Annotated in this window: 417 protein-coding genes, 4 tRNA genes and 4 pseudogenes (1 of these 425 only partly in view); 147 read left to right on the top strand and 278 right to left on the bottom strand. The window is 61.7% G+C overall.

Going from position 1 to position 454,623, the window contains the following annotated elements:
• The 8 genes from AC2EBU_RS11475 to AC2EBU_RS11440 form a co-directional block, all read right to left on the bottom strand.
• Positions 1–869: the 5' end (the start) of an NADH-ubiquinone oxidoreductase-F iron-sulfur binding region domain-containing protein gene (locus AC2EBU_RS11475; RefSeq protein ID WP_484610550.1), read on the bottom strand. 1,021 nt of this gene lie to the left of the window's left edge; the window shows 869 of its 1,890 coding nt (coding positions 1–869); its start codon is at positions 867–869; its stop codon lies beyond the left edge, outside the window.
• 106 nt (positions 870–975) lie between these two features.
• Complete coding sequence (locus AC2EBU_RS11470; protein ID WP_484610549.1) at positions 976–1,869, bottom strand: formate dehydrogenase accessory sulfurtransferase FdhD; 894 nt, start codon at positions 1,867–1,869, stop codon at positions 976–978.
• Positions 1,870–1,912: 43 nt separating this feature from the next.
• On the bottom strand, positions 1,913–2,275 hold the full coding sequence (locus tag AC2EBU_RS11465) for a hypothetical protein (protein WP_484610548.1): 363 nt from the start codon (positions 2,273–2,275) through the stop codon (positions 1,913–1,915).
• A 15-nt stretch (positions 2,276–2,290) separates the two neighbouring features.
• Positions 2,291–3,502, bottom strand: a complete 1,212-nt coding sequence (locus tag AC2EBU_RS11460) for a formate dehydrogenase subunit gamma (RefSeq protein WP_484610547.1) — start codon at positions 3,500–3,502, stop codon at positions 2,291–2,293.
• Positions 3,503–3,512: 10 nt separating this feature from the next.
• The gene (locus AC2EBU_RS11455; RefSeq protein WP_484610546.1) at positions 3,513–3,755 is read right to left on the bottom strand and encodes a hypothetical protein; all 243 of its coding nucleotides are present in this window, start codon (positions 3,753–3,755) and stop codon (positions 3,513–3,515) included.
• Positions 3,752–4,357 carry a formate dehydrogenase FDH3 subunit beta gene (gene fdh3B, locus AC2EBU_RS11450; RefSeq protein ID WP_484610545.1) on the bottom strand — a complete coding sequence of 202 codons (606 nt, stop codon included), beginning with the start codon at positions 4,355–4,357 and terminating at the stop codon, positions 3,752–3,754. Before fdh3B ends, AC2EBU_RS11455 begins: the two co-directional genes overlap by 4 nt.
• A 12-nt stretch (positions 4,358–4,369) precedes the next feature.
• Positions 4,370–7,333, bottom strand: coding sequence for a formate dehydrogenase subunit alpha (locus AC2EBU_RS11445; RefSeq protein WP_484610544.1), 2,964 nt, complete (start codon positions 7,331–7,333; stop codon positions 4,370–4,372).
• 17 nt (positions 7,334–7,350) lie between these two features.
• On the bottom strand, positions 7,351–7,566 hold the full coding sequence (locus AC2EBU_RS11440; protein ID WP_484610543.1) for a formate dehydrogenase: 216 nt from the start codon (positions 7,564–7,566) through the stop codon (positions 7,351–7,353).
• A 419-nt stretch (positions 7,567–7,985) separates the two neighbouring features.
• Here AC2EBU_RS11440 and AC2EBU_RS11435 point away from each other — a divergent pair, with 419 nt between their 5' ends.
• The 3 genes and pseudogenes from AC2EBU_RS11435 (at position 7,986) to AC2EBU_RS11425 (ending at position 11,437) form a co-directional block, all read left to right on the top strand.
• On the top strand, positions 7,986–9,395 hold the full coding sequence (locus AC2EBU_RS11435; protein ID WP_484610542.1) for a sigma-54-dependent transcriptional regulator: 1,410 nt from the start codon (positions 7,986–7,988) through the stop codon (positions 9,393–9,395).
• A pseudogene (locus AC2EBU_RS11430) lies at positions 9,392–10,897 on the top strand (cache domain-containing protein); the annotation flags it as partial. The gene AC2EBU_RS11435 and the pseudogene AC2EBU_RS11430, both read left to right, overlap by 4 nt.
• Before the next feature lie 114 nt (positions 10,898–11,011).
• Positions 11,012–11,437 carry an ATP-binding protein gene (locus tag AC2EBU_RS11425; protein WP_484610588.1) on the top strand — a complete coding sequence of 142 codons (426 nt, stop codon included), beginning with the start codon at positions 11,012–11,014 and terminating at the stop codon, positions 11,435–11,437.
• A 174-nt stretch (positions 11,438–11,611) separates the two neighbouring features.
• On the opposite strand, the gene AC2EBU_RS11420 is transcribed toward AC2EBU_RS11425, so the two are convergent.
• From AC2EBU_RS11420 to AC2EBU_RS11385, 8 genes are all read right to left on the bottom strand, one after another.
• Positions 11,612–12,229, bottom strand: coding sequence for a TorD/DmsD family molecular chaperone (locus AC2EBU_RS11420; protein WP_484610541.1), 618 nt, complete (start codon positions 12,227–12,229; stop codon positions 11,612–11,614).
• 5 nt (positions 12,230–12,234) lie between these two features.
• On the bottom strand, positions 12,235–14,349 hold the full coding sequence (locus tag AC2EBU_RS11415; RefSeq protein ID WP_484610540.1) for a 4Fe-4S binding protein: 2,115 nt from the start codon (positions 14,347–14,349) through the stop codon (positions 12,235–12,237).
• A complete protein-coding gene (locus AC2EBU_RS11410) occupies positions 14,240–14,911 on the bottom strand; it encodes a DUF3306 domain-containing protein (protein ID WP_484610539.1) in 672 nt (223 codons plus the stop codon). The genes AC2EBU_RS11415 and AC2EBU_RS11410 overlap by 110 nt, the downstream gene beginning before the upstream one ends.
• On the bottom strand, positions 14,901–15,566 hold the full coding sequence (locus tag AC2EBU_RS11405; RefSeq protein WP_484610538.1) for a DUF3305 domain-containing protein: 666 nt from the start codon (positions 15,564–15,566) through the stop codon (positions 14,901–14,903). The genes AC2EBU_RS11410 and AC2EBU_RS11405 overlap by 11 nt, the downstream gene beginning before the upstream one ends.
• 84 nt (positions 15,567–15,650) lie before the next feature.
• Positions 15,651–16,934, bottom strand: a complete 1,284-nt coding sequence (gene boxA / locus AC2EBU_RS11400; protein ID WP_484610537.1) for a benzoyl-CoA 2,3-epoxidase subunit BoxA — start codon at positions 16,932–16,934, stop codon at positions 15,651–15,653.
• A 169-nt stretch (positions 16,935–17,103) separates the two neighbouring features.
• Positions 17,104–18,531, bottom strand: a complete 1,428-nt coding sequence (gene boxB, locus AC2EBU_RS11395) for a benzoyl-CoA 2,3-epoxidase subunit BoxB (RefSeq protein WP_484610536.1) — start codon at positions 18,529–18,531, stop codon at positions 17,104–17,106.
• 96 nt (positions 18,532–18,627) lie between these two features.
• On the bottom strand, positions 18,628–20,280 hold the full coding sequence (gene boxC / locus AC2EBU_RS11390) for a 2,3-epoxybenzoyl-CoA dihydrolase (protein ID WP_484610535.1): 1,653 nt from the start codon (positions 20,278–20,280) through the stop codon (positions 18,628–18,630).
• A gap of 127 nt (positions 20,281–20,407) precedes the next feature.
• Positions 20,408–21,328: a helix-turn-helix transcriptional regulator gene (locus AC2EBU_RS11385; protein ID WP_484610534.1), complete on the bottom strand. Its 921-nt coding sequence runs from the start codon at positions 21,326–21,328 to the stop codon at positions 20,408–20,410.
• 169 nt (positions 21,329–21,497) lie between these two features.
• Here AC2EBU_RS11385 and AC2EBU_RS11380 point away from each other — a divergent pair, with 169 nt between their 5' ends.
• Entirely contained in the window at positions 21,498–23,060 is a 1,563-nt protein-coding gene (locus AC2EBU_RS11380; protein WP_484610533.1) for a benzoate-CoA ligase family protein, read from the top strand.
• A 63-nt stretch (positions 23,061–23,123) separates the two neighbouring features.
• On the opposite strand, the gene apbC is transcribed toward AC2EBU_RS11380, so the two are convergent.
• Positions 23,124–24,212 (bottom strand): iron-sulfur cluster carrier protein ApbC, encoded by a 1,089-nt coding sequence (gene apbC, locus AC2EBU_RS11375; RefSeq protein ID WP_484610532.1) that lies wholly within the window; start codon positions 24,210–24,212, stop codon positions 23,124–23,126.
• A gap of 79 nt (positions 24,213–24,291) precedes the next feature.
• Here apbC and metG point away from each other — a divergent pair, with 79 nt between their 5' ends.
• Entirely contained in the window at positions 24,292–26,358 is a 2,067-nt protein-coding gene (gene metG / locus AC2EBU_RS11370) for a methionine--tRNA ligase (protein ID WP_484610531.1), read from the top strand.
• A gap of 206 nt (positions 26,359–26,564) precedes the next feature.
• Positions 26,565–28,253, top strand: coding sequence for a SulP family inorganic anion transporter (locus tag AC2EBU_RS11365; protein ID WP_484610530.1), 1,689 nt, complete (start codon positions 26,565–26,567; stop codon positions 28,251–28,253).
• A 41-nt stretch (positions 28,254–28,294) separates the two neighbouring features.
• Here the strand turns inward: AC2EBU_RS11365 and AC2EBU_RS11360 are convergent, their stop codons facing one another.
• Positions 28,295–28,792, bottom strand: a complete 498-nt coding sequence (locus AC2EBU_RS11360; RefSeq protein ID WP_484610529.1) for an outer membrane protein assembly factor BamE — start codon at positions 28,790–28,792, stop codon at positions 28,295–28,297.
• Between the two features lie 42 nt (positions 28,793–28,834).
• On the opposite strand from AC2EBU_RS11360, the gene AC2EBU_RS11355 reads away from it, so the two are divergent.
• From AC2EBU_RS11355 to panC, 4 genes are all read left to right on the top strand, one after another.
• Positions 28,835–29,047, top strand: coding sequence for a DUF3460 family protein (locus AC2EBU_RS11355; RefSeq protein WP_484610528.1), 213 nt, complete (start codon positions 28,835–28,837; stop codon positions 29,045–29,047).
• A 66-nt stretch (positions 29,048–29,113) separates the two neighbouring features.
• Complete coding sequence (locus AC2EBU_RS11350) at positions 29,114–29,968, top strand: segregation and condensation protein A (RefSeq protein ID WP_484610527.1); 855 nt, start codon at positions 29,114–29,116, stop codon at positions 29,966–29,968.
• Positions 29,969–30,063: 95 nt separating this feature from the next.
• A complete protein-coding gene (panB, locus tag AC2EBU_RS11345; RefSeq protein ID WP_484610526.1) occupies positions 30,064–30,948 on the top strand; it encodes a 3-methyl-2-oxobutanoate hydroxymethyltransferase in 885 nt (294 codons plus the stop codon).
• 27 nt (positions 30,949–30,975) lie between these two features.
• Positions 30,976–31,839 carry a pantoate--beta-alanine ligase gene (gene panC, locus AC2EBU_RS11340; protein ID WP_484610525.1) on the top strand — a complete coding sequence of 288 codons (864 nt, stop codon included), beginning with the start codon at positions 30,976–30,978 and terminating at the stop codon, positions 31,837–31,839.
• A gap of 67 nt (positions 31,840–31,906) precedes the next feature.
• Here panC and AC2EBU_RS11335 read toward each other — a convergent pair whose 3' ends face one another.
• The 4 genes from AC2EBU_RS11335 to AC2EBU_RS11320 form a co-directional block, all read right to left on the bottom strand.
• Positions 31,907–32,926: an NAD(P)H-dependent glycerol-3-phosphate dehydrogenase gene (locus AC2EBU_RS11335; RefSeq protein ID WP_484610524.1), complete on the bottom strand. Its 1,020-nt coding sequence runs from the start codon at positions 32,924–32,926 to the stop codon at positions 31,907–31,909.
• A gap of 53 nt (positions 32,927–32,979) precedes the next feature.
• Positions 32,980–33,435, bottom strand: coding sequence for a protein-export chaperone SecB (gene secB, locus AC2EBU_RS11330; RefSeq protein ID WP_484610523.1), 456 nt, complete (start codon positions 33,433–33,435; stop codon positions 32,980–32,982).
• Positions 33,436–33,575: 140 nt separating this feature from the next.
• A complete protein-coding gene (gene grxC / locus AC2EBU_RS11325) occupies positions 33,576–33,836 on the bottom strand; it encodes a glutaredoxin 3 (RefSeq protein ID WP_484610522.1) in 261 nt (86 codons plus the stop codon).
• Positions 33,837–33,863: 27 nt separating this feature from the next.
• The gene (locus AC2EBU_RS11320) at positions 33,864–34,274 is read right to left on the bottom strand and encodes a rhodanese-like domain-containing protein (RefSeq protein WP_484610521.1); all 411 of its coding nucleotides are present in this window, start codon (positions 34,272–34,274) and stop codon (positions 33,864–33,866) included.
• Positions 34,275–34,368: 94 nt separating this feature from the next.
• On the opposite strand from AC2EBU_RS11320, the gene gpmA reads away from it, so the two are divergent.
• The 3 genes from gpmA to AC2EBU_RS11305 all read left to right on the top strand — a co-directional run bounded on the left by gpmA (position 34,369) and on the right by AC2EBU_RS11305 (position 37,440).
• Positions 34,369–35,112, top strand: a complete 744-nt coding sequence (gene gpmA / locus AC2EBU_RS11315; RefSeq protein ID WP_484610520.1) for a 2,3-diphosphoglycerate-dependent phosphoglycerate mutase — start codon at positions 34,369–34,371, stop codon at positions 35,110–35,112.
• Between the two features lie 106 nt (positions 35,113–35,218).
• Entirely contained in the window at positions 35,219–36,667 is a 1,449-nt protein-coding gene (locus AC2EBU_RS11310) for a S41 family peptidase (RefSeq protein ID WP_484610519.1), read from the top strand.
• A 23-nt stretch (positions 36,668–36,690) separates the two neighbouring features.
• The gene (locus AC2EBU_RS11305; protein WP_484610518.1) at positions 36,691–37,440 is read left to right on the top strand and encodes a HesA/MoeB/ThiF family protein; all 750 of its coding nucleotides are present in this window, start codon (positions 36,691–36,693) and stop codon (positions 37,438–37,440) included.
• A 123-nt stretch (positions 37,441–37,563) separates the two neighbouring features.
• On the opposite strand, the gene AC2EBU_RS11300 is transcribed toward AC2EBU_RS11305, so the two are convergent.
• Both AC2EBU_RS11300 and AC2EBU_RS11295 read right to left on the bottom strand, forming a co-directional pair.
• Complete coding sequence (locus AC2EBU_RS11300; protein WP_484610517.1) at positions 37,564–38,076, bottom strand: thermonuclease family protein; 513 nt, start codon at positions 38,074–38,076, stop codon at positions 37,564–37,566.
• Positions 38,077–38,078: 2 nt separating this feature from the next.
• A complete protein-coding gene (locus AC2EBU_RS11295; RefSeq protein WP_484610516.1) occupies positions 38,079–38,594 on the bottom strand; it encodes a MarR family winged helix-turn-helix transcriptional regulator in 516 nt (171 codons plus the stop codon).
• 145 nt (positions 38,595–38,739) lie between these two features.
• On the opposite strand from AC2EBU_RS11295, the gene AC2EBU_RS11290 reads away from it, so the two are divergent.
• Together AC2EBU_RS11290 and AC2EBU_RS11285 are read left to right on the top strand one after the other, a co-directional pair.
• Complete coding sequence (locus tag AC2EBU_RS11290; RefSeq protein WP_484610587.1) at positions 38,740–39,669, top strand: Bug family tripartite tricarboxylate transporter substrate binding protein; 930 nt, start codon at positions 38,740–38,742, stop codon at positions 39,667–39,669.
• 21 nt (positions 39,670–39,690) lie between these two features.
• On the top strand, positions 39,691–41,031 hold the full coding sequence (locus AC2EBU_RS11285) for a sulfatase family protein (RefSeq protein WP_484610515.1): 1,341 nt from the start codon (positions 39,691–39,693) through the stop codon (positions 41,029–41,031).
• Positions 41,032–41,047: 16 nt separating this feature from the next.
• Here the strand turns inward: AC2EBU_RS11285 and AC2EBU_RS11280 are convergent, their stop codons facing one another.
• Positions 41,048–42,778, bottom strand: coding sequence for a sensor domain-containing diguanylate cyclase (locus tag AC2EBU_RS11280; protein WP_484610514.1), 1,731 nt, complete (start codon positions 42,776–42,778; stop codon positions 41,048–41,050).
• A 45-nt stretch (positions 42,779–42,823) separates the two neighbouring features.
• Here AC2EBU_RS11280 and AC2EBU_RS11275 point away from each other — a divergent pair, with 45 nt between their 5' ends.
• From AC2EBU_RS11275 to AC2EBU_RS11265, 3 genes are all read left to right on the top strand, one after another.
• Positions 42,824–44,518, top strand: a complete 1,695-nt coding sequence (locus tag AC2EBU_RS11275; RefSeq protein WP_484610513.1) for a SulP family inorganic anion transporter — start codon at positions 42,824–42,826, stop codon at positions 44,516–44,518.
• 128 nt (positions 44,519–44,646) lie between these two features.
• A complete protein-coding gene (dinB, locus tag AC2EBU_RS11270) occupies positions 44,647–45,924 on the top strand; it encodes a DNA polymerase IV (protein ID WP_484610512.1) in 1,278 nt (425 codons plus the stop codon).
• Positions 45,925–46,011: 87 nt separating this feature from the next.
• The gene (locus AC2EBU_RS11265; RefSeq protein WP_484610511.1) at positions 46,012–46,866 is read left to right on the top strand and encodes an enoyl-CoA hydratase-related protein; all 855 of its coding nucleotides are present in this window, start codon (positions 46,012–46,014) and stop codon (positions 46,864–46,866) included.
• Between the two features lie 27 nt (positions 46,867–46,893).
• On the opposite strand, the gene queF is transcribed toward AC2EBU_RS11265, so the two are convergent.
• From queF to yaaA, 4 genes are all read right to left on the bottom strand, one after another.
• Positions 46,894–47,739 carry an NADPH-dependent 7-cyano-7-deazaguanine reductase QueF gene (queF, locus tag AC2EBU_RS11260; RefSeq protein ID WP_484610510.1) on the bottom strand — a complete coding sequence of 282 codons (846 nt, stop codon included), beginning with the start codon at positions 47,737–47,739 and terminating at the stop codon, positions 46,894–46,896.
• 19 nt (positions 47,740–47,758) lie between these two features.
• Positions 47,759–48,658 carry an alpha/beta fold hydrolase gene (locus tag AC2EBU_RS11255; RefSeq protein WP_484610509.1) on the bottom strand — a complete coding sequence of 300 codons (900 nt, stop codon included), beginning with the start codon at positions 48,656–48,658 and terminating at the stop codon, positions 47,759–47,761.
• 90 nt (positions 48,659–48,748) lie between these two features.
• Positions 48,749–49,702 carry a 2OG-Fe(II) oxygenase gene (locus AC2EBU_RS11250; protein WP_484610508.1) on the bottom strand — a complete coding sequence of 318 codons (954 nt, stop codon included), beginning with the start codon at positions 49,700–49,702 and terminating at the stop codon, positions 48,749–48,751.
• Positions 49,699–50,478, bottom strand: coding sequence for a peroxide stress protein YaaA (yaaA, locus tag AC2EBU_RS11245; protein WP_484610507.1), 780 nt, complete (start codon positions 50,476–50,478; stop codon positions 49,699–49,701). The genes AC2EBU_RS11250 and yaaA overlap by 4 nt, the downstream gene beginning before the upstream one ends.
• On the opposite strand from yaaA, the gene AC2EBU_RS11240 reads away from it, so the two are divergent.
• Entirely contained in the window at positions 50,477–51,187 is a 711-nt protein-coding gene (locus AC2EBU_RS11240) for a pseudouridine synthase (RefSeq protein ID WP_484610506.1), read from the top strand. The two genes, yaaA and AC2EBU_RS11240, sit on opposite strands and share 2 nt — an antisense overlap.
• A 55-nt stretch (positions 51,188–51,242) precedes the next feature.
• On the opposite strand, the gene AC2EBU_RS11235 is transcribed toward AC2EBU_RS11240, so the two are convergent.
• Genes AC2EBU_RS11235 through AC2EBU_RS11225 form a run of 3 tightly spaced genes read right to left on the bottom strand, consistent with a single transcriptional unit; the run spans position 51,243 to position 54,267 of the window.
• Positions 51,243–52,451, bottom strand: coding sequence for an FAD-binding domain-containing protein (locus AC2EBU_RS11235; RefSeq protein ID WP_484610505.1), 1,209 nt, complete (start codon positions 52,449–52,451; stop codon positions 51,243–51,245).
• Positions 52,448–54,034, bottom strand: coding sequence for a cryptochrome/photolyase family protein (locus AC2EBU_RS11230; protein WP_484610504.1), 1,587 nt, complete (start codon positions 54,032–54,034; stop codon positions 52,448–52,450). Before AC2EBU_RS11230 ends, AC2EBU_RS11235 begins: the two co-directional genes overlap by 4 nt.
• Positions 54,034–54,267 carry a DUF2256 domain-containing protein gene (locus AC2EBU_RS11225; RefSeq protein WP_484610503.1) on the bottom strand — a complete coding sequence of 78 codons (234 nt, stop codon included), beginning with the start codon at positions 54,265–54,267 and terminating at the stop codon, positions 54,034–54,036. The genes AC2EBU_RS11230 and AC2EBU_RS11225 overlap by 1 nt, the downstream gene beginning before the upstream one ends.
• Positions 54,268–54,530: 263 nt before the next feature.
• On the opposite strand from AC2EBU_RS11225, the gene AC2EBU_RS11220 reads away from it, so the two are divergent.
• Complete coding sequence (locus AC2EBU_RS11220) at positions 54,531–54,986, top strand: SRPBCC family protein (RefSeq protein WP_484610502.1); 456 nt, start codon at positions 54,531–54,533, stop codon at positions 54,984–54,986.
• 63 nt (positions 54,987–55,049) lie between these two features.
• On the opposite strand, the gene AC2EBU_RS11215 is transcribed toward AC2EBU_RS11220, so the two are convergent.
• From AC2EBU_RS11215 to AC2EBU_RS11205, 3 genes are all read right to left on the bottom strand, one after another.
• Positions 55,050–55,643, bottom strand: coding sequence for a DUF3501 family protein (locus tag AC2EBU_RS11215; protein WP_484610501.1), 594 nt, complete (start codon positions 55,641–55,643; stop codon positions 55,050–55,052).
• Between the two features lie 38 nt (positions 55,644–55,681).
• Positions 55,682–57,031, bottom strand: coding sequence for a (Fe-S)-binding protein (locus tag AC2EBU_RS11210; RefSeq protein ID WP_484610500.1), 1,350 nt, complete (start codon positions 57,029–57,031; stop codon positions 55,682–55,684).
• Between the two features lie 104 nt (positions 57,032–57,135).
• Positions 57,136–57,558 (bottom strand): rubrerythrin family protein, encoded by a 423-nt coding sequence (locus AC2EBU_RS11205; protein ID WP_484610499.1) that lies wholly within the window; start codon positions 57,556–57,558, stop codon positions 57,136–57,138.
• 378 nt (positions 57,559–57,936) lie between these two features.
• Here AC2EBU_RS11205 and AC2EBU_RS11200 point away from each other — a divergent pair, with 378 nt between their 5' ends.
• The 3 genes from AC2EBU_RS11200 to AC2EBU_RS11190 all read left to right on the top strand — a co-directional run bounded on the left by AC2EBU_RS11200 (position 57,937) and on the right by AC2EBU_RS11190 (position 63,519).
• Positions 57,937–58,794 carry a PaaX family transcriptional regulator C-terminal domain-containing protein gene (locus AC2EBU_RS11200; RefSeq protein WP_484610498.1) on the top strand — a complete coding sequence of 286 codons (858 nt, stop codon included), beginning with the start codon at positions 57,937–57,939 and terminating at the stop codon, positions 58,792–58,794.
• The gene (locus tag AC2EBU_RS11195) at positions 58,791–60,470 is read left to right on the top strand and encodes an isovaleryl-CoA dehydrogenase (protein WP_484610497.1); all 1,680 of its coding nucleotides are present in this window, start codon (positions 58,791–58,793) and stop codon (positions 60,468–60,470) included. The genes AC2EBU_RS11200 and AC2EBU_RS11195 overlap by 4 nt, the downstream gene beginning before the upstream one ends.
• Positions 60,471–60,615: 145 nt before the next feature.
• Positions 60,616–63,519 carry a valine--tRNA ligase gene (locus AC2EBU_RS11190; protein ID WP_484610496.1) on the top strand — a complete coding sequence of 968 codons (2,904 nt, stop codon included), beginning with the start codon at positions 60,616–60,618 and terminating at the stop codon, positions 63,517–63,519.
• Between the two features lie 18 nt (positions 63,520–63,537).
• Here the strand turns inward: AC2EBU_RS11190 and AC2EBU_RS11185 are convergent, their stop codons facing one another.
• The 13 genes from AC2EBU_RS11185 to AC2EBU_RS11125 form a co-directional block, all read right to left on the bottom strand.
• On the bottom strand, positions 63,538–63,870 hold the full coding sequence (locus AC2EBU_RS11185; RefSeq protein WP_484610495.1) for a YqjK family protein: 333 nt from the start codon (positions 63,868–63,870) through the stop codon (positions 63,538–63,540).
• Positions 63,867–64,241: a phage holin family protein gene (locus tag AC2EBU_RS11180; protein WP_484610494.1), complete on the bottom strand. Its 375-nt coding sequence runs from the start codon at positions 64,239–64,241 to the stop codon at positions 63,867–63,869. Before AC2EBU_RS11180 ends, AC2EBU_RS11185 begins: the two co-directional genes overlap by 4 nt.
• Positions 64,242–64,267: 26 nt before the next feature.
• Positions 64,268–64,588 carry an ElaB/YgaM/YqjD family protein gene (locus tag AC2EBU_RS11175; protein WP_484610493.1) on the bottom strand — a complete coding sequence of 107 codons (321 nt, stop codon included), beginning with the start codon at positions 64,586–64,588 and terminating at the stop codon, positions 64,268–64,270.
• Positions 64,589–64,714: 126 nt separating this feature from the next.
• Complete coding sequence (gene aspS / locus AC2EBU_RS11170; RefSeq protein WP_484610492.1) at positions 64,715–66,508, bottom strand: aspartate--tRNA ligase; 1,794 nt, start codon at positions 66,506–66,508, stop codon at positions 64,715–64,717.
• Positions 66,509–66,562: 54 nt separating this feature from the next.
• Positions 66,563–67,228, bottom strand: a complete 666-nt coding sequence (locus AC2EBU_RS11165; protein WP_484610491.1) for a DUF502 domain-containing protein — start codon at positions 67,226–67,228, stop codon at positions 66,563–66,565.
• A 71-nt stretch (positions 67,229–67,299) separates the two neighbouring features.
• Positions 67,300–67,596 carry an FmdB family zinc ribbon protein gene (locus AC2EBU_RS11160; protein ID WP_484610490.1) on the bottom strand — a complete coding sequence of 99 codons (297 nt, stop codon included), beginning with the start codon at positions 67,594–67,596 and terminating at the stop codon, positions 67,300–67,302.
• Positions 67,597–67,659: 63 nt separating this feature from the next.
• Entirely contained in the window at positions 67,660–69,111 is a 1,452-nt protein-coding gene (locus AC2EBU_RS11155) for a high affinity choline transporter 1 (protein WP_484610489.1), read from the bottom strand.
• 37 nt (positions 69,112–69,148) lie between these two features.
• A complete protein-coding gene (gene ubiB, locus AC2EBU_RS11150) occupies positions 69,149–70,714 on the bottom strand; it encodes a ubiquinone biosynthesis regulatory protein kinase UbiB (protein ID WP_484610488.1) in 1,566 nt (521 codons plus the stop codon).
• Positions 70,711–71,253 carry a ubiquinone biosynthesis accessory factor UbiJ gene (locus AC2EBU_RS11145; RefSeq protein ID WP_484610487.1) on the bottom strand — a complete coding sequence of 181 codons (543 nt, stop codon included), beginning with the start codon at positions 71,251–71,253 and terminating at the stop codon, positions 70,711–70,713. Before AC2EBU_RS11145 ends, ubiB begins: the two co-directional genes overlap by 4 nt.
• A gap of 65 nt (positions 71,254–71,318) precedes the next feature.
• Positions 71,319–72,308 (bottom strand): Tim44 domain-containing protein, encoded by a 990-nt coding sequence (locus AC2EBU_RS11140; protein WP_484610486.1) that lies wholly within the window; start codon positions 72,306–72,308, stop codon positions 71,319–71,321.
• 34 nt (positions 72,309–72,342) lie between these two features.
• Positions 72,343–73,074: a bifunctional demethylmenaquinone methyltransferase/2-methoxy-6-polyprenyl-1,4-benzoquinol methylase UbiE gene (gene ubiE / locus AC2EBU_RS11135; RefSeq protein ID WP_484610485.1), complete on the bottom strand. Its 732-nt coding sequence runs from the start codon at positions 73,072–73,074 to the stop codon at positions 72,343–72,345.
• Positions 73,075–73,209: 135 nt separating this feature from the next.
• Positions 73,210–73,623 (bottom strand): gamma-butyrobetaine hydroxylase family protein, encoded by a 414-nt coding sequence (locus AC2EBU_RS11130; RefSeq protein WP_484610484.1) that lies wholly within the window; start codon positions 73,621–73,623, stop codon positions 73,210–73,212.
• A 21-nt stretch (positions 73,624–73,644) separates the two neighbouring features.
• Positions 73,645–77,544 (bottom strand): DUF3683 domain-containing protein, encoded by a 3,900-nt coding sequence (locus AC2EBU_RS11125; protein ID WP_484610483.1) that lies wholly within the window; start codon positions 77,542–77,544, stop codon positions 73,645–73,647.
• Positions 77,545–77,755: 211 nt separating this feature from the next.
• Between AC2EBU_RS11125 and ugpB the strand changes: the two genes are divergently transcribed.
• From ugpB to ugpQ, 5 genes are all read left to right on the top strand, one after another.
• Entirely contained in the window at positions 77,756–79,060 is a 1,305-nt protein-coding gene (gene ugpB, locus AC2EBU_RS11120) for a sn-glycerol-3-phosphate ABC transporter substrate-binding protein UgpB (RefSeq protein WP_484610482.1), read from the top strand.
• A gap of 104 nt (positions 79,061–79,164) precedes the next feature.
• The gene (ugpA, locus tag AC2EBU_RS11115; protein WP_484610481.1) at positions 79,165–80,046 is read left to right on the top strand and encodes a sn-glycerol-3-phosphate ABC transporter permease UgpA; all 882 of its coding nucleotides are present in this window, start codon (positions 79,165–79,167) and stop codon (positions 80,044–80,046) included.
• Between the two features lies 1 nt (position 80,047).
• Positions 80,048–80,902 carry a sn-glycerol-3-phosphate ABC transporter permease UgpE gene (ugpE, locus tag AC2EBU_RS11110; protein ID WP_484610480.1) on the top strand — a complete coding sequence of 285 codons (855 nt, stop codon included), beginning with the start codon at positions 80,048–80,050 and terminating at the stop codon, positions 80,900–80,902.
• A gap of 13 nt (positions 80,903–80,915) precedes the next feature.
• Entirely contained in the window at positions 80,916–81,929 is a 1,014-nt protein-coding gene (ugpC, locus tag AC2EBU_RS11105; protein ID WP_484610479.1) for a sn-glycerol-3-phosphate ABC transporter ATP-binding protein UgpC, read from the top strand.
• Between the two features lies 1 nt (position 81,930).
• The gene (ugpQ, locus tag AC2EBU_RS11100; protein WP_484610478.1) at positions 81,931–82,677 is read left to right on the top strand and encodes a glycerophosphodiester phosphodiesterase; all 747 of its coding nucleotides are present in this window, start codon (positions 81,931–81,933) and stop codon (positions 82,675–82,677) included.
• A 25-nt stretch (positions 82,678–82,702) separates the two neighbouring features.
• Here ugpQ and AC2EBU_RS11095 read toward each other — a convergent pair whose 3' ends face one another.
• Positions 82,703–82,981 (bottom strand): hypothetical protein, encoded by a 279-nt coding sequence (locus AC2EBU_RS11095; RefSeq protein WP_484610477.1) that lies wholly within the window; start codon positions 82,979–82,981, stop codon positions 82,703–82,705.
• Positions 82,982–83,077: 96 nt separating this feature from the next.
• Here AC2EBU_RS11095 and hemA point away from each other — a divergent pair, with 96 nt between their 5' ends.
• The 5 genes from hemA to paeA all read left to right on the top strand — a co-directional run bounded on the left by hemA (position 83,078) and on the right by paeA (position 88,346).
• On the top strand, positions 83,078–84,337 hold the full coding sequence (hemA, locus tag AC2EBU_RS11090) for a glutamyl-tRNA reductase (RefSeq protein ID WP_484610476.1): 1,260 nt from the start codon (positions 83,078–83,080) through the stop codon (positions 84,335–84,337).
• 95 nt (positions 84,338–84,432) lie between these two features.
• Complete coding sequence (gene prfA / locus AC2EBU_RS11085) at positions 84,433–85,521, top strand: peptide chain release factor 1 (protein WP_484610475.1); 1,089 nt, start codon at positions 84,433–84,435, stop codon at positions 85,519–85,521.
• 105 nt (positions 85,522–85,626) lie between these two features.
• Positions 85,627–86,469, top strand: coding sequence for a peptide chain release factor N(5)-glutamine methyltransferase (prmC, locus tag AC2EBU_RS11080; RefSeq protein WP_484610474.1), 843 nt, complete (start codon positions 85,627–85,629; stop codon positions 86,467–86,469).
• 187 nt (positions 86,470–86,656) lie between these two features.
• Positions 86,657–86,980, top strand: coding sequence for a Grx4 family monothiol glutaredoxin (grxD, locus tag AC2EBU_RS11075; RefSeq protein WP_484610473.1), 324 nt, complete (start codon positions 86,657–86,659; stop codon positions 86,978–86,980).
• 49 nt (positions 86,981–87,029) lie between these two features.
• On the top strand, positions 87,030–88,346 hold the full coding sequence (gene paeA / locus AC2EBU_RS11070; protein ID WP_484610472.1) for a polyamine export protein PaeA: 1,317 nt from the start codon (positions 87,030–87,032) through the stop codon (positions 88,344–88,346).
• Here the strand turns inward: paeA and AC2EBU_RS11065 are convergent.
• Together AC2EBU_RS11065 and AC2EBU_RS11060 are read right to left on the bottom strand one after the other, a co-directional pair.
• The gene (locus AC2EBU_RS11065) at positions 88,337–88,996 is read right to left on the bottom strand and encodes a lytic transglycosylase domain-containing protein (RefSeq protein ID WP_484610586.1); all 660 of its coding nucleotides are present in this window, start codon (positions 88,994–88,996) and stop codon (positions 88,337–88,339) included. The two genes, paeA and AC2EBU_RS11065, sit on opposite strands and share 10 nt — an antisense overlap.
• 2 nt (positions 88,997–88,998) lie before the next feature.
• Positions 88,999–90,744: a proline--tRNA ligase gene (locus AC2EBU_RS11060; RefSeq protein WP_484610471.1), complete on the bottom strand. Its 1,746-nt coding sequence runs from the start codon at positions 90,742–90,744 to the stop codon at positions 88,999–89,001.
• Positions 90,745–90,846: 102 nt separating this feature from the next.
• On the opposite strand from AC2EBU_RS11060, the gene AC2EBU_RS11055 reads away from it, so the two are divergent.
• Positions 90,847–91,500 carry an RNA pyrophosphohydrolase gene (locus tag AC2EBU_RS11055; RefSeq protein WP_484610585.1) on the top strand — a complete coding sequence of 218 codons (654 nt, stop codon included), beginning with the start codon at positions 90,847–90,849 and terminating at the stop codon, positions 91,498–91,500.
• Positions 91,481–92,005 (top strand): CNP1-like family protein, encoded by a 525-nt coding sequence (locus AC2EBU_RS11050; protein ID WP_484610470.1) that lies wholly within the window; start codon positions 91,481–91,483, stop codon positions 92,003–92,005. The genes AC2EBU_RS11055 and AC2EBU_RS11050 overlap by 20 nt, the downstream gene beginning before the upstream one ends.
• Positions 92,006–92,045: 40 nt before the next feature.
• Here AC2EBU_RS11050 and proB read toward each other — a convergent pair whose 3' ends face one another.
• The 4 genes from proB to rplU form a co-directional block, all read right to left on the bottom strand.
• Positions 92,046–93,200 carry a glutamate 5-kinase gene (proB, locus tag AC2EBU_RS11045; RefSeq protein ID WP_484610469.1) on the bottom strand — a complete coding sequence of 385 codons (1,155 nt, stop codon included), beginning with the start codon at positions 93,198–93,200 and terminating at the stop codon, positions 92,046–92,048.
• A 50-nt stretch (positions 93,201–93,250) separates the two neighbouring features.
• Positions 93,251–94,336 carry an Obg family GTPase CgtA gene (gene cgtA / locus AC2EBU_RS11040; RefSeq protein WP_484610584.1) on the bottom strand — a complete coding sequence of 362 codons (1,086 nt, stop codon included), beginning with the start codon at positions 94,334–94,336 and terminating at the stop codon, positions 93,251–93,253.
• Between the two features lie 91 nt (positions 94,337–94,427).
• The gene (gene rpmA / locus AC2EBU_RS11035) at positions 94,428–94,700 is read right to left on the bottom strand and encodes a 50S ribosomal protein L27 (RefSeq protein ID WP_484610468.1); all 273 of its coding nucleotides are present in this window, start codon (positions 94,698–94,700) and stop codon (positions 94,428–94,430) included.
• 12 nt (positions 94,701–94,712) lie between these two features.
• A complete protein-coding gene (gene rplU, locus AC2EBU_RS11030; RefSeq protein ID WP_484610467.1) occupies positions 94,713–95,024 on the bottom strand; it encodes a 50S ribosomal protein L21 in 312 nt (103 codons plus the stop codon).
• Between the two features lie 144 nt (positions 95,025–95,168).
• Between rplU and AC2EBU_RS11025 the strand changes: the two genes are divergently transcribed.
• From AC2EBU_RS11025 to yacG, 8 genes are all read left to right on the top strand, one after another.
• Complete coding sequence (locus AC2EBU_RS11025; protein WP_484610466.1) at positions 95,169–96,155, top strand: polyprenyl synthetase family protein; 987 nt, start codon at positions 95,169–95,171, stop codon at positions 96,153–96,155.
• Positions 96,156–96,178: 23 nt separating this feature from the next.
• Positions 96,179–96,255 (top strand) — tRNA-Pro (locus tag AC2EBU_RS11020).
• A gap of 102 nt (positions 96,256–96,357) precedes the next feature.
• Positions 96,358–98,085 (top strand): type IV-A pilus assembly ATPase PilB, encoded by a 1,728-nt coding sequence (gene pilB, locus AC2EBU_RS11015; protein ID WP_484610465.1) that lies wholly within the window; start codon positions 96,358–96,360, stop codon positions 98,083–98,085.
• A 20-nt stretch (positions 98,086–98,105) separates the two neighbouring features.
• Positions 98,106–99,323 (top strand): type II secretion system F family protein, encoded by a 1,218-nt coding sequence (locus tag AC2EBU_RS11010; protein ID WP_484610464.1) that lies wholly within the window; start codon positions 98,106–98,108, stop codon positions 99,321–99,323.
• Complete coding sequence (locus AC2EBU_RS11005) at positions 99,323–100,174, top strand: prepilin peptidase (protein WP_484610463.1); 852 nt, start codon at positions 99,323–99,325, stop codon at positions 100,172–100,174. Before AC2EBU_RS11010 ends, AC2EBU_RS11005 begins: the two co-directional genes overlap by 1 nt.
• 1 nt (position 100,175) lies before the next feature.
• Complete coding sequence (coaE, locus tag AC2EBU_RS11000; RefSeq protein ID WP_484610462.1) at positions 100,176–100,787, top strand: dephospho-CoA kinase; 612 nt, start codon at positions 100,176–100,178, stop codon at positions 100,785–100,787.
• Positions 100,788–100,809: 22 nt separating this feature from the next.
• Positions 100,810–101,565, top strand: a complete 756-nt coding sequence (gene zapD / locus AC2EBU_RS10995; protein WP_484610461.1) for a cell division protein ZapD — start codon at positions 100,810–100,812, stop codon at positions 101,563–101,565.
• Between the two features lie 14 nt (positions 101,566–101,579).
• The gene (gene yacG, locus AC2EBU_RS10990; RefSeq protein ID WP_484610460.1) at positions 101,580–101,765 is read left to right on the top strand and encodes a DNA gyrase inhibitor YacG; all 186 of its coding nucleotides are present in this window, start codon (positions 101,580–101,582) and stop codon (positions 101,763–101,765) included.
• 46 nt (positions 101,766–101,811) lie between these two features.
• Here the strand turns inward: yacG and AC2EBU_RS10985 are convergent, their stop codons facing one another.
• From AC2EBU_RS10985 to AC2EBU_RS10965, 5 genes are all read right to left on the bottom strand, one after another.
• Positions 101,812–102,270, bottom strand: coding sequence for an NUDIX domain-containing protein (locus AC2EBU_RS10985; protein ID WP_484610459.1), 459 nt, complete (start codon positions 102,268–102,270; stop codon positions 101,812–101,814).
• Positions 102,267–103,103, bottom strand: coding sequence for an ATP-binding protein (locus tag AC2EBU_RS10980; protein WP_484610583.1), 837 nt, complete (start codon positions 103,101–103,103; stop codon positions 102,267–102,269). The genes AC2EBU_RS10985 and AC2EBU_RS10980 overlap by 4 nt, the downstream gene beginning before the upstream one ends.
• Before the next feature lie 103 nt (positions 103,104–103,206).
• Complete coding sequence (gene argJ / locus AC2EBU_RS10975) at positions 103,207–104,436, bottom strand: bifunctional glutamate N-acetyltransferase/amino-acid acetyltransferase ArgJ (protein WP_484610458.1); 1,230 nt, start codon at positions 104,434–104,436, stop codon at positions 103,207–103,209.
• Positions 104,437–104,526: 90 nt separating this feature from the next.
• Positions 104,527–107,289, bottom strand: coding sequence for a preprotein translocase subunit SecA (gene secA / locus AC2EBU_RS10970; protein ID WP_484610457.1), 2,763 nt, complete (start codon positions 107,287–107,289; stop codon positions 104,527–104,529).
• Positions 107,290–107,425: 136 nt separating this feature from the next.
• A complete protein-coding gene (locus AC2EBU_RS10965; protein WP_484610582.1) occupies positions 107,426–108,376 on the bottom strand; it encodes a M23 family metallopeptidase in 951 nt (316 codons plus the stop codon).
• Positions 108,377–108,409: 33 nt separating this feature from the next.
• Between AC2EBU_RS10965 and AC2EBU_RS10960 the strand changes: the two genes are divergently transcribed.
• Complete coding sequence (locus tag AC2EBU_RS10960; RefSeq protein WP_484610456.1) at positions 108,410–108,718, top strand: DciA family protein; 309 nt, start codon at positions 108,410–108,412, stop codon at positions 108,716–108,718.
• A gap of 19 nt (positions 108,719–108,737) precedes the next feature.
• On the opposite strand, the gene AC2EBU_RS10955 is transcribed toward AC2EBU_RS10960, so the two are convergent.
• From AC2EBU_RS10955 to petA, 6 genes are all read right to left on the bottom strand, one after another.
• Positions 108,738–108,813, bottom strand: a tRNA-Thr gene (locus tag AC2EBU_RS10955).
• A gap of 46 nt (positions 108,814–108,859) precedes the next feature.
• Positions 108,860–109,369, bottom strand: coding sequence for a ClpXP protease specificity-enhancing factor (locus tag AC2EBU_RS10950; protein WP_484610455.1), 510 nt, complete (start codon positions 109,367–109,369; stop codon positions 108,860–108,862).
• A gap of 16 nt (positions 109,370–109,385) precedes the next feature.
• Positions 109,386–109,997 carry a glutathione S-transferase N-terminal domain-containing protein gene (locus AC2EBU_RS10945; protein ID WP_484610454.1) on the bottom strand — a complete coding sequence of 204 codons (612 nt, stop codon included), beginning with the start codon at positions 109,995–109,997 and terminating at the stop codon, positions 109,386–109,388.
• 100 nt (positions 109,998–110,097) lie between these two features.
• On the bottom strand, positions 110,098–110,865 hold the full coding sequence (locus tag AC2EBU_RS10940) for a cytochrome c1 (protein ID WP_484610453.1): 768 nt from the start codon (positions 110,863–110,865) through the stop codon (positions 110,098–110,100).
• Between the two features lie 18 nt (positions 110,866–110,883).
• Positions 110,884–112,296, bottom strand: coding sequence for a cytochrome b (locus AC2EBU_RS10935; RefSeq protein WP_484610452.1), 1,413 nt, complete (start codon positions 112,294–112,296; stop codon positions 110,884–110,886).
• An 11-nt stretch (positions 112,297–112,307) separates the two neighbouring features.
• On the bottom strand, positions 112,308–112,904 hold the full coding sequence (gene petA / locus AC2EBU_RS10930) for a ubiquinol-cytochrome c reductase iron-sulfur subunit (RefSeq protein ID WP_484610451.1): 597 nt from the start codon (positions 112,902–112,904) through the stop codon (positions 112,308–112,310).
• 143 nt (positions 112,905–113,047) lie between these two features.
• Between petA and mscL the strand changes: the two genes are divergently transcribed.
• Positions 113,048–113,482 carry a large conductance mechanosensitive channel protein MscL gene (mscL, locus tag AC2EBU_RS10925; protein WP_484610450.1) on the top strand — a complete coding sequence of 145 codons (435 nt, stop codon included), beginning with the start codon at positions 113,048–113,050 and terminating at the stop codon, positions 113,480–113,482.
• A 45-nt stretch (positions 113,483–113,527) separates the two neighbouring features.
• Here mscL and pdxA read toward each other — a convergent pair whose 3' ends face one another.
• A complete protein-coding gene (gene pdxA / locus AC2EBU_RS10920; RefSeq protein ID WP_484610449.1) occupies positions 113,528–114,592 on the bottom strand; it encodes a 4-hydroxythreonine-4-phosphate dehydrogenase PdxA in 1,065 nt (354 codons plus the stop codon).
• Positions 114,589–115,353: a Nif3-like dinuclear metal center hexameric protein gene (locus tag AC2EBU_RS10915; protein WP_484610448.1), complete on the bottom strand. Its 765-nt coding sequence runs from the start codon at positions 115,351–115,353 to the stop codon at positions 114,589–114,591. The genes pdxA and AC2EBU_RS10915 overlap by 4 nt, the downstream gene beginning before the upstream one ends.
• A gap of 66 nt (positions 115,354–115,419) precedes the next feature.
• On the opposite strand from AC2EBU_RS10915, the gene AC2EBU_RS10910 reads away from it, so the two are divergent.
• A complete protein-coding gene (locus AC2EBU_RS10910) occupies positions 115,420–116,568 on the top strand; it encodes a S1C family serine protease (protein ID WP_484610447.1) in 1,149 nt (382 codons plus the stop codon).
• 89 nt (positions 116,569–116,657) lie between these two features.
• On the opposite strand, the gene tatC is transcribed toward AC2EBU_RS10910, so the two are convergent.
• The 27 genes from tatC to AC2EBU_RS10775 form a co-directional block, all read right to left on the bottom strand.
• Positions 116,658–117,431: a twin-arginine translocase subunit TatC gene (tatC, locus tag AC2EBU_RS10905; protein WP_484610446.1), complete on the bottom strand. Its 774-nt coding sequence runs from the start codon at positions 117,429–117,431 to the stop codon at positions 116,658–116,660.
• Positions 117,432–117,519: 88 nt separating this feature from the next.
• Positions 117,520–117,987, bottom strand: coding sequence for a Sec-independent protein translocase protein TatB (tatB, locus tag AC2EBU_RS10900; protein ID WP_484610445.1), 468 nt, complete (start codon positions 117,985–117,987; stop codon positions 117,520–117,522).
• A 31-nt stretch (positions 117,988–118,018) separates the two neighbouring features.
• Complete coding sequence (tatA, locus tag AC2EBU_RS10895) at positions 118,019–118,261, bottom strand: Sec-independent protein translocase subunit TatA (protein WP_484610444.1); 243 nt, start codon at positions 118,259–118,261, stop codon at positions 118,019–118,021.
• A 69-nt stretch (positions 118,262–118,330) separates the two neighbouring features.
• Positions 118,331–118,687, bottom strand: a complete 357-nt coding sequence (locus AC2EBU_RS10890) for a histidine triad nucleotide-binding protein (RefSeq protein ID WP_484610443.1) — start codon at positions 118,685–118,687, stop codon at positions 118,331–118,333.
• Between the two features lie 34 nt (positions 118,688–118,721).
• Positions 118,722–119,087: a DUF4870 family protein gene (locus tag AC2EBU_RS10885; RefSeq protein ID WP_484610442.1), complete on the bottom strand. Its 366-nt coding sequence runs from the start codon at positions 119,085–119,087 to the stop codon at positions 118,722–118,724.
• On the bottom strand, positions 119,084–119,452 hold the full coding sequence (locus AC2EBU_RS10880) for a phosphoribosyl-ATP diphosphatase (RefSeq protein WP_484610441.1): 369 nt from the start codon (positions 119,450–119,452) through the stop codon (positions 119,084–119,086). The genes AC2EBU_RS10885 and AC2EBU_RS10880 overlap by 4 nt, the downstream gene beginning before the upstream one ends.
• A 4-nt stretch (positions 119,453–119,456) precedes the next feature.
• Positions 119,457–119,846: a phosphoribosyl-AMP cyclohydrolase gene (hisI, locus tag AC2EBU_RS10875; protein ID WP_484610440.1), complete on the bottom strand. Its 390-nt coding sequence runs from the start codon at positions 119,844–119,846 to the stop codon at positions 119,457–119,459.
• An 84-nt stretch (positions 119,847–119,930) separates the two neighbouring features.
• Positions 119,931–120,710, bottom strand: coding sequence for an imidazole glycerol phosphate synthase subunit HisF (gene hisF, locus AC2EBU_RS10870; RefSeq protein WP_484610439.1), 780 nt, complete (start codon positions 120,708–120,710; stop codon positions 119,931–119,933).
• Positions 120,710–121,450: a 1-(5-phosphoribosyl)-5-[(5-phosphoribosylamino)methylideneamino]imidazole-4-carboxamide isomerase gene (hisA, locus tag AC2EBU_RS10865; protein ID WP_484610438.1), complete on the bottom strand. Its 741-nt coding sequence runs from the start codon at positions 121,448–121,450 to the stop codon at positions 120,710–120,712. Before hisA ends, hisF begins: the two co-directional genes overlap by 1 nt.
• Before the next feature lie 54 nt (positions 121,451–121,504).
• Entirely contained in the window at positions 121,505–122,173 is a 669-nt protein-coding gene (gene hisH, locus AC2EBU_RS10860) for an imidazole glycerol phosphate synthase subunit HisH (protein WP_484610437.1), read from the bottom strand.
• Positions 122,174–122,226: 53 nt separating this feature from the next.
• A complete protein-coding gene (hisB, locus tag AC2EBU_RS10855; protein ID WP_484610436.1) occupies positions 122,227–122,820 on the bottom strand; it encodes an imidazoleglycerol-phosphate dehydratase HisB in 594 nt (197 codons plus the stop codon).
• On the bottom strand, positions 122,817–123,902 hold the full coding sequence (gene hisC / locus AC2EBU_RS10850; protein ID WP_484610435.1) for a histidinol-phosphate transaminase: 1,086 nt from the start codon (positions 123,900–123,902) through the stop codon (positions 122,817–122,819). Before hisC ends, hisB begins: the two co-directional genes overlap by 4 nt.
• Positions 123,899–125,290, bottom strand: coding sequence for a histidinol dehydrogenase (gene hisD / locus AC2EBU_RS10845; RefSeq protein WP_484610434.1), 1,392 nt, complete (start codon positions 125,288–125,290; stop codon positions 123,899–123,901). The genes hisC and hisD overlap by 4 nt, the downstream gene beginning before the upstream one ends.
• Before the next feature lie 4 nt (positions 125,291–125,294).
• On the bottom strand, positions 125,295–125,936 hold the full coding sequence (gene hisG, locus AC2EBU_RS10840; RefSeq protein WP_484610433.1) for an ATP phosphoribosyltransferase: 642 nt from the start codon (positions 125,934–125,936) through the stop codon (positions 125,295–125,297).
• Between the two features lie 28 nt (positions 125,937–125,964).
• Complete coding sequence (gene murA / locus AC2EBU_RS10835) at positions 125,965–127,230, bottom strand: UDP-N-acetylglucosamine 1-carboxyvinyltransferase (protein WP_484610432.1); 1,266 nt, start codon at positions 127,228–127,230, stop codon at positions 125,965–125,967.
• Between the two features lie 14 nt (positions 127,231–127,244).
• Positions 127,245–127,487, bottom strand: a complete 243-nt coding sequence (locus AC2EBU_RS10830; protein ID WP_484610431.1) for a BolA family protein — start codon at positions 127,485–127,487, stop codon at positions 127,245–127,247.
• 10 nt (positions 127,488–127,497) lie between these two features.
• Positions 127,498–128,253 carry an ABC transporter permease gene (locus AC2EBU_RS10825; RefSeq protein WP_484610430.1) on the bottom strand — a complete coding sequence of 252 codons (756 nt, stop codon included), beginning with the start codon at positions 128,251–128,253 and terminating at the stop codon, positions 127,498–127,500.
• Complete coding sequence (locus AC2EBU_RS10820) at positions 128,250–129,191, bottom strand: ABC transporter ATP-binding protein (protein ID WP_484610429.1); 942 nt, start codon at positions 129,189–129,191, stop codon at positions 128,250–128,252. The genes AC2EBU_RS10825 and AC2EBU_RS10820 overlap by 4 nt, the downstream gene beginning before the upstream one ends.
• Before the next feature lie 14 nt (positions 129,192–129,205).
• Complete coding sequence (locus AC2EBU_RS10815; protein ID WP_484610428.1) at positions 129,206–129,520, bottom strand: STAS domain-containing protein; 315 nt, start codon at positions 129,518–129,520, stop codon at positions 129,206–129,208.
• Positions 129,521–129,551: 31 nt separating this feature from the next.
• Positions 129,552–130,187, bottom strand: a complete 636-nt coding sequence (locus tag AC2EBU_RS10810; RefSeq protein ID WP_484610427.1) for an MlaC/ttg2D family ABC transporter substrate-binding protein — start codon at positions 130,185–130,187, stop codon at positions 129,552–129,554.
• Between the two features lie 9 nt (positions 130,188–130,196).
• Entirely contained in the window at positions 130,197–130,913 is a 717-nt protein-coding gene (locus AC2EBU_RS10805) for an MlaA family lipoprotein (RefSeq protein ID WP_484610426.1), read from the bottom strand.
• 56 nt (positions 130,914–130,969) lie between these two features.
• Positions 130,970–131,461 carry an outer membrane lipid asymmetry maintenance protein MlaD gene (gene mlaD, locus AC2EBU_RS10800; RefSeq protein ID WP_484610425.1) on the bottom strand — a complete coding sequence of 164 codons (492 nt, stop codon included), beginning with the start codon at positions 131,459–131,461 and terminating at the stop codon, positions 130,970–130,972.
• 16 nt (positions 131,462–131,477) lie between these two features.
• Positions 131,478–132,260, bottom strand: coding sequence for a lipid asymmetry maintenance ABC transporter permease subunit MlaE (mlaE, locus tag AC2EBU_RS10795; RefSeq protein WP_484610424.1), 783 nt, complete (start codon positions 132,258–132,260; stop codon positions 131,478–131,480).
• Complete coding sequence (locus AC2EBU_RS10790; RefSeq protein WP_484610423.1) at positions 132,257–133,072, bottom strand: ABC transporter ATP-binding protein; 816 nt, start codon at positions 133,070–133,072, stop codon at positions 132,257–132,259. Before AC2EBU_RS10790 ends, mlaE begins: the two co-directional genes overlap by 4 nt.
• An 86-nt stretch (positions 133,073–133,158) precedes the next feature.
• On the bottom strand, positions 133,159–134,625 hold the full coding sequence (locus tag AC2EBU_RS10785) for a glutamate synthase subunit beta (protein WP_484610422.1): 1,467 nt from the start codon (positions 134,623–134,625) through the stop codon (positions 133,159–133,161).
• Between the two features lie 15 nt (positions 134,626–134,640).
• Positions 134,641–139,419 carry a glutamate synthase-related protein gene (locus AC2EBU_RS10780; RefSeq protein ID WP_484610421.1) on the bottom strand — a complete coding sequence of 1,593 codons (4,779 nt, stop codon included), beginning with the start codon at positions 139,417–139,419 and terminating at the stop codon, positions 134,641–134,643.
• A 142-nt stretch (positions 139,420–139,561) separates the two neighbouring features.
• On the bottom strand, positions 139,562–140,290 hold the full coding sequence (locus tag AC2EBU_RS10775) for a transposase (protein ID WP_484610420.1): 729 nt from the start codon (positions 140,288–140,290) through the stop codon (positions 139,562–139,564).
• Positions 140,291–140,443: 153 nt separating this feature from the next.
• On the opposite strand from AC2EBU_RS10775, the gene AC2EBU_RS10770 reads away from it, so the two are divergent.
• The gene (locus AC2EBU_RS10770; protein ID WP_484610419.1) at positions 140,444–140,767 is read left to right on the top strand and encodes a BON domain-containing protein; all 324 of its coding nucleotides are present in this window, start codon (positions 140,444–140,446) and stop codon (positions 140,765–140,767) included.
• Here the strand turns inward: AC2EBU_RS10770 and AC2EBU_RS10765 are convergent.
• From AC2EBU_RS10765 to AC2EBU_RS10710, 12 genes are all read right to left on the bottom strand, one after another.
• Entirely contained in the window at positions 140,761–141,636 is an 876-nt protein-coding gene (locus AC2EBU_RS10765; protein ID WP_484610418.1) for a class I SAM-dependent methyltransferase, read from the bottom strand. The two genes, AC2EBU_RS10770 and AC2EBU_RS10765, sit on opposite strands and share 7 nt — an antisense overlap.
• A complete protein-coding gene (locus AC2EBU_RS10760) occupies positions 141,633–142,232 on the bottom strand; it encodes a DUF1415 domain-containing protein (protein WP_484610417.1) in 600 nt (199 codons plus the stop codon). Before AC2EBU_RS10760 ends, AC2EBU_RS10765 begins: the two co-directional genes overlap by 4 nt.
• Before the next feature lie 257 nt (positions 142,233–142,489).
• Positions 142,490–143,731 (bottom strand): MFS transporter, encoded by a 1,242-nt coding sequence (locus AC2EBU_RS10755; protein ID WP_484610416.1) that lies wholly within the window; start codon positions 143,729–143,731, stop codon positions 142,490–142,492.
• Positions 143,728–144,933, bottom strand: coding sequence for a deoxyguanosinetriphosphate triphosphohydrolase (locus tag AC2EBU_RS10750; RefSeq protein ID WP_484610415.1), 1,206 nt, complete (start codon positions 144,931–144,933; stop codon positions 143,728–143,730). The genes AC2EBU_RS10755 and AC2EBU_RS10750 overlap by 4 nt, the downstream gene beginning before the upstream one ends.
• A 37-nt stretch (positions 144,934–144,970) precedes the next feature.
• Positions 144,971–146,098, bottom strand: coding sequence for a 3-dehydroquinate synthase (gene aroB / locus AC2EBU_RS10745; RefSeq protein ID WP_484610414.1), 1,128 nt, complete (start codon positions 146,096–146,098; stop codon positions 144,971–144,973).
• 104 nt (positions 146,099–146,202) lie between these two features.
• On the bottom strand, positions 146,203–146,706 hold the full coding sequence (locus tag AC2EBU_RS10740; protein WP_484610581.1) for a shikimate kinase: 504 nt from the start codon (positions 146,704–146,706) through the stop codon (positions 146,203–146,205).
• Between the two features lie 20 nt (positions 146,707–146,726).
• On the bottom strand, positions 146,727–148,553 hold the full coding sequence (locus AC2EBU_RS10735) for an Ig-like domain-containing protein (protein ID WP_484610413.1): 1,827 nt from the start codon (positions 148,551–148,553) through the stop codon (positions 146,727–146,729).
• A 45-nt stretch (positions 148,554–148,598) separates the two neighbouring features.
• Positions 148,599–150,722 carry a type IV pilus secretin PilQ gene (locus tag AC2EBU_RS10730; protein ID WP_484610412.1) on the bottom strand — a complete coding sequence of 708 codons (2,124 nt, stop codon included), beginning with the start codon at positions 150,720–150,722 and terminating at the stop codon, positions 148,599–148,601.
• On the bottom strand, positions 150,719–151,264 hold the full coding sequence (locus AC2EBU_RS10725; RefSeq protein ID WP_484610411.1) for a pilus assembly protein PilP: 546 nt from the start codon (positions 151,262–151,264) through the stop codon (positions 150,719–150,721). The genes AC2EBU_RS10730 and AC2EBU_RS10725 overlap by 4 nt, the downstream gene beginning before the upstream one ends.
• Positions 151,261–151,935, bottom strand: coding sequence for a type IV pilus inner membrane component PilO (locus tag AC2EBU_RS10720; protein WP_484610410.1), 675 nt, complete (start codon positions 151,933–151,935; stop codon positions 151,261–151,263). The genes AC2EBU_RS10725 and AC2EBU_RS10720 overlap by 4 nt, the downstream gene beginning before the upstream one ends.
• Positions 151,936–151,947: 12 nt before the next feature.
• The gene (locus AC2EBU_RS10715; RefSeq protein ID WP_484610409.1) at positions 151,948–152,670 is read right to left on the bottom strand and encodes a PilN domain-containing protein; all 723 of its coding nucleotides are present in this window, start codon (positions 152,668–152,670) and stop codon (positions 151,948–151,950) included.
• A complete protein-coding gene (locus tag AC2EBU_RS10710; protein ID WP_484610408.1) occupies positions 152,667–153,746 on the bottom strand; it encodes a pilus assembly protein PilM in 1,080 nt (359 codons plus the stop codon). The genes AC2EBU_RS10715 and AC2EBU_RS10710 overlap by 4 nt, the downstream gene beginning before the upstream one ends.
• Before the next feature lie 264 nt (positions 153,747–154,010).
• Between AC2EBU_RS10710 and AC2EBU_RS10705 the strand changes: the two genes are divergently transcribed.
• The gene (locus AC2EBU_RS10705) at positions 154,011–156,407 is read left to right on the top strand and encodes a penicillin-binding protein 1A (RefSeq protein ID WP_484610407.1); all 2,397 of its coding nucleotides are present in this window, start codon (positions 154,011–154,013) and stop codon (positions 156,405–156,407) included.
• Between the two features lie 4 nt (positions 156,408–156,411).
• On the opposite strand, the gene cyaY is transcribed toward AC2EBU_RS10705, so the two are convergent.
• Complete coding sequence (cyaY, locus tag AC2EBU_RS10700) at positions 156,412–156,741, bottom strand: iron donor protein CyaY (protein WP_484610406.1); 330 nt, start codon at positions 156,739–156,741, stop codon at positions 156,412–156,414.
• A 12-nt stretch (positions 156,742–156,753) separates the two neighbouring features.
• Between cyaY and lptM the strand changes: the two genes are divergently transcribed.
• Together lptM and lysA are read left to right on the top strand one after the other, a co-directional pair.
• Positions 156,754–156,945 (top strand): LPS translocon maturation chaperone LptM, encoded by a 192-nt coding sequence (gene lptM / locus AC2EBU_RS10695; protein WP_484610405.1) that lies wholly within the window; start codon positions 156,754–156,756, stop codon positions 156,943–156,945.
• Entirely contained in the window at positions 156,942–158,216 is a 1,275-nt protein-coding gene (gene lysA, locus AC2EBU_RS10690; RefSeq protein ID WP_484610404.1) for a diaminopimelate decarboxylase, read from the top strand. Before lptM ends, lysA begins: the two co-directional genes overlap by 4 nt.
• A 45-nt stretch (positions 158,217–158,261) precedes the next feature.
• On the opposite strand, the gene AC2EBU_RS10685 is transcribed toward lysA, so the two are convergent.
• From AC2EBU_RS10685 to AC2EBU_RS10665, 5 genes are all read right to left on the bottom strand, one after another.
• Positions 158,262–158,870: a protein-methionine-sulfoxide reductase heme-binding subunit MsrQ gene (locus AC2EBU_RS10685; RefSeq protein WP_484610403.1), complete on the bottom strand. Its 609-nt coding sequence runs from the start codon at positions 158,868–158,870 to the stop codon at positions 158,262–158,264.
• A 4-nt stretch (positions 158,871–158,874) separates the two neighbouring features.
• Positions 158,875–159,870 (bottom strand): protein-methionine-sulfoxide reductase catalytic subunit MsrP, encoded by a 996-nt coding sequence (msrP, locus tag AC2EBU_RS10680; RefSeq protein WP_484610402.1) that lies wholly within the window; start codon positions 159,868–159,870, stop codon positions 158,875–158,877.
• A 113-nt stretch (positions 159,871–159,983) separates the two neighbouring features.
• Complete coding sequence (gene ccsB / locus AC2EBU_RS10675) at positions 159,984–161,315, bottom strand: c-type cytochrome biogenesis protein CcsB (RefSeq protein ID WP_484610401.1); 1,332 nt, start codon at positions 161,313–161,315, stop codon at positions 159,984–159,986.
• Positions 161,312–163,453 (bottom strand): cytochrome c biogenesis protein ResB, encoded by a 2,142-nt coding sequence (locus tag AC2EBU_RS10670; protein WP_484610400.1) that lies wholly within the window; start codon positions 163,451–163,453, stop codon positions 161,312–161,314. The genes ccsB and AC2EBU_RS10670 overlap by 4 nt, the downstream gene beginning before the upstream one ends.
• A 190-nt stretch (positions 163,454–163,643) precedes the next feature.
• On the bottom strand, positions 163,644–164,264 hold the full coding sequence (locus AC2EBU_RS10665; protein ID WP_484610399.1) for a c-type cytochrome: 621 nt from the start codon (positions 164,262–164,264) through the stop codon (positions 163,644–163,646).
• A 164-nt stretch (positions 164,265–164,428) separates the two neighbouring features.
• On the opposite strand from AC2EBU_RS10665, the gene yihA reads away from it, so the two are divergent.
• A complete protein-coding gene (gene yihA, locus AC2EBU_RS10660; protein WP_484610398.1) occupies positions 164,429–165,145 on the top strand; it encodes a ribosome biogenesis GTP-binding protein YihA/YsxC in 717 nt (238 codons plus the stop codon).
• Positions 165,146–165,201: 56 nt separating this feature from the next.
• Here the strand turns inward: yihA and AC2EBU_RS10655 are convergent, their stop codons facing one another.
• Together AC2EBU_RS10655 and AC2EBU_RS10650 are read right to left on the bottom strand one after the other, a co-directional pair.
• On the bottom strand, positions 165,202–166,044 hold the full coding sequence (locus AC2EBU_RS10655; protein ID WP_484610580.1) for an LpxL/LpxP family acyltransferase: 843 nt from the start codon (positions 166,042–166,044) through the stop codon (positions 165,202–165,204).
• Between the two features lie 23 nt (positions 166,045–166,067).
• The gene (locus tag AC2EBU_RS10650) at positions 166,068–166,898 is read right to left on the bottom strand and encodes a lysophospholipid acyltransferase family protein (protein ID WP_484610397.1); all 831 of its coding nucleotides are present in this window, start codon (positions 166,896–166,898) and stop codon (positions 166,068–166,070) included.
• Between the two features lie 133 nt (positions 166,899–167,031).
• On the opposite strand from AC2EBU_RS10650, the gene metK reads away from it, so the two are divergent.
• Positions 167,032–168,216, top strand: coding sequence for a methionine adenosyltransferase (gene metK, locus AC2EBU_RS10645; protein ID WP_484610396.1), 1,185 nt, complete (start codon positions 167,032–167,034; stop codon positions 168,214–168,216).
• A gap of 132 nt (positions 168,217–168,348) precedes the next feature.
• Complete coding sequence (locus tag AC2EBU_RS10640; RefSeq protein WP_484610395.1) at positions 168,349–169,443, top strand: class I SAM-dependent methyltransferase; 1,095 nt, start codon at positions 168,349–168,351, stop codon at positions 169,441–169,443.
• A gap of 167 nt (positions 169,444–169,610) precedes the next feature.
• Here AC2EBU_RS10640 and AC2EBU_RS10635 read toward each other — a convergent pair whose 3' ends face one another.
• The 3 genes from AC2EBU_RS10635 to AC2EBU_RS10625 all read right to left on the bottom strand — a co-directional run bounded on the left by AC2EBU_RS10635 (position 169,611) and on the right by AC2EBU_RS10625 (position 174,351).
• Positions 169,611–171,575, bottom strand: coding sequence for a glycoside hydrolase family 26 protein (locus AC2EBU_RS10635; RefSeq protein WP_484610394.1), 1,965 nt, complete (start codon positions 171,573–171,575; stop codon positions 169,611–169,613).
• A 308-nt stretch (positions 171,576–171,883) separates the two neighbouring features.
• Positions 171,884–173,572 (bottom strand): choice-of-anchor I family protein, encoded by a 1,689-nt coding sequence (locus AC2EBU_RS10630; RefSeq protein WP_484610393.1) that lies wholly within the window; start codon positions 173,570–173,572, stop codon positions 171,884–171,886.
• Positions 173,573–173,691: 119 nt separating this feature from the next.
• Complete coding sequence (locus AC2EBU_RS10625) at positions 173,692–174,351, bottom strand: lysoplasmalogenase family protein (protein ID WP_484610392.1); 660 nt, start codon at positions 174,349–174,351, stop codon at positions 173,692–173,694.
• 307 nt (positions 174,352–174,658) lie between these two features.
• Between AC2EBU_RS10625 and AC2EBU_RS10620 the strand changes: the two genes are divergently transcribed.
• Positions 174,659–175,129 (top strand): CopD family protein, encoded by a 471-nt coding sequence (locus tag AC2EBU_RS10620; protein ID WP_484610391.1) that lies wholly within the window; start codon positions 174,659–174,661, stop codon positions 175,127–175,129.
• Positions 175,130–175,180: 51 nt separating this feature from the next.
• On the opposite strand, the gene AC2EBU_RS10615 is transcribed toward AC2EBU_RS10620, so the two are convergent.
• The 5 genes from AC2EBU_RS10615 to dinG all read right to left on the bottom strand — a co-directional run bounded on the left by AC2EBU_RS10615 (position 175,181) and on the right by dinG (position 184,400).
• The gene (locus tag AC2EBU_RS10615) at positions 175,181–178,567 is read right to left on the bottom strand and encodes an error-prone DNA polymerase (protein WP_484610390.1); all 3,387 of its coding nucleotides are present in this window, start codon (positions 178,565–178,567) and stop codon (positions 175,181–175,183) included.
• A gap of 33 nt (positions 178,568–178,600) precedes the next feature.
• Positions 178,601–180,133 carry a DNA polymerase Y subunit UmuC family protein gene (locus AC2EBU_RS10610; protein WP_484610389.1) on the bottom strand — a complete coding sequence of 511 codons (1,533 nt, stop codon included), beginning with the start codon at positions 180,131–180,133 and terminating at the stop codon, positions 178,601–178,603.
• A complete protein-coding gene (gene imuA / locus AC2EBU_RS10605) occupies positions 180,096–181,031 on the bottom strand; it encodes a translesion DNA synthesis-associated protein ImuA (protein WP_484610388.1) in 936 nt (311 codons plus the stop codon). The genes AC2EBU_RS10610 and imuA overlap by 38 nt, the downstream gene beginning before the upstream one ends.
• A 261-nt stretch (positions 181,032–181,292) precedes the next feature.
• Positions 181,293–182,042: a methyltransferase family protein gene (locus tag AC2EBU_RS10600; RefSeq protein WP_484610387.1), complete on the bottom strand. Its 750-nt coding sequence runs from the start codon at positions 182,040–182,042 to the stop codon at positions 181,293–181,295.
• Positions 182,043–182,204: 162 nt separating this feature from the next.
• Positions 182,205–184,400 carry an ATP-dependent DNA helicase DinG gene (gene dinG, locus AC2EBU_RS10595; protein WP_484610386.1) on the bottom strand — a complete coding sequence of 732 codons (2,196 nt, stop codon included), beginning with the start codon at positions 184,398–184,400 and terminating at the stop codon, positions 182,205–182,207.
• A 174-nt stretch (positions 184,401–184,574) separates the two neighbouring features.
• Between dinG and groES the strand changes: the two genes are divergently transcribed.
• Together groES and groL are read left to right on the top strand one after the other, a co-directional pair.
• A complete protein-coding gene (gene groES / locus AC2EBU_RS10590; RefSeq protein ID WP_484610385.1) occupies positions 184,575–184,865 on the top strand; it encodes a co-chaperone GroES in 291 nt (96 codons plus the stop codon).
• Between the two features lie 44 nt (positions 184,866–184,909).
• Positions 184,910–186,559, top strand: coding sequence for a chaperonin GroEL (gene groL, locus AC2EBU_RS10585; RefSeq protein WP_484610384.1), 1,650 nt, complete (start codon positions 184,910–184,912; stop codon positions 186,557–186,559).
• A 181-nt stretch (positions 186,560–186,740) separates the two neighbouring features.
• Here the strand turns inward: groL and pgi are convergent, their stop codons facing one another.
• Both pgi and tal read right to left on the bottom strand, forming a co-directional pair.
• Positions 186,741–188,342 (bottom strand): glucose-6-phosphate isomerase, encoded by a 1,602-nt coding sequence (gene pgi / locus AC2EBU_RS10580; protein WP_484610383.1) that lies wholly within the window; start codon positions 188,340–188,342, stop codon positions 186,741–186,743.
• Between the two features lies 1 nt (position 188,343).
• Positions 188,344–189,291 carry a transaldolase gene (gene tal, locus AC2EBU_RS10575; protein WP_484610382.1) on the bottom strand — a complete coding sequence of 316 codons (948 nt, stop codon included), beginning with the start codon at positions 189,289–189,291 and terminating at the stop codon, positions 188,344–188,346.
• 101 nt (positions 189,292–189,392) lie between these two features.
• Here tal and AC2EBU_RS10570 point away from each other — a divergent pair, with 101 nt between their 5' ends.
• Positions 189,393–190,241, top strand: a complete 849-nt coding sequence (locus AC2EBU_RS10570; RefSeq protein ID WP_484610381.1) for a MurR/RpiR family transcriptional regulator — start codon at positions 189,393–189,395, stop codon at positions 190,239–190,241.
• A gap of 151 nt (positions 190,242–190,392) precedes the next feature.
• Here the strand turns inward: AC2EBU_RS10570 and AC2EBU_RS10565 are convergent, their stop codons facing one another.
• The 9 genes from AC2EBU_RS10565 to AC2EBU_RS10525 all read right to left on the bottom strand — a co-directional run bounded on the left by AC2EBU_RS10565 (position 190,393) and on the right by AC2EBU_RS10525 (position 200,933).
• Positions 190,393–191,427: an ABC transporter ATP-binding protein gene (locus AC2EBU_RS10565; RefSeq protein WP_484610380.1), complete on the bottom strand. Its 1,035-nt coding sequence runs from the start codon at positions 191,425–191,427 to the stop codon at positions 190,393–190,395.
• Positions 191,424–192,392, bottom strand: a complete 969-nt coding sequence (locus AC2EBU_RS10560; RefSeq protein ID WP_484610379.1) for an ABC transporter ATP-binding protein — start codon at positions 192,390–192,392, stop codon at positions 191,424–191,426. Before AC2EBU_RS10560 ends, AC2EBU_RS10565 begins: the two co-directional genes overlap by 4 nt.
• Before the next feature lie 12 nt (positions 192,393–192,404).
• Positions 192,405–193,316 carry an ABC transporter permease gene (locus AC2EBU_RS10555; protein WP_484610378.1) on the bottom strand — a complete coding sequence of 304 codons (912 nt, stop codon included), beginning with the start codon at positions 193,314–193,316 and terminating at the stop codon, positions 192,405–192,407.
• A 114-nt stretch (positions 193,317–193,430) separates the two neighbouring features.
• Entirely contained in the window at positions 193,431–195,011 is a 1,581-nt protein-coding gene (locus AC2EBU_RS10550; RefSeq protein ID WP_484610377.1) for an ABC transporter substrate-binding protein, read from the bottom strand.
• 26 nt (positions 195,012–195,037) lie between these two features.
• Positions 195,038–196,261 (bottom strand): M20 aminoacylase family protein, encoded by a 1,224-nt coding sequence (locus AC2EBU_RS10545; RefSeq protein WP_484610376.1) that lies wholly within the window; start codon positions 196,259–196,261, stop codon positions 195,038–195,040.
• A complete protein-coding gene (locus AC2EBU_RS10540) occupies positions 196,261–197,241 on the bottom strand; it encodes an ABC transporter permease (protein ID WP_484610375.1) in 981 nt (326 codons plus the stop codon). Before AC2EBU_RS10540 ends, AC2EBU_RS10545 begins: the two co-directional genes overlap by 1 nt.
• A gap of 164 nt (positions 197,242–197,405) precedes the next feature.
• Positions 197,406–198,989, bottom strand: a complete 1,584-nt coding sequence (locus tag AC2EBU_RS10535; protein ID WP_484610374.1) for an ABC transporter substrate-binding protein — start codon at positions 198,987–198,989, stop codon at positions 197,406–197,408.
• Positions 198,990–199,213: 224 nt separating this feature from the next.
• Positions 199,214–200,191, bottom strand: a complete 978-nt coding sequence (locus AC2EBU_RS10530; protein WP_484610373.1) for a porin — start codon at positions 200,189–200,191, stop codon at positions 199,214–199,216.
• Between the two features lie 292 nt (positions 200,192–200,483).
• Positions 200,484–200,933, bottom strand: coding sequence for an OsmC family protein (locus tag AC2EBU_RS10525; protein WP_484610579.1), 450 nt, complete (start codon positions 200,931–200,933; stop codon positions 200,484–200,486).
• 226 nt (positions 200,934–201,159) lie between these two features.
• Between AC2EBU_RS10525 and ilvA the strand changes: the two genes are divergently transcribed.
• Together ilvA and AC2EBU_RS10515 are read left to right on the top strand one after the other, a co-directional pair.
• The gene (gene ilvA / locus AC2EBU_RS10520; protein WP_484610372.1) at positions 201,160–202,707 is read left to right on the top strand and encodes a threonine ammonia-lyase, biosynthetic; all 1,548 of its coding nucleotides are present in this window, start codon (positions 201,160–201,162) and stop codon (positions 202,705–202,707) included.
• A gap of 107 nt (positions 202,708–202,814) precedes the next feature.
• Positions 202,815–203,555: a hypothetical protein gene (locus AC2EBU_RS10515; protein ID WP_484610371.1), complete on the top strand. Its 741-nt coding sequence runs from the start codon at positions 202,815–202,817 to the stop codon at positions 203,553–203,555.
• Positions 203,556–203,584: 29 nt separating this feature from the next.
• Here AC2EBU_RS10515 and AC2EBU_RS10510 read toward each other — a convergent pair whose 3' ends face one another.
• Entirely contained in the window at positions 203,585–204,043 is a 459-nt protein-coding gene (locus AC2EBU_RS10510; RefSeq protein WP_484610370.1) for a type II secretion system protein N, read from the bottom strand.
• A gap of 82 nt (positions 204,044–204,125) precedes the next feature.
• Here AC2EBU_RS10510 and gspG (AC2EBU_RS10505) point away from each other — a divergent pair, with 82 nt between their 5' ends.
• The 15 genes from gspG (AC2EBU_RS10505) (at position 204,126) to AC2EBU_RS10435 (ending at position 224,258) form a co-directional block, all read left to right on the top strand.
• The gene (gspG, locus tag AC2EBU_RS10505) at positions 204,126–204,563 is read left to right on the top strand and encodes a type II secretion system major pseudopilin GspG (RefSeq protein ID WP_484610578.1); all 438 of its coding nucleotides are present in this window, start codon (positions 204,126–204,128) and stop codon (positions 204,561–204,563) included.
• A gap of 20 nt (positions 204,564–204,583) precedes the next feature.
• Entirely contained in the window at positions 204,584–205,018 is a 435-nt protein-coding gene (locus AC2EBU_RS10500; RefSeq protein ID WP_484610369.1) for a prepilin-type N-terminal cleavage/methylation domain-containing protein, read from the top strand.
• 38 nt (positions 205,019–205,056) lie between these two features.
• Positions 205,057–205,404: a type II secretion system minor pseudopilin GspI gene (gspI, locus tag AC2EBU_RS10495; RefSeq protein ID WP_484610577.1), complete on the top strand. Its 348-nt coding sequence runs from the start codon at positions 205,057–205,059 to the stop codon at positions 205,402–205,404.
• Positions 205,404–206,102: a PulJ/GspJ family protein gene (locus AC2EBU_RS10490; protein WP_484610368.1), complete on the top strand. Its 699-nt coding sequence runs from the start codon at positions 205,404–205,406 to the stop codon at positions 206,100–206,102. The genes gspI and AC2EBU_RS10490 overlap by 1 nt, the downstream gene beginning before the upstream one ends.
• Positions 206,099–207,064: a type II secretion system minor pseudopilin GspK gene (gene gspK / locus AC2EBU_RS10485; RefSeq protein ID WP_484610367.1), complete on the top strand. Its 966-nt coding sequence runs from the start codon at positions 206,099–206,101 to the stop codon at positions 207,062–207,064. Before AC2EBU_RS10490 ends, gspK begins: the two co-directional genes overlap by 4 nt.
• A 65-nt stretch (positions 207,065–207,129) precedes the next feature.
• The gene (gene gspL / locus AC2EBU_RS10480) at positions 207,130–208,344 is read left to right on the top strand and encodes a type II secretion system protein GspL (protein WP_484610366.1); all 1,215 of its coding nucleotides are present in this window, start codon (positions 207,130–207,132) and stop codon (positions 208,342–208,344) included.
• Positions 208,341–208,856, top strand: a complete 516-nt coding sequence (gene gspM, locus AC2EBU_RS10475; protein WP_484610365.1) for a type II secretion system protein GspM — start codon at positions 208,341–208,343, stop codon at positions 208,854–208,856. Before gspL ends, gspM (AC2EBU_RS10475) begins: the two co-directional genes overlap by 4 nt.
• 101 nt (positions 208,857–208,957) lie before the next feature.
• Positions 208,958–209,710, top strand: coding sequence for a type II secretion system protein N (gene gspN / locus AC2EBU_RS10470; RefSeq protein WP_484610364.1), 753 nt, complete (start codon positions 208,958–208,960; stop codon positions 209,708–209,710).
• Between the two features lie 37 nt (positions 209,711–209,747).
• Positions 209,748–211,811: a type II secretion system secretin GspD gene (gene gspD, locus AC2EBU_RS10465; RefSeq protein ID WP_484610576.1), complete on the top strand. Its 2,064-nt coding sequence runs from the start codon at positions 209,748–209,750 to the stop codon at positions 211,809–211,811.
• A 6-nt stretch (positions 211,812–211,817) separates the two neighbouring features.
• Positions 211,818–213,212, top strand: a complete 1,395-nt coding sequence (locus AC2EBU_RS10460; RefSeq protein WP_484610363.1) for a GspE/PulE family protein — start codon at positions 211,818–211,820, stop codon at positions 213,210–213,212.
• 27 nt (positions 213,213–213,239) lie between these two features.
• The gene (gene gspF, locus AC2EBU_RS10455; protein ID WP_484610362.1) at positions 213,240–214,484 is read left to right on the top strand and encodes a type II secretion system inner membrane protein GspF; all 1,245 of its coding nucleotides are present in this window, start codon (positions 213,240–213,242) and stop codon (positions 214,482–214,484) included.
• Between the two features lie 16 nt (positions 214,485–214,500).
• Positions 214,501–215,397: a 5'-nucleotidase gene (locus tag AC2EBU_RS10450; RefSeq protein WP_484610361.1), complete on the top strand. Its 897-nt coding sequence runs from the start codon at positions 214,501–214,503 to the stop codon at positions 215,395–215,397.
• 136 nt (positions 215,398–215,533) lie between these two features.
• Complete coding sequence (locus tag AC2EBU_RS10445; RefSeq protein ID WP_484610360.1) at positions 215,534–221,164, top strand: beta strand repeat-containing protein; 5,631 nt, start codon at positions 215,534–215,536, stop codon at positions 221,162–221,164.
• 26 nt (positions 221,165–221,190) lie between these two features.
• A complete protein-coding gene (locus AC2EBU_RS10440; protein ID WP_484610359.1) occupies positions 221,191–222,615 on the top strand; it encodes a FecR family protein in 1,425 nt (474 codons plus the stop codon).
• Positions 222,606–224,258 (top strand): ShlB/FhaC/HecB family hemolysin secretion/activation protein, encoded by a 1,653-nt coding sequence (locus AC2EBU_RS10435; protein ID WP_484610358.1) that lies wholly within the window; start codon positions 222,606–222,608, stop codon positions 224,256–224,258. The genes AC2EBU_RS10440 and AC2EBU_RS10435 overlap by 10 nt, the downstream gene beginning before the upstream one ends.
• A gap of 75 nt (positions 224,259–224,333) precedes the next feature.
• Here AC2EBU_RS10435 and queC read toward each other — a convergent pair whose 3' ends face one another.
• The 14 genes from queC to AC2EBU_RS10365 all read right to left on the bottom strand — a co-directional run bounded on the left by queC (position 224,334) and on the right by AC2EBU_RS10365 (position 242,790).
• The gene (queC, locus tag AC2EBU_RS10430) at positions 224,334–225,074 is read right to left on the bottom strand and encodes a 7-cyano-7-deazaguanine synthase QueC (protein ID WP_484610357.1); all 741 of its coding nucleotides are present in this window, start codon (positions 225,072–225,074) and stop codon (positions 224,334–224,336) included.
• Entirely contained in the window at positions 225,064–225,774 is a 711-nt protein-coding gene (locus AC2EBU_RS10425; RefSeq protein ID WP_484610356.1) for a nitroreductase family protein, read from the bottom strand. Before AC2EBU_RS10425 ends, queC begins: the two co-directional genes overlap by 11 nt.
• Positions 225,729–228,173, bottom strand: coding sequence for an adenosylcobalamin-dependent ribonucleoside-diphosphate reductase (locus AC2EBU_RS10420; RefSeq protein WP_484610355.1), 2,445 nt, complete (start codon positions 228,171–228,173; stop codon positions 225,729–225,731). Before AC2EBU_RS10420 ends, AC2EBU_RS10425 begins: the two co-directional genes overlap by 46 nt.
• A gap of 151 nt (positions 228,174–228,324) precedes the next feature.
• Complete coding sequence (locus AC2EBU_RS10415; protein ID WP_484610354.1) at positions 228,325–229,023, bottom strand: carbonic anhydrase; 699 nt, start codon at positions 229,021–229,023, stop codon at positions 228,325–228,327.
• A complete protein-coding gene (locus tag AC2EBU_RS10410; RefSeq protein WP_484610353.1) occupies positions 229,020–229,904 on the bottom strand; it encodes a peptidylprolyl isomerase in 885 nt (294 codons plus the stop codon). The genes AC2EBU_RS10415 and AC2EBU_RS10410 overlap by 4 nt, the downstream gene beginning before the upstream one ends.
• Positions 229,879–230,610, bottom strand: coding sequence for a respiratory nitrate reductase subunit gamma (gene narI / locus AC2EBU_RS10405; protein WP_484610352.1), 732 nt, complete (start codon positions 230,608–230,610; stop codon positions 229,879–229,881). Before narI ends, AC2EBU_RS10410 begins: the two co-directional genes overlap by 26 nt.
• Positions 230,607–231,281 (bottom strand): nitrate reductase molybdenum cofactor assembly chaperone, encoded by a 675-nt coding sequence (gene narJ / locus AC2EBU_RS10400; RefSeq protein ID WP_484610351.1) that lies wholly within the window; start codon positions 231,279–231,281, stop codon positions 230,607–230,609. The genes narI and narJ overlap by 4 nt, the downstream gene beginning before the upstream one ends.
• 14 nt (positions 231,282–231,295) lie before the next feature.
• Positions 231,296–232,828, bottom strand: coding sequence for a nitrate reductase subunit beta (gene narH / locus AC2EBU_RS10395; protein ID WP_484610350.1), 1,533 nt, complete (start codon positions 232,826–232,828; stop codon positions 231,296–231,298).
• Positions 232,829–232,851: 23 nt separating this feature from the next.
• On the bottom strand, positions 232,852–236,646 hold the full coding sequence (locus AC2EBU_RS10390) for a nitrate reductase subunit alpha (protein ID WP_484610349.1): 3,795 nt from the start codon (positions 236,644–236,646) through the stop codon (positions 232,852–232,854).
• Positions 236,647–236,744: 98 nt separating this feature from the next.
• A complete protein-coding gene (locus AC2EBU_RS10385; RefSeq protein WP_484610348.1) occupies positions 236,745–236,948 on the bottom strand; it encodes a hypothetical protein in 204 nt (67 codons plus the stop codon).
• Positions 236,949–236,964: 16 nt separating this feature from the next.
• Complete coding sequence (locus tag AC2EBU_RS10380) at positions 236,965–238,680, bottom strand: MFS transporter (RefSeq protein WP_484610347.1); 1,716 nt, start codon at positions 238,678–238,680, stop codon at positions 236,965–236,967.
• Between the two features lie 36 nt (positions 238,681–238,716).
• A complete protein-coding gene (locus AC2EBU_RS10375; RefSeq protein ID WP_484610346.1) occupies positions 238,717–239,979 on the bottom strand; it encodes an MFS transporter in 1,263 nt (420 codons plus the stop codon).
• A gap of 163 nt (positions 239,980–240,142) precedes the next feature.
• The gene (locus AC2EBU_RS10370) at positions 240,143–240,868 is read right to left on the bottom strand and encodes a response regulator (protein WP_484610345.1); all 726 of its coding nucleotides are present in this window, start codon (positions 240,866–240,868) and stop codon (positions 240,143–240,145) included.
• Positions 240,865–242,790 (bottom strand): type IV pili methyl-accepting chemotaxis transducer N-terminal domain-containing protein, encoded by a 1,926-nt coding sequence (locus tag AC2EBU_RS10365; protein ID WP_484610344.1) that lies wholly within the window; start codon positions 242,788–242,790, stop codon positions 240,865–240,867. The genes AC2EBU_RS10370 and AC2EBU_RS10365 overlap by 4 nt, the downstream gene beginning before the upstream one ends.
• A gap of 158 nt (positions 242,791–242,948) precedes the next feature.
• Between AC2EBU_RS10365 and AC2EBU_RS10360 the strand changes: the two genes are divergently transcribed.
• The gene (locus AC2EBU_RS10360; protein ID WP_484610343.1) at positions 242,949–244,739 is read left to right on the top strand and encodes a diguanylate cyclase domain-containing protein; all 1,791 of its coding nucleotides are present in this window, start codon (positions 242,949–242,951) and stop codon (positions 244,737–244,739) included.
• 79 nt (positions 244,740–244,818) lie between these two features.
• Here AC2EBU_RS10360 and glmS read toward each other — a convergent pair whose 3' ends face one another.
• A complete protein-coding gene (gene glmS, locus AC2EBU_RS10355) occupies positions 244,819–246,693 on the bottom strand; it encodes a glutamine--fructose-6-phosphate transaminase (isomerizing) (RefSeq protein ID WP_484610342.1) in 1,875 nt (624 codons plus the stop codon).
• A 137-nt stretch (positions 246,694–246,830) separates the two neighbouring features.
• Here glmS and AC2EBU_RS10350 point away from each other — a divergent pair, with 137 nt between their 5' ends.
• Positions 246,831–247,328 (top strand): Lrp/AsnC family transcriptional regulator, encoded by a 498-nt coding sequence (locus AC2EBU_RS10350; protein WP_484610341.1) that lies wholly within the window; start codon positions 246,831–246,833, stop codon positions 247,326–247,328.
• 26 nt (positions 247,329–247,354) lie between these two features.
• Here the strand turns inward: AC2EBU_RS10350 and glmU are convergent, their stop codons facing one another.
• Positions 247,355–248,815, bottom strand: a complete 1,461-nt coding sequence (gene glmU, locus AC2EBU_RS10345) for a bifunctional UDP-N-acetylglucosamine diphosphorylase/glucosamine-1-phosphate N-acetyltransferase GlmU (RefSeq protein ID WP_484610340.1) — start codon at positions 248,813–248,815, stop codon at positions 247,355–247,357.
• Between glmU and AC2EBU_RS10340 the strand changes: the two genes are divergently transcribed.
• Complete coding sequence (locus AC2EBU_RS10340) at positions 248,814–249,734, top strand: DUF6279 family lipoprotein (protein WP_484610339.1); 921 nt, start codon at positions 248,814–248,816, stop codon at positions 249,732–249,734. The two genes, glmU and AC2EBU_RS10340, sit on opposite strands and share 2 nt — an antisense overlap.
• Here the strand turns inward: AC2EBU_RS10340 and AC2EBU_RS10335 are convergent.
• From AC2EBU_RS10335 to AC2EBU_RS10315, 5 genes are all read right to left on the bottom strand, one after another.
• Positions 249,709–250,518 carry an ABC transporter permease gene (locus AC2EBU_RS10335; protein WP_484610338.1) on the bottom strand — a complete coding sequence of 270 codons (810 nt, stop codon included), beginning with the start codon at positions 250,516–250,518 and terminating at the stop codon, positions 249,709–249,711. The two genes, AC2EBU_RS10340 and AC2EBU_RS10335, sit on opposite strands and share 26 nt — an antisense overlap.
• Positions 250,519–250,520: 2 nt before the next feature.
• Complete coding sequence (locus tag AC2EBU_RS10330; RefSeq protein ID WP_484610337.1) at positions 250,521–251,459, bottom strand: ATP-binding cassette domain-containing protein; 939 nt, start codon at positions 251,457–251,459, stop codon at positions 250,521–250,523.
• A 19-nt stretch (positions 251,460–251,478) separates the two neighbouring features.
• Positions 251,479–252,180 (bottom strand): fumarylacetoacetate hydrolase family protein, encoded by a 702-nt coding sequence (locus AC2EBU_RS10325; protein ID WP_484610336.1) that lies wholly within the window; start codon positions 252,178–252,180, stop codon positions 251,479–251,481.
• A 178-nt stretch (positions 252,181–252,358) separates the two neighbouring features.
• Entirely contained in the window at positions 252,359–253,396 is a 1,038-nt protein-coding gene (locus tag AC2EBU_RS10320) for a cupin domain-containing protein (protein ID WP_484610335.1), read from the bottom strand.
• A gap of 134 nt (positions 253,397–253,530) precedes the next feature.
• Positions 253,531–254,748, bottom strand: a complete 1,218-nt coding sequence (locus tag AC2EBU_RS10315; protein ID WP_484610334.1) for a 3-hydroxybenzoate 6-monooxygenase — start codon at positions 254,746–254,748, stop codon at positions 253,531–253,533.
• Between the two features lie 178 nt (positions 254,749–254,926).
• On the opposite strand from AC2EBU_RS10315, the gene asd reads away from it, so the two are divergent.
• Positions 254,927–255,772, top strand: coding sequence for an archaetidylserine decarboxylase (asd, locus tag AC2EBU_RS10310; protein WP_484610333.1), 846 nt, complete (start codon positions 254,927–254,929; stop codon positions 255,770–255,772).
• A gap of 112 nt (positions 255,773–255,884) precedes the next feature.
• Here the strand turns inward: asd and AC2EBU_RS10305 are convergent, their stop codons facing one another.
• Positions 255,885–257,390 carry an AMP nucleosidase gene (locus AC2EBU_RS10305; protein WP_484610332.1) on the bottom strand — a complete coding sequence of 502 codons (1,506 nt, stop codon included), beginning with the start codon at positions 257,388–257,390 and terminating at the stop codon, positions 255,885–255,887.
• A gap of 230 nt (positions 257,391–257,620) precedes the next feature.
• On the opposite strand from AC2EBU_RS10305, the gene AC2EBU_RS10300 reads away from it, so the two are divergent.
• Both AC2EBU_RS10300 and dbpA read left to right on the top strand, forming a co-directional pair.
• Positions 257,621–258,373, top strand: coding sequence for an SDR family NAD(P)-dependent oxidoreductase (locus tag AC2EBU_RS10300; protein ID WP_484610331.1), 753 nt, complete (start codon positions 257,621–257,623; stop codon positions 258,371–258,373).
• 91 nt (positions 258,374–258,464) lie between these two features.
• Positions 258,465–259,880, top strand: a complete 1,416-nt coding sequence (gene dbpA, locus AC2EBU_RS10295) for an ATP-dependent RNA helicase DbpA (RefSeq protein ID WP_484610330.1) — start codon at positions 258,465–258,467, stop codon at positions 259,878–259,880.
• 123 nt (positions 259,881–260,003) lie between these two features.
• Here the strand turns inward: dbpA and AC2EBU_RS10290 are convergent, their stop codons facing one another.
• The 4 genes from AC2EBU_RS10290 to icmF form a co-directional block, all read right to left on the bottom strand.
• Entirely contained in the window at positions 260,004–261,248 is a 1,245-nt protein-coding gene (locus AC2EBU_RS10290; protein WP_484610329.1) for a nitronate monooxygenase, read from the bottom strand.
• Positions 261,249–261,415: 167 nt separating this feature from the next.
• On the bottom strand, positions 261,416–262,360 hold the full coding sequence (locus AC2EBU_RS10285; protein ID WP_484610328.1) for a UbiA family prenyltransferase: 945 nt from the start codon (positions 262,358–262,360) through the stop codon (positions 261,416–261,418).
• Between the two features lie 182 nt (positions 262,361–262,542).
• Complete coding sequence (locus tag AC2EBU_RS10280; RefSeq protein WP_484610327.1) at positions 262,543–263,235, bottom strand: c-type cytochrome; 693 nt, start codon at positions 263,233–263,235, stop codon at positions 262,543–262,545.
• A gap of 53 nt (positions 263,236–263,288) precedes the next feature.
• Entirely contained in the window at positions 263,289–266,579 is a 3,291-nt protein-coding gene (gene icmF / locus AC2EBU_RS10275; RefSeq protein ID WP_484610326.1) for a fused isobutyryl-CoA mutase/GTPase IcmF, read from the bottom strand.
• Positions 266,580–266,748: 169 nt separating this feature from the next.
• Between icmF and AC2EBU_RS10270 the strand changes: the two genes are divergently transcribed.
• From AC2EBU_RS10270 to AC2EBU_RS10260, 3 genes and pseudogenes are all read left to right on the top strand, one after another.
• Entirely contained in the window at positions 266,749–266,994 is a 246-nt protein-coding gene (locus AC2EBU_RS10270) for a metal-sensitive transcriptional regulator (protein WP_484610325.1), read from the top strand.
• A 13-nt stretch (positions 266,995–267,007) separates the two neighbouring features.
• Positions 267,008–267,529: pseudogene (locus AC2EBU_RS10265) on the top strand (MBL fold metallo-hydrolase); the annotation flags it as partial.
• Between the two features lie 204 nt (positions 267,530–267,733).
• Positions 267,734–268,141, top strand: coding sequence for a rhodanese-like domain-containing protein (locus tag AC2EBU_RS10260; RefSeq protein ID WP_484610575.1), 408 nt, complete (start codon positions 267,734–267,736; stop codon positions 268,139–268,141).
• 43 nt (positions 268,142–268,184) lie between these two features.
• Here AC2EBU_RS10260 and lysM read toward each other — a convergent pair whose 3' ends face one another.
• Positions 268,185–268,673, bottom strand: coding sequence for a peptidoglycan-binding protein LysM (lysM, locus tag AC2EBU_RS10255; protein ID WP_484610574.1), 489 nt, complete (start codon positions 268,671–268,673; stop codon positions 268,185–268,187).
• A 255-nt stretch (positions 268,674–268,928) separates the two neighbouring features.
• Between lysM and cqsA the strand changes: the two genes are divergently transcribed.
• On the top strand, positions 268,929–270,176 hold the full coding sequence (gene cqsA / locus AC2EBU_RS10250; protein ID WP_484610324.1) for an alpha-hydroxyketone-type quorum-sensing autoinducer synthase: 1,248 nt from the start codon (positions 268,929–268,931) through the stop codon (positions 270,174–270,176).
• On the opposite strand, the gene AC2EBU_RS10245 is transcribed toward cqsA, so the two are convergent.
• Positions 270,158–271,168: a response regulator gene (locus tag AC2EBU_RS10245; protein WP_484610323.1), complete on the bottom strand. Its 1,011-nt coding sequence runs from the start codon at positions 271,166–271,168 to the stop codon at positions 270,158–270,160. The two genes, cqsA and AC2EBU_RS10245, sit on opposite strands and share 19 nt — an antisense overlap.
• A 5-nt stretch (positions 271,169–271,173) precedes the next feature.
• Positions 271,174–272,313, bottom strand: a complete 1,140-nt coding sequence (locus tag AC2EBU_RS10240; RefSeq protein WP_484610322.1) for a sensor histidine kinase — start codon at positions 272,311–272,313, stop codon at positions 271,174–271,176.
• 57 nt (positions 272,314–272,370) lie between these two features.
• Between AC2EBU_RS10240 and AC2EBU_RS10235 the strand changes: the two genes are divergently transcribed.
• Positions 272,371–273,276, top strand: coding sequence for a helix-turn-helix transcriptional regulator (locus tag AC2EBU_RS10235; RefSeq protein ID WP_484610321.1), 906 nt, complete (start codon positions 272,371–272,373; stop codon positions 273,274–273,276).
• Positions 273,277–273,340: 64 nt separating this feature from the next.
• Positions 273,341–274,132 carry a type III pantothenate kinase gene (locus tag AC2EBU_RS10230; RefSeq protein ID WP_484610320.1) on the top strand — a complete coding sequence of 264 codons (792 nt, stop codon included), beginning with the start codon at positions 273,341–273,343 and terminating at the stop codon, positions 274,130–274,132.
• 75 nt (positions 274,133–274,207) lie between these two features.
• Here AC2EBU_RS10230 and AC2EBU_RS10225 read toward each other — a convergent pair whose 3' ends face one another.
• From AC2EBU_RS10225 to AC2EBU_RS10215, 3 genes are all read right to left on the bottom strand, one after another.
• Positions 274,208–274,870, bottom strand: a complete 663-nt coding sequence (locus tag AC2EBU_RS10225; RefSeq protein WP_484610319.1) for a TetR/AcrR family transcriptional regulator — start codon at positions 274,868–274,870, stop codon at positions 274,208–274,210.
• A 103-nt stretch (positions 274,871–274,973) separates the two neighbouring features.
• The gene (locus AC2EBU_RS10220) at positions 274,974–276,218 is read right to left on the bottom strand and encodes a patatin-like phospholipase family protein (RefSeq protein WP_484610318.1); all 1,245 of its coding nucleotides are present in this window, start codon (positions 276,216–276,218) and stop codon (positions 274,974–274,976) included.
• Positions 276,219–276,344: 126 nt separating this feature from the next.
• Positions 276,345–276,929, bottom strand: a complete 585-nt coding sequence (locus AC2EBU_RS10215) for a phasin family protein (RefSeq protein ID WP_484610317.1) — start codon at positions 276,927–276,929, stop codon at positions 276,345–276,347.
• A gap of 211 nt (positions 276,930–277,140) precedes the next feature.
• Between AC2EBU_RS10215 and AC2EBU_RS10210 the strand changes: the two genes are divergently transcribed.
• Complete coding sequence (locus AC2EBU_RS10210; RefSeq protein ID WP_484610316.1) at positions 277,141–277,722, top strand: hypothetical protein; 582 nt, start codon at positions 277,141–277,143, stop codon at positions 277,720–277,722.
• Positions 277,723–277,736: 14 nt separating this feature from the next.
• Here AC2EBU_RS10210 and AC2EBU_RS10205 read toward each other — a convergent pair whose 3' ends face one another.
• From AC2EBU_RS10205 to AC2EBU_RS10090, 24 genes are all read right to left on the bottom strand, one after another.
• Positions 277,737–278,906 (bottom strand): acyltransferase family protein, encoded by a 1,170-nt coding sequence (locus AC2EBU_RS10205; protein WP_484610315.1) that lies wholly within the window; start codon positions 278,904–278,906, stop codon positions 277,737–277,739.
• Complete coding sequence (locus AC2EBU_RS10200; RefSeq protein WP_484610314.1) at positions 278,903–279,793, bottom strand: hypothetical protein; 891 nt, start codon at positions 279,791–279,793, stop codon at positions 278,903–278,905. The genes AC2EBU_RS10205 and AC2EBU_RS10200 overlap by 4 nt, the downstream gene beginning before the upstream one ends.
• 23 nt (positions 279,794–279,816) lie before the next feature.
• Positions 279,817–281,115: an ABC transporter ATP-binding protein gene (locus tag AC2EBU_RS10195; RefSeq protein WP_484610313.1), complete on the bottom strand. Its 1,299-nt coding sequence runs from the start codon at positions 281,113–281,115 to the stop codon at positions 279,817–279,819.
• Positions 281,112–281,933 carry an ABC transporter permease gene (locus AC2EBU_RS10190; RefSeq protein WP_484610312.1) on the bottom strand — a complete coding sequence of 274 codons (822 nt, stop codon included), beginning with the start codon at positions 281,931–281,933 and terminating at the stop codon, positions 281,112–281,114. The genes AC2EBU_RS10195 and AC2EBU_RS10190 overlap by 4 nt, the downstream gene beginning before the upstream one ends.
• 87 nt (positions 281,934–282,020) lie before the next feature.
• Positions 282,021–282,698 carry a peptidylprolyl isomerase gene (locus AC2EBU_RS10185; RefSeq protein ID WP_484610311.1) on the bottom strand — a complete coding sequence of 226 codons (678 nt, stop codon included), beginning with the start codon at positions 282,696–282,698 and terminating at the stop codon, positions 282,021–282,023.
• 335 nt (positions 282,699–283,033) lie between these two features.
• On the bottom strand, positions 283,034–284,620 hold the full coding sequence (locus tag AC2EBU_RS10180) for a cell surface protein (protein ID WP_484610310.1): 1,587 nt from the start codon (positions 284,618–284,620) through the stop codon (positions 283,034–283,036).
• 195 nt (positions 284,621–284,815) lie between these two features.
• Positions 284,816–285,199: a hypothetical protein gene (locus AC2EBU_RS10175; RefSeq protein WP_484610309.1), complete on the bottom strand. Its 384-nt coding sequence runs from the start codon at positions 285,197–285,199 to the stop codon at positions 284,816–284,818.
• Positions 285,200–285,329: 130 nt separating this feature from the next.
• Positions 285,330–287,459 carry a type II secretion system secretin GspD gene (gene gspD, locus AC2EBU_RS10170; protein ID WP_484610308.1) on the bottom strand — a complete coding sequence of 710 codons (2,130 nt, stop codon included), beginning with the start codon at positions 287,457–287,459 and terminating at the stop codon, positions 285,330–285,332.
• Positions 287,460–287,532: 73 nt separating this feature from the next.
• Positions 287,533–288,174, bottom strand: coding sequence for a hypothetical protein (locus AC2EBU_RS10165; RefSeq protein ID WP_484610307.1), 642 nt, complete (start codon positions 288,172–288,174; stop codon positions 287,533–287,535).
• Between the two features lie 23 nt (positions 288,175–288,197).
• Positions 288,198–288,764, bottom strand: a complete 567-nt coding sequence (gene gspM / locus AC2EBU_RS10160) for a type II secretion system protein GspM (RefSeq protein WP_484610306.1) — start codon at positions 288,762–288,764, stop codon at positions 288,198–288,200.
• Positions 288,761–289,789 (bottom strand): PilN domain-containing protein, encoded by a 1,029-nt coding sequence (locus AC2EBU_RS10155; protein ID WP_484610305.1) that lies wholly within the window; start codon positions 289,787–289,789, stop codon positions 288,761–288,763. Before AC2EBU_RS10155 ends, gspM (AC2EBU_RS10160) begins: the two co-directional genes overlap by 4 nt.
• The gene (locus AC2EBU_RS10150) at positions 289,786–290,676 is read right to left on the bottom strand and encodes a hypothetical protein (protein WP_484610304.1); all 891 of its coding nucleotides are present in this window, start codon (positions 290,674–290,676) and stop codon (positions 289,786–289,788) included. The genes AC2EBU_RS10155 and AC2EBU_RS10150 overlap by 4 nt, the downstream gene beginning before the upstream one ends.
• Positions 290,677–290,686: 10 nt before the next feature.
• Entirely contained in the window at positions 290,687–291,373 is a 687-nt protein-coding gene (locus AC2EBU_RS10145; RefSeq protein ID WP_484610303.1) for a prepilin-type N-terminal cleavage/methylation domain-containing protein, read from the bottom strand.
• Positions 291,366–291,788 carry a type II secretion system protein gene (locus AC2EBU_RS10140; RefSeq protein WP_484610302.1) on the bottom strand — a complete coding sequence of 141 codons (423 nt, stop codon included), beginning with the start codon at positions 291,786–291,788 and terminating at the stop codon, positions 291,366–291,368. The genes AC2EBU_RS10145 and AC2EBU_RS10140 overlap by 8 nt, the downstream gene beginning before the upstream one ends.
• Positions 291,766–292,254, bottom strand: a complete 489-nt coding sequence (locus AC2EBU_RS10135) for a prepilin-type N-terminal cleavage/methylation domain-containing protein (RefSeq protein WP_484610301.1) — start codon at positions 292,252–292,254, stop codon at positions 291,766–291,768. The genes AC2EBU_RS10140 and AC2EBU_RS10135 overlap by 23 nt, the downstream gene beginning before the upstream one ends.
• 8 nt (positions 292,255–292,262) lie before the next feature.
• On the bottom strand, positions 292,263–292,670 hold the full coding sequence (gene gspG / locus AC2EBU_RS10130; RefSeq protein ID WP_484610300.1) for a type II secretion system major pseudopilin GspG: 408 nt from the start codon (positions 292,668–292,670) through the stop codon (positions 292,263–292,265).
• Positions 292,671–292,677: 7 nt separating this feature from the next.
• Positions 292,678–293,934 (bottom strand): type II secretion system F family protein, encoded by a 1,257-nt coding sequence (locus tag AC2EBU_RS10125; RefSeq protein WP_484610299.1) that lies wholly within the window; start codon positions 293,932–293,934, stop codon positions 292,678–292,680.
• 10 nt (positions 293,935–293,944) lie between these two features.
• A complete protein-coding gene (locus AC2EBU_RS10120) occupies positions 293,945–295,648 on the bottom strand; it encodes a GspE/PulE family protein (RefSeq protein WP_484610298.1) in 1,704 nt (567 codons plus the stop codon).
• A complete protein-coding gene (locus AC2EBU_RS10115; RefSeq protein WP_484610297.1) occupies positions 295,642–296,451 on the bottom strand; it encodes a glycosyltransferase in 810 nt (269 codons plus the stop codon). The genes AC2EBU_RS10120 and AC2EBU_RS10115 overlap by 7 nt, the downstream gene beginning before the upstream one ends.
• A complete protein-coding gene (gene rfbC / locus AC2EBU_RS10110; RefSeq protein ID WP_484610573.1) occupies positions 296,448–296,996 on the bottom strand; it encodes a dTDP-4-dehydrorhamnose 3,5-epimerase in 549 nt (182 codons plus the stop codon). Before rfbC ends, AC2EBU_RS10115 begins: the two co-directional genes overlap by 4 nt.
• Positions 296,996–297,880, bottom strand: a complete 885-nt coding sequence (gene rfbA / locus AC2EBU_RS10105) for a glucose-1-phosphate thymidylyltransferase RfbA (RefSeq protein ID WP_484610296.1) — start codon at positions 297,878–297,880, stop codon at positions 296,996–296,998. Before rfbA ends, rfbC begins: the two co-directional genes overlap by 1 nt.
• A complete protein-coding gene (rfbD, locus tag AC2EBU_RS10100; protein ID WP_484610295.1) occupies positions 297,877–298,806 on the bottom strand; it encodes a dTDP-4-dehydrorhamnose reductase in 930 nt (309 codons plus the stop codon). The genes rfbA and rfbD overlap by 4 nt, the downstream gene beginning before the upstream one ends.
• Complete coding sequence (rfbB, locus tag AC2EBU_RS10095) at positions 298,803–299,873, bottom strand: dTDP-glucose 4,6-dehydratase (RefSeq protein WP_484610294.1); 1,071 nt, start codon at positions 299,871–299,873, stop codon at positions 298,803–298,805. Before rfbB ends, rfbD begins: the two co-directional genes overlap by 4 nt.
• A gap of 105 nt (positions 299,874–299,978) precedes the next feature.
• A complete protein-coding gene (locus AC2EBU_RS10090) occupies positions 299,979–303,965 on the bottom strand; it encodes a methyltransferase domain-containing protein (protein WP_484610293.1) in 3,987 nt (1,328 codons plus the stop codon).
• A 145-nt stretch (positions 303,966–304,110) separates the two neighbouring features.
• Here AC2EBU_RS10090 and argB point away from each other — a divergent pair, with 145 nt between their 5' ends.
• The 10 genes from argB to AC2EBU_RS10040 all read left to right on the top strand — a co-directional run bounded on the left by argB (position 304,111) and on the right by AC2EBU_RS10040 (position 314,796).
• Positions 304,111–305,001: an acetylglutamate kinase gene (gene argB / locus AC2EBU_RS10085; RefSeq protein WP_484610292.1), complete on the top strand. Its 891-nt coding sequence runs from the start codon at positions 304,111–304,113 to the stop codon at positions 304,999–305,001.
• A gap of 87 nt (positions 305,002–305,088) precedes the next feature.
• Positions 305,089–305,742, top strand: coding sequence for a nucleoid occlusion factor SlmA (gene slmA / locus AC2EBU_RS10080; RefSeq protein WP_484610291.1), 654 nt, complete (start codon positions 305,089–305,091; stop codon positions 305,740–305,742).
• 61 nt (positions 305,743–305,803) lie between these two features.
• The gene (locus AC2EBU_RS10075; RefSeq protein WP_484610290.1) at positions 305,804–306,670 is read left to right on the top strand and encodes a fumarylacetoacetate hydrolase family protein; all 867 of its coding nucleotides are present in this window, start codon (positions 305,804–305,806) and stop codon (positions 306,668–306,670) included.
• 161 nt (positions 306,671–306,831) lie between these two features.
• On the top strand, positions 306,832–307,500 hold the full coding sequence (locus AC2EBU_RS10070) for a TetR/AcrR family transcriptional regulator (RefSeq protein WP_484610289.1): 669 nt from the start codon (positions 306,832–306,834) through the stop codon (positions 307,498–307,500).
• A gap of 33 nt (positions 307,501–307,533) precedes the next feature.
• Complete coding sequence (locus AC2EBU_RS10065; protein ID WP_484610288.1) at positions 307,534–309,330, top strand: acyl-CoA dehydrogenase C-terminal domain-containing protein; 1,797 nt, start codon at positions 307,534–307,536, stop codon at positions 309,328–309,330.
• 63 nt (positions 309,331–309,393) lie between these two features.
• Positions 309,394–309,828, top strand: a complete 435-nt coding sequence (locus tag AC2EBU_RS10060) for a DUF2147 domain-containing protein (protein ID WP_484610287.1) — start codon at positions 309,394–309,396, stop codon at positions 309,826–309,828.
• 17 nt (positions 309,829–309,845) lie between these two features.
• Positions 309,846–312,245 (top strand): 3-hydroxyacyl-CoA dehydrogenase/enoyl-CoA hydratase family protein, encoded by a 2,400-nt coding sequence (locus tag AC2EBU_RS10055; protein WP_484610286.1) that lies wholly within the window; start codon positions 309,846–309,848, stop codon positions 312,243–312,245.
• The gene (locus AC2EBU_RS10050) at positions 312,245–312,757 is read left to right on the top strand and encodes a DUF4442 domain-containing protein (protein WP_484610285.1); all 513 of its coding nucleotides are present in this window, start codon (positions 312,245–312,247) and stop codon (positions 312,755–312,757) included. The genes AC2EBU_RS10055 and AC2EBU_RS10050 overlap by 1 nt, the downstream gene beginning before the upstream one ends.
• Positions 312,758–312,769: 12 nt before the next feature.
• The gene (locus AC2EBU_RS10045) at positions 312,770–313,966 is read left to right on the top strand and encodes an acetyl-CoA C-acyltransferase (protein ID WP_484610284.1); all 1,197 of its coding nucleotides are present in this window, start codon (positions 312,770–312,772) and stop codon (positions 313,964–313,966) included.
• Between the two features lie 17 nt (positions 313,967–313,983).
• Positions 313,984–314,796 (top strand): acyl-CoA thioesterase, encoded by an 813-nt coding sequence (locus AC2EBU_RS10040; protein ID WP_484610283.1) that lies wholly within the window; start codon positions 313,984–313,986, stop codon positions 314,794–314,796.
• Positions 314,797–314,799: 3 nt separating this feature from the next.
• Here the strand turns inward: AC2EBU_RS10040 and AC2EBU_RS10035 are convergent, their stop codons facing one another.
• Positions 314,800–317,061, bottom strand: a complete 2,262-nt coding sequence (locus AC2EBU_RS10035) for a patatin-like phospholipase family protein (protein ID WP_484610282.1) — start codon at positions 317,059–317,061, stop codon at positions 314,800–314,802.
• A 159-nt stretch (positions 317,062–317,220) separates the two neighbouring features.
• Here AC2EBU_RS10035 and AC2EBU_RS10030 point away from each other — a divergent pair, with 159 nt between their 5' ends.
• Positions 317,221–317,985, top strand: coding sequence for an enoyl-CoA hydratase (locus AC2EBU_RS10030; protein ID WP_484610281.1), 765 nt, complete (start codon positions 317,221–317,223; stop codon positions 317,983–317,985).
• Positions 317,986–318,058: 73 nt separating this feature from the next.
• Here the strand turns inward: AC2EBU_RS10030 and AC2EBU_RS10025 are convergent, their stop codons facing one another.
• Entirely contained in the window at positions 318,059–318,673 is a 615-nt protein-coding gene (locus AC2EBU_RS10025) for a hypothetical protein (RefSeq protein ID WP_484610280.1), read from the bottom strand.
• A gap of 241 nt (positions 318,674–318,914) precedes the next feature.
• Here AC2EBU_RS10025 and AC2EBU_RS10020 point away from each other — a divergent pair, with 241 nt between their 5' ends.
• The 4 genes from AC2EBU_RS10020 to AC2EBU_RS10005 all read left to right on the top strand — a co-directional run bounded on the left by AC2EBU_RS10020 (position 318,915) and on the right by AC2EBU_RS10005 (position 322,570).
• Positions 318,915–319,589: a TetR/AcrR family transcriptional regulator gene (locus AC2EBU_RS10020; RefSeq protein WP_484610279.1), complete on the top strand. Its 675-nt coding sequence runs from the start codon at positions 318,915–318,917 to the stop codon at positions 319,587–319,589.
• 64 nt (positions 319,590–319,653) lie between these two features.
• Entirely contained in the window at positions 319,654–320,802 is a 1,149-nt protein-coding gene (locus tag AC2EBU_RS10015; RefSeq protein WP_484610278.1) for a DNA alkylation repair protein, read from the top strand.
• 20 nt (positions 320,803–320,822) lie between these two features.
• The gene (locus tag AC2EBU_RS10010; RefSeq protein ID WP_484610277.1) at positions 320,823–322,004 is read left to right on the top strand and encodes an acyl-CoA dehydrogenase family protein; all 1,182 of its coding nucleotides are present in this window, start codon (positions 320,823–320,825) and stop codon (positions 322,002–322,004) included.
• Positions 322,005–322,081: 77 nt separating this feature from the next.
• Positions 322,082–322,570, top strand: coding sequence for a thioesterase family protein (locus AC2EBU_RS10005; protein ID WP_484610276.1), 489 nt, complete (start codon positions 322,082–322,084; stop codon positions 322,568–322,570).
• A 100-nt stretch (positions 322,571–322,670) separates the two neighbouring features.
• On the opposite strand, the gene AC2EBU_RS10000 is transcribed toward AC2EBU_RS10005, so the two are convergent.
• From AC2EBU_RS10000 to AC2EBU_RS09970, 7 genes are all read right to left on the bottom strand, one after another.
• Positions 322,671–323,837, bottom strand: coding sequence for an ABC transporter substrate-binding protein (locus tag AC2EBU_RS10000; protein ID WP_484610275.1), 1,167 nt, complete (start codon positions 323,835–323,837; stop codon positions 322,671–322,673).
• 179 nt (positions 323,838–324,016) lie between these two features.
• Positions 324,017–325,201, bottom strand: a complete 1,185-nt coding sequence (locus AC2EBU_RS09995) for an ABC transporter substrate-binding protein (RefSeq protein WP_484610274.1) — start codon at positions 325,199–325,201, stop codon at positions 324,017–324,019.
• Between the two features lie 46 nt (positions 325,202–325,247).
• On the bottom strand, positions 325,248–327,104 hold the full coding sequence (locus AC2EBU_RS09990; protein WP_484610273.1) for an AMP-dependent synthetase/ligase: 1,857 nt from the start codon (positions 327,102–327,104) through the stop codon (positions 325,248–325,250).
• A 4-nt stretch (positions 327,105–327,108) separates the two neighbouring features.
• Positions 327,109–327,909 (bottom strand): ABC transporter ATP-binding protein, encoded by an 801-nt coding sequence (locus AC2EBU_RS09985; RefSeq protein ID WP_484610272.1) that lies wholly within the window; start codon positions 327,907–327,909, stop codon positions 327,109–327,111.
• The gene (locus AC2EBU_RS09980; protein WP_484610271.1) at positions 327,906–328,715 is read right to left on the bottom strand and encodes an ABC transporter ATP-binding protein; all 810 of its coding nucleotides are present in this window, start codon (positions 328,713–328,715) and stop codon (positions 327,906–327,908) included. Before AC2EBU_RS09980 ends, AC2EBU_RS09985 begins: the two co-directional genes overlap by 4 nt.
• Positions 328,716–328,722: 7 nt before the next feature.
• Entirely contained in the window at positions 328,723–329,799 is a 1,077-nt protein-coding gene (locus AC2EBU_RS09975; protein WP_484610270.1) for a branched-chain amino acid ABC transporter permease, read from the bottom strand.
• Between the two features lie 13 nt (positions 329,800–329,812).
• Positions 329,813–330,688: a branched-chain amino acid ABC transporter permease gene (locus AC2EBU_RS09970; RefSeq protein ID WP_484610269.1), complete on the bottom strand. Its 876-nt coding sequence runs from the start codon at positions 330,686–330,688 to the stop codon at positions 329,813–329,815.
• 111 nt (positions 330,689–330,799) lie between these two features.
• Here AC2EBU_RS09970 and AC2EBU_RS09965 point away from each other — a divergent pair, with 111 nt between their 5' ends.
• The gene (locus tag AC2EBU_RS09965; RefSeq protein ID WP_484610572.1) at positions 330,800–331,612 is read left to right on the top strand and encodes a crotonase/enoyl-CoA hydratase family protein; all 813 of its coding nucleotides are present in this window, start codon (positions 330,800–330,802) and stop codon (positions 331,610–331,612) included.
• A 95-nt stretch (positions 331,613–331,707) separates the two neighbouring features.
• Here AC2EBU_RS09965 and AC2EBU_RS09960 read toward each other — a convergent pair whose 3' ends face one another.
• Positions 331,708–332,184 (bottom strand): acyl-CoA thioesterase, encoded by a 477-nt coding sequence (locus tag AC2EBU_RS09960; protein ID WP_484610268.1) that lies wholly within the window; start codon positions 332,182–332,184, stop codon positions 331,708–331,710.
• Positions 332,185–332,228: 44 nt separating this feature from the next.
• On the opposite strand from AC2EBU_RS09960, the gene AC2EBU_RS09955 reads away from it, so the two are divergent.
• The gene (locus AC2EBU_RS09955; RefSeq protein ID WP_484610267.1) at positions 332,229–334,097 is read left to right on the top strand and encodes an ABCB family ABC transporter ATP-binding protein/permease; all 1,869 of its coding nucleotides are present in this window, start codon (positions 332,229–332,231) and stop codon (positions 334,095–334,097) included.
• A 141-nt stretch (positions 334,098–334,238) separates the two neighbouring features.
• Here the strand turns inward: AC2EBU_RS09955 and AC2EBU_RS09950 are convergent, their stop codons facing one another.
• Positions 334,239–335,864 carry a wax ester/triacylglycerol synthase family O-acyltransferase gene (locus AC2EBU_RS09950; RefSeq protein WP_484610266.1) on the bottom strand — a complete coding sequence of 542 codons (1,626 nt, stop codon included), beginning with the start codon at positions 335,862–335,864 and terminating at the stop codon, positions 334,239–334,241.
• Positions 335,865–335,999: 135 nt separating this feature from the next.
• Between AC2EBU_RS09950 and AC2EBU_RS09945 the strand changes: the two genes are divergently transcribed.
• The gene (locus tag AC2EBU_RS09945) at positions 336,000–336,254 is read left to right on the top strand and encodes an acyl-CoA-binding protein (RefSeq protein ID WP_484610265.1); all 255 of its coding nucleotides are present in this window, start codon (positions 336,000–336,002) and stop codon (positions 336,252–336,254) included.
• A 62-nt stretch (positions 336,255–336,316) separates the two neighbouring features.
• Here AC2EBU_RS09945 and AC2EBU_RS09940 read toward each other — a convergent pair whose 3' ends face one another.
• The 5 genes from AC2EBU_RS09940 to AC2EBU_RS09920 all read right to left on the bottom strand — a co-directional run bounded on the left by AC2EBU_RS09940 (position 336,317) and on the right by AC2EBU_RS09920 (position 342,789).
• A complete protein-coding gene (locus AC2EBU_RS09940) occupies positions 336,317–337,561 on the bottom strand; it encodes a CaiB/BaiF CoA transferase family protein (protein WP_484610264.1) in 1,245 nt (414 codons plus the stop codon).
• A gap of 79 nt (positions 337,562–337,640) precedes the next feature.
• On the bottom strand, positions 337,641–339,188 hold the full coding sequence (locus AC2EBU_RS09935; RefSeq protein ID WP_484610263.1) for a protein adenylyltransferase SelO: 1,548 nt from the start codon (positions 339,186–339,188) through the stop codon (positions 337,641–337,643).
• A 113-nt stretch (positions 339,189–339,301) separates the two neighbouring features.
• The gene (locus AC2EBU_RS09930; protein ID WP_484610262.1) at positions 339,302–339,643 is read right to left on the bottom strand and encodes a polyhydroxyalkanoic acid system family protein; all 342 of its coding nucleotides are present in this window, start codon (positions 339,641–339,643) and stop codon (positions 339,302–339,304) included.
• A gap of 1 nt (position 339,644) precedes the next feature.
• Complete coding sequence (locus AC2EBU_RS09925) at positions 339,645–340,703, bottom strand: aminopeptidase (protein ID WP_484610571.1); 1,059 nt, start codon at positions 340,701–340,703, stop codon at positions 339,645–339,647.
• A gap of 25 nt (positions 340,704–340,728) precedes the next feature.
• Positions 340,729–342,789, bottom strand: a complete 2,061-nt coding sequence (locus AC2EBU_RS09920; protein ID WP_484610261.1) for a molybdopterin-containing oxidoreductase family protein — start codon at positions 342,787–342,789, stop codon at positions 340,729–340,731.
• Positions 342,790–342,887: 98 nt separating this feature from the next.
• Between AC2EBU_RS09920 and AC2EBU_RS09915 the strand changes: the two genes are divergently transcribed.
• The 6 genes from AC2EBU_RS09915 (at position 342,888) to AC2EBU_RS09890 (ending at position 348,721) form a co-directional block, all read left to right on the top strand.
• Positions 342,888–344,012, top strand: a complete 1,125-nt coding sequence (locus AC2EBU_RS09915; RefSeq protein WP_484610260.1) for an ABC transporter substrate-binding protein — start codon at positions 342,888–342,890, stop codon at positions 344,010–344,012.
• A gap of 96 nt (positions 344,013–344,108) precedes the next feature.
• On the top strand, positions 344,109–345,332 hold the full coding sequence (locus tag AC2EBU_RS09910; RefSeq protein WP_484610259.1) for a M20 aminoacylase family protein: 1,224 nt from the start codon (positions 344,109–344,111) through the stop codon (positions 345,330–345,332).
• The gene (locus AC2EBU_RS09905; RefSeq protein ID WP_484610258.1) at positions 345,329–346,438 is read left to right on the top strand and encodes a M14 family metallopeptidase; all 1,110 of its coding nucleotides are present in this window, start codon (positions 345,329–345,331) and stop codon (positions 346,436–346,438) included. Before AC2EBU_RS09910 ends, AC2EBU_RS09905 begins: the two co-directional genes overlap by 4 nt.
• 77 nt (positions 346,439–346,515) lie before the next feature.
• On the top strand, positions 346,516–347,013 hold the full coding sequence (locus tag AC2EBU_RS09900) for a DinB family protein (protein WP_484610257.1): 498 nt from the start codon (positions 346,516–346,518) through the stop codon (positions 347,011–347,013).
• 251 nt (positions 347,014–347,264) lie between these two features.
• Positions 347,265–348,308: a hypothetical protein gene (locus tag AC2EBU_RS09895; protein WP_484610256.1), complete on the top strand. Its 1,044-nt coding sequence runs from the start codon at positions 347,265–347,267 to the stop codon at positions 348,306–348,308.
• Between the two features lie 137 nt (positions 348,309–348,445).
• Positions 348,446–348,721 carry a DUF2164 domain-containing protein gene (locus AC2EBU_RS09890; protein WP_484610255.1) on the top strand — a complete coding sequence of 92 codons (276 nt, stop codon included), beginning with the start codon at positions 348,446–348,448 and terminating at the stop codon, positions 348,719–348,721.
• A 30-nt stretch (positions 348,722–348,751) separates the two neighbouring features.
• Here AC2EBU_RS09890 and AC2EBU_RS09885 read toward each other — a convergent pair whose 3' ends face one another.
• Positions 348,752–350,866, bottom strand: coding sequence for a lytic transglycosylase domain-containing protein (locus AC2EBU_RS09885; RefSeq protein ID WP_484610254.1), 2,115 nt, complete (start codon positions 350,864–350,866; stop codon positions 348,752–348,754).
• 9 nt (positions 350,867–350,875) lie between these two features.
• On the opposite strand from AC2EBU_RS09885, the gene AC2EBU_RS09880 reads away from it, so the two are divergent.
• Both AC2EBU_RS09880 and ppk2 read left to right on the top strand, forming a co-directional pair.
• Positions 350,876–351,460 (top strand): 5-formyltetrahydrofolate cyclo-ligase, encoded by a 585-nt coding sequence (locus AC2EBU_RS09880; RefSeq protein WP_484610253.1) that lies wholly within the window; start codon positions 350,876–350,878, stop codon positions 351,458–351,460.
• 171 nt (positions 351,461–351,631) lie between these two features.
• Positions 351,632–352,834, top strand: a complete 1,203-nt coding sequence (gene ppk2 / locus AC2EBU_RS09875; RefSeq protein WP_484610252.1) for a polyphosphate kinase 2 — start codon at positions 351,632–351,634, stop codon at positions 352,832–352,834.
• Between the two features lie 24 nt (positions 352,835–352,858).
• On the opposite strand, the pseudogene AC2EBU_RS09870 reads toward ppk2, so the two are convergent.
• The 3 genes and pseudogenes from AC2EBU_RS09870 to AC2EBU_RS09860 form a co-directional block, all read right to left on the bottom strand.
• Positions 352,859–353,934 (bottom strand): annotated as a pseudogene (locus tag AC2EBU_RS09870) (LysR substrate-binding domain-containing protein).
• An 86-nt stretch (positions 353,935–354,020) separates the two neighbouring features.
• Complete coding sequence (locus tag AC2EBU_RS09865) at positions 354,021–356,249, bottom strand: molybdopterin-dependent oxidoreductase (RefSeq protein ID WP_484610251.1); 2,229 nt, start codon at positions 356,247–356,249, stop codon at positions 354,021–354,023.
• A 92-nt stretch (positions 356,250–356,341) separates the two neighbouring features.
• Entirely contained in the window at positions 356,342–356,788 is a 447-nt protein-coding gene (locus tag AC2EBU_RS09860; RefSeq protein WP_484610250.1) for a TfoX/Sxy family protein, read from the bottom strand.
• A 21-nt stretch (positions 356,789–356,809) separates the two neighbouring features.
• On the opposite strand from AC2EBU_RS09860, the gene AC2EBU_RS09855 reads away from it, so the two are divergent.
• The 8 genes from AC2EBU_RS09855 (at position 356,810) to AC2EBU_RS09820 (ending at position 362,972) form a co-directional block, all read left to right on the top strand.
• The gene (locus AC2EBU_RS09855; protein ID WP_484610249.1) at positions 356,810–357,442 is read left to right on the top strand and encodes a TetR/AcrR family transcriptional regulator; all 633 of its coding nucleotides are present in this window, start codon (positions 356,810–356,812) and stop codon (positions 357,440–357,442) included.
• Between the two features lie 99 nt (positions 357,443–357,541).
• On the top strand, positions 357,542–358,531 hold the full coding sequence (locus tag AC2EBU_RS09850) for an MBL fold metallo-hydrolase (protein WP_484610248.1): 990 nt from the start codon (positions 357,542–357,544) through the stop codon (positions 358,529–358,531).
• Between the two features lie 175 nt (positions 358,532–358,706).
• Complete coding sequence (locus AC2EBU_RS09845; protein WP_484610247.1) at positions 358,707–359,354, top strand: hypothetical protein; 648 nt, start codon at positions 358,707–358,709, stop codon at positions 359,352–359,354.
• 149 nt (positions 359,355–359,503) lie between these two features.
• Positions 359,504–360,070 carry a hemerythrin domain-containing protein gene (locus tag AC2EBU_RS09840; RefSeq protein WP_484610246.1) on the top strand — a complete coding sequence of 189 codons (567 nt, stop codon included), beginning with the start codon at positions 359,504–359,506 and terminating at the stop codon, positions 360,068–360,070.
• A 100-nt stretch (positions 360,071–360,170) separates the two neighbouring features.
• Positions 360,171–361,019: a 3-hydroxybutyryl-CoA dehydrogenase gene (locus tag AC2EBU_RS09835; RefSeq protein ID WP_484610245.1), complete on the top strand. Its 849-nt coding sequence runs from the start codon at positions 360,171–360,173 to the stop codon at positions 361,017–361,019.
• A 91-nt stretch (positions 361,020–361,110) separates the two neighbouring features.
• On the top strand, positions 361,111–361,941 hold the full coding sequence (locus AC2EBU_RS09830; protein WP_484610244.1) for a crotonase/enoyl-CoA hydratase family protein: 831 nt from the start codon (positions 361,111–361,113) through the stop codon (positions 361,939–361,941).
• Positions 361,942–362,014: 73 nt separating this feature from the next.
• Positions 362,015–362,515 carry a MarR family winged helix-turn-helix transcriptional regulator gene (locus AC2EBU_RS09825; protein WP_484610243.1) on the top strand — a complete coding sequence of 167 codons (501 nt, stop codon included), beginning with the start codon at positions 362,015–362,017 and terminating at the stop codon, positions 362,513–362,515.
• A gap of 37 nt (positions 362,516–362,552) precedes the next feature.
• Positions 362,553–362,972 carry an organic hydroperoxide resistance protein gene (locus AC2EBU_RS09820; protein WP_484610242.1) on the top strand — a complete coding sequence of 140 codons (420 nt, stop codon included), beginning with the start codon at positions 362,553–362,555 and terminating at the stop codon, positions 362,970–362,972.
• Positions 362,973–362,981: 9 nt separating this feature from the next.
• Here AC2EBU_RS09820 and AC2EBU_RS09815 read toward each other — a convergent pair whose 3' ends face one another.
• A complete protein-coding gene (locus AC2EBU_RS09815; RefSeq protein ID WP_484610241.1) occupies positions 362,982–363,422 on the bottom strand; it encodes a potassium channel family protein in 441 nt (146 codons plus the stop codon).
• Positions 363,423–363,532: 110 nt separating this feature from the next.
• On the opposite strand from AC2EBU_RS09815, the gene AC2EBU_RS09810 reads away from it, so the two are divergent.
• The 11 genes from AC2EBU_RS09810 to AC2EBU_RS09760 all read left to right on the top strand — a co-directional run bounded on the left by AC2EBU_RS09810 (position 363,533) and on the right by AC2EBU_RS09760 (position 373,364).
• Entirely contained in the window at positions 363,533–364,576 is a 1,044-nt protein-coding gene (locus tag AC2EBU_RS09810; protein WP_484610240.1) for a serine/threonine protein kinase, read from the top strand.
• 398 nt (positions 364,577–364,974) lie between these two features.
• Positions 364,975–365,259: a type II toxin-antitoxin system HigB family toxin gene (locus AC2EBU_RS09805; RefSeq protein WP_291552889.1), complete on the top strand. Its 285-nt coding sequence runs from the start codon at positions 364,975–364,977 to the stop codon at positions 365,257–365,259.
• A 42-nt stretch (positions 365,260–365,301) separates the two neighbouring features.
• Positions 365,302–366,516: an ImmA/IrrE family metallo-endopeptidase gene (locus AC2EBU_RS09800; protein WP_484610239.1), complete on the top strand. Its 1,215-nt coding sequence runs from the start codon at positions 365,302–365,304 to the stop codon at positions 366,514–366,516.
• A 485-nt stretch (positions 366,517–367,001) separates the two neighbouring features.
• Positions 367,002–367,160: a hypothetical protein gene (locus AC2EBU_RS09795; protein ID WP_484610238.1), complete on the top strand. Its 159-nt coding sequence runs from the start codon at positions 367,002–367,004 to the stop codon at positions 367,158–367,160.
• A gap of 92 nt (positions 367,161–367,252) precedes the next feature.
• Positions 367,253–367,621: a C40 family peptidase gene (locus tag AC2EBU_RS09790; protein ID WP_484610237.1), complete on the top strand. Its 369-nt coding sequence runs from the start codon at positions 367,253–367,255 to the stop codon at positions 367,619–367,621.
• 14 nt (positions 367,622–367,635) lie between these two features.
• Complete coding sequence (locus tag AC2EBU_RS09785; protein WP_484610236.1) at positions 367,636–368,016, top strand: hypothetical protein; 381 nt, start codon at positions 367,636–367,638, stop codon at positions 368,014–368,016.
• A 66-nt stretch (positions 368,017–368,082) separates the two neighbouring features.
• Complete coding sequence (locus tag AC2EBU_RS09780) at positions 368,083–368,544, top strand: hypothetical protein (RefSeq protein WP_484610235.1); 462 nt, start codon at positions 368,083–368,085, stop codon at positions 368,542–368,544.
• A 61-nt stretch (positions 368,545–368,605) separates the two neighbouring features.
• Positions 368,606–370,171, top strand: a complete 1,566-nt coding sequence (locus AC2EBU_RS09775; RefSeq protein WP_484610234.1) for a recombinase family protein — start codon at positions 368,606–368,608, stop codon at positions 370,169–370,171.
• Positions 370,168–371,064 (top strand): ParB/RepB/Spo0J family partition protein, encoded by an 897-nt coding sequence (locus AC2EBU_RS09770; protein ID WP_484610233.1) that lies wholly within the window; start codon positions 370,168–370,170, stop codon positions 371,062–371,064. The genes AC2EBU_RS09775 and AC2EBU_RS09770 overlap by 4 nt, the downstream gene beginning before the upstream one ends.
• A gap of 1 nt (position 371,065) precedes the next feature.
• Positions 371,066–371,947 (top strand): plasmid partitioning protein RepB C-terminal domain-containing protein, encoded by an 882-nt coding sequence (locus AC2EBU_RS09765; RefSeq protein WP_484610232.1) that lies wholly within the window; start codon positions 371,066–371,068, stop codon positions 371,945–371,947.
• A gap of 4 nt (positions 371,948–371,951) precedes the next feature.
• Positions 371,952–373,364: a YfjI family protein gene (locus AC2EBU_RS09760; protein ID WP_484610231.1), complete on the top strand. Its 1,413-nt coding sequence runs from the start codon at positions 371,952–371,954 to the stop codon at positions 373,362–373,364.
• Positions 373,365–373,547: 183 nt separating this feature from the next.
• Here the strand turns inward: AC2EBU_RS09760 and AC2EBU_RS09755 are convergent, their stop codons facing one another.
• The gene (locus AC2EBU_RS09755; protein ID WP_484610230.1) at positions 373,548–374,414 is read right to left on the bottom strand and encodes a restriction endonuclease; all 867 of its coding nucleotides are present in this window, start codon (positions 374,412–374,414) and stop codon (positions 373,548–373,550) included.
• A 372-nt stretch (positions 374,415–374,786) separates the two neighbouring features.
• On the opposite strand from AC2EBU_RS09755, the gene AC2EBU_RS09750 reads away from it, so the two are divergent.
• From AC2EBU_RS09750 to AC2EBU_RS09715, 8 genes are read left to right on the top strand one after another with little or no spacing between them, the layout of a single operon-like run.
• Positions 374,787–375,668, top strand: a complete 882-nt coding sequence (locus AC2EBU_RS09750) for a helix-turn-helix transcriptional regulator (RefSeq protein WP_484610229.1) — start codon at positions 374,787–374,789, stop codon at positions 375,666–375,668.
• Positions 375,669–375,682: 14 nt separating this feature from the next.
• A complete protein-coding gene (locus tag AC2EBU_RS09745) occupies positions 375,683–379,210 on the top strand; it encodes a helicase-related protein (protein WP_484610228.1) in 3,528 nt (1,175 codons plus the stop codon).
• 2 nt (positions 379,211–379,212) lie between these two features.
• On the top strand, positions 379,213–380,577 hold the full coding sequence (locus AC2EBU_RS09740) for an AAA family ATPase (protein ID WP_484610227.1): 1,365 nt from the start codon (positions 379,213–379,215) through the stop codon (positions 380,575–380,577).
• Positions 380,574–381,299 carry a retron system putative HNH endonuclease gene (locus AC2EBU_RS09735; protein ID WP_484610226.1) on the top strand — a complete coding sequence of 242 codons (726 nt, stop codon included), beginning with the start codon at positions 380,574–380,576 and terminating at the stop codon, positions 381,297–381,299. The genes AC2EBU_RS09740 and AC2EBU_RS09735 overlap by 4 nt, the downstream gene beginning before the upstream one ends.
• Entirely contained in the window at positions 381,296–384,187 is a 2,892-nt protein-coding gene (locus AC2EBU_RS09730; protein ID WP_484610225.1) for a DUF1156 domain-containing protein, read from the top strand. The genes AC2EBU_RS09735 and AC2EBU_RS09730 overlap by 4 nt, the downstream gene beginning before the upstream one ends.
• A gap of 14 nt (positions 384,188–384,201) precedes the next feature.
• Positions 384,202–387,048 carry an ATP-binding protein gene (locus AC2EBU_RS09725; RefSeq protein WP_484610570.1) on the top strand — a complete coding sequence of 949 codons (2,847 nt, stop codon included), beginning with the start codon at positions 384,202–384,204 and terminating at the stop codon, positions 387,046–387,048.
• Between the two features lie 11 nt (positions 387,049–387,059).
• On the top strand, positions 387,060–388,145 hold the full coding sequence (locus AC2EBU_RS09720) for a ComEC/Rec2 family competence protein (RefSeq protein WP_484610224.1): 1,086 nt from the start codon (positions 387,060–387,062) through the stop codon (positions 388,143–388,145).
• Positions 388,142–388,927 carry a hypothetical protein gene (locus AC2EBU_RS09715; RefSeq protein ID WP_484610223.1) on the top strand — a complete coding sequence of 262 codons (786 nt, stop codon included), beginning with the start codon at positions 388,142–388,144 and terminating at the stop codon, positions 388,925–388,927. Before AC2EBU_RS09720 ends, AC2EBU_RS09715 begins: the two co-directional genes overlap by 4 nt.
• Positions 388,928–388,934: 7 nt before the next feature.
• Here AC2EBU_RS09715 and AC2EBU_RS09710 read toward each other — a convergent pair whose 3' ends face one another.
• The 27 genes from AC2EBU_RS09710 to AC2EBU_RS09580 form a co-directional block, all read right to left on the bottom strand.
• Positions 388,935–389,387 (bottom strand): lysozyme, encoded by a 453-nt coding sequence (locus tag AC2EBU_RS09710; RefSeq protein WP_484610222.1) that lies wholly within the window; start codon positions 389,385–389,387, stop codon positions 388,935–388,937.
• Complete coding sequence (locus AC2EBU_RS09705) at positions 389,384–389,860, bottom strand: hypothetical protein (protein WP_484610221.1); 477 nt, start codon at positions 389,858–389,860, stop codon at positions 389,384–389,386. The genes AC2EBU_RS09710 and AC2EBU_RS09705 overlap by 4 nt, the downstream gene beginning before the upstream one ends.
• Complete coding sequence (locus AC2EBU_RS09700) at positions 389,857–390,150, bottom strand: DUF6127 family protein (protein WP_484610220.1); 294 nt, start codon at positions 390,148–390,150, stop codon at positions 389,857–389,859. The genes AC2EBU_RS09705 and AC2EBU_RS09700 overlap by 4 nt, the downstream gene beginning before the upstream one ends.
• A 98-nt stretch (positions 390,151–390,248) precedes the next feature.
• On the bottom strand, positions 390,249–390,470 hold the full coding sequence (locus tag AC2EBU_RS09695; RefSeq protein WP_484610219.1) for a hypothetical protein: 222 nt from the start codon (positions 390,468–390,470) through the stop codon (positions 390,249–390,251).
• Positions 390,463–392,355, bottom strand: a complete 1,893-nt coding sequence (locus AC2EBU_RS09690; RefSeq protein ID WP_484610218.1) for a hypothetical protein — start codon at positions 392,353–392,355, stop codon at positions 390,463–390,465. The genes AC2EBU_RS09695 and AC2EBU_RS09690 overlap by 8 nt, the downstream gene beginning before the upstream one ends.
• A gap of 3 nt (positions 392,356–392,358) precedes the next feature.
• Positions 392,359–392,754 (bottom strand): hypothetical protein, encoded by a 396-nt coding sequence (locus tag AC2EBU_RS09685; RefSeq protein ID WP_484610217.1) that lies wholly within the window; start codon positions 392,752–392,754, stop codon positions 392,359–392,361.
• Entirely contained in the window at positions 392,751–393,818 is a 1,068-nt protein-coding gene (locus AC2EBU_RS09680; RefSeq protein WP_484610216.1) for a hypothetical protein, read from the bottom strand. The genes AC2EBU_RS09685 and AC2EBU_RS09680 overlap by 4 nt, the downstream gene beginning before the upstream one ends.
• A 3-nt stretch (positions 393,819–393,821) precedes the next feature.
• Entirely contained in the window at positions 393,822–395,090 is a 1,269-nt protein-coding gene (locus tag AC2EBU_RS09675; RefSeq protein WP_484610215.1) for a hypothetical protein, read from the bottom strand.
• A gap of 29 nt (positions 395,091–395,119) precedes the next feature.
• Entirely contained in the window at positions 395,120–398,683 is a 3,564-nt protein-coding gene (locus AC2EBU_RS09670) for a hypothetical protein (protein WP_484610214.1), read from the bottom strand.
• A 44-nt stretch (positions 398,684–398,727) separates the two neighbouring features.
• On the bottom strand, positions 398,728–399,147 hold the full coding sequence (locus AC2EBU_RS09665; protein ID WP_484610213.1) for a hypothetical protein: 420 nt from the start codon (positions 399,145–399,147) through the stop codon (positions 398,728–398,730).
• Positions 399,148–399,149: 2 nt separating this feature from the next.
• Positions 399,150–403,190 carry a tape measure protein gene (locus AC2EBU_RS09660; RefSeq protein WP_484610212.1) on the bottom strand — a complete coding sequence of 1,347 codons (4,041 nt, stop codon included), beginning with the start codon at positions 403,188–403,190 and terminating at the stop codon, positions 399,150–399,152.
• A 36-nt stretch (positions 403,191–403,226) separates the two neighbouring features.
• Positions 403,227–403,871 (bottom strand): DUF6441 family protein, encoded by a 645-nt coding sequence (locus AC2EBU_RS09655; RefSeq protein ID WP_484610211.1) that lies wholly within the window; start codon positions 403,869–403,871, stop codon positions 403,227–403,229.
• Positions 403,872–403,890: 19 nt separating this feature from the next.
• Positions 403,891–404,037, bottom strand: a complete 147-nt coding sequence (locus AC2EBU_RS09650) for a hypothetical protein (RefSeq protein ID WP_484610210.1) — start codon at positions 404,035–404,037, stop codon at positions 403,891–403,893.
• Between the two features lie 50 nt (positions 404,038–404,087).
• Positions 404,088–404,483: a hypothetical protein gene (locus tag AC2EBU_RS09645; protein WP_484610209.1), complete on the bottom strand. Its 396-nt coding sequence runs from the start codon at positions 404,481–404,483 to the stop codon at positions 404,088–404,090.
• An 11-nt stretch (positions 404,484–404,494) separates the two neighbouring features.
• The gene (locus AC2EBU_RS09640; RefSeq protein WP_484610208.1) at positions 404,495–405,247 is read right to left on the bottom strand and encodes a phage tail tube protein; all 753 of its coding nucleotides are present in this window, start codon (positions 405,245–405,247) and stop codon (positions 404,495–404,497) included.
• Positions 405,244–405,441 carry a DUF7210 family protein gene (locus AC2EBU_RS09635; protein WP_484610207.1) on the bottom strand — a complete coding sequence of 66 codons (198 nt, stop codon included), beginning with the start codon at positions 405,439–405,441 and terminating at the stop codon, positions 405,244–405,246. Before AC2EBU_RS09635 ends, AC2EBU_RS09640 begins: the two co-directional genes overlap by 4 nt.
• Before the next feature lie 17 nt (positions 405,442–405,458).
• Positions 405,459–405,902, bottom strand: a complete 444-nt coding sequence (locus tag AC2EBU_RS09630; RefSeq protein WP_484610206.1) for a hypothetical protein — start codon at positions 405,900–405,902, stop codon at positions 405,459–405,461.
• A gap of 24 nt (positions 405,903–405,926) precedes the next feature.
• Positions 405,927–406,211 (bottom strand): head-tail joining protein, encoded by a 285-nt coding sequence (locus AC2EBU_RS09625; RefSeq protein WP_484610205.1) that lies wholly within the window; start codon positions 406,209–406,211, stop codon positions 405,927–405,929.
• 12 nt (positions 406,212–406,223) lie between these two features.
• The gene (locus tag AC2EBU_RS09620; protein ID WP_484610204.1) at positions 406,224–407,225 is read right to left on the bottom strand and encodes a major capsid protein; all 1,002 of its coding nucleotides are present in this window, start codon (positions 407,223–407,225) and stop codon (positions 406,224–406,226) included.
• Between the two features lie 27 nt (positions 407,226–407,252).
• Positions 407,253–407,633 carry a head decoration protein gene (locus AC2EBU_RS09615; RefSeq protein ID WP_484610203.1) on the bottom strand — a complete coding sequence of 127 codons (381 nt, stop codon included), beginning with the start codon at positions 407,631–407,633 and terminating at the stop codon, positions 407,253–407,255.
• Between the two features lie 30 nt (positions 407,634–407,663).
• Entirely contained in the window at positions 407,664–409,025 is a 1,362-nt protein-coding gene (locus AC2EBU_RS09610) for a S49 family peptidase (protein ID WP_484610202.1), read from the bottom strand.
• A 2-nt stretch (positions 409,026–409,027) separates the two neighbouring features.
• Complete coding sequence (locus AC2EBU_RS09605) at positions 409,028–410,533, bottom strand: phage portal protein (RefSeq protein WP_484610201.1); 1,506 nt, start codon at positions 410,531–410,533, stop codon at positions 409,028–409,030.
• On the bottom strand, positions 410,533–410,754 hold the full coding sequence (locus AC2EBU_RS09600; RefSeq protein WP_484610200.1) for a phage head-tail joining protein: 222 nt from the start codon (positions 410,752–410,754) through the stop codon (positions 410,533–410,535). Before AC2EBU_RS09600 ends, AC2EBU_RS09605 begins: the two co-directional genes overlap by 1 nt.
• Entirely contained in the window at positions 410,754–411,146 is a 393-nt protein-coding gene (locus AC2EBU_RS09595; RefSeq protein ID WP_484610199.1) for a hypothetical protein, read from the bottom strand. Before AC2EBU_RS09595 ends, AC2EBU_RS09600 begins: the two co-directional genes overlap by 1 nt.
• Complete coding sequence (locus AC2EBU_RS09590; protein ID WP_484610198.1) at positions 411,146–411,637, bottom strand: hypothetical protein; 492 nt, start codon at positions 411,635–411,637, stop codon at positions 411,146–411,148. The genes AC2EBU_RS09595 and AC2EBU_RS09590 overlap by 1 nt, the downstream gene beginning before the upstream one ends.
• Before the next feature lie 20 nt (positions 411,638–411,657).
• Complete coding sequence (locus AC2EBU_RS09585; RefSeq protein ID WP_484610197.1) at positions 411,658–413,616, bottom strand: phage terminase large subunit family protein; 1,959 nt, start codon at positions 413,614–413,616, stop codon at positions 411,658–411,660.
• Between the two features lie 12 nt (positions 413,617–413,628).
• Positions 413,629–414,168: an elements of external origin gene (locus tag AC2EBU_RS09580; RefSeq protein ID WP_484610196.1), complete on the bottom strand. Its 540-nt coding sequence runs from the start codon at positions 414,166–414,168 to the stop codon at positions 413,629–413,631.
• A 102-nt stretch (positions 414,169–414,270) separates the two neighbouring features.
• On the opposite strand from AC2EBU_RS09580, the gene AC2EBU_RS09575 reads away from it, so the two are divergent.
• The 4 genes from AC2EBU_RS09575 to AC2EBU_RS09560 all read left to right on the top strand — a co-directional run bounded on the left by AC2EBU_RS09575 (position 414,271) and on the right by AC2EBU_RS09560 (position 416,111).
• Positions 414,271–414,510 (top strand): hypothetical protein, encoded by a 240-nt coding sequence (locus AC2EBU_RS09575; RefSeq protein WP_484610195.1) that lies wholly within the window; start codon positions 414,271–414,273, stop codon positions 414,508–414,510.
• Positions 414,511–414,568: 58 nt separating this feature from the next.
• Positions 414,569–415,159 (top strand): DUF3489 domain-containing protein, encoded by a 591-nt coding sequence (locus tag AC2EBU_RS09570; protein ID WP_484610194.1) that lies wholly within the window; start codon positions 414,569–414,571, stop codon positions 415,157–415,159.
• Between the two features lie 104 nt (positions 415,160–415,263).
• Positions 415,264–415,641, top strand: coding sequence for a hypothetical protein (locus AC2EBU_RS09565; protein ID WP_484610193.1), 378 nt, complete (start codon positions 415,264–415,266; stop codon positions 415,639–415,641).
• Positions 415,642–415,742: 101 nt separating this feature from the next.
• Positions 415,743–416,111, top strand: a complete 369-nt coding sequence (locus AC2EBU_RS09560) for a hypothetical protein (protein WP_484610192.1) — start codon at positions 415,743–415,745, stop codon at positions 416,109–416,111.
• Here AC2EBU_RS09560 and AC2EBU_RS09555 read toward each other — a convergent pair.
• From AC2EBU_RS09555 to AC2EBU_RS09455, 21 genes and pseudogenes are all read right to left on the bottom strand, one after another.
• Entirely contained in the window at positions 416,075–417,346 is a 1,272-nt protein-coding gene (locus AC2EBU_RS09555) for a site-specific DNA-methyltransferase (protein ID WP_484610191.1), read from the bottom strand. The two genes, AC2EBU_RS09560 and AC2EBU_RS09555, sit on opposite strands and share 37 nt — an antisense overlap.
• A complete protein-coding gene (locus tag AC2EBU_RS09550; RefSeq protein ID WP_484610190.1) occupies positions 417,343–418,764 on the bottom strand; it encodes a site-specific DNA-methyltransferase in 1,422 nt (473 codons plus the stop codon). Before AC2EBU_RS09550 ends, AC2EBU_RS09555 begins: the two co-directional genes overlap by 4 nt.
• Before the next feature lie 331 nt (positions 418,765–419,095).
• Complete coding sequence (locus AC2EBU_RS09545; RefSeq protein ID WP_484610189.1) at positions 419,096–419,512, bottom strand: DUF6362 family protein; 417 nt, start codon at positions 419,510–419,512, stop codon at positions 419,096–419,098.
• Complete coding sequence (locus AC2EBU_RS09540) at positions 419,505–419,714, bottom strand: hypothetical protein (protein WP_484610188.1); 210 nt, start codon at positions 419,712–419,714, stop codon at positions 419,505–419,507. Before AC2EBU_RS09540 ends, AC2EBU_RS09545 begins: the two co-directional genes overlap by 8 nt.
• A 1-nt stretch (position 419,715) precedes the next feature.
• Positions 419,716–420,186 carry a crossover junction endodeoxyribonuclease RuvC gene (locus AC2EBU_RS09535; protein WP_484610187.1) on the bottom strand — a complete coding sequence of 157 codons (471 nt, stop codon included), beginning with the start codon at positions 420,184–420,186 and terminating at the stop codon, positions 419,716–419,718.
• Between the two features lie 140 nt (positions 420,187–420,326).
• Positions 420,327–422,615, bottom strand: a complete 2,289-nt coding sequence (locus AC2EBU_RS09530; RefSeq protein ID WP_484610186.1) for a phage/plasmid primase, P4 family — start codon at positions 422,613–422,615, stop codon at positions 420,327–420,329.
• Positions 422,599–422,853, bottom strand: coding sequence for a helix-turn-helix domain-containing protein (locus AC2EBU_RS09525; protein ID WP_484610185.1), 255 nt, complete (start codon positions 422,851–422,853; stop codon positions 422,599–422,601). Before AC2EBU_RS09525 ends, AC2EBU_RS09530 begins: the two co-directional genes overlap by 17 nt.
• On the bottom strand, positions 422,850–423,587 hold the full coding sequence (locus tag AC2EBU_RS09520; protein WP_484610184.1) for a PD-(D/E)XK nuclease family protein: 738 nt from the start codon (positions 423,585–423,587) through the stop codon (positions 422,850–422,852). The genes AC2EBU_RS09525 and AC2EBU_RS09520 overlap by 4 nt, the downstream gene beginning before the upstream one ends.
• Positions 423,584–424,072 carry a DUF6511 domain-containing protein gene (locus AC2EBU_RS09515; protein WP_484610183.1) on the bottom strand — a complete coding sequence of 163 codons (489 nt, stop codon included), beginning with the start codon at positions 424,070–424,072 and terminating at the stop codon, positions 423,584–423,586. The genes AC2EBU_RS09520 and AC2EBU_RS09515 overlap by 4 nt, the downstream gene beginning before the upstream one ends.
• Positions 424,073–424,081: 9 nt before the next feature.
• A complete protein-coding gene (locus AC2EBU_RS09510; protein ID WP_484610182.1) occupies positions 424,082–424,735 on the bottom strand; it encodes a hypothetical protein in 654 nt (217 codons plus the stop codon).
• A 3-nt stretch (positions 424,736–424,738) separates the two neighbouring features.
• A complete protein-coding gene (locus tag AC2EBU_RS09505; RefSeq protein WP_484610181.1) occupies positions 424,739–425,581 on the bottom strand; it encodes an ATP-binding protein in 843 nt (280 codons plus the stop codon).
• Entirely contained in the window at positions 425,581–426,339 is a 759-nt protein-coding gene (locus tag AC2EBU_RS09500; RefSeq protein WP_484610180.1) for a BRO-N domain-containing protein, read from the bottom strand. The genes AC2EBU_RS09505 and AC2EBU_RS09500 overlap by 1 nt, the downstream gene beginning before the upstream one ends.
• 2 nt (positions 426,340–426,341) lie before the next feature.
• The gene (locus AC2EBU_RS09495; protein ID WP_484610179.1) at positions 426,342–426,821 is read right to left on the bottom strand and encodes a hypothetical protein; all 480 of its coding nucleotides are present in this window, start codon (positions 426,819–426,821) and stop codon (positions 426,342–426,344) included.
• An 11-nt stretch (positions 426,822–426,832) separates the two neighbouring features.
• On the bottom strand, positions 426,833–427,096 hold the full coding sequence (locus tag AC2EBU_RS09490) for a helix-turn-helix transcriptional regulator (RefSeq protein WP_484610178.1): 264 nt from the start codon (positions 427,094–427,096) through the stop codon (positions 426,833–426,835).
• Positions 427,097–427,490: 394 nt separating this feature from the next.
• Positions 427,491–427,616: pseudogene (locus tag AC2EBU_RS09485) on the bottom strand (IS630 family transposase); the annotation flags it as partial.
• Between the two features lie 126 nt (positions 427,617–427,742).
• Positions 427,743–428,222 (bottom strand): hypothetical protein, encoded by a 480-nt coding sequence (locus AC2EBU_RS09480; protein WP_484610177.1) that lies wholly within the window; start codon positions 428,220–428,222, stop codon positions 427,743–427,745.
• Positions 428,219–429,640, bottom strand: coding sequence for a recombinase family protein (locus AC2EBU_RS09475; protein ID WP_484610176.1), 1,422 nt, complete (start codon positions 429,638–429,640; stop codon positions 428,219–428,221). Before AC2EBU_RS09475 ends, AC2EBU_RS09480 begins: the two co-directional genes overlap by 4 nt.
• The gene (locus AC2EBU_RS09470) at positions 429,637–430,107 is read right to left on the bottom strand and encodes a DUF2924 domain-containing protein (RefSeq protein ID WP_484610175.1); all 471 of its coding nucleotides are present in this window, start codon (positions 430,105–430,107) and stop codon (positions 429,637–429,639) included. Before AC2EBU_RS09470 ends, AC2EBU_RS09475 begins: the two co-directional genes overlap by 4 nt.
• Entirely contained in the window at positions 430,104–430,331 is a 228-nt protein-coding gene (locus AC2EBU_RS09465) for a hypothetical protein (RefSeq protein WP_484610174.1), read from the bottom strand. The genes AC2EBU_RS09470 and AC2EBU_RS09465 overlap by 4 nt, the downstream gene beginning before the upstream one ends.
• Positions 430,332–430,457: 126 nt before the next feature.
• Positions 430,458–431,384 (bottom strand): ImmA/IrrE family metallo-endopeptidase, encoded by a 927-nt coding sequence (locus tag AC2EBU_RS09460; protein ID WP_484610173.1) that lies wholly within the window; start codon positions 431,382–431,384, stop codon positions 430,458–430,460.
• Positions 431,381–431,728 (bottom strand): helix-turn-helix domain-containing protein, encoded by a 348-nt coding sequence (locus AC2EBU_RS09455; RefSeq protein ID WP_484610172.1) that lies wholly within the window; start codon positions 431,726–431,728, stop codon positions 431,381–431,383. Before AC2EBU_RS09455 ends, AC2EBU_RS09460 begins: the two co-directional genes overlap by 4 nt.
• A gap of 227 nt (positions 431,729–431,955) precedes the next feature.
• On the opposite strand from AC2EBU_RS09455, the gene AC2EBU_RS09450 reads away from it, so the two are divergent.
• Both AC2EBU_RS09450 and AC2EBU_RS09445 read left to right on the top strand, forming a co-directional pair.
• Entirely contained in the window at positions 431,956–433,191 is a 1,236-nt protein-coding gene (locus tag AC2EBU_RS09450; protein ID WP_484610171.1) for a hypothetical protein, read from the top strand.
• A 3-nt stretch (positions 433,192–433,194) separates the two neighbouring features.
• Positions 433,195–434,148: a hypothetical protein gene (locus tag AC2EBU_RS09445; RefSeq protein ID WP_484610170.1), complete on the top strand. Its 954-nt coding sequence runs from the start codon at positions 433,195–433,197 to the stop codon at positions 434,146–434,148.
• Between the two features lie 78 nt (positions 434,149–434,226).
• On the opposite strand, the gene AC2EBU_RS09440 is transcribed toward AC2EBU_RS09445, so the two are convergent.
• Complete coding sequence (locus tag AC2EBU_RS09440) at positions 434,227–434,436, bottom strand: hypothetical protein (RefSeq protein ID WP_484610169.1); 210 nt, start codon at positions 434,434–434,436, stop codon at positions 434,227–434,229.
• Positions 434,437–434,501: 65 nt separating this feature from the next.
• The gene (locus AC2EBU_RS09435; protein ID WP_484610168.1) at positions 434,502–436,061 is read right to left on the bottom strand and encodes an anti-phage dCTP deaminase; all 1,560 of its coding nucleotides are present in this window, start codon (positions 436,059–436,061) and stop codon (positions 434,502–434,504) included.
• A 196-nt stretch (positions 436,062–436,257) separates the two neighbouring features.
• Here AC2EBU_RS09435 and AC2EBU_RS09430 point away from each other — a divergent pair, with 196 nt between their 5' ends.
• Positions 436,258–436,887 carry a helix-turn-helix domain-containing protein gene (locus tag AC2EBU_RS09430; RefSeq protein ID WP_484610167.1) on the top strand — a complete coding sequence of 210 codons (630 nt, stop codon included), beginning with the start codon at positions 436,258–436,260 and terminating at the stop codon, positions 436,885–436,887.
• 273 nt (positions 436,888–437,160) lie between these two features.
• On the opposite strand, the gene AC2EBU_RS09425 is transcribed toward AC2EBU_RS09430, so the two are convergent.
• The 15 genes from AC2EBU_RS09425 to AC2EBU_RS09355 all read right to left on the bottom strand — a co-directional run.
• Positions 437,161–437,236, bottom strand: a tRNA-Phe gene (locus tag AC2EBU_RS09425).
• Between the two features lie 43 nt (positions 437,237–437,279).
• Entirely contained in the window at positions 437,280–437,969 is a 690-nt protein-coding gene (locus AC2EBU_RS09420; protein ID WP_484610166.1) for a response regulator, read from the bottom strand.
• A 37-nt stretch (positions 437,970–438,006) separates the two neighbouring features.
• The gene (locus AC2EBU_RS09415) at positions 438,007–440,301 is read right to left on the bottom strand and encodes an ATP-binding protein (protein ID WP_484610569.1); all 2,295 of its coding nucleotides are present in this window, start codon (positions 440,299–440,301) and stop codon (positions 438,007–438,009) included.
• Positions 440,298–440,948, bottom strand: coding sequence for a DUF4390 domain-containing protein (locus AC2EBU_RS09410; RefSeq protein ID WP_484610568.1), 651 nt, complete (start codon positions 440,946–440,948; stop codon positions 440,298–440,300). The genes AC2EBU_RS09415 and AC2EBU_RS09410 overlap by 4 nt, the downstream gene beginning before the upstream one ends.
• Complete coding sequence (gene rsmB, locus AC2EBU_RS09405; protein ID WP_484610165.1) at positions 440,908–442,203, bottom strand: 16S rRNA (cytosine(967)-C(5))-methyltransferase RsmB; 1,296 nt, start codon at positions 442,201–442,203, stop codon at positions 440,908–440,910. The genes AC2EBU_RS09410 and rsmB overlap by 41 nt, the downstream gene beginning before the upstream one ends.
• 146 nt (positions 442,204–442,349) lie before the next feature.
• Positions 442,350–446,570, bottom strand: coding sequence for a DNA-directed RNA polymerase subunit beta' (gene rpoC / locus AC2EBU_RS09400; RefSeq protein WP_484610164.1), 4,221 nt, complete (start codon positions 446,568–446,570; stop codon positions 442,350–442,352).
• A gap of 18 nt (positions 446,571–446,588) precedes the next feature.
• A complete protein-coding gene (rpoB, locus tag AC2EBU_RS09395) occupies positions 446,589–450,701 on the bottom strand; it encodes a DNA-directed RNA polymerase subunit beta (RefSeq protein ID WP_484610163.1) in 4,113 nt (1,370 codons plus the stop codon).
• Between the two features lie 272 nt (positions 450,702–450,973).
• Positions 450,974–451,348 (bottom strand): 50S ribosomal protein L7/L12, encoded by a 375-nt coding sequence (rplL, locus tag AC2EBU_RS09390; protein ID WP_484610162.1) that lies wholly within the window; start codon positions 451,346–451,348, stop codon positions 450,974–450,976.
• 45 nt (positions 451,349–451,393) lie between these two features.
• Positions 451,394–451,894, bottom strand: a complete 501-nt coding sequence (gene rplJ / locus AC2EBU_RS09385; RefSeq protein ID WP_484610161.1) for a 50S ribosomal protein L10 — start codon at positions 451,892–451,894, stop codon at positions 451,394–451,396.
• Positions 451,895–452,127: 233 nt separating this feature from the next.
• The gene (gene rplA, locus AC2EBU_RS09380) at positions 452,128–452,823 is read right to left on the bottom strand and encodes a 50S ribosomal protein L1 (protein ID WP_484610160.1); all 696 of its coding nucleotides are present in this window, start codon (positions 452,821–452,823) and stop codon (positions 452,128–452,130) included.
• Between the two features lies 1 nt (position 452,824).
• On the bottom strand, positions 452,825–453,256 hold the full coding sequence (gene rplK, locus AC2EBU_RS09375; RefSeq protein WP_484610159.1) for a 50S ribosomal protein L11: 432 nt from the start codon (positions 453,254–453,256) through the stop codon (positions 452,825–452,827).
• A gap of 116 nt (positions 453,257–453,372) precedes the next feature.
• On the bottom strand, positions 453,373–453,951 hold the full coding sequence (nusG, locus tag AC2EBU_RS09370; protein ID WP_484610158.1) for a transcription termination/antitermination protein NusG: 579 nt from the start codon (positions 453,949–453,951) through the stop codon (positions 453,373–453,375).
• Positions 453,951–454,334, bottom strand: a complete 384-nt coding sequence (gene secE / locus AC2EBU_RS09365; RefSeq protein WP_484610157.1) for a preprotein translocase subunit SecE — start codon at positions 454,332–454,334, stop codon at positions 453,951–453,953. The genes nusG and secE overlap by 1 nt, the downstream gene beginning before the upstream one ends.
• Before the next feature lie 102 nt (positions 454,335–454,436).
• Positions 454,437–454,512: transfer RNA gene (locus tag AC2EBU_RS09360), tRNA-Trp, on the bottom strand.
• 8 nt (positions 454,513–454,520) lie between these two features.
• Positions 454,521–454,623: EF-Tu C-terminal domain-related protein (locus tag AC2EBU_RS09355; protein WP_080363168.1), on the bottom strand; the 103-nt coding region annotated here is incomplete at its 5' end.

Here is a 454,623-nt window from a genome sequence, read left to right as displayed (position 1 = left end):
CCAGGCTCCCCTTCGTCGATGTTGACGGCCATGAGGCGAGGTGTCGGCTCGGCGCGCACGATGCGCCACTTGCGCCCGGCCGGGAATCCGGCGCCGCCCAGACCGCGCAGACCGGCATGTTCCAGCGCCTGGAGCACTGCCTCGGCATCGTGTTCCCCGTTGACCACGGCGGCTGCGAGGCCGTAGCCGCCGGCAGCGCGGTAGGCGTCGTATACTATTGTTTTCATAGCATACAGCGACCTTTTTACGATGGGTATTGGCTGGTTTTGCGTCAAATCGCGGCCTGCGGAGTCTTGGGGAGTGACAGCGAGGGCATCGGGCACACCGGACACCGTGTTCACCAGTCCGTGGACGGTGTCCGTGACGGTCTGGGCCGTGGCCTCTGGGACGGCAACCGGACCCGCCAGTACCGCGGGTGCCTGCGCGCAACGGCCTATGCACGGTGCTTCGACAATTCGCACGGTCCTTCCCAGCAAGGCCGGCAGTCGGGCCAGCAGATCGCGCCCACCGGCCATTTCACAACTGAGGCCGCCACACACGCGCACGGTCAGCGCGGGTGCCATGGCGTCGTCTTTGAGGATGTCAAAGTGATGGTAGAAGCTGGCGACCTCGAAGACCTCGACCATCGGCAGTCGCATTTCATGCGCCAGCGCGACCAGGTGCCGTTCAAACAAGGCGCGAAAGTGGTCGTTGAGCAGGTGCAGGTTTTCGATCAGGCGGTCACGGGGATGGCCGCAGGCCGGAGGGTCGCCGATCAGCGACCTCACTTCGCGCAAGGCTTGGGGATCAGGCTGGCGGCCTTTGAGACGGTCGCGCGCGCGCCCCCGGGGATGCAAAGGGTGTTCAGTCAGGGAGACAGAGGCATTCATCCTGCGAGACTAGCGCAATGCCATGTCAGGTCAAGAATCCGAGTCAGTCCGTAGGGATTGGGATGGCGACGGGGCCGCAGACCCCAGAGCGCAAAAGGCGAACGCGTCAGGCGGTCGCCACGGGTTCAGTGCCCGGCAATTCGTCGAAAACAATGCGATGGGCGTTGGCAAAACAAAGAAAACGCCGATTGGTGGCGCGCCCGACTGCACAGAGCCCGACCCGTTGTGCGACATGCAAGCCCATTTCCGTGATGCCGCTGCGGGAAATGACAACCGGCACGCCCATCTGGGCCGACTTGATGACCATCTCGCTGGTCAATCGACCGGTGGTGTAGAACACCCTTTCGCCGCGGGGCAGGTCAGCCTGCAACGCCATCCAGCCAGCGATGGTGTCGACGGCATTGTGACGACCGACGTCTTCCACAAACAACAACAAGCGGTTGTCCACAAACAGTGCGCAGGCGTGAACCGAGCCGGCTGCCTTGTAGGTGCTGTCGTGCACGCGTATGGTGTTGACGATATCGTAGAGTTGCGACTGGCGCAGCCGGGCCTCGGGCGGCAGTGCAATGCGGTCGACGTCGTCCATCAGGGCGCCGAATACGCTGCCCTGACCACATCCGGTCGTAACGACCCGGCGCGCGGTGCGTTCTTCGATCCGGGCAATGCCGTCGCGGGTACGGACTGCGGCGGCGCCCACATCCCAGTCCACGGTGACGGACTCAACCTCCCGCACCGAACCGATCAATCGCTGGTTGAGCAGGTAGCCCAGCACCAGCCATTCCGGGTGGGCGCCGAGGGTCATGAGGGTGACCAGTTCCCGCTTGTCGACATACAGGGTCAGGCCCCGTTCCGCCGGGATACGGATGGTGCGGGATTGTCCGGTTTCGTCGATAACGGACAGCGGGCGCGTCAGCTCCGCCTGGGCCTGCGTCAGACGGGGATTTACAGACAAGGGCATAGAGCCCGCAGGCGTCAGGCAGCTGAGATCGGCCAGATTCATGCGTTGAGGAATTCAGCGGCCAGAAAACCTGGCGCGCCCGATTTCAGGATTTTTTGGCTTTGGGGGCTGCGGCGGCGGGACCGGTCGCCTTGGCAGGCGCTGCGCTTCCGGCAGCAGCCACCGCCGGCGCTGGCGAGCCAAACGGACCGGGGTCGACACAGGCGGGAGACGCCTGAGCCGCCGGCACGCTTTTCCCGGCCGCTTTCGACGACTTGAAGTAGTGCGCGGCCGTTCGGTCCATCGACTTGCAAAGCAGGTAACTTTCCACCTTGCCGGCGTGTGCCGTCTTGGCCTTGGCCTCTTCCGCCTTGGCTTTTGCCGCGTCGTCCAGGACGGGGGCCGGGAGTTTGGCATGGGCCGCCGTCATCGCGGACAGCAGGCCGGCAATCAAGAGCAGTTGTTTCATGTTTTGTTCCTTCGCTCAGGCATTGGCGGGCGCATTCAGCGGGGCCTCGGGAGCCGGCTTGCTGCGCTGTGCCGGAATCTTTCCGGACTTGACATCGTCGTACCACAGTTCATGGTGCTCCTTGGCCCAGGCTTCATCGACGTAACCGGTCCGCATGGCACCGAAAGCACCCTTGACACCCACCGTACCCATGTAAATGTGGCCCATGATCAGCGCCATCATGACCAGCGCGCATGCCAGATGCAACATGTGCGCAATCTGCATGTCGCCACGCAGGTAAAGCAAGCCGGGTATCAACTTGTCCAGGAACAGGCCCGAGCCTACGACCACGATGCCGGGAATGGTCACCCCCCACCAGAACAGACCCTTTTCGCCGGCATTGAAGCGATGTGAAGGAACTTCATGTTCGCCGAGCATTCCGCCGGCTTTGCTCAGCCAGACGAAATCCGCAGCATTGGCGATGTTGTCCTTGATGAACGTGACGATGATGATGACCAGCGACACGGCAAACAAAGGGCCGACAAAGTTGTGCACATTCTTGAGCACGTAGGTCAGCCATCCGAACAAGGCCGTACCGATCACGGGCAATAGGAAAAACTTGCCGAACGCCATCACGATTCCGGAGACTGCAAGAACGATGAAGGCACCGGCATTGCTCCAGTGGGCTGCCCGTTCAAAGGGCGTAAAACGCTCGATCTTGCGCCCGGTATCCGGCAGATGGCCACCCAGCGTCCCTTTGGTCTTGTAGAAAATTGCAATCGCCAGCAGGACGATCAGCAACAATGATCCTCCATAGGGAATCAGCCACTGATTGCGCACCTGACGCCAGGCCTCACCAGCCGTTGTCAGCCGCGAGCCGGGGTACTGGACAAATGGCTGGATCAGATTCCCCGCTTCGGGAGCTTGCGCCACCGGCAGGCTGCTGTAGCCCGTAACCCCCTTGGCCACATCGCGCCACACGGGAGCGTTGTTACCGGGCTGAACCTGGCCACGTTGTGCGTTGGATTGTTTGGCGTAGTTGGGGTCGGTGTCGGCACCGGGAGCGATCTGGAAGATGTTCGCACTTTGAATGCCCCCCATCGCCGGCGCCGCCTGGCCAGCCTGAGGGGGCGGGTCATCGGGCGGAAGCTGGCCTTTGGTGGCCTGGGCCGTCGCCACGCCTGCGCTGCCGATGAGGCACAACGCAAGCCCCCAGCCACGCAGGCGGGCATAACAAGATGGGCTCATCAGCGGCTCCTTACTGGCTGGCAACGCGGGAATAGTCGTTTTGACCGTATTGGGCACGAACCTTGAGCTGCTGTTCCCAGCTGTTCTTGTCGCCCGCTTTCCAGCCGGGTTGCTGATACTGGCTCTTGCCAACGCCCGTGTAGGGCGCACTGTCGGAGCGAACCCCGCCCATTCCCTGGGGTTTGTCGCCACAGGCACCCAGGGCCATCCCAATCGCCATGGCCCCTGCCGTCCTGATGATCAGATATTTCACGATTTCGCTCCTCCCTGTGCCGTGCCGTAGGCGGTTCCCCAGCCCCAGACTTCGGCGCCTTTGCCCCGGCGCAAGACGCGGCTGCGGAAAATATCGGCGACCACGTCGCCATCGCCGGCCAGCAAGGCCTTTGTGGAGCATTGTTCGGCACAAGCCGGCAGCTTGCCTTCCGCGAGGCGGTTGCGTCCGTATTTTTCGAACTCGGCCTGGCTGCCATGCTCTTCCGGACCACCTGCACAGAATGTGCATTTGTCCATCTTGCCGCGCACGCCGAAGGCTCCGGCGGACGGGAATTGGGGCGCGCCAAAAGGACACGCATAGCTGCAGTAACCGCAACCGATGCAGACGTCCTTGTCGTGCAACACGACGCCTTCGTCCGTCCGGTAGAAACAGTTCACCGGGCAGACCGCCATACAGGGTGCATCGCTGCAGTGCATGCATGCGACAGAGATCGACTTTTCTCCGGGTACGCCGTCATTGAGCGTGACCACACGGCGGCGGTTCACACCCCAGGGGACTTCGTGCTCGTTCTTGCAGGCGGTGACGCAGCCGTTGCATTCGATGCAGCGCTCTGCGTCGCAGATGAATTTCATTCGTGCCATGGTGCCGTCTCCTTATGCGCGTTCGACGTTGCAAACGGTGGTTTTGGTTTCCTGCATCATGGTCACGATGTCATAACCATAGGTCGTGGCCGTGTTGACTGCTTCGCCACGGACCACGGGCGCCGCCCCCGCCGGATAGTGGGCCCGCAGATCCTGACCCTGCCAATGCCCCGAAAAGTGGAACGGCAGGAACACGGTGTTCTTGTCCACGCGCTCGGTTACCAGCGCCTGAACGTTGATCCGGGCCCCTGTTGGCGTGGTGACCCAGGCTCTCTCGCCATTGCGAATGCCACGAGCCGCCGCCACGGCAGGGTTGATCTCCACAAACATTTCCTGCTGCAGTTCGGCGAGCCACGGGTTGGACCGGGTCTCTTCTCCGCCACCTTCGTATTCGACCAGTCGCCCCGATGTCATGATGAGCGGGTACTTTTCGTGGACCTTGTCGGCCACGTTCTTGTCCTGCAAGGACTTGTAGAGGATCGGCAGACGCCAGCGCGTCTTCTGGTCGGCATGACTGGGATACTTGGCAATCAGGTCCGGGCGCGTCCCGTACACGGGTTCGCGGTGCTGCGGGATCGCGTCCGGGAAGTTCCAGACGATGGCCCGGGCCTTGGCGTTACCGAACGGATGACATCCGTGGGCCATGGCAACCCGGATGATGGCGCCGGTCGGGTCGGTCTTCCAGTTCTTGCCTTCGGCTTTGGCCTTCTCGGCCTCGCTGAGATCATCCCACCAGCCGAGTTTCTTCAAAAGCACATGGTCGAACTCGGGGTAGCCGGTCGTGATTTCGGACCCGACAGAATAGGACCCGTCTTCCGCCAGCAAGCTCACGCCTTCGCGCTCCACACCGAAATTGGCGCGGAAGTTGCCGCCGCCTTCCATGACGTGCTTCGACGTGTCGTACAAATTGGGCGATCCCGGGTGTTTGATCTCCGCAGTGCCATAACAGGGCCATGGCAGTCCGAAATAATCGCCCGACATGTCATAGCCAGTGGCCTTGTCAACCACCTTGCCTTTGCATTTGAGCGTCTTGACATCAAAAGCACCCATGTTGCGCATGTGCGCTTTCAGGCGTTCGGGGCTCTGCCCCGTGTAGCCGATGGTCCAGACGCTCCGGTTGATTTCACGCAGGATATCCTCAACCACGGGCTCGTCCATGCCCTTGACCTTTTGCATCTTGTAGTTCTTGCACAGCTCTTTCTCGAAACCGAGCTTCTGCGCGAACTGGTACATGATCATGTGGTCGCTTCGGCTTTCCCACAACGGCTCGATCACCTTTTCGCGCCATTGGATTGACCGGTTGGACGCGGTGCAAGACCCGCTGGTCTCGAATTGGGTCGCCGCTGGCAACAGGTACACCGCCCGATTGGGGTTGAGGTCCTCGGGCTTGCCCGGCATTGCCGCCATCGATGCAGTCGCCGATGGGTAAGGATCGACCACCACCAGCAAATCCAGCTTGTCCATGGCCCGTTTCATTTCGAGCCCTCGCGTCTGCGAGTTGGGCGCATGGCCCCAGAAGAAAACACCGCGCAGGTTCGGTCCCTGGTCAATCAACTCGTTCTTTTCCAGAACGCCATCGATCCAGCGGGACACGGTGATGCCGGGCTTTTCCATCATGCCATCGGCATACTGCTTCTTGATCCATTCGTAGTCGACGCCCCATACGGCCGCGTAGTGCTTCCACGATCCGGCGGCCAGTCCATAGTAGCCCGGCAAGGAGTCGGGGTTCGGCCCGACGTCGGTTGCCCCTTGAACGTTGTCGTGACCACGGAAGATGTTGGTGCCGCCACCGCTCTTGCCAATATTGCCAAGTGCCAATTGCAAAATGCATGATGCGCGGACCATCGCATTGCCGATGGTGTGCTGGGTTTGCCCCATGCACCAGACCACGGTCGCCGGCTTGGCCTCCGCGAGCATCTTTGCGACTTTCACCATCTGGGCTTCACCGACACCACAGGCTTCCTCAACGGCGGCCGGAGTCCACTTGGTCAACACTTCGTCGCGCACCTTGTCCATGCCGTAGACACGGTCGTTGATGTATTTCTTGTCTTCCCACCCGTTCTTGAAAATGTGATGCAGCAGGCCGAACAGGAACGGAATATCGGTGCCCGAACGAATCCGAACGTATTCGTCGGCACGTGCTGCTGTGCGGGTGAACCGGGGATCGACCACAATCATCTTGCAGCCGTTTTCCTTGGCATGCAGCATGTGCAGCATGGACACCGGATGGGCTTCTGCAGCGTTCGAGCCGATGTACAACGCGCACTTGCTGTTTTGCATGTCGTTGTACGAGTTGGTCATTGCCCCATAACCCCAGGTATTGGCAACACCGGCCACTGTGGTGGAGTGGCAGATACGCGCCTGATGGTCGCAATTGTTGGTACCCCAGAAACTCACGAACTTTCGCAACAGGTATGCCTGCTCGTTGTTGTGTTTGGAAGAACCGACAAAGTAGACGGAGTCCGGTCCACTGGCCGCCTTCAACGCCTTCATTTTCTCGGTGATTTCGTTGAGAGCCTGGTCCCAGCTGATGCGCTGATACTTGCCGTTCACCAGTTTCATGGGCGAACGCAGACGGAACTCGCCGTGGCCGTGTTCACGCAACGCAGCGCCCTTGGCACAATGCGCGCCAAGATTGATCGGGGAATCGAACACCGGCTCCTGACGGACCCAAACACCGTTCTCGACGATTGCGTCGGTCGCGCATCCAACCGAACAATGGGTACAGACGGTACGACGGACCTCAATCTTCCCGGTGCCATCAATCGAACCGCCAGACGCAGCCCGGGCCTTTTTGACCAGCATCAACTGCGACGCGGCCAGCCCGACACCGACCCCCAGTCCCGAACGGCGCAGGAAGGACCTGCGGTCCAGCGTCGGCAACGCTGCGACAAGACCGCGCTGCAAGCTCTGAACAAAGGCCGGCTGCGACCGACGCCCGGACACCTGGCTGGTTGATTTTTTTGTCAGCAACATCGTAGGGCTCCTCAAGGTCAGATGCGGGTGGTCTTGTAGTAATGCTTGACGTGTTCCGAGAGGCTGTAGCCGCCGCCGCGAGCGGGCGCCACCTTGGGCTGGCTTGGCAGCTCTTCAGGCCGAATCGACGGCAACACCGCGGTTGCAGCGGCGGCGGCACCGACCACTCCGGCACCTGCGAACAGGCTGCGCCGACGTAGTGACGGCTGTTTCTCGTTGGGGGCTTGGCTCATGGGCGTCTCCTCGCGAATCGGGACCACACCGCAGACCGACCTGCAGCTATGGCCCTTTTTTCATAGGTGAACTCTAGCCCGCTCAAACCGGACTGACAAGCGCAGTTACCCGTCTGCGCGAATTCGTGGTTGCGCGACGCGGGATCAGGGACCTCCGCGACGACCCGGGGACGCGTCGATGAAATCCTTCTAGCCAGAAACGTGCCATAAGCGACCGCCGATTTATCAGGCCAAGTCCGACCTCAGGCTACCCGTGTCACGCCGCAAGCCGGAAACGATTTGCCGCAATCGCGTCAAGCTGTCCTGGGGCGCCACGACATTTTGTCGCGCGCCAAAGGCGGTCTTCCCCGACTCGGGCACGTGGTTTTTCCGTCTTTTCCCGAGTATTTCAGTGGGGTACATCCGTAGAATCCCGCCGCGTGGAGACACCGCTTTTCAATCGAACACCCGGACAAAGCCTGGGGGGCTGGCCTGATTGGTCCATCCTGATCGTCGATGACGAGCGGGGGATGCTGAACTTTCTGGTCAAAACCTTGGCGCCTCGGTGCCATTTCGTCATGAGCGCCGGTAGCGCAGAAGAGGGTTCGGAATGGCTGCGCAGTCACCATTTCGACCTGATCATCCTGGATATCTCGCTACCCGGACAAAGCGGCGTTTCATGGCTCAAGGAACTGCGGGAACAAGGGTTTGCCGGCGAGGTGGTGCTGATTACTGCCTTTGCTGATCTGGATACCGCGATCGAGTCGCTGCGAGCCGGCGCCTCGGATTTCATACTCAAGCCATTTCGGGTGCCCCAGATCCTCAACGCGGTAAAACAATGCCACGAGCGGGCACGCTTGCGAAAAGAGAACTATGTTCTGCGGCGAGCCGACGCCAGCGGTCGCAGGCACCGGGCCGGACTGGTCGGCGAGACACCTGTCATGAAAGCGCTTCGGGCCGCCATCGAGAGGGTCGCATCCGTTGACAGCACGATTTTGTTGCAAGGGGAGTCCGGCACGGGCAAGGAACTGGTTGCCCGAGAAATTCATGCGCTCAGTAGCCGCAGTGCGGGTCCGTTTGTTCCGATCAATTGCGCGGCTGTCTCTCCTGAAAGCCTGGAGATCGAACTTTTCGGACATGCACGGGGGGCGTTTGCCGGCGCCACGCGCGCCCGCGAAGGCCTCTTCCACTATGCCCAAGGCGGCACCCTGTTTCTTGATGAAATCGCCGAACTGGCAGCCCCGGTGCAGGCGGCCCTGCTGCGCGCCATTGAAGAGCTGGCCATCCGCCCACTGGGCAGCAGCCAAACGGTGCCGTTGAACTTGCGCATCATCGCGGCGAGCAATCGGAATCTGAAAGAAGAGGTTTCTGCTGCGCGCTTCAGAAAGGATTTGTACTTTCGCCTCCAGGTGGTTGAACTGACCCTGCCACCTTTGCGCGAGCACAAGGAAGACATACCGGCGCTGGTCAGGCATTTCATGGAGCGACTTGCCCCGACTTTGCGTGTCGAACCGCTCTCCATCAGCGAGCAGGAGTTGAGCTATCTGGCGCAGTACAGCTGGCCCGGCAACGTCCGGGAACTGCGCAACCTGCTCGAGCGCTCCCTGATTCTTGGAGCCCTGAATGTTTCGGCCCTTTACCCGGGCAATTCGGCATACGGCACCGCGTTGAAAAGCCGAGATTCACTGGACCTCGCCACCCTGGAAAAGCACCATATTCTTTCCGTGCTCGAATCGGTTCAGGGGGACAAGAGCCGCGCCGCAGAAATCCTGGGCGTTTCGCGCCGCACACTGGAGCGCCGCGTCACCGAGTGGGCTGCAACCGATGCTGCACACCCCGAACGCCGATGATCCTGCCCAAGCCCCAATGGCTGATCGGGTCGGTCCGAAACAAGCTGCTGGCGATGGCGCTCCTGCCTTTGCTGGTGGTCTTCCCGCTCCTGGTGCTGGCGATCGCGATCTGGAGCAGCATCACCTACGACCGTTTGCTCATCACCAAGGTACGCAGCGACCTCTCGGTTGCGCGAGGCTATTTCGACCAGACTCTGATTGAAATCGGCAGTGGCACGCGGGGAGTTGCCCGGTCGCAGAAAATTCGCGAAGCTATGAACAATGGCAAGCTCGCCGAACAGCTTGCCAACGACCGCGCCGAACTTGGCCTCGACTTCCTGGTTCTCTATCGCCACAACGACCCCGAAAACCCCCTGCCCCTGGCGCTGGGGCCGATGCTGGAACCCTTCGCACAGCCGCTTTCAGAGACCGGCGCCGCGCAGATCGTGCGCCTGACCCGCGACGAACTGGCCTCCCTGGCACCTCCGCTCCTGCCGCGATTGCACATTCCGCTGATGGATACCCGCAATGCCGCACCCGATTCACGGATCGTGGAGGACCGCGCCATGGTCCTTCTCGCGTTGCAGCCGGTACTGGGCGCCGAAGGCCAGCCCGTGGCGGTGCTGGTCGGCGGCCTGCTGCTCAACCAGAACTTGAACTTCATCGATCACATCAACCGCATCGTGTATCCCGAAGGCGCCTTGCCGTTCGGAAGCGAGGGTACGGCGACGCTGTTTCTGGACGACGTGCGTATCACCACCAATGTGCGCTTGTTCCAGGATCAGCGAGCGATCGGGACCCGGGTGTCGCGCACCGTACGCGACCATGTGCTGGGCGAAGGGCAGATCTGGCTGGATCGGGCGTTTGTCGTCAACGACTGGTATGTTTCCGCCTATGAGCCCCTGATGGATGCGCGGGGCCAACGCGTGGGAATGCTTTACGTAGGCTACCTCGAATCCCCTTTTCGCTGGGTACGTCACGCCATGCTCGTCGTCATGGGACTGATTTTTCTGGGCGTCATGGCGGTGGCAGCCCTGCTGTCGATCCGTTGGGCACGCAGCATTTTTCGGCCGGTGGAACAGATGAACCGCACGATGCAGCAGGCGCAAGACGGCAATGCCGCGGCGCGCGTGGGCCCGATCGCGGCCCGCGACGAACTGGGCGCGTTGGCCAATCACCTGGACCAGATGCTCGACGTGATCGATGACAAGACCAACGCGCTGCGCCGCTGGGGCGAAGAACTGGACCGCAAGGTCGCTGAGCGCACGCGCGAGCTGGAAGCCAGCAATGCGTCCCTGCAACTGGCCCAACAGCACCTGGTCAAGAGCGAAAAACTCGCCGCCATCGGCCAGCTCACGGCCAGCATAGCCCACGAGATCAACAACCCGATCGCGGTGATGCAGGGCAACCTTGACCTGATCCGCGACACTTTGGGCAGCCAGGCCCACCCGGTAAAGGCCGAACTCAGCCTGCTCGATGAGCAGGTCGAGCGCATGCGCCTGATCGTCACCCAGCTTCTGCAGTACGCCCGACCCACCGAATATGCAGGCTACGTCGAAACGCTGGACCTCAACCAGACGGTGCACGACAGCCTGGTGCTGGTCGCGCACCTTTTGGCGCAGACCCGCATTGAGGTGATGCGGGATATGCGGGCTACACAACACGTGGGCTTCAACCGGCAGGAACTGCAGCAGGTCATCATCAATCTGCTCATCAATGCCATCCAGGCGATGCCCCGAGGCGGCCAGCTGCACCTGAGGACCGGGAACTGGGCCAACGGTCATGGCGAGCCCGGCGCACAACTACAGATCCAGGACTCGGGTCCGGGGCTGGCGCCCGACGCGGCCGAGCACCTGTTTCGCCCGTTCTTCACCACCAAAAATGATGGCAACGGACTGGGCCTGTGGATCAGCCTGGGGCTGGTCGAACGCTACGGCGGCAGCATCAGCGCCGGCAACCGCGAGGACGGAAATCGTGGCGCCGTTTTCAGCGTGCGACTCCTGACCGAACCACAGGCCCCTGAATCGCTGAAAACGCGCGATGGGCGCCCCGGCGTCGCCTGAGATTTGACGCAGTGCAGCCTCTGCGCACGCCCAAGCGCTGGATCGCTGGATCGCTGGATCGCTGGATCGATATTATTACGATAGCGTAAAGTGACCTTTTTCTGCTGGGTATGAACCAAAACGGCTTGAATCCAGAGGTTCAAGCCGTAAGCACCCCCCAGCGAGACCTGCCGATCAGGCCATCAGGTCGAATCCTTGCGTTTCGACGTTGGCGAACGCCGCGGTGAAGGCCGCCAGTGCCGCGTAAAAGTTCGCCTTGGGGTGCGCGGTGATGGCATCACACAGCGGAGTCACCCAGGACTGCACATGCGCGCTGAAGAACTTCTGCTGCTGCGTGAGGTTTGCAATCGCCGCATCGTCACCGGCGATCAGATAGCGCATGACTTCGCAGACACAGGCAAAGTGGTCTTCGGTTTCAGGGATGGTCTCGTCTCGCGCCAGACCCAAGGCCGACAGGTCCGCGCGCAGGGCGGCGAGCGGCTTCTCATTGAGGAAACCGCTGAGGTAGTAGGAGCCGAAGAGATAGACCTCGGGCTTGCCCACCCCACCGAACAGGGCATCGTATTCATTGGCGACCTGCTCGTCGCTCAGCGACCGCACGACACCCACGAACTGGCGCCACGGCTCTTCCAGAAAGCCCCCGGCCGCGGGCGCTTCGGTCACGGCCACCCGCAGCTGGGCCAGCAGTTCGGCGCTGGGCGGAGCGTAATACAGCGCGGCCAGCAGCCCGTAAACCTCGGCACGGGCGGTTTCTTCGTCAAGAGCAGACGACACGGAAAGGCGTTCGGTCATGGCGTTCACAGGTCGGAAATCCGGGTTTCGCCCGGGTTGGAATAGATGTCGACCACGCGGCAGTCGCTGCACATTTTCAGACGCTCCAGTGCTTCGCCCTGAAACATGGCATGGCCGCTCAGTTTGGCCAGCATGAGCTCGATACCTTTGAGCGTCCCAAAGGGTTTGCTGCAGCGGATGCACTGGTAGGGCTGGGCCTCATTGAGCACGCGTGGCTGGCGGCGTTCGTCACTGAGCAGCAGGCGCGGCTGCAGCGTGATGGCGCTTTCGGGACAGGTGGTGGCGCACAGGCCGCATTGCACGCAGTTTTTCTCGATGAAGCGCAATTGGGGGCGATCCGCGTTGTCCTGTAGCGCGCCCGCCGGGCACGCGCTGACGCAGCTCAGGCACAGCGTGCACGCGTCCCGATCGACATTCAAGCTGCCAAACGGGGACGCGGCGGGCAGCGCGATGGCAGCTTCCTTCGTTCGCATGGCGCGGCTGGCGCTGTCTTGCAACAGGTGGTCCAAGGCAAGGTCCAGTGTGGCGCGCTTTTCCGGCTGCACCGCGTAGCTGGCCGATTTGGTGACACCTTGCGCGGGTTCTTCCCCCAGTTCAGCGTCCAGCCTTGGCAGGTCGCGCGCATCACGGATTTCGATGACCTTGAAGTGTCGGCCGCTGTAGCCCAGCGCCTGGACGATGGATTCGGCGACGGCCATCTGGTCACGCAGGGCCTCGTGGTACTGCGGTGCTTCTTCGCCGGTCATCAGCACCCAGACCTGCGAGGCGCCGTAGGCGAAGGCCGTAAGCCAGAGATCGATGCCGGTGGAGGCCGCATGCCACAGCGGCAGGGGTATGACACGGGCAGGCATACCACACACCGCCGGGTCGAGCTGGGCCATGCGTCCCAGGTCGCTGACCAGCGCGGCACCGGCTTCCTGGCTGTGCAGCAGCAAGGCGGCTTCTTTGCCACCGGCCTTTCCGTAGGTGGCCAGGACGGTACGCAGCTTGACGCCCTGCTCGCTGGCGCGCGGGTAGGCGTAACTGAGCGCGCCCGTGGGGCAGACCGTGGTGCAGGTACCGCAGCCGACGCAGAGGTTGGGATTGACAACGATCTGGTTGCGCTTCAGATCACTGCTGATGGCCGAAGCCGAACACACGTCCACGCAGGCGTTGCAGCCTACGCTCTGGTTGCGGCCATGGGCGCAAATCTTCTGCTTGTAGGTGAAGAACTTCGGCTTCTCGAATTCACCCACCAGGTCACGCAACCGAGTGACCGCGCGCAGCTGCGCCATGGCATCGCTTGCGTCTGGCAGGTGCACATAGCCCTGCGGCAGCGCGTGCTGCGTGAACGCCGGGGCGGCGCGCAGATCGAGCACAAGGTCGAACTGGTCTTCACGTACCGGTGCGTCGCGCTGGAAGTTGATGGCACCCACCGCTTCGCAGGCCTTGACGCAGGCGCGATGCGATCGACACTTCGACAGGTCCACCTGGTAGTCGAGCCCGATGGCACCTTCCGGGCAGACCGCCACGCAAGCGTTGCAGCGGGTGCAGAGGTCGAGGTCGATGGGGTTGCCGCTGCGGACCACCACGTGGAACGCGCCAAGCCAGCCGCGCAGGCTCTGCAGCTCGCCCGCCAGGACCGGATACTGTCGGCCTTGCATGCCACTGCCGCCGGTTGCCAGCAGGGTCACGTCGAGCGCGTCGTTGACCAGCGAGGCCATGGCCTCGGCGCGCTCCAGCGGGCCGATGATCAACAGTCGCCCCTCGCTGCGGTAGGTGACCGTCGGAACCGGCTCGGCCTCGGGCATGCGGGCGACGGCGAGCAACGCGGCCAGCTTGGGCGTAGCCTTGGACGCCTCACGACCCCAGCCACCGGTCTCGCGGATGTTGACGAAACGGATGGGCCGAACCTCCAGGTCCACCGCAGCTTCGGTCTGGGTCGAAAGTTCGTTGAACAGACGAATTTCCTGCGTGCAGGCCACGACCAGGTCATCGGGACTTCGGCACGCCTTCTGGAAGGCGGGCGCGTCACGGCGGCATAACGTCGTGTGGAGTGTCAGTTCTTCGTCCAGGGCCTGCCCCAGGGCCTTGGGGTCCAGAGGCATGGTCCGGTTGCAGTTGCAGATCAGCGTGGTCATCGTGGGTCTCTCGGGAATCTGCCGCGTCATGCGCGCGGGCTTCTTCGGGCTCGGTCTGGAGTTCGGCGCCGGGCTCCGCAGCAATTGCTGGGGGGTTTTCACGGCTGGCGCCTTCGGCCTTTGCCTTTTTCAGCTCGTCTGGGTCATCGACCAGTTTCAGAAACTGTGCACTGACCATCTTCGCCATATCCGCGGCCGACAGCGGGCTGGGCTGGGAGTAATCGTCGATGTAGATGTCCAATCCGTCCATGATGTTGAAGTGCGGATCGGCAAAGAGTTTCTTGACCGCAGCATTACGCACTTCCGACGAGACGTCTTTGGCGACGAAGCGGCTGAAGTCGGACGCGGGCGTGAGGGTCTTTGTGTCTTCCAAAGTCGGCGGCGGGGGTGCAGGCGGTGCGGCAACCGGCGGCGCGACGCCCTGGACCATGGCAGGCGTTGACGCTTGGACTGCGGGTACAGGCGCTACTTGCGGGGGTTCGGAATTCGGCTTGCCTTCGCGATCCTGTAGCTTGCGCCGTGACCAGCGCGAAAAGAAGTTGCCGCTTTCCTCACTCGCCATGTCCGCCCCCCTGCTGCCCGTCCTGGTTCCCGGGTTGGCGCTGGAACTTCTGTGTCGATATCCGCACTGGCTGGCCGAAGCGATCGGTCAGCGGCTTGAAACTCTCCGGCCGTTTTCGTCGTTTGGGCTCGTGGTGGTAATGGAGGGAAACGAAGGCCCGCAACCAGTCAATCACCTCAGGAGGGGCTGGGACCTGGTCCACCTTTTCCTGGACATCCAGCCAGCGGCCTGCGTCGTGATAGCTCAAGGTCGCGATCTGCGGCACCGCCATGGGCTCGCCATCGAGCAACTGCCCGTCGTCGGCGCGCCAGAACACCCAGAAGCAGGGGTTTGGGCTTTCGAGATTCAGGTAATAGCCTTCCGCGTCATCACGATAAAGCGTCACGGTCAGGTCAGGAAAAAGCCAGTATCGGGCGCCTTCGATCGGCGGCATGCCCGACGTGGGCTGTACTTCCTCGGCCAGACCCGGAATCGATTGAGGGGCGGTCAACGGGGCCAGGAATGGCTCGCCTGCCGGCATTACGTCAGCGAGAACCCAACGCCAGGTTTGCCAACGCGCCATAGGCCCCTGTACGGGCTCGCGCCGCATGACGACATGGACCTGCAATGCCGGTCTTCCGTCGGCGGAACAGGGAAGCGGTTCGGCGGTTTGCATGAGAAGCCGCACTGTACGCGATGGGCCGGAGGCCTTGTAATCGCCCGGACGGCAAAACCGCGCTGAACGGCTGGTTTCTCGGACTCAGTAGGTTTCCAGGTGCAGGCGGCCGTCGCGCTTGAGCGCGGCGCCGATGCTGTCCCAGTTCAGGCCGGCGTTCTGGGCGATGTCGCGCAGCGCCAGCACCACGCCTTCCTCCATGGCCTTGAGGCCGCAGACGTAGAAGCAGGCGTTCGGGTCCTGCAGCAGCGGCACCAGGTCGGCGGCGCGCTCGCGCATCAGGTCCTGCACGTAGCGTTTCGGCTGGCCCTGGGTGCGCGAGAACGCGAAATGGATGTCGATGAAATCCTTGGGCAGGTTCTGCAGCGGGCCGAAGTACGGCAGCTCTTCCTTGGTGCGGGCGCCGAAGAACAGCATCAGCTTGCCGCCTTCGAACTTGCCCGACTGGCGCAGGCGCCGGCGCCATTCGGTCATGGCACGCATGGGTGCGCTGCCGGTGCCGGTGCAGATCATCACGATGTGGCTGCGCGGATGGTTGGGCATCAGGAAGCTGGCGCCGAACGGGCCGATCACCTGCACCGCGTCACCCACCTTCAGGTCGCACAGGTAGTTGGAGCCCACACCGCGCACCGGGTTGCCCTGGTGGTCTTCCAGCACGCGTTTGACGGTGAGCGACAGGTTGTTGTAGCCGGGCCGCTCGCCGTTGCGCGGGCTGGCCACCGAATACTGGCGCGCGTGGTGGGCGCGGCCCTGGTCATCGGTGCCGGGCGGGATGATGCCGATGGACTGGCCTTCCAGCACCGGGAACGGCGTGTGGCCGAAATCCAGCACGATGTGGTGGGTGTCGTATTCCTTGCCCACTTTGGTGACCCGGACGTTGCCGGCCACCGTGGCGGTGATGGTCTTCTCGGCGGCCTTCGGGCCGTACAGGTTGGTGTACGGGTGCGCGGCCGACCAGGGCGGCAGCGTGGCGCCGTACTGCGCGGAGTTGAAGGCGGTCTGGCCGGTGGGGTCCGACGCCGGGGCCGGGGCTTCGGCGACGGGCTCGGCCGTCACCGCTTCTGCTGCCTCACCCGCCAGCGCGGCCAGTTCGGCGGCCGACAGCTCGGCCGGCAGCACGTCCCAGCTGAACTGATCCGCCAGGCTGTAGGCCTTCGCGCGGGGCATCTTGCGGTAGTTGTCGATGGAGCCGGTGGGACACGGCGAGATGCAGTCGTTGCACCAGTTGCAGGTGTTCACGTCCACCACGTAGTTGCGTGAATCGTGGGTGATCGCACCCAAGGGGCAGATCGATTCGCAGGTGTTGCAGCGGATGCAGATCTCGGGGTCGATCAGGTGTTGCTTGATCAGGGTCGCTTCGGTGCTCATGGCAGGTCTCCTGGGACGTTCGGTCGTCTGGTCATCGGTGGGTTCTTGGCCGGCACAGTCTACCGGCGCCCGTGCGATGGGTGTCTCCGTCAAAGGCCGGGGCGCGCGGTGCGGCACGCCCCGGCCATTGACGACTGCCGCCGCGGGCGGCGACGGCAGTCGGGGTGCATCAGTTGAAACGCACGTACTCGAAATCCACCGGCTGGCGGTTGATGCCCATGACGGGCGGCGCGATCCAGTTGGCGAACTTGCCGGGCTCAACCACACGGCCCATCAGCGAGCCGACATAGGCGCGGTCTTCGTCGGTGGGCAGCCACTGCTCGACCTTCTGGTTCCACTCGTGGTCGTGCACCACACGGCCGTCCGGCGACACCTTCACGCCGGCCAGCGAACCGATGTTGCGGTGGAAGGCCTTGTGCGGCACGGTCAGGCGGAAATCGATGCCGGCTTTTTCGATGATGCGGTTCCAGCGCTCCACGCCACCGACCGAGTCCTTGATGTAGTCGTCGCGCAGCACTTCGTTGAGCGCGTTGAGCATCGGCACTTCTTTTTCCAGCAGCTTGCCGTCTTCCACCGCCAGGATCTTGTAGGTGTTGCCCTTGAGCACATGGTCGTCGGTGCGCTTGCCTTCTTCGTAGCGCCCCTTCAGGCCCGAGCTGTAGAAAGTGGCGGCGTTGGACGACTGGTCGGCGCCGAACAGGTCGATCGTCACCGAGAAGTGGAAGTTGATGTAGCGCTGGATGGTCGGCAGGTCGATCACGCCGGCGGCACGCAGCTTGCCCACGTCGTCGGTCTTGAGCTCGTTCATGGCCCGCACGGTGCGGCTGATCACGCGGCCCACGCCGGATTCGCCCACGAACATGTGGTGCGCTTCTTCCGTCAGCATGAACTTGGTGGTGCGGGCCAGCGGATCGAACGCGGATTCGGCCAGCGCGCACAGCTGGAACTTGCCGTCGCGGTCGGTGAAGTAGGTGAACATGAAGAAGCTCAACCAGTCGGGCGTCTTCTCGTTGAAGGCCTGCAGGATGCGGGGGTTGTCCGCGTTGCCGCTGTTGCGCTCGAGCAGCGCCTCGGCTTCTTCGCGGCCGTCCTTGCCGAAATGCTTGTGCAGCAGATACACCATGGCCCACAGGTGGCGGCCTTCCTCGACGTTCACCTGGAACAGGTTGCGCAGGTCGTACTGGCTGGGGCAGGTCAGGCCCAGGTGGCGCTGCTGCTCCACGCTGGCCGGCTCGGTGTCGCCCTGGGTGACGATGATGCGGCGCAGGTTGGCGCGGTGTTCGCCGGGCACGTCCTGCCAGGCGGCTTCGCCCATGTGGTCACCGAAGTGGATCTTGCGGTCCTGCTCGGCGGGGTTCAGGAAGATGCCCCAGCGGTAGTCGGGCATCTTGACGTGGCCGAACTGGGCCCAGCCCTGCGGGTCCACGCTGACGGCGGTGCGCAGGTAGACGTCGAAGTTCTGCGAGCCGTCCGGGCCCATGTCCTGCCACCACTTCAGGTAGTTGGGCTGCCAGTGTTCGAGCGCGCGCTGCAGGGTGCGGTCTTCGGACAGGTTGACGTTGTTGGGAATCTTTTCGCTGTAGTTGATGCCGGTCATGGGGAGGTCTCCAGAGTCAGTGCCGCGGTGGAATGGCATTCGGTTGCAGCGGGCTCCACCGGGACACCCGCCGCACAACGTTTCAGAAAATCGGGATCAGACGCGGTTCAGGTCAAACGCGGCTTTCTCACCCTTGCCGTAGACCTTGAGTGCGCCCTTGTCGCCGACGGCGTTCGGGCGCTGGAAGATCCAGTTCTGCCAGGCGGTCAGGCGGCCGAAGATGCGGGTGAGCATGTTTTCCTGCTGGGCGAAGCGCAGGTTGGCTTCGAGGCCGGTGAGCGAGTCGGGCGACATGGCCGCGCGCTGCTCCAGCTCCAGGCGGATTTCGTCGGCCCAATCGATGTCGTCCGGGGTGGCGGTGACCAGACCCAGCGCCAGCACCTCGCCCGGGCTGAGCGGCTTGCCGGCAGCGGCGCGCACCGCTTCCAGCGGCGCGGCTTCCTCGTAGAAGCGGCGCGCCAGGCGCGACTGGCCGTTCACCATCGGCAACAGGCCGAAGTTGAATTCGTCCAGCTGCATCGAGGCGGGCGCGCCGTCGGAGGTGTCCAGCATGTAGGCGCGGTCGGCGCAGAAGGCCAGCTCGGCCAGCATCCCGACAAAACACGATCCCGGCTCGATCAGGGCGAACAGGCTGCGCGAGGTGACGTCCAGCCGCGCAAAGGTGCGGCGCAGCATGCCGATGGTCTCGTTGACGAACCAGTGGTCCTTGTGGGCGGTCATCGCGGCGTCTGCGGCCAACACGGCAGCGGCGTCGCCGTCGGTCTTCAGGATCCAGGTACCGATGTCCAGCTCGTTGGTTCGCATGTGCAGGATGGCGTCGTCGAGTTCGCGGGCCATCTGCAGCGGCCACCAGGCGGCGCCGGCGGCCACGATGGCGCCGATGTCGGCCGGCTGGGCGCCCTGCGGGGCACGGACGGTGAAGGTGGCATTGCGGCGGGCGCGGTCAATCTGCACCGTCACGTGGGCATAGGTCAGGCTGTCGGCGGTCTCGGTGCGTTCCACGCGGGTCAGCGCCACGCCTTGGGCGCCGGCCGGGCGGGTGCTGCCGGCGGCGAGCTTGTCGGCGCGCTCGCGCACCGTCTGCTGGAACACCGCCGGCTTGGCGATGGCGTCCACCAGGCGCCAGTCGACCGCCTTCTGGCCGCGCACGCCCTCTTGCGAGGTGCAGAAGATGTCGGCCAGGTCATGGCGCACATGGCGCTTGTCGGTGACACGGGTCAGGCCGCCGGTGCCCGGCAGCACGCCCAGCAGGGGCACTTCGGGCAGCGAGACGGACGACGAACGGTCGTCCACCAGCACGATGTCGTCGCAGGCCAGCGCCAGCTCGTAGCCACCGCCGGCGCAGGCGCCGTTCAGGGCGGCGACGAACTTCAGGCCGGAATGCTGGCTGGAGTCTTCGATGCCGTTGCGGGTTTCGTTGGTGAACTTGCAGAAGTTCACCTTCCAGCCATGGCTGGAGACGCCCAGCATGAAGATGTTGGCGCCGGAGCAGAACACGCGGTCACGTAGGCTGGTGACCACCACGCTGCGCACCTCCGGGTGCTCGAAGCGGATGCGCTGCAGCGCGTCGTGCAGTTCGATGTCCACACCCAGGTCGTAGCTGTTGAGCTTGAGCTTGTAGCCCGGACGGATGCCGGCGTCCTCGTCGATGGCGAGGGACAGGGTGGCCACCGCGCCGTCAAAGGCCAGCTTGATGTGGCGATACTGGGACGGTTCGGTACGGTAGTCAACGATGGGCGTCTGGGTCATGGAGTCTCCTGGGTGTGAGGAAGTCGGGTTTTTCAACGGGCCTGAAGCATTGGAATGCCTGTTTCAGATCCGATAATAGGAATAATAATGCATCTTTTCAGGCGTGTCAATGCATTTTGATGCATGTTCAGCGTGACGGCAGCGCCAACGCTTCCCGCACCTGGTCGCGCAAGGCCACAAAGGCGTCGTCGACGCCGGGCCAGTCGCTGGTGTTGAACGCCATGTCGGCCTTCGAATAGAAAGCCGAGCGCCCGGACAGAATGCGCTTGAGGTCTTCCATGGCCTCGCGGCTGGCCGCCATCGGGCGCATATCCCCTTGCGCGGCCACCCGGCCCATGTGGTCCGCCGGGTCGGCCTGCAGCCAGATGGTGTAGCAGTGCGACAGCATCAGGTTGAAGTTGGCCGCGTCGGACACCAGCCCGCCGGGGGTGGCGATGACCACCTCGGGGTAGATCTGGATCGCTTCTTCCAGCGCCCGACGCTCGTAGCGGCGGTAGGCATGGGTGCCGTACAGGTTGTGGATTTCGCTGATGCTGCAGCCGGCAAACTGCTCGATCTCGCGGCTGAGTTCGATGAAGGCGTAGCCCAGGTCGTCCGCCAGGCGCTGGCCCAGCGTGGATTTGCCGGCGCCGCGCAGGCCGATCAGCGCGATGCGCGCGGCGCGGCTGCGGTCGCTGCCCTGGCCGTCGAACAAGGCACCCAGCGCGATGCGGGCACGTCGCAGTTCGGGCTCGGCCCGGTGCTCCAGCAGTTCGCGGATCAGCAGCCATTCGGGCGAAGACGTCGTGACATCCCCCAGCAGTTCGCTCAGGCTGCAGTGAAGCGCCTGCGCCACCTGCAGCAGCACCAGGATCGACGCGTTGCCGGTGCCGTATTCCAGGTTGGCCAGGTGCCGCTCGGACACATCGGCGGCCAGTGCCACGGCCTTGCGGGTCATTCCCCGGCGCGAGCGCAGGGTACGCACCCGTTCGCCCAACGCCACCAGAAACGGATGGCGCGCGGCCTCCTCGCCCTGCACCTCTGCCATGGTCGCGCCCTCTGCATTCATTTCTTCTACTCCAACGGATTCAAGGGACCGTCGCGTGGTTACCACTTGACATGCATTTTAATGCAGGTTATCGTAACACGCACAATAATGCATTTCACCACGGTCAAGGCGAAAGATCAATGCATGTCCGCGACCCCGTGAACGCCCATCAAGCCCAGGAGACACAACCATGGTGAACACACCCCCACCACCCACCCGCTTCAATTTCGCGGCCCACCTGCTGGCCACCAATGCCGGACGGCCCGCCAAAACCGCGTTCATTGACGACCAAGGCACACTGAGCTATGGCGAGCTGGCCCAGCAGATCCGCCGCTGCGCCGCCGGGCTGCGTGCGCTGGGCCTGCGCCGCGAGGACCGCGTGCTGCTGCTGATGCACGACTGCACCGACTGGCCGGTGGCGTTTCTCGGCGCGCTGTACGCCGGCGTGGTGCCGGTGGCGGTGAACACCCTGCTCACCGCCGACGACTACGCCTTCATGCTGCGCGACAGCCGCGCGCAGGCGGCGCTGGTGTCGGGGGCGCTGCTGCCCACGCTGCAGGCGGCGCTGGCGCAGGGCGGCCATGAGGTCGAGCCGGTGGTGGTGTCACGCGCCGCCACCGATCTGCCCGCCGGCTGCACAGCCTTCAGCGACCTGCTGGCGCGCGCCCCGGGCGACGTGGCCGACACCCACGCCGACGAGCCGGCTTTCTGGCTGTATTCGTCGGGTTCCACCGGCAAGCCCAAGGGCACCGTGCACACCCAGGCCAATCTGTACTGGACCGCCGAGCTGTATGGCAAAGGCGTGCTGGGCCTTACCGAGAACGATACGGTGTTCTCCGCCGCCAAGCTGTTCTTCGCCTACGGACTAGGCAACGCCCTGACCTTCCCGCTGAGCGTGGGCGCCAGCGTCGTGCTGATGGCCGAGCGCCCCACGCCACAGGCCGTGTTCAAGCGACTGGTGGCGCAGAAGCCCACCGTGTTCTACGGCGCGCCGACCGGCTTTGGCGGCATGCTGGCAAGCCCCGACCTGCCCGCCCGCGGCCAGGTGGCGCTGCGGCTGTGCTCGTCGGCCGGCGAGGCGCTGCCGCGCGACATCGGCGAACGCTGGTCGGCCCACTTCGGCTGCGAGGTGATCGATGGCATCGGCTCCACCGAAATGCTGCATGTGTTCCTGTCCAACCGCCCGGGTGATGTGCGCTATGGCACCACGGGCAAGCCGGTGGACGGCTACGACATCCAGTTGCGCGACGAAAACGGTGCGGTCATCACCCACCACAACGAAATCGGCGACCTGTACATCCAGGGGCCGAGCGCCGCGCTGATGTACTGGAACAATCGCGACAAGTCGCGCGACACCTTCCAGGGCGTCTGGACCAAGAGCGGCGACAAGTACACCCGCGACCCGGACGGCTACTACATCTACGCCGGCCGCAACGACGACATGCTGAAGGTGAGCGGCATCTACGTCTCGCCGTTCGAGGTGGAAGCCACGCTGGTGCAGCACCCGGCCATCCTGGAGGCCGCCGTGATCGGCCGGACCGACACGGACGGCCTCACCAAGACCAAGGCCTTCGTCGTGCTCAAGGCCGGGCAGTCGCTGACGGACGAGGACGTCAAGGCCTTCTGCAAGGAGCATCTGGCACCGTACAAGTACCCGCGTTTCGTCGAGTTCGTGCCCGAACTGCCGAAGACCGCGACCGGAAAGATTCAGCGGTTCAGGTTGCGGGAGCGGGAGACTGACACCGGCCTCTGAACACTCACTATATTATTCATAGCATCAGAAGACCATTTCCCGCTGGGTATAGGCCGAAATGGCTCATGTATCCTTGGAGATGCGGATCGAAGGAAATTTTGTGCTGTAGTCCTTGGCTTTGGCGGCAATTTTGACTGCAACTTGCCGGGCAACCGTACGGTAGATACCAGCGATTTCGCTGTCGGGATCCGAAATGACCGTGGGGCGTCCGCTGTCGGCCTGCTGGCGAATCTGCAAAGTCAGCGGCAATGCCCCCAGATAATCGACACCCAGTTCGGCCGCCATGTTCTTCCCTCCGTCAGCGCCGAAGATGTGTTCGGTATGACCGCAGTTGGGACAACAGTAAACCGCCATGTTCTCGACGATGCCCAGGATCGGCACGCCGACCTTTTCGAACATGCGGATCCCCTTTCGCGCATCCAGCAAAGCAATGTCCTGGGGTGTGGTCACGATCACAGAGCCGGTCATCGGTACCCGCTGGGACAGCGTCAGCTGAATGTCGCCCGTGCCCGGCGGCATGTCGACGATCAGGTAGTCAAGGTCCTTCCAGTTGGTCTGGCGCAAAAGTTGCTCCAGCGCCTGGGTGGCCATAGGGCCGCGCCAGATCATGGCTTCATCCTTGTCGACCAGGAACCCGATGGACATGACCTGCACACCGTAGTTTTCCAGCGGCTCCATGGTCTGACCGTCATGACTTTCGGGCCGCCCTTCCAGTCCCATCATCATGGGCTGACTGGGACCGTAGATATCGGCATCAAGCAGCCCGACGCTGGCACCTTCCGCGGCCAGCGCAAGCGCCAGATTGACCGCTGTGGTGCTTTTGCCTACGCCTCCCTTGCCCGATGCAACCGCAATGATGTTCTTGACCTGTGGCAACAGGGCCACGCCGCGCTGGGCGGCGTGGGCGACGACCTTGAAGCTCACATTGGCGGAGACGTTTTCGACCCCCGCGACCGATTTTGCCGCCGCAATCAGCGCGCGGCGAAGCGCTGGAATCTGGGTCTTGGCGGGGTACCCCAGCTCGACGTCGAAAGAAAGGTCGCCGCCAGCGTACTGCAGGTTGCGCAGCGCTTTGGTGGTCACCAGGTCTTTGCCGGTGTTGGGGTCAACAACCGTCTGGAGCGCCTGAAGAATCTGTTCGGTGGGTGCCATAAGATGTTTGGTGTTCTGCAGTGCCGGCAGTGTAGCCACAACTCTTAAAATTGCCGATTACCCCGGAAAAACCCCTCCAATGACTGCCACGTCCGTCCCGCGCCAGCTTTTCGTGACCACCGCCTTGCCGTATGCCAACGGCAATTTCCACATCGGCCACATCATGGAATACATCCAGGCCGACATCTGGGTCCGGTTTCAGCGGATGCAGGGGCACACCGTGCACTTCGTCTGCGCCGACGACGCCCACGGCGCACCGATCATGATCGCCGCCGAGAAAGCCGGCGTCACCCCCCAGGCGTTCGTGGCCGGCATCGCCGCGGGCCGCAAGCCGTACCTGGACGGTTTTCACATCGCGTTCGACAACTGGCATTCCACCGACGGGCCGGAAAACCACGAACTCGCCCAGTCCATCTACCGGGCCCTGAAGGCCAACGGCCTGGTTGAAAGCCGCACCATCGAGCAGTTTTTCGACCCGGAAAAGGCCATGTTCCTGCCCGACCGCTTCATCAAGGGCGAATGCCCGAAGTGCGGCGCCAAGGACCAGTACGGTGACAACTGCGAAAACTGCGGTGCGGTCTATTCGCCCACCGAGCTGAAGAACCCGTATTCGGCGCTCTCCGGTGCCACGCCGGTGCTGCGCACGTCGGAGCACTTTTTCTTCCGCCTCTCCGACCCGCGCTGCCTGGCTTTCCTGGACGAATGGACCAACAGCGGGGCGGTGCAGACCGAGGTGCTGAACAAGATCGCCGAGTGGATCGAGCCCGGCCCGGACGGCAAACCCAAGATGGGCGACTGGGACATCTCCCGCGACGCGCCGTACTTCGGCATCGAAATTCCGGACGCACCCGGCAAGTATTTCTATGTGTGGCTGGACGCCCCGATCGGGTATCTGGCGTCGCTGAAGAACTACTTCGGCAAAACCGGACGGGACTACGACGCCTTCATGGCCGACCCGACCACCGAGCAGTACCACTTCATCGGCAAGGACATCATCACCTTCCACACCCTGTTCTGGCCGGCCATGCTGAAGTTCAGCGGCCGCAAAGTGCCCAACGCGGTGTTCGTGCACGGTTTCCTGACCATCAACAACGGTGAAAAGATGAGCAAGAGCCGGGGCACCGGCCTGGACCCGCTGAAGTACCTGAGCCTGGGCATGAACCCCGAATGGCTGCGCTACTACCTGGCGGCCAAGCTCAGCGGCCGCAACGAAGACGTGGACTTCAACCCCGACGACTTCATGGCCCGCGTGAACGCCGATCTGGTGGGCAAGTACGTCAACATCGCGTCACGCGCGGCCGGCTTCATCACCAAACGGTTCGAAGGCCGGCTGGGCGCCGTCTCCGCCGACGGCGATGCCCTGCTCGACCACCTGCAGAGCCTGGCCCCCACCATCGCCGAGCTGTACGCCGAGCGTGAAACCGGCAAGGCGCTGCGGGAGGTGATGCTGCTGGCCGACCGCGTGAACGCCTATGTGGACCAGAACAAGCCCTGGGAGCTGGCCAAACAGGCCGGCATGGACGGACGGCTGCACGACGTGTGCACCACCTGCATCGAAGCGTTCCGGCTGCTCACGCTCTACCTCAAGCCGGTGCTGCCGGCGCTCGCCGCCCAGGTGGAGGCCTTCCTGCAGGTGGCCCCGCTGACCTCGGCCGATGCCGCGCGCCTGCTGGGCGCCGGCCACACCATCAGCGCCTACCAGCACCTGCTGCAGCGGGTGGACGTGAAGCAGCTGGACGCCCTGTTCGAGCCGCCGCCCGCCCCGGAAGCGCCGAAGGCCGTGCCGGGCGGCGAGGACATCGCCCCGGTCATCAGCATCGAAGACTTCGCGAAGATCGACCTGCGCATCGCGCAGATCCTGGCCTGCGAGGCGGTGGAAGGCTCCACCAAGCTGCTGCGCCTGACCCTCGATGTGGGCGAAGGCAAAACGCGCAACGTCTTCAGCGGCATTGCCAGCGCCTACCAGCCCGAAGAGCTGGTCGGGAAACTCACGGTGATGGTGGCCAACCTGGCGCCGCGCAAGATGAAGTTCGGCGTCAGCGAAGGCATGGTGCTGGCCGCCAGCCACGCCGACGAAAAGGCCCAGCCCGGCATCTACGTGCTCAACCCCTGGCCGGGCGCCCAGCCGGGCATGCGGGTGCGCTGAGGGCGGCCGCTGCTACATGAACGCGTCAGACAATCTGACCACAAGTACCTCCGGCATCGGGTGCAGACGCCCGTGCTGACGCGCCGCGCACCCGGCCAGACCAGCGCGCCCAGCCGCCGTCGGCGCTTCGACATGCGCCACCATCAGCACGGACCTCCCTCCCGACCGCCTCGTCCATTTTCCCGGTCGTTCGCTTCGGAGGTTGCATGTTCCCCTCGTCCTTGTTCAGGATTGATTTCCGTCCCGCCCTCGGGCCGGCGCTAGCGTCTTATTCGCGCGAGCGCTTTGTTCGCGACGTCGCCGCCGGCGTCACTGTCGGGGTGGTCGCCTTGCCATTGGCCATGGCTTTTGCCATCGCTTCCGGGTTGAAGCCCGAAGCCGGCTTGTTCACTGCCATCATCGGTGGCTTCCTGATCTCCCTGCTTGGCGGCAGCCGCGTGCAAATCGGCGGCCCCGCCGGCGCGTTCATCGTTATCGTCTACGGCATCGTCGAACGGTATGGCCTGGCGAACCTGCTCATCGCCACCATGTTGTCGGGGGTGCTGCTCTTCCTGATGGGTTGGCTGAAGCTGGGAACCTTGATCCGCTTCATTCCGATTGCGGTGGTCATCGGCTTCACCAATGGCATTGCCGTACTGATTGCCTTGTCGCAACTGAAGGATCTTCTGGGGCTGAAGATCACCGCCATGCCCGCCGATTTTTTCGGCATGCTGGGTACTCTGGCCGGGGCGATCCACACCTTTGACCCTATCGCCTTCGGGCTGGCCATGGCCTCGCTGGCCGTGATCATCGCCTGGCAATTCCTGATGCCCAGACTGGGTGGGGCCCAATTTACGGGCAAGCTGACCCCGATACCAGGCTCCATCGTGGCCTTGGTGTTGGCAACCGGGGCCGTCGCCCTGCTGCAACTTCCGGTCGACACCATCGGCAGCCGTTTCGGCGGCATTCCTTCAGGCCTTCCGGGGTTTTCCTGGCCGGCAGTGAGCTGGGATTCCGCCCGCTTCCTGTTCGTCCCCGCCTTGACGCTGGCCTTGCTCGGGGCGATCGAGTCGCTGCTGTGTGCCCGGGTCGCCGACGGCATGATCGATGACCGCCACAACCCCAATCAGGAGCTCATGGCACAGGGGATCGCCAACTTCGCCACGCCCTTGTTCGGTGGCATGCCCGCGACCGGCACCATCGCCCGCACCGTCACCAACATCAAGAGCGGTGCCAGCAGCCCGGTCGCCGGCATGGTTCACGCGGTCGCCTTGCTGATCGTGGTGCTGGTCGCGGCGCCGCTGGCCAGCCACGTGCCGCTGGCGACGCTGGCAGCCATTCTTCTTTTTGTCGCCTGGAACATGGGCGAGTGGCGCGAGTTCCTGCACCTGCGCCAATACCGCATGCCTTATCGCATCACCCTGGTGGCCGTATTTGTGCTGACCGTGGTGTTCGACCTGACCGTGGCCGTCGAAGTCGGGCTGGTCGCCGCTTGCCTGACCTTCATTTACCGGATTTCCAGTTTGACCCGCAGCGAACCCGTCACGGCCGCAAGCTATCCTGAACTGGCCGCCGTGGCCAACCGCATCCGGGCCTGGCGGCTTTACGGCGCCTTGTTTTTCGGCGCCGTAAAGCTTGTCGAGGCGATCGAGGACCAATTGCCGGAAGCGGTCGTGATTCTCGATCTGAAGAACCTGATCTACATCGATTCATCGGGCGCCGACGCCCTGATGGCGCTGGAGCGGACCTGCCGCAAACGCGGGATCCGCCTGGTGATCTGCGGGCTCGACCACCAGCCGGCCGACATGGCCGGTCGATGTGGCCTGGTTGCCGCACTGCCGCCGGATGCGTTCCACCCGGATCTGGCAAGGGCTGTTGCCGCAGAAGTGCCGGGGCCGACGCCGTCGGCTGCTTGAAAGCGGCGCCGGAAAGCCCGGGAGTGGCTGCGGCGGGCTCGTCAGCGCGGCCCGCCTTTTTCGTCCGGCTCCAGGGCTTGCATCGTCCGCAGCACTCGATAGTCCGGGCTGAACACCACGGTGAAAGCCATGGTGGTGTTGGGCGGCTCCAGATACCGCCAGTCGTAGTGGATTTCACGCTGACGGTCGTAACGGGTGATCCGTGCCGGCTTGCCCAGCGCGCGACGCACCTCTTCCATCATCATGCCGGGAACGATTCGGGAGAAATTTTCCGGTGTGAGGACCTGACGCAGCGCACTCATCCTGCCATCCGGCCCGATGGTGATCATGTAATTGCGCACGCCTTCGGGTTGCCGGTTGTATTCGAACACCCTCGAACCGCCGGCGCCGTCCCAGATTTTTTCCGGTTCACCGAACCGCGTGCGCACATCGGCCTCGGTTGAAACGCCTTCTTCCAGCTCGCTGATTCGCTGGGGATCGCAGGCCAACAACATGACCGAACAAATCACCATCGCCACCATCCCGATTTGTCGCACCATGCCAGCCCCCAAGTAAAATCGCTGTCCAAAGGGGATCAGTGTATGTCGCTTGCCAGTTTTTTCGGTCTGAACCAATACCGTTCGGACGCCACCCAATTCATCGACCAGCTCAAAACCGACCGTCCGCAGCTCGAACGCGAGCAGCAGGTCGGCCGCTCACTGCTGTGGGACAAACAGCTCGACCGGGATGTCCAGGCGGATTTGCGCGCCGGACAGGTGCCGCAAAAGCCCTACGTTTATCAAACTGAGTCGTAATCTGCGAAAACTGGCGATACCCAGCGTAAAAAGGTCATCTTTTGCTCCGTTTTTTGAAGTGATTGGATGACCGTCCCGACCCCGCTGTCCGCAATCGAAAGCGATCCACCGCTCCCCACCGGTCTGCCCGAGGTCATTGACCATGTGGCGGTGGCCCGCCTGTACGGCGAGCCCCTGTTTGCCCTGCCGACCGACCTGTACATACCGCCGGACGCGCTGGAGGTATTCCTCGAAGCTTTCGAGGGGCCGCTGGACTTGCTGCTGTACCTCATTCGCAAGCAAAACTTCAACATCCTTGACATCCCGATGGCTGCGGTGACGCGCCAGTACCTGAGTTACGTCGAAGAAGTCCGCAGCCGCAACCTCGAACTGGCCGCCGAATACCTGCTGATGGCGGCCATGCTGATCGAAATCAAGTCGCGCATGCTGCTGCCGCCGCGCAAGAGTGTCGAAGGCAAGGAAGCCGAGGACCCCCGGGCCGAACTGGTTCGGCGGCTGCTCGAATATGAACAGATCAAGCAGGCGTCGATCCAGCTCAACGCGATGCCGCAGATCGGGCGGGACATCCTCAGGGCGCAGGTCACGATCGAACAAAGCCTGCAGCCCCGCTTTCCCGATGTCCACGTGGATGACATCCGCGCCGCATGGGCCGAAATCGTCAAACGGGCCAGACTGGTCGAACACCATCGCATCAGCCGAGAGCAGCTGTCCGTCCGGGAGCACATGAGTTTTGTGCTCCGGACCCTCCAGGGGCGCCGTTTTGTTGAATTTGAAGACCTGTTTGACCCTTCTCGCGGCATCCAGGTGCTGGTGGTGACGTTCATTGCCCTGCTGGAACTGGCCAAGGAAACCCTCATTGAGATCACCCAGGCCGAGGCCTTTGCGCCGATCTACGTTCGGCTGTCGTACACCCCGGCCTGATTTCCACTACGGATTTCACTGCCCTGCCCGCAAACCGGCGCACCGCTTGGTCTAGACTCCCGCTTTTTTACGCCTGCAACAACCCGGGCCAGACCATGACCGATACGTCGCCTTCTGCGAGCGCAACTCCCTACGGCACCATCCCGCCGGCTTCACCGCTGCCTCAGCGACGGCCCGTCAGCCTTCCCCGATTGCAACAGCTGCGCGACGCGGGCGAGAAAATCACCATGCTGACGGCCTACGACGCCACCTTTGCCGCCGTCGCCGATACGGCGGGTGTCGAATGCCTGCTGGTCGGCGACTCCCTGGGAATGGTCTGTCAGGGCCTGCCCAGCACCGTCGGAGTCACCCTGGACACCATGTGTTACCACACCGAGTCGGTCGCGCGCGGGCTGTACCGCGTACAAGGAACAGCCTGGCTGATTGCCGATCTGCCTTATGGCAGCTATGCGGAAAGCCGCGAGCAAGCGCTCCGCAGCGCCTGCTCCCTGATGCAGGCCGGTGCCCACATGGTCAAGCTCGAAGGTGGCGGCTGGACGGCGCCGACGGTCCGGTTTCTGGTGGAACGGGGCGTGCCGGTCTGCGCCCACCTCGGCCTGACGCCCCAGACCGTTCACGCCCTGGGTGGTTACCGGGTTCAAGGGCGAACCGACGAAGACGCCCAGACACTCCGCCGACACGCCCTCGAACTGCAGGACGCCGGCGCGGCGATGCTGGTGCTGGAGATGGTTCCGGCCCAGCTCGCCTCCGAACTGACCCAGGAACTTGCCCATTGCCACACGATAGGCATCGGCGCCGGCCGCGGTACCGCTGGACAAGTGCTGGTGCTGCACGACATGCTGGGCATGAACCTGGGCAAAATGCCCCGCTTCGTTCACAACTTCATGCCGGGCAGTGGCAGTGTGCTCGGTGCCATGCAAGCCTATGTGCGAGCCGTCAAGGACGGGACTTTCCCCGACGACAGCCGGCACGCCTGGTAAGCCGTCTTCCTTCAGCAAACTACTGGCATGAAAATCGTTCACGACCTGCCCGGCCTGCGCGCGGCGTTGGCGCAACACCAGCGACCGGCATTTGTGCCCACCATGGGTAATCTGCACGAGGGGCACCTGGCGCTGGTTCGACAGGCGCGCCCCCTGGGGGACATCACCGTGGCAAGCATCTTTGTCAACCGCCTCCAGTTCCTGCCGCACGAGGACTTCGACCGCTACCCTCGAACGTGGGAGGCTGATTGCGCCAAGCTGGAGGCGGCCGGCTGCGACCTGTTGTTCGCGCCACGCGAGCCCGACCTTTACCCCCAACCGCAGACCTACAAAGTACAACCGGACCCGGCCTTGGCCGAAATCCTTGAAGGCCAGTTCCGGCCGGGCTTCTTCACCGGGGTCTGCACCGTGGTGATGAAACTGTTCTCTGCGGTATTTGCGACCCGACCTTCCGGCGTGGCTGTGTTCGGCAAGAAGGACTATCAGCAATGGATGGTAATCCGTCGCATGGTCGATCAGTTTGCCCTGCCGATCGACATCGTGGCCGGCGAGACCTGCCGCGCCGCCGATGGCCTGGCCCTGAGCTCACGCAATGGCTATCTGAGCGACGTGGAACGGGCCGAAGCACTGCAGCTGTCCCTTGCACTGCGTGACCTCGCCCGCGAAGCGCTCGCGCGGGCAGACGCCCTGGCCACCCAACTGCCGGCACTGGAACAGCAGGCCCTTGCGGCATTGGCGGCACGGGGCTGGAACCCTGACTACCTGACCGTGCGCCGCCGCGCCGACCTGCAGCCTCCGCAGCCGGCAGACGCCCGCGCACCACAGGCACTGGTGGTGCTGGGCGCAGCCCGCCTGGGTGCGACGCGCCTGATCGACAACCTGGAAATCTGACCCCATCGCGGCCCATTCACCGGGCAGCGACCGGACCTCGGCAAGTTGCGCCGGGAATTTGCTACCTTCAACCCGGTGCGCGTTCGTCACGGGGTTGACGCCCCATCAGCGTTGCCACGACCGCTGCGGGGCTGAGGGCGCCATCCAGCAACGCCACCACCGACTCCGAAATCGGCATGTCCACCCCCAGGGTGCGCGCGCGCCGCACAACCGTACGGGCACTGTAGACGCCTTCGGCCACATGGCCCAGTGAGGCGACGGCCTGCTCCAGGCTCAGTCCCTGGGCCAGCAGTTGCCCGACGCGCCGGTTGCGCGACAGGTCTCCCGTGGCCGTCAGTACCAGGTCGCCAAGGCCGGACAAGCCCATGAATGTCTCGGCCTGACCGCCCAGCGCAACACCCAGCCGGGTCATCTCGGCCAGGCCGCGCGTGATCAGCGCGGCACGGGCGTTCATGCCCAGCGCCAGTCCGTCACACAGGCCGGTAGCAATCGCCAGAACGTTCTTCACCGCGCCGCCCACTTCGACCCCAACGATGTCGGAATTGGCATAGACGCGCAGGCGCTCGCTGTGAAAGGCTGCCACCAGTTTCTCCCGCACGGAAGCATCGGCGCTGGCGGCAACCAGCGCGGTGGGCTGACCAGCGGCCACTTCCTGCGCAAAACTGGGGCCACTGAGCACGCCCGCCGGTTGATGCGGCGCCACGTCTTCCAGGATCTCGTGGCCCAGCAAACCGCCAGCCTGGGCCTCCGGGTTGCCGGCTTCAAAGCCCTTGCACAACCAAGCCAAAGGGACAGCGGGTTGGGCCAACTGTCCGATCATGGCACGCAACGCCGCCATGGGCGTCCCTACCACCATCAGATCCAGGCCGCCCGTTCGCCAGGGTTGGGAGTTGAAGTCGTGCAGCTCGATCGATTCGGGCAAGACATGGCCCGGCAGATACCGCGTGTTTTCCCGCCGGGCGCGCATCGCCGCGAGCTGGTCCGGGTCACGGGCGGCCAGCAGCACGACGTGCCCGGCAGCGTGGCGAGCAGCTGAAATGGCCAGCGCGGTACCCCAGGCCCCGGCACCGACCACCAGAATCTTCATGACCACTGCCGCCGATGCGGCCCGCAAACCGATCCGCGCAGCATCGGTTCGAATTACTGGGTAATGATCTGGGGCGCGCTCTGCGCCGCTTCGGCCTGTTGCTGTTCGTACATGGCCTGGAAGTTGATTTCGGCCAGATGAACCGGAGGAAAGCCGGCACGCGTGATGATGTCGGCGACGTTCGCGCGCAGGTAGGGGTAAACAATCTGCGGGCAGGCGATTCCCATGATCGGGCCCATCTGCTCTTCCGGCAGGTTGCGGATCTCGAAAATCCCGGCCTGTTTGCATTCGACCAGAAACACCGTCTTATCCTGAATCTTCGTCTGCACGGTGGCGGTCACCCCGACCTCGAAGATGCCTTCGGCCACCGGTGTGGCGTCGACGGCCAACTGGATGTCAACGGAAGGTTGCTCCTGCTCCAGCAGGATGGCAGGGGAATTCGGCTGCTCCAGCGAAGCCTCCTTGAGGTAAACGCGCTGAATCTGGAAAACGGGGTCAAGTTCGGCCATAAGAAGCACCAGTGGGGATAAAGGATCAGAAAAAACCCGCCACGGACTGTCCCGGAGCGGGTTGCGCAATCAACGCGGATTATCGGCCATCCGGCCGGGGCGCCCGGGAACCGGGCACGACCGGTGAACTGCCCCGGCGATCAGGCCGTCGCCAGCATGGGAACCAGTTCGCCACGGGCGTCCAGCGCCATCAGGTCGTCGCACCCGCCCACATGGGTGGCCCCAATGAAAATCTGCGGCACGGTACGACGCCCGGTCACGGCCATCATGTGGTCGCGCTGCGCCGGGTCGACATCAATACGAATTTCGTCGATGGTCTCGACGCCTCGCGCCTTGAGCAGTTGCTTGGCCCGAACGCAATACGGGCAAACGGCGGTGGTGTACATCCGAACGGTGGGCATAGTGACTCTCCGATCAAGCCTCTATGTTCACGCTTTTTCTACCGGCAGGCTGGCTGCACGCCACGCCCCCATGCCACCGGCAAGGGAATGGGCCTTCTCATAGCCCAGCTTGCGGGCGATGGCCACCGCGCCCCGGGAGCGCATGCCCGACGCGCAGACCAGAATCACCGGCGTTGCCTTGTTCTTCACCATTTCGGGCAAGCGGGCGTTGAGTTCGGCCATCGGCACATTGCGGGCACCGACCACATGCCCCGCCGCATACTCGGCAGGTTGGCAGACGTCGATCACCACCGCCTTCTCGCGGTTCATCAGTTGCACGACACCCGTCGGGTCGAGCGAGCCGGCGCCACCGCCGCTGGCAATCGACGGCCACATCAGCATCGCACCCGATCCGACCGCAATGGCGATCAGCGTCCAGTTATTGATAAAAAAATCCACAGAGCACCTTCCACAGGGCGTACGCAACAGGGCTGACATTCTAGAATGAGAGGCTTTGTCCTGCATTACCTGACCCATTTTTTGCATCCCTGCCATGTACAAACTCGTCCTTGTTCGCCACGGCGAATCCACCTGGAATCTGGAAAACCGCTTCACCGGCTGGACCGATGTGGAGCTGACCCCGACCGGTGTATCGCAGGCCATGTCAGCCGGCAAGTTGCTCAAGGCTGAAGGTTACGAGTTCGACATCGCCTTCACCTCGGTGCTCAAGCGCGCGGTGCACACCCTCAATTACTGCCTGGACGAAATGGATTGCACCTGGTTGCCCGTCGTCAAGGACTGGCGCCTGAACGAGCGCCACTACGGCGGCCTGCAAGGACTGAACAAGGCCGACATGGCGCGTCAATACGGCGATGCCCAGGTGCTGGTTTGGCGTCGCAGCTACGACACCCCCCCGCCCGCCCTCGAACCCACCGACCCGCGCTGTGAGCGGGGCGACAGGCGGTATGCCGCCCTGACCGATCGGCAGGTTCCACTGACCGAATGCCTGAAAGACACGGTAGAGCGGGTCATGCCCTTCTGGAACGAGGTATTGGCGCCCACCATCCGCAGTGGCCGGCGCGTGGTGATCGCGGCACACGGCAACAGCATCCGGGCCATGGTCAAGTACCTGGACAATGTTTCGGAGGGTGACATCGTGAACCTGAACATTCCCAACGGAATTCCTTTGGTGTACGAACTCGATGACAACCTGCGGCCCATCCGCAGCTATTACCTCGGTGATGCCGAGGCTGCAGCGAAGGCTGCCGCTGCGGTTGCCAACCAGGGCAAGGCCTGACCGCCCTGGCATCACGGCATTCACCACACCACCGCTGCAATCAATCGAACGCCTCGATGCACCCCAGGCACCAACACGCTATATTGACCGCCCTGGAAGGGACATCATGGGTCACAAACTGAAGATTGCCGGCTGGATCTCGATCGGCGCACTGGCCGGGGCGCTGACGACCGTTTCGCTGCAGACTGTGGCCCGCGGGGGTGTCGCCCCCATGCCCCTAGAAGAACTGCAGCAGCTTGCAGCGGTCTTCGGCATCATCAAGACCGACTACGTCGAGCCGGTGGACGAGAAAAAGCTGATCACCGACGCCATCTCCGGCATGGTCTCGGCCCTGGACCCGCATTCGCAGTACTTCGACAAACGGAGCTACAAGGAATTCCGCGAAGGCACCAGCGGCCGCTTCGTCGGCGTCGGCATTGAAATCACGCAGGAAGACGGTCTGGTCAAGGTGGTCTCACCGATCGAAGGTTCACCCGCCCACCGCGCAGGCCTGAAATCCGGCGACCTGATCACCCGCATCGACAGCACCGCCGTGCGGGGTCTGTCCATCAACGAGGCGGTCAAGCGCATGCGCGGCGAGCCCAACACCCAGGTGACGCTGACCATCTTCCGCAAGGACGAGAACCGTACCTTCCCGGTCACCATCACCCGCGAGGAGATCAAGACGCAATCGGTCAAGGCACGGCTGATAGAGCCCGGCTATGGCTGGATTCGCCTCACCCAGTTCCAGGAGCGCAGCACCGAAGACTTCATTCGCCGGATCGAAGAACTCTACAAGGACGGCAATCTCAACGGACTGGTGCTGGATCTGCGCAATGACCCGGGCGGGCTGCTGGACGTGGCCATTGCCATTTCCGCGATTTTTCTGCCGGACAACGTCACGGTGGTCAGCACCAATGGCCAGCTCGCGGACAGCAAAGCCGTCTTCACCACGGCACCCGAGCACTACGTGCGCCGCGGGCCCGATCCGCTGCGCAAGCTTTCCGAGCCGCTGCGCGCCGCGCTGCGCCAGGTCCCGCTGGTGGTGCTGGTCAATGAGGGCTCCGCCTCCGCCAGTGAAATTGTTGCCGGCGCCCTGCAGGACCACAAACGCGCCACGGTCATGGGTAGCCAGACCTTCGGCAAGGGTTCCGTTCAAACCGTTCGTGCCCTCGGACCGGACACCGGCCTGAAACTGACCACCGCGCTGTACTACACACCCAGCGGCCGTACTATCCAGGCCAAGGGCATCATGCCCGACCTGCTGGTCGACGACACCGCGGAGGGCAGCCCCTTTGCCGCCTTGCGCACCCGGGAAGCCGACCTGGAAAAACACCTCGGCAATGGCGATGGCAAAGCCGAAGAGAAGCCCGATCCCGCCCGCGAGCGTGCCCGCGAAGAGGCCCGCAAGCGCCTGGAAGAAGAATCGCGCAAACCCGCCGCCGAGCGCAAGCTGCCGGAGCTGGGCAGCGACAAGGATTTCCAGCTGCAGCAGGCGCTCAACCGCCTCAAGGGCAAACCGGTGCTGGTCAGCAAAACACAGACCGAGCGCAAACCCGAGAAGAAGGCCGAATAGGAGCGCGCCGCAGCCGCCCGACGATGAACGACGACCAGCTGCTGCGTTACTCGCGGCACATCCTGCTCGACGATCTGGGCATCGAGGGTCAGGAGCGGCTGCTCGCGAGCCACGCGCTGGTCATTGGTGCCGGGGGGCTGGGTTCTCCGGTCGCGCTGTACCTGGGCAGCGCCGGCGTGGGCCGGATCACCATCGTCGACCCCGACGTCGTCGACGCCACCAACCTGCAGCGGCAGATTGCCCATGACCTGTCCCGGCTCGGACAGCCCAAGGCCGCTTCGGCGCGTGCGGCCATCGCCGCGCTCAACCCCGACCCCCTTGTCACCACCCGGCACGAACGGGCCGACGATGCCCTGCTGGACCGCCTGGTGCCGCAAGCGGACGTGGTCCTGGACTGCACCGACAATTTCGCCACCCGCCACGCCATCAATCGTGCCTGCGTGCGGCATGGCAAACCCCTGGTCTCCGGGGCCGCCATCCGGTTTGATGGCCAGGTCACGGTCTACGATATCCGCAGCGCCGAATCGCCCTGTTACGCCTGCGTGTTTCCCGAATCGGTGGCCCACGAAGAAGTCCGCTGCGCCACCATGGGCGTGTTTGCCCCGCTGGTGGGCATCATTGGCACCATCCAGGCGGCCGAGGCGCTCAAGCTGATTGCCGGCATCGGCGCGCCCCTGGCCGGTCGGCTGCTGATGCTCGACGGGCGTGCGATGGAATGGACCGAAATCCGGCTGCCCCGACAGGCAGCCTGTCCGGTCTGCGGCCCGCATTGAGCGCTCCGACCCGCGCCCTAACGCTACCTAATTGATAGCTTCAGGCGACCTTTTTACAATGGGTATGCCTGTTTTTCTTGCCAAATCGTGCCACCGGGGCCGATTGCGGGCAGACCCGGCGCTTCAGGCCCCCCCATCCCTGCGCTCGCAGGGACCGTGACGGCGCCGAAAGTCCCGCGGCCGTTCGGCGGCCTGCGCGAACACTCCGCGGCGGGCCACTCGCGCCTGCGCCTCTTCGACCGCATACGGCCCGGGATGGTGGCGCCAGCCGTCCGACCAGGCATGTCCCTGGCGTACCAGGTCGGCACCCAGATCCCTGCCATTCACGGTGATGCGTACCAGTGCCCGTCCCCAGTCGTCGCGCCGCAGCACCTGCACCACCAGACGTTGCCCCTGTACCTGTCGCGCCAACGCCGCACGCGCCGCCGTCCCGCCACTCTGGCACTGTTCGGGCGCATCAATCCCCTGCAGGCGCACCCGGCGCGGTGCGCCGCCGTCATCTGGCCGGACCCACAGGGTGTCGCCATCGGAGATACGCGTGGCCACACCCGTCCATACACCGGCGTGACTCGGCGTCACCAACGCACAGGCCACGGCGGCCAGACCGAGCAGCCCAACGCCAACGCGCTTCCGCATGGCTAGGCGCGGCGCGCGCGCCTGCCGCGCCGTCGGTCCGCCTTGGGCCCGTCCGCGTCGGGTGTCATTGCATCGGCCTGCGCCTGCAGGCGCAGCAGCAGGTCATCCAGCAGATCGAGCTCGGACGCCGACAGCACGGACAGCAGCTCGCGGTTGATGGCCGCCACCCGGGGCAGCAGCGCCGCATTGACCGCTTGCCCCTGCTCGGTCAGGTGCAGGGCAACGGCACGCCGGTCGCCCGTGCGGACGGTGCGCCGCACCAGGCCTTTGGCCACCAGGCCGGACACCGCCCGCGATGTCCGCGCCCGGTCCGGATGGGCGCGCTCGGCCAGCTGCGAGGACAGGATGCCGTCGTCGCGCGCCAGCAGGCCCAGCAGGCCCCACTCGCGCCGAGTGATGCCGAATTCCCCCTCGCACAGCCGGATCACCCGCCGCCCGCCGGCGGCGCGAAGGCGCGACAGCCGATACAGGAAAAGCTCGTCGGTTGCCTTGGGCTCGATCAGGTTCGTCCCGGCCATCAGGGTAACTCCGGAGGATGGTTGATTAGATCAATCGATTGTCATCCATCTACAGTGCTTTCCTTGCCCGGACATTGGTAACCGGAACCACCATGAGGAAAGAAACATGCCCACCTTGAAGAACCGCCGCGCATTATTGGGCGGCATGCTCGCCGCACTGGCACCTTTTGCCGTTGCAGCCCAGAGCGCCGACACCACCTTGCGGATTGTGGTGGGCTACGCCCCCGGCGGCTCCAGCGACCGGGTGGCGCGTATCGTCGCCGAAAAGCTGCAGACCAAGCTCGGCACCCCCGTGATCGTTGAAAACCGGCCCGGCGCTGGCGGACGCCTGGCCGCCCAGCAACTGCGCACGGCCACGACCGCGCAGAACACGCTGATGCTGGCCAACCCGGCCGTGATGGTGGTCGCGCCGCTCGTGTTCAAGGACAACGGCTACGACGCCGAACGCGACTTTGTGCCGGTCTCGCAGGTCAATGACTATGAATTCGGCTTGGCGGTCGCCACCGCTGTGCCGGTGCGCGAGCTATCGCACCTGCTGGCCTGGCTTCGTGCCAATCCCGAAAAAGCCAACTTCGGTGTACCGGCCACAGGCAGCCTGCCCCATTTCTTCGCGCTGATGACCGGCGAAAAGGCAGGAGTGCAAGCGCAGGTGGTGGGCTACCGCGGTTCCGGCCCGCTGCTCACCGACCTTCTGGGAGGCCAGGTGCCGGTGGCTTTTGACACCCTGGACACCCTGCTGCCCCAGCACGAGGCCGGAAAGCTGCGCATCCTGGCGTCTTCGGGCAACCGCCGTTCCCCCTGGAGTGCCGCTGTGCCCACCTTCCGCGAAGCCGGTCTGCCGCTGGCCGCCAGCGGTTGGAATACCTTCTTCGCACCCGCGACCATGCCCGCCGACCGCGTCGCCCGGCTCGCCACGGCGATCCGTGACGTCATGCAGGACACGGACACCCAGCGCAAATTCACCGACGCCAAGATGACCCCGGTTGTCAGCACACAGGCACAAACGGCCACCATGCTCAAGGCCTACCGCGCCCAATGGGCGCCGGTGGTGCAGAAATCCGGCTTCCAGCCCTGAACGGACCGAACCGTGCCTCCAATGGCCCGCCGCCCCAACTTCGTCTTCATCGTCGCCGACGACCTCGGCTTTGCCGACCTGGGCTGCTACGGCGGCCGCGACGCCGCGTTCGGCCCGGTGTCCCCGGTGCTGGACCGGCTGGCCGCGAACGGCCTTCGGTTCACGCAGGGTTATTCGAACTCGCCGGTGTGTTCGCCCACGCGCTTTGCCATGGCCACCGCCCGCTGGCAATACCGTCTGCGCGGCGCAGCCGAAGAGCCGATCAACAGCAAAAGCAAAGGCAGCACGACGCTGGGCCTGCCGCCCGAGCACCCGACCCTGCCCTCGCTGCTGCGCGCCGGTGGCTACCGCACCGCGCTGATCGGCAAATGGCACCTGGGCTACCCGCCGGTGTTCGGGCCGCTCAAATCCGGCTACGACGAATTTTTCGGGCCCATGTCCGGCGGCGTGGACTACTTCACCCATTGCAGCAACAACGGCAGCCACGACCTGTATTTCGGCGACGCCGAGCGCCACGAGGAAGGCTACCTGACCGACCTGCTCTCGCGCCGGGCCGTCGACTGGGTGGACCGCATGGCCGGCCAGGACGCGCCCTTCCTGCTGAGCCTGCACTACACCGCACCGCACTGGCCCTGGGAAACCCGGGACGACGAAGCGCTCGCGCACGAGGTGAAGGACAACCTGTTCCACCTGCACGGCGGCAACATCCACACCTACCGCCGCATGATCCACCACATGGACGAAGGCATCGGCTGGCTGGTGGAGGCCTTGCGCCGCAACGGCCAGCTGGACAACACCCTGATCGTCTTCACCAGCGACAACGGCGGCGAACGCTTCTCCGACAACTGGCCGCTGGTGGGCGGCAAGATGGACCTCACCGAAGGCGGCATCCGTGTGCCCTGGATCGCCCACTGGCCTGCCGTGATCGCCCCCGGTCGGGAGACCACCCAGCCCTGCCTGACCATGGACTGGAGCGCCACGCTGCTGGATGCTGCCGGGGTGCTGGACGGCTCGGCCGGCGTCTCACCGGATCCGGACTATCCGCTGGACGGCCTTTCGCTGCTGCCGGTGCTGCAGGCGGCCGACCGCGAATTCCCGCGCCCGCTGTACTGGCGCATGAACCACCGCGGCCAGCGCGCGCTGCGCGATGGCGACTGGAAATACCTGCGGGTCGACGGCCACGACTACCTGTTCAACATCCCGGCCGACGAGCGCGAACGCGCCAACCTCGCCGCCCGCGAGCCCGCGCGCCTGGCGCAACTGCGCGCCGCCTGGGAAGCCTGGAACGACACCATGCCCGCCATTCCCGCCGACGCCACGGTGAGCCTGGGCTACAGCGCCAAGGACATGCCGCAGCGCTGAAGCGCGGCCATTCCGCTCAGACCGTGGGCTCGGGCCGGCCCAGGTGGCGGATCGCGCGCCGGTCGTCCGCCGCCATGCGCTCCAGGCCCTTGCGCAGCACGGCCAGGCAGCGCTCGTCGTCACCCTCCTCGCCTTCCAGGCCCGCCAGCGCCGGGTCGGGCACCAGCAGGGTCACCACCCGCAGGCGCAGGGACAGATCCGGCGGCAGCAGCGGCGTGCGCGCCAGCCCCTTGGCCACCACATGCGTGGCCAGGTCGGCCAGCGATGCCGCATCGGAAGGACCTTCCACATGGATGGCAAAGCACCGTTCGGAGACGCGGCTCACGGTGTCGATATCGCGCACCACCCGGCTCAGGCGCGACGCCGCCACCACCAGCGCGCGCTCGCCCAGCTCCCGGCCGCCGGCCTCGACCAGCTCGGCATGGTTCGACAGCTCGACCAGCAGCACGCCGCAGCGGTGGCCATACCTGCGCGCCCGGCGCAACGCGTCACGCAGCCGCAGCCCCAGCACCGGGCTGGCCACCAGGCCGGTCAGCGGGTCGGTGCTGTCGATGGAGCGCAGGCGCACACGGTTTTCGCTGAAATCGCGGGCGCGGCGATGCAGGATGTAGAGCAGCAGCGGGATTTCGACCAAAGAGCCCAGCACCAGCGCGTACTGCGTGAGCACGTTCGCCGGCAGCACCCCCAGGTTGCGCAGCGCGGGAAACGGAAAGGTCAGCACCACCGGCAGCAGCCCCAGGCCGACCCATCCGGCATACCGTTCGCCCTGCCGCCAGGCCCAGAAACACACCGCCAGCCCCAGCAGGCCGGAGAGGAACACGTAAGCGTGCAGCGTCACCAGCGCCGGGCGGTTCAGCAGGAGGATGTAGACCACCGGATACAGCCAGCCGAAGAGCGACCACAGCCCGAGCAGGCGGTCAAATCCGCGGTGAAACCGCGACACCGCGCAGACCTCGCGCAGGAACCAGATGCTGCTGGCCGTCAGCCACAGCGTGAACAGCGCGGGCGAGCCGTTGTTGCCGGCCGGCCACTCCGGCCACAGCAGCAGGCCGCCCAGCCCGGTGAACGAGACCTGCAACGCCAGCATGTTGGCCACATACACGCCGTAGGCCACAAAGGCGCGGTCGGCGTACAGCCGGGCGTGGACCAGGCCGATGAACAGCACCAGCGCGCCAAAGCCGAAATACGCCCCCAGCGCGACAAAGGTGCGCACGCGCCAGGCGTCGCGGCTGTCTTCGTCCAGCAGCGTGATCTCGGGGCTGACGGGCACCGGCCGGTTCATCACCCGCAGCCAGACCGTGCGCGGCTGCCCGGCGGGGTCGACCCGGAACACGGGCAGGCGGTCGCGCAGCGACCACTGCGACAGGGGCAGGCGGTCGCCAGCCTGCTGCTGATTCCAGCCACCGTCGGCCCGTGGCTGGTACAGCTCCACCCGGTCCAGCGCGTTGAAATCCACCTGCAAGTACCAGCGGCGCGCGCCGTCCAGCGGGGGAATCTCCAGCCGAACCCACAGCGCGGCGTCGTCGAGCGAAAAGGTCTGCCCCGGCGCCAGGGGCTCGAACATCCGTCTGGGCAACGACGCCACGGCGGACACCTCCGATCGGGCGGAGGCGTCGATCCAGTAGAGCGCGCCACGGGAGATGTCGGGCCCGGCGGCGAGCACCCACGCCCCGCACACCGCGAGCCAGACCCCCAGCACCACCCGCCAGGCCCGCCAGCGGGCCCGCCATCCATCGTGTTCAGCCATGCCGGCAATGGTAACGGCGCGTGTCGGCGCGGCTATGCTTGACCCATGGACAAAACCGTGTGGCAGCGCTGGCTGCCGTTTCTTGCCTGGACCCGCCTGCGCCCGAACGAGTGGCGGGGCGAGTTCAACGCCGGCCTGACGGTGGCGCTGCTGATGGTGCCGCAGTCGGTGGCCTATGCGGCCCTGGCGGGCATGCCGCTGGTCACCGGTCTGTACGCGGCCTTGCTGCCGGCGCTGGTGGGGGTGCTGTGGGGCGCCTCGTCCCGGCTGTCGGTGGGCCCGACGGCGCTGACCTGTCTGCTGGTGGCCGCGTCACTCACCGGCATGGCCGAGCCCGGCAGCGCGCAGTGGGTGGATCTGGCCGTCTGGCTGGCGGTGCTGTCGGGTCTGCTGCAGCTGGTGATGGGTGTCGGCGGTTTCGGCTGGCTGCTCAACGTCATCAGCGCCCCGGTGCTGATGGGCTTTACCCAGGCGGCGGCGCTGCTGATCATTGCCTCGCAGCTGCCCGCGCTGCTGGGCCTGAAGGGCCCCCTGACCAGCCTGCTGACCGGGCCGATGCCCGATCTGCGCGCGGCCGCCTTCGGCCTGGCCGGCGTGGCCCTGCTGCTGGCGGGGCGGCGCTGGTGGCCGCGGCTGCCGATGATCGTGATCGTGGTGGGCGGTGCGGCGGGGGTGTCGGCGCTGCTTGGGTTTGCGGCGGCCGGGGGCGCGGTCATCGGCACCCTGCCTGCGGGGCTGCCATCGCTGTATGTGCCGCACTGGCCGGGGCTGGAGGCGCTGGGCCAGCTGGTGGTGCCGGCCATGGTGATTGCGCTGGTGAGTTTTCTGGAAACCGCGTCCAGCGCCCGGGTGGAGAACCAGCGCGAAGGACGGCGCTGGGACGACAACCAGGACCTGATCGGCCAGGGCCTGGCCAAGCTGGCCGGGGCGTTCAGCGGCACCTTTGCGGTGAGCAGCTCGTTTTCGCGCTCGGCCGTGTTTCTGTACGCCGGCGCACGCACCGGCTGGGCCTCGGTGGTGATGGTGGCGCTGGTGCTGCTGGCGCTGCTGGTGCTGACCCCCGTGCTCTACCACGTGCCCCGCGCGGTGCTCGCGGGCGTGGTGGTGGTGGCGGTGATGAACCTGGTGCGCCCGTCGGCTTTTGCCCAGCTCTGGCGGGTGGCCCGGGTGGAGGCCGTGACGGCGGCCGTCACGTTCGGCGTCACGCTGCTGACGGCGCCGCGCATCTACTGGGGCGTGCTGGCGGGGGTGATCATGGGCCTGTCGCATTTTCTGCACCACCGGCTGCACCCGCGCATCATCGAAGTCGGCCTGCACCCGGACGGCAGCCTGCGCGACCGCCACCTGTGGCAGCTGCCCCCGCTGGCGCCGCAGCTGGTGGCGCTGCGCATGGATGCCGAGCTGGACTTTGCCGCCGCCAGCGGCTTCGAGCGCGCCATCAACGAACACCTGGCAGCGCGCCCGGACACGCGGCATGTCTGCCTGTTCGCCCAGCCGATCAACCGCATCGACGCCACCGGCGTGGAAACCTTCAGCCAGCTGCGCCGCCAGCTGGCCGACCGCGGCATCACGCTGCACATCAGCGGCATCAAGCTGCCGGTGGAGCGGGTGCTGCGCGAAGCCGGGCAATGGCCAGCCGGCGACCCGCTGCTGCGCGCCTACCGCACCGACGCCGAGGCGCTGGCCGCACTCGCACGCCTGCACCCGGACCCGGCCGACCTGCCGGCCGCCGCCATCTGAACCGGAACAACCGCCGGCGGGGCGAAAACTATTCCTGTTTTCAGAGCAATAAAACACCATTTCACGCTGGGTAAGCGGCATTTTTGCCCTGAATGTGCTGTCAAGCCCCGCCACCGGCGCCACACGCTATGCTTTCCCCGGTGAACCCACCCCGCCGCATCGCCCACCTGGACATGGACGCGTTTTACGCGTCGGTGGAGCTGCTGCGCTACCCGCAGCTCAAGGGCCTGCCGGTGGTGATCGGCGGCGGGCGGCGGCGCCTGGATGACGCGCTGCGAGAGCACCACGCCGATCTGCCGCTGCACGAGATTCCCGTCGCCGCCTTTCCCGTGCTCAAGGACTACACCGGCCGCGGTGTCATCACCACCGCCACCTACGCGGCGCGGCAGTTCGGCGTGGGCTCGGCCATGGGGATGATGAAGGCGGCCCGGCTGTGCCCGCAGGCCATCCTGCTGCCGGTGGACTTTGACGAATACCGGCGTTATTCGCGCCGCTTCAAGGCCGTGATCACCGACATCGCGCCGGTCATGGAGGACCGCGGGGTGGACGAGGTCTACATCGACTTCACCGCCGTGCCCGGCGGCCAGCGCGAGGGCGGGCGCGTGCTGGCGCGGCTGATCCAGAAAAGCATCTTCGACGCCACCGGCCTGACCTGCTCGGTGGGGGTGGCGCCCAACAAGCTGCTGGCCAAGATGGCCAGCGAATTCAACAAACCCAACGGCATCAGCATCGTCCAGCCCGATGACCTGCAGCCCCTGATCTGGCCGCTGGCCTGCCGCAAGATCAACGGCGTGGGCCCGAAAGCGGAGGAAAAGCTCGCCGCCCACGGCATCCGCACCATCGGCGAACTGGCCGCCCGGGAGCGGGACTGGCTGGTGTCCACCTTTGGCCGCAGCTATGGCGCCTGGCTGCACGACGCCGCCTGGGGCCGGGACGAGCGAGCGGTGGTCACCGAGAGCGAGCCGGTCAGCATCAGCCGCGAAACCACCTTCGAGCGCGACCTGCATGCCGTGCGCGACAAGGCCGAGCTGGGCGCCATCTTTACCCGGCTGTGCGAACAGCTGGCCGCCGACCTGGCGCGCAAGGGCTACCGCGGCAAGACCATCGGCATCAAGCTGCGCTACGACAACTTCCAGAGCGTGACGCGCGACCAGACCATCGACCACGCCGTACAGGACGCCGCCACGCTGCGCCGCGTGGCCGGCCAGTGCCTCAAACGGGTGGATCTGTCGCGGCGGCTGCGCCTGCTGGGCGTGCGCGTGGGCTCGCTGACGCCTGTGGAAGCGGGGGTGCCCCTGCCCTCGGCACCTGTCGCGGCCGATTTGGAACGAAAAGTGCAGGCACCCAGCGTGAAAAGGTCTTCTTCCGCTATAAAAAAGCAACTGGTCAGCGGCAGCCTGTTCTGACCCGGGAGAGCCCCCCCGGCCCCGGGGGGAGCGTCTGGTCCCGTGGGTGACGGACGGCGCAACGGCGGCTGCACTACAGTCGCCGTCATGACACACCCTGCCCCCACCCTCACCCACTTCTCCCTCACGGTCACCGACGCGGTGGCCCACCTGGTGCTCAACCGCCCGGACGCGATGAACACCATGAACCCCACGTTCTGGCGCGAACTGGACGAGGCATTGAGCTGGCTGCACCACAGCCCGGCGGCCCGGGCGCTGGTGGTCAGCAGCACCGGCAAACATTTCAGCGCCGGCATGGCGCTGGAGACCTTCGGCGGCGCCATCACCATGGACGACACCAGCGCCGAGGGCCGCGCCGCCATCTTCGACCTGCTGGCGCCCATGCAGGCCACCTTCACCAAACTGGAGACACTGCGTATTCCGACCATTGCCGCCATCCACGGCGGCTGCATCGGCGGCGCGGTGGATCTGGTCACCGCCGCCTGCATCCGCTACGCCAGCCGCGACGCCTTCTTCTGCGTGCAGGAGATCAACATCGGCATGGTGGCCGACGTGGGCACCCTGCAACGCCTGCCCAAGCTGCTGCCGTTGGGCCTGGTGCGCGAGCTGGCCTACACCGGCCGCCGCCTGGGCGCCGACAAGGCGCTGGCGCACGGCCTGGTCACCGAGGTGTTCGACGACCACGAAGCCCTGGTGGCGGGCGCCCTGGCCTGCGCGCGCGAGATTGCCAGCAAACCGCCGGTGGCCATCTGGGGCACCAAACAGGCCATCAACTACGCCCGCGACCACAGCGTGGACGACAGCCTGCGCCAGATGGGCTGGTTGCAAAGCGGCGTATGGAGCAATGCCAACGTGCGCGAGTCGATCATGGCCATGAAACTCAAGCGCGCCCCCGGTTTTCCGGACCTGGCGCCGCTGGTGCGCTTCAACGACCTGGGCTGAACGCCGCCCGGCGAACGCCGATGGCCTTCATTGCCGCGCCGTGCGCACGTTCGCCGGCAGGGGGCCGGGGTGGCTGCTGCGCCAGGGGTTGATGTCCAGGCCGCCGCGGCGGGTGTAGCGGGCGTAGACGGTGAGTTTGTTCGGGCGGCAGCGGGTCCAGAGGTCGGTGAAGAGGCGCTCCACACACTGCTCGTGGAATTCGTTGTGGTTGCGAAAGCTCACGATGTACTGCAGCAGCCCGCCCTGCTCGATCTGCGGGCCGGCGTAGCTGATCTGCACGCTGCCCCAGTCGGGCTGGCCGGTGACCAGGCAATTGCTTTTGAGCAGGCCGCTGACCAGCGTTTCCTGCACCGGCTGTTCGTCAAACGCGGCGGTGAGCAGATCCGGCGCAGGCTGGTAGCGGGAACATTCCACATCCAGCCGGTCGAGGTTCAGGCCGTCGAGTTCGTGGATGGGTTCGCGGTCGAACAGCTCGGGCGTCAGCAGCTTCACGCCCACGCTGGCCATCATCGGCCCGCCCTGCCAGATGGCGGCGGACAGGTCACGCCGCAGCGCGGCGCGCACCGCGTCGGCGTCGGCGAACACGCTGTTGTTGAAGCTGTTCAGGTACAGCTTGAAGGATTTGCTTTCCACGATGTGGGTGCTGTCGGCCGGCACGGTGATGTGCGCGATGGCCACCTGCGGTTTGCCGCGCGGGTTCAGCCACGACAGCTCGTAGGCCGTCCACAGGTCGGCGCCGCCGAAGGGCAGTGCACCGGTCAGGCCGATTTCGGCGCGTTTGGGCGCGCGCGGCAGCGGAAACAGCAACGTGGGGTCGTAGTGGTCGGCGTAAGCGGACGGTTTGCCCAAGGGGGAGTGTTCAGGCTGCGTCATGGCGGCAAGGGGGTGGGCGTCAGGCGCGGGCGCCGTCCAGGTGGGGAATCAGGTGGCTCAGCAGCTGGGTGACCACGCCGGGCGGCAGGTCGTGCCCCATGCCGGGGATGCCCACCAGCCGCGCGCCGGGAATGCGCTGCGCGGTGTCTTCGCCGCAGGCAAACGGCACCAGCAGGTCGGCGTGGCCGTGCAGCACCAGCGTGGGGCAGGCGATGCGCGGCAGCTCGCGGGCGCGCTGGTCGTCGGCCACCACCGCCAGCAGCTGGCGCATGGTGCCCACCGGGCGGTAGCTGCGGCTGATGCCGGCCAGGATGCGATCGCGCATTTCGGCCTCGGGCACGCGAAAGTCCGGGCTGCCGATGGCGGTGAACAGGCGCACGTAGTGGTCCAGCACGTCCTGGGGTGCGGCGCTGGCCGGGCGGCTGAGCAGGGTCTTGACGATGCGCGGGTCGGCGCTGGGCAGGCCGCGCGCGCCGCTGGAGCTCATGATGCTGGTCAGGCTGGCCACACGCTGCGGTGCGGCCAGCGCCAGCCGCTGGGCAATCATGCCACCCATGCTCACGCCCACCACGTGGGCGCGGGCCACGCCCCGGGCGTCCAGCACCGCCAGCGCGTCCTGCGCCATGTCGTGCAGGGTGTAGGGTGCGCGCGGCGAGAAGCCCAGCTTGTGCTGCAGGCCGGCCCACACCAGGTTGGGCACGCCCAGGTGGTCCAGGTGAGTGGACAGACCCACGTCGCGGTTATCGAACCGGATGACGCGGTAGCCGGCGTCCACCAGCGCCGACACGAACGCCGGCGGCCAGTGCACCAGCTGCATGCCCAGCCCCATGATCAGCAGCACCACCGGGCGGTCGGCCTGGCCGCCGTCGGCGCCGGTGTCTTCCAGCTCGATCTCGATGCCGTTAGCTTTGATTTTCATAGCAAACCATGACCTTTTTACGATGGCTATCGGCAGTTTCTCATGCAATCACACTCGCCGGGGTCGCCCGGCGGGCCGGGGGATCGGCGGTCAGACAAATTCGCGCTCGCGCAGCCACTTGGTAGCGATCCATTTCTCGCCGGCGAGCACGGGCGAGCCGCCATGCAGCGTGCCGGTGGACGGGTCGGGCCGGTCGTAGCTGAAGAACACGGCATTGCCCTTGCGGGGCAGCACTTCGAAGTTCACATCGGGGAACACCGTACCACCGCCGGCCTCGGGCTCGGCCAGATACATCACGACCGTGCCCAGACGCTGGCCACCCCGGCGCACGATGCTGGGCGTGCCCGGCGCGGCCGGGTCGAAATAGTCGTAATGGGGTTTGTACTCCGCCCCCGGTCGGTAACGCAGCACCTGGATGCCTTCCCCGTTCTCCACCGGCCAGTGAACCAGCCGGGCAATCCGCGCCTCGATCCGCGCCACCACCGGATGCTCGCCCCGGTGGAAAAACATGCCGTCGCTGGTGCGGTCGTCGTTGAGTTCTTCGCCGCCGGTGGCCAGCTGCACCGTGCGCGATCGGGCCAGCCGGGGCGCGGCCAGCGCGACCAGGGCGTCGCACTCCTCGTCGGACAGCAGGCCGCCCAGCACCACCACCCGCGGTTTCTCCATCACCGCCAGCACGGCCACGCGGCGGTCGCCGGCGTCCAGGGTCAGCGGCGCGCCGGCCACGTCGGGCTCGGGCAGACGCCCCCGGCGCGCCGCCGACCCGCTGGGGGCCGCTGCGGTGCGACCGGCGCCCACGGCGGCCTGCGTCGTCACCGTGCCACCGCCACCGCCTTCGGTCGATTGGGCCGTGGCCACAATCGCCTCGGGTGACAGGCCTCGTCCGCGCAGGTGATCGGACAGGGTGGTTTCCAGCGCGTGGATGGCAATGTCTTCCTGCCAGCCGGACGCCTTCATGGCCTGCAGCACCGATTCGGGCGTGCAGCCGGCTTCGGCCTGGGTCACGATCCAGTGGCGCAGTTCGCGGGTGATGATCTGGCTCATGCCGGTTTCTCCTTGCGGCGAAAAACGAGTCGGTCGGGTTCGGACGCGGCCGGCGCAAACGCATAGCCGTCGCTGTCAAAGGCTTCCAGCTGGCGCGGCAGGCTCAGCCGGTGGGTGATGGCGTAGCGGGCCATCAGGCCGCGGGCGCGTTTGGCAAAGAAGCTGACGATCTTGTAGCGGCCGGCGCTCCAGTCTTCAAACACACACTCCACCACCCGGGCCTTGAGCACGCGGCGGTCCACGGCGCGAAAGTATTCCTGCGAGGCCAGGTTCACCACCACCGGCGTGGCGTCCGCCGCCAGGCGGGTGTTCAGGTGCTGCGCGATGCGCGCGCCCCAGAAGGCGTAGAGATCCTTGCCGCGCGGCGTGGCCAGGCGGGTGCCCATCTCCAGCCGGTAGGGCTGCAGCCGGTCCAGCGGGCGCAGCACACCATACAGCCCGCTCAGGATGGCCAGATGCGCCTGCGCCCAGGCCAGGTCGTCGGCCGGCAGCTCGCGGGCGCGCAGGCCGTCGTACACATCGCCGTCAAAGGCCAGCACCGCCTGGCGCGAGTTGGTGGCGGTGAAGCGCGGGCTCCAGGCGGCGTAGCGCGCCACGTTCAGCGCCGCCAGCGTGTCGCTCAGGTCCATCAGAGAGGCCACCTCGGGCGGCGTTTTCTCGCGCAGCACGGCGATCAGCGCCGCCGCGTCGTCCACAAACAGCGGGCGGGTGTGCGGCAGATCGGCCACCGGGCTGTCGTAGTCGAGGGATTTGGCGGGGGACAATAGAAACAACATGCTGACCATCCTGTACTGCGACGATTATCTGGCAGCGGTGGACAAACCCCCCGGCCTGCTGGTGCACCGCACCGGGCTGGACGCGGGGGAAACCCGTTTTGCGCTGCAACTGCTGCGCGACCAGCTGGGCCGCCCGGTCTGGCCGGTACACCGGCTGGACAAGGGCACCAGCGGCGTGCTGCTGTTTGCCCTGGACGCCGACACCGCCCGCGCGCTGGGCCAGCGCTTCGAGGCCGGCGACGGCCTGGCCAAAACCTACCACGCCATGGTGCGCGGCTGGCCGCCGGACGCCGGCACCATCGCCCACCCGCTGCGCCGCCTGCCGGACGACCAGCGCACCAGCCGCGAAGAGGTGCAGGACGCCCGCACCCGCTACCAGACCATCGAGCGGTTGACGCTGCCGCTGCCCGATGGCCGCTTTGCCAGCCAGCGCGTCGCCCGCGTGGCCCTGCACCCCGAGACCGGCCGCCGCCACCAGCTGCGCCGGCACCTGAAGCACATCGCCCACCCCATCCTGGGCGACGCCACCCACGGCAAAGGCCCGCTGAACCGCGCCGTGGCGGCGTTGATCGGCCAGCAGCGCCTGTGGCTGCACGCCACCGGCCTGGCCCTGGCCCACCCGGTGACCGGTGCTGCGCTGGGCATCGAAGCGCCCCCAGGGGCGGAATGGGCGCTGTGGGAGGCCGCCGCCTGCGGTGGCGGGGACTGACGCGCGGATTCAGGCCAAAAAGTGGCCATTCCCATCGTGGAATGGTCATCGTTTGCTATTTTTTCGGAAGCAAATCACCCACCCCCTCGGATGCAGCGGGCCGCGAAGCCTTCAGCACCCGGCTCCAGTAGGCGGAAAACGAGCGGCAGGCGGCGGCGGGTTCGGGCCAGGGCGGCAGGTCGGGCTCGGTGCACACGCGCGCCAGGGCCGGGGCCAGGTGCGGGTTGGCGCGGCCGCGCACGCGGCGGGCGGCGCCCAGCGCGGCGGCCAGGGTGTCGGCGGGCGCCAGCCAGCGCACGGGTGCCAGCGCGGCCATGCGGGTGATGACAACGTGCCAGCGCGCGGGTGACCAGTGCCAGCGGCTGTGCCAGGCGCTGTCCAGCACGGCCACCGCCTGCGTGCCGGGGGGCGCATCGGCCAGGCTCCAGGGGTGAACCAGCCACAGGTCCTGCCCGGCCACGGCGGCGGGGTCGGGCGGGCGGAACAGGTCCCGCAGCGCGGGCGGGGGCTCAGCGGTGAGCGCGGGCTCACAGACGACCGGGTGCGCGCCCGGGTGCGCGCCCGGCTCGGGGCCGGCGTCCTCAGGCCGGGTGGCCAGCGCCAGCAGGGCGTCGGGCGGCTGGTCGAGCACGGTGCCGGGGCTGTGCCAGGCGGGCGGCGCGAACAGGGCGATGTTGGCGGCGCTGGCCAGATACGGCCTGGCGCTGGCGGTGCCCGCCACCCACTGCCACGACAGGTGGTTGCTGGCCAGGTCGCCGTCCAGCAGGTGGCCGTACAGCCAGTCGGCCCCGGCGCGCCAGTGCACCTTGCGCACGTGCACGGTGTAGGCCGCCAGCCACAGCCGGGCGTGGTTGTGCAGCAGGCCGGTGGCATACAGCGTGCGCACCGCCTGGTCGACGGCGGGCACGCCGGTGGCGCCGGCACGCAGGTCGGGCGGCAGCGCGGGGGCGTAGGCGCCGTCGGGCAGCGGGCCGGGGTGGCGGCTGTCGAAGATCGCGTCGCCCAGCTGGCGCCAGGTGTGGCGGAAGTACGCGCGCCAGGCCAGCTCCAACACCAGCTTGTGCGTCAGCGGCAGGTGGTGGCGGGCGCGCAGGGTCTCGACCACCTCCGCCAACGTGAGTTGTCCGTGCGTGATCCAGGGCGACAGGCCGGTGACGGCGCCGTCCAGGTGGTTGCGGCTGGCGGCGTAGGCGGCCGGGTCAACGGCGGCCAGCCGGGCGTGAGCCGCCTGGGGCGTGAGGTCCGGCATCCGCGGGGGCGTCATGTGGGCTGCGGCCCGGCGCGCAGCCGCTCGGCCTGCGCGCGGATGGCGGCGCGCTCGCCGGCGCCCAGGCGCGCCAGGTTGCGCACCTGCATCACCGTGCGCGGGTTGGCGGCCAGCCGCGCTTCGTGGCGCTGCAGAAAGTCCCAGTACAGCACGGTGTAGGGGCAGGCCGTGGGGCCCAGGCGCTCGCGCGGGTTGAAGGCGCAGTCGCGGCAGTGGCGCCCGCCGCTCATGCGCTCGATGTACTGGCCGCTGGCGATGTAGGGTTTGCTGGCCATCAGGCCGCCGTCGGCAAACTGGCTCATGCCCACCACGTTGGGCAGCTCCACCCACTCCACCGCATCCACATACACCGCCAGAAACCAGGCCTGCACCTGGCGCGGGTCCACCCCCAGCAGCAGGGTGTACAGGCCGATCACCATCAGCCGCTGGATGTGGTGCGCGTAGCCCAGCCGCAGCGTCTGGCCCAGCGCGTCCCGCAGGCAGGCCATGGGGGTGTCGCCGGTCCAGAAGGCGGCGGGCAGGTCGGCCTGGGCTTGCAGGGCGTTGGCGCCGGCGTAGTCGGGCATGCGGGTCCAGTACAGACCCCGCACGTATTCGCGCCAGCCCAGGATCTGCCGCACAAAACCCTCGCAGCTGGCCGGCGGCACCCGGCCGGCCTGCCAGGCGACGACGGCGGCGTCCACCACCTCGCGGGCCGACAGCAGCTTGAGGTTCAGCGCCGCCGACAGGCCCGAATGCCACAGCAGCGGCTGGCCGGGCCACAGCGCGTCCTGCCAGCGCCCGAAGGCCGGCAGGCGGTGGGTGATGAAGTCGTGCAGCGCCGCCAGCGCCTGCGCGCGCGTCACCGGCCAGGCAAAGCCGTCCAGGCCGCCCGGGTGGCTGCCGAAGTGCTCGCGCACCAGCGCCAGCACCGTCAGTGTGGTGGCGTCGGGCGCAAAAAACGGGGGCGGCGGCACGGCGCCAGGGCCTGCGGCGCCGAAGGATTCGCGGTTGTCGGCGTCAAAGTTCCAGCGCCCGCCGGCGGGCTGGTCACCGTCCATCAGCACGCCGTGGCGCTGGCGCAGCGCGCGGTAGAAAAACTCCAGCCGCAGCTGTTTGCGCCCGGCCGCGTGGGCGGCAAAGTCGCGCACCGTGGCGTAGAAATGCCGGTCGTCACGCAGCGCCAGCGCCATCCCCGCCGCCCGGGCGGCGCCGCGCAGGGCCTGCAGCACCCGCCAGTCGCCGGGAGCCGTCATCACCAACGCCTGCGGGCGGTGCGCGGCGATGGCGCGGGACAGCTCCCCCGCCAGCGTGCCGGTGTTGTCCGGTGCGTCCAGCGGCGTGTAGACCAGCGGCCGCCCGGCCGCGCGCAGCTCGTCGGCAAAGTGGCGCATGGCCGACAGAAACAGCGCGATGCGCGCCTGGGCCGACCAGACGTGCGTGCTCTCTTCGCGCACCTCGGCCATCCAGACCGCGTCCTGCGCCGGGTCAAAGCCGTCCAGCGCGCTGGCGTCGTGGTTCAGCTGGTCGCCCAGCACCAGCACCAGGTGGCGCAGCGGCCGGGGAATGGGCGGCACGGGCCGGTTGGACGGGTGGTGCATCAGCGGCGGCGTCCGGGGGGCGGCGAGGGTTCGTTCGGCATGGGCGTGGCCGTGGGCGGCGCGTGCCGGCCTTTGGCGGCGCGGCGGCAGGCGTCGCTGCAGTAGAGCACGGCGTCCCAGTTTTTGGCCCAGGCCTTGCGCCAGCTCATCGGCCGGCCGCAGACGGCGCAGGGTTTGGACGGCAGCGCGGCCTTGTTGCCTTTCCAGCCGGTGTCGCTCGGGCGGCGGCTCATGGGCGGCGCCCCCCGGGACCGGCCCCGCCTGCGGACCACGGCACGCGCCCCCTCCCGCAACCATCACCGCTGGCCCTGATCAAAAAACCCTTCAGCATGGACACCGATGCTGCCACTGCACCCGTGCCCCGTCCAACCGGGCCGGAGTTCTGCTCCAAGTCGCAGGGGCTTGTCGCACAATGGCCGGCGGAAACCACCCGGATGAAATCGCCGCCCCGAGGCGCCCCACACCGCCCCGGCGCCCCGGCACAGGCCCCTACCCCATGCCCGTCGAACACCGCATCACCGTCGCCGCACCGGCCGACACCATTTTTGCCCTCTACGCCGATGTGCCCAACTGGCACACCTGGGACCCGGACACGAAGCGCGCCCGCCTGGACGGCCCGTTTGCCGTGGGCAGCCGCGGCCGCCTGACCCCGACGCAGGGCAACACCGTGCCCATGGTGCTGACCCGGGTGGTGCCGGGCCGCGCCTTCACGGCCGAATCGCGCATCCCGCTGTTTTGTATGGTGTTCGAGCATGAACTGACCCCGCTGGCCGCTGCGCAGACCGAGGTCGTCCACCGCGTTTCGTTCACCGGCCCGCTGTCGCTGCTGCTGGCCCCCCTGATGACCCGCCGCCTGAACAGCGGCCTGCCGGTGACGCTGGCTCGGCTGAAGGCGCGGGCAGAGGGCGTTGGAGCCAGGATATCAAGCCAAAGTGGCCAATACCCCGCGTAGAAAGGTTCTTTTCCGCTACGCTTATTGATTCCCCCTGACTGCTTTGCCGAGCTACAGCCCCCCTCACCCCCTCAAATCCCCCGCCAGGCTCGCCAGCCCTTCCGCGTTGATCATCAGGTGCGCCGGGTAGTGGGTGTGGTCGCAACCCAGTTTGACGGCGGCGCCGGCCTGAATGGCGGCGCGCATGGGCGGGGTGAATTCGAAGCGGACGAAGTGCACGGCGCTGGTTTTGGTGGCGTTTTCGCGCTCCAGGTCTTCGTCGGCGATGGCGTAGACGCGTTCGTACCCTTCCACCTCGACGAACAGGCGGTCTTCCACGCCGATCAGGCGGGCGAGTTCGCGCTGGCGCTCGGTCACGTCGGGGTACTCGATCATCATCGTGGCTTTCCAGTTGCTGCCGTCGGGCACCAGCGGGGCGTAGGCGTCGATCTCCTGCTGGATGCCCTCTTCTTCGAAGATTTTTTCAATGCGCAGCATTTCCTGGATCTGGTAGCGCATGGTGCGCTCGCTCTCAAACTGCAGCGTGATGTGCTCGCCCAGGTGCACGGTGCGCTGTTTGCGGTGGGCGATCAGCTCGGCTTTGTGCAGCTTGCGCCATTTGCTGTAGGCCTCCAGGCTCATGAGGCTGTCGGGGGTGATGTGGCCGGTGCAGAGCATGGCGGGGTCCTTTGCGGGGTGTCGAGGGGAAGTGGGGTTCATTCCAGCCCGTAGGCTTTGCGCACCAGGGTGAGGGGGTGGCTCAGCGGCGGGCTGCCCAGGCCGTTGACTTCGAAGCCCTGGGCGATGTGGTGGCCGCCCAGCGGGCAGTCGGAGCTGATGTGGTCAGGCGCGCCGCCGTCCTTGTGGGCGGCCATGGCCTTGAAGACGGGTTTGCCGATTTTCAGGGCCTGCTGGTGGCTGCCTTTCTTGACGCCGAAGGTTCCGGCATGGCCGGAGCAGCGCTCGGTGGTCTGCACGCTGGTGCCGGGGATCATCTTGAGCATTTCTTCGGTTTTCCGGCCGATGTTCTGCACCCGGCCATGGCAGGGCACCTGGTAGCTGACCTTGCCCAGCGGCTGGGGAAACTCGGTCTTGAGCAGGCCGTCGCGTTTGCGGGCCATGAAGTACTCGAACGGGTCCCAGACATGCTCCTTGACCAGCTGCGTGTCGGCGCAGTCAGGGAACATGAGCGGGATTTCCTGCTTGAACATGAGCGCGCAGCTGGGCACGGCGGCCAGGATGGCAAAGCCGTCTTTGGCGTATTTCGCCAGCACGGGGATGTTGGCTTCCTTGGCGGCGCGCACGGCCTCCAGGTCGCCCAGCTCCAGCTTGGGCATGCCGCAGCAGCGCTCTTTCTCGACCAGGGTGTAGGGGATGGCGTTGTGGTCGAGGATTTTCAGCAGGTCCAGGCCGATGCCGGGCTCGTTGTAGTTGATGTAGCAGGTGGAGAAGATGGCCACCTTGCCGGGGGTGCGCTCGCCGTTGACCACGGCGCTGGCGGCGGCAGCGGGCGCGGCAGACCGGAATTTGCGCGTGGCCAGCGACGGAAGCCACGCGTTTTTGTCCACGCCCAGCAGGTTTTCCATCGCGCCGCGGGCCACCTGGGTGCGGTTGACGGCGTTGGCCACCTGCACCACCACGGGGATGCCGGCAAAGCTGCCGTGCACGTCGGTGGAGGCCAGAAACTGCTCGGCCTTGCCGACCTTGCCCTGGCGGAACTTGATGGCCTTGGCGCGCAGCATGGTGTGGGGGAAGTCCAGGTTCCAGGCGTGCGGCGGCGTGTAGGGACACTTGGTCATGTAGCACAGGTCACACAGGTAACACTGGTCCACCACTTTCCAGTAGTCGGCCTTGGCGACCCCGTCCATCTCCAGCGTGGGGCTGTTGTCCACCAGGTCGAACAGGGTGGGAAAGCTGCCGCACAGGCTGACGCAGCGGCGGCAGCCGTGGCAGATGTCGAAGATGCGCTCCAGCTCGGTAAAGCAGGCGGATTCGTCGTAGAAGGCGGGGTTTTGCCAGTCCAGCGGATGGCGCGTGGGCGCCTCCAGATTGCCTTCGCGGGTCATGGGGTCGGTCTCCTCTGGTGGGTTTGGCCCAGGGTCCGGCGTGTGGCCAGGCCCTGGGCCAAACGCCCGGCCGGGCGGCCGGGCGGTGGCGAGGGGCGAACGCTTCAGTCCACCAGCTCGTTCAGGGCCTTCTGGTAGCGGTTGGCGTGGGAACGCTCGGCCTTGGCCAGGGTTTCGAACCAGTCGGCAATTTCGTCAAAACCTTCCTCGCGGGCGGTCTTGGCCATGCCGGGGTACATGTCGGTGTACTCGTGCGTCTCGCCGGCGACGGCGGCAGCCAGGTTCTGGCGGGTGCTGCCGATGGGCAGGCCGGTGGCCGGGTCGCCGGATTGCTCCAGAAACTCCAGGTGGCCGTGCGCGTGGCCGGTTTCGCCTTCGGCGGTCGAGCGGAACAGCGCCGCCACATCGTTCTGGCCTTCGACGTCGGCCTTGTTCGCGAAGTACAGGTAACGGCGGTTGGCCTGTGATTCGCCGGCGAAGGCGTCTTTCAGGTGCTGCTCGGTGCGGGAGCCTTTGAGTGTGGGCATGGCGATCTCCTCATCGTGGGGTGGAACGGGGTGTTGCGTTACGGGGGCCAGCGGCGAAGGCTGGTCCCGGCGCTCCGCCAGCGTAGGCGCCAGCGCCTGCACAGTCCAATGAATGGCGTCAATCTCGCCGATGAAATAAAGCTATGGCGATGCGGGAATGCAGCAGCAGGCCGTGGCCCTTGCCAGGTGTTGTCGGGAGAGTCCGAAATACTCTGATTTCAATAGCATAAATCGACCTTTTTACGCTGGGTATCGCCACTTTTCGCCAAAATTCGACCGCCCCAGCCCTTTTTCACGCGCCCCGGTCTGGCGGTAAAGCGTCAGACAATCTTTATTACAGATATTGCAAACGCTCGCGACCAAACGTAATATTCCGCCATGAACGTCAGTCCGCGCGCGCTGATCCTGAACCTCCTGCTGGGGGCCGGCGGCGCGCCCCTGGGCGCGCGCGAGGCGGTGGCCGCCTGCGCGCTGATGGGCGTGCAGGAAGGCAGCACCCGGGTGGCGCTGGCGCGCCTGGTGGCTGCCGGCATGCTGCAACCGGGCGGACGCGGGCTGTACACACTGGGCGCCGCCGCGCAACCCCTGGCGGCCGATGTCGCCACCTGGCGGGCCGGCGAGCAGCGGGTGCGCCCCTGGCTTGGCGACTGGGTGGCCGTACACGCCGGAGCGCTGGGACGCAGCGACCGCGCCGCGCTACGCAGCCGCGAACGGGCGCTGGACCTGCTGGGCCTGGCCGAGCTGGAGCGCGGCCTGTACCTGCGCCCGGACAACCTGGCCGGTGGCGTGGCCGGCGTGCGCGCGCGCCTGGCCAGCCTGTGCCCGAATTCGGACCTGACGGTATTTGTTGCCCGCGATCTGGGCCCCACCCGCGAGCGTGACGCCCACGGCCTGTGGGATGGCGCCGGCCTGAACCATGCCTACGCCGAACGCACCGACCGGCTGGACCGGTGGCTTGCCGGCGCTGGCTCGCTGTCGCTCGATGAAGCGGCCCGCGAATCGCTGGTCATGGGCCACGACGCCATCCACGCGCTGGTGTTCGACCCACTGCTACCCGAACCCATGGTGAACACCACCGCCCGCGCCGCCTTTGCCGACGCCGTGCGCCGCTTCGACGCGGCCGGGCAACTTATCTGGAAGCAGTTTCTGGCCGGCTCGCGGCGCACGCCGCCGAGCGGTCCAGCCGCCGCCCAACTGGCCACCCCCCACCCCGCTGATCTGGAGACTCTGCCATGAACGCCCCCGAAACCCTGCCGCGCGACACCCTGTATCTGGCCCAGACCCACGAGGTGAGCAACGTCTCGCGCGAACTGGTGGACTACAACCCCTTCACGCAGGACGCCGCCCTGGTGGAAGGGGTGGCGCGCGAAGGCGCCGGCTGGGCGCAGGAGTCGCTCACCGCCTTCGGGCAGCTCACCGGCTCGGCCGACTACATCGAACTCGGCGCGCTGGCCAACCGCCACCCGCCCGAATTCGACACCCACGACCGCTTCGGCAACCGGGTCGATCTGGTGCGCTTCCACCCGAGCTACCACCGGCTGATGCAGACCGCCATCGAGCACGGCCTGCACGCCTCGCCCTGGACCGACCCCAAGCCCGGCGCCCACGTGGCCCGCGCCGCCCGCACCTACCTGCAGACCCAGGTGGAGGCCGGCCACGGCTGCCCGATCACGATGACGTTTGCGGCCATCCCGGCGCTGCGCCACACGCCTGCGCTGGGCGCCCTGTGGGAGCCGAAGATCACCGCCCGGGTGTACGACCCGCGCAACGTGCCCGATGCGCAAAAAGCCGGCCTGACCATCGGCATGGCGATGACCGAGAAACAGGGCGGCTCGGACGTGCGGGCCAACAGCACCCGCGCCTACCCGGTGGGCCTGGAAGGCCCGGGCCAGGCCTACGAGCTGGTGGGCCACAAGTATTTCGTCTCGGCCCCGATGTGTGACGCCTTCCTGGTGCTGGCGCAGGCGCCGGGCGGACTCTCCTGCTTTCTGCTGCCGCGCTGGCGGCCGGACGGCACCAAGAACCCGCTGCAGGTGCTGCGCCTGAAACGCAAGATGGGGAACGTGTCGAACGCGTCCAGCGAGACCGAGCTGCGCGGCGCGCTGGCCTGGATGGTGGGTGAGGAAGGCCGCGGCGTGCGCACCATCATCGACATGGTGGCCATGACACGCTTCGACTGCATGATCGGCTCCAGTGCCGGGCAACGGGCAGCCGTGGCGCAGGCGCTGCACCACTGCTCGATCCGCTCGGCCTTCGGCCGGGTGCTGAACGAACAGCCGCTGATGCAGAACGTGCTGGCCGACCTGGTGCTGGAGCACGAAGGATCGCTGGCGCTGACGCTGCGCATGGCCCGTGCGATGGACCACCGCGACGACCCGCACGAAGACCTGCTGGTGCGCCTGGTCACCGCCGTGGGCAAATACTGGATCTGCAAGCGCACCCCGAACCACGCCTACGAGGCGATGGAGTGCATCGGCGGCAGCGGCGTGATGGAAGACAGCCCCTTCCCGCGGCTGTTCCGAGAGTCGCCCGTCAACGCCATCTGGGAAGGCAGCGGCAACGTGCAGTGCCTGGACGTGCTGCGCGCGATGCAGAAAACCCCCGCCGTGGTCGACGCCTTCTTCCGCGAGGTGGGACAGGCGCGCGGCGCCAACGCGGCGCTGGACGGCTGGGTGGCGGCGCTGAAGAAGGAGTTCCGCGACCTGTCGGACCTGGAATACCGCGCCCGCGGTGTCGTGGACCACATGGCGCTGGCCATCCAGGCGGCGCTGCTGGTGCAGCACGCGCCGGCGGCCGTGGCGGATGCGTTCTGTGCCTCGCGCCTGGGCGGCGAGGGCCACCGCAATTACGGCAGCCTGCCCCGGGGGGTGGACTGCGCGGCCATCATCGCGCGGGCGACGCCGCGCGCCTGAAGCGGCCGTCCGCCAAACACCCCGGCATCGCATAAAATTGACCGATCTCCACCCCGCCTGGACCGGCGGGGCAACGGCATCCCGACGGATGCCGTTGTTCATTCCGCGATACCGCCCCAACGGGCGATCCCTATTGAGCGACCCCATGAGCGACACCCTCCAGCAGCCCGGCCTGCAATCCCTGTCCAAATCGTTCGAGCCCGCCGCGCTGGAAGCGCACTGGGGCCCTGAATGGGAAAAGCGCGGCTACGGCGTCGCGGGTTTCCGCGGCACCTCGGCACCCAGCGCCGAAGCAGCGGCGGCGGGCCGGAACTTTGCCATCCAGCTGCCGCCGCCCAACGTGACCGGCACGCTGCACATGGGCCATGCGTTCAACCAGACCATCATGGACAGCCTGACCCGCTACCACCGCATGATGGGCTTCAACACCGCGTGGATTCCCGGTACCGACCACGCCGGCATCGCCACGCAGATCGTGGTGGAGCGCCAGCTGCAGGAAAAAGGCATCAGCCGCCACGACATGGGCCCGACACCCGCCGAGGCACGCAAGAACTTCGTCGCCAAGGTGTGGGAGTGGAAGGAGCAATCGGGCAACACCATCACCTCGCAGATGCGCCGCATGGGCGACAGCGTGGACTGGAGCCGCGAATACTTCACCATGGACGAGAAGCTCTCGGGTGTGGTCACCGACACCTTCGTGAAGCTGTACGAGCAGGGCCTGATCTACCGCGGCAAACGCCTGGTGAACTGGGACCCGGTGCTGATGTCCGCCGTGTCCGACCTCGAGGTGGAGAGCGAGGAGGAAGACGGCCACCTGTGGCACATCCAGTACCCGCTGGTGGACGGCTCCGGCCACCTGACCGTGGCCACCACCCGCCCGGAAACGCTGCTGGGCGACGTGGCCGTGATGGTGCACCCGGAGGATGAGCGCTACGCACACCTGATCGGCCACTATGTGCGGCTGCCCCTGTGTGACCGTGAAATCCCGGTGATTGCCGACGAGTATGTGGACCGGACCTTCGGCACCGGCGTGGTGAAGGTCACGCCGGCGCACGACGCCAACGACTACGCGGTGGGCCAGCGGCATCAGCTGCCGATCATCGGTGTGCTGCACCTCAATGCGACCATCAACGACAACGCCCCGCAAAAATACCGCGGCCTGGACCGCTTTGTCGCCCGCAAGCAGGTGGTGGCGGACCTCGAAGCCGCCGGTCTGCTGGCCGAGGTCAAGAAGCACAAACTGATGGTGCCGCGCTGCGCCCGCACCGGCCAGGTGATCGAGCCCATGCTGACCGACCAGTGGTTTGTGGCGATGACCAAGGTGTCCGACCAGGACCCGATCGGAAAAAGCATCACGCAGAAAGCCATCGACGCCGTGGCCAGCGGCCAGGTGCGCTTCGTGCCGGAAAACTGGGTGAACACCTACAACCAGTGGATGAACAACATCCAGGACTGGTGCATCAGCCGCCAGCTGTGGTGGGGCCACCAGATTCCGGCCTGGTACGACGAGCAAGGCCAGGTCTATGTGGCCCGCACCGAAGCCGAGGCGCAGGTGCTGGCGGGCGCGGGCAAGACACTGACCCGTGACCCGGATGTGCTGGACACCTGGTACTCGTCGGCGCTGGTGCCTTTCAGCACCATGGGCTGGCCTGGCCAGGGTGACAAGGCAACCGACGACTACAACCTCTACCTGCCCAGCAGTGTGCTGGTCACGGGCTACGACATCATCTTCTTCTGGGTGGCCCGGATGATCATGATGACCACCCACTTCACCGGCCGCGTGCCGTTCCGCGACGTCTACATCCACGGCCTGGTGCGCGACGCCCAGGGCCAGAAGATGAGCAAGTCGGAAGGCAACGTGCTCGACCCGGTGGACCTGATCGACGGCATTGCCCTGCCGCCGCTGCTGGACAAGCGCACCACCGGCCTGCGCAAGCCGGAAACCGCGCCGAAGGTGCGCAAGCAGACCGAAAAGGAATTCCCCGATGGCATTCCGGCTTATGGCGCGGACGCACTGCGCTTCACCTTTGCGGCGCTGGCCTCGCTGGGGCGCAGCATCAACTTCGACAGCAAACGCTGCGAGGGCTACCGCAATTTCTGCAACAAGCTGTGGAACGCCACGCGTTTTGTGCTGATGAACTGCGAAGGCCAGGACTGTGGCCTGTCCGACCACAGCGCCGACGCCTGTGTGCCCGGCGGCGGCTATCTCGACTTCTCCCAGGCCGACCGCTGGATCGTCTCGCGCCTGCAGCGGGTGGAAGCCGAAGTGGCCAAGGGCTTTGCCGAGTACCGCCTGGACAACGTGGCCAACGCCATCTACGACTTCGTCTGGAACGAGTTCTGCGACTGGTACCTGGAAATCGCCAAGGTGCAGATCAACACCGGCAATGACGAACAGAAACGCGGCACCCGCCGCACGCTGATCCGCACGCTGGAAACCATCCTGCGGCTCGCCCACCCGATCACGCCCTTCATCACCGAGGAGCTCTGGCAGAAGGTGGCCCCGGTGGCCGGACGCGCCGGTGCCTCGGTGAGCGTCGCGGCCTATCCGGTGAGCCAGCCCGAACGCGTTGACGAGGCCGCCGAAGCCCATGTGGCCCGGCTCAAGACCCTGGTCGATGCCTGCCGCAACCTGCGCGGCGAGATGAACGTGTCGCCCGCCACCCGGCTGCCGCTGTATGCCGTGGGCGACGCCGCGTTCATGCGCATGGCCGGGCCGGTGCTGCAGGCACTGGCCAAACTCAGCGAAGTCCGGGTGTTCGACGACGAAGCGAGCTGGGTCGCGGCCGCCCAGACGGCACCGGTCGCCGTGGTGGGCGACACCCGGCTGTGCCTGTTCATCGAAATCGACGTGGCGGCAGAAAAAGTCCGCCTGGGCAAGGAAGCGGCCCGTCTGGAAGGCGAAATTGCCAAGGCCGGCGGCAAACTGGCCAACGAGGCCTTTGTGGCCAAGGCACCGGCGGCGGTGCTGGAACAGGAGAGAAAGCGCCTGGCCGACTTCACGGCCACGCTGGCGAAGATTCGCGATCAGCTGGCACGGTTGGGCTGAAGCCTCGGCGGGGCTTGCTCACCCGCGCAGCACGATCATCATGCGGCTCACCGTGGGCCGCAACCGGCTCCACCAGCGCCACGCCGTCCAGGCCCGAGCCGGCCAGGTGACAAGCCGCCGGGGCCTCCAGATCACCAGCACGGAAACGGCAACCACCACAACCAGCGGATGGTCTCGCACCCAGAGGCCCGCAAGGCGCACCCCGTCCGCGATCGCCAATGGGGTTGCCAGAACCTCCGATTGCCTGGCCAACTCGCCGCGCAATTGCGCCGACTGCGCGGTCAGTTCCACCCGGCGCCGGGCCAGCCGATCACGGGTTGACTCGTGGATTGGTGACGCCGGCGAAGTCATGGTTCGAGCTTGGTGCGGTCTTTCTGAAGCTCGCGGATACTCTCGGCAAACAGGCGCGAACCTTGTCGCACCCGATCCCGCGCAACCCAGGCCGCCACGATGCCTCCACTGACAAAAAGTGTGGCGAATACCGCCAGCGCCAGCAAGCGGTGCGAGTCCCACAACAGCACGGTCAGGAAGATGGCAAGAAAAGCCACCCCGACACTGAGCATGGTGAGGGCAATCGCCCCATAAAGCAGGATTTCGCCGAGCCGAAGTGCCTCTTCGCGGGCTTCGACGGACAGGAGTTCGAGGCGAACCTGGGCCAGACCCAGCAAAGTCGCCGCCAGGCCCCTCAAAGACCTGGCCAGTGGCGGCGGCTGTTCCGACACTCAATGACCTGACTGGACAGCGCCGTTCACCGACGCCCGATCAGCAGTCCGACAATCAACCCCACCCCGGCGGCCGCGCCAATGGCTTTCCAGGGGTGCTCGTGCACATAGTCATCGGTGGCGCGAGCGACTTCGCGGGTCTTGGCCCGGATCGCCGCTTCCGCATCGGCCAGTTTGTATCGGGCTTCCTTCAGGTTCAGGGCCACGCGCTCGCGCAATTCAGCCACTTTGCCTTCGGTTTGATGTGCGGTGGCTGCAAGCAGTTCCTCGGCGTCGGCAATGACGAGTTTGAGGTCGGCAACCAGCTTTTCCTTGCTGGCCAGATTGGTTTCGTTGACAGTGTTCATGGCTTTTTCCCTCCGGCTGAAAATGGATGACGCAAACATTTTGGCAGCAAACCGCGTCGCCACACGCATCTCCCCAAAAGAAAAAAGGTGCTTGTGAAGCACCTTTTTTCTCTGGAACCAGCGGTTTCAGCTGGCCACAGGATTGCGCAGGCGGATATGCAATTCGCGCAGTTGCTTTTCGTCCACCAGGCTGGGGGCCTGGGTCAGCAGACACTGGGCGCGCTGGGTCTTGGGGAAGGCGATGACGTCCCGAATGGATTCGGCCCCGGTCATGAGGGTGACGATGCGGTCCAGCCCGAAAGCCAGGCCACCATGGGGCGGCGCACCGTACTGCAAGGCATCCAAGAGGAAGCCGAATTTGATCTTGGCCTCATCCGGAGTGATCTTGAGTGCGTCAAACACCTTTTGCTGCACATCCGCGCGGTGGATACGTACTGAGCCACCACCGATCTCCCAGCCATTGAGCACCATGTCGTAGCCTTTGGCGATGCAGCGCTCGGGTGCGGTCACCATCCAGTCTTCATGACCATCTTTGGGCGCTGTGAACGGGTGATGCACGGCCGTGTAGCGCTGGGCCTCTTCGTCAAACTCGAACATCGGGAAGTCAACCACCCACAGTGGCGCCCAACGGTCCTCGAAAAGCCCCGTCTTGCGGGCAAACGCGCTGTGTCCAATTTTCAGTCGCAGCGCACCAATGGCGTCGTTGACCACTTTGGCCTTGTCGGCGCCAAAGAACAGGATGTCGCCATCTTGCGCGCCGGTCCGCTTGAGGATTTCCGCCACAGCCGCGTCGTGCAGGTTTTTGACAATCGGGGACTGGAGACCGTCACGCCCCTTGGCGGCTTCGTTGACCTTGATCCAGGCAAGCCCCTTCGCACCGTAGATCTTGACAAATTCGGTGTATCCGTCGATTTCGCCTCGGCTCATCTCGGCACCGCCCGGCACCCGCAATGCAACCACACGCCCGCCCTTGTTGGTGGCCGGGCCGGAGAAGACCTTGAAATCAACGTCGGCCATCACGTCGGTCAGTTCGGCAAACTCCAGCTTCACACGAAGGTCTGGCTTGTCGGAGCCGAAGCGGTGCATGGCCTCGGCATACGCCATCACGGGGAATGCCCCCAGATCGACGTTCAGCGTCTTGAGAAAAACCTTCTTGATCATCGCCTGGAACAGGTCACGGATGTCCTGCTCGCCCAGGAAAGACGTCTCGATGTCAATCTGCGTGAACTCCGGCTGCCGATCGGCGCGAAGGTCCTCGTCACGGAAACACTTGGTGATCTGGTAATACCGGTCAAAGCCAGCAACCATCAACAACTGCTTGAACAACTGAGGCGATTGCGGCAGGGCAAAAAACTGTCCGTCATGAACCCGACTGGGAACGAGATAGTCTCGAGCGCCTTCCGGCGTGCTTTTTGTCAGCATGGGCGTTTCGATGTCGACGAAGCCGTTCTCGTCGAGAAACTTGCGCACCTCCATCGCCACCTTGTAGCGAAGCATGAGGTTGTTCTGCATGTAGGGGCGACGCAGGTCCAGAACCCGATGGGTCAGGCGGGTGGTCTCACTCAGATTGTCGTCGTCGAGCAGGAAAGGCGGTGTTACCGACGGGTTGAGAACCGTCAATTCGTGGCAAAGCACTTCGATCTTGCCACTCTTGAGCTGGTCATTGGTTGTCCCGTCAGGACGTGCGCGAACAAGCCCTTTCACCTGCACACAAAACTCGTTGCGCAAGCCTTCTGCCGCAGCAAACATCTCGGGGCGATCCGGATCGCAGACGATCTGGACCGAACCCTCACGATCACGCAGATCGACAAAAATGACGCCGCCATGATCCCGGCGCCGGTTGACCCAGCCACACAGCGTTACCGACTGGCCAAGGAGCTGTTCGGTTACCAGACCACAGTATTGGGAGCGCATCGACATAGAGGTTCTTTCTCGCGGGATGCCGGCGCCAACGGCGCTGGCCTTGAAGTTTTTTCAGTTCAACGGGACGGGCAAAGGCTTGGCCGCCTCGGCGTGCCGCGGCACAGGGGCCACGACGCCCATCGAAATGACGTACTTGAGCGCCTCATCGACCGTCATCTTCAGTTCGATCACGTCGGCTTTGGGCAGCATCAGGAAAAATCCGGACGTCGGGTTCGGCGTCGTCGGAACATACACACTGACAAATTCGCCTGTCAGGTGCGTTGCCACTTCGCCGGAGGGCCGACCCGTCAGGAATGCGATGGTCCACGCGCCTTGGCGGGGGTACTGCACCAGCAAGGCTTTGGAGAAAGCGTGTCCGTTGCCGGAAAACAGCGTGTCGGCAACCTGTTTGACGCCGGTGTAGATGCTCCGCACAAACGGAATGCGGTTCATCAAACCATCCCACTGGCGGACCCACCATTGACCAAACATGTTGGCAACGAATACACCGGTGGCGAAAACAACCACGGCAACCAAAATGACCCCCAGGCCAGGAATGCGGCGCAACGGCCCGGTCAACGAGCTGAGTCCCGGCGCCACCGCATCGGCAGCCGCGAGCAAGGCCAGAAAGATCCCGTCGAGCAGGCCCATGAGCCACAACAGGATCCAGACCGTCACGCCCATGGGCAGCCACACCAGCAGCCCGGTGACAAAGTATTGCTGGATGCGTCGCTTCATGTGAGCGTTGGTTGGAGGGGCTGAAACACTGGAGGCGCAGACAGGCCATCAGGCCGTGCGCAGGAGAGGACTCAATGGCAGCTGCACGATCCGCCACACGGGCTCGCTGCCGCGGCGGCGGCCGGCTCGGCCGCCGGTTTTTCGGTCGCTGCGGCGGCGGCACCAGCCGTGGCGCCGGAAGCGCCGGCGCCACGGAAGTCTGTGGCATACCAGCCGTTTCCCTTGAGTTGGAAACCGGCTGCGGTCAGTTGCTTCTTGAACGTGCTGGCGCCGCAGGCCGGACATTCCGACAGGGGTGCGTCAGAGACTTTTTGCAAGACGTCCTTGGCATGTCCACAGGAGTCACACTTGTAGGCGTATATAGGCACGGCGCAACGACCATAGTTCGGGAAAACCTGCAATTATAAGCGCCTGGCCCGTTGCCTGAGAGTTCAGTGGGTGTGCGCCCGCGCAATCGGATGGCCCTTGGGAGCAATGAGTTGCGGTGCGAGCGAACCAATCACCATCAGGATCACGGAGGCTGCCAGTCCGATCAGGTTGGCGGGAACGAGGGCATCAGCAGCCACGTTTTGCGCGATCAACCAGGTCCCCACGCCACCAACCGCCGAGAACAGGGCGCCTTGTGTGGTGGCTCGCCGCCAATAGGCGCCAGCCAGCAAGGGGATGAACGCACCGGCCAGCGTCACGTTGTAGGCGTTCTGAACCATCTCGTACATGGTGCTCTTGCTGTTCAGGGCAAAGAGCAAGGCGCAGGCCGTGAACGTCACCAGAACGATGCGCAAAGTCAGCAAGAATTGCTTGTCACCCATGCGCGGGGAAAGCGGGCGCAGCACGTTTTCCGTGAACAGAGACGTCGGTGCAAGCAATGCGCCACTGGCGGTCGACAGAATGGCAGACAGTAATGCGCCAAAAAACATCACCTGAGCCCACAGGGGCATCTTTCCAAGAACCATGTCAGGCAACACCCGCTGGATTTCCCTGGCATCGTCGGATCCGAACAAGGCGGCAAGGTTGGAATCGGCAACCACTGCCGCATAGGCAATGAAGATCGGGACGAAGGCGAACACGAAGTACAGAAGACCTCCGATGAGGGTTCCTCGGACGGCGGTGTTTTCGTCTTTGGCACTGGTCATGCGCTGGAAAACATCCTGCTGGGGAATTGACCCGAAGGCAAAGGCAAAAAACGCTCCGGCCATGGCCCACCAGCCTGCAGCGTCGGAGGGGAAGAACTGGAACTTGCCTTCCGCTGCCGCCTGGGAGATCACCTTGGATGCCCCGCCGGCGAGATCACCCACCAGCACCGCCACCAACGTCAGGCCGATGACAATCACGATCGTCTGCAACAGGTCGGTGAACGCAATTGACCACATGCCGCCGAATATGGTGTAGACCAGTACGACTGCCGCGCCGATAAGGATGGCGTGGTTGAGCTCGAGGGCACCTCCGCTCAGGGTGTAGATGACCAATCCCAGCGCAGTCAACTGCGCCGATGTCCATCCGAGGTAGGAGACAACGATGGCGACACTGGTCACCACCTCGACGCTTTTGCCGTAGCGCTGCTTGTAAAAATCGCCAATCGTCAGCAGATTCATCCGGTAGAAAAGACGGGCAAACAGCAACGCCGCCAGAACCAGGCAGACCGAGGCACCGAACGGGTCTCCCGGAATACCGGACAGGCCGTCACGGGCAAAGGTCGCGGAGACCGACAACACGGTTTCCGCCCCGAACCAGGTCGCAAACACCGTCGCCACATTCATGTACAGGGGCAGACTGCGTCCTGCAACCATGTAGTCTTTGGACGAATGCACCCTGCGGGCCGCAAGCAAGCCGATGGTGATGGTAACGGCCAGATACGCAACGACAAACACAATCAAGGCATTCACGGGGCAGCGCTCCTCAAGTTGGCGGGTGGGCGAAATTTTAGAAAAATCGAATGCGGATCAGCCATTGCATTGCCAGCAAGCCGAGGGTAAATCCCAACCCCCCATAAATGACGGCTTGCAGCAGTCGATTGGTTCTTCTCTGTTCAGCGATCAACTGGGCAACTTCACGGCCCGATGCGAACGCACCGTGCTGCAACTGCTGATGAAGGAGCCGGGGCAACTCGGGAAGCAGCTTGGCGTACCGCGGAGCCTGGGCCTTGAGTTCATCCAGAAACTTCTGAGGGCCCAGTTGTTCCAGCATCCACTTTTCCAGAAAAGGCTTGGCCGTACTCCACAGGTCCAGCTCCGGATCAAGTTGGCGGCCCAACCCCTCGATGTTGAGCAAGGTTTTCTGCAACAGCACCAGTTGCGGCTGGATCTCGACATGGAAGCGCCGGGACGTCTGAAAAAGTCGCATGAGCACCATGCCGAGCGAAATCTCGCGCAATGGTCGATCGAAATACGGCTCGCAGACACTTCGAATGGCCGATTCGAGCTCATCCACCCGGGTCTCGGCGGGCACCCAGCCGGATTCAATGTGCAGCTCCGCCACCCTTTTGTAGTCGCGGCGAAAGAACGCCGTGAAATTCTGGGCCAAGTATTCCTTGTCGAACTCCGTCAATGTTCCCACGATGCCGAAGTCAAGCGAAATGAAACGCCCGAAACTGGACGGATCAATACTGACCTGAATATTGCCCGGATGCATGTCGGCATGGAAAAAGCCATCCCGAAAGACCTGGGTGAAAAAAATCGTGACGCCGTCGCGCGCAAGTTTCGGAATGTCCACTCCCGCGTCGCGCAAGCGCTGGGTCTGGCTGATGGGAATACCCACCATCCGTTCCATCACGATCACTTCGGAGTGGCAATAGTCCCAGTGCATTTCGGGAATCAGGACCAGATCCAAGCCTTGCATATTGCGCCGCAACTGGGCCGCGCTGGATGCCTCTCGGATCAGATCGAGTTCGTCATGCAGATACTTGTCAAATTCCGCAACCACTTCGCGTGGTTTCAGGCGTTTTCCATCAGCGGACAGCCCTTCGACCCACGAGGCCATCATCCGCATCAGGGCGAGGTCCTTTTCGATGATCCCCAGCATTCCGGGGCGCAAGACCTTGACGGCAACGTCCCGAAGTCTCCCGTCCCGAGAGCGGAGGGTGGCAAAGTGGACCTGCGCGATGGACGCACTGGCCACGGGCACCCGGTCAAAGCTGGCAAACACCTCTGCGACCGACCGCGAGAAGGCCCGCTCGATGGTTGCTACCGCGATGTCCGAGCTGAATGGGGGCACCCGGTCCTGCAGCTTGGCCAGTTCAGCGGCAATATCGGGGGGCAGCAAGTCTTGGCGGGTTGAAAGTACCTGCCCGAACTTGACAAAAATCGGCCCCAGTTGTTCGAGTGCCTCGCGAAGGCGCTCCCCGCGAGGGGCATCCAGCTTGCGTCCAAGCGTCAGAATCCGTGCCAGACGCCGAATCCATGCCTGCGGCACATTGCTGAGCACCAGCTCATCAAGGCCGAACCTCAGGACCACCCACAAAATGAAGATGCCCCGCACAAGCCGATTCATGAGCCCGCTTTCGTGCTGCCCCGGGGAGTACGGACAAAATCTCGAACAGCCCTGGCCACCGCTCGCCCCAGTTCTCCCAGGGTATGGGCCGGCACATCGCCGATCAGGCGCGAAAGATCTTCTTCAAGATCCCAGCGCAAATGATCCACCAACCAATTGATTTCGGCCGCGAGTTGAACATCGCCTTCCACATGAACCGCAGGCTTATCACCATCGAACAGTTTGCGCGCCAACTGCAACGGGTCGGCTTCGGTCACGGTCAGTCTCAAGTCGACAACAGACGCCTGGTCTGAATGCTCCAAAAGGCCGGCTGCGGTTGGTCTGAGCGAGAACTCGATCGATTGCCAACGCACCAGCACGCACTTGCCGGACTGCCGGGCCAGTCGCTGTTGCGCCGCGGGCTCCTGCTGGATCACGTGGTTGAGCAGGAGAATAAGGCGGTTGCGAATCTCGTCCGTTACCCAATTGGGAGGGCGAAGCCCAGAGACCAGTTCGGTAGCCGCCTGAAACACCCAAGAAAAAGGGGACTGTGTTGCCATAGTCCCCGATTATTCCTGCAATTGCGGCAATGCCCAGCGCGCCGGGCGACTGCTGAGCGAGGCGCTTACTGCAAAGCCTGAACGCCAGCCACCAGCCACCCGCCTGAACCATCCTTCGGTTTGGTCATATTCCAGACCTCACGGAAGGGGCTCGGACCCGCCGACGGGTCTTCGCGGATCATGCCGTTGAACTCGACACTGGCCATGTACTCGCCGGACGAATCCGATATGCCAAGCAGTTGAGCCTCCAGCATGACCACCTCGGTTCGGTTCGGTTGTCCGGGAGCCTGTTTCTCCCGCTCCGACAGCTGAGCGCGAATCTCTTCCAGCATGGAATCGGTCATCATGGCACGCAGTGTCGCGATATCGGCCCGATCCCAGGCGTCCTGAAGCGTCACAAAATTACGCTTCGCTGCCGTGACGAAGCCCGCTGTATCGAAGTCCGCCGGGACGCCCCACGCCTGAGAGCCCCCAAGACCGGAACCAATGAGGGAGCCGCCGGTCTGCGGCGCATATCGGGAGGCATCGAAACTGGTGCTGCTGCGCTCCCACGGGCGGGCTGACGCGTCATTGCCCACATGCTCCGGGCTGTAGCTGCGGGGTACAGCACCGGCCGGAGCACCACCCGCACCCTGCAAGGCCAGTCCCTGCGGAGAGGCCGCATTGCGCCGTGACCGCAGGATCATGCCAACCACCACCATCACTACCAGACCTAGCAAAAGGAACAGCAGAATCTGCCCGAACGCCTCGCCGAAACCCAGCGAACTGGCCAGCCAGGCCAGTCCGAGACCGGCGGCCAGACCGCCGAGCATGGCACCCCAAGGCTTCTTGGGTGCGGCAGCGGCCGCGCCGGCCGCCGCCGGCGAGCCAGCGGCTGCGCTCGTACCTGCGTTCTGCGTCGGCGTCGCCGGAGGTGTCTTGACGGCTTCGCGCTGGGTCACATTACTCGATTGCTGACCGACGGACTTGCCGCCACCGAGCCGTTTGGCGGCCGACGCGTCCATGGCCCCAAAAACCATGACACCGGCAAGAATGATTGAGAACAGGCCCTTCATGACGCCTCCTTTGATGAATTGAAAACAGAATCCCTCAGCACCGAATTCCAACATGCAAGGCCACAACCCCGCCTGTGAGGTTGTGAAAATCCACATGTCCGAATCCCGCTTCTTTCATAAGGGCTTTGAGCTCTTCCTGCCCGGGATGCATCCGAATCGACTCCGCGAGGTACCGGTAGCTCGCATCATCACCGGCGACCAGCTTGCCCAGCCGCGGCAGGACCTGAAACGAGTACCAGTCATAGGGCTTGGCCAGTGGTGCGGCCACTTTGGAGAACTCCAGTACCAAGAGCTTGCCGCCAGGTTTGATAACCCGGCACATCTCGCGCAGCGCCCTGTCCTTGTGGGTCATGTTGCGCAATCCAAAAGCAACCGTCACGACATCGAAATGGGCATCGGGAAACGGCAGTTTTTCGGCATCGCATACCAGGCTGGACAAAACAACGCCCGCGTCCAGCAGACGATCGCGCCCGGTTCGCAACATGGCTTCATTGATGTCGGTGTGCACAACCTGTCCGGACGGACCGACCTTGCGAGCAAAGGCTTCGGACAGATCTCCGGTTCCGCCGGCGATGTCGAGTACGGCTTGCCCGGGCTGAACATGGGCCACACTCACCGCGTAGGCCTTCCACAGGCGATGCAGGCCCAATGACATCAGGTCGTTCATCACGTCGTACCGGGATGCCACCGAGTCAAACACCCCCCTCACTCGACGCGCTTTGTCGGCTTCGTCGACCGTCTGAAAACCAAAATGGGTCGTGCTCATGCTTCGATCCTATTCGGGCAGCGCCGCCAAAGGCTCATCACCCTGTCGCCAGGCATACTTTTTGTTGCAATATGCGCAAAAATCACCTGAACCCAATGTAAAAAGGTCGTTTATTGCTATGTTTTCGATAGCGTTTCAATGGCTGGAGCACCCATGGCCCGCCTTTAGCGTCATTGGGGCATCGCGATCCATCCCGGCGGCCGCCAGGCGCTCAAAATATTCCTGCCACAACTCCCGCTCCCTTGAACCAAGGAAGTACAGGTATTCCCAGGTAAAGATGCCGGTGTCGTGGCCATCGGAAAAGGTCGGCTGAATGGCGTAATTGCCCACCGCTTCAACTGCGGTCACACCGACATCGCGCTTTCCGGTCTGCAGGGTTTCCTGGCCTGGCCCATGGCCTTGAACCTCGGCCGATGGGGAATAGACACGCATCAATTCGAACGGAATACGAAACCGAGCGCCGTCGGCGAACGCGATTTCCAGCACGCGGGATTGGGCATGAACGGTGAGGGCTTCGGGTACCGGACCGGGGTTGCGAGCAGTTGACACGAACAAACTCCGAAATCAGGATCAGACAAGGACACGTTCGATGCCGCCATCATTGGCGGCAGCAACAAAATCGGGCATCCAGCGGGGCCCCAGAAGCTGGTTGGCCATCTCGACAACAATGTAATCCGCCTCCAGCAGGCCGCTGTTCAGGTCGTCGCGGTATCGGCTGAGCCCCTGCAGGCAACTCGGGCACGAAGTCAGTATCTTCATGTTGGCGCCGGGCGCCAGAGCACCCTCCGAACGCAGCGATGCCTCACTCTTGCGGATTTCTTCCTCTTTGCGGAACCGGACCTGGGTCGAAATGTCGGGCCGGGTGACGCCCAGCGTGCCCGACTCACCGCAACAACGCTTGCTTTCGACCACCCCCTCGCCGACCAGGGCTTTGACGGTCTTCATCGGGTCCTGCTGCTTCATCGGGCTGTGACAGGGGTCATGGTACAGATAGGCTCCCTGCCCCGCCGGTAGCGTGATGCCTTTTTCCAGGAGGTACTCATGGATGTCGACAATGCGACATCCCGGGAAGATTTCCTCGAACTTGTACCCTTGCAGCTGGTCAAAGCAGGTGCCACAGCTCACCACCACGGTCTTGATATCGAGGTAATTGAGCGTGTTGGCCACCCGATGGAACAGGACCCTGTTGTCCGTAATGATCTTCTCGGCTTTTTCGAATTGCCCCGAGCCGCGCTGGGGGTAGCCGCAACAGAGATAGCCCGGCGGCAGCACAGTCTGAACACCAGCGTGCCAAAGCATGGCCTGAGTTGCCAGACCGACCTGGCTGAACAGTCGCTCCGATCCACACCCGGGAAAATAGAAGACGGCCTCTGTCTCGGAGGTCGTGGCCTGCGGGTTGCGGATGATAGGAACGTAGTCTTTGTCTTCGATATCCAGCAATGCTCGCGCTGTCTTGCTTGGCAAGCCAGCCGGCATCTTCTTGTTGATGAAGTGGATGACCTGTTCCTTTACGGGTGCCGGACCGAGCGTGGCTGGCGGCACGGACGTCTGCTTGCGCGCCAGCCGCTGCAGCAAATCGTTGGCAACCCGCTGAACCTTGAAACCCACGTCCACCATGACGGTACGCATCAGTTTGACCGTCTCGGGTCGGGTGGCATTGAGAAAGAACATGGCCGCCGCATTGCCGGGCCGGAAACTTTTCTGCCCCATTTTGCGCAGCAAGTTGCGCATGTTCATGGTCACATCGCCGAAGTCAATCTTGACCGGACACGGCGTGTAGCACTTGTGGCAGACCGTGCAATGGTCAGCCACATCCTCGAATTCGTGCCAGTGCTGAACGCTGATACCCCGCCGCGTCTGCTCCTCATAAAGGAACGCCTCTATCAACAGGGACGTTGCCAGAATCTTGTTGCGCGGGCTGTAAAGCAGATTGGCACGAGGCACATGCGTCGCACAGACGGGCTTGCACTTTCCGCAGCGCAGGCAGTCTTTCACCGAGTCGGCAATCGCGCCGATATCGCTTTGCTGCATGATCAAAGACTCGTGGCCCATCAGGCCAAAACTTGGCGTGTAGGCATGCGCAAGATCCGGGCGGCGCAGCGACACATCCTGCACGAGCGCGGGCATGGCGCTCACGTCGCGCAACAGTTTGCCTTTGTTGAAGCGCCCATGGGGGTCGACCAGGGCCTTGTAACGGGCAAACGGCGCAAGTTCCTCATCGGTGAGGAATTCCAGTTTGGTGATGCCAATGCCGTGCTCACCAGAAATCACACCGTCCAGGCTGCGCGCAAGGGTCATGATGCGCGCCACCGCCTCGTGGGCCGTTTGCAACATCTCGTAGTCGTCGCTGTTGACCGGGATATTGGTGTGCACATTGCCGTCGCCGGCGTGCATGTGCAAGGCCACCCAAACCCGCCCCTTGAGCACCTGCCGGTGAATGACCAGGCATTCTGCGAGGACAGGGCCGAACGCGCCTCCGGAGAAAATCTGTTCCAGCGGGGCAAGCAACTGCGCCTTCCAGCTGGCCCGCAGGCGATGGTCTTGCAACTGCGGAAAAAGGATCTCCACTTCGCGCAGCCAGCCGCTCCATTGCTCACGAACCTGTTCGACAAGGTTCAGAGCCTGTTGCACGCGGTCTTCCAGCAGCTCCGCGCTCGGAATTTCGCTGGCGTAGTCGGTTTTCCCCAGAGGCAGGTTGCCACGGCGGAAAAAATCATCCAGCGCATCGCACAGACGAATCTTGTTGCGTAGGGACAGCTCGATATTGATGCGTTCGATACCAAGGGTGTATTCGCCCATTCGCGGCAGCGGAATCACCACGTCTTCATTGATCTTGAAGGCGTTGGTGTGGCGGGAAATGGCCGCCGTTCGTTTGCGGTCAAGCCAGAATTTCTTGCGCGCTTCGGGGCTGATGGCGACAAATCCTTCGCCACTGCGGGAGTTGGCGATGCGGATGGCTTCACTGGTGGCACGGGCAACCGCGTCGGCGTCATCGCCAACGATGTCACCGATCAGCACCATCTTGGGCAGGCCGCCGTTGCCCTTCTTGCTTTTGGTCGCATAACCGACGGCCTTCAGATAACGATCATCAAGGTGTTCCAGGCCGGCCAGCAGCGTCCCCGAACGTTTCTGTTCGGCAAACATGAAGTCTTTGATTTCGACGATCGAAGGCACCGCGTCCTTCGGATTGCCGAAGAACTCAAGACAGACCGTACGTGCGTGTTCCGGCATGCGGTGAACCAGCCACCGCGCGCTCGTAATGAGGCCGTCACAGCCTTCTTTCTGGATTCCGGGCAAGCCACTGAGAAACTTGTCGGTAACGTCCTTTCCCAAACCTTCCTTGCGGAACGTATGACCCGCAATATCCAGTCGCTCGGAACGAATCATCGTGCGTCCGTCCGCCTGGAAATACGTCAATTCGAATCGGGCCACCTCGGCATCATGAATTTTGCCGAGGTTGTGGTCCAAACGTTTCACCTCCAGCCATTGGGCGTCCGGGGTCACCATGCGCCAGCTGATCAGGTTGTCGAGAGCGGTACCCCAAAGTACCGCCTTCTTGCCACCCGCATTCATCGCAATGTTGCCACCGATACAGGAAGCCTCCGCGCTGGTCGGGTCCACTGCAAACACAAAACCGGCTCGCTCGGCAGCATCGGCCACCCGCTGGGTGACCACCCCCGCTTCAGTCCACACCGTAGGCAATGGTTCAGCATGGCCTGGCACGGCAACCCATTCGACCTCGGTCATGGATTCGAGCTTCTCCGTGTTGATGACAGCACTTCTCCACGTCAGCGGGACGGCGCCTCCCGTATACCCTGTGCCACCTCCGCGAGGAATGATCGTCAGATCGAGCTCGATGCAACCCTGCACCAGCGCAGCCAACTCCGCTTCGCTGTCCGGCGTCAGCACCACAAAGGGGTACTCCACGCGCCAGTCCGTGGCGTCCGTGACATGCGAGACCCGCGAAAGCCCATCAAACTTGATGTTGTCCGATGAGGTCAGGCGCCGAAGTGCCCGCCTGGCGCGTTCGCGCAACGCACCCATTTCATCGAATGAGCGGGCAAAACGCTCTACTGCGGATCGCGCGGCATCGAGCAGCTCTCCCACCAGGGCATCACGAGACGGGTCGTCCTGCGGGGTGCGCCGTTTCTGCACTTCGCTGAGCCGGTGCTGCAAGGCATCGACCAACTGGCGTCGGCGACGCGGGGTCTCCAGCAGGTCGTCCTGCAGGTAGGGATTGCGTTGCACGACCCAGATGTCACCCAGAACCTCGTACAGCATCCGGGCAGACCGCCCGGTCCGCCGCTCCCCACGCAACTCGTTCAGCAGTGCCCAGGCATGCGTGCCAAGGAGCCGGATCACGATCTCCCGGTCAGAGAAAGAGGTGTAGTTGTACGGGATCTCCCGCAACCGGAGCGCGCCGGTTGCGGTTGCCGATCCAGATTGATCGAGCGAAATGGGAGCATTCATCAGTGGGACACCGGGGCAATGGCCCGGTCAGGGAGTCAGGTCGCGACCGGACATGGATGGTACCGCAGTGCAGCATAGTCGGGCAGGGACAAGGGTCACACGCACCGGTCCCCATGGAAACCCTGTTGCGAACCGACTGACGCATCACTGTAATAGGAACGTCACAAACGACACCTACGCTCAAAGACCCTTTCAACCTTGGAATACCAGCATGAAAACCAGACTGACTGCCGTTGCTCTTGCGGCCTTTGCCACCTTGCCGGCTCACGCCCAGACCGAAATCCAATGGTGGCATTCCATGGGCGGGGCTCTCGGTGAATGGGTCAACGACCTGGCGAAAGACTTCAATGCCAGTCAAAAAGACTACAAGATTGTGCCGACCTTCAAGGGAAGCTACGACGAGTCGATGACGGCCGCCATCGCCGCATTCCGTGCCGGCAATGCCCCCCACATCCTGCAAGTGTTCGAAGTTGGCACAGCGACCATGATGGCCAGCAAACAGGCCATCGTTCCGGTGGGTGACGTAATGAAGAAAGCTGGCGTGACCTTTGACCCGGCCGCCTACGTTCCAGCGGTCGCCGGCTACTACACGGCACCGAACGGTCAAATGCTGAGTTTCCCTTTCAACAGCTCAACCACCGTTTTCCATTACAACAAGGATGCCTTCAAGGCGGCCGGCCTGGACCCGAACACACCGCCCAAGACCTGGCCCGAGGTCGCACTGGCGGCCGGCAAGCTGAAAGCGTCCGGGCACAAGTGTCCGTTCACGACCAGTTGGGTCAGCTGGACCCAGCTGGAGAGCTTCAGCGCCTGGCATAACACCGAGTTCGCGACCAAAGGCAACGGAATGCGCGGCATCGATGCCCGCCTGAGCTTCAACAGTCCCTTGCATGTCCGCCATATCGAGAACTTGGCCAACATGGCCCGCACAGGTCTTTTCGTCTACAAGGGACGTGGCAATGCTGCCGATGCCACCTTTGTCTCCGGCGAATGCGCCATGACGACCGGTAGCTCGGCCCTGTACGGCAACATCAAGCGCAACGCCAAATTCGCTTCGGGCATTTCGACCCTGCCTTACTACCCCGACGTGACGGGCGCGCCGCAGAACACCGTGATCGGAGGCGCCAGCCTGTGGGTCATGTCAGGCAAGAAGGAAAACGAATACAAAGGCGTGGCCCAGTTCTTTGCCCATTTGTCCAAACCGGAAGAAGCCGCCAAGAGCCATCAGCGCACGGGCTACCTGCCTTTGACCAAGGCCTCCTACCAAATGACTGAGAAGTCAGGTTTTTACAAGCAAAATCCCGGCACAGACGTTTCCGTGGAACAGATGATTCGCAAAACCACGGACAAATCGCGTGGCATCCGCCTGGGCAACTTTGTGCAGATTCGTACGATCAACGACGAAGAGCTGGAACAGGTCTGGTCCGGCAAGAAGACCGCCAAAGAAGCCCTGGATGCCGCCGTCAAACGGGGCAACGAGCAATTGGAGCGTTTCCAGAAAGCCAACAAGTCCTGACCGTCCACGGGTAGCCATGGCCGGCGCGCCGGCCATGGCGAGCCCTCCGACGCCCCGCGGAAAACACCCCGGGGCGTTTTCTGTTTCAAGGCAAAAATCAATCCATGGAAAAACGCGTCCGATTTCGCTCCACTTGGTTGCCCTGGGTGCTGGTCGCACCGCAATTGGCGGTCGTCTTGACATTCTTCTTCTGGCCGGCCGGACAGGCCCTGATTCAGAGTGTGTTGCAGCAGGACGCCTTTGGCACGACCACAGAGTACGTCGGCTTGGAGAACTTCAAACGTCTCTGGAATGACAGTACCTACCTGGAATCGTTCAAGGTCACCGCCTTGTTCTCGCTCTTGGTTGCGGTGATCGGTCTGAGTGTTTCACTTCTGTTGGCCGTCATGGCGGACCGCGTCATCAAAGGCGCCGGGATTTACAAGACGCTCCTGATCTGGCCTTATGCGGTCGCCCCGGTGGTCGCAGGTGTGCTGTGGCTGTTCATGTTTGCCACGCCCTTTGGCACGGTTTCCTTCGTTCTGAACCGCATGGGCTTCGAGTGGAACCATCTGCTCAATTCCAACCACGCCATGGCGCTGATTGTCATGGCCGCTGTCTGGAAGCAGATTTCCTACAACTTCCTGTTTTTTCTGGCAGGCCTGCAATCGATTCCCAAGTCATTGATCGAAGCGGCTGCGATCGATGGCGCGGGTTTCTGGCTTCGATTCCGGACCATCGTATTCCCCCTGCTGTCACCAACGACCTTTTTCCTGCTGGTGATCAACATCGTCTACGCATTCTTCGACACCTTTGCAATTGTCGACGCGGCCACCCAGGGTGGGCCGGGCAAATCTACCGCCATCCTGGTGTACAAGGTGTATTACGACGGCTTCAAGGCGCTGGACATGGGCGGGTCCGCCGCACAGTCGGTGGTTCTCATGACCATCGTGATTGCCTTGACGGTTGTCCAGTTCCGCTACGTCGAGAAGAAAGTGCAGTACTGACATGATTGAACGACGCCCGGGATTGACCTTCGTCTCCCACCTTATCCTGATCTGCGGTGTTGCCGTCGTCGCGTTTCCGGTGTACTTGACGCTCATTGCATCAACACAGTCCAGCGAACAGATTGCATCAAGCGTACCTATGTCGCTGCTACCCGGCAAGCACATGCTGGAGACCTACAAGGTCGCCTTGTTCGGCGGCGAAACAGCCGCTGGCAGCACCTTGCCTCCTGCGCTGCCCATGATGGGTGTGAGCCTGGTCATGGCCTTGGTCATTGCCATCGGCAAGATCATCATTTCGCTGCTGTCGGCCTTCGCAATCGTCTACTTCCGCTTCCCGGCTCGCACACTGGTTTTCTGGGCCATATTCATCACCCTGATGCTGCCGGTTGAAGTGCGAATCGGTCCGACCTACGAAGTTGTCTCGGATCTCGGAATGCTCAATAGTTACGCAGGACTGACGATCCCGCTGATCGCATCGGCCACTGCGACGTTTCTGTTCCGGCAGTTCTTTCTGACTGTCCCCGATGAGTTGGTGGAAGCTGCGCGGGTGGATGGCGCAGGCCCGATGCGCTTCTTCTGGGACGTGCTGCTGCCGATGTCTCGGACCAGTATCGCGGCGCTGTTTGTCATTCAGTTCATCTACGGCTGGAACCAGTACCTGTGGCCTTTGCTGGTGACCACGAATGAATCCATGTATCCGATTGTCCTGGGCATCAAGCGGCTGGTTTCGGGTGAGTCGTACACCGAATGGAACGTCTTGATGGCTACCGCCTTCCTGGCCATGCTGCCGCCGGCGCTGGTGGTCGTACTGATGCAAAAGTGGTTCGTCAAGGGCCTCGTCGATACCGAAAAATAATCACACACCTACCATGGCTTCACTCGTATTCAAGAACGTCGTCAAGAGCTACCACCAGGGCAAACAGTCGCTGCAGGTTATCCATGGCGTCACCGCCGATGTCGCCGACGGTGAGTTCGTGGTCATCGTCGGCCCCTCAGGGTGCGGCAAATCCACCCTGTTGCGCATGGTGGCTGGACTCGAAGAAATTTCAGGGGGAGACATATTGATCGGCGAGCGGGTTGTCAACTCGCTGGAACCAGCCGCCCGCGACATCGCCATGGTTTTCCAGAACTATGCGCTCTATCCGCACATGAGTGTCTACGACAACATGGCCTACGGCTTGAAGATCGCCAAAGTGCCTGTCGATGAAATCCGCCGCCGCGTCGACAAGGCGGCCGCGATCCTGGAACTGGGTCCCTACCTGAGCCGCAAGCCGCGCCAGCTCTCGGGCGGCCAGCGCCAGCGCGTCGCCATGGGGCGAGCCATTGTTCGCCAGCCCAAGGTTTTCCTTTTCGACGAGCCGCTGTCCAACCTGGACGCCAAACTGCGCGCTCAGACTCGCCTGGAGATTCAGAAACTGCATCGGGACCTGGGTATTACCAGCCTTTTTGTTACCCACGATCAGGTCGAAGCGATGACCCTGGCGCAGCGGATGATGGTCATGAATGGTGGCGTGATGGAGCAGTTCGGCACCCCCGAAGAGGTCTACTCTCGCCCGGCAACCACCTTTGTCGCCGGATTTATCGGATCACCCCCAATGAATCTGTTGAATCAGGCGCCCGGCCTGGCGCAAGACCGCATCCTGGGCATACGACCGGAACACATCGACGTCAGCGCGGACGGCGCCTGGGAGGTGATGGTTGAAACGGTCGAGCTGCTGGGCGGAGAACGACTGGTCCATGCCCGGCTCGGTACCGAAACCCTCATCATCCGCATGCATGAAGACCAGGGCGCACCGGTAATCGGCACTCGGATCCGGGTATGTCCTCGCCCGGACCGGATGCACTGGTTCGACCGTTCAACCGGGCGCCGCCTGGAGGCCTGATATGAGCGGGAATGTCTGGCCGTATCCGCGCTGGGTCGCACACCGTGGGGCGGGCAAACTGGCCCCCGAAAACACCTTGGCTGCGTTCCGACTGGGCGCGCAATACGGATATCGGATGTTCGAATGCGACGTCAAGCTCAGCCGCGACGGCGTGCCTTTTTTGCTGCATGACACCGATCTGGCGCGCACGACCGAAGCGACCGGGAACGCGGGCGAGCGCGAATGGTCCGATCTGTCCCGGCTGGATGCCGGCGCCTGGCATTCCCGGGCATTTGCCGGCGAGCCTCTTCCCACCCTGGAAGGAATCAGCCGCTTCTGCCGAACCAATGGACTGTTCCTCAACATTGAAATCAAGCCAAGCCCGGGCCTGGAGGCGGCAACGGGCCACGCGGTGGCAACCGCTGCCCAAGACCTGTGGCGCGGCGCTCCGGTACCGCCCTTGCTGACTTCCTTCCGGCCGGAGGCGCTGGCGAGTGCCCGCGAGGCATGTCCGGAATTGCCGCGCGGCCTGCTGCTGGACACCCTTTGGCCCGGGTGGCTGGAGATGGCCCGCTCGCTACAGTGTTGTGCGATTGTCTGCAATTACTCGCTGTGGAACACCGAAACGGTCGCGGCCGTCCAGGGGGCGGGAATGCGTACGGCAAGTTACACCGTCAACGACGAATCGATTGCCCGGCACCTGATGGCACTCGGCACCGACGTCATCATCACCGATCGCGTCGACCTTTTTGCGCCGACCGACGCTTGAGGGGCGGCAGCCCGCCGCTGCCGCGTCAGCGACGAATTGCCCGGGATCGCCACCACTGTGTGAGGCCCAAGGCCAGGACCAAGGCCGCGTAGCTGGCCATCTTGCCGTCGCGTCCGAAAAAAACCAGTCCGGACGTGAGCACCCCCAATCCCACCAGGGCGTTCACACCAAAATTGGCAACGATGCGTTTCGTGTCTGCACGCCGCGCGCCCAGGACACCGGAAAACACGGCCAGCAGGCCGGCAACAAAAAATGCTGGGGCACCAAAGGCCAGCCCGTGGAGGAGAAGGTCGGAAAAATCCATGGGTCGCTGAGGAAACCGGCGAATCGGATGGCACGCCAACCCCGCCGACGGTGCCGACTTGAACGAATTGACGCGGTCAATTTTATAATCGCCCCGATGGCAGTCTGGGCATTAGGTTTGAACCACACGACCGCGCCGCTCGATCTGCGCGGCCGGTTCTCTTTTGGCCTGGATCGACTCGGCGAAACACTGCAGCAATTGCGTGCATCGCACCACCGTCGCCCCGAGGCGGCAATCCTCTCCACTTGCAACCGAACCGAGATCTATTGCGCGTCCGACCGGCCCGAACTGGACCGCACTGTCCACTGGCTGGCCGAATTCGGACAGATTACCCCCGGCGAACTGCGAAGCTACACCTACACGCTGGCCGACGGGCAGGCCGCACGTCATGCCTTTCGTGTCGCCAGCGGTCTCGATTCCATGGTGCTGGGCGAGCCACAGATTCTTGGCCAGCTCAAGGATGCAGTCCGGGCGGCCGATGACGCCGGCGCCCTCGGCACCACACTCAATCAACTGTTTCAGCGCAGCTTTGCCGTGGCCAAGGAAGTACGCACTTCCACCGAAATCGGCGCCCATTCGATCAGCATGGCGGCGGCCGCCGTGCGACTGGCATCCCAGCTGTTCGAGGATCTGACCGAGATCCGGGTCCTGTTTGTTGGCGCCGGCGAAATGATCGAACTGGCGGCAACGCATTTCGCGGCCCGCAATCCCCGATCCATCGCGATCGCCAACCGGACCCTGGAACGGGGGGAAAAACTCGCCACACGTTTCGGCGGTGAGGTACTGCGCCTGGCCGACCTGTCGGAGCGACTGCACGAATTCGACGCGGTCATCAGTTGTACCGCCAGCCAGTTGCCGCTGATCGGGCTGGGTGCGGTGGAGCGCGCACTGAAAAAGCGCCGCCACCGCCCGATCTTCATGGTCGATCTGGCCGTTCCACGCGACATCGAGCCAGAAGTCAAAGCGCTGGAAGACGTCTACCTTTACACCGTGGATGATCTGGCCCATGTGGTGCAGACGGCCCAGGCCAACCGGCAGGCCGCCGTCGCGCAGGCCGAAGCCATCATCGATGCCGGTGTGCAAAGCTTCATGCACTGGATGGTGCAACGCGGCACCGTACCTCTGATCCAGCAACTGAACGCACAGGCCGATGCCTGGCGGGCGGCCGAGATCGCGCGTGCGCGCAAACGCCTGGCCCGAGGCGAGGATGTCGACACCGTGCTCGAATCCCTTTCCCGGGGACTGACCCAGAAAATGCTCCATGGCGCCCTGGCTGAGCTGAATGCGGCCGACCCGGCCCACAAAGAACAGACCGCACAGGCGATCGGTCGGCTGTTCCTGCGCAGCGAGCGTTAGCGGCGTTCGACCGCACCGGCGGGTTCGGTCCTGCTCCACCCGCCGCCCACCGCGCCCATGGCGCTTTTCCTGTTCGCACCACACGATCGCATCGCATGAAACCCTTCCTCCGCAACCAGCTTGAGCGCTACACCCAGCGGCTGGCTGAACTCGACTTTCTGCTTTCGCGGGAAGACATCATGGCGGACATGGAGCAGTTCCTGAAGCTGTCGCGAGAACACGCTGACGTCGCTGCCATCGCAAGTCGCTGGCAACGGCTGCAACAGCGCGACGCCGACCTGGCGACGGCCCGGGAGTGGCTCTCCGACCCCGACATGGCGAACATGGCCAGGGAAGAAATCGGTGCCTGTGAGGCCGATATCGCATCCCTGGGCGACGAACTGCAGCGCATGCTGCTACCGAAAGACCCGGACGACGCCCGCAACGCCTTCCTGGAAATCCGCGCCGGCACCGGCGGCGACGAATCCGCGCTCTTTGCCGGCGATCTGCTGCGCATGTACACCCGCTGGTGCGAGCGCCAGGGCTGGCGCACCGAACTGCTCAGCGAATCGCCCAGCGAGCTCGGTGGCTACAAGGAGGTGGTGCTGCGCATCGAAGGCGATGGGGCCTACGGGCAACTGCGGTTCGAATCCGGCGGCCACCGGGTGCAGCGGGTGCCGGCCACCGAGACCCAGGGACGCATCCACACCAGCGCCTGCACGGTGGCGGTGCTGCCGGAGCCTGACGAAGCCTCGGCGGTGCAGATCAACCCTGCGGACCTGCGCATCGACACCTTCCGCGCCAGCGGGGCGGGCGGCCAGCACATCAACAAGACCGATTCGGCGGTTCGTATCACCCATATCCCCACGGGCATCGTCGCCGAATGCCAGGACGACCGCAGCCAGCACCGCAACAAGGCCCGTGCGCTGCAGGTGCTGTCCGCCCGCATCCAGGAACGCGAGCGCGCCGCGCAGGCCGCCAAGGACGCCGCATTGCGCAAAGGCCTGATCGGCAGCGGCGACCGCAGCGACCGTATCCGCACCTACAACTTCCCCCAGGGGCGGCTGACCGACCACCGTATCAATCTCACGCTCTACAAGTTGTCCTTCATCATGGAAGGCGATTTGCACGAGGTCGTCAACGGTCTGCAGGCCGCTCGCCAGGCCGAAAAGCTGGCCGAGCTGGAAGTGGGCACTCTCCACTGACCGAAAGCGCGAATTTTCAATGTTTTCGGTTCATACCCAGCGTAATATAGTGCTATCGTGCTATATTTTTCATATCAACTGTTTGCTCACGGAAACCCGCGTGCCATGAATGACAACCCTGTCACGCTACGCGACGCGCTCGAAAAAGCCCGAACGACGGGCCTGGCCCGCCTGGAGGCCGCCATGCTGCTGCTGCATGCGTTGGGTCGCTCCACAAGTGAGCGCGCCTGGCTGATCGCCCATGACTCCGACCCGCTTGATGCCGTCATCGGGAGCCGGTTCGCCGCCCTTGCCGCGCGGCGGGTCGCCGGCGAACCTCTGGCCTACCTGACGGGCGAGCGGGAGTTCTACGGGTTGACGCTGCAGGTGGACGCCCGCGTGCTGGACCCCCGCCCCGACACCGAAACCCTGGTCGATTGGGCACTGCATGTGCTTCCCCCCCGCCCTTCGCCGACCGTGCTGGATCTGGGCACCGGCAGCGGCGCGGTCGCGCTCGCCCTGCAACAACAGCGCCCGGACGCCATCGTGCTCGCAACGGATCGAAGCGTGGACGCCCTGGCCGTTGCGCACAGCAACGCCAGTCGATTGGGCTTGCCCGTGCGTTTTGCCCAGGCCGATTGGTTTCAGGGCTTGCACGGACCCTTCGATCTGATTGTCTCCAACCCGCCCTACATCGCCGACGGCGACCCTCATTTGGCCGCGCTGACCCATGAACCCCTGGCGGCGCTGGCTTCCGGCCCCGACGGCCTCGACGACCTGCGCACCATCATCGAGCAGGCCGGCAACCGACTGACGGGCGGTGGCTGGTTATTGCTGGAACACGGCTGGGATCAGGCCGAAGCGGTGACTCATATGCTGACACGGGCCGGTTTCGTCGACGTTCAAAGCCGTGCCGATCTGGCCGGAACACTGCGTTGCAGTGGCGGACGCTGGTGTGACCCCGGCTAGTCGATGTTTCGGCCAATACCCATCGTAAAATCGTCATTCATTGCTATGTATTCGATATTGTTTTCCCCCTCCCGCGGGCAAGACCTGACCTTGTTTCCCCGCCAGCAAGGCACAGAGTTCCCCGAAATATGCCGGGTTGCGCCCAAGGTGAGAAAATCTGACCACTCTCGTTTCAAGGAGGTCCGCGATGAGCGAAACCCAACAACGTATCGACCAGATGGTCAAAACCCATGACGTGGTGTTGTTCATGAAAGGCAGCGCCAGCTTCCCGATGTGCGGCTTTTCCGGCCGCGCCGTACAAATCCTGAAGGCCTGCGGCGTTGAACCCCGTGCTCTGTTCACTGTCAATGTGCTCGACGACGCCGAAATCCGCCAGGGCATCAAGGAATACAGCAACTGGCCGACGATCCCGCAGCTTTACATCAAGGGCGAGTTCATTGGCGGCTCCGACATCATGATGGAGATGTACGAGAGCGGCGAACTGCAACAGATTCTCCGCCCGGCCAGTTGAGGCGCGGGCGCCGGGTCCGTCGTTTGCAGGCGGGCCGCCGACATTCTTCATGAGCGCCACACAGAGCCTGTTGGTGATTGCTGCCTTGATCGCAGCGAGTGCCTTTCTGTCCATGGCGGAGATGGCATTGGCGGCCTCGCGCCGCCTCCGCTTGCAGCAAATGGCCGACGACGGGCATCCGCGCGCCCGGCAGGTCATGGCGGTGCAACAAGCTCCGGGGGACTATTTCACGGTCATTCAGATCGGGCAGAACGCCGTCGCCATCCTCGGCGGCATTGTCGGCGATGGAGCGTTTTCCCCTCTCGTGCTGACCGGCCTGCTGAGCACCGGCATCAGCGCTGAGACGGCTGGCGGCATCGCCTTCGCTGTGTCGTTTGCGCTGGTGACTTCCTTGTTCATCATTCTGTCGGACCTGTTTCCCAAGCGCCTGGCGATGGCAGAACCGGAAGCTCTGGCGGTCCGGCTGGTGAGGCCGATGCAACTGTGCGCAAGCCTGCTGACCCCCTTGGTGTGGCTCTATAGCCGGGCTGCCGATGCGTTGCTGCGCCTGCTGGGTTTGCCCGTGACCCGGGACGACCGCATCACTCCCGACGATATCCTGGCGTTGGCCGAGGCGGGAGCCCAGGCGGGCGTCCTCGACCGGCAGGGGCAACAGGTCATTGCCAACGTGTTCGAGCTCGACACCCGCCCCGTCAGCAGCGCCATGACACCGCGCGAACGCATCGCCTGGTTTCGCTCTGACGACAGCGACGCCATCGTGCGGACCCGCATTGCGGCGGAGCCGTTTTCGACCTACCCGGTTTGTGAAGGGGCCGTTGACCAGGTGATCGGCACAGTCGATGCCAAAGACCTTTTTCAGCGGGTGCTCAACGGCCAGTCCATCGACCTGACAGACCCGGCCTTGCTGCACCGGGCGGTCGTCATCCCCGATCGGCTCAGTCTGAGTGAGGTGCTCGGGCAATTCCGCCAGGTTCACGAGGATTTCGCGGTCATCGTCAATGAATACAGTCTGGTGGTCGGTGTGGTCACCCTCAACGATGTGATGAGCACCGTGATGGGTGATCTGGTGGCACCGCCGGACGACGCCTTGATGGTGCAACGGGACATCCACTCCTGGTTGATCGACGGCATGACTCCGTTGACGGATGTTCAGCGTGCCCTGGGCCTGGCACAGGAATGGCCCCACGCGGACCAGGTGGAGACCTTGGCCGGCTTCCTGATGGTCATGCTGCGCAGGGTGCCGCGACGAACCGACCATGTCGACTGGTGCGGCTGGCGATTTGAGGTGATGGATGTCGACAGCTACCGCGTCGATCAGGTCCTGGTGACCCGGCGGGACCTGGACAACGGCGCCTTTCAGGCCTGAAACACCCATTGCCGCTGCGCGGCGAACACAGCATTGGGATATTCGGCCCGGCCACGAGATCCGTTGTAACGGCCCAAAGCCATGAACAGGTCGCCACGCTCACGGTCCAGATAGTGACGCAGGATCACACAGCCGAAGCGGAGATTGGTCTGCATGTGAAAGAGCTTGCTGGCGTCGCCGTCACCGATCACCCGTGTCCAGAAAGGCATCACCTGCATGTATCCCCGGGCACCAACCGGAGAAACGGCAAACTTCCGGAAGGCACTCTCGACCTGAATGAGCCCAAGCACCAGCGATTCGTCGAGTCCCGCCCGTTTGGTCTCGTACCACACGGTCTGCAAAAACTCCGTGCGGGTTTCCAGATCGGATTTTCGGCGGCGCAGGCGGTCGCTCATGGCGGTCAGCCAGCGGATGTAACGCAACCGCGCGTCGGTGCTTGCGAACTCCGGAACGGGCGGGCCACTGTTGAGCACGGCCGAGCTCAATGCGGTGCGCACCGAATCGGCCAGGGGTTCTTCCAGTTGCCCGCCGGCCCGCGCCGGCCCCGGTGCGCTCCCAACCATCCAAGCGACCGATGCAAGAACAAGCCGCCGGCGCCCTTCTTGCACTTGCGCGGCGACGATGGGCCCGTCGCCGCCACCAGGCAACATCCTCATTCCTTGATGCGAGCCCTGACCCAAGACCCCGCTTCCGCCACCGGTACCCGCTCAGCGGTCGACGCGCGGCGGTGCTGGTATTCGACAACGCCGTCACGAAGACCCCGATCACCCACCGTGATGCGATGAGGCACGCCGATCAGTTCCCAATCGGCGAACATGGCGCCAGGACGTTCTCCCCGGTCGTCCAGAAGGACATCGACTCCGGCAGCCTCCAATTCGTCATGCAGTCGCTGGGCGGTTGCCCGGACCTCCTCACTGCGATCCGCTCCCACCGGGCAGACGACGACCGTAAAGGGTGCAATGGAATCGGGCCAGATGATGCCGCGCTCATCGTGGTTTTGCTCGATCGCGGCAGCGGGCAGTCGGGTTATGCCGATTCCATAACAGCCCATTTCAAAGAATTTCGGTTTTCCATCGGTATCCAGGAACGTGGCGTTCATGGCCTTGCTGTACTTGGTGCCCAGGTAGAACACATGGCCCACTTCGATGCCTCGTTCAATGGCCAGTGGTCCTTTCCCGTCCGGAGACAGGTCGCCAGCGAGGACGTTGCGGATATCGGCGACATGGTCCGGCTCCGGCAGGTCGCGACCCCAGTTGACACCGGTCATGTGGAAATCTTCGACGTTGGCACCACAGATCCAGTCGGCAAGAACCGCAACCTCCCGATCGACCACCAGGGTCACCGGCTTTTTCAGACCCAGTGGCCCCAGATAGCCCGGGCGACAGCCAAAGTGTTCTTCGATCTCAGCGACCGTGGCGAACCGGAAGCCATGGTCCAGGCCAGGTACTTTGCCGACCTTGATTTCATTCATGTCATGGTCGCCGCGCAGCAACAACAACCACACCCGCGAGCGGACCACGTCCCCCTCGGCGCCCAGTTCATCGGTCGCCAGTACCAGACTCTTCACCGTGGTCTGCAGCGGCACGCCCAGCAGGGCGGCGACATCCGCACAAGTACTTTTGCCCGGGGTGGGCGTACGAGCGCAAGCTTGCGCAGCGGCAGGTCGCGGGCCGCCCGGGGCGAGGGCTTCAGCCTTCTCCAGATTGGCGGCGTAGTCACTGTTGGGGCAGTACACAATGGCGTCTTCGCCGGTTGAGGCGATCACCTGAAACTCTTCGGACAGATCGCCGCCGATCGCCCCGCTGTCGGCAGCAACTGCACGATACACCAGCCCGAACCGGTCGAAGATTCGCCGATAGGCGTTTGCCATCACTTCATAGCTGGCTTTGGCGGCCGGCGCATCGCGGTCGAAGGAGTACGCGTCCTTCATGATGAATTCACGCCCGCGCATGAGACCAAATCGCGGGCGCCGTTCGTCGCGGAATTTGGTCTGGATCTGATAGAGGTTCTTGGGCAGGAGCTTGTAGCTGCGCAGATCCTGGCGGGCGATGTCTGTGACCACCTCTTCAGAAGTCGGCTGAACCACAAAGCTGCGGTCGTGACGGTCCTTGATGCGCAGGAGTTCCGGCCCCATTTTGCCGAAACGACCGGTTTCTTCCCAGAGCTCAGCCGGCTGTACCACCGGCATCGTGACCTCGACCGCGCCAGCCCGATTCATCTCCTCACGCACGATCGCTTCAACCTTGCGGATGACACGCAGCCCCATGGGCATATAGGTGTAGATTCCCGCCCCAAGCTTTTTGATCATGCCAGAGCGCATCATCAATTGGTGACTCACAATTTCGGCGTCCGCCGGAGCTTCGCGCAGGGTGGAAATATGGAACTGGGTCGCTTTCATGGAGCAGGATGGCGAGTGAGGGAAACAGACGAGGGAACGACCCCTTGCCGTGCGCGGCGCCCCGTGCATAATGGGATCAGTTCAAGAATTTGGGGTTCGATTATGCTCGACCGGGAAGGCTTCAGGCCCAACGTCGGCATCATCCTGCTCAACCAACGAAACCAGGTGTTCTGGGGCAAACGCATCCGAACCCACAGCTGGCAGTTTCCGCAAGGCGGCATTGATCGGGGTGAGACACCCGAACAGGCGATGTACCGGGAACTGCACGAAGAGGTGGGGCTCAAACCTGAGCATGTCCGGATCGTCGCCCGCACTCGCGATTGGTTGCGCTACGAGGTGCCGGATCGTTACATCCGCCGAGACGCGCGGGGCCATTACAAGGGTCAAAAGCAGATCTGGTACCTGCTGCAGTTTCTCGCGCAGGACTGGGATTTCAATCTGCGGGCAACCGGTCATCCGGAGTTTGACGCGTGGCGCTGGAATGATTACTGGGTCCCACTGGATGTTGTGGTGGAATTCAAGCGCGGCGTCTACCAGTTGGCGCTGACCGAACTGTCGCGTTTTCTGCCGAGGCCTGACCTGCGCAATCGGTACCTGCGCGCCGGTCCCCGATCGCGGGACGGACAAGGTCCCCGTTTGGTCGGGATGACATCGGCTGGCGGTCTTGAACTCCCGCCGGGCGGCAGTTTCGATCCCGATCCCCAATCTCCGCTCAATACGCCCCCGGAAGCAAACGGTGCCCCAATTTCCCACTGACCGCACGCTTCGCGCGATGTTCGGGTGCCTGTTGGTCACCGGTGGTCTCTGCCATGCCCAGTTGATCGCCGAGAATCCCGACTGGCGTGATGGAGCCGAGGCCACGCCACCAGCCTTTGATGTTACCCGCCTGGTACCGATCGATACGCCCACCGGTTCGACATTGCGTTTTGGTGTGGACCCACAGACTCTGTCGATAACCCCGGACGGCGTCGTCCGGTACGTCATCGTCGCGCGCCACTCCAGCGGCGCACAGAATGTTGCCTATGAGGGCATTCGGTGCGCAACGGGCAGTTTCCGGGTCTATGCCCGCCATGATCCGATTCGTGGGTGGCAGCGTGTCGATGACAGCGTTTGGACACCGTTGCAGGGCAATGGCGCGGCCCGTCATGCACTGAACTTTGCCCGCGCTGGCGGCTGCGAGGGGCGGACGGTCCCGTCACAGACGGCCACCATCGTTCGTGCACTGCGTCACCCCCCGCGCATGGGGGGCGACGGTCTTTGATACGGCAACACGGGCAGCAGCGTAAGTTTTCTGATCGCCCTCAGCGAAGCACGATCAGGTTGTCGCGATGCACCATCTCAGGTTCCGCGACATAACCCAACAAGGTTTCGAACTCGCTGGAAGCGCGGCGGCAAAGCAAGCGGGCTTCTGCACTCGCATAGTTGGCCAGGCCGCGGGCCAACTCGGTGCCGTCCGGGCCACGAATGGCAATGACATCACCGCGAGAGAAGTCACCTTCTACCGCTGTCATACCGATAGGCAGGAGACTCTTGCCATCGTCACGAACCTTCGATACGGCACCCGAATCAATGGTCACTGCCCCTCGTAGCGACAGGTGATCGGCCATCCATTGTTTGCGTGCCTGCTGCTTGGGCGTCTGGGCCGCAAGCATCGTACCAATCAGTTCGCCACGCGCCAGCCGCAGCAAGGCGTCCGGTTCGCGGCCCCAGGCGATCACCGTCGACGCGCCGGACCCCGCAGCCCGTTTGGCCGCCAGGATCTTTGTGAGCATGCCTCCACGCCCGATCGCACTGCCCGCGCCACCGGCCATGACTTCGAGTTCAGGATCTCCCGCGCGCGCCTCATGGACGAACTGCGCGGAGGGGTCTTTGCGGGGATCAGCGGTATACAGGCCCTTCTGGTCGGTCAGAATAACCAGCAGATCGGCTTCGATGAGGTTGGCGACCAACGCGCCCAGAGTATCGTTGTCGCCGAATTTGATCTCGTCGTTGACGACCGTATCGTTCTCATTGATAACCGGAAGAACTCCCAGTTTGAGAAGGGTCAGCAGGGTTGACCGGGCGTTGAGGTATCGCTCGCGATCGGCCAGATCCGCGTGAGTCAGAAGCACCTGCGCACTGCCAAGGCCGTTTTCCCGCAACTTGGTCTCGTACATCTGGGCCAGGCCCATCTGACCAACGGCCGCCGCAGCTTGCAGTTCGTTAATCTCCCGCGGCCGCTTCGCCCAGCCCAGCCGCTTCATTCCCTCTGCGATTGCGCCGCTGGAAACCATGATGATTTCCCGCGCGCCACCTTCGTCCCTGGAAGCATGGACCAGATCAGCCATCTGCCGGCACCATTCTCCAATGGCTGACTCGTCCAGACCCCGCCCTTCATTGGTCACCAGACTGGAGCCCACCTTGATCACAATTCGCCGGGCATTGCGGAGGATGTCAAACCCTGGTTTCTGAATCATTTCAATCGATACCCAGCATAAAAAGGTGCTTTAATGCTATCAAGATAAGACTAACTGTCCCCGGCAGCTTGCCCGTCCGTCCCGGCAAAGCGCGGGTCAACCGCCTCCTGCGTTTGCTCCGCGAGGTGCATGGCGTGAATATGCGCGAAAACCGACCGTATCAACGACTCACAGCCCTCGCGCGTCAGCGCGGATATCTCAAAAACCGGGCCGCGATACCGAAAGCGTTTGACGAAGTCGCGAACCAATGCGTTGCGCTCGCCTTCTGGAACCATATCGAGTTTGTTGAGTACCAACCACCGCGGTTTGGCGTGCAAAGCCGGGTCGTACTTCTTGAGCTCCGCGACGATCGCGCGGGCCTGCGCCACCGGATCGACGGATTCATCGAACGGAGCAACATCGACCACATGGAGCAAGAGGCGGGTTCGCTGAAGGTGCCGAAGAAACTGGTGACCGAGCCCGGCCCCCTCTGAGGCGCCTTCGATCAAACCAGGCACATCGGCGACCACAAAGCTCTGCTCGGGACCGACACGGACCACGCCGAGGTTGGGGTGCAATGTCGTGAAGGGATAGTCGGCGATTTTCGGCCGAGCATTGGAAATCGCCGCGATCAGGGTTGACTTGCCCGCATTGGGCATGCCCAAAAGACCTACATCGGCAAGAACTTTCAGTTCAAGCTTCAGGCTCTTGCGCTCACCGGGCCAGCCCGGTGTCTTCTGCCGGGGCGCCCGATTGATGGCGCTCTTGAACCGCATGTTCCCGAATCCGCCGTCACCGCCCTTGGCGATAAGAATCCTCTCCCCAGGGTTCAGCAGCTCGTAAAGAACCTGCCCGGATTCGGCATCGGTGATGATGGTCCCGACGGGCATCCGCAGAACAATATCGTCGCCTGCTGCGCCGAACATATCGGAGCCCATGCCGTGCTGACCTCGAGCCGCCTCATGGCGACGCGAATAGCGAAAATCGACCAGCGTGTTCAGGCTGGCATCGGCCAGCGCGTACACATGTCCGCCCCGACCGCCATCCCCCCCGTTCGGCCCCCCGAACTCTTTGTACTTTTCGTGTCGGAACGAAACACAACCGTTGCCGCCATCGCCGGCGGCAATGTCGATATATGCTTCATCCACGAACTTCATGCTGGCATTCCTTCTGGGTTGTCCCGGGACTGTCTTGGCCGCAAACAACAAAGCCCCGACATCGCGGGGCTCTGGACGGGCCACTACCGTATCAGGACTGGGCCGGCGTCACGCTGGTCACGCTGACCGTTTGCTTGTTCAGTGCGCCTTTGACGGCAAACGAAACATGGCCATCCACCAACGCAAATAGCGTATGGTCCTTGCCGACGCCGACATTGGTGCCCGGGTGGAATTTGGTTCCGCGCTGGCGGACGATGATCGAGCCAGCGCTGATCAGTTCGCCACCAAACGCCTTCACGCCGAGCATCTTGGGCTTGGAATCGCGCCCGTTTCGCGTAGAGCCGCCGCCTTTTTTCTGTGCCATGACCTATGCTCCTTAAGCAGTGATCACACCGATCTGCAGTTCGGTGAACTGTTGGCGGTGCCCTTGACGTTTCTGATAGTGCTTACGACGGCGCAACTTGAAGATGCGAACCTTGTCGTGTTTTCCATGCGCCACCACGGTGGCCTTGACCGATGCACCGGACACCAGGGGCGTGCCAACCTTGATTTCCGCGCCGTTTCCGACAGCGAGAACCTGGTCAATCACAATCTCCTGGCCAACGTCCGCAGCAATCTGTTCTACTTTAATTTTTTCGCCGGAAGCAACCCGATACTGCTTGCCACCGGTTTTTATGACCGCGTACATATAAACCTCACAGGATAACCCCTCCTACCAGCGGAGAGGAACTGCGCATTATAGGGCAAGTCGGCCGTTTCCGCCACAACAGGCAATCTCCGGGGGCAATGGGCACGGGTTCCCTATAATTTTCCATTTGCTTCGGGCCCGCTCTTGAACGATTCGTCTGCCAGTTACCCCGCCAGTCCGTTTGACCTTGTCGCTGATGACCTAAGGGGCGTTGATCGGGTCATCGAGTTCCGACTTGGCTCTGACGTGCCTTTGGTCGGCGACGTCGCCCGCTACATCATCTCTGCGGGTGGCAAGCGCCTGCGGCCTGTTGTTCTGCTTCTTGCCTGCGGAGCTTTGGGCTATCGAGGCGCCTTGCGCCATGAGATGGCGGCCGTTGTGGAATTCATCCACACAGCGACTTTGCTGCACGATGACGTCGTTGATGGCTCCACATTGCGGCGGGGACGTGCGACAGCGAACGAAACTTTCGGCAATCCCGCCAGCGTGCTGGTCGGTGACTTTCTTTATTCTCGGGCCTTTCAGATGATGGTCTCAGCGGACAGCATGCGAATCATGCAAGTCCTGGCCGATGCAACCAATGTCATCGCCGAAGGCGAGGTCATGCAACTAATGAACATGCATGACGCCAGCCTCACAGAACTGCAGTACTTGCACGTTATCCGCTCGAAAACTGCAAAGCTCTTTGAAGCAAGCTGCCGTCTTGCGGCGATTCTGGCGAAATCCGGGCCTGACGTCGAAGAGGCATGTGCAAACTATGGCCAATCGTTGGGCACGGCCTTTCAGGTAATCGATGATGTTCTGGACTACACCGGTCAATCTACGGAAATGGGCAAGAATATTGGCGATGACCTGCGCGAAGGGAAGGCGACGTTGCCTCTGATCATGGCCATGCAGTTGGGTACGCCGTCTGAATGCGCCATCGTGCGCAGCGCGATCGAGACAGGGTCAACAGAAGCACTTCCCGAAATTGTTCGCATCGTTCAGAGCAATGGAGCGCTCGACGCCGCCAGAAGCGCGGCTCAGGCGGAAGCCACTCGCGCGATTGCCCAAGCGCAGCGGTTGCCGCGGAACAGTCACTCCGATGCTTTGATACAATTAGCGGCTCAGCTCCTGCAGCGTCGAAACTGATTGGTTTGACTTCAGGTAGCAAGCGGGGTGTAGCTTAGCCTGGTAGAGCGCTACGTTCGGGACGTAGAGGCCGGAGGTTCGAATCCTCTCACCCCGACCATTTTTTACGGACCGTTGCCATTCGGCATCGTTGGCCCGTTTACACCGCCAGACGGATCAGCGAAGATGTACGCTGTCATTCCTGTGGGAGAGTAGCCCCGACATGGCGGCCGTTGATACCAACTCAGCAAAAGTCTCGCTTCCGGCAATTGCCCATGCCTTGATTGCGGCTGGTCGCCTGGATTCAAAGTCTGCCGAAGCGCTTTATCGAAAGTCGCAAACTGGAAAGAACGGCTTCTTGGCTGAGCTCACCAGTTCCGGCCTGGTCGGTGCATCCGACCTTGCTCACACTGTATCGGCCGCCTATTCTGTTCCTTTGCTGGATCTCGCAGCAGTAGACCCCCAGCGCCTGCCCAAGGGGTTGTTGGACCCCAAGCTTTGCAATGCGTATCGGGTCATTCCCCTCGCAAAAAAATCCAACCGGTTGATTGTGGCGACGGCTGACCCCTCTGACCAGGAGGCGGCAGAGAAAATCAAGTTTGCCACCCAGCTAGGCATCGAATGGGTCATTGCGGAGTACGACAAGCTCATGAAGCTCGTCGAGGCCGCCGGCACCTCGGCCGCAGAGTCAATCGACAACATCGTCGGCAACGACTTTGATTTCGATGAGTCTAGTCTGGAGGAAGCCGATACAGACTCGGCCGAAGAAGCCGTATCCGAAGTTGACGATGCCCCGGTCGTCAAGTTCCTTCACAAAATGCTGGTGGACGCTTTCAACATGCGCGCGTCGGACCTGCACTTTGAGCCCTATGAGTTCACCTACCGGGTTCGCTTCCGCATTGATGGCGAACTGCGCGAAATCGCAACGCCGCCCATCGCGATCAAGGAAAAACTTGCGTCGCGGATCAAGGTCATTTCGCGCCTGGACATATCCGAGAAGCGTGTACCCCAGGACGGCCGGATGAAACTCAAGGTTGCTCCGAACCGAATCATCGACTTCCGGGTCAGCACGCTACCAACCCTGTTCGGCGAGAAGATCGTGATCCGCATTCTGGATCCATCCAGTGCGAAAGTCGGTATCGACGCGCTGGGCTATGAAGCCGATGAAAAGGCGCGCCTGCTACGGGCGATCGAACGACCATATGGGATGATACTTGTTACCGGCCCCACCGGATCGGGCAAAACGGTTTCGCTCTACACCTGCCTGAATCTGCTGAACAAGCCCGGCGTCAACATTTCGACGGCGGAGGATCCCTCGGAAATCAACCTGCCGGGCGTCAATCAGGTAAACGTCAATGAAAAAGCCGGGCTGACATTCGCTGCGGCCTTGAAGTCGTTCTTGCGACAGGATCCTGACATCATCATGGTCGGTGAAATCCGCGACCTGGAAACGGCTGACATCGCGATCAAGGCGGCGCAGACCGGACACCTCGTTCTCTCGACGCTCCACACGAACGACGCGCCGACGACCTTGACACGAATGCGAAATATGGGGATTGCCCCATTCAATATCGCGTCCAGCGTGATTCTGATAACGGCGCAGAGACTCGCTCGTCGACTGTGCCCGATCTGCAAGACACCGGCAGACATCCCGGACGAAGCGCTTCGGGACGCGGGTTTTGGCGATGAGGACCTGGATGGATCGTGGATCCCTTACAAAGCGGTTGGCTGCTCAGCCTGCAACAATGGCTACAAAGGGCGCGTTGGCATCTACCAGGTAATGCCGATTTCCGAAGAACTGCAACGAATCATTCTCAAAGATGGCAGTGCGCTCGAAATCGCCGAACAGGCAAAAAGGGAAGGCGTACGGAGCTTACGTCAATCCGGTTTGCTGAAGGTCAGGCTGGGACTGACCACTCTTGACGAAGTACTTTCTGTCACCAACGAATAGCGTCTGCAATAGGATTTCGCATGGCCACAGCTGCATCCCGTGACATCAAGGAGTTCGTATACGAATGGGAGGGACGAGACCGCAACGGCAAGCAGGTACGTGGCGAACTGCGCGCTGCAGGTGAAAATCAGGTTCAGGCGTCCCTGCGTCGGCAAGGCATCATGCCGACAAAGATCAAGAAGAGGCGCATGTCGGCCGGCAAGGCGATCAAGACGAAAGACCTGGCGGTTTTCACCCGACAGCTGGCAACGATGATGAAGGCAGGGGTTCCTCTGCTGCAGGCCTTTGATATCGTGGGCCGCGGGAATCCCAACCCCAGCGTCACGAAACTCCTCAACGATATTCGAAGCGATGTGGAGACCGGCACATCCCTGAGCGCAGCATTTCGCAAGTACCCGATGTATTTCGACAGCCTCTACTGCAACCTCGTGGAGGCAGGCGAGGCAGCCGGTATTCTGGAGCAATTGCTCGACCGGTTGGCCGTCTACATGGAAAAGACGGAGGCACTGAAGTCCAAGATCAAGTCTGCACTGATGTACCCGATTGCTGTGATTGTTGTTGCCTTCGTGGTCGTCGCCGTGATCATGATTTTTGTGATTCCATCGTTCAAAAGTGTTTTCAGCTCGTTTGGTGCGGACCTTCCAGCGCCGACCTTGTTCGTCATTGCCATGAGCGAGTTCTTCGTCAGCTATTGGTGGCTGATATTCGGTTCCATCGGTGGCGGCTTCTACTTCTTCATGCAGGCTTGGAAGCGCAGCGAGAAGGTACAGTTCTTCATGGACCGCCTGTTGCTCAAGATCCCGGTTTTCGGCGAGCTGATCGAGAAATCCGTTGTCGCCCGATGGACACGCACGCTTTCCACCATGTTCGCGGCCGGAGTTCCCTTGGTTGAAGCATTGGATTCGGTAGGAGGCGCTTCGGGCAACATGCTCTACAGCCGGGCGACGGTGAAGATTCAGCAAGAAGTCTCAACTGGCAGCAGCCTGACTGCCGCCATGGGCAATGCCAATCTGTTCCCGAGCATGGTCTTGCAAATGTGTGCGATCGGTGAGGAGTCCGGCTCGATTGATCACATGCTGGGAAAAGCGGCCGATTTTTACGAAGCCGAGGTTGACGATATGGTTGCCGGACTTTCGAGCCTGATGGAGCCAATCATCATCGTGATCCTGGGGACTGTCATCGGTGGCATTGTCGTGTCGATGTATCTCCCGATCTTCAAGCTGGGGCAGGTCGTCTGATGTTCACGACGGGATGGTTGGCAGTGGCTGCAGGTCTTGCTTTCGGTTTGCTGATCGGAAGTTTCCTGAACGTGGTGATTGCGCGACTGCCTCGTATGTTGGAGCGACAGTGGAAACGGGAATGCGCTGAGTTGGCCGGAAGTGCACCCGATGCCGCGTCTGACCCCACTTTCAACCTGGCAACACCGCGCTCGCAGTGCCCGCATTGCGGACACATGATCCGGTGGCATGAAAACGTCCCGGTCATCAGTTTTGCTGTTCTGGGCGGACGGTGCTCGGCATGCCGCAAACCCATTTCGTGGCGCTATCCAGCGGTGGAAATGGCTACCGGGATCCTTTTCGCCTGGTGTGCATGGCGTTGGGGACTGAGTTTGACCGCTTTGACATGGGCCGGGTTCTCGGCGGCATTGGTCGCCTTGACCCTCATAGACTGGGACACGACCTTGTTGCCCGATGACATTACTTTGCCTTTGCTCTGGGGGGGATTGATCAGTGCCTCGCTGAAGCTCACGCCCGTTCCCCTTTCCGACGCATTGTGGGGGGCTATTGCCGGCTACCTGTCACTGTGGCTTGTGTATTGGGCTTTCAAGCTGGCGACCGGCAAGGAAGGCATGGGGCATGGTGATTTCAAGCTTTTCGGCGCAATCGGGGCATGGTTCGGGTGGGCAGCTTTGGTTCCCATCATCTTGATGGCTTCCGTTATCGGTGCGATTGTTGGAATCGGTCTGAAATTCACTTCCGGACTTCGGGAAGGTGGTTATGTGCCCTTCGGGCCCTTCCTCGCCTTGGGTGGCTTGACCGCAATGGTTTTCGGGCCATCCAGCATTCTTCGGTTTATCGGACTGGCTTGATATGGGTTCGTCCCCCTGGCGCCTGGGGCTGACGGGCGGCATCGGCAGCGGCAAAACCACGGTCAGCCGATTTTTCTCCGAATATGGTGCGGCGGTCTTTGATGCCGATTTCGTCGCGCGGTCGGTAACTGGCCCCGGAGGAGCGGCGATCTCCATGATTCGTCAGCAACTGGGAGACCAAGCGATAGCCGCCGACGGCAGCATGAATCGTACGGCGGTACGAGACATCGTTTTCAGCGATTCGGCAATGCGTCTTCGCCTTGAGCAGATCATCCATCCGTTGGTTTGGACTGAATCGCTTCAGCAGGAGAAGTCGGCTGCGCGCAGTGGTTTTCCGTGCATTCTTTTTGACATTCCCTTGCTGGCGGAATCTGGAGTTTGGCGAACTCGGCTTGATCGCATTCTCGTGGTGGATTGCCCAGAGCGAACGCAGGTCGAACGGGTCGTCAGGCGGAGCGGGCTGTCTGAAGAACAAGTCATTCGCATTGTTCAATCGCAAGCCCCACGTGCGCGCCGACTTTCCATCGCGGATATCGTCATTCGGAACGATCAGATTTCACTGGCAAATCTGGCTGGTCAGGTGCGGCATATCGGTGCTTTCTTCGGGCTATGATGATGAGAGTAGAAAGTTGCCTGTGATTCAGTACGAATACCCCTTCAACGAGCGCATTCGCACCTACCTTCGTTTGGAGCACCTTTTCGATAGACTGGTAGAGCTCGCCCATCGCGATGCAGCGCTCGACCACCATTTCGCGTTAACGACGCTTTTTGAGATCATGGACGTTGCGTCACGCGCGGATCTGAAGTCGGACGTGATGAAGGATGTCGAACGGCAGAAACAGCTCTTGGGCAGTTACCGCGGCAACCCGGCAATTTCGGAAAAAGCTTTGGATCAAGTGATCGGACAGCTTGACGAATGTTTTGTCGGCCTGAATTCGGTAGCAGGAAAGGCAGGTGCTGCGCTTGCCGAGAATGACTGGCTCATGAGCATTCGCAGTCGTGCGGTCATCCCTGGCGGCACGTGTGAGTTTGATCTGCCGTCCTATTACGCCTGGCAACACAAAACGGCCTCTGTTCGGCAGGCCGACCTCCAGCGCTGGATTGCTCCGCTCGTGCCGCTTGCTTCTGGCGTTCACCAACTTCTGCGCATGTTGCGTGACTCGGGAGCGCCGCAAAAGGTCATGGCAGTCGCGGGACATTTTCAACAACCGCTCACACAAGGGCGCACGTTTCAGCTTGTTCGTCTGTCCATAGACCCTGGTTTGGATCTCGTCCCAGAGATCAGTGGGAATCGCTTGATGATTTCTGTTCGTATGATGCGCCTCGGCGCAGATGCCAGGCTCCATCTACACGCTGACGATGTTGCCTTCGAACTGGCCTTGTGCTCTTGACGACCGAATCGTCCATGGCTGAGCGTACGGTGGCCTGCCCCCATTGCAAGGGGTCGGCGCTCTATTCGCCCCGGAATTCCTATAGACCATTTTGCTCGCTGGCATGCCGACAGGGGGACTGGCGAGACTGGGCAAGTGAGAACTTCAAGCTCCCCGACGAGGCTGAAATCGCGCCTGGCAATGGTCCCAGCCTTGGTTGAAACTCAGACCGCGCGCCAAGTTGGTGCCAAGTGGAAACCCTCGCTATCAGCACCGCTCTTGTTGCAACCAGGCCAGTACCGGCACCGTACCCGGGAGCACGGGTGAAACGCTGACCGGTAAGGCTTCCCAGCTATAGGCTTGACCCTCGCGCATCTGCAGGTCGCCGCTCCAGTCAAATACCTTGCAGAAGTTCAGTTCAACCAAGGCATGGGGATAGTCCACGGCCAGGGTCCGCCAAGAGTGCACAGAGCCGATGTTTAATCCTATTTCTTCCAGCAATTCGCGCCGCAATGCGGCGTCAACGCTTTCTTCGGCTTCAATCTTGCCCCCGGGCAACTCCCAATAGCCTTCATACACCTTTCCCCGTGGCCGGGTTGTAAGAAGCAGACACCCATCTGGGCGAAGCAGTACTCCAACCGCTACGTGGACCACGCCGCGCGTTCCCTCACCTGCGCGCGGTAGCCCTGGATCCGCTGTCAGCAAACCGGACAACTCGCGGGTCATGCTGGCCGTGCACTGGCGCGACCGATGTAGTCGCGGGCAAACTGGTACGCAACTCGCCCGCTACGGGATCCGCGTTCCAGCGCCCATATCAACGCTTCAGGTCGGGCCCGTTCAAGCGCGTCGGCGGAGGCGCCCATTGCGTTCAGCCATTGCGCGACGATCGCAAGATACTCGTCCTGGCTGAACGGATAAAAGCTCACCCATAGACCGAATCGTTCCGACAGTGAAATTTTTTCTTCCACCGCTTCGCCGGGATGGACTTCGCCGTCTGACGTGTGCGTGTAGCCCAGATTCTCTTTCATGAATTCGGGGAGCAGGTGACGGCGGTTGCTGGTGGCATAGATGAGGACATTCGGCGTCGCCGCCGCCACGGAGCCATCCAGGATTGATTTGAGCGCTTTGTAGCCGGCGTCGCCGTCTTCGAAGCTCAGATCGTCGCAATAGACAACGAATTTTTCCGAGCGCCCGGCAACCACTTCGACGATATCGGGCAAATCGGTCAGATCGGCTTTGTCGACTTCTATCAACCGAAGACCCTGTGCCGCAAAGGCAGCAAGACAGGCGCGGATCAACGACGATTTTCCCGTGCCGCGTGCCCCCGTAAGCAATACGTTGTTCGCCGGGAGACCCTGGACGAACTGTCTGGTATTGAGTTCGATGCGATCTTTCTGGGCGTCAATCTCCCGTAGGTCCGCCAGCGTGATCGAGGCGAAATGACGCACCGGTTCAAGACAACCATGCCCCGAGGACCGTTTGCGATACCGCCATGCAATCGCACTATCCCAGTCCGGCGCAGTGAGCGCTTGCGGCAACGCGGCTTCGATCCTGGCCATCAAAGTTTCGGCCCGAGCCAGAATCAGGGCAATTTTTTGATCCAAAATGCTCTAAACCCAGTATAAAAAGGTCAGACTTTGCTATCTATTTCGAACCAACCGTTCAGGAACGGTAATCGGCATTGATGGTCACGTAGTCATGGCTGAGGTCACAAGTCCATACCGTGTCGCATGCCTCGCCGCGACCCAAGCCGATCCGGACCGTGATCTCACTGCGGCCCATGATCCGTTGCCCGTCTTCTTCACGATAGGCGGGATTGCGTCCTCCGCCGACGACAACATGCACATCGTCCAGGTGAAGGTTAATTCCGGTTTGGTCCAGGTCGTCTATTCCGGCGTATCCGACCGCAGCAAGAATTCGGCCAAGATTGGGATCACTGGCGAAGAACGCTGTCTTGACAAGTGGGGAATGGGCCACGGCGTAAGCCACCGCTCGACACTCCTCGGCAGTGCGCCCGCCCTCCACCCGGACAGTAATGAATTTCGTGGCGCCTTCGCCATCCCGGACGATTGCGTGAGCCAGTTCCCGAGCGACGGCCATCATCCCTTCGCGCAAGACTACTCCGTCCGCGTCCGACCAGGAGGTCACTACTGGATGGGCGGCCTGATTGGTCACGATCACCACAAACGAATCGTTAGTGGACGTATCGCCATCAATGGTGATACGGTTGAACGATCCTTCGGCCAGATCGGTTGCCAATTGCTGCATCAGCGATGGGTGGATCTGGGCGTCCGTCGCCAGGAACCCCAGCATGGTCGCCATGTTGGGGCGGATCATTCCAGCCCCTTTGCTGATACCGGTAATAGTCACCGTAGCCCCACCGATCAACACTTGACGGGACGCCGCCTTGGGTACGGTATCGGTTGTCATGATGCCTTCTGCAGCACGCGCCCAGTGATCCGCACGTGCGTCGGCCACTGCTGCCGGCAAGCCGGCGATGATTCGCTCGACCGGAAGCGGTTCCATGATGACCCCGGTTGAAAAGGGCAACACCTGGCGCGGGTCAAGGTCAAGAGTGTGCGCCAGAGCTTCGCAGGTAGCCCGCGCGTCGGTCAGGCCCTGGACGCCCGTACCGGCGTTGGCGTTGCCCGTGTTGACAACCATGGCGCGAACAGCCTGACCGGAAGCGAGGTGTTCGCGGCAGATCTGCACCGGGGCCGCGCAGAATCGATTGCGCGTGAAGACTCCTGCGACCTGTGTCCCTTCGTCCAAAAGCATGACAGTCAGGTCCTTCCGATTCGGTTTACGCACGCCCGCCTCTGCAACGCCAAGACGGATGCCCCGAACGCCCAGGACACTTTCGGGACCCGGATGCTGAAGATTGACTGGCATATGCTGCTCCGATGGACGAAAGAAGGTTTGTGAGCGACCGGCTCAGGGATAGGCTTCCGAATGGTCGCACGCGTGTTGAGTGACCGCGTGTCAGTTCAGCTTGCCATGACAGTGCTTGTATTTCTTGCCGCTGCCGCAGGGGCAGGGGTCATTTCGACCAACGCGAGGCAAGGCAGCTGAATTGGCCCCGCCTTTTCGCACCGTCGTCTCGTCCACCGTGGCAACCGTTTCGCCTGTTTCGGAAGGTGCGCTGTAGGTCACGTTATGGATGTTCTCCGCTCGGGTTTCAAGGTCTTCGGTTGCCTGTTCCAGTTGCTGGTTCGATTGAACGCGTACGGTCATGAGAACGCGAGTGACGTCATTCTTGACAGCATCCAGCAAACTTCCAAACAGCTCGAACGCCTCGCGCTTGTATTCCTGTTTGGGTTGCTTTTGGGCATAACCACGGAGATGAATGCCTTGTCGCAGGTAGTCCAGAGCACTCAGATGCTCACGCCAGTGGGTATCAATACTTTGCAAAAGAACGACGCGCTCGAACTGGGTGAAGTTGTCCCGTCCAACCTGCTGAACTTTGCTGGCAAACGCATCGTTCGCTGCAGCAATGACCTTTTCCAGAATGTCGTCGTCTGTAATTGCGGCAGACTGCTGGACCTCTTGGGTCAGAGGCAGCTGAATTTGCCATTCATCCGCCAGAACGCGTTCAAGTGCCGGAAGGTCCCATTGCTCTTCGACGGATTCGGCCGGAACATAGGCACGCACCAGATCGGTGAAACAGCCGACGCGCAGCGAAGCGATCTGTTCAGAAAGGTCGTTCGCATCCAGGATGTCGTTTCGTTGCTGATAGATAACCTTGCGCTGGTCGTTGGAGACGTCGTCGTACTCTAGAAGCTGCTTGCGGATGTCGAAATTTCGCGCCTCAACTTTCCGCTGGGCACTTTCAATGCTCCGCGTTACGATCCCTGCTTCAATGGCTTCACCCTCTGGCATTTTCAGGCGATCCATGATTGCTCGAACCTTGTCTCCGGCGAAGATCCGCATCAGGGAGTCATCCAGACTCAGGTAGAAACGTGACGAGCCTGGGTCACCCTGACGGCCCGAACGCCCGCGCAATTGGTTGTCGATGCGGCGAGATTCGTGTCGTTCCGTGGCGATGATGCGGAGGCCGCCCAAAGATTTGACACTTTCATGCTCCAGAAGCCACTGGGCACGCAGTTTTTCAATCTGCGGAGCACGCGTGGCTTCGTCGAGAGTCGAATCCGCTTCCAGCGCGGCAACTTGTTTCTCGACGTTGCCGCCGAGAACGATGTCGGTTCCCCGGCCCGCCATGTTGGTTGCGATGGTGATCATCTTCGACCGCCCAGCCTGGGCAACAATGTCCGCCTCGCGGGCGTGCTGCTTGGCATTTAGCACCTGATGCGGCAGTTTTTCACGTTCAAGCAGTTTGGCAATGATTTCGGAGTTTTCTATTGAAGTGGTACCCACCAGCACAGGTTGACCACGTTCATAACACTCGCGAATGTCGGCAATTGCCGCCTCATATTTCTCTCGCGTCGTCTTGTAGACCCGATCAAGTTGATCGTCGCGGCGGCTTGGCCTGTTCGGTGGGATTACGACGGTTTCAAGGCCATAAATTTCCTGAAATTCATACGCTTCGGTATCCGCCGTGCCCGTCATACCTGACAGTTTGGAGTAGAGCCGGAAGTAGTTCTGGAACGTGATTGAGGCCAGCGTCTGATTTTCCGCTTGAATCGTAACCCCTTCCTTGGCTTCGACGGCCTGGTGAAGGCCGTCGCTCCAGCGCCGGCCGGACATCAGGCGTCCCGTGAATTCGTCCACGATGACGATTTCCCCATTTTGGACAACGTAGTGCTGGTCCTTGTGGTAAAGGTTGCGTGCGCGCAGGGCAGCGTAGAGGTGGTGGACCAGTGTGATGTTGGCGGGGTCATATAGGCTGCCGCCGGCTGGTATCAGTCCATACTGGCCGAGGATTCGCTCTGCCTTTTCATGACCCGCCTCAGTCAGCGTGACCTGATGCGACTTTTCGTCTACAGTGAAATCCCCGGGTTTGGTAACACCCTCTCCGGTGCGGGGATCCGCCTCGCCCTCCTGGCGATCCAGCAGCGGCGCGACCTGATTCATCGCCTGGTACATAGGCGTTTGGTCGTCGGCCTGTCCGCTGATGATCAACGGAGTTCTTGCTTCATCGATAAGGATGGAATCGACCTCGTCGACGATCGCGTAGTGCAGGCCCCGCTGAACACGATCTGCGACTTCATACACCATGTTGTCGCGCAGGTAGTCAAATCCGAATTCGTTATTCGTCCCGTAGGTGATGTCCGCCCGGTATGCGGCCTGCTTTTCCTCGCGCGACAGGTTAGGCAGGTTCACCCCGACTGAAAGGCCGAGATAGGAATATAGACGACCCATCCACTGGGCGTCGCGATTGGCCAGATAGTCGTTGACGGTGACAACGTGAACACCCTTGCCGGATAAGGCGTTCAGATAGACTGCCAGTGTGGCGGTAAGTGTCTTGCCCTCACCGGTCCTCATTTCGGCAATCTTGCCATTGTGCAAAGCCATTCCGCCGAGGAGTTGGACGTCAAAATGACGCATCTTCATGACCCGCTTTGACGCCTCACGAACGATAGCGAAGGCTTCCGGGAGTATGGCCTCCAGTGTTTCTCCGCTTGAAAGTCGGCTTCGAAAATGGTCGGTCTTCGCACGCAGCTCTTCCTCGGTAAGGAGCTGAAACGATGCCTCAAGCGCATTGATCTTGTCAGCGGACTTTCGATATTGTTTCAACAGGCGGTCGTTCCGACTACCGAAGATCTTGGTCAGGAAATTTTTGGCCATTTTTTCGTGACACCCGCTTTTCTCGCTGAGAGGTCAACAGGTATCAAGGGTGTCAGTTAGGGAAAGATGGGGCTGCGCTTGGCAGATTCAAGTCTGGCCAACGACCAGAACAAACATTCGATTCTATCCGTCGGTTTTACCTACCGATGATCGCTGCCTGCCTGCTCGCGACTGCGGGCAACCTCTCTCCGGCCGCGAGGAACGTCTGCGGATCTTGCTGGACGCCTTTCACGAGCACTTCGAAATGCAGGTGCGGGCCCGTACTGCGTCCCGTGTTGCCCACCTCAGCAATTTTCTGTCCCCGCTTCACCAGATCCCCCTTTTTGACGAAGACCTTGGATGCGTGGGCATAACGGCTTGTAAGGTCATTGCCATGATCGATATCGATCATGTTTCCATACGCGGGATGGAATTCCTGTGCAATAACAACACCACCGGCCGCTGCCTGGATGGGCGTTCCAACGTCTGCGGGAAAGTCAAGGCCGGTATGGAGTGCAGATCGCCCAGTCATGGGATCAATCCGCCATCCAAACGAAGAGCCACGATCGACACCGGCCACGGGTGCTTGCGTAGGAATGAGTGACTTCTGAATCTTCTGCTCAAAAAGGCGGGCCTCAGCCCGCGCGAGGAGGTCGTCACTTGCATTCGACTGCAACTCCAGCGAAGTCAATTGCCGTCCCAATTCACTCAACGTCAGCGGTTGTCCATCAAGGAGCACGCCGCCGCGGCCCGGAGCACGACGAAGGTCGCCAACATTCATGCCGGCCAAACCCGAAACACGCTCGCCCAAAGACTCAAGTTGGAGAAGCTTTGCTTGCATCTCACCCAAGCGGCGCGCCATGGCATCGATGTTTTCCTGTACGTATCGATCGCGCTGAATTGCTTCGTCCTGAACGACCTGCCTGACGATGGTTCCAATAACTGGCCACCCCTCGCGCGCGCCCTTAAGGAATACGCCCTGATAAAGTATTGCGGCAAGCAAGAGCAAAATCGTCGTGAGGAGAAAGACCCCTGCAACAATCTGCGCAATCGATAGTTGCAGGCTGCGGGTTCGGCTGTTACCCGCGTCCGTGATAATCAGATACACGTCTAAGAACCCTTTTACCGATTCGGCAAACACTTGTTCAAGCGAACCAATCGCGCCATCACCTTGATGGAAGCAACTCGTACAGAGCCGACATTGTCCGCGTTGGCTTCACAGGCTATCGAGTCGGGCCAACGTCTCGTTGCCATCGCGGACCTGCTCCCCCCGGGAATTCGACAAACGGTTCGTCCTGGGCCCATCAACGGCGAAACCTGGTGTCTTCTGGTATCAAACGCTGCCGCACTGACAAAACTGCGACACCAAGTCCCCGAAATGGTGAAGCAACTGCAAAACAAAGGGTACGAGATTACCGCTATCCGTCTGAAGATTCAAGCACCTGAATGACCTTTGCAGGCGTCCCCAATGGTGCCGATTGTCCGACTCGAACGGACGACCTACCGCTTACAAGGCGGTTGCTCTACCAACTGAGCTAAACCGGCATTCCCGCGATTCTAAACCGTGGGCGGTGATTTACGAGAGCCTCACTTACTTGATTCGGGTAAGAACCGGCTTTCCTGGCGCCTTCGACACCGGCTCGCCAGAGCTTCGCTCACTTAGGCTTTCATTGTGATTGTGGATGGTGCCGCTCGAAGTAGCCCCCCCCGTCATCGGAGCGGACTGCTCAATCGCCCCATCCGCGCCACTGGGTACAGGTGGCACATCTTCAGGCAGTTCAACTGGGGAAAAAGCCATGCCTTCACCATTTTCACGCGCATAAATCGCAGAAACGTGGGTGAGAGGAATTCGTACGCTTCGAGGCTGCCCTCCAAAGCGCGCCTTGAATTCGATGAAGTCGTTTCCCAGCACCAGATTGCTCGTCGCTTCTCCACTGACATTGAGAACGATCTGCCCATCCCTTACGAACTCGCGAGGCACCTGCACGGTTCGATCCACGAATACGGCGAGGTATGGGGTCAGACCATTGTCAGTGCACCATTCGTGAATGGCGCGAACGAAATAGGGGCGTGTCGAAGAGGTCTGAGGCATATCGGACATCTGCAGAGGCACCAGATCACTTACGCATGACCTTCTCCGAGGGCGTCAAGGCTTCAATATAGGCAGGGCGCGAAAAAATCCTCTCAGCGTACTTAAGCAAAGGTGCTGCATTTTTGCTCAGTTCGATGCCATAGTAGTCAAGACGCCAGAGCAGAGGCGCAATCGCCACATCGAGCATCGAGAAGTTTTCCCCGAGCATGTATCGGTTTTTCAGGAAAACCGGCGCCAACTGGGTCAGTCGATCTCTGATATGCGATCTGGCCTTCTCGATGGCTTTGTCATTTGCCTTGAGTGCACGGTTCTCCAAGGTCGAAACGTGAACGAACAATTCCTTTTCAAAATTCAGGAGAAACAACCGCACCCTCGCTCGGTCGACAGGATCACCGGGCATCAACTGCGGATGAGGGAACCGTTCATCGATGTACTCATTGATGATGTTCGACTCGTACAGAATGAGGTCTCGTTCCACAAGGATGGGGACCTGCCCATACGGGTTCATCACATTGATATCTTCGGGTTTATTGAAAAGATCAACATCCCGAATCTCGAAATCCATACCCTTTTCGAACAATACGAACCGGCACCGGTGCGAGAAAGGACAGGTCGTACCCGAGTACAAAACCATCATGGGCGAACTCCTTAAAAAATAAGAGCGGGACACCGCAGACCGCAATCGGCTGCGCTCCCACTCTGATCACGCCTATGGCTCTATGCGAGCCGGGCCAACTTTACTTGACGTCTTTCCAGAAGGCGGCATTGAGCCGCCAAGCGGCAAAGGTGAACAAACTCAGGAAAAGCAAAACCCACACACCAATACGTACCCGGCTGTTTTGCGCAGGCTCCGCCATCCAATGCAGATAATTTACCAGGTCGCCTACTGCTTGGTCATATTGATTGGCAGTCATCAGGCCGGGAGAAACTTGCTCCCAGCCCTTGAACACCTGAACGTCATGCCCATGGCTCTTCTGTGTCTCGAAAAGTGGCCTACGCTCGCCCTGCAATTCCCACAGAATATGCGGCATGCCGATATTCGGGAATGCAAGATTGTTCCAGCCGGTTGCCTTAGTTTCGTCACGGTAATAACTTCTAAGTAGCGTATACAGGTAGTCGGCCCCGGGTCCGCTGTGACTGGAACGCGACCGCGCGATCAGAGTCAAGTCCGGCGGATTGGCGCCAAACCATTCCTTAGCCTGCTTAGGGTCAATCGATGCCTTCATGGTTTCCCCGACCTTATCGGTGGGGAAAAGCAAATTGTCCTTGATCTGTTGGTCAGTAAGACCAATATCTCGAAGCCGGTTGAACCGCATGAAGGCGGCGGAATGGCAATTCAAGCAGTAGTTGACAAAGTACTTCGCACCGTTTTGCAAAGACGCCAGATCAGTCGTCTTGACCGGCGCCTTGTCCCATGGAATAGACGATCCGCCAGCCGCAACCGCAGCCGACACCGCACCAACGGTGAGCACCAATGCACAGGCAAGTTTCTTGATGATATTCATTATTCTGGCCTCAGGAATTCAGTGCGGAGCAAAAACCACGCGCTGCGGAACGGGCTTCGGTTCCCCCAGTCTGCTCCACCAGGGCATCAAAAGGAAGAAGCCAAAGTAGAACAATGTTCCTACCTGGGAGACGCGCTCCCCAAGAGGTGACGGAGGTTGAACGCCCAGATAACCAAGTATCAGGAATACTATGACAAACACGGCATAGAGATACTTGTGCCAAGTCGGACGGTAGCGCATCGACTTCACAGGACTGTGGTCAAGCCAAGGCAAGAAGAAAAGAATGATGACAGCGCCACCCATCACGACCACGCCCCAGAACTTCGCGTCAATTGCCAGCATCAGGGCCGAGACGACAACGGCACCGCCAACAATTGCCGCCTTGAACAGGCCCGCCAGCTTTCCTTTCAATACTCCCAAAAGCGCCCCCGCAATCACGCACAGGATCAGCGCATACATCATCTCTGACGTAATCGCACGAAGCATCGAATAGAACGGGGTGAAGTACCACACCGGCGCGATGTGAAGCGGCGTAGTCAACGGGTCGGCAGGGATAAAGTTGTTGTATTCAAGAAAGTAGCCCCCGAACTGCGGCGCAAAGAAAACGATAGCCGAAAAGACCATCAGGAACACACCTACGCCAAAAATGTCGTGAACGGTGTAGTACGGATGGAACGGGATTCCATCCAGCGGATGGCCCGCAGCATCTTTCGGCGCGGTCGGACCCTTGATTTCGATGCCGTCTGGGTTGTTCGAACCGACATCGTGCAGAGCAAGCAGATGCGCAACCACTAGGCCCAAAAGGACAAGCGGAACCGCAATCACATGAAAGCTGAAGAACCGGTTCAATGTGGCGTCGCCGACAACGTAGTCACCACGAATCAGCAACGCAAGATCCGGCCCGATGAAAGGAATGGCCGAGAAAAGGTTGACGATCACCTGGGCACCCCAGTAAGACATCTGCCCCCAAGGCAACAGATACCCCATGAAAGCTTCAGCCATCAGCACGAGGAAAATCGCACAGCCAAAAATCCAGACCAGCTCGCGCGGCTTTCGATAGGAGCCGTACAGCAAGCCACGGAACATGTGCAGATATACAACGACAAAGAACGCCGAGGCGCCAGTGGAGTGCATATAGCGGATCAGCCACCCCCAAGGCACATCCCTCATGATGTACTCGACTGACGCGAATGCCAGCGCCGCATCAGGCTTGTAGTGCATCACCAAAAAAATACCCGTGACAATTTGGATCACAAGGACAAGGAGGGCAAGCGAACCGAAGATGTACCAAAAATTGAAGTTCTTCGGTGCGTAGTACTCGGACATGTGAATCCGGTACGCCGAAAACGCCGACGGGAATCGGTTCTCAAACCAGTTCGTCAACTTCTCGCCTGCCGATGCGTTGGGAGAGACTTCTTTGAATTCAGCCATAGTGTTCTACCTCAAGCCTTCTTGTCTTCGCCGATGATCAGTTTGTTATCAGACAAGTACATATGCGGCGGGACCTCAAGATTGTCAGGAGCGGGCTTGTTCTTGAAAACCCTGCCGGCCAGATCGAAAGTAGATCCATGACAGGCACAAAGAAAGCCGCCTTGCCAATTGTCAGGAAGCGACGGCTGAGGTCCGGCCTGAAACTTGTCACTGGGGGAGCATCCCAGGTGAGTACAGATGCCAACTCCGACAAACACCTCAGGTTTGATCGAACGATGGACATTTTTCGCGTACTCCGGAGTGGGAAACGCAGTCCGCGCAGACTGCGGATCGGCCAACTCACCCTCGACCTTCTTCAAGGTCTCCAGTTGCTCTGGCGTACGACGCATGATCCACACTGGCTTGCCGCGCCACTCGACCGTGACTTTCTCGCCGGGTTTCAGCGTGGAAATATCTACCTCAACGGCTGCCCCTGCGGCCTTGGCGCGCTCGGAAGGCTGAAAGCTGCTGACAAAAGGCACGGCGGCAAATCCGGCGCCGACGGCACCGACACATCCGGACGTGATGATCCATGTCCGCTTGCTGGTGTCGACTGGTGAGTCACTCATGGGAATCCTCAAGCATCGCTGTCGTTGTTAGGGTTAACGCGCGATTGTACTTGAGGCCTATCTGGCAACGCCAACTTTGCTCCCTTGACGAACATCGGAGGTCCGGCATACTGATTCCTTCGTATTCGTTTTGGAGTTTTCACATGAGCATCGTTTCCGAATTCAAAGAGTTTGCCGTCAAAGGCAATGTGATGGACTTGGCGGTCGGCGTGATCATCGGCGGAGCATTCGGAAAGATTGTTGATTCGATGGTTACCGACCTGATCATGCCAATCGTGGGAGCTGTTTTCGGCAAGCTCGATTTCACCAATCTATTCGTCGTACTAGGAACTGCTCCCGAGGGAACTGTCCGAACGCTGGAAGCCTTGAAGAAAGCCGGGGTTCCTGTGTTCGCGTATGGCAGTTTCATTACGACGGCGGTCAACTTTGTCATCCTCGCCTTCATCATTTTCCTGATGGTCAAGCAGATGAATCGCCTTCGCCGCGAGGTACCTGCAGCGCCGCCTGCGCCACCCGCCGCTCCTCCGGAAGACGTCGTTCTGCTCCGGGAAATCCGGGACGCGATTCGCAGCCGGTAAGCTGAAACGACAGTTCCAGTAAAACGCCGGGGCAGTCTCCTCTCGTCAGTTCGTCGGGACACCACGCAGCCCCACGAAATCCCGGGCCATCCGAATCGCCTCGATCAGACTGTCGGGCTTGGCGACTCCTCTGCCCGCAATATCAAAGGCAGTGCCATGGTCCGGGCTTGTGCGTACGAACGGTAGACCCAGGGTCACATTGACACCCTCGTCCACGCCAAGGTACTTCACAGGAATCAAACCTTGGTCGTGGTACATCGCAATCACCACATCAAACTCGCCACGTTTCCCTGCAGCGGCCCGAGCCCGCATGAACACGGTGTCTGGAGAAATGGGTCCGATTGCGTCGACGCCGATTTCCCGGGCGGCGGCAACGGCCGGAATGATCTGTTCAATTTCCTCCCGACCAAAACGCCCGCCTTCACCGGCATGCGGATTCAATCCCGCAACAGCAATTCGGGGGCGACGTTGTAGCAGTCCGCCGACAGCTTTGTGCGCTATTCGAAGTGTTTCCAATATTTCGTCCTGTCGTACTGCGTCAATGGCTTCGCTTAGAGGCACATGAATGGAAACCAGAATCGTGCGGAGTTCACGGTTCGCCAGCATCATCCGGACCGGCAATTCGGACGGCGAAACTCCCAAAGACCTTGCAGCGATTGCTTGGAGCATTTCCGTATGGCCCGGGAAGCGGCAATACGGTTCGCCCGCCGCAGCCAAGGCTTCCTTGTGCATTGGTGCAGTGACGATAGCTGACACCGCCCCGCTCAGCGCGGCCTGTGCCGCCCATTCCACTGCACTCGCCGCATAGGCGCCGGCTGCAGCGCTGACCACCCCCATTTGGTAGTCGATATCAATTTCGGTGGTTTGAAGAACCGCAATACACCGCGGCGGCAGAGCCAAGGCTTGCTGCGGGTCGTCAATGACGACGACAGGCATGTCTACAGAGAACCCGGCGCGAAGTGCGGCGCGACGCATCACCTGCGGATGGCCGATGACGAAACAGTCCTGGGTGATTTGCGGACATTTTTCGAATGCCTTGGCAATGATTTCCGGACCTACCCCCGCTGGATCTCCGGGTGTGAGGACGATCGGGCGTTTGAGATGACTCATGCAGGGTTCTCGATGTCGATGAAGCGGTGCGAGATTCCCAGCTGGCGGGCAGCCTCTGCCGCAATCGCCGGAGCCCCATAGCGCTCGGAGGCATGGTGGCCACAGGCAAGAAACGCAATGCCTGTCTCACGGGCCAGATGAGCCTGAGGTTCAGAGATCTCACCGGTGATGAACGCATCGGCCCCTGCGGCGATTGCTGATTCAAAATAGCCTTGCGCTCCACCGCTGCACCATGCCAACCGGCGAATGGGGCGTCCGTCACCTTCGACGCACACAACCTGTCGCCCAAGCGACGCGGTAACGGTTGACGCCAATTCGCGGGCATCCCGAAAAAAACCATGGCCGCTTCTTTCGCCAAGGAATCCCAGATCCTGATCGCCGAATCGGCTGTGAGCGTCCAACCCGAGCACACGTCCAAGCTGCGCATTGTTGCCCCATTCACCATGCGCATCCAATGGCAGGTGATAGGCAAACAGGTTGACGTCATGGGCCAGAAGCAAGGCAAGGCGCCTTTTCATCCATCCGACAACGCGGCCGTCGTATCCGCGCCAGAACAGCCCATGGTGCACGACAATGGCGTCGGCTTCCCATTCAATCGCCGCCTCGATCAGCGCCAGACTTGCCGTTACACCCGACACGAGGCGTGCAACCCGGGATTTGCCCTCGACCTGCAGGCCATTGGGCCCATAGTCCTTGAAACGGTCTGGTTGCAGCCAGTTGTCGAAGGTTGCAAGCAATGTGTTGCGTTCCGTATATCGCATGGTGAGCTCTTCGAGTTTGGCGCGTTCAAATGTGAATTGTCGGTGGCTTTCAGGGACAATCGTGACATGAAGCGCGTCTGGATATTGTTCTCTCAAGCGGTAACCGTTGCCCTTGCAGTCTATTTTGTGGTGAGCACGCTGAAGCCAGCATGGGTAATGCAGCCAGCTGCCGCCACGATCGGTTCAGTGTCCATCCTTCAGGCGCCCGTACCTGCTCCTGTGCCCGCTGCGGACGGCACATTTCGCGCAGCGGCCAAGCGCGCTGCACCGGCTGTCGTCAGCATCAATACGAGCAAGGCCGCACGCACGGGGCCTCACGGCGCGGATCCATGGTTTCGGTTTTTTTTCGGCGATCAGGACAATCAGGCACAGGCAGGTCTGGGCAGCGGGGTAATCGTTAGCCCCAATGGATACATCCTCACCAACAACCATGTGGTGGAAGGGGCCGATGAGATCGAGGTGGTCCTCAATGACAGCCGCACCGTCCGGGCCCGAATCGTTGGCACCGATCCTGATACCGATCTCGCCCTACTGAAAATCGAACTCGAGCGCCTGCCGGTGATCGTGATTGGAAACTCCGACCAGTTGCAGGTCGGCGATCAGGTTCTCGCCATCGGTAATCCTTTTGGCGTGGGCCAAACCGTCACAGGGGGAATCGTCAGTGCACTCGGACGCAGCCAACTGGGTATCAATACGTTCGAAAACTTCATTCAGACCGATGCGGCCATCAATCCGGGCAACTCCGGCGGCGCGCTGGTCGACACCAGTGGCAACCTGATGGGCATCAACACCGCAATCTATTCGAGATCCGGAGGGAGCATGGGGATCGGATTTGCCATTCCCGTGTCCACAGCCCGTATGGTTATGGACAGCATCATTCGTGACGGACAGGTTACACGAGGATGGATTGGAGTCGAACCCGCAGATCTTTCCGCCGAGGTCGCCGAGGCGTTCGGAGTGAAAGCAACTCAGGGGGTAATCATCACCGGCGTGATGCAAAATGGGCCAGCGGCAAAAGCCGGTCTGCGCCCAGGTGATGTCATCGAAGGGGTCGCCGGGCACCCGGTCACGAGCGTGGGCGAACTGCTGACCCGGGTGGCGGCGCTCAAACCCGGGGTTTCCGCTCGTTTTGACGTCGACCGGCGCGGGCAGAAAGTCGGCTTGGATATCGTCCCGGGGGTACGTCCCCGTCCACGCGAACAGCGGCAACGCTGATCCAGCCACTGTGACTGCGCGTTCCCCAGCGTAGGCAACGATAGCATGGGTTTTCGGCTGCCCCCTCCCCAAAGTGCGTGCCTGTCCGATCAGGCGTGGGGTGGCGCTTGGGTGTGCTTGATGAACAGTTGAGCCGCCCAGATTCCGACTTCGTAGAGCAGACACATCGGAATGGCCAGGGCGAGTTGAGATACCACGTCCGGTGGCGTCACAATCGCCGCGATCACAAAAGCCAATACGATGAAATAGCCACGGAAATCGCGCAGCTTCTCCACCGTTACAAGCCCCATTCGAGCAAGGACGACCACGGCGACCGGAACTTCAAAAGCAAGGCCAAAGGCGAGAAACATCGACAGCACAAAGCTCAGGTAAGCCTCGATATCCGGTGCGGCTGTGATGCTCTTGGGTGCAAAGCCCTGAATGAAGCTGAACACCTGTCCAAAGACCAGAAAATAACAAAAGGCCACGCCAACAAAAAACAGCAGCGTGCTGGAGATGACCAAGGGCATGACCAGCTTTTTCTCATGGGAATAAAGGCCCGGAGCCACAAAGGCCCAAACCTGGTAAAGAACAACGGGCAGTGCGATCAGAAACGCCGTCATCAGCAATATCTTCAACGGCACCATGAATGGCGAGATGACTGACGTGGCAATCATCGTCGCCCCTTTGGGCAGATGGGCGACCAGCGGTGCGGCAAGAATGTCGTAGAGTTGACCAGGGCCCGGATACAGTGCGAGCACAATGGCCACGAGGGCTACAGCGACCAAGGCTCGAATCAGACGGTCGCGTAACTCGACGAGATGCTGCACAAAGGGCTGTTCAGTCCCCGCCAGTTCGTCTTCAGGTTTGTTGTTTTCGGCCATGGACCAGATTGTGCGTTGCGAAGTCGCGGGCGTCGAACGGCACTATCAGGGCCGCCCGGTTCGCCCACGCGCGTCGCGCGTGGGGCATTCAGTTGATTTTTTTGGGCCGATAGCGCGCCACCCGGGCTGCTCCGGACTGCGCTTTGGTTCGAATTCCGTTGCGCGATTTGTACCATTGAGGGGTCGATCCGCGTTTCAGACGCCATTTCTTTCCGGGGTTGCGATAGCTCGGCGCCGCTGGCTCCCAGGATGAGGACGCGGTCGATGACTCCAGCCCCGCCGTCGTCTCCGACCACTGCTTTTCGAAATCAGTCGATGCGTTGTGGACCGTCTGCTCCACGTCACGCGCAGCGCCTTCCACAGACTCCTTCATTTTGCGAAGCTCGTCGAGTTCCATCGACCGGTTGACCTCTGCCTTGACGTCCGCGACATAGCGCTGCGCCTTTCCGAGCAAGGTACCAATGGTCCGCGCGACTTTGGGTAGCTTTTCCGGACCGATGACGACCAGCGCGACAGCGCCGATCAGCACCATCTTCGACAAGCCGAGATCAATCACAGTAGGTCAACCCGCTGCGGGCCCAAACGGTTCAAAGCTTGGTCTTGGCTTCGACGTCGATTGTGGTCTTTTCCGACGTTGCGGCGTTGGCCACTTGTCCAGCCGGTGCCGCAGCGGTCTTGTCGTCCGTCGTTGTGCCGTCCTTCATCCCGTCCTTGAAGCCCTTCACTGCACCTCCGAGGTCGGATCCGATGTTTTTCAGCTTCTTGGTGCCGAACACCATGACCACAATCAGCAGCACGATCAACCAGTGCCAGATGGAAAAAGTACCCATGGATAACTCCTAACGAATGTTCTCGATTCTAGTCGGGTGCCGTGAAAGCCCCCCGTCAGTCAGGGGCGTTCAGCCACGCACCCAGGGGCGGGGCCCCCCCATGACATGGACGTGGAGGTGATGCACCTCCTGGCCACCTTCTACCCCGGTATTGGCAACGATGCGGAAACCGCCGTCAGGATAAGCGCGACAACCTTGTTCGAGTGCCAGTCTGGGTGCCAGAAGCATCATCTTGCCCATAAGACGCTCATGCTCCGGACCCAACTGGGCCATGGAGGGAATATGTAACTTGGGCACCATGAGGAAATGGACTGGTGCCCACGGCTTGATGTCATGAAAAGCGAAGATGTCGTCATCTTCGAACACCTTCCTCGACGGTATCTGGCCGGCAATGATCTTGCAAAAAAGGCAGTTTGGGTCGTGCATGGAATCTCCAGGAATGGGCGGCGACCCACAGGGGTCATCCGTGGCCTACCGCCTGATCTTTGTTCATCGCCACCATGCCACGAACAATCCGATACAGGAACCACAGCGAAATGAGGGCCCAGGCAAGCGCGCCGGGCAAATACAACAACAGAAAGAGGGGTGCCGTGAGCACATACAACAGGCCGGCCCACAGGACCGAACGAATCCGCCATCGGAAATGACTCTCCTGCCAACTGCCCAGAGCGTCGGATTTTTTCACCAGGTCAATGATCAGCGCCACCAGCAACAGGCCAGCACCGACCTGGGCACCCGGCACCACAGCGGCCACAGCGACGATCAGGTGCAGCAGGTAACTGATCCAGCCGACCGTTTTCAGGGAATCCTGCGCTTCGGTATTCATTCGCCGGCTCCTTCGCGCGCCTGCGCCTTGCGCAGCGCCTTTTCCTCGATGCCACTGGTGCCTTCCCGGCGCTCCAGCTCGGCGACCACATCCGCCGGCGTCAGCCCGTAATGGGCCAGCGCGATCATCGAGTGGAACCAGAGGTCCGCCACTTCATAGACGATCTTCGCGCGGTCCGCGCCGTGGTCGGCGTCCTTGGCCGCCATCACAACCTCGGTGGCTTCCTCGCCAATTTTCTTCAGGAAGGCGTCCGGCCCTTTGTGCAGCAGGCGTGCAACATAGCTGGCCGACGGGTCGCCGCCGTTCGCGGGCTTGCGGCTTTCGATCACGGCCGCCAGGCGTGCCAGGGAATCGTTGGAGGACATGGACTTATCTGTAGATGGTTTCCGGGTCTTTCAAGACCGGTTCGACAACATGCCAGGCCCCATTGTCGTAGCGCTGGAAGAAACAGCTGTGACGGCCGGTGTGGCAGGCGATGCCGGGTTCGTGCCCCTGCTGGGTTACCTTGAGCAGGATCACGTCGTTGTCGCAGTCGAGGCGGATGTCGTGCACCGTCTGCACATGGCCGGACTCTTCGCCTTTGAACCAGAGCTTGCCGCGGGATCGGCTGAAGTACACCGCCCGCCCCAGTTCCGCCGTTTGCTGCAGGGCTTCGCGGTTCATCCAGGCAAACATCAGCACGTCGCCCGTGGCGACTTCCTGTGCAATCACCGGGACCAGCCCCTGGGCGTCCCATTTCACGTTGTCGAGCCAGTTCATGGAGAGATTGTCGGCGATCCGGTCAGGCACTCAGTTTTGATAGCAGACAATGACCGTTTGACGATGGGAAACGGCCAATATCGCTCAGAAACGGACTGGAATACCCCGTTCCGCCATGCGCGCCTTGGCCTGGGCCACCGTGTATTCGCCATAGTGAAAGATGCTGGCTGCCAGCACCGCGTCCGCGCCGCCCAGCCGGATGCCATCGGCCAGGTGGTCCAGGTTGCCGACGCCGCCGGAGGCAATCACCGGCACGTCCACCGCGTCGCTGACGGCGCGGGTCAGGTCCAGGTCGAAGCCGGCCTTGGTGCCGTCGCGGTCCATGCTGGTCAGCAGGATTTCGCCGGCGCCATGCTCCGCCATCTGACGCGCCCAGGCGACGGCGTCGAGGCCGGTGTTCTTGCGCCCGCCGTGGCTGTAGACGTCCCAGCCTTCGCCGCGGTCCAGCAGATCTGTGCCAAAGCGCCGCTTGGCGTCGATCGCGACCACGATGCACTGCGCGCCGTACTTGGCCGACGCGTCGCGGATGACCTGCGGGTTGGCGATGGCTGCCGAATTGAAGCTGGTCTTGTCGGCGCCGGCGTTCAGCAGGCGGCGCACATCATCCACGGTGCGCACCCCGCCACCCACCGTGAGCGGAATGAACACCTGGCTGGCCACCGCCTCGATGATGTGCAGGATCAGGTCGCGCCCGTCGCTGGTGGCCGTGATGTCCAGGAACGTGAGTTCGTCGGCACCCTGTTCGTTGTAACGGGCGGCAATTTCAACCGGGTCGCCCGCGTCGCGCAGTTCGACGAAGTTGACGCCCTTGACCACGCGGCCACCGGTCACGTCCAGGCAGGGGATGATGCGTTTGGCCAGCATCAGGCACCCAGCTCGTCGGCACGGGTCTGTGCCGCGGCAAAGTCCAGATCGCCCGAGTAGATGGCCCGGCCGCAGATGACACCCTCGACGCCCTCGTCTTCGACGGCGCACAGGGCTTCGATGTCGGCCATGTTGGACAGCCCCCCCGACGCAATGACGGGAATCGTCAGGGCCTGGGCCAGCTTGACGGTGGCCTCGATGTTGATGCCCGACAGCATGCCGTCACGGCCGATGTCGGTGTAGATGATGGATTCGACGCCCCAGTCTTCGAATTTCCTGGCCAGGTCGACCACTTCATGGCCGGTCAGCTTGCTCCAGCCGTCGGTGGCCACCTTGCCGTCCTTGGCGTCGAGGCCGACGATGATGTGCCCGCCGAAGGCGGTGCAGGCGTCTTTCAGAAAACCGGGGTTCTTGACGGCCGCCGTGCCGATGATCACGTAGCGCAGGCCGCTGTCGATGTACTTTTCGATGGTGTCCAGATCCCGGATACCACCGCCGAGTTGCACCGGAATGTCTGCGCCCACCTCTTTCAGGATGGACCGGATGGCGGTGAAGTTCTGTGGCTTGCCCGCAAACGCGCCGTTCAGATCCACCAGGTGCAGACGGCGGGCCCCTTTGTCGAGCCAGTTGCGGGCCATGGCGGCGGGGTCTTCGCCGAAGGTGGTGGCCTGGTCCATGTCGCCCTGCTTGAGGCGCACGCAGTGGCCGTCCTTGAGATCGATCGCGGGAATGAGAAGCATGATGGGTTCGGGGAAAAGGGCTTCGACTGGCTCAGCCCGAACGGAAAAGGAAGATCAGGGATTCCAGTGCAGGAAGTTGCGGTACAGCGCCAGCCCCTGCTCGGCACTTTTTTCCGGATGGAACTGGGTGGCGAAAATATTATCCCGCGCGACGGCGGCGGTAAAGCGCCCGCCATAGTCGGCTTCGCCGGCGGTGTGGCGTGTTTCCGACGGACGGGCGTAGAAGCTGTGCACGAAATAAAACCAGCTGCCGTCGGGCACCGATCCCCAGACCGGGTGCCGCCCCTGTCCGTGGTCCCTCGGGAACACCTGGTTCCAGCCCATCTGCGGCACCTTGTAGCGGCTGCCGTCAGGCTGCGTGCGGCCCGCCAGGTCAAACTTGCGGACCTCGCCACCGATCAGGCCAAGGCCTGGCGTGTCGCCCTCGGCGCTGTGATCCAGCAACATCTGCATGCCGACACAGACGCCGAACAGCGGCTTGTTGGCAGCCGCCTGCAGCACCGCCTCCTGCAGGCCGGACGCGCGCAGTTCGCGCATGCAGTCGGGCATGGCGCCCTGCCCCGGCAGCACCACGCGCTGTGCGGCGTACACCGCCTCGGGGTCGGCGGTCACGACCACCTGCCAGCCGCTGCCCTGCGCCGCATGGATCACGGCCTGCGCGACGGAGCGCAGGTTGCCCATGCCGTAATCGACCACCGCCACGGTTTTTACTTCGTTATTCATAGCAAACAATGACCGGATGACGCTGGGTCCGTGCCATTTTCAATCAGAAAAGCTCAAAGCGAGCCTTTGGTGGACGGAATCTGGCCTGCCGTGCGAGGGTCGAGCTCCAGTGCGGCCCGCAGCGCACGCGCAAAGGCCTTGAACACCGTCTCGGCCTGGTGGTGGGCATTGACGCCACGCAGGTTGTCGATGTGCAGGGTCACGCCGGCGTGGTTGACGAAGCCCTGAAAGAACTCATGGGTCAGCTGGGTGTCGAAGCCGCCCACCATGCCGCTGGTGAACGGAATGTTCAGCACCAGGCCTGGTCTCCCGGAAAAATCGATCACGACACGGGACAGCGCCTCGTCCAGCGGCACATAGGCATGGCCATACCGCCGGATGCCCTTCTTGTCGCCCACGGCCTGCGCCACGGCCTGGCCCAGGGTGATGCCGACGTCTTCCACCGTGTGGTGGCCGTCGATGTGCAGGTCGCCCTGGCACTGGATGTCCAGGTCGATCAGACCGTGGCGTGCGATCTGGTCCAGCATGTGGTCAAAAAACCCGATGCCGGTCGCGAGGCGGGACTGGCCGCTGCCGTCCAGGTTCAGGCGGACGGTGATGGCGGTTTCGGCGGTCTTGCGGGAGACGTCGGCGGTGCGTGCGGTCATAGGGCGGCTTTCAGCGCGGCCAGCAACTGGGCGTTCTCGTCGGCGGTGCCGACGGTCAGGCGCAGGCAGTTGGCCAGCAACGGGTGCATTTTAGAAACGTTCTTCACCAGCACCCCACGCGCCTTGAGGCCGTCGAAGGCCTTCTGGGCGTCGGGCACCCGAACCAGGATCATGTTGGCGTCGCTCGGGAACGGGTGCACGCCCGGCAGCGCCGTCAGCCCCTCGGTCAGGGCGGCGCGCTGGGCGCGGATGTCGGCCGCCTGGGCGGCGAACACGTCGGCGTGCTCCAGCGCGAACAACGCGCATTCGTAGTTGAGGACACTCACGTTGTACGGCGGGCGCACCTTGTCGATTTCGGCGATCAGCTCTTTCGGGCCCAGCATGTACCCGAGTCGAACGCCGGCCAGCCCGAATTTGGACAGCGTGCGCATCAGCAGCACATGGCTGTGGCGGGCGATCCGGCCGATGTAGCTGCGCGACGCAAAGGGCTGGTAGGCTTCGTCCATGACCACCAGGCCCCCGTGGGCGCCCTGGGCTTGCACGATCGCCTCGATGGTTTCGTCGTCCCAGAGATTGGCGGTGGGGTTGTTCGGATAGGCCAGGTAAACGATGGAAGGACGGTGGGCCGCCATCGCGTCCAGCATGGCCGTGCGGTCGAGCTCAAAGTCGGCCGTCAGCGGCACCCCGTGAAAGGCCAGCCCCTGCAACTGCGCACTCATGGCATACATCACAAAACCAGGCAGCGGCGCCAGGATCGATGCGCCCGGCACGTCGCACGCCATGGCGAGCAGCGAAATCAGCTCGTCCGAACCGTTGCCCAGCATCAGGTCGAAGCCTTCCGGCAGGCCTGCATGCCGCGCCAGCGCGTCGCGCAGGTCGTTGACCCGCCCGTCCGGGTAGCGGTTCAGGGCCAGCGTGCCCAGGCGGTGGCCCAGCGCCTGCTGCAACTCGGGCGGCAGGCGGTGCGGGTTCTCCATCGCATCGAGCTTGACCATGCCGGCCGATTCCTGGACCGCATAGGCGTGCATGCCCAGCACGTCCTGACGGATGCGTTTCAGAAGCTGGGGACTGACGGCGCTCATCGGGGATCTCTCATCGGGGGAACGGGCGACAGCCGCAATTCGGCCGCACGGGCGTGGGCCTGCAGACCTTCGCCGTAGGCCAGCTCGGCGGCCACGGTGCCCAGCTGCTGGGCGCCAGCAGCGCTGACCTCGATCAGGCTGCTGCGTTTCTGGAAGTCGTAGACCCCCAGCGGGGAACTGAACCGTGCCGTACCGGACGTCGGCAGCACATGGTTGGGGCCGGCGCAATAGTCGCCCAGCGATTCGCTGGTGTAGGCGCCGAGAAAAATGGCTCCCGCGTGGCGCAGCAGCGGCTCCCAGCGGTGCGGATCGCGGCTGGACACCTCGAGGTGCTCCGGAGCGATGCGGTTGCTGATCGCGCAGGCCTCTTGCATGTCGCGGGTGAGGATCAGCGCGCCACGGTCCGTCAGGCTCTTGGCAATGATGCCGGCGCGCGGCATGGTAGGCAGCAGGCGGTTGATCTCTGCCTGCACGGCGTCGATGAAGGTGGCATCGGGGCACAGCAGGATGCTTTGCGCCAGCTCGTCGTGTTCCGCCTGGGAAAACAGGTCCATCGCCACCCATTCCGCCGGTGTGGTGCCGTCCGCCAGCACCAGGATTTCACTCGGCCCGGCGATCATGTCGATGCCCACGGTGCCGAACACATGCTTCTTGGCACTGGCCACGTAGGCGTTGCCCGGTCCGGTGATCTTGTCCACCTTGGGCACGGTCCGGGTCCCGTAGGCCAGGGCGGCGACCGCCTGCGCACCACCGATGGTGAAGGCCCGGGTCACGCCGGCCACATGGGCGGCCGCCAAAACCAGTTCGTTGCGTTCACCGCGCGTGGCCGTAGCAGTACCGGTGCCGCCGGTGGCGACACTGCCCCGCACCGGGGTCGGCACCACCATGATGATTTCGCCCACCCCGGCGACATGGGCCGGCACGGCGTTCATGATCAGGCTGGAGGGGTAGGCCGCCTTGCCACCGGGCACGTAGATGCCGACCCGGTCCAGCGGGGTCACCTTCTGGCCCAGCAAGGTGCCGTCTTCGTCCCGGTAGGTCCAGCTTTCGCCCGACGCTTTCTTCTGCGCCTCGTGGTAGGTGCGCACGCGGCGCGCGGCGCGCTCCAGCGCGTCGCGTTGCGCGGCCGGCAACTGGTCAAAAGCCGCCTTGAAATCGGCCTGCGTCAACTCCAGTTCGGCCATCGAAGCCACCTGCAGGCCGTCAAACCGGGCGGTGTATTCCATGACCGCGACATCGCCGCGTTCGCGCACATCGGCCAGGATGTCGGCCACACGTCCCTCGATGGCCACGTCCGTGTCGGCAGACCAGTGCAGCCGCCGCTGGAATTCGGCCTCGAAGGACGGATCGGCCGTGGACAGGCGCAAGGGGGTTGCGGTCATCGCCATGGCTTCAGTCCTTCGCCACTGCGCCCGCAAAGGCGTCGATGATGCGCCGGATAGACGCCTGCTTGAGTTTGAGCGCGGCCTGGTTCACGACCAGCCGGGAACTGATGTCCATGATGCGCTCGACTTCGACCAGGTTGTTGGCCTGCAGGGTCTTGCCGGTGGACACGAGGTCGACGATCGCGTCCGCCAACCCGGTCAGCGGCGCCAGTTCCATGCTGCCGTAGAGCTTGATCAGGTCCACGTGCACGCCCTTGTCGGCAAAGAAGTTGCGGGCAATGGTGGTGTACTTGGTGGCCACCTTCAGACGCGAGCCCTGCCGGACCGCTGAGGCGTAGTCGAAATCGGCCGGCACCGCCACACTCATGCGGCATTTGGCGATGTTCAGGTCCAGCGGCTGGTACAGGCCCTGCCCGCCATGTTCGATCAGCGTGTCCTTGCCGGTCACACCGAGGTCCGCACCGCCGTATTCCACATAGGTCGGCACATCGGTGGCACGCACCAGCACCACCCGGACGTCGGCCTGGTTGGTGGGCAGGATCAGCTTGCGGGATTTTTCCGGATCTTCCAGCACGGTGATGCCGGCCGCCTGCAGCAGGGGCAGGGTTTCATCAAAAATTCGGCCCTTGGAGAGCGCGAGCGTGATCAATTGAATTCTCCTTGCAGCACCTTGCGCATCACTTCACCCGCTCGATGTCGGCGCCCATCGCACGCAGTTTGGCTTCCATGCCGTCGTAACCCCGGTCCAGGTGGTAGATGCGGTCCACCCGCGTTTCACCCTCCGCCACCAGACCGGCAATCACCAGGCTGGCCGACGCCCGCAGGTCGGTGGCCATCACGGTGGCGCCGGACAGGCGCTCCACACCTTCGATGACCGCAACCTTGCCGTCGGTCTGGATGTGGGCGCCCAGACGCACCAGTTCGTTCACATGCATGAACCGGTTCTCGAAAATGGTTTCCGTGACTTTCGCTGTGCCGTGTGCCACACAGTTCAAGGCCATGAACTGCGCCTGCATGTCAGTCGGGAAACCGGGGTACTCGGTGGTGCGGAAACTCTGCGCCTGCAGCCGACCGGACGAGCGGATGCGGATGAATCCGTCGCCGGCCTCGATGCTCGCTCCCGCGTCGCGCAGCTTGTCGATGACAGCGTCCAGGTGATCCGCACGGGCCCCACGCAACACCACGTCACCGCCGGTTGCCGCAACCGCACACAGGAACGTGCCAGCTTCGATGCGATCCGCCACCACCTCGTGGGTGCAGCCGCGAAGCCGCTCGACGCCCTGAATCCGGATGCGGCTGGTTCCGTGCCCCTCGATCTTCGCCCCCATGCGGATGAGCATTTCGGCCAGATCGGGGATCTCCGGCTCCTGGGCGGCGTTCTCCAGCAGGGTTTCGCCATCGGCCAGCGCCGCGGCCATCAGGAAATTCTCGGTCCCGGTCACGGTCACCATGTCCGTGGCGATGCGCGCGCCATGCAGCCGGGATCGGCCCTTGGGCAGTTTGGCAATCATGTAGCCGTGCTCGACCACGATGTCCGCCCCCATCGCCTGCAAACCCTTGATGTGCTGGTCCACCGGGCGCGAGCCAATGGCACAGCCGCCCGGCAGGGAGACCGTCGCCTCGCCAAAGCGCGCCAGCAGCGGCCCGAGCGCCAGGACCGACGCGCGCATGGTCTTGACCAGTTCGTAGGGTGCCTCGGGCGAACTGAGCCCGGATGCGTCGATGCGGACCGTGCCATCAGATTCATGCTCGGCAACCACGCCCATATTGCGGATCAGCTTGAGCATGGTCGACACATCCTGCAGGCGCGGGACGTTCCGTAGCACCACGCGCTGTGCCGTCAGCAAAGCGGCACACAACTCGGGTAAGGCCGCATTTTTTGCCCCGGAAACAGGCACCTCGCCGACCAGGGGAAGGCCGCCGCGAATCAGAAGTTTGTCCATGGTGGTTGTCTGGATCAGGGGGCGCTTCGCGCCCATTCGGCGGGCGTCATCGCCTTGATTGAAAGGGCATGCACTTCGTCGGTTGCCATACGACCGCCCAAGGTGGCATAGACGCGTTGATGGCGCTGAATCGGGCGCATGCCGTCAAAGGCGGACGAGACCACGGTCGCAAACCAGTGCCTCCCATCGCCCTCCACCGAAAGATGTTGGCAATCAAGACCGGTTGAAATGATGCGGTGAAGTTCGTCTGCGGTCATGGCACGGGGTTCAGTGGCGCAGCTTGTAGCCCGTCCGAAGCAGGTGAATCGCCAGCGCCGCAACGAGGGAAAAAGCCGTGGAAACGATAACCAGACTCATCCACGGCGAGACGTCACTGACGCCGAAAAAGCCGTAGCGGAAGCCGTCGATCATGTAAAAAAACGGGTTGAGGTGACTGACCTGCTGCCAGAACGGGGGCAGGGAGTGAATCGAGTAGAACACACCCGACAGAAAGGTCATCGGCATGATGATGAAGTTCTGGAATGCAGCCATCTGGTCGAATTTTTCGGCCCACAGACCCGCAATCAAGCCCAAGGTTCCCAGGAGCGCCGCACCCAGAAAGCCAAAAACGGCAATCCACCATGGCGCCGCAATACCGGGATTGCCAAACCACACTGTGACCAGGTAAACACCCAGACCGACCATCAAGCCGCGCACCACCGAAGATCCGACATAGGCAAAGAACCAGGCCCAGTGCGACAAAGGGGTCAGCAGAACGAAGACCAGATTGCCAGTGATCTTGCTTTGGATTAGGCTTGACGAACTGTTGGCAAACGCGTTTTGCAACACGCTCATCATGACCAGACCGGGAACCAGAAACGCCGAATAGCCTACCTGATCGTAGACTTTGACATGGTCTTCCAGCACGTGGCCGAAGATGAGCATGTACAAAACTGCCGTCAATACTGGCGCCGCCACGGTCTGGAAGCTCACCTTCCAGAAACGGAGGACTTCTTTGTAAAACAGAGCCCGCCAGCCGTTCACGACACCACCCGATCCTGTGCAGTCTCGCCGGTGGACCCCATCACGCTCAGAAACACATCCTCCAGGTCCGCCTTGCGCACTTCAATGTCCTCGGCTTGAATGCCTGCCACCCGCATCGCTGCCAGATAGTGTTCGACCTCGGTCGCGTCGTGAACGGGAAGCTGGGCAATACGCCCGGTAACGCGCGCTTTGGCCCGCAGCGCAGCCGGCAACTCGCCATCAACCTTGAACCGCATCACGTTGCTGGATGCGGCGCTCAGCAGTTCGGACGTCGTCGCCAGGGTAACCACTCGCCCCTTTTTCAACATGGCGATCCGGTTGCACAGCGCCTCGGCTTCTTCCAGGTAATGGGTCGTCAACAATATGGTGTGCCCGTCGCGATTGAGGCGCGCGACAAACTGCCACAGCGTCTGGCGCAACTCGACGTCGACCCCGGCCGTCGGCTCGTCAAGTACGATCACCGGCGGGCGGTGGACCAATGCCTGCGCGACCAATACCCGGCGTTTCATGCCGCCGGAAAGTTGTCGCATATTGGCATCTGCCTTGTCCGCAAGGCCGAGACTGTCCAACAGTTCGTCTATCCATTCGCCATTGCGGCGCAAACCGAAGTAGCCCGATTGAAGGGTCAACGCCTCACGAACCGTGAAGAACGGATCGAACACCAGTTCCTGCGGAACGACTCCCAGCAATCGCCGCGTCTGTTCGTAGGAGGTGACCACATCGAGTCCGCGAACAGCGACCGCCCCGCGACTGGCGCGCGACAGCCCCGCCAATATGTTGATCAGCGTGGTCTTGCCGGCACCATTGGGGCCGAGAAGTCCGAAGAATTCACCTTCCTCGATGGCAAAAGTCACCTCGTCCAACGCCCGAAAAGACTCGGCGCCAGGACGGCCGGTGGCGAATTCTTTGGTGACAGACTGGAAGGAGAGCGCGGGCATCGGAACCCGCTATTCTAGGGTTTTACCGGATTCCCGTTCGCACAGGCGGCCGGTGAGCCGCCATGTCCCAGCAAGCGATCGATACCGTAGACTCGCGCAAGTTGTTCAATGCGGGCTGGCGCGGATATCAGAGAGAAGTCACCACCTCGGGCGATGATCCGTCGCCGACAGGCCAGAACCATTGCCAGAGCGCTGGAGTCGAACTGATGCAGCGCGCCCGCGTCGATCCGGACCTGATTGGACGCCGATTTCGCAATCTGGGCCAAGAAATCCACCAATACTCCGTTCGCGTTGTCGTGGGTAAGCCTGGCGGGCAGGGTCAGTACCATGGCGCCGGTAGGCTCCAGACCAAGGCCCTTTTCAGTTTTTGCCACTGGCGTTCACCCGGTTTTTTTCTGCCAGTGCCTGCAGCAGTCCGTCCACGCCGCGCGCATTCACCTCCCGGGCAAACTGTCCACGGTAATTTTCGACCAGCCAGACCCCCAGCACGTTGAGGTCATAAATCAACCAGCCACTGCCGCGCCCCGGCGTCTTTTCGAGTCGATAGTCAAGTTGAATGGGCTCACCCTTGCCTCGCACTTCCGTCCGAACCAACACCTCCGGGTCGTCCTGCGACGCCCGAAACGGCTTGATGAACACGGATTGATCCGTCACCTGAGCCAGCGCACCGGCATAGGTTCGAACCAGCAGGGTCTTGAATTCATCCTGCAAGCGTTTTTGCTGCTCCGGCGTCGCCCGACGCCAGCCAGGGCCGACAGCGGAAGCCGTCATACGCTGGAAATTTACCGAGGGCATGATTCGGGCGTCCACCAGAGCCATGGTCCGATTGATGTCACCTGCGCGCACCGCGCGGTCGGCCCGAATTGCCTCCAGCATCTCGCTCGACAGGCGGCGTACCAAGGCGTCCGGTGCCTCGTCCGTCGCGTGGGCAGGGAGCGCGAGCGCGATCAAGCCGCCGATGGCAATAGCGGTTTCCAGAAGATTTCTGCGTTTCATGATGGAGGTTCAATGCGCCTGCGGCCCGGTCGGTTGACTGCTGGATGGTTCGACCGCTTCGTCGGTCGGGGGGGTCCCGTCAAAAACGTCGTTGTTGCGCCGTTGCAAGTAGGCATCCCGGGTAAAGCTGTATTTGTCCAAGGCGGCCTGATCCAATATGGCGCTGGCCCCCAACAATCGGGCACGGGTTTCGACTGCCTGCAACAGGAGCAGGCTGTTGCGCGTTGGCACATGCGGGCGGCGCGCAACAACACTGTGCCCGCGATCGGCATTCATGGCTGCCGTATCTCGGACGGTTGACGGCCCCATGATGGGCAACACCAGGTAAGGCCCTGGCGGGACACCCCAGTAACCCAACGTCTGGCCAAAATCCTCATGGTGGCGCTCCAGGCCCACATCGGTGGCAAGGTCGATCAAGCCACCCATCCCGAGTGTGGTGTTGATTGTCAGTCGCATCATTGTCTGGGTTGCGGCAACCGGTTTCAGCTGCAACATGCTGTTCGCGAGCGTCCAGACATCACCCAGGTTACCGAAGAAATTGTCCACTCCGGTTCGAACCGGACCGGGCGTGAATTCTCGGTACGCGATCGCAACCGGCTTCAAAAAGACGCTGTCAACCACTTCGTTGAATCCGTCGATTCGGCGGTTCAACGGCTCCAGAGGGTCTTCCTTGATTCGCATCGGTCCACTTGCACAGCCGGACAAGCCGACCAGAAGCACAGCCATGGCAGCACGCCGACCCCATTTGCCCGGGGCCCATTGGCGCGGTCGATCTGCATACTTCATTGTTTTCCCCCTGCAGTGGCCGCCGGCGTCGGTCCAGCGGCCGCCTTGTCGTAAAGGATCTGACCGATCAGGGTCTCCAGGACGATCGCCGATTGGGTAGAAGAGACCTGATCACCCGCTTTCAGGACTCGCTCGTCGGCGCCGGCCTCGATCCCCACATATTGTTCGCCGAGCAGACCACTTGTCAGAATTTTCAGTGAGCTGTCTTTCGGAAACTGATACCGGCTTTCCAGCGCCAATGCAACGCGGGCTTGAAAGGTCTTGTCATCAAAAGTGATCGACTCGACACGACCGACGACAACACCGGCACTCTTGACGGCTGCCTTGGGTTTGAGGCCCCCGACATTGTCAAATCGTGCGGTGATGGTGTAGTCGGACTCGAAGCTCAGGCTCAGCAGATTGGCCGACTTCATGGCCAGGAACAACAGGGCGGCGAGCCCCGTGAGGACGAACAGTCCAACCCAGACATCTTGCGACGAACGTTGCATGGTCACTCCCTCTTCATCAAATGCTGAACATCATGACAGTCAGTACGAAGTCGAGCCCGAGTACCGCCAGCGATGCCCACACCACGGTCCGCGTCGTCGCAGCGGATACCCCTTCAGGCGTCGGCTGCGCCTCGTGGCCCTGATAAAGGGCAATGAAAGTCACCGCGACGCCGAAAACCAGGCTCTTGACCACGCCGTTGCCCACATCGCTCCAGACGTCAACACCGCCTTGCATCTGGCTCCAGAAGGCCCCTGAATCAATTCCGATCAGCAGAACCCCCACCACGTAGCCGCCGACTATGCCGACGGCACTGAAAACGGCTGCAAGTAACGGCATCGCCATCAGCCCTCCCCAGAAGCGCGGCGCCAGAACGCGCCGGATCGGATCGACCGCCATCATTTCCATCGCGGTCAATTGCTCACCTGCCCGCATCAGGCCGATTTCGGCCGTCAGTGACGCACCGGCGCGTCCGGCAAAAAGCAACGCGGTAATTACCGGCCCCAGTTCGCGCACAAGGGACAAGGCCACCAACAGGCCAACGGCTTCCGACGATCCGTACCGCTGCAGCGTGTAGTAGCCCTGAAGACCCAGCACAAATCCTACGAAAAGACCGGACACTGTGATGATCGCCAGCGAATGATTGCCGAGAAAGAACAATTGGTCACGGACCAGGCCGAATCGTGCCAGTGCCTGGGGAGCCAGTGCCAGGAGGCGCAGCAGCAGACGCGCGCCGTATCCCCATTCCGCCAGCAACCGCCGGGTGGCGAAGCCCAGACTGGCCGGGTGCCAGGCCCTCATGGCCGTACCCCGTCGAAGTCTTCTTCAACCGATGGGCCCGGGTAGTGAAAACGCACCGGACCGTCGCGCGCACCACTGACAAACTGAATCACCATGGGGTCCTCCGACTGACGAACTTCATCGGGGGTGCCTTGGGCGGCGACGCGTCCATTGGCCAGGATGATGACCTGATCCGAAATGCGGAAGGTCTCTGGAATTTCGTGCGAAACAATCAGGCTGGTGAGGCCCAACGCTTCGTTGAGGTCCCGGATCAGGCGCGCGGCAGTGCCGAGGGCGATGGGATCCAGGCCAGAGAAAGGCTCGTCGTAAAGCACCAGGTCCGGATCCAGGGCGATGGCCCGAGCGAGCGCAACCCGGCGGTTCATTCCGCCGGAAATTTCGGCCGGCATGAGGTCGCGCGCGCCACGGAGGCCGACCGAATCGAGTTTCATCAGGACAATATCCCGTATCAACTCCTCCGGAAGGCGCGTGTGCTCCCGCAACGGAAATGCGACGTTTTCGAAAACGCTGAGATCCGTGAACAAGGCGCCGAACTGGAAAAGCATCCCCATCCGGCGGCGTGCCGCATAGAGCTGCGCCTGATCCATGGCACCGATATCCTGGCCAGCAAAAAGAACCTGCCCGTGCTGAGCCCGCAATTGCCCGCCAATCAGCCGCAGAGTCGTGGTCTTGCCCCCTCCGGTGGCGCCCATCAGCGCCGTCACCTTGCCCCGGGGGATGGAAAAGGAAACATCGTCAAGAACGGTCCGGTCGCGGTATCCGAAACGAACACTGCGGACCTCGACCAAAGCATCTGCTGAGGGATCAATCATGTCCAGGAGGTGCCGCGAAACAGCTGCGGCGCCTTGCCCTGATGATACCGGGCCGAACATCAGCCCGTTGTAAGCACCTGTTTGCGTCAGCGGGGAAGGTCGGAAGAGCCCATCAGGAACTCGTCCACTGCGCGTGCAGCCTGCCGGCCCTCCCGTATCGCCCAAACGACCAGAGACTGGCCGCGTCGAACGTCACCGGCGGCAAACACCTTCGCCGCACTGGTTGCGTATCCGCCGATCAGGTCGGTGCTTGCCCGCGCGTTGCCACGGGGATCCTTGTCGACTTCAAACCCCTCCAGCAAGCTTGCAACCGGGTTGACGAATCCCATTGCCAGCAAGACAAGATCGGCCTTGAACTCCTTTTCGGTGCCCGGCACCTCGACCAGTTTTCCGTCCTTGAGTTCGACTTGAACCGTTTTCAAGCCGGCAACTTTGCCATTTTTGCCCACGAACTCCTTGGTCGAAATGGCAAACTCCCGCACGCAGCCTTCTTCGTGGCTGGAGCTGGTGCGCAGCTTGATCGGCCAGTAGGGCCACACCAACGGCTTGTTTTCTTCCTCCGGCGGCATAGGCATGACTTCGAACTGGGTCACGCTGGCGGCCCCGTGGCGGTTGGAGGTTCCAACGCAGTCGCTCCCGGTGTCGCCGCCGCCTATCACGATCACATGTTTGCCGTCGGCACGCAACTGGCCCTTGAGCTTGTCGCCTGCATTGACCTTGTTCTGCTGCGGCAGAAACTCCATCGCAAAGTGGATACCGTCCAGATCACGGCCCGGCACCGGCAAATCGCGCGACTGCTCGGCGCCCCCTGTCAGCAGCACGGCGTCAAAGTCCTTCTTGAGCTGATCGGGAGTCACCGACTCTTTGGCCCAGTTGGTCACCTTGCTGTCGGCTGGCAACTGCCCGACCAGAACGCCGGTGCGGATCGTCACGCCTTCGGCTTCGAGCTGCTTCACGCGGCGGTCGATGTGCGATTTCTCCAGCTTGAAATCGGGGATTCCGTAGCGCAGCAGGCCACCCACGCGGTCGTTTTTCTCGAACAAAGTGACGTCATGTCCGACGCGCGCCAGTTGCTGCGCAGCGGCCAGTCCCGCAGGCCCGGCGCCAACCACCGCGACCTTCTTGCCCGTCTTGCGAGCCGCCGGTTGCGGTTGCACCCAGCCTTCAGCCCATGCGCGGTCGATGATTGCGTGTTCGATGGACTTGATACCAACTGCGTCACCATTGACGTTGATGGTGCACGCGGCCTCGCAGGGTGCCGGGCAAATGCGGCCTGTGAACTCGGGGAAGTTGTTGGTGCTGTGAAGCACCGTGCTGGCATTCTTCCAGTCGCCGTGGTAGACGAGATCGTTGAAGTCCGGAATGATGTTGTTGACCGGGCAGCCACTGTTGCAGAACGGGGTGCCACAGTCCATACAGCGTGCGCCCTGGACTTTCGCCTGCGACTCATCCAGGCCGATCACGAATTCCTTGTAGTGCTTCACGCGCTCGGCGACTGGCTTGTAGCCTTCTTCGATACGCTCAAATTCCATGAATCCGGTTATTTTTCCCATGATCTGTTTCTCCGCTTAAGTGGTCGACTTCGCTTCTTTTTTGGTAGCGTCAGATGACCTTTTCACGCTGGGTATGGCGTGTTTTTTCGCAAAAATCTCGCCAAGCGCACGCTTGTACTCGGTTGGGAAGACTTTGACGAACTTTGCCCGGGACTCGACCCAGTTGTCGAGCAGTTCGCGCGCCCGTCGGCTACCCGTCCAGCGGTTGTGTTCTTCGAGCAGCTTGCGCAATTGCGCTTCGTCGGTCTGTCCACGGTGCCATACGGCACGATCCACGGTTTCTTCCTGCTCCGCCGCTGCCACCACCTTTTCAAGGCTGACCATGGCGGTGTTGCAGCGTTTGGCAAACTGACCATCTTCGTCATAGACGTATGCGACGCCACCCGACATGCCGGCTGCAAAGTTGCGCCCGGTTTTGCCGAGCACAACGACCGTACCACCGGTCATGTACTCGCAACCGTGGTCGCCCGTGCCCTCCACGACCGCCGTCGCGCCCGACAAACGCACCGCAAAACGTTCCCCGGCGACACCGCTGAAGAAAGCTTCGCCGCTGGTGGCGCCGTACATCACGGTGTTGCCGACGATGATGTTGCGGGTGGCTTCGCCGCGAAAGTCGATGCTGGGGCGCACCACCACGCGGCCACCGGACAAGCCTTTGCCCGTGTAATCGTTGGCGTCGCCGATCAGGTACAGCGTGATGCCATTGCAGAGGAACGCGCCAAAGGACTGGCCGCCTGTACCTTCCAGCTGGATGCGGATGGTGTCGTCGGGCAAGCCCTCGGGATGCACTTTGGTAACCGCGCCGGACAGCATGGCGCCCACCGACCGGTTGACGTTGCGGGCGACCTCCATGAACTGGACTCGCTCTCCGCGATCAATGGCGGGGCGCGACTTTTCGATCAGACGCTGATCCATGGATCGCTCAAGGCCATGGTCTTGGGTGGCGACGTGAAAACGCGGGACCTCGGCTGGGGCCTGCGCCGTCGCCAGAAGACGGCTGAAATCAAGTCCGCGCGCTTTCCAATGGGCGATGCCTTTGCGCATGTCCAGCAGGTCTGCGCGTCCGATCAGGTCATCAAATTTGCGGATGCCGAGTTGGGCCATGATCTGGCGAACCTCCTCGGCGACAAAGAAGAAATAGTTGACCACATGCTCGGGTTTGCCGGCGAACTTGCGTCGCAATGCCGGATCCTGGGTTGCCACGCCGACCGGACAGGTGTTGAGGTGGCACTTGCGCATCATGATGCAGCCCTCGACCACCAGCGGTGCAGTCGCGAATCCGAACTCGTCAGCGCCCAGCAGGGCGCCAATGGCTACGTCACGGCCGGTCTTCATCTGCCCGTCGGCCTGCACACGGATGCGCCCGCGCAGGCGGTTCAGCACCAAGGTCTGCTGCGTTTCCGCCAGTCCGATCTCCCAGGGGCTGCCCGCATGTTTGATCGACGACCAGGGCGAAGCACCAGTACCGCCATCGTGGCCCGCGATCACGACGTGGTCTGCTTTGCACTTGGCCACGCCGGCGGCAATCGTGCCAACCCCGATTTCCGACACCAGTTTCACACTGATATCACTGTGGGGCGCGACGTTTTTCAGGTCATGGATCAGCTGGGCCAGATCCTCGATCGAGTAAATGTCGTGGTGCGGCGGCGGCGAGATCAGGCCCACACCCGGGACACTGTGGCGCAACTTGCCGATATAGTCCGACACTTTCCCACCAGGCAGCTGCCCGCCTTCGCCCGGTTTGGCCCCTTGGGCCATCTTGATCTGGATTTGATCGGCGCTGCTCAGGTATTCGGCGGTGACACCAAAACGGCCCGATGCAACCTGCTTGATGCGCGAGCGCAGGGAATCGCCGTCCTGCAGCGGCAGGTCGACTTCGACGACGTCGGCTCCGATCACACTCTTGAGCGATTCACCCTGGCGGATCGGGATGCCCTTGAGTTCATTCCTGTAGCGAGCCGAATCTTCACCACCCTCGCCCGTGTTGCTTTTGCCGCCGATACGATTCATGGCGACCGCCAGTGTGGCGTGGGCTTCGGTGGAGATCGACCCCAAGGACATGGCCCCCGTGGCAAACCGCTTGACGATTTCTTTGGCTGGTTCGACCTCTTCGATTGGAATCGCGCGGCCGGGGTCGACCTTGAACTCGAACAATCCGCGGAGCGTCATGTGGCGGCGGCTCTGGTCATTGACGATCTGGGCGTATTCCTTGTAGGTGCTCCAGTTGTTCGAGCGCGTGCTGTGCTGCAATTTCGCGATGGCATCGGGGGTCCACATATGCTCTTCGCCACGAGTGCGCCACGCATACTCGCCACCGCTATCCAGCATGGAGGCGAGGACCGGGTCGTTTCCGTAGGCCGCCGTGTGCATACGGATAGCCTCTTCCGCTATTTCGAAGACACCGATACCTCCAACCCGACTTGCGGTTCCGGTGAAGTATTTCTCCACCGTCGCACTGTCAAGTCCGATGGCTTCGAAAAGCTGGGCGCCGCAGTAGCTCATGTAGGTGCTCACGCCCATCTTGGACATGATCTTGGACAGGCCTTTGCCGATTGCCTTGATGTAGTTGTAGATGGCTTTCTCGGCGGAAAGGTCACCAGGGAGGCCACGGTGAATGCTACGTACCGTCTCGAGTGCCAGGTAAGGGTGAACCGCTTCGGCGCCGTAGCCGGCAAGAACGGCAAAATGGTGCACTTCGCGCGCGGTGCCCGTCTCGACGACAAGGCCGGCGGTCGTGCGCAGTCCTTCCCGCACCAGATGCTGGTGAATCGCCGACATGGCAAGCAGGGCCGGGACGGCGATGCGGGATGCGCTGACCTGCCGATCGCTCACGATCAGAATGTTTTTGCCCCCCTTGATGGCATCAACCGCTTCGGCGCACAAGGACGCCAGTTTTGCCTCGACACCTTCCTTACCCCATTGCGCCGGGTAGGTGATATCCAAGGTCGCACTGCGGAATTTGCCCTGTGTCGAGGCTTCGATCTGGCGCAGCTTGGCCATATCGGTCTCATCGAGTATGGGCTGGCTGACTTCGAGCCTCATCGGAGGATTGACCTGGTTGATATCCAACAGGTTGGGCTTCGGTCCGATGAATGAGACCAGCGACATCACGATCGCTTCACGGATCGGATCAATCGGCGGGTTGGTCACCTGCGCAAACAGCTGCTTGAAATAGTTGTACAGCGGCTTGTTTTTGTCGGAAAGCACGGCAAGCGGGCTGTCGTTGCCCATTGAGCCAATTCCCTCTTCGCCATTGGCCGCCATCGGACTCATGAGGAAGCGGATGTCTTCCTGCGTGTAGCCGAAGGCCTGCTGCAGGTCCAGCAGCTCGGGCGCGATCGCTTGCGCCCCCCCCACTTGAGGTTCTGTGCGGGAGACCGGACTTTCACCCCCATCTTCTCCAGCGACGGGCTGCTCCACGTCGTCCAAACGAATGCGCAGGTTCTCGATCCATTGCTTGTAGGGCTTGCTGTTGGCGAGGTTTGCCTTGAGCTCTTCGTCGTCAATCATCCGGCCCTGCTCCAGGTCAATCAGGAACATCTTGCCGGGCTGCAGGCGCCATTTGCGTACGATCCTGTTTTCGGGAATCGGCAGCACGCCGGACTCTGAGCCCATGATGACCAGGTCGTCATCGGTCACGCAGTAGCGCGAGGGACGCAGCCCATTGCGATCCAGCGTCGCGCCGATCTGTCGACCATCCGTGAACACGATGGACGCGGGGCCGTCCCAGGGCTCGAGCATGGCTGCGTGGTATTCATAGAACGCTCGCCGACGCGGGTCCATCAGGGTATGTTGCTCCCAAGGCTCCGGGATCATCATCATGACGGCCTGGCTGATCGGGTAGCCAGCCATGGTGAGAAGCTCCAGGCAGTTGTCGAACGTGGCCGTGTCCGACTGACCGGCAAAACTGATCGGATAGAGCTTCTTGAGGTCGTCCGCCAACACGGGAGACGACATCACGCCTTCGCGAGCTTTCATCCAGTTGTAGTTTCCCTTGACGGTGTTGATTTCGCCGTTGTGGGCAACATACCTGTAAGGGTGAGCCAGCGGCCACTCCGGGAATGTGTTGGTCGAGAAACGCTGGTGAACCAGTCCGAGGGCCGAAACACACCGCGGGTCCTGAAGGTCCAGGAAATAGGTACCGACCTGGTCGGCCAGCAACAGGCCCTTGTAGACCACCGTGCGACTGCTCATGCTGGGCACGTAATACTCTTTGCTGTGCTTGAGCTTGAGGGCCTGGATGTGGGCGCTGGCGGTCTTGCGGATAACGTAAAGTTTGCGCTCCAGCGCGTCCTGTACGATGACATCGGCGCCTCGGCCGATGAAAACCTGCCGCATGATCGGCTCTTTCTCCCGGACCGTCGGAGACATGGGCATGTCTTTGTTGACGGGCACATCGCGCCAGCCGATCAAGACCTGTCCCTCCGCCTTGATCGCACGTTCAAGCTCTTGCTCACAGGCCTGCCGACTGGCGTGTTCCTTGGGCAGGAAGACCATGCCGACACCGTATTCACCCGGCGGAGGAAGATCAATCCCGGCCTGGGCCATTTCCTGTCGATACAGCGCGTCAGGAAGCTGGATCAATATGCCCGCCCCGTCGCCCATGAGTTTGTCCGCACCCACGGCGCCGCGGTGGTCGAGGTTCTCAAGAATTTTCAGTGCCTGGCCGACGATTGCGTGGCTTTTCTGGCCCCTGATATGGGCGACAAAACCGACGCCACAAGCGTCGTGCTCCTGGCTTGGGTCATACAGACCCGTTTCGTGCAAGTGTTGTTGTTCAGTTGCCGTGGTCATGGCGCACTCCTTCCGATACTCAGATGCCTCAAGCTTAGTGCACTGCAACAAAAATGCCAAGCGGAATTAATTGGGGTCAGAGCAATATATGCGCGCAACTCATGACCGATAATTTTAAACAGGGACATGTTCAAATAATTGTTTAGTTTGATTTTTTTCTATTTTCCTCAGTGATTGGACCTGATGGCCGTTTGTGCGGGCGTCCGGGTTTTCCTTTGCTCAACGGCCGGGAGGTGACTTTCTCCAGGTTCTGGATAAAGTCAGTGTCGCCAAGCACCCGGCCGCTTTGGATTGCTGTAGCGATCCGTTCCTGGAACGGTGCATCGAGCCCCTGATGCACCAAACTGGCGTACGCCGCCTCCCGCGCAAAGGGGGTGTCACCCAGAGTCCAGTAAGGCGGCGGCGCAACCAGAAATCGCGACACACGATGGCCTGTGTAATGCTCTGCGCTCGTCCGCAAGGGCAGTTCCTCGAACAGACCGGTTTGCGCCAGACCCGGCCTGCGATCAAGGAATATCATGGCGGCAAGAAGCGTTGCGCCAGGCTGCACCAGCAGGCTTCGGAAACGGCCCGCCCACAAAGCCCCGAGCCGCCGATGGCGGGTATTGACCCATCGGACATAGCGCCGCCCGATGTCCTGCATGAAGGCGGAAATCCCCGACTCATCGTCGGGAGTTGCCAATATCTGGAAAGCATCCGGCGCGAGTCGAAATCCATGGACAGCTACTTGCCGGTTTGATGCTGCCTCTGAAACCATGCCCAGAAAAGCATCCGCATCGGACTCATCAAGAAACACCCGAAGTCCGCCGCTTGCTGTCTGGGTCAGCAAGTGGGCATGACCTGCCAGGCTCAACCGGGGTAAACGGGCCATAGATGGAGTGAACTGAAGTTTTTATGCGGGCGAATGCGGGGGACGCCGCGTTAATATTTAACCCGTCTGCAATGACCGTGACCGGTCATTGTCGTCGAACCGATCGGGTCGGTTTCGACCGGTCGGAAACCCCATGAAGAAGGCCCACGCAACATGATCAAACTTTCGACGACCTGCCTGGCGGCACCTATGTTGGCCACGACCCTGATTGCCTGCGGTGGCGGCTCCTACCAGCACCGAACGGAAACCGGCAATACGGTCGCCAATTCGATGGACCTCCATTTGGCTGAACGTGTCCGACATGCCCTGGCTGCTGACGAGCGAGTCGCGGCCGGTTCCCTGACGGTGAATGTCCGTGAAGGGGTTGTCTATATCTCTGGAAGCCCGCGTGATTCTGCCGCCCGTCAGCAGGCGGTCGTAACCGCACGCCGGGTACCTGGCGTGCGGTCGGTTGTTGACAACATGGGCTTCTACTGAGCCAGGCGAAACCGGCTTTCGAGCTGTTCGGTCAGGCCGAACTCAGCGAGCAGGGCCTTTAGCCTGTTCGCAGAACTTTGCTTGTGTTGCCCGGTGAAGCGGGCCAATATGAGCTCATTTTTCAGGCTGTGTTCCCAGCCCACCAGTTCCGTCACGGTGACCTGGTAGCCGCTGGCTTCCAGATAGAGGCAGCGCAGCACGTTGGTGAGTTGACTTCCCAGTTCCCTCGCATGCAAGGGATGCCGCCACAACTCGGCCAGCGGCGTTCGGCTGAGCGACAGCGCCTTGCTGGCATTGAGCGCACGCGCAACCTCAGCCTGGCAGCAGGGCACCAGCACCATGGCCCGGGCATGCTTTTGCAGACCGAATGCAATTGCGTCGTCGGTTGCGGTGTCACACGCATGGAGTGCAGTTACCAGGTCGATACGATCGGGGATCTCCCGTGCATCCACCGATTCCGCCACCGTCTGATTCAGAAAACGCATGCGTTCGAAGCCCAGTCGCTGCGCCAGTTCGCGCGATCGCAAGACCAGTTCCTCCCGAGACTCGACCCCGAACAAGGTTCCGACCGGGAGCTGCTTGAAATACAAGTCGTAAATGATGAAACCGAGATAGGACTTTCCTGCCCCATGGTCGGCCAAGGTGACGCCGCGATCTGGGGCACCGAGATCGTTCAGTATCTTTTCAATGAACTGCAACAGGTGATAGACCTGTTTGAGTTTGCGGCGCGAGTCCTGATTCAACTTTCCGTCGCGGGTCAGGATGTGCAACTCCTGCAGCAAGCCAAGAGACTGCCCGGCGCGCACCTCTGGCGGCAGAACCGGCGCGGCTGCTTTTGCACGCCCGCCGGCGGACTTTGCCCCTTTCACGTGGAAATCTCCCTGCCGGTTGGCGATGGCGGGCCCGCTTCTGTTTGGCTATGTGCCCCGACATCCAAACCAAGCCATCCCGCTTCTCCCAGATCCCGCAGAGTCTGCATATTCGCTTCAAAGATGGTCTCGGCCTCAGGGAACGCGGCCACAGCACGGTCAATGCTGGTCTCTCGGATCAGATGCAATGTGGGGTAAGGTGACCGGTTCGTCGCATTGGTAATGTCCTCGGATCGGGTGCCGTAAAACTGAAATCGGGGATGGAAACTCGCGATCTGCAGCACGCCCTCCAGGTCCAACTCCTCCAACACCGCTTCGGCTTCCTCCAGAAAGTCGTTGAACTCCAGGAAATCGGGATACTGATCCGGCAGGATGAGCAAGCTGGTTTCCCGGACCGCTGGGTCCATCCGGGCCAGATCAATCAACTCCTGTCCGATCTGTTTGCGCAATTCTTCTTGGCCGCATGCCCGGAGCACGCCATAGTGGATCTGCCCTTTGGAATAGGGCGCTTTGGCGAAGGGGCACAAGTTAAGTCCAATGACCGCGCGCACCAGCCAGCGACGGGTATCTTCAACGATCTGCTCATCAGATGTCATGGGAAACACTCAGGTAACGCAATCAATCAGCAAAGGGGTGACTCGGACGATCAGTAACGCCTCACGACGGCCTCCGGGTCTTGAGCCGTGAAGGCCCGACCCGACCACCGGTTTCTTCGCCAACATCCTGATATTGTCGCCCTGCGGCGAGCTGATTGGCCGGCCGGATGTTGTCCTGCCGGTCGACCAAAACCAAAAAAATGAGCCCTCGGCGGATCCACGCACGGCGGCAACGTTGATATTGCGCCGGGCCTGTTTCAGTCTTGAGTCCGATGATGATTGGACGGGATTCGGCACAGAAGCCACCATGCCAACAGGCATCCGATGAACGAGAAAGTCCCGGTCACTATCCAGGTCTGGCCCCAGGAGCCTTGCCGGCCGGCCAGCAAGGCAACCGCTGGCGGGCCCAGGAACTGCCCCGCCGAGGACCATTGCTGCATCCAGCCTACCGTCGTCGATACCGTATCTGCGCGGGGTGCGAGCCGCACCGCCAGAGTGAACAATGTCCCGGGAACCAGGCCTCCAACCGCCGAGAAAAGGCATACACCCATGAACCGAAGACCGAACGGCGCCGCCAGAGTGTCGCTGAACGCAGTCCACGCACCAAATGCAAGCCCTCCGTATCCCGCCCACAAGATCATCTGTGGCGTGTATCCCGCCGTGAGCAGCCGCCCTGCGGCGATGTTTCCGGTCAGGTTGATTCCTGCAGCCAGTGCGGTCAATGGCGCGACCAAGGCGGGGGAAACGGCGGAATCTCCGTACATCTTTGGCAGAAACCCAATCACCGCCAGCCATTGACTCGAATAGACAGCAAAACAAGCGGCCAACAACCAGGGTACCGGGCTGGCCAAGGTCAATCGCAGCCTTTCACCGAACGAGACCACTGTCGCTTCAGACCTGGCCTCCGGGTGTTGACACACACGGGGAAACGGCGGGTCGGCCGGCACACCAATCCAGACAGCGACAAACAAGCCGATCGCTGCGAGACCCAGTCCACTCCACCACACGGGCCAGCCACCGGCGCCAATGACCGTTGGTCCCAGCAACAGGGCCGCTGCCGTTCCAATCGGCATGTAAGCGCCCCAGACTCCCAGCATGGCTGCGATCTGTTGAAGCGGCACCAGACGCCGGATCAGGGCCGGCGCCGGCAAAGCCACCAGCAGCAGCCCCAGCCCCTCCAGGCCGCGCAACCCCAGCAAAAGAGGTACCGAAACGGTGCGCGCGCCGACCAGGCTGCCAGTTGCCAGAAGCGCCAGGCCCACGAGAATGCTGCGGCGCAGGCCCCAACGGTCTGCCATCAGCCCCACCAACAGCCCCAGGCTCATGCCGGCGAGTTGTACAAATGAAAGCAGAAAACCGGCCTGAGGGAGCGTCAGTCCGATTTGCGCCTGCAGGACCGGAATGGCAGGTGGCAGCTTGCCGACATGCAGTGCCGCGCACCCCCCGGCCGCCACCACAAGCCAGGCGGCAAAAGGGACTGCGGAACGGGAGTCCGTCATTCGATCCGGCCATGCGCCGCATCGCCGGCGAAGATGCGCAGCCCCGTATGCCGGTGGTGCTCGCGCATTGCGTACCGGTCGGTCATACCGGCAATATAGTCAGCGACGGTTCGTGCTGTCTGACGCGGGTCGCCGTCAGCCTGATCGATGCGTGTCATGAACCCGGCTGGCATCTGGGCCGGGTTGGTGCGATAGATTTCGAAGAGTTCCTGAATGATCTGTCGGGCCCGTGCCGTTGTCTCCATCACCTGGGAATGCCGATAAAGGTTGTGCATCAAGAACGTTTTCAGACGCTGACTGGCCTGCTGCATCGGGCCGCTGAAAGCCACCAACCCGCGCTGGGCGCGTACCGCAGCCACGTCGGGCGGAGCAGCGCGCTCCAGCGCTCCTCTGGTCGTCTCGATCAGGTCGTACACCATGGCACTGAGCATGCGGCGAATGCTTTCGTATAAAAGCCGCCGATCCGTGGACTGGCTGGCCAGCCCGGGGTGCTCCACCAGGGTTGCGTTCAGGTAGTTGCCGAGCAAGCTGGCTTGCGCGACCTGCTCAAGGTCGATGAGTCCGGACCGCACCCCATCGTCGATGTCGTGCGCGTTGTAAGCAATTTCGTCGGCCAGGTTGCACAACTGCGCCTCGAGGCTGGGTGAGTTTCCGTCGAGAAAGCGCCGGCCTACGCCTTCCGGTTCAACGGCTTCGATTGCCAGTGCGTTTGTGCGACTGCAATGCTTCAGGATGCCCTCTCGGGTTTCGAACGTCAGGTTCAGTCCGTTCCATTGGGGATATCGTTCCTCCAGATGATCGACCACCCGAAGGCTTTGCAGGTTGTGCTCGAAACCGCCCCAGGGCGCCATGCAGGCATTGAGGGCGTCTTGACCCGCGTGTCCGAAGGGCGTGTGCCCGAGGTCGTGGGCCAGCGCGATCGCCTCTATGAGGTCTTCGTTCAGCCCCAACGAGCGCCCTACGGAACGACCGAGTTGCGCGACCTCCAAGGAATGCGTCATACGAGTGCGAAAGAGGTCGCCCTCGTGATTCAAAAAGACCTGCGTTTTATAGACCAGCCGCCGAAATGCGGTGGAATGCACGATCCGGTCCCGGTCCCGCTGGTATTCAGTGCGGGTGGGGGCCGGTGGTTCCGCGTGGAATCGGCCACGACTGCCGGCCGGATGGCTGGCATACCGCGCCAGATTCCCTTTTTCAAGCATTTTCCGCCAAAATCCAGCGTGAAATGGTCATAGTATGCTATGCTTTTTGCTGGACTAGCGAACACCTTTCGATCACGCGGCGGACGACCAGATCATCGGCGGCACGCAGACAGGCGTTGCCGAGACCGTCCACCACAATAAACCGGATCGCACCCGCTTCGGCCTTCTTGTCGACCCGCATCAGCGCGAGGTAACGACCCGCGTTGTCCTGCGGGTCCAGCATTGGCGCGGTAACGGGCAAACCCGAAGCCCGCACCAAGGCCGTGAGCCGTTCGACAAACGTCGACGGTACCAGGCCCATTTCCGCAGAAAGATGGGCGGCCATGACCATGCCGCAACCGACGGCCTCCCCATGCAACCATTCGCCATATCCCAGTCCGGCTTCAATGGCATGACCGAAGGTGTGCCCGAAGTTCAGGATCGCCCGCAGTCCGGTTTCGCGCTCGTCCTGACCGACGACCCAAGCCTTTATCTCGCAACTACGGCGGACCGCATAGGCCAGTGCCTGGGGGTCGCGTTCAAGCAAAGTGTCCAGATTGGCCTCGATCCACGACAAAAAGGTCATGTCGGCGATCGGACCGTATTTGATGACCTCGGCCAAACCCGCAGACAACTCTCTCGGTGGCAAGGTCTGCAGCGTGCCCAGGTCACAAACGACCAATTGGGGCTGGTAGAACGCGCCGATCATGTTCTTTCCCAACGGATGATTGATCGCTGTCTTTCCCCCGACCGAGGAATCCACTTGGGCGAGCAAGGTCGTCGGCACCTGCACGAAGGGCACACCGCGCATGTAGCACGCGGCGGCGAAACCGGTCATATCCCCCACCACCCCACCGCCGAGTGCATAAAAGACCGTCTTGCGATCGCATTCTGCCGCGAGCACCGCATCAAACAGGCGATTCAGCGACTCCCAGGTCTTGAAGGCTTCGCCATCGGGCAGGGCGACCACCTGCACCTGGCGATGCCGCAACTGCAGTGCGGCCTGGAGGCGCGCCGCATACAAAGGCCCAACCGTGGTATTGGTGACAATGACCGCCTGGGCACTGCTGCCAATGTGGGCATAGGTATCTGCCTGATCAAAAAGCTGGGTGCCGATACGAATGGGATAACTTCGCTCGCCGAGGGCAATGGATACGGTCTGGTTCGCCACTGTTGAATTGCTCATGGCTGCAAGTGTAGAGGCTGTGCTGCTTGCGCTTTCACTGGTCGGGCATGATCGTCGCGCCCTCAAGCCATGTACGTGGCCAGGCCAACGCCCCGTTGGGGACCTCACGCTTTGGTTCGGGTGCCTGCGAGATCGAGTTGCATTTCGACCATGTTGACCAAGGTCGCAACCGAGGGACGCCCGGTTTCCAGGGTGAAATGTGCGGTCTGGCGGTAAAGGGGATCGCGCTGTGAATACAAGTCACGCAGACGCGCCAATGGGTCCGCGACCTGGAGCAGAGGTCGACTGGTATCGTGCCGCAGACGCCGAAACAGCGCCTCGGGGGTAGCGCGCAAGTAGACCACTGTCGTGCGATCACGGAGGTGAAGGCGGTTTTTTTCCCGCAAAACCGCGCCGCCACCGGTTGCCAATACGATGTCATCGCGAAGAGTCAGCTCGTCAATCGATGACTCTTCCCGGTCGCGAAAAGCAGCTTCACCCTCTCGTTCGAAGAACTCACGGATCGGGCAGCCGATTTGCTGCTCGATCATCTGGTCGGAGTCAACGAAGCGAACTCCCAGTCGGCGAGCCAACTGCCGCCCGATCGTCGACTTGCCCGAACCGGGCATCCCTATGAGGGAAACTCGGGTCAAAGCGGGTTGGTACAGGTTGCCGTCTGTCCGTATGGGCTGCTCGCGCCGGCCGGCGATGCGTCTCCTTGGGCGTCAGAGGCAAGAATCGGCAAAACAAACGGGATCGATTTGCGGGACTCCGTGCCGCCCACCAGGCCACGAGCAACGACATCCAATTGGACCCACAGGGCATATTGCTCGCCATAGCGCAACCGGAACGCCGCCCGCCCGTTGGCGTCGGTTGTCACCGATCCCGGGGCTACGGCAACCACATTGCCAGGCCACAGTATGCCGTCCCTGTTCTCATCGACATCACCAATGTCAAGGAAGCCATCCCGATTCACATCCTCGTTGGCGCAAATCGCCGTAACGACCTGGCCCCACCTGCCATCCGCCGACTTCACCATGTACCCTTTGGCGTATAGAGTTGGGATCGCAGAGAGCGCAATGTTCTGTCCACCAACGGCCACCCCATTGGCGTCGGTCACGTAGACCGTGAACTCCTTTTCGTAGGTGGTCTGGTCGAGATTCGACATTTCGTTGCCAAATCCGATCGAAATGAAGAGCGCCTGGGCATTCACCGTCATTGCAGCTGTTGCAACGATCGACGTTGATGCCACCTGAGCCTGAATGACCACACCACCCGCAGGTGTGGTGTTCGCGCCGGGGATGAACTGTACCTGGGCGCGCCCGTTGCTGTCGGTGGTTGCCACGCCAGGCGACAGTGTGCCGTTGCTGACGTCCTGAAGGGTTGTGAAATTGACCTGCCGATTTGCCACGGCATTTCCCGCGGCATCGCGCACCAAGGCTTCCACCGTCGCCTGATTGCTTGACCCGCTACGGTTCGGCGCCACTGCCGCCGGATTGGCCTGGAGCACCAATGTCGCCGGCGCCACGGCAACAAACTGGAGTGGCAAATTGACCTGGCCAGCGCCAGCAATCTGCGCGGTGATAACCGCCGGGCCCGCCGTAGCGGACCGAACGGTGATGGCTGCTTCCCCCGACGCGTTCGTTACCACTGCGGCTGAGGATACCTGCCCGCGGGTCGTACTGAAAGTGACCGTTCGACCTTCGATCCCTGCGCCGGAAACCCGATACCGCACGGTGACCGTCTGGTCCTGCTGCACCGGCACCAACGTATTGGCGCCGGGGCTCATGACGGAAAAATCGGTCGCATTGACTGAAATGTCTATGGATGCGCTGGTGCCAAGGCCGGTCACGGTCAACTTGTCCGTTCCCGCATTGTTGGGGGTGTACACCACAACCCCGCTGCCCGAGGAGTCGGTGGTAATTTCTGCGGGGCTGACAGCGTTTCCGAGCGCGGATGCGACTTTGATGACCGAACCGGGAATGGCATTTCCAACTGAATCGATGGCCCGAACCGTGAACTGGGTCGCCGATCCGCCCGCCTGCAGCGCCGGGCTTCCAGCAATGGAAAGGCGAGTTCCGGTGACCGGAATCACGATCTGGCCACTGGCACTGCCGGACGTAACCGTCACGGTGATGTCTCTTTGCGCTTTGTTCGCACCCGCGCTGAGACGGGCCGTCACCGCACCACTGGCGTTCGACAAGGACGAATCGACCGTAATGACACCCGATGAGGCGGTGAATTTCACCTCCTGCGCAGCGAGGCTGACGTTCGCCGCACTTTTGACAAATGCCGTGATGACTACCTGATCGCCCGCCGATGCGACGGAAGCCGCTGATGTCAGCACCTCAACCGCTGCCGCAGTGGAGGTTGGTGCCGTCACTCCCGGCTGAGTTCCGGCGCTTCCGCCACCACCACCACAGGCTACAAGCCCTATCGCCACAAGGCCAGCCAACAATTTTTTGAACAGACGCATTGTTTGATCCCTAAACCTGAAAATTTCGATCCGAAAAACTGAGAATCAACGGGCTCCCACCCGTTCGTTGATCATTTTCGGCGTGATGAAGACCAAGGTTTCTTGCTTGCGCGCACTGCGTTCGCGCGCTTTGAACAGGTTGCCGATACCGGGAAGTTCGCCAAGGACAGGTACCTTGGTTTCCGTTTCGGCTTCTGTCAGTTCGAAGATGCCTCCGATAACCACGGTACCGCCGTTTTCTACGAGCACCTGGGTCTTGATGTGTTTGGTATTGATGGCAATGCCCTGAGCCGTCGTCTCACCGCGGCTGTCCTTCGTGACATCGAGGTCAAGAATGATGTTGCCTTCAGGGGTGATCTGCGGCGTGACTTCGAGTTTCAGGTTCGCTTTGCGAAACGCAACGGAAGTGGCGCCACTGGCCGTCGCCTGCTGATAAGGGTACTCCGTGCCTTGCTCGATCAATGCCTTGGTCTGGTCAGCAGTCACGACACGAGGACTGGAGACGATCTTTCCGCGACCGTCGGCCTCCAGCGCTGAAAGCTCCAGATTGAGAAACCGGTTGGCAGTGCTGCTGAACAGTGACAGCGCGAAAGTCGCCGGGGAATAGCCCCCCTGCCCGATTGCGGGCATGTTGACGAAGTTGCTGAGCGGACTCGCGCCGGTTTGTCCGGTGGCCCCCGAAACAGCGTCATAGGATCCGCCAACGGCAACTCGATGGGTTCCGCCAACGGAATAGCCGGCGTCTCCGCCGCGGACGCCGCGCAGATCGCCACCGCCGAGACGCACACCGAGCGACTTGCCGAAACTGTCCGATGCTTCGACGATGCGAGCTTCGATCATGACTTGACGAACGGGTACGTCCAGCTTTGTCAGCAGCTCTTGCACCGCTTGCAGACGGCCGGGTATGTCAGAAACAAAAATCTGATTGGTCCGGGGTTCCGCAACAACTCCCCCACGCGAACTGAGTATGCGCACGTTACCGGCGCCGCCGGAATTGGCAACCAACTGGGCTGCTATCTCAGCTGCTTTAGTGTAGTTCAGCTGGAACGCCTGCGTTCGGATGGGCTCCAACCCCTGGATTGCCAGTTGAGCTTCGAGATCCTTTTTCTCTTTGGCCGCGATTTCATCCTTTGGCGCGATCCAGATCACATTGCCGGTCTTACGCATGCCCAAACTGCGCGCATTCAGAATAATGTCCAAAGCCTGGTCCCAAGGGACATCTTTCAAACGCAGGGTCACGGCACCTGTTACGGTGTCAGAGGTCACGATATTGAAGTTCGTGAAGTCGGCAATAACCTGCAGCAATGCCCGGACCTCAATATTCTGGAAATTCAACGAAAGCTTCTCGCCGGTATAAGTGGGCTCGCCACCGGTTTTCGACTTATCGGCTTTCTGAGCACGAACCTCGATTACAAACTGGTTGTCGCTCTGATAAGCGCTATGTTCCCATTGACCGCTGGGTTCGATGACCATCCTTACCCGCTCGCCTGCCTGGAACGTCGTCACCGAACGCACCGGTGTTCCGAAATCGCTGACATCCAAGCGTCGTCGTAGCCCTTGAGGCAACGACGACTTCAGGAACTCCACCACAAGAGTCTGTCCTTGCTGCTTGATGTCGACGCCAACCTGATTGTTCGGCAGTTCGACAACAACGCGACCTGCACCATCACTGCCGCGACGAAAATCGACATCGCGCAATGCCAGCTGCTCCTGACTTCCTTCCGACGCGAAAACGTTGGCACTTGCAGGTGCTGAAGTAGCCGCTCTAACCGGATCCAGAATGACAAATAGACTCTTGCCACGCAATTCGGTTTTATATCCTGTCGTCTGCTTCAAATTGAGGACGACGCGGGAACGATCACCTGCCTGAACAACATTGACCGATCGAAGGTTACCCTGGTTGACCTCGACGTTCTGACGCCCCAAACCGCTACTGAACGAGGGAAAATCAAGTGCGATCCGCGCAGGCGACTGCACCGTAAAGCCGGTCGGCGGAGCCGTCAGAGGGACGCTGAGGTCAATGCGAACGATCTCGGCGCCGCCCTGTTGGCTGCCGGAAACCGCCTCAATGACATTTTGGGCCATGGCAACGGCACCGATCAGACAGGCTCCGAGGGCAATGAAGGCTCGGGCGCAAAGTCGGCCAGCCGGTATGGTTCGGTTTTTCATTTGCTCCTCTCCTGCAGTTGCAGCGCCGTTGGACGTTCAATCCATTCACCGGCAGCGTCTTGCACGATCTCGCGCAACGTCATTTCCGTTTCGGTAATTTTCATCACGCGCCCGTAGTTCTGCCCCATATAGTTCCCCGGTTTGACCTGGTAGAGCAAATTGTTGATCTGGACCAATGCAACCAATTGACCTGCCTTGTTCAGGCTACCTACCATCCGCATAGCATCCAATGGAATCGCCTCCAACGGCTCCTTCCTGCGATTCAACTCTGGGGCAACCAAGGCGGCATTGGCGGTGGCTTTGGTCGTGTCCTGCTTTAGTGCCTGGGTCAGCTTCTCATTGCTGAAAGGATCCATCTGCTCTACCGGTCGGTAAGCTTGCGGCGTAAACTTTTTCGGCTCAGGCAATGGCGCGACTTTTGGACGGACCTGCGCCTTTTGCTCATTCATCCACTGCTGAATATCGGCAGAACCGCCACCCAGACACCCGGCCAGAAGACCCGCGAGCGCCCCCATGGGCACCCAGACCAAAACCTTTTTCATTTGCTGGCTCCCTTAGCCGTCGGCGCCGCTTTCCGCTGGGCGGCGACCTCGTCTGGGTCCAGGTAACGGAACGTCTTGGCTGTGGCATTCAACGCCAACACGTTGTCACGACTTGGCTGAACGGAGAGATTGTTCAACGTCACAATGCGTGACAAGTGTGCGATATCCGAGGCGAAAGCGCCGATATCGTGGAACCGACCCGTTACACGTATCGTGATCGGTAGCTCGGCGTAGTATTCCTTTACGGTCACCTGGCCGGGCCGAAACAGCTCGAACTGGAGACTTCGACCAATACCCGCCTGGTTGATATCGGACAACAACGCCTCCATTTCCGACTTGCTCGGCAGTTGTTTCTCAATCTGGGTTACGTATTGCTGTACCTGTTCACGCTGCTTCTTCAGCGGTTCCAAATTCACCGCCTGCGTCCACTTTTTCGTGAACTCTTCTTTGAGTTTGGATTCCTGCTCGCGCTCCGTCGCCAAGGTTTCATCATGACCTCGCACCCATGCGAACCACAATGCCGCGACGACACCGACAGAGACCACAAGTAACAACAGATACCGTGGCGCCGCGGGCCAGGATGCAGGGTCTTCCGGCCGGATGCCGGAGAACTGCTTGCGCAGACCTTCCACGTAGGCATTGACGTCAAAGCGCTTGCTATTTTCTGCCATCTCTTACCCCGTTCAGTTCGGTTTGGCAGCCGAAGCGGCGGCGGCTGTGCCACTGGCGGTGGTCAAGGCGACCGATGCGGTCGGCGAGGCAACCGAAGCTGGCGCCGACGCCGTCCGCGCGCCCTGGCCTACCACAGCCGATGCGGGTGCTGAAGCAGCCGAAGCGCTCACAGCACTCGCTCGCTGCATCTGAACCCGAATCACAAAGTTGGCCACCTTCCGCAGATCGCGAGGTCCCAGACTGACCGAACTGGCAACAATCTCGACCAGTTCGGGTTTCGTAAACCACGGTGTGTTGTGGCCCAGATTGCGCAGAAACTCCGCGATCCTCTCATTCGACTGGGCGACACCCCGAACCGTGATGAGCAGGTTTTCCTGCCTCATGTCGATGATGTACACCCCGGGAGGCATCTGCCGCACGATCTCTTCCAGAAGGTGGACCGGCAAATTCCGATCCGACTGCAAATCCTCCACAGCCTCCTGGCGGGCCCGCAGGGCAGCGATTTCTTGCTGCAAAGTTGCAATGTCCTTGATCTGAACGTCTAGCCGTTTTATTTCCGCCTGCAAGAAAGTGTTCTTGTCGCGTTGACTGTTGATCTGCGCATCAAGCCAGAAGTAGATACCCGTCGCGACCACAGCACCAAAGACAGCCGCGATTCCAAGGGAGACAAAAAAAGCCTCGCGCCGTTGTTTGCGCGCCGCTTCACGATGCGGCAAGAGGTTGATAAGGATCACAGCAGGAACCTCCGCATGGCCAAACCACACGCGGTCAGGTAGGACGGAGCCTCCCGCCGGAGCTTTTTCTCACGCACACCGCTGGAAACGGCCATTTCCGCAAATGGATCGACAACGGAGCAGGCAAAGGAAGTCTGTTTCGTAACGGTCTCTGTCAATGCGGGCAATGCCGCTGACCCACCAGCAAGCATCACGTAGTCGACGCGGTTATATGGCGTACTGGTAAAGAAGAATTGCAGCGCCCGGCCAACTTCCTGGGCGACACTCTCTACAAATGGTTGCAGAACAGCCGTTGCGTAATCTTCGGGGAGCTCATTGTTGCGCTTCTTGTTTTCCGCTTCCTCCGGCGTAAAACCGTAATGGCGCACGATGAGTTGTGTAAGCTGTGCTCCGCCGAACGCTTGATCACGGTCATATAGCAATTCCTGATTGCGTATGACTTGCATGCTCGTGGTAAACGCGCCAATCTCGAAAAGCGCGACAACGGAATCCAGGCCTTTGTTCGGCAGCGCCTCTATCAAACGGCCCATTGCCAGACGAGCGGCATAAGATTCCACGTCAAGAACGACGGGTTTCAACCCAGCAGCTTCCGCCAACCCTTGGCGGTCCTGAACCTTGTCCTTGCGGGACGCCGCAATGAGGACGTCGACATCACCCGGCGAATTGGCGGTCGGCCCTACGACACAGAAATCCAGACTCACCTCATCCAAAGAAAACGGAATGTACTGGTTGGCTTCCGATTCAACCTGTATTTCCAGCTCTTGCTCGCTCATGCCCCCGGGCAAAACGATTTTCTTGGTAATGACCGCCGACGGCGGAAGTGCCATCGCTACGTTCTTGCAACGGGTACCGCTCTTCTTGACAACGCGACGCACGGCTTCGGCCACTTCATCGAATTTCTCGATATTCCCGTCCGTGACCCACCCCCGCTCCAAGGGTTCCATGGCGCAACGCTCCAGAACCAACTGTCCGGCCGCGTCCCGCCCGAGCTCAACAAGCTTCACGCTGGATGAACTTACGTCCAACCCGATCATCGGAGCGGGTTGGCGACTGAATAATGACCCGAATGAGATCAAGTCGGTCCCCTGAAACTGGCCTTGCAAGGGCCGGAAAACTTAAGATTTCACTTGAATGCTAGCAGTAAGATCATTGTCCGGCAAAGATATTTTTCGTTTTGTGCTGCAATTTCCGTTGCCAAAATCCGACGAAGCAAGCGTGTTTGTAACAGGCAGCCGAGATTTTGATCGCTGCGGTGACCACTCAGCGAGGCCGCTGCCGGACTCGAAGAGCAGCTTGGAGTTGCCTTCCTATAATGGCCTGCATTCGTCCACAAGCCCCTCATGCCCCCAGGTTCAGACCATCCCCCCCCTTCCAGTGACGCAGCTCCTGGTCGGTGGGACAACCGACCGAAACGGCACTGGGCGAGTCGGTTGATCATCGGTTCGGTGGTGGCGGTCTCTGGCTTCGGGCTCTCGATTGTGCTGCTGATTGCGGTCGCTTTGGCGGTGGCATATCCCAACCTGCCCGACGTCTCTGATCTGACCGACTACCGGCCCAAACTGCCATTGCGGGTCTTTACGGCCGACGGGGTTCTGATCGGGGAGTTCGGAGAGGAGCGTCGGCACCTGACTCCCATCGCTTCGATGCCTGCCGTCATGAAGAACGCCGTTCTGGCAATTGAAGACGCTCGCTTCTATCAGCACCACGGCGTGGATTACATCGGCGTCCTGCGAGCAGGTCTAGCAAATCTCGGTCGTTTAAAGAGTCAAGGGGCATCGACCATCACGATGCAGGTTGCGCGAAATGTGTATCTCAGTTCCGAAAAGACTTACACACGCAAGATCTACGAACTCCTCCTGACCTTCAAACTGGAACATCTCCTTACCAAGGATCAGATCCTCGAGATCTACATGAACCAGATTTTTCTGGGCAATCGCTCCTACGGTTTTGCCGCAGCGTCAGAAACCTACTTCGGCAAACCGCTGCAATTCGTTACCGTGGCCGAAGCCGCCATGCTTGCGGGGCTCCCGAAGGCTCCTTCCGCCTACAACCCCATCAGCAACCCGAAACGCGCCCGCGTGCGTCAACAGCACATCATTGATCGGATGCTGGAAAACGGATTCATCACCGCGGAGCAGGCCAAGGCAGCCAAAGCAGAGACCTTGAAGATCCGCAGCAGCAGCGACCCCGCGCGCTTGCACGCAGAATTTGTCGCCGAAAACGTTCGGCAACTGGTCTTCAGCCAGTATGGCGAGGAGACTTACACACGCGGCCTGAACGTCCACACCTCGTTAAGGTCGATCGAGCAAGAAGCGGCGTACCGCGCCTTGCGCAAGGGCATCATGGACTATGAACGCCGGCAGGTCTTTCGCGGGCCGGAAGGGTTTGTCGAGTTGCCGGCAGATCCCAAGGAATGGGATGATGCGGTCGACGACGCACTGGCGGAGCATCCTGACAATGGCGACGTGATTGCGGCCGTTGTCGTTGAAGCGAGCGCGAAGCAGGTCATTGTGCTGAGGCCGAGCGGGGACCGAATAGAGATTACTGGCGCAGGGCTGCGACCTGCGCAGTCCGGCCTGTCGGACAAGGCAGCTCCGGCGGTTCGTATACGAAGAGGTTCCATCATTCGGATCATGACCCTCGCGGACGGTACATGGTCCATCACCCAGTTGCCCGAAGTGGAAGGCGCTCTGGTGGCACTGGATCCCCGGACCGGCGCCATTCGCGCCCTGGTCGGCGGCTTTGACTATGCCAAGAACAAGTTCAACCACGTGACCCAGGCCTGGCGCCAGCCAGGATCCGCCTTCAAACCCTTCATCTATTCGGCGGCTCTGGAAAAGGGTTTCACGCCGTCTACGGTGGTCAATGACGAACCGCTATTCTTCGACGCCGGGGTCACCGGCGGGCAACCATGGGAACCCAAGAACTATGACGGCAAGTTCGAAGGACCGATGCCGTTGCACATCGCCCTGGCAAAGTCAAAAAATATGGTGTCCATACGGGTCTTGCAGTCCGTGGGAGCACAGAATGCTCAGGACTGGATCACCCGCTTCGGTTTCGACGCCGAGCGGCATCCTCCCTATCTCACCATGGCTCTAGGCGCAGGCTCGGTCACAGTCATGCAAATGGCCACGGGGTACGCCGTTTTTGCCAACGGTGGCTTTCGGGTCAACCCGTGGCTCATCAGCCGCATCAGCGACCAGAAAGGGCGGGTGCTCTTCGAGGGAACCCCGCCGAAACTCGACGATAACCAGCGCGCCATTGAGGCGCGAAACGCCTTCGTAATGAACCGTCTGTTGCAGGAGGTGACACGTTCCGGCACGGCAGCCCGGGCACAGGGCACACTCAAACGTGCCGACCTCTACGGCAAAACCGGGACGACCAATGATTCCATCGACAACTGGTTCGCCGGATTTCAGCCGAGCATCGTATCGGTGGTATGGATCGGTTATGACAATCCCCGTTCGCTCGGCGAAAGCGAAACAGGAGGGCGACTGAGTTTGCCTGTTTGGATCAACTTCATGGAAACGGCGCTCAAAGGAGTACCGGTCATGGAGCCCGGCGTTCCTGAGGGCCTCGTGAGCGCCGGGGGCGAGTGGGTTTTCGATGAGCTCGCAGGCGGCGGCGTTCGCCAGATTGCGCCTCAAGCTACCGTGGCACCGGAGCCCAAAGAGCCCGCGAAGACCCCTTCCGGTGCCGACGAGCGCAACCGGATTCTGGATCTCTTCCGAAATTGACCGGTCAGACCGTGAAACGCAGAGGGGCGCCTGACTGGTTTTCGGCTTCGCGCGAGAGGATCGCGAAAAACTCGCCCTGACCTTTGCTGTCCTGCCAACAACCGTCAACCCAACGGAAGTGATACCCCCCCGACAGGGCAGCAAGCCAGACCTCCTGCAATGGCTTCTGAAGGTTGACCACAATCTGGCTGCGATTGGAAAAAGTCAGGGTGACCATGCCACCAACCCGCTGGTTGTCCACGTCGACATCCGATGTGTCATTGATACGGTCGCATGCCCTCTCCACTTGCGCCAGCAATTCCTCGGCACGATCCAGATATTCCAGGTCGGTCATTACAATCCATCCATGTCCCAGCGAGCTTGCATTCTATTCAGCATGGGCATCCTCGGCGCCGCTACGGTTGTTTTGTCGGGATGCGGGCAAAAAGGCCCGTTATTCCTTCCGACTGAGGCCGCCAGCAGCCAGCGCGCCACGCTCCCCCAGTTGATTGTTCCGCTTCCGGCGGCCTCTTCATCCACCGCCCCTCCGTCCCGATGACGACTCCAGCACTGCCCGGTTCTCCTTTCCTCTCTCAGATCGGTTCCGAATTGTTACTGGAGGCGACTCCTCTTCAAGCCATCGCCACGGATTTCGGGACTCCGGTTTTTGCGTACTCCAAGAGCGCCATGCTGGCAGCGTTGGCCGCCTATCAACGCGCGTTTGTTGATCGCGACGCTCTGATCTGCTACGCAATGAAGGCCAATTCCTCCTTGGCTATCCTGCAACTGTTCGCCAAGGCAGGGTGTGGTTTCGATATCGTCTCGGTGGGCGAGTTGCGCCGTGCATTGGTTGCTGGCGCAAGACCGGAGCGCATCGTCTTTTCCGGTGTCGGCAAAACCCGCGAGGAAATTCGCACAGCCTTGCAAGCGGGAGTCGGTTGCTTCAATGTGGAGAGTGAAGCTGAACTGACCGTCCTCAATGACGTAGCCCTTCAATGCAGCCAGCGCGCGCCGGTCAGCATCCGCGTCAATCCCAACGTTGACGCAAAAACCCATCCCTATATTTCCACCGGTCTGAAAGGCAACAAGTTCGGAGTTGCCCACGATCGCAGCCTGCAAGCCTACCTTCAGGCGTCCAGATTACCTGGTCTGCGGGTTATCGGCATTGATTGCCATATCGGCTCGCAGATCACGGAAATGGACCCCTACCTGGATGCCATGGACCGCGTGCTGGACCTGGTCGCTGCCGTCGAGGCGACTGGCATCCGGTTGGAACACATCGATTTCGGCGGTGGTCTGGGCATCAACTACAACGGTGATACCCCCCCGCAAGCCGACGTCTTGTGGGCACGACTGTTGCAGCGCCTGGATGAACGCGGCTATGGGAACCGAAGAATTCTCATTGAGCCCGGGCGTTCTTTGGTTGGCAACGCCGGGGTCTGCCTCACGGAAGTGCTCTATCTGAAACCCGGGGAGCACAAGAATTTTTGTATTGTCGATGCCGCCATGAACGACCTGCCCCGTCCGGCGATGTATCAGGCCTTCCACCAGATCCTGCCCGTCACCGCACGCTCTGGCGAAGCCACCCGGATGGACGTGGTCGGTCCGGTTTGCGAAAGTGGCGACTGGATCGGTCGCGATCGCGATCTTTCCGTTCAGGCCGGTGACGTTCTTGCCGTGCTGTCGGCCGGCGCTTACTGCATGAGCATGGCGAGCAATTACAACAGCCGTCCGCGCGCGGCGGAAGTACTGGTGGATGGCCAGGACGTGAAGCTCATTCGCGCACGCGAAACCATCGACGACCTGATGCGCACGGAAAAACTGCTTTGATCTCTTTTTGATAGCGAAAGAGCACTGAAATACGCTGGGTATCGGCTACTTTCTCTTGAAACGCACCGCCCGCCATCCCAGCAGAGTCCCCAGCACCAACCCATAAACTGCCACCTCGGCAAAGTCCTGTTTTCCTGACCGCATCCAGAAAAAATGCAGCAAGGCGAGGCCGGCGATGCCGTAAACCGCCCGATGCAGGCGCTGCCACCGCATGGCCCCCAGCAACCGGACGGCCGAGGTGGTTGAGGTCCCGGCCAGTACCGCCAGCAGTGTGAAGGCAAGCATTCCGACCGCAATGAAAGGCCGTTTGACCAGATCGGCGCCCACTGCCGCCCAAACGAACTCCATGTCGAACATCAGGTAGCTCAATGCATGGATCAGTGCGTAGAAGGCGGTGAACAATCCCACCATGCGCCGGTAACGCGCCAGCGCATGCCAACCGGACAGAACCCGCGCGGGCGTCACCGCCAAAGTCAGGCAAAGCATCCGCAGGGTCCAGTCGCCGCTTGAACGGATCAGTGCCTCTGCCGGATTGGGCCCGAGCCGGTCCATCGTCACGCAGAACACCAGATACACGAACGGAAGCAGCAGCAGTGCCGCCAGAGCCGGTTTGCCGTACGGATGGCTGATCAGGGCGGCGGGACGCACAGACACCAGGTCAGTAGTACTTTTTCAGGTCCAACCCGGCATACATCTGGCCCACCTGGGGTTCGTAGCCGTTGAACATCAATGTCTTGCGTCGTTTCGCAAACAGTCCACCCTCGCCAATCCGACGCTCCGTGGCCTGACTCCAGCGGGGATGGTCGACCAGCGGGTTGACATTGCCGTAGAAGCCGTATTCCTGCGGCGCCAGCCGCACCCAGCTCGTAACGGGTTCATGCTCGACGAAACGGATCCGAATCAGGCTTTTGCCGCTTTTGTAGCCGTATTTCCAGGGCACAACCAGCCGAACCGGTGCGCCGTTCTGGTTGGGCAGAACCTCGCCGTACATTCCGAACACCAGCATCGCCAACGGATTCATCGCTTCGTCAAGCCGCAAGGCCTCCCGGTACGGGAACTCCAATGCACCCGGACGAAGGCCGGGCATGACCGATCGGTCCGATTGGCTGACAAACTCGACAAACCGGGCACTGCCCAGGGGTTCGACCCGGCGAATCAGCTCCTGAAGGCTGTAACCAATCCAGGGGATCACCATGGACCAGCCCTCGACACAGCGCAGGCGGTAAATGCGTTCCTCCAGCGGAGCCATTTTGAGCAAATCGTCCACTCCGAAGCGGCCGGGTTTGCGCACCAGTCCTTCCACATCAACCGCCCATGGCGACGTTCGCATCGAGACTGCGCCGCGGGCTGGATCGCTCTTGTCCGGACCGAATTCGTAAAAGTTGTTGTAGGACGTCGCGTCCTGGATGCTGGTGGGCGGCTCCAGCACCGTCGCGCCGGCAAGACTGGAGAGTGGCGCAGCAAGGCCAGCCCTCAACCCGGGGCGTGCCATCTGCGCCCGAGCGTCCCGCGCGGCCCATCCGGCCAGGATCGCGCCGGCACTTCCAGCCGCCATGGCGGTCAGCAAGGTGCGCCGACTGCGATAAGTCGACTGGGGGGTTATGTCACTGGGCACCTTGTGACTGTAGCCTCGGTCACGGGGGGTAATCGCCATGGTGTTCTCCTGACTTGTCTGGTTCGGTCGGTCGAACCTCCCGCTTCTTACACCACGGGCCCTCCGATGCCTCAGGCGGTGTTTCGCCCCGGCGCAGGGTCAGAAGGGCTGGTTCAAAGCGTACCGTAGCTATGCAGACCGCTGAGGAACATGTTGACACCCAGGAAGGCGAACGTGGTCACCGCCAGCCCGACCAAAGCCCACCAGGCGGCCACCGTACCTCGCAGGCCTTTCATCAGTCGCATGTGCAACCAGGCGGCGTAATTGAGCCAGACGATCAGTGCCCAGGTCTCCTTGGGATCCCAGCTCCAGTAGCCGCCCCAGGCTTCGGCCGCCCACAAAGCACCGAGCACTGTGGCGATCGTGAAAAAGGCAAAGCCGACCGCAATTGCCTTGTACATCACATCGTCAAGGATCTCGAAACTCGGCAGCTTTGCCGCAATCAGTCGTCGGGCCGCCAGAATTCCTCCGACGATCAGCGCCGATACGCCGAAATACACCGCCCAGAAATTGCTCATTCCACCGCCTGCGCCACCGGGCTGCTGGCGGAAAACGATGGGTTCAAGGCAAAGCACCATCCCCAGCAACCACAGGGGCAAGAGCCGGTACCAGCGCGTCTCTTCGGCCTGCTTCTTGATCAGATACGCGAACGCGACCATCGCTGCGATCGCAAAGGTTCCGTAGCCGACGAAATTGGCCGGAACATGGATCTTCATCCACCAGCTCTTGAGTGCAGGCACCAAGGGTTGGATCTCGTGTGCTTCTCGGACCAGCGTGTACCAGAGCAGGAAGCCCACGGCGGCGCTGACAATGAGCATCACAAATGCCCCAAGCGCGCGGGTGCGGTACTGCGATTCATAGTAGAGGTAGAACGCCGCCGTCATCCAGCAGAACATGATGAACACCTCATAAAGGTTGCTCACCGGGATATGGCCAATGTCCGGGCCGATCTGGTGGCTTTCGTACCATCGAACCATGGTACCGATCAGGGCCAAGGCCACAGCGGCCCAGGCAAGCTTGGAGCCCAGACCTTCCATGGCTTCGCCGTTATGTCGCGAAAAAATCCCGATCCAGTAAAACACCGTACTCATGCAGAACAACAGGCTCATCCAGAGGATGGCCGACTGACTCGACAGAAAGTACTTCAGCCAGAAAACAGTTTCAGCCCGCTGCAGGTCCCCCCCATAGCTGACGATCGCCAGCAGACTGAACCCCGCGACCACCAGACTCAACCGCTGCAACGGGCGCCAGAACCAGCCCAGCCAGATTGCCGCAGGCGCGGTACACAGCAGGATGACCTTCTCATAGCCATCCATAGCCAGCTGATAACGCGAAAAGGCGAAGGCGGTGCCCAACAGCACCAAAACGGCAAACAGCCAGTCGAACCAGTTCCTCCGGGCAAAGAAGCCAGGGGTCAGCGTCATCGTCGTGGTAGCAGTATTCATGGGTTTTCGGTTCGCAGTGAATCCATCAGCAAGCGCTGGCTCAATTGGTCGAACTCGCGATCGCCATCCATTGTCTTGCGATTGCTCGACAGCGCCATGGTCGCCCGCGTTCCTGTGCCATCGGTTGAGGGCGCAAGCCATACCCACAGGCGCCGCTCACGCACGTAGAGCATCGCAAAAATACCCAGGATCAGCAAGGCACACCCCAGATAGACAATGGTCTTTCCCGGCGCGCGGGCCACCTGGAAAACGCTGGCCTGCACCTGGGTGAAGTCTTTCAGCAGAAAAGCCATGGGCGCCGGGTACAACTGCGCATCCCCCAGCGACAAGACCGCCTGGGTCATGAACTGTTGCGTGAACGCTCCGCCGTCCAGGGGTTTAACGCCCGCCTTTTCGCGCGCGACGGTATCGAGCTCGAACAATGCCCCATTGAGAATGCGCACCAGCACTTCGCCGGCTCGGGCACGCTCAGCCTCCGGCACATTGGCATCCATGAACTCGACCACGGCCTGCAGCCCGCTGGTGGGCTTGCCATCTTTGCCCTCCACGCCGGCAAACAGGTCCAAAGCCTTGCGCGCCGATCCTTTGAGGGCTTCGACCATGTCCGGTCGTGCCGGGTCCACCGCCCTCGCCGCATAACGCTGCACGGCCAACTCACGCATCGGACGGTCCTGCAATGCCTGCCGCAAGCGCACAAAGCCGTCCATCGCACCCGCTTCGTCCGCAGGCACGCGCAGGTAACGCAGCGGCTCGGACGGTTTGTCGCGGACACCCAGGAGAAACACCGGTGTGCCCTCGCCCATGTCGACGGGCAGCATGTAATTGTGAAACTCACGCGCCTGACCGGAGGAATCCCGCAATTTGTAAGACACACTGGGGCCCACATTGCGCAGTTCTTTGCGGGTGACGGTCTTGTTTCCCGACCCCAGGCGCTGTTCCAGCGAAGCCCTCAAGTCCACACTGCGAACATCGGCGCCTCCGGTTGCCGTCAATGCCTTATCCCCGAAATTTTCCACGTTGATCACGCGAAGACCCGAGAACTCCAAGGTCAGCTGTTCGGCCGCAGCGCCCGGCCCCCGCACCAGTTGGGTGCTGTTGCCTATGACCCCTTCGACTTCGAAAGGCACCGTCGCCTGCGCCATCGGATAGGCCTTGAGCTTCACCCGCGAGCCCCCGTCGTCGAAACTGGACTGGTAAATTTCGATGCCCTTGAAGCTTGCCGGCTTGTTGACCTCTACGCGGGCCTCGCGCTTTTCCCCCGTTGCCTTGTCGTGAATGACGATGTCACTGGCGAACAATTTGGGCATCCCCGTCGAGTAGTACTCGACGATGAACTTCTTGAGCTCGATCGCGAAGGGGAGATCCTGCAGCAGAATCCCACCGGACTGGCTCAAAATGGCCGTCGAGGCCACCGTACCTTCGGCCACCAACAGGTTGCCCCGGAATGTCGGGTTGGATGCGGCCAGACGGTGTTGGGCTGGCACCTCGGAGATCAAGCCACCGCCACGGTACAACTCCTTGCCATTGAACCAGGTTTGCGCACGCACGATCAGGTCACCATCAAGCAAGCCACCCAGACAGATCAGCACGATGGCGCTGTGCGCGGCGATATAACCGATCTTGTTGGCGGCGCCAGCCTTGGCAGCAACCATCCAGCCATTTTCACGACGCTGCAGGCGCACCTTCCAGCCCCCGCCGGCGAGCATCTGCCCGATACGGTGCGCTTCCTGCTCCGGAACAGACGGCAGCGCGGCCTCGGCGCGGTGATGAAACGCCTGGAGGCTTTGCTCCCGGATATGTTCCTTATAGGCTTTGAGGTCCGCCAGAATCTTCGGGGTATTGCGCGCAATGCACAGTGACGTGCTGATTACCAGAAAGGCCAGGATGAGCAGAAACCACCACGCGCTGTAGATCGCATAGAGGTCCAGCGCGCCAAAAACCTGTGCCCAGAATGGGCCGAACTGATTGATGTAATTGTTGACTGGCTCATTTTGCTTGAGCACCGTCCCGATCACTGACGCAATACAGATGATCGTCAGCAATGCGATCGCAAACCGCATGGAAGACAGCAGTTCAACGGCCGCCGACCAGGCCCGTGAGGGAGTCTGGTCGACGTCGCGATCGGTGATTTCAGACATTCAAATCAATCGAAAGAGGCAGGAAAAAAGGCGGACCCGTTCAACAGGCCCGCCCTTGACGGAAGTCTGCACCACGCCGCCACTCACTGTCGGCCCAGCACTTCAGAAGCCCGGGACACCGCGAATATTAACGTCAGCTTATTTACCCGGGCACAGCGGGGACATTACCGCTGCGCAACAGCGCCGCCGATCACCGAAGTCCGGCGATGTAGTCGGAGACCGCCTTGATTTCCCGGTCGTTCATTTTTGCCGCCACATCGCGCATTTGGGCGTTGTTGGCCCGCACGCCATCGCGGAATGCCACCAGCTGGGCTGCGGTGTAGTCGGCATGTTGTCCTTTGAGACGCGGGTACTGTGCCGGAATACCGGCACCATTGGGGCTATGGCAGCCGGCACAGGCCGCGATCTGGCGGTCAGCGATACCCCCGCGATAAATGCGCTCGCCCAACGTGACCAGCTTTTTGTCTTTGGCAGCGCCATCCTTGGCCTTCTTGGAGGCCAGCCAGAATGCAATGTTCCTCATGTCTTCGTCCGACAGCGCCGAAGCGAACCCCTTCATGATGGCGTTGTCGCGCTTGCCGCTCTTGAATTCCTGCAATTGCTTGACCAGATATTCGGGGTGTTGCTGCGCCAGACTGGGGTTGGCCGGCGTAGTGGAGTTGCCGTCGGCACCGTGGCAGGCCGCGCAAACGGCAAAACTGGCCTCACCCTTGACCAGATCGGGCTTGGCTGGCTGGGCCGCCTTGTTGTCGGCGGCCAGGGCCGCAGTGGAAAACAGGGCAAGCAGCAGGAACGAGGCAAACGGCTTCATGGCTTAATTCGCTGAAAAGTGGGTTGGCGCAAAACCCTGTGATTCTACAATGCCGCCTTGCGCCTGGAGTCTCAGGCGCCCTCCACGGCCACTACATGTCCCCACACACCCCGCAACCGGCGCAACCGGCTGCTCTTGCCCTTCCGGAGTTTTCCGGAGCTGACATGGTCACCGCCAAGGTCGCGCTCGGCTGGATGCACACAGCCCGCTTTCTGACAACGGCGGCGCAGTTGCACCATCTGCCCGCGCTCGACGTTCCTGAAATTGCCTTTGTCGGCCGCTCCAATGCCGGCAAGTCAACCTGTATCAATACGCTGACGCAGCAAAAACAGCTGGCCTTCGCGTCGAAGAAGCCGGGCCGCACCCAGCACATCAACCTGTTCAGCCTGGGCAAACAGGGTGTGCAGGACGCCGTGCTCGCCGATCTGCCGGGTTACGGTTATGCGGCTGTCCCCAAAGACGACAAGATCCGCTGGCAGCGTGTCATGGCGAATTACCTGGTCACGCGCGAGAATCTCACTGGCGTGGTCATGTTGTGCGACCCCCGGCATGGTCTGACCGAACTGGATGACATCCTGCTGGACGTCATCCGTCCCCGGGTTGAACAAGGCCTGAAGTTTCTGGTCCTGCTGACCAAAGCCGACAAACTGACCCGGGCCGAAGGCGCCAAAGCCTTGTCGATTGCCCGGCTGCAGGCTGGTGGAGGCGAAACCCGTCTTTTTTCCGCGCTCAAACGCCAGGGCGTCGAGGAGGTTGCGCAGTTGCTGTGGCACTGGAGTCATCCACCCGACCGCCCGGTAAGCGGCGATGCTGTGCCCGGAGCGCCCGCCGTGGACTCTGATGTGGGCGAAATACCGGCGTCGATACCACAAAGACCATAGCAACAAACGACCGTTTTGCGCTGGGTATTGGCACATTCGGCCATAAATCAAGCGAATCAGGCGTACACCGAGGCCTGGCCTGCCGGACGGGTCTTGAATCGGCGGTGGGTCCAGAGGTATTGGGTCACGTTGTCGACGATCAGGCCTTCGAGCAAGCGGTTCATTCGCGCGGTATCGGCGACGGCATCCGCGGTCGGGAAATCCGGCCAAGCCTCGCTCACGGACACCGTGTAGCCCTGCGGTGTCAAACGCGTCGTGACCGTCTGCACCGACGCGCGTGCCACGCGGGCAAACCGCGACAGCGACGTTGTTGTGGCCGTCGGAACCCCGAAGTACGGTACGAATTCGGACACCAGCGGCCCGTAGTCCAGGTCCGGGAGCAGGTACAGGGCGGCGCCGTCGCCCAGCGCCCGGGCGATCTGGCGTACCCCTTCGGTGCGAGGAAACTGCATCGGCGCACCAAAGCGCTGGCGGCCGGATTCCAGCCAGGCATCCAGAGCCGGCTTGTACTGGCGCATGTAAATCGTGGCAAAAGGCCGGTCAAAGTGCAGGTTCAGGGCCGCCCAGCCCGCATCGAGCCCGACAAAATGGGGGGCGAACAACACCTGCGGTTGCGCCGCACGCAGCGAGTGAATGGAGCCCTCCAGCTGCAATCGCTGGCGGACGGTGGCCTCCTGGCCATGCCATAGCCAGCTGCGATCAAGCCAGGCCTGACAGAACACCACAAAATGACGGCGGGCACAGTGTTCGCGCTGCGCAGCACTCCATTGCGGAAAACACAGGCCAAGGTTGATCAGCGTCACCCGCCGCCGGGACCGGGCCAGCCGATACAGAAGCTGTCCCAGGCACCAGCCCAGCGCCCGGATCACGGGCAGCGGCAGGGGTGCGATCAGCCGCATGAAAGCAATGCCGGGGTGCACCTTCAGTCCTCCTTGCGGGGTTGCTTGTAGCGCGCGTAACCCCACAGGTATTGCTGTGGACACTCCCGGATCAGCCGCTCCATTTCGGCATTGATCTGCTCCACGGCCGCGTCCAGTTCGGGAGACAGCGGACGACTCATTTCGCGAAAGTGCAGGCGATAACCCCGCCCCCAGGGCAGCCGCTCACCCCAGACCAGGAGCGCTGTCGCGCCGGTCTGCAGCGCCAGCCGTGCGGCGAGGGTCATGGTGTACGCCGGCCGCCCGAAAAAAGGCGCCCATTGCCCCATGCCCTGCGGCGGCACCTGATCGGGCAGCAGTCCGACCGCCTGACCGACTCGCAGTGCCTTGATCATCTGCCGCACACCGGCCAACGTGGTCGGAGCTGTCACAAGACCGGGCCGCTGGCGCGAGCCCTCCACAATGGCGGCCAGCCAGGCTTGCCGCGCTGGCCGGTACAACACCGTGATGGGCCCGTGCGCCGCGCTGTATCGTTGCGCCAGCCCCTGGGCGGTAACCTCAAAACAGCCCAGGTGGGGCGTCAGAAAAACCACCCCTTTGCCACGGGCGTAGGCCGCATCCACGGCCGCCAGCCCCTCCCATTCGAACCGGACCGGCCCCCCAAGCCACAAACGCGGCAATTCACTGGACATCCGCCCGGCATGGCCGACCGCCGCATGCACCTGGACAAAGCCATAACCCGCCTGCGCCGCATTGGCGAGAAAGCGGGCCCGGTAGCTGGGCGAAAGCAGAAACGACAGCCAGCCCAGCACCACGCCGAGGCCGTGCAGCACCACCAGCGGACAGTGTGAAAACAGGCGAAACAGTGAGGACATCGGCCACTTGGTAAAATCAACCCGTCGCCGAGTTAACTGAGCAACTTGCAGGGCGACGGTAAACAGTACTGCTAAAGCGTTCGCCAGGCATTCCGCAGGGCAACGCGCCATGCAAACAACGGAGTGTATTCAAATGGCGAACGACTTTCTTTTCACATCCGAATCCGTCTCGGAAGGGCACCCCGACAAGGTGGCCGACCAGGTTTCCGACGCAATCCTGGATGCCATCTTCACCCAGGACCCGCGCTCGCGCGTCGCCGCAGAGACGCTGACCAACACCGGGCTGGTGGTGCTGGCCGGCGAGATCACCACGAACGCCCACGTGGACTACATCCAGGTCGCGCGCGACACCATCAAGCGCATCGGCTACGACAACACCGAATACGGCATCGACTACAAGGGCTGCGCCGTCATGGTCTGCTACGACAAGCAGTCCAACGACATCGCCCAGGGCGTGGACCACGCCTCCGACGACCACCTGAACACCGGCGCCGGCGACCAGGGCCTGATGTTCGGCTATGCCTGCGACGAAACCCCCGAGCTGATGCCCGCGCCGATCTACTACGCGCACCGCCTGGTCGAGCGCCAGAGCCAGCTGCGCAAGGACGGCCGCCTGCCCTTCCTGCGCCCGGACGCCAAGAGCCAGGTGACGATGCGCTATGTGGACGGCAAGCCCCACAGCATCGACACCGTGGTGCTGTCCACCCAGCACAGCCCCGACCAGAGCGAAACCCAGACGAAGATGAAGGACAGCTTCATCGAAGCGGTCATCGAGGAAATCATCAAGCCGGTGCTGCCCAAGGAGTGGCTGCAGGACACCAAGTACCTGGTCAACCCCACGGGCCGCTTCGTCATCGGCGGGCCGCAGGGGGATTGCGGTCTCACGGGCCGCAAGATCATCGTCGACACCTACGGCGGTGCCTGCCCGCACGGCGGTGGCGCTTTCAGCGGCAAGGACCCGACCAAGGTGGACCGCTCGGCCGCCTACGCCGGCCGCTACGTGGCCAAGAACATCGTCGCCGCCGGCCTGGCGCGCCAGTGCCAGATCCAGGTGGCCTACGCCATCGGTGTGGCGCATCCGATGAACGTGACGGTCTACACCGAAGGCACCGGCGTGATTCCGGACGAGCGCATCGCCGAGATCGTGCGCGAGGTGTTCGACTTGCGTCCAAAAGGCATCATCCAGATGCTGGACCTGCTGCGCCCGATCTACGAGAAAACCGCAGCCTACGGCCACTTCGGCCGCGAAGAGCCGGAATTCACCTGGGAACAGACCGACAAGGTTGCGGTCCTGCGGGATCTGGCCGGGTTGAAATAAAGGCACTCGCCCCGCGCGCCGCACGGGGGTTCTCGAATTCCCGCGCAATCCAGGGACTTGCCGCAACGCGCGGGCGGCGGGCGTGCAACGGGTACATAGTGCTGTGGAATCACGACGTACTGAGCTACCGACATGTCCGCCGCCATAACCACCTGCCAGACATCTTGCCCGATCTGCGGAGATCGCCATGCCATGGTCGTCGCCGAGCGCGACGGCAAAACCGGCCAAGCGTTGCGAACCGTCCAATGCTGCACTTGTGGCACCGGCCGCATCGACCCGTTGCCCACACCTGCGCAACTGCATGCCTGGTACACCCACCATTACCGTCAGGACTACAAGCAGGCCGTCCGCCCGGCGCTGCGGCATGTGCTGCGCGCCGGGCGCAACGCCCTGGATCGTTGGCAATGGCTGCAGGAAGCGACGGAGAAGCTGGGGGAGCCGTTGCCGCCAGCGGCTTGCACTCTGGATATTGGCGCCTCAAGCGGCGAATTCGTCTTCCTCATGCGCCAACGGGGTTTCAACGCGACCGGCATAGAGCCGCATGCCGGGTACGCCGCCCACGCTCGCGAAAGCCTGGGATTGTCGGTGGAAAACGGTTCTTTGCACGACCGCCTGCCGCAGGCCGCCGACGGACAGTTTGGTCTGGTTACGATGTTCCATGTGTTCGAACATCTGGTTGACCCGCTGAAAACCTTGCAATTGATACGGCGCAAAGTATCACACGACGGCTACCTGCTGATCGAAGTTCCCAACGCCAACCGATTTTGTGCGCCCTCGTACATGTTCTTTCGGGCTCACACCTTATATTTCACAGCTCACAGCCTGCGCCAGGCCCTGCAAACGGCAGGCTGGAAGATCGTTGCGCAGAACCCCGCCAACAGCGACAACCTGCTGATATTGGCGCAGCCGGCACCGGAGGCGACAACGGCCGCGACCTGGTGGAACGACGGCACCCTGCTGGCTGCGCAACAACGCCGCACCTGGCCCGCCTACCTGGCGGATCAGGTGCTCAATGGCCGATGGTGGTTCAAGCTGGCCCGCCAGCAACAGGAGCGACATACTGCCGCCCGGTTCTCTGCCCCCGACGCCCTGCTGGATGCCCTGTATGCACCGGGCAGTGCCCTGGCCCAGCCGCCCCACACGGAGCCTCACCGCTATCGGCTGGGCTTGGCCGGAACCGGCGGCTTGGGCGCAGCACTGGGGCTGTACAGCGCAATCGACTGCTAAGGGCGCTTGCCGCAGTATCCGCGCGGGCAGCGCGGAGTGCGCGGCCCGACGACAGCACGGCGGGGATCAAGGTCAGACTCCGGCCTGCAGTCGCCGCTGCCGAGCGGCGGAGCGGCGGAGCGGGAACAAGAACACGCGCGGCCCGTCCTTGGCCCCAGGTCATCCGTTCAGTTTTTCGTGCCGCGAAAGCCCTGCGCCGCAGCGCGGAAAGCCGCGGATTCGGCCGCATTGACCGCCGGAAACCCGGGGGTGTTGGTCACCCGAAAGTCCGGCATCGAGGTATTGGCGAACGCGTAGTCGTTGAACCAGATCACGCCTTTGACTTCAGTTCGCGTGTTGATGTAGTCAAAGAACTCCTGGTACCACTGGGCGCGGCTGAAATCACCATATCCTTTGACGCTGCCGACCTCCGTGATGAGTACACCTTTGCCGGGAAAGTCTCGCTTGACGAGGTCCAGGAACGTACGAAACACCTGCTGCGGTGTTACCCAGCCACCGCCGCGCAGCGGATCGTTACCCCAGTTATAGCCCGACACACCGATGTAATCGACATAGGCATCGCCAGGATAGTAGTTGCGCAGATCGCTGGCCGGTTGCGGCACCTCCGGTGGCGACGCATGATCCGGCGACCACACCCACAATGCGTTGGTCGCTCCTTCGGCATTGAACATGTCGACGACTTTCCGCCAGACCGCAACATACAGGGCCGGATCGCGTCCGTTGGAGTCGCCGGTCCAATGGTTGGAATTGCCATTGAATTCATGGGCGAAGCGGATCATCACGGGTTGACCGAACTCCTTGACCTGGCGGGCATAGGCGCGAACACACTCGTCGTGGGCACCGGCAAGAATGCTGGCCAGCTTGAAATTGGCCTGACTCGACGCGCCTTCCTGCAGCGGCTCCCAGGTAATCATCGGGATGGCACCGGCCTCAGTGACCCGCTGTGGGAGATAGGGGTATTCGTTCAGCGGCGAGCAGGCCCCGGATGACGTGCGCCACGGCTGAAAATACATCACGATGTCCGGTGCAAACATCTCGTTCCGATAGATCTGGATGGAACCGCCATAGTCGTTGGCAGGACGCAGATGGGCTCCGAACAATTTCGGTACTTTCAATGCCGTGAATTGCACCGGCCCCGTAAAAGTGTCCAGATTGGTCCGGATGCCACTGAAATCAGTCGCGACCATGCGGATTCGATTCGGCCCGGACACCAGCGTGCGGACGTCCAGAGTGGTATCGAAGCCCCGGACATTGGTCACGGCAGGAAAAACCGGCGGAACATCGGGACGATTGTCGAACATGCCGTCCACGCGTCCGAGCGGACGATCATTCAGCCAAACGTCGACATAACGCGCGGGAGACACCCCTTCGCTCCATCCGGCGACCCGCAATCCCGACGGGGCCGGTTCAGCACTGCCGTTGATCGTGGGAAAGTCGACATAACTGCGGCCGACCCGGCCGGCTGTATGGAATATCTCTGAAGTTGCCATCCGCTTTCGATCGCCGGCCGAGGTGATCCCGACGGCATCGACACGGTGAAACCCGCGCGGCAGATCCAGACGCGCAAGGTTCACCACGGCGCGAAATCCGCTCGTCGCGTTACCGTACTCCGGAAACACGGCCTGAACATCTGATCGGGGGAGCCCCAGTTGGGCATCGGCCACGCGTTGCCCATTGATCTGGATTTCCATGGACTTCAATCCGCCTTCGGCCAGCGCCCAGCCCGCGATACCGATTTCGCCACTGGCCGGATCGCGCCAGCCCGGGCTCTCGATGACGCCCCGCAGCGGCGTGTTGCGGAAGTTCAACGTGAGCCTCGCCGACTCGACCAGTTGACCGGACTTTTCATACCCGAACGCTTCAATCAGACGGTTACCGTTCGCGAATGCCTCGGTGTCGAGTTCCATGCCCCAACCGGAATTGGGAACATCCGTGCGAAAGAGCGGGTACGCCGGACGGCCGATCCGTTGCCCATCCACCGCAACTTCCACATACCCTTGGGAATTGGTCGTCCGCGCGAAACCAAACAACCGGACCACACCCTTGACAACCTGATTGGGCGTCAGGTTGTTGTCAAAGGCCACCTTCGGTGACTGGGCCTGGGCCAGGCCAAGTGTCATCACCCAGATCACCAAAAAAACTGCAAGACGGCTTCTCATGACGGATACCCCTCTTTCCTTTGGATGTGCCCCGCCCATCGTACTCCCCGATCCACCGCGCCAGGTATCGATCAGGTCAAATCGCGCGCATTTACCGGATGAACAGCGAAACCCACGCGCACGACAGGCCGGAGCAGGCGAGGAGAGGGAAAAGCGCTGACGCCGGCACCCGAACGAGCTGCACTATGACGCCACCGGCGTCATGCCACGAGGGGTGGAGCTTTCACCGGGCGCGCCGCCCGCCTTTGTCGCCCGCCCTGATGCCAGGCCGCACTGGGGTTTCAGTAGCCCAGATCGATCTGCATCACCGCCGTGCTGCCGCTGATTTCGTTGGCCACGATCAGCAGCGGTTTGCCGTTGGGCGAGCGGCTGGCAGGGACAAAGCTCAGACCCTCGGGGCCGCGGTCCCCGGTGACGCCGCTACGGGTGTTCAGGTAGGTGGTGAAGCTGGCCCGCGCCGGGTCAGTCACGTCGTAGACCATCACGCCGCCGATGCGCTCCAGGCCAATGAAGGCATAGGTCTTCTTGCCGAACGTGGCAACCGTGATCGCTTCGGGTTCCGGTCCTTTGTTGGGGCTGCGGCTGTCCAGCGTGTTGTTGTCATGGCCGGCGTTGAAGTTGGCGACCGTACCCAGTGCCTGGGTGCGTTTCTCGATGTCGTCGCCCGAATCGAACACGCGGGTCAACCCATTCGCGCCAGCTTCCCAGATCGTGAAGGAGCGCGCGCCATAGGCCCACAACCTGGTGCATTGGCCTGCGGCATTCTTGCCGCTGTCGCCGCCATTGGGGTTGGCGGTGATCCGCAGGCGGCCCAGATTGGAATCGAACAGCAGCGGGTCGGCGGCCGTACCGGTCGCGCCGGGGAACACCGCAGGGTCAAGCCCTTTGTCGCAGTGGGCGCGCACACGCACTTCTTCGTTGAAACCGGGCCAGTCGGCACGGGCGTCGCCTTCGTTGGCGGTCAGCAGGTACTGCTTGCCGCCAACCTGGTAGCTGGCAATGGCGTCGGGCATGTACATGCCCCGGACTGGCCAGGGCCCGATCTTGATCGTCGGGGTGCCGCTGTTGGTGTTGGTTCCGCCGTCTTCGTCGCTCGGGTCCAGGCCGGCGCCGGCAACATTGTGGTCCTTGAGGCCGAGCGGATGAATCGCCGTGACTTTGGCCGCCGCGATGTCCACCGTGGCGATCGCGTTGTTTTCCTGCAGCGTCACCCAGGCAATCTTGCCGTCGGCAGAGACGGTGATGTACTCGGGCTCCAGGTCCTGCGCCACGGTCGCGCCCGGGCCATAGATGCGCACGCCGGCGGTGCGCAGCGCGTCGGCCTGACTGTTGAAGGCGCGGAAATCGGCTGTTGCGACGGTCGGCGAGACACCGGCGCCGCTGCGGTTGACGGTGACGATACTGACAGAGCCCTCGGGGTCCACCGAATCGGCTGCGCCGTAACTGTTGGGCTCACCTTCGTTGGCCGTCAGCACCTGTTTGCCGTCGGGGGTGAAAACAAGCATGTCCGGCAAGGCGCCGACGGGCACCACCGCAAGGCGGGTCAAGGTGCGGGCGTCATAGAACGCCACCTTGCCAGGGCTGGTCTTGGGGTTGGCTTCCACCGCCAGCGCCACCAGTCCGTCGTGGGTGGCCACACTGTTGACGGCGCCGCCGATGTCGCTCACGGTGATGGTGCCCAGCTTGGCCGGGGCCTCGGGTTTGCTCAGGTCCAGCACGTCCACGGTGCCCAGGGCGCCGTTGACGACAAACAGGCGACGGCTAAGTTCATCATAGGCACTGATTTCGGCGGCCGCCAGGGTTCCGGTCTCGTAGCCGCCCAGTTTCTTGAGCGTCAACGACACCGGGGTCGGCTCTTGCGGCACCGGGTCATCGCCGCCGCCGCAGGCGGCAAGCGTACCCAGGGAAAGAACCAGGCCGGCCATCAGGGCCGAAAAAAGGGACGGGAAAGGACGGTGCAGGGTTTTCATCGGTGAGCAAGCGTGAGGGAGCGTGAGGGAGGCGATGGTGTGACAACCAGCCCTGCACCGTACGCAAAACCGATGAAACATTGATGACAGCCGGCCGGGACGGCTGCGGAGCGAGGCGCTCAGCCCAGGGAGGGCGCCGTGGCGACCGTCCAGGCCAGAACCAGCTGCGCCGCAAAATACGTGGGCCAGCCCCACAGCCGGTTGACAAACGCCGGCTGCACAAAGCGGTCGCGCGCCACCGACAGGTCGGATGCGGTGAACAGCACCGCCCCCGCCAGCACCGCCCAGCGACCCGACGCCGCCGCATGCCCGGCCGCGGCGATGCACATCAGCAAGATCACGGCGACATAGGCGAGCACTGGCAACCGCATCTCCCCCGGCACATGCGGCAGCAACCAGCGCAGCACCCCGGCACCGAACAGCACCGCCAGCACCGCCGCCACACCCATGGCGCCCGTGGACACCCCGGCTGTCATGAATGCGCCCGCAAAGAGCAGGTGCGACAGCAAAAATGCGGCGAGCCCGCCGAGAAAAGCCTTGGCGGCGCGCGACAGCAGAAAGGCGTCGCCCAGCCAGCCCAGAAGCAGGGCGCCCAGAATCAGCTGTCCGTACAGACCCCGGTATGCGCCCAAGGCCAAGGCGACCGCGACAAACGCGGTACTGGCGGCGAGTTTGCCCACCACGCGCCCCGGCGGGTGGTCGAACCGGTCTGCCACCAGCAGCGCACATACGGCCAACAGGCAAACGGCGGTCAGGACAACAGGCAGTGGCTGGAACATGGCGGGCAAGGATTCAGCGGAAAAGCGACGGTACACACGCCAGGGACAGGCGATTCGCCAGCATGCGAAATACTACGCTATTCATAGCTATATATGACCATTTTACGATGGGTATCGGCACTTTTCACCGAAAATCTGTCTGTACGCCCCGGCGGAGGGCGCCCTGACAGCTGCGGTACGCGCGCAAAGCCTTGACCGACGCGGGCGCTTGGCTTCTCATGCATCATGCACATCGCACAGCGCCCCACCGCGCGCTGTGCGATGTTGCCCGGCGCCGCGTGCGCCACTTACCGACCGGGAAGTTGTGATGTTCTACGCAAGCCTCAAACTGCTGCATGTCCTGGCCATTGTGGTCTGGATCGGCGGCATGGTGTTCGCCCACTTTTTTCTGCGTCCGGCGGCGCTGCAGTTGCCGCCGCCGCAGCGCGTGCCGCTGATGCACGCGGCGCTGCAGCGCTTTTTTGCGGCGGTGCTGGTGTGTATCGGCGTGGTGCTGGTCACCGGCCTGTGGATGATCGGCCGCGTGGCCAAAGACTCGGTGCAGGCCGGCCTGAGCTTTGCCATGCCGCTGGACTGGATGATCATGTCCGTGCTGGGCCTGGTGATGATGGCCATCTTCGGCCACATCCGTTTCGCCCTGTTCAAGCGCCTGACCCGCGCCACCGCCGCGCAGGACTGGCCCGCCGGCGCCGCCGCACTGGGCAGCATACGCACCGGGGTGAGCGTGAACCTGGCCCTCGGTGCGCTGATCATCGCCGCGGCGGTGCTGATGACCTGAGCAACGGCGCCGGGGGGCACCCCGCTCACGACCCGGTCCCGCGCCCGCCCCTCACCGGAAATCCCGGCTTCCCATGCCCGCGTCCGCCAGCCGGCCCAGCAGCGGCGTCAGGTCTTTCAGGTAGCCGGCGATCAGGTGACGGACCTGGCCGCCGGTGGCTTCGTCGCGCTGCCAGGTGCCGTGCACGGCCAGCAGGCGGGCGTGCAGCAGGTCGCGGCGGAAACGCTCGCGCAGGGCTTTCCAGACGATGACGTTGACGGTGCCGGTTTCGTCTTCCAGCGTGACAAAGACCACGCCTTTGGCGGTGCCGGGCTGCTGGCGCACGGTGACGATGCCGCAGGCCCGCACCAGGCGGCCGTCGGGGGCGGCCTGCAGCGCGGCGGCGGTTTGCAGGCGCAGTGCGGCCAGGCGCGGGCGCAGCAGCGCCAGCGGGTGGCGGCGCAGCGTCAGGCCGGTGGCGGCGTAGTCGTGCACGATGGCTTCGCCTTCGGGGGCCTCGGGCAGGTCCAGCCAGTCTTCGTGGGTGGGGGCGGCGCGCAGCAGCGCCGGGGCGCGGTGCAGGGCCGAGGCATCCCACACCTGCTGGCGGCGGTGGCCAGCCAGGGCCGCCAGCGCGTCGGCGGCGGCCAGGGCCTTGAGGTCGCCGGCGTCCAGCCCGGCGCGCTGGGCCAGGTCTTCCACGGTGGTGAAGGGGGCGTCCGCGCGGGCGGCGGTGATGCGGCGGGCGGCGGCTTCGGGCAGACCGTGCACCTGCCGCAGGCCCAGGCGCACGGCCGGGTGGCCATGGCCCCAGGTGGCGGGCCCTTCGACAGGCTCAGGGCGAACGGTCAATGGTGGGCTTTCGGCAAGCCCGGGGAGCGTTTTCACGAGCGGCCCTTCGAACGACTCAGGGCGAACGGTGGAGGGTGGCCCTTCGACAGGCTCAGGGCGAACGGCTGGGAGTGGTCTTTCGGCGGCGGGAGACTCCAGGGTGCAGAGCCACTCGCTGGCCAGTACACACACCGGGTGGACGGTGACGCCGTGGCGGCGGGCGTCCTGCACCAGCTGGCTGGGGCTGTAGAAACCCAGCGGCTGGCTGTCGAGCATGGCAGCGAGGAAGCACGCCGGCTCGTGCCGTTTGAGCCAGCAGCTGGCCCAGACCAGCAGCGCGAAGCTGGCGGCGTGGCTTTCGGGGAAGCCGTATTCACCGAAGCCCTGGATCTGGCGGAAGATGGCCTGGGCGAATTCGGTGCTGTAGCCGCGCGCCGTCATGCCGCTGACGATGCGGTCGTGGAATTTCTGCACGCCGCCCTTGCGTTTCCAGGCGGCCATGGCGCGGCGCAGGCTGTCGGCTTCGTCGGCACTGAAGCCGGCGGCCAGCATGGCGATCTGCATCACCTGCTCCTGGAAGATGGGCACACCCAGGGTGCGGCCCAGCGCTTCCTGCAGCGCGGGGCTGGGCAGCTCGGCGGGCTCCAGACCCTGGCGGCGGCGCAGGTAGGGGTGGACCATGCCGCCCTGGATGGGGCCGGGACGCACGATGGCGACTTCGATCACCAGGTCGTAGAAGCAGCGGGGGCGCAGGCGCGGCAGCATGCTCATCTGCGCGCGGCTTTCGATCTGGAACACCCCCACGGTGTCGGCGGCGCAGATCATGTCCCAGGTGGGGGTGTCGTCGGCGGGGATGTCCTGCAGCTGCCAGGTGGCGCCGTGGCGCTGGCCCACCAGCGCCAGGCAGCGGCGGATGGCGCTGAGCATGCCCAAGGCGAGCACGTCCACCTTGAGCAGGCCGACGGCGTCCAGGTCGTCCTTGTCCCACTGGATGACGGTGCGGCCGTCCATGGCGGCGTTTTCCACCGGCACCAGGCGGGTGAGGGGCCCCTGGGTGAGCACAAAGCCGCCCACGTGCTGGCTGAGGTGGCGCGGAAAACCGATCAGCCGCGCGGCCACCTCCAGCCACTGCACCAGGCGCCAGTCGTCGGGATCGAGCCCGGCGTCGACCAGGCGCTGGCGGCCGGCGGCGCTGCCGTCGAACCAGAAATGCTCCTTGGCCAGGCGGTCCACCCAGGCGGGCGCGATGCCCAGCGCGCGGCCGGCGTCGCGCAGCGCGCTGCGCGGGCGCCAGCTGATGACGGTGGCGGCCAGCGCGGCGCGCTCGCGCCCGTATTTGGCATACAGGTACTGGATGACTTCTTCGCGCCGCTGGTGCTCGAAATCGACGTCGATGTCGGGCGGCTCGTTGCGCTCGCGCGAGATGAAGCGCTCGAACAGCACACTCATGCGCGACGGGTCCACCTCGGTGATGCCCAGGCAGTAGCACACGGCCGAGTTGGCCGCGGAGCCGCGCCCCTGGCACAGGATGGCGCGGCTGCGGGCAAAGACCACCAGGTCGTGCACGGTGAGGAAATACATCTCGTATTTCAGCTCGGCGATCAGCGCCAGTTCGTGCTCCACCTGCTGCTGCACTCCGGCCGGAATGCCGCCGGGGTAGCGGTGGGCGGCGCCGTCCCAGGTGTGGCGGCGCAGGGTCTGGGCCGGGGTGCAGCCGGGCAGCAGGGTTTCGCGCGGGTATTCGTAACGCAACTCGTCCAGGCTGAAGGTGCAGCGCCCGGCCACGGTGAGCGTGGCGGCCAGCAGCGCGGGCGGGTAGAGCGCGGCCAGGCGCAGCCGTGGGCGCAGGTGCGCCTCGGCGTTGGGCTGCAGGCCAAAGCCGCACTGCGCCACCGGCGCGCCCAGGCGCACGGCGGTGAGCACGTCGTGCAGCAGCTTGCGCGAGCGCACATGCATGACCACGTCCCCCGCCGCCAGCAGCGGCACGCCGGTGGCGGCCGAGGCGTCTGACAGCTGCGCCAGCCAGAGGTCGTCGTCCAGGCCGTGCAGCAGCTCGGCCGCCAGCCAGAAATGGGCACCAAATTGGCCCTTACCCAGCATGAGACGGTGCTGAAGTGCTTCCATCGTGATAGCGCTTCGCGTCAGTCGATCCGGCGCCAGGAGGATCTCGCACCCCGCCAGCCGGGCGGCGGTGAGGTCGCCCCAGCCGACGCGGTAGTGCCCCTTGGGCGCGGCGCGGCGGCAGGCGGTGATGAAGCTGCACAGCTGGCCCCAGCCGCGCCGGTCCCGCGCCAGGGCAACGACGCGCCAGCGGGCGGCGGGCACCGCGGCTCCGTCCGGGCCGGTGTCGTCGGCTGCATCCGGCGGGGCGCCGTCCTCCAGCACGAACTCGGCGCCGGCGATCAGCTTCAGCCCCCGCTTTCTCGCCTCGCCATGCGCGCGCACCAGCCCCGCCACCGAACATTCGTCCGTCACCGCCAGCGCGCTGTAGCCCAGCGCATGGGCCCGCTCCACCAGCTCCTCGGCATGGGAGGCGCCGATCTGGAAGCTGAAGTTGCTGCGGCAGTGCAGCTCGGCGTAGGCGGGCAGCGGCGAGGCGGCAGCGGGGACGGGGAATTCCGAGGACATGACCGGAACGGGGGCACGGTTCGGCGGGGCCGCTCACGCAAACAGCCCATGCAGGTACCAGCCGGGCTCGGCGCTCTGCGGCAGGCGTTCGCGGAACACCCACAGCAGGCCGGCCTGCGGGCTGCGGGCGATGAAGTAGTCGCGCAGCGCGGCGGGGGCGGCGGCGCTGCCGGTGGGGTCGGCGTCCCACCAGCCCGATTCGAGGCGCTGCGGCCCCACCAGCAGCGTGAGCGGCCCCTGGTAGAGCGGCCGGTGACGCTGCACCACCAGGCGCAACGGTCGCTCCAGCAGCCAGCTGGGGTAGAGCGCGCCGGGCGGTGCCGGCTGCGGGTGCGCGCAGGCAGGTTGCGAGCGGCCGGACGGAGTGGTTGCAGGCGCAGCGGTCGTTCTTTTCGCCGGTTTGACGGTTTTTTGGCCGATACCCAGCGTCAGGCGGTCATTGTTTGCGATCCATTTTGGAGCTTCCGAAACCGGCAACCAGCGCAGCATGCGCTCGGGACGGTGGTCGGCCACCGGCTCGACGGCCTGCACCTGGTGCGCGCCCAGCCGGGCGCCCAGGCGTTCGACCAGGGCGTGCAGGCTGTCGCCGTCCTGGCGCGGGTCGGGCAGCAGGCTGGCGCTGTCGCCGGGCAGCGGTGCGGTCTCCAGCGTGCGCAGGCGCAGCGCCTGCACCGGCGCGGGCAGCGTGACATGGGCCAGGTGCTCGGCCAGCAGCCGTTCGATGTGGGCCAGGTCCAGCGTGGGCACGGCGGTGCGCACCGGCAGGCGGCCTTCGGGCGGCAGGTCGCGGCGGCGGTCGATCTGCCAGACCAGCTCCAGCCCCAGCAGCCCCAGGCGGCGCGCGCGCAGCCAGGCGTGCAGCCGCGCCAGCAGGCGCCGCGCGCCGAACAGCAGCGCCGGGGCGGTGTCCACGTTCTGCGGCAGCTCCAGCGGCTCGTCGAACTGCTCGGGCAGGGTGATCCAGTCGTGCGTGCTGGGGCGCAGGCCGAAGGCATGGTCCAGCGCGGCCAGCAGCGGCTCGCCAAAGCGCCGCACCACGCCCCCACGCGGCAGCGCGCGCAGGTCGCCCCAGCTGCGGCAGCCCAGCCCGGCCAGTGTGGCCAGGTGCGGACGGGCGGCGCTCAAGGCCCCCAGCGGCAGCGCCTCGGGCGGCGGCACGGCGGGCCAGGTGGCCGGCACCGCCGCGGCGCCCTCCCCCCCAGCGGCGCCATCCACCGGATCGGTGGCCTGCAGCGGCTGCAGCGGGGCCGCGCGCAGGCGCCCGATTGCTATCCATTCAGTAGCGCCATAAGACCATATCACGCTGGGTATCGGCTCTTTTTCCTCAAAAAACCGCGCCAGCAGGGCGCCGGCGCCGCCAAACAGCCGCTGGCTGGCGGCGATGTCCATCAGCACGGCTTCTTCGAGCCGGATGACGCGCGGGGTGAAGACCAGCGCCCGCCAGGCCAGCGCGGTGGCGTCGGCGGCGAACGAGGCGTCGGGCGCGGCCGGCGTAGGGACGCCAGCCGCCGGCCCGGCTGCGCCGTCCTCAGGCGGCGACGCGCTGGCGAGGGCGATCCAGAGCATGGGGGGTGGCGGCCGTTCGGGGCCGTGGGGGGGTGGCCCGGGCGGGCGTGGCGCCGGCCCCGGGCGCCACCGGAAGACCTGGCCCGGCGGGCAGCGGTGTGCGTGCCGCCGCCTGGCGCCGACGGCCGGCCGCACCCCGGCTGGCCTGCAGCAACGCCGTCAGCCGGGGCGGGCGGGCGGCCAAGCGCAGCGGCTGCTCCAGCGGCGGGCCGCGGCGCTTGAGCAGGTGCAGCACCAGGGCATCGGGGTCGGCGGCAGAGGCTGTATCAGGGACAGCGGCGGTGGCCTCGTCCACCAGCAGGCGCAGCACCGCGGGTGAGGATTCGTGCCGCGCCCGCGCCGGGCGCATGACAAACAGCAGCGTGCCGTGGCGCTGCGCGGCCAGCTGCAGGCGGCGCAGCTGCTCGGGGCGCACCTGCGGCAGCCAGGCCAGCACGGCGGCCACCACGGCGCAGCGCAGCGCCTGCTCGGCCGCCCAGACCCGCGCGGCCGGGTCGAGTGCGGCCGTGCCCCGGCCCGCCCCGGGCTCGGCGTCCGGACCGCCCGCGCCACCCACCCGCAGCAGCCGCGCCGGCGCCAGCCCCTGCGCCGCCAGTGCGGGCACAAACGGCGCGTGCGGCGGCGCCACCAGCACCAGCGCGCCGGTGGTGGCGGCCAGCACCGGCGCCAGCAGCCGCCACTCACCCTGCCCCGGCTGGGTCTGCAGCAGTTCCACCAGCGTCCCCACCGGCCAGCCGCCGCCGGGCAGCGCCGCGTCCAGCGCCGCATGGCCGCTGGACCGCACCGCCCCGTCGGCACACGCCAGCGCATCGGCACGCCAGACGGCATCGGGCAGGCACGGCCCGGCGCCCGGCGAAACCGGCTCCTCTGCAGCCAACAGGGACAGACGCAAGGGCACCACAAAACACACAGCCCGCTTGAGCGGGCCGTCCAATACTGTACGGATAAACAGTATACGGTGAATGCTTCGCCCCGCCAAGACGGGGCGTTTGCCGCCTCAGAGGCTGAGCGTTTTTTGGCCGTGCCCGAAAGGCGCGTCAGAACGCACCGGATCGAGGCGCAAAGCACAGCCATGGCTCGGGCCATGGCGCGCATGTGCAACGACGAGCCGGGGTGTTTTGGCGTGCAAGGCGGGCATGGACGAAAGACTCTCAGCCTCTCAGAGCAGCCCGGGCACCAGCCACCAGGTGCGCTTCTTGTACGCCGCCCATTCGGGGTAACGCGCCATGCTGGCTTCCTTGAGCACCATGTTCACGGCGAACAGTCCGCCCCAGACCCAGGCCAGCACCAGCACCGGCAACCAGTGCCAGACCATCAGCGCGAAGCTGCCGTAGATCAGCATCTCGCCCAGGTAGTTGGGGTGGCGCACATAGCGGTGCATCCCGTCGGTGATGAGCCCGCGCTTCACGCGCAGGGTGAAGTACTTCTGGGCGTCGGCCGCGATCATGATGACCGAGCCCAGCAAACACAGGCTGATGCACAGCGCGAACCAGGCGTGGTCCGGCAGCGGGTACACCGGGCGCACCGTGCCCGAAATCAGCAGCCAGCCGAACACCCAGTACCAGCCCAGCACGCCCAGGAAGGCGTTGATGCCCCCGCCGATGGTGATCTTCACCTGCCAGTTCGGGTCGGGGAAAGCCATGTCCTTGACCAGCCAGACCAGACCGTAGCTGCCGTGCAGCGCCAGGTAGATCCAGGCCACGGTGCTGGTGTTGCCGTACCACCAGATCAGAAAGCCGAGGAAGAAGAAGGTGCCGGCCTTCTGGAAATTGATGACCCAGGCGAACTTCCACGGCCGGGGGCCGCCGCCGAAGTCGTGCGAGAGCCAGTCGGTGAAGCGGCGCAGGGCCAGCGCCCAGGCGGGCGCGGCGGCCGGTGGGGTCGGGTGGGGGGCAGTGGCAGGTTTCATCGGACCAGGGGCGCAAACGGTGTGGCCCCGATGGTAGGCGTCCGGCGACGCTCCGGGAAGAGGCGCACGGCCGAATCGGCACCGGGTGTACCCCGAAGCAAAGTCGAACACGACAGGCCTGCGTGCCGGAAACGGCCTGGGCGGCGTTCGTCTATCGTTCGCCTATTCCAGCGCCTGCTCCTGCCCCTGGGCATCGCGGCGCACGCGAGTGAACGGCGGCAGGCCCTGCAGCAGGCGGCGGCCGTAGCCGGTGCGGGACAGGCGCCGGTCGTAGCAGGTGACGAAAGCGCGGTCGGTCTCGGTGCGGATGGCGCGGCCGGCCCATTGCGCCAGGCGAATCGCCGTGGCCGGCACGACCAGTTCCATGAACGGGTCGCGCCCGGCGCCGCGCAGCCATTCGGCCCGGGCCTCGCCCACCGGGTCGTCCGGCGGGGAAAACGGCAGCTTGGCGATGAACACGCTCTCGCACAGCGCGCCGGGCAGGTCCAGCCCTTCGCCGAAAGACTGCATGCCGAAGATGACGGAGGGCACACCGGCCGCGACGCGCTCGCGGTGCCGCGTCAGCAGCACGGCGCGGGGCAGCTCGGTCTGCACCAGCACCCGCTCGCGCAGGCTGGCGGGCAGCGCGTCCACCGCCACCCGCAGCTGCTCGCGCGAGGTGAACAGCACCAGCGCGCCGTGCTCCACGGCCGGCAAGTCGCGCACCAGGGTGGCGGCCACTTCGGCGTTGAAGGCGGCGGCGTCCTTGGGGTCGGCCGCCGTCTCGGCGGCAATGAAGCGGCCCTGGCGGGCGTAGTCGAAGGGACTGTCCACCGCCAGGGTGGTGACGTCGGGATCGGCGTGCAGGCCGGCTTCGCGCAGGAAAAAGTCGAACTGGCCGCAACTGGTCAGCGTGGCCGAGGTGACCACGGCGCCACGCACCGCGCCCCACAGCTGGCTGCGCAGCGTGGCGCCGGGCAGGATGGGGCTGGCGTGGGCCCGGACGACGATGTAGTCGCCGTCCACCGCGCAGGTGAACCATTTGGCCACCGGCAGGTTGCGGGTTCCGTTGGCATCGGTTTCGTCTTCGGCCCCGGTGGCAGGCTCGCGCAGCAGCAAGGCGGCGGTGGCATGGACCTCTTCCAGACGCGGCGCCAGCGTGCCGATCTGGGCGTACAGGGCCGAGAGGCGGCGTGCGTCATCGGGCTGGTCGCGGATGGCCGTTTTGAGCACCTTGGCGACCACGGCGATGATGTCCAGGAAGCTCTCGGCCGTGACCAGCAGCAGGCGCAGCGGCTCGTCCAGTGCGGCGGGCAAGCGGCCGTGGGGTGCGCGGGCCCGCGCCGGCCCCCAGTTGCCCGTGGGCGCTTTCAGCACATCGCCGTAGGACTCCATCACCAGCCGGGCCAGGTCCTGCTGGGTCTGGCGCAATTGCGCAGCCAGGCGCGGCACGTCGGCCACCTCGGATACCGCCAGCTGCCCGCCGATACGCACGGTGCGACTGGCGAGCTTGTCCACCCAATGGGTGCGCGACAGGTCGGTGTCACAGGCAAACTGGTCCAGCGCCGTGGCGGGCAGGTGGTGGCCTTCGTCGAGCACCAGCAGGCACTGGTCCAGTTCGGGCAGCAGGCGCGAGCCCAGGGAAGACAACAACAGGTCGTGGTTGGCCACAATGACTTGCGCGCCCACCAGCTCCTTGCGCCGTTCGTAATAGGTGCACTCGCCGAACTGGGGACAGTGCCGCCCGGTGCAGGAGCGCGCATCGGCAGCCACCGGCGTCCACAGCGCGGCCTCGGGCGGGGTGGCCAGGGTGTCGCGGTCACCGTCCCAGGCGCTGCGGTTCAGATCGCGGCTCCATTCGCTATAAAAACGCAAGCGGTATTCGACCTTTTCCTGCTGGGTGTGGCCCATTTCATCGTCAAACAGGTCGTCTTCGGGGCCGAGATCGAGCGCCCCCGACAGGCGGCCGAGCTTGAGCTTGCACACATAGCGCCCACGCCCCTTGGCCAGCGCAAAACGGAACGGCTGCGGCATCTGCGCCGCCAGCAGCGGCAGGTCTTTGTGGACCAGTTGCTCCTGCAGCGCCACGGTGGCGGTGGCGATCAGCACCCGGGTATTGCGCGCCAGGGCCAGCGCGATGGCCGGCGCGCAGTAGGCCAGCGACTTGCCTACACCGGTGCCGGCCTGGATCACCGCGATGGCGCGGGTGGGCGCGTCCTCGCCCTCCTCGGCCTTGCCCAGTTCGGCTTCGCTGAAGGCGCGGGCCACGGCTTCGGCCATTTGCCGCTGACCGGGCCGGTCGCAGAAACCGTCTCCGGCCGCGACGACGGCGTCAAAGGCAGCCAGCGACTGGCGGGCAAGTTCGGCGGAATCGGGCATGTGCCAAGTGTGGCACGGAGTGTCGGCCTTGAATTGCCACCAAATGCCCTTATCATTAGCACTCGTTGGAGTTGAGTGCTAGCATTTCGCCTCCACCAATTGACCAGCGCTAACTTCCGGCACGAAGTCGGCGCTTTTTGATGCAACCTGTTGTTTGAAACTCAAGGAGATCCTATGAAACTGCGTCCTCTGGCTGATCGCGTGATCGTCAAGCGCCTGGAAAACGAAACCAAAACGGCCTCCGGCATCGTGATCCCCGACAACGCCGCCGAAAAGCCCGATCAGGGCGAAATCCTGGCCGTGGGCCCGGGCAAGACCAATGACAAGGGCGAAACCAAGGCTCTGTCGGTGAAGGTGGGCGACCGCGTTCTGTTTGGCAAGTACAGCGGCCAGACCGTCAAGGTCGACGGCGACGAACTGCTGGTGATGAAAGAAGACGACCTGTTCGCGGTTGTCGAGAAGTAATCCAGCCCTCCCCTGAAAACCCCATAAAGCAAGGAATCTGAAAAATGGCAGCAAAAGACGTTATTTTCGGTAGCGACGCCCGTCATCGCATGGTCGAAGGCGTGAACATTCTGGCCAACGCGGTCAAGGTCACCCTGGGCCCCAAAGGTCGCAACGTGGTGCTGGAGCGCTCCTTCGGCGCCCCCACCGTGACCAAGGACGGTGTGTCCGTGGCCAAGGAAATCGAACTGAAGGACAAGCTCCAGAACATGGGCGCCCAGATGGTCAAGGAAGTCGCTTCCAAGACCAGCGACAACGCCGGTGACGGCACCACCACCGCCACCGTGCTGGCGCAGGCCATCGTGCGCGAAGGCATGAAGTACGTGGCCGCCGGCATGAACCCGATGGATCTGAAGCGCGGCATCGACAAGGCCGTCGACATCCTGATCGCCGAGCTGAAGAAGGCCTCCAAGCCGACCACCACCAGCAAGGAAATTGCCCAGGTCGGCTCGATCTCCGCCAACAGCGACGTCTCCATTGGCGACATCATCGCCAACGCGATGGACAAAGTCGGCAAGGAAGGCGTGATCACCGTGGAAGACGGCAAATCGCTGCAGAACGAGCTGGATGTCGTCGAAGGCATGCAGTTCGACCGCGGCTACCTGTCGCCCTACTTCATCAACAACCCGGAAAAGCAGGCCGCGCTGCTGGACAACCCCTTCGTGCTGCTGTTCGACAAGAAGATCAGCAACATCCGCGACCTGCTGCCCACGCTGGAAGCCGTCGCCAAGGCCGGCCGTCCGCTGCTGATCATTGCCGAAGACGTCGAAGGCGAAGCCCTGGCGACGCTGGTGGTCAACACCATCCGCGGCATCCTGAAGGTGGTGGCCGTCAAGGCGCCCGGCTTCGGTGACCGTCGCAAGGCCATGCTGGAAGACATCGCCATCCTGACGGGCGGCAAGGTCATCGCCGAAGAAGTCGGCCTGACGCTGGAAAAAGTGACGCTGGCCGATCTGGGCCAGGCCAAGCGCATCGAAGTGGGCAAGGAAAACACCACCATCATCGACGGCCACGGTGCGGCCCCCGAGATCGAGGCGCGTGTCAAGCAGATCCGCGTGCAGATCGAAGAAGCCACCAGCGACTATGACCGCGAGAAACTGCAAGAGCGCGTGGCCAAGCTGGCCGGTGGCGTGGCCGTGATCAAGGTCGGTGCCGCCACCGAAGTCGAGATGAAAGAGAAGAAGGCCCGCGTGGAAGACGCCCTGCACGCCACCCGCGCTGCCGTGGAAGAAGGCATCGTGGCCGGTGGTGGTGTGGCCCTGCTGCGCGCCAAACAGGCCGCTGGCGCCATCAAGGGTGAAAACGCCGACCAGGATGCCGGTATCAAGCTGGTGCTCAAGGCCATCGAAGCGCCGCTGCGCGAAATCGTGGCCAACTCGGGCGACGAGCCGAGCGTGGTGGTCAACAAGGTGCTGGAAGGCGCCGGCAACTACGGCTACAACGCCGCCAACCACACCTATGGCGACATGATCGAGATGGGCATTCTGGACCCGACCAAGGTGACCCGCACCGCGCTGCAGAACGCCGCCTCCGTGGCCGGCCTGATGCTGACGACCGAGTGCATGGTCGCTGAGGCCCCCAAGGATGACGCTCCGGCCGGTGGCATGCCCGGCGGCATGGGTGGCATGGGTGGCATGGGCGGCATGGACATGTAATGTCCCGGCCCGGCGGTGCACCTTGCACCGCCAGCCCGCCCCCGCTGAACAAAAAAGCCCCGCGAGGCGACTTGCGGGGCTTTTTTTCGCCCGGGACGGGGATGCGCATCACCCGACATCGGGTCAACAGATTCCAATTTCGTAGCAAGAAACGACGTTTTTGCGCGGGGTATTGCCCAAATTAGCCTTGAACTGGGCGCAGCCGGGCCACCAGTGCCTGTGACACGGCATCCAGCGCCGCCGGGTCGGCATCGGAGCGGCCCAGCAGGTGCGGTTCGATGCCGCGGGCCAGGCGTTTGCCCAGTTCCACCCCCCACTGGTCAAAGCTGTCGATGCCCCACAGGGAGCCGCTGACAAAAACCCGGTGTTCATGCAGCGCGATGAAAGCCCCCAGGCTGGCGCCGTCGAGCCGTTCGAGCACAAAAAAGGTGCTCGGCCGGTTACCGGGAAAGTCCTGGTGACCCGCCGCATCCGCCTGGCCGTGCATCAGCGCCTGCGCCTGGGCCAGCGCGTTGGCCAGCAGCTTCCCGTGGTGACCGGGCAAGTGATGCGCCGGTTCGCGCACCACCAGGAATTCAACAGGCACCACATCGGTGCCCTGGTGCAGCATCTGGAAAAACGCATGCTGTCCATTGGTGCCGGGCTCGCCCCAGAGCACCGGCGCCGTCGCCACGGCCAGCGGTCGGCCCGACAGGTCGACCCGTTTGCCGTTGCTTTCCATTTCCAGCTGCTGGAAGTGGGCCGCCAGTTCACCCAGCCCCGCATGGTAAGGGGCCACACACCGGCTGGTGTAGCCGTGAAAGTTGCGATACCAGACGTCCAGCAGGCCCAGCCTCACCGGCAGGTTGGCGGCCAGCGGCGCGGTGCGGAAATGTTCGTCCATGGCGTGGGCGCCGGCCAGCAGGGCCCGAAATTCCGCCGCACCGCAGGCGATCGCGATCGGCAGGCCGATGGCCGACCACAGCGAATAGCGTCCGCCCACCCAGTCCTCAAATCCGAACAGCGTGCGGATGCCGAAGGCCTGCGCCGCCGGCGGGTTGGTGCTGAGGCCGACAAAATGTCGGGCCACGTCGGTGCCGCCACCGGCCTGAAACCAGTCCCGCGCCGAGTGGGCATTGGCCAGCGTCTCGGCGGTGGTGAAGGTTTTGGAAGCCACCAGGAACAGGGTGTGCTGCGGCTGGCAGTGGCGCAGCACCGCGTCAAGCTCATGACCGTCGACATTGGCGACAAAGTGCATGCGCAGGCGGGGGTGACCCAGGTGGCGCAGCGCCTGCACCACCATGCGCGGGCCCAGATCCGAGCCCCCGATGCCGATGTTGACCACATCGGTCAGGGTCTCGTCACCGCGTACCGCCTCGGCAAAATCCAGCATCGCGTCCAGCGTGGCGTGCACACCCTCCAGTCGCTCGCGTTGTGCCGGATCCCCAAGGGCGTTCAGCGTCTCGCGCGGCGTGCGCAGCAGGGTGTGCAGGGCCGCGCGGCCTTCGGTGGTGTTGACCTTCTCGCCGGCGAACAAGGCGTCGCGGTGGGCTTGCAGACGGCATTCCGCTGCAAGCTCCTGCAGCAAAGCCTCGGCGGTGGCGTCGATGGCATTGCGCGACAGGTCGGCAAAAACGCCTGCTGCCTCCAGGCTGCAGGCATCAACCCGGCGCGCGCCGTCGCGGGCCAGCGCCTCGCGGGGGCCGAAGGGCCGGCCGCTTTGCCAGTGGGCGGTCAAACGCGTCCACGCCGCGGTCTCGTCGCAGCGGGGGCGGCCTTGCAGCACCAATGGCAGCGGGTTCATGTCAGGCGGCTTTCATCAAGGCTTCGAGTTTGACGGTATCAACGATGAAGGCGCGGATGCCCTCGGCCAGCTTTTCGGTGGCCATGGCGTCGTCGTTCAACGCCAGCCGGAACGCCGGTTCGTCGTAGGTGATGAACGGAATATCCAGCGCGCGGGCCGCCTGCGGATCGAGCGCGCGGGTCAGCGGCGCGTCACAGGCCGCCAGCTGCGCCAGCAAGTCGGGGCTGATGGTCAGCAAGTCACATCCGGCCAGCGCGGTGATCTGGCCGGCGTTGCGAAAACTGGCACCCATCACCTCGGTGGCTATGCCATGTTTCTTGTAGTACTGATAGATGCGGCGCACCGACAGGACGCCGGGGTCGTTGGGACCGGCCATGGCGGCCTCGTCCCAGGATGCACCCGCCTGTTTCTTGGCCCAGTCGTAGATGCGGCCGACAAACGGCGAAATCAGGCGCACCCGGGCCTGGCCGCAAGCCACCGCCTGGCTGAACGAAAACAGCAGCGTCAGATTGGTGTGGATGCCCTCGCGCTCCAGGCGGGCGGCCGCCTGGATGCCTTCCCAGGTTGCGGCGATCTTGATCAGGATGCGATCCACATGCACGCCTTCGCCCTGATACAGGTCGATCAGCCGGCGTGCGCGGTCCACGGTGGCTTCGGTGTCGAAGCTCAGACGCGCATCCACTTCGGTCGACACCCGGCCAGGTACGTGGTGCAAGATTTCGACGCCGAAACGCACCAGCAGCCGGTTCATGACTTCATCGATGCCGTAAGAGCCAAAGCGTTGCACCGTTTCCCGCAACAGGGGCGCGTATTCGGTTTTTTGCACCGCCTTGAGGATCAATGAGGGGTTGGTCGTGGCGTCCCGGGGCGAATAGGCAGCGATCTGGTGAAAGTCGCCGGTATCGGCCACCACGGTGGTGAATTGTTTGAGTGCGTCAAGCTGGTTCATGGGGGCATTATCCCGCCGCATCGCCACCCCACGATGACAGGCAAACCATGGCGGTTACGGCTGGGCCATGCGACAATGAAATCCGATTACATCGCCACACCATGCTGGACCGTATCACTGCCTGTCTGCCTTCGCTGGCACCCGCGGAACAGCGGGTCGCCCGGTTGGTGCTGGTCGATCCGCGACGCTTCGCATCCCTGCCGGTGGCGCAGCTGGCGGAACTGGCGCAGGTGAGCAAACCGACCGTCGTGCGCTTTTGCCGCAGCCTGGGTTACGACGGCCTGGCGGATTTCAAGCTCAAGCTGGCCGGCAACGTCAACGAGGGTGTGCCGTACATCCACCGCAGCGTCGATGCCGACGACAAGGTGGGCGACGTGATGGTCAAGGTGATCGACAACACCGTCGCCGCCTTTCTCAAATACCGCAACCAGGCCACTGCCGCCGCGTTCGAGCACGCGGCCGAGGCCCTCGCTGAGACCCGGCGCTGCGGACGACGGATCGAGTTCTATGGGGCGGGCAATTCCGGGATCGTCGCCCAGGATGCCCAGCACAAGTTTTTCCGGCTCGGGCTCAACACCATCGCCTACAGCGACGGCCACATGCAGGTGATGAGCGCATCGCTGTTGCAGGCGGGCGATTGTGTGGTGATTGTTTCCAATTCCGGCCGCACCCGGGACCTGATGGATGCCTGCGATATCGCGCGCCGCCACGGCGCAACCACCATCGTCATCACGGCCAGCGGCTCACCCCTGGCCAAGGCCGGCCGAATCCATCTCGCGGCCGATCACCCCGAGGGCTACGACCGCTACAGCCCGATGGTTTCGCGCCTGTTGCACCTGATGATCATCGACATTCTGGCCACTTGCGTCGCCTTGCGCCTGGGCAGCACACGGGTACAGCCGCTGCTGCGCGAAATGGAAGACAACCTGCGGGCCAAGCGCTGGGCCTGAGTCGCCGATGGCGGCTGGACAGCCGCTGTCCGGACGCCCCGGACCGCGGTCAGACGAGAAATTGGCCAATACCCGTGGAAAAACGGTGCTCTGTAGCTATGCTTTTCATATCAACCAGGCGATGATGCCTGTTTGAGGCACACGCTGCAGCTCAGATCCTTCCCTCTTCCACCGCATGACAGGCAATGCGGATACCGCCGAGTTGCAAAAGCGCGGGCCGCTCGACGCGACAACGTTCCGTGGCATGCGGACAGCGCGGGTTGAAGGCGCAGCCCGGCGGCGGATTCAAGGGGTTGGGCACCTCGCCCTGGACCGGCGTGCGAGCCCGCCCGGTGTCATGCATCTTCGGGATCGCATCCAGCAGCATGCGGGTGTAGGGGTGACGCGGGCTTTCGAACAAGGTGGCCTTGTCGGCCAGTTCGACCAGCCGCCCCAGGTACATCACGCCGACCTGATCGCTCACGTGGCGCACCACCGCCAGGTTGTGGCTGATGAACAGGTAAGTCAGGCCCTGCTGGCGCTGCAGGTCTTTCATGATGTTGAGCACCTGCGCCTGAACGCTGACGTCCAGCGCCGACGTCGGTTCGTCGCAGACCAGGAACTCGGGCTGGGTGGCCAGGGCGCGGGCGATCGAGATGCGCTGGCGCTGCCCGCCCGAGAACTGGTGCGGGTACTTGACCATGTCCAGCGCCGACAGTCCCACGGACTGCAACAGTTCGCCCACGCGGTGGCGCAGTTGCGCCGGGTCGGGAGCGAGCCCGTGTTCTCGCAAGGGCTCGCCAACGATGTCCCCCACGATCCAGCGCGGGTTGAGGCTGGCATACGGGTCCTGGAAGATCATCTGGATGCGTCGGCGCAGGGTACGACCTTCGGGCGTGCGAAAAGCGGCGTGGGCGTCCTGGCCGTCAAAGGTCATGCCACCACGGGTGGGCGTGTACAGGCCCACCAGCAGGCGCGCAACCGTACTTTTGCCGCAGCCGGACTCGCCGACCAACGCAAGTGTCTTGCCCTTTTCGATGTCGAAGCTCACACCGTCGACTGCGTGCAGCAACATGCGGGGCTTTCGCTCGATGACGCGGTTCAGCCACGGCGCGGAAACATCGAAGGTCATGGCCAGGTCACGCGCTTCGACCAGGGGCCGGTTTGCTGTGGCAGACGCCATGGATGCGGACGACGGCGCGTTCATGCCTTCCCCCCGTCATGCAGCCAGCAGGCGGCGCGGTTGTTGCCGGCAGCCATCAGTTCCGGACGCTCCCGGGTGCATCGGTCGAAGCTGCGAGGGCACCGCGGGTTGAAAGCGCATCCCGTCGGGATGGCATTGAGCCGGGGCATCGCGCCATCGATCTGGTTCAGGCGTTCGCGGTCTTGCGTCATGTCGGGAATCGAGGCCATCAGGCCCTCGGTATAAGGGTGTGCAGGACGGTTGATCACATCATGGACCGGCCCGATCTCGGCAATCCGGCCAGCGTACATGACGGCCACCCGGTCACAGGTTTCGGCGATCACCCCCATGTCATGGGTGATCAGCATGACCGCAGCACCCCGGTCTTTGCAGATGCGTTTGAGCAGGGTAATGATCTGCGCCTGGATCGAAACGTCCAGCGCCGTGGTGGGCTCATCGGCCACAATCAGCTGCGGCTCGGCCGCCAACGCAAGGGCAATCACCACCCGCTGGCGCATGCCGCCCGAGAACTGGTGCGGATAGTGGTCAATGCGCTCGGCCGCCGCGGGGATGCCCGTGTCCTGCAACAGGCTGATCGCCCGGTCTTTGGCCTCTTGTTCGGACACGGGCAGATGGGTGCGTATGGTTTCGATCAGCTGGCGACCGACGGAATACAGGGGATTGAGCGAGGTCAGCGGGTCCTGGAAGATCGCCCCGATTTTGCGGCCACGGATGCTGCGCATCGCGTCGTGGCCAAGGTTGTCGATACGCTGCCCCTGCAGCAGAATCTGGCCGGACGCGACACGCCCCGGTGGCTCCAGCAGCCCGATGATGGACGCGCCAGTGAGCGATTTGCCGGCGCCTGACTCACCGACAACGCCCAGTATTTCGCCCGGCGCAATTTCGAACGAGATGTCATCCAGCGCCCGCAGGGTGCCGCGGCGCCCGGGAAATTCGACGACCAGGTTTTTGACTTGGAGAAGACTCATGATGGAGGGCGCTCAGCGCAGTCGGGGGTTGAGCGCATCGCGCAGCCAGTCACCCAGCAGATTGACGGACAGGGCAATCAGCACCAGCATCACACCGGGGAAAACGGTAATCCACCACTCTCCGGAGAAGAGGTAATCGTTGCCGATGCGGATCAGTGTGCCCAGAGAGGGTGACGTCGGCGGAGCGCCCACCCCCAGGAAGGACAGCGTCGCCTCGGAGATGATGGCAGTGGCCACCTGAATGGTGGCCAGCACCAGAACCGGGCCCAGCACATTGGGCAACACATGGCGGCGCATGATGCGCATGGGCGCCACACCGGTGACCCGCGCAGCCTGTACATATTCCTTGTTGCGCTCGACCAGTGTCGAACCGCGAACGGTTCGGGCATATTGGACCCAGCCGGTCAGGGTCAGCGAGACAATCAGCACACCGAACGCCAGGGTTTCATGGGCGTTGGGGAACAAGGCGCGACCCACCCCGGCAATCAACAATGCCACAAGGATCGACGGGAAGGACAACATCACATCACACAGCCGCATCAGCGCGCCGTCGATCCAGCCGCCCTTGAATCCGGCCAGCAAGCCCAGCGATACCCCGACAAATACCGACAACACAACCGAAATCAGCCCGACCACGAGAGAAATGCGGGCGCCGTACATCAGCGCTGACAGGATGTCCCGCCCCTGGTCATCGGTTCCCAGCAGATACTTGGTGCTTCCGCCGGTGCTCCACGCCGGGGGCAGGCGTGCGTCACTGAGCTCCAGGGTAGCCAGGTTGAAGGGGTCGTGGGGAGCAACCCACGGAGCAAACATCGCGCAGAAAACGCAGATGAAGGCAATCAGCCCCGCACCGATGGCCGTCGGCGAGGTACGAAAGCTGTAACCGATATCGCTGTCAAGCCATCGGGTAAAGGGATTGGTCATGGAGTAACCGTTTGGAGGCCGTTACCTGCTACGGTTACGGCACGTGTTGTTTCTGGTGAGTCGTCACAGCAAAGGCCACAACGGGGGCACCCCTGATGGCACCCCCGCAGTCGCTCACTTGACGCTCATGTAGCGGAACGGCATGAAGTTGTCGGCCCGCTGGACCAGGGTGACTTTCTTGTTGACGCCCCATGCCAGCGCCTGTTGGTGCAAGGGCAGATGGCCGATGTCGTCGGCATGAATCTGGAACGCCTCGCGGATCATGGCGTTGCGCTTGGCCTGGTCGGTCTCCGACTGTATCTTCAGCGTCAGTTCGTCAACTTTCGGATTGCAGTAGGAGCCCAGGTTGAACTGGCCCGATCCCTTGTCGTCCACACAGCGCATCAGCGCATTGAGCGGGTTGTGGCCATCGTAGGTTCCGGGCGTCCAGCCCAGCAGGTAGAAGCTGGTGTCACGCCGCAGGATTTTGGGGAAGTAGGTCCCTTTGGTTTCGGCCTTGAGATTGACCTTGATATTGACACGGGAGAGATTGGCCGCGACGGCTTCACAGATTTGGCCATCGTTGACATACCGGTCGTTGGGACAGTTCATGTCGATGGTGAAACCGTTGGGATACCCGGCATCCGCCAGCAGCTTTTTCGAGGCTTCGGGATCAAAGGGTAGCCGCTTGTTGAGGTCAGGCGCAAACCCGTTGATTCCAGGGCCCACCATCAGCGCGGTCGGGTTGGAGGCTCCGCGCATCACCGTGCGCTTGATTCCTTCAATGTCGATGGCCTGGTAGAAAGCCTGGCGAACACGCTTGTCCTTGAACGGGTTCTTCCCTTTCACGCTCGAATACAGAAGTTCGTCGCGCTTCTGATCCATCCCCAGGAAAATGGTCCGCAACTCGGGCCCGGTCAGCGCTGCGGTGGTGGCACCGGCATTCAGCCGGGCGACGTCTTGAACAGGCACCGGCTCCATGACATCGATTTCTCCCGAAAGCAAGGCGGCAACCCGTGTAGCGTCGTTGGCAATGGGCGTGAAGATGACTTCGGTGACGTTGCCTTCGATCTTGCCCCAATAGTTGCCATTCCGAACGAACGTGGTGCGCACATTCGGCTGCCGTTCGCGCAGACGGAACGGCCCGGTGCCGTTGGCTCGGAACGATGCCGCGTTTTCGATACCTTTTCGGCGATCGACCGGGCGCAAGGCCTGATTGGTCTCCGCCCACTTCTTGCTCATGATCATGACCAGCGCAATGGAGTTGGGAAGGATCGGGAACGGTGCCTTGGTCTCGATCTCGATGGCATGGTCGTTGACTTTGCGCACTTCCTTGATGTCGTTGGTGTAGCTGCGCATGTCGGAGCCTTCACCGGAGGCCCGAGCAAACGAGAAAATCACATCGTCGGCGGTCATGGGGGTGCCATCGTGAAAAGTCACGCCCTTGCGCAAGTCAAAGCGCCAGACCGTGGGCGAACTCTGCTTCCAGCCGGTGGCCAGGCCTGGAACGAACTGAAGGTTCTTGTCGATTCCGACCAGGCCTTCGTAGACATTGTTGGTCACCGACAGTTGGAGCGATTCGTTGAGCGAATGGGGATCCATCGACAAGGCGTCGCCCTGGTTGGCAATTCGAATCGTCTGCGCCGATGCCGTCGCCGCTGCCAGGCAAAGTGCCGCAGCCAATGCGGTCGAAAGCGTGGTTTGCTGGAATGTCATGGAAACTCCTTTTTTCGTCGGTTGAATCACGGGAAGAAAGACTCATCGCCCAGTGGCAACAGCTGTTCCACCAGGCTGGCATGCAAGGCGGCGCCAAAGGGCAGCACCTCGTCATTGAAATCGTAGCGACTGCTGTGCAGGAACGCACCGCCCGAATCCCTTTGCCCGATACGCAAGTAGGCGCCGGGACGGGCCTGCAACATGAACGCGAAATCTTCCGCGCCCATGCTGGGTTCAAGATCGGTGATGACCCGGTCATCGCCCACCAGTGTCCGGGCGACTGTGGCAGCGAACTCGGCCTGTGCCGGGTGGTTGATGGTTGCGGGATAGAGTCGCTCGAAGCGGACCTCGGCCTGCGCCCCGAAGCCCTGCGCCACAGCGGTGCACAGTTCGACTAGACGACGCTCAACCTGGTCCTGCACGTCGGCGCGAAAAGTGCGGACCGTACCGGTAAGGACCGCTTCTTCGGGGATGACGCTGAACGCGCTGGCATCACCGGCATTGACCGAGCACAGGCTGATGACGGCGCTGTCGATGGCCTTGAGATTGCGCGACACGATGCTCTGCACCGCCGTAATGATGTGCCCGGCTACCAGCACCGGATCCACGGCCTGATACGCATGCGCACCATGCCCACCCCGTCCGAGGATACGTATCGTCACCCGGTCTGCGGCGGCCATCATCGGACCAGGATTCACTGCAATGGTGCCGACGGGTAACGCCGGCCAGTTGTGCATGGCAAACACAGCCTCGACCGGGAATCGGTCGAACAGTCCCTCGTCCATCATGGCCTTTGCACCGGCGAACCCCTCTTCGCCGGGCTGAAAGATCAATACGGCCGTGCCATCAAAGTTCCGCGTTTCAGACAGATAACGAGCCGCCCCCACCAACATGGCGACATGTCCGTCATGACCACAGGCATGCATCAGCCCCAGCTTTGTGGATCGCCAGGGACAGGTGTTGTGCTCAGCGATTGGCAACGCATCCATATCGGCACGCAGTCCTATCATGCGGCCGCCTGTTCCGCGGCCCCGTACAACGGCCACAATGCCCGTCTTTGCGATTCCGGAATGGATTTCGTCGACGCCACACGCTTTCAGCGCTTCGACGACCCGCGCGGCGGTGTACTGCTCTTCGAATCCGAGTTCAGGGTGTGAATGCAGATCGCGCCGCAAGGCGGTCAGTTCCGGGTGATGGCGTGCCAGTTCAGCAAACACCCGACCGCTGGCGCGGTAACGCGGAGCGAGCATCAGTGCCCCCCGGCCTTGCCCACTCGCAGACGCGGATCAACCACAAAATACAGCAGATCCACGATCAGGTTGATCACCACAAAAATCAGTGCGATCAGGCATAGATAGGCTGCCATGACGGGTATGTCGGCGAAGGTTACCGCCTGAATGAAGAGCAGCCCCATGCCGGGCCATTGGAAAACGGTTTCCGTGATGATGGCAAAGGCGATCAGACCACCAAGCTGCAATCCGGTAATGGTCATGACGGGTACCAGCGTGTTCTTGAGCGCATGGCCGAAATGAATCGCCCGGTCGGTCAGACCACGGGCCCGCGCAAATTTGATGTAGTCGGTGCGCAGCACTTCGAGCATTTCTGCCCGTACCAGCCGCATGATCAGCGTGAGCTGGAAAATGGCAAGAGTGATGGCGGGCAAGGTGATGTGATGCCAGCCCTTTGCGGTCAGCAGTCCGGTACTCCACCATCCGAATTCGACCGTGGTTCCACGGCCAAAACTCGGAAACCAGCCCAGTCCGACCGCAAAAACCAGAATCAGAAGAATGCCGATCAGGAATGTCGGTAAGGACACACCAAGCAGCGAGATGGTCATGAACACCTGGCTGAGAAACGTTCCGCGACGCAGTGCGGCATAGACCCCCATTGGAATACCGACCACCAGCGCCATCAACGCGGCGACCAGGGCCAACTCGAGTGTCGCCGGAAACCGCTCCGCTATCAGACGCGATACCTTGGCACCCTGGCGAAGACTGAGACCGAATTCGCCCTGTGCGGCGTTGACAAGGAAATGCCAAAACTGGACGATGAAGGGTTGATCGAGTCCCAGATCGGCCCTCAGCTCCCGGATTTGCTCGGGGGTGGCATCTTGACCGAGCAAAAACACGACCGGGTCGCCCACATACTGAAACAGCAAGAAGGCAATGAACGCCACCGAGACCATGACAACGACAGCTTGCAGGAGGCGGCGGAGAATGAATGCAAACATAAGGGCGCGAGAAGAGGTCGGATGATCCTAACAGAGGCTTACGGCAATTCCTGTTGGGGTTTTCCGGGGCACTGTCGGCGCCGTACGCGGTCAATGCGATGGTTCAAAGGAAAAGAGGCCCGAAGGCCTCTTGTTTCTCTTATCTAGACTGAGGCACGAACGGTTCAGTTCACCTTGATAAGGCGCCAGTCCAGACGGTTGTCGGCACGATGTACGACTTCCACGCTCTTTTTCATCGCCCAGGGGATGATCTGGTTGTGCAGCGGAATATGAGCAACCGTATCGTTTTGCAATTGCAACCCCTCCGTGAGGAGGCGATTGCGAACCGGAAGGTCAGTTTCCGTCTTGATTCTGTCAACCACATAGTCCATCCGCTCATTTTTGTACCGGCCGACGTTGTAGTTGCCGTCACCACCGGTCCCGACGCTGCGCGTGAGTGACTGCAGCGAGTACAGCGCATCAAAAGTGGGGACTCCCCAACCCAGCATGTAAATGCTCGCCTCGTAGCGTTGAATCATGGGAAAGTAGGTCACCAGGGGCTGAGTTCTCAGTTTCGCTCTGACCCCAATTTTTGCCCACATGGCCGTGACCGCCTGGCAAATCTCTTCGTCATTGATGTAGCGGTTGTTGGGGCAGGCAAAATCAACTTCGAATCCTTGCGGATAACCGGCCTCAGTCAACAACTTTTTCGCGGCTTCGGGATCGAAGGGAAAACGGCGATGGACAGCTTCCGTCCAGCCGGCAACCTGTGGCGCAACCAATGCGCCGGTAGGCTGACTGAGTCCCCGCATCGTTACCCGTTGGATCGTATCGATATCAATGCCCTGGTATAGGGCCTTGCGTACGCGCAGATCTTTGAGCGGGTTTTTGCCCTTCACATTGGAGCCTGGCAACTCATCACGGTGTTGATCCATGCCCAGAAAAATCGTCCGGTTCTCGACACCGTCCATCACTTTCAGGTTCGCATTGGCACGCATCCGGCCCAAATCTTGCGGGCTGGGGTCGAGAACAAAATCCACTTCTCCTGAGAGCAACGCGGCGACACGTGTGGCTTCGGATTTGATCGGTGTATAGACAATTTCTGTTACGTTGGTGACGGCATCTTTCCAGCCCCACCAGTTCGGGTTTTTGACCAGTACCAGCTTCTGGTCGGGTTGCCAGGATTGGACCATGTACGGACCGGTCCCCATGGCGTTGCGATGGGCAAAGGTTTCGTCTTTGGTACGAATGTCCTTGGGCTCAAGCGATTTGTTCTTTTCCGCCCAAGCCTTGCTCATGATGCGCAGTTCGGTCATCTGATTGAGCAACACGGGGTTCGGTCCCTTGAGCATGACATCCACAGTGTTGTCATTGACCTTGACAGCCCGGTCAATACCCTGGGTGTACACCGCGTAATTGGAGGTTCGCGCCATGGCGCGACCGAGCGAAAAGACCACATCGTCCGCAGTCAGTGGGGACCCATCGCTGAATTTCACGCCGGAGCGCAGCGTAAAACGCAGCTGCGTTGGACTGACCTCCCGCCAGGAAGTCGCCAGTTGCGGTTCCACCTTGAAGGTCTTGCTGTTGTAGTACACCAGCGACTCATAGACCGCTGCGTGAACACCGTTACCCAGCGCGTTGTTCTGCGAGTGAATATCCAGCGTGGGAATGTCACTGGCACTCGACCACTTGAACGGTTTGGCAACAACAGGCGCAGCCCCCAGCGCCAGCAATGCCGCAGAGCAAACAAGAGTGAATTTGAGCTTCATGGTGTCCTTTCGAAAACGAGAACAACACTATGCCTCAAACCAGCCTTGAACGAGCCGGGGGTTATCCCAATAGGGATATCCAAGGCAACTTGCGCTGCACATCCTCGAAAGACCCGCACCTCACGGGCTTGCATATCCGAGCACCCATGAAAAAACCGCCCGAAGGCGGTTTTTCCAGCGTTTGACCACTCTCAAACAGGCACTGGTGTGCCTTGTGAGAAAGATCAGAAGTTGTGACGGACGCCAGCAGCGTAGCCGGTCACGTTGGTGGTGCGGCCAGCCTTGCCCTTGCCATCACGCATCACGACGCCATAGGCGAACGTGCGCTTGGACAGGGGGTACTTGGCTTCAACAACCCAATCGGTGTCCTTGGCCTTGGTGTCACGGGCCAGGTCAGCCGTCAGGGAGATGCCACCCAGGTTGGCAGAAGCACCCAGCGAGAAGCCCTTGTTGACGGTCACGCCAGCGGCGGTTTCGTAGTTGTTGTAGCTGGCTGCAATCTGAGCAACGCCAGCGTTGAACTTACCACCAATCGTCAGACCCTTGGGGCCGCTCTGAACCTTGTTGTAAGCCAGAGATGCGGTGACCGGGCCGGCAGCGTACGTAGCGGCCAGATCATATTTACCCTTGTTCACGCCACCGACGGTGTAGACGCCGTTGCCCTTGAGCACGGTCGAAGCCGACAGGGACAGGCCACCCCAGTTCGGGGAATTCCACATCACCTGACCGGTTTCACGCGGGCCGGGGCCGGCAAAACCGAACTGGTTCGCCACCACCGAGTAGTTGGCGGTGCCGGTCAGTTCCCAGGAAGCAACGCTGAAGAACGAAGTCGTCAGCGAACGGCCGGCACGGATTTCACCGAAACCGCCCATCAGGGACATGTTGGCAGCGCGGGAGAACAGTTGGCCACCGCTCAGGTTGCCAGCGCCGTTAGCCAGCGACAGGCCGCCTTCGAAGTTGAAACCAGCCTTCAGGCCGCCACCCAGGTCTTCCGTGCCACGCAGGCCGAAACGGGAGGTGCCGTTGTTCAGGGTGCTGGACGTGATGGCTTGGAAGTCATCATTGGCCAGACCCAGGCCACCAGCGGCTTGGCTGACTTTACCAACGGCCATGTCGGCAACGCCGTACAGGGTCACGGAAGATTGGGCCATGGCGGCGCCGGATGCGGCCAGAACAGCCAGAGCGATCAGGGATTTTTTCATTGCAGGTTTCTCCAAGGTTAAACATCGGGCTCCGGTGCGAAGGACACGCGTCGCCTTTGAACGACATGCGACCGCCGGGTCCCCGGGCCAACCTCCTTTTGGGAAGTTGATGTAATTGCACCAGAGGATGACCTTTTCCGCAAAGGAATCATGGCGAGAAGTTTCGTTTCGTTGCAGGTGTGCAACAAACACCCCTCAACCCGCCCGTGAGGCGCCCGGCAAAAGGCAAAAGCAAAATTTGCGCCTGCTGCATCTTTGACCTGCAAGCTCTGGTTTACCCTGGGAAGTCAAGTCAGGTTTCCTGTATCTCGTACCCGGTGGTAATCGCGGCCGTTTTTCCGACCATGATGCTGGCGGAGCAGTATTTTTCGTGACTCAGCGCGATGGCTCGCTCGACCGATGCGGCAGAAAGCCCTTTCCCCGAAACCAGAAACTGCATGTGAATGCGGGTAAAGACCTTGGGATCCTGCTCTGCGCGCTCCGCAATGAGTTTGACCGAACAGCCCCGCACGTCATGCCGCCCGCGACGAAGAATCAGCACCACGTCATAGGCCGAACAGCCTCCAACGCCAGCAAGCAGCGTCTCCATCGGACGGGGGGCCAGGTTCTGGCCGCCAAGTTCCGGGCGCGAGCTGTCAGGAGCACCATCCATTGCCAGAACATGCCCGCTACCCGTCTCCGCCACAAATCCCATGCCTGACCGCGTTCCGACACCGCCGGTCCAACTGACATTGCACTCCATATCCCGCTCCAGTTTCAATCCGAGTCCTGAATGCATCACACGCGAACCCCGCCGGGGCCCACGCAGCTGCGACAACACGCCAAATTATCGCCACATGCCAAGTTGCCTTGAGGCATCACGTACGGCGGCTTCGCTTCCCGCCCCCCGTGGCCTTGTCGGCCACCGCGCACGCTTGCGACACAATGCGGGATTGGCCCACGCGGCCGCTCCCCCCACAACTGAACTGATGGAATCCTCCGACTACCTGCAACGGGTACTAACTGCCCGGGTTTACGACGTCGCTTCGGAAACCGATCTTGTGCCGGCCCGCAATCTGGGACGGCGCTTGCACAACCGGGTCCTGCTGAAACGAGAGGATCAGCAACCCGTGTTCAGCTTCAAGCTCCGCGGCGCATACAACAAAATGGTCCGCCTGAGCCCAGAGCAACTTGCGCGGGGAGTTATTTGCGCGTCAGCCGGAAACCACGCCCAGGGTGTAGCACTAGGGGCGCACAAGCTCGGGACCCGGGCAGTGATCGTCATGCCGACAACAACTCCGGCGGTCAAGATTGAAGCGGTCAAGACCTTGGGCGGAGAAGTTGTGCTACACGGCGAAAGCTATTCCGACGCCTACGCGCATGCACTGGTTCTGCAACAGGAACACGGATTGACCTTTGTGCATCCGTTTGACGACCCCGACGTCATCGCCGGGCAAGGCACCATTGCAATGGAAATCCTACGCCAACACCAAGGTCCGTTGGACGCCATTTTTGTCGCCATCGGTGGCGGCGGACTGATTTCCGGCGTTGCGAGCTACGTGAAGGCGGTGCGCCCGGAGATACGGGTGATCGGGGTCCAGATGAATGACTCTGACGCCATGATTCGCTCCGTCAGAGAGAAATCCAGGATCACATTGCCGGATGTCGGCCTGTTTTCCGATGGCACGGCCGTCAAGCAGGTCGGAGAAGAAACCTTCCGGGTTACCAGTGCGCTGGTCGACGAGTTTATGACGGTCGACACTGATTCGGTCTGCGCTGCGATCAAGGACATTTTCGTCGATACCCGAAGCATCGTTGAGCCGGCAGGTGCGCTCGCAGTCGCCGCCGTCAAACAGTACGTGGCGACACGAAAATGCCGGGGCGAAACCTACGTGGCAATTTTGTGCGGCGCCAACATGAATTTCGATCGCCTCAGGTTTGTGGCCGAACGTGCCGAGGTTGGCGAAGAGCGCGAGGCTTTGATGGCGGTCACCATCCCGGAGGAGCGCGGCAGTTTTCGACGCTTTCTGGAACTGATCGGGAACTTGCCTGGCCAAGGCCAGGGCAAGAGCCCGCGCAATGTAACCGAGTTCAACTACCGGATCAGCGATTCGACGCGGGCCCATGTGTTTGTTGGCCTGAGCACCCATGGGCGCGGCGAAAGCGCGAAGATAGTGGCAACCTTCGGAAAACATGGGTTTGACGCCATTGACCTGACCCATGACGATCTGGCGCAGGAGCATATTCGACACATGGTGGGAGGCCGATCGGACCTGGCAAAAGACGAGCGACTGCTGCGTTTTGTGTTCCCGGAACGTCCAGGGGCTCTGCTGAAATTCCTGTCGTTGATGCGTCCGGGCTGGAACATCAGCCTGTTTCATTACCGCAATCAAGGAGCAGACTACGGCAAGATCCTGGTTGGCCTGCAGGTGCCGCCGTCCGAGGACGGCGAGTTCCAGGTCTTCCTTGACACATTGGGATACCCGTATGTCGAGGAAACCGACAATCCGGTGTACCGACTTTTCCTGCAGCGCTGAACGTATTCATGCTCGGCTGGACGGTGCATGTTCATAACCGGCCGCCCAACGACATGGCGAAAGCCGGGGCTGGTGCTCAGACGGACCTTTCAATAGAATCCTGACCCATGGCTTTGTTCAACTGGCTCGGGCGCAAGCCTGCTGAACCCGAATCACCAGGTACGGGGGAAAAAAACGCGTCTGAGGCTGGCCCATCGGACTCAAAAGCCCGAACGGCCGCCCACTATCGCGCTGAACGAGCTCGCTTGCGCGAGCTTCTGCACAAGCTTGTGCGCGAATCCATGGTCAAGATGGGCGTACTTAGCAGTGGATTCCAGTTCAAAGTACTTGCCACGGACAACAAAGGGCGTCAATTCTTGGTGATGATGGAGCTTGCTCCACAGTTGTCCGCCGAACTCGACCGATTCATCGAGATCGAAAACCTGATCGTGCAAACGGCGAAGGCACGATATGACATCACAGTTGGAGCCGTGTACTGGCGCATTCGGAGTCCAAAAAAATCCGAAAGTCTGGCAACTGATGGCAGCTTGCATGCCACCAGTGCGACTGAGCCGGCCGTTGTGCCGGCCCCGACGCGGCATGCTCGTCACGATCCGATTGCACCGGATGAAATTCATCGGCTGAAACAAGCGTTGGCCGCAAGCAATGTCCCGACAAGCGCTCGCTCCCAGGTGCAGTCAGGCGCGAAAACCACGCCAGTGGAATTCCCCGATCCATTGGCCGTGCGACCGGGTTCGAGACACCTGACTGGCGAAGAAACCACCGAAATTGCAGAGACACAAGTGCTCAGTGACGAATCGGACCACTTTGCCCCACTGGGCCCGACTCAATACGGCGATCTGCGCTGAGAATCCACCTGCGCCTTGCTCCCCTGCGGTCAGCGGCGCGCCTCCAGGGGAGGCATTGCGATTTCGAGCTTGCCCCCCTGACCTTTAAGTGGCCCCAGAACCGCACTCCTCGAACCCAGTTTCTCGACGACCCATCCATCTGCGACCTCGGCCCCCACGCGATAAGGACGTGCCGGCTTTCCGTCGATCGCGATGAGCGCGACCCCGCTGCTCTCACCCGAGGCGACAACGCCCACCAACCCGAATCGCCCTCGATCCCCACCAGAAACAGGGTTGCCTGGCTGCGCGGTTTGTCCACCCCCACCCAGGCTGCGGGCCAAAGTCGCCGGCGTAACTTCTGCGCCGACCGCAGATACCGGCATTGCCAACTGCGACGGGGCAGTGGCATGTCGTATCTTCAAGCCCCACCCAATCACACTCGTGGCAACAGCCGCCCACACCACAAAAGTGATCAGGGAAGGCGCAACTTTGGACATGTAGCGGCTCATGGCGGCGATTATGATTGAAGCCATCAGCCCCAGCCCTCACCTGAGACTGGCCACGACCCGGCAAATCCAGAAAACCCGGTTTATGAAAAAAACTGTTTCCCCTACTCCGCGAAAGAGACGCGGCTTCACGTTGATTGAGTTGATGGTTGTGCTGGTCATCATCGGCGTCCTCGCCGCGCTGATCGTGCCCAACGTGCTCGATCGCGCTGACGACGCACGCGGAACCGCTGCGCGCACCGATGTCAACAACATCGTTCAGGCCCTGAAACTCTACCGGCTGGACAACCAACGCTATCCCACTTCGGACCAGGGCCTCGAGGCCCTGGTCCGCAAACCCGGCGCCACCCCGATACCCGGGAACTGGCGCCCCTATCTCGAAAAGCTCCCCAACGACCCATGGGGAAGGCCATACCAATACCTCAACCCGGGCGTCAAAGGCGAAATCGACGTCATGTCACTCGGGGCTGACGGCAAAGCCGGTGGAGAAGGCAATGATGCCGACATCGGCAGTTGGCAATAGTTCCGCACATCGGCAAACCCATGTCGCCGAAGAAACGCTGGCGTGGCTTCACACTGCTCGAGTTGCTGGTTGTTCTGGTCATCATCGCATTGGGAACCGTTGGCGTCACCATGGCCATCCCCGACCCGGCGGAATCGGCACTGGAGCGGGAGGCTGTGCGCCTGAGCGCCCTATTTGAATCCGCTCGCGCGCAATCGCGCGCCAGCGGGGTCCCGGTGACCTGGACAACGACGGTCGATGGTTTTCATTTCGCCGGTGTTCCCAAAGGGGTCTTGCCGGAACGTTGGTCCAATTCGTCGATCCGCGCCGAATCCGAGCGCCCGATTACCCTGGGTCCGGAGCCGATTCTTGAACCGCAGTTTGTGGAGTTGCGGCATTCCGAATCCCCATCGGCAAGGCGTCGGATCGCAACCGATGGCCTGCGGCCTTTTCGGATTTCGGATTCACCCGAGTGACCTGCAGCTCAGACCTCCATCGTGTACAGGCCCCCGACATGGCCGGGTTCACGCTGGTAGAGATACTGGTTGCCTTGGCAATAGTCGCTGTTTCTCTGGCCGCAGGTCTTCGCAGCGCCAACACCCTGATTCAGAACAGTGAACGCCAGAGTGACGCCATGCTGGCGCAGATATGCGCCGAGAATGCTCTGGCCCGCTTGCGCCTTTCGGGCAACTTGCCTGGCGTCGGCGACAGCGAAAGCGAATGCCAACAGGCGGGTCGTGCTTACGGGGTACTGGTGAGCGTTCGGCCCACGCCCAACCCCGGTTTCCGCCGCGTCGACGCGCGGGTAAGCCGGGAAGCGGTGTACCTGCTGCAATTTTCGACCATTGTGGGGCGACATTGATGGATATCCACTCCGGCAAGCGATCGCGGACCGCAATGGTCGGCTTTACCCTGGTTGAAGTGCTGGTTGCCATATCGGTGATGGCGCTGCTTGCTACCATGAGCTGGCGTGGCCTGGACAGCATGGCGCGCTCCCAGGAGACGGGGCAAACACGGTCCGATGAGTTGCTCGTGATGCAGGCGGCGTTCGCCCAATGGCGAACCGATCTTGAGTCCCTGGAAGAGCTGCCCGCTACGGCGCCTCTGGACTGGAACGGGCGTTCGCTCCGCCTGGTGCGACGGTTTGACCAGCCTGGCAGATCGGGGCTGCAGGTGGTCGCCTGGACTCTACGGGATGGACAGTGGCGCCGATGGCAGTCCGCCCCCGTCAAAACGCGGGCGGAATGGGAAAGCGCCTGGTCTGAAGCATCAATCTGGATAGCGAACCCCGGCGAGGCGCAGAAACGTCGGGAGGTGGCGGTCCTGCCCATCGACGAGTGGCAGGTTTTCTATTTTCGCGGCGACACCTGGACCAACCCGCTTTCCAGCGACGGCGCTGGCGGGGCGGCCACCCCACCCACCGGTGCGGGGACTCCCACCGCCGCCGCGTCGCTCCCGGACGGCATCAGGCTCGTGCTGAAACTGTCCCCGGGACAAGCGGCTAGCGGCCCGGTCACGCTCGACTGGGTCCGTCCGGCCTTGAACCGGACCCGTTCATGACCCGACCGGCCCGTCCTGCGCCACTACGTTGTCAATCGGGAGCGGCCCTTCTGATGGCGATGCTCACGGTCACGCTGGTGGCCTCTTTGGCGGCCGCCGGGCTCTGGCAGCAGTGGCGCGCGGCGGAAACGGAAAAAGCTGAACGTTCACGCACCCAGAGCGCCTGGTTGCTCGTTGGAGCCCTGGATTGGGCTCGGCTGATCCTGCGCGAGGATGCGCGCAGTGGCGGCGCCGACCATCTGGCCGAGCCCTGGGCGGTTCCGCTGGAGGAAGCGCGGCTTTCTACATTTCTTTCCGCCGATCAACAGGTCACGGACGATCAGCGAGACGCCTTCCTGTCTGGTTCCATTGTTGACTTGCAGGGGCGACTCAACGTTGGCAATCTCATTGAGGGCAAAGAGATCTCCGCGACGGGGGTTCGCACCTTCGAGAAATTTTTCGAACATCTGGGTCTCCCGGTCGGACAGGTGCGGGTCATGGCCGAAGCACTTCACCGTGCCGCCATCGGAACCACCGGAGCTGACGGCAAGCCGCCCGCGGGCGTCCCACTGATGCCCAGCCGCGTGGACGATCTGCTCTGGCTCGGAGTATCGGCGCAAAACCTCGAGCGATTGCGCCCCTACATCAGCTTGCTGCCGGAGCGCACGCCGCTCAATATCAATACGGCAAGCGCAGCCGCGATTCACGCGACGGTTCCTTGGCTGGACATGGCCCAGGCGCAACGTCTGGTGACGGAGCGGCAACGCAACGCGTTTCGCAGTCTGGCTGAAGCCGCGCGGATTGTGCCAGGCCTGGATGCCGTGGACAGCGCGCTGATTGGTGTATCCACCCGGTACTTCGAAGTCCGTGGGCGCCTGCGTCTGGATGACCTGATCGTCGAGGAGCGTTCACTGGTGCAACGCGATGGCCTGACAGTGCGCACCCGGTGGCGTGAGCGGGTGCCCGTTGCACCGGCAACCTGACCTGAGCGCCAAGCACTGCGAATGCATTCACATCGCCTCTCTACAATGCTGCGACCTCCGAAACCATGGCTCTTGTACTCATACTTCCCCTGACGACCGCTGAGGCAACGCCTTCGTACGAGTACGTCCAGTACACCGGCGCAGGCACACCCGAACAGCACACACAGTCGGCGGTTGCGCTGATACCCGCGGCATCTCACATCGATCTGTTGGTCCCAAGCCGCGCATTAAGCTGGCATCGGGCCAAAATGCCGGCGGCCGTACTGAAAGACAAACAAAGGACACGGCAGGTCATCGAGGGCATCCTGGAGGAACGCCTGCTCGATGAACCGTCAGCCCTGCATTTCTCTTTGTCCCCACGAGCATCTGAAACGGGCGAATACTGGATTGGCGCCTGTGACGCGCTCTGGCTTGCCGGTCATTTACGCGGCCTCGAAGCAAGCGGACGTCGAGTCGGACGGATTGTTCCTGAGGCCGCACCCGGGGAAGGCCCGGCGTGGGTGCATGTCACCAGCTCCTCACAAGGTCCCTGGCTGGTCATGACCAACCTGCAGGAATCCGTCGGGTCCTTGACGATTCCATTGGAGTCACCTGGCCAGACCGTGGCTGTTGCAGCGGCCATAGCGGCCGACTCTCCACGGTTCACGGCAGAGTCCGACGTCGTTGCCGCCGCCGAATCCGTCCTGGGACACCCGGTTGCTCCGATTTCCCGCGCCCAATACATCACCAGTCGGCTCGACACCGAATGGGATCTGGCCCAATTCCAGTTCGCCACGACCGGCAAGGCGCGGCTGGCGAAAACACTGGGGCAAGTCGGGCATGCCTTGGCGCAGGGACCGCATTGGCGGGCCGCGCGATGGGGACTCCTGGCGCTGCTGGCAAGCCAGATTGTCGGGCTCAACGTCTGGGCATGGAACGAACGCCGTCAGCAGCAGAGTACCCGGGACACTGTTGTCGAAACGGCCCGTCGCGCCTTTCCCTCCCTCAAACTGGTGGTTGATGCCCCGGTTCAGATGCAGCGGGAACTGGCCCAACTGCGCCAACGCTCCGGCATACCGGGGCCGGGGGACTTTGAAACCATGCTGACGGCGATGGGAGACAGCCTGGCCGCGAACGCCCGGATCGGTCAACTGGACTACGACGGCCAGTCCCTGCGCACCACCGTGATCGGCCAGGACGGTGCCAGCCGCGATGAACTCGAATCGCGGCTGCGGGCCAAGGGGTACCAATTGGTACAGGACGGCGAACGACTCGTGCTGAGCGAGGGGAGAAGCCGATGAAACCGATTTCGCAACAATCCGCTGCGTGGTCCACCTGGCTTAGGGCAACTTGGACCCGCCTGGCGCCGCGAGAGCGCATCCTGGTGGCACTTGCCACGCTGGTAGTCGGTGCTGGAGCGCTCTGGTGGGTTGCCTTGCAACCGGCGATCAAAACCCTGCGCGAGGCGCCCGCGACGCGATCCGCGCTGGAGCAGCAACTGCAGCAGGTCCAGCTCATCGAGCAACAGGCCAGATCCATCGAATCGCTGGCGCCGATTGCACGCGAAGAGGCTCTCCGTCAGATCGAATCGTCGACCAAGATCCGTCTGGGTGCCAACTCCCAGGTGACGGTCCAGGGTGAACGGGTCGTTGTGTCGGTCAAATCGGTCACCGCCGAGGCGCTGGCCGATTGGTTGATACAGGTCCGTGTCAATGCGCGCGCCATGCCATCCCAGGTACAGCTGCGCAGAACCACGGCCGTGGCCCCTGCATTGTGGGAAGGATCGATCAGCCTTTCCCTCGTGGTCCGATGAAATCCCTGTTCAGCCGCACGCGTGTTCACGCGCCCGGATCCAGGGTCCGAGACCGCGCGGTCCCGCAAACGCATTGGCGCTCCGCGGTGCTGGGACTGCTCGTGGGATCGATTGCGACCCTTGTCGTACAGGCGCCCGCCGGCTGGTTGGCCTACGCGGTCGAAGTGGCCACCGATGGCCGGATTCGGCTCCCCGACGCAAGCGGAACGGTCTGGAGCGGCTCTTCCCGGTGGATGCTCACAGGCGGCACCGGAAGCAAGGATGGCCTTGCGCTACCGGGGCGGGTTGAATGGTCTGTTCATCCGACCTGGAGCGGCTTCGGCCTGCGGCTGTTTTCGCAGTGTTGCACGGCGCAGCCCCTGCAACTGCAGTTGGATGCCGGCTGGCGGACGGCATCGGTCCGGGTGGTCGACGCCAGCATTCCCACGACCGGCGCGGCTACTTCACGGTGGCCGGCCCAACTCCTCAGCGGCCTGGGAGCCCCCTGGAACACCCTGCAACCCGAAGGCACAATCGAACTGGCCACACAGGCCCTGACAATCACTTTTGCCGGTGGGCGCATGGCGCTGACCGGGCAGGCCGTGTTCACCGCACGAGACATGTCATCCCGCCTCTCGACCATCCGGCCGATGGGGACGTACCGTGTGCAACTGCTGGGTGGCGCGCCGGTCTCGCTGAACGTAACAACGGTTCAGGGCGCCTTGCAGTTCAGCGGACAAGGCCAGTGGGTCGGATCGCGCCTGCGATTCACCGGGGAAGCGTCCGCCGAGCCGCCGTTTGAAGACGCTTTGTCGAATCTGCTCAATATCATCGGGCGTCGCAGCGGCCCCCGCTCGATCATCACCATTGGATAACCACATGAACGCCGATCCGCTTGTTCGCCTTCGCACAATGCCGTCCGGACACGCCAGCCCGCTTGGCCGATCCGGCTCCATTCTGGCTGTTGCGGCCGCCTTGGCCCTGGGCGCTCCGGTGGCCTGGTCTGATGATGGCGCCGTCAGGCGCGGCAATCAGGTCACCTTGAACTTCGCCGGCGCGGAAATCGAAGCCGTCGCTCGAACCATGGCAACGATTACCGGCCGCCAGGTCATTGTCGATCCCCGGGTCAAGGGGACGATCCACCTGAGCACCGAACGCGCCGTTGCCCCGGCGGTGGCATGGAACCAGTTCCTGGCCGCGCTGCGCATGCAAGGCTTCACCGTGGTCGACAGCGCCGGCCTGTACAAGGTTGTTCCCGAAACCGATGCCAAGTTGCAAGCGGGCCCGGTGTCGGTTGGCAGCGCACCGGCCGCCTCCGGTCAGCTGGTCACGCAGATTTTCCGGCTCAATCACGAGACGGCAAACAACCTGGTGCCGGTCCTGCGTCCCCTGATCAGTCCCAACAACACCATCAACATCAACCCCGGCAACAACTCCCTGGTCATCACCGACTACGCCGACAACCTGCAGCGTATCGGACGCATCATCGCTGCGCTTGACATCTCGAATGCCACCGATCTGGAAATCATTGCGCTCCGACATGCCATCGCTTCCGATCTGGCCCCAATCGTCACCCGCCTGATCGAATCCGGTGCTGCGGCTGCGGCGCCCCAGGGCCAGGCTGACACGTCGTTCAAGACAACCATCCTGGCGGAAAGCCGCAGCAACGCCCTGATCGTGCGAGCCGCCAATCCGGCGCGGGCTGCACTGGTGCGCTCCCTGATCGACCGACTCGATCAGCCCTCCAGCCGCGACGGCTCGGCCGCCGGAAACATCCATGTCGTCTACCTGAAGAACGCCGACGCCGTGAAACTCGCGGCCACTTTGCGCGCAGCCCTGGGTGCTGACGCCCGCAGCGCGTCAGCACCGGCGGGCACACCGGCACCCGCCGGCGCCAATTCGGCAGGCGCGTCGGCTGCGGCCGGCCAGTCAAGCACCGGTGGCCAGATTCAGGCAGACGCCGCCACCAACGCATTGGTGATTACCGCCCCCGAGCCGCAATACCGACAGCTGCGGGCGGTCATCGACAAACTGGATGCACGCCGCGCACAGGTTTATGTCGAGAGCCTGATCGCCGAAGTCAATGCGGACAAAGCAGCGGAATTCGGCATTCAGTGGCAGGGCCCGGTCGGCAAATCCGGAGACAGCGTGGTTGGCGTTCTGGGCACCAATTTCGGCACCGGTGGCAAGAACATTCTGAGCCTGGCCCTCCAGGGCGCGGCGGGAACAGTTGCGCCATCCACGGGCGCAAATCTCGGTCTCTTCCAGCGTACCAACGGGGTCTATGTGCTGGGCTTTCTGGCGCGCTTTCTCCAGGAGAACGGCGCTGGCAACATATTGTCCACCCCCAACCTGCTCACGCTGGACAACGAAGAGGCCAAAATCGTCATTGGCCAGAACGTGCCCTTTGTGACGGGTCAATACACCAACAACAACAGCGGCAGCGGCGCTGTCAATCCGTTCCAGACCATTGAGCGCAAGGACGTCGGCCTGACACTGCGGGTCAAGCCCCAGATCAGTGAAAACGGCACGGTCAAGCTGCAAATCTTCCAGGAAGTCAGCAGTGTGCTCGCCTCGTCGGTGAACTCATCCGCCGGGCTGATCACCAACAAGCGGTCGATCGAGTCGAACGTACTGGTCGATGATGGTTCCATCGTGGTGCTGGGCGGCCTGCTGCAGGACGAATACGCCGGCAATGAAGACAAGATTCCCGGCATCGGCGATGTGCCGGTTCTGGGCAACCTGTTTCGCACCGAGTCGCGCAGCCGCAAGAAAACCAATCTCATGGTGTTCCTGCGGCCGGTCGTGATGCGCGACGGCGCCTCGGCCGACACGCTGTCCCTGGACCGGTACGACCTGATGCGCTCGCTGCAAAAAGACAGCCAACCGGCCGCAAAAGCACTGCTGCCGATCGCCGACGCCCCGGTCATGCCGCCGCTTCGGCCCGCCACAGGCGCGGCCAGCAACCGCCCCTGAACGGCCATGCTGTACCCCCTGCCCTATTCGTTTGCCCGTAGCGCCCAGCTCTTGCTGGAAGTCGACGAAGAGCCGACCCTGTGGCACAACGGAAGCCCGGACCCCGGGGCATTGTCGGAGGTCATCCGCCGACACGGCCAGGACATGGCGCCCCGCCTGCGTGCGCTGGACGCCGCCGAACTGGCCCAGCGAATCTCCGCCGCCTATGCCCGGGGGGAGTCCAGTGCAGCGGCGGTGGTCAGCGAGGTGGAAAGTGACGCGGACCTGTCGCGCATGATGCAAGAGCTCCCGGCGGTGGAAGATCTTCTGGCCACCAGCGACGACGCGCCCATCATCCGCATGCTCAACGCCTTGCTGACGCAGGCGGCCCGCGACGGCGCCAGCGATATCCACATCGAACCGTATGAGCGCCACTCCAGTGTGCGATTCAGGGTCGATGGCAACCTGCGCGAGGTCGTTCAGCCCAATCGGGCGCTGCATGCCGCGCTGATTTCGCGCCTGAAGATCATGGCCGAGCTCGACATCTCCGAGAAGCGACTGCCCCAAGACGGACGAATCAGCCTTCGGATCGGCACTCGCGCGGTCGATGTCCGGGTCTCGACCCTGCCCAGCGCCCATGGCGAGCGCGCGGTTCTTCGCTTGCTGGAGAAGTCCGGCCACCGCCTGAGCCTGGAGTCCATCGGCATGCAAGGGCCGGTGCTGGCGCGGTTCACCCAACTGATCGGTCAGCCCCACGGCATCATTCTGGTCACCGGTCCGACCGGCTCGGGCAAAACCACCACCCTGTATGCCGCACTGCAGCGGCTGGATGCCTCGGTCAGCAACATCATGACCGTGGAAGACCCGATCGAATACGAATTGCCCGGCGTCGGCCAGACCCAGGTCAACAGCAAAATCGAGCTCAGCTTCGCCCGCGCGCTGCGCGCCATCCTGCGCCAGGACCCCGACGTCATCATGATCGGTGAGATCCGCGATTTCGAAACCGCACAGATCGCGATCCAGGCCTCCCTCACCGGGCATCTGGTGCTGGCCACCCTGCACACCAATGACGCTTCCAGCGCCGTGACCCGTCTGACCGACATGGGGGTCGAGCCTTTCCTGCTCAGTTCGTCGCTGCTGGGCGTTCTGGCGCAACGGCTGGTGCGCAAACTCTGCACCGCATGTCACGGCGCGGGATGCGAGCGCTGTGGCCGCAGCGGCTATGCCGGCCGAACCGGGGTGTTCGAAATGCTGGTGGCGGATGACACCATACGTGCGCTGATCCATGATCGAGCCGCCGAGGCGGCCATCCGGACGGCCGCACTCGCCAACGGCATGGTGTTGATGCGCGACGACGGTGAGCGCCTGGTCACCCAGGGCATTACCTCACGCGAAGAACTGCTGCGCGTTACCAGGGACTGACGCGCTCCGACTGTCGCCAACACCACCATGCCCGCCTACGCATTCGAAGCGCTCCAAGCCGACGGCAAAACCCGCAAAGGTGTCGTCGAGGCCGATACCGTCCGCGCGGCCCGCAGCCTGCTGCGGGCACAGCAACTGGTGCCGCTGGACGTCGCTCCGGTTGCTACGGGCACGGGCGCGGGCGACGCCGGGGGCGACCCGGCGGCCGGCCGACGCGCTGGCTGGCTCGCACCACGGGCTTTCGACGCCGCCGGCCTGGCGGTCTGGACTCGCCAGTTGGCCGGTCTGGTCGGTGCCGGCCTGGCCCTCGAGCGGGCATTGACCGCACTGGCCGATGAAGCGGAAACGCCGGTGCAACGCAATCTCGTCGCCGCCCTGCGGGCCGAAGTCAACGCCGGATCCAGCTTCGCGCGGGCCTTGGGTCAACATCCGCGGGAATTCGCAGCCATTTACGTCGCAGTCATTGCCGCCGGCGAGCAAGGTGGCAAGCTGGGCACCGTTCTGGAGCGGCTGGCCGACGATCTCGACGAACGCCTGACGCTGCGCAGCAAACTCATCGGCGCGGCGCTGTACCCGGCCATCGTCACCCTCGTAGCGGTGGTCATCGTGCTTTTTCTGGTCGGCTATGTGGTCCCCCAGGTCGCCGCGGTGTTTGCGGGCACCAAACGCGCCCTGCCTTGGCTCACGGTCGCGATGCTGGCGCTCAGCGCCTTTGTGCGCAGCTATGGTTGGCTTATGGCAATTACTATTTTTTTAGTAGCAATAGGTGGCCATTTTGCGCTGGGTATTGACCAGTTTCGCTTGAAATTTGATGCTTTTTGGCTCCGACTGCCGGTCATCGGCCGTCTGGCACGTGGGTATAACGCCGCGCGGTTCGCCAGCACACTGGCCATGCTGGCCGGGGCCGGGGTTCCGATCCTGCGGGCCTTGCAGGCGGCCGCAGAAACGCTCAACAACCGCGCCATGCGCGCCGATGCGCTCGACACCCTGGCGCTGGTGCGCGAAGGCGCGCCGCTGGCTTCCGCGCTGGCCCAGAAGCCCCGGTTCCCGGGCTTGGTCAGCATGTTCGCCCGGCTCGGCGAGCAGACCGGCCAGTTGCCGGCGATGCTTCAGCGCGCCGCCGGTCAGCTGTCGCAGGAAGTGCAACGCCGGGCCCTGGCCCTGGCCACCATCCTGGAGCCGCTGCTCATCGTGGCCATGGGCCTGATCGTCATGCTGATTGTGCTGGCGGTGCTGCTGCCCATCATCCAGCTCAACCAGCTGGTGCGCTGAAGCGGGGGCCCTGGGCATGGCAGCAACTCTGGACGGTCAACTGGTTGTCGCCATCTCGTCGCGCGCGCTGTTCAGTCTGGAAGAAGAAAACCAGGTGTTCGAACAGGCCGACGACCGGGCCTATATGCAACTGCAGCTCGACCGGCTGGAAGTCCCTGCCCCCCCGGGTGTGGCGTTTTCCCTGGTTCGCAAGCTGCTGGCCTTCAACACGGCGGGCCAGCCACGGGTCGAGGTGGTGCTGCTGTCGCGCAACGACCCGGTATCGGGCTTGCGGGTTTTCCGCTCGCTGCAGTCGCATGGTCTGGGCGTGGCCCGCGGCGTTTTCACCCGCGGACGCGAGCCCTGGCGCTACCTGGCGCCGCTGCGGGCCAATCTCTTCCTTTCCGCCAATCCGGCCGATGTTCGCGCCGCGCTGGATCAAGGATTCCCGGCAGCCACCGTGGCCACCGACGCCGCCCACGCGGGCAGCCAATACCCCAACGAGGTGCGCATTGCGTTCGATGGCGACGCGGTGCTGTTTTCCGACGAGGCCGAACGCATCTTCCAGGCCGACGGACTGCCCGCCTTTCAGGCCCACGAACGGGCCAAAGCCGTGTTGCCCCTGCCGGCCGGGCCGTTCAAACCGTTGCTGGCTGCTCTGCACGGCCTGCAGCAGGCCGGTACGCCGTCGATGCGCATCCGCACGGCGCTGGTCACCGCCCGCAGCGCCCCCGCGCACGAACGCGCCATCCGCACGCTGATGGCCTGGAACATTGCCGTTGACGAGGCCATGTTCCTCGGCGGTCTGCCCAAGGGCGAGTTCCTGCGCGAGTTCGGGCCGGACTTCTTTTTTGATGACCAGGCGGGTCACATCGCCGCCGCCGCCCGCCACGTCCCCGCCGGCCATGTGGTCAGCGGCATACAGAACCCGTGATTCAGAAAACTGCAAGGGTTAACCCTTATTGTGGGCGCAGAATGGAATTGAGCAACTGAGACAAATTCCCTAGAAATGTTGTGGTAAAGGGATAGACTCCAAAAGTAATCAGGGCAACAGCCCAGCGGAGGTTTTTATGTCACGTCGAACCAGCCGAACCGGCACCCCACGCAGTCGACTCTCTGCCGCCGCCGCGGCTCCCGCGCCGCACGCGGTGCGCCCGCATGTGCTGGCCTGGTCGCTGGCCTTGGCGTTTTCCGTACCGGGCGCATTGGCCCCCGCCGCCGCGCAGCCGGTGGGGGGCGTGGCCATCCATGGCGGCATGACCCAGGCCACCCAGGGCAACCGCACGGTCATCACCACCACCAACGGCGCGGGCACGGCGCATTCCGCCATTAACTGGCAGTCGTTTTCGGTGCCCGGTGGAACCGTGACCCAGTTCAACCAGCCCAGTGCCACCAGTACCGTCATCAACCGGGTGGTCACCCCGCAGCCCACAGCCATATTCGGCACCCTGGGCTCCAACGGCCGGGTGATTGTGGTCAACCCTGCCGGCATCACCGTGGGTGCGGGTGCGGTAGTCGACACCGCCGGGTTCACCGCGTCGGCCCTGCAGATCAGTGAGTTCAACGCCAAAGCGGGCCGGCTGCAGTTCGGCGACGCGGCCGGCGGCGCCAGCGGGCTGGTCCAGGTCGATGGCCATGTCGTCGCGCGCGCCGGCGATGTCACGCTGATTGCCCCCCAGGTACAGACCGGCACGTCGGCCCTGGTGCAAGCCCCGGACGGTTCGGTGATTCTTGCCGCCGGCCAACATGCCGAAATCACCTCGCGTGGGCTCGGGGGCGTGCGCCTCCTGGTGCAGGCGCCCAGCGACCGAGCCGTCAATCTCGGGCGACTCACCGCCGATGCGGTTGGACTGTTTGCCAGCACCTTGCGCCACAGCGGCCAGATTGATGTCCAGGCGGTCCAGGCCGAGGGCGGTCGCGTTGAACTGAAGGCACTGGAGCGTGCCGAAATTGACGGTCAGGTCACGGCCCGTCGCCTTCAGGGTCTGGGTGGACTTTTCCACGCCACGGCCCGCCAGGTACAGGTGGACAGCACCGCCCGCGTGGACGCCAGCGGCACCTACGGGGGTGGCGAAATCCTGGTCGGCGGCGGCTGGCAGGGCCAGGACTCCCGCCTGGCCAACGCACAGCAGACGGTGGTTGCCTCCGGTGCCCGCCTTGAAGCCAACGCCACCACGCGCGGCGATGGGGGAACCGTGGTCGTGTGGAGTGATCAGGCCACCCGCTTTGCCGGCTCCATCGAGGCGCGCGGCGGAGCCGAAGGCGGCGATGGCGGCACCGCCGAAGTGTCCGGCAGACAACAACTGGGTTTTCGTGGCAAGGCGAACCTGACGGCCGCCAAGGGGCGGACCGGTACCTTGCTGCTGGATCCGGCCACCCTGTCCATCATCGGGGGCAACGGCGATGGCGATCTGGACGGTTCCGCGACATTTGGCACCCCGGTACCCGGCACCATCGCTGGCGGCGACCCCCTGATGGTGGTCTTTGAAGGGGAGATCGAAGCCCTCGACGCCAATATCGTTTTGCAGGCCACGGACTCCATTTCCGTGCACGGCAGCTTCAGCAACAACGACATCAACGTCAAGCCTGGCAATTCCATTTCGCTGACTGTCGCCGGTGGCAGTGGATACGGGTTGATTGATCTGGTGACACCCCCGAGCGGCAGCGGAAGCCCGGTAGCGGTACCGATCAGTATCCAGACCAGTGGCGGCGGCAATATTGATCTGCGCGTCATGAACCCCGTCGGCGGTGAGATCCGCGTGGGTGAAGCGCACAACGCCAGCTCGCTGAATGCCGGCACCACCGGCAACGTCACCGTTCAGGCAAATTCCGGGCGCGTCACGCTGGTCAACACCACGGTTGCAGGTGCCAATGTCACGGTCAAAGGCGGCACCGAAAGCAATCGAACGATCAGTGGTACCGCTGTTTCGCTGGACAAGGCGACACTTATTGCGGGGACGGGTCAAGTCGATGTCCAGGGCCATGCCAGCGAAAGTATCGGCGTGGCGATGTACGGCGCCAGCACGATCAGCAGTGCGACGGGTGCGCAGATCATCGGTACGTCCGGGGGCCTTTACCCCGGCAACGGATTCGTCGGCGAAGATGCCACCATTACTGGCACGGGCCCCCTGTTGATCGAGGGGCGCGCCGTCGGCACCGGTGACCCGGTGGACGGCCTAGTGGTGAGCTATTCGAGCCTCTCGAGGTCTGACGCCAGCCCGCTGACGATTCGCGGTGCTACGGACACACCCTACAACCTGGGGGTGAATCTGTCCGGCACCTCCGTTTCGACCCAAAGCGGCGAAATCCGCATCGAAGGACTGGACGGCTCTGGGGTAAAGCTGTACCAATCGACGCTGGACAGCAATACCGGCGGCAGTGCTGGCGCCGATGTGTTCGTGACCGGTGGCAACACAAGCACTCGACAGACCATTGGTGTTCAACTGGAAAATACGTCCATCCACGCCGGCTCAGGAAAGGTTCGGCTCGTCGGACGCAGCTATGGCGAGGACGCCGTCAACATTGCCCGCTATGACGGTGGCGCGACGATCTCGGGTGGCGAAGTAGAAATTGAGGGCACCACAGACGGCGGCTCCTCCAGTGCGCACGCGGTCCGCGTCCATGGCGAGACGATTCAGAGCAGCGGGCCCGTTTCGATCCGGGGCGAGGGCGGCAGTATTGGCCTGGAAAACACCCGGGTGACCGCAGACAGTGGGTCAGTTCTTGTTGCAGCCGGCATTGCAGCCCCGATCAGCACCGGAGTCGGCGTGTACCTGGGAGATGACACGACGCTGGAGGCAACGGAAGGGGCCGTGACTGTCGAAGGGCGCACCAGCAGCACCAATTGGGACGCTGGCGTGTATCTCTCCGGTAATTTCACGCTCAGCGCATCGGGCGGCGTCACGATTGATGGTCGCTCCGAAGGTGCCGGCGCAAACGGCGCAGGTGTGAGTCTTCAGGAGAACTGGGGCGGCGAGGACAAGTCGCTAATTTCCGGATCCGGTTCTTTGACCATTCGGGGAAAGAGCGCAGGGGGTTATGGCGTCTCGCTTGAACAGTCGCGAATCGAACGGTCTGGCGACATCGTGGTGGAGGGCGGAGCCAGCGTCGGTGGGCTCGACGCCATCACCATGAACGGCGTCACAGTCAGCACGACTGGCGGCAGCATCACACTGACCGAGGCTGCGGGCCATCCTGGGGCCGTGAATATTGCGTTCAGCACCGTGGAGAACAGCCGCAGCGATGGCAACGCGATCAAGATCAAAGGGACGGGTGACCTGACTTTTTCCGGTGTAAAGATCTACAACTCGGAGGTTCACGCCGGTGGTCTGCTGGAGATCCGGGGACAGTCTGCGAGCGGGGTCGGCGTGAACATCAGCAAAGATGAGTGCGCCCTGGGCTGCGAAACCCTCTCCGGCAAGTCAGTTGACATCCTGGCGCACAGCCAGGCGCACGGAAATGCGTTGATCATTGAGGGCGAAACCGTTCGCGCCACTGACGGAACCTTGCGCATCAAGGCAGAGGGCGGGCGCATGTTGCTGCAGGGAACGTCCCAGATAGAGAACACCGGCACGGGCGGCATCGATCTGCACGCCACCGGTTCCTACGGTGATGAATATCCCGGCATCGTCATCGGCAACGAGGCATTTGTGGGCAATGTGTCCGGTGGCAGCGGCGAGATTCGCCTGCGTGCTGATCGCATTGAACTGGACGGAACCGTCAGTTCCGGTGCAGAAGCACGTACGATGATCCTGCCGGATACGACCAGCAAGAAAATCACCCTGGGCGGATCAACCAAGAACGACGGGCTCAACCTCCAGCAGGCCGAACTGGACCGCATCACGGCCAAAACCCTGGTCATCGGCGGCGGCGACTATAGCGGCGGCATCGCGATCAAAGGCGCGGTGGTGCTGAATCCGGCACAGATCGAAGGTCTGAGCCTGATCAACAACCCCAGCACCGGGTCGATCTACTCTGCGCCGGCCAGTACGTCGGCACCTGCGGGAACGATCCAGGTCAAAAAGCTGAACGCCGATGCGCACAGTGTGGTGCTGGACCGGGCCAACAGTGTCGAAGTCCTCAGCGGACGCGCCGGATCTGGAGGGTTTGTCTTCAGCAACACCGGGCGGACCGAGGGGCTGGAGGTCGGCTTCACGGACGTCGTTGCCGGAATTGCAGCGCCCAACGGCAATGTGACACTTAACGCGGGCGAGGGGCCGCTGACGCAGACGGAGGCGATGAGCGGCAACCAGTTGCTTGCCAGCGGCGGCTCCATCGACTTGCGCCATAGCGGCAACGCCTTCTCGCGCTACGAACTGATTTCGGGCGCCGACATTCTGGCCGTCAACGCGAACACACCCACCACGGTCAACCTGCGCGCCGGGCTCGGACTGGGCACTGGACGTATTGCCTTCCAGAGTAGCGGGGCTGTCACACTGGAATCCGTGGTGGCCCCCGACAGTGCCAACGGCATCACCTTCGAGACGGCCGACATTGCCATTCGCGGGACCTCCATTGTTTCGGGCGCCGCAGTACCGCCCCCGCCCCCAGCAGCGCCACCGCCGGAAGGTGGCTTGACCCTGTTGGCCACGGTGGCCGAGGATGCGAATGTCCTCGGCCAGGGCAGCGTATTTCTGCAGGCCTCGGGCGGCTCGATCGGAACGATTGCGTCGCCGATATTGCTGGATGCACCCGGCAAAGTCGTCGCGATCGCCACAGGCGGTGTGCATCTGCAATCCGAGCATGTCGGCGATTTCAAGGTGCACACCTTGACCGCCGGTGCAACCTCGACGCTGACTGGCCGTGCGGCGGGCACCGACAACCTCCATCTGTACGGTGCCACGGTGGATGGCGCGCTCGACATTTCCCGATTCGCACGGACCTACCTCGGCTCTCTTGATGGCGCCATTGACGGTGTGGTCTGGTCCAAAGGTTTGCTGAACATCGACAGCGCCGTTACGCTGGATGGCAAACTCACGCCCGGCGGGGCGGGCCAGATCGGGCAGGTCTATTTCAATGGCGATCTGGATATCGGGCCGAACGCCCGGATCGACTTCGACATGAGCGGAAGCAGCCATGACCAAGTCATCATGGCGCCCGGGAAAACCGTGAATTTCACATCGGGAGCGCAGGTTGACGTGGTCGCCCCCGCACAACCCCCTGCCGGCACCTACACGCTGATCAGCGGAAACACCACCGGCGCCCTTCCGACGCTAACCACCACCAACGTCGACCGTGCCAATCTCCAGTTCGGTTCGCTGCTGTTGGCCATAGCGCCGGAACCCACTCCCTCGCCATCGCCGACCCCAACACCCGCACCCACTCCGGCGCCGACTCCTGAGCCAACGCCTGAGCCCACTCCGGCACCGACTCCGGCACCGACTCCGGCACCGACTCCGGCACCCACTCCGGCACCCACTCCGGCACCCACGCCGGCACCCACGCCGGCACCGACTCCGGCACCGACTCCGGCACCGACTCCGGCACCCACTCCGGCACCCACTCCGGCACCGACTCCGGCGCCGATCCCGGACAGTTCGCTGGATCTGGTTCCTCTGTTGCTGGCGCTGAACAACATGGACGCCTCGGTGCTGTTGCAGAACCCGCCAGCTCAGAACAACCCGGATGATCCGGAGGATCCACGCCGTCGCGGCGACCCAGCGCTGTTCACTGACGAAGCACCGCCGATTTGCGCGCGTTGAGGCACACTATCCGGGAGTTGACCACCATGTCTTCGCTGAACCTATCCCTTGCACCCGTGCGCGCCCGACAGACGTTGCGCCCGGCCCGCGTCGCTCTGGCCGCGCTCATTTTGTGTGCCGGTCATGCCACGTGGGCCCAGTCACCCACCACGCCCGCGGCTTCGGCAGCGGGCGAGATCGAATCGGTCCGTGGCATCGGTTTCGTCCAGACCCCCGGCCAGGCGCCGCGCAGCCTGAGCAAAGGCACCCCGTTGCTGGAGGGTGACCGCGTTTCCACGGCAGCGCAGGGTTCTGCGGTGGTGGTGCTGCGCGACGGCACCCGCATGACCGTGCGACCCGAGTCGGACCTGGTGCTGAGCCAGTACCGCTTTTCCAACGGGGCCAACGACAACTCGATGGTCTTGAATCTGCTCAAAGGCGGCCTGCGGGCGCTGACCGGGCTGATCAACAAGGGGCAGCCCAACGCGGCCCGCCTGCAGACGGCAACCGCTACGGTCGGTATTCGGGGCACCGATTTCGATGCCCGCCTGTGCCAAGGAGACTGCGCGCGGGAGTCGACGGCGGTCGGTGGCGCACCTCGGGGCGTGGACATCAAAGCCAGCGCCCGTCTTGTTGCATTGCAGGGAGAGGCCTTTGCCGTTGACGCCGCCGGTCAGCGCCGCCTGCTGGCCAACGGTGGCCCGGTGTATTCGGGCGAATTGATCGAAACGGCCGCCGGGGCCAACGCCGTTCTGGTGTTTCGCGATGACAGCCGGGTTACCCTTGGCCCGACGACCCGCTTCAAGGTGGACCAGTTCGCCTTTGATCCGGCCAAGCCGCAGGAAGGCCGGTTCCTGGTGTCGTTGCTGAAGGGCTCGCTGCGGGCGCTTTCGGGTGCGATCGGCAAAGCCAACAACCGCAACGTGCTCTACACCACCCGGACCGCCACGGTCGGTATCCGGGGAACCGGTCAGGACATCGTCTGCACCGGAACCTGTGCCGATGAACCGGATGCGCCCGGAACCGGTTTCAGCGTGCTGGCCTGGCTGGGCTCGATCGAGGTGACACCCGGCGGGCAGACGCTGGCCGAGGTATTGCTGAGCGGCCAAGGTGTGTTCATCGGCACCGGCGGGCGTCGTTCCATCAATTCGATCGACACGCCCCTGGGTCCGCGCCCTGACGGAGTGACGGTACCGCCGAATCTGTTCGGTCAGGCTCCGGTGAGTGAAGGCGAAGAAGGTCTGTTCATCTTTGTGCGCGATGGGCACATCGAAGTGACCACGGCAACCGGGGTATTGCAACTCGGTCGTGACGAGATCGGGCTGGCCCGTCCGGATGGCTCAGTGGATCGCGCAATGCGCATGCCGCGTTTCATCGAATTCGACCGCCTGCCGCTGCCGTCCACGCAGCAATTTACCGTTCGCAACCTGCTCAATGAAGCCGGTCTGAGGGAGTCTCAACAATGCCGTTAAGCCATTGCCCCCCCGGGGGGGTTCTCCACCGTGCCCTGTGGGCCACCTTGGGGCTGACCGTATCGGTCGCTGCAGGCGCGCAGGCCGTCGCCCCGGCGGGTGGATCGCCGGCGCCAGCGGCAGCACCCGTCATCCTGTTCGACATCCGCGGTTTTGATGTGGTGGGCGAGAACCCGCTGTCGGCTTCTGAAACGACGGAGGTGCTCGCGCCGTTTTTGCGCACCAAAGCCAGTATCGACACACTGGGCAAGGCGTCGGAAGCCCTGGAAGCCGCACTCAAGAGCCGGGGCTTCGGCCTGCACCGGGTGACCCTGCCTCCGCAAGAGCTGGGAGCGACGGTTCGGCTGGAGGTCGTGAGTTTCAAACTCGCCAAAGTGGACTATCAAGGGATGAAGACCCTGGACCGTGCCAATATCGAGCGTGGCCTGCCGGTGCTTCGCAGTGGCTCCTCGCCCAATCTGGCGGCCCTTGCCACCGAGACAAAAATGTCCAACGCCGGCAATCACAAGCAGGTCCGTGTCGGGCTCAAAGCCTCGGAGGCGCCCGACGCCATTGACGCTACCGTAACCGTGCAGGAGTCCTCGCCCTGGCAACTCGGCCTGGACCTGAGCAACAGTGGCACGGCGGCGACCGGACGTGACCGTTTCACTCTGCTGGCCAGTCACAGCAACGTGTTCGATCGTGACCATCAGTTCAGCGGCGTCTGGACCAGTTCGTTCGAGAAACCCGGTGACGTCAAACAATGGGGTCTGACCTACAAGCTGCCGCTGTACCTGCAAACCAGCTGGCTGACGGCCAGTTTCAGCCGATCGGACGTCGTCGGACGCTTTGGCGCGTTCAGCAGCACAGGAGCGGGCGACTCGTTCAGTCTGGCGCTGGTCAAGGTGATTCCACTGGCCGAGGGCCAGTCCTTCGAATGGAACGCCACGCTGGCAGACCGGCTGTTCCGCGGCGCCCAGTTGCTGGACGCCTCCGGTGCAGCCATTGCCGGAACCGCAACGCCGGATACACGCGGCCGTTCGCTCAGCGGCGGCTTCTCTGGCACCCAGTCGGGGGACAACCGCCTGTTTTCATACGGGGTGAATTTCGTCACCTCGCTCTCCGGCGGCCGAGGCAATGACCTGGCATCGTTTACCAACGGCGGACTGAATACGGCCATCAAATCGCGGAGCTGGAAGGCGATCCGTGGCAATCTGGGCTTCAGTCAGGGTTTCCCATCGGGCTGGGTGCTGAGTCTGCGCTCGGAGTTCCAGATGAGCCCGGATGCCCTGATTGCGGGTGAACAGTTCGGTGTGGGTGGTGCCAGCTCGCTGCGGGGATTGAAAGACCGGGCACTCCAGGGCGACCAGGGGGTGATGGCCAGTTTGCAACTGAATACGCCGCCCGTGGCACCTGGCTTGCAGTTACAGGGCTTCCTTGACTCCGCCCAATTGCGCCACCACAACCCCAATGCCTCGCGGCTGGTGTCGGACCGGGCCAGCACGGTGGGCGTGGGCCTGAGATGGGCCAAGGAACCGAATGTGTTCGTCAGCGTCGACTACGGACGGGTGATCACTGGCAGCCGCCTTCCGGCCGCCAGTTTCCCCGATGCCCCCAAAAAGGGCGACGACCGGATGCATGTGACAGTGTCGCTGCGCTACTGAGCCACCGACAGGCCGATTGCGCCTGTTTTTAGGCAAAAAATGGGCCAATACCCAGCGTGAAAAGGTGATACTGTGCTATTTTATTGATAGCATGGCGCTTGCATTTTTCCAGCGAACCCACCCGCTGGCACGCAGTTCACAAGCGGGACACGCGCCACACCCCCATCCCCAGGGGTGGCGGTGAATGCGGTCACCCCGGTAGCAGGTGTGGGTTTCTTCAACGATCAGATCAATGAGCGCAGCGCCGCCCTGGGGCGTTGCGCTGCGATCACCCAGCTGTCTGGCCATCTCCCAGGTGGCGGCCTTGTCGATCCACATGAGGGGCGTTTCGATCAGGATGCGGCGGTCCATGCCCAAGGCCAGGGCCACCTGCAGCGCTTTCATGCTGTCGTCGCGGCAGTCCGGATAGCCGGAGAAATCCGTTTCGCACACGCCGGTGACCAGCACCTGAAGATCGCGCCGGTAGGCCAGCGCCGCCGCGAGCGTCAGAAATACCAGATTGCGACCGGGCACAAAAGTATTGGGCAGACCCGATTGCTCCATGGAAAACGCCATCTCTCGCGTCAGTGAGGTTTCACTCACTTTTCCGAGAACGGCCAGATCGAGCACATGGTCGTCTCCCAGGCGCTTGGCCCAGGCGGGAAATCGCTGTGCCAGCGCCAAACGCACCGCCAGCCGGGCGTCGAGTTCGACACGGTGGCGCTGTCCGTAGTCAAAGCCCAGTGTTTCGACCCGCTCGTAGCGCTCCAACGCATAGGCCAGGCAGGTGGTGGAATCCTGGCCACCGGAGAACAGTACCAAGGCACTACGGTGCACAACGCTGTCCCGGTTCGGGGCCGAGGTTTGCCGGAAGACCCGCCGCGGAGCCCACCCCACCCGGACCGAGTTCGCTGACGTAATCCGCCGGCTGTGGCCTGATCCGTGCCGCGCGGCGCGATTGGGCCGTGCCGATGCTGACAAAGCAGATGGCTTGCTCCGTTGCTGCAATATCAAACAAGTCGCGCAAAGCCTGCGACTTCATGGCTTTGCCGCTGGTCAGGGCTGCCCCAAAACCGTGGGCATGGGCGGTCAGCAAGATGTTTTGCAGTGCACAACCCAGGGATATCAGCCGCTCAGCGGCATCGATTTCCGGGTCGCCGCCGTGCAGTCGGGCCACAGCCAGCAGGAGAACCGGTGCCCGGTCCGCCTTCTCACGGGCTTGCTCTTGCTGCTCTGCCGTTGCCAGAGAATCGCGTTCGCACAGGGCCTGGACAAAAACCTCGCCCAGCCGGGCACGCTGCGCGGACGGCACCAGAACAAACCGCCAGGGCGTGATCTGTCCATGGTCCGGCGCGGCCGCAGCGGAACCCAGGATGCGCTGCAATTGATGGGCATCGGGTCCGGGCACCTGGAGGCGTTTGGGCAATATGGTCTGGCGGCTGTCGACCAGGGTGTGTACCCAGTCCGCCCAATCCTGGGCTGCGGCGTCAGTCAACCGCAGCTCCCCAGGTGCCCGCACGAGGTGCAGTAGTCGCATCCATCCTTGCGAATCATGGCGTGTGCACCGCATTCGGGGCATTTTTTCCCGGCCATCACGCCCGTCGGCAGCCCCAGAAGTTCGGGTGCAGCCGGACCGCTGGCCGGCCGGGGGGCGGCTGGCTCGGCTGGCGAGCGACGTGCCAGGATGTTCTGAATGGCAAAAGCGATGGCCGCCACCTCCGAGTCGTGCCACATTGGCACATGGGTGCCATCGGCCTTCTGGTAGGTACCCAGACGCACCGGGCCACGATCCCAGGCAACCTTGCGCATGTCGCGCAGGGCTCGCTCCAGAAACCCGCCGCGCGCGGCCAGCGACAGCATCCGCATGGTGGAGGTGATCCATTGCTGGGATTCGCCGCTTTGGCCGACCGGCATGAAAAATTCGACCGCCCTTTCCACCATGCCAAGTCCGTCCGCCGCGGGCACGGGCAGGAAAGAGACCACAACGTACAGCGTCTTGTGCCCCTCCTGTGTCCAGTATTCGACCTTGTCGGCCACGGCCGACAGCGCCCCTTTGGGTCGGCTTTCGATCACGGTGCGCATCGGATCAACCGGCGCGATCGGCGCCGACGGCGCTGGCTCCGCCTTGGCGACCGGGGTGTCGACATCCAGAACGGACCCCAGTATGGTGTTGGGCCGGTAGGTCGCCATTCCCTTCAGGTTGGCCCGCCAGGCCTGCAGATACAGATTCTTGAAGTCGTCGAAGGGATAGTCTTCGGACACATTTACCGTTTTGGAGATCGCGGTGTCCACAAAGGGCTGCACGGCCTGCATCATTGCGATATGGTCGCCTGCGGACATGGACAGGGCGCTGACAAAGTAGTCAGGTAGCTGGTTGACATCGCCCCCCAGTTCCCGGTAGAGGCGCCAGGCGTGGTCTTCGACCGCGTATTCACTGGTGGTACCGTCGGATTCACGCTTCTTGCGGCGGTAGGTCCAGGAAAACGGCGGTTCGATGCCATTGGAGGCATTGTCGGCAAAGGCCAGACTGACCGTACCGGTCGGCGCAATGGACAGCAGGTGGCTGTTGCGGATGCCGTGCTGACGAATTTCGGCCTTGATGGGCTCGGGCAATCGGCTTGCAAACGTTCCGGGCGCCAGATAACCCGCGGCGTCGAACTTGGGAAAGCGGCCCTTTTCTTTGGCCAGTTCGATCGAAGCCCGGTAGGCGGCATCGCGCATGCGCTCGGCAATTCGGGCTGCCGCGCGACGCCCTTCGTCCCGGTCATAACGCACACACAACATGGCCAAGGTATTGCCCATGCCGGTAAAACCGACACCAATACGCCGTTTGGCGGCACTTTCGGCCTGCTGCTGAGGCAAGGGCCAGAAGGTCACATCCAGCACATTGTCCAGCGCACGAACCTGGGTCGCCACGGCTGCCTCGAAGGCATCAAAGTCGAAGCCGGGAACACCGCCGAATCCGAACGGGTTGCGGACAAAACGCGTCAGGATGATGGGGCCAAGATCGCAGCAACCGTATGGTGGCAGGGGTTGCTCGCCACACGGGTTGGTCGCCGAAATCGTCTCGCAGTAATTCAGGTTGTTATCGGTGCCAATCTTGTCAAGGAACAGGATGCCGGGCTCAGCGAAGTCGTAGGCCGACTTCATGATCGTGTCCCACAACTCACGGGCGGCCAAGGTCTGGTAGACCCACAGTCCGTCGCTGCGCTGGTAGGCGCCCTGTTTCAACAACTTTTCTCCCGGCCGCGCCTTGTGCACCAGGTCCCAGGGCCGGTCGTTGCTGACGGCCTCCATGAAGGCGTCGCTCACGCCGACCGACACGTTGAAGTTATTCCAGCGTCCCGGCGTTCGTTTGGCGGTGATGAATTCGAGCACGTCGGGGTGGTCTATCCGAAGCACCCCCATCTGTGCGCCCCGGCGGGCACCGGCACTTTCTACCGTGGAGCAGCTCTGGTCGAAGACGTTGATATAGCTGCAAGGGCCCGACGCCATGGAATGGGTCCCCTTGACTTGCGCGCCTTTGGGGCGAATACGCGAAAAATCGTAGCCGACCCCCCCGCCGCGCCGCATGGTTTCCGCCGCTTCGCGCAAGGCTTCGTAAATGCCCGGAAAGCCCTCCCCATCCACCCCTTGTATGGCGTCACCCACCGGCTGGACAAAGCAGTTGATGAGGGTCGCCTGGATTTCGGTTCCGGCAGCGCTCATGATGCGCCCGGCGCCGATGGCGCCAGCGTGCAAGTTGTCGAGAAAACGTTGCTCCCATTCGGCGCGGATGTCAGGCTTTTCCACCGATGCGAGGGCACGAGCCACCCGACGCAGCAGATCCTCCAGCCCTGTCTCGCCGGGCTTGAGGTACTTTTCGTGCAAGACGTCCAGGCTGATGGGTTGTGCGGCCGTGGCGTCGTGGGGCCTTCCAAAATTTTCGCGTTTCATCGTTCGCATTCTAAAAAAGCGGGCCGAACTCGGTCGGCATATGCTGCCCCCGGGGGAGGATTCTGACATCCCAGCAGCCCAGCCTCGCTATCGTTCCATGACGAGACTCAAAAAGTCTGCGATAACTCTGCGGCACTCGCGCCCCGACACCCTACAGCGAGGTGGCCTGTTCTGGTGCGTCCGGATCGACATAGGGCCGATAGGGACCGGTTCCACTGTTTGAGGCCTCCGAGGCCGCGACGAAGCCGCCTCGCAAAGCGTCAAATACATGGATTTCACCGTCTTCGATCACGTAGTGCCATCCGTGCAAGGTAAGCCGTGCCTCTTCTACGGCACGTCGAACCATGGGATAGTCCATAAGGCGTTCGAGCTGTAGCACAACTGCCCTTTGTTCGGTCCGTCGGAATGCCTCGGCACCCGGTTGAACTGGCAGCAAGGCTTCGCTTGCCAGCTTTAGCCACGCTTTCAGCGCAATGGCCTCATCGGACACGCCTTCATAAGCTGCTCGTATCGCGCCACAGTGACTGTGACCGCAGACGATGATGCGCTCTACATGAAGATGCAGCACTGCAAACTCGATGGCCGCCATGGTCCCGTGCAGACCGTGTGAACCATCGTACGGTGGAATGAACGCGCCGACGTTGCGGACTATGAACAACTCCCCCGGCCCCGCACCGGTGAGAAGGTATGGAACTAGTCGGGAGTCTGAGCACCCGACAAACAAGGTCTTCGGGTGTTGCCCTTGAGACACCAAGTCCTGAAATCGCTGCTGATGCAGCGGGAAATAGTCGGAGTGAAACTGCCGCAGACGCGAAAGCAAGTCATCCGGTGCATCACCCGCATGGTTCATTGCACTAGAGGTGTTTCCGCCGAATCCAACACCACACCCTCAATCCGTGCCTTCCCCGCGAGTAACGCCATGTACTGGTTCAGACCACGCGCACCCGAGCTAAGTGTCAACTGGGTTTGCACCCGCCCTCTGACTTCATCAAACGAAGCCTGCCGGCCCTTTCTGCGGCCAATCACTTCAATAATGTGAAACCCGAAGCGGGTATGCACCAGCCGAGGGTGAATGCCTATGCCCCACTGAGGGCTTTTGAGCTGAAACAGTTCGTTGGCAAGCTCCGGAGCGCAATCGTCCGGCCCGACCCAGCCCAAATCACCACCTTGTGCGCTTGAGGGGCAGTTGGACAGTTCGGCAGCCAGTTGGGCAAAGCGCCCCGCGGGAACATCCTTGCGAGACAGTTCGAGCAACGCCTGTTCAGCGCGAACGGTCAGCGCATGCACGTTGACGCCGGGCGTGACCGCGAACAGGATATGGCGCAGATGAACCATCTGCCCGACCACAAACTGCTGCAGGTTTGCTTCGTAATAGCGTGCGCACTCGGCATCACTCGGACGGGGTGTCGGAACCTGCTTCTCCAGCATCGTTTCGATGACCTGCCGCTGGGTGTCATCCAGTGGCGGCGCAACGTCACCCGGTTGATCGGCCAAAAGCCCTTGCCGCACAGCCTCCTGGCGCAACAACTCGCCAAAGGCGAGCTCACGCAGCGCGGATTCGCTGGGCCGGTCGCATTGCCGATGCAACAGGCGTCCATTGACGCGGGCACGCGGTGGTTCGGCGCTCAGACAACCACACGCGCTATCGCCACACCCCGTAACCGCTGAAGTGGAAGCCTTCATGATGAAATCCTCGCAGGGTCTTTCAATGGGTGGGGCGACGGCTACCAACGGCAGTCGGTGTCATGCCGAGGCGCCGGCTGCGCACAACCTGGTACGGCCGCGTGAGATAGCCCAGCGTGGCAAACCCGCTCCAGACATGAACCAGACGCGTGAACGGAAAGACCAGGAAGATGGTCATGCCGAGAAACATGTGGGCACGGAAGACCCACCCCGCGTCCGCCAGCAATTCAGCAGCGCCACCCCGGAACGTGACGATCCGCTGAGCCCACTCGGCCAGCTTCAACATCATCGATCCATCAAGGTGTTGCGCGGACAACGGAATCGTCCCCAGACCCAGTGCGAACTGCAGCCACAACAGCCACAGCAGCACGATATCGCTGGTGCGGCTCGTCGAGCGAATGCGTTCGTCCGAAAGCCGACGGTGCAGCAACAGGGAAACCCCGACAAATCCCAGAATGCCGAACAATCCGCCCGAAACCATCGCCAGGATCTGTTTGGTACCTGCGGACATGAAGGGTTCGTACACAAAGTGTGGCGTCAGCATGCCCACGCTATGTCCGAAAAAGAGAAACAGAATGCCGATGTGGAACAGGTTACTGCCCCAACGCAACTGGCCGGCCCGCAGCAATTGCGACGAGTCACTTTTCCAGGTGTACTGATCCCGATCAAAACGGATCAGGCTCCCCAACAGAAATACGGTCAGGCAGATGTAGGGGTAATACCCGAACAGGAACTGAATGAGGTAGTCCTTCATGCTGGAACTCCTTGAGAGACGGTCTTGCGAACAATATGGATAGGTTGGGGATCGCCCGGCCGGGCTTGCCCACGGGTGCTGCAGCCGGCAAACGCCTCAGGTTCGCCCCAGCTGTCGTCCATGGACTCATCGGCTTCAAACGGGACCGGCTGGACCTTTTCGCCCGCCAGCTCCAGCACCGCGGCCACGGCAGCGGCATAAGGACTGCCGCGTTTGAGCAAGGCACTGAATACGGCAGCCAGGATATGCGCCATTTCCGCCAGGAAGGAACGGGCCACGCCAGCGGGCTGGGTCGAGGCGAACTCCAGCACCACACACAGGTGATCGGGCAGTTCATCCGGCCCCAGGTAGAGACCGGCTTTCTCATAGGTCTGAACGAGATCGATCATTGCAGGACCGCGGTCACGGGAATCGCCATGCACATGCTCGAACAGGTGCAGGGATGTAGACCGGCCTCGATCGAAAGTCTCGACATAGCGCGCTTCGACCTGCATCGGGTCAAGCCGGGCGAGATCGGCCGCCAAGGCCCGCAGTTCGCTCCTCCGGCCCGCTGAAAGAACGGCCTCGTCATCAATCGCGGCCACAAGTCCCGCCAGTTTTTCACGCAGGCCAGCGTCGGGATAACGCAACAGCGCCGCCAACGCCCGCAGGGAGTAACGTGGAGTTTTCACGGGTCATTCCTCCTTCAGACAACCGACTGGATAGGGATGGTTCGGCGTTTGCTGCCACCGAACAGGCTGGCCTCGGATGCCCCATCCGAGCATCCGTTGCCGAACGAGAAGCCGCAGCCTCCGCGCAGGTCAAAGGCGTTTTCGGCGTACTCCCTATGACTGGAAGGAATCACGAAGCGGTCTTCGTAGTTCGCAATTGCCATCACGTGATACATCTCCTCGACCTGCGCTACCGAAAGGCCTGCCTGTTCCAGCACGGTCAGGTTCTGCACCTGGTCAACATGCCGCCCGCGCTGGTAGGCGCGCATGGCCAGCATGCGTTCAAGCGCCCGCACCACCGGACCGGTATCGCCGGCGGTCAGCAGGTTGGCGAGGTATTGCACCGGAATGCGCAGCTGGTTGATATCCGGCAGCTCGCCATTCACGCCAATCTGGCCGGCGTTTGCCGCAGCGCTGATGGGCGACAGCGGCGGAACATACCAAACCATCGGCAACGTGCGATATTCCGGATGAAGAGGCAAAGCGACCTTCCAGTCGATGGCCATCTTGTAAACCGGACTATTCCTCGCACCTTCCAGCCACGACTCCGAAATGCCGTCTTTACGTGCCTGCTCGATCACCCGCGAATCGTTAGGGTCCAGGAAGATGTCGAGTTGGGCTTGGTAAAGGTCTTTGTCGTTGGGCGCACTTGCGGCCTCCGCAATCCGATCGGCGTCGTAAAGCATGACGCCCAGGTACCGGATACGACCGACACAGGTTTCGCTGCAGACCGTCGGCTGGCCCGCCTCGATGCGCGGGTAGCAGAAGATGCACTTCTCGGCCTTGCCGGTCTGCCAGTTGTAGTAGATCTTCTTGTACGGACAGCCGCTGACACACATGCGCCAGCCACGGCACTTGTCCTGGTCGATCAGAACTATGCCGTCATCCTCGCGCTTGTAGATGGAACCGGAGGGACAGGACGCCACGCACGCCGGATTGAGGCAATGCTCACACAGGCGCGGCAGGTACATCATGAAGGTGTTCTCGAACTGACCGACCATGTCTTTCTGGACCTTGTCGAAGTTCGCGAGGTTGGCATCCTGGCTGCGTTTACTGAATTCGCCGCCGAGAATTTCTTCCCAGTTAGGACCCCATTCGATCTTCTCCATACGCTTGCCGGTGATCAGGCTGCGCGGCCGTGCGGTCGGCGCAGCCTTGCTCTCGGGGGCCGATTGCAAATGGTCGTAGTCGAATGTGAATGGCTCGTAGTAATCATCAATTTGCGGCAAATTCGGGTTGCTGAAAATCTTCATCAGCAAGGACCACTTGCCACCTTGCTTTGGAACAATCGAACCGTCGGCATGGCGCACCCAACCACCGTTCCATCGGTCCTGGTTTTCCCAGTCCTTGGGATAGCCGATGCCTGGTTTGGTCTCGACGTTGTTGAACCATGCGTATTCGACACCTGGTCGGCTGGTCCAGACGTTCTTGCAGGTCACTGAACAGGTATGGCAGCCGATGCACTTGTCCAGATTCAGGACCATCGCGATTTGAGCTCTGACTTTCATCGTGTTTCTCCTTGTTCTTCGCTTCAGGCCTGAACGCTGTCGGTGCCTTCACCATCGAGCCAGTCGATCTTGCGCATCTTGCGCACGATGACGAACTCGTCTCGGTTGGTGCCGATGGTTCCGTAGTAGTTGAAGCCGTAGCTGAACTGGGCGTAGCCGCCGATCATGTGGGTCGGCTTGGTGACGATGCGGGTCACCGAGTTGTGGATGCCGCCACGGGTGCCGGTGATTTCGGCCCCGGGGGTGTTGATGATCTTTTCCTGGGCGTGGTACATCAGCACCATGCCGGGGTTGACCCGCTGGCTCACCACCGCACGCGCGGCGATCGCGCCGTTGGCGTTGAACAGCTCCACCCAGTCGTTGTCCACAATGCCGGCACGCTTGGCATCGTCTTCGCTGAGCCAGATCACCGGGCCGCCGCGGTTGAGCGTGAGCATGTGCAGGTTGTCGCTGTACGTACTGTGGATGCCCCACTTCTGGTGCGGCGTGATGAAGTTCAGCGTGATCTCGGTGTTGCCGTTGGGCTTGCGGTTCATCACCTCGTCGACGGTCTTGAGATCCACCGGCGGCCGGTAACTGGACAGCGCCTCGCCAAAGGCCAGTATCCAGGGGTGATCCAGGTAGAACTGCTGGCGCCCCGTGAGTGTGCGCCACGGGATCAGTTCGTGAACGTTGGTGTAGCCCGCGTTGTAGCTGACCTTATCGCTCTCCAGCCCCGACCAGGTGGGCGAACTGATGATCTTGCGCGGCTGGGCCTGGATGTCGCGGAATCGGATCTTCTCATCCTCGCGGTGCAGCGCCAGGTGCACGTGGTCACGTCCGGTGATTTTCGAGAGCGCCTCCCATGCCTTGACCGCCACGTGGCCGTTGGTCTCGGGGGCGAGCTGCAGCACCACCTCGCACGCGTCGATGTCGCTGTCGATCCGGGCCATGCCCTTGGTCGGTCCTTCGGCCTGGACCAGACCGTTGAGGTCCTTGAGTTGCCCGACTTCGGTCTGGGTGTTCCAGGCGATGCCCTTGCCGCCGTTACCGACTTTTTCCATCAACGGGCCCAGGGCGGTGAATCGCTTGTACACGTTCGGGTAGTCGCGTTCGACCACCGCCATCGCCGGCGCTGTCTTGCCGGGGATCAGGTCGCACTCGCCTTTTTTCCACTCTTTCACGTCGAACGGTTGCGCCAGTTCGGCCGGTGAATCGTGCATCAACGGCGTGAGCACCAGTTCCTTCTCGACGCCCAGATGACCGATGCACACCTCGCTGTAGGCCTTGGCAAATCCTTTGTAGATCTCCCAGTCGGACTTGCTCTGCCAGGCCGGATCGACCGCGGTGGACAGCGGGTGGATGAACGGGTGCATGTCGCTGGTGTTGAGGTCGTTTTTCTCGTACCAGGTGGCCGTGGGCAACACGATGTCGGAGTACAGGCAGGTGGTGCTCATGCGGAAGTCGAGCGTGACCAGCAGGTCGAGCTTTCCTTCGGGCGCCTCGTCGTGCCACTGCACTTCAGTGGGTTTCGCGTCGTTCAGCCCAAGGTCCTTGCCCTGCACACCGTGGGTGGTGCCCAGCAGGTGCTTGAGGAAGTACTCGTGCCCCTTGCCGCTGGAGCCCAGCAGGTTGGAGCGCCATACGAACAGGTTGCGCGGCCAGTTCAGCGGGTTGTCCGGATCTTCGCAGCTCATCTTGAGGCTGCCATCCTTCAGCGCCTTGACTGCGTAGTCCTTCGGGTCCAGGCCGGCGGCCTGCGCGTCGCGCACCACCTGTATCGGGTTGGTCTGCAACTGGGGCGCGCTGGGCAACCAGCCCATGCGCTCGGCGCGCACGTTGTAGTCGATCAGGCTGCCGCCGAACTTCGACTTGTCGGCCAGCGGCGAGAGGATTTCCTCAACGCCCAGTTTCTCGTAGCGCCACTGGTCGGTGTGGGCGTAGAAGAAGCTGGTGCTGTTCTGCTGGCGCGGCGGGCGCGCCCAGTCGAGCGCGAAGGCCAGCGCGGTCCAGCCGGTCTGTGGTCGCAACTTCTCCTGGCCCACGTAATGGGCCCAGCCACCACCACTCTGGCCGATGCAGCCGCACATCATCAGCATGTTGATGATGCCGCGGTAGTTCATGTCGGCGTGGTACCAGTGGTTCATCGCCGCGCCGATGATCACCATGGACTTGCCATGGGTCTTGTCGGCGTTGTCGGCGAACTGGCGCGCCACCGCGATCACCTGGTCGCGCTTGACGCCGGTAATCTTTTCCTGCCACGCCGGTGTGTAGGGCGTGTCCTGGTCAAAACTGGTGGCGCCGGTGTCGCCTGGCAGGCCGCGGGACACGCCGTAGTTGGCCACCGTCAGGTCGAACACGGTGGCGACCAGCGCATAGCGCTCGTCACCGGCCTTGCCGAGCTTGATGCGGCGCACCGGAACTTTTCGCACCAGCACATCGTCGGTGGCGCCCGCCTGTTTGTTGGCATTGAAGTGCGGGGTGTCGATGCCGCCAAAATAGGGGAAGGCCACCTCGCCCACCTCGTAGGCGCTGCCTTCGCCCTCCATCAGGCTCAGCTTGAGCTTGACCTGCTCACCGGCGCGCGCTTCCCTGTCCTCCAGGTTCCACTTGCCGGCATCGGCACGGCCTTCAGCGCCCCAGCGGAACCCGACCGAACCGTTGGGCAGCACGACCTTGTCGTCCTGGTCGATGGCGACCGTCTTCCACTCGGGGTTGTTGTCCTGGCCCAGCTTGCCGTTGAAGTCGCTGGCGCGCAGATAGCGCCCGGGTACCACGACCTTGCGCCCGTCGGGCAGGGTGCGCGCTTCCAGTTGCACCAGGTTGGGCATGTCGGTGTAGCGGCGCACGTAGTCGTCGAAGTACGCCGAGCGTTTGTCGAAATAGAACTCCTTCAGGATCACATGTCCCATGGCCATCGCGATCGCCGCGTCGGTGCCCTGCTTGGGGTGCATCCAGATGTCGCAGAGCTTGCTGATCTCGGCGTAGTCCGGCGTGATCGCCACCGTTTTTGCACCCTTGTAGCGAACTTCGGTGAAGAAATGGGCGTCAGGCGTGCGGGTCTGGGGCACGTTGGAACCCCAGGCGATGATGAAGGTGCTGTTGTACCAGTCGGCCGATTCGGGCACATCGGTCTGCTCGCCCCAGATCTGCGGGCTGGCCGGCGGCAAGTCGCAGTACCAGTCGTAGAAACTCATGCAGACGCCGCCGATCAGCGACAGGTAGCGCGAGCCCGCCGCGTAACTGACCATGGACATGGCCGGGATCGGCGAGAAGCCGATCACGCGATCCGGCCCGTATTTCTTGGCGGTGTAGACATTGGCACTGGCGATGAGCTGGTTCACTTCGTCCCAGGTGCTGCGGACCATGCCACCCAGGCCGCGTTGCTGCTGCCATTCACGCCGGGCCTCGGTGTTCTCCACGATGCTGGCCCACGCGTCCACCGGGCTCTTGGCCACGGCCAGCGCCGCGCGCCAATGCTTGAGCAGTTTGCCGCGCACCATCGGGTACTTGACCCGGTTGGCCGAGTAGAGGTACCAGCTGTAGGACGCGCCCCGTGCGCAGCCGCGCGGTTCGTGGTTGGGCAGGTCGGAACGGGTGCGAGGGTAATCGGTCTGCTGGGTCTCCCAGGTGACGATGCCGCCCTTGACATAGATCTTCCACGAGCAGGAGCCCGTGCAGTTCACGCCGTGCGTCGAGCGCACGATCTTGTCGTGGGCCCAGCGGTTACGGTAGCTATCTTCCCAGGTCCGGTCTTCGCCGGTGGTGACCCCATGGTCACCTGAGAATGACTCCCGGGGGTTCGAAAAATAACTCAGTCGATCCAGAAAGTGGCTCATGGTCGTGATTTCCTTTCAGCTAACAATCGGGGCAACGCGCGGCCATTCGACCCCCGCGTTCGCCCCCCATCTCAGACAGCCGGCCAGGCGGCCTGCATTCATCCTTGCCCCCACAGCGACCAGGCACCGTAACCCGCCACCAGCAACCCGAAGATCAGGTTCAGCGGTCGCGTCTTGTCAGTCGCCTGGGGCAGAAACATCGCATCCACGCGAAACGCCTCGGTCACCGGATGGGTCACGAAGACGCCCGCTGCCAGGACGATTCCGTAGACCACGGCGCCGATGTGAAGGAGGTTGCTCATGTCGGGGCTCCGTCTCTCAGGCGGCTTGTCCGAGGTCGATGCGCTTCATGCGCTCTTTCTCGGATTCCGACAGCTTGTCCCACCAGGTACCACCGCCGTTGCCGTAGTCGAAGCGCTCGGCGCCGTTGCGGGTGTAGTACCACCAGTTCACCAGCAGCGAGTACACGTAGAACACGGCGCAACCGATGAAGAACGCGGTGACCGTGCCGGTCTTTTCCAGCGAGGTGGCAATCAGCGAGTTCCAGACGAACGGACCGAACGCCGCCCAGGCACCCGTCCAACCCAGCATCTGCGCGCCCTTGGCCGGTGAATAGGCGAACACGATCGGGTACTGGCGGAACGTGGCCGCGTTGTTGATGCCCGACATCAGGAAGATCCACAGCATGCCCCAGAGGAAGCCGTCGAACTGGGCAATGCTGGTGGGCGTGAGGTAGCCTCCGAAGACCAGGAAGGCCACGCCGCCGATCTGCCCGACCGTGGTCCACTGCATGCCCTTGCTGCCGCCGATCTTGTCGAAAAATCCACCTGTCAGCATGCGAACCAGGCCGCCGATCAGCGGACCGATGTAGGCATAGGCCAGCGGATCGGGGGCGCCGTCGAAGCCGCCGTACAGCGTCTTGATCAGCATCGGAAACGCGGCGGAAAAGCCCGAGAACGACCCGAACGAGCAGATGTAGGTCATGGTGCAGTTCCAGGTGTGCACGCGCGCACGGTTGCGGCCGCTCAGGATCTCGAACTGGCCCATGAACCCGCGCACCGGCAGCTGCAGGCTGCGAAGGAAGACAACCGACAGGATGAAGGCCAGCACCAGGAAAGGCACCCAGATGAAGGCGGCGTTCTGCAGCCACATGCCCTTCTTGACCACGCTGCGCACCGCCACATCGGTGATCTGACCGGCAGCATTGCGCTTGACATCGATGGCCACGCCCTTGGTCGTGACCACTTCAGTGATCTGGCCCCTGTCGTCCTTCTTGACCTCGGCCTTGATCGCCTTGACCTTGTCGGTCTCACGCAGCACGACGTTCTTCAGCACGCCGTCTTCCTTGACCACCTCGATCGCCGTGGCCAGTTCGGGCTGGCTGATCACCACATCCTTGACAATGCCGGCGTCCTTGGTGACCGTGATCGCACCCTTGATCGGGTCGGCCTTGGTGAAGACCTGAGGCCCGCCGACGACGGTGCCCAGCGCCGCAAAGCCGATGATCCAGGGCGCGACGAACTGCGCCACCGAAACGCCGAAGTTGCCGATGCCGGCCTGGATGCCCATGGCCGTGCCTTGCAGGCGCTTCGGGAAGAAGATGCTGGTGGAGGGCATGAAGGACGAGAAATCGCCACCGCCCATGCCACACAGGAAGCCGATGATCATGAACGTGCTCCACGGCGTGTTCAGGTCCTGGACGGCATAGCCGAGCCAGACCATCGGAAGCACCTTCAGGATCGTCGCAATGCTGACCACCGATCGCGTACCCAGCAGCGGGATGAAGTTCGAGTGGATGAGCCGCAGAATGCCCGCGGCCAGCCCGGGAATCGCCGCCAGCCAGAACAGTTCGGTGGTCGTGAACTTGAAGCCGATGGCCGGCATGCGCACCACCACCGCGCTCATGATGAACCAGGTTGCAAACGAGAAGATCAGCGAAAACGTGGTCACGCCGCAGGTGCGCCACGCCAGTGCGCTGCCGGTTTCTTTCCAGAAAACCGGATCTTCCGGCTTCCAGTTCTGAATCCTTGCCATGGTGAATTGCCTTTCTTTGATTGGGCTCTGACGGTTTCAGGCCACGCCGGTTGCGGGCTCGCCGCCCATAAGTGGGGTGCGTCGGACTTCCGTCCAGTACATCCAGATGAGAGATACCCAGACCACGCCATACATCAGCATGAAAGCGGTGGAACGGATGCCGGTCAGATCCATCAGCATGCCGAACAGGATTGGCAGCACAAATCCGCCCAGGCCACCCGCCAAGCCGACGATGCCGCTGATGGCGCCGATGTTCTTGGGGTAGTCGTCGCTGATGTACTTGAAGACGCTGGCCTTGCCGAAGGCCCAGGCCACGCCCAGGATGGCCATCAGCGCGGTGAACGCATAGACGTTCAGACCGATGTGGAAGGTCGTGGGCCCGTTGGCTGTCTGGATCGTGAAGTCGGTCTGCGGATAGCTCAGCAGGAACAGGCAAATCCAACTCACCCACATCACCCACCAGGTCACGCTGTGCGCGCCGTATTTGTCCGACAGCACACCGCCGATGGCGCGCAATACGCCGCCGGGCAGCGAGAAGCAGGCCGCCAGCAGGGCCGCGACCCGGATGTCCAGACCATATTCACCGACGTAGTACTGCACCATCCACAGCGACAGCGCCACGTAGCCGCCGAACACGATGCTGTAGTACTGACAGTACTTGAGCACCTTGGGGTCCTTCAGCGCCTTGAGCTGATCCACGAATCGGGTGTTGCTCGGCACCAGGTGCGCCGGATCACTGTGACTGAACAGCCAGAACAGCACCAGGGTTCCCAGCATGATGGCGGCGTACACCTGCGGCACCATGGCCCAGCCAAAGGCCACAAGCAACACTGGCGCTACGAACTTGTTCACCGCTGCGCCGGAGTTGCCGGCACCGTAAACCCCCATGGCCGTTCCCTGGCGGTTTTTTGGGAACCAGCGCGCGACATAGGGTGTGCCCACCGAGAACGAACCGCCAGCCAGACCGACAAACAGGCCAATGGTCAGAAAGTGCCAGTACTCGGTGGCGTAGCTCATCATCCAGATGGCAGGCACGGTGATGGCCATCAGAATGGCCATCACGATCCGGCCACCGTATTTGTCGGTCCAGATGCCCAGCGGCACGCGAACCAGTGAGCCGGTCAGCACCGGCACGGCCGTCAGGAGGCCGAATTGCGTGGCATTGAGATTGAGCGCCTTCTTGATCGGGATGCCGATGACGCCAAACATCATCCAGACCATGAAACAGACGGTGAACGCCAGCGTGCTCACGATCAGGACCGACCAGGCCTTTTTCTCGTTTCTCAGTTCGGTAACCATGCTTTGATCTCCAGAAATCTCACGAGGAGACTTTCGCCGGAGAGAGCGTGGCTGAACATCCACCGTTGGAACGTGGGGCCCAAACCAGAAGGACGATGGGGGCCTTCACCCCTATCGTCCGAAAGAACTAATCCCCCGGTTTATCGCCGGTGATTGATCTGCATCAAACGATAGGGTGGCTGGCCGCAAAGACGGCCGCTTGAACCCGCGAACTCAAGCCCAGTTTGCGCAATATGTGCTGCACGTGGATCTTGACCGTGGTCTCGGCGATATCCAGCTCGCGGGCAATTCGTTTGTTGCTGTCGCCCTGTGCAATGAGGGAGAGGATTTCCCGCTCGCGCGGTGACAGCACGCCAAGACCAGGGGTAGCCCCAACAACAGCGCCCGGGGTCGGTGAAATGGCCTCCGACGACGTGCCTGGCGAGGGCACTGCCGGTGGGGCCGCACTTTCGCGTGCCGGGCGGGCGCGAAAAGCTGAGACCAGCTTGGTCATCATTTCCGGACTGACCACCGACTCCCCCTCCAGCACCTTGACGATGGTCTCCGTCAATTGCTCCGACTCTATAGTCTTGAGAACGTAGCCGTCCGCTCCGGCCTGGAGAGCGTCCGCCAGATCATTCTCGTCTTCGCTGACGGTCAACATCAGTATCCGCGCACCTGGCGCCGCCTCCTTCAATGCCGGAATCGCGTCCACCCCCCGAACTCCGGGCAAATGGTTGTCCAGCAAAATCAGATCAGGCACCCCTTTATCGAGGCAACGGAGTGCCTCGCCGACGTCGGCCGCCTCACAAGCAACAACAAAGCGTTCGTCCTGGCAAAGAAGTGCCTTGAGTCCGCGCCGGAAAAGCGTGTGGTCATCAACCAGAAGCAAACGGATAGACGGGCTCATGAAGTGGTCGCGACGGAATGGGGAAGTCCCAGCCCCACAGTGGACAACCCACTGGAGGTCACCGGATTGATCGGGAGTGTCAGTGTGACGGCGGTCCCCTGGCCGGGGCTGGACGTCAGCTTGACGACAGCGCCGATACGTTCTGCCCGCTCACGCATGATCTTGGTTCCGACGTGGGTCTCGCCCTGGCGCGCCCTCGTGTCGAATCCGCAGCCATTGTCGCGCACCACAAAACTCCACTGCGGGCCTTTCTCGACATCGAGGCTGACATGGCTTGCTCCGGCATGTTTGCGAACATTCGACAAGGCCTCCTGAATGACGTGCAGAACCTGCACCTGGACATCGGCTGGCAAGGGTAAGCCATCGCCCTCGATCTGCAACCGCGCAGGCAAGCCTGTCTGGTGTTGAAACTTCTGAAGCGTCTCTTGCAACGCCCGCTCAATGTCATCGGTATTGGTCCGGGTCCGAAAGTGCACCAGCAGTTCGCGCACATCGTTGATGCTTTCCTTGAGCCCGGCGTCAAGCTCATCCAGTGTCGACTGGATCTTTTCGGCCTGTTGCCTGTTCACCGCGCCTCGCAGCAACTGGGTCTGGATTTTCAGGAAAGCCAGCGACTGGGCAATCGAATCATGCAACTCTCGGGCGAGCAAGGCACGCTCTTCACCGACGGCAGCCTCGCGCTCGAGGGCCGCGGCTCGCAGGCCCTCCAGCGAGCTGGCCAGGTGACTGGCCAATGCATCCAGCAACTCCGACTCTTCGGTATTGAGCTGCAGGTCTCGCCGAAAGAAAAGGTCGATCTCGCCGATCAGGCGTTGCTGCAAACGCACCGGCACACTGACCACATTGCGAAATCCCGCCCGCGCGCAGTGACGCAAAGGCGTCTGTGCATCCTGGTGAATCGGAATCACCCGTGTGCGCGCCTGGGGCTGCAGGCTGCCACAGGCGCAGGCACCGGCGATCAGGCTGCGCTCATCCTCCTGCATATCGGCGGGAAAGCAGTCGGACGCAAGCATCAGGTAGCGCTGATTGGCTTCGTCAGACCAGCGGACCGCCACTGCGTCGGCCTTCAGAACTTCTCGAACCCGTTGCGAGAACCCCTGCGACAGCTCCTCGACGGAGTTGGCGCGGGCGAGGAAAGCACTGACCTCGTACAGCGCCTCCAGCCGAGCGCGCTGGGCCTCCACCCGTTCGGTCTTGGCTTTCACTTTCGCTTCAAGGCCTTGGTACAGCGATTGCAACGTAGCGGCCATGCGGTTGAAGCCCCGGGCGACCAGGCCGAATTCGTCGTTGGTGTCGACATCGATCCGGATCGCAAAATCGCCGGACTCAAGCTTCTGCAGACCCTGTTGCAACTGGGCCAAGGGACTGATCACGTATAGATACCCGGTGTAGAGCATCACCACGGCGCCGCCAATGGCCAGTGCCATCATCAGCATCTGGGCCAGATTGAGTATGGCGGTGAGGTGCGAAAGCTGCTGCTCGATCGCCAACACCAGGCGGTCGATCGCTTCGACAAACTGTCCGGCGGCCGCCAGCGTTTGAGACGGTGAAATATCGGAACCCGCCCGCCAATACTCCCGCTGGCCTTGCCAGAGGACTTCAACCTCCTTGAAGCGCCGGGTCACTTCATCATCCCAGGGAACAAAAAGGGGACGGGCCGGATCCCCCATGCGCAGCACGGCCAGGCTTTCGTCGAAATGCTGCACGTACTGCTGGCGCTCGACGGGAGAGACAACTGCTTGTGCTGCGCTGGCCAGGCGCCAGGTCTGCATCCGCATGCGCCCTGCCTCGTTCACAGCAGCCGCTCCGCCCTCCAATTGCCAGGTCACCCACAGTGTCAGTCCGATGGACGTCACCGCGACCGCCAGAAGTACCGTGCCGATCCGTATCAGCTTGGTGGAAAGCGAAGCGTTTCGAAACATGGCGGGCAGCAGCGTTGACCGGAAAAGGGATAAGCAGCTGTGAGAAATGTCACAGATAGGGGTTGGCAAGCAGGGCCTTGGAGCGCATTGTGCGTCGAGTCGCTACCATCACCAACCCCCGTCGGGGCCCCTGACGGTCAAGCGCCTTTGTCTGCCTGATGCCGCGTATCGTCTTTTTCCTCATCTGTTGTCTGTTCAGTCTGGTTTCCGCCGTGGCCCAGACCGTGCCACCCGGCGAAGTCGCGGTCGCCGGACTCCCACCGGTCGTTCCCGCTCCTGCCGTTGACGTCACGCTGCGCGACGGTGAAGGCGCCCGGGATTTGCGCCCCCTGGGCCGATGGGTCATCGCCCCCTCAGGACAACCCGATCGGGCGCTGGATGCGCTCACCGCTGCGCACCCTCCCTCTACCCGCTGGCGCAGCGTGCAATTGAACCCGGGTCAGTCCTACTGGGGATGGATTCAGGTTCAGGTGGAGCCACCGGCCCTTGCGGCCGACTGGTTCATCCGGATACCGAATCCGGCGGTCGACCACCTTCGGCTGTTCTGGCGCGTCTCGTCCGAGCAGGCATGGTCCGCCGCGCAATCCGGAGACCGGGTTGCGGCCCACGACGCCGAGGTCCGTTCGGTGACTCCCGTGGTTCGCGCACGGGCTGGCAGCGGGCGGCAGGAATGGCTGGTCGAAATCGCCAACCTGCAAGGCGGCATGAACAACGCCATCGAACTGCTCCCGCTGCGGCTCCTGACGGTAGACCTTTTCCACCAGTCCCTCCTGACCGGGGTGCTGCTGTGCCTGTCCGGTGGGCTTCTGATTGCGGGGCTGATCCGCGCTGCACGGCATCCGGATACCGAGCATCTGGTGAGTTGCTGCTTTTTTGCCTCCGTCCTGTTCGGATGCCTGATCCAGACCGGGGCGGGCAACTTCTGGATCTGGGGCCAATGGCCCGCAGTCAACCATTGGCTGCGCTTTGCCGCACTGCCCGCCATCATGGTGACGTGGATCGGAATGAATCTGCTGGTGCTGCGGCTGCCCCAACGGGCGCCCCGTGTCACCCGGGCCCTGTATTTCTGGCTGGGACTTCTGGTCCTGACGGCGCTTTCCATTCCGCTGCTGGAGAACCTCGGCAACGCGGCACGCACTGTGCTTCGTCTGTCGCTCTACAGTTCGTTTCTGATCGTGATGGCTGTCACCGCCTGGCTGATCCGCCTCGGTCACCGTGACGGCGCCCTGGCACTTGCCGGCCAGCTGGTGGTGTTTGCCGCAGGTCTGGCGTCGGCTGGCTACAACCAGGGCTGGATTCAGGCGGGCGATTGGGCCTGGCTCGGGTATCCGGCGGGGCTGGTTGCCGGCGGCTGGTGGCTGTATCACCTGCATGAGTACCGGGTCGCGTCGGACGATGTGGTGACACTGCGCGCCCGTGAACTGGGCACCCAGGACCCGCTGACCGGCCTGCCGAACCAGTCTGCTGCCACCTACAGCTTTGATCGCATGGCCGTCCGTGCTGCGTTTTTCGGCCACCGGGGCGTCTGCGCCCGCATCAGCCTGACCAACGCCCAACAAATGATTGACGAAGGTGGCAACCGCCTTCTCAACGAATGCCTGGTTCGACTGTCATCGCGCCTGCGCCTGAGCTTGCGCACCATCGATCTGTTGGCCCGCCTGGACGACGGCGATTTCGTGGTGCTCCTCGATGGGCCGCAGAACCAGGCCAGCGCCCGCGACGCTGCGACACGGTGGGTCGCCGCGGCCTTGCGCACACCGGTCGGAGGTGTCACACCCCGGATCCGGGTGGGCATGACCACCTTCGACAACCGGGAACAGAACCTGCAATCGGCTCTGGATGCCATTGAGGCCAAACGCACCCGCATGCCTGGTACGCGGGGCGACCGCTCCATATTCGACACTTTCCAGGGTGACCTGGGCCTGCGCGACTCCGCCCCGGGACGCTGAAGACCCTCCGTACGGCCGGGTCGCACTCACCTGCCAGGTCAGCGGCATAGGATGGCTCGAAGCAACCGGCCAGCCCTTCTTACTCCACTGTCACACTTTTCGCCAGGTTGCGTGGCTTGTCGACATCGGTGCCACGGGCACACGCGGTGTGGTAGGCCAGCATCTGCAGCGGCACCACATGCAACAGGGGCGACAGTGCGCCGTAGTGTTCGGGCATCCGGATGACATGCAGGCCCTCGCTGCTTTCGATGTGGGCATCGGCATCGGCCAGGACGTACAGCACACCGCCACGGGCGCGGACCTCCTGCATGTTGCTCTTGAGCTTTTCCAGCAGCGCATCGTTGGGCGCCACCGTCACCACCGGCATGGCGGCGGTGACCAGCGCGAGAGGTCCGTGCTTCAACTCGCCGGCCGGGTAGGCCTCGGCATGGATGTAACTGATTTCCTTGAGCTTGAGCGCCCCTTCCAGGGCAATGGGGTAATGCAGACCGCGGCCCAGGAACAGGGCGTTTTCCATGCGCACGAAGTCTTCGGCCCAGCTGATCACCTGGGGCTCCAGCGCCAGCACGGCCTGCAGGGCCACGGGCAGGTGCCGCATGTCCTTGAGATGTTGTGACTCCGCCTGGCCACTCAAGCGCCCGCGCACCTTGGCCAGCGTCAGCGTCAGCAGGAACAGCCCGGCCAACTGCGTCGTGAACGCCTTGGTGGACGCCACGCCGATTTCCACCCCGGCCCGGGTGATGTAGGCCAGACGGCACTCGCGCACCATGGCGCTGGTAGCCACGTTGCAGATGGTCAGCGTGTGGCTCATGCCTTGCGCCTTGGCGTGCCGCAGGGCGGCCAGGGTGTCCGCCGTCTCGCCGCTCTGGGTGATGGTCACCACCAGGGTGTCGGGGTGCGGCACCGAGTCCCGGTAACGGTATTCGCTGGCCACTTCCACCTGCACCGGAATGCCGGCAATGGATTCCAGCCAATACTTGGCGGCCAGGCCACTGTAGTAACTGGTACCGCAGGCCAGTATCAGTACCCGGTCCACGGACGACAGCACGGCCTGCGCGTCTTCGCCGAACAGGTCGGGCGTGATGCCCTCCACCCCTTCGAGGGTGTCGGCGATGGCACGGGGCTGTTCGAAGATTTCCTTTTGCATGTAGTGACGGTAGGGACCCAGTTCGGCCGCACCACTGTGGGCGTGCACCGTCTTGACCGGGCGGTCGACCGCCCGGTGGTTGCGGTCCACCACCCAGTGGCGACCCAGCTGCAGATCCACCACATCGCCCTCTTCCAGGTACACGATCTGGTCGGTCACGCCGGCCAGCGCCATCGCGTCGCTGGCCAGAAAGCGCTCCTGGCCGTCGGCGCCGACACCGAGGATCAGCGGTGAACCTTCGCGAGCGCCGATCACCCGGTGGGGCTCGTCGCGATGAAACACGGCCACCGCGTAGGCGCCTTTGAGCTGGCGCACCGCGGCCTTCACCGCCTCAAACAGGTCACCCTGATAAAGACTGTCGACCAGGTGGGCGATCACTTCGGTATCGGTCTGGCTTTCAAAGTGGTAGCCCAGCCCGCGCAGGTCGGCGCGCAGTTCGTCGTGGTTCTCGATGATGCCGTTGTGGACCAGCGCCACGCGGCCCGCCCGGGTGTGCGCATCGGCGCCCGGGCCGTGGCTGAAATGCGGGTGCGCGTTATGGACGGCCGGGGCGCCATGGGTGGCCCAACGGGTGTGGGCGATGCCGGTGCCGCCTTGCACCCGGTCCGCCGCCACCTGGCTGACCAGTTCGGCCACCCGGGCCGTGCTGCGGGCCCGGCGCAGGCCGGCACCCGCCACGGCCTGCAAGCTGGCGCCATGCACGGCCACGCCGCAGGAGTCATATCCGCGGTACTCCAGCCGTTGCAGACCCTGAACCAGAACCGGAACAATGTCGCGGGTCGATACCGCACCGACGATGCCACACATAAAGCCACCCCTGAATGAGAAGAAGGCGTGAATGTAGCGCGACTGTCACGGAATAGGCGATCATAATCAATGGATAGACTGACTGAAAATTTCATCTCAGCTAAAGAGTGCGAAAATATTTCCTGGATTTAATGTAGATGGAAGAAAATTTCACACCTGACGCCATCGACCTGAAACTGCTGACCTTGCTTCAGGACGACGCAAGCCAAAGCAATCAGGCACTGGCCGAGCGTGCCTGTGTGTCGCCACCCACCTGCCTGAGACGGGTGCGGCGCCTGCGCGAGACCGGCTGGATTGAGGGGGTGACGGCCATGGTGAACACCGACCGGCTGGCCACCCACCTGGGCCACGGGCTGACCGTGGTGGCCGAAGTGACGCTGGAGCGCCAGAACGCCGAGGCGCTGGATCATTTCGAACAACTGGTCGTGACACGGCCGCCGGTACAGCAGTGTTACCGGGTCACGCCTGGCCCCGACTTCGTCCTGATCGTGCAGGTGCCGGACATGCCGGCCTGGAACCACCTGGCCGGCACGGTGTTGCGCGCCGACCAGAATGTTCGCAACGTCAAGGCCTATTTTTCGGTTCGGCGGGCGAAATTTACGCCAAAAGTGCCAATACCCAGCGAAAAAAGGTGAGTTTCAGCTATACTATTTATAGCGATTCACTGGGCGGGAGGTGCCTTTTTCACCGGCCGTTTCCAGTTGGCAATGGTCACCTGGCGGCCACGCGCCACCACCAGGGCACCCTCCGGCGTGTCCTTGCTGACAGTGGAGCCGCCGCCGATGGTGCCGCCCGCACCCACGGTCACCGGCGCGACCAGAACACAGTTGCTGCCGATATGGGCGTCGGCGCCGATCACGGTGCGGTGCTTGTTGGCACCGTCGTAATTGGCGGTGATGCTGCCCGCGCCGTAGTTCACCCGTTCGCCCACCGTGGCATCGCCCAGATAGGCCAGGTGGTTGGCTTTGGCCCCGTCGGCGAGAGCGCTGTTCTTGACTTCGACGAAATTGCCGATATGCACCCCTCGCCCCAGCCGCGTGCCCGGCCGCAAGCGCGCGAACGGCCCCACCGTGGCGCCCTCGCCCACGTCCACCCCGGCGGATTCGCCATCGATGTGGCAAAACGGCTGGATCACCGCGCCGGCGGCGATGCGAACATTGGCGATGACACAGTTGGCACCGATTCGCACGCCCTCACCCAGCTCGACCGCCCCCTCGAACACACAGTTGACGTCGATCTCCACATCCTGCCCGCAGCGCAGCGTGCCACGCAGATCAAACCGGGCCGGGTCGTGGATACGGACGCCCTGCTCCATCAATGCCCGCGCCTGCCGCAGTTGCAGGGCGCGCTCCAGTTCGGCCAGTTGAACCGGGCTGTTCACCCCGGCGACCTGCGCCGCATCGGTGATGCGATGCGCCACCACCGGCACGCCGTCGGCCACGGCAAACTTCACAATGTCGGTCAGGTAGTACTCGCCCTGGGCATTGCGGTTGTCCAGACGGGACAACCAGGCTTTCAGCCAGCGCGCCGGCACCGCCATGATGCCGCTGTAGATCTCGCGGATGGCGCGCTGGGCTTCGCTGGCGTCCTTGTGTTCGACGATGGCCAGCACCGGCGCATCGGGTGCGGCGGTCGCCCGCACGATGCGCCCGTAGCCGGTCGGGTCATCGAATGCAATGGTCAAAAGCGCCAGCCGCTCGCCCGCACACCGGGCAATCAGGGCCTGCAAGGTGTCGGCGGTGGTCAGCGGGACATCGCCGGACAGGATCACCACCACGGCGTCATCGGCCAGCGCCGGCACAGCCTGCTGTACGGCGTGCCCGGTGCCCAGCTGGGGCTCCTGGCGGACGAATTTCAATGAGAAACCGTTCATGCCCAGCGCAAAATGGTCGAAGCTTGCTTCCACTTCCGTAGCGCCGTGACCCGTGATCACCACCGCCGACCGCGCGTTCAACCGTGTCGCCGTGTCGACCACATGGTGCAGCAAAGCGCGACTGCCAAGTTGGTGTAACACTTTGGGCAGGCGGCTTTTCATGCGCGTGCCTTTGCCGGCGGCCATGATGACCACATCCACCGGCACGGCAGATGGGGAGCTGGGCTCGGACGAGACGGAATGGGACATGACGAAACAATCCTTTCGGCTGCGGATTATCGTGGCATCGCTGGTGCTCCTGCTGCTGGGAGGCTGCAGCGTGGTTCGGCTGGGCTACGAACAATTGCCCCTGCTGCTGCAAACCTGGGTGGACCGCCAGGTTGACCTGAGCGACACCCAGGCGGCCGCGGTCCGGCGCGCCGCAGACGAACTGCTGGACTGGCACCGCAGAGAGCAATTGCCGCTGGTGGCCGACTGGCTGGCCCAGCTGCAAAGCCGCGCCCTGCGCGATACCGACGAAAACCAGCTGTGCCGGGACGCGCAGTGGATTCGCGACGGCGTGTCGGCAATCAGCGGCCGGCTGCTGGCGCCGGCGACCGATCTCGCGATGAGCCTTTCGCCGCCGCAGATCGCCCGTCTGCAGTCCAGTCAGCAGCGCAGTACGGTCAGCTGGCGCGAGGAGTGGCTGGACGGCAATGCGCGGGAGCGTCTGCAGCGCCGCACCGATCGCACCATCGAACGCGCCGAGCGCGTCTACGGCCGCTTGAGCACGGCCCAACGCACCCTGATTGCGGATTGGCTGGCCAATGACGGCTTTGATGCGGCCGCCTGGGGCGCCGAGCGCCGCCGCCGCGAAGACGACATGACCCAGACGCTCCATCGGCTTGCCACCACACGCCCGGGGCCGGCGCAATCCCGCCTTGCAATCGCCGCGCTGCTGGATCGGTGGCAAACCTCGCCGGACCCGGCCTGGCGCGCGACATCGGAACGCCATCTGCGCAATGGCTGCATCCTCAGCGCCCGATTGCACAACAGCACCAGCCCCGAGCAGCGCGAGCGGGCGATCCGCACACTGCGCGGCTGGGAATCCGACCTCCGCGCGCTCGCGGGGCAGAGCCCGGCCGCCGCCGCTGGCCGGGCAATCAGCCCCGGAACCGCCGGCGGGTGAGGGCCAGCGCGACCCAGAACGAACCGACCGCGAACACCGCCAGCACCGCCAGGTGGCGCAACGGATCGGCGGGCCACCGATCCAGGAACAGCGGCCGCACCAGCTCCACCGCCGCCGACAGCGGCAGCCATTCGGCCACGGCGCGCACCAGCGGCGGCAGCTGCTCGCGCGGGAAGAAGATGCCCGAGAGGAACATCATCGGCGTGAGAAACAGCGTGAAGTAATAGGTGAAGAAGTCGTAGCCCTTGGCCAGTGCGTTGAAGATCAGCGCGATGCAGCTGAAGGTGATGCCCACACCCAGCAGCACCGGCCAGGCCACCAGCAGCTTGGGGCTGTGGCTGATGCCCAGCGCCAGCATCACGCCCAGGATCGCCGTTACCGTGAACAAGGCCTTGAACGCGGCCCACAGCATCTCGGCCAGCACCACGTCGTCCAGGCGCACCGGCGCGTTCATGATGCCGTCCCAGGTTTTCTGCACATGCATGCGCGAGAAGGCCGAGTACAGCGCCTCGAAACTGGCCGCGTTCATGGCGCTCATGCAGATGCTGCCACTGGCCAGGAACAGGATGTAGGGCACCTTCTGGTCACCCAGCTGCACCTGCCCCACCAGCGCGCCCAGGCCGTAGCCGAAGGCCACCAGCCACATCAGCGGCTCGGCAATGTTGCCCACCAGGCTGGGAATGGCCAGCTTGCGCCAGACCAGCAGGTTGCGCAGGAACACCGGCCACCAGCGCATCGACAGGCGCGGCGCCGACCAGACGGAAGCAGTGGACACCTGCGACATGATCAGCCTTCCTCCCGGATCTGGCGCCCGGTCAGTTTGAGAAACAGATCTTCCAGATTCGCCGGCCGGTGCAGTGTGCGCAGCGCCGGATGCGCTTCCAGCGCGGCCAGCAGCGGGCGGGCCTGGGCGGTGTAGAAAAATACGGTCTCGCCGCTCACCTCGACCCGTGCGGACAGGGCGCGCAGCACGGTGTCCTGCGCCAGCGCCAGCGCGCCCACGCCGTAGACCTCCACCACGTCGGGCTCCAGGTGCTCGGCGATCAGGTCGCGCGGGCGGCCTTCGGCGATCTTGCGGCCGTGGTCCAGCACCAGCAGGCGGTGGCACAGGCGCTCGGCCTCGTCCATGAAGTGGGTGGTCAGCAGGATGGACTTGCCCTGCTGCAGCAGCAGTTGCAGGCGCTCCCACATCAGGTGGCGGGCTTGCGGGTCCAGCCCGGTGGTGGGCTCGTCCAGCAGCAGCAACTGCGGATCGTTGACCAGGGCGCGCGCCAGCGACAGGCGCCGTTTCATGCCGCCCGAGAGCTCACCGGGCTTGGCCTCGGCCTTGTGCGACAAGGCGGCAAACTCCAGCAGCCGGGGGATGCGGGCCCGGATGGCGGCGTCCTTCATGCCGAAATAGCGGCCATAGACCAGCAGGTTTTCGGCCAGGTTGAAATCCGGGTCCAGTGTGTCGAACTGGCTCACCACGCCCAGGCGGGCCTTGATGGCCAGCGCATCGGCGGGCATGGTGCGCCGGGTGCCGTCCAGCGTGTAGGCCACCTCGCCGCCGTCCGGTGTGGCCAGGCCGAGCGCCATGCGGATGGTGGTGGTCTTGCCGGCGCCATTGGGGCCGATCACGCCCAGGCATTCACCCGGCGCGATGTGAAAGGACACGTCGTCCACCACCACCGCCTCGCCGTAGCGTTTGCGCAGGTGGCTGACGTCGATCAAGGGTGCAGTCATGCGCCCATTGTCGCCGGACTTATTCCGGGCTGCCCACCGTCAGCGTCACCTCGGCCACGCCGGCCACCCGGCCGGTGATGTGGTCGCCCGGCAGCACGGCGCCCACGCCTTCCGGGGTGCCGGTGTAGATCAGGTCGCCGGGCACCAGGTGGTAGAACAGGGACAGGTCGGCAATGATTTCACGCACGTTCCAGATCAGCTTGTCCACGTCGGACGCCTGTTTGGTCTCGCCGTTCACCTCCAGCGCGATGGCGCCGCGGTCCACGATCTGCCCTTGCATTGGCACGACGGCGCTGCACACCGACGACTGCTCCACGTCCTTGCCCAGGTCCCAGGGGCGGCCCTTGTCGCGGGCCACCAGCTGCAGGTCGCGCCGGGTCATGTCCAGGCCGGCGGCGTAGCCGTAGATCACGGTGTGCGCGTCCTCGGCCTTCACGCGGAAGCCGACGGCGCCGATGGCCACGACCAGTTCCATCTCGAAGTGGTAGTTCTTCGTCTCGGGCGGGTAGGCCACGGTGGCGCCGGAGGGCGTCAGCGTCTGCGGCGCCTTGGTGAAATAGAACGGCCGCTCGACCGATTTGTCCACCGGCTTGCCCATTTCGACGGCGTGCGCGTGGTAGTTGCGGCCGACAAAGAACAGGCGGTTGATGGGGAAGCGCTCGTCGCGCCCCAGGATGGGCAGGGAGGGGACGGCAGGCGGCGGGAACAGATAGGTGGTCATGGGGTGTTAAGTCGGTTTTTTGGGGGGTGGGGGCTCTCCGGTCGGGCCAGGCTTGAGAAAGCCGGTTGCTGAGAAAAGCTGCCGGCCCTTCGACAGGCTCAGGGTGAACGGGGTGGGGCCTGGGCTCGCGAGGTTTCGGAAGTCACCGGGTGATCGGGTTGGAGCGGGCGGATCTCGATCAGCCCCGCACCTCATAAACGCCGAGCTTGCGGTGCAGCGGCGACTCGTCGGCGATGAACACGAACGAGGGTGCGTCGGCGTTCAGGTTGGTCAGCGTGACGGCTTCGTAGCCGGGTGCGCAGCAGGTGTCGGCTTCGGCCAGGGCGAAGCTGCTGTCCACGATCTGCGCCTGCACGCGGCCTTCGATCAGGTGGAACACCTGCGCGGGTGAGCGCGCCGGCAGGCGCAGCGTCTGGCCGGGGCGCAGCAGCAGCGCATAGAAACCCAGGATGTTCTCGGCGTCTTCGCCGGTCTCGGGGTTCACATAGGTCACCTGCACCGCGTCCAGGTCCGGCTGGTCGGCCGCCAGGCCCAGCAGCCCGGCGCGGGCCTCGGCCCAGGGGTAGCGCAGCACCGGGTTGCGCTTGTTGCTGCGCTCGAACACCGGGCTGGGCACCACGCCGGCGCGGCTCCAGGCGCGGTCGCCGCGGCTGGGCTTCACGTCCTGGCGCTCGCCGCCGATCACGTAGGAGGCTTCCATGAAGTACACCAGCGGCAGGTCCAGCACATCCAGCCAGACCACCGGCTGGTCGCCGTCGTGGCCGTGTTCGTGCCACAGGCCGGTGGGCGTGAGGATCAGGTCGCCGCGCGCCATCGGGCATTTTTCGCCGTCCACCGTGGTCCACGCGCCTTCGCCCTCGACGATCATGCGCACGGCGTTGGGCGTGTGGCGGTGGCTGGGCGCCCACTCGCCCGGCAGCAGCAGCTGCATGCCCAGGTACATGGCGGCGCTGGCCTGCATCTTTTCCAGGCCGTGGCCGGGGTTGGCCATCACCAGCACACGGCGCTCGGCCTTTTCCATCGGCGTGAGCTCGCCGGCGCGCATCAGCAACGGGCGCAGCGTGTCATAGGCCCAGAACGTGGGCTGTGTCTTGCGCGTGGGCACCTGGGGCGGCAGCACCGCGCGCAGGCTGGGCCACAGCGGCACCAGGTTGAGTTTCGTGAGTTCGTCGCGGTAGTCCTGCGGCAGGTCTTCCAGGCGGCCAAGGTCGTGCATGGGGTGTCTCCGGTGGGTGCAAAGTTGTCAGGGATGGGGATAGGAAGCAGGCGGGCCGCTGCGCCGGGCCAGAAACGCCGCGGAACCGGCTTTGCCGGGCCGCTGGCGTTGCCCCCGGACGGGGGAGGCGGCCGTCAGGCCGCTTCGGGGGCGAGACAATTGTTCACATTCCAGCCGTACAGCCATTCGATGGCGTCGTAGAAGCGCTCCTGGCTGCGGCCTTTCCACAGCGAGTTGCGGATCAGCCGCTCCACGCCCATGGCGTGGTACAGGCGGCCCATCTCCCGGCCGGACAGCACGATGCGCGCGGTGCGGGTGACGCGGTTCTTCTGGTAGAGCTGCAGCGCGGCGTCCCAGTCCTTGTTCGTCACGCGCAGGGCTTCGCCCAGCGTCACCGCGTCTTCCATCGCCATGCAGGCGCCCTGGGCCATGTATTGGGTGGTGGGGTGGGCGGCGTCGCCCAGGATGGTGGCGCGGCCGAACACCCAGGTGCCGATCGGCTCCTTGTCGGCGGTGGCCCAGCGGCGCCAGGTTTTCGGCAGTTCGATCAGCTGGCGCGCCCTGGGGCAGATGCCCTGGAAGTAGCTCTCCACCTCTTCCTTGCTGCCGTCGGTCACGCCCCATTGCTCTTGCTGGCGGCTGTGGAAGGTCACCACCACGTTGTACTGCTCGCCACCCCGCAGCGGGTAGTGCACCAGGTGGCACTTGGGGCCGGCCCACAGGCTGGCGGCGTTCCACTTCAGGTCATCGGGGAAGTCGGCCTGGTCGACCACGGCGCGGTAGACCACATGGCCGGTCACGCGCGGCGGGTCGTTCACGTACTGCGCACGCACCACCGACTTGCCGCCGTCGGCGCCGATCAGCGCCTGGCCCACCCAGCGCTTGCCGTTCTGGTCGATAGCGGTGACGGTCTTGCGGGCGTCGTCCTGCTCGATTTTTTCGATGCGGGTGTTGGTGAAGAATTCCACGCGGCCGGTTTCCACCGCGCCTTCGAGCAGCGAGGAGTGAATGTCCACACGGTGGATCACCGCATAGGGGTTGCCGAAGCGCTGGCGGAAGGCCTCGCCGGTCTCGATCTTGCCCACCAGCGACTCGTCGAGTGCGTCGTGCATCACCATGTAGTCGGTGTAGACCGCGCGGCCGCGCGCCTTGTCGCCCACGCCCAGCGCGTCAAACGCGTGGAAGGCGTTGGGGCCGAGCTGGATGCCGGCGCCGATTTCGCCGATCTCGGCCGATTGTTCGAACACCTGCACCTGGAAGCCCTGGCGCACCAGGGCCAGGGCGGCGGCCAGGCCGCCGATGCCGCCGCCGGACACCAGCACCGGCAGCGTGTTGTGGGTTGAGCGGGTCATGGTTCTCCTCGATGGGGGTGGAATTTAATAAGTGCACATTTGATATGTATGCTTATTATTTGTCAAGACCTCCTCCACCATTCCCCGGGGAGACAGGAAACCGGGTCCTCGGCGCGCGGCCGCCATCGCAGCCCCGGCGATAGAATCGCGCCCATCGTTCCCCACCCGGGTCGCTTTCATGTCCGATCGCCTGGCCGTCCTGCCGCAATACTTTCTTCCCAAGCAGGCGCTGACCGCGCTGGCCGGCCGCTTTGCCCGCGCCGAGGGGGGGTCGCTGACCCATGCCGCCATCCGCCGCTTTGTGGCACGTTACGGGGTCAACATGGCCGAGGCGGCCCAGCCCGACATCACCGCCTACCCGACCTTCAACGAATTTTTCACCCGGCCCCTGCGCGACGGCGCCCGCCCGCTGGCGCAGGCCACGTTTGTCTGCCCGGTGGACGGCGCGATCAGCCAGTTCGGGCCGATTGAGAAAGACCAGATTTTCCAGGCCAAGGGCCACTCCTACAGTACCACCGCGCTGGTGGGCGGTGACGCCGCACTCGCCGCAGGTTTCGACAACGGCCACTTCGCCACCCTGTACCTGAGCCCCAAGGACTATCACCGCATCCACATGCCATGTGCCGGCCGTCTGACGCGCATGATCCATGTGCCGGGCGCGCTCTTCTCCGTCAACCCCACCACGGCGCGCGGCGTGCCGGGCCTGTTTGCCCGCAACGAGCGGGTCGTTTGTGTGTTCGACACCGCACACGGTCCGTTTGTTCTGGTGCTGGTCGGTGCCACCATTGTCGGCAGCATGGCCACGGTGTGGCACGGCGTGGTCAACCCGCCCCGCTCCGGGCAATTGCGCGAGTGGCGCTACGACACCGAATCCGTCGAATTGGCCCAGGGCGCCGAAATGGGTCGCTTCCTGCTCGGCTCGACCGTGGTGATGCTGTGGCCGCACGCAACGCTGCGTTTCAACCCCGAGTGGGCACCGGCCCGTGCGATCCGCATGGGCGAAGTGATGGCCAGCGCCCCCTGAAAGCGTTTTCCCCGCAGTTCTGCACGTTTTCGGCCCATACCCAACGTAAAACGGTCGTTTTTCGCTATTTTTCTGATAGCTTTTCCGCTGCCTCTCGGGGCCGGTCCCAACCCTACTGAAACGCCACCTCGGCAAAACTGCGCAGCTTGCGACTGTGCAACTGGTCCAGTCCGGCTTCGCGCAGGCGCTCGATGGTGCGCAGGCCGATCAGCAGGTGCTGGTTGACCCGCTCGCGGTAGAAATGGTTGGCCATGCCCGGCAGCTTGATCTCGCCGTGCAGAGGCTTGTCGCTCACGCACAGCAGCGTGCCGTAGGGCACCCGGAAGCGAAAGCCGTTGGCGGCAATCGTCGCGCTTTCCATGTCCAGCGCAATCGCCCGGCTCTGGCTGAAGCGGCGCTGGGGGGTGTTGTCGGGCAGCAGCTCCCAGTTGCGGTTGTCGGTGCTGGCCACGGTGCCGGTGCGCAGCACGCGCTTGAGTTCGTGGCCCTGGAGCTGCGTGACCTCGGCGACGGCGGATTCCAGCGCCACCTGCACCTCGGCCAGGGCGGGAATCGGCACCCACAGCGGCAGTTCCTCGTCCAGCACATGGTCCTCGCGGACGTAGCCGTGGGCCAGCACATAGTCGCCGAGTTGCTGGCTGTTGCGCAGGCCGGCGCAGTGGCCCAGCATGATCCAGGCGTGCGGACGCAGCACGGCGATGTGGTCGGTAATCGTCTTGGCGTTGGCCGGGCCGACACCGATGTTGACCATGGTGATGCCCGTGCGGTCGGCGCGCATCAGGTGATAGGCGGGCATCTGGGGCAGTCGGGAAGGTGCCTGGCCGAACCCGTCATTCGCCTCGGCAGGCAGCCCCACCCGCCGCGTCACCACATTGCCCGGCTCCACGAACGCGACGTACTCGCTCGCCGGGTCGGCCATGGCAGCATGGCCCAGCGCGATGAACTCGTCGATGTAGAACTGGTAGTTGGTGAACAGGACGAAGTTCTGGAACCACTCCGGCGCGGTTCCGGTGTAATGGCGCAGGCGCTGCAGCGAGTAGTCCACGCGCGGCGCGGTGAACAGGCTCAGGGGCTGGGCCTCTCCCGGACGTGGCACATGGGTACCGTTGGCAATGCCGTCGTCCATCGCGGCCAGATCCGGCAGATCGAACACGTCGCGCATCTGCGCTCGCCGGGCCGCACCCATCGAGCCCTCCACATGGTCGTGCTCGGCAAAGCTGAAATGCACCGGGATCGGCTGGCTGCTGGTGCCCACCTCCAGTTCGGCGCCGTGATTGGCCAGCAGCAGGCGAAACTGCTCCAGGTAATACGGCCCATAGAGATCCGGACGGGTGAGCGTGGTTTCAAACCGGCCCGGACCGGCCACAAAACCGTAACTCAGACGGGAGTCGCCGTGCCCCATGGAAGCCGTTTGCACCCGCACGAAGGGGTAACAGGCGCGCACACGGGGCAAAAACCGGGCGTCGGTCTGGCCGGGCAGCGGCTCGCCGGCCACAAAGCGGCGCATGGCCTCGCGCAAGTGGGCCAGACTGGCCTGGTAAATGGACTGAACCTGCGCGACGGCAGCCGCGGCATCGGTGTAGCGCTGGGGCGCGATGAAAGGGGGCAGGATGGGCATGGCCCGATTTTCGTCGGACTGGATGACAGTGCAGCATGGCGGCACAAAACCGCCTCGTGCACCCCTGGCCGCGGCCAGGCCCACAGAAACGCCTGGTGCGGTATCTTTCGATGGTGTTGCGCAGGCTGCCGCGCACCCTCCAGGACGGAAATCCTGAAAATTTCGCCCTTTTCAGCCCATACCCAGCGTCAAATGGTCACTTTTCGCTATTGTTTTTGGAGAACGTGCGTGTGAACGAACAGCTCAACGCGAGGTTGGCCCTGGTCATCGGCGCCGGCGGCGGCCTCGGTGCGGCGCTGGTATCCGGTCTGCGCCAACCCGCAACACCGGGGTACGCCGCACCGGCCGTGCTGGCGCTGGGTCGCCGCACCACGCCGGCGCTGGACTACACCGACGAGGCCACCCTGGCCCGGGCGGCGCAGTGGGTGGCCGAGGCCATCGATACACAACAGATGCCGCTGCGCACGCTGATCGTGGCCAGCGGATTTCTGCACGGTGCGGTTCCGGGGCCAGCGGGCGAACGGCCCGCCCAACCCGAGCGCAGCTGGTCCCAAATTGATCCCGCCTGGCTGGCGCACTGCTTCGCGGTCAACGCCATCGGCCCGGCGCTGGTGGTCAAGCATTTCTTGCCGCTGCTGGCGCGCACCGGGCCGTGCGTGGCGGGTTTTCTCTCCGCCAAGGTCGGCAGCATCGGCGACAACGCGCTGGGCGGCTGGTACGGATATCGCGCTTCCAAAGCGGCTCTGAACCAGATCGTCCGGACCGCATCCATCGAACTGGCCCGGCGCAACCGGCAGGCCGTCTGCGTGGCACTGCACCCCGGCACGGTGGACACGGCCCTGAGCCAGCCGTTCGCCAAGGCCGGGCTGACGGTGCGGTCACCTGCGGTCGCTGCCGGGGAGCTGCTGACGGTGCTGGCGGGCCTGACCCCCGCGCAAAGCGGCGGCTTTTTCGACTACCGGGGGCAGCCGCTGCCCTGGTGAATTGCCACAGTGCGGTCACCGCGGCAGCCTGCCGGCGCCCCGCGCCGGAGCGCTGCAGCGCAGGCGAATCCCCGGGTGCCGATAATCGGGGATGACTTCTTCACCTCCCGCCGCCACCACCACAGTCTCCACGGACTTCAGCCGCCTGCCCCTGCCGCCCGCCACGCTGGCCAACCTGCAGCAGCTCGGCTACCTTGCCATGACCCCGATCCAGGCCGCCAGCCTGCCGGCGGCGCTGCTGGGCAAGGACCTGATCGCCCAGGCCAAGACCGGCAGCGGCAAGACCTGTGCGTTCACGCTGCCGCTGCTGGCCAACCTGAACCCGCGTCGGTTTGCCGTGCAGTCGCTGGTGCTGTGCCCCACACGCGAACTCGCCGACCAGGTGAGCGCCGAAATCCGCCGGCTGGCGCGGGCGCAGGACAACATCAAGCTGGTCACCCTGTGCGGCGGGGTGCCGCTTCGCGGGCAGCTGGCTTCGCTGGAGCACGGCGCGCACATCGTCGTCGGCACGCCCGGGCGCGTGATGGACCACCTGGCGCGCGCCAGCCTGCAACTGGACGCGCTCAACACCCTGGTGCTGGACGAGGCCGATCGCATGCTCGACATGGGCTTCTTTGACGACATCGTCACCGTGGCGCGCCAGTGCCCGAAGGAGCGCCAGACGCTGCTGTTCTCGGCCACCTACCCGGAAGGCATCGCCAGCCTGGCCCGGCAGTTCATGCGCGAGCCGCTGACCGTGAAGGTCGAGACCCAGCACGCGGGCGGCCAGATCGAACAGCGCTGGTACGAAGTCACCGACGGCGAGCGTCTGCACACGGTGAGCCGCCTGCTGAACCATTTCCGCCCGGCCAGCACGCTGGCCTTCTGCAACACCAAGGCCCAGTGCCGCGACCTGGCCGAGGTGCTGCGGGCGCAGGGCGTCAGTGCGCTGGCGCTGTACGGCGAGCTGGAGCAGCGCGAGCGCGACCAGGTGCTGGTGCAGTTTGCCAACCGCAGCTGCTCGGTGCTGGTGGCCACCGACGTGGCCGCCCGCGGGCTGGACATTGCCAGCCTGGCGGCCGTCATCAACGTCGACGTGACGCCCGATCCCGAGGTGCACATCCACCGCATCGGCCGCACCGGCCGCGCGGGCGAAAGCGGGCTGGCGCTGAACCTGGCCAGCCTGCCCGAGATGGGCTACGTGGGCCGCATCGAGCAGCTGCAGGGGCGCGAGTCCGACTGGCATGCGCTGAGCGAGCTGACACCTGCCGGCGACGGTCCGCTGGTGCCGCCCATGGTCACGCTGCACATCCAGGGCGGGCGCAAGGAGAAAATCCGCCCCGGCGACGTGCTGGGGGCCCTCACCGCCGACCTGGGTTACACCCGCGAGCAGGTGGGCAAGATCAACGTGAACGAATGGTCCACCTACGTGGCGGTGGACCGCGCCATCGCCCGCCAGGCCGCCAGCCGCCTGAATGCGGGCCGCATCAAGGGCAAAAGCGTCAAGGTGCGGGTGCTGGAGGGCTGAAACACCCGGTTTTTGAGTGTTTTGGGCCGATACCCAGCGTCAAATGGTCATCTGAACTTCCAAATCAATAGCAATTCGGCGTTCGGCGTTCGGCGTTTTGCGGGTGCCGGGCGACCGACCCGCTCACGCCGGCAGGGCGATCTGGTGGTCGACGCTGAACTGGTAGTCGCGGAAGATGTGCTCGGCGCTGAGGAGTTCGTAGTCGCCGTTGTCCAGCCGCCGCGTGGTGTCTTTCAGGCGGTAGGTGGTGTGGCCGCAGGTCCAGCACTTGAAGTTGCGCATGTGGGTGCACAGGCAGGTCTTGTCCATCACCGAAATGTTCTTGCTGTCCGGATGCAGCGCGATTTCGCGGTTGTAGGCGGTGATGTAGGCACAGTTGCCCTTCGCGTCCAGCAGGTAGCCGTAGGACTCGCAGCCGGGGCGGATGCCCGAGCCGATGGCCGGTGAGCTTTTGAGCATGCGCATCGGGTAGCCGGTGGGCGAGACGGTGTTGACCTCGATGTCCTCTTCGTTCGCCTTGAAGTATTCCTGCTGGACGTCTTCCGGCAGGCCGCATTCCCGGGCCACGGTGAAGCGTGTGGCCACCTGCACCGCGGCGGCGCCGTTCTCCAGAAAAGCCACCGCGTCACTGCCGGTGAAGATGCCGCCGGCGGCCACCAGCGGAATCGGCAGTTGCTCCTGTTTGAGCCATGCGGCGATTTCGGTGACGATGGTGGCCAGGTCGTACTCGGCCCAGTCCATGCCGAAGCCCAGATGGCCGCCGGCCAGCGGGCCTTCGATGACCACAAAATCGGGCAGGCGGTTGAGCCGTGCGTTCTTGCGCAGGAACAGCTGCAGCGCGCGCAGCGACGACACGATCACGCCCAGCTTGGCGTCGCGAAAGCGCGGGTGGTCTTCCATCAGCGCAAACGATCCCAGGTGCAGGCCGGCGCTCAGTGTGATGCCGTCGATGCCGGCGTCCAGCGCCGAGCACAGGCGCACCCGCAGCGTGTCGGCCGGGGCGTTCATCGTCAGCTTTTCCATGCAGTTGACAAACACCATGCCCGGACCACGCTTGGCCTCCATGGTCCTGCCCACGTGCAGCCGGGTGGCTTCGGCCACATGGCCCAGGTCGAACTTGACGGTCGACTTGTCGCTGTTGTCGATGTTGTGTTTGTAGAACTTCGTCTTGTCCTTGACGAAGCTGGTGTCGAAGCGCCGGTCCGACACGTCGGTGATCATGGCGTCGGAGATGTGGCCGATGCCACCCAGCCGCGCGGCTTCCAGGGCCAGCTCCGCCGTGGAAATGTCCACGCCCATGCCACCCACCATGATGGGCACCAGTTCCTGGCCGCCGAAATTCAGGCGGAAGTCGTCTACTCGTTTCATTGTGATGTTCCTGCCGCAATCCGCGCGCTTGCCAGCCAAAGTCAGGCACGCCGAATCACGGGCACAGTCATGGGCTCAGCCCACATTGTCGCCGGCCAATTGCCGACCGGCCGATTGGACCATGGCAAGCGTTGCATTGCCTTACAGGCCGACGGCCAGCGGGGTCTTCATCCGCGCAGGGCCATCGACAAAAAGCCTGCAGCCATGCCCAGTCCATGCAGCGACGCCGCGCCAATGCTCAGCACAATGGCCGGACGCAAACGTGACGGGGTATGCCGGCGGCGCCACATCAGCACCGCGGCCGCCGCGGACAAAGGCGCCGACACCAGCCCCCCCAAAGCCGCCACCGGGGGAATCAGCAACCACACCGACAGGGCAAGCCAGCCATGGGCCAGCAGCGCAAGCCAGGCGAAAAGCAAGGCGGCGCCAGTTGGGCCCAGGCGCACCGCCAGCGTGCGTTTGCCCACCGCAGCGTCGGCACGCGCGTCCGGCAGACCGTTGATCAGCAGAATGTTGGCGACCAGCAGGCCATAGCCCAATCCCACCGATGCGGGGATGACAAAAAATTGCCCCCGCTGGCTGTAGTCGGCGCCGATCACGACCAGCCACCAGGCGGCGGCGACCGCCAACTCGCCCAGCCCGCGTGACATCAACTGCAAGGGTTGCGACGAATAGGCCCAGCCCAGGGCCAGCCCCGCGATACCGACGAGCACCAGACCACCGCCGCTATGGAACGCAAGCAGGAATCCGCCGGGCACCAGGACCAGCAGCAATGCCGCCGCCAGGCGACGGGTATCCGCTGCCGTGACCGCCCCGTTCTGAATCAGCCGCGCGCCGCCGGTAAACGGGAAAAGGCCTTCCGTGTTGGCTGCGTCAGCGCCGTTGCGGGCATCTTCGTAGTCGTTGAGCACGTTGGCCGCCGCGTGGGCAAGCACCGCCAGCGCGACGGTGCCGACCGCGCGCAAGCCGTCAAACCCGCAACCACATGCCGCCGCCGACGACAGTCCCAACAGACAGGCAATCACGGTGATGACCAGAAAGCCGGGCCGTGTCATCCGCAGCAGCAGCACAAAGCCGGGGGAACGAGTGTATGGATCGGTTTGCCGTGTCATTGAGGGGTGATGGTCACTCTTGGCAAGCTCGCCCGATCCAAAGCATTCACCGCGTTCCAGCAAGCTGCGCCGCCAAGGCAGCATGGCCGCACAGCCATGGCGGGCTGCCGTCGTACTGCGCCGGGCGCTTGCCGTGTGCGGCGCGTGTCTTCCCGGCGTGCCAACGGACCCCGTGGAGATCGTTACTTCATGGAGCTGACATAGGCCACCACGGCGTCGATGTCAGCATCCGTCATGTTGCGCGCGTTTGCCGCCATCAGCGGATCGATGCGTGGGCCTTTGCCCTCGCGGTAGCGTCGCAACTGCGCGGCGAGGTAGTCTTTTTGCTGACCGGCAACCCGGGCAAACTTCTCGCTGCCCATGCCCAGTTCGCCATGGCAACGGAAACAGGTCCGGTCGTAATAGCTCTTTCCCTTGGCAGCCAAGGCCGCGTCTGCAGCGGGTTTGTGGACCACGGTCTGGTTCGCATAGAAGATCGCGACGCCTATCTTCTCATCGACGCTGAGGGCGCGCATGATGCCTTCCATGAACTCGTTCTTGCGGCGCCCTTCGGAGAACTGCCGCACCTGATCAAGCAGGTAGGCAGTATTTTGGCCCGCCAGATTGGGGGTGTCGGAACGTGGGCTGTTGCCCCCTTCGCCATGACAGTTCGCACAGACGGCGGCAGCCTTGCGACCGATCTTGTAACTGGCTTCGAACTGGCGGGGTTCGGCTTCAATGGCCTTCAGACGGCTGTTCAGGTCGACTGCGGATGCCGGCCGGGCCGGGGCGGACGCCACCGGCGCCTGCGCCAACCCGGGCAAATGGATCAGAGCCCCGAGTAGACAACTCAGGATCGGCTTCCAGATTCGCTGCATGTCAAATCCCCCAGGCATGTTATGGGCATTGTAGCCCCGGCGATCCGCACCGCGATGGCATTTGCAGGCAGTCACATGCTGCGGCGGTACTGCCCGCCGACTTCGAACAAGGCATTGGTGATCTGGCCCAGCGAACAACAGCGCACGGCGTCCATCAGGACCTCAAATACGTTGCCATTGTCGATGACGGCCTGTTGCAAGCGCTTGAGTTGCACGGGCGCCTCGGCCGCGTGGCGGCCATGGAAATCGGCCAGACGCGCGAGCTGGCTTTGTTTTTCCTCTTCCGTGGAGCGCGCCAGTTCGATGTGCTCCGGCACCGGATCACCTTTGGGGTTGCGGAAGGTGTTCACACCGATGATCGGGTACTCGCCGGTGTGCTTGAGCATCTCGTAGTGCATGCTCTCTTCCTGGATTTTGCTGCGCTGGTAGCCGGTTTCCATGGCGCCCAGAACACCGCCGCGCTCGGCAATCTTTTCGAATTCGGACAACACCGCCTCTTCGACCAGTTCGGTGAGTTCCTCGATGATGAAAGCGCCCTGGTTGGGGTTCTCATTCTTGGCCAGGCCCCATTCGCGGTTGATGATGAGCTGGATGGCCATGGCGCGGCGCACACTGTCTTCGGTGGGGGTAGTGATCGCCTCGTCAAAGGCATTGGTGTGCAGACTGTTGCAGTTGTCGTAGATGGCAATCAGCGCCTGCAGCGTGGTGCGGATGTCGTTGAACTGGATTTCCTGCGCGTGCAGGCTGCGGCCGCTGGTCTGAATGTGGTACTTGAGCTTTTGACTGCGCTCGTTGGCGCCGTATTTTTCCTTCATCGCCACCGCCCAGATGCGGCGCGCCACGCGACCGAGCACGGTGTATTCCGGGTCCATGCCGTTGCTGAAGAAGAAGCTCAGGTTGGGAGCGAAGTCATCAATGTGCATGCCACGGGCCAGGTAGGCTTCGACGAACGTGAAACCGTTGGACAGCGTAAAGGCCAGCTGACTGATCGGGTTGGCGCCCGCTTCCGCAATGTGATAGCCCGAGATGCTGACGGAGTAGAAATTGCGGACGTTGTGGTGCACAAAGTAGCTGGCGATGTCGCCCATCACCTTGAGGCTGAACTCGGTGCTGAAGATGCAGGTGTTCTGTCCCTGATCTTCCTTGAGGATGTCGGCCTGAACCGTTCCGCGCACATTCGCCAGCACCCATTCGCGAATCTTGGCCGCTTCGGTCGGGGTTGGCTCACGGCCATTGTCGAGCTTGAATTTGTCAAGGTTCTGGTCGATCGCGGTGTTCATGAACATCGCCAGAATGCTCGGCGCCGGACCGTTGATGGTCATCGACACACTGGTGGTCGGGTTGCACAGGTCAAAGCCCGAGTACAGCACCTTCATGTCGTCCAGGGTGGCAATGGAGACGCCGGAGTTGCCGACTTTGCCGTAGATGTCGGGTCGTGCATCTGGTTCATGGCCGTACAAGGTCACCGAGTCGAAGGCGGTGGAGAGCCGTTTGGCGGGCATGCCCTCGCTGACCAGCTTGAAGCGGCGGTTGGTGCGAAAGGCGTCGCCTTCACCGGCAAACATTCGGGTCGGGTCTTCCCCCTCGCGCTTGAAAGCAAAGGTGCCGGCGGTGTACGGGAAGCTGCCGGGCACGTTGTCCAGCATCAGCCATTTGAGAATTTCCCCGTGGTCTTCGAACTGCGGCAGGCTGACTTTGCGGATCCGGGTGCCAGACAACGAAAGGGTGGTCAATGCCGTGCGAATTTCCTTGTCCCGAATCTTGACCACATATTCGTCACCCGCATAGGCCTTGACCATGTCGGGCCACTGCGACAGCAATTGGCGCGCATCGCGTTCCAACAGCCCGTCACGCTGGTCGGCCAGTCGCAGCACCGTGTTGAGTGCGCCATCTTTGGCTGCATCGTCCTCGCGCAACATGCGGGCCGTCTCGCGCAACTGCTGCAGTTCACGCGCCAGGCGGGCCTGTGCCCGCGCGCGCTGTTTGTAGCTGCGCACGGTGTCGGCAATTTCGGCGAGATACCGGGTCCGGGCCGGGGGCACGATGGGGGTCTGATTGGTGCTGTGGCGCACACTCACCCCCGGCAAACTTCCTGTCTCCAGCGCAAGGCCGAGTTCGGCCAGACGCGGCTTCATGGACTGGTACAAGGCCGTAACGCCATCATCGTTGAACCGGGCAGCCATCGTGCCGAACACCGGCATCTGCTCGGCCGGTGTGTTCCAGGCCTCCCTGTTTCGCTGTACCTGCTTGGCCACGTCGCGCAGCGCGTCTGAGGCTCCCTTGCGGTCGAACTTGTTGATCGCCACAAACTCGGCGAAGTCCAGCATGTCGATCTTCTCCAGCTGGCTGGCGGCACCGAATTCCGGTGTCATGACGTACAGCGGCACATCAACATGCGGCACGATCGCGGCATCGCCCTGACCAATCCCTGATGTTTCCACGATCACCAGATCAAAGTCGGCCACCTTGCACGCTGCGATCACATCGGGCAGGCACGCGCTGATTTCGCTGCCGAAATCCCGCGTGGCCAGGCTGCGCATGTACACCCGGGGCCCGGCCTGCCAGGGCCCGATCGCGTTCATGCGGATGCGGTCACCCAGCAAGGCACCGCCACTCTTGCGGCGGCTCGGGTCGATGGAAATCAGCGCAATGCGCAGGCGGTCGCCTTGATCAAGGCGCAAGCGACGAATGATTTCGTCAGTCAGAGACGACTTGCCGGCACCGCCGGTTCCGGTCACGCCCACAACCGGCACCAACCGCGATGCGGCTTGGGCCTTGAGTTCGGCAGCCAGTGGATGCTCCCCCGCCGATGCCTCCAGTGCGGTGATCAATCGGGACAGCTCCCGCCAGGCCTGTGGCGTCTGGCCACGGATGGCACTGGTCTGGGTCGGTGCATGGCCAGACAGATCCCGATCACAGCGCATGACCATCTCGCCGATCATTCCCTGCAAACCCATGCGCTGACCGTCTTCGGGGCTGTAAATGCGCACGCCGCGTGCGGCCAGCGCTCGAATCTCTTCGGGGACAATCACGCCGCCCCCGCCGCCGAAGACCTGAATCTGCTCGCCGCCACGCTCGCGCAGCAGATCCACCATGTAAGAGAAATACTCGTTGTGGCCGCCCTGGTAGCTGCTGACCGCAATACCCTGCACGTCTTCCTGCAAGGCGGCCGTGACGACCTCTTCCACACTGCGGTTGTGCCCCAGGTGAATGACCTCGGCGCCCATACCCTGCAGAATGCGGCGCATGATGTTGATCGCCGCGTCGTGGCCATCAAACAGACTGGCGGCCGTGACAAAACGTACCTTGTGGGTGGGGCGGTAATTGGCCAGGGCCTTGAATTCTGCGGACAGGTCGGTCATGTGGGTGTCTCCGGAGGGGCATTCGCTGGGGTTTGCCTGACGGCGTCAAATTGACGTTTACGTAAACGTCAATATTAGCCGAGAAGGGCTTTCCTGTCACTGACGGCCGAGGCTGCCATCGGGTCGCGATAATGCAAAATCGTTCGCCTGACCTGCAAGGAATCACGCCATGAGCCGAATCGTCGATGCCGAGAAAAAACGTGCACTTTGTGCCCGGCTGGCCCGGGTGGAAGGCCAGTTGCGGGGGCTGCAGAAGCTCATCGACCAGGACGCAGACTGCGAGAAAATCGCCCAACAGATGGCAGCCGCCCGCAAAGCCCTGGACAAATCGTTCTTCTCCATGGTTGGCTGCATGATCGAACAGGGCGATCAACCCCCCGAAAAAGTAGCCGAGATGTTGGCGAAGTTCGCTTGAAAGCGATGCGACCATGAACCCGATCCAGCTTTTCGACCCCGCGTCCAGCACCTACACCTACATCCTGTTTGATGAGGAAAGCCGCGAGGCGCTGCTGATTGATCCGGTGGACGCACAACTGGAGCGCGATCTGGCGGCACTGCGCCAATACGGCTTGCAACTGCGCTGGACCGTGGAAACCCATGCCCATGCCGACCACATCACCAGCGCGGGGCTGATTGCGGAACATACTGCCGCGCGAACGGCAGCGCCGGCAGGTTGCGACATCAGCACGGCCTCCGTACAGCTTGAAGACGGTGATTTTCTGCAGTTCGGCCAGGAACAGGTCAAGGCTCTGGCAACGCCGGGGCACACGGCCGGCAGCATGTGTTTTCTCTGGAAGCCGCGTGGTCTGGCAATGCCACCCCAGGTCTTCACCGGCGATACCTTGCTGATCAACGGCTGCGGGCGAACCGATTTCCAGTCCGGAAGCGCCAGCGCGCTCTTCGACAGCATTACCCGCGTACTCTGGAGCCTGCCGGACGAAACGGTGGTATGGCCGGGCCACGACTATCACGGCCGCCAGAGCAGTACCATCGCTGCCGAAAAAGCAGGAAACGTCCGCCTGGCGGGGAAGGACCTGACCAGCTTCGTCGCCACCATGGAATCACTGGCACTTCCCTACCCGCGCCGAATGGACGAAGCCGTACCCGCGAACCGGGCATCCGGCTTGCGACACGAAGCTGGCAGCGAGTCCCTGATGCTGCCTCGAACCGCCGAGGGGTATGCCGGTGATGTTTCGCCGCAACTCGCCTGGGAATGGGTGCAGGCCGGGCACGCGATCCTGGTCGATGTTCGTACGGACGCCGAGCGGGAGTGGGTCGGTTTTGTTCCCGGAGCGCAAGCTGTTGCGTGGAAACAATGGCCCGGGATGCATGCCAATCCCGACTTTGACGAGAGCCTCGTGCGCCTGGCGGCATCCGGCAAAAAAATCGTCCTGCTGTGCCGCAGCGGCGTGCGGTCGATCGCCGCCGCACGCCGGGCCCACGAACTCGGCATCGAGGCTTACAACATTCTTGAAGGGTTCGAGGGCGACCCCGACGGAAACGCCCAAAGGGGCCATGTCGGCGGCTGGCGCCATCACGGCCTGCCGTGGCGTCAGCGATAGGCGGTTGCCCCCGCGCCTGCGGCAACTCCGGGCGCCGCCCGGCTCAGGACTGCGGCGGAATCCGCAACTTCTGACCCGGATAAATCTTGTCCGGATGGCTTAGCATCGGACGGTTGGCCTCGAAGATGGCCATGTATTTGTTGGCATTGCCATAAAACTTCCTGGCAATCGCCGACAGGGTGTCGCCACGAACCACATCATGGTATTGGGCCGGATCGGCTGGGGCCGCCACCGACATCAGGTTCTCGACGTCATTCACGCCGCTGACATTGCCGCAGCACAAGGTGACCTTTTCACTGGCCTCCTGTGTCGGCGCTTCGCCCTGGACGGTCACTTTCCCCGACGCACCGTCAAATGACACATACAGCCCCGTTACCCCCAGGTTCTGCCCCTCGATGTAGTCGCGGATCGCGTGAGCTGCCTGGGTGTTGAGCTCATCGAGTGAGGGTGAGGCGGCAGCAGCAGCCTGTTCCACTTCTTTGCTGCCGAACAGCTTTTCGCCGGCGTCTTTGATGAAACTGAGAAATCCCATGGGGGCGTTCCTTTGACGAGTGGAAGGGTACTTCAGAGTAATCATTTTGTATGGCTCCCTTCTCCCAACCCAGGCGGCCCGACCAAAAAAAGGGCACCGGGCTGAAAAAAGCATGACTTTGTTGGCGTTTTGTGTTGGCCTTCGACTACGACGCTTAGGGAACTGCACAGCCTGTCAGTTCTGACAGGTGGGGCGCGATCGCCGGACGAGACCCAAGGTTCAATGAAGTATCAGGTCATGACTCCGGAGTACGCCATGGAAGCCGCCGCCGCAATTTTGGAAAACCGCCCGATGTCCGCAGCAATTGGCGCACATCTGGAAGCGCGCATCGAGAGGGAATTTACCCGACGCTGGAATACGTTGTGGGGTGGTCGATCCCTCCTGCATGGCCGAGATGCCGGCGTCGACGCGGTTCGCCTAAACGGCAACGACTACCTCCATCTGACTGGACATCCGGACATCATCGGAGCCCAGACCGCCCATCTGCGCCGCGACGCGGATTTCGTGATTCAGTCGGGGGTCTTCCTGCTTGACAACCACCCGTCGCGGCAGTTGGAGCGGGAGCTGGCGGCCTGGATCGGACACGAAGACGGACTTCTCTGCCAATCCGGGTACAACGCCAATTTGGGTCTGCTTCAAGCAATCGCAGACCCGCAAACACCAGTATTCATCGACAGCCTCGCACACGCGTCCCTATGGGAGGGTGCGCGGCGCGCGGGCGCGCCGACTCACCCGTTTCGCCACAACGACCCCGCCCATCTGGCCAAATTGCTAGGGCAACTGGGGCCGGGGCTGGTTGTCGTCGATTCGGTTTACAGCACCACAGGGGCCGTCTGCCCACTTGAAGCGATTGTGGATGTCGCCGAGCAAGGAGCAAGCATGGTGCTCGTGGACGAATCCCATTCACTGGGCACTCACGGGCCGACCGGGGCCGGACTTACCCGTGACCTCGGCTTGACCGGGCGGGTTCACTTTGTCACCGCCAGTCTAGCGAAAGCGTTCGCCGGTCGGGCGGGCTTCATGAGCTTGCCAACCGCCATGCGCAACTATGTCCTGAGCACCAGCTACCCCAACATGTTCAGCTCCTGCCTGCTGCCCCACGAGATCGCCGGCCTGTCGGCAACACTTAACGTCATCCGCCATGCCAATTCCGCGCGCGCGGCCCTGCACCACAATACACGCTGGCTACGGGAAGCGTTGTCGGCTGCGGGCTACCCGATCCACCAGGGAACGGAACAGATCATTGCCCTCGAAGCAGGGACGGAGCCTGACACCATGGTCTTGCGGGATGAATTGGAGGCGCGCGGCGTATTCGGGGCGGTTTTCTGTGCGCCGGCGACCAGCCGTAATCGCGCAATGGTGCGGTTGACCCTGCATGCAGGGCTGGCGCAGGCAGAGCTGGACCATGTCGCATCGGTTGCGCGTGCCATCGCCGCCGTTGTCCAACCTTGGAAATGGCCGGTCGCAAGACGTGCCAGGGCGAATCAGAGCAAACAAGAGTGATTGTCAGGAACGTGTTCGATGGCCCGACTGGCACGGACATCGCGATAACGCGCCAGGCTGGACATGAATCCCGGCGAGAGATCGTTCCCCAAGGCTTGCACACTGTAGACAGGAGCGCTGGCGCCAACTCCGAGGCGCCCTGCCGGATGAATCCGCCCACCGATTTCCGCCAATGAAAGTCGCAACTCGATGTCGAACAGGGCACTTCCCGCCTCGACGAGCATGACCAGCGATTCCTCGATTCCATGCAGACGCGCCAGTTCGGCCAAGTCGCCCAGCCCTTCCGATAACTCCAGCTGCATCCAATACGCCGATCCATCGCCATCCAGCGCGAGCAGGCCAAACGGCTGCCCGATCAGCACATATTCGATCCAGTTTTGTTCCCGAACCAGGTCGTCCAAGGCTTGCGCTACCGTCCTGTCCGACAGCACCTTCAATTGCTCACGGTTCAATGACTGGTGCCAGATCGGCGCAAGCACCGAGGGCGCTTTGTTCAGCTCCATCTCAACCAGTTTGACCAGTCGGTCGGCGATATCATTCGCCTGTTTCGGTATGTACTGGTCGATCAGTCCGGCATTGAAGCCGCCGATCGCGATATGTTCATCGGCGCGACCGGTCAACAAGACCGTTGTCACTGGCACATTCCTGGCCGCTTGCACGGCTTGCAACCCGTTCATGGCTGGCATGGTGTAGTCAACAACCCATACCCGCCCGAGGCCATAGCGGCGGATTCCATCGCGCCTCCAGTATTGCAGAACGCCGGAGACGAGTGAGTGTCCACTACGCCACCGCTCCAGGATCCCTCGGTGACACCAGACGTCTGCATCGGACTGGACCATTTGATGCTTCATTGCCGTCAGGCAAACCTCCGGGTGGCAGAAGAGCCGCAGATCCCAATCCGACGGCAGAACATCGGCGATCATTTCCAGATAAGCGGGCTCGTCATCAAGAAAAAACACCGTGCCGGGGCGTTTGCAAACGGGAAACATCATGAATGTCAGTGAATGCTGCCAGAACCAGGGATCCAATCACCCTCCGAACGATGTTCCTTTGTAGCCCCGTTCGGCGGCAAGATCGCCGGAAGATGGAGGATGAAAGCCGCTCCGGCCGCTGGCCGGGAGCGAACCTGAATGGTACCGCCCGCCGCCTGCAACACAGTTCGGCAGAACGCCAGCCCCAGCCCATGCCCGATACCCTGGTCCGTGGAGAAAAATGGCTCGAAGACCCGCGTCTGTGTGGCGGCATCCATGCCGACACCCTTGTCCACCAGGGCGACAATGCCGAACCCGCCTCGAACAAATACGTCAATTCGCAGATCACCGGGTCGCAAGATCGAACTTGCCGTGAGCAACGAGCGAATGGCGTTCTCGATCAGGTTGTCCAGCACCTGGTGGAACTGCCGCCGTGATCCGCGAAAGCGAAAATCGGTCTGCTGGTTGATCAGGACACATTGTCGTTCCTGGGTACTCCGAAAAGGGTACTGTTCGACGACTTCCCGGACCATCTCGGCGGCTCCGATGACTTCGTCAACTTGCTTTGGCAAGTGCAGCAAACGCGCATTGGCGATTTCCATGTCGATATGGTGATTCATCGAGCGAGCCAACGCGAGCAGTCGGTCGGCAAGCCGTTCAAGATGATGGGGACGTGGGCCCGCAGGTGATGTCCTGCGGGCTTCCTGCCGTAGGGCCTCGCCAACCAGTGCGGTCGTCGCGAGCGGTGTTCGCAACTCGTGGGCCATGATCCCGATCGTCGCCAGGGTATGCGTCAGGCGCTCTCGCCGAAGGTTCGCGCCCGAAAGCCCCAGGAGCAGTCCGGCGATCCATCCGAACGCCAATACGACCAGATGCTCCCCCGGGGGAAAGTGGGTTGCGCTTACCTGCCCCAATGCGCAGCCGATCACAGAGCCGGCCGCAGCAATACGCCAGTCTGTCAGGTGAAAGTAGATCAAAACGCCGGTGCACAAAGTCGCCAGCCAGATCGTGCTGTGCCCATTCATCTGATACATCCAGCTGAACAGAAGTGGCAACTGAACAAACGCGACCACCGCAAACGTCTTGCGGGTCAGCGGACTGGAGGGGTTTCCAGATACCGCATCCAACAGCAATGGCACCCCAAGCAGCGCGGTCGCCAGCCGCAAAAGGAGATTCTCGTAGGGCTGCGGCCAGATCACGTGCCACGCCCAGTAGAACAGCGGGTGTCCAACCAAAGTGAAGGCACCGAGCAGTTTCAGTCGACGCGGGGATGCATGCAATATTGGTTCAACGGGCGCCGTCAACGTTTGTTCGAAAGCACGCCGCAGCTTTTGGCCAGCGACTTCGCCAGATCGGCGCAATTCCGCAAAGTCGGTCCGTTGCGAGTTGTCGGTAGCAGCCATTGCGAGTCGGGATCGGGGAACTTGTTTGGTATTGTGTCAACTTTGCCGATCTCGCCCATGCCTACCCCTGTTAACTTTGACAGCGTTGTATTGGACGGGCTGCTCAGCGATTGGCTGACAGCCATGCGAGGTCATGCGGTGGAAGCACTGGTTGTACTGGGCCCGAACCCGTTTGGGTCTGCTCATTGTCGCGATGTGCTGGCGGCACATCCGCCACGCCTGAGCGAAGCAGCTCGGGCGTTGGCCGACGCGACCGATTTCGGGGCGCCTTGGCGCGAAAGCACCGCGCCGCTGGTTTCCTGGCAGCACATCGCCCAGTCGGCCCAACTGGCGGAGCACCGCTGGAGGCGCCTTTGGCTCGCACACGGTTTCCAAACCACGGTTAGGGTCGAGTTCCCTTTGGTCGGTGGTCGGGCTTTCGAGGTATTTCTCTTCAGTCCGCGGGAGTTTCACCACCGCGCCGAGGCCGCGTTGCTCGCATGGTCCGTATTGAATTTCTGGCCCATGATCAAGAAGACTCTGATCGAGGATCGCTGCGTTCTCAGCCCGCGAGAACGCGAATGCCTGGCGCGGGCGCTGGACGGAATGACGGCCAGAGAAACCGCCCAACATCTTGCATGCACCGAGCGAACGGTCAATTTTCACTTGGCCAATGCCATGGTGAAACTGAGGGTGGACAGCAAACTGGCGGCAATTCAGCGCGCCTGTTGGCTGGGGGTGCTGTGAAGATCGCCCGCTTCGGGGTTTCTTCGCCGCTGGGAGTCGACGGCAAACCCGCAATAATGACGCCATGACATTTTTGGCGATCGACGTTGGTAACACGCGACTCAAATGGGCCCTGTATGACGCACCCGAACCCGGCGCTGCTGTCCTGCATCAGGGCGTCGAGTTTCTTGAAAACATTGATCGCCTGGCCGATGTGGACTGGGTCAGTCTGCAACCACCGAAGGCGATGCTCGGTTGTATTGTGGCGGGCGAGGCCGTCAAGCGACGGGTCCAGGAACAGATGGAAATCTGGGACGTCGCACCGCAGTGGGTGGTCTCATCGGCGGCGCAGGCGGGCGTAACCAATGGCTACGACCATCCCACCCGTCTGGGAGCGGATCGCTGGGTGGCGATCATCGGGGCCCGCCATCGGATGCTGGCCCGCATGAGGGCGACCGGCGGGATGGCCCGGCCCATGGTGGTGGTAATGGTCGGTACGGCGGTGACGGTTGAAGCGATCGACACCGAGGGGCGGTTTCTGGGTGGCTTCATCTTGCCGGGCCATGGCATCATGTTGCGCGCCCTGGAGTCCGGCACCGCCGGATTGCATGTGCCGACGGGCGAGGTTCGGGAGTTTCCCACCAATACCAGCGATGCGCTGACCAGTGGCGGCACCTACGCCATTGCGGGCGCGGTAGAGCGCATGGTGGCGCATGTCCGGGAGCATTGCGGCGCCGAGCCGATGTGTGTCATGACCGGTGGCGCGGGCTGGAAAATGGCCCCCAGCATGGCCGTCAACTTCGAGCTGGTCGACAGCCTGATCTTTGACGGCCTGCTGGTGATCGGTCAGGAGCGGTTTTCGGCCCGTTTCGGCTGATTCCGAAATAAATCAGCCAATACCCAGCGTAAAAAGGTCGTTTATTGCTACATATATCGTAGCGAACGGACTTCGTCAGTCCGGAGCCTGGCTGTAGGCAGAAACAAGACTCATCAGGTGCTGGCGCTGCGCCGGCTCCAGATAAGGCACCAGGATGTTCAGCACATGGTGAGCGCCCCGCATCAGGGCGCGCTGGGCGCTTTCAGGTTCCAGCGCGCGGCGGGGATCGCGAACGTACTCATAGCTGAGCCAGTAGGTCAGCAACACCACCATGCTGGTGGACGTTGCATCCATTTCCCGTGAATCGATATGGACCACACCGTGCCGGCTCATGGCATCGAGCATGGCGCGGATCGAGCGGGTCTTGTTTTTCAGCACCCACTGGAAATGCGTCTCCAGCCGCCGGTTCTTGGACAACAGGTCGTTGAGATCACGATAGAGAAAGCGGTATTGCCAGATCAGTTCGAACAGGGTGTGCAGAAAAAACCAGGCGTCCTCCACGTCGCGAACACTGTCGCTGGCGTTGAGCAACTCGCTCAGTGAGCGCTCGTAGCGGTCGAACAGACTGTTGATCAGTTCGTCCTTGGCCGGATAGTGGTAGTACAGATTTCCGGGGCTGATACTCAGTTCGGACGAGATCAGCGTGGTGGAGACGTTCGGTTCACCGAATCGGTTGAACAGATCCAAAGTCACTTCCAGAATCCGTTCGGCCGTTCGGCGGGGCGCTTTTTTTACCATGGTGATCGTGGCAGGCAGGTGAAGGCGGTGGGAAACAGGCGGCTTGCTGTCGGCGGGCGGGCTCTGATCGAAGCGCTTTAGGTCAATGCGGCGGGCACGCCACTCACACCGCCGCGCGGGGACGTGCGACAAACCGTCGCAGATCTTCCAGGCTTTCCTGCAAAGTACCCACCGCCTGGCCGATCCGCGTTTTGGCCCGCACAGGCGCCACCAGGTGGCGGTGCGGATCATCCAGCACGTCAGCGCGCAACGCAATGGCATGGCGGGCAAAGATCTCCGACAGGATGCTGCGCCGGGTTCGCAGGTAGTGGCGGGTCTGCTGGTAGGCGTGCTCCGCCAGGTGGCGCCGCTCGCTGTAGCTGAAGGTGTTGGCCAGGTACATCTCCGGATCACGCTGGTCGGGCTCCAGCAACACGATATCGGTCGCCGGGTAAATCTGCTCGTAATGTTTCATCCCCAGCGCCATCCGGGAATGGATCATGGTCCGGAAGGTCTGCGAAAGCACCGATGGCAATCCACCGTCAACAATCCGGGGAATGCGGCGACGCTCGGAAGGCAACCCCGCCTTCATGACTTCAGGCAAGACGGGCAAAGTCGCATCAAAGGGAACCAGCGGATTGAGGCACAAGAGCAAGTCCAGGCCTTGCTCGAGCGCAACCGACGCATGCATGGTCTTCTTGAGCGCGCCATCCACATAGTAATGGGCGTCAATCTCTACCGGAGGGAACAGCCCCGGCAAGGCCGCACTGGCCTGCACCGCGCGCGAAATCGGAACATGGTCCCAGCCCGGCTCACCGAACGGGGCGGCTTCGCCGCTGTCCAGATTGGTCGCCACCAGGGTCAGGCGACTGCGCAGACGGCGAAAATCATTGGTCCGCCCTTCACGGGTGAACAACTGTGTCAGTCTTTGGTCGACTTCGTCGCTGGCAAACGCCCCGGTCGGCAGCGCGGGCCCCAGGCGCTCCAGCGCGCTGATCAGTGAACGCCGTTCCACCAGCAGGCGCCAGGCGGCCGAAAGCACCAGACCGGGCAACATGATGCCGCGGCGGGCAAATTCGCCCCAGGCCGGGTTCAGCAGCCACGAGGGATCAAATACCTCCGTGCTTTCGTCACTGTTTTCGATGAACCCCGCGCACAGTTCGCGCGGTGTCAGGCCATTGGCCAGGGCCGCGGCAATGAAGCTGCCGGCGGACACGCCCACATAGTGGTCCAGCGCATTGAAATCCAACCCTTCCAGAGACTCTTCGAGGGCACACAGCGCACCGATTTCATAAATCGCACCCAACGGCCCCCCGCCAGCAAGGGCGAGTGCGATGCGGGGTGAACGGCTTGGGTTGGCTTTGTTCATACGTGTCAGTTTAGGCTTTCAACGACGGTGTTGGCGTTGCAGTGCAGCAAAACCAAAGGGGGCCTGAGCCCCCCTGCAAAGTTGAGCGCCAGCGCCTTGAGCTTCGCTGGCGGCTGTCAACGGACCTTACTCTGCGGCCGGGGCGGGTGCTGCTTCGGCTTCGACAGCCTTCTTCGCCGCACGGGGAGCCGCTGCCTTGGCGGGCGCGGCCTTCACCGGAGCCGCTTTTTTGGCGGGAGCCACTTTCTTCACTGCCGCCGCGCCGGCGACCGGTTTGGCCTGCGGCTTGGTTGCCGGCTTGGCCGACAGCTGCTGAACGCTCTGGTTGAGATCGTCGATCCGGGCAATCAGCGCCTCAATATCCTTGGCCGACGGAACGCCGAGCTTGTTCAGGGCGCGGGCGACGCGGTCTTCGAAGATGTTCTCCAGTTTGTCCCAACGACCGGTAGCCCGGGTCGTAATGTCGGTCGCCATGCTGGCCATGCGATTGGTCGCCTCGCTGATTTTTTCTTCGGCAGCGGCCTGGGTCTTGCGCTGAATCGCCAGACCTTCCTTCACCAGGGTCTCGTACACTTTGCCGCCCTCGTTTTGGGCCTTGGTAAACGCCGCCAGACCTGCTGCCCATATTTGTTGGGCTGAGTCTTTTACATGGGCCGCCGAAGGTGCGGCGGGTTTCTTGGCGGGGCTGGCTTTCTGCACTTTTTTGACCATGGTGTTGTCCTTGTTGCGATTGACATTGAACTGGATTCACTGCGGGTGAACTCCATGGATGAACTGTAAAGAATGCGCGAGGTCGTTTTTAGTTAACGCTACCTATTGGGATAGGGGTGGTTTCCTATCCCCGCCCAGGGGCCGGGTTTTCGGTGGGGCTTTCCCAGACCCATAGAATTCCGAATCTTCCACAACCGCCTCTGCCAAAGCCATGTCGCACCACGTCCACGCTTCCACTGTCTTGTTGTGCTTGTTGCTGGGCGCCTGTGGCGGCGCAGCCTCGACCGAGTCGGCAAAACCTGCGAATCTGATCGAGATTCGCAACGCTTCCTTCACCGAGGTTGACAGCCGTGGATGGTTGGTCGGCTGGGAGGGTCTGGAGCACAACACGGGCAATTCTTACCGGTTTGTGGCGGATTCCGAGATCGTCTACTCCTCACCGGCAAGTGCGCGGGTAGAGCGTTATGGGCCGGAGATTTATGGCCATTTGCGCCAGTTGATTCCGGTACAGCCGCAGTGGGTCAACAAGACCGTTCGTCTTTCGGCCATGGTTCGTACCGATACCGCAGCCGACGCGTCCGTTGGCCTGATCTTCCAGATGAATCGTTCGGACGGCAGCATACTGTCGTTCAACCATATGTTTGACGACCGGCTCAGTGGCAAGCAGGATTGGCGGCGTGTCAGCGTTGACCTGAAAGTTCTGCCGTCCACATACCGCATCAACGTCGGGGCAATCCTGGAGGGCTCCGGTAAAGCATGGTTCGATGACTTCCAACTGGAATTGCGCGACTGACCATTTTTGCTTCTTCAGAACGGCGATGCGCTGACGGCTTTGGTGAACCGCTCGCGCAGATCGGAAACCGGCTTTTCGAAGGCGTGAAAAACCAGGGCGGACAGCGCAAACACGCAGGTCAACCACAAGACCGTGACACCCGCCAGGACCGTGGCGCTGGTTTCACTGTTGAGTTTCAGCGCCGCTGTCAGTACGAATATCAAGGGGAAATGGGCCAGATAGATGCTGTACGAGTACAGGCTGGTCCGTTCGATGAAAGTGTTTGCCCATCCTTCAACCGGCGGCAAGCGGGTCACCGCTGGCAGGACGAGCAAGGTCCCCAATCCGAGGCAAGTGGTCGAAAGCGTGTTCATGAAGGTGCCAGCCAGCCCGGGGGTCCATCCCGTACCGGTCAGCCGCCAGACCATGGCCAGCCCCGCGATCATCAGGGCAATACCCAGAAGGGCTCTGGTGTTTACCGCCCGGTTCCACCAGTGCGGAGCCCATCGGTTCACGGCGGCGGCCAATACGCCCCATCCCGTGGCGTCCAGGTGGTAGAGCGTCAAACGGCGAATCTGGGCGTCCCAGGCAAAGAAATCCGGGGGCACCGGATGCCATGCCCTGGCAACCATAGGTACGACAATCAGCACCGCGGCCGCAAACAGGAACGCGGTTGCGACTCTGGCGCGAAACGCCAATAGCGCCAGTCCGATCAGCAGCGGCATGAGGACATAGAACCATTCGTCCATCGCCAGTGACCAGGACTCGCCGAAGAAATGGGGAATTTTCTCGGCCTGATACAGGTTTTGGGAGAACACGACAAACGTCCAGTCGAATTGTCCATGACCTATTCCGACGGCAACGAGGAGCACATTGATGGCCAGAAACAGGTAGTAGTTCGGCAAGGTTCTGAACCATCGACGCAGCCAGAAGTCACGGGCCCGTTGCGCCCAGGTTCCTGGCTTTTCGAAGCTGCGGATCATCATCGTGCCGATCAGATACCCGCTGAGGACAAACAGCCACTCGATCGAGATGATGGCTGAAGCGCTCACATAGGCCGTCATTCCGCTCCATTGGGCTTTTCCGAGGGGGAGAAAGAAGCCAATGAAGGCATGGTTCGCAAGAACGATCAGGATGGAGGCGGTTCGCAAGTAGTCCAGGCCTGGGTTCCGGGCCAGGTTCGGCGCCATGGTGGCGGTATTCACAGTGACCCTCTCGCGAAGAAGCGCGGTGCAATCGCCCAGAAGTGCCAGGCGGCCGTGGACTCGGCCAATGCTTCGTTCAATTCGCGGAATACCGCATCGGCCAGTTCTTGTTCGTCGGGCATTGGCGGGATATTACGTATTACCAGCCGACGACGGCCGGTTCGCAAATCGAGTCCGGTCCGGTAAACCACAATCGGTATCTGCCTTTGTCGGGCGTCCCGGAGCAGCCGGATGGGCGCGTGGGCGCGATGGCCGATCACACGGACGGCGACACTTTCCCCGACCTGGTCCGGCGGAACATCGATCACCGCCAGCAACTGGTGCTTGTCCTGGTAGAGCCGCTCCATCCGGGGAAAGTCGAAGGGAGTTCTCTCGGGTTCTGCAGCGTTGCGAACGGGGACTGGAAACGCCGCGTTTCCGGTTGCTCGGGCCACCGCGTAGGTTCGCAAGCGGGCGTACAGCCCCGCGGGGGATGGGACATGAGGCCCCTTGGCCAGAAGCATGTGCGGCGAAAGTCCGACCGATCGGGCATGGCGCAACCCCCACATGCCGGCACTCCAATGGAAGGTCAACAGCAATGCGGCCTGTCCCGGCCCGGCCCACTCGCCATCGACTTGCAGGTGTTTGCGGATCCAGGCGTCAGAGCGAGAGAGGCTCAGGTAACAGTCGGCATGGTCCACCAGAGTGGTCAATCGTCGCTCGAAGAGCCAGGCTTGTGGATCGGCGACCGGGATGCATTTCGACGCGTGCGCGAGAGCCAGGCGACAGTCTGCGTCATACAAAAACGGATATTTGCTCAACCAGCGAAACAGGCGAAACGTAAGGCCCCAGGGTAAAAAGGCGGCCATGCCCGGAACAAGAAAGAGTTCTACGGCTTCGCGCAGCATGCGGCGAAACTTTCCCGACCTTGTCATGAGAGCGTCGGTCTGCCGCCGGAGTTCAGGGTCGGTTTGCGCCATTCATGGTCAAGCAGGCAGACGCCCATGTGCCGGCCGGTGCCTGTGATGTCAAGCGTTCGCTCGACATGGTCAAACAGACGCAGTCCTTCGGGGTCCATGGCGTGCAGACGCACCCGGTAACTTCCGGGCAACAGGGGCAGGCTCGGGTATCGGATCTCGAAGCCCGACAGTCCGTTTGCCACCGGGTGGGTACGGTAGCCGGCGATGTCGGAAAACGTTCCGAAGACTGGTGCGCCATCGGGTTTGACGATGCTGGTTGCGATTACCGGGTCACGGCCATCGGGCGAATACGCGGTGCCGGTGATGATAAATTCGCCACCGGCGTTCAGGGCAATCCGGTCTGTGTCGTGTCCGTTCAGCCAGACTTCCTGAATGTGATAGACCGCGCCGTTTCCGGCCCGGGGAGTGACGTCGGTCATCTTCGCGCCTTCGGCGGCGCTTTTCGCTTCGTGCCATGCGAGGTAGTTGCGGCTGACGTCTCCTGCTGCGCCGTATTCACGAATCACGCCTTCATGCAGCCAGGCCGCATGGGTGCACAGTTTTTGTATGTGATACATGCTGTGCGAACACAGGATCAGGGTACCGCCGTTGCTGAGGTAGCGTTCCATCCAGCGGCTGCATTTCTTCTGAAAAGACTCGTCACCTACCGCAAGCACTTCATCGGTGATCAACAGATCCGGCGACAAGGTGGTGGCCACGGCGAAACCCAGACGGACCACCATTCCGGACGAATAGTGCTTGATAGGCTGATAAATATGGTCACCGATATCCGCGAATGCCAGTATTTCGTCAAGTCGCTCGCGTGTCTGATCGGGACTGAAACCCATGAGCGAGCAGGCCAGATGCACATTCTCCAGACCGGTGTACTCTGGGTGAAATCCGGCACCGAGTTCCAGCAAGGCACCGACACGTCCCTTGCGCACCATCTCACCCGCAGACGGTTTGATGACACCCGCCATGATTTTCAGCAAAGTGGACTTTCCTGCGCCGTTGACCCCGACGAGGCCCAAGGACTGACCCCGATAAACGGCCAGTTCGACGTCCTGTAGCGCCACGTACTGAGCGGAGGGTTTGCGCTGGAACAGCAGCGAGACCAGCGCCCCGACCTTGCGGCTGGCGGTATCGACCAAGGGATACGCCTTGGCGATGCCGCGCAGGGCAATCAGGCAATGCGGATCACCCTGGTCACGCAGTTCCGTCGGTGAATCAGGCAAGTCTTCAACGCGGCGCACGGCTTCGGTTGGGCTCACGTCACATCCTCAAAATGGGGCGATAGCCTGTTGAACAGCTTTCGTCCGGTCCAGAAGGTCAATGCCGCGAACACGATCATCCCTGCCAGATTCAGCCAGGAAGGCGTGGTTCCAAACAGGAGTGCCTGGCGCATCGGTTCGATGACATGGACCAGTGGATTGAAGTCCATGACCTCACGGAACGGCGAAGGAACCATCGAGATCGGATACAGGATGGGGGTGAGATAGAACAGGACCGAGAGCGCCTGTGAGAGAAATTGCTCGAAATCCCGGATGAAGGCCTGAACCGCCGCGAAGGCCAGTGCCAGGCCCGTTGTCATGACAAGCTGTATCAGCAGGAATACCCCTAACCAGACCAGCCCCAGCGGATGCACGGCGTAGCCCAGCACAGCAAGCATGATCAACACGAACGCATACCCCGCCATCTGAACCGCGAACGCGGCACCGACAGCGGCATATACGACCAACTCGTGCGGAAATGCAACCTTCTTGATCAGCGGTGAATTGGCCACAATGGCTTGGGTTCCGCGGCTCAGACCTTCAGAGAACGCGAGCCATGGCCACATGGCCATGGCCATGAATGCCACAAAGGGAAAGCGCTCCAGTTCCGGGAATCGGACCTTGAAGATGGTCTGAAACAAGACGGAAAAGATCGCCAGCATGGCGAGCGGATGGACCAAAGCCCAAACAACTCCGCCAACCGAGCCCGCGTATCGGTTGGTAATTTCCCGGGATATGAAACTCCGGAGCATCCAACGGTGCTGAATGATCGTTGACAGGGCTCCGGTGCCCCGAGTCTCGGGGTGAATGCGGCTCATAGTTGGCGAACGGGTGCTCTCAACGACCCCAATATGGCGTTGAGGCCATGGGCGCCGGGACCGGTCGCCAGGTCGAAATGCCAATCCTCATCGACTATTTGCCGGGCCTGGTGTTTGCCCTTGCCGCTGGGCGAACTCCTTGATGACCGCATCGTGGTATTTGATGTCGGCGCGAATGGCCTCGATCGCCTTCTGGCGCGCCTCGTTGGCCAGACTGTTGGCCGCCTGGTTCACCAGGGTGTCACGAAGCTCGTCAAACGGTCTTTTCTGGGCGGCTCGGCGGGCTTCAAGGCGGATGATGTGGAGGCCGAACTGGGTGGAAACCACCGGGCTCAAGTCCCCCGGCATCTTCAGCGCATCCACAGCTGCCTCAAACTCAGGCACCATCGCGCCCTTGGAGAAAAAGCCGAGATCGCCTCCTTTTGCAGCGCTGCCATAGTCGGTGGAGTGCTGTTGGGCCAGTTGCTCAAAATTCCCACCATTCAGCAGCTGTTTGCGAATGTCTTCCGCTTTGGCACCAGCGTCCGGCAAAGAGCGGGGAATCAGGATGTGCCGGGCACGGGTTTGTGCGGGGACATTGAAGCGCTCGGGTTCGGCGTCATACAGAGTTCTTGCATAGCGCAGGAGCTCGGTGTCCGATGGTCGGGACTTCCGGTCGATGTCTTTGAGAACAGCATCGGCCAGCACGCGGTCCACCGCAATCTGCACCTCTGCGGCCAGAACCGGATCTTTGTCGAATTGCTGCGCTTTGGCCTGAGCGGCCATGACGCGCCGCACCAGCAGGGCGGTTGCCTGCTCTTTGACGTTGGGTTCCCGCGACAACGCGGCGCGGCGCGTGACATCGGGCAGGCGCCGTGCGTCGGCCTCCACATCGGAGAGATCGATGCTGACACCTTGAGGACTTTCGGCCAGGACCCCCGTCCGAGCCTGCGCGGACGCCGAATAAGTGCACCAGAAAACGAGGAGAAAAAGAAACGGGGCGAAATTGGAACGAATCGGAAAGCGTAGAAAGAACATAACCGGAACGTTTGACGGAAGGAATGAAAAAGGGCGGGATCACTCCCGCCCTTTTCTATGTCAGGCGAACCTCTGATCGACGATCAGCGGACAACCTTGTGCGGGAAGGTCAGGCCGTAGTTAGCGGCAACACCGGGCTTAGCGGCGGCGTTGGAAGCCTTCACGAAAGAAGCACCCAGAACCGGCAGTCCAGTGGTCCCTGCGAGACCGGGGTGAGCCAGCGTAGCCCAGCCGTTACGGATGGTGCCGAAGTCGATGTCCTTGCGGGCCACCGAGCTGCTCAGAGACGAATTGCCGCCGGCATCGTTGAAGCTCAGAACCGACACTTCGCCGCAGAAGCTCAGCGGCTGGCCAGGCGTACCGGGCGACACCACGAAGTCGTTGGAAACCGTCGGAGAGTTCTCTTCACGGTCATACTGCTTCGGCGTGATGCCGGTTACGCAGATCTGACCGCTGGCGACAGACGTGTTTGCTGCGGTGAAGAAGTTGATGTTGTTCGGAGCAGCGGCAGTGGTGAAGTCCGAGAACACGCGAGCAGCAGGACTTGCGCTGTAGTCAAGGGCCACGTTGTAGCGACGGGTAGGCATGGAGAACACCCAGTCCGTCTTGGCAGCGATGTCGGTGGAGGTCACGAACTCGTTTTGCGTGTTCGGGACAGCCAGAGCAGCCGTCAGACGCGAGGCATTGCCCAGGGGAATCGTGTCGCCAGCAACAGGCGCAAACGCTGCAGCGCCGACGTACGGCGTGGACAGGTCGGGCAGGTCATACTGTGCCGGTGCAACTTTCGGAGCGGCGCCGCGCAGCAGCGGATCGGCGGTCGTCGAATCGGCCAATGCTTGGCCAACGGCGTTGCCAGTCTGCGAGAACACCACCATACGAGCAGGGGCAGCAGCGCCACCAGCAGCCACACGCGCCTCAATGGCGGTGGCGTTGCCGGAGAACGTGGTGCTGTTCGGCACATCGATGATCGTCCAGCCACCGCTCAGACCCGTGGTCGGGGCGCGGAAGCCACGGGCTTCCAGTTCAGCCGTGCTGTCGATGTTGGCGTAGGTTGCCAGACCGGAGAAGGTGGCAGCCGTACAAGGAGCAACACCGGCCACGTGCGTGATGGCCTTGGCAAGGTCAGGCTGGGGAGCGGTGTGTCCATTGTCAGGAACGTCAGCCATGTTGAAGATTTCAACATAACCTTCACGGGTACCCTTCGCCTTGTCGGCGGCGGACGCGGAAGCCGGCAGACGGTCCGTCACAAAGGCGGTACCGTCAGCATTGGTGGCCACGGAAGCGGGCAGCGTGCAGGACTTGTCCGAGGTCTTCAGAACCGAGCGGCCATCAGCGCCTTGGCTGACGGCGGCGGACCACTGGTCACCCTTGGACAGGAACAGCGTGAAGTCGAAAATGTCGTCCGAGTTGGCGGCACCACGGAAACGCACCTTGACAGCTTTGCCGTTGGTTTGATCGTGGTTGACGATGCTGATCAGCGTTGCTTGACCGTTCTGGGTCGTGAAGTAAGGCACGATCAGCTGGTGACCGACGTCACGGCCGTTGAATTCCAGCACGGTCGCGGTCGTACCGACCAACACGCCCGGGAACGAACCAGCGTTGGCACCGCTAGCCAAACCGAGCCCACCGATCATGGTAGCGATGCTCAAAGCGAGAATATTTTTTCTCATACAAAGACTCCAGTTGAAAAGTTAGTAAGCGCAACCAAGAATGGTCAGAACGCCTATTTATGGTAGCACAAGGAAGTTCGGGGAGGGCGTTCGCAAGATGGCCCGTCGCCCGGTTGTTGAGTATTTGCAACAGATTGATGGCTGCTTGGCTTCACCCTCCTCTCCCATTGATCCGTTTTTGTTGCGCGGGCAGCGTCACAGGCGGATGAACAGCCACCACTGTCCGTCTTCCTTGACCCAGGTTTCGTCAAAGTGGGTACTGATCTTGTCGCCCTTGCGTCCGCCCAGGATGGGGGGACGCTCGACGCGGATGCGAGCAGCGCATCGGACTTCGCTGTCACAGTTCGAACCAACGACTGCCGCTTTGTCCAGGGTCGCTGCCGCGCCAAAGCGCGTTACATATTTGTCGGCGGTCAGCAGCTTGCGCACGGAAGGTGCCAGATATTCGTAGGCTCCCTTCACGTCGCCCTCCAGCATCAAGGCCCATCGGGCTTGCGCCCGCTCCAGTACGAGTGCCTCGGGCTTTGGAGTGAAACTTGCACAGCCCGCAAGAAGGGTCAGCGCAACCAAGCTTGCCATGCCGATGCGTTTCAATCGGCGTCGTGGCACTTCACTCGCGGTTGTCAAAGTCGTAACGCTGCTCATATCAGTTGATGCGATGGAAGTATTTAGATCAGGGACAGGAAAATCTGGCCGTCTCCCTAGGCTTTCAGCGGTAACCTCCGCCGACGCCGGGATCCTGAGCCGGAATCGCGGGTGCGCCGGATTCGTTTCCTTGTGGAACCAGACGCAACCCTTTCATGCGGGCTTTCATTTCGGCGCTGAGTGCACCGATGTCCTGGTCGCTACGAACGACCTTGGGCGCAATGATTACCAGCAGCTCGGTACGATTCGCATTGTTCGACTTGGTTCCGAACAATGCGCCGAGCACCGGAATTTCATGAAGCAGCGGTACACCGCTTTCTCCGCTGGTACTGTTGTCCTTGATCAGACCACCCAAAACGATGGTTTCGCCCGAGCGAACGGCAACTTTGCTTTCGATCTGTCGCTTGAGAAAGCTGCGCTGGCCCGTTGCAACGTCAACCTGTCCAATGTCCGTGACTCCTTGCTTGATCTGCATGGTGACCATGTCGCCCGCATTGACAGAAGGGGTGACTGCGAGGTCCAACCCGGTATCTTTGAACTGGATGTTGCTGGTTATCACGCCGCCGGCAGTCACAGATTCACCAATGCGAACCGGCTGCTGGTTGCCGACTGTGATGTTGGCGGTGTGGTTATTCAGGACCATCAGGGACGGGCTTGAAATCACCTTGACCAGCGACTTTTCGGCCAAAGCATTCAGTATCGCCCTCACGTTCCCTGCCGAGTTGCGCAGGGTGTAGGAGAAACCGGCCCCTGTCGATGCCAAAGCACCACTCACCGCGTTACTCAAAAGGGAAGTTCCCGTCTTGCCATTGCTTCGGTAGTCGGTGAACATCCATTGCAAACCGTACTTGAGATCATCATTGAGTGTCACTTCGATGATGCTTGCTTCTATCAATACCTGGGCGGCCGGGACGTCGAGTCGTTTCAATGTCGCCTCTATGCGTTGGTACTCCACGCCCGTCGTGTAGACCAGTACCGCGTTGTTGATTTCGTCTGCGATCACTCGGGCGCCTTGCCCCAGATTCACCGTCGTCAACGCCGACCCGGCCGCGTTGCCACCGCGGACCTGTGAAGCCGGTGTGACGGACGCTGCGCCCCCCGTCGTACCTGTAGCTTGCGCCAGGCCGGGCGAGACAGCGCTGGTCGGTGGCGCCCCTGATGGCTTGGATTCACTGGCAAACAAGGCCCCCAGCAGGTCGGCCAGTTGGCGCGCAGATCCATTTTGAACTGGATAGACGAATAGCTGTGGCGATGCGGAATTCAGCCCGGGTCGATCAAGCTTCTCAAGCCATTCGCGCGCAGCGTCGAGGTAGGCAGCTCGCGGAGTTACCACAAGGACACTGTTGAGGCTTTCCATCGGGATGATTCTCAACGCCCCATGGAGGGGAAAGGCCTCAGAAATGCCCCCGCTTGCACGCGCTGCACCAGCATTTGCCGGTGTTTCCGGCCCGGCTCCGGCGCCGCGAACGGCCAATGGCACATTGACAAGCTTGAGGGCGGCTTCGACGTCCTTGATGGAGAGATGCTTCAGAGGAAAGATCCCCATCGACATGCCCTTGAGCATGTCGACATCGAAAGTTGCGATGAGGTCCAGCCATCCCTCTGCCTGAGTGCGACTTCCGACCAGCACCAGCAGGTTTCTCACGGTGTCGATACGGACGAGATTTTCGGCTGGAACAACAGATCGAAGAATTGTGGCCATTTCCGACGCGCCAACAAAGCGAAGTGGGACAAGGATCGCGCCTTGTCCCGGAGGTAATGGAGACTTGGCGTCAAATTGTCGGACGACCGGTGCAATGGCGCGCAGCGCCTCAGGCCTCCCAATGTGATAGGTGCCCCTGGCGTCTCGCAACAACTGCAGTCCATTCGCCTGCAAAGCAGCCTCCAGCAGAAACACCGCGTCATCTGGGGCTACATCTGCATTGGTTGCAAGGGTCACCCTTCCGACAATCGGCGGATGCAAGACATAGTCAACCTTCGCAACATCCCGCAATACGATATGGACTACATCGATGAGGGGGGCATCCTCAAACTTGAAAGACGCAGGAGCCCCGCTGAATGGGGGGACCGATTTAGCCGGTGACAACACCTGGTCGGTACCACGATACAGCCTTTGTTCCGCCTCAATGCTGACTTTTTTTGTTGGATTCGTTGACAGCGTGCCCTCGGCTGCCGCGGGATACAAATACAACATTAATCCTGCAGCCAATAGGGCGCACAATGTTCTTCTATATGACATGTTAATCCTATGATCTTGACCCAAAAGGTCAATCGGTCACTGGTGGCAATCCGGCTTTTGCACGCACCTCATTTCGACGCCGCAAACGATCCCGCGCCTCGTCAGCCATAGCGCGCCGAGTGTCTTCCGCGGACGCAATGCCCTGACCCGTCGAGGCATTGCCGGTTGGCTCGCCAGGGGAATTCACGACCGAAGCATCATTTCCCGCTGGAGCGCCTGCGGCCTTCTTCAGGGATATCGTTCGCGTGTCACCACTGCGCTCGAACCGTGCTTCCCGTCCTTCGACTGCTGCGAGCGTCCAGTCACCAACACTTTCACCGGTGCGAACACGCCGCGTTTTCCCCTCGATACGCGCAATGAGCCCGCCACCGTCACCAGTGACGAAGATCCCAGAAATTTGTACGTTGTCGAGGACATCCGGCGGTGGCAGAGCAACAACTGAATCGACTGTCGGTACGGCTGAGGGAGGCCGCCGCTCCAAAGAGAACAACGGACGCTCAAGAACCACCAACGCAGCACCAATCGGGGCAGATTCCCAAGCAGGAGTCTTTTGAACCACATACGGAACATTCTGGCTTACTGGTGGGGTCCAGCGTGGCAGCAACAGGCGTCCGTCCGGCCCGATCCACTGAACAAGAAGTGTCGTTGAAATGGCAAAAAGCAAACCCACCAGAACTATGGTTGGCGACAATCTCATTGAAGTATCCGCTGAACGCTGATTTTCATGTTACCACTCATTCTTACGGGCTCCTTCGGTTTGATAGCACCTGCGCTTTGCAAACTCATCGAACGAACAAACAATCGCGGAGAATGACTGCTCAACGATTCAAGGGCATTGTAGATCTTCTCATAGGTTCCCTCTATTCGAATATCCAAGGTAACCTCCTCGACACCCCCGTCAGTCTTCACAGGCAATATGATGGTAGAAATGACCTCGACGCCCGTACCAAGAAGCATCGATTTGATGGCCTCCTGAAACTCATTGGAGAATTTATTTATGTCAATACTTGTAACATATAATCGCTTTTGTAGTTCAACATTTGTCTCAGCCAATGACTTTGAAAAGTCAGGACCCGAAACTTGCAGCGATTTTTGGCGAGAATAACGCACGTTGATCTGTTCAATCTCCTTCTCGATTCGTGAATTGAAATTGAACAATATATACCCCGGCACACCAATAAAAAATATGAGCACAAACATCGGGAGGATGAGCGCAGAAAACCGACTTATCGCAATTGCTTGAGTAGCAGGCACCATCATTTTCCTCCCGTCTTGACACTGGAGAGGCCCAAGATCAACTGAAACGTTTCACCCGACGCCCCTGGCGCTTTAGTGGCAGGAGCAATGGCTTTAACTTCAGCGATCTCAGGTTCGCTGCTCAACTTCGCCATCAGGCCCGCCGAATTTGGTGCTTGTCCATGTATCCGAATGCCCTCGGAAGAAGTCTCGATGCTATATAAAAAGGAATTATCTGGAAGCAACCGAGTAACGGTAGACAAAACTTCAATGGGAGGATAATACATTTTCGATCGTTGATCAAAAACCGAGATAAAGTCCTGCCGACTCAATAACTGCTCCCGCAATTTTTCTATTGGCAAGTTGTCTTTAGTAAGTTTCGAATATTGGACCTTGGCATCTTCTAGACGATACCAATTTTTGAGGACAGGAGTAACGGCCAAACCGTAATTAAGAACTAGAATAGCCAATAGCAACATGAAGTTAAATATCGTCCTACGCCTTATCGCCATTCTCAACTCCCCTCCCCCCTCCCAATCAGATTCAATCAACATTCCTTCGGGGGACTCAAACATCACTGCGGGTTCATTGCGAAAATAGGTAGAAGCAAACTTTTCCAACTCAGCCCTTACAAATGACTTCGAGGACAAATAGATGTTCACACGTTGGCAATTCGAACGATAATATGATATCCAATCTATCCCATACACCGTTTCCTGAACCTCAAACGGAGATTTCGTCATGTTCTCCAATTGAACCATTCGATCAACTTGATCGTCGGTGAGTCTATGTTTGATTTCCAACTGATAACATAAAACGACGCTATCGGGGAGTACGACAGCAGAGTATGAGGCTTTCTGCTTCGAGTCACCAGCAAGCCTCCCATTGGAATGAAGGCGATCATAGCGACCAACCAATTGCCCATCCTTGAATAGGGCAAACGGTACACGCCCTTTTAGAAAGCCAAATGAACGATAAACAGATGCCAGATAGAGGCCTAAGACTTTACCGAGAGAGCCTCTTTCCTTTATGCCCGTTATAGAACTCATCTGTTTATCCCTAATTCAACGCCCAATCCGGAATAAAATTGATAACTCCAATATTTACTCCAAGGTCTTTCATTACTCTCTCCACCAGAGCCGTAACCAATCCACCATACACGAACTGGTAACGCAGATTGCTTCGCATTAGCGTCGTCTCGAAGGGGCACAACTCTCGCAACGAACTTCCTGACCACAGAATCAGTGAAATTGAACCTACCAACAGACTCCAATTCCGGCATTGCGATATCTTGCTCTCGTCCCCGAATGAATTCCTCTGCAGCTCGTCGATCATTCCGGTATATGATAAGCAGTACATCAAGTGGCGCGGTTCTCAAATTCACCAAAGGACTTCCCTCTGTAGCTGCGAAAATCAAACCTTGGATTCGTTGAAAATAGGAATAACGCATACCTGGCACTTTCAACAAGTCTTCATTTACGGCAAACGAATATTTCGATCCCAATTCGCGGGTGGAAATTCTATAATCAACGACAGCCTTCGCCATTTTTGACGCAGAACTACTATCGAGGCCTGAACCATATTCAAAAAGATCAACCAGCAGAGCCTCGGACGCCAACTCAATATTAATCAGACCCGAACTTGAGAAAATCTCAACAAGAAAAGATCTACCTTCAAAGTCCCGTCTTACGGCCGAGTAAAGCGGAGGCACTATTTCATTACGCTGATTCAGGAGTTCGAATAGTCGCATTCTGATTACACTATCAGCTCCTGCCATCGCATGAAGAAGCTCCACATGGAAAGATTTCTCTTTCAACTCGTTCCGTTGAACAGATAATATAGAGTTAAGAAGCAATGCAAGGGAGGCTGCTATCCAAAGCACAGCAACCAAGACAAGTCCGGATTCACTTCTGTTACGACGTGACACAAGGGTCATTCGGGAGTACTCATTTCGCCGCCTCCCCACCAACTGAAAAAACGCCATCGCCATTCATTCCGAAGACTTTGGGCACCAAAACGATATCAGGCCATTCGCCCCATTGGAGAGCCACCTTAATTGTAATTCTCTTTATCCCGCTGGGATTTTCAATAAAGGCGAAATCATTCAGAACCTGGACCGAATCCTTGGATGCCTCGATTTCAATATCAAACTTCGATACATCGGAAAGGATCAAACGTCTCGTCCAAGAGTGCGGATCCGCATTGGTACGCTTCAAAAAGTCATCGCGCTGCGACGTTATCATGGAGAAATAAACGATTCCTCCCTTTTCTTTAGAAATGTCCTCTATCGCAACCTTCATACGATATAGACCACCAACACCTTCGCGCCCATGAAGATAACCTGTCCATTCGAGGCCGTGAACTTTGAATATAGTATGACTCTTATCAATATCCGGCTTTTTCACAACCGTGCCATTACTGAACAAAGTACCGAGTGTAGTTCGGAATAAGTTAGAGACGGCCCATGAAATCTCCCTTCGATCCGCGCCCCCCTTCACAATTCGTTCTAGCTGCCCGACGCCGAAAAGGGAACTTGTCAGTAACAACAATACCAAAGAAAGAACAGATATTGAAACAAGAACTTCAATTAACGTAAAACCACGAGGGCCGGTCGGCAAGCGTGGCTCAATCAAGCCATACAAACTTACCCCCAGGAAGTTTTTTCGCAATATGTAATTCAGCTACTGATAGAAATTTTGTTTGCATATCATTTTCGCCGCATTCCACTTCTACTGTGAGATGACATACCTCATAGTCTCGAACCGCAAAACTTCTTTGTGCATCACACCGCGCTTTCCAACTACATCCTGAATCAAACCCATCCTTTTGATTGCGCAGCACTTCGTGTGGGTGCACATTGGCGAGTACATTTCGCACAGTTTCGACATTGTTGGCACGGATATTCAGACTTTTCTCGGTTCTAGCAATATCTGCGCTTATTCGATAAAAAACACCTATAGAAGCCACAACGATCGCGAGCGCAACCAGGACCTCAACAAGGCTAAAACCTTTTCCCTGCTTCATATTATTGGCTATGAGCGTATCCATCCCTCTTTTCTGAAATAGCTCCGGTCAACCAATCGATCTCAATCCTTGCTGCTGCACCACTCTCTCTGATGAACACTATCGTTCCTCCAGTGGAGCCACCTTCCGGGAAGAAGTGAAATTCATGTTTCTTTGTACGCACTTCCCCAACGAGGCCACTGGTGACTTCAACCTTAATATTAGGCGGCAATGACTTTTTTTCCGAGATAGAAGTACCAAAGGTACCTTCTGAAACATCGAGCCAAAAATAGCTCGCACCACCATTTATCCTATTACTAACCATCCTTACCTGCTTCAAATCAGATATGACCTCCGATATCAGCGATTTGAACTGAACAGCATCCCGAAACCTCTCGTAGTAGCCCGGCACTAAAGCCGCAAAAACAGCGGCGATAGTAATGACGACAAGGAGTTCAATTAACGTAAACCCCAGTTGTATTCCTTTGTTGCCATCGAATGATACGCCCATGAAGAGAATCACCTGCTCTTAATATCAGCCGCCTCTCCCTCACCACCAACAACACCGTCGGATCCATGAGATATTATCTCTATGATCCCATTTTTGTTGGAATAGATAAATGCTTTACCCCACGGATCGTTCGGGACTTGTCCTTTAAGATACGGTCCATTCCAGCTATTTAAACCTTCAGGCTTTGTCGTCAATGCCGCCAATCCCTGTTCCGTCGATGGATAACGTCCGACATCAATTTTGTATATCTCTAGAGCTCGTTCAAAATCTGCTATTTGCACAACGGCGGTTTTCGATTTTGCGCCTCCAAGCTGATTTAAAACTCGAGGTCCGACCAAAGCAGCAAGCAATCCTAGTATTGCGAGCACAACCAAAAGCTCCACCAGGGTGAATCCGAGAGGATGATTAGATTTCATAGGTATATCAAACAGCAAATTCGTTAATTGAAAGTATCCCTAGCAGAATCGCAATAATAATTACCCCGACAATGATTCCTAGGAATAAAATCATCAAAGGCTCAATCAGCTGGAGAACTCTGCTTATCTTTGCATCAAATCGCAAAGAAAGAGTCTCAGCCATTTGATCACATGCGGATTGTAACCTTCCAGTTTCCTCGCCGACTCTGATAAGTCCGATCGTCACGCTATCAAAGGCATTTGTACCTGCGAGGCAACTTGAAAATATCTTTCCTTCTCTTAGTTCCTTCGTTATAGATCCCAACGTTGTCCGAAGTTCAGAATCACTGATGCTCAGCAGAGATGTTTCGAAGGCTCTTGGCAACGACAAACCGGATTTCAACAGACTTCCTAGTGCACTCAGGAAAATGGCACAATTATATTGGTTGATCGCAGAACGAATAATGGGAATTCGTCGAGCATATTTCGCAAGCACTTCTTTCCAATTATTGACGTTAAAAAATCGAGGTGCGAAAGCTACGAATAGACAAAGAACGATGACAATCTCAAGAAAATTTGCGCGCATTGCCGAAGAAATAGCCATCGCACTGACTGTAAGAAACGGCAACTTATCGCCCATGCCTTTGAAGATATCCTCAAATTGAGGAAGCACGAAGCCAAACATCAACACGACAGACAAAATTGCGATAAACGCAAGAATAGATGGATAGATGAGCGACGAGACAAGTTTCGACCTCATCACCCGACGCCGAACCAAATGTTGGTCTATTCGTTCAAAGGCACCAAGCATATCTCCGGACAACTCGCCGCCGCGAACCATTCCTAAAAAGAATGAATCCTCGAATCCCAGTCGTTCAAAGGATTCAGAAAGGGATATACCCGAGCGAATTTTCTTTTCTAGTTCTGAAAGCAACGCTTGCTTTTCGGTATCGCCTTCCGCTTCACACAATATTCTGATCGCTTTGGCAAGATGAACACCCCCACGGGTAAACAATGCCATTTGGCTAACAAAGCCCTCCAAAAACGCCTGTTTAGTCGCCTTAGGCTTCTGAGTAAAGAAGCTCCTGAAGCTTCCATTCGCTCCTTTCAATTTCCTTCTATGCCTGGGATCCTCTGGTTTCTCTAATGCTTCAGCGACCCGCAGTTCTAACACAGTAAGTTCACGATTTTTCAATTCGACGAGGGCCTGCGCAGCTGTCTGACTATCAATAAATCCAGCTACTCTCTCAGCCGCTGAATCGAGTGCGACAAAGACATAATTCACAGATCTGCCCTCAATCCATGCCGGAGCGAACGACCTCTTCAAGCGTCGTAAGCCCGGCTCTCACTTTCTCTAATCCGTCTATGAACAAAGTTCGATGACCTTTCGTCCTTAATACTTCTTCGAACTCAACGGTGTCGATATCTTTCGACAACATGGAACGGACCAAATCGTCAACCACAATCAACTCACTAATTACTGTCCTTCCTCTATAGCCCTTCTGCGCACAATGTTTGCAACCGACGGCCTTGAAAAAGGTCCCCCCTGTCAAATCCAGATCACCGTATTTTTGATAAAGATCCGAAACTTCAAGTTCGTTTATCGGGGCCTTACATTTGTCACACAGAACACGGATCAACCTCTGGGAAAGTACTCCAATTAGCGAAGATGAAATTAAATAATGTGGAATACCAAGATCTTTCAGCCTAACTATCGCGGAAGCGGCAGTATTAGTGTGCAGGGTGGACAGTACAAGGTGTCCGGTTAAAGCGGCTTGCGTAGCAATCTGAGCTGTTTCGGAGTCTCTCATCTCACCAACAAGAATCACATCTGGATCTTGCCGAAGAATTGAGCGTAGAGCGCGACCAAATGTCAAATTGATACTAGCCTGTATCTGTATCTGGTTAATTCCCTCAAGCTGATACTCGACGGGATCTTCGATCGTTATAACTTTCAGCTTAGAAGAATCAAAGGCTGACAACGCAGCATACAGGGTCGTAGTCTTCCCCGAACCCGTAGGGCCGACGACCAAAATTATTCCGTGTGGACTACTCAATAGTCGGCGAATTTCACCTTCCCTCGTAAGGTTGAATCCAATCGATCCGAGCTGAACTCGCATTCTTGATTTGTCCAACGCACGCACGACAAGACTCTCCCCGGTCACTGTCGGTATTATCGAAACCCTAAGATCGAGGTCATTCCCTTTAATTTTGCTTTGAATTCTGCCGTCTTGGGGAAGCCTGCGTTCGGCAATGTCCAAACCCGCCAAGAGTTTAATTCTCGATACCACCGCCATAGACAATGACTGTGGCACCTCTCCCGCCACTTGGATTTCTCCGTCCACACGGAACCGATAAACAAGCCCTCGATTCATTGCTTCGATGTGAAGGTCAGATGCCCCTCGCTCCACGATTCCGTTGAAGAGATCAGACACCATCTTAATTACTGGCGCCTCACTCGCTATATCCTTGAGATGGCTGCGAAAATCCGCGTCTTGCCCGTTCTCAAGCGAACTAACTTCTTGATCCGAAACCCGACTTTCACTATCAAGCTGAATAAGCTTTTCAATTCTTCCTAACGCTCCGACATTTATTTCAACGGTCGCAGAAGATGCAACTTCGATCGCGCGTAGAACGAATTTTGCAGACGGATCTGCGACAAGGACTCGCAAAATAGAGCCGTCAAACGAAAGAGGAACCACATTATTGATACGCAAAAAATCGCGGCTAATACCGGAAATTTCGTTGCTCGCGTATTCAAGTTCATCACCATCGAGATACTCAAGACCGTGAATGTCGGCAAGGACGCGCGCAACGACGTCGTCGCTCATTATTCCGATCTTCACACAAGCAATGGCCAAACCAGCTCGTAGACCGGCTTTCGCAAGAACAGCCTTCTCTAAATTGGCCTCGCTTATATGGTTGCCACGAATTGCAGATTCTGCGAACTTTTTCTCATCATCCGTAAGATCAACGCTGAGAAAATCGGGAATTACCATCTGGACGCCAATCTATACTTCTCTTCATCCGGAAATTTGATAGGTAATTTTCCTTTAGCTCTCTTCGATTTGTATTCACGATAGACCGTAGAATTCCAAAGTACCCACAAACTTTCGATATGCCATAACAAATGCGACACCTTTCTTCGACTCGCATGCCGAGCCTCATGTTCTACTGTAGTGCCTTGGCAAACCTTCAAAATGTAACCAGATAATGCCAATCGAAGACATATATCTACATCCTCACAATACATGAAAAACTTCGTATCAAAGCCTCCAAGCTCCTGATAAACCTCGGCAGGAAAAAGAAGAAAGGCGCCATTTACCCACTCATTACCGCTAGGTGTTTTTCTGTGATTCTTTATACCATATCTTCGAAAAAGCGCTCTTAGACTTGGTATCTCCCGAGAGTGATTTCTTGGAACCCTGTCACCATTCATATGCAACGGATATACACAACCTACTGACCGGTTATCGAATTCTTTAATCAGCGATGGGAAAGGGTCGCGTGGCAGTCGGATATCCGGATTTACCACACAAAAATACTTGGAGGAACAGTATCCAAACGCCTGATTGTGATTCGCTCCATAGCCGAGTGGTGCCTTATTCTTGATGATTGTCAGCTTAAAAGGCCATTCTCTCGCTTCAATCCACTGACTCAATTGACCTTCCGGAACATTGAGTGTAACAATGACTTCGCTTACACTAGCAGAGGCAAAAGCTGCGAGATCACTCAAAAAATGAGGAATTTCCTCACCATGCTCGTGACTTACCACAGAGATTGTGACCTCAGGCGCTTTCAATCAAACTTCTCCGCAGCTTTAAAGGTCACACCTTGCCTATCCTTATTCGATACGAAGATTTCACGATGTTGAAGCGGCCAAGAAATATTCAAATCAGGATCATCCCAAGCGATACATCGCTCGGCACTGCTGTTGTAATAGTCTGTCGTCTTGTAGAGAAATTGGGCTTCGGGGCTCACAACCAAGAAGCCATGGGCCAGGCCTGGCGGAACCCACAATTGTTTCATATTTTCGCCAGACAGATACGTGCCATAGCACTTTCCATATGTTCTTGACGAGACCCTTAAATCAACAACTACGTCATAGACCTCGCCAGAAACCACACGAACCAGTTTCCCTTGAGGATTCTCTATCTGATAATGCATACCTCGCAACACGCCTCTGCGGCTGTAGCTGTGGTTATCTTGAACGAAATTGTGACTCTTGCCAATGACTGCAGATAAATCTCGCAGGTTAAAACTTTCAAGAAACCAACCACGATTGTCCTCGAATTTTTTCGGGACTATTTCGTAAACCCCCTGTAATGGAACACTGACCACATTCATCATGCCCGCCTCTCAGAAAGAAGGCGATTTAGATAGCTGCCATAACCATTATTCTTCATTTTGAGAGCCAAGGCAGCCAACTGCGAACTATCGATGAAGTTGTTTCGCCATGCAATCTCTTCAAGACATGCAATTTTAAGTCCTTGCCGATGTTCCAGTGTTGCAATGAACTGACTTGCCTCCAGCAAACTATCATGCGTTCCAGTATCTAACCATGCGTAACCACGTTGCATTATCTGAACGTTCAAACATCCAGCCTCCAAGTACGCTTGATTAACCGCCGTGATTTCCAACTCACCACGCGCACTTGGTTTTACGGATTTTGCTATGTCAACCACTTTCTCATCATAGAAGTACAAACCAGTAACAGCATAACTGCTCTTAGGTATAACTGGCTTTTCTTCGATTGTGGCCGCCTTTCCATGTCCGTCAAATGAGACGACGCCATATCTACTTGGATCATTCACATGATAAGCAAATACTGTAGCGCCTCTCTCACACGAATCGGCACTCCTCAGCAACCGAACAAAATCATGCCCGTAGTATATATTATCACCCAATACCAACGCGCTAGGCGATCCATTTAGGAATTTCTCACCTATCGTGAAGGCTTGAGCAAGTCCCTCGGGCTTATCTTGAACCGCGTATTCTATTTCTATGCCCCATTGCGAGCCGTCTTTAAGCAGCATACGAAATCTATCAATATCTTCGGGGGTACTTATCAGTAGAATTGAGCGTATATTTGCCAGCATCAGTGTGCTGAGAGGATAATAAATCATTGGCTTGTCATAAACAGGCAGCAGTTGTTTACTCATCGCCAACGTCGCGGGATGCAGCCTTGTCCCTGCACCACCCGCGAGCACAATTCCTTTTCTTCTAGTCATTCTGTCTCTTCATTGATTTCTATAACACCAATCTCTGACATCATTCGGACCACTCCCACGCGCCAGTCAGGAGAGTATATGTTGTAGTGATCCTTGATTTTTCTTGTGTCGAGCCGGGAGTTAAGTGGCCTTTTCGCTTTTTGCCGATATTTCTCGCTGCTGATTGCGGTCAGTTCGCTGCTGGGGCCATTCATTGTCTTTTCTCCGAACTCCTCCAGTGTTTCAACTATGAATTTCGCATAATTAAACCACGAAGTTTCCCCTGCAGCAGCCAAATTGAATACCTCTTTTACCTCCGACAGACTTCTTCGCTCTACATGCGTCTTTATGAGCATGCTAGTTACATCAGCAATATATTCAGCACTCGTCGGTGATCCAATTTGATCATCAATGATACGCAACGGCTTCCTTTCTTTCAAAAGCCGCAGAATTGTCTTTGGAAAGTTATTTCCTTTGGCAGAATAAATCCAACTGCTTCGCAATATAATGTGGCTTGTCCCGCTTTCAGCGCACGCCTTTTCTCCGTCCATTTTGCTACTCCCGTAGACATTTAGCGGCTGGAGCGGATCTGTTTCTTTCCATGGGCGATCACCTTCTCCACTGTAGACATAGTCCGTAGAGTAGTGGATTAGTAATGCACCGGCCATCTTTGCGGAGGTACTTATCGTTTGCACGGCGTCAGTATTGATTTTTCGGCAAAGTCCCGCTTCATCTTCCGCTTGATCGACGGCGGTGTACGCTGCTGCGTTGACGATGACGGTTGGCTTTACTTCATCTATCGTCCTTCGCAATCCCTCGATATCCGTCAGGTCGCCACAAAGACGCTTGGACGTCCTCGTCAGTGCTACGACCATGCCCAAAGGGGCAAGGCTTCGCTGCAGTTCCCAGCCGAGCTGCCCTTTGCTTCCGAACAGAAGAATTTTCATTGCCGTTCGAGCTTCTGATAGTGGAGATTGATCCATTCCCGATATGCACCTGACTGGACTCTAGAGACCCATTCGGGATGTTCCAGGTACCACCGAACGGTCTCACTCAATCCCCTATCAAAGCTTGTCTCTGGCACCCACCCCAATTCCCGCCGAATCTTCGTGGCATCGATTGCATATCGGCGATCGTGTCCGGCCCGGTCGGTCACATAAATGATCTGTTCGGCATAGGGACGTCCATCTGGTTTTGGACGTTCCTGGTCCAGGAGAGCGCAGATCTCTACGACGATTTCGTGATTTGTTCGCTCACAATTTCCCCCTATGTTATAGGTCTCACCAGGCTTGCCACGGGACAACACGGTCATGATCGCGCTGCAGTGGTCGCGTACATAAAGCCAATCTCGCACCTGCTTCCCATCGCCGTAGATTGGCAGTGGACGGCCCTGCAATGCATTGACGATCATCAATGGGATCAACTTCTCGGGGAAATGGTAGGGCCCATAGTTGTTCGAGCAATGTGTGGTCAGTGTAGGGAGACCATAAGTGTGGTGGTACGCCCGTACCAGATGATCACTTGACGCCTTGCTCGCGCTGTAGGGACTGTTGGGCTGATATGGATGAGTCTCGGTAAAAGCAGGAGCAGCATCAGAGAGACTTCCGAAGACCTCATCAGTTGAAACGTGCAGGAATCTGAAATCGAGACGGGCCTGTTCAGGCAGCGACTCCCAATGCTTCCGGACCCCCTCGATCAGGTTGAACGTATCAGAGATATTCGTCTGAATGAAGTTTGCGGGACCGCGAATTGACCGGTCGACGTGGCTTTCGGCCGCGAAATTGACCACAGCTCGAGGCTTCGTTGCCTCCAAAAGCCTCGCCACCAATTCGGAGTCACCGATGCCGCCGAGCACGAACCGATACCTGGGATCTTCACAGACCGCGACAAGATTCTCCAGGTTGCCCGCGTACGTCAACTTGTCGAGGTTGATGACGGGCTCATCGTGATCCCGCAACCATGCCAGAATAAAGTTCGATCCGATGAATCCAGCGCCTCCGGTAACAAGAATCATCTACGGCCCTTCAGTACGTCTCACGATCACAAAGCAACAAGCAAACCTGCATTGTCGCATTTTGGGGACGGTTCGCTTTCATTGCACCCTCGGGTTAGCCGCTTGTCACCGAAGCAACCAGGATTTCACGTTTCTTTGCAAGTGATACGGAATCAATCGAACGAGCCCTGACATCCACGGCCTTCCCCTGAGCCACACGACAAGACTCAACACACGGCCTGCATAAGGTCTCAGAGCCTTATCGTGTCCCGACTTTCCCGCAATCGCACAAGCAATTCCGACGAAGTCTCCGTTGAAAGCACGCTCGCCCAAACTGGTCGACGTCGCAGCGTCAACGAGATAATCCTTGCGGTAATCGAATCTGTCGAACATCGTGACTTTGCTTTCAGCGCTCAAAGGTCGCACGTCAGGGGGCGCGTCACCCACGAAATATCGACGACGAAGGTCCAGCAAGCGACTGACTGTCAAGTCAGGTCCCGCATCCCAACGGAAGAGCCAAGTCCAGTTGCGGTGCTGCAACCGTTCCGGAAACGCACCGATGTCAGGGGCCATGATGGGCAAACCACTCTTCAGTGCACTGGTCAAGGTGAAGCTGTATGTTTCTGGGCACTGGGCCGGGAACCAGACAAGATCCGGTCGAAGCCAATCGATGAGAGTATCCAGCTCGGACTCTTCGTAAGCGCCATGGACCGTCAGATTCGCCTTTGGTGCCTTGAGAAGTTGCCGATAGGCATATCCGATGAGGTGGAAGTCAAGAGGAAGTTTCTGGGCTGCCGCCAGTCGCGCCACATCCTCGAGCAAATCGGCCCCTTTGATTTTGCTGAGGGCCCCCACGACTAGGATACGGAGCGGCTCGTCGTCGCGCAGCCTGCGCCGCCGTTTCGACGGGGCAGGCAAGTCGATCTGATACAAGTCACTGTGGGGTGCGAAACGCACTCTCGCTGACGGCGCAAGCTTTGCGATTCTCGCGCCCGCATCGTGACTGGGTACCAGCACAAACCGCGCTCCACCGAGAAACTCCGCATGGGTTTCTCGCCAGTCATCGATGCTTTCAACCCCTGGAACAGGCGTCTGCCTAAGGCACGCGCGACAACCCTCCAATCCGGGATCGCCGCAGTAACGCCCTTCGGCAGTCACCATGGAAACCTGTGGGCAATAAGTGTAAAAATCATGGGCCGTGAAGTCGTAGCGGGCTTCCAGCATCAAGGGAAGTTGTCGAACCTCGGCGGAGTGCCCCAGCAAATGGTGGTAATGGACCTGACGAACACCGAGCGCCCGCAGGAATTCAATCAATCCGTTGTCGCCGGCCGACGGAAATCCAAGTTGCCATTGTGATCCCCGCTCGGATGACTCAGATTGGAGCAGCACCCCGCCTGGCTGTGGAGCCAGAGTCAAAAAGCTTGCCCGATCTTTGAATGCTTCAACCAATTCGCGAACATGGCGTAGCGTCCCTCCTCCGCGGTCGTGCAACACGTTCAGAATGATGGGCTTGGAGTGATCTGCAAGCCGAGCCAGGTCGACGGTGATGCGGCCATAGCGAGCCGGATCTCGTCGAACGAAGTCCATGACTGCCGCCTCATACCCTGGGTGCAGCCGCCGAATGGTCTCCATGGCCTGCTGTTCACGAGGACCCTTCGTAGAACCGAAACTGGTCCCGCCACTATGGAGCACAAAAGTGTCCATGGCATGAAGGTTGACCCAGCCGGATGACGTTGCACGGACGCAGAAATCATTTTCTTCCCCGTATCCCTTGCCGAAGTTGGCAACATCAAACAGTCCCACTTCATCCAGGCAGGCACGTCGGATGAACATGCAAAACCCGACTCCGGTCGGGACTTCAACAGCGTGCCCCGCTAAATTCTTGGCGAAGAGACGATCCAGCTTTTCAAGGTCGTATCCATCAGGCAAGGGGTTGTCTTCGCAGAACCTTGGATAACTGCAGATCGTGGCATTGTTCGAGAACGGAGTCACGCTCGCAACACGAGGTCTGGAATACGCGCAGAGCGCAATTCGATCCAACCAGTCATTGGCAACCGCAGCGTCGCTGTTGAGCAACAACACATCTGCAACAGAAGAAATTGCCATTCCACGGTTTACTGTACCGACAAACCCGAGGTTCTCCGCGTTCTCAAGAAGAAGTATGCGTGGATCCGTACGACTCACGAGCCGAAGATAGTCAGTTACTTCCGGTTCAGGGCTGCAGTCATTGATCAGTATCAGCCGCCACGGCAACCTCGTTCGCGAACCAAGTACCGATTCCACGCAACGGCGGGTATCGCTCAGACCTCTGTAAACCGGAACGATGACGTCGATCGGAGCGTCGGGCATCGTGGGCCGTTCGTTGTCAAAGGCAGCGGAAGCAGAAGCAGGCCGATTCGCTGGATGCCCGCCGCGCAAACGCCAATACCAATTGGCCACCGGGCGACTGAGCCGATAGGCCGCAGTGTTCTCCACTCTAGCCAGGTGGGACTGAAGGCCTTGCACTTGAGCCATCTGCTCCTGGATTTTGCGACTTTTGATGTCAAGTTCTCGCTGTATCGCAGTCTTTTCGCCCATCACGAGGTTGAATCGCGATCGAAGCTCTTTGGTTTCTTCGGACAACACTGCAAGCTTTTCGCCAAGCTCGTCCCTTGACTGCTCGGAATCACGCAAGCGGGCTTTCGCCTCTCGCAGTTGATCGTCGAGCAATGTCTCACGTGCCCGCAATGCCTGCACATCAACCGCCAGTTTGCTGATTTCTACTTCGCGGTCCGACAGGGCGACTTCCAGATGGTTGACGCGATCCGTCGCCTCCATGAGTCGTCGCCCACTGTCGAACTCCAGCCTCTCGACATGCCTCACGGCCTGGAGGTAGTCTGCGGAGACTGGCCACCCCAGGGTCACAATCAACGCGCCACCTTGTGTCGCCAAACTATGCAGTATTGGTGGAGGCACAGGCAATTCGAACCATGGGTCGTTTCCGGTCAACAACAAAGGTGCTGCGGATCCTGTCCATGAGGGGCTATCTATCAACAGGTGATGGTGCAAAGCCTTCGACAATTGAGCCAGGCCGAACGGATTCGGCTCCCAACGCCACAGTGAGCCGCCCTGCGAAGAGACCAATTCCATCTGATGGAGGTGCAGGTAACCCGCTCGGTCTGCTGGATCCAATCGCAAACCGGAGTAACCGGCTGATCTGGGCTCCAGTTCGAAACGGACTGCCTGATGCAGGCAACCGATCAGTCCTTGGCCGACACTTTTCCGCGTTTCATCGTAACCATGCCCCTCCGACCAGTAAAGGCTCAGACTGAAACAGGCGAGCGGTTCGGTCGCCGTGTCCGCGGGCGGTAACTCACTCGCGCCTGGTGATGACTGAGCTGTCTGGCGCGTCGCCGAAACAACAAATTGATAGGTGCGGGCGTCGCCGAGGACCTGCAAATATTCGGCAACCGGAGGCGGCAAAAGATTAAAGTCCGGACCAAACTCCGAAGCAAGCACGGGCAGGTCGACCGCCTGGCAGGATTGAACCGACCACCCACACTCCGTAAGGAACCTCATCAGCGATCGGCGCGTGAAGAAGCGAAGGTGGGTCTGATCCAACAAGCCTTCAGGGCGATACCGAAACTCGCCCTCCATCAGTTCGGCAATCAACCCCGCGTAGCCGACATTTGGGACAGAAATCAGCAGTCTACCGTCGCGCTTCAGAAGGCGCTGACAAGCTTGCAAGATCTTTGCAGGCTGGCGAAGGTGCTCGAGTACGTCGGCACAGACAACGGCATCGTAGGTGGAAACATCTGTCAGCGCCGACAACTCCACCGACTCCAGATCTGCTATCCAGGTCCGTTCGTAGTATGGCGCCGCCAGGTTTTGCTCTTCCGGATTGATCGTGACGCCGTCAAAACGTATTCCCCGCCCACGATCCACCAACCGCGCGAGCGAACCCGCACCCATACCGAGGTCGAGGACCCGATCCCCGTCTTTCAATTGTCTTGCAATCAGGGCCAGAGAATCGTGTCGTCCGATGACCTGGGCACGTTCGTAGATATGCACGGGATAGAAGTAATGAGACAGTTGCACGGCAACACAACGATCCGAAACGTTGAACGCTGCCATTCATGCGTCGACGCGGCCGAAAGCCCCCGAATCGGGCGATCAGGGAGAGCATTATCGACCATTGGCAATGGAAGCCTGAGCCTTCTCCGAGATCAGAAGGGTTACATTTGCGCCCATTGCCGACAACCTCTCACCAGGACCCGCCATGAACACTTCCATCGATACGCGGCCTCAGGACAAGGCCGCGATCCTTGCCCAGGCATTGCCCTACATCCGAAAATTCCATGGCAAAACCATGGTCATCAAGTACGGCGGCAATGCAATGACAGATCCCGCTCTCCAGAAGGCGTTCGCTGAGGACGTCGTTTTGCTGAAACTTGTAGGAATGAATCCGGTGGTGGTACATGGTGGCGGCCCTCAGATTGAAGCCGCCCTCAAGCGCTTGGGAAAAGAGGGCCGATTCATCCAGGGCATGCGCGTCACTGATGCCGAAACCATGGAAGTTGTCGAGTGGGTATTGGCCGGTGAGGTTCAACAGGATATCGTCGGCCTGATAAACGCCGCGGGTGGCAAGGCCGTGGGCCTTACCGGACGCGACGGTGGACTGATTCGGGCGCGCAAGCTACGGATGCAAGATCATCAGGATCCCTCGGTCGAACACGATGTCGGCCAGGTGGGCGACATCGTCTCTATCGACCCCTCGGTGGTTCGCGCCTTGCAGGACGACCAGTTCATCCCGGTGGTATCACCCATTGGTTTTGGTGACCAGAACGAAAGCTACAACATCAATGCCGACGTTGTCGCCGCCAAACTCGCCACCGTATTGCAGGCCGAAAAGCTACTCATGCTGACCAACATCGCCGGCGTGCTGGATAAACAAGGCCACCTGATGACCGACCTGACTGCAAGGCGGATCGACGAACTGTTTGCGGACGGCACAATCTCTGGCGGGATGCTGCCGAAGATTGCCGGTGCACTGGACGCGGCCAAAAGTGGCGTCAATGCCGTTCATATCATTGATGGACGGGTCGCCCATGCCATGCTCCTGGAAATCCTCACCGACCAGGCTTACGGGACCATGATTCGCTCGCATTGAGCCGAAGGCGACCTCGGCTTGTGTGTACGCAGGGTTAAACCGCGCCTTCGGTATGCGAGAATTTTTTCACGCATCGACCGTAACGCCATGAACCAGAACCTCGACCCGAGCGCCCACGGACCGAACCCCGCAGACCTGGACACCGAGCCTGTTCGAAAGCGGCCTAAGCCGGGCGAGCGCAGGATCCAGATCTTGCAGGCTTTGGCGGAGATGCTTCAGGAGCCGGCGGGAGAAAGAGTCACTACGGCAGCCCTTGCCGCCCGACTGGGAGTCAGTGAAGCGGCGCTTTACCGACACTTTGCCAGCAAAGCGCAGATGTATGAGGGCTTGATCGGCTTTATCGAGGACAGCCTTTTCGGTCTCATCAACCAGATCATGTCCAGTGGCGACGATGGGCGGCGGAAGGCAGCCCGAACGGTCGCGCTGTTGCTGCAGTTCGCCGAAAAGAATCCCGGGATGGCGCGTGTCATGGTCGGTGACGCGCTGGTGCTGGAACATGAACGGCTGCAGGACCGGATGAATCAGTTGTTCGAGCGGGTCGAATCGAACCTTCGTCAGTGCCTTCGCGTTGCCGCGCAGGACCGCGGCGAACCTACGCCGACCGTGCAGGCCCAGGTGCTCGCCAGTACCTTGGCCTCATTTGTCCAAGGCAGATTGCACCGATTTTCGCGTTCTGGCTTTCGTCGCAGCCCGACAGAGCAGCTGGACGCCTGCCTGACTGCAATGCTATCTTGGCAATAGCGCCCGACGACCTTTTGGCAGTGGGTACACGAGCATTTCCAAGGGCAAAAGGACCAATCGCATGAAACTGGTTCGTTACGGACCCGCAGGCCGGGAGCGGCCCGGCCTTATCGACCCGACCGGCCAGCTGCGCGATCTGGGCGATGTGGTGGATGATTTGGGGCCTGATCAGCTGTCGCCGCGGGTGATCGCCCGCCTTGCGCGACTGGACCCGATGCAATTGCCGGCTGTTTCAGGGAGGCGCCGAATGGGTTGCCCTGTGGCCGGCGTCGGCAAATTTGTTGCCATCGGGCTCAACTACGCCGACCACGCCGCGGAGGCGGCAATGCCAATACCGAGCGAACCGATCGTTTTCCTCAAAGCCACAACCTGCATCCAGGGTCCGAACGACAACGTGGTGCTGCCGCCTGGCTCACGCAAGACCGACTGGGAAGTTGAGTTGGGTGTTGTGATCGGAATGCGAGCGCGGCATGTAACGCAAGAACACGCAATGGCCCATGTTGCCGGCTACTGCCTGGTCAACGACATCAGCGAACGCGCTTACCAGCTGGAGCGCGGCGGAACCTGGGACAAAGGCAAAGGCTGCGACACATTCGGTCCGGTTGGTCCCTGGTTACTGACCCGCGACGAAGTGGCCGATCCGCAGAACCTCGATCTCTGGCTTGATCTCAACGGTCAGCGGATGCAGACCGGCAACACCCGCACCATGATCTTCAGCGTAGCCGAGCTCATCAGCTACGTCAGCCGATTCATGACACTGGAGCCAGGCGACATCGTGACGACCGGAACGCCGCCAGGCGTAGGCATGGGGCGCAAGACGGCAGATGGCAGGCCCGCACCGCAGTTCCTGCAACCCGGCGATGTCCTGCAGCTCGGGGGCACCGGTCTGGGCTCTCAGCGTCAGCGGGTTCGCGCCTTTTCTGCCTGACTCGACGTCCGCCACGCCAACCTGGCCGCGGGCAACGCTTCATTAGGGGTTAACCCCTGCCACCCCTAGGGCAAAGCCTCTAGAAAGAACGGGGAAATCGCCTCTCCCGCGGCGAAAGTGCTGCAAAATAGAACGATCGTTCGTTTTATTTATTCGCAGCCATGGCAACTGCTACCGCAAAAGTCGCTCCGCTTCACCCCCGCACCCGGGCCGAAGGTCGGCCCTTGCTCAAAGGTCAGCAGACCAAAGCGGCCATCGTAGACGCAGCGCTCGGCCTGGCCACACAAATCGGGCTGGAAGGACTGAGCATCGGCGCCTTGGCTGAAGTCACCGGAATGAGCAAATCCGGTGTTTTCGCCCATTTCGGTTCCCGCGAAGAGTTGCAGATTTCGGTAATCCGCGAGTACCACCATCGTTTCGAGGAAGAAGTCTTTTACCCGGCCCTGCAGGAGCCCCGAGGCCTTCCACGACTGCGCCAGATGTTCGCCAACTGGATGCGTCGCACATCGACCGAGATCGACTCCGGCTGCATTTACATCAGCGGCGCTGTCGAGTTTGACGACCGGCCCGGCCCGGTGCGCGACGCACTGGCAAGTTCGGTCCATACCTGGCTGGCAGCCATGGATCGCGCGGTGGTCCAGGCCAAGGAGGCAGGACACCTGCGCGCGAACGCCGACGAAAAGCAGATCGCGTTCGAAATCCATGCCCTGATTCTGGCGCTTCACTACGAGGCGCGGTTTCTCAAGACCCCCGGATCCATGGACCGGGCCCACACGGGATTCGCCAACATCCTTGCCCGCAATCTCCCGGCGATCTCGCCGCGCCCTTGAACACTTTTTCTCACTTCTCGACAGGAAGACATCATGCCCAGCTACACCCCACCCCTTCGCGACATGCAGTTTGTGATGCACGAGTTGCTCAACGTTACCGAAGACTTCAAAGCCATTCCGCAACACGCCGAGATGGATGTCGAAACGATCAATGCCGTGCTGGAGGAAGCCGGCAAATTCGCCTCCCAGGTACTTTTCCCTTTGAACATCAGCGGAGACACCGAAGGCTGCAAATATGACCGTGATACCCACGCGGTCACCACCCCCAAGGGATTCAAGGAAGCCTATGCCCAATACGTCGAAGGCGGCTGGCCAGCGCTCAGCTGCGACCCAGCCTTCGGTGGACAGGGTCTGCCGCTGGCGGTCAACCAGTGCTTCTACGAAATGATGAACTCGGCCAACCAGTCCTGGACCATGTACCCCGGCCTGACCCACGGCGCCTATGCCTCGCTGCATGCCCATGGCACCGATGAGCAGAAAAAGACTTACCTGGGAAAAATGACCAGTGGCGAATGGACCGGCACCATGTGCCTGACCGAACCGCACTGCGGCACAGACCTGGGCCTGATGCGCACCAAGGCCGAGCCGCAAGCCGATGGCACCTACCGCATCACCGGCACCAAGATCTTCATCAGCGCCGGCGAGCATGACATGGCCGAGAACATTGTCCATCTGGTGCTCGCCCGCCTGCCCGACGCCCCGCCCGGGATCAAAGGCGTCAGCCTGTTTGTGGTGCCCAAATACCTCGTCAACGCCGACGGCAGCCTGGGGGAACGCAACTCGATTCACTGCGGCGGTATCGAGCACAAAATGGGAATCCACGCCAACGCCACCTGTCAGATGATTCTGGAGGACGCCATCGGCACGATGGTCGGCCAGCCCAACAAAGGCATGCAGGGGATGTTTGTGATGATGAACGCCGCGCGCCTTGGCGTGGGCAACCAGTCACTGGGGCTGACCGAAGTGGCCTACCAGAATGCGCTGGCCTATGCCAAGGACCGGATCCAGATGCGCAGCCTGTCCGGCCCCAAGGCCAAGGACAAGCCGGCCGACCCGATCATCGTGCATCCGGACGTGCGCAAGATGCTGCTGACCGCCAAGGCGTATGCCGAAGGAGGTCGCGCGCTGGCCATCTATTGCTCGGTGTTGCTGGAGAAGTCGCACTACCATCCGGACGAGAAGGTGCGCAAGGACAGCGAAGAAATGCTGTCTTTGCTGACCCCCATCGTGAAGGCCTTCCTCACCGACAACGGCTTTCAGTCGGCGGTGATGTGCCAGCAGGTTTTCGGCGGCCATGGCTTCATCAAGGAGTGGGGCATGGAGCAGTTCGTGCGTGATGCACGCATCAACATGATCTACGAGGGCACCAACACCATCCAGAGCCTGGACCTTCTGGGCCGCAAGGTACTGGGCAACAATGGCGCCACCCTGCGCAAATTCGGCAAGCTGGTCGCCAAACTGGTTGAGGAAGAAGGCGTGAACGAGAAGATGGCAGAGTTCATCAACCCCATCGCCTACCTCGGCGACCAGATGACCAAGTTCACGACCGAGATCGGTTTCAAGGGCTTCCAGAACCCCGACGAGGTGGGCGCCGCCGCGGTGGACTACCTGCGCGTTGCCGGTCACCTGGTGTTCGGCTATTTCTGGGCGCGTATGGCCCAGGTCGCGTTGCGCGAGATTGCCGCTGGCAATAAAGACCCCTTCTACGCCGCCAAACTGCAGACCGCGCGCTTTTACTTTGCCAAGCTTTTCCCCGAAACCGCGACCCTGATGCGCACCGCCCGCGCCGGCAGCAAGGTCCTGATGGACACGGATTTGGCTCTGGCCTGATCATTGGAGCCCGGTTGCGCACGCGCGCGACCGGATTTCCATTAATTTGCCTAGGAACCCAGCATGAAAAGGTCGTTCGTTGCTATCTTTTTTTCCTCTTTGTCGATTGCCGCCTGGTCGCAGATGACCCCGGTTGGAAGCTGGCGGTCAATTGACGACAAGTCCGGAGAAGCAAAAGCAGAGATTCGCATTACCGAAAGCGGCGGCATTCTTGCAGGGCGGATCGAAAAGCGCCTGACCAAAGATGCGAAACCTGATGATGTCTGCAACGAATGTACCGATGACCGCAAGGGCAAGCCGATCCTGGGTCTGGAGATCATCCGCGGTGCCCGCAAGACGGACGGCAAAGATGTCTGGGAAGGCGGCAAGATTCTCGACCCCGAGAACGGCCGCAATTACACCTTGCGCCTGACCCCGATCGACGGCGGCAAGAAACTGGAAGTGCGCGGATCGGTGCTGGGCATCGGCCGCACACAGACCTGGGTCCGCGTCCCCTGAACTTTTCTGGAAACACCATGTCCCGATTTACTGTGAAGAAAGTTGCCGTGCTCGGCGCCGGCGTGATGGGGGCACAGATCGCCGCCCATCTGGTCAACGTCAAGGTTCCGGTGGTGCTGTTTGATCTGCCCGCCAAGGAAGGCCCGAGGAACGGGATCGCCTTGCGAGCCATCGAAAACCTCAAAAAGCTCAAGCCTTCGCCCCTGGGTGTGGCCGATGACGCCAGCCTGATCCAATGCGCCAACTATGAGGAGCACCTGGAACAGTTAAGGGACTGCGATCTGATCATTGAGGCCATTGCAGAACGGCTGGACTGGAAACGCGACCTGTACGTAAAAATCGCGCCCTTTGTCGCGTCCCAGGCCATCGTGGCCTCGAACACCTCGGGTTTGAGCATCACCCGCCTTTCCGAAGCCTTGCCTGAGGCCCTGCGGCCGCGCTTTTGCGGCATTCATTTCTTCAACCCGCCCCGCTACATGGTGCTGGTGGAACTCATTGCAACGCCCACCACCGAGCCACGCATCCTCGACCAGCTCGAAGGTTTTGTTACCAGTGGGCTGGGCAAAGGCGTGGTGCGCGCCAAGGACACGCCCAACTTCGTCGCCAACCGTATCGGCATTGCCGGCATGTTGTCCACCATGAAAGAGGTGGAGAACTACGGGCTGACCTACGACGTCGTCGACGACCTGACCGGCAAGAAGCTGGGCCGAGCCAGCTCGGGTACCTTTCGCACCGCCGATGTCGTAGGCCTGGACACCCTGGCGCATGTCATCAAGACCCTTCAGGACAATCTGAACCTGGAGACGGACCCTTTCTACGGCAGCTTTGGTACCCCGGCGGTCCTGAGCAAGCTGCTGCAACTGGGGCATCTGGGCCAGAAAGCCAAAGCCGGCTTCTATAAAAAAGTCGGACGAGACGTGCTGCGTTTCGACCTGGCCAGCGAAGACTATGCGCCAGGCGGCCAGAAGGGCGATGAGGTTTATGGCCGCATGCTGCGCAAGCCCGCGGGTGAGCGCCTGAAACTGCTGCGCAACAGCGAAGGGCCTCAAGGCCAGTTCCTTTGGGCCATTTTGCGCAACGGATTCCACTATGCGGCGGTCCATCTGGCATCCATTGCCGAGACGGCACGCGATGTTGACCAGGCGATGCGCTGGGGCTTCGGGATGAAACAGGGCCCGTTCGAACTGTGGCAGGAAGCCGGATGGCTGGAGGTCGCAAAGATGGTCCAGGAGGACATCGATGCCGGCAAGGCGCTGTGCAACACGCCGCTGCCAGCCTGGGTATTCGAAGGTCCTGTCGCCGAGGCGGGTGGCGTGCATACCGCAGCCGGCTCCTGGAACCCCACCCGGGGACGCTTCGAGGCACGCCGACAACTGCCGGTTTATGCCCGCCAGCATTTCCCGGAGCTCCTGCTGGGCGAAGCAGGCCCACGTTTCGAAACCGCGGGCACCACGCTTCACGAAGACGACGCAATCCGCCTGTGGACGCTGGACGACCAGATCGTCATCGCCAGCATCAAGAGCAAGATGCACGCCATTGGCCCGGCGGTGGCCGAGGGTCTGGAGCGTGCCGTGGACCTGGCCGAGCAAGCCTACCAGGGTGTGGTCATCTGGTCGGGTGACGAACCTTTCTCGGCTGGCGCCGATCTGCAGGCCATGTTGCCGGGTTTCATGATGGGTGGCGCCGCGGCGATCAACGAAGCCGAGGCTGACCTGCAGCGCGTGATGCTGCGCCTGCGCTACGCCAACGTGCCGGTGGTGTCGGCCATCCGGGGTCTGGCCCTGGGCGGGGGCTGTGAACTGGCGGTGCACTCCGCCCGCCGCGTGGCGCACATGGAAAGCTACATCGGTCTGGTGGAGGTGGGCGTGGGCCTGGTGCCCGGCGCCGGCGGGCTCACCTACATCGCGCGACGCGCCGCCGAGAATGCCGCCGCCAGCACCGGCAAGGACCTGCTGCCCTTCCTGACCGAAGGTTTCACCGCCGCCGCGATGGCCAAGGTGGGCACCAGCGCGCTGGAGTCGCGCAAGCTGGGCTACCTGCTGGACAGCGACATCGTCGTGCCACACAAGGACGAAGTCCTTTTCGTGGCGCTCAACGAGGCCCGCGCCATGGCCGCCAGCGGCTGGCGGGCGCCGCACCGGCGCAGCTTCCCGGTGGTGGGCCGCAGCGGCCTGGCGACCATCCGTGCCCAGCTGGTGAACATGCGCGACGGCGGCTTCATCAGCGCGCACGACTTTCACATCGCCAGCCTGATCGGCAACGTGCTCTGCGGCGGCGATGTCGACGCGGGTACGTTGGTCACCGAGGAATACCTGATGACGCTGGAACGCAAGGCCTTCTGCTCGCTGCTGGAGCATCCCAAGACGCAGGAACGCATCATGGGCATGTTGTCCACCGGCAAACCGCTGCGCAACTGATGAAACCGTCGGTGCGCCCACCCAACCGGATGCAGCGCCAGCTGCAGCGGCTCGACCGCCTGCCCGGTCTTGTTCGCCCCGTGCTGCGGTCGGCCGTTTTGCGCCGCGCCGTGCCCTTTACCGGCACCGCCGGGATCGACTTCGTCGCGCTGTCACCCGAGCGCGTCGAGGTCCGCCTGTCCAGCGTGCGCAAGGTACACAACCACATCGGGGGCATCCACGCCTCGGCCATGAACCTGCTGGCAGAAACTGCCACCGGCATGGTGGTGGGAATGAATGTGCGCGACGACTGCGTGCCGGTGGCCAAGGAGATGCGCATGGCATTTCGCAAGCGCGCCAGCGGCTCGATGCGAGCCGTGGCCACATTGACCGATGCGCAGGCCCGATGGATGCAGTCGCAGGACAAAGGAGAGGTCACGGTGCCGGTGACCGTGACCGATGACACCGGCGCCGAGCCGGTGGAGTGTATGTTTACCTGGGCCTGGATACCCGCCGGCCCGCGCAAGAACTGAAGGAGTTTCCCCATGGCCCGACAAATCCAGGACGCCTACATCGTTGCCGCCACCCGAACGCCCATCGGTCGTTCCGGCCGCGGCTATTTCCGCAACACGCGGCCGGACGACCTGCTGGTCGCCGCGGTGCGCAGCGCCATGAAGCAGGTGCCCACGCTGGACCCGAAAGCGATCGAGGACGCCATCATCGGCTGCTCCTTCCCCGAGGCCGAGCAGGGCATGAACATGGCGCGTGTCGCCATGGGCCTGGCCTTCGACCACCCGGTGGGCGGCGTCACCGTGAACCGCTTCTGTGCCTCGGGCGTGACCGCGATCCAGATGGCGGCCGACCGCATCCGCGTGGGCGAGGCCGACGTGCTGATCGCCGGCGGCGCCGAGTCCATGAGCCTGGTGCCCATGGGCGGCGTCAAGCCCTCGTTCAACCCCGAGGTCTTTGCCCGCGACGAGAACGTCGGCATTGCCTACGGCATGGGCCTGACGGCTGAAAAGGTGGCGCAGCAGTGGAAGGTGAGCCGCGAGGCGCAGGACGCGTTTGCGCTCGAATCGCACCTGCGCGCGGTGAAGGCCCAGCAGGCCGGCGAGTTTGCCGACGAAATCACCCCCATCGACGTGGTGGAGCGCACGCCCGACCTGGCCACCGGCGAGGTCTCCATCCGCACCCGCACCGTGAATCTGGACGAAGGCCCGCGCCCGGACACCACGCTGGAGGCGCTGGCCAAGCTCAAGCCGGTGTTCGCGGCCCGCGGCAGCGTCACGGCCGGCAACAGTTCGCAGACCAGCGACGGTGCCGGCGCGCTGATCCTGGCCAGCGAAAAGGCCGTCAAGCAGTTCGGGCTGACGCCGCTGGCGCGTTTTGTCAGCTATGCCGCGCGCGGTGTGCCGCCCGAGATCATGGGCATCGGCCCGATCGAGGCCATTCCGGCCGCGCTGCGCTACGCCGGATTGAAGCACGAGGACATCGGCTGGTTCGAGCTGAACGAGGCCTTCGCAGCCCAGTCGCTGGCGGTCGTCAACACGCTCGGCCTGGACCCGGCCAAGGTCAACCCCATGGGCGGCGCCATCGCCCTGGGCCACCCGCTGGGGGCTACCGGCGCCATCCGCGCCGCCACGGTGGTGCATGCGCTGCGACGCCACAACCTGAAATACGGGATGGTGACCATGTGTGTCGGCACCGGCCAGGGCGCCGCCGGGATTTTCGAGCGCGTCTGAGCGAGGCTCCAACCGGCATGCCCGAAACCCATCCGTTCGATGATGCCATCGCTCTGCAGTGGCAGTTTGAAAGCGGTCACCGGGGGGAAACCAGTCCGGCCTATGCCAATATGGTCGGGCCTTTTGGGGGCATCACCGCGGCACAGACGCTGAACGCGGTACTGCAGCACCCGCAATGCCAGGGTGAGCCGGTGGCATTGACGGTGAACTTCTGCGCCGCTGTCGCCGACGGCGCGTTTCACATCATCGCGCGGCCGGTCCGGACCAATCGGTCAACCCAGCATTGGATTGTCGAGACCATCCAGAACGGCGAATGTGTGATCGCGGCCACGGTGTTCACTGCGCTTCGTCGTGACACCTGGCACGCTCCCGAACATGCGAAACCCGAAGTGCCCAGCCCGGCAGATGTTCCCCTGCGAGGTGGACGTCCCCGGGTGGAATGGATCAACCGATATGAGATGCGCTTCATTGAAGGTGCCATTCCGGCCCACTGGGATGGCAGTGGCGCCACCGCCAGTCTCAGTCGCTTGTGGATGCGCGATCAACCGGCGCGGGGGTTGGACTACCCCGCCCTCGCCGCCATGGCCGATGTGTTCTTTCCGCGGATCTGGCGCCGACGTGCCACCCTGGTGCCGGTCGGTACGGTGTCACTGACCGTCTATTTCCACGCAGACCGGGATCTGCTGGTCACGACCGGGACCGGGTATGTGCTGGGTCAGGCCCAGGCGCAGGCCTTTCGCAAGGGCTATTTCGACCAGACCGCCCAGCTTTGGAACGAGGCCGGCGATCTGCTGGCCACGAGCCACCAGGTGGTTTATTTCCGTGAATAGTCCTCACGGGCGGCCGAGGAACAGGTACAGGCCCGAATAGCCACGCGCGGCACTCACCAGACTCAGGTACAACGGTCCCAGCGCCGTGTCGGCACCTATGAACAGGCTGCGGCCAACCCGAAGATCGTCCAGGCGCAGGTCCCGATGGTGGCGCCAGGCGTTTCCGGCTTCCAGCGAACCGCCCAGAAACAGCGCCCGCGCCACGACACTGCTCCACGGCAGGCGGTGGTAATAGGTCAGGCGGCCGAACGCCAGCACGTTGCCGACAACCTGGCCTGGGTGGTAACCCGACAACTGCTGAAATCCGCCCAGCGAGAACTCGTCGATCGCCCCGACCGGGAGTTGGTTGGTACGAGCCAGCCGCCCACCCAGGTTGACCGTGTGAGGGCCCCAACGCCGGGCAGCCGTGGCATTGAATTCGAACCGGCTCAATCGGCTTGTCCCAGCCACCCCGTCAATGCGGCGGCCACCGAACAGGTCGGCCTGCACCCGGTAGCCATCGGAGGGGAAGTTGGCATGGTCCAGCTGGTCGGAGACGATCGCCAGGCGCACACCCTGTTCGCGCCACCGTTGCCGCAGCAGCCCCGGTACTGCCGGACCCAATGTACCATCGACCAGTTCGGGGCTCGTCTTGCGATGGCTCAGGCGCAAGCCGAGTCGGGCTTCACCCAGGTTGTTCAGCAGCCCCAGTGGCCATCCGAAGTCCAGCCCCATGTCAAACCCGGTGCGGGAAAACTGCGCCAACACCTGCCCCGTTTCCGCGAACAGCTCCACCGGGCGCATGCTGGCCCCCACATACGCCGCCAGGAAGCGGTTGCCATCCTCGCCCCAAGGCTGATACAGCTCTGTGGAAACGGCGTTGGTACGTCCCAATTGCAGTCGATTTCGCCATTCGGCACCGCTGCGGCTCAGCCAGCGGCGGTTGTGGCTGAGCCGAAGATTGAACGCCGAACGACCACTGAAGTCGGTGCGCAGATCCAGGCCAATACGCAGGTAGTTCGGGCCCCATCGGTTTTCCCGCAGATCAATGGTCAGCGTTTCTGACGCGTTGTCGGCCTGGCGGTGCAGTCGATAGTCGACCGCTTCGAAGTCACCGGTGGCGGCCAGCGCCCGCAGATCACGCTCAACCTGCGGAAGATCCAGCGCTCGACCGCTTTGACTCTGCACTCGCCGTGCCAGCGCCAACGCCCGCTGGGGGTCCACCCCTTCGAAAACGACCTGAGTGACCGCCACATCCGGCGCCCGTGCGGCAGCCATCCGGTGACGGCGCTGACTGAGCCACTGCTCGTATTGCGCCGGCTGCAAGGCGAAACGATCGAGCGCCTGCATGATCGAGCGCCCGTAGTCGTAGCCGATACGAATGAGATCGGCCGCGCGGGAAAAATCAGCCGATGTGTGGCGGCCCAGTTCCGGCAGCAGCAACAGGTCGGTCGGCGCCAGCAAGGCCATGTTGCGGCGCACATTCTGCTCGGTCAGGATGTTGACCATCTGTGCGGTGATACCGACAAGGGAGTTCAGCGTCTCGCGCCCCGCCAACGGAGTGCCGATATTGACGGCAATGACAGTGTCTGCACCAAGGCGCCGGGCGATATCGACAGGCAAGTTGTTGACCAGGCCGCCATCACCGAGCACACGGCCATCGCGCTCGACCGGCGCGAACACTCCCGGTACCGACATGCTCGCGCGCAATGCCGTGGCCAGATCGCCCTGGCCGAGGACAACAGGGTCGCCGGTTTCGAGGTCCGTCGCCACCGCGCGAAACGGCGTTGGCAATTCGTCAAACCGTTCAATCCACCGGGCGTGGTGGGTGTTTCGACGCAGGGCAAGCTCCAGGGAGCGACTTGACAAAGCTCCGGTGGGGATGCGGAATTCGCCGTCACGAAATCCCAGCTCGGTCAGCGGGGCCAGTTCGAAGTCCTCTTCTTTTTGACGCTGGGACAGTTGCTGGCGAGGCTCGTTGCGTTCGAACATGCCCACCCAATCCAGCGCGAGGACAGCCTGCTCCAGCTGGCGAGCGTCCAGTCCTGAGGCGTACAAACCGCCGACGATGGCTCCCATTGAGGTGCCAACCACGATATCCACTGGCACACGCGCCTCTTCCAGCACCCGCAAGACGCCGACATGACTCAGGCCCCGCGCACCGCCGCCGGACAGCACCAGGGCGATCCGTGGACGCTCGGGGGCGTCCACGGTCGCCGCGCTCGACGGTTGCGCGACTGGCGGCGTGGCCTGCGCGGCCGCCTGAATGCCGATCGTGGTCAACACCAGACAAAAAATTCTGCGGAAGTACGGGGATTTCATCGGGTGGAGGACTCAGCGAAGGGCTCTGCGACAGTGTACGCAAGCGATGGTGGCTGTCGAAGCGGCGACGGCGGCTGCGGTTCGGGCGTGGTACCTTGTGGGCTTTTACTTTTGCCCAAGCCCATGAGCGACATCCTTGTTCACACGGAAGATGGTGTGACCACCGTCACGTTCAACCGCCTCGAACGCAAAAACTCCATTACCGCCGCCATGTACGCGACCCTGGCTGAGGCGCTGAGCCAGGCTGACGGTGACGCGGCCGTTCGTGCCCTGGTGCTGCAGGGTCACGAAACGGTTTTCAGTGCCGGCAATGACATCAGCGACTTTCTCAACCAGCCACCGGCCACTGCGGAGTCACCGGTTTTCCGCTTTTTGCGGGCGATTGCCGGTTTCTCCAAACCACTGGTCGCCGCAGTCAGCGGGCCGGCAGTTGGTGTGGGCACCACCCTGCTCTTTCACTGCGATCTTGTCGTCGCAGGTGACAACGCTGCGTTTTCTATGCCCTTCGTCAATCTGGGCCTATGCCCCGAAGCGGCGTCGAGCCTACTGGTACCCCAGATGCTGGGCTACCACCGGGCGGCGGAGGCTCTGTTGCTCGGTGAACCGTTTTTCGCCGAAGCGGCACTGGAGGTCGGGCTCGTCAACCGCGTGGTGCCCCCCACCGAAGCAAATGGCGTGGCACAGGCCATGGCCCGCAAACTCGCTGCAAAACCCTTGAGTTCTCTGGTTGAGACCAAGCGTCTGATGAAAAAAGGGCAGGCCGCCCTGGTGCTGCAACAGATGGCCGAGGAGGGCGCCAGCTTCGGACGCATGCTGCGCGAAAGCGCCGCCCGCGAGGCCTTCAGCGCCTTCATGGAAAAGCGCAAGCCGGACTTCAGCAAGATCTGACATCCGCACCGGGCAGGGGCAACCGGCAAGGTGCCCGCGCTTTCGTCGGAAAGGCAAGCGGAAGCTTGGGCCTTCAGGCCTGCGCGGGCTGGATCAGGGCCTTGTAGGCGGCGCGAGTCTGAGGCGTGACGGCGTCCAGCACCTGGGCGTAGGGGGTCTTGTGCGCGATCAGCAGCCGGGCATCGGCAACCGACTTGGACCGGCAAAACCAATGGCAACTGTGCTGGAACAACATCAGCTCCGCAGTGACCCGAAAGGCCCGATCGCGGCGACTGAGGCCGCCCTCGTCACGCAAGGCAGCGGAAAGACCCCGGGCATGCAGCGCGACCAAGGCCCGGAAATCGAACCCGATCGAGGGAAAGAAGCGTGTGGCCTGGGGCACATGGACCGGCCACCGGCTGACCCGCATGCTTTCGCCCCAGACTTTTCGAACGTCATCCGCCAGCTGGCCAAGTTCGCGCTCGATGGCATTTTCCACGTCGACCAAGGTCTGCCAGATGGGTTCGGAGCGCTCGCTGTCGGGCTCGCCCGCAGCGCGCAGGTAGGCTTCGATCAGCCGTTCCATGCGCTTTTCAATTTCGTAGGGGCGCAATTGGGCGGACAGCAGGCCGACCCGCTCACGCTGCTCGCGTAACTGCGCATATCGAAACGCAACGACGAGCACACCCAGCACCAGGAGAATTTCCATGCGCTATTGTCCTGCATCAGCCCGGTTGCCATGCAACGCCCCGTCGAAACAGCCCCATCCGCTGACAGACGTTCGTTTTGACTATTTTCGGGCATTACCCAGCGTATTTTGGTCGGTTCTTGCTATGGTTTTTGCTACTCCTTGGACGGCACCGCAAGGGGAACGCGCCCGCTTTCCGCGGCTTTATTTTTGCAAAGCAACCGCTTGCCAAAAATAAAGGCTGCTGCTATGGTCTGACGTCATGCGCTTTCCCGAGCATCCGATCGAACTGGCCGCCGTTCCCCGTCGAACCCGGGGGCGCCCCCGAAAAAGCGCGGATGAACGTGATGATGGCAATCGCCGCCAGGATGTCTTGCGTGCCGCCGCGCAGTTGTTTCGCCAACACGGTTTCGCGGCCACCCGCACCCGCGATATCGCCACCGCGGCCGGCATGCAGTCGGGTTCACCCTTCTATCACTTCGAAAACAAGCAGGCATTGCTGGGCGCGGTGATTCTGGAGGGCATGCAGCGGGCCGTGACCCGCCAGAAAGCCGCGATGGACCGGGCGTCCGAAGCCGCCGGCAATTCACCACCAGACCCGCGCCAGCAGTTGCGGGTGCTCATTCGCACCCATTTCGACGTACTGCTGGGGCCGGACAGCGAGTTCATTCCGGTCATGCTGTACGAATGGCGGTCGCTGACCGCGATGCAACGGGCGGCCGTCAATGACCTGCGGCGCAGTTACGAGGGCATGTGGGTTGCACCTTTGCAGGCGCTGGTGGCAGCAGGGGCTGTGAGCGGCGACCCGGCACTGGCGCGCCTGATGATTTTTGGTGCCCTGAACTGGTCGGTGCAATGGTTCGACCCCGGGCAACGGGCCACACTGGACGACCTGACCGACACCGCATTGCGGCTGTTTCTGAAGGACTGCGCCTGATGCCGCGCGGGCGACCTCTCCGTGGTCCGGCCGGTAGCGGCAGTCTTTTCCCCGCTGACGCGCCATGGCCGAAAGCCTGAAATCCCTGCTGGGCGAGGACGCTCCGCAAAGGCTGGCGACGTTGTTGCACCGCGCGTGGTCGCGCTTTGACCGCAAGGCGTTCACCGCCCTGGCGATGCCCGGCTATCCCATCCTCGGTCTGATGGCCCGCGGCGAGCGCATGGCCGATGCGCTGGAACAGACCCTGCCGGCTGATTTCGAAAGGGCGGCAGCGATCCTGAGCAGCGCCATGGACCCTCCGCTGCCCATGGATGCGCGCGGCGAACCCTGTTCGGACGGGCGCGGCTACAGCGCTTTCTTGTATCTGCCATACAGCATCTTCATCAGCCGGCACGGACTCGAACACTTCGAGGCGGCCATGGACGCGCAGCACGCCCTGACACAGCGCTTTACGGCCGAATTCAGCATTCGCCCGTTTCTGGTTCGGCATCCGGCGGCAACACTGGCGCGGCTGGCGCAATGGACAGCCGACCCCAGTGGCCATGTCCGGCGGCTGGTCAGCGAAGGAACCAGGCCGCGCCTGCCGTGGGCTCGACGCCTGCCAGCACTGGTTGCCGATCCGTCCCCAGGGCTGGCGCTGCTGGAACACCTACGCGACGATCCATCGCGTTACGTACGCCGCTCTGTCGCCAATCACCTCGGCGATGTCGGCAAAGACCACCCGCAACGCCTGCTTGCCCTGGCTGGTCGCTGGATGTCCGATGCCCCACCCCCGCGGGTGCAGTTGCTGCGACACGCACTGCGCACCCTGGTACGTCGCGGAGACCCGGATGCGCTGAGTTTGCTGGGATCGGGACACAGCAGCCGCCTGTCAATCCGGTCAGTCAGCTGGGCGCCGGCACGGCCACATATCGGGGACAACCTGTTGGTCACCCTGGCACTGCACAACCCCGAGGCCGAAGTACAGACCGCATTGGTGAATCTGGAAATCGGCTACGTCAAGGCCAACGGGCAGCTCAGTCCCCGCACCTTTTCCTTGGGCAACGTGGCGTTGGCGTCCGGCGGCGTCGTAACGTTGAGAAAGCAGCTGTCGCTGCGGCAGATGACCACCCGCACCCACTATCCCGGTCTTCACACCATCGCGTTGCAGCTCAACGGGCGGCGCCACCCGTTGGGCGATTTCTTTCTCGACCCTTCCCCGCTCACCCCCTGATTCGACCACGGAGGCCTTCCATGCATTTCAGCCACGAACACCAGGAAATCCAGAAAACACTCAAACGCTATATCGACGAACACATCAACCCCCACGTTGACGCCTGGGAAGCGGCCGAAACTTTTCCGGCACACGATGTGTTCAAAGGCCTGGGACAACTCGGACTGCTGGGCCTGACCAAGCCGGAGGCATACGGAGGGGCCGGCCTGGACTACTCCTACTCCCTGGCCATGGCAGAAACGTTGGGTCACATCGAATGCGGCGGCGTGCCGATGGCCATCGGCGTGCAAACCGACATGTGTACGCCTGCGCTGGCACGACACGGCAGTGACGAATTGAAGCGGCAGTTTCTCGCGCCCGCCATTTCGGGCGACATGGTCGGCTGCATCGGGGTCAGCGAGCCGGCTGCCGGCAGCGACGTCTCCGGCATCAAGTCATTCGCGCGCAAGGACGGTGATGACTATGTGATCACTGGCCAGAAGATGTGGATCACCAACAGCCTGCAGGCCGACTGGATGTGCATGCTGGTCAACACCGGCGAGGGCCCGATCCACAAGAACAAGAGCCTGGTCATGGTGCCGATGCGCGACCGTCCGAACGGCAAGCTGACGAAAGGCATCGAGGTGGCCAGGAAGATCCGCAAGATCGGCATGAACAGCAGCGACACCGGGCTGATCTATTTCGACGAGGTGCGCGTGCCGCAGCGCTACCGCATCGGCGCCGAAGGGCAGGGTTTCATCTACCAGATGCAGCAGTTCCAGGAGGAGCGCCTGTGGGCCGCCGCCAGTTGCCTGCAAAGTCTGGACAACTGCATCCGCTGGACCATCGAGTGGGCGCAGGAGCGCAAGCTGTTCGGCGCCACCCTGGCCGACCAGCAGTGGGTGCAGTTCAAACTGGCGGAACTGAAGACAGAGGTTGAGAGCCTGCGTGCACTGACCTACCGGGCCTGCGACCTGTACGTGCAAGGGCAGGACGTGCTGGAATTGGCCAGCATGGCCAAGCTCAAGGCCGGTCGACTCAACCGCATCGTGCCCGACACCTGCCTGCAGTTCTGGGGCGGCATGGGCTTTACGCTGGAGAACAAGGTGTCGCGGCTGTACCGTGACGGCCGACTGGGCTCCATTGGCGGAGGGGCTGACGAAGTGATGTTGGGTATCCTGGCCAAGACCATGGGCATCGCCAGGCGCCCGGCGGCCCACTGAGGGGCCCAAGAAACTCCCGCTCCACCCGGTGTCGCTACCATCGGGCTTTTTCCAAACAGGTCGATCCCGAAAGCACTATGACCCGCCATGCCCCTTCGCCTGTTCCAGACACATTCGAACCGGAATTCGTCACTGGACTGAAACAGATTTTTGAAGAGAAGATTGTCTTCAACCAGGTATTGGGCCTGAAGATCAATGAATTGCGGCCCGCTTACGTGACGGGTCACATTGCGATGCGCCATGAACTGGTGGGCCACTACAGCTACAACCGCATTCACGGTGGGGTCATCAGTGCCTGCCTGGATGCCATGGGTGGCCTGGCGGTCATGGCCGCGATCGGGGCCCGACATATGGACGAAGCGCCCATGCAACGTCTGCACCGGTTTGCCAAGTTGGGCACGATCGACCTTCGCATTGATTACCTGCGCCCGGGTATCGGTGAGCGTTTTGACTTGCGCGCCGAAGTGCTCCGACTGGGCTCGCGCGTCGCCTCGACCCGGATGGAGTTCTGCGGGCCGGACGGCCGACTGATGGCAACAGGGGCAGGCGCCTACATCGTCTCTTAAATTTTCATAGCAAGAAAGAACCGTTTTTCGTTGGCTATCGAACTGTTTGATAAAAAAAGCCGCCCGGAGGCGGCTTTCTCACGGTGGGAACTGTTACGGTTTACTTGATGTAATCGGAGATCACCTTCCACTTGCCGTCGGTGATCTGTGACAGACGCGAGGTTTCGTTGCCCAGCCGCTTCTTCGGTCCGAAGGTGGCCTCGGGGCTGCCGAAAATGTCGGCAGGGATCTTCATCGTGTCCATGGCCTTGATGAAGCTGTCGGTGGTCAGGCCCGGCCCCGCCTTCTGTGCCGCCGCAATAAAGGCATCGATTGCGTTGTAGCCATAGACCGAGAACACCGTCGGGTCTTCGTTGAATTTGGTCTTGTATTTGTTGGCCCAGAAACGGATCGGTTGCGAGGCGTCATCCAGATACGGATGGGCGGCCGTATGCGCAGCAATCAGTCCATTCATGGCTGGCCCGCCGAGTTTGTGGATCAGGTCGGTATAAGCCGCACTGGAGCCGATGAACGTCGGGTTGTAGCCCAGCTTGCGTGCCGTGCCGATACCCCCGATGGTTTCACGGATGATGGTCCCCAGCACCACCATGTCACAGCCTGATGCCTGAAGCCTCTGAATCTGCGAGGAAAAATCCGTGGCCCCACGCTTGTAGGTGGTCTTCTCGGCCAACGCCATGCCGGCGGCTTTCAGGCCGTCTTCCGCGCCACGCATGACTTCCAGGCCAAATTCATCGTCCTGGTACATGGTGCAAACTTTCTTTGCCCCTTTCTCCTTGGCGAGCTTGGGCACCGCCGTGCGCATCTGGTCATAGTAGGTCGCAGCAAACGAGTACTTGAGCCGGTGGAAAGGCTCGTACATTTCACGCGCTGCGGTCACGGGGAAGAAGTTGATGACGTTCTTTTCGAACTGCACCGGCATGGCCGCCAGATTCTGTGCGGTGCCGATGTGGCCGACCATCGCAAAAATTTTGTCCTGGTTGACCAGCTTCTGGGCGGCCAGAACGGCCTTCTTGGGGTCGTATGCGGAGTCTTCGATCTTGAGGTTGATCTTGCGACCGTTGACGCCGCCTTGCTCGTTGATCTCGTCAACGCGCAGCATCATGCCCAGACGAACCTGCTTGCCAAAGCCCGCAATCGGACCGGAAAGATCCTGGATGGATCCCAGGGTAATTTCAGTCTTGCTGACACCCTGACCGCTCGCCATGGCCACGCTGGCTGCGGCTGCGCAGCAAAGCGCCAGTGAGGTCCTGAAAAATCTTTTGTTCATGCTCGATGTCTCCGGTGGTTTGAACCCCACAGTTATAGGGTGGTATCCGCGCTTTGAAACCGGCACTTTCCCTAGCTGGGGCGAACCCTAGCAACACAGGTGACAGCCACGGTTGCCGACACAAAAAAACCCTCCGGTCTCTGCCGACCGGAGGGTTCTGCAACAGGGGCGAAGGCGGCTTATTTGAAATAGCCGGAGACGACTTTCCAGCGGCCGTCTTGCAGTTGCGACAGACGCGACTCGTCGTTACCCAGACGCTTGGTCGCTGTGAAGGACAGCGCCGGACTGCCGAACATGTCCGGCGGCACCGTCATCGAGTCCATCGCTTTGACAAAACTGTCCGTGCTCAGGTTCGGGCCGGCCTTCTGCGCGCCGCGGATGAACAGGTCGATGATGGTGTAACCGTAGGCCGAGAACACCGTCGGGTCCTCGTTGAACTTGGTCTTGTACTTGTTGGCCCAGAAGCGGATCGGCTGGGACGCTTCATCGGTGTAGGGGTTCTGCACCGTCATGGTGGCGTACATGCCGTCCATCGCCTTGCCGCCCAGGCGGTGGATCAGGTCGGTGTAGGCCGCCACGGAGCCCAGGAAGGTGGGATTGAAGCCGGTCTTGCGCGATTCGGCGATGGTGCCGATGGTCTCGCGGATGATGGTGCCGAGCACGACGAAGTCGCAGCCCGCGCCCTTCATGCGCGCCACCTGCGAGGAAAAGTCGGTAGCGCCACGCTTGAACGATGTCTTTTCTGCCAGCTCCATGCCGATGGCTTTGACGCCCGCTTCCGCACCGCGCAAGACCTCCAGGCCAAACTCGTCATCCTGGTAAATGGCACAGGGCTTCTTCGCGTTTTTTTCCTTGATCAGACGCGGAGCGGCGATACGCATCTGATCGTAATAGGTGCTGAGCATCGCGTACTTGAGCTTGTGGGTGGGCTCGTACATTTCCCGCGCAGCGGTCAGCGGCATGAAGTTGACGATATTTTTCTCGAACTGCACCGGCATGGCTGCGTTGTTCTGCGCGGTGCCGATGTGGCCGGCCATGATGAAGATCTTGTCCTGATTGACCAGCTTCTGCGCGGCCAGCACGGCCTTTTTCGGGTCGTAGGCGGAATCTTCGACCTTGAGAACCAGCTTGCGGCCGTGAATGCCCCCCTGCTCGTTGATCTCGTCGACGCGCAGTTGCATCCCGGCGCGGGCCTGTTTGCCATATCCGGCCAATGGTCCGGAAAGATCCTGGATGGATCCGACAACTATTTCCGTCTTGCTGACCCCCTGTTGGGCGTAAGCCGCTGTTGCGACCAGCGACAGCGCGGTAATCGCGGCTGCCGCTGCCAGGTGGGCGCGTGGATGACGGGGAATATGACTCATGGGCTCTCCTGCCGGGTTGGGTGAAAAAAAGTGATGCAAGCCAATTTCAGCGGTACATCGCATCGATCTGGGCGGCGTATTTGGTCTGGACCAGCTTGCGTTTGAGTTTCATGGTCGGCGTCAGTTCTTCGTCTTCTGCCGTCAGCTGGGTGTCGAGCAGGAAGAACTTCTTGATCTGTTCGACCCGGGCAAACTTTTTGTTCACGCCGTCGATCACGCCCTGGATCAAGGCCTGCACCTCCGGGGCGCGGGTCAGACTGGCGTAGTTGGAAAACGGCACGTCGTTGTCCTGAGCGTACTTCTCCACGTTCTCCTGGTCGATCATGATGATGACCGTCAGGTAGGGTCGCTTGTCGCCGATGACCACCGCGTCGGTAACGTAGGGCGAGAACTTGAGCTCGTTCTCCAGTTCGCTGGGCGTGATGTTCTTGCCGCCCGCCGTGATGATGATGTCCTTCATGCGGTCGGTGATGCGGAAGAAACCTTCTTCATCGACGACACCGACGTCGCCGGTGTGCAGCCAGCCGTCCGCGTCGATGGTCTCGGCGGTCTTCTCGGGCAGGTTCAGGTAGCCGGCGAACACGTTGGGGCCTTTGACCAGGATTTCACTGGTCGCCGGGTCCAGCCGGACTTCGTTGAAGCTGGCAGCCGGTCCGATGGAGCCCGGCTTGATGCGGTCTGCCGGCACACCGGTGGAGGCGCCACAGGTCTCGGTCATGCCCCAGACCTCCAGCATCGGGACGCCCAGCGCCAGATACCACTTCACCAGTTCGGGCGAGATGGGCGCCGCCCCTGTCACGAGGAATCGCGAGCGGTGGATGCCGATGAGCTTGCGCACGTTGTTCAGCGCCAGCCAGCGCGCCAGCGTGAACTGGAACTTGAGGCTCCCCGGCACCGGCTGCCCGGCAAGGACCAGATCGGCAATCCGGGTGCCCACACCAATGGCCCAGGCATAGGTGGCCTGCTGCACCGCGCCGGCTTCCTTGAGGCCGATCATCACGCCGGAATAGAACTTCTCCCACACCCGGGGAACGGCAGTGAATACTGTGGGCGCAATCTCGCGCACGTTTTCCGGGATGGTTTCAGGGTTTTCGACGAAGTTGAGCTTGGCGCCGGTGTAGAGGGAAAAATACTCGCCGCCCATGCGCTCGGCGATGTGACACAGGGGCAGGAAACACATGCACTCATCGTTCTCGTCGCGCGAGATGAGCAGGTTGTAGCCCCGCACGGTGTAGGTCAGGCCCTGGTGCAGGTGCATGGCCCCTTTGGGCTTTCCGGTGGTGCCTGATGTGTAAACCAGGATAGCGAGGTCTTCGGGCTTGACGGCGGCGACGCGCGCCTTCAGCGCTTCGGGATGCTCGCGGTTATAGCGGCGCCCCTGCTCCCGCAATGCGCCCAGACTGATGACACCAGGGTCATCCAGATCGCGCAGCCCCTCCATGTCAAAAACGACGATCTTGCGCAACAGCGGCAGGCGTTCGCGCACTTCCAGCGCCTTGTCGAGTTGTTCGTCATCTTCGACAAACAGGACCGTGGTGCGGGAATCGGCCGACAGGTATTCGACCTGGCTGGCGGCATCGGTCGGGTAGATGCCATTGGCCACTCCGCCGCAGCTGAGCACGGCCAGATCCGACAGTACCCATTCGACCACCGTGTTCGAGAGAATCGACGCGGTCTCGCCGTGGGCAAAGCCCAGATCCATCAATCCACCAGCGATTTCACGCACCGCCTCGGCGGTCTGGTCCCAGGTCTGGCTTCGCCAGATACCCAGGTGTTTCTGGCGAAGCCAGACTTTGGGGCCGCGCTTTTCCACGGCGTTCCAGAACATGGCCGGAATGGTGTCGCCCGGCACGACGACATCGGTGTTGGGTCGGATATGGCTCAAATCCCAGAGGTTGGACATCGGTTTATCTCCAGGTCTTTTTCTTTTTCCAGCGGCGCTCGCCGCGAACACCGGTTTCCTTCATGCCGAGGTAGAACTCTTTGATGTCCTCCTTCTCGCGCAAGGCGGCACAGGTGTCTTCCATCACGATGCGGCCATTCTCCAGAACGTAGCCGTAGTCCGAGGCATTCAGGGCCATGTTGGCGTTCTGCTCGACCAGCAGGATGGTGGTACCACGCTCGCGGTTGATGCGCACCACGATCTCAAAAATCTCCTTGGTCAGCTTCGGGGACAGGCCCAGGCTGGGTTCGTCCAGCAGGATGAGTTCGGGGTTGGCCATCAAAGCGCGCGAGATCGCCAGCATCTGCTGTTGCCCGCCCGAGAGCAGGCCCGCGTCCTGGTGTTCACGCTCCTTGAGGATGGGGAAGTAGCCGAAAACCATTTCCATGTCGCGCGCGACGCCGTCGCGGTCATGGCGGGTATAGGCGCCCATCAACAGATTGTCGTGCACTGAAAGCAGAGGGAAGACCTCACGCCCTTCCGGCACATGGCTGAGTCCCTGCTGCACGATAAATGCCGGGTCCCGGGCGGTGACGTCCTGCCCCTTGAATTCGACGGAGCCTTTGCGCGGATCGATGATGCCGGAGATGGTCTTGAGGATGGTGGTCTTGCCCGCGCCATTGGAACCGAGCACGGTGGCCACTTCACCTTTGCGGACTTTGAGGCTGACGCCCCGAATGGCCTTGATCGGGCCATAGGCGCTTTCCACGTTCATCAATTTCAGCATGATGCCCTGATCGCCTGCCGCCGTATTCATATCACTCATGCGGCCCTCCGCAGCGACGAAACGTCATCGATGGAACCCAGGTAGGCTTCGATCACACCGGGATCAGTCTGTACTTCGCGCGGGGTACCCATGGCCAGCACCCGACCCTGGTTCATCGCGACGACTCGATCGGACACCTTGGACACCAGCGACATATCGTGTTCGACCATCAGCACGGTGATGCCCAGGTCGTTGACGATGTCCTGAATCCAGAACGCCATGTCGTCCGTCTCCTCCACGTTCAGACCCGAAGAAGGCTCGTCAAGCAGCAGCAGTTTGGGTTCCGTGCACAACGCGCGGGCCAGTTCGACGACCTTGCGAACGCCATAAGGCAAACCAGCAACCAGCGAATCGCGGTGGTGCTGCAAATCCAGAAAATCGATGACCTGTTCGGCCTTCTCGCGGGCTTCGAGTTCCGCCGCCCGGGTACCCGGGGTAAAGAAGACCTCGCTCCAGAAACCGGTGCGCCGATGGGTGTGCCGACCGATCAGCAGGTTGTGCAGCACAGTGGCATGCTCGAACAACTCGATATTCTGAAAGGTGCGAGCAATCCCCAGGGAGGCAATACGGTGCGCGGGCTGCTCAGTCAGGGTCAGCATCCCGTTCGGGCCCTGGTACTGGATGGAACCCGTCGTGGGGGTGTAGATACGGCTGATCAGGTTGAACACCGTGGTTTTGCCGGCGCCGTTCGGGCCGATCAGCGTGAAAACCTCGCCGTCGCGCACGTCGAAGCTCACGTTGTCGACCGCCAGCACACCACCGAAACGCACGCTCAACGCGCTGGCACTGAGAAGAATGTCACTCATGTCAGGCTCACTTCAAGCGATCGGACTTCTGGAAGGACTTCTGCCGCTTGAACATGCCCTTGCGGTAGAAGGGGAACAGCTGCAGGTAGGTTCGAATCTTGAGCCAGCGGCCATACAGGCCCATGGGCTCGAACATCACGAAAGCGATCAGCACGCCACCGTAAATCACGGACTTGAGACCCGGCGCCTGGCCGATGGCGTCGGGGAGAAAATCCTTCACGGCGCTGATCGCCTGCGGCAGGCCGATCAGGAAGATCGCTCCGAGGAACGCGCCGTGGATGAACCCTAGCCCCCCGATCACCACCATCAGCAGCAGATCGATCGACTGGATGATGTTGAACTGGTCAGGCGAGAGGAAGCGGATCTGATGGGCATACAAGGCCCCACCGATACCGGCCAGCGCCGCCGAAATGGCAAAGCTCAAAGTCTTGTAATAGGACAGGTTGATGCCCATGCTCTGCGCCGATATCTCGGAGTCCCGAATGGCAACAAACGCCCGTCCGGTGGACGACCGCAGCAGGTTGACCACGGCCAGGGTGCACAGCACGGTAATGACCAGACACAGAAAGTAAAACGAGTCTCCGGTGTCGGCCTTCCAGCCGAAAATATCCGGCGAGCCCACCGATTTTCCGGCGTTGCCACCCGTAACGCTTTCCCATCGTGCAAACACCTCTTCGACGATGAAGCCGAATGACAGGGTCGCAATGCCCAGGTAGATGCCTTTGACGCGCAGCGCCGGCAGCCCCACCACGACGCCCACCGCCGCCGACAGCCCCGCTGCAACCGCGATGGCCACCGGAAAGGGCCAACCCATGCCCGTCAGCACCGCCTGGGTGTAGGCGCCCACGCCCAGGAAGGCCGCGTGACCGATGGAGAACTGCCCGGTGAAGCCCGCCAGCAACATCAGCCCCAGCCCAACGATCGAATAGATCAGGATGAAGGTCATCTGGGCCAGCATGTATTCGCCCAGGATCCAAGGCGCAGCAACCAGGAACAATCCCAGCATCGAATACCAGAAGACATGCCCGCCGTGTTTGGCCAACCGGATGTCCTGGTTGTAATCGGTCTTGAAGATGAAGCGCATACCGTTGTTTCCTTCAGACCTTTTTGCGCAGTTTCTCGCCGAACAGGCCGTTGGGCATCACCACCAGCATGATCAGCACCACGATATAGGCGGCAATATCCTTGAAACCCTCGGGCAGGTAAAAGCCCGACAGCGACTCGACGATGCCGATGATCAGGCCGCCGACAATGGCCCCCGGCAAGCTGCCAAAGCCGCCGACCACGGCAGCCGGGAAGGCCTTGAGGCCGATGAATCCCATGTTGGCATGGACGAAAGTGATGGGCGCCAGCAGCAGTCCGGCGATCGCGGCAACCCCTGCGGCCAGACCCCAGACCAGGCCGTTGAGCGTCTTAACGGGGATACCCATGTAATACGCCGCCAACTGGTTCTGTGACGAGGCTTGCATGGCAATCCCCAACTTGCTGTAGCGGAAGAGCGCGAACAAGCCTCCACAGAGCGCGACGGTAGACGCGATCACGACCATCTGTTCGACGTTCAGCACCAGGGCCCCCACATTCCAGACCTGGTCCTTGTAGGGTACCGGCAGGGTGTGGGTTTCGGTGCCGATGTTGGGAATCATCGTCACCAGCCCCCGGCCGACGTAGCCCAGACCGATGGTGAGCATGACGATGGAGAAGGCCGGCTGCCCGAGCACCGGCCGAATGATCACCCGCTCGGTCAACACACCGACCAGTGCCATCGCGACGATGGCACTGGGCACGGCCAGCCAGAAGGGAAAGCCGAGCATGGTCATTGCCACCAGCCCCCCGAACGCGCCGAGCATCATGAGATCGCCCTGCGCAAAACTCACCGTCTCGGTGGCCTTGTAGATCAGAACAAAGCCCAGCGCGATCAGGCCGTAAATACAGCCCTGCGCAATGCCGCTGATGACCAGTTGTAGAAACTGCACGATATCTCCTGCAAACCTTGCCGGGTTTATAGGGCCAAGCCGGCTATTTCCTCTCAGGGTTGTTCCCCATGTCCTGTCGCCTTGACGTCAGGTGATGATGTGCCGATGACCATGCCCAAGCCGTCGCCGCCCCCCGTCCGCTCGACCGTCATCGACCGGATCACTATCGTCACGCTGGACCGACCCGAAGTGCGCAATGCCGTCGACGCCGATACGGCCCGCGCGCTCCATGCAGCATTCCTGGCTTTCGACGATGACCCGAATTCGCCGGTGGCGGTGTTCCATGGCGCCCACGGACATTTCTGCGCGGGCTGGGACCTGCAGTCCGGCGCAAGGCTGCATGCCGAGGGCGTGCGCGGTGACGCGCTGACGCACCTGGACTGGCCGGCGGACACCCCCGACCCCCTCGGGCCCATGGGTCCGTCGCGCCTGCTGCTGTCCAAACCGGTGATCGCCGCCGTCAGCGGTGCGGCCGTGGCCGGCGGCATGGAGCTGGCGCTGTGGTGCGACCTGCGGGTGATGGAGGAGGACGCCTACTTCGGCGTCTACTGCCGGCGTTTCGGCGTGCCGCTGATCGACGGCGGCACGGTGCGGCTGCCGCGCCTGATCGGCCTGGGTCATGCGATGGACCTGATCCTGACCGGGCGCAAGGTCGAGGCCGCCGAGGCCCTGCGCATCGGTCTGGCCAACCGCGTGGCACCCCCGGGCGGCGCGCTGGAGGCAGCACTGGCGCTGGCGCGGCAACTGTCAGCCTTCCCGCAGGCGACGATGAACGCCGACCGGCTGAGCGCCCTGCGCCAGGGCGGTCTGCCGCTGGAGGACGCGCTGCGGCAGGAGTGGGACGCCGGCCGCGCCTGCCTGGACGACACACTGGCCGGCGCCGCGCGTTTTGCGGCCGGGGCCGGGCGGCACGGCCGGTTCTAGGCGTTCGGCCCGAATTTTTCGGTCTTTTCGGCCTTTACCCAGCGCAGAATGGTCATTGATTGCTCCTGAAGAAGGAGCAATTCACAGCCCGCCGGTCACCCCGCCGTCTGGGGAATCGGCCGCGGCCGGCCCTCGGCGTCGATGGCCACGTAGGTCAGCGTGGCTTCGGTGACCTTCACATACTGCCCCTGGGTGGTGTAGCGCTCGGCGTACACCTCCACCGACACGGTGATCGAGGTGCGCCCGATGCGGGTAACACCGGCAAAGAACGACAGGATGTCGCCCACCCGCACCGGCTGCTTGAAGATGAACTCGTTCACCGCCACCGTGGCCATGCGGCCTTGCGTGTAGCGCGCCGGCACGATGGAGCCGGCCACGTCCACCTGCGCCATCACCCAGCCGCCAAAGATGTCGCCGTTGGCGTTGCAGTCGGCCGGCATCGGCACCACTTTCAGCACCAGTTCCTTGTCGGTGGGCAGCGGCACCCGCGGGCCGCCAGCGGGCAGCGGGTTGGACGAAATGGCGCCGGACGGCGTGACGCTGGGGCCGCGCGGGCCGGTTTCGGTGGACATGGGCACAATCCTGAGGTTCTGCAACGATTCCCGGATTCTCCCCCATGCGCCGACACGGCGGTTCCTCGTCCCACCCCCTGCCACCCGAGGCCACGCCCCGCGCCCCCCGCACCGACTGGGCGACGCTGCGCAGACTGTTCCCCTATCTGTGGCAGTACAAATGGCGTGTGCTGGCGGCACTGCTGTTCATGATCGGCGCCAAAGCCGCCAACGTCAGCGTGCCGGTAATGCTGAAGAATCTGGTCGATTCGATGACCATCAAGCCTGGCGACGCGGCGGCGCTGCTGGTGGTGCCGGTGGGTCTTCTGCTGGCCTACGGTGGCCTGCGGCTGGCGACCTCGCTGTTCACCGAGCTGCGCGAAATCATCTTCGCCAAGGCCACGCAGGGCGCGGCGCGGTCCATTGCGCTGCGCACCTTCGAGCACCTGCACGCCTTGAGCCTGCGCTTTCACCTGGAGCGCCAGACCGGCGGCATGACGCGCGACATCGAACGCGGCGTGCGCGGCATCGAATCGCTGATCTCGTTTTCGCTGTTTTCCATCATTCCGACGCTGATCGAGGTGGTGATGGTGCTGACCATCCTGGCGGTGAAGTTCGACCTCTGGTATGCCGGCATCACGGTGGCGGCGCTCGTCCTGTATATCGGCTGGACAGTCGCGGTGACCGAGTGGCGCACCAAGTTCCGCCGGGAAGCCAACGAGTTCGACTCCGCCGCCCACACTCGCGCCATCGACTCGCTGCTGAACTATGAAACCGTCAAATACTTCAACAACGAAGACTTCGAGGCGCGCCGCTACGACGAGAGCCTGGATCGCCTGCGCCGCGCACGGCTGAAGGCCCAGACCACGCTGAGCCTGCTCAACACCGGCCAGCAGCTGATCATCGGCGTCGGTCTGGTGGCGATGCTCTGGCGTGCCACGCAGGGGGTGGCGGACGGCCGCATGACGCTGGGTGACCTGGTGATGATCAACGCCTTCATGATCCAGATCTACATCCCGCTGAATTTCCTGGGCGTGATCTACCGCGAGCTCAAGCAGAGCCTGACCGACCTGGACAAGATGTTCACGCTCATGGACCGCGAACGCGAGGTGCCCGACGCGCCCGGCGCGCTGCCGCTGGCGCTCGATGGGGTGCCGCCGGTTCGTTTCGAGAACGTGCACTTCGCCTACGAGGCAGACCGCCCCATCCTGCACGGCATCGATTTCGAGATTCCGGCTGGCAAAACGGTGGCGGTGGTAGGGCCGTCGGGCTCGGGCAAGAGCACGCTGGCACGGTTGCTTTACCGCTTTTATGACGTCGGCACACCGCCCGGCTCGCCCGATTCGCCTGATTCACGCCAACGTGATCACGGAGGTCGCATCCTGATTGCCGGCCAGGACATCCGCACCGTAACCCAGGCCAGCGCGCGCGCAGCCATCGGCATCGTGCCGCAGGACACGGTGCTTTTCAACGACACGGTCGAATACAACATTGCCTACGGTCGCCCTGGCGCCGATCGGGCGGCGGTGGAAGCCGCCGCGCGTGCCGCCCGAATCCACGATTTCATCACCGCCACACCCAAAGGCTACGCCACCATGGTGGGCGAACGCGGGCTCAAGCTTTCGGGCGGCGAAAAGCAGCGGGTGGCCATCGCCCGCACGCTGCTGAAGAACCCGCCGATCCTGATCTTCGACGAGGCCACCTCGGCGCTGGACTCCGGCAACGAGCGCGCCATCCAGGCTGAACTGGCCAACGCGGCGCAAAACAAGACCACCCTGGTCATCGCGCATCGCCTGTCCACGGTGGTGGATGCGCACGAAATCCTGGTGATGGACGCCGGCCACATCGTGGAGCGCGGCACCCATGGAGACTTGCTGCTCCGGCAGGGGCGTTACGCCGCCATGTGGGCGCTGCAGCAAAGCGTCGGGGACTAGTGTTCGGCCATTTTCAGCCAATACCCAGCATGAAAAGGTCGTTTTTCGCTATGAAAACGGGAGTTTTCGCGAGACGGTCATCAGCCCGGAAGGCAGGCAATTGCGCGAAACCGATCCGCGCCATTGCGCAGGGGCGGCGCGTCAGGGGGTTCCTTCGCCCCAAGGCAACATCATGGTCACCATGGACAGGCGGTTGAACTCCGGTTCGAACTGGTCGATGATCCCTTGCGGGTCGGGGCAGAGGGTCGAATCGGTGATGACGCCGAACTGTACGCCGCCGCCGTAGCTGAGAATGGAAACACCCAAGCCGATATCGCCGGATTGGGGAACCCAGAACATGGTCTGCTCCAGCGACGCACCGCAGAATTTGAGCTTTTCGCGCGGGCCAGGCACGTTGGTCATCACGGCGGTAGTCTTTTTCCCGAAAAGCGCCAGCAAGGCGTCCTGGGCCGGCTTCACCAGCAAGCCCGCCACCGCCAGCAGACCGAAGGCCATCAGCGGCTGGGTACTGCCCTTGAGCGCGTTCATGCGACGGCGCACCTCATAGATCCGTTCGACGGGGTTGTCGATGCCGATCGGCAGTACCAGCGGAACCAGGCCGAAGCGGTTACCCAGCTTCCAGGCCTCTTCCAGCGGACGCAAGTTCACCGGGATCATGGCGCGGATTTCCTGCCCGCGTACCTCGTCGCCATGGCCCTTCAGGTACTCGCCGATGGCACCGGCCACGCAGCTGAGCAAAACATCATTGACGGACGCGTTGAGCGCCTTGCCCACCGCCTTGACGTCATCGAGCGGAATCGGAGGGCACCAGGCGACCCGTTTGGCGTAGCCTGGTTTGCCCTTGAGTCGGGTGCGCGAGTCGTCGGGCATCAGCGCCAGCGCCGCCGCATCGGACATGATGTGCATACCGACCTTGGCCAGGTCAACCGAGTTGGCCATCCCTTTGCCCGGTTCGCGCAGCATGTGCAAGGAAGCCGCCGCGCCTTCACCGGCCATGTCCAAGGCCTTCACGGCGATGTCTGTCAGCGGTTTGACCAGCGCGTGGGCGATCCATTCTTCCGGGCTCTCATGGTCCTTCTTGACCCGTCGGCGCTTGGGCGGCGCCGCTCCTCCGTCGACCAGCGACATGGTCACCGAGATCAGCGCGATACCGTCACCGATGCAATGATGGATGCGGGCCAGCAAGGCGCTGGCCTTGCGGCCCTTTTCGTCCACATAGTCTTCGATCAGGTGAAACTGCCACAGCGGATGGCGGCGATCCAGTGGCTCCATCGCCAGGTCGCCCAACAGTTCCTGAAGCGCAACCTGCGGATTGCCGCCTTCGACAGCAGGCAGTTCTTCGCGGACCACATGCCGACGGATGTCGAAATGGGTGTCCTCAACCCAACTGGCGCCGGCAGCGTCTTCGACGACGCGCTGCCGAAACCGCGGGTACTGCAGGAGCGAGGACTGGATGCGTTCGCAGACCTGTTCGTAGGACACCCGAGGCACCAGCGTCCACACGCCCACGATCATCATCAGGTTGCTGGGTGAGTCCATGCGCAGCCAGGCGGTATCCACGCGGCTCATCCGCTCGCCGGTCATGCCCAGCACTCCGGTGGCAGCGCGGGCGACGTTCTCGCCGATCACCTGCGCCGCATGCAACGCGGCACCGGCCGCGTCGGCAACCAGGTGTTCAGCGCCTTGCAGTGACGGCGCGACCGGGCGTGAGCGGCTACGCCCGGACAGGCTCTTGGCTGCGCTCTTTTTATTGATGCGTGTAACCATGACGACGAATGCACCCGATTGGGGAAAAGCCTCTATTCTCCCCCCATGTCGCATCCTTAAGATACCGGGCAGTTACCCGAAGGGGTAGCAGCGGTCACCAGCCGTTCTTTTTTATCCTTGCCCGGAGAAATTTCCATGGCCACCCTCAAAGCCAAGTTCGAAGCCGCCGTCGCCAACTCCAAGAACCTCAGCGAGCGGCCTGACAACGCCACGCTGCTGAAGATCTACTCCCTCTACAAACAGGCGACTGTCGGCGACAACACGGAGAAAAAGCCGGGCTTCACCGACCTGGTAGGCCGAGCCAAGTGGGACGCCTGGGACAAACTCAAAGGCACCGACAGCAAGGAAGCGATGCAGCAGTACATCGACCTGATCGAATCACTGAGCTGAGTCCATGCCGGGCCTCCCGGGGCCCGGCCTAGCATGTCCCCCCCGCCATCGCCCGGAGGGCGTCAGCCCGCCACAATCCCGCTGGCGCGCAAGGTGGCAATCTGCTCAGGCGTCAGCCCGATGGACTCCAGCACCGCCTGGGTGTCCCGCCCCAAAGCGGGTGCGTTGTGTCTGTGGCGGCCCGGCGTGCGCGACAGGCGGGGCACAAAACCCGGCAGTTCCAGCCGGCTGCCGTCCTCCAGAGTGACAGGCTCGATCATCCCGCGTGCCCGGTAATGCGGGTCCGCCGCAATGTCGGCAACGGTGTAGAGGCGACCGGCGGGAACATCGGCCGCATCCAGCGCCGCCAGAACCTCGTCCACCGACCGCTGCTCTGTCCAGGCACCAATGGCCGCATCGATTTCCGTCACTCGCGCCACCCTGCCGGTGTTATCGGCCAAGCTCCTGTCGTTCGCCAGGTCCTCGCGACCGATCGCGCCCATCAGACGGCGAAAAATGCTGTCCCCGTTGCCGGCCACCAGGGCATAGCCGCCGTCGGCACATCGGTACGCGTTGCTGGGCGCGATTCCCGGCAAGGCACTGCCGGCCGCCTCGCGAACGACACCGAAGGCGCTGTACTCCGGCAGCAGGCTTTCCATGCAGTTGAACACGGCCTCGTACAGGGCGACATCCACCACCTGACCCTGACCACTGCGGTGGCGCTCGTGCAACGCCATCAGGATGCCAATCACCCCGTGCAGCGATGCCAGGGTGTCACCGATACTCACACCAACCCGCACGGGGACCCGTCCGGGCTCGGCGGTAAGGTAACGCAGTCCTCCCATGGCTTCGGCCACCACGCCGAAACCCGGCTTGTCCCGATAGGGCCCGCTTTGGCCGTAGCCGCTGATGCGAAGCATCACCAGGCGCGGGTTGAGCGCGAGCAAATCCTCCGGCCCCAGGCCCCAGCCCTCCATCGCGCCCGGGCGGAAGTTTTCGATCAGCACGTCGGCCTCGGCGACCAGGCGACGCACGACATCCTGCGCCTCGGGCTTGCGCAGGTCCATCGCGAGCGATCGCTTGTTGCGTGATTGGATCTGCCACCACACCGAGGTACCGTCTTTCAGCAAACGCCATTTGCGTAGCGGATCGCCGCTGCCCGGCGGCTCGATCTTGATGACTTCGGCGCCAAAATCGCCGAGGGTCTTGGCGGCAAAAGGTCCGGCAATGAGTTGCCCGAGTTCGACCACCTTGAGACCCGCCAAAGGCCCGACCCGGAGGGCGGCGGCCGTTGATTCGGAAGCTGGATCAACAGAGTGTGTATTCATGAATGGCAAGTCTGCCCGAAGGGCGGATGGCTGTCCACGAACCTGCCGGTGGGGCGGGGCCGGCAAACCGTCGCGTTGCTCAGGTCCCGCAGAAGGTGCGGTAGACCGCCGCAAACGCCGGTGGCGCCGGTTCGGCGAAGGGCGCCCGTTCCGGTGTTTCATCCCACGGACTCCGAACCGCAGCAAGCAGCCGCTCAAAAAGCGAAAGATCCCCGCCATCACTGGCGGCTTGCAGTGCCTCCTCCACCCGATGATTGCGCGCGATGATCCACGGGTTGACCTGACGCATCGCGGCAGCCCGTCTTGCCGGCTCCGGTGCCGCGCCCGAAACCGTTTCGCGCAGGCGTGCCCGCCAGCGGGCCAACCAGGCGTCGAGCGCTGCCAGGGTATCGCCAGACCCCTCGTTCCCTGAGAGCAGTTCTGCCCGAAGCGGGTTGACATCGCCTTCCATGCAGTCAGCCAGACGCCGCCAGGCCCGCGTGTAGTCGGCCCCGGCCCGATGCAGCAATGCGAGCCAGTCGGCCGCCAGCACGGCGTCGACCTGGTCTTTCGCCGGATCGATCCCGTGAGCACCCGTCGTAAGACCGAGCTTTGCACGCTGTCCGGTCAACCAGGCCGCGCCATACTGCTCATCGTAGGACCGCAAGATGGCGTTGGCCTGCTCGGCGGCCTGGGCAAGCTCCCGGTCGCCCGTTCCCTGAGCCATCAGTGGCAGCAGCGCTTCGGCCAGGCGCGCCAGGTTCCACTGCGCGATACGAGGCTGGTTGGACCAGGCATACCGGCCATGGCGGTCGATGCTGCTGAAAACCGTTTCCGGGTCAAACCGATCCATGAAGGCACAGGGGCCGTAGTCGATGGTTTCGCCCGACAAGGTCATGTTGTCGGTATTCATGACGCCGTGAATGAAACCAAGGTTCATCCACTGTGCAATCAAATGCGCCTGCCGAGCGACCACCCGGCCCAGAAGGCCTGCGTACCGGTCCTCGCGGCCAGCCAAATCCGGATCGTGGCGGGCAATGGCGTAGTCGGCAACCCGCCGCAGCATGGAATGGTCGCGGCGCGCAGCAAAGTACTGCAGTGTTCCCACACGAAGGTGACTGGAGGCGACCCGGGTGAGAACGGCACCTGGCAAGGCGCGCTCGCGCACCACCGGCTCACCGGTCGCGGCAACCGCCAGCGCGCGGGTGGTCGGAACACCCAGCGCAAACAGGCTCTCGCTGACCAGCACTTCGCGAAGCATCGGGCCCAGCGCGGCTTTGCCGTCCCCGTTGCGCGAGAAGGGCGTGGTGCCCGAACCTTTGAAAGCGATATCGCGACGCCGCCCTAGCCGGTCGACGACCTCACCCAGCAACAGCGCCCGGCCGTCCCCCAGCTGCGGCGAAAAACCACCGAACTGGTGCCCGGCATAGGCCTGGGCAATCGGTTGCGCGCCGTCCGGCAGCAGCGCGCCCGCCCACAAGGCCGCTGCGCGAGGGCCCTGGCGGGCTTGCTCACCCAGCCCAAGTTCGTCAGCCAGCGCGCGATTGAGAAACACCAGCGCGGGCGCCGGTGGCGGTGCGGGACGAACCTCGGCAAAAGCGCCCGGGAGTTCGCGCGCATAGCTGTTGTCAAAAGCCAGAACATTCATGGATTGCGGCGGGCCGATCAGCGCCCAGTGTGCCTGCTCGTCAATGAGCCTGCGGGGTGTCGGGCTACTTTGGCGGTGCGCACCCGACCCCGGGAACCTTCACCGCGTGGCGATCAGGCTTTCTTTCGGGCGGGCGCTTTTGCCGCGGGCGGCGCTTTGGCCGCCTTGGGACTGAGCAAGCTGTCAAGGTTGCGAACAATCTCGCTTTCGATGCGATCCTTGAACGCGCCCAGCAGAAACCCGAGCTTGGCGTCGAGCTCGAAGCTTTCGGCGGTCACGCGCAAGGACCCGCTGGCGCCGGTACGGGTGAACTGCACTTCGTCGTGCCGGGCGCCTTCTTCGTAGGTACAGGTCATGCCCAGATCGCGTTCGGCATCCTCCGCCCAGCGGTAGGCAATCTTGCGGGCCTTGGCCAGGCCAAGATGATGCTCACGGTGGATACGGATATGCGACACGTCAGGGCTCCTTGAGGAATCGGCGGCGCTCCGCCACAGGTTGTTCGGCCAGAGCGCGTACCGCATCATAAAACCGGCTCCAGTCGCCGCCGGCCCGCTCGTACAAGGCCTCGAATGCCGGCACACCGTCATCATAGGTACCCTGCCCGGCCAGACTGGCATTGTTGGCCTGCGCGACCCAACGGTCGTAACCGGCAAAGCCCCCCCAGCTGGCCTTGAGATCGGCATGGCGATCCCGAAAGCGCGCCATGATTTCTGCCTTGCGGGCGATCAGGTCTGGCGGGCGCGATACAAACAATGCGTCCAATTCAGCGCGTGTCTGACGCGTCAGCGCTCGGAACTGCTGACGCCTGGCCTCATGGGCTTCGTAGGCAACACGGGTCGCGGGGCTGGCCTGGGTTCGCAACCAGCGGCGCACTCCCAGGCGTTCGACCGCCGTGGCAAACGATTCGTTGAAGGATGAATCATCGGCAACGTACAGGACCTGGTGCGCCAGCTCATGGAAAATCAGCCTCGCCAGATCGCCTTCGTGATGGAAAAGAAAGGTGTTCAACAACGGGTCACCGCCGAACGCGTTCATCCAGCCGAGCGTGGAATAGGCTGGCACCCCGTACACCTGGACCTCCCAGCCCTGGGCCGCCAGCGCAGCCGCCTCGGCCCGGGCGTCAGCCTCGGCAAAATATCCCCGGTAGCTGACGCAACCGACCACCACAAAACACCAGGTCTTGAGTTTGAGCGAATCCGAAGGCGCCGCCACCAGGTTCCAGACCACGAATGGGCGCCCCAGGTCCGCGTAGGACCGATAGCTGGCGTTGTCTGGCAGTTTCATCTCGGCAACGGCGAAATCCCGGATGCGCTGCGACAGGCGCAGCCGCTCGCGCAAAGTGTCCGCCGTTTCCGGCGCCGCAAGCCAATCGGGGACTGGTCGGGTGCGTTGCAGGATGTCCAGATGTCCGGTCACCGCCTGCCAGTAGTAGCCGGCCGCGCTGCATCCACTCATGCCAACAAGCATCAGACTCGACAGGACCAGGACCAGCCCGCGTCGCAGCGCCGCTTGCATCGCACCGATACGACAGGTCACCCGGTCAGCCGACACGCGCCACCTCCACCCGGCAGTCGTAAAACACCGGCCCCCGTCCCAGGTCGGTCAGGCGCTGGCTGGTGAGTTCGTTGACATTGGTGCCGCGCGGGCCCAGCTTGCGCCACCAGATGCCCAGCCCGTTCACCACACCGGGGCGGGCGCGCCCCGACACCTCGGCCTTGCAGTGGTAGACCCCGCGGTCGTTGAACACCCGCACCAGCTCGCCGCCGGTGATGCCGCGGGCGGCAGCATCGTCGGGGTGGATTTCCAGCAGCGGCTCGCCTTCGATGTCGCGCAGGCTTTGCACGTTGACGAAGGTCGAGTTGAGGAAGTTGCGGGCCGGCGGTGAAATCATGGCCAGCGGGTAGCGCGCATCACCGTCCGGGCCTTCGAAATTGGGCAGGTGGTCGGGCAGGCCGTCCAGCCCCTGCGCCGCCAGCCGGGCACTGAAAAACTCGCACTTGCCCGATGGCGTGGGAAACCCGCCGTCGGCAAAGGGGGCGTCGGGCACGGGGAGCGAGGCAAAACCGTGGGCCAGCAACAGGTCGAAATCGCGCGCGTCACCGATGGCGGCGCGGCACAGGGTTTCGTCATCGTCGGCGAAGCACGGCTCGGTGAAGCCCATGCGCGCCGCCAGGTCGCGGAACACCTGGGTGTTGGGCCGCGCCTGACCCACCGGGGCGATGGCCGGGCGGTTGAGCAGCACGTCGGTGTGCCCGTAGCTGGTGTGGATGTCCCAGTGCTCCAGCTGCGTGGTGGCGGGCAGGATGATGTCGGCGTGGTCGGCCGTGTCGGTGCGGAAATGCTCCAGCACCACGGTGAACAGGTCTTCGCGCGCAAAACCCTGCACCACCCGCGCCGATTCGGGCGCCACCGCCACCGGGTTGCTGTTGTAGACCACCAGCGCCTCGATCTTCGGCCCGAAGGCCGGGGAGGCCTCGCGCAGCAGGTCGTCGCCGATGGTCGACATGTTGATGGTGCGCGGCGTTCGGGTGCCCAGCAGGTCCGGCCGGTGCAGCGCCGCACGGTGGACCGGGAAGTGGCCGGAGCTCGACAGCAGCAGCCCGCCGGCACGATGCCGCCAGGCGCCGGTGAGCGCCGGCAGGCAGGCCACGGCCCGCACGGCGTTGCCGCCGCCGCGCACCCGCTGCATGCCGTAGTTCAGCCGGATCGCCGCCGGCCGTGTGGTGCCCCAGTCGCGCGCCAGCTGCACGATCTGGGCCTCGGGCAGGCCACACACCGCCGCCGCCCGCGCGGGCGGCCACTGCAGCGCGCGTTCGCGCAGCGCCTCCCAGCCCAGGGTGTGGCGGGCGATGTAGTCGTGGTCCAGCCAGTCGTGCACGATCAGCTCGTGCATCAGCGCCAGCGCCAGCGCCGCGTCGGTTCCCGGCAGCAGCTGCAGGTGTTCGTGGCACTTGTCGGCGGTTTCGCTGCGGCGCGGGTCGATGCACACCAGGCGGGCCCCGGCGCGTTTGGCCTGCTGGGCCAGGCGCCAGAAATGCAGGTTGCTGGCAATGGGGTTGCTGCCCCAGATCAGGATGAGTTTCGATTCGGCAAAGAACGGCATCTTCATGCCGACCTTGGCGCCCAGGGTGTGGATCAGCCCCTCACCGCCGGCCGCGGCGCAGATGGTGCGGTCCAGTTGCGAAGCGCCCAGCCGGTGGAAAAAGCGTGCCGCCATGCCCTCGCCCTGCACCAGTCCCATCGTGCCGGCGTAGCTGTAGGGCACGATGGCTTCGGGGTTGTGGGTCGCGATGGCCGACAGGCGCGCGGCGATGGTGTCCAGCGCCTCGTCCCAGCCCACCGGCTCGAACCGCCCCGAACCCTTCGGGCCGACCCGGCGCAGGGGCTGCAGGATGCGCTCGGGGTGGTAGGTGCGCTCGGTGTAGCGCGACACCTTGGTGCACAGCGCGCCGTCGGTCGGGGGGTGGTCCGGGTTGCCGGCCACCCGGACCGCCACCCCACCCTGCACCGTGGTCAGCAGCGCGCAGGTGTCGGGGCAATCGTGCGGACAGGCGCCTCGGACGGTTTCGGTTTCGGCTGCAGGAGTGGCAGAGGCGGTCATCGAACGGTTCCGTTACTATTTCCGGTTCATTGTTTCACAGGGGCATTTGCCAATGCAGCCCCGAAAAAAAGACCTGGAGACTTTCCCCGATGTTCCGAATGAGCCTTACGCGGCGCCAGTTCCACCGTGTCGCCAGCGCCGCCCTCGTGGGCGCCACACCCGCCATCCATGCCCAGGACGACCGCATCGTGCTGGGCCAGTCGGCGGCCTTCACCGGACCGGCAGCCCAACTGGGCATCCAGTTTCATGCCGGCGCCAAGCTGTTTTTCGACCAGCTCAACGCCCAGGGCGGAGCCGGTGGACGCCGGGTAGAAATCCGTCAACTCGACGACGGGTACGAACCGGATCGCTGTGCCGCCAATACCCAGAAACTGATCGGAGAAGACGTTTTTGCGCTGTTCGGCTACATCGGAACGCCAACCAGCGTCGCGGCGCTTCCCTTGGCGACCAAAGCCCGTGTGCCGTTTTTTGCGCCATTCACCGGCGCCATGGCATTGCGTGAACCGTTCAACCGCATGGCATTTCACCTGCGCGCGTCCTACAACGATGAAACCGCATTGATCGTGCGGCAACTGACTTCACTGGGGCTGAAAAAAATTGCCGTCTTCTACCAGAACGACGCCTATGGCAAGGCCGGCCTGGACGGGGTGACGCTCGCGCTGGCGGCGCAGAACCTCAAACCGGTCGCCCAGACCACCGTGGAGCGCAATTCCGTTGATGTTGCCGCAGCGGTTGCGGCCATCAACGCGGCCACGCCGGACGCGGTGGTACAGATCAGCGCCTACAAATCCTGCGCCGCCTACATCCGCGCCGCTCGCAAGGCGGGCTTCGGGGGTACGTTCTACAACGTGTCGTTTGTCGGCACACAGGCGCTGGCCGACGAACTGGGCAAAGACGGCGCCGGGGTGGTGATTTCACAGGTCATGCCCTCGCCTTACAACCAAAGCCGGGCCATCGCCCGCGAGTTCGTCGAAGCCAGCAAAAAGACCGGCAACGTACAGGCGAACTTTTCCAGCATGGAGGGCTACCTCGCGGCCAAGGTGTTCGCCGAAGGCCTGCGACGCGCGGCCAAACCCGGTCGCGATGCGCTGATTGCCGCGCTGGAGTCCATCAGCGACCAAAGCTTCGGTGGCTTCCAGGTGTCGTTTTCATCGTCCAGCCATGTCGCCTCTCGGTTCGTCGAGTTGTCCATGCTGACCGGCGACGGCCGCGTGAGAACCTGACTGGGGCGTCGCGGAGGCGCCCCCAGGCGCACCCTTCGGGAAATGCCCCATGGCCCCGGTCTGGCAGGAATCACCGACTGGGGCTAGACTGGCCCCATGAAAATCATCGATTCCATCGTCGCCCAGGCGGGCACCATCGCGGCGATCCGCCGTGACATCCACGCGCATCCGGAACTGTGTTTCGAAGAGGTGCGCACCGCAGATATCGTGGCCCGGCGGCTGACCGAATGGGGCATCCCCATCCATCGGGGCATGGGTACCACCGGCGTGGTGGGTATCGTGCACGGGCGCGACGGCGGGGCCAGTGGCCGGGCGATCGGCCTGCGGGCCGACATGGACGCGTTGCCCATGCAGGAGTACAACCAGTTTGCCCACGCCAGCCGCCACGCGGGCAAGATGCATGCATGTGGCCACGACGGCCACACGGCCATGCTGCTGGCCGCGGCGCAGCACCTTGCGCAGCACCGGCCGTTCGACGGCACCGTCTATCTGATCTTCCAGCCCGCCGAAGAAGGCGGTGGCGGCGCGCGCGAAATGATCAAGGACGGCCTGTTCGACCGTTTCGCCATGGAGGCCGTGTTCGGCATGCACAACTGGCCGGGCAATGCAGTCGGCACCTTTGCCGTCAGCCCCGGGCCGGTGATGGCGTCCAGCAACGAGTTCAAGATCACCATCCGCGGCAAAGGCGCCCACGCGGCGCTTCCCCACAACGGCATCGACCCGGTACCGGTGGCCTGCCAGATGGTGCAGGCCTTCCAGACCATCATCAGCCGCAACAAAAAACCCATCGACGCCGGCGTCATCAGCGTCACCATGATCCACACCGGCGAGGCCACCAACGTGGTCCCCGACTCCGCAGAAATCCAGGGCACGGTGCGCACCTTCACCCTGGAGGTGCTGGACCTGATTGAAAACCGCATGCGCCAGATCGCCGAGCACACCGCCGCCGCATTCGGTGCGACGTGCGAGTTCGACTTCGTGCGCAACTATCCGCCCACCGTGAACTCCGCCCCGGAAGCGGCCTTTGCCCGGCGGGTCATGGAAGAAATCGTCGGCCCGGCGCAGGTGGTCACCCAGGAACCGACCATGGGCGCCGAAGACTTCGCCTACATGCTGCAGGCCAAACCGGGCGCTTACTGCTTTATCGCCAACGGCGACGGCAGCCACCGGGAAATGGGTCATGGCGCGGGCCCGTGCATGCTGCACAACCCCAGTTACGACTTCAACGACGATCTGATCCCGCTGGGCGCGACTTACTGGGTTCGCCTGGCCGAACGCTGGCTGGAAACACCCCGTCCCTCCGCCGGGAGTGCCCCATGATCGGTGTTGCCGACGCGTTTTCCGCGCGGTACGCCCAGGCCCGCGTCAAGTTTCTTGAAGCCGCGGCGACGGCGGGCTTGGCCATCGAGTCCCACCAGCACCCGCTGACCGGCCGTGACGGTGAGACCCTGGCCATGGATGTCGCCCGCAGCGGCCCGCCCGATGCCCAGCGACTGCTCATCGTGTCCAGCGCCTGCCACGGGGTCGAAGGGTATTGCGGCTCCGGCGTCCAGGTCTTTGCCCTGCACGACGCCGAGTGGCTGGCCAAAGCCCGCGATGCCGGCGTGGCGGTGCTGTACATCCATGCCCTCAACCCCTTCGGCTTTTCGCATGTTCGCCGCGTGACCCATGAAAACGTCGATCTGAACCGCAATTTCCAGGATTTTGGCGCGCCATTGCCGGAAAACCCCGCCTACGACAGCTTGCACCATCTGTTGCTGCCGGCCACCTGGCCGCCAGACGCCGCCAACGAACAGGCCTTGACCCGGTGGATCGTGAGCCACGGCATGGATGCCTACCAGGCAGCGGTAACGCGCGGCCAGCACCGGCATGCGGATGGGCTCTTCTTCGGGGGTCGCGAGCCCACCTGGAGCAACCGCACGGTAAGGGCGGTCCTTCGCCAGCACGCCCGAACCGCGCGGCATCTGGCCTGGATCGATCTGCACACAGGCCTCGGCGCCAGCGGTGTGGGCGAACGCATCTTCGCCTGCCGCGATGACGCGGCCGCCCTGGAGCGCGCACGGCGTTGGTGGGGTGCGGGGGTCACGTCCATCTACGACGGCTCGTCCACCTCCGCCTTCCTGACCGGCCTGATGTGGATGAGCGCCTACCAGGAATGCCCCCAGGCCCAGTACACCGGCATCGCCATGGAATATGGCACCGAGCCGGTCGCCGAGGTATTGCAGGCCCTGCGCGCGGACCATTGGCTGGCCAACCATCCCGAGGCACCGCCTGAACTGGCCGAAGCCATACACCAGCGCCTGATGGCCGCGTTCTACACCGACACCGATGCCTGGAAGGGCCAGATCATCAGCCAGGGGCGTCAGGCGCTGTTCCAGGCCGTTGACGGGCTGGTTTCAGATCATTTCGGCCCATACCCAGCGTAAAAAGGTCGTTCTTTGCTATTGTTTTTGTGGTATCCATCGAACCCGGCGCTTGCGTGCCACCCCTGAACGGCCCCGTCATGAGCTCCACCAGTTTGCAGTCGCTTTTTGCCTTCAAGACCTGGGCCCAGGCCGAACTGTTTGCCGTGCTGGCGGCGCTGCCCAGCCAGCACGCCGACACCGTGCACGGATGCCTGCGCACGCTCAATCACATTCACGTGGTGGACCGCATCTTCCGCGCCCACCTGATCGGAGAATGCCGCCCGTTTGACGCGACCAATACCCCCGACACACCGGCGGTGGCCCTGTTGCGCGCCGCCGCCGCGGAAACCGACGCCTGGTACGAGGCCTATGTGCGCGACCTGACGCCCGAGCAGTTGGCGCAGACCGTCGCGTTCACGTTTACCGACGGCGATCGTGGCGCCATGACCCGCGAAGAAATCCTGCTGCACGTCATCACCCACGGCGGCTACCACCGCGGCAACGTCGGCCAGTTGCTCAAGGCCATCGGCATGGCGCCGCCGCGCGAGTTGTACACGCGCTTTCTGCACCTGCGCGAGCCGCAACGGCGCGGGTAAGCGGCCCGCTCCATTCGGTCCGTTACCCGGCCGAATGCTGGTTGCGAATTTCCGTTGCACCGTCCAGACACTTCGTGAACTTTCTGCGAAGAATCCCCCTTTTGGGGGGGAAGTCGTGATCGGTTATCCGCTAGCCTCCAAGACAGTTTTTTGTCGCGAATCGCAGCCGCAATGCCGGACAGCGGAGCACCGAAACTCTACGCTCGGGTGTCTTCGGACACGCCAAACTTGATCACCTGGAACTTGCTCTTATGAAACGAATTCCCTTTTCACTTGCCATGTTGGCAGCTCCTGTTCTTTCCATGGCACAAGGCTCCCTGGAAAACCCGGCCGTCAACGCCACGGAATCCGGCATTGGCATCTTGTCCGGTTGGCATTGCACCGCGTCGCGGGTCGAAGCGTTCATCGACGGAAAATCTGTCGGGTTCGCCTATGTCGGCAGTGAACGGGGAGACACCGTGGGCGTATGCGGCAAATCCAGCACCGGTTATGCCCTGTTGCTCAACTTCAATGAGCTGCCTCGCGGCTCCCATAACGTCCAAGTTTTTGCCAACGGAATCAAGTTCGGTGAGGCCAACTTCAACACCACGCAATCGGGCGGCAAGGCATTTCTGACCGGTGCCGCGAAACAGGTCATCGTCAGCGATTTCCCGACCGCCGGATCCAATGCCACCTTGACGTGGAGCCAGTCCAAACAAAGCTTTGTTGTCACCAGCGTCTCGACGGGCACCACCACACCCACCACGACCGGGATTGCCAAGCTGTATGGCAATGTCGTGTTCAACTACCGGTTCAACAACACCACCACAATTTATACCGACAGGGTCTCGTTCAGCGCGGCCAACCTGAACAGTTCGGGCAACCTGACCTCTTCGCTGAGCAATCGATCCGCGGGGATCGCCTGCACCCGAACGGGAAGCGTCTCCCCGGAATTTACCTGCGCCATTGTGGATTCTGTCGGGGATACAGACGTTTTCCTGTTCGACGTGAGTTCGACCGGCGCGATCTCCGGAACCTACGAATTCTGCTTGTCGGGTGTGTCGAGCCAGTCCTGCGCGTCGGACTTGGTCTACACACCGGACGGCGTCGTCACGGGTACGGTATCGCGGTCAACGGTCGCCGCGTTGTCGGCCCTGCCAGCGAGAGACGAAAACAGTGCCATTTCGGCGAACAAGGAGAAGGACAAGCTCTCGACCTTGCGTGCCGAGGGCAACGCCATCATCACGCACAGCCCTGCTCCCGAGATGGTGAAAGCAATCGAGCAAGCGATCAAAGCCCTGGGTACCTCGCGCTGAAAGATGCATGCCCGGCTGGTCTCGGTGCGGCAGACAGGTGACCGGCCTGTCCAAACCACGGTGTGCAGTGCCCTGCCCATAAGGCTCCACAGGTTCACCTCTTCCGCGACGGTGATATCGTCGCGCCGGAGGCTCCCATGACCCTTGAACTGAGCAAGGCCGACCGTGATCAGGCCATCGCCTCGATCCAGCGCTATTTCCAGGAACATCTGGACACCCGGCTGGGCAATGTGGGCGCGGGCGGACTGCTGGCCTTTTTTATCGACGAAGTGGGTCCCTGCCTGTACAACCAGGGCGTGCGCGACGCCCAGGAACGCCTGCAGATGCGGGTGCAGGAACTGGACTATGAAGTCCACGCCGACGAATTCGGGTACTGGCGCAAATACGACCGGACGGGCAAAGGCGGCCGCTGAAGGCCGAACCACGCAAATTGCCGGCTGTGTTTACGGCAGGTCGCGGTTTTCCGCGGTTGCAGCGCTGTCGCGCGGGCCCACCGTGCCCAGGCGGGCGCGCAGGGACTGACCCTGCCCGCTCAGGATGGCCGCGTAGTTCGTGGTGTTGGCCAGCACTTTCTTGACGTAATCGCGGGTTTCCGAAAACGGCACGTTTTCGGCCCAGATGGCGGCTTCGAGCACCGGGCCGTTGCGCCAGGCGCGGGGGCGGCTGGGGCCGGCGTTGTAGGCCGCAGCCGCCAAGGGCATGGAGCCGCCGAAATCATCGAGCACCAGCTTGAGGTAGGCCGTCCCGATGGCGATGTTGGTGTCGCGGTCGGTGATCTGCTCGGCGGTGAAGCCGGTCATGCCGATCTTGCGCGCGGTCCAGCGGGCGGTGGCAGGCATGACCTGCATCAGGCCGGAGGCGCCGACATGGGAGCGCGCGTCCATGATGAAGCGGCTTTCCTGCCGGATCAGGCCGTAGACATAGGCCGGGTCCAGGCTGATTTCACGGGCGCGGCGCACCACGGCATCGCGAAACGGCATGGGAAAGCGCTGGGTCACGTCCACCACGGATCGCGTGCGTTCACTGGTATTGATGCATCGGTCCCACACCTCGCGTTCGCAGGCCAGGTCGGCGGCGGCCAGCAGGTCGCGGTCGCTCATGCCGCCGCTTTGGTGCAGGTTGGTGGTGTAGTTCCATTCGCGCACGCCGTCCTGGCGCAAACCGAGCGCAATGGCCGCCAGCGCACGCTGCAGGCCGGGGTTGCGGCGGGCGGCCGCCTTTTCTTCGGCGCTCAGCGGCGGGGGCGGCGGCGGCACCTCGATGCGCTGGCCCAGCTCTTCCAGCGCCAGTTGTTCGTAGAAGCCGCGTCCGGAGGCCATGCCGGCGAGCAGGCTGCGGGCTTCGGCGGCGGCCTCGTGGGCGCGGCGGCTGGCGGCCGAGGCCCCATGCGGTGCGGAATCGGTCGCAGCGGACGCCGACGGTGAGGTCGGCGCGGCCACCGGCTGCAGCAGGGCCTGACGGGCCGAAGGTGCCAGGCCGCCCAGCAAGGCACGGGCCTTCCAGTAGGTCCAGGTCGGGTCGGCACGGGCTTCGTCGGACATCGCGTTGATCGCCGACAACACCACCGGCCAGCGGCCCTGACGCAACGCGGCACGGGTTTTCCAGGCCAGCATGTCGTCGGTGAGGTCCCGGTCACGGCTGACGTTGTCGAAATACGGCATGGCCTGGTCGGACAGGCGCTGGGCGGCCTGGCGGCCGATGGCACCCCAGGCCCAGTTGCGCTCTTCTTCCGTCAGCAGCGGGCCCCAGCGCTGTTCGAGCCGTTGCGCCGCCTGATCGGGGTCGTCGCGGGCCAGACTCAGCAAGGCGAGCAGACCCAGTTCCTGACGCTTGGTGCGCACCGTCAGTTTGCGGTTGTCCAGATAGCGCTGCGGACGGGCATGCACTTCACTGACCAGGTCGGACAGGTCGGGCGCAACCAGGTCCACTGCCGCCCGGGCCGCCCGCGGGCGGTTGGCGTCCATGGCCAGCCGTGCCTTGCGCCAGACGTCTGCGGGCTTGAGCAAACGGGCTGAAACCAGGCGGTCGGCGGCTTGCTGGCAGCCGTCGTCGGCATCACGTTGGGCGTGCCACAGGCGCCGCACTTCGGCCGACACGTCTTCGCCGGTGCGCAGATGGTGAACAAGCAGGCTGTAGCAACGCACTTCGCGGTCGTCACGCATGCGGTAGGCCGGGTACTCGGCGGCAAACAGGCTCCAGTCGCGCCGCCGGCCCAGCAGCAGAAGCCAGTCGTTGCGCAGGCGATCCTCCACATAGCTGCCGGCATGGCGGGCCAGGAAGTCCTGCACCTCCTGGGGACTGGCATCGTCCAGCCGCGCTTTCAGCTCCCAGTAGGCCGCCCAGGGCTGCAGGACATGGCCCTGGGCTTGCGGCAGCAATTGCGTCAGGCGTTTGCGGTCGCCTTTGCGAAAGGCCTGGCCCATTTCGACGACGGCCGCGTCGGCGACTGCCGTGGCGGAGCCCGACTGGGCGTGCGCCGTGGTCGGCGTGATCAGGCCGGCTGCGAGCCCTACCGTCAGGGCCAGTGCCAAGGGTGTCAGAATGGTTGGAAACAACATGGCCGGATTATGAACATCCCCGACACCAAAAAAGCCCTGCGGGCATCCCTGATTGCCGGACGGCTGAACCTGCCCGACCGGCTGGAGCGCGCGGAGGCGCTGCAACGGGTGATGCGCATCTGGCTGGTGGGGCGCCCGGACACCGTGATCGGCGCCTACTGGCCGATCAAGGGCGAGTTCGACCCCCTGCCCGCCCTGCACCGCTGGAAGGAAGACGGCGAACTGCTCGACGAGCCCCAGCGGCGACGCATCGGTCTGCCGGTGGTGGACAAGGTGCATCGCACCCTGCGCTTTCATGCCTGGTACCCCGGCTGCCCCATGGAGGAAGACGCCTACGGCATCCCCAAACCGAAGGAGACCGAGGTGCTGGTGCCAACCCTGCTGTTTGTGCCCTGTGTGGGTTACGGCCCGGGCGGCTACCGGCTGGGTTATGGCGGCGGCTTTTATGACCGCACGCTGGCGGCGCTGCAGCCGCGCCCGTTTACGGTGGGACTGGGTTTCACCCAGGGTTTTCTGGACGACTTGGAACCCGAAGCCCATGACGTGCCACTGGAGGCCATCCTGAATGACAACGGCGTGGTCTGGCCGGTGTGAGCCGGCACGACATTTTGGCAGGCCCCGGCGATCGCAAGCGATGCCGGGGCCGGCACCGTGGCGGTGCGTGACAGCCTCGTGACAGGAAATTGATCCGCATCAAGAAGCTCGCCCGACTGGGGGGGCAGAGTTGAAACTTTTTGACGCCCACGAACATCGGAGGCCCTTTCCATGAGCGACAACCCCAGCAAGAACCCCGCCACCAGGCCGGCAGCCCAGGCCACCGGCAAGAAGCCGGCGCGCAAGGCAGCAAGCCCCCGCAAGACCACCGCGCGCGCCGGCGTTCGCGCTGCCGCCCGGGGCGATGTGGTGCCGTCCGCCAACTCCCGGGCCATCGAACGCCATGTGGCCAACGAAGCGACCGAAACGGCGCGCGACAAAACCATTGCTGCGCTGGAGGAGTTGCTCCGCGCCGACGCGCCGGGCGAGGCCGGTGACCGGGCCCGTTCCCTGCGGGCGATTTTCGAGGGGGCGGCGCCCGACGACGCCGCGGTGTTGCGCGAAGTGCTGCTGGGCCGCCGCAAGCAAGGCAAGGACCGCGACGGCAATCCGGACGAAGAGCTGGCCGCCGACTGGCGCGATGGTGGCTACCCGTACAAGAACCTGCTGCGCCGCAGCGTCTATGAAAAGGAAAAGTTCCGCCTGCAGGTCGAACTGCTCAAGCTTCAGGCCTGGGTCAAGGAGACCGGCGCCCGGGTGGTGCTGATTTTCGAAGGGCGGGATGCCGCCGGCAAGGGTGGCACGATCAAACGGTTCATGGAGCATCTGAACCCGCGCGGCGCCCGGGTGATCGCCCTGGAAAAGCCGACGCCGCTGGAAGCGGGGCAATGGTATTTCCAGCGCTACGTGCAGCACCTGCCTACCCGCGGTGAAATTGTGCTGATGGACCGCAGCTGGTACAACCGCGCCGGCGTCGAGCGGGTGATGGGTTTTTGCACGCCGGAGGAATATGACGAATTCATGCGCCAGACGCCCGAGTTCGAGCGGCACCTGGTCCGCAGCGGGGTGTACCTGATCAAGTTCTGGTTCAGCGTCAGCCGGGCCGAGCAGCGTCGCCGCTTCAAGGAGCGGGAAGCGCATCCGCTCAAGCAGTGGAAACTCAGCCCGATCGACAAGGCATCGCTGGACAAGTGGGAGGACTACACCCGCGCCAAAGAGGCCATGTTCTTCGAGACCGACACCGCCGAAGCGCCGTGGACGGTGATCAAGAGCGACTGCAAAAAGCGCGCGCGCCTCAACGCCATGCGTTATGTGCTGCACAAGCTGCCCTACAACAACAAGAATCTGGACCAGATCGGCAAACTCGACCCGCTGATTGTGGGCCGCGCCCACGTGGTCTACGAACGCGGCGAGCGCCCGGGCGCACTGCTGTAGGGTCCTGCCACGACGACGGCGGGGTCAGTCGATCTGGTCGAGTGTGTCCGGGTCCGGGCCGTCGCCGATGGTCTGGCGGGTTGCCTGGGCCTGGCCGGCCAGCCACTCGGCAAAAGCCCGTACCGGCGCGCGCTCGCGAGCGCGCGGGCCCGGAATCAACCAATAGGCCATGGGCNCCCCCACCCCCCCCCCCCCCCCCCCCCACCCCCCCCCCCCCCCCCCCCCCCCCCCCCCCCCGGGCCCGGAATCAACCAATAGGCCATGGGCGAGTCCAGGCGGGTATCGGGCAAGACTTCGACCAGGTCACCGTTGGCCAGCGCCTGGGCGACCAGCGGCAGCCGCGCCAGCACAATGCCTTGCCCGGTCAGCGCCGCCTGCACCATCTGGTAGGCGTAGTTGAAGTACAGCCAGCGCCGGGGCACCAGCAATGGCAGCCCGTGGCCGTCGAGCCAGCGGCGCCAGGTCAGCCAGTCCAGATGGGTCGCATGCGCGTCGCCGGCTTCGATCAGCGGCCATTGCGCCAGATCGGCAGGCCGCCGCAGAGGCTGCCCCCCACGCAGCAGCCACGGACTGGCCACCGGCGTCAGCTGCTCGCCGAACAGGCGCACGGCGCCCGCCGGCATCACCCGCGCCGGGCCGTAGCGCAAGGCCAGGTCCACATCGGCGGTGTCCAGGTCCACGGAGGTGTCGGAGGCGTCGATACGGATGTCGATGTCCGGATGCTGACGCTGAAAGTCTTCCAGGCGCGGTATCAGCCACATGGACGCGAAGGAGGCAAAGGTCGTCAGCGACACCGACTGCCGCCCGGTGCTCTGGCGAATCTGGCGCACGGCCGCATCCACCCGCGGCAGAGCATGCTGAACGGCGGCCAGCAACTGGCTGCCGGCAGCGGTCAGTTCCACGGCCCGGGTATGGCGCAGAAACAGGGCCGTGCCCACCTCGTCTTCCAGCGCCTGGATCTGGCGGCTCACCGCAGACTGGGTCAGCGCCATTTCCTCCGCCGCAGCGCGGAAGTTGAGGTAACGGGCTACGGCCTCGAAGGCGCGCAGGTTGCCAGCGCCGACCGGGCGGGTACGCAAATGGGTGCGCGAGTGCAGCATGGCGGCCTTTCGATCACTCTGCTATTTATAGCATAAAGCGACCTTTTTACGCTGGGTATTGGCCTTTTTGACCGAAAACCATCGGTTCAGGCCGCCTCCAGCGCCGCCACCGTCACCGGCACGCCACCCAGCACGGCGTTGCCCGACAGCGGGTCGCGTTGCTGGTCGTCCAGCAGGGCGTTGAGGTTGGCGCCCGGGCGCTCGGCGGCCACACGCAAACGGCTGCCGGGCAGATCGTGCCCCCAGCCGTGCGGCAGGCTGATCACGCCGGGCATCATCTCGTCGCTGATCTGCACCTGCGCGGTGATCTGGCGTGGCCCGTTGGCCAGCCGCGCCAGCGCGCCGTCGCGCAGGCCCAGCCGCGCCGCGTCCGCCGGGTGCACCCGCGCGGTGCAGCGAAACGGCCCCTTGGCCAGCACCGGCAGGTTGTGCATCCAGCTGTTGTTGGTGCGCACGTCGCGCCGGCCGATCACCACCAGGTCCGGCGCCGGGCGGGCCAGGTCCGCCACGGCGCGGGCCATGTCGGCCAGCAGCGTGGGCGGCGCCAGCTCCACCTTTCCGCTGGGGGTACGCAGCACCTCGGGGATGCGTGGCTGCAGCGGCCCCAGGTCGATGCCGCCGGCGGGGTTGGCCGCCATGACCTTGCCCAGTGTGAGTCCCTCTGGTTTGCGACCGAATTGATCCCCATACGGGCCGCTGCGCAGCGCCACATCGAGCAGCCGTTCCGGGCCCCGGTAGGCGGCGGTGGCGGCGATCACCGCGTCGGCATGGGCGCCGAACAGGCGCTGCGCATCCTGCGCAAACTCCGCCTCGTCCAGCGCGTCCACGTCGGCGGCCGCGCCGTCGCCGCGCACGATGGCGGCCAGTTTGAGAATGGTCTGCCACTCGGCCGGCCGGCCCGGCGGCGCGGGCAGCACCGGCGGGCTGTAGCGGGCATGGTTGCGCCACGACAGCTGCGGAAAGGCCACGTCGTAGTGAAACTCTTCCAGCGGCGACAGGCCGGGCAGAATCACGTCGGCGTGGCGCGTGGTTTCGTTCAGGTAGATGTCCAAGCTGACCATGAAGTCCAGCTGCTCCAGCGCGCGGGCCAGGCGCGGGCCGTCCGGGGCGGACAACACCGGGTTGGTGGCCACGGTGATCAGCGCGCGGATTTGCCCGTCGCCCGGCGTTTCAATCTCCTCGGCCAGGCAGGTCACGGGCAATTCGCCGTACACCTCGGGCGCGCCACTCACGCGGGCATGGTGGCGGCCGGTGCTCACGCCTTTGCCGATGCCGGGTTTGCCCGCCGTGTTGGACGCAAACGCGGCGGATTTGGCAAACAGCACGCCGCCTTCGCGGTCCAGGTTGCCGGTCAGCGTGTTGAGCACGTCCACCAGCCAGCTGCACAGGGTGCCGTACTCCTGGGTGCAGGTGCCGATGCGCGCGTACACGGCGGCGCGGGGCGCCGCGGCCAGCTCGCGGGTGAGGCTGCGGATGGTGTCGGCCGCAATGCCGCAGCGCGGCGCCACCCCCTCGGGGGTGAAGGGCGCCACGGCTTCGCGCACGGCGTCCACGCCGGTCACCCGGTCGGCCACGTTACCCAGGGTCACCAGGCCTTCGGCAAACAGGGTGTGCACCATGGCCGCCAGCAGAAACACGTCGGCGTTGGGCCGGATGAAGTGGTGGGCGTCGGCGATGGCGGCGGTTTCGGTGCGGCGTGGGTCGATCACCACCAGTTTGCCGCCGCGCGCCTGCAGCGCTTTCGCCTTGCCGCGAAAGTCCGGCACGGTCCACATGCTGCCGTTGCTGACCAGCGGGTTGGCGCCCAGCACCAGCAGGTGGTCGGTGCGGCTGATGTCGGGCAGCGCCACGCTCAGCCAGTGGCCGAACATCAGGCCGCTGGCCAGCTGCTTGGGCATCTGGTCCAGCGTGGAGGCGGAAAACACGTTGCGCGTGCCCAGCGCCCGCGCCAGCTTGCCGAAATAGGTCAGCAGCCCGATCTTGTGCGCCGACGGGTTGCCCACGGTGATGGCCACCGCGTGGCGGCCGAACGCGGCGCGCAGCGGCGGCAGGCGGCGCTCGATTTCCGCGAAGGCCTCTTCCCATGAGACCTCGACAAATTCGCCGTCGCGTTTGACCAGCGGCGCGCGCAGCCGGTCCGGGTCTTCGTGCAGGTCTTTCAGCGCCACGCCCTTGGGGCAGAGGTAGCCAGCGCTCAGCACGTCGGCGTCGTGGCCGCGAATGCCGGTCACCCGGCCGTCACGGACCTGGATCTCCAGCCCGCAGCAGGCTTCACACAGGGGGCAGATGCGGTGGTGGGTGGTGGTGTCGCTCATGGTCTCCTCGGCTCGAATCCGCTGGCAAAACGAAGGCGCATTGGCGCACGCGCGGCGGCGCCGGTCCAGCACGCAGGTGACTGCCGGCGGCCTCAGCCCTTCGGGGGTGTCTTGCGCGCCGGCGTTGCGCGTGGGGGCTTGGCCGCCGGTTTCACTTTGCTTTTTGGAGCGGAAGAAGACCGTTTGACGCTGGGTTTGCGGGCTTTCAGGGCTGATTCCAGCGCCAGCCGGGCCCAGGGGGCCATGGCGTGGGCGGCGTCCATGGCCTCTTCCGGCGCGGTGTAGTAATTCATGGCCATCGGTTTGCCCTTGGCGGTGTAGATGAATTGCTGGCAGCCGGCGGCCTCGAACCGGGCCCGGGTCTCATCGTCGGCCTTGAGGTACAGGCGCTCGCCCTCGCCCAGATCGGCAATGATGGCCAGCGTGAGGCCGTCGGTGGCGATGCCCCAGCCGCCGAACATCGGCCGGGCGACACAGGGGCCGACCGACGCGAGCAGTTCGCAGCAATGGTGGGCAAATTCACGGGCGGCGCTGACCATGGCGACACGATAATGCAAAACATGGCCCGGCCCAAGTCCGCATCCCACGACCTCAAACGCGACCAGATCCTGGACACCGCCGCGCAGTGCTTCGCGCGACAGAGTTTTCCGGTGGCCACGATGAACGACATCGCCACCGCCTGCGGCACCAGCAAGGCGCGGCTGTACCACTACTACCAGAGCAAGGACGCGATCCTGTTCGACGTGCTGGACCGCTACACGCAAAAGCTGCTGGCCATCATCGGCCAGGTGGAGGCCACGGCGCAACGCCGCAACCTGGACGACCGGGCCGCGCTGCATGAGCTGATCCGCGCTTTTCTGCACGAATACCAGAGCTCGGCCGAGCGCCATGTGTCGCTGCTGCACGACACCAAATTTCTCAGCGACGAGGTCGATACCCGCTTGGGCGAGTCGCCGCGCGAGTTGATTCTGAACCGGCAGCGCGACGTGGTGGCGGCGGTGACCCGCGCCTTGCGGCGAGCCTACCCGCAGCGCCTGAACGCCAGCAATCAGACGGCCACGACCATGATGCTGTTCGGCATGATCAACTGGACCTTCACCTGGCTGCGTCCCGGCGGACCGCTGAGTTACGACGATTTCGCCGAAGACGTCATTGCACTGCTGGACCGGGGCCTGGGCACGGGTCCGGGCTGAGCGAGCGCCGGTCGTTCGTTGTCAGTCATTTCACCACGCGTAATTCGTTACGTTTAGGTAAACTTCACGTTTTCGCCTATTACCCACCGGAGACCCACGATGACCAAAGCCTTCGCCTCCCAGGCCGACCTGGAAGACAAGAAGATCACCTTCGAGCAGCTCAGCGCCCATTGCTGGGCCTACACCGCCGAGGGCGACCCCAACTCCGGCGTCATCATCGGCGAAAAGTACATCCTGGTCAGCGACGCCACCGCCACCCCGGCCATGGCGCGCGACCTGATCGCCAAAATCCGCACCGTCTCCGACAAACCCATCAAATACGTGCTGCTGACCCACTACCACGCCGTGCGGGTGCTGGGGGCGAGCGCCTACTTCGCCGAAGGCGCCAGCGAAATCATCGCCAGTCAGGGCACTTACGAGCTGATCGTCGAGCGCGGCGCGCAGGACATGAAAAGCGAGATGGAGCGCTTCCCGCGCCTGTTCCGCGGCGCCGACAGCATTCCCGGACTGACCTGGCCCACGCTGGTGATCGGCGGCGGCGACCCGTTCAAAGGCGAACTGCCGGGCAGGTTGACCGTGGACCTCGGCGGCGTCAAGGTGCAGATATGGAGCCCCGGCGCCGGCCACACCCGCGGCGACACCATCGCCTGGGTGGAAGAAGAAAAAGTGCTGTTCAGCGGCGACCTGGTCGAATACGAAGCCGGTGTCTACACCGGCGACGCCCAGCTGGCCGAATGGCCCGCCACGCTGGAAGCCCTGCGCGCGCTGAGCGCCGAGGCCATCGTGCCAGGCCGCGGCGAAGCCATGAAAGGCGCCGCCGACGTCAACAAGGCGCTGGACTACACCAAACGCTGGGTCGAGACCCTGTTCGCCGCCGGCAAGGAAGCCGCCGCCGCCGGCATGGACCTGAAGGCCGCCATGGCCCACACCCGCAAGAGCATGGACCCGGTGTTCGGCCACGTCTTCATCTACGAACACTGCCTGCCCTTCGACGTCAGCCGCGCCTACGACGAAGCCAGCGGCATCAAAAACCCCCGCATCTGGACCGCGGAGCGGGACATGGAGATGTGGAAAGCCCTGCAGTCCTGAGGGATTCGGCGCGCCGCCCCTCAAACTCAGCCTCTGGCGGGCGGTTGCGGCTGAATTTATTGCCAATTCGGGCAATACCCAGCGTCAAAAGGTCGTTTTCTGCTATGATTATTGTAGTGATTGACCCTGCCTGCGGTTCGGATACCATGCGATCCGGAGGGGATTGAATCACACCATGAGTTTCCTGAACCAGCTGCGCCAGCAGGCGCAGGTCAAACAGACCGGACAGACCCGGCAATCCGAGGACCTGACCCGCCAGGGGGAGTTGACCGAGTCGGCCTGCCGGGCCGCCTGGACCTATCTGACCGAACTCGCCCGGCAGCTCAATGTGCTGGAGCCGCCGACCGGACCGCTGAGTCTGGACGGCCGTACCCCCTGGCCGGCGATGCGGCAGTTTCAGTTTCGCTGTGACAACCGCAAAAAGACCTGGCGCGACCGCGAGGTGTTCGACTATCTGGCCATGGGATGGTCGTTTGGCCCGGTTGAAGGCGCCCCGCCGAAAGGCCGAGTGACGGTGAACTTCCCGCCGGATCTGGAACGGGTGGAGCAGCGCCTGAAGGCCGGGAGCATCCGCCATGAGCGCATCGAACAACGCCACCCTGAGACGCAGAAGTTGCAGGCCTTGCACTTCGAACACGAGTTTGGCGGTCGCAGCAGCCTGGTGCTGGTTCCCGATCACGACGCCGCGCGGGTGCAGATCCGGCTGGTTGCCGTCAATGCGCTGCAGATCAGCCAGACGGTGGTGGAGGCATCCCGGCTTGACACCCGCTGCCTCGATGAACTGGCCAAACGCATCGTCGGACAACCCAGCCAGTTCAGCTGACCGGGTGGGTCGGGGGCTTCCGCCCGCCGAGGCTGTTTCGAAAGGCGGCGCCAAGACGGCAGTCCGGTCGCAGGTTTTTTGCGCCAGATCAAGTTTGTGCGGTGCAGCATTCCGACAATGGTAATCCTGTTTTCTCAATGGAGTGCCCTATGGCCAGCCTGCAGATTCCTACGCCCGCCGTACCTGGCGTCGACAGCCATGGTTTCGAGTTTCTTGATACCTGCCATCGGGACATGGCGCAGAACCTCGTCATCCTGCAGGCTCTGGCCGCGTCGATCGAGGCCGACGGTATCAGCGCCGAAACACAGAAGGCGGCGCGCCAGCTTTGCGTCTGGTTCAACGAAACGGCGCGCGATCACCATCAGGATGAGGAAAAGCATGTCTTTCCGCCCTTGCTGACTTCCGGTGACGAAGCGCTGGTGCAGCAGGTGGAACGCCTGATCCAGGATCACGGCTGGCTGGAGGAAGACTGGATCGAAATCGAACCGACGCTGTCGGCCATCGCAGACGGCTACCAGTGGTTCGAACCGGCGGAGTTTCGCCATGCGGTTGAGATTTTCCGCTCGTTGTACCTGGATCACATCGCGCTGGAAGAGTCGCTGGCCTACCCCAAAGCCCGCGAGCAACTGGATGCACTGGCGTTGGCCAGCATGCAGGAGGAAATGATGCAGCGCCGCACGAGGCGATCGGCCCGTTCGGAATCCAGGCGCAGCTGAGAAGCCGTCGTTCAGTCCCTGACCGCCAAGGTTCGCTACGATAGGGGTTTTCCCGCGCCGGCGGTGTGGACAGCCGGCTTTCTTGTTTTTGGGGTTTTTCATGAGTATTCAAAACGTCGGCATTATTGGCGCTGGCACGATGGGCAATGGCATTGCGCAAATCTGCGCCACCAGCGGGATCCGCTGTGTAATGGTCGATATCAGCGAGGAGGCGGTAGCCCGTGGCCTGGCGACGGTATCGGCAAGCCTCGACCGCCTGGTCAAGAAAGAAAAGATCAGCGCCGCAGACAAAGCCGCGGCGCTGGCCCTCATCACCGGCAGCACCCGCTATGAGGATCTGCGCGACGCCCAGCTGGTCATCGAAGCGGCGACCGAAAATTACGAGCTCAAGCTCAAGATATTGCGCCAGATTGATGCGCTGGTGGCGCCGGAGGTGATCATTGCGTCCAACACCTCGTCGATTTCGATCACCAAACTGGCGGCGGCAACCCAGCGGGCCGACCGTTTCATCGGCATGCATTTTTTCAACCCGGTGCCATTGATGGCGCTGGTGGAGATCATCCGCGGGCTGCAAACCAGCGACGCTACCCATGCTGCCGTGCAAGCCCTGTCACGCGCACTCGGCAAGACGCCGGTTACGGTGAAGAATGCACCGGGTTTTGTCGTCAACCGCATTCTGGTGCCGATGATCAACGAGGCGTTTTTTGTCCTCGCCGAAGGGCTGGCCACCGCGGAAGACATCGACGCGGGCATGAAGTTGGGCTGCAACCAACCGATCGGTCCCCTCGCACTGGCGGACATGGTCGGTCTGGACGTGTGCCTGGCGGTGATGGAGGTGTACCTGGCCGAATTCGGTGACAGCAAGTACCGCCCGTGCCCGTTGCTGCGCGAGATGGTCGCGGCAGGTCGCTTGGGCCGCAAGACCGGTCGGGGCGTGTACCAGTATTGATCGTTTCGGGGACAGGGCTTCCGGTGGCGGGCGGCGGCGCCTGTCGCCGGGGTGATGTCGGCGCGTGGCTGCCCGGCGCTACGATGGACGCATGAACTCCGGATTTGCTCCTTCCGATGCCGTGCCGCAGGCGATCGACGATCGTATCGACTGCACCGTGCGCGGCAGTCTCCTGCTGATAGGGATCAACCGCCCCGACAAACGCAACGGTTTTACCCCGGCGATGCTGGAGGGCCTGGCACAGGCCTATACCCGCCTGGACGATGACGACAGCTTGCGCGTCGGTGTGCTGCACGCCATGGGCGGGCATTTCACCGCCGGGCTGGACCTGCCAGCCTTCGCACCGCTGATGCGCGCGGGTGCGAAGGCGGTCCCGGTCGGACTGGTGGACCCCCTGGACCTGGGCATGGACGGTTACCGGCGCAGGACCAAACCGATGGTGGTTGCGGTGAAAGGCATCACCTTCACCCTGGGGATCGAGCTGATGCTGGCCGCTGACTTGGTCGTGGCAGCCGATGACTGCCGCTTTTCGCAACTGGAAGTGCGTCGCGGCATCATGGCCACCGGTGGCGCGACCGTGCGGATGGCCGAACGGGCCGGCTTGGGCAATGCCCTGCTGCATTTGTTGACCGGCGACGAGTTCACCGCCGCAGAGGCTTTGCGGCTGAATTTTGTCCAGACCGTGGTTCCGGCCGGGCAAGAGCTTGAAGAGGCCATTCGCCTGGCAAATCGCATTGCCGAACAGGCGCCCCGCGCCGTGATTGCCACACGCCTCAACGCCATCAGAGCCGCCGAAGACGGCGCTGCGGCCGCCGTGCGCGAGTTTCTGACGACCCAGCAGTCGCTCGCCGCCAGCGACGACGCCGCTGAGGGCGTGTCTGCCTTCCGGGACAAGCGCCCGCCACGCTTCACCGGACGCTGAACCGCCGTTACCCTCGCTGGTGGAATGGTATTGTCCAATTGAATTGCATGCAATTCAATTGCGCGATATATTTATGGCCATGACTCCGTCACCGGCCGTCCCGCACAACCCGCTGCTGCTCGATCATCAGCTGTGTTTTGCGCTGTATTCCGCATCACTGGCGATGACCCGCCTCTACAAGCCCTTGCTCGATGCTTTGGGTTTGACCTATCCGCAGTACCTGGCCCTGCTGGTCTTGTGGGAACAGGACGGCATTGGGGTCTCTGCGCTCGGGGAGCGTCTTGGTCTTGATTCGGGCACCGTGACACCGTTGCTCAAACGCCTTGAAGCCCACGGTTCGGTGCGGCGCCAGCGCAGCACACTCGATGAGCGCAGCGTGCTGGTTTTCCTGACCGACGCCGGCGCGCAACTGCGGCTTCGCGCGCAGGCCATTCCCGCCTGCCTGATGCAGGCAACCGGTTGCAGCCCACCGGAGCTGGTGACGTTGACGCGCGAGTTGCGCGGACTGCGTGACCGACTGAACCTGTCCCACACCAGCCCGTCCGCCTTGCCGGCGGACGAATCCCTCGCCTGATAAAGGCCTATCCCGCCCCTGCCCTGAAAGGACATCCATGCCCACCGCACTCGAAAAAGTTCTGTACACCGCCCGCGCACGAACCACCGGAGGCCGCGACGGCGCCTCCCGCACCGACGACGGACGCCTGGACATTCGCCTGTCCCCCCCCGGCACCGCAGGCACCGGAACCAACCCGGAGCAACTGTTTGCCGCAGGTTATTCAGCCTGTTTCATCGGCGCGCTGCGTGCCGTGGGCGGCGCGATGAAACTGACCATCCCCGCAGACGTGGCGATTGATGCGGAAGTGGATCTGGGCCCGACGCCGGGCGCCTATGGCATTGCTGTGCGGATGACCGTTTATCTGCCCGGCATGCCCCGCGAGCAGGCGCAGGCACTGGTCGATGCAGCCCACCGCGTCTGCCCTTACTCCAACGCCACGCGGGGCAACATCACGGTCGATCTGACCCTGGCGTAAACCATCGTCTCAGCCGGCGTCGCAGCCGCGGTCGCCGGCCCGCAGACGCTGCACATCCTGGTGCAATACCCGCACTTCCTGCCGCAGGGTCTGCAGTTCCCGCATCAGATCTTTTTCGATCTGGCGATCTTCCGCCTCGACTTCCTGTTCGACAAGAATGGCGGCCAGCGAAGCCGTAACCAGAGACAGGACGGCCAGCCCCAACAGCACCACCACAACGGAAAACGCCCGCGAAACCGGCGTAGACGGCACGATATCCCCGTAGCCGACGGTAGCCGCTGTGGTGAAAGCCAGCCAGAGACCGTCTTGGACCGTATGCACGCGGGGATCAAGCAACCAGAAACCGATCCCCCCGAGCGCGAGTATCCCCAGCGCCAGCGCGACCGAATAGAAAAGGCCCTGGCGCACCAGATGCCGACGCCGCCGACTCGCGGTTTTCTTGCTTTCCATGACCTCCGATTGTGCGCCCGCCGCCTTTCGGTCCCGCTTGACGGCGCGCAATGGCGCCCGCTCTGTCGCATGGCGGCTGTCCGCCTGCGACGCCGGGCGACAATCTGGCGATGAACAGAGCGCATGACCCGGACCGCAGCCCCCACCCCTACCAGGCCCTGACCCCCGATGTGGTGCTTGATGCCTTGGCCAGCGTTGGCCTGCTGGGTGACGGTCGCCTGACCGCTCTGGGCTCCTATGAGAACCGTGTCTACCAGGTGCCACTGGAGGCACCGCATGCAGGTCATTCGGTCGTCGTGGCCAAGTTTTACCGCCCCGGACGCTGGAGCGAGGCCGCGATTCGCGAGGAGCACGCCTTCGCTGGTGAACTGGCTGACGCCGAGGTTCCAGTTGTTGCGCCCTTGACCCTGGGTGAAAGCACCTTGCACTGGTGGAACGGTTTCTGGTTCAGCGTCAGTCCGTGGCGAGGCGGCCGACAACCGGAGCTGGACGATTACGACGTTCTGGAGTGGATCGGGCGCTTTCTCGCCCGTATTCATGAAGTTGGCGCCCGCGAGCCGTTCTCTGCACGCCCGACCCTGAACATCGCCGAATTTGCCATTGAGCCACGCAACTGGCTTCTGGGCCATGAGCTGGTTCCCGCCGATGTCAGAGCATGCTGGAGCACAGCTTGCGAAGAAGCTATCGCGTTGATAGCAAAAAGCAACGTTTCCATGCCGGGTACGAGTCGTTTCGACTCCGAAATTCGGCTGCACGGCGACTGCCACCCGGGAAACATCCTTTGGACCCCACACGATCGGCCCGGCGGCGGCCCGCACTTTGTCGATCTGGATGATGCCCGCATGGGCCCGGCAATCCAGGATCTGTGGATGTTGCTGTCGGGCGACCGCCAGCAACGAACCATCCAGCTGTCGATCCTGCTGGAAGGTTATGAGCAATTTCGACCGTTCAACCGACGGGAAATCGCTTTGATCGAACCGCTGCGAACGCTGCGCATCATCCACTACAGCGCCTGGCTGGCCCGGCGCTGGGAAGATCCGACCTTCCCGATCCATTTTCCGTGGTTTGGCTCATCGGACTACTGGCGTGGCCAGGTGCATCTGCTGCAGGAGCAAATCGAGGCGATGCAGGAGCCCCCTCTCGATTGCGGATGAGGCCGCTGCGACGCGAACGCCCCGGGCCACGGCAGCGGCGGGCCGAACAACGAAAAAGCCCAACCGAGAGGGGTTGGGCTTAAATAAGTGGTGGTGTAGTTCCCCTTTAGAGGAAACCGCCCTGCCGTAAAAGCAGGGAAACCATGGGTGTGATTGTACACCATGCGGAAGTCCGGGGAGAGTTCGGCTTCTACCGCGCACGCCCCACCTTCTCAGGGCTCCGGTCGGCTCGACTTCATCGGCAACCAGCTTCCTGCCAACCTATCGAACTTGCCCCGGGCGACTGTGACCTGGTCCGCCGACACGCACAAACTTCCCTCTCTTCACCCGGGTTGTTATTGACATTTCCCTTTTTGGGAAATACAATGCAGAGCTGAACATGCACACATCATCCCTACATGCGAATTCTGGGTTTGCCCATCCTCGAGGCGTTCAAAAAAGATCATGCAGCCTCGCGGGGGCCATTAGACGCGTGGCAGACGGATGTCGAGCGTGAGAACTGGAAAACACCCCATGACATCAAGCGTAGATACAGAAGCGCGGATTTCTTGGCCGACAACAGAGTCATCTTTGACATAAAGGGCAACTCATATCGGCTTGTGGTCAAAGTCCGATATCAGAACGGACTGGTGGTGGTTGAGTGGGTGGGAACACATGCCGAGTACGACAAGAAAAAGTTCTAGGCAGATGTGTGTAAGGCAAGCAAACAACAGGTGGAGATGGCGATGAATGTGAAGATCATCAAGAGTACGGAAGACTACGAAGCAGCGATGGCGCGCTTGTCTACACTCATGTCGCTCGATCCCAAGGCCAACTCCAAGGAAGAGAACGAGCTCGAACTGCTGGCCTTGGTCATCCAAGACTTCGAACGCCAAACCGTTCCCCCAGTCAAGGCCGACCCTATCGAGTCGATTCTTTTCCGGATGGATCAGATGCAGCTCTCCCGCAAGGATCTGATCCCTTACATCGGATCGATCTCCAAGGTCTCGGAGGTGCTGTCCCGCAAGCGCCCGCTATCCCTGCCCATGATCCGTCGACTCAACCAAGGTTTGGGCATCCCTGCTGACATCCTGATAGAAGATGTCGAAACGGACAGTTCGGTCGTCGACCAAGAGCCAGAGATGGATTTCACTCGTTTCCCGCTCAAGGAAATGCAGGAGCGGGGTTGCTTCGGAGATTTCGAAGGGAACGCACAGCGCCTCAAAGAATACGCCGAAGACTTAGTCAGAAAATTCATGCAAGACCTGCTACCCAAGCAAGTCAGCCCGGCTTTTCTGCGTGCCCCGATGCATCAACGTGGGGATCGTCAGGCCGATGAGATGGCCCTCCTGGCTTGGCGCATGTGCGTCTTGCGACAAGCGCGAGCCGTCAACGCGGTCAGGGAGTACAAACCCGGAACCATCACACCGGCCTGGTTGCGCGAACTGGTCAAACTCTCCACTTTCGATGAGGGTCCGAAACTTGCACGCGAGTACCTCGCCCGCCACGGCATCACGCTCGTCATCGAAAAGCACTTCAAACGCACCTTCCTCGATGGTGCTGCAATGCTCGACAACGATCGACCGATCGTCGCCTTGACCTTGCGACATGACCGATTCGACAACTTCTGGTTTGCCTTGCTCCACGAGTTGGCGCACGTTGCCAAGCATTTGACGGCCGAGGCACCAGTGTTCATTGATGATCTGGATCGCAGCAATCCCGAAAAGGTCGAAGCGGAAGCCGATGCCATGGCGGGAGAGGCGCTGGTTCCCGAAAAGAGCTGGCGCACCGCCAAAGTAAGGACAACGTTTCTGTCTGAAGACGCGATTGCTTTCGCCGACGAGATCGGCGTGCATCCAGCCATCGTGGCAGGACGCCTGCGTCACGAAGAGAACAACTTCCGTCTGCTCTCACACCTCATTGGCAAGACGGGACAGGTCAGCCAAATACTGGATCAATGAATAAAAGTCCCAAAAAGGGAAACAATCATTTGCATTGATCCTTTTTCGGGATTATCATAGAATCCACTTGCCAGTACGGAATCGAACTCGCTATCGAGTCAGTGACCGTGCTGGCAACACCAAAGAAAAAGGCCCTGAAGTGCTATCAACACTCCAGAGCCTTTGGTGAGGTGAATAGGGGGCTACCAAACCACCCATGCACATCATGTCTTGAACCGACAGCGGATTTTACCAGTTCGCGGTGTGCTGGCAAGCCCAAACCCCCTCAACTTTCATGAGGAGTTGGCCATGGCCTACCACCGATGGAGAAGCGTTTTCGTGCGCGCATACACCCGGTTCCGTTTCGGACGCCGGGAGGCTGTGTGCCAGCACTGGCGCTCGCATCCGGGTCAGATGCAATTGTTTGCCTGATCCATTTCTGAAGGGATTCAGCAGGACCTGACTCCCGTCTTTCTCTCTTTCCGCGAACTGATAAGGAAAATCTCATGTCCACAAAAAAACCGACGAACGAACATACCTCCGCCCGCGTGGCCTCGACCGCTGCCAAGTTGTTGAGCAATCCACGCACGCCTGCCTCCGTCAAATCCGTGGCGGCGTCGGCACTGACCCAAAAGGCCAGCGCCAGCAAGTCGAAAAGCAAGTAATCGCTGTTGCCACCCGATGCCTGCCTTGCGTGGACATCGGGTGGCACGGCGCTCTGCTCTGACACAGACAACAACGACATCAGGAGGTTTTCTTGTTCTTCAACACCCACCCCATCCGCATCATTTCTCGCCCCAAGCTGACTGGCTTGGGGGAACACTGGGGCGTTCAATTGCCCGACGGCAACGTCGCGCACCTGACCCCCGACGGCGAGCACGTCGTGAGCTTCACGGAGTTCGCACAAGGTCGCCCCATCAAGGAAATCCGGCGTGCCGCTCCCGAACAGCGGGCGCAGATCATGCAGCGGCTTTCCCAATCGCTGCAGCACCGGGGCCCCTACCGACTGGTGGACCGCAATTGCGAAATCTACGCCACGTGGCTGCTGGGTGAAAAACCCCGCAGCCCACAGGTGGAAGGCGTCGTTTTCTTGGGCCTGCTCGCCGCATTCCTGCGTTTCGCGTGACCTCGTCCACGCGCATGTCCAGGACGTCCCTGCAGCGTGTACTGAAACTGGGCACCTTCGTGGTCGGTCTGGGAGCGCTGCTCTATGGCGCGCTGTTTCTGGACTATCCCGATTGGGATGTGGGCGTGAGCGTGGTCATGTCCCTGACCACGCTGGCCACCGCCGAATGGTCTGTGGCGGTTCTCTGGGAACGGCGCTGGCGCTGGTTGCCTCTGGCGGTGTTCTGGACGTGGTTGTCCGTGGATGGCGTGTACTGGGCCTATTGGTCTCTGATCAGACCCGAAGTCATGATCCGGGAAGGGCAATGGCCAACGTCGTTGTGCCTGTATGCCTTGTGCGGAGTGATCTGGTACCGGCTGGTGCCGATGGTGGCCGACTGGAGAGTCCCCCGGTAAGGCGGGGTGCGCAGAAAAACCGGCCTGCCCACGGGTTCCCATACGAATTTTGTATGGAGCCCACCGATGACGACCAAGTACTGCGCACACTGCGGCCAAGCCTTCCAGCCCCGCCCCCAAGTCCAAAACCAAACCTACTGCTCGTTACCCGCCTGCCAACGGGAGCGCCGTAAAGCCTGGCAGCGGAAAAAGTTCCAAATCGACCCTTTCTACCGCGAAAACCGGAAGGACGCGCAGCGTGCCTGGCGAGAACGCAATCCGGACTACTCAAGCAACTACAGAGCCAGAAATCGGCAATACGCGGATCGAAACCGCGATCAGCAGCGCGCCAAGCCCCATGGGGTCGAGAGATTTGAACTCTCGAAGACAGACATGTCAATTTTGATGAACGGAATCCCCGCGGGCATCTATCGAATCCGCCCTGTTCCACTGAACCAACTTGCAAAGATGGACGCGTGGATTGTTGAGATTTCCCCAGTGTGCGGCGACTGCCCCTGCAAAACAGACGCTTGCAAAGATAGGACGTGATAGCCAAATGACCCGTCAGCCACTAACGTCCCACTCAAATGAACTCCAAGCGATCAGCGTCATGGCAACAGAAGAATCAAAAGATGATGGGTTGGACCCACCCGTCCAATTTCGGGCGGCCGAGTACGTTCGGATGTCTACCGAGCACCAGCAGTACTCCACCGAGAACCAGGCAGACAAGATCCGCGAATACGCCACACACCGTGGCATCCAAATCGTCAAGACCTACGCCGACGCTGGAAAAAGTGGTCTGCGCATAGACGGTCGGCAGGCCTTGCAGCAACTGATCCAGGATGTGGAATCAGGCGCCGCAGATTTTCAGCTCATCCTGGTCTATGACGTCAGCCGCTGGGGGCGCTTCCAGGATGCCGACGAATCAGCCTATTACGAGTACATCTGCAAGCGCAAGAACATCCAGGTTGCCTATGTTGCAGAACAGTTTGAAAACGACGGCTCGCCGGTGGCCACCATCGTCAAGGGCGTCAAGCGCGCCATGGCTGGTGAATACAGCCGTGAGCTGTCGGCGAAGGTGTTCGCTGGGCAGTGTCGGCTGATCGAGCTGGGTTTTCGCCAGGGCGGCCCGGCCGGATTTGGTCTGCGTCGAGTTCTTCTGGATCAGACCGGATCCGTCAAGTCGGAACTGGCACGCGGAGAGCACAAAAGCCTGCAGACCGACCGGGTGATCCTGATGCCCGGCCCAGACACCGAGGTACAAGTTGTGCTGCAAATCTACCGCTGGTTCACGGATGGCGGTCTGACCGAGTCAGAAATTGCATTTCGCCTCAACCAGCAAGGCATACAGACCGACCTTGGTCGCTGCTGGACACGTGCCACTGTTCGGGAAGTGTTGAGCAACGAGAAGTACATCGGCAACAACATCTACAACCGCCGGTCCTTCAAGCTGAAAAAACTCCGGGTGGTAAACACCCCGGATATGTGGATCAAAAGGGAAGGCGCGTTCGAGGCCATCGTGCCGCCGGAGATGTTCTATGTAGCCCAGGGCATCATCCGCGCCAGGGCGTACCGGTTCTCCAACGTCGAACTGATTGAACGCCTGCGATCGCTGTACCACGACCGTGGATTTTTGTCTGGTCTGATCATCGATGAGACCGAAGGGATGCCATCTGCATCGGCCTACATCCACAGATTTGGCAGCCTGATCCGCGCTTACCAGGAAGTAGGATTCACGCCCGACCGCGATTACCGGTATCTGGAAGCCAACCAGTTTCTGCGGCGTCTCCATCCACAAATCGTTGCACAGACGGAGAAGTCTATCGGTGATCTGGGCGGCGCCATTCAACGCGATCCCGCAACCGATCTTCTGCTGGTCAACAAGGAATTCACAGTTTCGCTGGTGTTAGCCCGCTGCCAAACCCATGACAACGGGCGCAACCGCTGGAAGGTTCGGTTTGACACCAGCTTGGCACCTGACATCACGGTCGCAGTGCGACTGAACCATGCCAACGATGCGCCCCTCGATTACTACCTCCTTCCGCGTCTGGATTTTGGGCTGCCGCGCATCAGCCTGGCCGATCGCAACGCCATAGAAATTGAGAGCTACCGCTTTGACAACCTGGACTATTTTTATGGCATGGCCCAACGCACCCGTATACGGAGAGCGTCATGACCAAGAAGCAGCCATCGGGCAACTTGCGCATGATCCCGGTCGACCGGATCGAGGTGCTCAACCCCCGAGACCGCAACAAGCAGGTGTTCGAGCAGATCGTTGAGAACATCAAAACCGTCGGCCTCAAGAAGCCAATCACCGTGACCCCACGCCCTGCAGATGACGGCGGTGAAAAGTACGTGCTCGTTTGTGGCGAGGGAAGGCTCAAGGCTTTCATGGCACTAGGTGAGACCACCATTGCGGCGCTGGTGGTTGATGTCAGCGATGAAGACGCCTTCATCATGAGCATGGTGGAAAACATTGCCCGTCGCAAGTCCAGCCCACTCGAACTTCTGGCTGGCATCCAGCAACTGGTGGCCAAAGGCTATGACAAGAAAACCATCGCCAAGAAGACCGGGTTGAGTGTCGACTATGTGCAGGGAATCATGCTGCTCATAAAAAATGGGGAAGAACGCCTCATGGTGGCGGTAGAGAGTGGCCGCATACCTCTCAATGCTGCGTTGGCCATTGTGGGTGCCGGAAACAGCAATGAGGCGGTCCAGGCGGCACTGCAGGAAGCATATGAATCAGGCATGCTGCGTGGCAAACAACTGATTCAAGCCCGCAGGATTATCGAAAAACGCCAGACCTATGGGCGCGCTTTAGGCCGTGGCACGCAACGCGTGGCAGTGGACATCACGGCCTCGAGCTTGGTCAGAACCTATCAAAAAGAAGTGGAGCGCCAAAAGCTGATGGTCAAAAAAGCAGGTGCCGCCCAGCAGCGCCTCTTATTTGTGATTGGCGCTTTGGGGCAACTTCTGACAAACGAGCACTTCACCACGCTGCTTCGGGCTGAGGGCTTGGACACCTTACCGACGTACCTGGCCGAGCGTGTGTGGCCGAAAGGAGCTTGAAATGGCACAACTGCCCCTCGCATTCCTGCTGGATCCACTGTCCATTCCGCTCGACCAAATTCTGCCCTCGCGCAAGGCGCTCTCCAGAATATTGACCACTCGCAAATTCATGCAAATCCAGGCCTCCATCAAGGCTGTCGGATTGATAGAGCCACTGACGGTGGGGCCAGCAGATAAGAAGACAGGGTATCGCGTCCTGCTCGACGGCCATCTGCGACTTCTGGCGCTCCGATCGCTGGAACACACCGAAGCACCGTGCCTGGAATCCACAGATGACGAAAGCTACACCTACAACACAAAAATCAACCGGCTGTCGTCCATTCAAGAACATGTGATGCTGTGCCGGGCGGTAGAGAAAGGTGTCACGGCGCAACGGCTGGCCGATGCTCTGGACCTCGACGTTTCCACTATTACCCGCAAGCTCAATCTGCTTGATGGCATCTGCGCGGAGGCAGTGTCACTGCTGAAAGATCAACAATTTGCGTCCGACCTTGGCTCCATCTTGAAGAAGATGAAGCCGATGCGCCAGGTGGAGTGTGTTGAATTGATGGTCGACGCAAACTGTGTCACCCTGGCTTATGCCAATGCACTGTATGCCGCGACTCCCGCCAGCCAACTGGTGGAGTCAGTCGTCGCAAAAAAGGTCGCCGGGGTGAGTCCAACACAGATGGCCAACATGGAGCGCGAGATGGGGAGCTTGCAAGAGCAATACAAACTTGCTGAACAGACCTTCAGCCAGGATGTTTTCAATTTGCTTCTTGCCAGTAAGTTCCTGGCCAAATGGCTGGAGAACGCCGAGATCGAGCGGTATCTGCAACAGAACTACCCCGAGATTCTGACGGAACTCAAATTCATCGTGGAATGCGAGTCGCTCGACGCATAGATGAATGCACAGCAGCAATTCTTTCGATTCGCCAGCACATGGCCTACGTGGCGAAACCTACACCCAGTCACCCCCCCGTGATGATCATATTGATGATGACTCGCCCGATTCCCATCGAAACGCACCGCTGCCAGATCCGGTCTGTCTTTACGGCCTGATTGGCGATGTGGCCAGGGCGGGCAGTGAAGGCACTGAAGCCAACCCCTATGCGATAGCGGCCAATTTCATGGCGTACTTGTCGTGCGCCATCGGCCGAGGGCCGTACCTGCCAGTTGGCAACACCTGGCACCATGCCCGACTTTATGTTCTACACATCGGCCGCTCTGGTCGTGGTCGCAAAGGGGATGCAGTTTCGTTGATCAACCGCCTGGATGCCGCATTGCGTCAACTGCGGGAAGCTGCCGCACCGCCAGTCCACCGGGGTGGCCTCTCCAGCCGGGAGGGGTTGGTCTCACTGTTTCATGACGGCTACAAACAGGGCAAGCAGGAAGTTCCTGCCATTCTGGACAAGCGACTGTGGGTGGTCGAGTCGGAATTTGCCAATGTTCTGCACCAGGGGCGGCGTGAAGGCAACACTTTGTCGGCGGCACTGCGCGATTGCTGGGATGGCGTTTGCCTGAAACCAGCCACCAAATCCAACCGCCTGTATGCAAGTCATCCCCACCTGTGTCTGAGCGGTGCGATTTCGCCCAGTGAGCTTCTGGCATTGATGCGCGCACGTGAACTGACGAACGGCTTTGCCAACCGATTCTTGATGCTTTGGGCTGAGCGGGAGAAAGTCGTGCCGTTTCCGAATGCAACGCCCCAGGAAACGGTGGACATGTTGGCGGCCAGAATGCTCAGCGTTCTAGATTTTGTTCAGGCAGAGCGTGTCACGGAGCGCGATCACATGCGGATTGAACTTACTGCACGGGCGCAAGGCATTTATTCCCAGTTGTATCAGGGGGAGCTGATTGACGACTGTGGCGGTGAGCGTGTCACGGCTTTGCTAGAACGACGGGCTCCGATGTTGCTTCGCTTAGCCATGATTTTTGCACTGTGCGATCTGCAAACGCGAATTGACGTGCAACACATCCAGGCCGCCATGGGTTGGATTCGCCATGGTGTCGAATCAGTCAAATTCGTCTTTGTTAAAGCCACGGACGCAGCAGACTCGGTGCGCACCGGTGTGGCGGTCAAGAAAATCGTCGATTTTTTGCAGGCTAGAGGAACGGCAACCCGATGGCAAATCACCACAGAGTGCTTTCAGGGGCATGCATCAAAGGCCACCATTGATGCGGCCATCGAAAGGCTGCTGCTAGCCTCGCCGCCACAACTCACTGTTCAACTCGAACCGCGAATTCGGGGTGCGCGTGGGCGTCAGACCAACATCTACGCTTTGTCGGTTGGCAGGCCTGTTTCCGAATTCGAAAGGTAGTCACAGATCAACCGCACGCGAGATACTTCGCATTCTTCGCAGCAGCGGCGGAGAATTATTCAGATACAAGCTGTTGAATTGAAAGGAAAATTTATTCTTCGCATACTTCGCAGCAAATGTTAGAACCTTATTGCCACCCTCGGTCGGCTGGCGACCAGCAATCTAGACGCGCTGTGGAGCAGCTCACTCGATGGAGATGACACCTCTGCATTTTGGAAATGCGGTACAGCCCCAAAATGCACCGCCAGCATTGGAGCCCTGTTTGGCAATTCGCTTCACCATAGACCCACCACACCTTGGACAACACGGCTCCTTGCTCCCGACTGTGGGTGTCACCGTTGCCGTGGTATTCGTCTTTCCGCTTATCTCTGCCGACCTTGTGGCACGCGCGCGCTCAACCATTGCCGCCAGCGCCTGTCCATCAATCAGGTCAATATTGCGTCCTTCAGCAAATGCTTTTGCATCCGCCGTAAAAATGCCAGAAGTGACAACGAAGCCGCCTGTTGCACCCTCTGCAGACATGACACCGAACAGCTCCCGCACCACATTTACGGACACTTTATAGGCCCGCCATTGCTTGCATTGGACCAAAAAGACTTCACGGCCTCTTGTGAGTTTCAGATCGATACCTCCGTCGGCACCACCCCCGCCCGTTTCGGTGACCGAATAGCCTTGCAGCCGGAATGCTTCTCCCACCAATAACTCAAAGTCACGCCACGACATGCCGCGCAGAGCTTCACCGGGCTTGCCTGTCGCAGCGGCTTCAATCAACCCTGCGCGTTTACGCCGGCCTAAATATGAAGCGACTGCCCCCGCCAAAAGTAGGAAGGGAACGATGTATTGGCCGATTGAAGCTAGCGTCTTGGCAACTTGACCAACGACCATTTGTCCCATCTGACCAGGTACAGCTGCCGTTGCCACCTCAGCCGTCGCATACCTGTGCAACACAAAATACACGATGCCTGCCAAGCCTGTTCCGGCCCACCAAGGCAACAGCGCTGCCACTTCAAACACCAGTGCCAGTGCACCGCCGTCATTTTTTCGTGCCATTTTTTTCTCCCTACTTTGGTGGCCTATTTTCACATCGACCGTAAGTGGCAGACAAAAGAAAACCCAGTGATTTGAAGTCTGGTTTTGAAAGGTCGTTGGAGGCTTCGTGCTCAGGGTGGAAATGCTTATCGCCCCACGAAGCATGGGCGTTCACTGCCCAACAGTCGAATGCCAGTTCGAATCCCGATTTCGCTATCGAACCAATACCCCGAGCAAGAATCCCGTTGCCATACGACTTGCCCAAACATGGTGCATCGCGAAATCATCATCATTAAGCGACAGACTTTGATTTAATATGCGCTGCTTGACGTAGCTTATTGAGTCGTATAAACTCCGCTAAACAATACCGATAGACCGTTCGAGCAAGCCCAAATGTCCAGCGATCAACTTTCAGAGATGACTCAATCGCAACGCGACCGCCTCGCGTTCCTTGAGTTGCGCCTGCGTTTTGTAGGGGAATTTCGCCGCCAGGACTTGGTGGAAAGGTTTGGCATCCAGGCTGCAGCAGCAACCCGCGACATTGGTCAGTACAAAGAGCTCGGCCCTCGCAACCTTGATTACGACACCAAGCGCAAGGTTTATGTGCGCGCCGATTGGTTTCGCCCGGTGTTCGACTTTGCAGCAAGTCGCGTCCTTACATGGCTGTCGCAGGGCTTTGGCGATGGCGAGCCGATGCGTGTCCGCCAATTGGTGGCGTGCGAAGGTTCGGAGTTGTCGATCAATCTCGATCTAGAGATGTTGTCGGTGCTGACTCGCGCCATTCACAAAAAAGCAGCGGTCGAGATTTCTTATCGCGCACTGTCCAGCGGATTGACCACACGGGAGATCGTCCCTTTCGCCTTGGCCGACAACGGGCAACGTTGGCACGTTCGCGCTTTCGACCGGCGCAGCGGTGACTTCCGCGATTTTGTATTGACTCGAATTGCTGACGCCAGATCGGTCGCCGGTGTCGTGCAAGAGCATGAGACCTCCGATCAAGACATTCAGTGGAACCGGATCGCGGAGATTGAACTGGTTCCTCACCCGGCCAACGTACAGCACCCCGACACCATCGAAGCCGAGTACGGCATGGAAAACGGCGCGCTGCGGATGCGTGTGCGCGCGGCAATGGCCGGATACCTGATGCGCCGCTGGAACGTGGACTGCACTGAAGACCACAGTCTCAAGGGTGCCGAGTACCACCTCTGGCTGCGTAATCGCCAAGCGCTTTATGGCGTGACCAACCTCGTGCTTGCACCAGGGTACGAGGCTTAGGAGAAGGCTTACAAATGCTAAAACTAGAAGACATCAAGAAAAACGCAGCCATCTCCGGTATCGAGCCCGGGCATGTGGTGCGCATCGTCACCACTGAGCCTGTTGGCGACAACGCCCTCACCGTCTACTACAAGACGGCGGACGGCAAGCTTCTGGAACGGATGCTGTTCCGCAGCGACGAGGTGAAGTTGTCACTGGCGGAAGCTGGCCGCCCCTGGGCGTTTGATGCGCCGGGCGAAGAATTCAAACTGGCGGCGGAAGCCTACCGGATCAATCTAGCCCATCTGTTCGATCCGATGATGGCCGTCCACACATCCAACGTGGAGCCGCTGCCGCACCAGATCACTGCCGTTTACGAATCGATGCTGCCGCGCCAGCCCCTCCGATACGTGCTGGCAGATGACCCGGGCGCGGGCAAAACCATCATGGCCGGGCTGTTCATCCGCGAACTGTTGATGCGTGCCGATGCCAAGCGCATCCTGATTGTTGCGCCGGGCAGTCTGGTCGAACAGTGGCAGGACGAAATGTTCGAGAAGTTCGGCCTGTCTTTCACGTTGTTTTCCCGCGAGCAGGTTGAGCAGTCACGCGGAGGTAACCCCTTCGACGACATCGACCTGATGGTCGCACGGGTAGATCAACTCTCCCGCAACGAAGATCTCCAAGAAAAGCTGCGACTCTCTCATTGGGATCTGATCGTTGTCGATGAAGCGCACAAACTGTCGGCCAGTTACTTCGGCAACAAGGTCAACAAGACCAAGCGCTTTCAATTGGGCGAACTGCTGGGCTCGATCACGCGGCACTTCCTGCTGATGACCGCCACGCCGCACAACGGCAAGGAAGAAGACTTCCAGTTGTTTATGTCCTTGCTCGACTCCGACCGCTTCTATGGCAAGTTCCGCGACGGCGCGCACAAGGTCGACGTCACCGATTTGATGCGCCGCACAGTCAAAGAAGAGATGCTGCGCTTCGATGGAACCAAACTGTTCCCTGATCGCCGCGCCATCACCGCCAACTACAAACTCTCTGATCCGGAAGCCGCGCTTTATGCAGCGGTCACTGACTACGTCAAAGAGGAAATGAACAGGGCAGATCAACTGGATGGCCAGCGCAAAGGCAACGTCGGCTTCGCACTGACATCCCTGCAGCGTCGCTTGGCATCCAGTCCCGAAGCGATTTACCAATCGCTCAAACGCCGGTGCAACAAACTCAAGCGCCGGGTTGAAGATGAAAAACTGCGCAATCGCGGCCAAACGCTGGCTGAAACGCTCAACGTCAATGGCGCTCCAGAAGATATCTGGGAGTCAGCCGACGCCATGTCGCCCGACGACTACGAGAACTTCGAAGAGTCCGTAGTCGACCAAGCGACCGCCGCGCAAACCATTCAGGAGCTCGAGGCCGAAATCATCATCCTTGATGGCCTTGAAGAGCAGGCAAAGCAAGTTGTCCATTCCGGCCAGGATCGCAAGTGGGACGAACTGTCCAACCTGCTGCAGTCGCCAACTATGCGCGAAGAAAGTGGCCGCCAGCGCAAGCTGATCATCTTCACCGAGCATCGCGATACCTTGAATTACCTTGCAGTCAAGATTCGCGGCCTGATCGGCAACGAAGAAGCCGTCACGATGATTCACGGTGGCATCAAGCGCGAAGAGCGCCGTAAGGTGCAAGAGCTGTTCCGCAACGACCCGGCCACACGCGTGCTGCTGGCCACCGATGCCGCAGGCGAAGGCGTCAACCTGCAAAACGCAAACCTGATGGTCAACTACGACCTGCCCTGGAATCCAAACCGCCTCGAACAGCGCTTTGGCCGCATCCACCGCATTGGCCAAACCGAAGTCTGCCACCTGTGGAACATGGTCGCCGCCGAAACTCGTGAGGGCGATGTTTTTCAACGTCTGTTCGAGAAACTGGAAGTCGAGCGCGAAGCCTTGGGTGGCCGCGTGTTCGATATCCTCGGCGAAGTGTTTGAGGACAAAAGCCTCAAAGACCTGCTGATCGAAGCGATCCGCTACGGCGAAGACCCTGAAGTCCGCTCGCGCCTGCTGCGTAAGATTGAAGGTGCGCTCGATACCGCCCACCTTGAAAACATCATCAAGCGCAACGCGCTATGCGAAGAGGTGATGAGCACCGAGCGCCTGTTTGCTGTCAAGGAAGAAATGGAAAAGGCCGAGGCCCGCAAGCTGCAGCCCTACTTCATCCGTTCCTTCTTCAATCAGGCCTTCCAGCAACTCGGCGGCGAACTGCGTCCGCGCGAGCAAGGCCGCTACGAGATCACCCACGTTCCGGCAAACATCCGCGAACGCGACCGCCAAATCACTGGGCGTGACCGCCGCAACGCCGACACGGTTCTGCGTCGCTACGAACGCGTTTGCTTCGAGAAGCAATTCGTCCGACTGATCGAACGTGTGGGTGCGCCGATGGCCAGCCTGATGCACCCCGGCCACCCGCTGATGCAATCGGTGACTGACCTCGTGTTGGAGCAGCATCGAAACAAACTAAAGCAAGGCACCGTACTGGTCGACCCCAGCGACATGGGCATCACCCCAAAGGTGATGTTCATCATCGATCACTCAGTGCGAGAAGGTGCAGATCCCGCCCATGTCGTTTCGCGTCGGATGCAGTTTGTTGAGATCGATCCGCAAGGCAACACCATCAATGCTGGCTGGGCCCCTCACTTGGATATGGAATCCATCAGCAAGGCCGATCTGGCTTTGATTCAGGACGTGTTCGAAGCACCGTGGCTCAACGGCACAGACGCGCAAAACCTCGAGCAGGTTGCGCTGGCGCACGCTTCCACCCATCTCGTGCCTGAGCACTTCGACGAGGTGCGTAATCGCCGCGAGAAAAATGTCGACAAGACCCTGGCCGCCGTTCACGAGCGCTTGGTCAAAGAGATCAACTACTGGTCAGACCGTTACATCAAGCTGCAAGACGACATTGCCGCAGGCAAAGACGTGCGGCTGTCGCTCGAAAATGTCCGCCGCACTATTGACGACCTTACAGCCCGCCGCGAGTCGCGCGAAAAAGAACTGCTGGCCATGCGCCACGTTATCTCGGCAACGCCCGTTGTTGCCGGTGGTGCCTTGGTGATTCCAGCAGGCCTGCTGGCTCAGCGCACAGGCCAACCGGGCTGGACCGCAGATGCTGACGCCCGCGCCCGGGTTGAGTGGGCTGCCATGAACGCCGTGATGGCTGCCGAGCGTGCCCTTGGTCACGAGGTCATCGACGTATCGGCGCAAAAGTGCGGTTGGGATGTGACCAGCCTACCAAAAGCGATTGACGGCAAGCTGCCACCATCGCGCCACATCGAGGTCAAGGGCCGTGTCAAAGGCAGCAGCACGGTCACCGTTACCCGCAACGAAATCCTCTACGGGCTAAACCAGCAGGACAAATTCATTCTAGCCATCGTCATGGTGGATGGCGAACAGCACGAAGGGCCGTTTTATGTGACCAAGCCTTTCACACAAGAACCGGATTGGGCGGTCACCAGTATCAACTTAGACCTTGAACAACTATTGGCTCGATCAGCACTACCAGGAGGATAAACATGAAGCTCGAACGACTACATCTAAAAAATTTCCGATGCTTCGATGAATTGAGTATCGACTTTGGCCAGCGCCTCACAGTCATCATTGCCGAGAACGGTGCTGGTAAAACAGCGATCTTGGACGCAATTGCAATCGGATTTGGTCGCTATCTGACTAAATTGCCTGGGGTGTCTGGGAGAACCGCTAAAGAGACCGACCTGCGTGTCACGCAAGGGGAGCGGCGCGAGCCGTTCATGATGCTCGCTTGGGAAGCTCGCACGCGAGAAGACGCTTCGCTCGCATGGGCTGGCGGTCGAAAGCGAGATGGCACGGTGAATGCGTCGGCGATCAAGAAACTACTTTCTGAAGAGCAAGCAGCCCTTTTGGGACGTGGATTGAAAGATCTGGATGAGTTCACTCTCGGACTCGTTCAAGCCGAATCCGAACAACAGGCGTACTTTCTTCCTGTCATTGCCTACTACGGCACCAACCGCGCTATCCGCGAGGAGGTGCAACGCCGCCGTGGCTTCAAGAAAAACTTCTCCCGGTTTGATGCTTTGGCTGGTGCGCTGGAACCAGATTCACGTTTTCGAGCTGCATTCGAGTGGTTCAACGCGATGGAAGACGCCGAACGCCGTGAGCGTGAAACTCGCCGCGATTTCGACTATCAACATCCCGAGCTGCGGGCAGTGCGTGGAGCCATCGTTCGTCTGCTCCCGGTCGGATTCAGCAAACCACGCACCGAAATCCGTCCGCTGCGTTTTGTCATTGATCGCCTGGCACCTGACGGCACCACTCGTACGTTGCGTATCAGCCAACTCAGCGATGGCTACCGCGTGGTACTTGGGCTGACTATGGATTTCGCCCGCCGCTTGGCGCAAGCAAACAGTCGGATGGCGATTGATGGCATGCAGATCATGAATCCTCTCGATCTCCCTGCCATCGCCCTGATCGATGAGGTTGATTTGCACCTACACCCATCGTGGCAGCAACGCGTGCTAACTGATCTGATGCAAACCTTCCGCAACACCCAGTTCATCGTTACGACACACAGCCCGCAGGTTCTCAGCACAGTCAAGCGCGAAAACATCCGGGTCATAGGCCCCGATGCCAGTGGGAAAATCATTGCAGCACCTCCTTTGGCCATGACCTACGGTGAGCCCAGTGGCGACGTGCTGCACAGCGTGATGATGGTTGACCCGCAACCACCCGTCAGCGAAAAAGCCGACCTGCAGCGCCTAACCGAGTGGGTTGATCAAGGCAACTATCAAAGCTCAGATGCAACGCAGTTGATGCAAACCCTGGTTGCCGCGTTGGGTGCGCAACACCCGCAATTGCAACGACTGCAACGCAGCATCCAGCGGCAGGAGGCTCTGAAGCAATGAGGGCCATTACCAAACAAGGCAACGGTGGCTATCATCTCAATCAGTCACACGCCAACCCGCCTACTACGCCGCAGCAGGCCACCAGTCGCTGGAGCAGTTTCAGTCACAAAGCAGCTATCCAGCAATCCATTCTCAACGAGCAGTATCAACTGTGCTGCTATAGCGAAATGCGGTCTGATGAAGAAGGCTTGGGCTACCACATCGAACATGTAGAGAATAAAAGTCAGAACCCGGCACGCACCTTCGACTACAACAATCTTGCCGCAAGCGCGCTCGACAGCACCAATGACCTATCCGCGTTCAAAGCCCAGGGACATGAAGTTTTTGGTGGCCATGCACCCGGCAAACGAGATTCGGTTGACTTGGCTCGCTTTGTCTCTTGCCATCAACCGGATTGCCGACGCTATTTCGCCTACTTGTCCGATGGCCGTGTAGTGCCTGCGGGCAATCTGAATGCGCAAGAGCAAGACCGGGCGCAATACACCATTGACCTACTCAACCTCAACAGCCCCTACCTGATCACCTACAGGCGGCAGTGGTGGGATGAGCTCGATCAGCTTTTTCAAGAGCACCAAACCAAAGGCTGGAGCCTGCCCGATCTGGCTAGCATTGACTTGCTGCCGCGCAATCAGCGCCTCAGCCGTTTCTTCAGTCTGACACGCCAGTTCTTCGGCCAGCTTGCCGAACACACCTTGCAGCAGCACGCCCCAGGACTCGTATGACCAACATCAAAACACCTAAAAAACTTATCGAAGTCGCGCTGCCGCTCGATGCCATCAATGTTGCGTGCGCGCGCGAGAAATCAATCCGCCACGGCCACCCCAGCACCCTGCACCTGTGGTGGGCGCGCCGCCCGCTGGCAGCAGCACGGGCAGTGATCTTTGCGCAGATGGTCAACGACCCTGGCTACCAGCAGGGAGGCGGCTTTAAGTACGGTGTGAACAAGGAAAAGGCTATCATCGAGCGCGAGCGGTTGTTCAAGATCATTGAAGATCTCGTGCAATGGGAGAACACCAACAACGAGGAGGTGCTGGAACGCGCCCGAGTCGAAATCCGCCGTTCGTGGCGCGAGGTCTGCGAGCTGAACAAGGGCCACCCGCAGGCAGCCCAACTGTTCAACCCCGACAAACTGCCCGCCTTTCACGATCCATTTGCTGGCGGCGGTGCGCTGCCGCTGGAGGCACAGCGTCTGGGCTTGGAGAGCTACGCATCCGACCTCAACCCCGTGGCCGTCACCATCAACAAGGCCATGATCGAAATCCCACCGCGTTTTGCCGGTCGCACTCCAGTGGGGCCTCGCGTACCGGGCGACAAGCAGGGTAAGTTGAGCGAGGACTGGTCTGGCGCGCAGGGTTTAGCCGAGGACGTGCGTCGCTACGGGGCGTGGATGCGCGCCGAGGCCGAAAAGCGCATTGGCCATCTGTATCCCAAGGTCGAGATCACAGCCGAGATCGTAAAGGAGCGGCCTGACCTGAAAGCCCTGCTTGGCCAGAAGCTCACGGTCATCGCATGGCTGTGGGCGCGCACGGTAAAAAGCCCCAACCCCGCATTTTCCGAAGTTGAGATTCCGCTGGTGGCGTCATTTGTGCTGGCAACTAAGCCAGGGAAGGAAGCGTACGTTCAACCGGCAGTCGATGGCCAAAGATACCGGTTTACCGTCAAGATGGGGCACCCTCCAGAAAATGCGAAAAGAGGCACCAAAGTTCCTGGCAAAGGCTCCGGCTTCATGTGCATTGTCTCGAACAGTCCTGTCGGCGGCAACTACGTCAAGGCGGAAGCGCAGGCGGGTCGAATGAAGGCCAGGCTCATGACAGTAGTTGCTGAGGGCCCACGCGGGCGGATATATCTCGACCCGGACACCGCACAAGAGGCACTTGCACTCTCCGCGACCCCAGAGTGGGAACCCACGCAGGAGTTGGTTGGGAAAGCGCGTGACCAGATGCCGCTTTACGGCATGACCACGTTTGGCAGCATCTTCACGCGCAGGCAGTTGGTTGGACTCACTACATTCGCGGACTTGATTGCGATAGTTAAGAGCCGAGTCGAGGCCGACGCGGTGCGGGCAGGCATGCGGACCGGGGAAGATAGTCTTGAAAGTGGCGGTGCTGGTGCCGACGCATACGCAGATGCTGTAGCAATGTTCTTGGCGTTTGGTGTTGACAAGATGGCTAACTATCTGTCGTCCCTTTGCACCTGGCACTCAGGTGCCAAGTACGAGACCGTCACTAGTGCGTTCGGAAGACAGGCGCTGCCAATGACTTGGGACTTCGCCGAAGCGAACGTCTTTTCCGATTCCTCTGGCGGCTGGATTGGTGGAGTGCAATGGATATCGAAGGTCATTGAGAACCTCAGTGGTCGCGTATCTGGACGAGTGATTCAGCACGATGCGGCGCTAGTCCAGGACTTCGTTCCATACCCTGTGGTTTCAACGGACCCACCGTACTACAACAACATCGGGTATGCCGACCTGTCCGACTTCTTCTATGTTTGGCTACGGCGCAGCCTAAAGCCCATCTTCTCCGGCCTATACGCAACGCTCGCAACACCTAAGGCAACTGAGCTTGTTGCGACCCCGACACGACATGGCAGTCGGGAGCAGGCTGATGCCTTCTTTCTTGAGGGCATGACCCAAGCCATACGGAACTTGGCCACACAGGCACATCCGGCCTTCCCAGTGACCATCTACTACGCAGTAAAGCAGTCCGAAACAAGTGACAACGACGGGACATCAAGTGCTGGCTGGGACACATTCTTGGAGGCCGTCACGCGCGCCGGTTTCAGCATTACTGGAACGTGGCCAATGCGTACAGAGTTGGTCGGCAATCTAAAGAAGGTGATAAACGCGCTTGCCTCAAGCATCGTCCTCGTTTGCCGCAAGCGCGATGCGGACGCCCCCTCAGTCAGCCGCCGCGAGTTCATCCGTGAACTCAACTCTGTGCTGCCCGAGGCGCTAGACGAGATGACGCGCGGCGGTGTTAATTCCCCGGTCGCGCCGGTGGACTTGTCGCAAGCCATTATCGGCCCAGGCATGGCGATTTTCAGCCAGTACGCCGCCGTGCTGGAAGCGGACGGCAAACCCATGAGTGTGCGTACCGCGCTTCAGCTCATCAATCGCTTCTTCGCCGAAGATGATTTCGATCACGACACCCAGTTCTGTCTGCACTGGTTTGAAACTCAAGGTTGGGCCACTGGCAAGTTTGGCGACGCCGATGTGCTTGCCCGTGCCAAAGGCACCAGTGTTGGTGGCCTTCAAGATGCCGGGGTGATTGAGAGTAGTGCAGGCAGCTTGCGCCTTCTACGCTGGGCAGAGCTACCTAAAGACTGGTCGCCCGAGGGCGATGCCCGTACCCCCGTATGGGAGGCCTTGCATCAGCTAATCCGAGCGCTGAACCAAGACGGCGAGTCTGCTGCGGGCGTATTGCTTGCGCGAATGCCCGCCCGTGCCGAACCGATGCGTGCGCTGGCCTATCGCCTCTACACCCTGTGCGAACGCAAGGGCTGGGCAGAGGAGGCACGCGCCTACAACGAGTTGGTCACTGCATGGTCGAGCATTGAACAGGCGTCTGTCGACGCGGGCATTATCGGCTCGCAAACAAAACTCGATATCTGATTGGGGAGATGAAGATGACTCTAAAACCTTGGCGTGAAATCGCCGTTCCGCATGAAGATGTCCTGAAGGGCACATTCCAGCAAGCTGAGTTCGCAGCTGATTTGTCGCGCGTCCACGACGGCACGGCAACGGCGGAATACCAGAACCCTGCGTTGTTCTTCCAACGCACCTTCATCACCGAGGGTATGCGTTTGCTGCTCGATTCCGTGGTGAAGCGATTGTCCGGCCAGGGGGGCGACCCAGTCATACAGTTGCAAACCGCATTCGGCGGCGGCAAGACCCACACGATGCTGGCGGTCTATCACCTTGCGAAAGGCGAAGCGCAAGCCAGTGACCTGCCGGGTGTGCCCGCCATTCTCGATGCTGCTGGCGTGACTGAACTACCCCGCGCACGGGTTGCTGTGTTAGACGGCATCAAGTCATCGCCTAACCAGCCGGTGACGCGTCAGGACGGCGATGTAAAGCAATCTGTGCGCACCCTTTGGGGCGATCTGGCATGGCAACTCGGAAAAGCCGAGGGCTACGCCCTGGTGGCAGATGCGGATTCTTCTGGCACTTCCCCCGGCAAGGCCGTGCTCGAAACACTGCTCAGTCGCTATGCGCCGTGCGTGATCCTGATCGACGAGTTGGTCGCCTACGTACGCCAGTTTGAAGAGGGAAAGACACTGACCGGTGGCAGCTTCGATTCCAACCTGAGCTTTGTGCAGGCGCTGACCGAAGCACTGAAAGCCGTCCCGACCGCTGTGTTGTTGGCTTCGCTGCCAGAGTCGGACAAGGAGGCAGGTAGCCAACGCGGCGTGAAGGCACTCGCGGCGCTGGCACACTACTTCGGTCGCATTCAGGCGTTGTGGAAACCGGTAGGTACCGAGGAGGCGTTCGAGATCGTCCGTCGTCGTCTGTTTAGCAGCATCAACGACAAGCTGGCGGCGGAAACGGTGTGCCGTGCCTTTGCTGATTACTACACGGCAAACAGCGACGACTTCCCGCGCGAAACGCAGGAGAGCCGGTATTTCGACCGATTGATGCACGCCTATCCAATTCACCCCGAGGTGTTTGACCGTTTGTATGAAGACTGGTCGTCGCTCGACAACTTCCAGCGTACCCGTGGTGTGTTGAAGTTGATGGCCAAGGTCATTCACCGGCTTTGGGACAAAAACGATAAAGACCCATTGATCATGCCGGGTAGCCTTCCGCTTGACGATGCAAATACCCGCAACGAGGTGATTTACTACCTGCCGCAAGGCTGGGACCCGGTCGTCGAACGCGATATCGATGGCGAGCGTGCCGAAACCACCGAGATTGAAAACAAAGATACGCGCCTTGGTAGCGTACAGGCCTGCCGCCGCTCGGCTCGCGCCGTATTTCTCGGTAGCGCGCCGACCACGGCGAACCAGATGGTTCGAGGCCTCGAACTGGAACGCATTGTTTTGGGCGTGGCACAACCGGGCCAGCAGGTCGGCATTTACAAGGACGCGCTGCGTCGCTTGAGCGACCGCCTCCACTATCTGAACAGCGGCAACAACCGCTTCTGGTTCGATACCCGCCCGAACCTGCGCCGGGAAATGGAAGAGCGCAAACGCCGCTTCCAGGACAAGGAAGATGTGTTTCCGGCCATCCGTGATCGTGTGCAGAAGAGTTTTGCCACCGGCGTGTTTGGCGGCATCCACGTCTTCACGGCCAGCGGCGATGTTCCCGATGACTGGCAGCTACGTCTCGTTGTGCTGCCGCCTGACGCTGCGTTTAGCCGCAGTGGTCAGAGCCTTGCCATCGAGCGCGCGACCGAGATATTGAAGGCGCGTGGCGATCAGCCGCGTTTCAAGCTGAATCGGTTGATTTTCCTTGCCGCCGACTATGACAGCGTGAGCCGTCTCAAGGATCAGGTGCGGTCAACCTTGGCGTGGCAATCCATCGTTAGCGACATCAAGGAGATGAAGCTCAACCTCGACCAGTTTCAGTCCCGGCAGGCGAGCAAGAGCTTTGAGGATGCGAACGATGCCCTGCGCCGCATGATCCGTGAAACCTACAAGTGGATGGTTGCGCCAATGCAGGAGGCCCGTCCCGGCAAGGGGCTATCCGAAATTCAGTGGGAGCATTTCCAGGTCAATCCGGGCGCGCAGAACCTGTCGCAGGAAATTGAGCGCGTGCTGAAGGAAAATGAACTCCTGATTACCGAGTGGGCTCCCGTCCATTTGACCAAGGTGCTGAAAGACTGGTTCTGGAAGGACGATAGCAAAGACACTAGCGCGCTCAACGTGTGGCAACAAAGTTGCCAGCAGCTTTATCTGCCCCGAATTAAGGACGATACGGCGTTTCAACACACGATGGCGGTTGGCGCAGAAAGCCGGGATTTCTTCGGCTTCGCACAAGGCAAAGAAGGTGACCGCTACGTGGGATTCAGCTTCGGCAAGCGCACATCACTGTTCCTTGATTCGTCACTGCTGCTGATCGAGCCGGTCGCCGCTGCCGCTTATTTGGCAACTGAGACGGAGGCGCAGAAAGCCGCCGACGAAGCCGCACGGCCAAAGTCCACTGACCAGACAAACAATCCCACCGGAGACTGGCCGCCGCGTGTCGAAGATTCGGCCAAGCCGACCTACCCAACCGGTGGTGGCAGTGCGCCGCAGGCCGTCAAGAAGCAGTTCTACGGCAGCATCGAACTCGATGCCATTCAGGCCAAAAAGCAGTTCGCAGATCTCGTTGACGAAGTGATCATGCAATTCACTGCTCGCCCCGGCGTAAAGGTGAAGATCGCCATCGAAATTCAGGCCGAGTCAGCAACAGGTTTTGACGACGGCTTGCAGCGCGCTGTGAAGGAGAACTGCAATGTGCTTCGATTCAAAAATTCCGAGTTCGAAGAGTAAGGGAGAGAAACATGGCTGGATATGGCTACGAGGTTGATTTTCTTCCGGTCGGAAACGGCGACAAGAGCGGCGATGCAATTGTTCTTCGTTACGGTGAGCCGGGTAATTACAAAGTGATGGTTGTGGATGGCGGGACGAAAGAGTCCGGCCAGAAGCTGGTTGATCACATCAAGTCACATTACGGGACGACACACGTCGACTACGTGGTCAACACACATCCAGACGCAGATCACGCATCAGGGCTTGAGGTGGTTCTTGACCAGATGACCGTTGGTGAGGTGTGGGTACATCGGCCGTGGGAGTATGCCGAAGAAATCCGGCACTGGTTCAAGGACGGCAGGATCACCGACGAGAGTTTGGCCGCGCGACTGAAAGATCTTCTGTCGCACGCTTACCGGCTGGAGGAACTCGCCGATGAGAAAGGCATTCCAGTTTATGAACCTTACGCCGGTGCCAAGATTGGCGATTTCTATGTGTTGTCGCCCAGCCAAAATTGGTACTTGGAACTCGTCCCACAGTTCAACAAGACACCTGAAGCACGCAGCACCAGCATGGCTGAAGCAATGAAGAGTTTCGGTCTTCGCGCTCTGGAAAAGGTGGCTGCATGGGCTGATGAACACTGGCATATAGAAACGTTGTCCGAGGATGGCGAAACCTCCTGCGAGAACGAAAGTAGTGTGGTTTTGTATGGGAATTTGGATGGGCGCGGCGTGCTGCTGACCGGCGATGCAGGTATTCAGGCGCTTGGAAAGGCAACTGACTACGCGTCTGATCTTGGCTTCGACCTGATCACGAGCAAGTTCATTCAGGTGCCGCATCACGGCAGTCGCAATAATGTCTCGCCGAGCATTTTGAATCGCTTTGTCGGCCCGAAAGTTGGCGAGGGGGCGGCAATGACGAAGACTGCGTTTGTCTCAGCATCGAAGGACTCGGAAGTGCATCCCCGCAAGGTCGTAACTAATGCGTTCCTGCGGCGTGGTGCGAATGTGCATCAAACGAAGGGCGAGTCGAAGCGGCATTCCCACAACATGCCAGCCCGGGAAGGTTGGACTGCGTCTACACCCATTCCTTTTCACGCTCAGGTTGAGGGAGATTGAAGCAGATGATCGGAAGCTTTCTTGACCCCTATGATCGTAAGGCTCGGCTCTATCCGGCATTGCTGGTAATGCTCGTGCCGGTTGTCGCGTTGACCTTGGTCGCCCCGATTTTTTCAAGTCAACTTGCGGGACTGGCTTCACTGGCAGTGGCGCTTGGTGGGTTAATGCTGCTCAGTTCTCTTGGGCGCGAGTGGGGAAAGCGAAAGGAACCGCAACTATTTCAGGAGTGGGGAGGAACGCCGACAACATTGATGCTCTTGCGCGCGTCAACCAGCTTGGATCATGTCACTCTTGACCGGTACAAGAGAATTCTCGAGGTGAAGATTGCGGGTTTGACTTTCCTTGAGTTGGCTGATGAAGAGTCCCAACGACCGAAGGCTGCGGCAATTTGCGAATCTGCCGTGAAATGGCTGCGCGAAGCCACACGAGATTCGAAGAAGTTCGCTTTGATCTTCGCTGAAAACACCAACTACGGTTTCCGCAGAAACCTTTTGGGTGTGCGACCACTAGCCATTGTGATGTGTTTGCTGACGTTATTGGCTACAGCACTTCACGCGTGGATGGGTGGTGCCGCGAATCTGTCGGCAATTTCAGGTCAGTCTTGGGCTTCTGCTGCCGTCGCGTGCGTTGGTATTGTGGTGTGGGGCGGTGTGGTGAATGCTGAATTCGTCAAAACGACCGCTTTCGCATACGCAACTGCCCTGCTCGCTGCCTGCGATTCACCACATATCGAAGCGGAGAAACCGAAGGCGCGCAAAGCATCTGCAGCGAAGAAGAGCTGACCCGGCCCTATAGCAGGCGCGATTCGGCTTCTCGCCTTGCAACCAACCCAGGTAGAACCTTCCCTCCGCCATAGACCCATCGGCGTAGTTCCTGCGCCGCGCTCGTCCAGTCGCTCTGATTGATCCGCCGCCGCAATGTTGATGTCTGAAGCCGACCCGCGCCGAGGTTGAACGTAAAGTCGACGATGGCAGCCAGTCGGTGTTCCGGCGCGGTGGCCAGCACCGGGCAGTAGCGCAGCGTCGCGGAAAGTGCCTTTTGAAGGTCGCACGCCAGATAGACCTCGGCTTCTTTTACCGTGATCGGCGGGTGCTTGGGGTCACACAGATGGCCATACCCAATCGTCCAGAACCCTGCTGGGCAGATGTACGGATATGCACGATCGGGATATACCCTCGACACGCGGTGAAATCCTTCAAACCGCTTGGCCATTTCCACAGCGGCCAGTGGCACCGGAATCACCGGCCAACCTTGTCAAACACTCGCCCCAGAAACCAAAAGTTCAGCACTCCAGCCCACAGAGCCTGATCAGCCTCTGTCCACGCATGTAGGATGGCCACACCCCAGCCAGCGCCCGCAGTCACTGCGGCTGCGAACGACGCCGTTTTGGCCGCGCAGTACAGCGCCATGAACCAGTAGGTGATGACCGGACGGACGCTGGCAGACAGTGCATCAGCCCAGCGCACACCCGTTTTCTCACCCTGCGTGCGAATGGCATCTTTCAATGCATCAATGGCACCTGTGTTCCACGCCGCGTCAGCACTGGCACCGATCTCCGCCATGCGCTGTGCGCCGCGCAGCTTCTCAAACTCCAGCGCTTTGTCCTGCATCGCCAGCTCATGGCCACGCTCGCCATTGCGATCCATCCATTTGAGAATTTCGGGAGCCAAGCGGAAAACACCGCCCAGCAAACCACCAAGCAATGTTTCAATCATTGGCCACCTCCAAACACCTTGAACTTGATCGCCGCCCCTGTAACCAGCGCCAGCAGCAGACCTGTGGTGACAGTCTTCACGACCGTGCGCCAGGCGGTCACGCGTGCTTCGCGCCAGGCATCCAGGAGATTACGAAGGGCTCGGATATCCCGGGCGGCATCCTCGCCATCAAGGCCTACCTCATGCAGCGCATGCAGGGCACCGCGTTCGGCTGCCCGCTCCAGCATGGCCTCGAACTCTTCCTGTGGAAGCGTGACCATGCGCCGTCTCTCGACCTGTGTCGTTTCCATTTTTCATGCTCCTCGAAGTGAGAAACCCGCCTGGCGCAGATGCACACAGACGGGTTTCGGGGTTGCCTCCAACTTCTGTTGAATGGCGTTGAATGAATCTAAATTTCGATGATTTCCAGCGTCAGGTTGGGCGCAATGGCTTCGATCACGCCATCGCGCACAAACACCTTCTGGCCGACGATCGCAGTGCCCCGGGCTTTCAGAAGTCCACCTCCGGGCATCTGTACGGTGCCAACCCCACCATTGGTAGCGATGACAGTGCCGACCTGCAGTGGCGGATCCGGCAGCAGGGACCGGAATTGCTGATAGAGGTTATGCATAGGTCTGTACTCCCAGGGTCTGCCAGACTTCAGGCAACCCTGCCTGTACCTGTGTGGACCGAACCAGACCGCGACGCGACACGCCGCCATCCTGGTAGTCCACGAACGCGCCGGGGAAGATGATGCCCGTCTCGGGAAGCACTGGCAGACGCAGACCCACCTCGATCTGGCTCCCCGTATCGGCCAGGACGGCAATACCCCGTTGACGCGCGGCAACGGCACTGGTGACCAGCGGGTCCACCACCATGGGCGCCAGCACCTCACCTGCGGTACCGGCACGTGTCACTTGCCCAAGTACACCGACCTCCTGGCCGGATACGAACACCCGGTTGTAGGCAGGCTTTTCATGCCAGCGCAGGGACTCGCGGGAAGTGGCATCCACTGGCAACTGAAAGTCCGCCACAACACTGCCCCAATCCCACGGAACCGTTGGGTATCGTGGGAGGACCCTGAGTGTCTGGCTGACTGCATGGGGCTGCACATAGCCACCGGCAGCAGCGGCGATTTTGTTGATCGCACCGATGTAGGTGCCCTGGTGATTGAACACACCGGATGCAATCGACCAGTCTGCCAGACCCCAATCAATGCTCCAGCCCAATGACACACCGTTGATGGTCAGCACGTCACCCATGATCTGCTGGGCAGTGCGCGCCTGGGTATTGGTAAAGCTCTGGATCGGTGCATAGGGGGCATCCAGCAGCGCGGTTTTGCCACGCCCGGAAATCCGCAGGTCATTGGTGCCAAATTCGCGGGTGCGCTCGATGCTTTCCACCAGGGCACGAAAGGCTGTTCCGTCGATGATCGCTTCCACTTCGACCGGCGAACCAGTGCCTGCAGGCTCGAGGTTGGTCAGCGCCTGCGCAGGCAGCGTCGCGCTGAAACTCCAGGTCCAGGAATCCACATCCAGGCCCAATGCCATGCTCAGTGTCGGCAACTCGATATTGCCATCCACCCGATGCAGACTGGCATTGTTCACAACCATATAAATCCTTCTTATCGGCACCACGACCGTGGTGCGAGGTGGCAGTGGCGTCGTATGGCGCTCGCAGATGAAAACCAGACCGGTGTCACTGGCCCACATCAGGTCAAACAGCAAGTGCGTATCCGGCAGATAACAGGGATCCCGCACAGGTGGTGTGACCGGACCCGCAACTAGAGTGCGCCCAGCCCGTGGCACCCATGCGTTTTGATAGCGCTGCTGCCATCCCCGATTGCTTCGCAGTGCTTCTCCTGCACTGCTGGATGCCTGCAGCCGGTGTGCGGCACCACGATTCCAAAGAGCAGAAAGCGGTGATCCGCGCCTCAGCCCTACATTGAAAAAGTCCCGCACCCGCGACGCACCCAACCGGGCTGCCACTTGAAACGCGTTGGTCATGCGCAGGCGCACCGCATGGTCCGCACTCTGAAACAGCAAACCACTGGGCTCCAGGCGGCGGTGCAAGGCACCGTCAAACCCTGTGAGGACATAGGAGTCATGTCGGATGGCCGAATACTGCGGCGCTGAAGCACCCACTCTGGATTCCAGCCCTGTGCTCCACAGGTTCTGAGAACCCAGCGGTGCACGGTTGGCCAGGGTGTGCGCTGCAGACACGCCGATTTCCCTTGTCCCAACGCCCTTGGACCAGGGTGCCATCACCCTGGCCACTGTGGGCCGCTGGGTCTTGCTCTGGTACAGGGCGATCGACGCAAAGGTCATTTCAGGGAAGACCACTGACACGGTGCAAGGGATGATCGAACTGGCGCGCCCCGCAAAGCGCAGTTCATCAAACTGGGCAGCAAATTCCAGGGTTCTGGCCGGAGCCTCGCCCAGCAGATCGCCAAACAGCAGCACCCAGGGTGGCCCAGACGCCGCCGTGCGGTCAAACAGCAAGTCAACTGCAGGCATCGTTTATCCCCCCAGCACGCCGCTGACCATGCGTGTCTCACCCCCTTCAAAGAGCACCGTGTTCTGAATCTTGATTTCGCCCGTCCCGGTCATGTCGGACACATCGCAATCAAAGGCGGTCTCACCATTGCCATTGACCACACGTGCCCAGGTGGCCACTCCACTGTTGGCGTTGAGCACCGGGTCACCTGCCGCCAGAGTCAGGAGACCATCGAGCACTGAACCACTGGGCTTTTGCAGAGGCAACTCGGCCAGAAATCCGGTATTCGGTGCTGCACCGACCAGCACCCGCACGCCGGGATAAATGCGCACCCGGGCTACGCCCGCACCAGTGTCCAGAAAGGCTACGACGGCTATGAGGCGCGCATTCTTCAGATCAAAGGACACGGAGAGCGTCATGGGACAAACTCCGCAGTGATGTTGTCCGCCACCACCGCCCGGTAGTTGTTGTCATAGTCGTAGGTCATCACGGTGTACTTGTGGTCCATAGCGACATACAGAAACTCGTAGGCCCCAGTGACCGGATCGCTGAACACTTCACGGACCAGGAGGCCCGTCTTCTCGTCAATGAGTCGCACGCGCCGTTGCACCGGAGTGTTGGGTGATCCTTTGATTCCCACGGTCCCCACGATGCGGCCATTGCCGCCCTGGTACACATTGCGCCGCCACAGCTTCTGTCCCCGGTAGTAGTTCACCGCAGCGCCCTTCACCTTTGCCTGGGGCATGCTGTTGTCCACGCGTGCCAGCGGACTGGTCATGCGTGAGGTGGGGACACCGCTGGCAGTTGCAGGTGGCACTGTGTAGACGCCACGCCCATGGGCAGGCCTCAGACCATGGAACCCCAGATCTGTCAGCGGTGCCTGCGGCACGTCCCACACCTTGATGCTGTGCAGCCGCACGGTGGACTGGTACACAAAGATTCCGGCGCGTAATGATGCAAAGGTTGAGGCATTCACCAGGCGCAGAACACCGTCGATGCGCGCCTCGATGGCTATGCGTGAAACGCCAGCCGTACTGCTCATGTCCCAGCGCAGGTTCAGAATGCGCCGGTCCCCAGCGTTGTTGAACGGATCCGCCGCCCCTTGCTGGGTGATGCTTTCCGCAGAGTTGCCTGTCCACTGTGATCCGTCCCAGCGTCCAAGACGCCAGTCCGACTGGTAGTGCGCGAACCGGAATCCGTTGCTGCTCACGGCCTGGCCAGCAGTCACCCAGAGTCCTGCATGCCGGTAGTTGTTGGTGCCAGTCAGATCGGCCACCCACTCCAGGTCCACTTCCATCTCTCCGGCGGCTGTAAGAGGAACTGCCGTGATGTCCCAGATGTTCTGCCCGGCCGTGGAATTGCTCAGATCCACCGCCTGGGCGGATGCGTTGTAGGTGGCAGTCAGTGCCCCGCTCTGGACCCTGGCAGTGGCAAAGTTGGCGGGAATGGCGGTGGCAAAGGTTTCGTCTAAAACCAGTGCCATGGCTCACCACCAGGGACCCGTGATGTCAAAGGCATAGCGAGCCACGTTGCCTGCCGTGCTGTAACTGTTGCAGACGATCAGGAACTTGCGCCCCTCGTACCCGACCACACCGGTGAGCACGTTGAGGTCTGCCAATGGGCTGTCGTTATGCACCCAGAAGATGCCCGGCAATTTCCCACGCAGATGCCCTGGCGACTCCTGGCGCAGATACACCGGGTGCAGGATCAGCCCATAGTCCGGACCATTGGGCCACGGCACCGAGGTGCTGTAGCCCGTGATCTGCTGGGCGTTGTTGGTGTTGAGCCCCAGGTATCCGACCCGGACGTTGCCACCCACCTGCATGTGATCCCGCATCAGTATCTTGCCCGTGAAATCCAGCGACCGATTGCCGTAGCTCTGGTAGTCGACGCCGTTGTAGCCAATGTTGGAGGACACGCCGATGTAAGAATCCGTAGCCGCAAGCAGCGTGTTGTACGCATCCCCCTGGCGGAAGCTGGCGAAATCGGTAAAACAGTAGCAAGCACGCCCATAGACCGACACCTGCCATTCGTTGAACAGGTAGAAGCCCCGGTCATCACCTACGATCACCCAGTTTTTGTTGCCACCGGTCCCACCGGAACTCTCAGAACTGTTCTGGTCACTGCGGGAGTGGTACCACTTGTACCAGCCATCCGCTGCGCCAGTACCGGAGCCGGTGCCCACGGTATTCAATGTGGGTCTGTTCGGGTCAAACGGAGCCTGTGCTCCCACCACAGTGTCGATGTCGGACATGTTCTCGGCCATCAGCACCTTGGCCTTCTTGGCGTAGGTCGTGGTGTAGGACGGATCCAGCGAGTTGTCCACCCGCAGGAATGGCCGGTTGCTCAGGATGTTTTTACTGCGGTAGCAGCGCTTGTTGGTCGCGGTGAATGCGCGCTCAAAATTCAGTGGCGCGACCTTCACTGACAGCGTGCCAGTGGCTGGCGTCACAGGAGTGCCAGTCACCGCATAGGTGAACTCCAGTGCGGTCGTGCTCAGGACCCGGAATTCGCCGTTGTACTCGGCCTGGTTGGCCCCCTGAATGCTCACCACCTGATCCGCCAGGTACAGGTGCCCGGCGTTCACCCGGGCGGTGGCAATGCCGTCCGCAAAGGTCAGCGTGTCGATGGTGCGCAGGTTGAAGCCATCCACCAGCACGGCATCGAGCAAGGCGGTCATGTCGCCCCATGCGTTGGCCAGCTGGGGCGCGCCCTGCATGCCGGAGTTGTAGTGTTTGACTGGAATGGTTGCCATGTCGGATTCCTTCAGTTGAAACGTGGAAATCAGGGTCGATCGACGTCACCGCGCACCAGCACGGTGAACTTGTCATTGATGACGCTCTCGGGGCCTTGTTGAATCGTGCGAACGATCCAGACCGGAAACAGCGCGCCCACGGTGTTGAAGCGCAGCACATTGCCCACGGACCAGCCGCTGCCCCAACCAATCCCTTTGATCGTGAAATACGGGCTGCCGGTGGCAGGGTTGATCGGTGAGGTATCGGTGGCAATACTTCCACTGGAAATCGTGCCCACGTGCTCACCAATCACGTCGAACGTCGTGGTGTTGGTAAAGCGCAGCGCCCACTTCTCGGTGACGGCCCCGTTGTTGGTCACCACCAGGGGAGCCAGAATGTCGTTGTAGGTGCCGGGTGCCACCGAACCCGTCACCGCATCGGCATAGGTCACCGAGTCCCAGGTGGCCTGGTCGAACAGGACTGACACGCGGGCCTTGAGATCCTGCGCCACCAATGCACTGGAGATGAAGCTACCGGGGAATGGGTAGCTGTGCGTGACCTGGCGCGTGAAGGCCAACTGGCCATTGATCTGCACATCGGACACCTGCACCATGTCCTCTATGCGGTGCTCCACCACGATGGGCTGGGCGTACCCACTCACTGAGGTGAACGTGACCGTCCCCGCTTCCAGATCTGCGGTGTAGCCAGTGTTGATAACACGGCCATCTGCGCCGATTACCCGCACACGACTGAGGCGAACCCGGGCGCAGTTGATGACCTGACCGTTGGAGACCGTTGCCGAAATCGACCCGGTATGTCCCAGCACGGCAAAACCACCGGGCCGGAATATCGACACCTTGCCATCCTGCGGCAGGCGCACCGGATCCAGGCCCAGGATGTCGGCGTCCAGCGGCAGATAGGTGAACCCCACCGCATTGAAGCGGATGGTATTGGCAATGACTGGGGCGGGTTTGAAGATCTTGCCGTCCGTCCCGACATTGGCAGCGGAGTACCAGACGGCTGTTTCATTGCCTGCGGCCGTGACATACGACCCAAAGCGCAGACGCACCACACCCGTGTCGTAGTCCACATGACCCGACACATCGGTGCCAATGAAGTCCCCCGCCGTGTTGGCCGACACATTGAGCAGGCCGCCCGCAAGCCAGGTCGCCAGCACCTGCACGGATCCAGTGCGTAGCGGTGCCACAGGCGCACGAAACGTGACCTCGTCCACCGGGTGCCCATCCATGGAGGTCAGCAGCGATTTGACGGAAACAGCAGACGATGCAGCGGCGACCCAGGAATCCAGGGTCACCTCGCCCGACTGGTAATTCAGGGTGCCAGCCTTGATGGCACTACCGGATGCCACATCCAGCCCGTAGTACAGGTTCCCGGCACGATCAAAGTAGGTACGACCCCCTAGCGTGAAATTCACGCTACCCGGAACAATGTTCTCGGAGTACTGGTTGGTCAGGTCGAACTTGAGTGCTGTGGTGCTGATCGGTGCCGTGACGGCCGAGTCAGACGCAACGGAGCGGTACTTCACTGATACGTGCGCCGTCTCATCATTGGGCATGTTGGCCCCAACCGGGAAGTATTCCCAACCCTGAAACAGGTAGCGGCGCACCGTGCCACCACCAGCGACCACGCCCAATGTGATCCAGGCATATTTGGCCTTGGGCATGCCAACGGTCGTCTCAGTCCTGAGACTGATGATCCCAGTGACGTAATCGACGCTTCCGTGGTCTTCACCCAGGGTGTCTTTCAGGCGCCCAAGGCCATCGTCTCGCACCGTCTTGTACGGATCCCTCGATGGAAACACGGTCATCGTGACTGGGTCGTAGGGGTTGTAGAGCAGGTTCCAGGTCACCTCGATGGTGTTGGGGCGCAGGTTGGACTTCGACAGCGTCAGTGGGACGTTGCCATTGATGTCGCGCAACGGCGCCGGAAACTCCTGCACATCGGGTGGACCATAGGTGTAGTCCACCGTGTAGATCTGGCCACCAGCAGGCAGCACAGTGGGAGCCAGACTGATGAGCCCGGTCTGGTAGCGGATGGTTCCCGTGGCACTGCCGGTGATGTTTCCTTTGCCGTCGTCTGTGGCGGTGCGTGCTGTGCCATCGTTCCATTTGATGACGACCGAGCCTGGTGTGATGCCCGTCTGCGCCAGCTGCAATGGAACCGTGAGGGGCGGCAGTGCCACCGAAGACCGGTTGGTGTAGTTGACGCGGGAACCCCAGTTCAGAATGACCTGGCTGCCGACATCGGGCAAGGCACCCAGCGTGACCGCCACAGTGCCAGTGCTGTAACTCACCGTGCCCGCGCCGTAGGCCACGTCGGTGCCCACCAGCTTGCCACCACCGTTGTCACGCAGGTCGTACCACTTCCCGTTGGATCGGTAGCTCACACGGGTCGTGGCCGGGGCGGGTGGCGGACTGATGGTCTGGATGTAGTTGTAAGCCCGCGTCTCCTGAGACACGTAGATCCCGGCGGTGTCCGCCAATTGCAGGGGTGCACCGGCTGCCTTGTAGGTGATGGTCTTGGTCCCACCGATGGAGGGTGCCGAGGGCGACAAGGTGGCAGTTCCGCGCGCATAGTCCACCGTGCCAATGACGGTCGTGCCCTGCAGCAGATCCCCGGATGAGTCGGTCAGTGCGCCACCAGAGTAGGCAATATTGAGCGTGCCCGGATACACCGGGTTGCCAAAGTACAGCGCCACATTGGGGTTGAAGCCAATGGACGTGGTGATCGACACATTGCCATTGGATGCATCTACCACCGTGTCGTATTCCCCGGCTGCATTGGCATCAATGACAGGAATCTCGGTCTGCGCACTGGGTACCAGCTGCGTGAAGATGGACTTGGCTTTGGCACTGAGGCTGCCCATGGTCACTGCTTCCGTCAGAGGGACGACACCGAAATACTGGGCTGCATCGGCCACCGTGGTGTCACGGATCAGGGCTGCAGCCGCAGCCTTGCGGAAGAACTCGCTGGGCGGTGAGCCCATGAAATCAAAACGCAGTGCGTCACTCAGGTCCGCAGTGACGATGAGTGCCTTGTACTCCTGCCCGTTGTCCTTGATAAACGTGCGAAGGACAGAGGCAGTCCGGGTCACGCGCACGTACTGCAACTTCTCGGTCGTCAAGCCTTCGTTTTGCACGATGAGCAGCGTGTGCCCCACCTCGGGTGCGGTGCTACTAGGCATCTGAAAGAGCTGGATGGAGCGCTGGCCAATGATGTGGTTCTCAAACAGAAACCCAGCCCATGCGGGTCCAGGTGCCAGATAGGCCTCCACACGCTTTTTGGCCGAGTCGCGCCGGTCGAAGATTTCCTTGGTGCTGAACAACGTGACACTGACATTGGGGTCTGCAGGTGGATCGGCCACGATCACGTTGCAGCCCAGATAGGTGTCGGTGTCCGGCGTCTGCACACTGACATGCACTTTGCGCAGGTTGACCCGGCCGCCGGAGCGGTCCAGTTCCGAGATGTCCGGAAAAATTGCGTTACTCGTAGCGTCCTGAATCACGGTGGACGTGGGCGCACCACCGCCTTCAGGAACGTCGAGCATGACTTGCGAGGCGACCAGCTTGATGTCGCCCGTGAGAATGGCCATTCAGACCTCCAGAAATCAAAAAAATGGGAAATCGGTGTGGCGGCTTAAAAAGCGCCTTGCACCTGCATCAGTCGCAGGGTGATGCGATAAAAATCCGACGCCAGCCGCGCTGGAATGCCCTTGACGGGCTCGGACTCGATGGCCACTTCGGCATGCCGAAATGCCACCGTAAAAGCACGCGCATCGGCAAGCGTCAAAGTAAAACGCCCATCGGACGCACCCAGGGGGATACTGGCCCATGCATGCAACTGCTCCACTGTGGCGCGCGTCACCCAGGCCATGTCGGCCGCACCCACCAGGGTGATGGGACGTCCGCCCTGGCGTACCGCGGACTGAACCAGTAGTGCCCCGGTGATCAGGTACGACACCGAGGCCACTGCCGGGCTCCAGCTATGTTCATCGCTCCACAGCAAATCGTCTGGCAAGGACAAAGCAACTGAGTCCGTGAGATTGGTCAGAAGCATGATCAGGCTGCCCTCATCTGCGCACTCTGGAGCAGCTGCAGAAGCCGCCCCTCGTCGCGCTCATCAATCTGCGCACCCACCTGCCGACCATTGGCGGCCAGCTCCACACGCACGGTTCGCACCGGGCCAGACGTCCTTTCCACACTCTCCACCATCGGACGATGCACAGTGGTGGCCTGCGGCACACCCACCAAGCCACCGACGGCAAACCCCTGAACCCGCTGGGCCAGCGCCTGTGCAGGTACTGTGAGGTTGTTCAGTGATTCAAAGAATCCGGAGCCAAAGCGACTGACAGCATCCCGGTTCACTACGTATTCGCCCGGGGTCAGCATGGCGGGCACCGTGTCGGACCTGGCAATGCCACCGCCCCGGTAAAACTCGCCCTGGTGCTGTTCCATGTAGTCCATGAGGTCACGCTCGACGTCTTTGCCCCACAACAGCGGCTGCGCCATGGCCTGACGCCAGGTCTGTTTGATGGCATCTACCTTCTGGCGCTCATTGCCGGTCAGCTGCTTGCGGTTGACCAGGGATTCCAGGACATTTCGATCACGATATGCCTGCTCACCGTAGGACTTGAGGGTGTCCCACTCAAATCCCAGGCTGAGTGATGCACCATAGTGGCCGCGCATCCAACTGGTGTACTCGCGCATGGCCTGCATCCCCAGCTCCACCATCTGCTGGGCTTCGACCGCATCCTTGTTGCGCTTGGTGATGTTGGCTCCTGAGTTGACCGGACCACCCGTCGCGAATCGGGCCACTCCCGTCATGGGGTTGGCTGCACCCCTCACCACCCCATTTGCCAGGCGGGACAGCGCAGCACTGCCGTATTTGCGTACGGCCGCTTTGCGCAGCACGAAGGCTCCAGCATCCAGGGTGCGCGGTACCGTGTCCTGGTCACCTGATCCCGGCACCGACCCACCGCTCATGCGCGTAAAGGCGGACGCCACCGGGCCACCATCAGCGAAATGGGGCACGCCACGGCCAACCAGCCCACCTGTGGCATTGGTTTCCACCTTGGTCACATAGATGGTGTGGGTGCTGGAGGTATTCATCCCGTTGAGGCTCAGCACCTCGCCTTTCGCGGCGTCCGCATTGCTGCTGATCTGGTGCTGCGACTCGGTCTTGATGCGGTCCAGCGCGCGAATCATGCCCTCGACATTGGTGATCGACGCCTGCGCTTTTTCTGAGGAGATGCGCAGTTCCAGCTGCGCGCTGTCCTTGGCATAAGCAGTCAACTTGTCTAGCGCTGCCTTGGCCTGACTGACATCGGCATCCACCGGCAGGGTCTTGCCTTCCTTGAGAAGCTGCTCGTATTCCTGCAACTTCTTCTCTGCCTGCTCCAGATCGGCCTTGATCGGCAGCAGCCGCTCTTTCTCGGCAAGGGCCTTGTCAAGATCGGCAATGGCCTTGTCAAAGCGCGAGGTGTCCGCATCCAGCGTGACCTTCAGGCCCTCTTTGAGCTTGGCCGTGATCTGGTCGATCTGGGTTTCGGTCTCGGTGAGAGTCTGCTTGATCTGATCGCGTGCGGCAAGGGCAGACTTGGCTGCATTCTGGTGGGCCTGACTTTCCGCATCCAGCGTCTTGTTCAGGATGTCTTCCGATTCCCGGATGTTCTGGATGGCCTGGTTGACCCCTTCCTTGCCCTTGGTGATGGCTGCATCCGATTCCTTGGTTTTCTGGGCCAGCTCGGCGCGCAGTTGATCCGCCTGGCGCATGAGGTCCTGGGCGGTCGCGTATTCCTGTTTGCGGTAGGCCTCACGCGACTGGGATTCCAGCTTGGTCACCTCCGACAAAGCCTGCTCGGACTGCTTGCGTGCTTCTTCCGCCTTCTTGGCCTCCGATGTCTGGGTGCTGGCCACCTGTGCCGCCAGATCCATGGCCTTCTGCGCGAATTGCCGGGCTTGTTCAAACTCGCCCGCAGCCAGTGCATCGCGCGCCTTGGTTTGCAACTCCACGACCTGGCGCTTGCGATCCTCTGTGGCTTCAAATTCCGTCATGCCCTGACGCCGGATTTCGCGGATGCGATCTTCCGTGGACAGGGTCAGTTGGCGTTTGGCCTCCTCAATGCGCTGGATTTCTGCCAGATGCCGGTTGGCCTCGGCATTCAGGGCATCGATGTGCGCCTTGTATTCAGTCGCCGCCTGCGCCATCGACTGGCGTTTGGTGGCCAGAATTTCATTCTCGACGCGGGTGACATTGGCACTACGCTCGGCCTCCGTCTGCCCCTGCCGAGCCGCCTCGGCAATGCGGGCCTTGGATTCGTCATCGATGAGCTTCAGGGTGTCCGCCAATGCCTGGCGACGCAGTGTTGTCTGCTGGGTCAGCGAATCCAGCAGCAGTTGGGTGGATTTGGTGAGCTTGTCTGCCTCCGACGCCTTGGACAAGTCCAGTGCAGACTGCTCCTGCTGATAGCGCGCCTTGACGGCTTCAACCTGGCGCTGCAGGTTGGCCTCCACAATAGCCGTGAACCCTTTGTAGGCTTCGGCCATCTTGGTGGTGGCGTCGGTGACCACTGCATTGGCCTTGGACACGGCCTGTTCCACCTCACCTAAGCGGGATTTGAGCTTTTCGACTGCGGCATGCACCGCTTCCAATCCACGACCGACCGCTTCCTGGGTGCCCTGGCGCACCGCTTCCAGGCGCTTGGCAATTTCCTCTGCGGTGTTGGCCACCGTGGTCATAGCCCCTTTAGCGGCATCCGATCCCTTGGTTGCGTCGGCATACATGGCAGCAAAGATCTGATTCATCTCTGCCAGACGTGCCTCATGGCGCTTGGTCGCCGCATCAATCGTGTCAGACGAGAAGATGGCTGCAAACGCTTCCCAGCGGTATTGCAACTGCTCGATCCCTTTGACCAGGATTTCGACCATGAGAACGCCCGCCTTGCGAACAATCTCGAATTTCTCGGACAGCCAGGTGCCGATTTCCCAGCCGACCACAAAAGCGCCGAGTACCGAAAAGGCTGTTTTGAGCAAGCCAATGCTCTGCACTGCCGCTGTGATCGACAGATTGGCTGTGGCCCAGGCTGCTGAGGTTGCCGTGGCTGCCGTGACGGCCGCAGCACCTGCCGTTTGCCAGGCAGTAATCAGGGCTGGGATGAGTCGGTAGATCAGGACCGACAGCCCCACCTCGGCAATCGTCTTAAGCCAGGACATGACTTTTTCCAGATTGGTGGCAAGCCATGTCAGGGCGTCGGCGAGTTTTTTTGTGATGCCGGTGGACGCATCCACCTGACTGACCCATTGACCAAAGGCGTTTTGCAGGCGCTGGAATGCCTGGCTGACGGTCTGGGGCAACTGGCCATATTCGGTAGCGAGCTTGTCCTTTTGACTCAGCAACGCATTGACGACCACATCGGCAGTCAGGCGGCCTTCTTCCGCGAGTTTGCGCAGGCGACCAATGGGCACGTTCAGGCCATCGGCCAGGGCCTGCGCCAGGCGGGGCGAGTTTTCCACCACCGAGTTGAATTCCTCACCACGCAGCACACCGGAGGCAAGCGCCTGGCCGAACTGCAACAAAGACGACTGGGCTTCTGTGGCGGACGCACCCGAGATGCGCAGGGCCTGGGAGATGCTCTCGGTGATGGTGAGCGCATCCTTCTGCTCGCCACCGAGCATGCGCACGGCCTGCTGCAATTTGCCGTACAGCGTGGCGGTCTCCTGTATCGGTACACCAATGCGCTGCGCAATCTCGAACAGCGCCTTCTGCGCCGCAGTGAACTCGGTCTGGCCGATGGTGGCGAGCTTCAGACGCGCGGCCATCATGTTCCAGGCGTCCGCAATCTGCACGATCTCCTGGACCTTGCCAGCGGCCCAGTTGATCGTCAGGAAGGCCAGCAACTGGGTCTTGGCCGAGTTGACCTGATCACCAAATGCCGACATCCCCGCCTTAACCTCTGCCAGACCAGCGGCGGCTTTTTCTCCGGCGGTCTTGGCGTTGGCGGCAAGGTCACCCAGGCTTTGCTGCGCCGAATTGAGGGCGCGTTTGAGCCCGTCATCGGCACCTTCAAGAGCAACGAGGACAGATATGCGGTTGGTAGCCATGAATCAGGGAAACCTCAATGGGTCCTGGACCGAACTTCAGTCCAGGGTTTGAATCTGTCGTTCAATCTGGGCAGCCAGCCGGGGAATCCGGCCAGCCACCAGTCTTTCGATGTCGAGTCGCTTCTTTAGAACTACCCGAGGCACCAGCACCGCGATCGGAATGTCGGCACCCCGCTTGAGACGTTTGACGCCATCGGCTTTACGGTACCTGCGCTTGAATCCCGCCAAGGGTCGGTCGTGCTCCTTGATGTTCTCCGCCATCAGCACGATGTTTCCCTTGGCGTTCTTCACAAAGTAAGCATTGCCACCACGCATCAGCTCAGCAATCTGCGCCTTGAACTTCTTGCGCCCCACGCGACCATGCAGGGGGATCAGCATCCTTGCGCTGATGGAGCCACCACGCTCATGAATGCCAGACCAGGGAATGCGCGAGCCCACATAGAGTGCGGGCAGACGGTTCGGATCCTGGTCCAGCACCTTGGCGTTGAAGCCCTTGAGGAAGGCGTTCTTGACCACCGCCATCTGGGAGGCAACCTGCTCGCGCACCTCCTGCTTGATCTCCGTGGCCTCGCTTCGTATGGCCCGGGCCACCGCCTTTTTGACCTTGTCGCGGTATTCACCACCCCAGCGGCGCAGTTGTGCCTGTGCTGCTGCACTGTCGATGCGAATGGAAATTTTCATGGGCGAACTTCATCGAGCACTATCGACCCTGGGATTGATCGACGAGTCGATCCAGGGTCTGGTCCAGGTTTTTGACGTCACCCCGGCTGCCAATGGCCATCAGGGACAGCAGCCGTGCGTCATGAAAAGCATCCAGCCGCATGGATGCGTCCAGAAAGCCGCACATCTGCGTCAGGGTGTAGTCCAGAATGTCCGGCAGACGGTGGCCTCGAGCGATCAGGCGCTGGGTGGCGTCGAACCAGGCGTGCTCGGATGGATGCTTTTGGCTTGGGTGAACAGCCCGTCCAGTTTGGGCATCACCGTCTGGGTAAAAAAATCGGCATTCACCTCGATCACCTTGGCTGCCAGCACGATCGCCTCGTCCGCTGCCAGGTCATCGACCCAGCTGCGGGGTTTCTTGACGGCAATGGCAATGGCAGAGAGCAGATCGTCCCCGCGTTCGCCAAATAGTGCGATCCAGTCGATTTCACTGCTGCTCAGGTGGAGCATGACTGGCGTAATGGCACGCAAAAAGGCAGGCATCTGGCCCACCTTGAGCGGCATGATGGCCAAGGTTTCACCGTGAATGGCCAGTTCCGTGGCCTGCGGCAAGAGTTTTTCCAGATCAGACATGGATCAGCTCCTCACAACTGGACAATACGGCCGAACTGGCCCAGCACCGCGTCGAAGGGCTTGGTCGAATCGGCCAGGAGCGAGCCTTCCATCTCGAACTTGTTGTAGTCGTCCGAGATAAAGGAGATTTCCTTCAAGGGATCGAAGGCCACCCGGTACAACTCGACCAGCACCTTGGCATTTCCCTGCGCGGTGTTGAGTCCTTCCAGACGCAGATAGCGCTCTGGCAAAGGCTGCGTGAAGATTCCGATCTCAGTGGCCACGCCGTAGCCGTAGCTGGCCTTGAATGGTGCGGTAAATCCCGTCACATCCAGGAACTGGACCGCACCGAAGTCCGCATCGGCCGTGTAGTTGGTGCCCAGTTCCAGGGTCGCAGGCGTGGCTGCTGAGTCCGTGACGATCAGATTGGCCACTTTGGCATGCGCCAGAAAGTAGCGGTCGCCAATCACAGGGGCAGCACCGCCCAAGGTTTCTGCCGACACCGTGCCGGGCGTGCCGGTGACATGGTTGCCATAGAGGGCCAGGGAGAGGTTTTCTTTGGTGAACTCCTCAATGGTCAGTTTGACGGTCGCGGACTTCTGCTTGACCATGCGATGGTCCAGTGTGCGCTGGCCGGTCTGGCTCTCGTAGTGCTCCAGCACATCGGTTTTGAGAGAGAGTTTGAGCTCGGCCACGTTGCCGGGTGAGCGAACCTCCGTCGGATTGCCACCGAGATCACGTTTGCCGAGATAGACACGGCCCTGGAAGGATGCATAGGTGCTCATTTGGAGTCCTTTACGAGTTTGGAAACTGGGGTTGGGTTGGTGACTGCGGATTCACTGGCAACGCGTGCGATGCCGTGCTGTTGCAGCCACTGCGCTGTGGCAGCGTCTACGGCGATCGACTCGCCTGACGCGTAGGTTTTGCCCTCATGGGTATGGGGCGCAATCAGAGTCACCTTTGAAAGTGATGGGTTCATGGCTGAATTCATTGGCTTTATCCTGGAATGGAGATGTCATGCACGAAGGTGCGGTAGGTGAACTGGTAGCGCGCAGGAATGGAGGCAGCCAGTGCATCGGCGTCCTCCACCTCCCACTCGCAGTCGAGTTCCTTCACACCCAGGCACAGGCCATTGAGACTGGCGTTGGCAAACACGGCAGCGTGACTGGCCACCAGCAGCGCGTCGGCAATGGTCTCGGGGGCGATGCCTTCCTTTTCCCGGGCTATCGCCACCATGCGGAGCACCAGCTGGCGCTCCACACGGTCGTTGATCCGGGGTGACACTGCATCGCTTTCCGCAAAGATCAGGATGGCAGGTGACTGCTCTCGGGTGACCCCGCTGGTGGGCGAGCGCAGGACCTGGGCGCCCTGCAGTTCCGCCACAGGCGCGAGAATTTGAGCAACGGACTGAATCAGTTGCTCACGCACGGATTGGGTCATGGTCGGATCCTTAGAGTTGGGTCATCAGAGTTGCGTCAGGTGGGCACGCATTTCGCTGCCGTCGCCCATGGCCAGGACCTCGCGCACCCGGTAGGTGTTGCCACCGATGGCAAGCTCACTGCCTGCCGCAAGTGCGGGCAACCATGCCAGTGGATAGCGAATGGCGTAGTCCCGGCTTACGCCCATGCCACCCAGCACATCCTCATCGGGCGCACGCAGATCAACAAAGACCTGCTTGTCCCCGATGGAGGCTGACTTGAGGAGTCCGGCGTTGGCAGCAGCGGCGTAGAGAAACTCAACGCTGAGCATGGCCAGGACTTGCTACGCGGTGAGCTTGACCAGCACACCGGGGCGGTGACACATCGGCAGCGGATTGGCCTGCGTGTGCAGATCCGTGCCACGCTCAAACTTGCGCGGCTGCTGCTTGGCGTAGAGCACCTGGCCCAGCGTGTTGGCGGTCTCGTTAAAGTCCGCCGGTGCAAAGTAGGTGCTGAAGGTGTCTACCGTGCCCAGCGGGAAGGCATGGGCTTCACCAGCGGCAATGAAGCGGCGCGAGGTGCCGTTGATATCAGTAGCCTGCCCACGGTATTCCTCGAAGGTGATGCCTCCGAAAGTAAAGCCCGCACGCATGTCGTTGATCAGCACCGCGCCCTGTTGCCAGTAGGTGTAGGCCTTCTCCACCTTGGCATGCCCAGTGAGTGCATCGAAGAACTCGGGCGAACAGAGGACGTGAATGCCGGTCATGAACTCACCCTTGAGGTTGTCCTCCAGGTAGCGCAACACCTCGGCACACTTGGATTTGACGTTGGTATTGGCATTGCCCAGATCGAACGGCACGGTGGCAGGTGTGATGTCGAACTCGCTGTACAGGTCGTAGATCACAGAACCATCGGCGTCCAGGATCACGCCTTTGAGCGCGCCCATGCGCAGGTGCTCCAACGTGATGGCGTGCTTGTTGCGCATGGTCTCCAGGTGGCGGGCCATGACGCCTGCCACGCTCTCCATCTCGGTCTCCGAGCCAAAGGCACGGATGCCCTGGACTTCTTCCGGCAGGACCACATCGTCATGGGGAATGTGCGGAATGACGAAAGAGCGAACCTTGCGCTTGCCACGTGCGCCCACCGTACCGGGCGAGCCCGGGGGCATGGTGGGCAGCAGGTTCAGGACGCCGTTCTGTTCTTCCACGATGACCTGGCGAGTGCGAACCGGCTTGGCCGGAAAGAGGTTCAATGCCTCCATGCGGCCGTAGCGGTTGGGGATGATGTTGATGGCGGCGGTCAGCGCGGCCATCGAAAACGCGGGAGTGTTGAATGGATTGTTCATGGTGATGTGTCCGTTCGATGTTGAAAATCAGGCCGATTGGCGAATCAGGATGCCGAGGGACGCCAGTTGCGACGTGATGGCTGCCTGCTGGGCGTTGGAGATCTCCACGGGCCACACGACAGCTTTGGAAGCGACAACGCCATGGCGTGCCAGGATCAAAGCGTCTTCGCGGTCGATGAGCGTGGCGTCCACTGCGTCCAGCAGGATTCCCACTGGAAGGTGCGATCCATCTTCAGCGCCGGGGTCGAGTTGCTTGACCTTGCCGGTAGTGGTCACGCGACCAACGATGCAGCCCAGGGGCAGGTTCTGGCCCGCCTCCACAGTGACCACGTCGCGCGAGTAATTGAGGCAATCCTCCTCGTACTTGATGAGGTCGCCCAGATTGAGTGCTTGATTGATGACGTTCATGGTGTGGGTCCTTTCGGATGAGGTGATGGGTTAGGTTTTTTGGGTGAGCTTCTTGACTGCAGCCATCAGGGCACCGGAGTCGCCGGTAGCGCTGGCGCTTTTTGGGGCAGCGTCGGGTGCAATGAGTGAAGTGATCTCTTCGCTCTGCGCTCTGCTGGCCAGCAGGGTCTGGCGCACCTGGGCGGCCGACAGGCCCTGGGTGAGGAACGCGGCGATGCGATGGCTTTGACCGGCAAGCTGGCACAGCTCCGCAATCGCAACTGACTCAGCCCTGGCAGACTGCACGGCAGCGGCGACGACGTTGTCGGGCACGGCAGGTGCTGGCGTAGCTACTGGCGCATGCACCTTCTCCTTGGCTTCTTCAGGCGATGCGCCGTCCTTGTGTTGCACCAGATCGGATACTGCAGTTGCGTCTTCTGCATCGGCAGGCGCCGAGGGTTTATGGGTTTCTGGATTCATACGAATCTCCTTGAGGTTGGATGTGAGAGATAGGGAAACGACAGACGGGATGTCCGTAGCAGAGGCAGTGATCACTCGGGGGGCCAGCCCCAGGGCGCTCCTGGTACTGAGGTAAGCGTTGAACTCAGTGACCACCTGGTCCGCGCTGGCCAGCGCATCCGCAAAACCACTGCGAACCGCTTCAGGTCCAAAGAACAGTCCAGCCTGGGTATCGCGAATGGCCTGGGCTTGCAGGCCCCGCATGGAGGCCACGTGGTCGACAAAGAGGCCATAGAGCCTGTCCACCTCGGACTGCAGTCGGCCCAAAGCGCCCTTGTCGAGGGGCTCGTGTGGGGACAGATCGTTCTTGAAGTCACCGGCAGACACCGCAGTGAAGCGGTACCCCTCCTGGGCATCGCGCACCGACTGGTCCACATGCATGGCAATGACGCCAATCGACCCCACGCCTGCGGTCTGGGTGACAAACACCCTGGAGGCCGCACAGGCGATGGCGTAGGCCGCCGAGAATGCCGAGTCACACGCCACGGCCCAGACCGGCTTGATGGCATCGATAGTGCGAATGTGCTGGGCCAGTTCAAACACGCCACCGGCTTCACCACCCGGTGAATCGATGTCGAGCAGGATGCCCGATACCGTGGTGTCGACCACGGCCGCATCCAGCATGGACGCAACGTCACCGTAGGACGTCAGTCCAGAGGCAGCATCGATACCCATGGACCGGCGTACCAGCGAGCCATGCACAGGCACAACCGCAATGCCGGTTGCAGCCATGTGTTGACCTGCGGGGGACGCCCGCGACGGTGGCAGGGCCAGCTCAGACTGGATGGGCCAGCCCACGCGAGAACCCAGCACCGAGAGAATGATGTCGAGTTTGGTACGGGCAAGCAGAAGCGGCGTCCCGTACAAACGGGACGCCAGATGTGGCAACAACATGGTCAGTTTCCTTGAGAAGATTCGGGTTGCTGCGTCGGTACAGCACCGGTTGCAGCAGATAGGGACTTGGTCAATTCGTGCCGGGGGTCTGAGTCAAAGACCAGCCCCAGGTCATCTGCGCGAGCGTTGTCGGCAGCTATTTCCCGGTCCACGTCTTCGGCGTCGTAGCCATTCGCTGAGATTGCTTCCGAGCGACTCATCAGGCCGGAGCGGATCGCAGCCTTCATGGCATCGGCTTCTTTGAGCGGATCAACCCACTGCCAGCCCTGTGGAATCCACTTGCAGGCCTGGTAGTCACGACGCTGTGCCTGACCTGAGCCATACCCCGGCAGACTCAAGGCTCCCTGGATCACCGCCTGGTCCATCCATGCAGCCCAGATCGGGCGGCACAGCTGGTGCACGATGACGCCGTGCTGCAGGGACTCCACCCTGCGTCGGAACTCCAGTAGTCCTGCGCGAATGGACGAGTAGTTGACCTGCGTGAGATCACCGGTGAGTTGCTCATAGGTCACGCCCATGGCAGCGGCCACCGCACGAAACTGCATGCGCAGGAATTCGGAGTACGACCCGCCCACATCGGCAGGCTGGGAGAACTTGATGTCCTCGCCGGGCTCCAGGATCTGCATGGTGCCTGGCTCCAAGCCGGCCAGGGCCACCCCATTGCTGTCTGCATTGCCTTCGCCCATCAGGTTGTCTTCGGGTAAGAGGCGAGTCACGAAGCCCGCGAACATGGCCGCCGTCTTCTTGCGCACCAGTTCGGCATCGTCGTACTGGTCGAGTTCGTTCAACTTGACCAATGCACGCGCCAGCCAGGGCTCACCCCGGATCTGGCCCGGGCGCAGTGGCCGGAACAAGTGGATGATCTCTGCGGCATCCACCCGCACCGTGCTCAATCCACCGTCACCCGACATGGGAGCCAGCAGACCGTCCTCGGGGTGCGAGCGATACAGGTGGTACGCGACCCTGCGCCCCAGTCGGTCAAACTCGATGCCAGCGCGGATCAGATTGCCGTTTTCTGCCGTGATGTTCATCTGCACGGGCAGGTGTTCGGGTTCCAGGACCTGGATCTGCAGCGCAACGCTGAGCCCATCCTCGGGCCTGCGGTAGCGCAGTCGGATCAAAGCCTCGCCACCTTCGAGCATGGCCCGACACGCCATCGCCTGCAGTCCATAGAAATCGGTGAGTCCAGCCGCGTCGGCTTCCACGGTCCAGTTGCGCCACAGGGCTTGAACCGCCTCACGCTGCTGTGGATTGGCAAGCATCGACTGGGGCTTGATACCCGTTCCGATGGCGTTGGCCACATAGGACTCCAGCGCCGAGTTCGCCCAGGCATTGCGACGAACCAGATCGCGACTTTTGGCGCGCAGTTCGCTCTGGTTGAACAACATGGCCGCCACTGCGCCGGGGTTGCCCACTGACCAGGCCAGCGCACGCCTGCCGCCGCCCACACCGTCATAGGTGGGTGTTGAGGACCAGAGCCTGCGACGAATCGTCTTGAACCAGCCCATCACGTCCCCTTGGAGGTGTTAAGCCGGATCTGCCGTGGTGCCCCGGGCCACATGCCTGTGGCGGTAGCCTGTTCGAGCAGGCCACGGCGGACATCGCGCATGGCCACGCGCAGCTCGTCCACCGAGCGGTACTCCACCGTCTTGTCGCCAAAGGTGACTCTGCGTTCGCCCTTGGCGAGTGCGCTCTCCAATGCCAGGAGTTGGGCTTCTGTGTAGGCCATCAGCGGTACACCACAAGGTTGATTTCAGAGGAGTCGTCAAACGACGATGCAGCGGTCGCGCCGGAGATGTCGACGTACTGCGGGGTCTTCTGGTCGGAGCTCGCGCGCACAATTGCCAAACGCTGCTGGCCGGTATTGGTGCTGCTGCGAGCCAGCGCCGTCCAGCAGTAGTTCGTATCCGGCATCGACTGCGCGAAATGCACGCGGTACCGGCCTGCCGCCGTGCGCACCACATTGGCGACGTTGTGTGCGCCGTAGATCACGACCTGACCGCCCACATAACCAAAACTGACCCACACCCTTGCGATACCGGGGTGCGTCGCGTCGATCTTGGTTTTGACCTCGAAACCGATGCGTGCCGCCAGTGCAGCGATGTTGGAGGCGAGGCTCATCAGGCCAGCGCCCCATCGAAGATCACAACAAAGTCGGTATCGGTGTTGCCCACATCGCTGGCTGCGACTGCCCCAATGTTGGTGCGGGCCTGCAACTGCTCGGCCACATTCAAGGTCTGCGCCGCATCGAAACGCACGCGCAAATTGACGGCGCTCAGAATCGCATCCAGGCCGCTGGTGCCATTCTGCAGAGCCTGCTGGATCTCCACCAGGGTGTCATAGGCTGCATCGGCACCGCCCAAAATATCAGCCTTGAGCGCGTCCAGCAGTGACACGATCTTGTTGGACGAGTAGGTACTGGTGGTGGCGATCTGGTTGTCGTCGATGGCCATCGCGGACAAGACCGCAGCCTTGAGTTCATTGATGGCGGCGACCAGACTCGATTTGTCATTTGTGGACAGGCTGGCCAGACTGCCAGCCGTTGCACGCACATCATTGAATTCCTGGGCAACCCGGATAACCAGGCTTTCGATTCGGGTAGCAAGACTCATAAAAACTCTCCTTTAAAAATTCACGACAGCCAGCGACTGCGCACCACGCGCCTGGCAACCCTGCGCCCGTCAGAAACAACAAGGCCACCGCTAGGGGTGGCCAGGATTTCGTTGGGTGGGGTCGTAGGCTCGGGTGGCGGCGCCAGTCCCAGCTGTTTTTCCAATTCGCGCCAATGGCGCTCTTCAAATCGGTCAAGGCCTGCCGCACTGGCGCTGGCTCTCGCGTAGACATAACAATCCAGCGCCTCATTGCGCTCGCGCATCTTTTGCCATTCACGGATCGCAAACCCGTTGCGATCACGCCGGGTCACCAGCTGTTCGGCACACAACTGCTGCACATATTCCGAGTCAACCTTGGGCAGATGCACAAAGCCTGCAGGGTATTTCACGGTGACGCCGTCTTCCTGGACGTCTGCGGCCTTGCGCAGGTTGTTGTAGAACTCCAACTTGGCCATGCCCACCGTGACCGAAAACACCTTGATGCCCCGGCGCAGCTTCTTGCCACCCTGGGTGATGTCCACCGCCGTAGGCGTGCCAATCAGCGCTGCCCCCTTGGCCACCCCTTTGACGGCCATCACGCGGGAATCCCGACAGGCACGCACAAAGGCATAGGCTTCCTGAGTGGCGAAGCCGGTATCCAAGGCAAACCGCACCAGGGGCATCGCCGCACCTGATGCATGGGTCCAGGATTCATCCAGCATGGCCTTGAGTGCCTTCCAGACGATTTCACGTGCCGTGTCGCCCATCAGGACCCTGTGCTCCACCAGCCAGGACTCCTTGCCCCGCCCGAATGCCCAGACCGACACTTCGATCCGGTCCTTCTGGACGTCGGCACCACCCACCAGCAACAGGCCACCCGGGGGTACAGTGCCAATCCGGTAATCTTCCCGCCGCTCGATGAGACGCTGCCAGTCAGGCGCTTCGCCTTCTTCAACCCATGTCTCACCCAGTTCGGTGTTCTTGAAGGTCTTGATGGCGGCAGCCGATCCGGAAACCTTGCTGACCGCACCTTCCCACGCCACGGCAATGTCACGCCACGAACGCCAACCCACCGGGCTGTACAGACTCGACAAATGGAAACCAGCAGTCTTGGCGCCATGCTCTGGCACCATCGCCCGCCACTCACCGTGCTCCAGCATCCAGGTCTTGTGGTGCTCATGGATCGCGGTATCACAGGACTCGCAGAGATAGGCTGCGGTCTCGGGCTGGCCTTTGTCCCAACGAAGTTGTTCAAACCGCAGCCACTGCCTGTGTGCGCAATGCGGGCACGGCACGAAATACCGCTGCTGGTTCGAGTCTTCGTACTCGCGCTCGATGGCGCTCACGCCCGAGATGGTTGGGGTCGAGACAATGAAAATCTTGCGCCGAGCAAACGTGCGCGTGCGGGCCTCGGCCAGCGAAATCGCATCGCCTTCACCCTCGACGTCCAGCGGATAGCCATCGACCTCGTCCAGAAACAGGTAACGCACCGGCATGGAACGCAACCCCACCGCGCTATTGGCCCCGGTCATCACCAGCACACCGCCCCGGAACTCCTTGGCCAGGATGGTGTTACCCGAGTCCCGCGAGCGCGCCGGAGAAATCAGCGCCGACAGCGCTTCGGATTCCTCAATCAACGGGTCGATCCGTTGCTTGGAGTTGCGCTTGGCCATGTCGACCGTCGGCCACACGGCCATCATGGGACCAGGCGCGTGGTGGATCACATAGCCAATCCAGTTCGACCCCATCTCGGTCGCACCCAGCTGCGCAGCCTTCATGAAGACCACCCGCTCTACCGCCGAGGTGGGAGAGAGGCAATCCATGATCGCCTTCAAATATGGCGTGCGGCTGGTGCGCCAGCGCCCCGGTTCGGCAGACGCTTTGCTGGAAAGCATGCGGTGCCGGTCCGACCATTCCGAGACCGACAGCAGCGGATCCGGCGTCAGTCCCTCCCGCCAGGCCCGCTCGATCTCCTGCGCACCTTCGTAGTCTTCCATCATCAGTGACCGCACTCAATCAATGCGAGGACGCAGGTCCCCAAGTTCCTGAAGGTGTTCACGCAACGCTGCTTCGAGCGTCACGTGCATGGCGTGGGCATCCACACCCAATTTCGCAGCCATCTGGACAGATACCCGTGCTGGCCAGTTCAACCAGGCATCCCGCTCTGCGCGTGCCAGTTTGAATACGTGGGCTATGGCCTGCGGCCTGTCGACCAGTTCACCCTTGAGCTTGGCCAGCCGGACTTTGTTCGTCTGCGCCTTGACCACTTCATTGACGGTGCGCGCCTGTAGAAGCGACGTACCACCGGTGCCCTGAGAGGTTGGCAGGTTGGAAGCCTGCTCAGTGCCAGAGTCCCGTAGCACCACGCTCTCGGCACGCTCTTTTGTGCCCTTCCTGGGCGTATCGGTATTGCTTGCCCACTGGGCATCGGCCCGATCGGCATCAATGGTTCCGTCAGATTCCGGCGTGATACGACCAGCACGAATGGCCTTGTGCACAGCGGTGTCGGTGACCCCCCTGTGGCGGGCATAGGCACGTATCGAGATTCCCATTGGATATTTCAAACATTTGTTTGTCTTTTTGCAGATTTAGCTTGGCTTCCATCTGGAACAGCGCGTTCATAGAGGCGTCGCAACCAACAAGGAAACAAGCAAATGAAAACCATCAACGCCCAGGTCACAGACACCAACCACCGCGCACGCGGTGAGATGCGCATCCAGGTCGACTTCGACAAAACCGGCCCCAGCCTGGTCGAGCACGAGGGCCAGACCTACTGCTACACGCACAAGGCGGGCATCAACCGCAGGACCGGATCGGAAGTGCGCGAGATGGCCACTTTTGATGACGCGCGCCTTTGGATCACCCTGGACGGCACCCAAGTCTGGGAAGACTGAAAACCACCACCGAGCAACAAACCACCAACCCAATCACCAACCCAACCAAGGATTTCAAATGACCACAATTCAACTCACCACCACCCAGACCCAGGTTCTGCAACATGCTCTGGACCACAACAATGGCCAGATCATCTGGTTCCCCGAAAGCGTCAAGGGTGGCGCTCGCAAGAAGGTGCTCGACGGCTTGTTCAACCGCGCCCTGGTCACCACGAACGGTGGCCAACACTGGTACGTTGCAGCCGAGGGCTACGACGCTCTGGGACGCCCCCGCCCCACAGCGGCAGACGTTGCGCCTATGGCACCCCTGGTCGCAGACCAGGAGTTGGAGGCCACTGTGGCGCAATACGAGGCCACGTTGGCGCAACATGAAGGCAGCACGGCACAAGCCGAAGCGGCTACCACTCCCGCCTTGGAACCAACAACTGATCCAGTCAAAGTCCGGACCCGCGAAAACAGCAAGCAGGCACAGGTGATCGCCATGCTCAAGCGCCCGGAGGGCGCAACGGTCACACAGATCTGCGATGCCACCGGATGGCAGGCACACACCGTGCGCGGCACATTTGCCGGGGCATTCAAGAAGAAACTGGGCCTCACCATCGAGTCTGACAAGGCCCAAGGCGGCGAGCGGATTTACCGCATCGCCTGAATCAAAAAATGATCAAAAAGATGCTGCAGATCGCTTGGCTTTTGATCGAAACAGCGCGTTCATGGAGTTGTCGTGATTGACGACCAACACACAGGAAAAACACCATGAACGCCACCAACAAAACGATAACCATGACCATCACCATCGAACGCACCCCTTGCACCATGACCCGGGACGGCACCGCCATCCAGGTCGAGGAATTGAGCGTGCGTTTGCCCTTTGCCAGAAAGCCTGCCGACCTCAACGAGGTGGGCGGCTTTGGCAGCACCCGAATCTTTGTCACCGAGACGCGGGAGATGACGCCCGGCGACTTCGACATTTTTGCCAGCAATCTGATGAAGTCACGCGACTGGCTGCGCGGCAAAGGCGGTGGCACCGGGGACGGCTACTTCTGCGTGGAAGTCTGTGCACCCGGTCGCCCCTACCTTTATGTCAACCCGGAAGGTGGCGACTACGCAAGGTACGTCGCGCGCCTCGGATGACCTCAAAAAATTGATTGAAAAGAAGCCAGGAATAGCTTGGCTTCTCAGTGCAACAGCGCGTTACTACGCGTGTCGCAACACACACCATCAAGGATCCGATCATGACCACCACCAACAACATCCCCGCCACACAAAACGAAACCTGGGGCTTTTGGGGAACGATGCAAGATAAAGCACCAGCAGCATGGACGATCGCATTGCCTGCCATTGCACAAATCACTGGCTGCACTCCTGACGCAGTGCGCGCGTTTCTGGACAGCCGCCATGGACGCCACTTTGCGGACGAAGTCCAAAACCATCTGTATGTTGGCAAGAGCCTGGAGCAGGCGGTGCAGGCAACCATCCAGCAGTGGACGGGATGGAGCATCGGACGCCACGCTGCCAGGACCTATGGCATCCCTCGCGGAATGGCCTACCTCACCGGATTTGTGATTCACTGCGAAATCTGCGAAGAAGAGTTTGCTGACTGATCATCGAAGACCACCCCGTCCGACTGGCGGGTGGCTTTCTTTCCTGTCCAGTCCTGCCATCGGCGAACGATTACGTCCACGTACTTGGGATCCAACTCGATCAGTCGGGCGATCCGGCCAGTCTTCTCTGCGGCGATCAACGTCGTGCCAGAACCGCCAAACGGATCCATCACCGAGTTTCCAGGCCTGCTGGAATTGCGAATGGCACGCTCCACCAGTTCGACCGGCTTCATGGTCGGGTGCAGGTCGTTCTTGTGAGGCTTCTTGATCTGCCACACGTCGCTCTGGTCCCGGTCGCCACACCAATGGTGTTTTGCACCCTCGGGCCATCCATACAGGATAGGCTCGTACTGGCGCTGGTAATCGGAGCGCCCCATCGTGAAAGTGTTCTTGGCCCAGATGACAAACGTGGACCACTTGCCCCCGGCGGCCCGGAACGCTGACTGCAGGACATCGAGTTCGCTGGAGGACATGGCCACGTAGATGGCACCCCGGCAGTGGGTCACCGTGGGCGTAAGCGCGGCCAGCAGGAAGTCATAAAACCCATCGCCCAGGTTGTCATTGAGGATGGCGCGATCTTTACCGCGCATTTTGTCCTTGGCGCTGTTGGCATAGTTCACGTTGTAGGGCGGATCGGTGAACACCATGTCCACTTCCTCGCCTTGCAGCAACTGCGCGTAACTCTCTGCCAGAGTGGAGTCGCCGCACAACAGTCGGTGGGGACCCAGCAACCAGACATCACCGGCGCGTGAGACGGGGGTCTCCCGGACCTCCGGCACAGTATCGTCTTCAGTGTTCCCAGATTGTTCATCACCGCCGCCTGCCATCAGTTCGGCCAGCGCATCGGCATCGAAGCCTGTGAGTGACATGTCGAAGTCGTCCAGCTGCAGTGCTTCCATTTCCACGCGCAGCATGGCCTCGTCCCAGCCTGCGTTCTCAGCAATGCGGTTGTCCGCAATCACCAGCGCCCGGCGTTGTGTGGAGCTCAGGTGCTCGAGCACCACGACCGGAACCATTTCCATGTCCAGCTTCTGGGCGGCAGCCAGCCTTCCGTGGCCTGCCACGATCACACCATCGTCACCGGCCAGGATAGGGTTGGTAAAGCCAAACTCGGCAATGGACGCTGCAATCTGCGCCACCTGCTCCTCCGAGTGGGTGCGCGCATTGCGGGCGTAGGGAACCAGTCTGGCCACGGGCCATTGCTGAATCTTGTCAGCCAACCAGGAGGCTGTCATTGCACTGCCTCCACCTGCTGGTCCTGAACTGCCTTGCTGCGTTCTGCCATGACCTCTTCATAGGTCTGGCCGGTCGACACCAGCTTGACCGGAACACCCGGAAAATTCTGCTGAAAGCGCTTGATGGCCACATCCACATATTCGGGTGCGATTTCTACCGACCGGCACTGGCGGCCACTACGCTGGGCAGCCAGCATGGTGGTGCCACTCCCACCAAAGGGTTCGTAAACGATATCTCCGGTGCTGGAGTAGGCCTCCAAAATGAATTCCGGCAGCGCAACCGGGAACACTGCCGGGTGGTCGATGCCCTGACCGATCTTGCCCTTGTGGCGCATAACCCGGATCACCGAGTCGGGAATCTTGCTGTCCTGCGTGGGTTGGCCCTTATGGGCCCAACCGCCGACTTCGCCTTCCTTGCTGCGCATGGCAGTGGAAGTCCCATCCGCACGCAGGTGGGACTCTTCGCCCGCATGCTTGCAGGGCACGATCTTGTTGGGCGTGCGGCTTTGCCGGTTGAAATGGAAAACGAACTCAAAACTCGGAGCCAGCCGTCCTGACCAGTCACCCGGCAACCCCGGACCCTGATCCCAGACGTACCAGGCAAACCGCCTCCAGCCCTGGCTGCGCATCCAATCGAGCCACGTATTCCAGTACGCTATGACTTCCTTGTCACGGTGGATCAGACCCAGGTTGACCAGGACCTGTGCATCTTCTGTCATGGGCAGATGGGCGAACACGCCACGCATCAGACCGTCCCAATCAGTGATGCCACCACTGGTGTAGTCCCGCTGGTTGCCATAGGGTGGCGAGGTAAAGCACATGGCGGCTTTGTCGCCCTGCATCAGAGCAGCGACTGCTTTCGGGTCGGTAGAGTCTCCACAGATCAGTCGGTGCTGGCCCAAGGCCCAGACGTCACCAGCTTTAGAGATGGCGTCCACTGGCGGCGCAGGAACATCATCGGCTGCGTCGTCACCGTCCCCGGCATCACCGCCATCGGCATCGGGGTCGCTGGGCGCACCGAACATGTCGTCCAGTTCCACATCCTCAAACCCTGTCAGCGCCAGATCGAATCCGGCATCGGTCAGTTCTGCAAGCTCCAGTCCCAGCAACTCCTCATCCCAACCTGCGTCCAGTGCCAGGCGGTTGTCGGCGATCACGTAGGCGCGCTTCTGGTTGGATGACAGATGGGCCAGTTCAATGACCGGCACCTGGTCCAGACCGAGTTTGCGTGCAGCAGCCAGACGACCGTGACCAGCAATGACACCGTTTTCACCATCGACCAGCACCGGATTGGTCCAGCCAAACTCCACGATGCTGGCCGCAATCTTGGCAACCTGCGCGTCGCTGTGCGTGCGCGGATTGCGGGCGTAGCCAATGAGCGCGTCGACCCTGCGGTACGCGACGTTGAGCGTTTTCAAAAGAGGGATCCTCAAAATGGAAAACCCGCCGACAGCAATTGCCATGGGCGGGTTGAAATGAATCTGAATGTCCGGGAGGGTTGGGTGCAAACCTGCAAACCCTGCAAACCTGGGTTTGCACTCTGACGCTAGGCCAGTCGGGCGCTCGCTCCCCCCGCATTGCGATTTGGCCAGGGAGGACCCGTCGAATTCCTCAAGGGCGATGTGCTTTGCACTTCTTTCCTGACCATAGCTGAAACTGTACGCTCAAAACCCCCTCCATGCTGCATACGGATTGGAGTGCTTTCCTCGCTCTGCCCCGCTTGGAGCGCAAACACACCGCGCACCTCCTTCAAAACACGTTAATTCGCGCAGGACCGCTGGCCCGGTTGAGTTGGTATGCCACCAACTCCATGGCACGGTGCCAGCGACGTGAAGCCGTGTTGCGATCGCAGGCAAAGCGCCTGCCGATCTGCTGCCACTCGTAACGGTTGGCACGCATCCACACCAGATGACGCTGATCCACGTCGAGCCACTGCACCCACTGCATCACTTCGAGCATGCGGTCCACCGCCTGCGGTGCGGGAGGCCCAAGCCGGTAGAGCCGTTCGGGGTCGGGGTAACGTTCGGGTGCCTGCATGGCCAGGCTCATCCAGGGGTTGAAGTAACCCTGGGGATGCGCACGTGGCAGACGATGGGCTGTCGTGGCCGCTTCCTCGAAACGGTTGGCCACCGTGTCGGCTGTCCATGTAGAAGATGCTTCAACCATTGCGCTTGCCCCCATCACCGTACAGGCGTTCACCGAGTCGTTGCACGAACTGCCTCTCGATCCAATCCAGGCGTTCGTCGTCTTCTGCCACCACCAAGATATGGTCGGACTGCCACCCCCTGCGCTTGATGGCGTCCAGGTCGGGAGCGATGGGTTGCGCATTGCCCAGGGGGCAGCGATAGCGGTAAGGAGGGATATTCATGTCAAAGACCCTCCAATGCCATGGACTGCGCCAGGTACAACAAGGCAATCGCATCCGCCTCGTTGTCGTCTTCCGGGTTGTGACCACGACCACGCACAGATGCCACCATCTCGTCCTTGCTGGCGTTGCCTTTGCCGGTGGCGTGCTTCTTGATCGTGCCGACCGGGATGCCCTGGTACGGAATCTGGTGGTGCTCGCACCAGGCGGTCAGCTGGCCCATGAAGCCGCCATAGGCATGTGCGGCATCGACACCGATGTGGCGACGGACTTCCTCGAACACCACCTGATCGATGCCGTCATTGCACTGCTTGATGTCGGTCAGCCAGCGTTTGAACCGAAGGAAGCGCATGCCACCGCCTTCGAAGCGTTGTGGTTTGAAGGGTTGGCTGCCACTGGTGATACTGCCGTCACGGCTGGCTAGTGCCCAGCCTGTTGTAGTACCCAGATCAAGGGCGAGGATGGTCGTATTCATGTTGTCAATCCTTGTTTTGAGGTCGGTCTGACGGATCGGACAGGTATTGACGTAACTCTCTACACGTGCGCGTGACGCGCGGGATATAGGGGTTTCGACAAGTTCTGTCCGATCCGTCAGACGCACGGTTTTCATGGGGTTCAGTTGTCCGAGTACGGGGTGTAGGCGGGTGTAGGCGGTGCCTTGAGACCAATGCCCTGAAAGCCACGCAGGCCCATGCCGTTGCGCCACTTTTCCAGTCCGCGGGTGAGCAACAGGTCGGCAAAGCGCTTCTGCGAGCCCACGAACTCCCCAGCGGCTTCTGCCCACTGCTTCCAGTCTGTGAAGAGTTCGGCGGTCAGTGACTTGGCCGTGCCCACGCGCACGCAACGCTCGTCGAGCCAGCGCCCCAATGCGTCCTCGGCCTCGAAGTATTCGTCTGTTGCGTCCACGACTTGCTGTGGCGGATCCAGTCGCCCCAGGCGCTGCCAGGCCAAGCAGCCCTCAAGCGCCCAGGCCAGAATGCCGTCGCGCTCGGCCAACAGCTTTTGCTGCAGGTGCTTGTCGCGTTTCTCGGGGGGCACGGTGATCGTGAACGGGATCAGATGCAGACGCCGCTTCATGGCCTCGTCGATATTGCGGATCGCCGGTTTGTGGTTGCCCGCCACGAAGAGCTTGAACTGCGGAAAGAACTCAAAGAAGTCCTGGCGCATGAAGCGCGCGGCAATCTTGTCACCGCCGGTCAGACTTTTGACCTTGGACTCGGCCCAACGCCGACCCTGCTCAGTCTCAATCGCCGCCACAAAGCGGGCCCCCCGCAGGCCCGCCATGTCGGTGGGGTGCCGGTCGGTGCGCGTTTCCATGAACGTGTCCATGGGTGCGTTGGTCGCGTAGTCCCCCAGGATGTCGGCCAGGGTGTTGACGAAGACCGACTTGCCGTTGGCGCCGGTGCCGTAGAGGAAGAACAACGCGTGCTCACGGGTGGATCCGGTCAGGGCGTAGCCCACCATGCGCTGCAAGTAGTCCTGCAAGTTCTGATCACCACCGGTGACATCCTGTAAAAACGTCCGCCACTGGGGACACTCTCCACGCGGCGTGGCCGTGGTGATCTTGGTGATGCGATCGCCCCGCTCATGCGGGCGCACGCGACCGCTGCGCAGGTCCGCAACCCCACCCTGCGTATTGAGCAGCCAGGGATCGGCATCCCATTCCTCGGTAGTAGCCGCATGGCGGCGATCAGCACGGGCCAGTCGCTCCACACCGCCCACGGTGCTGGACGCCGCCAACTTGGAGGCGATGCGAGGGTTGCGGGTGTTAAGCGAAGCGTGGCGACAGACATGACGGATCAAGTCGGTGGCAGCGAGCGTGTCTTCCGAGCGCCAGCGCTGCCCATCCCAGACCAGCCACTTGCCCCATCCGGCCACGTAACGCCAGTCCTTGTGGTACTTACGGGTGAAGGACAGCGCCAGCGCATCCTCGGTGCCCCAGACCGCCTCTTCAGGCCCGACTGCTTGAGCCAAGGTGTCCGGGTCGTCATCGACCAAATGCATCTGCATGCGCGGGCCGTGGGCAATGAAGCCGGTCACCTCAAATCCCTCAATGCGTGCATCGGCCGCATCCCAGCCCTCCGGTGCGTCTTCGGGCGGATAGAGGATGTGGCAGGTGCGCGCCCCGGCCATCAAGATGGCCTGTGCCGCACGGTCGGCGTATTCCCAGCCGGGCTTGTCCTTGTCCGGCCAGATCAGCACGACCTTGGCTGCCAGTGGCGACCAGTCGGTTTTTTCGATAGGGGCGTTGGCGCCGTGCATGGCCGTGGTCGCGCAGATGCCCGCATTGATCAAGGACTGGGCGGACTTCTCTCCCTCGACCAGGACCACGGTGTCGACGGCGGCCATACCCGGTTGGTTGTACAGTGGCCGAGGATCGGGTGGAGCCATCTTGCGTCTCTTGGCATCCCAGGGCCGGAACTCCTTCTTGCCACCGGGTGGGTCGTAGCGGTACACCACGGCCAGGAGATGACCATCGGCATCAAGATAGTCCCATTTGGCCGTGGCCGGGCCCAGGTCGTCGATCGGAGCGTCCTTCCTCGACTTGCGTGATGCAGGCACCGTGCGTCCCAGTAGGTCGGTGCAACGCACCAACACTGCCGCGAAATCGTCATGCACGTCGATCCCGTAATGGCCGCCGATCAAGTTGAAGATGTCCCCGCCGGTGTTCTCAGCCCGGTCGGTCCACAGTCCCGCTTTGTCACCGTCGAGGACGATCTCCAGGCTGTCGCCCGGACTGCCCAGAATGTCGCCGATCAGGAACTTCCCCCGGCGCTTTTTGCCTGCGGGAAGCATGGCTTGCAAGATGCCTTCCAATCGGCCCAGCAGGTCAGCTCGCACGCTCTCGCGTGTGGAACTAGCGGCTGGAGTCGGATCCGGGGGAATCTCATTGAAGTCCAGCATGGGTTGCACCTCCTTGCTGTTCAACCCAGTCAATCAGTTCCAGCACTTTGAAGCGCACCAACCTGCCCACCCGGTAATGCGGCACCCGCAGACGATCACGCTCCTTGGGGTGGGTGAGCAAGTACACCGGGAGATTGAGGCAATGCGCCGCCGTGCGCGCGTCGACCAGGCGTTCACCCAATACGTCATTCACGGTTGGGGGATTCAGGGGTAAGTTATTCAAAGACGAGGTTTTCATAGAGGACTCCTCCAGCACCGGTCCTGCCAAGGGCACATCCGGCACTCGAAATGGGTGGATTCATGGAACGCACGGGGCAGCAGCTCCCCGGCATCGGTGGCGCCGATCAGCTTGATGGCGCGATCAGACATGCGCTGCGCCAGCGCCGCATCAAAGGGCACCAACTCGGTGTAGATCTCCATGGTGTCGGCGTTGACCGCCGTGAAGACGGCCGGGTGCTCGTGCAATTCCAGGTAGGCTTGGTAGAGCACCACCTGGGCGTGGTAGATCGGCTTGGCCACGGCCAGCCTGTTCTTTTGCAAATCGCGCCAGGACTTGGAACCCAAGCACTTGTTTTCCCAAAGAGCGGGGTACTGGAAGCCCTCGGGACCGGCAACGATCACGCCGTCGATGTGGCCACGCAGGCGACCATCCACTGCGGCAAACCCGAACTGATCCCCATCGAGCTTGCGGGTGCGCAGGTCGAAGCCCGCATCCCGCAGCCAGGTGACCATGCAGTCCTCCGTCAGGTGACCGCGCTCAAAGATGCGCAGGATGCGTCCCGAGGTGTCCCGACCGGAATCTACCGGTGCCTTGGCAAATTCATACTGGAGTGCGCGCTCACATGCGGCCCCCAGCCGGGAAGCACCCAGATACTCTCGTGGCGTCTGCGCCGCGCGGTTGCGCTGCATACCCACATCTACCAGCGCCTCAAGTTGACCCGACACGCTCGTCGAGGAGTTGAAGTCGATCATGGCAGGGCCCCCTTGGGCTCTTCCCATGGCAGGTCATCCTCCATATCCGCAAAGGGATTGGCCAGGGGATCGGCGGCGACAGGCACACCGCGCACAGGTGGAAATTTGGTCGTCTCGTGGTGCGCCCGCATGGCATCCGTGTAGCAGGTGACTATGGATTCGATCACCCGCAAGGCCTCGCCTTCCGAGTAATCGCCCAGCGGTTTTGTGAATCCAATCTCGCCCGCTGCCTCGCCGAAGGCCTTGAGGCACTTTTTCATGGCAGCCACTTCGATATCAGACGGATCGATCATGGGCACCTCCTGCACGTCGGTGCGTCCGTCGCGCACTTTCAGCCAGTTGCCGTACATGGCGTGAAACACACCCTGACAGCGCAGCGAACAAAACACCCAATCGATGGGATAGCGCCGGGGATGGCCCACACCGTGACGGGTGTCGGTGTGGCCGTAGCCCCGGGCCTGACGATGGCAGACCCAGCATTTCATCGTCCCCCCTTACTGAGCCCATGCAGGTTTGCCAGGGACGGAAGGACGGGGTGCCTGCGCTTGGGTTGGCGCGTAGGCTGGCGCGTGTGCAGATTGCACGGGCGGCGTGGCCGCATAACCGGCACTGTGAGCACCACCGCTGCCCATGCCAGATGCGGAGCCAGAGCCCCCTTTGGCATATTCCGGCTGATCCGGCTCGACCGCCATCTTGATGACGTTGCGCAAATCACCGCGCCCGTCCTTCTCCACATCAATGCGCGCAACAAACTCCAGGCCATCAAGTTCCTGAAACCCCGCGATACGCCGTGCGGATGCGGCCTGCGGTGAGTTGTCCTGGGGACGGATGTTGCGTGCACTGTTGAGGGCTGCACGCACGAAGCTGCGTCCCATGTTCCCCCAGGCATCACCCTTGGCGCTGTACAAACCCACGTTGGACCACAGCTTGCGGCGGGCGAACTCGCCCTCGAGGACCACGAATTCACAGGCCAGGAAGATGCTGCCCGTATCGAAACTCTGCGTGGCATAGCCGCCGGTCCAACCCTGGCTCGAATCGTCATAGCCTCCGGGCTTGAGGGTCATGCGCACCTTGGCTACTGTGCCTTTGGGGATGAGGTCGAAGGATTGCTGTTGTTCAGCGTCGTTGAAATCGTTCCATGCGGACATGAATTACTCCTGGGTGTTTGGGGATGTTTGAATGGATGAGTGAATGGGCTGGGTGGCAGCCGCGCACTTGGCGATCAGTGCCTGCAGGTCAGGTGGTTCGAGCAGATCCAACTGACCGGAGCGGTCTTTGGCGGGATAGCCATAGGGGTTGACCGTGTGGGCGACGAAGGCGCGATAGGAGGCGCCGTCCTCGGACTTGATCTCTGCGAGCGTGACCACTTCGTCAACGATGCCGGGCAGTTCCGCAGAGGTCTTGGCCCCTTCGATCTGCGGCACGAACACCTTGCGGTTGAAGTCATCCAAGCGTTCATCGAGGATGGCCACGAACACCACATGCTTGCCACGGGCGTGCTGCAAGTGCATGAGCGCAGTGAGCATTTCGGTGCCCAGCAGACCATAGGCACCACGGGTGTCGGGTTTGCCCGTGCGCTCGGACAGGGCCTGCGGTTGGGTTTTGGCCCAGATCAGCGCCAAGCGGGCCAGCACTGTGATGCTGTCAACGAAGTAGGTGTCGTACTTGGCCAGCTGGGCTGGATCACCGTAGCGCTCGCACACATGGGCAAAGTGCGCCTGCGAGTACGGTGCATCGGCTGGCAGGGCCGGATTGGGGCCAGCCAGGAACACCACCAGATCCCGGAACTCGGGCCAGGTGGCAGGACGCACGCAGTCGCCCCGCCAGTCCTTGACGGCCAGGTCGCCCGCTTCCAGATCCACGAACAAGGTGGTTGTCTCGGGCAATGTCTTGAGCTGGGTGGTCTTACCAATCCCACTCTTGCCCAGGAGCACGAGCTTGACGCCCTTTTTTTCGCGCAGGCGCTGGTCTGCGGTAATGATGGGTAACGGCATTACGCGGCCTCCCTCAGTTGGGTTGCCACCTCGGGGTTCCAGAGGATCTGATAGCCGCTGTGGCCATTGCGCGAGTACGGCATGGCCTCGGCCCAGGACTCGCCTGCCTCGGTCAGTTCCCACTCATCACGGTCATTGCGCAACTGCAGTCCCAGTGCAGCCAGACGCAAATTGGTGGTCTTCGCCGACAAGCCCACCAGCTTGCCCAGCTGGGTTGCGTTCAGGGAGCAGATAGGTTCATTGGCAGCGGGTAGCGTCCGGCGCAATGTTTCGACGGTGAGACCCGTGTTTTCCTGGATGCAGGTGAGGGTGGCTGCCATGGCAATGCCCGCCTTCACACCCGGGACCTTGGCCACCGCGTCACCGATCAGCAGGATGGCAGTGACACAGTCCTGGGTCGGTGCGGGCAAGCTTGCGAGTGAACCGGGGGTGGCGTAACTGCCGGTCTTGCGGATGGAGGGCAGCACTTCATGGGTGACCCAGCGTTTGAAGCGTTTTGCCTCGGGCTTGCGGCTGCCAAGCACCAGACTGTAGAGCCCGGATTCACTCACCACGCTCATTTCCTGGACACCACCAGGGGTCGGAATTGAATTCCGGTCCTTTTCATCGTCGTCCAGACGGGCGATGGCCTTGTGGGTCTCGGGCAGTTGCAAGATGGCACAGACATCTGCAGCCACGAACCACGGTTCGCCCTGGGCGTCAGTGATGACACGGACTGCGCGGCCCTCGAAGTCAAAGGGAACAATGTGTTGATTCATGGTCAGACCTCCAGATCGCGAGAAAGGGTGATGGCGGGCTTGCCCGCCTCGACGGTGCGGGCATCGGAAAACTGCTGTTGCAGTGCCGGTGGCCAGTTCGTATAGCGGGACTCGGACACGGAAAACTTCACGTCCAGGTAGCTCTCGATCGCTTCGCCAGATGCAGCGATACGCTCGGCAATGGCCTTGAGCTTTTTCTGATCCCAGGAGACCTTCTTGGGAAGCTCGTACTTGACATGCAGACCATCTGTCTTGATGTGTGATGTGCCAAAGTCCCGCCCGGTGTCATGCAAGGCAGCACGGCCTTGGTCACCAAAGCGCTGATCCATGGCGGAATCCACTTTGGTGCGGGCGCTCTTGAGCCAGGCAATGGCCTGGTCCAGGTTGGTGTCGACCTCATGCAGATGCTGCGCGGGCAGCTTGGCCAATTGCCCCACGGACATTTCCGCGATGTCGGCTGGAAAGATGGATATATCGTTCATGTCCATCCTCCTTAAGCCATGGCACGTTCAGAGGTCGAGTCGTGCAGCGCGCAGTACTCGAAGTCGAGAATGGCTTCGAGCGGATAGCTGACCCTTTTGGAGAGCTTGAGGTAGCGAGGACCACGGCCCTCGGTGCGCCAGCGTTGCAGCGTCTTGGGGCTCACGCCCCAGCGCTGAGCCAGCTCGTTTTCGTTGAGGACACGGCGGTCGCCGGGTGCCATAGTGGTGATCGCCGCAAGGGACGATCGGGGTTGGAGGCTTGTCGTAGCGGCCATGAGGCTCTCCTTTGAGGCTGTTGAGGAACAGGTGTCATTGGAGAATTCGGGTGGCGAACTTACGAGGGGCCGATTGGCGAACTGGGTAGGAACTTCCAGTTCGCCAATGAGGCCCAGAATGCGAACCGGCGAGCACTGGGATCGCCGTCTGGAGGGCTGAATCGGTGTGGCGACAACGGTGTGACCTACCGATCAGTTTCAGTTGAAAGTCTCAGCCCGATTCGATGCAGATTGTTCGACGATCTGCCAGTTGGGCAGGGATGCAGTGATTGCAGGAAGCCGTTATTCGCAGTCGAAAGTGTGGCTTCGGCCAGGAGCGGTCAGATGTTCAAATGAAAAGCAGTCGCTAGACGACACTGCCTAGTGAATCATGTTGCTCCGGCCCCATGAAGTCTCAACCAGCAGCATATTTGACCCTGGGGCCTTGAAAGAAGCTCGTCACCCGCTCGGGTGACGTCTCCAGTATGGCCATGTAGTCATTGGCCGCATCGCGCAGCTTGGCTTTGGTTCTGACGGGAACGGCATTGCGCCGCGAGACGTATGCTCTCGTGCACGGCTCGCGACGCCATGCCGTTGCGTGTACGACCTGTTATGGGCCGAAGCTGTCGCCCGCCTCATCTAGTTAGCTTCACAACCCCTCTACCTTTCAATTCGAAAACCCCAACTGCCTACGTTGTTCCTCCCAATCCCGAGGCAACAACTCATGGCGTCCACGCAAGCTCTGCAGATTGAGGTGTTTGGGCTGGTGCCCCTCCAGAATGGCTTCGATGATCTCCGGCGCCAGCGTCGTCAGGCGCAATACCTCGGCCACCCAGCCGGGCTCCAGTTTCAGCGCACGCGCCAGATCGGACGCGTTGGCATACTGGTTTTCATCGATCTGGCGCTGCCAGTGGAAGGCCTTGCCCAGGGTTCGGATCATGGGCAAATCCAAGCCGCCAAAACCGGAGGCATTGCGTTCACCAGCTGGCGGGGTGAGCACCTTGCGGTTTTGCTTGCGCCGAATCGTCAGCGGCACCATGGTCACCCGCTGATGGCCTGTGAGGTAGTTGCGCGTATCGCCGCCCACCTCGACACGCACGTTGCGTAAACGCGGGTTGTCTACAGCCAAGCCTTTTGGTCTGTTCATACTGCCATCTCCTGCTCCGGGGTGCGCGATTCCTCGACCAGGGGATGCGAGGTGATGTCGGCATCAAACCCCAGCCAGCCGTCTTCCCGCCACAGAATGTCCAGGCCGGACTCATGCAACTGGACTCGTTCAATCAGCAACTGCGTGATGCGCTGCTGCTCGATCGGAAACAATTGTTCCCACACTGCACCGATGCGCTGCATGGCAATCACAACCTGTGCTTCCTGGAGACCGGCACCATCGGGATGCTTTTGGCAGGACCGCCATGCGGCGATCAACAATTCTGGCGCGCGCAGTGCGTTGTGAACCTGCGCCAGCACCGCACCCTCGATTTCCGCCGCTGGAAGTGACCCGATATCGAGGGCCCCGGGCTCTGCGGTCGCGCCCGCATTACGGCGCTTGTGCAGGTAGGGCACGTAGTATCGATACAAACGGCCATTGCGCTTTTTAGTGAAGGTGTGGAGCATGCGCTGACCATCCGGCGCAAACAGCAGTCCGCCTAAGAGCGCCGGATGATCGGTGCGCCGGTCACGTGGCCCCTGCTTGCGTCGCTCAACAAAGGCATGTACAGCGTTCCACACAGTCTCGCTGACGATGGCATGGTGCTGGCCAGGAAAGCTGTGGCCCTTGTGCACCATCTCACCCAGGTAGATGCGGTTGCGCAGCATGGCAAAAATGAACTGCTGATCAATCGGTCGCCCGGGCCGATGCAGACCACCCTGCGTGGTCCAGGATTTGGTGGTGTGGCCTTCAATGGCCAATTCCCTGACCAGGCGCGCAGCCGACCCATGTTCGGCATACCTCCGAAAAATGTCTTGCACCAATGCTGCCTCAGGCGCATTGACCACCAGCTTGCGCTCGACGACGTCGTAGCCCAGCGGAGGCATGCCGCCCATCCACATGCCTTTGGCCTTGCTGGCAGAAATCTTGTCACGGATCCGCTCTCCTGTGACTTCCCGCTCGAACTGCGCAAACGACAGCAGAATATTGAGCGTGAGGCGTCCCATCGATGTGGTGGTATTGAACTGCTGGGTGACGGAAACAAAACTCACGCCATTGCGATCGAACACTTCCACCAACTTGGCGAAGTCGGCCAGACTGCGCGTGAGGCGGTCAATTTTGTAGACCACAACGATGTCGACACGCTTGGCCTCGATATCGGCCATCAGACGTTTGAGGCCCGGGCGTTCCAGATTCCCTCCGGAAAATCCGCCGTCGTCATACCCGTCACCGACAGCCACCCAGCCCTCATGGCGTTGACTTGCTACATAGGACAACCCGGCATCGCGTTGCGCTTCCAGGCTGTTGTACTCCTGGTCCAGGCCTTCATCCGTAGACTTGCGGGTGTAGACCGCACAGCGCTTTTTGACGACAACGGAGGTGGAGTGTTGGCCCATATTCATGCGTGCGGGTTTCATGTGGACTCCTTGTTGGAGCCAGTCTTGAGACCAAAGAACAGAGGGCCCGACCAGTTACTGCCCGTGATCACGCGGGCGATGGCGGTCAGGCTGGTGAAGCGTTGGCCCCGGAACTCGAAATCGCGCACACCGCGCACGAGAACATGGTGGTCGATATCGTCATAGGTCCGGGTCAGGACCGTTCCCGGCAGGAGTCGGTCGGACTCTTTTTGCATCAGCTTGGGCAGGATGCCGGTCTTGCCGATGTCTTCCAGTTTGCGGCGAGTGGAGGGTTTCAATCCACCCAAGGCCATCTCCTGGAGCTTGTACGCCAGTCGGGTTTCCAGCCAGGTGCGGTGATGGTGATTGGGGCGCTCCTGGAAATGTTCATCCCACATGGCCCACAGGTTGTCCATGGGCAAGTGCGGAAGCTGAGCGACCCTGGCTGCCAGTGATGATTTATCAGGCGGTGCTGCGTGTGCTGTCATGTGCCAACTCCTTCTTCTTGATAGGGGTTCGCATTGACGCGCTGGTGGGCAGTAAAGCCAAGTCCAAACGCCACTGTTTCGCGAGATTCTTTTTGGTTTGTGGTGACCTTCTGCGCCACGCGCAGGCGCAGAATGCCTGCGGCCAGGATGTCGGCGATTTCTTGGTGAGGGTGCCTGGGGTTAGCGCCACCGGTGTGCGGCGCGTAGGGTTCGATGATTTGCATTGTGAGCGTTCCTGTGGAAAACGCTGCTCATGCTAGGGATGAAGGGCACTTCGCGTAACGTGATTTAGGGGAAATCAGCGCGGTTGCGGTAGTTGCGCATGTTTGCCACGTCGATAGACAGGGGCGCTACCGTACCGGCAACTGCCCGCTTGACTCAAACCGATCAAAACTGTCCGACGTTCTCCCATCCTGCCACGTGCTGTCCCATGCGCGAGGCTCCGCCCCCTCCAGGATCAAGAGAGTCATCACACGATCGCGCGCAGCATAGGAATGCTTGAATTCCGTAAGCCGCATGTGCGGTGCTTCTTCCATGCACCACAGGGATGCAGGAAGAACAGTGCCATCCCAGTCTTGGTCAACATCGCTGTCAGCGGCCAGGGTACCTCGCAACGGCTCCGCAGGATCCGACAGTCGCCGGATGCGGGCGCGCGTTTTCACCGCACTGGTGCTTCGCCACTCGTACTTGAGAAAGCCGTTGTCCCAATGAATCAAGATCGCGCGCAATGGCGTGTATTTGATGAACCGGATGCACAACGCCTCGAATGACACGCCAAAGGTTTGAGCCACCTCACTCAAGAGGTGGAGATTGATATTTCTGTCTGCCAGCAAGTCCCGCAGGATGTCGCCCGGCATCAGCAAGTTGCTGGCGAAATCATCGGCCTCACGCTCCAAATTGGCCGATGCGTCCAGTCCCAGGTGCACAGACTCCTTGTCACATTTGAACGTGAGTTTCTTGGATCGGTGGAGGACGAAATGCCCCAACTCATGCGCGATGGTGAAACGCCGCCGCTCCTTGCTGGCATCGGGGTGATAAAAAATGCCCCACTCCGCCGGATCATCCGGGTTTCGGACCAGCATGCCTTCGCAGCCCTGAATGGGCAACGGCATGGGATCCTTGATCACGCGCACCTCTTTGCCCAAAGGACTACCGGCCAGACCTGCACGAACTTGGTCGAGGTCAATCGTCGTGATCAACTGACCATGCGCGGCCCGCAGCCATTTGTGGATGGTGCTGGCAGCGGTAAAGCCGTTGAGGGAATTCTGCGTACTCACTTGGCGTCGGACTGGTCTTTACGCTTGCTGAACATTAAGTCCAGCATTTGCCGGTAGACCTGTTTGTCATGATCGTCCATGCCCGCGTAGTTGCGGAAGAATGCGACATCCTCAGGTGTGGCCGAGGTGGCGTCATCCACGGGCTCCCCCATCAGATCTTCCATCGTCAACCCGAGGGTTTTGGCAATGGCATGGATCCGCTCAGCCGAAGGACGTTGACCATCCTTCATTTCCAGCTCCCATATGTAGGCTTTTGTGCATCCGACGCTGTCAGCGACTTGCTGCAGCGTCAGCCCCTTTGCCTCGCGATAACGCCTCAGGCGCGCTCCGAATGCAGAAGCCATGGCAGATCTCCTGTCTTGGGATTGAAATTGACGGTCTTTGAGTATAGCAACGAGAAACAAAGCTTACTCTCTAGTTCCACTTTGATTGACAAGCGGAAATCCGAGGTTCACAATTCCGCTGTATCTCGCTGCTTTACCCGCAAGGGATATCTGTTTAGTCATATCGACGGCCAGCATCAGTTCCCAGGGGGGAGCGCAGACCATCGGCAAACGCAAGGACCAAAAATATGAAGAAGACTTGGATTGAATTGCTGCATGAACTTCCAGTGGACGCAGCACTGCGCGAATTCCTGAACCACCAAGGGCTGCACATGCCCGATGACTTTGCCTGGACTGACGATTCCTCGTCGACCCAGGCGATCATTGATGCAGTCATGGACCATCCGGACACGGCCGTCCGCGATCAAGTAGCCGCCAAACTGCGTGCAGGCGTCGTGCTGGGGGACGCCGCTGGCAAACAGGCCATGTTCCAGGTCGCCAAGGACAATGCCGCCGCCGTTGCGGGGCTGGCCACCGGCCAGAGTGATCTGCATCGCTCATTTTGGCTGTACGTCAAACATCCGGATCTCTTTGACCGCGCCGGTGATGTGGACCATTTCGACCGCCAAAGTTCGCAAGCGCAACAGCACGACCTGGGCGTCAAGCGGGTTCCTGACACATCTGCTCCTGCCCTTGCCGCGCTGCGGGCCGACGTTGCAGCGTTCTACCAGCGGGAGATGCAGTGTGGTGACCGCAGCAAGGCCTATGTGGTCGAGCGCAGCCCGAATGTGTTTCTGCTGAGCGTCCACGTCAAGGACCTGGCCATGGTGCAGCTGGAATTCCAGGGTGATGATCTCAAGCGCCGGGTCGGCAATCCCAACATCCATTCGGTCCTCGAATACTCCGCCACGACAGGCGTAACGCGCTCCTTGGTTAAGGGTGGGATCAAGTACCATGAAATGCTGCTCAAGGCCTTCGCCGAACGCCTGCTGCATGTACGTGTGGAAGCTCACCATTTGAAGCCCCCGACACTGGACTTGTCCGCGCTGCGTATGGGCTTTGATGTTCCACAAGCACAGTCCGATGGTTTCATGGCCTTGCAAGTGAAGTCCCTGACCCTGCTCAGCCCGGACAACCAACTCAAAGTGGACTGCACCGCCATGGCGTCCAGTGAACATCGCTGTGTCACCGAACTCTTGGCAGAAAAGCTCCCTGGCCCCTTGGCAGAGAACTGGATGGTGACCTCGGCGCATGTGAACCTGTATTACCCACCCGAACCCGGTAAGGTTCGGTCCAAGGTGGTCACGATCGAGGTGACCCGCAAGGGGCGCCTGAATCTGCACAAATTCGATGAGGGCCTTCAGGCCCAGTTGGAGGGTTACCTGGTCTCGCTGGGCATTCTCCAAAAGGGGCAGACACTCAATGCCCAGGAAATGCCTCCGACCGAAGATTCGACAGCACGCCAACCTGAGTACCAGGATTGATGCATGTCGGCGCATGATGCATGGTCATTGGTATGTCGTCTGTTCGCGGGTGGCACGCCGGTGTACCGTGGCGCGCTCTCGGCGGCTGAAACCCAGGCGTGCGCCACGCTGGGGGCGGCAATCAAGCCCACGGTACTGAATCGAACCCATGTGCTGTGCCCCTACTGCCAATTGCATAACGGCCAAATCCATGGGGATGGCCACGGTGGGCAGATTTGTCAGTGCCCAGAGTGTGGCCCCGTGCAGTTGTCAGCAGGGGACCGTGCAGCCATCATATTGGATGAAAACTGGCTGCGGTCCAAGTTGCGGGGAGCCCTGGAAATCGAAAGTCGAGATGGAATCACTGACCTGGGCGACGGTGTCTGGCGACTGGGTGCCGCGCGAAGGGAGCCCGTGGTGCTGTCGCGCAGCCTGGGCCGTTTATGGGCCGAACCGGCCGTTTTTGACCGGGTCCGCACACCAGGTGCCACCATTCGGGTTATCGCGCCCAAGGCGCCACAAATGCGCGGGGTGCCATTTGCCACCGGTATTGAATGGCTGCCGCTGGAAGACCGGTTCATGCTTTACGGCGGCGTGATTTCCTGCATCCAGTCTGGTGCACATCCGGAGCAGATGGTTGTGTCAGATCCCTGGGTGCCGGCTCATGGACCGTTCTCGACGGACTTCAAGTGGGTCACCTTGGAAGATTGGCCGCATGGGCCGATCCGATGCTCGGACGGTCAGGCTGCTGTGTTTGGCGCGCTATGGTCGTTCAAGGGAGTTCCAGTGAACGCCGAGCGGGTCATGTTGAAGGCAGGGCAAGAAAGCCAAAAGCCCATTGATCTGTTCAAGTTAAAGTCAGCAAACAAGGGAAAACCCGAGTACGAGGGACCGCTGCATGCTTACCGCACGCTCGTGCAATCAACTATGCGTCCTGGTGAGTACTGGATGCCATGTGCAGAGAATCCGAGTAACTGATGAAGCAGCTATTGTTCGCCATCCTTGATCAGCCAGAATGTACGCCAAAGGAGACTCAATCGTTCTTGTGCGGCAAGACTACTTGAAGTGTTGAACTCGACTGGTGATCCGTTCAAGCAGTTTGGCATCCTTCGACTCTTCTTCGCGGGCGCGGCGTGAAAGGAGATGCGAGGTGAAGCAAACGATGGAAGCAGACACCTGAACACTAGGCGACGCAAGTGCCTGTTCGCTCGGCTTTTGCTCGCCTTCGAAGTTCAACTCCAACTGCTCATCGGATGCGCGGGTCATGTAAGGCTCCGGGACTTTTTCAGATAGTGAAGAATCAACGAACGAGCTTTCGCTCCGACAAGTCGCTATTGTAGAGCGCGAATGGCGATGCCTTCAAGCGAAGATACCGCTTCCATTGTGACGGCAGTAACTGGACGCGCAGTCTTCTTACGCATCATTCCTGTGATGCTGTCCTTGCGGTCGTTGCCCTCGAAAAACTTTAGAAAACGCGACGGCGCGACGCCGTCGAACGGCACGATTCGAACCTTCAAAGTGTTCGTCTCCTGCTCAGTTATCGCATCTTCATGGAGCTTGGTTGCCAAGCTCTTGCGGTAAGGCTCCAGGAAATAGACCTCACGCACGCCTGCCGCAACAATATGTCGAGCACATGAATGGCAGGGGTAGGTTGTAACAAATAGCTTGCCCCCGCGAACCTTAGAACCATGCTGCGCTCCTGCATTCAAGAGAGCATGCATTTCAGCATGCACCGCGCGTGAGAACTCTATCAAGCTGCGAAGCTGAGAGTCATGGCGAATGAGTTTGACGGCTTCTTCAGCCTTGCCCTCGTCCACAATGCCTTTAGCAATCATCTTGTCGATGACGGTCCGTGCGATCAAGTCTTTCTCTTCATCGTTAAAGCACTTCCCGCCGTCCTTGTTGTAGCACCGATGATCGTCATCAGCCGACGCACGCAGGTCTTGAATCTCGTAGAGGCCACCAAATGCTCGAGGGACATCATTCCATCCAGTAGCGATCAGTTCCCCGCTCGCGCTTGTCAGCGCAGCCCCCACCTGACGTGAAAGACAAGCCGAGTTCATGGCAGCGGACGACGCCGCGTACATGGCACGCTCCGCAACAGTCGGAGTGATGATTCTGGTTCCAAGCATCAAGTCCAGGAATCGACGAACGCGCGATGTCAATTGCGAATCCGTCCCTGCGTCGACCCTCAGAAAAAAGTCGGAATGCGGGAAGGTATCTTGGACTTGCTGTCCGTGGTCCTGCTCTTCGCCTGAGTCACGATTGATCAACGTGTGGATTTGCTCCGGCTTAGAAATCTTTTTCTGAAGTCGAGCGATTCGCTGTTCGATAGGCGCGTAGACGCCAACGATATGCAGCATGTCACCGTAAACGAAACGGAGAAGTTCGAGCTCCTCCTCATTCTTGATCGAATCAATGATGTGGCAGGTCCATTCGATCGGCGTAGGTATAACAACATCGCTCGGCTCATCAGCAAAAAGCTTGGGCTGGTGACTGACGTCGGCCTGCCCCTCACTCTTCCTCTGTCGATTGAGTGAAATGCGACGAATGGCGCGCTGGACTAGGATTGCGCGTCCGTGCTTTTCACGAAGATCGTTCCCGGCTTTGATGAGTGCGGCGATGTCTGCTTCGTGAGGCAGACTGGCCATCTCCCGAATTTCATCGCTGAGCCTGATGATGTCAACATGCTTATAGCCATAGTCCTGCCCACGCAGCAAGTCTTGGAATATTTTGGCAACGTCGTGCAGCGGCGTACCTAGAGGACCACACAACGCCACAACGATTTCGGGCGTATGAGTGCCTTTGATGTGATCTTTTGCGGTCTTATCGTCTTGATCATTGGCAGCGCCTGCTCCGGGCACCGCCTTCAATGCAGGTACTGCGCTCATATTGCAACTATCCGCCCTTCTTGTCTTATTTAGCTTTTATGCTACACGAAGTCAGCCACAAGTCCATCTACTGATCCAGCATCTGTCGGGAGTAAATAGGTTGTCCGGTTCTTAGCAAGTAATCTGTCCGGTTTGTGGAGGAGCGATGCAACACGCCCCCATAAGCCGGGCCCGCTACGTGCAGGAGAACCGGAAGATGAGATTTCAAGAAGCCTACGATGGCTGGAGCGAGGGACGCTTGACCCAGGCTGAGGCAGCCCTATTACTTGGCCAGTGCGAGCGCAGCTTTCGCCGCCACATTGAACGTTTCGAGGCTGATGGCCTGGAGGGACTGCTGGACAAGCGGCTCAGTCAGGTATCCAAGCGCCGTGCCAGTGGGCTCGAAGTCGATCACGTTGTGCAGTTGTACAAGAGCGGCTTTGCCGGCTGGAACGTGGCTCACTTTCACAGCAAGTACAAGGCAGAGCTTTCTGGCGCACGCAGCTATAGCTGGCTCAAGAGCGTGCTCCAGGGTGCCGGCGTGGTCAAGGCATGCAAAGTCAGGGGCAAGCACCGCATCAAGCGCGAACGCATGCCACTGGCGGGCATGATGATCCACCAGGACGCCAGCACCCACCGCTGGGTGCCAGATTCTGTGCGGGATCTGGTGGTCACGATGGACGACGCCACCAACGAGCACACCAGCATGTTCTTTTGCCCCCAGGAGGGAACGGCATCGAGCTTTCATGGGATCGGCCAGACCATTGCACGCTATGGCCTGTTTGCGTCTCTGTACTCGGACCGGGGTACCAAACCGGACAGTTCTATTTACTGCCGACACTACTGATCCAGCATCATGTACTGGTCCCCCAAGACTGCGGTAAAACCCGAAATTCCGACACACGCATAACTTGTTGTCCAGTAAGGCGATGTGCGTGTGCCAAAGCTAAAAAGTTGGCAGAGATTTTGGGAGAAGAGAGGGCGAACCAGGATCGAAATACCGACACATGAGCCAGATCTCGGCAGGCTAGTGGCACACGCAGAATGGCCGGGAACCCCGCGTGCCATGGGGAAAGCACAAATGAAAACGCCCAGCTGAGAACAGTTGGGCGTTAAGTTTTGGTGGCCTGGGGCGGAATCGAACCACCGACACGCGGATTTTCAATCCGCTGCTCTACCAACTGAGCTACCGGGCCAACGAAGCGGGAATTTTAGCACACCCAAACCCACCTTTTGGGGTCAGGCGTAACCCTTCTTGTTGCGTGTGAGGTCCACGCCCAATTGTTTGAGCTTGCGATACAGGTGAGTCCGTTCCAAGCCGGTCTTTTCGGCGACGCGCGTCATGGATCCGCCTTCTTTGGCCAGATGGAACTCGAAATAGGCTTTCTCGAATTCATCACGCGCCTCGCGAAGCGGCTGGTCCAGTTCGAAGACCTGCCGCCCGCTGGGGCCCAGATCCTGGGCGACCGGCAAGGCCAATCCGCCGGTCATGGCGGCCTCGACGGTCAGGTCGGACGGCGGAACAACAGATGGCCCGACCGGGCGGTGGGGCGTAGCGCGCTGGGTCTCACGCGCAAGGCCTTGATCCACGGCTTTCAGCAGCTTTTGCAGCGTGATCGGTTTCTCAAGGAAGGACATGGCGCCAATCTTGGTCGCTTCCACGGCCGTGTCGATCGTCGCATGCCCGCTCATCATGATCACCGGCATCGTCAGAAGGCCCGTAGCCGACCACTCCTTGAGCAAGGTCACCCCGTCGGTGTCCGGCATCCAGATATCCAACAGGACGAGGTCAGGACGGAACCGGTTCCGCGCCAGGCGAGCACAGGCCGCGTTTTCGGCCAACTCAACCTGGTGGCCTTCGTCGTTGAGGATCTCAGACAACAGATCCCGTATTCCGAGTTCGTCGTCAACGACCAGTATGTTTGCCATTTCCTCGCACGTTCCTTGCAAAAGCTATTGCTTCGCCCTAGGAGGTTGAAGCTGTACCGACCGTGAATGATAGCGACACTTGCGCACCAATCACCTTACCGTCATCAAAGCGATTACCGAGATCAATCCGAGCACCATGATCGTCGGCTATGCGCTTGACTACAGCGAGGCCCAGACCCGTTCCTTTGGCCTTGGTTGTCACATAGGGTTCGAACGCCCGCTTGAGGATTGCATCAGGAAAGCCAGCTCCTGAGTCCAGCACCGACAAGCGCACCCGTCCCGTCTCGGCGTTCCACTCCGTTCGAATCCGGACTGCCAAGCGGCGCTTTTCGCTGTTTGACGTCAATGTTGAGTCCTGGGCATTTTGAACCAGGTTGTGCAGGACCTGGCGTATCTGCTGCGCGTCCGCTCTGACCGGCGGGCAATGCGGGTCCAGTTCACTGGTCACCGCAACCGCTTCCGCCCCTGTGCCTGCCGCCCCGTCGTACAACTGAAGTACATCGAGAACAAGCGCGTTCAGGTCCATGGGGCTGAGTTCAGCGCTGGGAAGACGCGCATAGTCACGAAACTCGTTGACCAATCGCTTCATCGCGTCCACCTGTTCGACAATGGTGCGCACGGCTTTGGAAAGTAGCGCCTGGTCTGGCGGCGCAAGTTTGTTGGCGAGTTTGTGCTCGAGCCGCTCAGCCGAGAGCTGGATCGGCGTCAGCGGGTTCTTGATTTCATGCGCCAGACGCCGGGCGACATCGCCCCAAGCCTGCGCGCGTTGCGCCGATACCATTTCCGACACGTCGTCGAAAACCAGCAGGCGGGTGCCATCGGGAAGATAGGCTCCGCGTGCGATCAAGGTAATGCCCTCGCCGCCCGGCATCATGGTGTTGCCAGCTGTCAGATTGAAAGATTGTTGCCAATGATCGGCCGCAAAGTCCTGCGGGGCGTGACGCAGCTCGCCAAATTCAGCAGCGACGGCGCCGGCAAATTGATCCAGTCCATGGACTTCAGCAAGGGGTTTGCGCTCATACGCGGCCAGCGGAACGTGAAGAATGCGGGTTGCGCCGGGGTTGGAGGAAACGATGTTCATTTCGGGGTCGAGCAGGATGACCCCGGCAGTGAGGTTGTCCAGAATGGTCTGCAATTTCTCGCGTGACGAGTCGAGTTGCACCATGCTGACCTCGACCGCGTGCCGAGCATCGGCGAGCTGCTGAGTCATCTGGGCGAACGAACGCGTCAAGCCACCGAGCTCGTCATGGCTTTGCAACGCCGCCTTTGGACTGAGGTCGCCAGCAGCGACATCTCGAACGCCATCGGCGAGAACCAGCAATGGTCGTACCAGCTGGTTGCCCAACACCACCGCCAGCAATACAGCGCCGAAAACTGCCAGAACCAGACTCAAGGTCAAGGTGCCGATATACATTCGGCGCAGGCCGGTTCGGGCCAAAGCGCGCTCCTGATACTCCCGGTTCGCCTGTTCGACGGCCAGTGCATTGGCGACCAATTTCGGCGGCAATGCCTGGACGATCTGCAGGTAGCGGGGCTCTGCGCCCAGATCGAAGCCAGCGGGCGGCAGTACCAGCGCCAGGACCCGGATTCGCGCCTGGTCAACCGATTCGGGCCGAAGTTCTTCCAGGCCTTCGACAAACGTCACGACACGCTGGCTGCGAGCCGTACGTAGCATCTGGGCGCTCGGACGCGAGGGGTTCAAGCTGAAACGCGATTCACCGGCACTGGCCAGCAGGGTGCCATTGGCCCGCCACAGCAAGACATCGGTGGCAGCCGTCTGGTCCTTGATCCGCTCCAGCGCCAGACCCGCGCTGGAGTCGGGGACATCCACCAACTGGTTCGACGCCTGGGCGGCCTTGGTCGCCAGATCACTTCCGAGTGCATCGATGGTTGCGCGCCCAAGGTTCAGCCCGGCGTCCAAAGCACCTTCGACTTTGACATCGAACCAGGTTTCGATCGAGCGAGAGACGAACTGGTAGGAGACAACATAGATCATTGCGCCGGGCAGCAGGCCCACCATCGCAAATATCGCTGCGAGCTTGATCAGAAGCCGACTGCCGAACTTGCCTCGGCGAAGTCGCATGAAAAGGCGGACGACGATCCACCCGATCACCAGAAGCAAAAGGACTGCAGCACCGACATTCACGGCAAGGAGCGCCAGGTAGTACTGCTCATAGAGCTGGCGGTTGTTGGTCGCCTGAACCAACATGAACATCACAACCATGGCCAAGGACAGAATCAATGCCAGGCCAGAGACCAGTAGCCACCTGCGCAGCCCTTGCCTGGCTGCTTTTCCCGAGTCGCCCTGCGGCACAGAATCGCCTGTGGTCACGGCAACCGTTCCTCGATCAGCGGAACACTTCGCGCCTGATTGATGCTCCACTCCGATTGACCCGCGACACCAATTTGCAGCGGTCTGGGAAGTTGGGTGAGATCGAGGCGGAAGCGGAAGTGAACAAGGTAGGGCGAATCGCCTTCCAGTTCCTGCAATTCCGCGATCTTCCACCGGTTGATGCGTTTGATGGCAGCAAGCGCATCGGCAAGGTTGTCGAAGGTCTGTTGGATGTTCGCCTGTGTGCCCGCGAACCCACCCGCCTCAGACGTGGTCGCCAGGCGCCATTTGCGGGTCAGGAGCTGGTGGCTCAGGCGCAGATGCCGGGACCGGGCGCTTACCCGACGATCTAGCCAATACCAGCGTTCACGGACCACGTCCGCTTCGTAGACAAAATGAACCGGCACGCCTTTGAGCAGCGCATCCTCTATGCTGGATGACAAATCGAAACGAACGCTGCCACTGAGCATCACACCTTGTTCGGTGCGCGCCACACGGACCTCCGGGCTGTCTGCGCGAGGGCTTTGTGCCATCGCCGAAAGGCTGAGGGCATGGAGCACAAGTGCAACAAGCCCGACGCGCAACTTGGCGCACTGGCGCACCTGGTCAAGTCGCCAACTTGCGTAGCACTGCGAAATAGAAGCCATCGTGTTCACCGAGGCTATTGTCCGGAGTTTCGATGCCCGGTTCGCCGGAGTTAGGGAGAAGGTGTCCAGGGCTGTCGACCAAACGCGCATTGTTGTTGCGTTTGAGAAACGCTTCGATCTGGCCCTGACCCTCTTCATGAAACACGGAACAGGTGCAATAGACCAGTGTGCCGCCGGGTTTCAGCAAAGGCCAGAGCCCATCCAGCAGGCCTTTCTGTATCGACGCAAGGTTGCGCACGTCGCCGGCCCGCCGAAGCCACGGTATGTCCGGGTGCCGCCGTACTATTCCGGAGGCTGTGCATGGGGCATCGAGGAGAATTCCGTCGAATGGCCTACCGTCCCACCAGGCTGCCGGCTTGCTTGCGTCGGCTACAGAGACCTTCGCATCCAGCCCCAGTCTGGTCAGGTTTTCTCCTATTCGTGGGGCGCGCGATGGGTCAATCTCCAGGGCATGGATGATGGCGTCAGGTCTCAATTCGGCCAGGTGGGCCGTCTTGCCGCCTGGCGCAGCACAGGCGTCCAGAATCAAGGGTGTCTCAGAGTCCCGCAGATGATCAGTCAGCAGCGGCGCAGCGAGTTGAGCCGCCGAATCCTGAACCGAGAAGTCCCCTTCCTGCAAGCCCCGTAGTCGCGAGAATCGTACCGACTCAGTTACCTGCACCCCCGAAACACCAACGGGGCGCACTGCAACGCCCTCGGCGTGGAGTCGCTCGAGCAGAACCGCACGATCGATGCGTCGTCGATTGACCCGCAGGGTCAGCGGCGCCATCGATTGGCTTGCCCGCAAAATCGTTTCCCAGTGATCAGGGTGTTCAACAACAAGCCGTTCGATCCACCATTGCGGATGGTTCCAGCGGGCCTCCGGTATCCTTTCGCTCTGATCGATCAGGACCGTCTTTTCGCGCAGGAATCGACGAAGGCAGGCATTGACAAAAGGTGCCGACCCCCTTGTCGCCCTCCAGCGTTTGGCCGCTTCCACCGTCTGGTCAACCAGCGTGTGCTCCGGGTAAGGATCTCCATTGGCTCTCCAGGCCAATGCCAATGCCAGGCATAGAAGAGCGTCGACTGCGACAGCGGGAGGTCGTCGGGCCAATTTTTCGCGAATGAATCGCGCCCGGCCCAGAGAACGCAATGCCTGAAATGTGAGTGCCTGGACACCAGGCATCAACGCCGTCGGAACCGAACGAAAGCTATCCGACAAGGATCGTCCCTCAGCAACGGCAGCGACCATTTCAGCTGCATGAATGAGTTGCAACCACAGAGGGACTTCATGGGGCTCCGCTCGGGCCGGCATATGCGTCAACGCGTTTCTCCAAGGATTGAAAACGCCAGATCGAAAGAAAAGGCCTCACACCAGCAGCGAGGTCCGGTGTGAGGCCTTTCGGATCGACAAATTGCCCGTCAGGCGGTAGGGGCCCCTTCGCTTGATGCCTCGCTGGCTGCTGCCGCCTCGGCCAATTCAGCCGCTTCGGCATCAGCGATGGCACGGCGTTCGGTCTCGTCGAGCTGGTCCTTGTCTTTGCGAGCTTTGTGATACGCAAGCCCGGTTCCCGCAGGAATCAATCGACCAACGATGACGTTCTCTTTCAGACCACGCAACTCGTCGCGCTTGCCCATGATCGCTGCTTCCGTAAGCACGCGAGTTGTCTCCTGGAAGGATGCGGCAGAGATGAAGGAGTCCGTCGACAGGGAGGCCTTGGTGATGCCGAGCAACAAATTGCTGTAGGTTGCGGGAATCTTGTTGTCTGCACGCAACGCATCGTTGGTATCCAGCATCTCCGAACGCTCGACCTGTTCGCCTGCGATGTAACTCGATTCCCCGGGGTTTTCGACAACAACCCGCCGCAACATCTGCCGCACGATGACCTCAATGTGCTTGTCGTTGATCTTCACGCCCTGCAAGCGATAAACATCTTGAACCTCGTCAACGATGTAGCGGGCCAGCTCCTCCATGCCAAGCAGGCGCAGGATGTCCTGAGGATCAGCCGGTCCATCGACAATGTTCTCACCTTTGTTAACCACCTGTCCTTCGTGGACAAGGATGTTCTTTTCCTTGGGGATCAATTCTTCCCAGACCTTGCCATCGGGATCGGTAATCTGGAGGCGAATCTTGCCCTTCGTTTCCTTGCCGAAGGAGACGGTCCCTGTCATTTCTGCAAGGACGCCCTTGTCTTTCGGCGAGCGCGCTTCGAACAATTCCGCTACGCGAGGCAAACCGCCGGTGATGTCGCGGGTCTTCTGTCCTTCTACCGGTATACGGGCAAGTACCTCCCCGGGACCCACTTCTTGTCCATCCCGGACCTGGATCAGCGCACCCACCTGGAATCCGATCGTCACCGAGTGGTCTGTCCCGGGAATCTTTACTTCGTTTCCTGCGGGATCGACCAGTTTGACTTGCGGTCGAACCACTTTGGCGGCACCTCGACGCTTCGGATCAATGACCACGAGGGTCGAAAGTCCGGTCACCTCGTCGACCTGCTTGGCAACCGTAAGGCCTTCTTCGATGTTCTCGAACTTCACCTTCCCGGCAAACTCGGTAATGATCGGTCGGGTCAACGGATCCCAGTTGGCCAGAATGGTCCCGGCTTTGATGGCCTGATCCGCCTTCACGGTCAAAATCGCACCGTACGGCACCTTGTGTCGCTCGCGCTCGCGGCCGTGTTCGTCGTGGATGACGATTTCGCCCGAGCGCGCAATGACAACCAACTCACCCTTGCTGTTGGTCACATAGCGCATGGTGGAGTTGAATCCGACAAGCCCGCTGGACTTTGCCTCGACACTTGACGCAATCGCAGCCCGTGATGCCGCGCCACCGATGTGAAAGGTCCGCATGGTCAGCTGGGTACCGGGCTCACCAATCGACTGGGCGGCGATGACACCGACCGCTTCACCGTTGTTGACGAGGCCGCCGCGGCCCAAATCTCGGCCGTAGCATTTTGCGCAGATGCCGAACCGCGTCTCGCATGTCAATGCGGTCCGGACCTTCACTTCATCAACGCCGGCCGCCTCAATTTCGTCGATCATGTCCTCGTCGAGCATTTCACCGGCTTGGGCGATCAGTTCGCGGGTTTCAGGATGAATGACTTCTTCTGCTGCGACGCGTCCAAGAATCCGCTCGCGCAGTGATTCGATAACTTCGCCGCCCTCGACGATGGCTCGCATCTGAGAACCATCTCGGGTGCCACAATCTTCCTCCGTAACGACCAGATCCTGGGTCACGTCGACAAGTCTTCTCGTCAGATATCCTGAGTTGGCTGTTTTCAGCGCCGTGTCAGCGAGACCTTTTCGGGCACCGTGCGTGGAGATGAAATACTGCAACACGTTCAGGCCTTCGCGGAAGTTGGCCGTAATCGGTGTCTCGATGATCGAGCCATCAGGCTTGGCCATCAAGCCGCGCATTCCCGCCAGCTGTCGAATCTGTGCCGCTGAGCCTCGGGCTCCCGAATCGGCCATCATGTAGATCGAGTTGAACGACTCCTGATCGACTTCCCTGCCATTGCGGTCCATTGTCTTCTGTTTGGCCAGTTGGGCCATCATGACTTTGGAAACCTCGTCGCCGGCCTTGCCCCAGATGTCAACAACCTTGTTGTAGCGCTCACCCGCAGTGACGAGACCCGATACGTACTGCTGTTCAATCTCCTTGACCTCTTTCTCTGCGCGGCCAATGATTTCGGGCTTCTGTGGCGGTACCAGCATGTCGTCAATGGCGATCGAAATGCCGGCGCGCGTGGCCAGACGGAAGCCGTTTTGCAAGAGTTTGTCGGCGAAGACAACGGTCTCCTTCAAACCGCATTTGCGGAATGAGCCGTTGATCAGTCGGGATATCTCCTTTTTCTTCAGTGCCTTGTTCAGCAGACTGAACGGTAGGCCCTTTGGCAGGATTTCAGAAAGCAGCGCACGGCCTACCGTCGTATCGACCAATTTGGTCGCCGAAGAAAATACGCCTGTCTGTTTGTCGCGGGTCCACTCGGTCAACCGAACGCTGATTCGGGCCGTCAGTTCGACCACGCCGGCATCCAACGCCCGCTGAACTTCGCCGATGTCCGAAAAAACGAGGCCCTCTCCCTTTCCGTTAATCCGGTCGCGGGTCGCATAGTAGAGACCCAACACTACGTCCTGGGAAGGAACGATGGACGGCTCGCCACTGGCAGGAAAAAGAACGTTATTGGAGGCGAGCATCAAAGTTCGAGCCTCCATCTGTGCCTCGACAGACAATGGAACGTGCACGGCCATCTGGTCGCCGTCGAAGTCGGCGTTGAAGGCGGAACACACCAACGGGTGTAACTGGATTGCCTTTCCTTCGATCAGGATAGGCTCAAAGGCCTGAATACCCAAACGGTGCAGGGTTGGCGCCCGGTTGAGCATGACCGGATGTTCCTTGATGACTTCCTCCAGGATGTCCCACACTACGGGCGTACCGGATTCAACTTCTTTCTTGGCCGCCTTGATGGTGGTGGCAATGCCCATGGCTTCAAGGCGTGCAAAGATGAAAGGCTTGAACAGTTCCAGCGCCATCAGCTTGGGCAGACCACATTGATGCAACTTCAGCGTCGGACCCACGGTGATTACGGAGCGACCGGAGTAGTCGACGCGTTTGCCCAGAAGGTTCTGACGGAACCGTCCACTCTTGCCCTTGATCATGTCGGCCAGGGACTTGAGAGCACGTTTGTTCGCACCGGTCATGGCTTTGCCACGGCGTCCGTTATCCAGAAGGCTGTCTACGGCTTCTTGCAGCATCCGCTTTTCGTTTCGGGCGATGATCTCGGGTGCCTTCAGTTCAAGGAGGCGTTTCAAACGGCTGTTCCGGTTGATGACGCGCCGATATAGATCATTCAGATCGGATGTCGCAAAGCGACCGCCATCAAGCGGAACCAGCGGCCGCAGGTCTGGCGGCAGAACGGGCAAGACATCCAGAATCATCCATTCGGGCTTGATGCCCGACTTGCGGAAGGCTTCAAGGACTTTGAGACGCTTGGCGTTTTTCTTGACTTTTACCTCGGAGCCGGTCAGGTCCCCACGTAGCCGCTCGATTTCGGTTTCGATTTCGATCCCGTGCAGTAGATCCTTGATACCCTCGGCACCCATCTTGGCAACGAACTCGTCACCGTATTCCTTGCGTTTCGCGTCGTAGTCGTCTTCGGACATGATGCTGAACTTTTTCAGCGGGGTCATGCCCGGATCCGTCACCACATAAGCTTCGAAATACAGAACGCGCTCAATGTCGCGCAAGGTCATGTCAAGCACCAGGCCCAGACGCGACGGCAAGGATTTCAGGAACCAGATATGGGCACACGGCGCGGCCAGATCAATATGTCCCATCCGTTCGCGCCGGACTTTCGTCTGAGTGACTTCGACGCCACATTTTTCGCAGATTACGCCGCGGTGTTTGAGCCGCTTGTACTTTCCGCAGAGGCATTCATAGTCCTTGATCGGACCAAAAATCTTTGCGCAGAAAAGCCCGTCCCGCTCAGGCTTGAAAGTACGGTAGTTGATTGTCTCGGGCTTCTTCACTTCGCCAAAGGACCAGGACCGAATCCGTTCGGGCGAGGCCATGCCGATCCGAATGGCATCGAAATGCTCGTCCGGAGTAAATTGCTTGAACAGGTCGAGTAGGGATTTCATGGGGTTCCTTCCTGTCGATTAAGAGCGTTCGAGCTCAATGTCAAGACCCAAAGAGCGGATCTCCTTGACAAGAACGTTGAACGATTCAGGCATGCCGGCCTCGATCGAATGTTCGCCCTTGACAATGCTTTCATAGACTTTGGTTCGTCCTTGCACGTCGTCGGACTTCACAGTCAGCATCTCCTGAAGGGTGTAAGCCGCGCCATAGGCCTCCAGCGCCCAGACTTCCATTTCGCCGAATCGTTGACCGCCAAACTGAGCCTTTCCGCCAAGAGGTTGTTGGGTAACCAAGGAGTAGGGACCGGTTGATCGCGCGTGCATCTTGTCATCGACAAGGTGGTGCAACTTCAGGAAGTGCATGTAGCCGATCGTAGTGGGACGGTCAAAGGCTTCGCCAGTTCGGCCATCAATGAGATTGGCTTGGGTTCGCGTTGTGGTCAAACCCATCCGGTTGACGGCGTCGTCCGGATACGCCAGTCGCAACATCGCTCGAATTTCTTCCTCAGAGGCCCCGTCGAAAACAGGTGTCGCAAAAGGAACGCCGGTCTTCAAGTTGCTGGCGAGCACGGCCAATTCCTCATCTGAGAGTTGGGAAAGGTCCTCTTTCCGCCCCATGTCGTTGTAGAGTTTCTCCAGGAACTGTCTCACCTCCGCGATTCGGCCCTCCGCCTGAAGCAGGTCGCCAATGCGCTTTCCGATCCCTTTGGCTGCCCATCCCAGGTGGACTTCCAGCACCTGACCCACGTTCATCCGAGACGGGACCCCCAGCGGGTTCAATACGATATCCGCCGGTGTTCCGTCAGCCATATGAGGCATGTCTTCAACAGGCACGATCTTGGAGACAACCCCTTTGTTTCCATGGCGGCCGGCCATTTTGTCACCCGGTTGCAGGCGCCGTTTGACGGCGAGGTAAACCTTGACCATCTTGAGCACACCCGCCGGCAGTTCGTCGCCCTGCGTCAGTTTCCTCCGCTTTTCCTCAAACGCGAGGTCAAAGCTATGCCGGGTCTGCTCAAGCGAGTTCTTGATGCTTTCAAGCTGCATTGCGACATCATCTTCGGCCGGACGGATATCGAACCAGTGGAACCGTTCGACAGAAGCCAGGTAGGCTTTATCGATCCGGGTACCCTTGACCAGTTTCTGTGGGCCGCCGTTTGCAGTACGGCCGCTGAGTAACTTTTCGATGCGATCAAACGCATCTGCTTCCACGATCCGTAGTTGATCGTTCAAGTCGAGGCGGTACCGCTTGAGTTCATCATCGATGATCTGTTGCGCACGTTTATCCCGCTGGATGCCTTCGCGCGTGAAGACCTGAACGTCGATTACTGTTCCTTGTGACCCTTGCTCGACCCGAAGTGAGGTGTCCTTGACGTCGGAAGCCTTCTCCCCAAAGATCGCACGCAGCAACTTTTCCTCTGGCGTCAACGTGGTTTCGCCCTTCGGCGTCACTTTCCCGACCAAGGTGTCGCCGGGTTGTACCTCGGCTCCAACGTAGATGATCCCGCTTTCGTCCAGCCGATTCAGTTGCTGCTCGGACAGATTGGGAATATCGCGAGTGATCTCCTCGGGTCCCAACTTGGTATCCCGCGCCATGACCACCAACTCTTCAATATGAATCGACGTGTAACGGTCGTCGGCGACGACTCGTTCACTTATAAGAATCGAATCCTCGAAGTTATACCCGTTCCAAGGCATAAACGCGATGAGCATGTTCTGGCCAATGGCAATCTCACCCAAATCCGTGGACGCTCCATCCGCAATGACATCACCGTGAGCCAGCAGATCGCCTTTTCGGACGATAGGGCGCTGGTGGATATTGGTATTCTGGTTCGATCGCTGGTACTTGATCAGGTTGTAAATATCAACACCGACTTCACCTGCAACAGCCTCGGCATCGTTAACCCGCACAACTATTCTTGTGGCATCGACATAGTCGACTACACCACCGCGACGAGCAGTGACTACGGTTCCAGAGTCCACCGCGGCGACCCGTTCGATACCGGTTCCGACCAGTGGTTTTTCAGGCCGCAGAACAGGAACCGCCTGCCGCGACATGTTGGCCCCCATCAAGGCACGGTTGGCATCGTCGTGCTCGAGGAACGGGACCAGGGAGGCGGCGACCGACACGATCTGGGCGGGGGACACGTCCATGTACTGGACACGTTCAGCCCCGACCAAGATCGATTCACCCTTTTCCCGGGCAGAGACGAGTTCGCCAACGAGGCGTCCGCTTGCGTCCAGCGCGGCATTTGCCTGGGCGATGACGTATTTACCCTCTTCAATTGCGGATAGATAGTCGATCTGGTGCGTGACTCGCCCATCGACGACGCGACGATACGGAGTCTCGATAAAGCCATATTCGTTCAAACGGGCGTACAGCGCCAAAGAGTTGATCAGTCCGATATTCGGACCTTCGGGCGTCTCAATCGGGCATACCCGGCCGTAATGCGTAACATGAACGTCCCGCACTTCGAAACCGGCACGTTCACGCGTAAGCCCCCCCGGCCCGAGAGCCGAAACCCGTCGCTTGTGGGTGATCTCGGCGAGCGGATTGGTCTGGTCCATGAACTGCGACAACTGGGAAGCGCCGAAGAACTCCTTGAGGGCGGCGGAAATCGGCTTGGAGTTGATCAGGTCATGCGGCATCAGGGGGTCTTGCTCGGCCTGTCCCAGACGCTCCTTGACGGCCTTTTCGATTCTCGCCAATCCAGTCCGGTATTGGTTTTCGGCAAGCTCACCCACGCAGCGGACTCGCCGATTCCCAAGGTGATCAATGTCGTCAACCTCGCCTCGTCCATTACGCAGGTCAACGAGAATCTTGACCACCGAAAGGATATCGTCGTTTGTCAGAACCATCGGGCCCGTCGGCTCTTCCCGGCCGACCTTGGCGTTGAACTTCATTCGCCCGACTCGGGACAGGTCGTAAGTGTCCGGGTTGTAGAACAGTCGCTGAAAGAGCGCCTGAACAGCGTCTTCAGTCGGCGGCTCGCCGGGGCGCATCATGCGATAGATCGCAACACGAGCAGCCAGTTCGTCGACGGTCTCGTCGATACGAAGTGTCTGCGAAATGTAGGCGCCCTGGTCCAACTCGTTTGTGTAAATGCACTGCAGACTTTGAATTCCTGCCGCCCGAAGCTTTTTCAGAAGTGCTTCGGTGAGCTCATCATTTGCCTTTGCCAGGATTTCACCAGTGTCAGGATCAACGACGCTCTTCGCAACAATCCGACCGACAAGAAAGTCCTCCGGGACGCTGATGAATGTGGTTGCGGACTGCTCCAGTTCACGGGTGTGCCGAGCAGTTATGCGCTTGTCTTTTGCCACGACGACTTTGCCCGTCCGATCCGTGATGTCGAATCGCGCAACCTCTCCTTTGAGACGTTCGCCGACAAACTCCATCTGAGCACCACTGTCCATCAGGCGGAAGTTGTCATTGACGAAGAAGTTGGCCAAGATGGATTCGGGATTCAGCCCAATGGCTTTCAGCAGAATCGTGACGGGCATCTTGCGGCGCCGGTCAACACGAAAGTAGAGGATATCTTTAGGATCGAACTCGAAGTCGAGCCACGAACCACGATACGGGATGATCCGTGCCGAGAACAAGAGTTTGCCGGAGCTGTGCGTCTTGCCCTTGTCATGTTCGAAAAAGACGCCCGGAGAACGATGCAGCTGGGAGACAATTACTCGCTCTGTACCGTTGATGATGAAGGAGCCCTTTTCGGTCATGAGCGGCACTTCGCCCATGTAGACCTCTTGCTCTTTCACTTCTTTGACAACTTTGGACTGAGGCGTCGATGATTCACGGTCGTAGATGATCAACTGCACCCTGGCGCGAACCGCAGAGGCGAAAGTCAGTCCGCGGGTCTGGCATTCCCGCACATCGAATGCTGGCCGGGCAAGGTTGTATTCCAGAAACTTCATCTCGACAAACCCATTGTGCGAGACGATCGGAAACGCAGCATTGAACGCCGCTTGCAGGCCGTCGGTTGTCCGCTTCGACGGAGCAGTATCTGCCTGCAGAAATGCCGTGTAGGCATCCTTCTGCATCTGCAGCAAGTAGGGTACCTCGAGCACGCTCTCGCGGGAGCCGAAACTTTTTCGGATGCGCTTGCGTTCGGTGTAGGAATAGGGCATGAAATCTCCGGGCAAAGACAGGTGTCCTGGGATCTTTGAGGACTGGAATCCCGATCGTTGGAACGGGATGCTTGGCGGTCGGCCCCTACCGACCCTTGGCGGACGGTCGCGCATTGCACGCAACCCGGACCAAGCAGCGCCCCCCGCAGTCGGGATCAGAGGACACTCATAAACGCTGAGGTTCAGCGCTTATGAGTGGGCTCCCTACGAAATCCTGAAGCATCAAAGGCTGGAGCGCCCGTCGGTGCTCCAGCCTCCTTCGAGGATCCGAATTACTTGAGCTCGACTTTCGCCCCAGCATCTTCCAGCTTCTTCTTCGCAGCCTCGGCATCGGCCTTGGCAATACCTTCCTTAACGGGCTTCGGAGCGCCATCGACCAGATCTTTCGCTTCCTTAAGGCCAAGGCCAGTGATTTCGCGAACAGCCTTGATGACCGACACCTTGTTGGCGCCAGCCTCCGTCAGCACGACGGTGAATTCCGTCTTCTCCTCCGCAGCCGGCGCAGCCGCGCCACCACCGGCGGCCGGTGCAGCCATCGCAGCAGCGCTCACACCGAACTTCTCTTCAATCGCCTTGACGAGGTCGTTGAGCTCCATGACGGTCATGGAGTCCAGAGCTGTCAAAAACGTGTCTTTATCGAATGCCATGATAATTTTCCTAACAATTGGTTTACAGAAACTTCCACCGGCCAATCAGGCTGCGGTGGCTTCGCCTTTCTTTGCCGCGAGTGCACCCAACACCACCGCGGTGCGCGAGATGGGGGACTTCAACAGGCCACACAGCTGGGCCAGCAAAACTTCCTTCGGCGGAATGCTGGCCAATTGCTTCACGCCGTTGGCATCCAGGGCTTTCCCGGCAAAGGCGCCGCCACGAATCACCAATTTGTCATTGGTCTTGGCGAAATCAGCAACCACTTTTGCGGCAGCCACAGCGTCTTCGGAAAAGCCATAGATGAGCGGCCCGGTCATCTGGTCGGACACAACCTCAAACGACGATCCAGCGACAGCGCGGCGAGCCAAAGTGTTCTTCAGAACGCTAAGGCTGACACCATTGCTGCGAGCATTGGACCGCAATTGGGTCATGGCTGCGACCGTGATACCGCGGTATTCCGCCATCACCAGCGTTTGAGCTTTAGCGGCGAGGCCGGTCACTTCGGAAATGACCGCTTCTTTCTCACTGCGATTCAGACTCAAGGTCTACTCCTTAAAAAAATGAACTAGGCCGAATGGCTTCGTTCACACCGGTTTTCAGCGACCAACTGTTAAGGACATTGCCTCTAGCAGTGGTGTCGCCATCTGCGTTGGTTGAAAAGTCTATTAAGCACAATCGTTGCGCACCAACGGTCTCGGATGGCCTGCAGACTTGTTTCGAGTCCTGCAGCCCACCGCTCCGATCACTTTTTGGAGTGATCGAATTCTGTTGTGTTTCAAGCCAGGATTGACTGGGTATCCACGCGAACACCTACCCCCATGGTCGACGAGACAGCAATCTTGCGGAGATACACACCCTTGCTCGTCGCGGGTTTTGCCTTTGTCAATGCGTCGACCAATGCGGCGAGGTTTCCCTGCAATTTATCGGAATCGAACGAACGCCGCCCGATGGTGGCGTGAACAATGCCAGCCTTGTCGACACGGAACTGAACCTGTCCAGCCTTCGCGTTACGAACGGCAGTTGCAACGTCGGGTGTAACCGTGCCGACTTTCGGGTTCGGCATCAGACCACGAGGACCGAGAATTTGGCCGAGGGTACCGACAACACGCATGGCATCCGGTGCGGCAATGACGACATCAAAGGGCATCTGTCCGGCTTTTACCTGGGCAGCCAAGTCATCCATTCCAACCACGTCAGCTCCAGCTGCTTTGGCCTCCTCAGCCTTCGCACCCTGGGCAAAAACGGCCACACGTTTGGTTTTCCCGGTTCCGTTAGGCAATACAACCGCGCCTCGAACGACTTGGTCGGATTTTTTCGCATCTACACCGAGCTGCACTGCCACATCGATCGATTCGTCGAACTTTGCGCTGGCGCACTCCTTAACCAAGGCCAGCGCGTCGGTCAGAGGGTACAGCCTGGTGCTGTCTACTTTGCCTTGAAAGGACTTTTGCTTCTTAGTCAGCTGAGCCATGTCACACCCCTTCCACGATCACACCCATCGATCGGGCCGAACCCGCGATGGTCTTGACGGCAGCATTCAGGTCAGCAGCGGTCATATCTTTCATTTTTGTCTTGGCGATTTCCTCAAGCTGTGCTCGCGTAATCTTGCCCACCTTATCCAAATGTGGTCGCGAAGAACCCTTGTCCAGCTTGATCGCCTTTTTTATCAGCGTGGTCGCAGGGGGTGTCTTGATAATGAAAGTGAAGCTCTTGTCCGCGAACGCCGTGATGACGACCGGCAGGGGAAGGCCGGGTTCGACACCTTGAGTCTGCGCATTGAAAGCCTTGCAGAACTCCATGATGTTCAGACCGCGCTGACCCAATGCGGGACCGATCGGTGGGGACGGATTGGCCTTGCCTGCTGGCACTTGCAGCTTGACGAAGCCGACGATTTTTTTCGCCATGCTCTTACTCCTATCGGGTTCTAGCGCCCACTAACCAGCAGGCTCCCCGTAAATTGCGACTCTCACTTGCGCTGGCACGCCGAGTCGAAAAGCGCGTCAGATTTCCATCCGGACAGTCAGGTCTTTTCGACTTGACTGAACTCAAGCTCGACTGGTGTTGCCCGTCCAAAGATCGTTACCGATACACGAACTTTGTTCTTTTCGTAATTGACTTCCTCGACCGATCCGTTGAAATCGGTAAACGGTCCGTCTTTGACGCGAACATATTCGCCCACTTCGAATTCGACCTTATGGCGCGGTTTGTCTGCGCCTTCTTGCATTTGATTGACGATCTTTCGAACTTCTTCGTCCGAAATCGGTGCAGGACGATTTTTTGCGCCGCCAACGAAGCCGGTAACCTTGTTGGTGTGCTTTACCAAGTGCCATGTGTCATCGTCCATGACCATCTCGACAAGCACGTAACCCGGGAAAAACTTACGCTCGGTAGTCCGCTTCTGCCCGTTCTTCATCTCCACCACTTCTTCGGTGGGAACGAGAATGCGTCCGAACTTGGATTGCATTCCGGCACGCTGAATCCGCTCGGCAATATTGCGCTCCACCGACTTTTCCATCCCGGAATAGGCATGTACGACATACCACTTCAAGTCCGGGTTTGTGGCTGGCGCTCCAGAAGCCTGCTGTGTTTCGTCGTTCATCAGCGTTTCCATCCTAGGATCAGGTCATACAAAACCCACTCAAGAGTTTTGTCGGTCAGCCACAGGAAAATAGCCATCACAACGACGAAAGCGAAGACATAGGCCGTCGTCTGGACTGCCTCCTTACGGGAAGGCCAGACAACTTTTTTGACCTCCCGCCACGAATCACGTGCAAAGGCCAGAAGCTGTCGTCCATGCTCGGAAGATCCGAACACCACAATCGCAGCCACGACCCCAACGAGCAAGCCGCCCCACTGGGCCAGCGCACCTTGCTTCGAGAGCAGATAGAACGCCGCCAGGCCCGCCACCAGCAAAGCAGCTGACAAAGCCAGCTTCGCCTTGTCTGTCCCTGCGTGGACAGTTTCAACTTCGGAGGTAGCCATATGAGGCGAGATATGCCTTTTCTATTTACTTGGAAGTCTGTCCGTGGACAGACGCGGAAACCCGCCAGAGGTCTGGCGGGCTTGGAGGAGCCACGTCTCAGGTGGCAGGGGCAGTAGGAATCGAACCTACAACCTTCGGTTTTGGAGACCGACGCTCTGCCAATTGAGCTATACCCCTACAGAAAATCACTCGATGATTTTGGCAACGACGCCGGCGCCGACGGTGCGGCCACCCTCGCGGATGGCAAAGCGCAGGCCTTCTTCCATGGCGATCGGGGCGATCAGCTTG

This window comes from Curvibacter sp. T50 (genome assembly GCF_057219955.1).
Note: the sequence above shows the minus strand (reverse complement) of the source record. Positions and strands in the feature narration are given on the sequence as shown.

Excerpts from the sequence above, each read along its gene's own strand:
- argJ (WP_484610458.1), bottom strand. The coding sequence starts at position 104,436 with ATGCCAGTCAATCTTCAGCATCCGGGTCCCGAAAGTGTCCTGGGCGTT.
- AC2EBU_RS09465 (WP_484610174.1), bottom strand. The coding sequence starts at position 430,331 with ATGCAAATCATCGAACCCTACGCGCCGCACACCGGTGGCGCTAACCCC.
- rfbD (WP_484610295.1), bottom strand. The coding sequence starts at position 298,806 with ATGAAAATTCTTCTGTTCGGAAGCAAAGGGCAGCTCGGCTGGGAACTG.
- AC2EBU_RS09510 (WP_484610182.1), bottom strand. The coding sequence starts at position 424,735 with ATGTCCGCATGGAACGATTTCAACGACGCTGAACAACAGCAATCCTTC.
- rpmA (WP_484610468.1), bottom strand. The coding sequence starts at position 94,700 with ATGGCACAGAAAAAAGGCGGCGGCTCTACGCGAAACGGGCGCGATTCC.
- AC2EBU_RS09740 (WP_484610227.1), top strand. The coding sequence starts at position 379,213 with ATGAAGCTCGAACGACTACATCTAAAAAATTTCCGATGCTTCGATGAA.
- boxC (WP_484610535.1), bottom strand. The coding sequence starts at position 20,280 with ATGACCCAGACGCCCATCGTTGACTACCGTACCGAACCGTCCCAGTAT.
- hisA (WP_484610438.1), bottom strand. The coding sequence starts at position 121,450 with ATGCTTCTCATTCCCGCGATCGATCTCAAGGACGGCCACTGCGTGCGC.
- AC2EBU_RS10075 (WP_484610290.1), top strand. The coding sequence starts at position 305,804 with ATGAAACTGGTTCGTTACGGACCCGCAGGCCGGGAGCGGCCCGGCCTT.
- icmF (WP_484610326.1), bottom strand. The coding sequence starts at position 266,579 with ATGACCGACCTGTCCGCAGAATTCAAGGCCCTGGCCAATTACCGCCCC.
- AC2EBU_RS10545 (WP_484610376.1), bottom strand. The coding sequence starts at position 196,261 with ATGCTCGCTCCGCGTTACCGCGCCAGCGGTCGGGTGTTTGCTGAACTG.
- AC2EBU_RS09580 (WP_484610196.1), bottom strand. The coding sequence starts at position 414,168 with ATGGGAATCTCGATACGTGCCTATGCCCGCCACAGGGGGGTCACCGAC.
- AC2EBU_RS09845 (WP_484610247.1), top strand. The coding sequence starts at position 358,707 with ATGAGTTTCCTGAACCAGCTGCGCCAGCAGGCGCAGGTCAAACAGACC.
- AC2EBU_RS09695 (WP_484610219.1), bottom strand. The coding sequence starts at position 390,470 with ATGCATAACCTCTATCAGCAATTCCGGTCCCTGCTGCCGGATCCGCCA.
- AC2EBU_RS10655 (WP_484610580.1), bottom strand. The coding sequence starts at position 166,044 with ATGCGGCTGATCGCACCCCTGCCGCTGCCCGTGATCCGGGCGCTGGGC.
- AC2EBU_RS09420 (WP_484610166.1), bottom strand. The coding sequence starts at position 437,969 with ATGGCAAACATACTGGTCGTTGACGACGAACTCGGAATACGGGATCTG.
- AC2EBU_RS10500 (WP_484610369.1), top strand. The coding sequence starts at position 204,584 with ATGTCGCCGAAGAAACGCTGGCGTGGCTTCACACTGCTCGAGTTGCTG.
- queF (WP_484610510.1), bottom strand. The coding sequence starts at position 47,739 with ATGACGCAGCCTGAACACTCCCCCTTGGGCAAACCGTCCGCTTACGCC.
- hemA (WP_484610476.1), top strand. The coding sequence starts at position 83,078 with ATGGCAGTCTGGGCATTAGGTTTGAACCACACGACCGCGCCGCTCGAT.
- AC2EBU_RS11445 (WP_484610544.1), bottom strand. The coding sequence starts at position 7,333 with ATGTTGCTGACAAAAAAATCAACCAGCCAGGTGTCCGGGCGTCGGTCG.
- dinB (WP_484610512.1), top strand. The coding sequence starts at position 44,647 with ATGCTTTCCCCGGTGAACCCACCCCGCCGCATCGCCCACCTGGACATG.
- AC2EBU_RS11240 (WP_484610506.1), top strand. The coding sequence starts at position 50,477 with ATGCTGACCATCCTGTACTGCGACGATTATCTGGCAGCGGTGGACAAA.
- AC2EBU_RS10050 (WP_484610285.1), top strand. The coding sequence starts at position 312,245 with ATGAAACCGTCGGTGCGCCCACCCAACCGGATGCAGCGCCAGCTGCAG.
- AC2EBU_RS09500 (WP_484610180.1), bottom strand. The coding sequence starts at position 426,339 with ATGAATCAACACATTGTTCCCTTTGACTTCGAGGGCCGCGCAGTCCGT.
- AC2EBU_RS09745 (WP_484610228.1), top strand. The coding sequence starts at position 375,683 with ATGCTAAAACTAGAAGACATCAAGAAAAACGCAGCCATCTCCGGTATC.
- AC2EBU_RS10210 (WP_484610316.1), top strand. The coding sequence starts at position 277,141 with ATGTCGCACCACGTCCACGCTTCCACTGTCTTGTTGTGCTTGTTGCTG.
- pgi (WP_484610383.1), bottom strand. The coding sequence starts at position 188,342 with ATGAACCCGCTGCCATTGGTGCTGCAAGGCCGCCCCCGCTGCGACGAG.
- AC2EBU_RS09985 (WP_484610272.1), bottom strand. The coding sequence starts at position 327,909 with ATGAGTGATATGAATACGGCGGCAGGCGATCAGGGCATCATGCTGAAA.
- mlaE (WP_484610424.1), bottom strand. The coding sequence starts at position 132,260 with ATGAGGGCCTGGCACCCGGCCAGTCTGGGCTTCGCCACCCGGCGGTTG.
- AC2EBU_RS10120 (WP_484610298.1), bottom strand. The coding sequence starts at position 295,648 with ATGGTAATTCCCGATTTTCTCAGCGTTGATCTTACGGATGATGAGAAA.
- AC2EBU_RS10220 (WP_484610318.1), bottom strand. The coding sequence starts at position 276,218 with ATGAACAAAGCCAACCCAAGCCGTTCACCCCGCATCGCACTCGCCCTT.
- AC2EBU_RS09840 (WP_484610246.1), top strand. The coding sequence starts at position 359,504 with ATGGCCAGCCTGCAGATTCCTACGCCCGCCGTACCTGGCGTCGACAGC.
- pilB (WP_484610465.1), top strand. The coding sequence starts at position 96,358 with ATGGCGGCCGTTGATACCAACTCAGCAAAAGTCTCGCTTCCGGCAATT.
- gspD (WP_484610308.1), bottom strand. The coding sequence starts at position 287,459 with ATGTTGTATTTGTATCCCGCGGCAGCCGAGGGCACGCTGTCAACGAAT.
- AC2EBU_RS09860 (WP_484610250.1), bottom strand. The coding sequence starts at position 356,788 with ATGGTCAGCGCCGCCCGTGAATTTGCCCACCATTGCTGCGAACTGCTC.
- AC2EBU_RS11145 (WP_484610487.1), bottom strand. The coding sequence starts at position 71,253 with ATGGCAACACAGTCCCCTTTTTCTTGGGTGTTTCAGGCGGCTACCGAA.
- AC2EBU_RS10230 (WP_484610320.1), top strand. The coding sequence starts at position 273,341 with ATGACATTTTTGGCGATCGACGTTGGTAACACGCGACTCAAATGGGCC.
- AC2EBU_RS10880 (WP_484610441.1), bottom strand. The coding sequence starts at position 119,452 with ATGTCCTCCAACGATTCCCTGGCACGCCTGGCGGCCGTGATCGAAAGC.
- AC2EBU_RS10370 (WP_484610345.1), bottom strand. The coding sequence starts at position 240,868 with ATGAGCCCGTCTATCCGTTTGCTTCTGGTTGATGACCACACGCTTTTC.
- gspM (WP_484610365.1), top strand. The coding sequence starts at position 208,341 with ATGAAACCGATTTCGCAACAATCCGCTGCGTGGTCCACCTGGCTTAGG.
- AC2EBU_RS09730 (WP_484610225.1), top strand. The coding sequence starts at position 381,296 with ATGACCAACATCAAAACACCTAAAAAACTTATCGAAGTCGCGCTGCCG.
- AC2EBU_RS09955 (WP_484610267.1), top strand. The coding sequence starts at position 332,229 with ATGCGCCGACACGGCGGTTCCTCGTCCCACCCCCTGCCACCCGAGGCC.
- lysA (WP_484610404.1), top strand. The coding sequence starts at position 156,942 with ATGACGACTCCAGCACTGCCCGGTTCTCCTTTCCTCTCTCAGATCGGT.
- ilvA (WP_484610372.1), top strand. The coding sequence starts at position 201,160 with ATGGAATCCTCCGACTACCTGCAACGGGTACTAACTGCCCGGGTTTAC.
- AC2EBU_RS09780 (WP_484610235.1), top strand. The coding sequence starts at position 368,083 with ATGACGACCAAGTACTGCGCACACTGCGGCCAAGCCTTCCAGCCCCGC.
- AC2EBU_RS09620 (WP_484610204.1), bottom strand. The coding sequence starts at position 407,225 with ATGAACAATCCATTCAACACTCCCGCGTTTTCGATGGCCGCGCTGACC.
- secA (WP_484610457.1), bottom strand. The coding sequence starts at position 107,289 with ATGGCCAAAAATTTCCTGACCAAGATCTTCGGTAGTCGGAACGACCGC.
- rplU (WP_484610467.1), bottom strand. The coding sequence starts at position 95,024 with ATGTACGCGGTCATAAAAACCGGTGGCAAGCAGTATCGGGTTGCTTCC.
- prfA (WP_484610475.1), top strand. The coding sequence starts at position 84,433 with ATGAAACCCTTCCTCCGCAACCAGCTTGAGCGCTACACCCAGCGGCTG.
- AC2EBU_RS10760 (WP_484610417.1), bottom strand. The coding sequence starts at position 142,232 with ATGACATCTGATGAGCAGATCGTTGAAGATACCCGTCGCTGGCTGGTG.
- AC2EBU_RS11385 (WP_484610534.1), bottom strand. The coding sequence starts at position 21,328 with ATGAATGCAGAGGGCGCGACCATGGCAGAGGTGCAGGGCGAGGAGGCC.
- rplL (WP_484610162.1), bottom strand. The coding sequence starts at position 451,348 with ATGGCATTCGATAAAGACACGTTTTTGACAGCTCTGGACTCCATGACC.
- AC2EBU_RS09565 (WP_484610193.1), top strand. The coding sequence starts at position 415,264 with ATGAACGCCACCAACAAAACGATAACCATGACCATCACCATCGAACGC.
- AC2EBU_RS09530 (WP_484610186.1), bottom strand. The coding sequence starts at position 422,615 with ATGCTGGACTTCAATGAGATTCCCCCGGATCCGACTCCAGCCGCTAGT.
- AC2EBU_RS11200 (WP_484610498.1), top strand. The coding sequence starts at position 57,937 with ATGAACGTCAGTCCGCGCGCGCTGATCCTGAACCTCCTGCTGGGGGCC.
- AC2EBU_RS09980 (WP_484610271.1), bottom strand. The coding sequence starts at position 328,715 with ATGAGTGACATTCTTCTCAGTGCCAGCGCGTTGAGCGTGCGTTTCGGT.
- AC2EBU_RS10140 (WP_484610302.1), bottom strand. The coding sequence starts at position 291,788 with ATGGATACGCTCATAGCCAATAATATGAAGCAGGGAAAAGGTTTTAGC.
- AC2EBU_RS09575 (WP_484610195.1), top strand. The coding sequence starts at position 414,271 with ATGAAAACCATCAACGCCCAGGTCACAGACACCAACCACCGCGCACGC.
- AC2EBU_RS09560 (WP_484610192.1), top strand. The coding sequence starts at position 415,743 with ATGACCACCACCAACAACATCCCCGCCACACAAAACGAAACCTGGGGC.
- AC2EBU_RS10740 (WP_484610581.1), bottom strand. The coding sequence starts at position 146,706 with ATGCCCGGTTCGGGCAAGTCGACGATCGGGCGGCAGTTGGCTCGCCGA.
- AC2EBU_RS09810 (WP_484610240.1), top strand. The coding sequence starts at position 363,533 with ATGAACAGAGCGCATGACCCGGACCGCAGCCCCCACCCCTACCAGGCC.
- AC2EBU_RS10550 (WP_484610377.1), bottom strand. The coding sequence starts at position 195,011 with ATGACATTCCAGCAAACCACGCTTTCGACCGCATTGGCTGCGGCACTT.
- rfbC (WP_484610573.1), bottom strand. The coding sequence starts at position 296,996 with ATGAATGTGGTCAGTGTTCCATTACAGGGGGTTTACGAAATAGTCCCG.
- AC2EBU_RS09525 (WP_484610185.1), bottom strand. The coding sequence starts at position 422,853 with ATGAAAACCTCGTCTTTGAATAACTTACCCCTGAATCCCCCAACCGTG.
- AC2EBU_RS11205 (WP_484610499.1), bottom strand. The coding sequence starts at position 57,558 with ATGCCCACACTCAAAGGCTCCCGCACCGAGCAGCACCTGAAAGACGCC.
- AC2EBU_RS11415 (WP_484610540.1), bottom strand. The coding sequence starts at position 14,349 with ATGACCACGCTGATCTGCAACTGCAACCGGACCATGCCTCTGGACCCC.
- rpoC (WP_484610164.1), bottom strand. The coding sequence starts at position 446,570 with ATGAAATCCCTACTCGACCTGTTCAAGCAATTTACTCCGGACGAGCAT.
- AC2EBU_RS10435 (WP_484610358.1), top strand. The coding sequence starts at position 222,606 with ATGCCGTTAAGCCATTGCCCCCCCGGGGGGGTTCTCCACCGTGCCCTG.
- pdxA (WP_484610449.1), bottom strand. The coding sequence starts at position 114,592 with ATGAGTCATCTCAAACGCCCGATCGTCCTCACACCCGGAGATCCAGCG.
- dinG (WP_484610386.1), bottom strand. The coding sequence starts at position 184,400 with ATGCCCGATTCCGCCGAACTTGCCCGCCAGTCGCTGGCTGCCTTTGAC.
- ubiE (WP_484610485.1), bottom strand. The coding sequence starts at position 73,074 with ATGAGCACGACCCATTTTGGTTTTCAGACGGTCGACGAAGCCGACAAA.
- AC2EBU_RS10610 (WP_484610389.1), bottom strand. The coding sequence starts at position 180,133 with ATGCTCTGGATCGCCCTCGCCAGCGCGTCGCCGCCTGAGGACGGCGCA.
- AC2EBU_RS09760 (WP_484610231.1), top strand. The coding sequence starts at position 371,952 with ATGCACAGCAGCAATTCTTTCGATTCGCCAGCACATGGCCTACGTGGC.
- AC2EBU_RS11380 (WP_484610533.1), top strand. The coding sequence starts at position 21,498 with ATGGTGAACACACCCCCACCACCCACCCGCTTCAATTTCGCGGCCCAC.
- AC2EBU_RS09535 (WP_484610187.1), bottom strand. The coding sequence starts at position 420,186 with ATGAATACGACCATCCTCGCCCTTGATCTGGGTACTACAACAGGCTGG.
- yaaA (WP_484610507.1), bottom strand. The coding sequence starts at position 50,478 with ATGTTGTTTCTATTGTCCCCCGCCAAATCCCTCGACTACGACAGCCCG.
- AC2EBU_RS11350 (WP_484610527.1), top strand. The coding sequence starts at position 29,114 with ATGACCGTCCCGACCCCGCTGTCCGCAATCGAAAGCGATCCACCGCTC.
- AC2EBU_RS10010 (WP_484610277.1), top strand. The coding sequence starts at position 320,823 with ATGCATTTCAGCCACGAACACCAGGAAATCCAGAAAACACTCAAACGC.
- aroB (WP_484610414.1), bottom strand. The coding sequence starts at position 146,098 with ATGAGCAATTCAACAGTGGCGAACCAGACCGTATCCATTGCCCTCGGC.
- ugpQ (WP_484610478.1), top strand. The coding sequence starts at position 81,931 with ATGAGCGGGAATGTCTGGCCGTATCCGCGCTGGGTCGCACACCGTGGG.
- AC2EBU_RS09645 (WP_484610209.1), bottom strand. The coding sequence starts at position 404,483 with ATGTCTGATCTGGAAAAACTCTTGCCGCAGGCCACGGAACTGGCCATT.
- AC2EBU_RS10440 (WP_484610359.1), top strand. The coding sequence starts at position 221,191 with ATGTCTTCGCTGAACCTATCCCTTGCACCCGTGCGCGCCCGACAGACG.
- AC2EBU_RS09990 (WP_484610273.1), bottom strand. The coding sequence starts at position 327,104 with ATGTCCAACCTCTGGGATTTGAGCCATATCCGACCCAACACCGATGTC.
- AC2EBU_RS09625 (WP_484610205.1), bottom strand. The coding sequence starts at position 406,211 with ATGCTCAGCGTTGAGTTTCTCTACGCCGCTGCTGCCAACGCCGGACTC.
- AC2EBU_RS10450 (WP_484610361.1), top strand. The coding sequence starts at position 214,501 with ATGGCAGCAACTCTGGACGGTCAACTGGTTGTCGCCATCTCGTCGCGC.
- narH (WP_484610350.1), bottom strand. The coding sequence starts at position 232,828 with ATGAAAGTCAGAGCTCAAATCGCGATGGTCCTGAATCTGGACAAGTGC.
- AC2EBU_RS10350 (WP_484610341.1), top strand. The coding sequence starts at position 246,831 with ATGGAAGAAAATTTCACACCTGACGCCATCGACCTGAAACTGCTGACC.
- AC2EBU_RS09430 (WP_484610167.1), top strand. The coding sequence starts at position 436,258 with ATGAGATTTCAAGAAGCCTACGATGGCTGGAGCGAGGGACGCTTGACC.
- AC2EBU_RS09540 (WP_484610188.1), bottom strand. The coding sequence starts at position 419,714 with ATGAATATCCCTCCTTACCGCTATCGCTGCCCCCTGGGCAATGCGCAA.
- AC2EBU_RS10185 (WP_484610311.1), bottom strand. The coding sequence starts at position 282,698 with ATGGCCGCTCAGGCCAAAGCGCAGCAATTCGACAAAGATCCGGTTCTG.
- AC2EBU_RS09895 (WP_484610256.1), top strand. The coding sequence starts at position 347,265 with ATGAAACGAATTCCCTTTTCACTTGCCATGTTGGCAGCTCCTGTTCTT.
- AC2EBU_RS09805 (WP_291552889.1), top strand. The coding sequence starts at position 364,975 with ATGCGAATTCTGGGTTTGCCCATCCTCGAGGCGTTCAAAAAAGATCAT.
- AC2EBU_RS10420 (WP_484610355.1), bottom strand. The coding sequence starts at position 228,173 with ATGAAACGCGAAAATTTTGGAAGGCCCCACGACGCCACGGCCGCACAA.
- rplK (WP_484610159.1), bottom strand. The coding sequence starts at position 453,256 with ATGGCGAAAAAAATCGTCGGCTTCGTCAAGCTGCAAGTGCCAGCAGGC.
- AC2EBU_RS10285 (WP_484610328.1), bottom strand. The coding sequence starts at position 262,360 with ATGACACGGCAAACCGATCCATACACTCGTTCCCCCGGCTTTGTGCTG.
- ppk2 (WP_484610252.1), top strand. The coding sequence starts at position 351,632 with ATGAGCGACAACCCCAGCAAGAACCCCGCCACCAGGCCGGCAGCCCAG.
- AC2EBU_RS09685 (WP_484610217.1), bottom strand. The coding sequence starts at position 392,754 with ATGACGCTCTCCGTGTCCTTTGATCTGAAGAATGCGCGCCTCATAGCC.
- AC2EBU_RS10600 (WP_484610387.1), bottom strand. The coding sequence starts at position 182,042 with ATGAAACCTGCCACTGCCCCCCACCCGACCCCACCGGCCGCCGCGCCC.
- AC2EBU_RS10270 (WP_484610325.1), top strand. The coding sequence starts at position 266,749 with ATGAGCCGAATCGTCGATGCCGAGAAAAAACGTGCACTTTGTGCCCGG.
- apbC (WP_484610532.1), bottom strand. The coding sequence starts at position 24,212 with ATGGCACCCACCGAACAGATTCTTCAGGCGCTCCAGACGGTTGTTGAC.
- AC2EBU_RS09410 (WP_484610568.1), bottom strand. The coding sequence starts at position 440,948 with ATGGCTTCTATTTCGCAGTGCTACGCAAGTTGGCGACTTGACCAGGTG.
- AC2EBU_RS09605 (WP_484610201.1), bottom strand. The coding sequence starts at position 410,533 with ATGGGCTGGTTCAAGACGATTCGTCGCAGGCTCTGGTCCTCAACACCC.
- AC2EBU_RS09505 (WP_484610181.1), bottom strand. The coding sequence starts at position 425,581 with ATGCCGTTACCCATCATTACCGCAGACCAGCGCCTGCGCGAAAAAAAG.
- glmS (WP_484610342.1), bottom strand. The coding sequence starts at position 246,693 with ATGTGTGGCATCGTCGGTGCGGTATCGACCCGCGACATTGTTCCGGTT.
- rplA (WP_484610160.1), bottom strand. The coding sequence starts at position 452,823 with ATGGCTCAGCTGACTAAGAAGCAAAAGTCCTTTCAAGGCAAAGTAGAC.
- AC2EBU_RS11300 (WP_484610517.1), bottom strand. The coding sequence starts at position 38,076 with ATGCGGAAGCGCGTTGGCGTTGGGCTGCTCGGTCTGGCCGCCGTGGCC.
- mscL (WP_484610450.1), top strand. The coding sequence starts at position 113,048 with ATGAGCATCGTTTCCGAATTCAAAGAGTTTGCCGTCAAAGGCAATGTG.
- nusG (WP_484610158.1), bottom strand. The coding sequence starts at position 453,951 with ATGAACGACGAAACACAGCAGGCTTCTGGAGCGCCAGCCACAAACCCG.
- AC2EBU_RS09890 (WP_484610255.1), top strand. The coding sequence starts at position 348,446 with ATGACCCTTGAACTGAGCAAGGCCGACCGTGATCAGGCCATCGCCTCG.
- AC2EBU_RS10945 (WP_484610454.1), bottom strand. The coding sequence starts at position 109,997 with ATGATGGTTTTGTACTCGGGTACGACCTGTCCTTTCTCGCACCGGTGC.
- AC2EBU_RS11165 (WP_484610491.1), bottom strand. The coding sequence starts at position 67,228 with ATGAAGCGACGCATCCAGCAATACTTTGTCACCGGGCTGCTGGTGTGG.
- AC2EBU_RS11465 (WP_484610548.1), bottom strand. The coding sequence starts at position 2,275 with ATGAAACAACTGCTCTTGATTGCCGGCCTGCTGTCCGCGATGACGGCG.
- rpoB (WP_484610163.1), bottom strand. The coding sequence starts at position 450,701 with ATGCCCTATTCCTACACCGAACGCAAGCGCATCCGAAAAAGTTTCGGC.
- AC2EBU_RS10175 (WP_484610309.1), bottom strand. The coding sequence starts at position 285,199 with ATGGCAAGCTTGGTTGCGCTGACCCTTCTTGCGGGCTGTGCAAGTTTC.
- AC2EBU_RS09910 (WP_484610259.1), top strand. The coding sequence starts at position 344,109 with ATGAAAATCATCGATTCCATCGTCGCCCAGGCGGGCACCATCGCGGCG.
- AC2EBU_RS09570 (WP_484610194.1), top strand. The coding sequence starts at position 414,569 with ATGACCACAATTCAACTCACCACCACCCAGACCCAGGTTCTGCAACAT.
- AC2EBU_RS09725 (WP_484610570.1), top strand. The coding sequence starts at position 384,202 with ATGACTCTAAAACCTTGGCGTGAAATCGCCGTTCCGCATGAAGATGTC.
- AC2EBU_RS11125 (WP_484610483.1), bottom strand. The coding sequence starts at position 77,544 with ATGAATGCTCCCATTTCGCTCGATCAATCTGGATCGGCAACCGCAACC.
- AC2EBU_RS09960 (WP_484610268.1), bottom strand. The coding sequence starts at position 332,184 with ATGTCCACCGAAACCGGCCCGCGCGGCCCCAGCGTCACGCCGTCCGGC.
- tal (WP_484610382.1), bottom strand. The coding sequence starts at position 189,291 with ATGAACCAGCTTGACGCACTCAAACAATTCACCACCGTGGTGGCCGAT.
- AC2EBU_RS11095 (WP_484610477.1), bottom strand. The coding sequence starts at position 82,981 with ATGGATTTTTCCGACCTTCTCCTCCACGGGCTGGCCTTTGGTGCCCCA.
- AC2EBU_RS10215 (WP_484610317.1), bottom strand. The coding sequence starts at position 276,929 with ATGGTCAAAAAAGTGCAGAAAGCCAGCCCCGCCAAGAAACCCGCCGCA.
- AC2EBU_RS11290 (WP_484610587.1), top strand. The coding sequence starts at position 38,740 with ATGCTCGCCGCACTGGCACCTTTTGCCGTTGCAGCCCAGAGCGCCGAC.
- AC2EBU_RS10335 (WP_484610338.1), bottom strand. The coding sequence starts at position 250,518 with ATGTCGCAGGTGTCCACTGCTTCCGTCTGGTCGGCGCCGCGCCTGTCG.
- AC2EBU_RS11460 (WP_484610547.1), bottom strand. The coding sequence starts at position 3,502 with ATGAGCCCATCTTGTTATGCCCGCCTGCGTGGCTGGGGGCTTGCGTTG.
- AC2EBU_RS10380 (WP_484610347.1), bottom strand. The coding sequence starts at position 238,680 with ATGGCAAGGATTCAGAACTGGAAGCCGGAAGATCCGGTTTTCTGGAAA.
- AC2EBU_RS10540 (WP_484610375.1), bottom strand. The coding sequence starts at position 197,241 with ATGTTTGCATTCATTCTCCGCCGCCTCCTGCAAGCTGTCGTTGTCATG.
- AC2EBU_RS11185 (WP_484610495.1), bottom strand. The coding sequence starts at position 63,870 with ATGACTTCGCCGGCGTCACCAATCCACGAGTCAACCCGTGATCGGCTG.
- groES (WP_484610385.1), top strand. The coding sequence starts at position 184,575 with ATGAAACTGCGTCCTCTGGCTGATCGCGTGATCGTCAAGCGCCTGGAA.
- gspF (WP_484610362.1), top strand. The coding sequence starts at position 213,240 with ATGCCCGCCTACGCATTCGAAGCGCTCCAAGCCGACGGCAAAACCCGC.
- AC2EBU_RS09815 (WP_484610241.1), bottom strand. The coding sequence starts at position 363,422 with ATGGAAAGCAAGAAAACCGCGAGTCGGCGGCGTCGGCATCTGGTGCGC.
- cqsA (WP_484610324.1), top strand. The coding sequence starts at position 268,929 with ATGGAAGCCGCCGCCGCAATTTTGGAAAACCGCCCGATGTCCGCAGCA.
- AC2EBU_RS10090 (WP_484610293.1), bottom strand. The coding sequence starts at position 303,965 with ATGGCAGCGTTCAACGTTTCGGATCGTTGTGTTGCCGTGCAACTGTCT.
- AC2EBU_RS10705 (WP_484610407.1), top strand. The coding sequence starts at position 154,011 with ATGCCCCCAGGTTCAGACCATCCCCCCCCTTCCAGTGACGCAGCTCCT.
- AC2EBU_RS10720 (WP_484610410.1), bottom strand. The coding sequence starts at position 151,935 with ATGGCAGAAAATAGCAAGCGCTTTGACGTCAATGCCTACGTGGAAGGT.
- AC2EBU_RS10290 (WP_484610329.1), bottom strand. The coding sequence starts at position 261,248 with ATGAAACGAGTAGACGACTTCCGCCTGAATTTCGGCGGCCAGGAACTG.
- paeA (WP_484610472.1), top strand. The coding sequence starts at position 87,030 with ATGAGCGCCACACAGAGCCTGTTGGTGATTGCTGCCTTGATCGCAGCG.
- gspM (WP_484610306.1), bottom strand. The coding sequence starts at position 288,764 with ATGATGGTGCCTGCTACTCAAGCAATTGCGATAAGTCGGTTTTCTGCG.
- AC2EBU_RS10570 (WP_484610381.1), top strand. The coding sequence starts at position 189,393 with ATGCTGGACCGTATCACTGCCTGTCTGCCTTCGCTGGCACCCGCGGAA.
- AC2EBU_RS09795 (WP_484610238.1), top strand. The coding sequence starts at position 367,002 with ATGTCCACAAAAAAACCGACGAACGAACATACCTCCGCCCGCGTGGCC.
- AC2EBU_RS09705 (WP_484610221.1), bottom strand. The coding sequence starts at position 389,860 with ATGATTGAAACATTGCTTGGTGGTTTGCTGGGCGGTGTTTTCCGCTTG.
- AC2EBU_RS09765 (WP_484610232.1), top strand. The coding sequence starts at position 371,066 with ATGGCACAACTGCCCCTCGCATTCCTGCTGGATCCACTGTCCATTCCG.
- AC2EBU_RS10625 (WP_484610392.1), bottom strand. The coding sequence starts at position 174,351 with ATGTTCCAGCCACTGCCTGTTGTCCTGACCGCCGTTTGCCTGTTGGCC.
- AC2EBU_RS09935 (WP_484610263.1), bottom strand. The coding sequence starts at position 339,188 with ATGAATGTTCTGGCTTTTGACAACAGCTATGCGCGCGAACTCCCGGGC.
- AC2EBU_RS10510 (WP_484610370.1), bottom strand. The coding sequence starts at position 204,043 with ATGAGCCGCTACATGTCCAAAGTTGCGCCTTCCCTGATCACTTTTGTG.
- petA (WP_484610451.1), bottom strand. The coding sequence starts at position 112,904 with ATGAGTGACTCACCAGTCGACACCAGCAAGCGGACATGGATCATCACG.
- AC2EBU_RS10325 (WP_484610336.1), bottom strand. The coding sequence starts at position 252,180 with ATGACCACCTATCTGTTCCCGCCGCCTGCCGTCCCCTCCCTGCCCATC.
- AC2EBU_RS09690 (WP_484610218.1), bottom strand. The coding sequence starts at position 392,355 with ATGCCTGCAGTTGACTTGCTGTTTGACCGCACGGCGGCGTCTGGGCCA.
- AC2EBU_RS11405 (WP_484610538.1), bottom strand. The coding sequence starts at position 15,566 with ATGCAAACCGCCGAACCGCTTCCCTGTTCCGCCGACGGAAGACCGGCA.
- secE (WP_484610157.1), bottom strand. The coding sequence starts at position 454,334 with ATGGCTACCTCCGAAGTTGAAACTGTCCACGCAGGGACAGACAAGGCG.
- boxB (WP_484610536.1), bottom strand. The coding sequence starts at position 18,531 with ATGACCGGCATCAACTACAGCGAAAAGATTCCCAACAACGTCAACCTG.
- AC2EBU_RS09595 (WP_484610199.1), bottom strand. The coding sequence starts at position 411,146 with ATGAGCCTCGCCTCCAACATCGCTGCACTGGCGGCACGCATCGGTTTC.
- AC2EBU_RS10460 (WP_484610363.1), top strand. The coding sequence starts at position 211,818 with ATGCTGTACCCCCTGCCCTATTCGTTTGCCCGTAGCGCCCAGCTCTTG.
- AC2EBU_RS10320 (WP_484610335.1), bottom strand. The coding sequence starts at position 253,396 with ATGCACGACCTTGGCCGCCTGGAAGACCTGCCGCAGGACTACCGCGAC.
- AC2EBU_RS10415 (WP_484610354.1), bottom strand. The coding sequence starts at position 229,023 with ATGAACCATGCGGGTGATGCACCGGATGACTTGCTTTCGCGTCTGCGG.
- cgtA (WP_484610584.1), bottom strand. The coding sequence starts at position 94,336 with ATGAAGTTCGTGGATGAAGCATATATCGACATTGCCGCCGGCGATGGC.
- AC2EBU_RS09965 (WP_484610572.1), top strand. The coding sequence starts at position 330,800 with ATGCCCAAGCCGTCGCCGCCCCCCGTCCGCTCGACCGTCATCGACCGG.
- AC2EBU_RS09515 (WP_484610183.1), bottom strand. The coding sequence starts at position 424,072 with ATGAAATGCTGGGTCTGCCATCGTCAGGCCCGGGGCTACGGCCACACC.
- AC2EBU_RS10260 (WP_484610575.1), top strand. The coding sequence starts at position 267,734 with ATGCTGCCTCGAACCGCCGAGGGGTATGCCGGTGATGTTTCGCCGCAA.
- AC2EBU_RS09475 (WP_484610176.1), bottom strand. The coding sequence starts at position 429,640 with ATGAAACCCGCACGCATGAATATGGGCCAACACTCCACCTCCGTTGTC.
- rfbA (WP_484610296.1), bottom strand. The coding sequence starts at position 297,880 with ATGACTAGAAGAAAAGGAATTGTGCTCGCGGGTGGTGCAGGGACAAGG.
- AC2EBU_RS11250 (WP_484610508.1), bottom strand. The coding sequence starts at position 49,702 with ATGAGCCAGATCATCACCCGCGAACTGCGCCACTGGATCGTGACCCAG.
- gspG (WP_484610578.1), top strand. The coding sequence starts at position 204,126 with ATGAAAAAAACTGTTTCCCCTACTCCGCGAAAGAGACGCGGCTTCACG.
- AC2EBU_RS11225 (WP_484610503.1), bottom strand. The coding sequence starts at position 54,267 with ATGAGCCGCCGCCCGAGCGACACCGGCTGGAAAGGCAACAAGGCCGCG.
- AC2EBU_RS10725 (WP_484610411.1), bottom strand. The coding sequence starts at position 151,264 with ATGAAAAAGGTTTTGGTCTGGGTGCCCATGGGGGCGCTCGCGGGTCTT.
- hisB (WP_484610436.1), bottom strand. The coding sequence starts at position 122,820 with ATGACCGCACGCACCGCCGACGTCTCCCGCAAGACCGCCGAAACCGCC.
- AC2EBU_RS10015 (WP_484610278.1), top strand. The coding sequence starts at position 319,654 with ATGGCCGAAAGCCTGAAATCCCTGCTGGGCGAGGACGCTCCGCAAAGG.
- AC2EBU_RS09480 (WP_484610177.1), bottom strand. The coding sequence starts at position 428,222 with ATGAACAGACCAAAAGGCTTGGCTGTAGACAACCCGCGTTTACGCAAC.
- yihA (WP_484610398.1), top strand. The coding sequence starts at position 164,429 with ATGGTCACCGCCAAGGTCGCGCTCGGCTGGATGCACACAGCCCGCTTT.
- AC2EBU_RS09865 (WP_484610251.1), bottom strand. The coding sequence starts at position 356,249 with ATGAGCGACACCACCACCCACCACCGCATCTGCCCCCTGTGTGAAGCC.
- AC2EBU_RS09880 (WP_484610253.1), top strand. The coding sequence starts at position 350,876 with ATGAACATCCCCGACACCAAAAAAGCCCTGCGGGCATCCCTGATTGCC.
- AC2EBU_RS09750 (WP_484610229.1), top strand. The coding sequence starts at position 374,787 with ATGTCCAGCGATCAACTTTCAGAGATGACTCAATCGCAACGCGACCGC.
- AC2EBU_RS11305 (WP_484610518.1), top strand. The coding sequence starts at position 36,691 with ATGAACGACGACCAGCTGCTGCGTTACTCGCGGCACATCCTGCTCGAC.
- AC2EBU_RS09940 (WP_484610264.1), bottom strand. The coding sequence starts at position 337,561 with ATGAATACACACTCTGTTGATCCAGCTTCCGAATCAACGGCCGCCGCC.
- AC2EBU_RS10190 (WP_484610312.1), bottom strand. The coding sequence starts at position 281,933 with ATGAGCCGCATTCACCCCGAGACTCGGGGCACCGGAGCCCTGTCAACG.
- AC2EBU_RS10935 (WP_484610452.1), bottom strand. The coding sequence starts at position 112,296 with ATGGCTGAATTCAAAGAAGTCTCTCCCAACGCATCGGCAGGCGAGAAG.
- rfbB (WP_484610294.1), bottom strand. The coding sequence starts at position 299,873 with ATGATTCTTGTTACCGGAGGCGCTGGATTCATCGGATCGAACTTTATT.
- AC2EBU_RS11280 (WP_484610514.1), bottom strand. The coding sequence starts at position 42,778 with ATGGCTGAACACGATGGATGGCGGGCCCGCTGGCGGGCCTGGCGGGTG.
- AC2EBU_RS11410 (WP_484610539.1), bottom strand. The coding sequence starts at position 14,911 with ATGGCGAGTGAGGAAAGCGGCAACTTCTTTTCGCGCTGGTCACGGCGC.
- narI (WP_484610352.1), bottom strand. The coding sequence starts at position 230,610 with ATGAAGGACTACCTCATTCAGTTCCTGTTCGGGTATTACCCCTACATC.
- AC2EBU_RS09820 (WP_484610242.1), top strand. The coding sequence starts at position 362,553 with ATGCCCACCGCACTCGAAAAAGTTCTGTACACCGCCCGCGCACGAACC.
- AC2EBU_RS10730 (WP_484610412.1), bottom strand. The coding sequence starts at position 150,722 with ATGAAAAACCGAACCATACCGGCTGGCCGACTTTGCGCCCGAGCCTTC.
- AC2EBU_RS10180 (WP_484610310.1), bottom strand. The coding sequence starts at position 284,620 with ATGAGAAAAAATATTCTCGCTTTGAGCATCGCTACCATGATCGGTGGG.
- cyaY (WP_484610406.1), bottom strand. The coding sequence starts at position 156,741 with ATGACCGACCTGGAATATCTGGATCGTGCCGAGGAATTGCTGGCGCAA.
- AC2EBU_RS09855 (WP_484610249.1), top strand. The coding sequence starts at position 356,810 with ATGGCCCGGCCCAAGTCCGCATCCCACGACCTCAAACGCGACCAGATC.
- AC2EBU_RS09785 (WP_484610236.1), top strand. The coding sequence starts at position 367,636 with ATGTCCAGGACGTCCCTGCAGCGTGTACTGAAACTGGGCACCTTCGTG.
- AC2EBU_RS11060 (WP_484610471.1), bottom strand. The coding sequence starts at position 90,744 with ATGAAAGCGACCCAGTTCCATATTTCCACCCTGCGCGAAGCTCCGGCG.
- AC2EBU_RS11255 (WP_484610509.1), bottom strand. The coding sequence starts at position 48,658 with ATGAAAATCAAAGCTAACGGCATCGAGATCGAGCTGGAAGACACCGGC.
- AC2EBU_RS09650 (WP_484610210.1), bottom strand. The coding sequence starts at position 404,037 with ATGTGCGGCTTTCTGGACGCATCCATGCGGCTGGATGCTTTTCATGAC.
- tatA (WP_484610444.1), bottom strand. The coding sequence starts at position 118,261 with ATGGGTACTTTTTCCATCTGGCACTGGTTGATCGTGCTGCTGATTGTG.
- AC2EBU_RS11210 (WP_484610500.1), bottom strand. The coding sequence starts at position 57,031 with ATGACCCGCGAAGGCAATCTGGAGGCGCCCACGCGCCATCCGCTGGAC.
- AC2EBU_RS10790 (WP_484610423.1), bottom strand. The coding sequence starts at position 133,072 with ATGATTGATCCCTCAGCAGATGCTTTGGTCGAGGTCCGCAGTGTTCGT.
- AC2EBU_RS10375 (WP_484610346.1), bottom strand. The coding sequence starts at position 239,979 with ATGGTTACCGAACTGAGAAACGAGAAAAAGGCCTGGTCGGTCCTGATC.
- AC2EBU_RS10040 (WP_484610283.1), top strand. The coding sequence starts at position 313,984 with ATGCCCGAAACCCATCCGTTCGATGATGCCATCGCTCTGCAGTGGCAG.
- AC2EBU_RS09755 (WP_484610230.1), bottom strand. The coding sequence starts at position 374,414 with ATGGCACGAAAAAATGACGGCGGTGCACTGGCACTGGTGTTTGAAGTG.
- lysM (WP_484610574.1), bottom strand. The coding sequence starts at position 268,673 with ATGGGATTTCTCAGTTTCATCAAAGACGCCGGCGAAAAGCTGTTCGGC.
- AC2EBU_RS10665 (WP_484610399.1), bottom strand. The coding sequence starts at position 164,264 with ATGAAGCCGTTTGCCTCGTTCCTGCTGCTTGCCCTGTTTTCCACTGCG.
- AC2EBU_RS09675 (WP_484610215.1), bottom strand. The coding sequence starts at position 395,090 with ATGGCAACCATTCCAGTCAAACACTACAACTCCGGCATGCAGGGCGCG.
- AC2EBU_RS10000 (WP_484610275.1), bottom strand. The coding sequence starts at position 323,837 with ATGAACAAAAGATTTTTCAGGACCTCACTGGCGCTTTGCTGCGCAGCC.
- yacG (WP_484610460.1), top strand. The coding sequence starts at position 101,580 with ATGGCTGAGCGTACGGTGGCCTGCCCCCATTGCAAGGGGTCGGCGCTC.
- AC2EBU_RS09905 (WP_484610258.1), top strand. The coding sequence starts at position 345,329 with ATGATCGGTGTTGCCGACGCGTTTTCCGCGCGGTACGCCCAGGCCCGC.
- hisH (WP_484610437.1), bottom strand. The coding sequence starts at position 122,173 with ATGAATAACGAAGTAAAAACCGTGGCGGTGGTCGATTACGGCATGGGC.
- AC2EBU_RS11215 (WP_484610501.1), bottom strand. The coding sequence starts at position 55,643 with ATGCTCTGCACCGGCCACATCACCCCCGACAGCCTCATGAGCCTGGAG.
- AC2EBU_RS11175 (WP_484610493.1), bottom strand. The coding sequence starts at position 64,588 with ATGAACACTGTCAACGAAACCAATCTGGCCAGCAAGGAAAAGCTGGTT.
- metG (WP_484610531.1), top strand. The coding sequence starts at position 24,292 with ATGACTGCCACGTCCGTCCCGCGCCAGCTTTTCGTGACCACCGCCTTG.
- AC2EBU_RS09775 (WP_484610234.1), top strand. The coding sequence starts at position 368,606 with ATGGCAACAGAAGAATCAAAAGATGATGGGTTGGACCCACCCGTCCAA.
- AC2EBU_RS11190 (WP_484610496.1), top strand. The coding sequence starts at position 60,616 with ATGAGCGACACCCTCCAGCAGCCCGGCCTGCAATCCCTGTCCAAATCG.
- slmA (WP_484610291.1), top strand. The coding sequence starts at position 305,089 with ATGAACCAGAACCTCGACCCGAGCGCCCACGGACCGAACCCCGCAGAC.
- gspK (WP_484610367.1), top strand. The coding sequence starts at position 206,099 with ATGACCCGACCGGCCCGTCCTGCGCCACTACGTTGTCAATCGGGAGCG.
- AC2EBU_RS10750 (WP_484610415.1), bottom strand. The coding sequence starts at position 144,933 with ATGCTTGAAAAAGGGAATCTGGCGCGGTATGCCAGCCATCCGGCCGGC.
- AC2EBU_RS10330 (WP_484610337.1), bottom strand. The coding sequence starts at position 251,459 with ATGACTGCACCCTTGATCGACGTCAGCCACCTGCGCAAACGCTACGGC.
- AC2EBU_RS10150 (WP_484610304.1), bottom strand. The coding sequence starts at position 290,676 with ATGACCCTTGTGTCACGTCGTAACAGAAGTGAATCCGGACTTGTCTTG.
- mlaD (WP_484610425.1), bottom strand. The coding sequence starts at position 131,461 with ATGCAACGTTCGTCGCAAGATGTCTGGGTTGGACTGTTCGTCCTCACG.
- AC2EBU_RS10070 (WP_484610289.1), top strand. The coding sequence starts at position 306,832 with ATGGCAACTGCTACCGCAAAAGTCGCTCCGCTTCACCCCCGCACCCGG.
- AC2EBU_RS11365 (WP_484610530.1), top strand. The coding sequence starts at position 26,565 with ATGTTCCCCTCGTCCTTGTTCAGGATTGATTTCCGTCCCGCCCTCGGG.
- AC2EBU_RS09440 (WP_484610169.1), bottom strand. The coding sequence starts at position 434,436 with ATGACCCGCGCATCCGATGAGCAGTTGGAGTTGAACTTCGAAGGCGAG.
- AC2EBU_RS10810 (WP_484610427.1), bottom strand. The coding sequence starts at position 130,187 with ATGAAACGCAGAAATCTTCTGGAAACCGCTATTGCCATCGGCGGCTTG.
- AC2EBU_RS11195 (WP_484610497.1), top strand. The coding sequence starts at position 58,791 with ATGAACGCCCCCGAAACCCTGCCGCGCGACACCCTGTATCTGGCCCAG.
- AC2EBU_RS09850 (WP_484610248.1), top strand. The coding sequence starts at position 357,542 with ATGACCAAAGCCTTCGCCTCCCAGGCCGACCTGGAAGACAAGAAGATC.
- AC2EBU_RS11440 (WP_484610543.1), bottom strand. The coding sequence starts at position 7,566 with ATGAGCCAAGCCCCCAACGAGAAACAGCCGTCACTACGTCGGCGCAGC.
- AC2EBU_RS10670 (WP_484610400.1), bottom strand. The coding sequence starts at position 163,453 with ATGTCTGAAATCACCGATCGCGACGTCGACCAGACTCCCTCACGGGCC.
- AC2EBU_RS10305 (WP_484610332.1), bottom strand. The coding sequence starts at position 257,390 with ATGCCCATCCTGCCCCCTTTCATCGCGCCCCAGCGCTACACCGATGCC.
- AC2EBU_RS10885 (WP_484610442.1), bottom strand. The coding sequence starts at position 119,087 with ATGAATACCGAAGCGCAGGATTCCCTGAAAACGGTCGGCTGGATCAGT.
- AC2EBU_RS10620 (WP_484610391.1), top strand. The coding sequence starts at position 174,659 with ATGTTCTACGCAAGCCTCAAACTGCTGCATGTCCTGGCCATTGTGGTC.
- AC2EBU_RS09995 (WP_484610274.1), bottom strand. The coding sequence starts at position 325,201 with ATGAGTCATATTCCCCGTCATCCACGCGCCCACCTGGCAGCGGCAGCC.
- AC2EBU_RS10950 (WP_484610455.1), bottom strand. The coding sequence starts at position 109,369 with ATGTCCGATATGCCTCAGACCTCTTCGACACGCCCCTATTTCGTTCGC.
- AC2EBU_RS10385 (WP_484610348.1), bottom strand. The coding sequence starts at position 236,948 with ATGAGCAACCTCCTTCACATCGGCGCCGTGGTCTACGGAATCGTCCTG.
- ccsB (WP_484610401.1), bottom strand. The coding sequence starts at position 161,315 with ATGAATACTGCTACCACGACGATGACGCTGACCCCTGGCTTCTTTGCC.
- AC2EBU_RS10030 (WP_484610281.1), top strand. The coding sequence starts at position 317,221 with ATGAGCGACATCCTTGTTCACACGGAAGATGGTGTGACCACCGTCACG.
- AC2EBU_RS09640 (WP_484610208.1), bottom strand. The coding sequence starts at position 405,247 with ATGAGCACCTATGCATCCTTCCAGGGCCGTGTCTATCTCGGCAAACGT.
- AC2EBU_RS11055 (WP_484610585.1), top strand. The coding sequence starts at position 90,847 with ATGCTCGACCGGGAAGGCTTCAGGCCCAACGTCGGCATCATCCTGCTC.
- fdh3B (WP_484610545.1), bottom strand. The coding sequence starts at position 4,357 with ATGGCACGAATGAAATTCATCTGCGACGCAGAGCGCTGCATCGAATGC.
- msrP (WP_484610402.1), bottom strand. The coding sequence starts at position 159,870 with ATGGCGATTACCCCCCGTGACCGAGGCTACAGTCACAAGGTGCCCAGT.
- aspS (WP_484610492.1), bottom strand. The coding sequence starts at position 66,508 with ATGTCGATGCGCTCCCAATACTGTGGTCTGGTAACCGAACAGCTCCTT.
- AC2EBU_RS09735 (WP_484610226.1), top strand. The coding sequence starts at position 380,574 with ATGAGGGCCATTACCAAACAAGGCAACGGTGGCTATCATCTCAATCAG.
- AC2EBU_RS10940 (WP_484610453.1), bottom strand. The coding sequence starts at position 110,865 with ATGAATATCATCAAGAAACTTGCCTGTGCATTGGTGCTCACCGTTGGT.
- AC2EBU_RS10135 (WP_484610301.1), bottom strand. The coding sequence starts at position 292,254 with ATGGGCGTATCATTCGATGGCAACAAAGGAATACAACTGGGGTTTACG.
- AC2EBU_RS09920 (WP_484610261.1), bottom strand. The coding sequence starts at position 342,789 with ATGACCGCCTCTGCCACTCCTGCAGCCGAAACCGAAACCGTCCGAGGC.
- AC2EBU_RS11235 (WP_484610505.1), bottom strand. The coding sequence starts at position 52,451 with ATGACGCCCCCGCGGATGCCGGACCTCACGCCCCAGGCGGCTCACGCC.
- AC2EBU_RS10060 (WP_484610287.1), top strand. The coding sequence starts at position 309,394 with ATGAAAAGGTCGTTCGTTGCTATCTTTTTTTCCTCTTTGTCGATTGCC.
- AC2EBU_RS09915 (WP_484610260.1), top strand. The coding sequence starts at position 342,888 with ATGAGCCTTACGCGGCGCCAGTTCCACCGTGTCGCCAGCGCCGCCCTC.
- AC2EBU_RS11010 (WP_484610464.1), top strand. The coding sequence starts at position 98,106 with ATGGCCACAGCTGCATCCCGTGACATCAAGGAGTTCGTATACGAATGG.
- AC2EBU_RS09450 (WP_484610171.1), top strand. The coding sequence starts at position 431,956 with ATGAAGAAGACTTGGATTGAATTGCTGCATGAACTTCCAGTGGACGCA.
- AC2EBU_RS09825 (WP_484610243.1), top strand. The coding sequence starts at position 362,015 with ATGGCCATGACTCCGTCACCGGCCGTCCCGCACAACCCGCTGCTGCTC.
- AC2EBU_RS10805 (WP_484610426.1), bottom strand. The coding sequence starts at position 130,913 with ATGGCTGTGCTTCTGGTCGGCTTGTCCGGCTGTGCAAGTGGACCGATG.
- AC2EBU_RS10315 (WP_484610334.1), bottom strand. The coding sequence starts at position 254,748 with ATGACCCGCTCAACCCACAACACGCTGCCGGTGCTGGTGTCCGGCGGC.
- AC2EBU_RS10985 (WP_484610459.1), bottom strand. The coding sequence starts at position 102,270 with ATGACCCGCGAGTTGTCCGGTTTGCTGACAGCGGATCCAGGGCTACCG.
- hisD (WP_484610434.1), bottom strand. The coding sequence starts at position 125,290 with ATGGCGATGACCGCAACCCCCTTGCGCCTGTCCACGGCCGATCCGTCC.
- AC2EBU_RS09555 (WP_484610191.1), bottom strand. The coding sequence starts at position 417,346 with ATGACAGCCTCCTGGTTGGCTGACAAGATTCAGCAATGGCCCGTGGCC.
- AC2EBU_RS10200 (WP_484610314.1), bottom strand. The coding sequence starts at position 279,793 with ATGCTGCGCGAAGCCGTAGAACTCTTTCTTGTTCCGGGCATGGCCGCC.
- AC2EBU_RS10365 (WP_484610344.1), bottom strand. The coding sequence starts at position 242,790 with ATGTTTCGAAACGCTTCGCTTTCCACCAAGCTGATACGGATCGGCACG.
- AC2EBU_RS09665 (WP_484610213.1), bottom strand. The coding sequence starts at position 399,147 with ATGCTTCTGACCAATCTCACGGACTCAGTTGCTTTGTCCTTGCCAGAC.
- AC2EBU_RS10820 (WP_484610429.1), bottom strand. The coding sequence starts at position 129,191 with ATGCCCGCGCTCTCCTTCCAGTCTGTCACCAAAGAATTCGCCACCGGC.
- AC2EBU_RS11265 (WP_484610511.1), top strand. The coding sequence starts at position 46,012 with ATGACACACCCTGCCCCCACCCTCACCCACTTCTCCCTCACGGTCACC.
- prmC (WP_484610474.1), top strand. The coding sequence starts at position 85,627 with ATGAATGACAACCCTGTCACGCTACGCGACGCGCTCGAAAAAGCCCGA.
- AC2EBU_RS10045 (WP_484610284.1), top strand. The coding sequence starts at position 312,770 with ATGGCCCGACAAATCCAGGACGCCTACATCGTTGCCGCCACCCGAACG.
- AC2EBU_RS10775 (WP_484610420.1), bottom strand. The coding sequence starts at position 140,290 with ATGGCCCGTTTACCCCGGTTGAGCCTGGCAGGTCATGCCCACTTGCTG.
- AC2EBU_RS10770 (WP_484610419.1), top strand. The coding sequence starts at position 140,444 with ATGATCAAACTTTCGACGACCTGCCTGGCGGCACCTATGTTGGCCACG.
- AC2EBU_RS09495 (WP_484610179.1), bottom strand. The coding sequence starts at position 426,821 with ATGAACGATATATCCATCTTTCCAGCCGACATCGCGGAAATGTCCGTG.
- AC2EBU_RS10815 (WP_484610428.1), bottom strand. The coding sequence starts at position 129,520 with ATGGTACTGACCCTGCCCGCCAGGCTTACCCACGACAACGCGAACGGA.
- AC2EBU_RS09585 (WP_484610197.1), bottom strand. The coding sequence starts at position 413,616 with ATGATGGAAGACTACGAAGGTGCGCAGGAGATCGAGCGGGCCTGGCGG.
- AC2EBU_RS11275 (WP_484610513.1), top strand. The coding sequence starts at position 42,824 with ATGGACAAAACCGTGTGGCAGCGCTGGCTGCCGTTTCTTGCCTGGACC.
- AC2EBU_RS10780 (WP_484610421.1), bottom strand. The coding sequence starts at position 139,419 with ATGACCACGGCAACTGAACAACAACACTTGCACGAAACGGGTCTGTAT.
- hisF (WP_484610439.1), bottom strand. The coding sequence starts at position 120,710 with ATGCTGGCCAAACGCATCATCCCCTGCCTGGACGTGACCGGTGGCCGC.
- AC2EBU_RS10630 (WP_484610393.1), bottom strand. The coding sequence starts at position 173,572 with ATGAAAACCCTGCACCGTCCTTTCCCGTCCCTTTTTTCGGCCCTGATG.
- AC2EBU_RS10565 (WP_484610380.1), bottom strand. The coding sequence starts at position 191,427 with ATGAACGCGCCGTCGTCCGCATCCATGGCGTCTGCCACAGCAAACCGG.
- AC2EBU_RS11220 (WP_484610502.1), top strand. The coding sequence starts at position 54,531 with ATGCCCGTCGAACACCGCATCACCGTCGCCGCACCGGCCGACACCATT.
- AC2EBU_RS10390 (WP_484610349.1), bottom strand. The coding sequence starts at position 236,646 with ATGAGCCACTTTCTGGATCGACTGAGTTATTTTTCGAACCCCCGGGAG.
- AC2EBU_RS10890 (WP_484610443.1), bottom strand. The coding sequence starts at position 118,687 with ATGCACGACCCAAACTGCCTTTTTTGCAAGATCATTGCCGGCCAGATA.
- ugpA (WP_484610481.1), top strand. The coding sequence starts at position 79,165 with ATGGAAAAACGCGTCCGATTTCGCTCCACTTGGTTGCCCTGGGTGCTG.
- AC2EBU_RS10225 (WP_484610319.1), bottom strand. The coding sequence starts at position 274,870 with ATGGTAAAAAAAGCGCCCCGCCGAACGGCCGAACGGATTCTGGAAGTG.
- AC2EBU_RS11470 (WP_484610549.1), bottom strand. The coding sequence starts at position 1,869 with ATGAATCTGGCCGATCTCAGCTGCCTGACGCCTGCGGGCTCTATGCCC.
- AC2EBU_RS09885 (WP_484610254.1), bottom strand. The coding sequence starts at position 350,866 with ATGTTGTTTCCAACCATTCTGACACCCTTGGCACTGGCCCTGACGGTA.
- AC2EBU_RS09590 (WP_484610198.1), bottom strand. The coding sequence starts at position 411,637 with ATGAGTCTTGCTACCCGAATCGAAAGCCTGGTTATCCGGGTTGCCCAG.
- AC2EBU_RS09435 (WP_484610168.1), bottom strand. The coding sequence starts at position 436,061 with ATGAGCGCAGTACCTGCATTGAAGGCGGTGCCCGGAGCAGGCGCTGCC.
- AC2EBU_RS09670 (WP_484610214.1), bottom strand. The coding sequence starts at position 398,683 with ATGGCCATTCTCACGGGCGACATCAAGCTGGTCGCCTCGCAAGTCATG.
- AC2EBU_RS10005 (WP_484610276.1), top strand. The coding sequence starts at position 322,082 with ATGACCCGCCATGCCCCTTCGCCTGTTCCAGACACATTCGAACCGGAA.
- AC2EBU_RS09835 (WP_484610245.1), top strand. The coding sequence starts at position 360,171 with ATGAGTATTCAAAACGTCGGCATTATTGGCGCTGGCACGATGGGCAAT.
- AC2EBU_RS10340 (WP_484610339.1), top strand. The coding sequence starts at position 248,814 with ATGACGAAACAATCCTTTCGGCTGCGGATTATCGTGGCATCGCTGGTG.
- AC2EBU_RS09600 (WP_484610200.1), bottom strand. The coding sequence starts at position 410,754 with ATGGCCTACACAGAAGCCCAACTCCTGGCATTGGAGAGCGCACTCGCC.
- AC2EBU_RS09925 (WP_484610571.1), bottom strand. The coding sequence starts at position 340,703 with ATGCAAGCGGCGCTGCGACGCGGGCTGGTCCTGGTCCTGTCGAGTCTG.
- AC2EBU_RS10915 (WP_484610448.1), bottom strand. The coding sequence starts at position 115,353 with ATGCGATATACGGAACGCAACACATTGCTTGCAACCTTCGACAACTGG.
- AC2EBU_RS09615 (WP_484610203.1), bottom strand. The coding sequence starts at position 407,633 with ATGAACGTCATCAATCAAGCACTCAATCTGGGCGACCTCATCAAGTAC.
- AC2EBU_RS11335 (WP_484610524.1), bottom strand. The coding sequence starts at position 32,926 with ATGAAGATTCTGGTGGTCGGTGCCGGGGCCTGGGGTACCGCGCTGGCC.
- AC2EBU_RS10155 (WP_484610305.1), bottom strand. The coding sequence starts at position 289,789 with ATGAGTTCTATAACGGGCATAAAGGAAAGAGGCTCTCTCGGTAAAGTC.
- AC2EBU_RS10650 (WP_484610397.1), bottom strand. The coding sequence starts at position 166,898 with ATGTCCTCACTGTTTCGCCTGTTTTCACACTGTCCGCTGGTGGTGCTG.
- AC2EBU_RS10055 (WP_484610286.1), top strand. The coding sequence starts at position 309,846 with ATGTCCCGATTTACTGTGAAGAAAGTTGCCGTGCTCGGCGCCGGCGTG.
- AC2EBU_RS09900 (WP_484610257.1), top strand. The coding sequence starts at position 346,516 with ATGAGCTCCACCAGTTTGCAGTCGCTTTTTGCCTTCAAGACCTGGGCC.
- AC2EBU_RS09770 (WP_484610233.1), top strand. The coding sequence starts at position 370,168 with ATGACCAAGAAGCAGCCATCGGGCAACTTGCGCATGATCCCGGTCGAC.
- AC2EBU_RS09445 (WP_484610170.1), top strand. The coding sequence starts at position 433,195 with ATGTCGGCGCATGATGCATGGTCATTGGTATGTCGTCTGTTCGCGGGT.
- panB (WP_484610526.1), top strand. The coding sequence starts at position 30,064 with ATGACCGATACGTCGCCTTCTGCGAGCGCAACTCCCTACGGCACCATC.
- AC2EBU_RS10910 (WP_484610447.1), top strand. The coding sequence starts at position 115,420 with ATGAAGCGCGTCTGGATATTGTTCTCTCAAGCGGTAACCGTTGCCCTT.
- AC2EBU_RS09945 (WP_484610265.1), top strand. The coding sequence starts at position 336,000 with ATGGCCACCCTCAAAGCCAAGTTCGAAGCCGCCGTCGCCAACTCCAAG.
- AC2EBU_RS10020 (WP_484610279.1), top strand. The coding sequence starts at position 318,915 with ATGCGCTTTCCCGAGCATCCGATCGAACTGGCCGCCGTTCCCCGTCGA.
- AC2EBU_RS11140 (WP_484610486.1), bottom strand. The coding sequence starts at position 72,308 with ATGAAGGGCCTGTTCTCAATCATTCTTGCCGGTGTCATGGTTTTTGGG.
- AC2EBU_RS09655 (WP_484610211.1), bottom strand. The coding sequence starts at position 403,871 with ATGAAAATTTCCATTCGCATCGACAGTGCAGCAGCACAGGCACAACTG.
- AC2EBU_RS09800 (WP_484610239.1), top strand. The coding sequence starts at position 365,302 with ATGAATGTGAAGATCATCAAGAGTACGGAAGACTACGAAGCAGCGATG.
- AC2EBU_RS09830 (WP_484610244.1), top strand. The coding sequence starts at position 361,111 with ATGAACTCCGGATTTGCTCCTTCCGATGCCGTGCCGCAGGCGATCGAC.
- grxC (WP_484610522.1), bottom strand. The coding sequence starts at position 33,836 with ATGCCCACCGTTCGGATGTACACCACCGCCGTTTGCCCGTATTGCGTT.
- gspI (WP_484610577.1), top strand. The coding sequence starts at position 205,057 with ATGGCCGGGTTCACGCTGGTAGAGATACTGGTTGCCTTGGCAATAGTC.
- grxD (WP_484610473.1), top strand. The coding sequence starts at position 86,657 with ATGAGCGAAACCCAACAACGTATCGACCAGATGGTCAAAACCCATGAC.
- AC2EBU_RS10980 (WP_484610583.1), bottom strand. The coding sequence starts at position 103,103 with ATGGCCAGGATCGAAGCCGCGTTGCCGCAAGCGCTCACTGCGCCGGAC.
- AC2EBU_RS10445 (WP_484610360.1), top strand. The coding sequence starts at position 215,534 with ATGTCACGTCGAACCAGCCGAACCGGCACCCCACGCAGTCGACTCTCT.
- AC2EBU_RS11285 (WP_484610515.1), top strand. The coding sequence starts at position 39,691 with ATGGCCCGCCGCCCCAACTTCGTCTTCATCGTCGCCGACGACCTCGGC.
- argB (WP_484610292.1), top strand. The coding sequence starts at position 304,111 with ATGAACACTTCCATCGATACGCGGCCTCAGGACAAGGCCGCGATCCTT.
- groL (WP_484610384.1), top strand. The coding sequence starts at position 184,910 with ATGGCAGCAAAAGACGTTATTTTCGGTAGCGACGCCCGTCATCGCATG.
- AC2EBU_RS09700 (WP_484610220.1), bottom strand. The coding sequence starts at position 390,150 with ATGGAAACGACACAGGTCGAGAGACGGCGCATGGTCACGCTTCCACAG.
- AC2EBU_RS09635 (WP_484610207.1), bottom strand. The coding sequence starts at position 405,441 with ATGAACCCATCACTTTCAAAGGTGACTCTGATTGCGCCCCATACCCAT.
- AC2EBU_RS10280 (WP_484610327.1), bottom strand. The coding sequence starts at position 263,235 with ATGCCTGGGGGATTTGACATGCAGCGAATCTGGAAGCCGATCCTGAGT.
- panC (WP_484610525.1), top strand. The coding sequence starts at position 30,976 with ATGAAAATCGTTCACGACCTGCCCGGCCTGCGCGCGGCGTTGGCGCAA.
- AC2EBU_RS10360 (WP_484610343.1), top strand. The coding sequence starts at position 242,949 with ATGCCGCGTATCGTCTTTTTCCTCATCTGTTGTCTGTTCAGTCTGGTT.
- proB (WP_484610469.1), bottom strand. The coding sequence starts at position 93,200 with ATGATTCAGAAACCAGGGTTTGACATCCTCCGCAATGCCCGGCGAATT.
- AC2EBU_RS10735 (WP_484610413.1), bottom strand. The coding sequence starts at position 148,553 with ATGCGTCTGTTCAAAAAATTGTTGGCTGGCCTTGTGGCGATAGGGCTT.
- AC2EBU_RS09470 (WP_484610175.1), bottom strand. The coding sequence starts at position 430,107 with ATGACAGCACACGCAGCACCGCCTGATAAATCATCACTGGCAGCCAGG.
- AC2EBU_RS09720 (WP_484610224.1), top strand. The coding sequence starts at position 387,060 with ATGGCTGGATATGGCTACGAGGTTGATTTTCTTCCGGTCGGAAACGGC.
- ugpE (WP_484610480.1), top strand. The coding sequence starts at position 80,048 with ATGATTGAACGACGCCCGGGATTGACCTTCGTCTCCCACCTTATCCTG.
- AC2EBU_RS09630 (WP_484610206.1), bottom strand. The coding sequence starts at position 405,902 with ATGACCCAATCCGTGCGTGAGCAACTGATTCAGTCCGTTGCTCAAATT.
- AC2EBU_RS10785 (WP_484610422.1), bottom strand. The coding sequence starts at position 134,625 with ATGGGAAAAATAACCGGATTCATGGAATTTGAGCGTATCGAAGAAGGC.
- gspL (WP_484610366.1), top strand. The coding sequence starts at position 207,130 with ATGGCTCTTGTACTCATACTTCCCCTGACGACCGCTGAGGCAACGCCT.
- AC2EBU_RS09660 (WP_484610212.1), bottom strand. The coding sequence starts at position 403,190 with ATGGCTACCAACCGCATATCTGTCCTCGTTGCTCTTGAAGGTGCCGAT.
- AC2EBU_RS10065 (WP_484610288.1), top strand. The coding sequence starts at position 307,534 with ATGCCCAGCTACACCCCACCCCTTCGCGACATGCAGTTTGTGATGCAC.
- AC2EBU_RS11425 (WP_484610588.1), top strand. The coding sequence starts at position 11,012 with ATGCGGGATATGCGGGCTACACAACACGTGGGCTTCAACCGGCAGGAA.
- gspG (WP_484610300.1), bottom strand. The coding sequence starts at position 292,670 with ATGAAATCTAATCATCCTCTCGGATTCACCCTGGTGGAGCTTTTGGTT.
- AC2EBU_RS10425 (WP_484610356.1), bottom strand. The coding sequence starts at position 225,774 with ATGCGACTACTGCACCTCGTGCGGGCACCTGGGGAGCTGCGGTTGACT.
- AC2EBU_RS11310 (WP_484610519.1), top strand. The coding sequence starts at position 35,219 with ATGGGTCACAAACTGAAGATTGCCGGCTGGATCTCGATCGGCGCACTG.
- AC2EBU_RS09950 (WP_484610266.1), bottom strand. The coding sequence starts at position 335,864 with ATGGTTACACGCATCAATAAAAAGAGCGCAGCCAAGAGCCTGTCCGGG.
- boxA (WP_484610537.1), bottom strand. The coding sequence starts at position 16,934 with ATGAGCACCGAAGCGACCCTGATCAAGCAACACCTGATCGACCCCGAG.
- AC2EBU_RS10525 (WP_484610579.1), bottom strand. The coding sequence starts at position 200,933 with ATGGAGTGCAATGTCAGTTGGACCGGCGGTGTCGGAACGCGGTCAGGC.
- AC2EBU_RS10490 (WP_484610368.1), top strand. The coding sequence starts at position 205,404 with ATGGATATCCACTCCGGCAAGCGATCGCGGACCGCAATGGTCGGCTTT.
- AC2EBU_RS11355 (WP_484610528.1), top strand. The coding sequence starts at position 28,835 with ATGTCGCTTGCCAGTTTTTTCGGTCTGAACCAATACCGTTCGGACGCC.
- ubiB (WP_484610488.1), bottom strand. The coding sequence starts at position 70,714 with ATGAATCGGCTTGTGCGGGGCATCTTCATTTTGTGGGTGGTCCTGAGG.
- ugpC (WP_484610479.1), top strand. The coding sequence starts at position 80,916 with ATGGCTTCACTCGTATTCAAGAACGTCGTCAAGAGCTACCACCAGGGC.
- dbpA (WP_484610330.1), top strand. The coding sequence starts at position 258,465 with ATGACTTCTTCACCTCCCGCCGCCACCACCACAGTCTCCACGGACTTC.
- coaE (WP_484610462.1), top strand. The coding sequence starts at position 100,176 with ATGGGTTCGTCCCCCTGGCGCCTGGGGCTGACGGGCGGCATCGGCAGC.
- AC2EBU_RS09610 (WP_484610202.1), bottom strand. The coding sequence starts at position 409,025 with ATGTTGTTGCCACATCTGGCGTCCCGTTTGTACGGGACGCCGCTTCTG.
- AC2EBU_RS09490 (WP_484610178.1), bottom strand. The coding sequence starts at position 427,096 with ATGGCCGCTACGACAAGCCTCCAACCCCGATCGTCCCTTGCGGCGATC.
- hisC (WP_484610435.1), bottom strand. The coding sequence starts at position 123,902 with ATGAGCGCCGTCAGTCCCCAGCTTCTGAAACGCATCCGTCAGGACGTG.
- AC2EBU_RS10245 (WP_484610323.1), bottom strand. The coding sequence starts at position 271,168 with ATGATGTTTCCCGTTTGCAAACGCCCCGGCACGGTGTTTTTTCTTGAT.
- AC2EBU_RS10515 (WP_484610371.1), top strand. The coding sequence starts at position 202,815 with ATGGCTTTGTTCAACTGGCTCGGGCGCAAGCCTGCTGAACCCGAATCA.
- AC2EBU_RS10615 (WP_484610390.1), bottom strand. The coding sequence starts at position 178,567 with ATGTCCTCGGAATTCCCCGTCCCCGCTGCCGCCTCGCCGCTGCCCGCC.
- AC2EBU_RS11005 (WP_484610463.1), top strand. The coding sequence starts at position 99,323 with ATGTTCACGACGGGATGGTTGGCAGTGGCTGCAGGTCTTGCTTTCGGT.
- AC2EBU_RS10025 (WP_484610280.1), bottom strand. The coding sequence starts at position 318,673 with ATGGAAATTCTCCTGGTGCTGGGTGTGCTCGTCGTTGCGTTTCGATAT.
- AC2EBU_RS09680 (WP_484610216.1), bottom strand. The coding sequence starts at position 393,818 with ATGGCACTGGTTTTAGACGAAACCTTTGCCACCGCCATTCCCGCCAAC.
- glmU (WP_484610340.1), bottom strand. The coding sequence starts at position 248,815 with ATGTCCCATTCCGTCTCGTCCGAGCCCAGCTCCCCATCTGCCGTGCCG.
- murA (WP_484610432.1), bottom strand. The coding sequence starts at position 127,230 with ATGGACAAACTTCTGATTCGCGGCGGCCTTCCCCTGGTCGGCGAGGTG.
- AC2EBU_RS11065 (WP_484610586.1), bottom strand. The coding sequence starts at position 88,996 with ATGTTGCCTGGTGGCGGCGACGGGCCCATCGTCGCCGCGCAAGTGCAA.
- tatC (WP_484610446.1), bottom strand. The coding sequence starts at position 117,431 with ATGGCCGAAAACAACAAACCTGAAGACGAACTGGCGGGGACTGAACAG.
- hisI (WP_484610440.1), bottom strand. The coding sequence starts at position 119,846 with ATGAACTGGCTCGACAACGTGAAATGGGACGCCCAGGGGCTGGTCCCG.
- AC2EBU_RS10640 (WP_484610395.1), top strand. The coding sequence starts at position 168,349 with ATGTCCGCCGCCATAACCACCTGCCAGACATCTTGCCCGATCTGCGGA.
- AC2EBU_RS10555 (WP_484610378.1), bottom strand. The coding sequence starts at position 193,316 with ATGACCAATCCCTTTACCCGATGGCTTGACAGCGATATCGGTTACAGC.
- AC2EBU_RS10755 (WP_484610416.1), bottom strand. The coding sequence starts at position 143,731 with ATGACGGACTCCCGTTCCGCAGTCCCTTTTGCCGCCTGGCTTGTGGTG.
- AC2EBU_RS11420 (WP_484610541.1), bottom strand. The coding sequence starts at position 12,229 with ATGACCGAACGCCTTTCCGTGTCGTCTGCTCTTGACGAAGAAACCGCC.
- AC2EBU_RS09455 (WP_484610172.1), bottom strand. The coding sequence starts at position 431,728 with ATGGCTTCTGCATTCGGAGCGCGCCTGAGGCGTTATCGCGAGGCAAAG.
- ugpB (WP_484610482.1), top strand. The coding sequence starts at position 77,756 with ATGAAAACCAGACTGACTGCCGTTGCTCTTGCGGCCTTTGCCACCTTG.
- AC2EBU_RS11360 (WP_484610529.1), bottom strand. The coding sequence starts at position 28,792 with ATGGTGCGACAAATCGGGATGGTGGCGATGGTGATTTGTTCGGTCATG.
- AC2EBU_RS10530 (WP_484610373.1), bottom strand. The coding sequence starts at position 200,191 with ATGAAAAAATCCCTGATCGCTCTGGCTGTTCTGGCCGCATCCGGCGCC.
- AC2EBU_RS10560 (WP_484610379.1), bottom strand. The coding sequence starts at position 192,392 with ATGAGTCTTCTCCAAGTCAAAAACCTGGTCGTCGAATTTCCCGGGCGC.
- asd (WP_484610333.1), top strand. The coding sequence starts at position 254,927 with ATGTCCGATCGCCTGGCCGTCCTGCCGCAATACTTTCTTCCCAAGCAG.
- AC2EBU_RS09520 (WP_484610184.1), bottom strand. The coding sequence starts at position 423,587 with ATGATCGACTTCAACTCCTCGACGAGCGTGTCGGGTCAACTTGAGGCG.
- gspD (WP_484610576.1), top strand. The coding sequence starts at position 209,748 with ATGCCGTCCGGACACGCCAGCCCGCTTGGCCGATCCGGCTCCATTCTG.
- gpmA (WP_484610520.1), top strand. The coding sequence starts at position 34,369 with ATGTACAAACTCGTCCTTGTTCGCCACGGCGAATCCACCTGGAATCTG.
- AC2EBU_RS10535 (WP_484610374.1), bottom strand. The coding sequence starts at position 198,989 with ATGAAGCTCAAATTCACTCTTGTTTGCTCTGCGGCATTGCTGGCGCTG.
- lptM (WP_484610405.1), top strand. The coding sequence starts at position 156,754 with ATGTCCCAGCGAGCTTGCATTCTATTCAGCATGGGCATCCTCGGCGCC.
- metK (WP_484610396.1), top strand. The coding sequence starts at position 167,032 with ATGGCGAACGACTTTCTTTTCACATCCGAATCCGTCTCGGAAGGGCAC.
- secB (WP_484610523.1), bottom strand. The coding sequence starts at position 33,435 with ATGGCCGAACTTGACCCCGTTTTCCAGATTCAGCGCGTTTACCTCAAG.
- AC2EBU_RS09545 (WP_484610189.1), bottom strand. The coding sequence starts at position 419,512 with ATGGTTGAAGCATCTTCTACATGGACAGCCGACACGGTGGCCAACCGT.
- AC2EBU_RS11295 (WP_484610516.1), bottom strand. The coding sequence starts at position 38,594 with ATGGCCGGGACGAACCTGATCGAGCCCAAGGCAACCGACGAGCTTTTC.
- AC2EBU_RS11230 (WP_484610504.1), bottom strand. The coding sequence starts at position 54,034 with ATGCACCACCCGTCCAACCGGCCCGTGCCGCCCATTCCCCGGCCGCTG.
- AC2EBU_RS10830 (WP_484610431.1), bottom strand. The coding sequence starts at position 127,487 with ATGACCGCAGACGAACTTCACCGCATCATTTCAACCGGTCTTGATTGC.
- AC2EBU_RS09975 (WP_484610270.1), bottom strand. The coding sequence starts at position 329,799 with ATGCGCTTCATCTTCAAGACCGATTACAACCAGGACATCCGGTTGGCC.